The sequence below is a fragment of the Martelella lutilitoris genome (assembly GCF_016598595.1).
GTDB classification, from domain to species: domain Bacteria; phylum Pseudomonadota; class Alphaproteobacteria; order Rhizobiales; family Rhizobiaceae; genus Martelella; species Martelella lutilitoris_A.
The window spans coordinates 2,726,410-3,170,180 of record NZ_CP066786.1 but is presented as its reverse complement, the minus strand read 5'-3'; the positions used below and the strand labels follow the sequence as shown (position 1 = coordinate 3,170,180).

At 62.5% G+C, this 443,771-nt stretch carries 450 protein-coding genes, 7 tRNA genes, 3 pseudogenes and 1 riboswitch (2 of these 461 only partly in view); of the genes and pseudogenes, 259 read left to right on the top strand and 201 right to left on the bottom strand.

What is annotated here, in order from left to right:
- Window positions 1-251: the final stretch of a hypothetical protein gene (locus JET14_RS15190; RefSeq protein WP_246750334.1), read on the top strand. It extends 583 nt beyond the left edge of the window; the window shows 251 of its 834 coding nt (coding positions 584-834); its start codon lies off the left edge, out of view; its stop codon occupies window positions 249-251.
- Between the two features lie 7 nt (window positions 252-258).
- Here the strand turns inward: JET14_RS15190 and JET14_RS15185 are convergent, their stop codons facing one another.
- The 7 genes from JET14_RS15185 to JET14_RS15155 form a co-directional block, all read right to left on the bottom strand.
- Entirely contained in the window at window positions 259-1,182 is a 924-nt protein-coding gene (locus JET14_RS15185; RefSeq protein ID WP_200334597.1) for a DUF2493 domain-containing protein, read from the bottom strand.
- Window positions 1,183-1,532: 350 nt separating this feature from the next.
- A complete protein-coding gene (locus JET14_RS15180; RefSeq protein ID WP_200334596.1) occupies window positions 1,533-2,573 on the bottom strand; it encodes a DUF7146 domain-containing protein in 1,041 nt (346 codons plus the stop codon).
- Complete coding sequence (locus JET14_RS15175) at window positions 2,573-6,892, bottom strand: strawberry notch-like NTP hydrolase domain-containing protein (RefSeq protein ID WP_200334595.1); 4,320 nt, start codon at window positions 6,890-6,892, stop codon at window positions 2,573-2,575. The genes JET14_RS15180 and JET14_RS15175 overlap by 1 nt, the downstream gene beginning before the upstream one ends.
- Window positions 6,893-7,066: 174 nt before the next feature.
- Entirely contained in the window at window positions 7,067-7,324 is a 258-nt protein-coding gene (locus tag JET14_RS15170; RefSeq protein ID WP_200334594.1) for a DUF6117 family protein, read from the bottom strand.
- Window positions 7,321-7,737 carry a hypothetical protein gene (locus JET14_RS15165; protein WP_200334593.1) on the bottom strand — a complete coding sequence of 139 codons (417 nt, stop codon included), beginning with the start codon at window positions 7,735-7,737 and terminating at the stop codon, window positions 7,321-7,323. The genes JET14_RS15170 and JET14_RS15165 overlap by 4 nt, the downstream gene beginning before the upstream one ends.
- Before the next feature lie 95 nt (window positions 7,738-7,832).
- Complete coding sequence (locus tag JET14_RS15160) at window positions 7,833-9,974, bottom strand: ParB/RepB/Spo0J family partition protein (RefSeq protein WP_200334592.1); 2,142 nt, start codon at window positions 9,972-9,974, stop codon at window positions 7,833-7,835.
- 174 nt (window positions 9,975-10,148) lie between these two features.
- Window positions 10,149-11,342 carry a DUF932 domain-containing protein gene (locus tag JET14_RS15155; protein WP_200334591.1) on the bottom strand — a complete coding sequence of 398 codons (1,194 nt, stop codon included), beginning with the start codon at window positions 11,340-11,342 and terminating at the stop codon, window positions 10,149-10,151.
- Between the two features lie 288 nt (window positions 11,343-11,630).
- Here JET14_RS15155 and JET14_RS15150 point away from each other — a divergent pair, with 288 nt between their 5' ends.
- Together JET14_RS15150 and JET14_RS15145 are read left to right on the top strand one after the other, a co-directional pair.
- Window positions 11,631-12,008: a helix-turn-helix domain-containing protein gene (locus JET14_RS15150; protein WP_060719466.1), complete on the top strand. Its 378-nt coding sequence runs from the start codon at window positions 11,631-11,633 to the stop codon at window positions 12,006-12,008.
- Entirely contained in the window at window positions 12,008-13,240 is a 1,233-nt protein-coding gene (locus tag JET14_RS15145; RefSeq protein ID WP_200334590.1) for a type II toxin-antitoxin system HipA family toxin, read from the top strand. Before JET14_RS15150 ends, JET14_RS15145 begins: the two co-directional genes overlap by 1 nt.
- A 113-nt stretch (window positions 13,241-13,353) precedes the next feature.
- Here JET14_RS15145 and JET14_RS15140 read toward each other — a convergent pair whose 3' ends face one another.
- A complete protein-coding gene (locus JET14_RS15140) occupies window positions 13,354-14,358 on the bottom strand; it encodes a tetratricopeptide repeat protein (RefSeq protein WP_200334589.1) in 1,005 nt (334 codons plus the stop codon).
- 120 nt (window positions 14,359-14,478) lie between these two features.
- On the opposite strand from JET14_RS15140, the gene JET14_RS15135 reads away from it, so the two are divergent.
- Entirely contained in the window at window positions 14,479-14,856 is a 378-nt protein-coding gene (locus JET14_RS15135) for a hypothetical protein (protein WP_200334588.1), read from the top strand.
- A gap of 85 nt (window positions 14,857-14,941) precedes the next feature.
- On the opposite strand, the gene JET14_RS15130 is transcribed toward JET14_RS15135, so the two are convergent.
- The 13 genes from JET14_RS15130 to JET14_RS15070 form a co-directional block, all read right to left on the bottom strand.
- Window positions 14,942-15,775, bottom strand: a complete 834-nt coding sequence (locus tag JET14_RS15130) for a DUF3883 domain-containing protein (RefSeq protein ID WP_200334587.1) — start codon at window positions 15,773-15,775, stop codon at window positions 14,942-14,944.
- Window positions 15,776-15,902: 127 nt separating this feature from the next.
- Window positions 15,903-16,742, bottom strand: a complete 840-nt coding sequence (locus JET14_RS15125; protein WP_200334586.1) for a hypothetical protein — start codon at window positions 16,740-16,742, stop codon at window positions 15,903-15,905.
- 25 nt (window positions 16,743-16,767) lie between these two features.
- Complete coding sequence (gene drmC, locus JET14_RS15120) at window positions 16,768-17,529, bottom strand: DISARM system phospholipase D-like protein DrmC (protein ID WP_210342046.1); 762 nt, start codon at window positions 17,527-17,529, stop codon at window positions 16,768-16,770.
- The gene (gene drmB / locus JET14_RS15115) at window positions 17,529-19,370 is read right to left on the bottom strand and encodes a DUF1998 domain-containing protein (RefSeq protein WP_200334583.1); all 1,842 of its coding nucleotides are present in this window, start codon (window positions 19,368-19,370) and stop codon (window positions 17,529-17,531) included. The genes drmC and drmB overlap by 1 nt, the downstream gene beginning before the upstream one ends.
- Window positions 19,367-23,347, bottom strand: coding sequence for a DISARM system helicase DrmA (gene drmA, locus JET14_RS15110; RefSeq protein WP_200334581.1), 3,981 nt, complete (start codon window positions 23,345-23,347; stop codon window positions 19,367-19,369). The genes drmB and drmA overlap by 4 nt, the downstream gene beginning before the upstream one ends.
- Window positions 23,348-23,368: 21 nt before the next feature.
- Window positions 23,369-24,364, bottom strand: a complete 996-nt coding sequence (locus JET14_RS15105) for an O-methyltransferase (RefSeq protein WP_200334579.1) — start codon at window positions 24,362-24,364, stop codon at window positions 23,369-23,371.
- A 3-nt stretch (window positions 24,365-24,367) separates the two neighbouring features.
- Complete coding sequence (locus JET14_RS15100; protein ID WP_200334577.1) at window positions 24,368-25,783, bottom strand: ATP-binding protein; 1,416 nt, start codon at window positions 25,781-25,783, stop codon at window positions 24,368-24,370.
- 60 nt (window positions 25,784-25,843) lie between these two features.
- Window positions 25,844-29,956 (bottom strand): Eco57I restriction-modification methylase domain-containing protein, encoded by a 4,113-nt coding sequence (locus JET14_RS15095; protein ID WP_200334575.1) that lies wholly within the window; start codon window positions 29,954-29,956, stop codon window positions 25,844-25,846.
- A complete protein-coding gene (drmD, locus tag JET14_RS15090; RefSeq protein ID WP_200334573.1) occupies window positions 29,953-33,075 on the bottom strand; it encodes a DISARM system SNF2-like helicase DrmD in 3,123 nt (1,040 codons plus the stop codon). The genes JET14_RS15095 and drmD overlap by 4 nt, the downstream gene beginning before the upstream one ends.
- The gene (locus tag JET14_RS15085) at window positions 33,072-33,497 is read right to left on the bottom strand and encodes a very short patch repair endonuclease (RefSeq protein WP_200334571.1); all 426 of its coding nucleotides are present in this window, start codon (window positions 33,495-33,497) and stop codon (window positions 33,072-33,074) included. The genes drmD and JET14_RS15085 overlap by 4 nt, the downstream gene beginning before the upstream one ends.
- A complete protein-coding gene (locus JET14_RS15080; RefSeq protein WP_200334569.1) occupies window positions 33,469-34,563 on the bottom strand; it encodes a DNA cytosine methyltransferase in 1,095 nt (364 codons plus the stop codon). Before JET14_RS15080 ends, JET14_RS15085 begins: the two co-directional genes overlap by 29 nt.
- Complete coding sequence (gene mads1, locus JET14_RS15075) at window positions 34,560-34,802, bottom strand: methylation-associated defense system helix-turn-helix domain-containing protein MAD1 (protein ID WP_200334568.1); 243 nt, start codon at window positions 34,800-34,802, stop codon at window positions 34,560-34,562. The genes JET14_RS15080 and mads1 overlap by 4 nt, the downstream gene beginning before the upstream one ends.
- A gap of 266 nt (window positions 34,803-35,068) precedes the next feature.
- The gene (locus tag JET14_RS15070) at window positions 35,069-35,641 is read right to left on the bottom strand and encodes a DUF6088 family protein (RefSeq protein WP_246750332.1); all 573 of its coding nucleotides are present in this window, start codon (window positions 35,639-35,641) and stop codon (window positions 35,069-35,071) included.
- Window positions 35,642-36,280: 639 nt separating this feature from the next.
- On the opposite strand from JET14_RS15070, the pseudogene JET14_RS22780 reads away from it, so the two are divergent.
- Together JET14_RS22780 and JET14_RS22775 are read left to right on the top strand one after the other, a co-directional pair.
- Window positions 36,281-36,502, top strand: a pseudogene (locus tag JET14_RS22780) (Arm DNA-binding domain-containing protein); the annotation flags it as partial.
- On the top strand, window positions 36,450-36,695 hold the full coding sequence (locus JET14_RS22775; RefSeq protein ID WP_246750654.1) for a hypothetical protein: 246 nt from the start codon (window positions 36,450-36,452) through the stop codon (window positions 36,693-36,695). The pseudogene JET14_RS22780 and the gene JET14_RS22775, both read left to right, overlap by 53 nt.
- On the opposite strand, the gene JET14_RS15060 is transcribed toward JET14_RS22775, so the two are convergent.
- On the bottom strand, window positions 36,661-36,885 hold the full coding sequence (locus tag JET14_RS15060; protein WP_246750331.1) for a helix-turn-helix transcriptional regulator: 225 nt from the start codon (window positions 36,883-36,885) through the stop codon (window positions 36,661-36,663). The genes JET14_RS22775 and JET14_RS15060 overlap by 35 nt on opposite strands.
- Window positions 36,886-37,219: 334 nt before the next feature.
- Between JET14_RS15060 and JET14_RS15055 the strand changes: the two genes are divergently transcribed.
- Window positions 37,220-37,756, top strand: a complete 537-nt coding sequence (locus tag JET14_RS15055) for a dihydrofolate reductase family protein (protein WP_200334567.1) — start codon at window positions 37,220-37,222, stop codon at window positions 37,754-37,756.
- A gap of 59 nt (window positions 37,757-37,815) precedes the next feature.
- Complete coding sequence (locus JET14_RS15050; protein ID WP_246750330.1) at window positions 37,816-38,316, top strand: TetR/AcrR family transcriptional regulator; 501 nt, start codon at window positions 37,816-37,818, stop codon at window positions 38,314-38,316.
- 130 nt (window positions 38,317-38,446) lie between these two features.
- Here JET14_RS15050 and JET14_RS15045 read toward each other — a convergent pair whose 3' ends face one another.
- A complete protein-coding gene (locus JET14_RS15045) occupies window positions 38,447-39,190 on the bottom strand; it encodes an SDR family NAD(P)-dependent oxidoreductase (RefSeq protein ID WP_200334565.1) in 744 nt (247 codons plus the stop codon).
- An 83-nt stretch (window positions 39,191-39,273) separates the two neighbouring features.
- Here JET14_RS15045 and JET14_RS15040 point away from each other — a divergent pair, with 83 nt between their 5' ends.
- Both JET14_RS15040 and JET14_RS22770 read left to right on the top strand, forming a co-directional pair.
- Window positions 39,274-39,825 carry a TetR/AcrR family transcriptional regulator gene (locus JET14_RS15040; protein WP_200334564.1) on the top strand — a complete coding sequence of 184 codons (552 nt, stop codon included), beginning with the start codon at window positions 39,274-39,276 and terminating at the stop codon, window positions 39,823-39,825.
- A 40-nt stretch (window positions 39,826-39,865) separates the two neighbouring features.
- Window positions 39,866-40,209, top strand: a pseudogene (locus JET14_RS22770) (IS6 family transposase); the annotation flags it as partial.
- A gap of 38 nt (window positions 40,210-40,247) precedes the next feature.
- Here JET14_RS22770 and JET14_RS15035 read toward each other — a convergent pair.
- Complete coding sequence (locus tag JET14_RS15035) at window positions 40,248-40,859, bottom strand: TetR/AcrR family transcriptional regulator (protein WP_200334563.1); 612 nt, start codon at window positions 40,857-40,859, stop codon at window positions 40,248-40,250.
- Between the two features lie 58 nt (window positions 40,860-40,917).
- Here JET14_RS15035 and JET14_RS15030 point away from each other — a divergent pair, with 58 nt between their 5' ends.
- Complete coding sequence (locus JET14_RS15030; RefSeq protein ID WP_200334562.1) at window positions 40,918-41,358, top strand: nuclear transport factor 2 family protein; 441 nt, start codon at window positions 40,918-40,920, stop codon at window positions 41,356-41,358.
- A 12-nt stretch (window positions 41,359-41,370) separates the two neighbouring features.
- Window positions 41,371-42,216, top strand: coding sequence for an NmrA family NAD(P)-binding protein (locus tag JET14_RS15025; protein WP_200334561.1), 846 nt, complete (start codon window positions 41,371-41,373; stop codon window positions 42,214-42,216).
- A 79-nt stretch (window positions 42,217-42,295) separates the two neighbouring features.
- Here the strand turns inward: JET14_RS15025 and JET14_RS22765 are convergent.
- Window positions 42,296-42,457, bottom strand: a pseudogene (locus tag JET14_RS22765) (integrase); the annotation flags it as partial.
- Between the two features lie 120 nt (window positions 42,458-42,577).
- On the bottom strand, window positions 42,578-43,636 hold the full coding sequence (locus JET14_RS15020) for an NAD-dependent epimerase/dehydratase family protein (protein ID WP_200334559.1): 1,059 nt from the start codon (window positions 43,634-43,636) through the stop codon (window positions 42,578-42,580).
- A 117-nt stretch (window positions 43,637-43,753) separates the two neighbouring features.
- On the opposite strand from JET14_RS15020, the gene JET14_RS15015 reads away from it, so the two are divergent.
- The 4 genes from JET14_RS15015 (at window position 43,754) to bioB (ending at window position 47,455) form a co-directional block, all read left to right on the top strand.
- The gene (locus JET14_RS15015; protein WP_200334558.1) at window positions 43,754-44,356 is read left to right on the top strand and encodes a TetR family transcriptional regulator; all 603 of its coding nucleotides are present in this window, start codon (window positions 43,754-43,756) and stop codon (window positions 44,354-44,356) included.
- A gap of 804 nt (window positions 44,357-45,160) precedes the next feature.
- The gene (locus tag JET14_RS15010) at window positions 45,161-45,829 is read left to right on the top strand and encodes a GntR family transcriptional regulator (protein ID WP_200334557.1); all 669 of its coding nucleotides are present in this window, start codon (window positions 45,161-45,163) and stop codon (window positions 45,827-45,829) included.
- An 82-nt stretch (window positions 45,830-45,911) separates the two neighbouring features.
- Window positions 45,912-46,469, top strand: a complete 558-nt coding sequence (locus JET14_RS15005) for a biotin transporter BioY (protein WP_200334556.1) — start codon at window positions 45,912-45,914, stop codon at window positions 46,467-46,469.
- The gene (gene bioB / locus JET14_RS15000; RefSeq protein WP_200334555.1) at window positions 46,466-47,455 is read left to right on the top strand and encodes a biotin synthase BioB; all 990 of its coding nucleotides are present in this window, start codon (window positions 46,466-46,468) and stop codon (window positions 47,453-47,455) included. Before JET14_RS15005 ends, bioB begins: the two co-directional genes overlap by 4 nt.
- Before the next feature lies 1 nt (window position 47,456).
- On the opposite strand, the gene JET14_RS14995 is transcribed toward bioB, so the two are convergent.
- Window positions 47,457-48,872 carry a PLP-dependent aminotransferase family protein gene (locus tag JET14_RS14995; protein ID WP_200334554.1) on the bottom strand — a complete coding sequence of 472 codons (1,416 nt, stop codon included), beginning with the start codon at window positions 48,870-48,872 and terminating at the stop codon, window positions 47,457-47,459.
- 88 nt (window positions 48,873-48,960) lie between these two features.
- Between JET14_RS14995 and JET14_RS14990 the strand changes: the two genes are divergently transcribed.
- The 3 genes from JET14_RS14990 to pdxY are packed head-to-tail and all read left to right on the top strand — an operon-like array spanning window position 48,961 to window position 51,181.
- Window positions 48,961-49,659 (top strand): glutamine amidotransferase, encoded by a 699-nt coding sequence (locus JET14_RS14990; RefSeq protein ID WP_200334553.1) that lies wholly within the window; start codon window positions 48,961-48,963, stop codon window positions 49,657-49,659.
- The gene (locus tag JET14_RS14985; protein ID WP_246750329.1) at window positions 49,656-50,336 is read left to right on the top strand and encodes an MOSC domain-containing protein; all 681 of its coding nucleotides are present in this window, start codon (window positions 49,656-49,658) and stop codon (window positions 50,334-50,336) included. The genes JET14_RS14990 and JET14_RS14985 overlap by 4 nt, the downstream gene beginning before the upstream one ends.
- The gene (gene pdxY / locus JET14_RS14980) at window positions 50,333-51,181 is read left to right on the top strand and encodes a pyridoxal kinase (protein ID WP_200334550.1); all 849 of its coding nucleotides are present in this window, start codon (window positions 50,333-50,335) and stop codon (window positions 51,179-51,181) included. The genes JET14_RS14985 and pdxY overlap by 4 nt, the downstream gene beginning before the upstream one ends.
- Window positions 51,182-51,616: 435 nt before the next feature.
- Here pdxY and JET14_RS14975 read toward each other — a convergent pair whose 3' ends face one another.
- The 3 genes from JET14_RS14975 to topA all read right to left on the bottom strand — a co-directional run bounded on the left by JET14_RS14975 (window position 51,617) and on the right by topA (window position 57,395).
- The gene (locus JET14_RS14975) at window positions 51,617-52,063 is read right to left on the bottom strand and encodes a DUF983 domain-containing protein (protein ID WP_200334548.1); all 447 of its coding nucleotides are present in this window, start codon (window positions 52,061-52,063) and stop codon (window positions 51,617-51,619) included.
- Between the two features lie 347 nt (window positions 52,064-52,410).
- Window positions 52,411-54,726, bottom strand: coding sequence for a ribonuclease R (gene rnr, locus JET14_RS14970; RefSeq protein WP_200334546.1), 2,316 nt, complete (start codon window positions 54,724-54,726; stop codon window positions 52,411-52,413).
- On the bottom strand, window positions 54,723-57,395 hold the full coding sequence (gene topA / locus JET14_RS14965) for a type I DNA topoisomerase (protein ID WP_200334545.1): 2,673 nt from the start codon (window positions 57,393-57,395) through the stop codon (window positions 54,723-54,725). The genes rnr and topA overlap by 4 nt, the downstream gene beginning before the upstream one ends.
- 346 nt (window positions 57,396-57,741) lie before the next feature.
- On the opposite strand from topA, the gene JET14_RS22760 reads away from it, so the two are divergent.
- Window positions 57,742-58,083, top strand: coding sequence for a hypothetical protein (locus tag JET14_RS22760; protein ID WP_246750328.1), 342 nt, complete (start codon window positions 57,742-57,744; stop codon window positions 58,081-58,083).
- Window positions 58,084-58,151: 68 nt separating this feature from the next.
- Here JET14_RS22760 and dprA read toward each other — a convergent pair whose 3' ends face one another.
- From dprA to JET14_RS14940, 4 genes are all read right to left on the bottom strand, one after another.
- A complete protein-coding gene (gene dprA, locus JET14_RS14955) occupies window positions 58,152-59,276 on the bottom strand; it encodes a DNA-processing protein DprA (RefSeq protein WP_200334543.1) in 1,125 nt (374 codons plus the stop codon).
- A gap of 61 nt (window positions 59,277-59,337) precedes the next feature.
- Window positions 59,338-59,964, bottom strand: a complete 627-nt coding sequence (plsY, locus tag JET14_RS14950; RefSeq protein WP_200334540.1) for a glycerol-3-phosphate 1-O-acyltransferase PlsY — start codon at window positions 59,962-59,964, stop codon at window positions 59,338-59,340.
- Between the two features lie 6 nt (window positions 59,965-59,970).
- The gene (locus JET14_RS14945) at window positions 59,971-61,260 is read right to left on the bottom strand and encodes a dihydroorotase (RefSeq protein WP_200334538.1); all 1,290 of its coding nucleotides are present in this window, start codon (window positions 61,258-61,260) and stop codon (window positions 59,971-59,973) included.
- Window positions 61,257-62,198 carry an aspartate carbamoyltransferase catalytic subunit gene (locus JET14_RS14940; protein ID WP_200334536.1) on the bottom strand — a complete coding sequence of 314 codons (942 nt, stop codon included), beginning with the start codon at window positions 62,196-62,198 and terminating at the stop codon, window positions 61,257-61,259. Before JET14_RS14940 ends, JET14_RS14945 begins: the two co-directional genes overlap by 4 nt.
- Before the next feature lie 149 nt (window positions 62,199-62,347).
- Between JET14_RS14940 and JET14_RS14935 the strand changes: the two genes are divergently transcribed.
- Window positions 62,348-63,994, top strand: coding sequence for an acyl-CoA dehydrogenase family protein (locus JET14_RS14935; protein ID WP_200334535.1), 1,647 nt, complete (start codon window positions 62,348-62,350; stop codon window positions 63,992-63,994).
- 140 nt (window positions 63,995-64,134) lie between these two features.
- On the opposite strand, the gene JET14_RS14930 is transcribed toward JET14_RS14935, so the two are convergent.
- Together JET14_RS14930 and JET14_RS22920 are read right to left on the bottom strand one after the other, a co-directional pair.
- Window positions 64,135-64,302, bottom strand: a complete 168-nt coding sequence (locus JET14_RS14930) for a hypothetical protein (protein ID WP_024708374.1) — start codon at window positions 64,300-64,302, stop codon at window positions 64,135-64,137.
- Between the two features lie 241 nt (window positions 64,303-64,543).
- Window positions 64,544-64,672 (bottom strand): hypothetical protein, encoded by a 129-nt coding sequence (locus JET14_RS22920; RefSeq protein ID WP_281435273.1) that lies wholly within the window; start codon window positions 64,670-64,672, stop codon window positions 64,544-64,546.
- Here JET14_RS22920 and JET14_RS14925 point away from each other — a divergent pair.
- Entirely contained in the window at window positions 64,671-66,533 is a 1,863-nt protein-coding gene (locus JET14_RS14925) for an aminopeptidase P family protein (protein WP_200334534.1), read from the top strand. The genes JET14_RS22920 and JET14_RS14925 overlap by 2 nt on opposite strands.
- A gap of 55 nt (window positions 66,534-66,588) precedes the next feature.
- Here JET14_RS14925 and JET14_RS14920 read toward each other — a convergent pair whose 3' ends face one another.
- Both JET14_RS14920 and JET14_RS14915 read right to left on the bottom strand, forming a co-directional pair.
- A complete protein-coding gene (locus tag JET14_RS14920; protein WP_200334533.1) occupies window positions 66,589-66,906 on the bottom strand; it encodes an AzlD family protein in 318 nt (105 codons plus the stop codon).
- The gene (locus tag JET14_RS14915) at window positions 66,903-67,604 is read right to left on the bottom strand and encodes an AzlC family ABC transporter permease (RefSeq protein ID WP_200334532.1); all 702 of its coding nucleotides are present in this window, start codon (window positions 67,602-67,604) and stop codon (window positions 66,903-66,905) included. Before JET14_RS14915 ends, JET14_RS14920 begins: the two co-directional genes overlap by 4 nt.
- Window positions 67,605-67,761: 157 nt before the next feature.
- On the opposite strand from JET14_RS14915, the gene JET14_RS14910 reads away from it, so the two are divergent.
- Complete coding sequence (locus tag JET14_RS14910) at window positions 67,762-67,998, top strand: DUF2164 domain-containing protein (protein WP_036237216.1); 237 nt, start codon at window positions 67,762-67,764, stop codon at window positions 67,996-67,998.
- A gap of 23 nt (window positions 67,999-68,021) precedes the next feature.
- On the opposite strand, the gene JET14_RS14905 is transcribed toward JET14_RS14910, so the two are convergent.
- Window positions 68,022-68,648, bottom strand: coding sequence for a TetR/AcrR family transcriptional regulator (locus tag JET14_RS14905; RefSeq protein WP_200334531.1), 627 nt, complete (start codon window positions 68,646-68,648; stop codon window positions 68,022-68,024).
- Window positions 68,649-68,735: 87 nt separating this feature from the next.
- On the opposite strand from JET14_RS14905, the gene JET14_RS14900 reads away from it, so the two are divergent.
- Together JET14_RS14900 and JET14_RS14895 are read left to right on the top strand one after the other, a co-directional pair.
- Window positions 68,736-69,365 carry an NAD(P)-dependent oxidoreductase gene (locus JET14_RS14900; RefSeq protein ID WP_200334530.1) on the top strand — a complete coding sequence of 210 codons (630 nt, stop codon included), beginning with the start codon at window positions 68,736-68,738 and terminating at the stop codon, window positions 69,363-69,365.
- A 14-nt stretch (window positions 69,366-69,379) separates the two neighbouring features.
- Complete coding sequence (locus JET14_RS14895) at window positions 69,380-69,850, top strand: DUF1772 domain-containing protein (protein WP_200334529.1); 471 nt, start codon at window positions 69,380-69,382, stop codon at window positions 69,848-69,850.
- A 149-nt stretch (window positions 69,851-69,999) separates the two neighbouring features.
- Here the strand turns inward: JET14_RS14895 and pncA are convergent, their stop codons facing one another.
- The 3 genes from pncA to JET14_RS14880 all read right to left on the bottom strand — a co-directional run bounded on the left by pncA (window position 70,000) and on the right by JET14_RS14880 (window position 75,645).
- A complete protein-coding gene (gene pncA / locus JET14_RS14890) occupies window positions 70,000-70,635 on the bottom strand; it encodes a bifunctional nicotinamidase/pyrazinamidase (protein WP_200334528.1) in 636 nt (211 codons plus the stop codon).
- Window positions 70,636-70,688: 53 nt separating this feature from the next.
- Window positions 70,689-72,980, bottom strand: a complete 2,292-nt coding sequence (locus JET14_RS14885; RefSeq protein ID WP_200334527.1) for a sensor domain-containing protein — start codon at window positions 72,978-72,980, stop codon at window positions 70,689-70,691.
- Window positions 72,981-73,191: 211 nt separating this feature from the next.
- Window positions 73,192-75,645: an ATP-dependent helicase gene (locus JET14_RS14880; protein ID WP_200334526.1), complete on the bottom strand. Its 2,454-nt coding sequence runs from the start codon at window positions 75,643-75,645 to the stop codon at window positions 73,192-73,194.
- 255 nt (window positions 75,646-75,900) lie between these two features.
- Between JET14_RS14880 and JET14_RS14875 the strand changes: the two genes are divergently transcribed.
- From JET14_RS14875 to JET14_RS14860, 4 genes are all read left to right on the top strand, one after another.
- Complete coding sequence (locus tag JET14_RS14875; protein WP_200334525.1) at window positions 75,901-77,037, top strand: efflux RND transporter periplasmic adaptor subunit; 1,137 nt, start codon at window positions 75,901-75,903, stop codon at window positions 77,035-77,037.
- Entirely contained in the window at window positions 77,034-80,225 is a 3,192-nt protein-coding gene (locus tag JET14_RS14870) for an efflux RND transporter permease subunit (RefSeq protein WP_200334524.1), read from the top strand. Before JET14_RS14875 ends, JET14_RS14870 begins: the two co-directional genes overlap by 4 nt.
- 122 nt (window positions 80,226-80,347) lie before the next feature.
- The gene (locus JET14_RS14865) at window positions 80,348-80,938 is read left to right on the top strand and encodes an OmpA family protein (protein ID WP_200334522.1); all 591 of its coding nucleotides are present in this window, start codon (window positions 80,348-80,350) and stop codon (window positions 80,936-80,938) included.
- A gap of 142 nt (window positions 80,939-81,080) precedes the next feature.
- Window positions 81,081-81,731 (top strand): OmpA family protein, encoded by a 651-nt coding sequence (locus tag JET14_RS14860; protein WP_024709247.1) that lies wholly within the window; start codon window positions 81,081-81,083, stop codon window positions 81,729-81,731.
- 71 nt (window positions 81,732-81,802) lie between these two features.
- Here the strand turns inward: JET14_RS14860 and JET14_RS14855 are convergent, their stop codons facing one another.
- Entirely contained in the window at window positions 81,803-82,072 is a 270-nt protein-coding gene (locus JET14_RS14855; protein WP_244435593.1) for a hypothetical protein, read from the bottom strand.
- A gap of 210 nt (window positions 82,073-82,282) precedes the next feature.
- Window positions 82,283-83,734, bottom strand: a complete 1,452-nt coding sequence (locus tag JET14_RS14850) for a D-alanyl-D-alanine carboxypeptidase (RefSeq protein WP_200334520.1) — start codon at window positions 83,732-83,734, stop codon at window positions 82,283-82,285.
- Between the two features lie 269 nt (window positions 83,735-84,003).
- Between JET14_RS14850 and JET14_RS14845 the strand changes: the two genes are divergently transcribed.
- Window positions 84,004-84,732 carry a rhomboid family intramembrane serine protease gene (locus tag JET14_RS14845; RefSeq protein WP_200334519.1) on the top strand — a complete coding sequence of 243 codons (729 nt, stop codon included), beginning with the start codon at window positions 84,004-84,006 and terminating at the stop codon, window positions 84,730-84,732.
- A gap of 125 nt (window positions 84,733-84,857) precedes the next feature.
- Entirely contained in the window at window positions 84,858-85,292 is a 435-nt protein-coding gene (locus tag JET14_RS14840) for a CBS domain-containing protein (protein WP_024709251.1), read from the top strand.
- A 3-nt stretch (window positions 85,293-85,295) separates the two neighbouring features.
- Here JET14_RS14840 and hisI read toward each other — a convergent pair whose 3' ends face one another.
- Window positions 85,296-85,742: a phosphoribosyl-AMP cyclohydrolase gene (gene hisI, locus JET14_RS14835; protein ID WP_200338115.1), complete on the bottom strand. Its 447-nt coding sequence runs from the start codon at window positions 85,740-85,742 to the stop codon at window positions 85,296-85,298.
- A 165-nt stretch (window positions 85,743-85,907) separates the two neighbouring features.
- On the opposite strand from hisI, the gene JET14_RS14830 reads away from it, so the two are divergent.
- Together JET14_RS14830 and yidD are read left to right on the top strand one after the other, a co-directional pair.
- Complete coding sequence (locus JET14_RS14830) at window positions 85,908-86,369, top strand: iron-sulfur cluster assembly scaffold protein (protein WP_200334518.1); 462 nt, start codon at window positions 85,908-85,910, stop codon at window positions 86,367-86,369.
- Window positions 86,362-86,718, top strand: coding sequence for a membrane protein insertion efficiency factor YidD (yidD, locus tag JET14_RS14825; protein WP_200334517.1), 357 nt, complete (start codon window positions 86,362-86,364; stop codon window positions 86,716-86,718). The genes JET14_RS14830 and yidD overlap by 8 nt, the downstream gene beginning before the upstream one ends.
- Here yidD and JET14_RS14820 read toward each other — a convergent pair.
- From JET14_RS14820 to moaA, 4 genes are all read right to left on the bottom strand, one after another.
- On the bottom strand, window positions 86,703-87,524 hold the full coding sequence (locus JET14_RS14820; RefSeq protein WP_200334516.1) for a methyltransferase domain-containing protein: 822 nt from the start codon (window positions 87,522-87,524) through the stop codon (window positions 86,703-86,705). The genes yidD and JET14_RS14820 overlap by 16 nt on opposite strands.
- A 63-nt stretch (window positions 87,525-87,587) precedes the next feature.
- On the bottom strand, window positions 87,588-88,214 hold the full coding sequence (mobA, locus tag JET14_RS14815; RefSeq protein ID WP_200334515.1) for a molybdenum cofactor guanylyltransferase MobA: 627 nt from the start codon (window positions 88,212-88,214) through the stop codon (window positions 87,588-87,590).
- Window positions 88,211-89,170: a DMT family transporter gene (locus tag JET14_RS14810; protein WP_246750326.1), complete on the bottom strand. Its 960-nt coding sequence runs from the start codon at window positions 89,168-89,170 to the stop codon at window positions 88,211-88,213. The genes mobA and JET14_RS14810 overlap by 4 nt, the downstream gene beginning before the upstream one ends.
- Before the next feature lie 83 nt (window positions 89,171-89,253).
- On the bottom strand, window positions 89,254-90,246 hold the full coding sequence (gene moaA / locus JET14_RS14805) for a GTP 3',8-cyclase MoaA (protein ID WP_200338114.1): 993 nt from the start codon (window positions 90,244-90,246) through the stop codon (window positions 89,254-89,256).
- Between the two features lie 150 nt (window positions 90,247-90,396).
- Here moaA and JET14_RS14800 point away from each other — a divergent pair, with 150 nt between their 5' ends.
- Entirely contained in the window at window positions 90,397-90,768 is a 372-nt protein-coding gene (locus JET14_RS14800; RefSeq protein WP_200334513.1) for a gamma-butyrobetaine hydroxylase-like domain-containing protein, read from the top strand.
- A gap of 58 nt (window positions 90,769-90,826) precedes the next feature.
- Window positions 90,827-91,438, top strand: a complete 612-nt coding sequence (locus JET14_RS14795) for a pyridoxamine 5'-phosphate oxidase family protein (protein ID WP_200334512.1) — start codon at window positions 90,827-90,829, stop codon at window positions 91,436-91,438.
- Here the strand turns inward: JET14_RS14795 and JET14_RS14790 are convergent, their stop codons facing one another.
- Complete coding sequence (locus tag JET14_RS14790) at window positions 91,439-92,506, bottom strand: AI-2E family transporter (protein ID WP_024707351.1); 1,068 nt, start codon at window positions 92,504-92,506, stop codon at window positions 91,439-91,441.
- Window positions 92,507-92,624: 118 nt separating this feature from the next.
- Between JET14_RS14790 and JET14_RS14785 the strand changes: the two genes are divergently transcribed.
- The 13 genes from JET14_RS14785 to JET14_RS14725 all read left to right on the top strand — a co-directional run bounded on the left by JET14_RS14785 (window position 92,625) and on the right by JET14_RS14725 (window position 113,142).
- Window positions 92,625-93,206: a DUF924 family protein gene (locus tag JET14_RS14785; protein WP_024707352.1), complete on the top strand. Its 582-nt coding sequence runs from the start codon at window positions 92,625-92,627 to the stop codon at window positions 93,204-93,206.
- Window positions 93,207-93,284: 78 nt separating this feature from the next.
- On the top strand, window positions 93,285-95,864 hold the full coding sequence (locus tag JET14_RS14780; protein ID WP_200334510.1) for a mechanosensitive ion channel domain-containing protein: 2,580 nt from the start codon (window positions 93,285-93,287) through the stop codon (window positions 95,862-95,864).
- Between the two features lie 233 nt (window positions 95,865-96,097).
- Entirely contained in the window at window positions 96,098-98,611 is a 2,514-nt protein-coding gene (locus JET14_RS14775; protein WP_200334508.1) for a GcvT family protein, read from the top strand.
- A gap of 326 nt (window positions 98,612-98,937) precedes the next feature.
- A tRNA-Trp gene (locus JET14_RS14770) sits at window positions 98,938-99,013 on the top strand.
- A gap of 170 nt (window positions 99,014-99,183) precedes the next feature.
- Entirely contained in the window at window positions 99,184-99,384 is a 201-nt protein-coding gene (gene secE / locus JET14_RS14765; RefSeq protein ID WP_183488605.1) for a preprotein translocase subunit SecE, read from the top strand.
- Window positions 99,385-99,406: 22 nt separating this feature from the next.
- Window positions 99,407-99,937, top strand: coding sequence for a transcription termination/antitermination protein NusG (nusG, locus tag JET14_RS14760; RefSeq protein ID WP_024707355.1), 531 nt, complete (start codon window positions 99,407-99,409; stop codon window positions 99,935-99,937).
- 143 nt (window positions 99,938-100,080) lie between these two features.
- A complete protein-coding gene (gene rplK, locus JET14_RS14755) occupies window positions 100,081-100,509 on the top strand; it encodes a 50S ribosomal protein L11 (RefSeq protein ID WP_138748006.1) in 429 nt (142 codons plus the stop codon).
- A 5-nt stretch (window positions 100,510-100,514) separates the two neighbouring features.
- Window positions 100,515-101,210 (top strand): 50S ribosomal protein L1, encoded by a 696-nt coding sequence (gene rplA / locus JET14_RS14750; RefSeq protein WP_200334506.1) that lies wholly within the window; start codon window positions 100,515-100,517, stop codon window positions 101,208-101,210.
- Between the two features lie 342 nt (window positions 101,211-101,552).
- Entirely contained in the window at window positions 101,553-102,071 is a 519-nt protein-coding gene (rplJ, locus tag JET14_RS14745; RefSeq protein WP_200334505.1) for a 50S ribosomal protein L10, read from the top strand.
- A gap of 66 nt (window positions 102,072-102,137) precedes the next feature.
- The gene (gene rplL / locus JET14_RS14740) at window positions 102,138-102,515 is read left to right on the top strand and encodes a 50S ribosomal protein L7/L12 (RefSeq protein ID WP_200334504.1); all 378 of its coding nucleotides are present in this window, start codon (window positions 102,138-102,140) and stop codon (window positions 102,513-102,515) included.
- A gap of 287 nt (window positions 102,516-102,802) precedes the next feature.
- Entirely contained in the window at window positions 102,803-106,945 is a 4,143-nt protein-coding gene (gene rpoB, locus JET14_RS14735) for a DNA-directed RNA polymerase subunit beta (protein ID WP_200334503.1), read from the top strand.
- Between the two features lie 190 nt (window positions 106,946-107,135).
- The gene (rpoC, locus tag JET14_RS14730) at window positions 107,136-111,344 is read left to right on the top strand and encodes a DNA-directed RNA polymerase subunit beta' (RefSeq protein WP_200334502.1); all 4,209 of its coding nucleotides are present in this window, start codon (window positions 107,136-107,138) and stop codon (window positions 111,342-111,344) included.
- A gap of 226 nt (window positions 111,345-111,570) precedes the next feature.
- Complete coding sequence (locus JET14_RS14725; protein ID WP_200334501.1) at window positions 111,571-113,142, top strand: EAL domain-containing protein; 1,572 nt, start codon at window positions 111,571-111,573, stop codon at window positions 113,140-113,142.
- Between the two features lie 8 nt (window positions 113,143-113,150).
- On the opposite strand, the gene JET14_RS14720 is transcribed toward JET14_RS14725, so the two are convergent.
- From JET14_RS14720 to JET14_RS14705, 4 genes are read right to left on the bottom strand one after another with little or no spacing between them, the layout of a single operon-like run.
- A complete protein-coding gene (locus JET14_RS14720) occupies window positions 113,151-114,296 on the bottom strand; it encodes an ABC transporter permease (RefSeq protein ID WP_200334500.1) in 1,146 nt (381 codons plus the stop codon).
- On the bottom strand, window positions 114,286-115,221 hold the full coding sequence (locus JET14_RS14715) for an ABC transporter ATP-binding protein (protein WP_200334499.1): 936 nt from the start codon (window positions 115,219-115,221) through the stop codon (window positions 114,286-114,288). Before JET14_RS14715 ends, JET14_RS14720 begins: the two co-directional genes overlap by 11 nt.
- On the bottom strand, window positions 115,221-116,183 hold the full coding sequence (locus tag JET14_RS14710) for an HlyD family secretion protein (protein ID WP_200334497.1): 963 nt from the start codon (window positions 116,181-116,183) through the stop codon (window positions 115,221-115,223). The genes JET14_RS14715 and JET14_RS14710 overlap by 1 nt, the downstream gene beginning before the upstream one ends.
- Window positions 116,180-116,806 carry a TetR/AcrR family transcriptional regulator gene (locus JET14_RS14705; RefSeq protein ID WP_200334495.1) on the bottom strand — a complete coding sequence of 209 codons (627 nt, stop codon included), beginning with the start codon at window positions 116,804-116,806 and terminating at the stop codon, window positions 116,180-116,182. The genes JET14_RS14710 and JET14_RS14705 overlap by 4 nt, the downstream gene beginning before the upstream one ends.
- Window positions 116,807-117,152: 346 nt before the next feature.
- Here JET14_RS14705 and JET14_RS14700 point away from each other — a divergent pair, with 346 nt between their 5' ends.
- The 3 genes from JET14_RS14700 to JET14_RS14690 all read left to right on the top strand — a co-directional run bounded on the left by JET14_RS14700 (window position 117,153) and on the right by JET14_RS14690 (window position 120,820).
- Window positions 117,153-118,259: a TRAP transporter substrate-binding protein gene (locus JET14_RS14700; RefSeq protein WP_200334494.1), complete on the top strand. Its 1,107-nt coding sequence runs from the start codon at window positions 117,153-117,155 to the stop codon at window positions 118,257-118,259.
- 178 nt (window positions 118,260-118,437) lie between these two features.
- Complete coding sequence (locus JET14_RS14695) at window positions 118,438-119,658, top strand: NAD(P)/FAD-dependent oxidoreductase (protein WP_200334493.1); 1,221 nt, start codon at window positions 118,438-118,440, stop codon at window positions 119,656-119,658.
- Window positions 119,659-119,842: 184 nt separating this feature from the next.
- The gene (locus JET14_RS14690; protein WP_246750637.1) at window positions 119,843-120,820 is read left to right on the top strand and encodes a LacI family DNA-binding transcriptional regulator; all 978 of its coding nucleotides are present in this window, start codon (window positions 119,843-119,845) and stop codon (window positions 120,818-120,820) included.
- Between the two features lie 12 nt (window positions 120,821-120,832).
- Here the strand turns inward: JET14_RS14690 and JET14_RS14685 are convergent, their stop codons facing one another.
- From JET14_RS14685 to JET14_RS14675, 3 genes are all read right to left on the bottom strand, one after another.
- Entirely contained in the window at window positions 120,833-121,546 is a 714-nt protein-coding gene (locus JET14_RS14685) for a phosphoadenylyl-sulfate reductase (RefSeq protein ID WP_200338113.1), read from the bottom strand.
- Between the two features lie 145 nt (window positions 121,547-121,691).
- Entirely contained in the window at window positions 121,692-123,104 is a 1,413-nt protein-coding gene (locus JET14_RS14680; RefSeq protein WP_200334491.1) for a chloride channel protein, read from the bottom strand.
- A gap of 179 nt (window positions 123,105-123,283) precedes the next feature.
- Window positions 123,284-123,925: a glutathione S-transferase family protein gene (locus tag JET14_RS14675; RefSeq protein WP_200334490.1), complete on the bottom strand. Its 642-nt coding sequence runs from the start codon at window positions 123,923-123,925 to the stop codon at window positions 123,284-123,286.
- A 175-nt stretch (window positions 123,926-124,100) separates the two neighbouring features.
- On the opposite strand from JET14_RS14675, the gene focA reads away from it, so the two are divergent.
- From focA to JET14_RS14655, 4 genes are all read left to right on the top strand, one after another.
- Window positions 124,101-124,964, top strand: a complete 864-nt coding sequence (gene focA, locus JET14_RS14670; RefSeq protein ID WP_200334489.1) for a formate transporter FocA — start codon at window positions 124,101-124,103, stop codon at window positions 124,962-124,964.
- Between the two features lie 106 nt (window positions 124,965-125,070).
- On the top strand, window positions 125,071-125,634 hold the full coding sequence (locus tag JET14_RS14665; RefSeq protein ID WP_024707374.1) for an HdeD family acid-resistance protein: 564 nt from the start codon (window positions 125,071-125,073) through the stop codon (window positions 125,632-125,634).
- An 87-nt stretch (window positions 125,635-125,721) separates the two neighbouring features.
- Window positions 125,722-126,723, top strand: a complete 1,002-nt coding sequence (locus JET14_RS14660; protein WP_200334488.1) for an NAD(P)H-quinone oxidoreductase — start codon at window positions 125,722-125,724, stop codon at window positions 126,721-126,723.
- A 30-nt stretch (window positions 126,724-126,753) separates the two neighbouring features.
- Window positions 126,754-127,752, top strand: coding sequence for an asparaginase (locus tag JET14_RS14655; protein ID WP_200334486.1), 999 nt, complete (start codon window positions 126,754-126,756; stop codon window positions 127,750-127,752).
- A 77-nt stretch (window positions 127,753-127,829) separates the two neighbouring features.
- Here JET14_RS14655 and JET14_RS14650 read toward each other — a convergent pair whose 3' ends face one another.
- Window positions 127,830-128,279, bottom strand: coding sequence for a MarR family winged helix-turn-helix transcriptional regulator (locus tag JET14_RS14650; RefSeq protein ID WP_200334484.1), 450 nt, complete (start codon window positions 128,277-128,279; stop codon window positions 127,830-127,832).
- Between the two features lie 178 nt (window positions 128,280-128,457).
- On the opposite strand from JET14_RS14650, the gene JET14_RS14645 reads away from it, so the two are divergent.
- Window positions 128,458-128,883 carry an organic hydroperoxide resistance protein gene (locus tag JET14_RS14645; protein WP_024707378.1) on the top strand — a complete coding sequence of 142 codons (426 nt, stop codon included), beginning with the start codon at window positions 128,458-128,460 and terminating at the stop codon, window positions 128,881-128,883.
- Between the two features lie 285 nt (window positions 128,884-129,168).
- Window positions 129,169-130,044, top strand: a complete 876-nt coding sequence (locus tag JET14_RS14640) for a branched-chain amino acid aminotransferase (protein WP_200334482.1) — start codon at window positions 129,169-129,171, stop codon at window positions 130,042-130,044.
- Between the two features lie 56 nt (window positions 130,045-130,100).
- Here JET14_RS14640 and JET14_RS14635 read toward each other — a convergent pair whose 3' ends face one another.
- Window positions 130,101-130,835: a cation transporter gene (locus JET14_RS14635; protein ID WP_432443039.1), complete on the bottom strand. Its 735-nt coding sequence runs from the start codon at window positions 130,833-130,835 to the stop codon at window positions 130,101-130,103.
- A gap of 41 nt (window positions 130,836-130,876) precedes the next feature.
- Here JET14_RS14635 and JET14_RS14630 point away from each other — a divergent pair, with 41 nt between their 5' ends.
- Together JET14_RS14630 and JET14_RS14625 are read left to right on the top strand one after the other, a co-directional pair.
- Window positions 130,877-131,293, top strand: a complete 417-nt coding sequence (locus JET14_RS14630; RefSeq protein WP_200334479.1) for a MerR family transcriptional regulator — start codon at window positions 130,877-130,879, stop codon at window positions 131,291-131,293.
- 197 nt (window positions 131,294-131,490) lie between these two features.
- Window positions 131,491-131,982, top strand: coding sequence for a GNAT family N-acetyltransferase (locus JET14_RS14625; RefSeq protein ID WP_246750325.1), 492 nt, complete (start codon window positions 131,491-131,493; stop codon window positions 131,980-131,982).
- A 12-nt stretch (window positions 131,983-131,994) separates the two neighbouring features.
- Here the strand turns inward: JET14_RS14625 and JET14_RS14620 are convergent, their stop codons facing one another.
- From JET14_RS14620 to JET14_RS14600, 5 genes are all read right to left on the bottom strand, one after another.
- Window positions 131,995-132,855, bottom strand: a complete 861-nt coding sequence (locus JET14_RS14620) for a c-type cytochrome (protein ID WP_200338110.1) — start codon at window positions 132,853-132,855, stop codon at window positions 131,995-131,997.
- A gap of 98 nt (window positions 132,856-132,953) precedes the next feature.
- Window positions 132,954-133,397 carry a c-type cytochrome gene (locus tag JET14_RS14615; protein WP_200334477.1) on the bottom strand — a complete coding sequence of 148 codons (444 nt, stop codon included), beginning with the start codon at window positions 133,395-133,397 and terminating at the stop codon, window positions 132,954-132,956.
- 123 nt (window positions 133,398-133,520) lie between these two features.
- Window positions 133,521-134,321, bottom strand: coding sequence for a bifunctional hydroxymethylpyrimidine kinase/phosphomethylpyrimidine kinase (gene thiD / locus JET14_RS14610; RefSeq protein ID WP_200334476.1), 801 nt, complete (start codon window positions 134,319-134,321; stop codon window positions 133,521-133,523).
- 151 nt (window positions 134,322-134,472) lie between these two features.
- On the bottom strand, window positions 134,473-135,267 hold the full coding sequence (thiM, locus tag JET14_RS14605; protein WP_200334475.1) for a hydroxyethylthiazole kinase: 795 nt from the start codon (window positions 135,265-135,267) through the stop codon (window positions 134,473-134,475).
- A 51-nt stretch (window positions 135,268-135,318) separates the two neighbouring features.
- A riboswitch (TPP riboswitch) is annotated at window positions 135,319-135,413 on the bottom strand.
- 74 nt (window positions 135,414-135,487) lie between these two features.
- Window positions 135,488-136,984, bottom strand: a complete 1,497-nt coding sequence (locus JET14_RS14600) for a CoA-acylating methylmalonate-semialdehyde dehydrogenase (protein ID WP_200334474.1) — start codon at window positions 136,982-136,984, stop codon at window positions 135,488-135,490.
- Window positions 136,985-137,232: 248 nt separating this feature from the next.
- Between JET14_RS14600 and JET14_RS14595 the strand changes: the two genes are divergently transcribed.
- Window positions 137,233-138,126 (top strand): LysR family transcriptional regulator, encoded by an 894-nt coding sequence (locus JET14_RS14595; RefSeq protein WP_200334473.1) that lies wholly within the window; start codon window positions 137,233-137,235, stop codon window positions 138,124-138,126.
- A 6-nt stretch (window positions 138,127-138,132) separates the two neighbouring features.
- On the opposite strand, the gene JET14_RS14590 is transcribed toward JET14_RS14595, so the two are convergent.
- The gene (locus tag JET14_RS14590) at window positions 138,133-138,699 is read right to left on the bottom strand and encodes a dual specificity protein phosphatase family protein (RefSeq protein ID WP_200334472.1); all 567 of its coding nucleotides are present in this window, start codon (window positions 138,697-138,699) and stop codon (window positions 138,133-138,135) included.
- Window positions 138,700-138,972: 273 nt separating this feature from the next.
- Between JET14_RS14590 and JET14_RS14585 the strand changes: the two genes are divergently transcribed.
- The gene (locus tag JET14_RS14585) at window positions 138,973-141,204 is read left to right on the top strand and encodes a TonB-dependent hemoglobin/transferrin/lactoferrin family receptor (RefSeq protein ID WP_246750324.1); all 2,232 of its coding nucleotides are present in this window, start codon (window positions 138,973-138,975) and stop codon (window positions 141,202-141,204) included.
- A 273-nt stretch (window positions 141,205-141,477) separates the two neighbouring features.
- Here the strand turns inward: JET14_RS14585 and JET14_RS14580 are convergent, their stop codons facing one another.
- The 3 genes from JET14_RS14580 to JET14_RS14570 form a co-directional block, all read right to left on the bottom strand.
- Complete coding sequence (locus tag JET14_RS14580; RefSeq protein ID WP_200334471.1) at window positions 141,478-141,987, bottom strand: DUF1465 family protein; 510 nt, start codon at window positions 141,985-141,987, stop codon at window positions 141,478-141,480.
- Between the two features lie 285 nt (window positions 141,988-142,272).
- Window positions 142,273-142,473, bottom strand: a complete 201-nt coding sequence (locus JET14_RS14575) for a DUF1192 domain-containing protein (protein WP_200334470.1) — start codon at window positions 142,471-142,473, stop codon at window positions 142,273-142,275.
- Entirely contained in the window at window positions 142,463-143,740 is a 1,278-nt protein-coding gene (locus JET14_RS14570; RefSeq protein WP_200334469.1) for an MFS transporter, read from the bottom strand. Before JET14_RS14570 ends, JET14_RS14575 begins: the two co-directional genes overlap by 11 nt.
- Before the next feature lie 202 nt (window positions 143,741-143,942).
- Here JET14_RS14570 and JET14_RS14565 point away from each other — a divergent pair, with 202 nt between their 5' ends.
- Entirely contained in the window at window positions 143,943-144,101 is a 159-nt protein-coding gene (locus tag JET14_RS14565; protein WP_200334468.1) for a hypothetical protein, read from the top strand.
- Between the two features lie 61 nt (window positions 144,102-144,162).
- Here JET14_RS14565 and JET14_RS14560 read toward each other — a convergent pair whose 3' ends face one another.
- Entirely contained in the window at window positions 144,163-145,359 is a 1,197-nt protein-coding gene (locus tag JET14_RS14560; RefSeq protein WP_200334467.1) for a phosphoglycerate kinase, read from the bottom strand.
- Between the two features lie 239 nt (window positions 145,360-145,598).
- On the bottom strand, window positions 145,599-147,389 hold the full coding sequence (locus tag JET14_RS14555; RefSeq protein ID WP_200334466.1) for a potassium/proton antiporter: 1,791 nt from the start codon (window positions 147,387-147,389) through the stop codon (window positions 145,599-145,601).
- Between the two features lie 173 nt (window positions 147,390-147,562).
- Between JET14_RS14555 and ruvC the strand changes: the two genes are divergently transcribed.
- The 3 genes from ruvC to ruvB are packed head-to-tail and all read left to right on the top strand — an operon-like array spanning window position 147,563 to window position 149,802.
- The gene (ruvC, locus tag JET14_RS14550) at window positions 147,563-148,075 is read left to right on the top strand and encodes a crossover junction endodeoxyribonuclease RuvC (protein WP_200334465.1); all 513 of its coding nucleotides are present in this window, start codon (window positions 147,563-147,565) and stop codon (window positions 148,073-148,075) included.
- 12 nt (window positions 148,076-148,087) lie between these two features.
- The gene (gene ruvA, locus JET14_RS14545) at window positions 148,088-148,708 is read left to right on the top strand and encodes a Holliday junction branch migration protein RuvA (protein ID WP_138747967.1); all 621 of its coding nucleotides are present in this window, start codon (window positions 148,088-148,090) and stop codon (window positions 148,706-148,708) included.
- A gap of 59 nt (window positions 148,709-148,767) precedes the next feature.
- On the top strand, window positions 148,768-149,802 hold the full coding sequence (gene ruvB / locus JET14_RS14540) for a Holliday junction branch migration DNA helicase RuvB (protein WP_200334464.1): 1,035 nt from the start codon (window positions 148,768-148,770) through the stop codon (window positions 149,800-149,802).
- Between the two features lie 23 nt (window positions 149,803-149,825).
- On the opposite strand, the gene rnd is transcribed toward ruvB, so the two are convergent.
- Window positions 149,826-150,971, bottom strand: coding sequence for a ribonuclease D (gene rnd, locus JET14_RS14535; RefSeq protein ID WP_200338108.1), 1,146 nt, complete (start codon window positions 150,969-150,971; stop codon window positions 149,826-149,828).
- A 276-nt stretch (window positions 150,972-151,247) separates the two neighbouring features.
- Between rnd and aspS the strand changes: the two genes are divergently transcribed.
- The gene (aspS, locus tag JET14_RS14530) at window positions 151,248-153,047 is read left to right on the top strand and encodes an aspartate--tRNA ligase (protein ID WP_200334463.1); all 1,800 of its coding nucleotides are present in this window, start codon (window positions 151,248-151,250) and stop codon (window positions 153,045-153,047) included.
- 45 nt (window positions 153,048-153,092) lie between these two features.
- Here aspS and JET14_RS14525 read toward each other — a convergent pair whose 3' ends face one another.
- The gene (locus JET14_RS14525) at window positions 153,093-153,983 is read right to left on the bottom strand and encodes an AraC family transcriptional regulator (protein WP_200334462.1); all 891 of its coding nucleotides are present in this window, start codon (window positions 153,981-153,983) and stop codon (window positions 153,093-153,095) included.
- 129 nt (window positions 153,984-154,112) lie between these two features.
- Here JET14_RS14525 and JET14_RS14520 point away from each other — a divergent pair, with 129 nt between their 5' ends.
- Window positions 154,113-154,892 carry an SDR family NAD(P)-dependent oxidoreductase gene (locus JET14_RS14520; RefSeq protein ID WP_200334461.1) on the top strand — a complete coding sequence of 260 codons (780 nt, stop codon included), beginning with the start codon at window positions 154,113-154,115 and terminating at the stop codon, window positions 154,890-154,892.
- A gap of 46 nt (window positions 154,893-154,938) precedes the next feature.
- Here the strand turns inward: JET14_RS14520 and JET14_RS14515 are convergent, their stop codons facing one another.
- On the bottom strand, window positions 154,939-156,180 hold the full coding sequence (locus tag JET14_RS14515) for a hypothetical protein (RefSeq protein WP_200334460.1): 1,242 nt from the start codon (window positions 156,178-156,180) through the stop codon (window positions 154,939-154,941).
- Between the two features lie 205 nt (window positions 156,181-156,385).
- Between JET14_RS14515 and parC the strand changes: the two genes are divergently transcribed.
- From parC to JET14_RS14500, 3 genes are all read left to right on the top strand, one after another.
- Window positions 156,386-158,665: a DNA topoisomerase IV subunit A gene (gene parC / locus JET14_RS14510; RefSeq protein ID WP_200334459.1), complete on the top strand. Its 2,280-nt coding sequence runs from the start codon at window positions 156,386-156,388 to the stop codon at window positions 158,663-158,665.
- A 582-nt stretch (window positions 158,666-159,247) separates the two neighbouring features.
- Entirely contained in the window at window positions 159,248-159,595 is a 348-nt protein-coding gene (locus JET14_RS14505) for a helix-turn-helix domain-containing protein (protein WP_200334458.1), read from the top strand.
- A complete protein-coding gene (locus JET14_RS14500; protein ID WP_200334457.1) occupies window positions 159,567-160,346 on the top strand; it encodes an ImmA/IrrE family metallo-endopeptidase in 780 nt (259 codons plus the stop codon). Before JET14_RS14505 ends, JET14_RS14500 begins: the two co-directional genes overlap by 29 nt.
- Window positions 160,347-160,422: 76 nt before the next feature.
- Here the strand turns inward: JET14_RS14500 and JET14_RS14495 are convergent, their stop codons facing one another.
- Window positions 160,423-160,824, bottom strand: a complete 402-nt coding sequence (locus JET14_RS14495) for a group III truncated hemoglobin (RefSeq protein WP_200334456.1) — start codon at window positions 160,822-160,824, stop codon at window positions 160,423-160,425.
- Window positions 160,825-161,195: 371 nt separating this feature from the next.
- On the opposite strand from JET14_RS14495, the gene JET14_RS14490 reads away from it, so the two are divergent.
- Entirely contained in the window at window positions 161,196-161,798 is a 603-nt protein-coding gene (locus JET14_RS14490) for a superoxide dismutase (protein ID WP_200334455.1), read from the top strand.
- A 115-nt stretch (window positions 161,799-161,913) separates the two neighbouring features.
- Window positions 161,914-162,456: a flavin reductase family protein gene (locus JET14_RS14485; RefSeq protein WP_200334454.1), complete on the top strand. Its 543-nt coding sequence runs from the start codon at window positions 161,914-161,916 to the stop codon at window positions 162,454-162,456.
- Between the two features lie 3 nt (window positions 162,457-162,459).
- On the opposite strand, the gene JET14_RS14480 is transcribed toward JET14_RS14485, so the two are convergent.
- The 13 genes from JET14_RS14480 to JET14_RS14420 form a co-directional block, all read right to left on the bottom strand.
- Entirely contained in the window at window positions 162,460-162,780 is a 321-nt protein-coding gene (locus tag JET14_RS14480) for a tetratricopeptide repeat protein (protein WP_200334453.1), read from the bottom strand.
- Between the two features lie 20 nt (window positions 162,781-162,800).
- Window positions 162,801-163,478, bottom strand: coding sequence for a helix-turn-helix transcriptional regulator (locus JET14_RS14475; RefSeq protein ID WP_246750323.1), 678 nt, complete (start codon window positions 163,476-163,478; stop codon window positions 162,801-162,803).
- 80 nt (window positions 163,479-163,558) lie between these two features.
- Window positions 163,559-164,959, bottom strand: a complete 1,401-nt coding sequence (locus JET14_RS14470) for a sulfatase family protein (RefSeq protein WP_200334451.1) — start codon at window positions 164,957-164,959, stop codon at window positions 163,559-163,561.
- Complete coding sequence (locus JET14_RS14465; RefSeq protein WP_200334449.1) at window positions 164,938-165,900, bottom strand: carbohydrate kinase family protein; 963 nt, start codon at window positions 165,898-165,900, stop codon at window positions 164,938-164,940. The genes JET14_RS14470 and JET14_RS14465 overlap by 22 nt, the downstream gene beginning before the upstream one ends.
- 9 nt (window positions 165,901-165,909) lie before the next feature.
- Complete coding sequence (locus tag JET14_RS14460; RefSeq protein WP_200334448.1) at window positions 165,910-166,911, bottom strand: ABC transporter ATP-binding protein; 1,002 nt, start codon at window positions 166,909-166,911, stop codon at window positions 165,910-165,912.
- A gap of 4 nt (window positions 166,912-166,915) precedes the next feature.
- Window positions 166,916-167,749, bottom strand: a complete 834-nt coding sequence (locus tag JET14_RS14455) for a carbohydrate ABC transporter permease (protein WP_200334447.1) — start codon at window positions 167,747-167,749, stop codon at window positions 166,916-166,918.
- Window positions 167,746-168,690 (bottom strand): carbohydrate ABC transporter permease, encoded by a 945-nt coding sequence (locus tag JET14_RS14450; protein WP_200334446.1) that lies wholly within the window; start codon window positions 168,688-168,690, stop codon window positions 167,746-167,748. Before JET14_RS14450 ends, JET14_RS14455 begins: the two co-directional genes overlap by 4 nt.
- Before the next feature lie 70 nt (window positions 168,691-168,760).
- On the bottom strand, window positions 168,761-170,029 hold the full coding sequence (locus JET14_RS14445; RefSeq protein ID WP_200334445.1) for an ABC transporter substrate-binding protein: 1,269 nt from the start codon (window positions 170,027-170,029) through the stop codon (window positions 168,761-168,763).
- A 169-nt stretch (window positions 170,030-170,198) separates the two neighbouring features.
- Complete coding sequence (locus tag JET14_RS14440) at window positions 170,199-171,758, bottom strand: hypothetical protein (RefSeq protein ID WP_200334444.1); 1,560 nt, start codon at window positions 171,756-171,758, stop codon at window positions 170,199-170,201.
- Window positions 171,755-173,020, bottom strand: coding sequence for a Gfo/Idh/MocA family protein (locus tag JET14_RS14435; RefSeq protein ID WP_200334442.1), 1,266 nt, complete (start codon window positions 173,018-173,020; stop codon window positions 171,755-171,757). Before JET14_RS14435 ends, JET14_RS14440 begins: the two co-directional genes overlap by 4 nt.
- Window positions 173,021-173,099: 79 nt before the next feature.
- A complete protein-coding gene (locus JET14_RS14430; RefSeq protein ID WP_200334440.1) occupies window positions 173,100-174,191 on the bottom strand; it encodes a GntR family transcriptional regulator in 1,092 nt (363 codons plus the stop codon).
- A gap of 671 nt (window positions 174,192-174,862) precedes the next feature.
- Window positions 174,863-176,275: a sensor histidine kinase gene (locus JET14_RS14425; protein WP_200334438.1), complete on the bottom strand. Its 1,413-nt coding sequence runs from the start codon at window positions 176,273-176,275 to the stop codon at window positions 174,863-174,865.
- Window positions 176,272-176,994, bottom strand: a complete 723-nt coding sequence (locus JET14_RS14420) for a response regulator (protein WP_200334436.1) — start codon at window positions 176,992-176,994, stop codon at window positions 176,272-176,274. Before JET14_RS14420 ends, JET14_RS14425 begins: the two co-directional genes overlap by 4 nt.
- A 168-nt stretch (window positions 176,995-177,162) precedes the next feature.
- Here JET14_RS14420 and JET14_RS14415 point away from each other — a divergent pair, with 168 nt between their 5' ends.
- Window positions 177,163-177,828: an EF-hand domain-containing protein gene (locus JET14_RS14415; protein WP_200334434.1), complete on the top strand. Its 666-nt coding sequence runs from the start codon at window positions 177,163-177,165 to the stop codon at window positions 177,826-177,828.
- Between the two features lie 105 nt (window positions 177,829-177,933).
- Here JET14_RS14415 and JET14_RS14410 read toward each other — a convergent pair whose 3' ends face one another.
- The 4 genes from JET14_RS14410 to JET14_RS14395 all read right to left on the bottom strand — a co-directional run bounded on the left by JET14_RS14410 (window position 177,934) and on the right by JET14_RS14395 (window position 182,156).
- The gene (locus JET14_RS14410) at window positions 177,934-178,713 is read right to left on the bottom strand and encodes an IclR family transcriptional regulator (RefSeq protein WP_200334432.1); all 780 of its coding nucleotides are present in this window, start codon (window positions 178,711-178,713) and stop codon (window positions 177,934-177,936) included.
- A 45-nt stretch (window positions 178,714-178,758) separates the two neighbouring features.
- Window positions 178,759-180,120 (bottom strand): TRAP transporter large permease, encoded by a 1,362-nt coding sequence (locus tag JET14_RS14405; RefSeq protein WP_200334430.1) that lies wholly within the window; start codon window positions 180,118-180,120, stop codon window positions 178,759-178,761.
- Window positions 180,121-180,129: 9 nt separating this feature from the next.
- Complete coding sequence (locus JET14_RS14400) at window positions 180,130-180,804, bottom strand: TRAP transporter small permease (RefSeq protein WP_200334428.1); 675 nt, start codon at window positions 180,802-180,804, stop codon at window positions 180,130-180,132.
- A 116-nt stretch (window positions 180,805-180,920) separates the two neighbouring features.
- Entirely contained in the window at window positions 180,921-182,156 is a 1,236-nt protein-coding gene (locus tag JET14_RS14395; protein ID WP_200334426.1) for a TRAP transporter substrate-binding protein, read from the bottom strand.
- A 114-nt stretch (window positions 182,157-182,270) separates the two neighbouring features.
- On the opposite strand from JET14_RS14395, the gene JET14_RS14390 reads away from it, so the two are divergent.
- The 5 genes from JET14_RS14390 to JET14_RS14370 all read left to right on the top strand — a co-directional run bounded on the left by JET14_RS14390 (window position 182,271) and on the right by JET14_RS14370 (window position 188,617).
- The gene (locus JET14_RS14390) at window positions 182,271-183,887 is read left to right on the top strand and encodes a GMC family oxidoreductase (protein ID WP_200334424.1); all 1,617 of its coding nucleotides are present in this window, start codon (window positions 182,271-182,273) and stop codon (window positions 183,885-183,887) included.
- A 45-nt stretch (window positions 183,888-183,932) separates the two neighbouring features.
- Window positions 183,933-185,705: a sulfoacetaldehyde acetyltransferase gene (gene xsc, locus JET14_RS14385; RefSeq protein WP_200334422.1), complete on the top strand. Its 1,773-nt coding sequence runs from the start codon at window positions 183,933-183,935 to the stop codon at window positions 185,703-185,705.
- A gap of 61 nt (window positions 185,706-185,766) precedes the next feature.
- Complete coding sequence (locus tag JET14_RS14380; protein WP_200334420.1) at window positions 185,767-186,801, top strand: YeiH family protein; 1,035 nt, start codon at window positions 185,767-185,769, stop codon at window positions 186,799-186,801.
- 4 nt (window positions 186,802-186,805) lie between these two features.
- Complete coding sequence (pta, locus tag JET14_RS14375) at window positions 186,806-187,810, top strand: phosphate acetyltransferase (protein WP_200334418.1); 1,005 nt, start codon at window positions 186,806-186,808, stop codon at window positions 187,808-187,810.
- A gap of 45 nt (window positions 187,811-187,855) precedes the next feature.
- Window positions 187,856-188,617: a sulfite exporter TauE/SafE family protein gene (locus JET14_RS14370; RefSeq protein ID WP_200334416.1), complete on the top strand. Its 762-nt coding sequence runs from the start codon at window positions 187,856-187,858 to the stop codon at window positions 188,615-188,617.
- Between the two features lie 7 nt (window positions 188,618-188,624).
- Here JET14_RS14370 and JET14_RS14365 read toward each other — a convergent pair whose 3' ends face one another.
- The 9 genes from JET14_RS14365 to JET14_RS14325 form a co-directional block, all read right to left on the bottom strand.
- The gene (locus JET14_RS14365; RefSeq protein WP_200334414.1) at window positions 188,625-189,464 is read right to left on the bottom strand and encodes a hypothetical protein; all 840 of its coding nucleotides are present in this window, start codon (window positions 189,462-189,464) and stop codon (window positions 188,625-188,627) included.
- Between the two features lie 84 nt (window positions 189,465-189,548).
- Window positions 189,549-190,025 carry a transcription elongation factor GreA gene (gene greA, locus JET14_RS14360; protein WP_024708186.1) on the bottom strand — a complete coding sequence of 159 codons (477 nt, stop codon included), beginning with the start codon at window positions 190,023-190,025 and terminating at the stop codon, window positions 189,549-189,551.
- Window positions 190,026-190,318: 293 nt separating this feature from the next.
- The gene (locus JET14_RS14355; protein WP_200334412.1) at window positions 190,319-191,851 is read right to left on the bottom strand and encodes an MFS transporter; all 1,533 of its coding nucleotides are present in this window, start codon (window positions 191,849-191,851) and stop codon (window positions 190,319-190,321) included.
- A 108-nt stretch (window positions 191,852-191,959) separates the two neighbouring features.
- The gene (locus tag JET14_RS14350; protein WP_200334410.1) at window positions 191,960-192,736 is read right to left on the bottom strand and encodes a VOC family protein; all 777 of its coding nucleotides are present in this window, start codon (window positions 192,734-192,736) and stop codon (window positions 191,960-191,962) included.
- A gap of 157 nt (window positions 192,737-192,893) precedes the next feature.
- On the bottom strand, window positions 192,894-193,358 hold the full coding sequence (locus JET14_RS14345) for an SRPBCC family protein (protein ID WP_200334408.1): 465 nt from the start codon (window positions 193,356-193,358) through the stop codon (window positions 192,894-192,896).
- Entirely contained in the window at window positions 193,348-193,809 is a 462-nt protein-coding gene (locus JET14_RS14340; RefSeq protein WP_200334407.1) for an SRPBCC domain-containing protein, read from the bottom strand. The genes JET14_RS14345 and JET14_RS14340 overlap by 11 nt, the downstream gene beginning before the upstream one ends.
- Entirely contained in the window at window positions 193,806-194,138 is a 333-nt protein-coding gene (locus JET14_RS14335; protein ID WP_200334406.1) for an ArsR/SmtB family transcription factor, read from the bottom strand. Before JET14_RS14335 ends, JET14_RS14340 begins: the two co-directional genes overlap by 4 nt.
- A gap of 127 nt (window positions 194,139-194,265) precedes the next feature.
- Window positions 194,266-197,748, bottom strand: coding sequence for a carbamoyl-phosphate synthase large subunit (carB, locus tag JET14_RS14330; RefSeq protein WP_200334405.1), 3,483 nt, complete (start codon window positions 197,746-197,748; stop codon window positions 194,266-194,268).
- Between the two features lie 567 nt (window positions 197,749-198,315).
- Complete coding sequence (locus JET14_RS14325) at window positions 198,316-199,143, bottom strand: isocitrate lyase/PEP mutase family protein (RefSeq protein WP_200334401.1); 828 nt, start codon at window positions 199,141-199,143, stop codon at window positions 198,316-198,318.
- 135 nt (window positions 199,144-199,278) lie between these two features.
- On the opposite strand from JET14_RS14325, the gene JET14_RS14320 reads away from it, so the two are divergent.
- The 4 genes from JET14_RS14320 (at window position 199,279) to JET14_RS14305 (ending at window position 203,432) form a co-directional block, all read left to right on the top strand.
- Window positions 199,279-200,307 carry a sodium:calcium antiporter gene (locus tag JET14_RS14320; RefSeq protein WP_200334400.1) on the top strand — a complete coding sequence of 343 codons (1,029 nt, stop codon included), beginning with the start codon at window positions 199,279-199,281 and terminating at the stop codon, window positions 200,305-200,307.
- 120 nt (window positions 200,308-200,427) lie between these two features.
- Window positions 200,428-201,108, top strand: coding sequence for a glutathione S-transferase (locus JET14_RS14315; protein WP_200334399.1), 681 nt, complete (start codon window positions 200,428-200,430; stop codon window positions 201,106-201,108).
- Window positions 201,109-201,288: 180 nt separating this feature from the next.
- A complete protein-coding gene (locus JET14_RS14310) occupies window positions 201,289-202,671 on the top strand; it encodes an MATE family efflux transporter (RefSeq protein ID WP_200334398.1) in 1,383 nt (460 codons plus the stop codon).
- 98 nt (window positions 202,672-202,769) lie between these two features.
- Window positions 202,770-203,432 carry a VC0807 family protein gene (locus tag JET14_RS14305; protein ID WP_200334396.1) on the top strand — a complete coding sequence of 221 codons (663 nt, stop codon included), beginning with the start codon at window positions 202,770-202,772 and terminating at the stop codon, window positions 203,430-203,432.
- Between the two features lie 24 nt (window positions 203,433-203,456).
- On the opposite strand, the gene carA is transcribed toward JET14_RS14305, so the two are convergent.
- Window positions 203,457-204,665, bottom strand: coding sequence for a glutamine-hydrolyzing carbamoyl-phosphate synthase small subunit (carA, locus tag JET14_RS14300; protein ID WP_200334394.1), 1,209 nt, complete (start codon window positions 204,663-204,665; stop codon window positions 203,457-203,459).
- A 339-nt stretch (window positions 204,666-205,004) separates the two neighbouring features.
- On the opposite strand from carA, the gene JET14_RS14295 reads away from it, so the two are divergent.
- From JET14_RS14295 to rpoD, 3 genes are all read left to right on the top strand, one after another.
- Window positions 205,005-205,457: a GatB/YqeY domain-containing protein gene (locus JET14_RS14295; protein WP_036237095.1), complete on the top strand. Its 453-nt coding sequence runs from the start codon at window positions 205,005-205,007 to the stop codon at window positions 205,455-205,457.
- 136 nt (window positions 205,458-205,593) lie between these two features.
- Entirely contained in the window at window positions 205,594-207,552 is a 1,959-nt protein-coding gene (gene dnaG, locus JET14_RS14290; RefSeq protein ID WP_200334387.1) for a DNA primase, read from the top strand.
- Between the two features lie 421 nt (window positions 207,553-207,973).
- Window positions 207,974-210,031: an RNA polymerase sigma factor RpoD gene (rpoD, locus tag JET14_RS14285; RefSeq protein WP_200334386.1), complete on the top strand. Its 2,058-nt coding sequence runs from the start codon at window positions 207,974-207,976 to the stop codon at window positions 210,029-210,031.
- Between the two features lie 661 nt (window positions 210,032-210,692).
- Here the strand turns inward: rpoD and JET14_RS14280 are convergent.
- Window positions 210,693-210,908 carry a cold-shock protein gene (locus JET14_RS14280; protein WP_024708202.1) on the bottom strand — a complete coding sequence of 72 codons (216 nt, stop codon included), beginning with the start codon at window positions 210,906-210,908 and terminating at the stop codon, window positions 210,693-210,695.
- Between the two features lie 556 nt (window positions 210,909-211,464).
- On the opposite strand from JET14_RS14280, the gene JET14_RS14275 reads away from it, so the two are divergent.
- Complete coding sequence (locus tag JET14_RS14275; RefSeq protein ID WP_200334385.1) at window positions 211,465-212,598, top strand: DUF1176 domain-containing protein; 1,134 nt, start codon at window positions 211,465-211,467, stop codon at window positions 212,596-212,598.
- Window positions 212,599-212,712: 114 nt separating this feature from the next.
- On the opposite strand, the gene JET14_RS14270 is transcribed toward JET14_RS14275, so the two are convergent.
- Window positions 212,713-213,831 (bottom strand): PQQ-dependent sugar dehydrogenase, encoded by a 1,119-nt coding sequence (locus tag JET14_RS14270; RefSeq protein ID WP_246750321.1) that lies wholly within the window; start codon window positions 213,829-213,831, stop codon window positions 212,713-212,715.
- Window positions 213,832-213,999: 168 nt separating this feature from the next.
- Window positions 214,000-214,076 (bottom strand) — tRNA-Arg (locus JET14_RS14265).
- Window positions 214,077-214,499: 423 nt separating this feature from the next.
- Here JET14_RS14265 and chvE (JET14_RS14260) point away from each other — a divergent pair.
- The 4 genes from chvE (JET14_RS14260) (at window position 214,500) to mmsB (ending at window position 219,859) form a co-directional block, all read left to right on the top strand.
- Window positions 214,500-215,573: a multiple monosaccharide ABC transporter substrate-binding protein gene (chvE, locus tag JET14_RS14260; protein WP_200334384.1), complete on the top strand. Its 1,074-nt coding sequence runs from the start codon at window positions 214,500-214,502 to the stop codon at window positions 215,571-215,573.
- Window positions 215,574-215,979: 406 nt separating this feature from the next.
- Window positions 215,980-217,053, top strand: a complete 1,074-nt coding sequence (gene chvE / locus JET14_RS14255) for a multiple monosaccharide ABC transporter substrate-binding protein (protein ID WP_200334383.1) — start codon at window positions 215,980-215,982, stop codon at window positions 217,051-217,053.
- Between the two features lie 79 nt (window positions 217,054-217,132).
- Window positions 217,133-218,653, top strand: coding sequence for a multiple monosaccharide ABC transporter ATP-binding protein (gene mmsA, locus JET14_RS14250; protein WP_200334381.1), 1,521 nt, complete (start codon window positions 217,133-217,135; stop codon window positions 218,651-218,653).
- A 12-nt stretch (window positions 218,654-218,665) separates the two neighbouring features.
- The gene (mmsB, locus tag JET14_RS14245) at window positions 218,666-219,859 is read left to right on the top strand and encodes a multiple monosaccharide ABC transporter permease (RefSeq protein ID WP_200334378.1); all 1,194 of its coding nucleotides are present in this window, start codon (window positions 218,666-218,668) and stop codon (window positions 219,857-219,859) included.
- 88 nt (window positions 219,860-219,947) lie between these two features.
- Here mmsB and JET14_RS14240 read toward each other — a convergent pair whose 3' ends face one another.
- Window positions 219,948-220,967, bottom strand: coding sequence for a LacI family DNA-binding transcriptional regulator (locus JET14_RS14240; protein ID WP_024708209.1), 1,020 nt, complete (start codon window positions 220,965-220,967; stop codon window positions 219,948-219,950).
- Window positions 220,968-221,162: 195 nt separating this feature from the next.
- On the opposite strand from JET14_RS14240, the gene JET14_RS14235 reads away from it, so the two are divergent.
- The 8 genes from JET14_RS14235 (at window position 221,163) to JET14_RS14200 (ending at window position 229,154) form a co-directional block, all read left to right on the top strand.
- Window positions 221,163-222,737, top strand: coding sequence for an ABC transporter substrate-binding protein (locus JET14_RS14235; RefSeq protein WP_200334376.1), 1,575 nt, complete (start codon window positions 221,163-221,165; stop codon window positions 222,735-222,737).
- Window positions 222,738-222,802: 65 nt separating this feature from the next.
- Complete coding sequence (locus JET14_RS14230) at window positions 222,803-223,744, top strand: ABC transporter permease (RefSeq protein WP_200334375.1); 942 nt, start codon at window positions 222,803-222,805, stop codon at window positions 223,742-223,744.
- 8 nt (window positions 223,745-223,752) lie between these two features.
- Window positions 223,753-224,637 (top strand): ABC transporter permease, encoded by an 885-nt coding sequence (locus JET14_RS14225; RefSeq protein ID WP_200334374.1) that lies wholly within the window; start codon window positions 223,753-223,755, stop codon window positions 224,635-224,637.
- Window positions 224,637-225,659, top strand: a complete 1,023-nt coding sequence (locus JET14_RS14220) for an ABC transporter ATP-binding protein (protein ID WP_200334373.1) — start codon at window positions 224,637-224,639, stop codon at window positions 225,657-225,659. Before JET14_RS14225 ends, JET14_RS14220 begins: the two co-directional genes overlap by 1 nt.
- Complete coding sequence (locus tag JET14_RS14215; RefSeq protein WP_200334372.1) at window positions 225,656-226,633, top strand: ABC transporter ATP-binding protein; 978 nt, start codon at window positions 225,656-225,658, stop codon at window positions 226,631-226,633. Before JET14_RS14220 ends, JET14_RS14215 begins: the two co-directional genes overlap by 4 nt.
- Window positions 226,630-227,385, top strand: coding sequence for an alpha/beta fold hydrolase (locus JET14_RS14210; RefSeq protein WP_200334371.1), 756 nt, complete (start codon window positions 226,630-226,632; stop codon window positions 227,383-227,385). The genes JET14_RS14215 and JET14_RS14210 overlap by 4 nt, the downstream gene beginning before the upstream one ends.
- Window positions 227,386-227,712: 327 nt before the next feature.
- The gene (locus JET14_RS14205; RefSeq protein ID WP_200334370.1) at window positions 227,713-228,780 is read left to right on the top strand and encodes an ABC transporter ATP-binding protein; all 1,068 of its coding nucleotides are present in this window, start codon (window positions 227,713-227,715) and stop codon (window positions 228,778-228,780) included.
- 8 nt (window positions 228,781-228,788) lie between these two features.
- On the top strand, window positions 228,789-229,154 hold the full coding sequence (locus JET14_RS14200; protein WP_200334369.1) for a DUF4186 domain-containing protein: 366 nt from the start codon (window positions 228,789-228,791) through the stop codon (window positions 229,152-229,154).
- A 9-nt stretch (window positions 229,155-229,163) separates the two neighbouring features.
- Here JET14_RS14200 and glcF read toward each other — a convergent pair whose 3' ends face one another.
- The 4 genes from glcF to JET14_RS14180 are packed head-to-tail and all read right to left on the bottom strand — an operon-like array spanning window position 229,164 to window position 233,516.
- Window positions 229,164-230,480, bottom strand: a complete 1,317-nt coding sequence (gene glcF / locus JET14_RS14195) for a glycolate oxidase subunit GlcF (protein ID WP_200334367.1) — start codon at window positions 230,478-230,480, stop codon at window positions 229,164-229,166.
- A gap of 9 nt (window positions 230,481-230,489) precedes the next feature.
- Window positions 230,490-230,867: a DUF4870 family protein gene (locus JET14_RS14190; RefSeq protein ID WP_024708219.1), complete on the bottom strand. Its 378-nt coding sequence runs from the start codon at window positions 230,865-230,867 to the stop codon at window positions 230,490-230,492.
- A complete protein-coding gene (glcE, locus tag JET14_RS14185) occupies window positions 230,864-232,078 on the bottom strand; it encodes a glycolate oxidase subunit GlcE (protein ID WP_432443087.1) in 1,215 nt (404 codons plus the stop codon). The genes JET14_RS14190 and glcE overlap by 4 nt, the downstream gene beginning before the upstream one ends.
- A 1-nt stretch (window position 232,079) precedes the next feature.
- Window positions 232,080-233,516 carry an FAD-binding oxidoreductase gene (locus JET14_RS14180; RefSeq protein ID WP_200334363.1) on the bottom strand — a complete coding sequence of 479 codons (1,437 nt, stop codon included), beginning with the start codon at window positions 233,514-233,516 and terminating at the stop codon, window positions 232,080-232,082.
- Between the two features lie 126 nt (window positions 233,517-233,642).
- Between JET14_RS14180 and JET14_RS14175 the strand changes: the two genes are divergently transcribed.
- Entirely contained in the window at window positions 233,643-234,536 is an 894-nt protein-coding gene (locus JET14_RS14175; protein WP_200334361.1) for a LysR family transcriptional regulator, read from the top strand.
- 8 nt (window positions 234,537-234,544) lie between these two features.
- On the opposite strand, the gene JET14_RS14170 is transcribed toward JET14_RS14175, so the two are convergent.
- A complete protein-coding gene (locus JET14_RS14170; RefSeq protein WP_024708223.1) occupies window positions 234,545-234,709 on the bottom strand; it encodes a DUF1328 family protein in 165 nt (54 codons plus the stop codon).
- 261 nt (window positions 234,710-234,970) lie between these two features.
- Between JET14_RS14170 and JET14_RS14165 the strand changes: the two genes are divergently transcribed.
- From JET14_RS14165 to JET14_RS14150, 4 genes are all read left to right on the top strand, one after another.
- Window positions 234,971-235,441 carry an NUDIX hydrolase gene (locus JET14_RS14165; protein ID WP_200334359.1) on the top strand — a complete coding sequence of 157 codons (471 nt, stop codon included), beginning with the start codon at window positions 234,971-234,973 and terminating at the stop codon, window positions 235,439-235,441.
- A 181-nt stretch (window positions 235,442-235,622) separates the two neighbouring features.
- Entirely contained in the window at window positions 235,623-236,360 is a 738-nt protein-coding gene (locus tag JET14_RS14160) for a 16S rRNA (uracil(1498)-N(3))-methyltransferase (protein ID WP_200334357.1), read from the top strand.
- Window positions 236,361-236,499: 139 nt separating this feature from the next.
- Window positions 236,500-237,873: a glutamate--cysteine ligase gene (locus JET14_RS14155; RefSeq protein WP_200334355.1), complete on the top strand. Its 1,374-nt coding sequence runs from the start codon at window positions 236,500-236,502 to the stop codon at window positions 237,871-237,873.
- Between the two features lie 79 nt (window positions 237,874-237,952).
- A complete protein-coding gene (locus tag JET14_RS14150) occupies window positions 237,953-238,312 on the top strand; it encodes a VOC family protein (protein ID WP_432443038.1) in 360 nt (119 codons plus the stop codon).
- A gap of 229 nt (window positions 238,313-238,541) precedes the next feature.
- Here JET14_RS14150 and JET14_RS14145 read toward each other — a convergent pair whose 3' ends face one another.
- Complete coding sequence (locus tag JET14_RS14145; protein ID WP_200334352.1) at window positions 238,542-238,817, bottom strand: DUF1127 domain-containing protein; 276 nt, start codon at window positions 238,815-238,817, stop codon at window positions 238,542-238,544.
- On the bottom strand, window positions 238,804-239,010 hold the full coding sequence (locus JET14_RS14140; RefSeq protein ID WP_200334351.1) for a hypothetical protein: 207 nt from the start codon (window positions 239,008-239,010) through the stop codon (window positions 238,804-238,806). Before JET14_RS14140 ends, JET14_RS14145 begins: the two co-directional genes overlap by 14 nt.
- A gap of 74 nt (window positions 239,011-239,084) precedes the next feature.
- Here JET14_RS14140 and JET14_RS14135 point away from each other — a divergent pair, with 74 nt between their 5' ends.
- Window positions 239,085-240,035, top strand: a complete 951-nt coding sequence (locus JET14_RS14135) for a LysR substrate-binding domain-containing protein (protein ID WP_200334350.1) — start codon at window positions 239,085-239,087, stop codon at window positions 240,033-240,035.
- 75 nt (window positions 240,036-240,110) lie between these two features.
- Here the strand turns inward: JET14_RS14135 and JET14_RS14130 are convergent, their stop codons facing one another.
- Window positions 240,111-241,607, bottom strand: a complete 1,497-nt coding sequence (locus tag JET14_RS14130) for a catalase (RefSeq protein WP_200334349.1) — start codon at window positions 241,605-241,607, stop codon at window positions 240,111-240,113.
- 93 nt (window positions 241,608-241,700) lie between these two features.
- Between JET14_RS14130 and JET14_RS14125 the strand changes: the two genes are divergently transcribed.
- On the top strand, window positions 241,701-242,591 hold the full coding sequence (locus tag JET14_RS14125; RefSeq protein WP_200334348.1) for a hydrogen peroxide-inducible genes activator: 891 nt from the start codon (window positions 241,701-241,703) through the stop codon (window positions 242,589-242,591).
- 95 nt (window positions 242,592-242,686) lie between these two features.
- Window positions 242,687-243,919 carry a bactofilin family protein gene (locus JET14_RS14120; RefSeq protein ID WP_200334347.1) on the top strand — a complete coding sequence of 411 codons (1,233 nt, stop codon included), beginning with the start codon at window positions 242,687-242,689 and terminating at the stop codon, window positions 243,917-243,919.
- A gap of 12 nt (window positions 243,920-243,931) precedes the next feature.
- Here the strand turns inward: JET14_RS14120 and JET14_RS14115 are convergent, their stop codons facing one another.
- On the bottom strand, window positions 243,932-244,597 hold the full coding sequence (locus JET14_RS14115; protein ID WP_200334346.1) for an outer membrane protein: 666 nt from the start codon (window positions 244,595-244,597) through the stop codon (window positions 243,932-243,934).
- 172 nt (window positions 244,598-244,769) lie between these two features.
- On the opposite strand from JET14_RS14115, the gene JET14_RS14110 reads away from it, so the two are divergent.
- A complete protein-coding gene (locus JET14_RS14110) occupies window positions 244,770-245,411 on the top strand; it encodes a DNA-3-methyladenine glycosylase I (RefSeq protein ID WP_200334344.1) in 642 nt (213 codons plus the stop codon).
- Here JET14_RS14110 and JET14_RS14105 read toward each other — a convergent pair whose 3' ends face one another.
- A complete protein-coding gene (locus JET14_RS14105) occupies window positions 245,412-246,461 on the bottom strand; it encodes a YeiH family protein (RefSeq protein ID WP_200334342.1) in 1,050 nt (349 codons plus the stop codon).
- Window positions 246,462-246,563: 102 nt separating this feature from the next.
- Between JET14_RS14105 and JET14_RS14100 the strand changes: the two genes are divergently transcribed.
- On the top strand, window positions 246,564-247,508 hold the full coding sequence (locus JET14_RS14100; RefSeq protein ID WP_200338105.1) for a LysR substrate-binding domain-containing protein: 945 nt from the start codon (window positions 246,564-246,566) through the stop codon (window positions 247,506-247,508).
- Here the strand turns inward: JET14_RS14100 and JET14_RS14095 are convergent.
- Window positions 247,445-247,915: a GyrI-like domain-containing protein gene (locus JET14_RS14095; protein ID WP_200334340.1), complete on the bottom strand. Its 471-nt coding sequence runs from the start codon at window positions 247,913-247,915 to the stop codon at window positions 247,445-247,447. The genes JET14_RS14100 and JET14_RS14095 overlap by 64 nt on opposite strands.
- A gap of 125 nt (window positions 247,916-248,040) precedes the next feature.
- Here JET14_RS14095 and hisS point away from each other — a divergent pair, with 125 nt between their 5' ends.
- The 6 genes from hisS (at window position 248,041) to JET14_RS14065 (ending at window position 253,981) form a co-directional block, all read left to right on the top strand.
- Complete coding sequence (gene hisS / locus JET14_RS14090; protein ID WP_200334338.1) at window positions 248,041-249,651, top strand: histidine--tRNA ligase; 1,611 nt, start codon at window positions 248,041-248,043, stop codon at window positions 249,649-249,651.
- 521 nt (window positions 249,652-250,172) lie between these two features.
- On the top strand, window positions 250,173-250,538 hold the full coding sequence (locus tag JET14_RS14085) for a VOC family protein (protein WP_200334335.1): 366 nt from the start codon (window positions 250,173-250,175) through the stop codon (window positions 250,536-250,538).
- A 70-nt stretch (window positions 250,539-250,608) separates the two neighbouring features.
- Complete coding sequence (locus JET14_RS14080; protein ID WP_200334333.1) at window positions 250,609-251,748, top strand: ATP phosphoribosyltransferase regulatory subunit; 1,140 nt, start codon at window positions 250,609-250,611, stop codon at window positions 251,746-251,748.
- Window positions 251,745-252,434 (top strand): ATP phosphoribosyltransferase, encoded by a 690-nt coding sequence (gene hisG, locus JET14_RS14075; RefSeq protein WP_200334331.1) that lies wholly within the window; start codon window positions 251,745-251,747, stop codon window positions 252,432-252,434. Before JET14_RS14080 ends, hisG begins: the two co-directional genes overlap by 4 nt.
- Before the next feature lie 187 nt (window positions 252,435-252,621).
- On the top strand, window positions 252,622-253,338 hold the full coding sequence (locus tag JET14_RS14070; protein ID WP_200334329.1) for a glutathione S-transferase N-terminal domain-containing protein: 717 nt from the start codon (window positions 252,622-252,624) through the stop codon (window positions 253,336-253,338).
- 145 nt (window positions 253,339-253,483) lie between these two features.
- Window positions 253,484-253,981, top strand: a complete 498-nt coding sequence (locus JET14_RS14065) for a ferritin-like domain-containing protein (protein WP_200338104.1) — start codon at window positions 253,484-253,486, stop codon at window positions 253,979-253,981.
- 82 nt (window positions 253,982-254,063) lie between these two features.
- Here JET14_RS14065 and JET14_RS14060 read toward each other — a convergent pair whose 3' ends face one another.
- The 3 genes from JET14_RS14060 to groES all read right to left on the bottom strand — a co-directional run bounded on the left by JET14_RS14060 (window position 254,064) and on the right by groES (window position 257,321).
- Window positions 254,064-254,747 carry an outer membrane protein gene (locus JET14_RS14060; RefSeq protein ID WP_200334327.1) on the bottom strand — a complete coding sequence of 228 codons (684 nt, stop codon included), beginning with the start codon at window positions 254,745-254,747 and terminating at the stop codon, window positions 254,064-254,066.
- Between the two features lie 545 nt (window positions 254,748-255,292).
- On the bottom strand, window positions 255,293-256,942 hold the full coding sequence (gene groL / locus JET14_RS14055; protein WP_200334325.1) for a chaperonin GroEL: 1,650 nt from the start codon (window positions 256,940-256,942) through the stop codon (window positions 255,293-255,295).
- A gap of 82 nt (window positions 256,943-257,024) precedes the next feature.
- Window positions 257,025-257,321: a co-chaperone GroES gene (gene groES / locus JET14_RS14050; protein WP_200334323.1), complete on the bottom strand. Its 297-nt coding sequence runs from the start codon at window positions 257,319-257,321 to the stop codon at window positions 257,025-257,027.
- A 251-nt stretch (window positions 257,322-257,572) separates the two neighbouring features.
- On the opposite strand from groES, the gene chrA reads away from it, so the two are divergent.
- From chrA to JET14_RS14035, 3 genes are read left to right on the top strand one after another with little or no spacing between them, the layout of a single operon-like run.
- A complete protein-coding gene (gene chrA, locus JET14_RS14045) occupies window positions 257,573-258,904 on the top strand; it encodes a chromate efflux transporter (RefSeq protein WP_246750320.1) in 1,332 nt (443 codons plus the stop codon).
- A 56-nt stretch (window positions 258,905-258,960) separates the two neighbouring features.
- On the top strand, window positions 258,961-259,809 hold the full coding sequence (locus tag JET14_RS14040) for a TIGR01459 family HAD-type hydrolase (RefSeq protein ID WP_200334320.1): 849 nt from the start codon (window positions 258,961-258,963) through the stop codon (window positions 259,807-259,809).
- Between the two features lie 29 nt (window positions 259,810-259,838).
- Window positions 259,839-260,819 carry a bifunctional riboflavin kinase/FAD synthetase gene (locus JET14_RS14035; RefSeq protein WP_200334319.1) on the top strand — a complete coding sequence of 327 codons (981 nt, stop codon included), beginning with the start codon at window positions 259,839-259,841 and terminating at the stop codon, window positions 260,817-260,819.
- A gap of 28 nt (window positions 260,820-260,847) precedes the next feature.
- Here the strand turns inward: JET14_RS14035 and JET14_RS14030 are convergent, their stop codons facing one another.
- From JET14_RS14030 to JET14_RS14005, 6 genes are all read right to left on the bottom strand, one after another.
- The gene (locus JET14_RS14030; RefSeq protein WP_432443037.1) at window positions 260,848-261,711 is read right to left on the bottom strand and encodes a DUF817 domain-containing protein; all 864 of its coding nucleotides are present in this window, start codon (window positions 261,709-261,711) and stop codon (window positions 260,848-260,850) included.
- A gap of 114 nt (window positions 261,712-261,825) precedes the next feature.
- Entirely contained in the window at window positions 261,826-262,389 is a 564-nt protein-coding gene (locus JET14_RS14025; protein WP_200334318.1) for a hypothetical protein, read from the bottom strand.
- A 6-nt stretch (window positions 262,390-262,395) separates the two neighbouring features.
- Window positions 262,396-263,064: a protein-methionine-sulfoxide reductase heme-binding subunit MsrQ gene (gene msrQ, locus JET14_RS14020; protein WP_200334317.1), complete on the bottom strand. Its 669-nt coding sequence runs from the start codon at window positions 263,062-263,064 to the stop codon at window positions 262,396-262,398.
- A 16-nt stretch (window positions 263,065-263,080) separates the two neighbouring features.
- A complete protein-coding gene (msrP, locus tag JET14_RS14015; protein ID WP_200334316.1) occupies window positions 263,081-264,061 on the bottom strand; it encodes a protein-methionine-sulfoxide reductase catalytic subunit MsrP in 981 nt (326 codons plus the stop codon).
- 131 nt (window positions 264,062-264,192) lie between these two features.
- Entirely contained in the window at window positions 264,193-264,387 is a 195-nt protein-coding gene (locus tag JET14_RS14010) for a type II toxin-antitoxin system HicA family toxin (RefSeq protein WP_200334315.1), read from the bottom strand.
- Between the two features lie 6 nt (window positions 264,388-264,393).
- Window positions 264,394-264,636, bottom strand: coding sequence for a DUF1902 domain-containing protein (locus tag JET14_RS14005; protein ID WP_200334314.1), 243 nt, complete (start codon window positions 264,634-264,636; stop codon window positions 264,394-264,396).
- A gap of 250 nt (window positions 264,637-264,886) precedes the next feature.
- Between JET14_RS14005 and ilvD the strand changes: the two genes are divergently transcribed.
- Window positions 264,887-266,722 carry a dihydroxy-acid dehydratase gene (gene ilvD / locus JET14_RS14000; RefSeq protein WP_200334313.1) on the top strand — a complete coding sequence of 612 codons (1,836 nt, stop codon included), beginning with the start codon at window positions 264,887-264,889 and terminating at the stop codon, window positions 266,720-266,722.
- 154 nt (window positions 266,723-266,876) lie between these two features.
- Here the strand turns inward: ilvD and JET14_RS13995 are convergent, their stop codons facing one another.
- Complete coding sequence (locus tag JET14_RS13995; protein WP_200334312.1) at window positions 266,877-267,233, bottom strand: MerR family transcriptional regulator; 357 nt, start codon at window positions 267,231-267,233, stop codon at window positions 266,877-266,879.
- A gap of 83 nt (window positions 267,234-267,316) precedes the next feature.
- Between JET14_RS13995 and JET14_RS13990 the strand changes: the two genes are divergently transcribed.
- On the top strand, window positions 267,317-268,105 hold the full coding sequence (locus tag JET14_RS13990) for an alpha/beta fold hydrolase (protein ID WP_200334310.1): 789 nt from the start codon (window positions 267,317-267,319) through the stop codon (window positions 268,103-268,105).
- 127 nt (window positions 268,106-268,232) lie between these two features.
- Here JET14_RS13990 and JET14_RS13985 read toward each other — a convergent pair whose 3' ends face one another.
- Window positions 268,233-268,616, bottom strand: coding sequence for a lysozyme inhibitor LprI family protein (locus tag JET14_RS13985; RefSeq protein WP_024708256.1), 384 nt, complete (start codon window positions 268,614-268,616; stop codon window positions 268,233-268,235).
- A gap of 163 nt (window positions 268,617-268,779) precedes the next feature.
- Between JET14_RS13985 and JET14_RS13980 the strand changes: the two genes are divergently transcribed.
- From JET14_RS13980 to JET14_RS13970, 3 genes are all read left to right on the top strand, one after another.
- Window positions 268,780-270,255 (top strand): Do family serine endopeptidase, encoded by a 1,476-nt coding sequence (locus tag JET14_RS13980; protein WP_246750319.1) that lies wholly within the window; start codon window positions 268,780-268,782, stop codon window positions 270,253-270,255.
- Window positions 270,252-271,565, top strand: coding sequence for a replication-associated recombination protein A (locus JET14_RS13975; RefSeq protein ID WP_138750145.1), 1,314 nt, complete (start codon window positions 270,252-270,254; stop codon window positions 271,563-271,565). The genes JET14_RS13980 and JET14_RS13975 overlap by 4 nt, the downstream gene beginning before the upstream one ends.
- Window positions 271,566-271,640: 75 nt before the next feature.
- Window positions 271,641-271,847 carry a hypothetical protein gene (locus JET14_RS13970; protein ID WP_200334308.1) on the top strand — a complete coding sequence of 69 codons (207 nt, stop codon included), beginning with the start codon at window positions 271,641-271,643 and terminating at the stop codon, window positions 271,845-271,847.
- 136 nt (window positions 271,848-271,983) lie between these two features.
- Here the strand turns inward: JET14_RS13970 and gpt are convergent, their stop codons facing one another.
- The 3 genes from gpt to JET14_RS13955 form a co-directional block, all read right to left on the bottom strand.
- Window positions 271,984-272,481 carry a xanthine phosphoribosyltransferase gene (gene gpt, locus JET14_RS13965; protein WP_200334306.1) on the bottom strand — a complete coding sequence of 166 codons (498 nt, stop codon included), beginning with the start codon at window positions 272,479-272,481 and terminating at the stop codon, window positions 271,984-271,986.
- Window positions 272,482-272,695: 214 nt separating this feature from the next.
- Window positions 272,696-273,538, bottom strand: coding sequence for a universal stress protein (locus JET14_RS13960; RefSeq protein WP_200334304.1), 843 nt, complete (start codon window positions 273,536-273,538; stop codon window positions 272,696-272,698).
- 142 nt (window positions 273,539-273,680) lie between these two features.
- Window positions 273,681-274,424 (bottom strand): competence/damage-inducible protein A, encoded by a 744-nt coding sequence (locus JET14_RS13955; RefSeq protein WP_200334302.1) that lies wholly within the window; start codon window positions 274,422-274,424, stop codon window positions 273,681-273,683.
- Between the two features lie 205 nt (window positions 274,425-274,629).
- Between JET14_RS13955 and wrbA the strand changes: the two genes are divergently transcribed.
- From wrbA to mnmA, 3 genes are all read left to right on the top strand, one after another.
- Window positions 274,630-275,229: an NAD(P)H:quinone oxidoreductase gene (gene wrbA, locus JET14_RS13950; RefSeq protein WP_200334300.1), complete on the top strand. Its 600-nt coding sequence runs from the start codon at window positions 274,630-274,632 to the stop codon at window positions 275,227-275,229.
- A gap of 141 nt (window positions 275,230-275,370) precedes the next feature.
- Window positions 275,371-276,237: an N-acetylmuramoyl-L-alanine amidase gene (locus tag JET14_RS13945; protein ID WP_200334298.1), complete on the top strand. Its 867-nt coding sequence runs from the start codon at window positions 275,371-275,373 to the stop codon at window positions 276,235-276,237.
- A 95-nt stretch (window positions 276,238-276,332) separates the two neighbouring features.
- Complete coding sequence (mnmA, locus tag JET14_RS13940) at window positions 276,333-277,526, top strand: tRNA 2-thiouridine(34) synthase MnmA (RefSeq protein WP_200334297.1); 1,194 nt, start codon at window positions 276,333-276,335, stop codon at window positions 277,524-277,526.
- A gap of 9 nt (window positions 277,527-277,535) precedes the next feature.
- On the opposite strand, the gene JET14_RS13935 is transcribed toward mnmA, so the two are convergent.
- The 5 genes from JET14_RS13935 to rph form a co-directional block, all read right to left on the bottom strand.
- Entirely contained in the window at window positions 277,536-277,883 is a 348-nt protein-coding gene (locus tag JET14_RS13935) for a hypothetical protein (protein ID WP_200334296.1), read from the bottom strand.
- A 104-nt stretch (window positions 277,884-277,987) separates the two neighbouring features.
- On the bottom strand, window positions 277,988-279,154 hold the full coding sequence (hemW, locus tag JET14_RS13930) for a radical SAM family heme chaperone HemW (protein ID WP_200334295.1): 1,167 nt from the start codon (window positions 279,152-279,154) through the stop codon (window positions 277,988-277,990).
- Between the two features lie 17 nt (window positions 279,155-279,171).
- On the bottom strand, window positions 279,172-279,816 hold the full coding sequence (gene rdgB / locus JET14_RS13925) for an RdgB/HAM1 family non-canonical purine NTP pyrophosphatase (RefSeq protein ID WP_200334294.1): 645 nt from the start codon (window positions 279,814-279,816) through the stop codon (window positions 279,172-279,174).
- Between the two features lie 100 nt (window positions 279,817-279,916).
- Window positions 279,917-280,324, bottom strand: coding sequence for a VOC family protein (locus tag JET14_RS13920; protein ID WP_200334293.1), 408 nt, complete (start codon window positions 280,322-280,324; stop codon window positions 279,917-279,919).
- Window positions 280,325-280,333: 9 nt separating this feature from the next.
- The gene (gene rph / locus JET14_RS13915; RefSeq protein WP_200334291.1) at window positions 280,334-281,056 is read right to left on the bottom strand and encodes a ribonuclease PH; all 723 of its coding nucleotides are present in this window, start codon (window positions 281,054-281,056) and stop codon (window positions 280,334-280,336) included.
- Between the two features lie 160 nt (window positions 281,057-281,216).
- Between rph and hrcA the strand changes: the two genes are divergently transcribed.
- Both hrcA and grpE read left to right on the top strand, forming a co-directional pair.
- Window positions 281,217-282,299 (top strand): heat-inducible transcriptional repressor HrcA, encoded by a 1,083-nt coding sequence (hrcA, locus tag JET14_RS13910; protein WP_200334289.1) that lies wholly within the window; start codon window positions 281,217-281,219, stop codon window positions 282,297-282,299.
- A gap of 103 nt (window positions 282,300-282,402) precedes the next feature.
- Window positions 282,403-283,026, top strand: coding sequence for a nucleotide exchange factor GrpE (gene grpE / locus JET14_RS13905; protein WP_200334287.1), 624 nt, complete (start codon window positions 282,403-282,405; stop codon window positions 283,024-283,026).
- 83 nt (window positions 283,027-283,109) lie between these two features.
- Here the strand turns inward: grpE and ptsN are convergent, their stop codons facing one another.
- From ptsN to JET14_RS13875, 6 genes are all read right to left on the bottom strand, one after another.
- Window positions 283,110-283,574 (bottom strand): PTS IIA-like nitrogen regulatory protein PtsN, encoded by a 465-nt coding sequence (gene ptsN, locus JET14_RS13900; RefSeq protein ID WP_024708273.1) that lies wholly within the window; start codon window positions 283,572-283,574, stop codon window positions 283,110-283,112.
- 62 nt (window positions 283,575-283,636) lie between these two features.
- Window positions 283,637-284,212: a ribosome hibernation-promoting factor, HPF/YfiA family gene (gene hpf / locus JET14_RS13895; protein WP_200334285.1), complete on the bottom strand. Its 576-nt coding sequence runs from the start codon at window positions 284,210-284,212 to the stop codon at window positions 283,637-283,639.
- Between the two features lie 350 nt (window positions 284,213-284,562).
- The gene (rpoN, locus tag JET14_RS13890) at window positions 284,563-286,098 is read right to left on the bottom strand and encodes an RNA polymerase factor sigma-54 (RefSeq protein ID WP_200334283.1); all 1,536 of its coding nucleotides are present in this window, start codon (window positions 286,096-286,098) and stop codon (window positions 284,563-284,565) included.
- A gap of 144 nt (window positions 286,099-286,242) precedes the next feature.
- Window positions 286,243-287,037 carry an LPS export ABC transporter ATP-binding protein gene (gene lptB / locus JET14_RS13885; protein WP_432443086.1) on the bottom strand — a complete coding sequence of 265 codons (795 nt, stop codon included), beginning with the start codon at window positions 287,035-287,037 and terminating at the stop codon, window positions 286,243-286,245.
- Between the two features lie 39 nt (window positions 287,038-287,076).
- Window positions 287,077-287,640, bottom strand: a complete 564-nt coding sequence (locus tag JET14_RS13880; RefSeq protein ID WP_200334281.1) for an LptA/OstA family protein — start codon at window positions 287,638-287,640, stop codon at window positions 287,077-287,079.
- 8 nt (window positions 287,641-287,648) lie between these two features.
- The gene (locus JET14_RS13875) at window positions 287,649-288,314 is read right to left on the bottom strand and encodes a hypothetical protein (protein ID WP_024708278.1); all 666 of its coding nucleotides are present in this window, start codon (window positions 288,312-288,314) and stop codon (window positions 287,649-287,651) included.
- 228 nt (window positions 288,315-288,542) lie between these two features.
- Here JET14_RS13875 and sppA point away from each other — a divergent pair, with 228 nt between their 5' ends.
- The 24 genes from sppA (at window position 288,543) to trmB (ending at window position 315,104) form a co-directional block, all read left to right on the top strand.
- Window positions 288,543-289,496 (top strand): signal peptide peptidase SppA, encoded by a 954-nt coding sequence (gene sppA, locus JET14_RS13870; RefSeq protein WP_200334278.1) that lies wholly within the window; start codon window positions 288,543-288,545, stop codon window positions 289,494-289,496.
- A gap of 25 nt (window positions 289,497-289,521) precedes the next feature.
- Window positions 289,522-289,818, top strand: a complete 297-nt coding sequence (locus JET14_RS13865; RefSeq protein ID WP_024708280.1) for an integration host factor subunit beta — start codon at window positions 289,522-289,524, stop codon at window positions 289,816-289,818.
- Window positions 289,819-289,862: 44 nt separating this feature from the next.
- Window positions 289,863-290,210 (top strand): LapA family protein, encoded by a 348-nt coding sequence (locus tag JET14_RS13860; RefSeq protein WP_200334276.1) that lies wholly within the window; start codon window positions 289,863-289,865, stop codon window positions 290,208-290,210.
- Window positions 290,211-290,290: 80 nt separating this feature from the next.
- Entirely contained in the window at window positions 290,291-291,400 is a 1,110-nt protein-coding gene (locus JET14_RS13855; protein WP_200334274.1) for a class I SAM-dependent methyltransferase, read from the top strand.
- Window positions 291,397-292,266, top strand: a complete 870-nt coding sequence (locus JET14_RS13850) for a TrmH family RNA methyltransferase (RefSeq protein WP_200334272.1) — start codon at window positions 291,397-291,399, stop codon at window positions 292,264-292,266. The genes JET14_RS13855 and JET14_RS13850 overlap by 4 nt, the downstream gene beginning before the upstream one ends.
- Entirely contained in the window at window positions 292,263-292,751 is a 489-nt protein-coding gene (gene lspA / locus JET14_RS13845; RefSeq protein WP_200334271.1) for a signal peptidase II, read from the top strand. Before JET14_RS13850 ends, lspA begins: the two co-directional genes overlap by 4 nt.
- Before the next feature lie 313 nt (window positions 292,752-293,064).
- Entirely contained in the window at window positions 293,065-293,940 is an 876-nt protein-coding gene (locus tag JET14_RS13840; RefSeq protein ID WP_200338099.1) for a GNAT family N-acetyltransferase, read from the top strand.
- 454 nt (window positions 293,941-294,394) lie between these two features.
- Window positions 294,395-297,124: a DNA mismatch repair protein MutS gene (gene mutS / locus JET14_RS13835; RefSeq protein WP_246750317.1), complete on the top strand. Its 2,730-nt coding sequence runs from the start codon at window positions 294,395-294,397 to the stop codon at window positions 297,122-297,124.
- Window positions 297,125-297,178: 54 nt separating this feature from the next.
- Complete coding sequence (locus tag JET14_RS13830; RefSeq protein ID WP_200334270.1) at window positions 297,179-300,088, top strand: [protein-PII] uridylyltransferase; 2,910 nt, start codon at window positions 297,179-297,181, stop codon at window positions 300,086-300,088.
- Window positions 300,085-301,653, top strand: coding sequence for a murein biosynthesis integral membrane protein MurJ (murJ, locus tag JET14_RS13825; RefSeq protein WP_200334269.1), 1,569 nt, complete (start codon window positions 300,085-300,087; stop codon window positions 301,651-301,653). Before JET14_RS13830 ends, murJ begins: the two co-directional genes overlap by 4 nt.
- Before the next feature lie 96 nt (window positions 301,654-301,749).
- Window positions 301,750-302,811: a tryptophan--tRNA ligase gene (gene trpS / locus JET14_RS13820; RefSeq protein WP_200334268.1), complete on the top strand. Its 1,062-nt coding sequence runs from the start codon at window positions 301,750-301,752 to the stop codon at window positions 302,809-302,811.
- Window positions 302,812-302,957: 146 nt separating this feature from the next.
- Complete coding sequence (locus JET14_RS13815) at window positions 302,958-303,449, top strand: universal stress protein (RefSeq protein ID WP_183489772.1); 492 nt, start codon at window positions 302,958-302,960, stop codon at window positions 303,447-303,449.
- A gap of 74 nt (window positions 303,450-303,523) precedes the next feature.
- A complete protein-coding gene (locus tag JET14_RS13810; RefSeq protein ID WP_200334267.1) occupies window positions 303,524-304,087 on the top strand; it encodes a NifU family protein in 564 nt (187 codons plus the stop codon).
- A gap of 33 nt (window positions 304,088-304,120) precedes the next feature.
- Window positions 304,121-304,774 (top strand): tRNA (adenosine(37)-N6)-threonylcarbamoyltransferase complex dimerization subunit type 1 TsaB, encoded by a 654-nt coding sequence (gene tsaB / locus JET14_RS13805; RefSeq protein WP_200334266.1) that lies wholly within the window; start codon window positions 304,121-304,123, stop codon window positions 304,772-304,774.
- A 16-nt stretch (window positions 304,775-304,790) separates the two neighbouring features.
- A complete protein-coding gene (locus JET14_RS13800) occupies window positions 304,791-305,282 on the top strand; it encodes a GNAT family N-acetyltransferase (protein ID WP_200334265.1) in 492 nt (163 codons plus the stop codon).
- Window positions 305,283-305,320: 38 nt separating this feature from the next.
- Window positions 305,321-306,106, top strand: coding sequence for a lysophospholipid acyltransferase family protein (locus JET14_RS13795; RefSeq protein WP_200334264.1), 786 nt, complete (start codon window positions 305,321-305,323; stop codon window positions 306,104-306,106).
- 77 nt (window positions 306,107-306,183) lie between these two features.
- Entirely contained in the window at window positions 306,184-307,566 is a 1,383-nt protein-coding gene (gene miaB, locus JET14_RS13790) for a tRNA (N6-isopentenyl adenosine(37)-C2)-methylthiotransferase MiaB (protein ID WP_200334262.1), read from the top strand.
- A 263-nt stretch (window positions 307,567-307,829) separates the two neighbouring features.
- The gene (locus JET14_RS13785) at window positions 307,830-308,867 is read left to right on the top strand and encodes a PhoH family protein (RefSeq protein WP_200338097.1); all 1,038 of its coding nucleotides are present in this window, start codon (window positions 307,830-307,832) and stop codon (window positions 308,865-308,867) included.
- Between the two features lie 2 nt (window positions 308,868-308,869).
- On the top strand, window positions 308,870-309,376 hold the full coding sequence (gene ybeY, locus JET14_RS13780; protein ID WP_200334261.1) for an rRNA maturation RNase YbeY: 507 nt from the start codon (window positions 308,870-308,872) through the stop codon (window positions 309,374-309,376).
- Between the two features lie 13 nt (window positions 309,377-309,389).
- On the top strand, window positions 309,390-310,610 hold the full coding sequence (locus tag JET14_RS13775; RefSeq protein ID WP_200334258.1) for a hemolysin family protein: 1,221 nt from the start codon (window positions 309,390-309,392) through the stop codon (window positions 310,608-310,610).
- Between the two features lie 238 nt (window positions 310,611-310,848).
- Window positions 310,849-312,318 carry an apolipoprotein N-acyltransferase gene (lnt, locus tag JET14_RS13770; protein ID WP_200334257.1) on the top strand — a complete coding sequence of 490 codons (1,470 nt, stop codon included), beginning with the start codon at window positions 310,849-310,851 and terminating at the stop codon, window positions 312,316-312,318.
- A gap of 249 nt (window positions 312,319-312,567) precedes the next feature.
- Window positions 312,568-312,981, top strand: a complete 414-nt coding sequence (locus JET14_RS13765; RefSeq protein WP_200334256.1) for a helix-turn-helix domain-containing protein — start codon at window positions 312,568-312,570, stop codon at window positions 312,979-312,981.
- 177 nt (window positions 312,982-313,158) lie between these two features.
- Window positions 313,159-314,397: a methionine adenosyltransferase gene (gene metK, locus JET14_RS13760; protein WP_024708301.1), complete on the top strand. Its 1,239-nt coding sequence runs from the start codon at window positions 313,159-313,161 to the stop codon at window positions 314,395-314,397.
- Window positions 314,398-314,405: 8 nt separating this feature from the next.
- The gene (trmB, locus tag JET14_RS13755; RefSeq protein ID WP_200334255.1) at window positions 314,406-315,104 is read left to right on the top strand and encodes a tRNA (guanine(46)-N(7))-methyltransferase TrmB; all 699 of its coding nucleotides are present in this window, start codon (window positions 314,406-314,408) and stop codon (window positions 315,102-315,104) included.
- 121 nt (window positions 315,105-315,225) lie between these two features.
- Here the strand turns inward: trmB and JET14_RS13750 are convergent, their stop codons facing one another.
- Both JET14_RS13750 and JET14_RS13745 read right to left on the bottom strand, forming a co-directional pair.
- Window positions 315,226-315,483 carry a DUF1150 family protein gene (locus tag JET14_RS13750; RefSeq protein ID WP_200334254.1) on the bottom strand — a complete coding sequence of 86 codons (258 nt, stop codon included), beginning with the start codon at window positions 315,481-315,483 and terminating at the stop codon, window positions 315,226-315,228.
- An 88-nt stretch (window positions 315,484-315,571) separates the two neighbouring features.
- Window positions 315,572-315,976, bottom strand: coding sequence for an Hsp20 family protein (locus tag JET14_RS13745; RefSeq protein WP_024708304.1), 405 nt, complete (start codon window positions 315,974-315,976; stop codon window positions 315,572-315,574).
- A gap of 133 nt (window positions 315,977-316,109) precedes the next feature.
- On the opposite strand from JET14_RS13745, the gene JET14_RS13740 reads away from it, so the two are divergent.
- On the top strand, window positions 316,110-317,051 hold the full coding sequence (locus tag JET14_RS13740; protein WP_200334252.1) for a nucleoside hydrolase: 942 nt from the start codon (window positions 316,110-316,112) through the stop codon (window positions 317,049-317,051).
- Window positions 317,052-317,105: 54 nt separating this feature from the next.
- Here JET14_RS13740 and JET14_RS13735 read toward each other — a convergent pair whose 3' ends face one another.
- Window positions 317,106-318,005, bottom strand: coding sequence for a ribokinase (locus JET14_RS13735; RefSeq protein ID WP_200334250.1), 900 nt, complete (start codon window positions 318,003-318,005; stop codon window positions 317,106-317,108).
- Between the two features lie 96 nt (window positions 318,006-318,101).
- Window positions 318,102-319,298 (bottom strand): DNA recombination protein RmuC, encoded by a 1,197-nt coding sequence (locus JET14_RS13730; protein WP_200334247.1) that lies wholly within the window; start codon window positions 319,296-319,298, stop codon window positions 318,102-318,104.
- A 156-nt stretch (window positions 319,299-319,454) separates the two neighbouring features.
- Here JET14_RS13730 and def point away from each other — a divergent pair, with 156 nt between their 5' ends.
- From def to arsH, 5 genes are all read left to right on the top strand, one after another.
- On the top strand, window positions 319,455-319,997 hold the full coding sequence (gene def / locus JET14_RS13725; protein WP_210342045.1) for a peptide deformylase: 543 nt from the start codon (window positions 319,455-319,457) through the stop codon (window positions 319,995-319,997).
- A 35-nt stretch (window positions 319,998-320,032) separates the two neighbouring features.
- Window positions 320,033-320,971 (top strand): methionyl-tRNA formyltransferase, encoded by a 939-nt coding sequence (gene fmt / locus JET14_RS13720; RefSeq protein WP_200334245.1) that lies wholly within the window; start codon window positions 320,033-320,035, stop codon window positions 320,969-320,971.
- Window positions 320,971-321,717, top strand: a complete 747-nt coding sequence (gene truA / locus JET14_RS13715; protein ID WP_200334244.1) for a tRNA pseudouridine(38-40) synthase TruA — start codon at window positions 320,971-320,973, stop codon at window positions 321,715-321,717. Before fmt ends, truA begins: the two co-directional genes overlap by 1 nt.
- Window positions 321,718-321,792: 75 nt before the next feature.
- Window positions 321,793-322,212, top strand: a complete 420-nt coding sequence (gene arsC, locus JET14_RS13710) for an arsenate reductase (glutaredoxin) (protein ID WP_200334243.1) — start codon at window positions 321,793-321,795, stop codon at window positions 322,210-322,212.
- The gene (gene arsH, locus JET14_RS13705) at window positions 322,209-322,934 is read left to right on the top strand and encodes an arsenical resistance protein ArsH (RefSeq protein ID WP_246750316.1); all 726 of its coding nucleotides are present in this window, start codon (window positions 322,209-322,211) and stop codon (window positions 322,932-322,934) included. The genes arsC and arsH overlap by 4 nt, the downstream gene beginning before the upstream one ends.
- Window positions 322,935-323,295: 361 nt before the next feature.
- Here the strand turns inward: arsH and JET14_RS13700 are convergent, their stop codons facing one another.
- The 6 genes from JET14_RS13700 to JET14_RS13675 form a co-directional block, all read right to left on the bottom strand.
- Entirely contained in the window at window positions 323,296-323,763 is a 468-nt protein-coding gene (locus tag JET14_RS13700; protein WP_200334241.1) for a hypothetical protein, read from the bottom strand.
- Between the two features lie 71 nt (window positions 323,764-323,834).
- On the bottom strand, window positions 323,835-324,419 hold the full coding sequence (locus JET14_RS13695; protein WP_200334239.1) for a hypothetical protein: 585 nt from the start codon (window positions 324,417-324,419) through the stop codon (window positions 323,835-323,837).
- Window positions 324,403-325,599 carry a succinyl-diaminopimelate desuccinylase gene (gene dapE / locus JET14_RS13690; protein ID WP_200334237.1) on the bottom strand — a complete coding sequence of 399 codons (1,197 nt, stop codon included), beginning with the start codon at window positions 325,597-325,599 and terminating at the stop codon, window positions 324,403-324,405. Before dapE ends, JET14_RS13695 begins: the two co-directional genes overlap by 17 nt.
- Before the next feature lie 93 nt (window positions 325,600-325,692).
- Window positions 325,693-326,544 carry a 2,3,4,5-tetrahydropyridine-2,6-dicarboxylate N-succinyltransferase gene (gene dapD / locus JET14_RS13685; RefSeq protein ID WP_200334235.1) on the bottom strand — a complete coding sequence of 284 codons (852 nt, stop codon included), beginning with the start codon at window positions 326,542-326,544 and terminating at the stop codon, window positions 325,693-325,695.
- 225 nt (window positions 326,545-326,769) lie between these two features.
- The gene (locus JET14_RS13680) at window positions 326,770-327,396 is read right to left on the bottom strand and encodes a hypothetical protein (RefSeq protein ID WP_200334233.1); all 627 of its coding nucleotides are present in this window, start codon (window positions 327,394-327,396) and stop codon (window positions 326,770-326,772) included.
- An 89-nt stretch (window positions 327,397-327,485) separates the two neighbouring features.
- Window positions 327,486-328,217 (bottom strand): pyrimidine 5'-nucleotidase, encoded by a 732-nt coding sequence (locus tag JET14_RS13675; protein ID WP_200334231.1) that lies wholly within the window; start codon window positions 328,215-328,217, stop codon window positions 327,486-327,488.
- Window positions 328,218-328,490: 273 nt separating this feature from the next.
- Here JET14_RS13675 and JET14_RS13670 point away from each other — a divergent pair, with 273 nt between their 5' ends.
- From JET14_RS13670 to JET14_RS13660, 3 genes are all read left to right on the top strand, one after another.
- Window positions 328,491-329,405: an EamA family transporter gene (locus JET14_RS13670; protein WP_200334229.1), complete on the top strand. Its 915-nt coding sequence runs from the start codon at window positions 328,491-328,493 to the stop codon at window positions 329,403-329,405.
- Window positions 329,406-329,476: 71 nt separating this feature from the next.
- Window positions 329,477-330,955, top strand: a complete 1,479-nt coding sequence (locus tag JET14_RS13665) for an MFS transporter (protein WP_200334227.1) — start codon at window positions 329,477-329,479, stop codon at window positions 330,953-330,955.
- An 82-nt stretch (window positions 330,956-331,037) separates the two neighbouring features.
- A complete protein-coding gene (locus JET14_RS13660) occupies window positions 331,038-332,543 on the top strand; it encodes an MFS transporter (RefSeq protein ID WP_246750315.1) in 1,506 nt (501 codons plus the stop codon).
- Between the two features lie 45 nt (window positions 332,544-332,588).
- On the opposite strand, the gene argB is transcribed toward JET14_RS13660, so the two are convergent.
- The 5 genes from argB to rpmH all read right to left on the bottom strand — a co-directional run bounded on the left by argB (window position 332,589) and on the right by rpmH (window position 336,693).
- Window positions 332,589-333,476, bottom strand: a complete 888-nt coding sequence (gene argB / locus JET14_RS13655; protein WP_024708322.1) for an acetylglutamate kinase — start codon at window positions 333,474-333,476, stop codon at window positions 332,589-332,591.
- A gap of 89 nt (window positions 333,477-333,565) precedes the next feature.
- Complete coding sequence (yihA, locus tag JET14_RS13650; protein ID WP_200334225.1) at window positions 333,566-334,216, bottom strand: ribosome biogenesis GTP-binding protein YihA/YsxC; 651 nt, start codon at window positions 334,214-334,216, stop codon at window positions 333,566-333,568.
- A gap of 118 nt (window positions 334,217-334,334) precedes the next feature.
- Window positions 334,335-336,140 (bottom strand): membrane protein insertase YidC, encoded by a 1,806-nt coding sequence (gene yidC, locus JET14_RS13645; protein WP_200334223.1) that lies wholly within the window; start codon window positions 336,138-336,140, stop codon window positions 334,335-334,337.
- A 1-nt stretch (window position 336,141) separates the two neighbouring features.
- Window positions 336,142-336,537 carry a ribonuclease P protein component gene (gene rnpA, locus JET14_RS13640; RefSeq protein WP_024708325.1) on the bottom strand — a complete coding sequence of 132 codons (396 nt, stop codon included), beginning with the start codon at window positions 336,535-336,537 and terminating at the stop codon, window positions 336,142-336,144.
- A 15-nt stretch (window positions 336,538-336,552) separates the two neighbouring features.
- Complete coding sequence (rpmH, locus tag JET14_RS13635) at window positions 336,553-336,693, bottom strand: 50S ribosomal protein L34 (protein WP_024708326.1); 141 nt, start codon at window positions 336,691-336,693, stop codon at window positions 336,553-336,555.
- Between the two features lie 256 nt (window positions 336,694-336,949).
- Between rpmH and JET14_RS13630 the strand changes: the two genes are divergently transcribed.
- From JET14_RS13630 to JET14_RS13620, 3 genes are all read left to right on the top strand, one after another.
- Window positions 336,950-338,440 (top strand): sensor histidine kinase, encoded by a 1,491-nt coding sequence (locus JET14_RS13630; protein ID WP_200334221.1) that lies wholly within the window; start codon window positions 336,950-336,952, stop codon window positions 338,438-338,440.
- Between the two features lie 257 nt (window positions 338,441-338,697).
- A tRNA-Arg gene (locus JET14_RS13625) sits at window positions 338,698-338,774 on the top strand.
- 386 nt (window positions 338,775-339,160) lie between these two features.
- Complete coding sequence (locus JET14_RS13620; protein WP_200338196.1) at window positions 339,161-339,427, top strand: hypothetical protein; 267 nt, start codon at window positions 339,161-339,163, stop codon at window positions 339,425-339,427.
- 154 nt (window positions 339,428-339,581) lie between these two features.
- On the opposite strand, the gene JET14_RS13615 is transcribed toward JET14_RS13620, so the two are convergent.
- Window positions 339,582-340,274, bottom strand: a complete 693-nt coding sequence (locus JET14_RS13615; RefSeq protein WP_200334219.1) for a GntR family transcriptional regulator — start codon at window positions 340,272-340,274, stop codon at window positions 339,582-339,584.
- Window positions 340,275-340,411: 137 nt separating this feature from the next.
- Between JET14_RS13615 and JET14_RS13610 the strand changes: the two genes are divergently transcribed.
- From JET14_RS13610 to JET14_RS13580, 7 genes are all read left to right on the top strand, one after another.
- Window positions 340,412-341,524, top strand: coding sequence for a sugar ABC transporter substrate-binding protein (locus JET14_RS13610; RefSeq protein ID WP_200334217.1), 1,113 nt, complete (start codon window positions 340,412-340,414; stop codon window positions 341,522-341,524).
- A gap of 63 nt (window positions 341,525-341,587) precedes the next feature.
- On the top strand, window positions 341,588-343,147 hold the full coding sequence (locus JET14_RS13605) for a sugar ABC transporter ATP-binding protein (protein ID WP_200334215.1): 1,560 nt from the start codon (window positions 341,588-341,590) through the stop codon (window positions 343,145-343,147).
- A complete protein-coding gene (locus JET14_RS13600; protein WP_200334213.1) occupies window positions 343,144-345,201 on the top strand; it encodes an ABC transporter permease in 2,058 nt (685 codons plus the stop codon). Before JET14_RS13605 ends, JET14_RS13600 begins: the two co-directional genes overlap by 4 nt.
- Before the next feature lie 11 nt (window positions 345,202-345,212).
- Complete coding sequence (locus JET14_RS13595; RefSeq protein WP_246750314.1) at window positions 345,213-346,007, top strand: SDR family oxidoreductase; 795 nt, start codon at window positions 345,213-345,215, stop codon at window positions 346,005-346,007.
- The gene (locus JET14_RS13590) at window positions 346,007-346,948 is read left to right on the top strand and encodes a 3-hydroxyacyl-CoA dehydrogenase (RefSeq protein ID WP_200334208.1); all 942 of its coding nucleotides are present in this window, start codon (window positions 346,007-346,009) and stop codon (window positions 346,946-346,948) included. Before JET14_RS13595 ends, JET14_RS13590 begins: the two co-directional genes overlap by 1 nt.
- Before the next feature lie 4 nt (window positions 346,949-346,952).
- On the top strand, window positions 346,953-347,879 hold the full coding sequence (locus JET14_RS13585) for a 3-keto-5-aminohexanoate cleavage protein (RefSeq protein ID WP_200334207.1): 927 nt from the start codon (window positions 346,953-346,955) through the stop codon (window positions 347,877-347,879).
- A gap of 20 nt (window positions 347,880-347,899) precedes the next feature.
- Window positions 347,900-348,778: an SMP-30/gluconolactonase/LRE family protein gene (locus tag JET14_RS13580; RefSeq protein WP_200334205.1), complete on the top strand. Its 879-nt coding sequence runs from the start codon at window positions 347,900-347,902 to the stop codon at window positions 348,776-348,778.
- A 227-nt stretch (window positions 348,779-349,005) separates the two neighbouring features.
- On the opposite strand, the gene JET14_RS13575 is transcribed toward JET14_RS13580, so the two are convergent.
- The 3 genes from JET14_RS13575 to JET14_RS13565 form a co-directional block, all read right to left on the bottom strand.
- Complete coding sequence (locus JET14_RS13575) at window positions 349,006-350,226, bottom strand: glycosyl transferase (protein WP_024709131.1); 1,221 nt, start codon at window positions 350,224-350,226, stop codon at window positions 349,006-349,008.
- Between the two features lie 69 nt (window positions 350,227-350,295).
- Window positions 350,296-351,075 (bottom strand): HAD-IIB family hydrolase, encoded by a 780-nt coding sequence (locus tag JET14_RS13570; protein WP_200334204.1) that lies wholly within the window; start codon window positions 351,073-351,075, stop codon window positions 350,296-350,298.
- 111 nt (window positions 351,076-351,186) lie between these two features.
- Complete coding sequence (locus JET14_RS13565; RefSeq protein WP_200334203.1) at window positions 351,187-352,068, bottom strand: TrmH family RNA methyltransferase; 882 nt, start codon at window positions 352,066-352,068, stop codon at window positions 351,187-351,189.
- Between the two features lie 227 nt (window positions 352,069-352,295).
- Between JET14_RS13565 and JET14_RS13560 the strand changes: the two genes are divergently transcribed.
- Window positions 352,296-352,380: transfer RNA gene (locus JET14_RS13560), tRNA-Tyr, on the top strand.
- Window positions 352,381-352,398: 18 nt separating this feature from the next.
- A tRNA-Gly gene (locus JET14_RS13555) sits at window positions 352,399-352,472 on the top strand.
- A 37-nt stretch (window positions 352,473-352,509) separates the two neighbouring features.
- On the opposite strand, the gene JET14_RS13550 is transcribed toward JET14_RS13555, so the two are convergent.
- From JET14_RS13550 to JET14_RS13440, 23 genes are all read right to left on the bottom strand, one after another.
- Window positions 352,510-353,664 carry a hypothetical protein gene (locus JET14_RS13550; RefSeq protein WP_200334202.1) on the bottom strand — a complete coding sequence of 385 codons (1,155 nt, stop codon included), beginning with the start codon at window positions 353,662-353,664 and terminating at the stop codon, window positions 352,510-352,512.
- The gene (locus JET14_RS13545; protein WP_200334201.1) at window positions 353,654-353,872 is read right to left on the bottom strand and encodes a hypothetical protein; all 219 of its coding nucleotides are present in this window, start codon (window positions 353,870-353,872) and stop codon (window positions 353,654-353,656) included. The genes JET14_RS13550 and JET14_RS13545 overlap by 11 nt, the downstream gene beginning before the upstream one ends.
- Window positions 353,873-353,875: 3 nt before the next feature.
- Window positions 353,876-354,214, bottom strand: coding sequence for a hypothetical protein (locus JET14_RS13540; protein WP_200334200.1), 339 nt, complete (start codon window positions 354,212-354,214; stop codon window positions 353,876-353,878).
- Window positions 354,211-354,441 carry a hypothetical protein gene (locus JET14_RS13535; RefSeq protein ID WP_200334199.1) on the bottom strand — a complete coding sequence of 77 codons (231 nt, stop codon included), beginning with the start codon at window positions 354,439-354,441 and terminating at the stop codon, window positions 354,211-354,213. Before JET14_RS13535 ends, JET14_RS13540 begins: the two co-directional genes overlap by 4 nt.
- A complete protein-coding gene (locus JET14_RS13530) occupies window positions 354,434-354,724 on the bottom strand; it encodes a hypothetical protein (RefSeq protein WP_200334197.1) in 291 nt (96 codons plus the stop codon). Before JET14_RS13530 ends, JET14_RS13535 begins: the two co-directional genes overlap by 8 nt.
- The gene (locus tag JET14_RS13525) at window positions 354,708-354,908 is read right to left on the bottom strand and encodes a hypothetical protein (protein WP_200334195.1); all 201 of its coding nucleotides are present in this window, start codon (window positions 354,906-354,908) and stop codon (window positions 354,708-354,710) included. The genes JET14_RS13530 and JET14_RS13525 overlap by 17 nt, the downstream gene beginning before the upstream one ends.
- Window positions 354,909-355,416: 508 nt before the next feature.
- Window positions 355,417-355,659, bottom strand: coding sequence for a hypothetical protein (locus JET14_RS13520; RefSeq protein WP_200334193.1), 243 nt, complete (start codon window positions 355,657-355,659; stop codon window positions 355,417-355,419).
- Window positions 355,656-356,192 carry a hypothetical protein gene (locus JET14_RS13515; RefSeq protein ID WP_200334191.1) on the bottom strand — a complete coding sequence of 179 codons (537 nt, stop codon included), beginning with the start codon at window positions 356,190-356,192 and terminating at the stop codon, window positions 355,656-355,658. Before JET14_RS13515 ends, JET14_RS13520 begins: the two co-directional genes overlap by 4 nt.
- A 162-nt stretch (window positions 356,193-356,354) precedes the next feature.
- The gene (locus JET14_RS13510; protein ID WP_200334189.1) at window positions 356,355-356,783 is read right to left on the bottom strand and encodes a DUF968 domain-containing protein; all 429 of its coding nucleotides are present in this window, start codon (window positions 356,781-356,783) and stop codon (window positions 356,355-356,357) included.
- Window positions 356,783-357,049, bottom strand: coding sequence for a hypothetical protein (locus JET14_RS13505; protein ID WP_200334187.1), 267 nt, complete (start codon window positions 357,047-357,049; stop codon window positions 356,783-356,785). The genes JET14_RS13510 and JET14_RS13505 overlap by 1 nt, the downstream gene beginning before the upstream one ends.
- Window positions 357,046-357,264: a hypothetical protein gene (locus JET14_RS13500; protein ID WP_200334185.1), complete on the bottom strand. Its 219-nt coding sequence runs from the start codon at window positions 357,262-357,264 to the stop codon at window positions 357,046-357,048. Before JET14_RS13500 ends, JET14_RS13505 begins: the two co-directional genes overlap by 4 nt.
- Window positions 357,249-357,977 (bottom strand): recombination protein NinB, encoded by a 729-nt coding sequence (locus JET14_RS13495; protein WP_200334183.1) that lies wholly within the window; start codon window positions 357,975-357,977, stop codon window positions 357,249-357,251. The genes JET14_RS13500 and JET14_RS13495 overlap by 16 nt, the downstream gene beginning before the upstream one ends.
- A gap of 1 nt (window position 357,978) precedes the next feature.
- Window positions 357,979-359,040 carry a recombinase RecT gene (locus JET14_RS13490; protein WP_200334181.1) on the bottom strand — a complete coding sequence of 354 codons (1,062 nt, stop codon included), beginning with the start codon at window positions 359,038-359,040 and terminating at the stop codon, window positions 357,979-357,981.
- Complete coding sequence (locus JET14_RS13485) at window positions 359,037-360,032, bottom strand: hypothetical protein (RefSeq protein WP_200334179.1); 996 nt, start codon at window positions 360,030-360,032, stop codon at window positions 359,037-359,039. Before JET14_RS13485 ends, JET14_RS13490 begins: the two co-directional genes overlap by 4 nt.
- A complete protein-coding gene (locus JET14_RS13480) occupies window positions 360,032-360,235 on the bottom strand; it encodes a hypothetical protein (protein ID WP_200334178.1) in 204 nt (67 codons plus the stop codon). The genes JET14_RS13485 and JET14_RS13480 overlap by 1 nt, the downstream gene beginning before the upstream one ends.
- Entirely contained in the window at window positions 360,232-360,807 is a 576-nt protein-coding gene (locus tag JET14_RS13475; protein ID WP_200334177.1) for a Lar family restriction alleviation protein, read from the bottom strand. The genes JET14_RS13480 and JET14_RS13475 overlap by 4 nt, the downstream gene beginning before the upstream one ends.
- Window positions 360,804-361,304 carry a hypothetical protein gene (locus JET14_RS13470; protein WP_200334176.1) on the bottom strand — a complete coding sequence of 167 codons (501 nt, stop codon included), beginning with the start codon at window positions 361,302-361,304 and terminating at the stop codon, window positions 360,804-360,806. Before JET14_RS13470 ends, JET14_RS13475 begins: the two co-directional genes overlap by 4 nt.
- Complete coding sequence (locus JET14_RS22755; RefSeq protein ID WP_246750313.1) at window positions 361,301-362,263, bottom strand: DUF7666 domain-containing protein; 963 nt, start codon at window positions 362,261-362,263, stop codon at window positions 361,301-361,303. Before JET14_RS22755 ends, JET14_RS13470 begins: the two co-directional genes overlap by 4 nt.
- 43 nt (window positions 362,264-362,306) lie before the next feature.
- Window positions 362,307-362,696 carry a hypothetical protein gene (locus tag JET14_RS13460; RefSeq protein ID WP_200334174.1) on the bottom strand — a complete coding sequence of 130 codons (390 nt, stop codon included), beginning with the start codon at window positions 362,694-362,696 and terminating at the stop codon, window positions 362,307-362,309.
- Between the two features lie 3 nt (window positions 362,697-362,699).
- On the bottom strand, window positions 362,700-362,945 hold the full coding sequence (locus JET14_RS13455; RefSeq protein WP_200334173.1) for a hypothetical protein: 246 nt from the start codon (window positions 362,943-362,945) through the stop codon (window positions 362,700-362,702).
- A 76-nt stretch (window positions 362,946-363,021) separates the two neighbouring features.
- Window positions 363,022-363,159 carry a helix-turn-helix transcriptional regulator gene (locus tag JET14_RS23065; RefSeq protein WP_432443085.1) on the bottom strand — a complete coding sequence of 46 codons (138 nt, stop codon included), beginning with the start codon at window positions 363,157-363,159 and terminating at the stop codon, window positions 363,022-363,024.
- Window positions 363,160-363,864: 705 nt separating this feature from the next.
- Entirely contained in the window at window positions 363,865-364,170 is a 306-nt protein-coding gene (locus JET14_RS13445; protein ID WP_200334169.1) for a hypothetical protein, read from the bottom strand.
- Entirely contained in the window at window positions 364,171-364,809 is a 639-nt protein-coding gene (locus tag JET14_RS13440) for a LexA family transcriptional regulator (RefSeq protein WP_200334167.1), read from the bottom strand.
- 44 nt (window positions 364,810-364,853) lie between these two features.
- Between JET14_RS13440 and JET14_RS13435 the strand changes: the two genes are divergently transcribed.
- The 20 genes from JET14_RS13435 (at window position 364,854) to JET14_RS13340 (ending at window position 375,997) form a co-directional block, all read left to right on the top strand.
- Window positions 364,854-365,066 (top strand): helix-turn-helix domain-containing protein, encoded by a 213-nt coding sequence (locus tag JET14_RS13435; protein WP_200334165.1) that lies wholly within the window; start codon window positions 364,854-364,856, stop codon window positions 365,064-365,066.
- Window positions 365,063-365,527, top strand: a complete 465-nt coding sequence (locus JET14_RS13430; protein WP_200334164.1) for a ribonuclease H family protein — start codon at window positions 365,063-365,065, stop codon at window positions 365,525-365,527. Before JET14_RS13435 ends, JET14_RS13430 begins: the two co-directional genes overlap by 4 nt.
- On the top strand, window positions 365,524-365,790 hold the full coding sequence (locus JET14_RS13425) for a hypothetical protein (protein WP_200334163.1): 267 nt from the start codon (window positions 365,524-365,526) through the stop codon (window positions 365,788-365,790). The genes JET14_RS13430 and JET14_RS13425 overlap by 4 nt, the downstream gene beginning before the upstream one ends.
- On the top strand, window positions 365,787-365,978 hold the full coding sequence (locus JET14_RS13420; protein ID WP_200334162.1) for a helix-turn-helix domain-containing protein: 192 nt from the start codon (window positions 365,787-365,789) through the stop codon (window positions 365,976-365,978). Before JET14_RS13425 ends, JET14_RS13420 begins: the two co-directional genes overlap by 4 nt.
- Window positions 365,975-366,145, top strand: a complete 171-nt coding sequence (locus tag JET14_RS13415; RefSeq protein ID WP_200334161.1) for a hypothetical protein — start codon at window positions 365,975-365,977, stop codon at window positions 366,143-366,145. The genes JET14_RS13420 and JET14_RS13415 overlap by 4 nt, the downstream gene beginning before the upstream one ends.
- 290 nt (window positions 366,146-366,435) lie before the next feature.
- Complete coding sequence (locus tag JET14_RS13410) at window positions 366,436-366,831, top strand: hypothetical protein (RefSeq protein WP_246750312.1); 396 nt, start codon at window positions 366,436-366,438, stop codon at window positions 366,829-366,831.
- Between the two features lie 82 nt (window positions 366,832-366,913).
- Window positions 366,914-367,264 carry a hypothetical protein gene (locus tag JET14_RS13405; RefSeq protein ID WP_200334160.1) on the top strand — a complete coding sequence of 117 codons (351 nt, stop codon included), beginning with the start codon at window positions 366,914-366,916 and terminating at the stop codon, window positions 367,262-367,264.
- Window positions 367,261-367,809, top strand: coding sequence for a hypothetical protein (locus JET14_RS13400; protein WP_200334159.1), 549 nt, complete (start codon window positions 367,261-367,263; stop codon window positions 367,807-367,809). Before JET14_RS13405 ends, JET14_RS13400 begins: the two co-directional genes overlap by 4 nt.
- A gap of 102 nt (window positions 367,810-367,911) precedes the next feature.
- Window positions 367,912-368,370 carry a hypothetical protein gene (locus JET14_RS13395; RefSeq protein WP_200334157.1) on the top strand — a complete coding sequence of 153 codons (459 nt, stop codon included), beginning with the start codon at window positions 367,912-367,914 and terminating at the stop codon, window positions 368,368-368,370.
- A 3-nt stretch (window positions 368,371-368,373) separates the two neighbouring features.
- A complete protein-coding gene (locus JET14_RS13390) occupies window positions 368,374-368,982 on the top strand; it encodes a hypothetical protein (RefSeq protein WP_200334155.1) in 609 nt (202 codons plus the stop codon).
- Window positions 368,982-370,199 carry a DNA-methyltransferase gene (locus JET14_RS13385; RefSeq protein WP_200334153.1) on the top strand — a complete coding sequence of 406 codons (1,218 nt, stop codon included), beginning with the start codon at window positions 368,982-368,984 and terminating at the stop codon, window positions 370,197-370,199. Before JET14_RS13390 ends, JET14_RS13385 begins: the two co-directional genes overlap by 1 nt.
- A complete protein-coding gene (locus tag JET14_RS13380) occupies window positions 370,196-371,632 on the top strand; it encodes a DnaB-like helicase C-terminal domain-containing protein (RefSeq protein WP_200334151.1) in 1,437 nt (478 codons plus the stop codon). Before JET14_RS13385 ends, JET14_RS13380 begins: the two co-directional genes overlap by 4 nt.
- Entirely contained in the window at window positions 371,629-371,877 is a 249-nt protein-coding gene (locus tag JET14_RS13375) for a hypothetical protein (RefSeq protein WP_200334149.1), read from the top strand. Before JET14_RS13380 ends, JET14_RS13375 begins: the two co-directional genes overlap by 4 nt.
- Window positions 371,874-372,452, top strand: a complete 579-nt coding sequence (locus tag JET14_RS13370) for a GcrA family cell cycle regulator (protein ID WP_200334147.1) — start codon at window positions 371,874-371,876, stop codon at window positions 372,450-372,452. The genes JET14_RS13375 and JET14_RS13370 overlap by 4 nt, the downstream gene beginning before the upstream one ends.
- Complete coding sequence (locus tag JET14_RS13365) at window positions 372,449-373,900, top strand: DNA cytosine methyltransferase (RefSeq protein WP_200334145.1); 1,452 nt, start codon at window positions 372,449-372,451, stop codon at window positions 373,898-373,900. Before JET14_RS13370 ends, JET14_RS13365 begins: the two co-directional genes overlap by 4 nt.
- Window positions 373,897-374,340, top strand: coding sequence for a hypothetical protein (locus tag JET14_RS13360; RefSeq protein WP_200334143.1), 444 nt, complete (start codon window positions 373,897-373,899; stop codon window positions 374,338-374,340). Before JET14_RS13365 ends, JET14_RS13360 begins: the two co-directional genes overlap by 4 nt.
- A gap of 118 nt (window positions 374,341-374,458) precedes the next feature.
- Entirely contained in the window at window positions 374,459-375,106 is a 648-nt protein-coding gene (locus tag JET14_RS13355; protein WP_200334141.1) for a hypothetical protein, read from the top strand.
- 437 nt (window positions 375,107-375,543) lie between these two features.
- Window positions 375,544-375,619 (top strand) — tRNA-Thr (locus JET14_RS13350).
- A gap of 4 nt (window positions 375,620-375,623) precedes the next feature.
- A tRNA-OTHER gene (locus tag JET14_RS13345) sits at window positions 375,624-375,695 on the top strand.
- A 50-nt stretch (window positions 375,696-375,745) separates the two neighbouring features.
- Window positions 375,746-375,997: a hypothetical protein gene (locus JET14_RS13340; RefSeq protein ID WP_200334140.1), complete on the top strand. Its 252-nt coding sequence runs from the start codon at window positions 375,746-375,748 to the stop codon at window positions 375,995-375,997.
- Between the two features lie 40 nt (window positions 375,998-376,037).
- Here JET14_RS13340 and JET14_RS13335 read toward each other — a convergent pair whose 3' ends face one another.
- Window positions 376,038-376,304 carry a BrnA antitoxin family protein gene (locus JET14_RS13335; protein WP_200334139.1) on the bottom strand — a complete coding sequence of 89 codons (267 nt, stop codon included), beginning with the start codon at window positions 376,302-376,304 and terminating at the stop codon, window positions 376,038-376,040.
- Between the two features lie 89 nt (window positions 376,305-376,393).
- Between JET14_RS13335 and JET14_RS13330 the strand changes: the two genes are divergently transcribed.
- The 5 genes from JET14_RS13330 to JET14_RS13310 all read left to right on the top strand — a co-directional run bounded on the left by JET14_RS13330 (window position 376,394) and on the right by JET14_RS13310 (window position 381,041).
- Window positions 376,394-376,924 carry a terminase small subunit gene (locus JET14_RS13330; RefSeq protein WP_200334138.1) on the top strand — a complete coding sequence of 177 codons (531 nt, stop codon included), beginning with the start codon at window positions 376,394-376,396 and terminating at the stop codon, window positions 376,922-376,924.
- 65 nt (window positions 376,925-376,989) lie between these two features.
- On the top strand, window positions 376,990-378,249 hold the full coding sequence (locus tag JET14_RS13325) for a phage terminase large subunit (RefSeq protein WP_246750635.1): 1,260 nt from the start codon (window positions 376,990-376,992) through the stop codon (window positions 378,247-378,249).
- On the top strand, window positions 378,249-378,398 hold the full coding sequence (locus JET14_RS13320; protein WP_200334136.1) for a hypothetical protein: 150 nt from the start codon (window positions 378,249-378,251) through the stop codon (window positions 378,396-378,398). The genes JET14_RS13325 and JET14_RS13320 overlap by 1 nt, the downstream gene beginning before the upstream one ends.
- Window positions 378,388-380,217, top strand: coding sequence for an anti-CBASS protein Acb1 family protein (locus tag JET14_RS13315; RefSeq protein WP_200334134.1), 1,830 nt, complete (start codon window positions 378,388-378,390; stop codon window positions 380,215-380,217). The genes JET14_RS13320 and JET14_RS13315 overlap by 11 nt, the downstream gene beginning before the upstream one ends.
- Window positions 380,217-381,041 (top strand): phage head morphogenesis protein, encoded by an 825-nt coding sequence (locus tag JET14_RS13310; protein WP_200334131.1) that lies wholly within the window; start codon window positions 380,217-380,219, stop codon window positions 381,039-381,041. The genes JET14_RS13315 and JET14_RS13310 overlap by 1 nt, the downstream gene beginning before the upstream one ends.
- Here JET14_RS13310 and JET14_RS13305 read toward each other — a convergent pair.
- A complete protein-coding gene (locus JET14_RS13305; protein ID WP_200334129.1) occupies window positions 380,998-381,207 on the bottom strand; it encodes a hypothetical protein in 210 nt (69 codons plus the stop codon). The two genes, JET14_RS13310 and JET14_RS13305, sit on opposite strands and share 44 nt — an antisense overlap.
- 37 nt (window positions 381,208-381,244) lie before the next feature.
- Here JET14_RS13305 and JET14_RS13300 point away from each other — a divergent pair, with 37 nt between their 5' ends.
- The 12 genes from JET14_RS13300 to JET14_RS13245 are packed head-to-tail and all read left to right on the top strand — an operon-like array spanning window position 381,245 to window position 388,155.
- Window positions 381,245-382,369: a DUF2213 domain-containing protein gene (locus JET14_RS13300; RefSeq protein WP_200338092.1), complete on the top strand. Its 1,125-nt coding sequence runs from the start codon at window positions 381,245-381,247 to the stop codon at window positions 382,367-382,369.
- A gap of 3 nt (window positions 382,370-382,372) precedes the next feature.
- On the top strand, window positions 382,373-382,864 hold the full coding sequence (locus JET14_RS13295) for a structural cement protein Gp24 (RefSeq protein ID WP_200334127.1): 492 nt from the start codon (window positions 382,373-382,375) through the stop codon (window positions 382,862-382,864).
- An 11-nt stretch (window positions 382,865-382,875) separates the two neighbouring features.
- A complete protein-coding gene (locus tag JET14_RS13290) occupies window positions 382,876-383,799 on the top strand; it encodes a DUF2184 domain-containing protein (protein ID WP_200334125.1) in 924 nt (307 codons plus the stop codon).
- Between the two features lie 2 nt (window positions 383,800-383,801).
- Window positions 383,802-384,167: a hypothetical protein gene (locus JET14_RS13285; RefSeq protein WP_200334124.1), complete on the top strand. Its 366-nt coding sequence runs from the start codon at window positions 383,802-383,804 to the stop codon at window positions 384,165-384,167.
- 50 nt (window positions 384,168-384,217) lie between these two features.
- Window positions 384,218-384,607, top strand: a complete 390-nt coding sequence (locus JET14_RS13280) for a DUF4054 domain-containing protein (RefSeq protein ID WP_200334123.1) — start codon at window positions 384,218-384,220, stop codon at window positions 384,605-384,607.
- Window positions 384,607-385,038 carry a hypothetical protein gene (locus JET14_RS13275; protein WP_200334122.1) on the top strand — a complete coding sequence of 144 codons (432 nt, stop codon included), beginning with the start codon at window positions 384,607-384,609 and terminating at the stop codon, window positions 385,036-385,038. Before JET14_RS13280 ends, JET14_RS13275 begins: the two co-directional genes overlap by 1 nt.
- A complete protein-coding gene (locus JET14_RS13270; RefSeq protein WP_200334121.1) occupies window positions 385,035-385,370 on the top strand; it encodes a hypothetical protein in 336 nt (111 codons plus the stop codon). The genes JET14_RS13275 and JET14_RS13270 overlap by 4 nt, the downstream gene beginning before the upstream one ends.
- The gene (locus tag JET14_RS13265; protein ID WP_200334120.1) at window positions 385,367-385,879 is read left to right on the top strand and encodes a phage neck terminator protein; all 513 of its coding nucleotides are present in this window, start codon (window positions 385,367-385,369) and stop codon (window positions 385,877-385,879) included. The genes JET14_RS13270 and JET14_RS13265 overlap by 4 nt, the downstream gene beginning before the upstream one ends.
- 46 nt (window positions 385,880-385,925) lie before the next feature.
- Entirely contained in the window at window positions 385,926-387,068 is a 1,143-nt protein-coding gene (locus JET14_RS13260; protein WP_200334119.1) for a DUF3383 family protein, read from the top strand.
- Window positions 387,069-387,081: 13 nt separating this feature from the next.
- A complete protein-coding gene (locus tag JET14_RS13255) occupies window positions 387,082-387,516 on the top strand; it encodes a phage structural protein (RefSeq protein WP_200334118.1) in 435 nt (144 codons plus the stop codon).
- A gap of 13 nt (window positions 387,517-387,529) precedes the next feature.
- Window positions 387,530-387,961, top strand: coding sequence for a phage tail assembly chaperone (locus JET14_RS13250; RefSeq protein WP_200334116.1), 432 nt, complete (start codon window positions 387,530-387,532; stop codon window positions 387,959-387,961).
- A gap of 56 nt (window positions 387,962-388,017) precedes the next feature.
- Window positions 388,018-388,155, top strand: a complete 138-nt coding sequence (locus tag JET14_RS13245) for a hypothetical protein (protein ID WP_200334115.1) — start codon at window positions 388,018-388,020, stop codon at window positions 388,153-388,155.
- Here JET14_RS13245 and JET14_RS13240 read toward each other — a convergent pair.
- Window positions 388,145-388,465 (bottom strand): hypothetical protein, encoded by a 321-nt coding sequence (locus tag JET14_RS13240; RefSeq protein ID WP_200334114.1) that lies wholly within the window; start codon window positions 388,463-388,465, stop codon window positions 388,145-388,147. The genes JET14_RS13245 and JET14_RS13240 overlap by 11 nt on opposite strands.
- A gap of 57 nt (window positions 388,466-388,522) precedes the next feature.
- On the opposite strand from JET14_RS13240, the gene JET14_RS13235 reads away from it, so the two are divergent.
- The 26 genes from JET14_RS13235 to tuf all read left to right on the top strand — a co-directional run bounded on the left by JET14_RS13235 (window position 388,523) and on the right by tuf (window position 412,840).
- On the top strand, window positions 388,523-390,340 hold the full coding sequence (locus JET14_RS13235) for a tape measure protein (RefSeq protein ID WP_200334113.1): 1,818 nt from the start codon (window positions 388,523-388,525) through the stop codon (window positions 390,338-390,340).
- A complete protein-coding gene (locus tag JET14_RS13230) occupies window positions 390,340-390,918 on the top strand; it encodes a phage baseplate protein (RefSeq protein WP_200334112.1) in 579 nt (192 codons plus the stop codon). The genes JET14_RS13235 and JET14_RS13230 overlap by 1 nt, the downstream gene beginning before the upstream one ends.
- Window positions 390,915-391,235, top strand: a complete 321-nt coding sequence (locus JET14_RS13225; protein ID WP_200334110.1) for a phage baseplate plug family protein — start codon at window positions 390,915-390,917, stop codon at window positions 391,233-391,235. The genes JET14_RS13230 and JET14_RS13225 overlap by 4 nt, the downstream gene beginning before the upstream one ends.
- 66 nt (window positions 391,236-391,301) lie before the next feature.
- Window positions 391,302-392,135, top strand: a complete 834-nt coding sequence (locus JET14_RS13220) for a phage protein (RefSeq protein WP_432443036.1) — start codon at window positions 391,302-391,304, stop codon at window positions 392,133-392,135.
- Window positions 392,135-392,797, top strand: a complete 663-nt coding sequence (locus JET14_RS13215; protein ID WP_200334109.1) for a Gp138 family membrane-puncturing spike protein — start codon at window positions 392,135-392,137, stop codon at window positions 392,795-392,797. The genes JET14_RS13220 and JET14_RS13215 overlap by 1 nt, the downstream gene beginning before the upstream one ends.
- On the top strand, window positions 392,797-393,156 hold the full coding sequence (locus tag JET14_RS13210) for a DUF2634 domain-containing protein (protein WP_200334108.1): 360 nt from the start codon (window positions 392,797-392,799) through the stop codon (window positions 393,154-393,156). Before JET14_RS13215 ends, JET14_RS13210 begins: the two co-directional genes overlap by 1 nt.
- Window positions 393,153-394,052: a hypothetical protein gene (locus tag JET14_RS13205; RefSeq protein ID WP_200334107.1), complete on the top strand. Its 900-nt coding sequence runs from the start codon at window positions 393,153-393,155 to the stop codon at window positions 394,050-394,052. Before JET14_RS13210 ends, JET14_RS13205 begins: the two co-directional genes overlap by 4 nt.
- A 2-nt stretch (window positions 394,053-394,054) precedes the next feature.
- The gene (locus tag JET14_RS13200; protein ID WP_200334106.1) at window positions 394,055-394,843 is read left to right on the top strand and encodes a DUF2612 domain-containing protein; all 789 of its coding nucleotides are present in this window, start codon (window positions 394,055-394,057) and stop codon (window positions 394,841-394,843) included.
- Between the two features lie 10 nt (window positions 394,844-394,853).
- A complete protein-coding gene (locus JET14_RS13195) occupies window positions 394,854-395,372 on the top strand; it encodes a gp53-like domain-containing protein (protein WP_200334105.1) in 519 nt (172 codons plus the stop codon).
- 10 nt (window positions 395,373-395,382) lie between these two features.
- Complete coding sequence (locus JET14_RS13190; RefSeq protein WP_200334104.1) at window positions 395,383-395,943, top strand: hypothetical protein; 561 nt, start codon at window positions 395,383-395,385, stop codon at window positions 395,941-395,943.
- A complete protein-coding gene (locus JET14_RS13185; RefSeq protein ID WP_200334102.1) occupies window positions 395,943-398,051 on the top strand; it encodes a hypothetical protein in 2,109 nt (702 codons plus the stop codon). The genes JET14_RS13190 and JET14_RS13185 overlap by 1 nt, the downstream gene beginning before the upstream one ends.
- Before the next feature lie 11 nt (window positions 398,052-398,062).
- On the top strand, window positions 398,063-398,815 hold the full coding sequence (locus tag JET14_RS13180) for a LamG-like jellyroll fold domain-containing protein (protein ID WP_200334100.1): 753 nt from the start codon (window positions 398,063-398,065) through the stop codon (window positions 398,813-398,815).
- A gap of 219 nt (window positions 398,816-399,034) precedes the next feature.
- On the top strand, window positions 399,035-399,778 hold the full coding sequence (locus JET14_RS13175) for a glycoside hydrolase family 19 protein (protein ID WP_200334098.1): 744 nt from the start codon (window positions 399,035-399,037) through the stop codon (window positions 399,776-399,778).
- Complete coding sequence (locus JET14_RS13170) at window positions 399,775-399,975, top strand: hypothetical protein (RefSeq protein WP_200334096.1); 201 nt, start codon at window positions 399,775-399,777, stop codon at window positions 399,973-399,975. The genes JET14_RS13175 and JET14_RS13170 overlap by 4 nt, the downstream gene beginning before the upstream one ends.
- Window positions 399,975-400,358 (top strand): hypothetical protein, encoded by a 384-nt coding sequence (locus JET14_RS13165; protein WP_200334094.1) that lies wholly within the window; start codon window positions 399,975-399,977, stop codon window positions 400,356-400,358. Before JET14_RS13170 ends, JET14_RS13165 begins: the two co-directional genes overlap by 1 nt.
- 40 nt (window positions 400,359-400,398) lie before the next feature.
- On the top strand, window positions 400,399-400,761 hold the full coding sequence (locus tag JET14_RS13160; protein WP_200334092.1) for a hypothetical protein: 363 nt from the start codon (window positions 400,399-400,401) through the stop codon (window positions 400,759-400,761).
- Between the two features lie 53 nt (window positions 400,762-400,814).
- Window positions 400,815-401,129: a hypothetical protein gene (locus JET14_RS13155; RefSeq protein ID WP_200334090.1), complete on the top strand. Its 315-nt coding sequence runs from the start codon at window positions 400,815-400,817 to the stop codon at window positions 401,127-401,129.
- A gap of 287 nt (window positions 401,130-401,416) precedes the next feature.
- Window positions 401,417-402,322 carry a LysR family transcriptional regulator gene (locus JET14_RS13150; RefSeq protein WP_200334088.1) on the top strand — a complete coding sequence of 302 codons (906 nt, stop codon included), beginning with the start codon at window positions 401,417-401,419 and terminating at the stop codon, window positions 402,320-402,322.
- A 165-nt stretch (window positions 402,323-402,487) separates the two neighbouring features.
- Window positions 402,488-403,432 (top strand): ABC transporter permease, encoded by a 945-nt coding sequence (locus JET14_RS13145; protein WP_200334086.1) that lies wholly within the window; start codon window positions 402,488-402,490, stop codon window positions 403,430-403,432.
- Window positions 403,429-404,247, top strand: a complete 819-nt coding sequence (locus JET14_RS13140; RefSeq protein ID WP_200334084.1) for an ABC transporter permease — start codon at window positions 403,429-403,431, stop codon at window positions 404,245-404,247. Before JET14_RS13145 ends, JET14_RS13140 begins: the two co-directional genes overlap by 4 nt.
- Window positions 404,244-405,878 carry an ABC transporter ATP-binding protein gene (locus JET14_RS13135; protein ID WP_200334082.1) on the top strand — a complete coding sequence of 545 codons (1,635 nt, stop codon included), beginning with the start codon at window positions 404,244-404,246 and terminating at the stop codon, window positions 405,876-405,878. The genes JET14_RS13140 and JET14_RS13135 overlap by 4 nt, the downstream gene beginning before the upstream one ends.
- Window positions 405,871-406,731, top strand: coding sequence for a serine hydrolase (locus JET14_RS13130; protein WP_200334080.1), 861 nt, complete (start codon window positions 405,871-405,873; stop codon window positions 406,729-406,731). The genes JET14_RS13135 and JET14_RS13130 overlap by 8 nt, the downstream gene beginning before the upstream one ends.
- Window positions 406,732-406,769: 38 nt before the next feature.
- Window positions 406,770-408,311: an ABC transporter substrate-binding protein gene (locus JET14_RS13125; protein ID WP_200334078.1), complete on the top strand. Its 1,542-nt coding sequence runs from the start codon at window positions 406,770-406,772 to the stop codon at window positions 408,309-408,311.
- Between the two features lie 134 nt (window positions 408,312-408,445).
- On the top strand, window positions 408,446-409,840 hold the full coding sequence (locus tag JET14_RS13120) for a M20 family metallopeptidase (protein WP_200334076.1): 1,395 nt from the start codon (window positions 408,446-408,448) through the stop codon (window positions 409,838-409,840).
- Between the two features lie 395 nt (window positions 409,841-410,235).
- Window positions 410,236-411,402, top strand: a complete 1,167-nt coding sequence (locus JET14_RS13115; RefSeq protein WP_200334075.1) for a GGDEF domain-containing protein — start codon at window positions 410,236-410,238, stop codon at window positions 411,400-411,402.
- Between the two features lie 262 nt (window positions 411,403-411,664).
- Window positions 411,665-412,840 carry an elongation factor Tu gene (tuf, locus tag JET14_RS13110; RefSeq protein WP_200334074.1) on the top strand — a complete coding sequence of 392 codons (1,176 nt, stop codon included), beginning with the start codon at window positions 411,665-411,667 and terminating at the stop codon, window positions 412,838-412,840.
- A gap of 327 nt (window positions 412,841-413,167) precedes the next feature.
- On the opposite strand, the gene JET14_RS13105 is transcribed toward tuf, so the two are convergent.
- Both JET14_RS13105 and JET14_RS13100 read right to left on the bottom strand, forming a co-directional pair.
- The gene (locus tag JET14_RS13105) at window positions 413,168-413,545 is read right to left on the bottom strand and encodes a VOC family protein (RefSeq protein WP_200334072.1); all 378 of its coding nucleotides are present in this window, start codon (window positions 413,543-413,545) and stop codon (window positions 413,168-413,170) included.
- Window positions 413,546-413,549: 4 nt separating this feature from the next.
- Window positions 413,550-414,476 carry an AEC family transporter gene (locus tag JET14_RS13100; protein WP_200334070.1) on the bottom strand — a complete coding sequence of 309 codons (927 nt, stop codon included), beginning with the start codon at window positions 414,474-414,476 and terminating at the stop codon, window positions 413,550-413,552.
- A gap of 109 nt (window positions 414,477-414,585) precedes the next feature.
- Between JET14_RS13100 and JET14_RS13095 the strand changes: the two genes are divergently transcribed.
- Window positions 414,586-414,771 carry a hypothetical protein gene (locus tag JET14_RS13095; RefSeq protein ID WP_200334068.1) on the top strand — a complete coding sequence of 62 codons (186 nt, stop codon included), beginning with the start codon at window positions 414,586-414,588 and terminating at the stop codon, window positions 414,769-414,771.
- A 2-nt stretch (window positions 414,772-414,773) separates the two neighbouring features.
- On the opposite strand, the gene ruvX is transcribed toward JET14_RS13095, so the two are convergent.
- A complete protein-coding gene (ruvX, locus tag JET14_RS13090; RefSeq protein ID WP_200334067.1) occupies window positions 414,774-415,247 on the bottom strand; it encodes a Holliday junction resolvase RuvX in 474 nt (157 codons plus the stop codon).
- A 106-nt stretch (window positions 415,248-415,353) separates the two neighbouring features.
- On the opposite strand from ruvX, the gene JET14_RS13085 reads away from it, so the two are divergent.
- The 5 genes from JET14_RS13085 (at window position 415,354) to JET14_RS13065 (ending at window position 419,339) form a co-directional block, all read left to right on the top strand.
- Entirely contained in the window at window positions 415,354-416,058 is a 705-nt protein-coding gene (locus tag JET14_RS13085) for a metal-dependent hydrolase (protein WP_200334066.1), read from the top strand.
- Window positions 416,059-416,132: 74 nt separating this feature from the next.
- Window positions 416,133-416,420, top strand: coding sequence for an Asp-tRNA(Asn)/Glu-tRNA(Gln) amidotransferase subunit GatC (gene gatC / locus JET14_RS13080; protein ID WP_200334065.1), 288 nt, complete (start codon window positions 416,133-416,135; stop codon window positions 416,418-416,420).
- A gap of 3 nt (window positions 416,421-416,423) precedes the next feature.
- Complete coding sequence (locus tag JET14_RS13075; protein WP_200334064.1) at window positions 416,424-416,882, top strand: GNAT family N-acetyltransferase; 459 nt, start codon at window positions 416,424-416,426, stop codon at window positions 416,880-416,882.
- A gap of 21 nt (window positions 416,883-416,903) precedes the next feature.
- Window positions 416,904-418,385, top strand: a complete 1,482-nt coding sequence (gatA, locus tag JET14_RS13070; RefSeq protein ID WP_200334063.1) for an Asp-tRNA(Asn)/Glu-tRNA(Gln) amidotransferase subunit GatA — start codon at window positions 416,904-416,906, stop codon at window positions 418,383-418,385.
- A gap of 216 nt (window positions 418,386-418,601) precedes the next feature.
- Window positions 418,602-419,339: a M23 family metallopeptidase gene (locus JET14_RS13065; protein WP_200334062.1), complete on the top strand. Its 738-nt coding sequence runs from the start codon at window positions 418,602-418,604 to the stop codon at window positions 419,337-419,339.
- Window positions 419,340-419,547: 208 nt separating this feature from the next.
- Here the strand turns inward: JET14_RS13065 and JET14_RS13060 are convergent, their stop codons facing one another.
- The 3 genes from JET14_RS13060 to JET14_RS13050 all read right to left on the bottom strand — a co-directional run bounded on the left by JET14_RS13060 (window position 419,548) and on the right by JET14_RS13050 (window position 421,876).
- Entirely contained in the window at window positions 419,548-420,849 is a 1,302-nt protein-coding gene (locus JET14_RS13060; RefSeq protein WP_200334061.1) for a DNA polymerase IV, read from the bottom strand.
- A gap of 77 nt (window positions 420,850-420,926) precedes the next feature.
- Window positions 420,927-421,580: a hypothetical protein gene (locus JET14_RS13055; protein WP_200334059.1), complete on the bottom strand. Its 654-nt coding sequence runs from the start codon at window positions 421,578-421,580 to the stop codon at window positions 420,927-420,929.
- Window positions 421,577-421,876 (bottom strand): DUF3572 domain-containing protein, encoded by a 300-nt coding sequence (locus JET14_RS13050; RefSeq protein ID WP_200334057.1) that lies wholly within the window; start codon window positions 421,874-421,876, stop codon window positions 421,577-421,579. Before JET14_RS13050 ends, JET14_RS13055 begins: the two co-directional genes overlap by 4 nt.
- 133 nt (window positions 421,877-422,009) lie before the next feature.
- Between JET14_RS13050 and JET14_RS13045 the strand changes: the two genes are divergently transcribed.
- Together JET14_RS13045 and JET14_RS13040 are read left to right on the top strand one after the other, a co-directional pair.
- Window positions 422,010-422,381, top strand: coding sequence for a response regulator (locus JET14_RS13045; protein ID WP_024707337.1), 372 nt, complete (start codon window positions 422,010-422,012; stop codon window positions 422,379-422,381).
- 10 nt (window positions 422,382-422,391) lie between these two features.
- Window positions 422,392-423,663: a hypothetical protein gene (locus JET14_RS13040; protein WP_200334055.1), complete on the top strand. Its 1,272-nt coding sequence runs from the start codon at window positions 422,392-422,394 to the stop codon at window positions 423,661-423,663.
- A 452-nt stretch (window positions 423,664-424,115) separates the two neighbouring features.
- Here JET14_RS13040 and msrB read toward each other — a convergent pair whose 3' ends face one another.
- Complete coding sequence (gene msrB, locus JET14_RS13035) at window positions 424,116-424,529, bottom strand: peptide-methionine (R)-S-oxide reductase MsrB (protein WP_246750633.1); 414 nt, start codon at window positions 424,527-424,529, stop codon at window positions 424,116-424,118.
- 249 nt (window positions 424,530-424,778) lie between these two features.
- Between msrB and JET14_RS13030 the strand changes: the two genes are divergently transcribed.
- The 10 genes from JET14_RS13030 (at window position 424,779) to JET14_RS12985 (ending at window position 432,783) form a co-directional block, all read left to right on the top strand.
- Window positions 424,779-427,139 carry a putative monovalent cation/H+ antiporter subunit A gene (locus JET14_RS13030; RefSeq protein ID WP_200334053.1) on the top strand — a complete coding sequence of 787 codons (2,361 nt, stop codon included), beginning with the start codon at window positions 424,779-424,781 and terminating at the stop codon, window positions 427,137-427,139.
- Window positions 427,136-427,555 (top strand): Na(+)/H(+) antiporter subunit B, encoded by a 420-nt coding sequence (locus JET14_RS13025; RefSeq protein ID WP_024707332.1) that lies wholly within the window; start codon window positions 427,136-427,138, stop codon window positions 427,553-427,555. Before JET14_RS13030 ends, JET14_RS13025 begins: the two co-directional genes overlap by 4 nt.
- Window positions 427,555-427,932 carry a Na+/H+ antiporter subunit C gene (locus JET14_RS13020; protein ID WP_200334052.1) on the top strand — a complete coding sequence of 126 codons (378 nt, stop codon included), beginning with the start codon at window positions 427,555-427,557 and terminating at the stop codon, window positions 427,930-427,932. Before JET14_RS13025 ends, JET14_RS13020 begins: the two co-directional genes overlap by 1 nt.
- 22 nt (window positions 427,933-427,954) lie before the next feature.
- Window positions 427,955-429,511, top strand: a complete 1,557-nt coding sequence (locus JET14_RS13015) for a Na+/H+ antiporter subunit D (protein ID WP_200334051.1) — start codon at window positions 427,955-427,957, stop codon at window positions 429,509-429,511.
- Window positions 429,512-429,988, top strand: coding sequence for a Na+/H+ antiporter subunit E (locus JET14_RS13010; protein ID WP_246750310.1), 477 nt, complete (start codon window positions 429,512-429,514; stop codon window positions 429,986-429,988).
- Window positions 429,988-430,377, top strand: coding sequence for a cation:proton antiporter (locus tag JET14_RS13005; protein WP_081725725.1), 390 nt, complete (start codon window positions 429,988-429,990; stop codon window positions 430,375-430,377). The genes JET14_RS13010 and JET14_RS13005 overlap by 1 nt, the downstream gene beginning before the upstream one ends.
- A 5-nt stretch (window positions 430,378-430,382) precedes the next feature.
- Window positions 430,383-430,721 carry a monovalent cation/H(+) antiporter subunit G gene (mnhG, locus tag JET14_RS13000; protein ID WP_200334050.1) on the top strand — a complete coding sequence of 113 codons (339 nt, stop codon included), beginning with the start codon at window positions 430,383-430,385 and terminating at the stop codon, window positions 430,719-430,721.
- A 376-nt stretch (window positions 430,722-431,097) separates the two neighbouring features.
- The gene (locus tag JET14_RS12995) at window positions 431,098-431,520 is read left to right on the top strand and encodes a MucR family transcriptional regulator (protein WP_200334049.1); all 423 of its coding nucleotides are present in this window, start codon (window positions 431,098-431,100) and stop codon (window positions 431,518-431,520) included.
- 323 nt (window positions 431,521-431,843) lie between these two features.
- Entirely contained in the window at window positions 431,844-432,266 is a 423-nt protein-coding gene (locus JET14_RS12990; protein WP_246750309.1) for a helix-turn-helix domain-containing protein, read from the top strand.
- Complete coding sequence (locus JET14_RS12985) at window positions 432,259-432,783, top strand: DUF6456 domain-containing protein (RefSeq protein ID WP_200334047.1); 525 nt, start codon at window positions 432,259-432,261, stop codon at window positions 432,781-432,783. Before JET14_RS12990 ends, JET14_RS12985 begins: the two co-directional genes overlap by 8 nt.
- 32 nt (window positions 432,784-432,815) lie before the next feature.
- Here the strand turns inward: JET14_RS12985 and JET14_RS12980 are convergent, their stop codons facing one another.
- Together JET14_RS12980 and JET14_RS12975 are read right to left on the bottom strand one after the other, a co-directional pair.
- Window positions 432,816-433,238, bottom strand: coding sequence for a SufE family protein (locus tag JET14_RS12980; protein ID WP_200334045.1), 423 nt, complete (start codon window positions 433,236-433,238; stop codon window positions 432,816-432,818).
- 75 nt (window positions 433,239-433,313) lie between these two features.
- Complete coding sequence (locus JET14_RS12975; protein WP_200334044.1) at window positions 433,314-433,859, bottom strand: DUF5330 domain-containing protein; 546 nt, start codon at window positions 433,857-433,859, stop codon at window positions 433,314-433,316.
- 369 nt (window positions 433,860-434,228) lie between these two features.
- Here JET14_RS12975 and JET14_RS12970 point away from each other — a divergent pair, with 369 nt between their 5' ends.
- Entirely contained in the window at window positions 434,229-435,152 is a 924-nt protein-coding gene (locus JET14_RS12970) for a peptidoglycan-binding domain-containing protein (RefSeq protein WP_200334043.1), read from the top strand.
- Between the two features lie 23 nt (window positions 435,153-435,175).
- Complete coding sequence (locus JET14_RS12965; RefSeq protein WP_200334042.1) at window positions 435,176-435,520, top strand: DUF1491 family protein; 345 nt, start codon at window positions 435,176-435,178, stop codon at window positions 435,518-435,520.
- A gap of 4 nt (window positions 435,521-435,524) precedes the next feature.
- Here JET14_RS12965 and JET14_RS12960 read toward each other — a convergent pair whose 3' ends face one another.
- The 6 genes from JET14_RS12960 to JET14_RS12935 form a co-directional block, all read right to left on the bottom strand.
- Complete coding sequence (locus JET14_RS12960; RefSeq protein ID WP_200334041.1) at window positions 435,525-436,520, bottom strand: hypothetical protein; 996 nt, start codon at window positions 436,518-436,520, stop codon at window positions 435,525-435,527.
- 162 nt (window positions 436,521-436,682) lie between these two features.
- Window positions 436,683-437,441, bottom strand: a complete 759-nt coding sequence (locus JET14_RS12955; RefSeq protein ID WP_051423975.1) for an ABC transporter ATP-binding protein — start codon at window positions 437,439-437,441, stop codon at window positions 436,683-436,685.
- Window positions 437,442-437,449: 8 nt separating this feature from the next.
- Entirely contained in the window at window positions 437,450-438,217 is a 768-nt protein-coding gene (locus JET14_RS12950; RefSeq protein WP_024706510.1) for an ABC transporter ATP-binding protein, read from the bottom strand.
- Between the two features lie 4 nt (window positions 438,218-438,221).
- A complete protein-coding gene (locus JET14_RS12945; RefSeq protein ID WP_200334040.1) occupies window positions 438,222-439,367 on the bottom strand; it encodes a branched-chain amino acid ABC transporter permease in 1,146 nt (381 codons plus the stop codon).
- Between the two features lie 5 nt (window positions 439,368-439,372).
- The gene (locus JET14_RS12940) at window positions 439,373-440,389 is read right to left on the bottom strand and encodes a branched-chain amino acid ABC transporter permease (RefSeq protein WP_024706508.1); all 1,017 of its coding nucleotides are present in this window, start codon (window positions 440,387-440,389) and stop codon (window positions 439,373-439,375) included.
- Between the two features lie 78 nt (window positions 440,390-440,467).
- Window positions 440,468-441,814, bottom strand: coding sequence for a substrate-binding protein (locus tag JET14_RS12935; RefSeq protein WP_200334038.1), 1,347 nt, complete (start codon window positions 441,812-441,814; stop codon window positions 440,468-440,470).
- Window positions 441,815-442,051: 237 nt separating this feature from the next.
- Here JET14_RS12935 and JET14_RS12930 point away from each other — a divergent pair, with 237 nt between their 5' ends.
- The 4 genes from JET14_RS12930 to JET14_RS12915 form a co-directional block, all read left to right on the top strand.
- Window positions 442,052-442,531 carry a YcgN family cysteine cluster protein gene (locus JET14_RS12930; protein ID WP_200334036.1) on the top strand — a complete coding sequence of 160 codons (480 nt, stop codon included), beginning with the start codon at window positions 442,052-442,054 and terminating at the stop codon, window positions 442,529-442,531.
- A gap of 104 nt (window positions 442,532-442,635) precedes the next feature.
- Window positions 442,636-442,980, top strand: a complete 345-nt coding sequence (locus JET14_RS12925) for a carboxymuconolactone decarboxylase family protein (protein ID WP_200334034.1) — start codon at window positions 442,636-442,638, stop codon at window positions 442,978-442,980.
- Window positions 442,981-443,175: 195 nt separating this feature from the next.
- Window positions 443,176-443,664 carry a hypothetical protein gene (locus JET14_RS12920; RefSeq protein ID WP_200334032.1) on the top strand — a complete coding sequence of 163 codons (489 nt, stop codon included), beginning with the start codon at window positions 443,176-443,178 and terminating at the stop codon, window positions 443,662-443,664.
- Window positions 443,576-443,771 carry the 5' end (the start) of a DNA-packaging protein gene (locus JET14_RS12915; protein ID WP_200334030.1) on the top strand. 1,130 nt of this gene lie beyond the right edge of the window, so 196 of the gene's 1,326 nt are visible here — the first part of the coding sequence; the start codon lies at window positions 443,576-443,578; the stop codon falls past the right edge of the window. Before JET14_RS12920 ends, JET14_RS12915 begins: the two co-directional genes overlap by 89 nt.

Genomic DNA, 443,771 nt, shown 5'->3' with positions numbered 1-443,771 from the left:
AATCTGTGGGGACGCAGGCGGAACAAGTTCGGTCGGGCTGGATACCGTCAGATTATCCGAAGAGTTGGCCCGCACCCGACCGACCGGGCATTCTGCCACCGGGCACTGCTCCCTTCACATCGCGTATCGAACGCGAGATCGCGAAACGAAAATCGAAGGTGCGGTCTGATTTGGCCAATGCCGATTACCTCCACTACCCGAAAGCGGAAGTTGAGGAAGTGCTGAGGTTCTGGAAGATCGACCTGAGATAGGCGGCGCTCACGCGCCGCCGAACTTCCAGACCGGGATGCCGAGTTTCTTCGCTTTGTCGGCGAGGTTGTCGTTGATGCCGGTGCCTGGGAAGTGCATCACGCCCTTCGGCACGATGTCGAGCATCTCGTCGTTGCGCTTGAAGGGGGCGGCGCGACCATGCTTCGTCCAGTCGGGTGCGAAGCCGATCTGCGGTACGTTGCGATTATTCGCCCAGAGCGAGGCGATCTTTTCGGCGCCTTTCGGGGATTTGCCGTGGATCAGTACCATGTCTGGGTGCTTCTCGTGGACCTGATCGAGCTTGGCCCAGATCAGCCGGTGGTCATTGAAGTCGAGGCCACCGGTGACAACGATCTTTGGGCCGGGAGGGAGAAGGACTTCCTGCTCGGCGCGCTTCTTCGCCATGAGGAAGTCGCGGCTGTCGATCATCGCGGAGGTCAGGTTGCGATGGTTGACCTTTGAGCCGGTGCGAGGGAGCCAAGGCTTGCCGACATGGCGCTCGTAGTGTTCGGCGGCCTGATCGCGCATCAGTTCGAAAGCGTTCTGACGTTCGATGAGCGTCTTGCCCTCGGCGATCTGGCGTTCGAGTTCGACCGACTTCACCTCGCTGCCGTCCTGTTGCCGCTGTGAACGCTTCTGCGCCTGCTCGTTGTCGTCGAGTTCGCGGGTGATCCGGTCGGCGGCGCGGTGGAAGACGTTGACGGTTGACCAGAGGAGATCGTCGAGGTCGGGTTCGAGGCGCGTGTCCTCCAGGGTCGAGATCAGGGCGTCGAAGATGTCGGCGACAGCGCCCGCGACCTGGTTGCCGTCTGGCAGGAGGCGCTGGTCCGGCTCGTCGGCGAAGGGGCGGTAGCCGTGGAGCTGGAGTTCGTTGAGGACGTGGTCGGTTGGGGACGATTCGTGGTGGGGTTCGTAGTCGTCGTGCTCGATCATGGGATGCTCCTTTGGCTGGACCGCGACCGTCGCGGCCTTCATGGCGACGGAGCCCACGGGCGGAGCGGACCTGCACCCGGCGCGCGCGCCGGGCCGGAGCGAACGCGGAGGATGCCGGAGGCCGGCTATTTTGTGTCGCGATGGAAAGGCGGTTGATCCGGGGTCCCCACGCGACCTGTCGCGTGGGGTGGACGGCAGCCGCCGGAAAATAGTCGGCCGCAGGCATTGCCTGTCCGAACCGCTTGTGGGCCGATCGCCCTCTCGAAGGCCGAGGCGCGGTCCTCTCCAAGGGATCGTGCATCCATGCGAGCATGATGGCGGCCGCGCGCCGCCGCCGTTCAGCCGCCGATCTATGCCGCCAGCAGCATGAAGCGGGCGACGTCCTGCGGTGCGAGCTGCACCCGGATATGCGCCATCAGCGCGTCACGGCCGTAGGTGCGGAGATCCTCGTTGAAGTCCCCGAGCATGGGCGACAGGGCAATCGCCTCGATCCCGACCGCGTGCGCCCGTTCGATCAGCGTGTTCCTCGCACCGTCCCCGGCGCGATCATTGTCGCGGACGATATAGAGCCGGCGCAGCGCATCGTGGAACTGGATGGCGGCAAGGTGTGCCGCAGAGAGTGCCGCCGCCGTCGGCATGCCGGGCATGACCTCACGAGCCGATAGCACGCTTTCGATCCCTTCGCCGGCCGCCAGCACGTCGCCGGAGAGCCCGAAGCGGACCGCGTGCCCAAGAAGGTCGCCCATCGCCTTGCGCTGGATGTCGATTGGCGCCTTGTCTGAACCGTCGGGCGCGAGCCAGGTCCGATGCGCGCCGGTGATCTTGTCGGTGAAATCGGTGACGGCGGCGACCATGGCCGGCCAGGTCTCGGTCGGGCTGTGCTCGTCGGGCCGATAGTAGCACCGGGAATGGAAGCGCAGGCTTCCGCATCCGTGCAAAGCCGTAATGCCGCGTCCGCGCAAATACGCTTCCACGAGCGTCCCGCCGATCGGCTGGCACATCGCGATGAGCCGGTGTGCGGCTTCGGTCGACCCTGATGGTGCCGGCGTGCGCGCGTGCTGCCTCAGTTGCGGTTCGGGATCGGGCGGCGGCATGCTGAGGAACAGACGGGCCTCTTCGGCAACGTCGGCGAAGTCGATGAGGCCCAGCGAATCACGGATCACGTCGAGCAGGTCGCCATGCTCGCCAGTCGCGGCATCCGTCCATTTGCCAGCGGGGCCTTTGGCGGTGTCCTTGAGGCGCACGAACATGGATCGGCCGGGCGTGTTACGAACATCGCCAACCTGCCAATAGTTGCCCTGTCGGCGACCGGCAGGGAGATAGCGTTTGCATACCGCCTCAGCCTGCCGGCCGAGACGGGATGCGAGATCGGAAGCGTCGCGGCGGGCCATCACGGGGCCTCCCGCTCGCCGATGCGCGCCACCGGATAGGTGTCGAGCAGCTTGCCGAGCACCGCCGGTCCCGTGCTGTCGATCGGCACGAAGAACCGCAGCTTCCACGAGATAATCTCCGTGAAGAGGCCATAGGCGCGAAGGCGCTCGCGCATGGCTTCGGTGAAGCCGGAAAGCTCGATGCGGTTCGCGCCCATGACGCGCACGCGGCGAAGCTGAAGCCCTTCCGCCAGGTCGAGGATCGTCCGCCCGTCGATCAAAGCCGCATAGGCGTCGTTGGCCGATAGATTGGTCGTGCCGGTCGAAGCGGCGTTCGCGGCCCAGACTGGCGAGACGCGGCGGCCGATGATGCGCTCGCCATCGTCGGTCTGAAGCCGGTAAACGTGGGTGGACTCGTTCGGCAGACGTTTCCACACCGGCAGCAACAATCCGGCGACGATGTGAATTGTACTGTCGCTGAACGCGGGCACATCGGCGAGTTCGCGAGACCAAGCCGCGGCGAAGGTGTCGCGGTCGGCCTCCTGCCAATGGCTCTCTGCCATCGACTTCAACGAGGCATGGTGATGCTCCATAGGCCTGATCAGCCGAACACGACGTTCGATCTCGCCATCGTCGAGCATGAGCGACGGTGCGGAAATCTGCACGGCAGCGCGCCCGGATCGTTCGTTCACCAGCAGCTTCGCGCCACCATTATCAAGCCAGCCGAGCGCGTCGTCGAGCGAGAGCGGAAGATTGCGGGTCCGCTGGGCGATGGTCAGTAGCCGGGTCTGCGCACCCGAGGCCGGATGGGTGTAGATCGTCGTGCGATCGGTAACGACGAAGCTTTCCGCCGTCAGGGTTTCGAGGCCGACGTCATAGACGCCGCTCGTGATCGCGCTCGATACCTTTGCATCGAGAAGCTGTTCGAACGCGCTGAATAGAATGCCCTGCAACTCAATGGTGAGCGCCAGCAGCCGATTGAGGAAGGTCGTGATCGGCGGCAGCTCGTCTTTGATGCCGTTGTCGTCCATCAGCTTGAGGCCGGTGGCGGTCTCGAAGCGATGGAGCGAGCAGCCGTCGATCTTGCCGCGCACGATCAGGAGATAGAGCTGGCGCAGCGCATCGCGGGCGTAGCAGGACTCCAGATTGTCCTCGGGCCGGAACAGGCCCTGGCCGCCGGTCTGTCGCTGCCCACGCGTGATTGCGCCCAGCGTATCGAGCCGGCGCGCGATCGTGCTGAGAAAGCGCTTTTCCGCTTTCACGTCGGTCGCGATCGGGCGGAAGAGCGGTGGCTGCGCCTGGTTGGTCCGGTTGGTGCGGCCGAGGCCCTGGATGGCTGCGTCCGCCTTCCAGCCCGGTTCGAGCAGATAGTGGACTCGAAGGCGCTGATTCTTCGCCGACAGCTCCGCATGGTAGCTGCGGCCGGTGCCGCCGGCATCCGAGAACACGAGCACGCGCTTCAGGTCATCCATGAACGCGGCGGTCTCGGCGAGATTCGCGGACGGGGCGCGGTTCTCCACCGCGAGCCGGTCGCCTGCGGTGCCGCCACCCGGCTTGCGGACGATCCGCCGCGAGCGGCCCGTTACCTCGGCCACCATGTCGGTGCCGAACCGCTGAACGATCTGGTCGAGCGCGCCCGGCACGGGCGGGAGCGACGCGAGGCGTTCGATCAGCTCGTCGCGGTGCGCGACGGCTTCGCGGCTCTCGACGGGCTGGCCATCGCGATAGACTGGACGAGACGACAGATTGCCCTCGCCATCGCTGAACGGCTCATAGAGCTGCACCGGAAAGGAATGGGCGAGATAATCGAGAACGTATTCGCGCGGCGTGATGTCGACGCGCACGTCGTTCCATTCGTCGGTCGGGATCTCGGCCAGGCGTCGTTCCATCAGGGCTTCGCCGGTCGACACGATCTGCACGACGGCGGCATGGCCAGCCGCAAGGTCGCGCTCGATGGAACCGATGAGGGTCGGCGTCTTCATAGAAGTCAGCAGATGCCCGAAGAAGCGCTGCTTCGCGGATTCGAAGGCCGAGCGGGCTGCGGATTTCGCCTGCCGGTTCAGCGTCCCGGTCGAGCCGGTGATGTTGGCGGCCTCCATCGCGGCATCGAGGTGATTGTGGATGATGGCGAAGGCGCCGGCATAGGCATCGTAGATGCGGCGCTGTTCGTCGGTGAGCTGGTGTTCGACCAGCTCGTATTCCACGCCGTCGTAGGAGAGCGAGCGGGCGGTGTAGAGTCCAAGCGAACGCAGGTCGCGAGCCAGCACCTCCATCGCTGCAACGCCGCCGCCCTCGATGGCCTCCACGAATTCCGCACGCGTTGCGAAGGGGAAGTCGTCGCCGCCCCAGAGGCCGAGCCGCTGGGCATAGGCGAGATTATGAACGGTGGTCGCGCCGGTGGCGGAGACATAGACGACGCGCGCGTTCGGCAGGGCATGCTGTAGCCTCAAGCCTGCACGTCCCTGCTGCGAGGCGGCGACGTCGCCGCGTTCTCCCTTGCCGCCGCCGGCGTTCTGCATCGCATGGCTCTCGTCAAAGATGATCACTCCGTCGAAATCGGAGCCCAACCATTCAACGATCTGACGGACGCGCGAAACCTTCTCGCCACGGTCATCGGAGCGTAGCGTGGCGTAGGTCGCAAATAGGACGCCTTCCGACACCGTAATGGGCTTGCCCTGCGGGAACCGCGACAGCGGTGTGACCAGCAGGCGCTCCATGCCAAGTGCCGCCCAGTCGCGCTGCGCGTCCTCGATCAGCTTATCGGACTTGCTGATCCAGACAGCCTTGCGCCGGCCCTGGAGCCAGTTGTCGAGGATGACGCCGGCCGCCTGGCGGCCTTTGCCGGCTCCGGTGCCGTCGCCAAGCATGAAGCCGCGACGGAAGCGAACGGTGTCGGCCGCATCGGCGGGCGCGGCTTTCACGACGTCAAAGGTCTTATCGACCGTCCACGATCCGGCGAGATAATCGCTGTGCGCCTCGCCGGCATAGATCACCGTCTCGAGCTGGGCATCGGACAGCATGCTGAGGATGTTCACCGGCAGCGTCGGCCGATAGCTAGGCCTCGGCGGCGCGATGCTCGCCATGGCGGCGGATTGGACGAGCTTCGTTGGGTGGGCCTGAGAGCCGGGAATGCGGATCGATTGCAATCCGTATTCTTCATAGATCGCTTCGGTCAGGTGCGCGCCCTCTGCCGGCGCCCAGTCCACGGTCTCATAGGCGAGCGGAATACCGTCGGGATCGCTGGCCGGCGCTGGGCGTGCGTAAGCGGCACGGGCGAGATAGCTGCGCGCCGTCTTCGGCACCGTGACGACGTGCGGAGCGGAAGCCGCCGGGAGGGTGACAGGCAGCCGAAACGGAACGTCCCGCCCGATCCAGTCGAGCAATATCGCAACATCGGGGGCTGTGCCTGCCGATGCTGGTAGCATGGCCGGATCGGCAGCGGGCACCTTATCGATGACGGTCAGCCTAGTGGGAAACGTGGTGCCGTGCTCGGCATAGACCGAGCCGGCGATTGCCGCGGAGAACACGACAGTGCTCCGTTTCTGCAGGCGCTCGAACGCATCGCGCCAGTCAGGCGTGTCCGGCCCGACATTGGCTCCGGTGATCGCCACGAGCCGACCACCGGGCGCGAGCCGGTTCAGGGCCGAGGTGATGTGGCGAAAGCCGGCGTCGGCAACGCGGCCGGAGACATTGGCCATGGCCGAGAATGGCGGATTCATGATGACGACGGAGGGAGTGGCGGCAGGGGCAAGGTGATCGTCGATCTGCGCGGCGTCGAACCGCGTGACAGTGACGGCCGGAAAGAGCGAAGCGAGGAGATCGGCGCGAAGGTCGGCCAATTCGTTGAGGATCAGCGATCCGCCAACCATTGATGCGAGAATGGCGAGCAGGCCAGTGCCGGCCGAAGGCTCCAGCACGATGTCGTCCGGCGTGATCGCCGCCGCCGTCACCACAGCGAGGCCAAGCGGCACTGGTGTCGAGAATTGCTGGAGCCCCTGAGATTCCTCGGATCGGCGAGTATGGGTGGGCAAAAGCGCCGCGACTTTCGCCAGCGTGGAGAGCCGTGCCGCCGGAGATACGGATTTGCGGAAAAGTGCGCGTCCGTATTTACGCAGAAACAGGACGGCGGCAACCTCGCAGGCTTCGTAGGCGGCCTTCCAATCCCATGCGCCAGCGGAATCGGAAGCGCAGAACGCGGTTTCCATCACCGCACGCAGCAGCGGCGTATCGATGCGCTCACCGCGTTCGAGATGGAGGAGCAGGTTCTGGGCTGCCGACAGGATGGCAGGCCCACGGGCGACGGGCGCGGCCGGAGCGGCCACGGATAAAAAGACAGTCATCGGGAGATCCTCGGGAGAGCGTGAACGGACAAGCCCGGCCGGCGCTCTCTCTCGAACCGCCCGGACTCATTCCGTCCCGGCGGGCCTCTCACTCTCGAAGGCGGGCATGAAAAAAGCGCCCAGCCGCGAGGCGGGGCGCTTTGACGATCGGGTGAAAGGCGCTGGCTCTCTCAACTATGATGGCGCTTCGGGCCGCACGAAACAGCCCGGATCGTCAGGATCGGGCGGCAGATAGGCGTCATAGGGATTGTCGTCGGCGAGATGGCCGAAGGGGGTGAAGACATAATCTCCGCTATCGCGCCCAACGGCGCAGATGACATAGCGATGGGCGCCGGTCTCGGCGTCGAGGCATTCCATGAGCGCGAGATTGCCATCCGCCGCCGCGCGCAGCAACGTCTGGAAATTGCACCTAGCATGGTCGGGGATGCTCATGTCCGTTCTCCATCGCCAGAGAAAAGCTCGGCAAGCCAGCCATCGGTGTAAGTCCAGTCGACGGTCTCGCCCGTGGCGAGATCAAGGACATGCGCGCCGCCGCCGAAACCATTGAGCCGAGGTTTCGAGCAGGTGTTGGCGTATTGGAAGCCCCAGCGGCCGGTGAGACCGAATTCCACAGCGCACCGTTTGACGAACTGGATCAGCCGCTCGGGATCGCCTGTGACGTCATCGCGCATCCAGAGGTTCGTGCCGCCATGTTCGGGCTGGATCGAGAGCAGGAACCCGTCTGAAGGCGGTTCCTCCGAGACGCCTTCCTCCGACAGGCCGGTGTAGATATCGAGCGCACGAGCGGCATTCTGAGGCGTGCCGACATCGAGCAGGCACGAGAAATGAGTGAAGTAGTCGGCCATGTCAGGCTCCTGAAACGAAAGGAGCCCGGCGCGATGGCCGGGCTCGATGAGAGGGGAATGGGGCGGAGCGGCTGGAGCCACCCCGCCTCCTGTGATCATTCGGCCGCGATGGCGTGGACTTCGTCGTCCTCGTCCGCGGTGACGTCTTCATCCTCGTCGCCCTCGGTGAGGAAGGCCGGCAGGTCGGCCCCGTCATCCTCAGCACCCGCGTCGACGTCGGGCGTGGCGGTTTCGGCCTCGGCTGCCAGGCGCAGGGGCTCCGGGAGCCAACTGGTGTCGGCCAGCAGGCGCTCGGCTTCCCGTGCCATGTCACCCTTCTTTAGATGGTCGATGAGCTGCGCGGCCTGCTCGCCCGCACCCTCGCGTACCGCTTCGAGGATGCGCGGCTTGGTGACCCGGCCGAGATAGTTGCCGACCGTGGGCCGCCAGCCGACCTCGACCATGTCGAGACCGGTCGCGCGCGCCAGCCGGTCAGCTTGGGCGAGCCGCATGTCCAGCATGTGCTGCGAGACGCCGTTGCCGCCATAGGGGTTGGGCTTCTCGTAGAGGGCGTTGACGCCATAGCTGACGCAATGGGCGAGTAGCGCCATGCGGCTGGTATCGTCGAGCCCGGCCAGCCAGTCCCACAGTGCCTGGTCTTCGGCGGGGATGTCGCCTGCCCAGGCCTCGGCACGCGCCTGCACCGTGCGGGCCGACGGGCTGTCCTTCAGCCCCTCGTCCTGCACGGGGAAGAAGATGTGATTGACGCTCGCTTCAAGCGCCCCCTTGTACATGCGGTGCTGGAAGGTGTCGGAGACCAGCTTGTGCAGCAACGCCGTCATCGCGATATGCGGATTGTCGGCCAACGCATTGCGTAGCGCCAATGTCCGGTGTGCGGTCAGCTCGGTGACCAGACGGTCGGGCAGCGGCCTGATCGCCTCTTCCTCCTCGTCCTCGCCGTCCGCAGGTTCACCGCCGATGGTGATGACGGCGCGCTGCACGCGCGGATCATCCTGATCATGCGCCTCAAAGCCGGCATCGCCATCCTCGATGTCGTCCGCTGGTTCGGGCGCCTCGTCCTCGGGGCGGACATAGCCGCGTTCGATGTCGAGCCGGCCGTCATTGCCGATGCTGACGAAGACTCCGGCGCGGGCGATGTCGGCGAATTCGAAACGGATGGGACGCTCGTCGAAGGCCGCAAGGGCGGCCTCGATCTCGCCGAGACGCTGATCGACCTCTTCCGGCAGCTCGTCAGCGCCTTCATACTCGGCTTCGAGCTTCTGATATTCAGCGTTCAGGGCTGCGATCGTCGCCTGTTCGTCGGTGGTCAGGTCGAGCGGCTCGCCTTCCAGCGCCCGCAGGCCATGGGTCGCGCCATAGGGGAAGCTGACGGCGACCTCGATCCACTTCCAGCCTTCGGCTACAATCGTGTCGGCTTCGGCCTTCAGCTTCTCGGCGACCAGCCGGTCGAGCAGCGCCACGTCCTGCAGCCAGCCGCCATCGTCGGACTGAAACAGGTCGCGCATGATGATGCCGCCGGCCACCTCATAGGCGTCGAGGCCGACGAAAACGGCGCGCTTGTCGGAGGCCCGGACCGTGGTCTCGGTCAGCATCCGGCGGATCTGATACGGCTCTTTCGACCAGGAATCCTTCACGACATCCCAGACCTGCTGCTGGCGGTCATGGTCGCCGGAAACCGTGAAGGCCATGAGCTGCTCCAGCGTCATGCCGTCCTCGGCATAGATGTCGAGCAGCGCCGGCGAGACAGAGGCAAGCCGGAGCCGCTGCTTCACGACCTGGGCCGACACGAAGAAGGCGGCGGCGATCTCTTCCTCGGTCATGCCTTTGGCGCGCATGTCCTGAAAGGCCCGGAACTGGTCGAGAGGATGCAGCGGGGCGCGTTCGATATTCTCGGCAAGCGAGACTTCCTCGGCGAGGATCGCACCATCACGCTCGCGCACGACACAGGGCACCGGTGTAGTCTTGGCGAGGCGCTTCTGCTTCACCAGCATCTCGAGCGCGCGGAAGCGGCGGCCGCCGGCCGGCACCTCGAACATGCCGGTCTCGTTGCCCTCGGCATCAATGACCGGAAAGACGCTGATGCTCTGGATCAGGCCGCGACGGGCGATCGAGGCCGCCAGGTCCTCGATCGAGATACCGGCCTTGACGCGGCGGACGTTGGACTGGCTGAGCACCAGCTTGTTGAAGGGGATGTCGCGCGAGGACGATAGGGTGATCTTCTGAACGGCAGTAGCCATCGGGATTTACTCCGCGACGGGCGGCCGGGAGCCTCTCTCTCGACCTCCAACCCGTCACGAAGCGAAGCGCCGCCCTCTTCCTCTAAAGGGGGGCAGCGCCACGGTCAGGGAATTGAGATACGGAGAAGCGTAGAGCCGGAGATACGGAAAACCACATCCCCGGCGTTGCGGTTGTCAGGCTGCTCGGTCGAGCAGCTTCTTGGCCTTGCCCTCCATATCGAGGCGGGCATCTTGATGCGGCTTGTCGCGTGCGACGGCGGTAATGCCCTGCACGAAATCGAAGATGCTCTCGGGCGGGCGGCCTTCCTCAGCCAGCACCGTGTCGATGATCTTGCCCGTCTCGGCCTTGGAGAAACCTCGACGACGCAGGAAATCGGTGCGGTCCTCGTCTGTCCTAGCAACGATCCGCTCGCGGGCCGCCTTGATGCCGTTGACGAAAGGCATGGGCGAGGAGTTCGCGAAGTTCAGCAACGCCGGCGCTGCCTCATGCGCAAAGCGGTTGGCGGCATATTTGCTGTGGCGGATGGTGATTTCCTCGAAATCCTCCACGCCCCACAAATTGCGATTCTGGCAGACCGCGCGCAGATAGAAGCTCGCCATGCCGAGGGTCTTGGCGCCGACCTCAGAATTCCAGCAGTAGAAGCCCCGGAAATAAAGGTCGGGCGATCCGTCTGGCAGTCGGCCGGCCTCAATCGGATTCAGGTCGTCGACCAGGAACAGGAAGACGTCGCGATCCGAAGCGTAGAGCGTCGTCGTATCTTTGGTGATATCGACGCGCGGATTGTAGACGCCGGTCGACCAGTCCAGCACGCCCGGCACCTTCCAACGTGTGTCGCCTGTGCCGTTGCCAGCGATGCGCTGTACCGCCTGGACCAGTTCGTGATCGAAGATGCGGCCATAGTCCGGGCCGGTGACGGCGCGCAGCTCGACGCGCCCATCGTCGGTTTCGAACGTTTTGATCTGCTCGGCCCGGTTGGAGCTCAGGCCATATTGCAGATTGATGCCGGCAAGCGCGGCGGGGAGCTGCCGCAGATAGGCGGCGGGCGCGCCGACCAGGCTGGCGAGCTGACCGAAAGACCAGTGCGTCGGCGAGACGGGTGCGTCGGCGGCGGGGAACATGAGCGCCAGCCGCTCCGGATCGTTGCGATTGGCCTCGACATGGATCAGTGCGCTTTCCACCACGCGTGTCCGGCTGCGATCGGCGCGGTCGCGGACCGATCGCGCCAACTCGGACAGCGACAGGTAGCGCTCGTCGGCCGGGCGCGAGAACCATTCGGACGAGACGCGGCCGATCCGCTCGCCACGGCTGACATCCACCTTGTAACCGCCGCTCGTGTCACGGCGCGCATCGAGTACTTGCATGTTCATGGACCAATCTCCACGACGGGCGCGGGAGCCTCTCTCCCAGCTATTCACCCGTCACGGAAACAAGTCCGCTCTCTCACTCTGGGGGCGTTGCGGGGATCTCCCCGCTCGAAGGGGTCGGCCGAGACCCAAGGCTCGGACGCAGGGGAAGACCTTCCCCACCTTCTGGTCACAAATATCGAACCGAAACGCTCGCGCTGCCGGGGCACTGGCTAGAAATCTTGACTAATAGCTTAATTTGTCATATATGACCGTTTGTTTGCGGCATTCCATCAAATATGGACGATTGATATGGGTTCTCCCAAGGCGAAACCAGCACTGGAACGGCTGGGCCAGGATATCCGCCACGCGCGTCTGCGGCGTGGCATCGCCGTGGCGGATCTCGCCGTGCGTGCGGGAACCTCGCCAAGCTCTATCGCCCGCCTTGAACGGGGTGATCCGGGCGTTGCGATCGGAACGCTTGCCGACGTTCTCGTTGTGCTCGGCCTTCTGGAGCGGCTCGCTGACCTGGTCGATATCCGCAAGGACGATCTGGGGCTGGCGCTGGCAGCGGAGCACGGACCGCGCAGGGGCCGCTCCTTCGCGGCAAGGCTGAAAAAGCAGAAGGCTCAGACGGAGGAGACGCAGGATCGACAGGACGTTGTGGACCCTGACGGGGCCTCCTTCTGATGGCCGATTTCGTCGCCCATGTCGCGCTTGGCGAAGGCCGGACATCGGTGGGCCAGTTGCGTTTCACCCATAACGGGCCACGGCAATTCTCGACCTTCACTTATGATGCGGAATGGATCGAAAACCCGCGCGCCTTCGCCATACAGCCCGATTTCCCTCTTGAGGCCGGCCCTTTCCACACTTCGGGACAGCCCGGCAACATGCGCGATGCATTGGCCGGCGTTTTCGCCGATGCGTCTCCGGACAGTTGGGGACGCAGGCTGCTCGAACGCGCCTATGGCAATGGTCTCAACGAATTCGAGTATCTGACGCTTTCCGACGATGCCTGTCGGCAAGGCGCGTTGCGCTTTCTGGATGACAAGGGCGAAGTCATTCGCGGCAAGGCCGCCGACGCCGTTCCCCGTCTGGTCGATCTCGAAACCATCACGGGGATTGCGCGCGCCTATGAGCAAGGCAAGGAAATCTCGCCCGAGGAAATGCAGGCGCTGGCCGGCGCGGGCGGCTCCGGCGGCGCGCGCCCTAAAGCCAATGTCAGGGACGGCGATGTGCTGTGGCTGGCGAAGTTCACCTCGGTCCACGATCAACAGCCAATCGAGCGCGTCGAGGTCGCGACGCTGCGCTTGGCGGCGGCCTGCGGTATCCGCACGCCCGAGACACGGTTGGAACTATCGGACACGCCGTTTCCAGTCGCACTGGTCCAGCGGTTCGACCGACGTGGGGCCGCACGGATTCCGTACATCTCCGCGCGCACCGCGCTCGGCAAGACGGGCGTGGGGCTGGGTTCCTATACGGAGATCGTCGATTTCATGCGGGCTTATTCGTCCGATCCTTCTGACGATTTCCGCGAACTCTATCGGCGTCTGATCTTCACGATCCTCGTGTCCAACAAGGATGATCATCTCAAGAACCATGGCTTCCTCTATGTGGGGGCGGGTCGGTGGCGCTTGTCGCCGGTATTCGACGTGAACCCGGCGCCGGATCGCAACCCGCATCTCGAGACGGCAATCCTCGAGGGCGGGGCCCATGACCGCTCGGTTAACCTCGCTCTAGAGGCCTGCGCGTTTTTCGAGATTGCCGAGGCCGAGGCACGGGAGATCATCCGAACCATGGCGCAGCGGATCTCGGACGGATGGCGGGAAGTCTTCAGACAGGTGGGCGTTTCTGGCGCGCTGGCGCGTGACTATGAGGCTGCTTTCGTCGGTGACGAGATGGAAACGGCGCGCAGTCTTTGAGTCATATTTGACCAATTATTGGCGATTATCGGTCAAATATGTTTTATCCCGATCACCGATCCGCCTCGGGGAGGAACCCGAGAACCATGAAGCGGGACACCGTAATCAAGGCTTCAAAAACGCGTGCGTTGATATCGCCATGGTTCTATCGGCCGCCCATGGCGGTCGGCCTTCTTCCGAACGATCTCCGCCGAAAGCACGTCGTCGATTCGCGCGCGTGCTGCGTCCTCTTTCAAGCCCAACGCTTGCCGTTTTTCAAAGTCGTGCTCCCACAACAGCGCCTCCTGGCATTCGAGGACCGCGGCCCTTTCGGCGAGGACTTTGGGATGCGTGTGCAGCCAACGTACAAAGGCGACCGCACCTGGCGTTCGCTGCCAAAGGTCGCCACACTGATCTAGATAGCTGCGAGCCGTCTCCGGTTCGGCAAGGTTCGAGCCGTGCCAAATCGCAAGCGCCGCCGGCTCTGGGTTCCCTGACAACATCTCTGCGATATAGCCGTTCGCGACAAAACCATGGCGCAGCTTGGTCGCGGCAGAGATGGGGTCACCGGCCTTCAGGTGCAACAGGGCATGCTCATAATGATAAGGCGGATAGTGTGGGGCTTCATCCGTGAAGATGCGCTCGGCCTTTGCCGTTTCACCGACGCGCAGATATTCCGGACCAATCAGGTAGCGGATGCCCTGGTTGTCGTTCGGATTCCAGGCGAGCATCTTCTCCATCAGTCGTAGAGCGTCCTTGCGCTGGCCAAGCCGGAGATGCGTCAGGACGACGCCATGTGCCGCGCGCAGAAAGGGGCGGTTTTCGAGGAAGCCCCATTCGATCGAACCGGCGTAGCTGGGGGGGATCGCGCGCTCACCCACTTCCAGACCCTGAAGGCAGGCTTGCAGTGCAAGCTTGGGCTTGCCTTCTTCCATGAGCGCATAGCCCAGATGGGCATGGCCGTCGATGAAGTGGGGGTGCCGTTCGACCAGCGCCTTCAGCGTCTTGACGTACTTTGCAGGCGCGAGCGACCCGCCATCGCGCTGCTCAAGCGCGTCATCCAGTTCCTCGACGATCCGATCATAGTCATCGCCATGGCGGAAAACACCGCCGTCATCGAAGACTTCGAGTGTCAGCATGCCCTATCTCCTGTCCTGCCCTTTCTGCGGGCATATGCGTTGCGAGCGATTGCCATGCTCTTGGATTGAGCGAATCGACATCCCAGATACTGCAGAAGGATTTCTTGGGAGGACTATATTTTGGCAGACTATCTCGTCACTTATGATTTCAAGGACAGCGCGTCGAAGCAATGGGAAGAGTTCGTCAAATGCGCCGAGCTGGAAGGTTTTATCTATGTATATAACGTTGGCGAAGAACTCGCGCGGCTGACCAACACGACGCTGTGGGGCGAGTTTGAAAACAAAACGGCTGCAAAGGCCGCCTTCGAGAGAGCGCAAGCTGCCGCAGGAAAGAAAATTGGGCGGACCATTACACTCGAAAAGCGGGTCATCACGAAAATGGCGGACGTTTTCGTCAGGTCAGACAAGAAAAAGAAACCAGACTCTCGTTGGACGAAATCAACATCGTTCGAGACGTGCCGCGCCCATCAGAAGAACGATCCATTTTTCGCGTATTGAGATTAAATTAATTGATTTGGTTCGCTAATGAAAGTGGCTCCGATATCGGATTTATTAGATCTTCTTGGCTCATTTTATTCGGCTATCAACGAAAACTCGCTTGAAATGCCGTCGCAGTCAGCGAGACGTGGGCATCCAGTGGCGGGTGTAACTCGAACGCTCTTGGCTCGCGAGAGAAGTTCCACAGGCGGAAAAGGCACCACTCCGAGCGCCTATGGTCGGCAACCGAGAGTTCGTTCCGCGTGATTTCAAAGGGAGTACGTTCCCAGCCATTGGTGGTTTTGACCTCAATGAGGCGCGATCGGCCATCGGGAGTGAAACTCTCGATATCGTATCCGAGGCCATCCCCATCTTCGTTCGCTACCCAGCGTATCTTCCGGGCGAGGTCATTGCGACCTGCGCCGAGCAAAACTGCGCGTTCGTGCTCCAATACGCGTTCTTCACCAGCTCGCCCCAGCGCACGATTGCGTTGGTCTCTTCCCGCAACATCGAATTTTCGGGCGATATGAAGCGTCTGCTCCAATTCTTGCGGGGGCGGCTGATTGGAATGTGTGGGCGGAGGTCCGATCCAAATAGACGAAGGCTCACTCAGTGAAGGCCGGGACGACCTGTCCGGCTTCCGGGCTATCCAGTTTGGGTTGCGGGCAAGCCAGCGCACTACCGCGTCGACTAGAGATGCCTGGAAATGGAAGGCGGGCTTGTAGCCTGGAATCCAATCCTCGCCCAGGCCCTTCAGTACCGCGCTGATGTTTTGGTGCTTGAACTCGATGGACTTTCGAGATCGGCCGATTTTCTCCAACATTCGCCGATTATGCTCAGACTTGCTATAGGGGCATCCTGCGATATCATCGGCCAGCATCGTGAAATAATCCACGACGATCAGATCATTCTCTTCGTCGGTCCAAGGTCCTGTCGACATTCCACAAATACTAAAGGTACGAGAGCTAACCGTCAGGCGCTTTCACGTACATCCACGCCTATCGTGGAGACGCATGACGTGTGTAGGACGGGCGGATGCGGAGGACGCATCAAAAGTGCAAATGGAATTACCGCATCGTTGTCATTTCCCCCTCAACGGCACCGAGTGCGAGGCGAAGGTTTTCATACATCCATCCCGCCTTCTTATCCGAGGTCATCAGGCCCTCGTAATATGTGCCGTACACGGCAAAGCTTAGGTCGATGAGATCATTTCGCGTTCGTTCAAGCCGCTTTTGCGGCTGATTTCCATTCCTGATCCACCAGAGAAGGTAGATGACGAGCGCAAGGGCATAACGGTAGAGATAGGTATGCGTTTTATGTTCATCGAACGCCGACGGAGCGGAACGATGCCGTCCTCCATCCGACAACGTCTCCCATATCTGGTCGGCGGCTCCAAAAATCGAGGAAAACATTTCCGGAGTAAATCGCGAGTTCTGCCTGATGATACGAAGGTGCTGGGCTTTGAACATTTGCTCCGACATCTCTGGCAGAGAGGTCATTATGTCCTGAGCACCTTCGAGCATGCCAGGAAGAGAATTCACAGCGCCGTCCCATAGGCGATCCAATTGATCCCGAATCGCAGGCTCGTTTCGACTGGGGCCATTCAGTATATTGACCATTTCTCGAATGCTATCTGCCGCATCCCCATACTGCATCAAAGGCAGCATCGCTGGCATCCTGGGATCTATTTCTGCGATATCCCGTCCGGACTTTAAAACAACGATCTGTTCGGGAAAATCACCGATCACGGAAAGGGCTGATGCAACTGCTTCGATTGATCTCTGCTTGTAAATTTCAAACCAAGCGAAATCAGGCAGAACCGCGAAATTGGTAGACGAGGTATCGAGAAAGTGCCGGAGATATTCCGACTGCAGCATGTTGCTGTCGATGACCAGGCGCTGAATCACTGCGATGGCTCCGATACCGATTTGGCTAAGTAGATCTGATTACCTTTGTTTCGATCAGTGCAAACATATGATCACGCAAATTGGATGGAGTTGATCCGCCAGTCAGCAGAACACCTGCCTCCATGTTCTTTTCTAGTGCGTGTCCCGTCAAATTGGCACTCGTCAAGAATGCAATGGTGCTGTCCGCGACGGCCACCTTCGCGTGGACACGACCGTTGGTGAATGGATGCGGGCGATCGGTCCAGACATATAGCCGGGCCGAGGGAACAGCATTTCTCATCGTCGCCACCGGATCGACGAGCAAACTGCCCCCTTGGGTCAAAGAAGCCTCGACGAGAATACGGGTATCGACGCCTCGATCGATGGCGTCGTTGAGAGCGGCAACGACGGAAGGAACATCGTAGGCTACGAAGCTCACGATAAAAACCTCTCGCTTCGCCTGTCGAATGAGATCCAAAAGCACCTGGTCGGTACGACGGGTCGCGACGAATGGCGTCGTTGGCCCGGTCCACACGAGTTCAACGTTATGATCTCGCTGTGTCTGTTGCCTGGTATGAGCCGCTCCCAGCAGCATTCCTGCCAGGATGTCGCCGGTCAACGCGGTGTCCCGCCAAGCCATCATTACCGCGCCCAACGCAGATCGGGCGGCGGGCGTGCCAACGACTTCCTGGAGATTTTGCTCGCCATCAGAAGGGTGCGTGCCACGCAGTCGGGACGCAATTGCTTCGATCTTCGATGGCGACACCAAGGCCACGAGTTTCGTGACCGCGTTCAAGAGCGGATCCATCATGAGTTCCGGAAGAATGCTGCGTTGGGATTTTCAAGCGTGGGAACCACCAACGCGCGGTCCAGATGCCGATTGCCCCTTTCGCACGATGTTTCCGAGACAAAGGAGCAGGCATGGCAGGAGGCGCCATGCAGCGACTGGTCTTTGCTCGGATCGTGCTCGGAGCACAGCGGATCGGAAGCGCAGACATGGGCGCGGTCCAAGGCCTGGCGAAGCAACCTCCCTAGGTTTTCTGGTTTGCCCAATTCGACCAAACCGCCGAGCGTTCCGTCGGAATCTGCGGCGGCGGTATAAATCAGAATTCCAGCTTGTTCTTTTTCGCCGTCGACTTCTCCATATATCCGTTCACGGATGCTGGCGGCATTGTATCCGCACTCGAGAGCCAGTTCCCTGATCAGCATGTGGGCCAAAGTGTGTAGAAACACGTATCGCACGCCGGGATAGCCCTCTCTCGGGTCGAGATTCCGTTTTTGGCGCCATCCACGATGCCCCGTTCGCAAACGAGCATCGACATCTTTCACCGCATCTTGCTCAGCCCAAGCGTCCAGGGCGTCGGCGTCGAAGCGCACGAAGATTCCCTCGCCGTGAACTTGCGTCGCCGGCACCCAATCGGGAGCCGCGCGCCCCAGCGGAGCGCGTGGTGCCGCATCGTCACCCGATCCTTCGTCCGGGGATTCGACGCGGGTGAAACCGAGCAAGGCATTGACCTCGCGCAACCGCTCCAACAGCAGGACGCGCGTGATCGCGGTTTCGAAGCCTTTCGGGATGCCCACCTTCTTGCTCATGAAATGCGGATAGTCGGTCGGCGGATCATCCGCCGTCAGAACCTGCCATTCCGGTTCCTTGAGGTCACTTTGATCGATATCCGCGCCACCATTCCGATGGGCTTCTATGGCGGCCCAGATCTGTTCGCTAGTGAACTGTTCGATGCCAGAGAGCTGGGCCGTTTTCTTTAGCGTCTTGACCACGAAACCGACTTCGTCGACCGAGGAAACATCTTCGAAGAAGGTCCAGCCATCGCCGACGAGCTGCGCCAAGGGACTTCCTGTTTGAGGAATGGCGAGAACCGACAACGTGACAGGGAACCAGCCGTTGGTCGCGCCGAGAAGGATCGCCCGAGGATCTTCGGGGCAGTCATCATCGAACCGATCGATATGGGGATGCCTTCCGCGGCAGGCGGGGAGGTTGTCTCTACCTGCCTGGCCGAAGGCCTGTGCCATGTTTTTCGCGGCACCACAGGCATCGCATTTGACCCAGAGATTTTCGGTTTGCAGCGATGCTCCGCTTTCGAAGAAGCGTAATGTTCCACGGCAATCGTCAAGGCCGCCATGAACGAACCAATGCCACGGAAAATCATCCAGATGCCCTGCGCGGCAGGCCATCAGGAAGCGAGCCGGCACCGCATCGGCGTCTTTGGCACGCTGGTCGTTGTTCGAGCCCCGGCATCCTTCATGCACGAAGCGTGTCAGCTCCGGCCGGTATCGGTTTTCTTTCAGCTTGAACAAGCCGGCGTCGAATGGTGACAGCAAACCGCATTTCACGCACCGCAGCCATCGGGGAAACGGTTTCACCGGAACACCGATCAGCGCCGCGGGCGAGAATGGATCGACGACATCGCGATCGCCGAGTGGCGGCATGCGTAGCGATTCCACTTGGGGGCCGAGAACGCTTCGGACGTTCGCCAGCAACCGTGCCTCTTGTATGGGCTGGCATCTGTCTCTTTCCCAACGGTCGATCCCCATGGTGACGACCGATAGATTGGGTAAGTCGATGAGAGCGCCGGGACCGTAAGTCCACAACAGCTGGCTCGGACGGATTTCACCTACGGGCGTCTTGCTCATGCGTCACCCCCATCGGCCGGAGTGACACGGGCTCGCCAGGCGGGATCATTCGTCGAGCGCGCGTCTTCCATCACCAACCTCACGCCGGGTTCGACCTCCCGCATCGACATCGGAACGGTCCAGTCCGTCCAAGGCTTCACGCCGGGATTCTCCAAAAGGGGATAGGCCGTCGGGCCTGCCCCATATTTCTGATAGACGAGCGTGCGACCTCCAACGCCGGCCTCTTTCGCCCAATCGTCGGCGCGGTGCTTCAGCTCTCGTTCGGTCAAGGCCTTCTTCGCCGAGTCTTCCGTGACCTCCCAGGTTCGTTCGGACACGACGCCGATCGTCGTCATCATCTCCGGTCGGCTCGGACTGTTCATCGCGCCCGCACCCGTGTTGGGCGCGAAAGGATCGTAGCTGTTTCGCATGATCGACAGCATCGCGCCCGTGAGACCACGATCCAGCGCACGCGGGGAAAATGGTGTCACGGATTGAGCCTCGACGTGCTGATAGAAGGTCGCGTGGTAGTGTTCGAACGTCTCGTAATGGGAGAGGTCGCGCGGGCGTGCCCAAGTGAGCACGGTGGCGACCAGGCCAGGTGGAGAGCGGCCGACGCGGCTGGTCGCCTGGATATACTCCGCCGTTCCTTTCGGCTGGCCATTGACGACCATCACGCCGAGACGGTTCACGTCCACGCCGACCGACAGCATATTGGTGGCCAGAACGACGTCGATCGGACGCGGATCGCCGAGAGCCCTGTTCTCAGCCCATTCACCCGTCTTGGGATCGAGCGTCCCATTGAACGGTACTTCGAGCTGATCGAGATAGCGCGGGATGTCGTGACTGGAGACGCGGGAGGTGAGTTCCCGAACGTCATCGACGCGACGTTGTGACAGCCCCGGACGGTCGACCAAGCTCATGTTCACACGGAAGGAGCGCGTCTGCACGTCGTCCTCGGCGAGACGCTTCATCCCGCCCAACTCGCGCAGCGAATTGAAATAGCCGACGAGCGTCATGTAGGGATCTGCGACCGGGCCGAAGCGATCGAAGAGAGCCTGTGCGGCGGTGAGGAAGGCCGTATAGGTTCGGATCAGAACGGCTGGCCTCGAACTGCCGGGCGCGCAGATGCCCATGTAGCGGCGACCGGGTTTCTCGCCGATGGGGCGCTGAACCGAAAAGAAATTGTCCTCCACGTCGAGGCCGGTGGGCGGAAAGACCGAGATGCGACGCATGAATACGTTACGCACCTGGTCTTCGGCTCGCCGGACCGTGGCCGTCGATGCCACCACCTTCGGCCGGACCTTCGTATCTCCGAGTACCCAAGAACTCAGCTCGTCGACGGCGCTCTCATAGAGACCGACCATGGTGCCAAGCGGGCCGCTGATGAGGTGAAACTCATCCTGGATGATGAGGTCGGGAGGCCGGACGGCGGCGCGCACCGGCTTCACCCTCGCGGCGGGATAGGCGCCGCGTGCGCGGTGCCCGGTGCCGCAGTCGTGGCCCGGCCAGAGCAAGCCGTGACGTTCACATTCTTCATCGACCCGGCCGAAGAGAGTCCGCACTTCCGGCCGCCAGGCCATCATGGCGAACTTGTCCACGGTGGCGATCATCATCGTCGGAGGACGATGATAAATTTCCTCATCGACCACTTTCACGGGCAAGCCGGGATGCGGAAGGCCGCCGGAGCCGGCCCGTGAAAATTCGCAGGTGCCGAGTTTGTCGCTGCAATGGATGAGCGTTCGGCCGGCTATCCGATCGACCTCAATGTCGCGACCCGGCGAGATTTCGGAACCGCACCACGGGCAGCTCGTCAGTTGCGCGGGCGACGCGATACCGGATTTATTCCGGTCGCCATTCCGCAGCGCCTCGATTGCTTGGTGAGCGTCGGCGGTTCGGCCTGGCGTCACCCGATTGCCGACCCACAACCCCAACGAGAAGGGCTCCTTGCCCCAAAGCTTCTCATCGGCGCGCCGGATCACTTCCATTGCGCACAAGAGAGCCGTGGCGCGTTGGAACTGTTGCAGAGTCAGCAGGCGCAGCGTGTACCGCATGATGACTGCCAAGCCGCGGGAGGCATCGAGGCCGCCGAGATCGTCCTTCAATCGGCGCATCGCCATGGCAAAGGCCGCTACGCCCAGATAGGCTTCGGTCTTGCCACCGCCGGTCGGGAACCAGAGGAGATCGGCGAAGGCTTCCGCCGGTTTCGTCCGATCGGAATGCGCGGGGTCGGCGAGAGATGGCACCGACAATAGGAGGAAAGCCAACTGGAAAGGGCGCCAGGATCGATTCTTTGGGATGTCGAGCTGCGTGACACCGGCCGCCTCGCCGCGCCTGCGTTTGAGTGCATAGAGGCTCCGGACACGCTGGAGCGCCATCGACTTGTTGGCGAAGCGGAACGCCGATAGCGCCGCGGCGTCGGCAAAAAGCGTGTCCATTCCCTCGCGCAGGCGGCGCAAGGTTTCCTCGCAACGGGCGATCACGTCCTTTCCAGGGTCATCGAAGCCCGTGATCTCGGTTTTCAGCCGTGTTCTCTGCTCCCCGATCCAGACGGCATAGTCGTCGACCAGGCACGACAGGGCATTGCGCAATTGCTGCGGTTCCATCTCCGCGAGCCGCCCCATGTCGAGCCACCCCTCATCGACCATACGGCGCATGGCCGGCCGGTCGTCCGGATCAAGGCCCGGTGTTTCAGTGACGGCGACCTCATAGCGCGGGATGATTTCCGTGCGGAGGTGCGAAGCCTTTGCAGAGTCGCCCGACGTCGTGTCGGCATGGACGGAGACGCCGTGGCCGACGGCGAACTCGAGTCGGTTGCGATAGATCAGGGCGAGGCGATCACGTTCCGGGTCATCCACGACGATTTCGTTAGAAGGACGTCGTCTGAAGATCGACGAATCTGCAGCGCCTTCGGGCGCGGCCACCGAGATTTCTGGTTGGAACAGCCAAGCGCGATCCTTGTTGTCGTCAGGCTCCAACTGGCCGTTCACGAGGAATAGAGTGACGAGGTGCTCCCCTTGGGCGTTTGTGCGGATCGTCCCTTGAAGCCTCACTTCAGGCTGGTCACGATCCGGCGTCGCCGGTCGTATCGGCCCATCCCTCAGCGGCAGGGGAACGACGCCACCGCACGGGATTCGCCGCCACACCTTGACCTTGGCTTCTTCTTCCCGGCCGGTCGCCCGGTTCTTGCGGGTCTTGACGACATCGTGCTCATCGCCCGGAACACGCTCATAGCGTCCCCACCGGACATCCGCGGCCAGCGCCTCTACGCCCGGCGCGACGCAGAAGGTGAACCCCATGCTCGACGGGACGAGTGACTGATTGTTCGTGGTGTCGATTTCGTCGAGGGCGTCGTCTTCCGGCTCCACGCGACCGGAGACGCTGGCGAACTCGGCGCCAGGTTCGTGGATTGGCGCGGCCCGCTCATCTTCGATGTCGCGGATTTCGTCTGCACCGGCCGCGGGCTCGACGGTGACGGTATCGGTGTCGCTCGGCCGCCGCGGCGCGAGCTTGCCGACCAGATAGCGGTCCCGGACGCTCATGTCCTTGATGAGTTCGTGCGGTCCGCCGGCGGGACCGAGCAGGTCGTCGCGGACCGCTATTTCGAGCAGGTCGCGCACATAGGCGACGTTTTGGATGACCGGAACATCGCTGATCGAAATGCCGTCGAGAGCGAAAATCACCGCCAAGTCTTCCGGCCGGAGGCGCGCGATCGGGCCGGTCGGCAGCGTCAGCCCGAGGCCGAATACCGTACCCGACGACCGGAACGTATGCACATGGTCGAAATAGATCGTCGTGCTGTCGAGATCGCCGCGAATGCGCAAAATTCGACCGGCTCGTGTCAGTGTGCCATCGGCTTCGGCCGCGATGATCCAATGTCCTTCATCGACCGCCGAATAGTCCGAACGCTCGCCGTTCAATCGAGCTATGCACGGGCCGAGCCAAGTCGGTTCCTTGGCAAGCCAACTCTGCGCGTTTGGATCATCAGTCAAGCTCATGCGTCGCCCCCGAATAAATCTCTACAGCTCGACGCGCGAGAAATGTGGATAGATGCGGTAGAATTTCTTGAAGACAGTTATAGGGTCTTCCCCCATGTCAGATTTGGGGAGGTCGAAGGCCATTTTTTCCCGGACGTCATCGTTCGACTCCATGGTCAACCGCTCAAGCGTGGAGAGAGCAGGCAGATCAAGGCGATGGGGATCGTCCGGCGTCGAAAGAAACTCCCATTCCTTTAGGAGCTTCTCGATGGAGGCGTCGGCGGCTGCGCACACGACAAGTGCTGCCGTCACCATGGCCTGGCCATCCTTGTAGTGGGTCGCCAGTGACCATACGATCTTGCGATCGCGAAAATTGAGCGCTTCCTTTTCGACCGCCAACTTGAGAACGCGCAGCACGCTCGCGCCGTAGGTCTTATGCGTCATGCCTTCGGGAGACAGGCCGCTCGGGAAAAGCTGACCGACCCGCTCCTTGAACCGAGCTAGGCGCCACTCCTGCACCGTTGGTTTTGCCGCACGATCACCGGATGCAGCATCTCCGACCTCCACGGAGATGTCGCTTGGGAGCGGCTTGCCGAGCGATTCGGGATTGGCATTCAATGTTATCCGAAGCACGCTCCCCAAAGGCACAGTGCCGATAGTGCGAGCAAAGCGTTCAATTTGCGCGGTAACACCCTTGGGTTCGGTGTAGTCGAACCAGACAATAGCGGGCACCTCGAAATCGTGTCCGTCGAGATAATCTTCGAGGGTTTTGTGCACACATTCGATCGAGGCGACGGGCCGATTGAACTGCTGCCGCTTATGGACCTCCGCCTCAGTTTCTACGCAGGTCATCCTCCCGACGCCGAGCCTGGCATGAACCAACCGGAAGTCTTCGAGAAAAGGTCCGCCGAGACCGACGTAATGATATTTCTCCAATGAAAGGACAGGAGCCAACCGCATCAACAGCGAGAGAAACAATTCTCGGTCGACTGCCTTGTTCGGCCTCAGCCGGTAGGGAAGCGAAGATCCGGCGCTCATATCTCAAGCACCTTGTTTCTGCGCTTTGGCCAGCGTAAGCTCGAAACATTTCTCGCCAACGATGCCCGGTTTTTCGTCATCGACGTCGAATAGCATTTTCGAAACGAGCCGTATTTCTTCGACGGGCCGCGAAAACACGATGCGCCTAGACGACGGCGTCTTTCCGGGAGGTTCCGGCAAAACCTTCGCCTTCTGCGGGTTGAACTCAATCTGGCTATCGCTCGTTTTCACATCGCTGCGCAAAGCGATGGCCGCGATCGTCTTGCTCAAAGACAATGGCTTTGAGTCCTCCCAGTAATTCGACTGGTCGGCACGGGGATGGTTCTTCCACTGATTGGTATACGAAATCCAGATCCGCATACCTTCTTTCATCTTTACTAAAGACTCGAGCCACACGTTCGACGACGTGTCGAGCGCGCGCTTCGTCGTCGTGACCGGAAGTTTGTCGGCAAGCTTGGATCGGAACTCAATGATACCGGTAATGATCGCGAACTGCGGATGGTACAGCGGAATGCCATCGCCCCAGCCCGTCAGACGGCTCTTATCGCCGACGATCACCGCGCGATCGTTACACAGGACTGTCCAACCGGCGGTCGCCGACGAGCGGTCGCGCTCGAAGCCTGGTTCATCCTCGTCATCATTACCGAGGTTACGCCCCGTGTTGAGGCCAACGGTGATTGAAACGAGCACATCGTCGATGGTCTTCTGGAAAACGAACGGCGCCGGACCATCGGCGCGGTCGGATACCAGCACTTCTACGAAAACGGGCTCCACCGGCTTGCCATTGAGATCGACCTTCAGCCCCCATTGAAGGAACATCGTAAAATGTTCGGAGATGGCCGTGCGGACTTCGTTCTCGAATGCCTCGTTAGCAAAGTGTCTGGCGACGCCCTCGTATAATTCGTCTACCCGGATGACGGTGCCGGGCTCGGCGAGCTTCTCGCTCGCTTCCGTCGGCTCGTTGATCGGTAGCGGATCCCAGCCCTTGGCTTCGAGCCAAGCCGAAGTGATTGGCACTTCGAACGTGTCATCCCCATGGCGGGTTCGCACCAGCGCTTCACGCCCCATCTTGAAGATCGCACGCTTCATGCCGACACCATACATGCCGATGGTCTCAGTTTCGGAGTCACGATCGTCGTCAGGCTCGCGGCCCATCTTGAAGGCATAATTCTTGGCGACCTCGCGCGGGATGCCGCCGCAATTATCTTCGATCGAGAAATGATCGCCAGCGAGCTCGATTTTCACGAAATGCTGCGCATAGTCGACATTGCCGCCATCAGCCATTCGGAGCGCGCCGTCGAGGCAGTTGTCGAGAAGGTCGAGGATCGCATCAGCAAGGTTGATGTCGCGCGTCAGCATCGACACGAAGAACCGCTTGGTCGGGCTGGCCTGCGCTTGATCGGCGGTGGGTTTCGTCATCGGCAGGCCCTTTCTTTGAGGCATACGAGCACGTTGAGGTCGACCGCCATTTGGCTGGTGTCAGTCATCGACGGCCTCCATCTCGGCATTGAAGAGATCGCCAACGTCCGGGCTGGCTCGTTTCTTGCCGGACTTTTGCTTCTTGGCTGCCTTATGAGGTCCCGCTTCGACCTCTTTTTGGTACTGGTTACGGTTCAATTCCGCGAAGCGAAATAGAACTTCAGCGCGGGCTGCGTCGGAGATGGTGAACCTCACGCGGTCATTCTCCGCGAGGTTCGGTTGTTCGTGATAGCCATGCCCGAGGTCGATGTCGTCCCACCCGTAGGCACGCATGACTGCCGCGTCGATTTCGCGGTGCTGCTCGCGAAGTCGCTCTATTGAGCGAACGGTGTCGGCCGCGTCATGGAAGCGGTTATAGAGTTTTGTGAGACCGATGGGATTGGCCGGATCGGTCATCAACTCGTGCCGCGATTGTAGGTATTCCCGGCCAAGCCCGTCGAAGCGAACGATATCGGAGGATTCTAAGAAAGGAAAAGTCTCAACCGCATCGGACGGTGAGAAATTCAGATCAAGCTTCATTCGAGAGGATTGCTTCCAAACCCAAGCGTCGACTGGGGATGAATTGAAAATCGCCGCGTAGGCATAGGCTTCCGCGACGGCGAAAACGACGCATTTCTCGTGGAAGATGACGTCGTTCGACACTACGGATGGATTGAAGTATTTTCCCACGCGCCCCGCCACGAAGATGTGCTGGAGCGGCTCGGCCTGTGCATCCCAATCCTTGGGGTGCTGTTCAAAATGGCGACCGCGACCTACCGCATGATAGAGGCCAGGACGCTTTTCGCCGAATTGCCACCATCGCTCGGGTAGAGGCTTTCGAAGTACGAACTCACCTTGTTCGTTGAGGCGTTGGCGTTCTGGTTTGACCCGATCTTCTATCCGCTGCCACGGCAATTCGTACTCTTGCGCGCGCTCCTCCGACCAGTCCCAGAAACTTATTACCCATCGAGTAGGTCGCTGCTCTGGAATTGATTTGAGATCGTCTCCATCAAGATAAGGTAGGATTACGTCGGCATTTTTAGGGTCGGCATCCAACATCTGCTGTGCTTCGTCCGGCGAAAGCACAAAGCCCTTTCCGAGCACGTAGGAGCCAATGAAGGCAATATTCTCCGCAGCCTTCAGCGCTTTTGGGCTCCACTCTTGCCGATCGGCAAGATAGGCCGACACAAATGCGGTGGGGTGTCCGCGCAATGAACACCTACCGCGCCACTCACCCTTGTGGATATGAACGCGACTGGTGACGACCGCTGCCTTTCCAGGCCAGGGTTCATTCGGATAAGCAGCATGGATTACCGCACCACCGCTGACCATGGCCTCCAACCCAACCTGCCGTGTGTCGCCTTCAGCGATGGTGTTGACGGCGAGCAGCCCAAAGCCGCCTTCGTCTCGCAAGAGCGAGTAGGCGCGCAGGAAAAAGTACGCGACCAGATCGGCCGATCCACGACGCCCCTCGGCGATCTGCTTCACGAGCCAATTCCGATAAACGGTGCCGGCTACGCCAGTGATCCGTTGCCCTCCCAGGAACGGCGGATTGCCGACGAAAGCATCGAACCCACCATTGTTTCGCAGAAAGACCTCTGGGTATTCGAGCGGCCAATGAAGCGGGCGGCGGGGAGCGCCATCGGAAGTATCACCTGCAAAGTCGGCCATTGCCTGCCGCAGCAGGCGAGCCTGTGCATTTGCGTCACCGCCTGCGGCCTCGTCGGCAATGGTCGCCAGCGCCGTAATATTCACTGCGCGTTCTCCAGCGAGGACGATGCCGACGAGAGCGTCGGCGATCAGTTCAGGCAGGGCGAGTTCATTACGCGATTGAGCGTCGAGCGCGGCCATCGCCTCAACATCGCCGATGTCGCGGATGGGGATCGACCGAAGCTGGCTTCGAAGTGCGAGCGCCTTGTCGACTGCAGACCGGATGGTTCGGCCGAAAAGACGGAGCTGCGCATTGCCCTTCGGCTTCATATCCAGCTCAACGAGCTGGCCGAGATCATGAATGCCGAGTAGGCTGTCGCCGCTCCGCAGGTTGTGATCGAGGAAGCCGAAAGGCCGCCCCTTCGCGAGCGTGGTCAGCCAAAGCGACAGCTTAGCGAGCTCGACCGCAAGCGGATTTTTGTCGACGCCGTAGAGGCAGCGCTCGGCGATCAGGCGACGCGCGAGGATGGCGCGCTCTTCGGTATCGCGCGACAGCGGCTCGAACCCGGCCGGGTCATCGGCGGCCCGGATGAGGCCTTCGCTGTCGATCTGGCTGCCCGCCGCTTCCATATGGGACCAGGCTTCGACGAGCCGGTCGGCGAGCCAGCGGCAAGCCTGCACGAGGAACGCACCCGATCCCATCGCGGGATCGCAGATCTTCAGGTCGAGGAGTTCGTCGCCGCTCCTGAGCTTCCAATCCTCGCGCGCCGCGCCTTCGGCCGGGCCGCGATAGACGACCGGGGTCAGTGTCTCCTCGACGATCTTCTCGGTCAGGCTCTTGGGTGTGTAATGCGTTCCGCTCTCGCGCCGATCGGCGCCGAGGACGACGACGAAAGCGTCGGCGTGATGGACCAGAGGGTATCCCCACGGGTCCGTTCGCAAGAGTTCGGCATACGGCAGGATACGGTCACGCAGGGCCACGTCACCGCGGCAAACGGTGAGCAGCCGCGCCGCCACGCGCTCATCCGGTTCCCGGCCGATGGCGTTTCGAATGGCGGGCTCGGAACGCTCGCTCCGCTCCTTCAGGAGATCGACGATCTTGGCGGTGCCGTCTAGGCGCGCGGACTCGATCTCGCCGAGCGCGACGCGAGCATTCTTGGCCTTGGCCGATCCTTCGAGTTCGAGTGTTACGTCATCGACGCGCTGGACCGTGCGTTCGAGGAGACCTTCATAGACGTGACCGATCTGTTCCACGTCGAGCGCACGATAGGACAGCGTGCGGCCTTCGAAGGTCTGAATCGCCTCCAGCAGGAGCAGGACCGTCCGGTCGTCGATCGGCAAAGGCTCGGCGGGATCGCTCCGCCAGTTCGTGCCTTTCTTGCGGCCTTCGAGGAAGGGGTAACGATCCGGGTCGAAGAGCGAGCCGCCCATTGCCGGCAGCCGCAGCAACGGATGGTCGATGCCGCCATAGACGCCACGAAAAAGCGCGAGCAGGCGCGACCATGCCGAGCGGCGCCGTTCGAGTATCTCCTCTGTGTCGGCACGCAACTGCATACGCAGGCTGGAGAGCGCATAGAAGGCATCGTAGCGAGGGTCACCGAGAAGGAGCAGGCCGCGCTCTTCTGCCGCCAGCAGGAAGACGAGTCGCATCATGACCGTGAGGCCGGCCTCGTAGAGTTCCTTCGGATCGACGTCGTGCAACAGGTCCCGATTACGATCCTGGTCGGCACGGTCAAGGGATTGGACCAACACCTCTACCGCGCGGCGGACCTGTTCGCCGAGCGCGTCGGTCACGTCGTCCTGGTGCTTCAGAGACCGCTCGAACAACGCCGGCAGCCTTTCGGCTTCGGGACCGAAGAAGCGACGGACTCCGAGCAAGCTGACGAAGGCCCGCAGCGTCTCGGGCTCCTGGCCCCAGAGGCGAGCATACCAACTGGCGAAACTCGCGACCGCACCGACCGGCGCGTGAACGAGCATCCAGCGTTCGCCATTAGTCACGAGACCGATCAGGCATCCAGCGGCGCGAAGCAGCGACACCATCCTGTCTCCCGGTGTCGTGGCCAGACCGTCGTAATTCCACGTGACGTCGAGATCGGTATCAGGATCGTAGATCTGGACGAGTAGCAGTGGGGCGTCGCCCTGGGTCGGATTTACGATCGCTAGGTCGGGCGCGATCGTGACACCATGTTCGGGCAGCGACACCTTCAGCCGTTCCGGCAAAGTTGCCGTCCGGCGCAAAACCTGATCGTCCACCTCGAGAGCGGTCTGGAGAACCTCGTCGATCCACGCCGAATGGATTGCCGCTAGGTCGGCGTCGTCCGCATCGACGGCATCACGCCATTCGTCATAGGTGGCGCGCAACCGCTGCGGACGGCCGGAGATAAGGGCTTCCAGCCCTTGGGGCAGCACCTCGCGCAGAACCGGCACGGCAAGAAACGGTCCAGATACCTCTATGAGGTTGAGCCAGTCGTGGTTTGTGCTCATCGAGGCTGCCCCTCCGTCAGGGACTCGGGTACGAGCAGGATGACCGCGACGGGAAAGGTGTGATCTCGGACATTAGAATATCTATTCTCGATGGCACGCACCTCTTGCTCCCGTTCCAGCGGAATGCGGGCGAGACGTGCTTCGAGGGCGGCGTGATCGCGCCGGAGCTGGGTGCGCTCGTCCTCGGAAAAGAGTGAGAGTTGCTGCGGCTCATGGTCGACGACGAGTTCGGCCCGCAAGGCCGTGTCGAGATCGTCGAGCACCTGCCGAATGTCGTCGCTCTCTCGTTCCTTACGGGCGTCGATCGAATTGGACAGGAAGCGCAGGCGGTCCTTGGAGCGCGCATCGACCGACCCCAACACGGAGTCACGCTGCTTATCGAAGCGGGTGCGCAGCGCCGCGAAAGTCGTATCGGGCAAGGCGGCAGGGGTGGAATCCTGAAGCCATCGGCGCACCTCCGTCACGCGATCTTCGCGGCGGAAGCCAGCGTCACGCAGATAACCGCCGGCCTCGGTGAGTTCCTCGTGCAGGCGATGATGACTGCCACCCGTGATGACCAATCGAGAAACCACGATGACGGCGGGGCCTTCGAGCTGGCCATCGGGCAAGGAACGGGCCGAGACGCGGTGGATCTTCTTCACGTCGTCCCGCGCCCAGATTTCGGCGCGCAACAGACGCAGGCTCATCTGGACGAGGGGATGATTGAGATGCACCAGAACGACGTCATCGCGCCCCTTTGCCACGTCATGGTCGAACGTGATGGGGCGGACCTTCTTCGTATAGGGATGCTCCAACCCTTCCAGGCATCGCGTCCATGAACCGGACAGCGCCGGCATGGTGAAAACGGTCCCATCTGGAGCGCCGGGCATAGACGTGGCCCCGAGGTCCGGTTTGTCCGAAAGGCGCAGCGCCGCTCTCACCGCCCGTTCGATGTGATCGGGCGTGAGATTTTGCTCGCGCTTGGTCTCGGCGAGGCGCTCGTGCAGCTTTGCGACCCGATCCCGCAGGTCTCGCTCGGCTTTAACGAAGCGCCGCGATTTTTCCATGCGGGCTTCGGCCAGCCGGGTGTCCAAGTCGCGCCGACGCCCCTCGATCAGATCAGGGAGCTGTGGCGCGATGACCGGGTTGACGCTCCCCATGTCGGCCCGCATGGCGTCGAGCTTCCGAAGCGCTCGCAGGATATCCTGCCCGTGATCGCCTTCGTCATCAACCGGATGCCAGATGACCACCTCGCTGGAGCGTTGGCCGTGACGGTCGATGCGCCCGTTCCGCTGCTCCATCACGTTAGGATTGTATGGAATTTCCAAATGGATCATCAGGTGGCAGTGGTTCTGAAGGTCGATGCCTTCGGATGCCGCGTCGGTCGCCAACAGGATTCTGACTGGCGATTCCGAAGGGTTGGCCTGGAACGCCGCCTTTACGGCCTCACGTTCGTCGTGATCCATGCCGCCATAGATCAACGCCAGCCGATCGCCGCCGAAGCCGTGCGACACGAGCGTCTCTTGCATCCACTGCTGCGTCGTCCGGTATTCGGTGAACAGGATGACCCGCTCATTCGTCCATTCGCCGCCCTCCTGGAGATGCTTGGCCAGCCACTCCAATATCGCGCGCGCCTTGGAATCCGCTCTGCGTGATGCTTGCTGCGCCCAGGAGCGCAGGCGTTCCAGCATCCGCCGCTCTTGCTCACTGGGCGGCCGGATGTGTTTGCCGGCTTCGCTGAGCGCGTCGTCTTCCGCCGCCTCGCGCAATGCGTCGTCGGCATAGTCTTCTTCGGCCTTCGAGATGGCGCGGCGAAGGATGCGATCATCCAGCTTGCGCCTGGTCTGGTCGGCCGACGAACGGCCTTCGATCGTCGTAATGTGCTTTTCCAGTGTCGCCGCGAACGCGGCGGGCGACGATGCGAGGCGTTTGCGCAGCAATTGGTGGACGAAGCGATCGACCGCTCGGGCACCGCCCTCGCCATTCTCGCGTGACGATATGTAATCGCTGAGAAGATGCCGGATCTGCCGCTCGTCATCTTCATACTTGATGGGGAGCCCTTCGAGACGCCGTACCGGGTAAAGTCGCTTGCCGTTCGCATCCACCAAGTCGCTTTTCAGCCGCCGCACCATGACCCGAGCGCGCTGGGGCTCGCTCGGCAGGACGTTTCGGGCGAAGCGTTGGTCGTCGAGCAGTTCGAGCAGAGCGGTGAACGACTCGGTGTAGCCGTCATGGGGCGTGGCGGTGAGAAACAGCTTGTGCTGGAAATGCGGCGCGAGCAGTCGCACCAAACGGGTACGGAGGCTCTCGACCGCATAGTGTCCGACCGTGGGCGCGATGTTGTGCGCTTCGTCGATGACCAGCAGATCGAATTTTCGAGGATGGGTGACAGTGGGCGGCAGCGCGTCCCGGAACAGGCGCAGCCCTTCGCCTTGCTTCACCCAATCCATCGACGTGATGAGGAGAGGAAACGACGTCCACGGATTGGCGTGCAGGCCGCGTTCACGGCGCAGGTGCTTGACGAACTCGGAATCGACGATCCGGAAGTCGAGACCGAATTTCTCCTGCATCTCCGTGCGCCACTTCTCCTGAAGGGACGCGGGGCACAACACCAAAACGGTGCGGGCACGATGGCGCAGGAGCATTTCCTGGATCACCAGACCGGCTTCGATCGTCTTTCCGAGGCCAACGTCATCCGCGATGAGCAAGCTGGTACGGGCCATGTCGATGGCTCGCACCAATGGATCGAGCTGGAAGTCCTCAATGCTGACGCCGCTGCGGAAAGGAGCCTGGAGATAGGCCCTGTCGGCGTTGGTGGCGGCGCCCCATCGGACGGCATCAAGGAACGCCTGTAGGGAGGCCGGATCGTCCAAGCCGGTGATGCGAGGCAGGCCGGCTCGCTCAATGACGTGCGCGCCGGGCTCCAACTCCCAGAGGACTTCGATTTCCTCCCCGAGGGCGTCTTCGTCGATCGACGTCAATCGGATGAGGTGGCGTTTGGGAACGCCCGGCGCGGTCGATCCGCCATCGACCTCCGATACGATCCATTGCCGTCGGCGTGCTTCGACCAACTGACCGGGCTCTGGAATCGTGTGATGAGCAATCTGAGCCGCCGAGCTGCTCGCATTCCCGACGATCATTGCAACCGGCCCCCGCCTCGAACGATATTTTCGATGCGTTCGGCTGCTTCGCCGGCGCGCTCATGCGCCCATACGCGAATGACACGCCAACCCGAAGCACTGAGGCGTCGATCGGTGTCCGCATCTCGGGCTCGATTGGCTTCAATTTTGTCACGCCAAAATTGCGCGTTGCTCTTCGGCCAGGAAGCGTGCTCCGGGCACCCATGCCAGAAGCAGCCATCGACGAAGACGGCGATTCTGGCGCGGGGAAACACGATGTCGGCAACGCGCCGTGGCTTGGTCAGCAGCGGGACTTGTAACCGATAGCGCAATCCTCTCGCGTGCAATTCCTTGCGCAAAAAGAGTTCAGCATCGGTGCCCTTCTGTCGCACCCGAGCCATGCGGAGGCTCGCCTCATGCGACGAGGGGCTTACACGCGACATTCGCGGTGTCTCCCTTCTTCGCCTGATCTGTCTGCGCCTCGACGCCGAGATGGGTCACGATGCTTTGGCCGATCGCCTCGCCGAGAGCGACCGGGACCGCATTGCCGATCATCCGGCCCAGCGCTTTGAAATGGGCCGGACCATTTTCCGCTACGAAGGCGTATTTCTTTGGGAAGCCCTGCAGGATCGCACCTTCGCGCAGGGAGATCGCACGGTCCTGCTCGGGATGGCCGAAGCGGCCGTTGCCGAAACCGTAGAATTGCGTGGTTATCGTCGGAGACGGATTTTCCCAAGTCATGCGTCCATAGACGCCGGGATAGGTGCGGCCCGTTTCGCGCCGATGGCATTCGGCAACCAAATGCTCCGGCCAATCACGCCACGTCCCGCCGGGGCGGGAAGCACGAATACGTTCCAGGTTCAAATCCGAAAGCCTGGAGGAGACATGGAAGGCATCGTCGTCGTGGACACTTCCCGCCCCAATGGCGGGCAGCTTTCCGATCGCGTCTTTGACGGTGCGCGGTTTCTTGCGGGTCGGCGAGATCAACTCGATAGGTCCGATCAAGCTCGCCAGGATGACCATACGCCGTCTGGTCTGAGGCAACCCATATTGGGTGCAATCCACGACGCTCCTCCAGACTTTATAGCCCAGTCGCTCAAGCGTGGCGACGAAGTCGTCGAAGACCGCGTGCTTTTCAACCAGAGGCACGTTCTCCATGGTGACGATATCAGGGCGCACGGATTTGACGAGGCGCGCGAACTGATACAGCAGCGGCCAACGTGGGCTGGTGAGGGTGTCGTACCGCTGGGAATAGGTCGAGAACGGTTGGCACGGAGCACAGCCCGCCAGAATCCGTATCCTTGCATCGCCATACAACTTGTTCAGGTCCGATGGCTTGACGCTCTTGATATCTTTAGTGAGGAACCGCGCACCATTATTGGCCTCAAACGGATAGCGGCATGCCGTATCGACATCGATGCCCGCGACGACCGGGACACCCGCTCGGATGAGACCATGCGTCAAGCCGCCGGCACCACAGAACAGATCAATACAGGCGACTTCGCTCATTTCTTCCCTCTCGTGGCAGGCCCTTTGCTTTTCCGCGGATCGCTTGCCGTATTCTCACTACTGTCGTCGCAAGCCTTGCCAGCTCTCACCCACGAATCAACTTCATCCGACTTGAACTTCCAGAGCCTTCCGACCTTATGTGCCGGCAGATCTCTTTTGGTTATCCAACCGTAGACCGTGTCTTTGCTGACACCCAGATAGCCGGCGATCTCCTCGACGGACATCCAGCGATCAGTCATGAGCCACCCCTTCTCCGCATGCTGCGAATAATCGCACTATCACATCAACATATACTGCAGTAAAGCGGATTTGGTCGGATCTACTCGGATTGGCTCTGATTTTCCGGAACTGCGTGGCACGCAAACAAAATTCTCTAATGTAGGCAGTGGCTCTGCTGGCGGTCGCCTCCGCGAGTGCGATGCGAGCGTCGGCGACGAACAGAGCGACCCTACCCACCGATATCGGCCGCAGCCGTGCTGGTGATCAAGATCAGTGTTGGCCGCATTCAAGCAGGACCTAGAACGACGGTTGAGGCCAGTGTCTTTTTGTCGCTGGCCGAAAGCAGCCGCACCGCGACCTGCGCGACATCCGCTGCGCCCGCAGGTCCGACATGACGAAGCGCCTGGACGACCGTACCGGCGGGACTGCCGGGCGCGATCAGATGCTTGGGCGACGCGTGGCGAAGGTTGACCACACGCTTTCCCAGGATGACGCGCCGCGATGGGCCATCGGTCAGATAGGTGCTTTGGGCGGGAACTTGCGTCGAGAGGCCGAGCGCGTTCGCTGCCCGCACACCGGCGATCTGCACCTGCGAGCCTGTCTCCCGGGCGAGTGCCTGGGCGACATCATCGGGATCGGGCGAGAGGGCACCAAGCTTTGGATGCATCTTGGGGAAGTCGTATAGCCCGCGCGCGAGGCGACGAAGCTGGCCGCCCTTCACCAGCCGGGAGAGAGCCTGATCGACGGATGAACGGGCGCCGACAGTAAGGAAATCGCTGGGTGTGAAGACACTGCCTCGTCCTCTCGCGCGGACACGCTTCATAACCTGAGCGGGAACGGAGGAAGCGATCATCTTCATACGTCAGAAAATGACGTATGTTCTTCTGACATACAAGTGGCGAGCCTTGATCGCCGAAGAGCTCGTCCAAGGCCCACTCGATTTTTAGGGGCTGGCATGCTAAAATTTCTCATGGCGGTACTTTTGGGTGGCGCCGATGAGAATTGTGTGGGCTAGGAATTCTGGCTCAAGCGGTCGATTGGTGCAGATAGATGCTGAAGCCGCTAAAAAAAATTTTGAAGTGATTTCCCTTTAAAATCAATACGGTAAGATTTTGACGGCCTGCGCCTCGGTGCCTGGACGCGGAATGGATATTTTCTGCTGCGAAATCAATCGCTTGTGATAAGGAAAATATTCGAGTGGGAATGATTCGGGCCCATCCGAACGTCGCCGAGTTTGCGCTGAAATACGATCTAACCAACTGAAAAAAATAAATTCCTTCTATGCCTATCGACATCTATCGGTGGGCATAGATCGCGTTTGGCAGCCTCGCTGACGGGCCTCGCCCCCATTGATCAAACGGAAAAACGAAAGTACCGTCAGGAGCAATGAGGCTCGTGACGGTACTTTTTTTGATATAAGACGCTGAATTAAAAGCGTTTTCGACGCTGACGGCCTCCAAAAACCGCGTGACGGTACTTTTCCGCAAGGAGGCCCGAAATGTTGACCGATGCAGCACTTAAGTGTTTGAAACCAAAAGCCAAAATGTACAAGGTGTCCGATCGTGACGGCATGTATGTGCGCGTTGCACCGTCGGGCGCCATCTCGTTCAGGCTCGACTATCGGCTGAACGGCAGGCGAGAGACCGTCTATCTCGGTAGGTATGCCCGTGACGGAATATCGCTCGCCAGAGCTCGCGAGCTATGCATCGACGCACGACGCGCAAACCAAAGGAGCGCACGAGGACGGGCGCTCATCGCGCGGCGTCTATAACAAGGCGGAGTATGAAGTGCAGCGCCGGCATATGATGCAGCAGTGGGAGGATACTGTGGATGCCTGGATCGATGGCCGGAAGTATGCTCCCACGCTTTTGCCGCAAGCTATGCCCTTGATGGAGCTTGATCCTGCCCTTTGACGGGGCGGGTTTTACGCTTGGTGACATCGGGGTGTTGGGCGCGCCGGATCGGCGCAGCCCGCCGTGCCATCAGCCAAGCCTCGACCTCGGCCAAGTCCCAAACGATACACCGTGGCGAGAGCGCAAACCGGCGGGGAAACGCGCCACGCTGCTCCATTTCATAAATGGTGCTGTCAGCCAGGGGAACCATTTCACGTAGCTGCTGGCGCCGAATCGTTCGACGAAAATTTGGGGACCGCGCCAGCTGTCTGCAGGCAACAATGATAAGTCATTCATCATCGCCTGTTCCCGGCATTCGTGTTGACAGCTTTCACCGAGTGCGGGCTGCCGCGGCGCGGGCATTCAGGAATGCCTCGCCGACAAGGCCAGGAAGCTCGGCATCCCGGTCTAGCGGTTCGAATGAATCGCCGCATCACGCATAGCCATATTCGCCTCCGCATTCGGCCGTTTCACCTTCGCGGCATGTTGACCTGCAAAGGCCCGAGCGATATGTATTTATACATCGTATAATTCAGGAGATCGAGATGATCACCGGGCACGTTTTCATCGCAACCAGTCTGGACGGTTTCATTGCCCGCAAGGACGGGGACATCGCCTGGTTGCTGGAACGCGACGATCCGGCGGAGGATCATGGATATGACGCTTTCATCGAGAAGATCGACATCATCGTGATGGGTCGCGGCACGTTCAAAAAAATGCGCGATGAACGCCCGTGGTTCTACACACGCCCGGTACTTGTCCTCTCAGCGTCGCTGAAAGACCAGGACCTACCGGCAGACCTTGCCGGCAAGGTGCGGATTTCAGACAAATCGCCTGGACAGGTGATGGAGATGCTCGAAGCTGAGGGGCATCGGCGCGTTTATGTGGACGGCGGAAAGGTTATTCAGTCGTTCCTGCGCGCGGGGCTGATCGACGACATGATCATCACGAGCGTTCCGGTGCTGCTCGGTGAGGGGCGCACTCTGTTCGGAGCGACCGGCTCGGACATACTGCTCACCCATGAGGATACCAAGAGCTTCGCCTCCGGTCTCGTCCAGTCACGCTACCGGATCGCCACATGACCCGTCCGCGAGGACGCCCGCATCGGGACAAGGCGCCCGCCTCACGCGAGCAGATTCTGATGGCCGCGCTTGAACTATTGGATAACGGCGGCGTCGAAGCCTTCACAATGCGCGCGCTTGCCGATCGTCTTCAGGTCAATCCGATGACCATCTACCATCATTTCGGGGATCGCGACGGCTTGATCGACGCCTTGTCCGAACATGTCTATGCAGAGGTTTCCGCGCCAGCCGCTGGCACGTTTCACGACCGGATAAGATCGCTTCTGCTAGCCTATCATGACCGGGTGTTAAGCCACCCGGGCCTCACATTGCTCATCTTCAGGCAACCCGCAGTCTTTCCCCGGCAGGCACAGCGGATAACCGATGACATTGACCAACTCCTGGTCGAAGCCGGATTGCCGTCGGCACGTTCCAGGCTTTGGCTGAACATACTTGTCGATTTCACCCACGGCGCGGCTATCGCAGCTGCGATGGGCGATAGGTCAAACTCCGCCGTCTCGGGCGCAAAGGACGACTACGACAAAACACTCACGGAGTTGCTCAAAGGAGTTGAGACCTGACCGCGACAGAGAGCGCCGGCGGAGCGCCCCATGCCGCTGGATGCTTGGTGTCGTTAGGCTCGTCGACGAGTGAGGTATACTTCTGAATTGCGCCATGGTGGTGGTGGAGGCGCATCCGAACCGAACGTGGTTAGACAGCGACAAAGCCCCCGTCGACCATGAGCTCGGCGCCGCCGACGAAGCTGCTTTCCTTTGATGCCAGGAACATGACTGCCTTCGCTACTTCATCGGCTTCGGCCAGCCTCCCGAACGGAATGGCCTCCTTCATCCAGTCTTCTGCGCCGTCGTTGTCCTGCAGATAGGTCTTCATGGCAGGCGTCAAGACCATGCCCGGCGACACGACATTTACTCGAATGCCCCTGCTTTTCAGGTCGGTTGTCCATGTCCGGGCAAAAGAGCGGATGGCGGCCTTGGTGGCGCTGTAGACGGACAGATTGGCAAAGCCCTTGCATCCCGCGCCCGAGCCCGCCAGCACGATAGAGCCGCCAGCCGACATAAGGGGTAGGGCCTTTTGAACCGTGTAGATGGTGCCCTTGACGTTTATGTCGAACACGCGGTCGAAATGCTCGTCCTGGATCTGGTCAATGGGAGCAGACTCAGACACGCCAGCATTGGCATAGACCACGTCCACGCGGTCGTGATCGCCCGTGATCTTGGCATACAGGCGATCGAGGTCGGCAGCATTGCTGACGTCCCCTTGGACGCCGACCGCGCCATTTCCGATTTCTCCCACTGCAGCGTTGAGGCGCACTTCATTGCGGCCCGTAATGTAGACTAGGGCACCTTCGCCCGCAAAAGCCTTGGCGGTTGCCAAGCCAATCCCGTCTGTCCCGCCCGTAATCACCACGACTTTGCTGTTAAACCGTCTCGCCATCATTCGCATCCTTATAAATGGAGTATTGCTCCACTTTCTATATGGAGTTATCCTCCACTTATCAAGTCGGAAAGGAATAAATTTTGAACGATGACACCTCGTTGAGAGCCGATGCCCAGAGAAACCGGGAGCGCATTGTCATCGCGGCAGAGGAAGTGTTTTTAGAGCGAGGTGCCCACGTCAATCTGGACGAGGTGGCGAAGCGTGCCGGGGTGGGGGTCGCGACGCTTTATCGCCGGTTTCCAACCCGCGAAGAACTTCTCGCGGCGACCTATAGCGCCCGCTTTGTGACGTTTGCGGAGGTCAGCCGGTCCCGTGATGCTGATCTCGATCCCCTGAGTGCGCTGCGGCTATACCTGGAAGAGTTGGTGCAATACAGCAACGTCTATCGCGGCCTGGCGGCGTCGCTCGGCACGGTGTTGCAGGTTGGAACGCCGGGATGTATCGCGACCAGCGAAGAAGGCACCCGTCTTTTGCAGCGCGCGCAAAAGGCGGGTGTCATTCGCTCAGATATCAATTTCAACGATGTCGTTTGCGTGGCGATAGCAGTCTCGCTTGCAACGGAAAAACACGATACCCCAACAGCCCGCATCACCCACCTCGTGGGAGTGTTCATCGATGGGATGGCATTGTAAAGTTAACCCCCACGGCGATTGGCCTGTGCGATTTCGCGACATGCCCCAAACCGTTCGTGATCCCCTTTATCGCCGCCAACCGTTTCCTGCTGGAGTGATTGCTCATGCCGTCTGGCTATGTCTTCGCTTCCCGCTCAGCTTGCGCATGGTCGAAGACTTGCGGGCGGCGCGCGTGTTAACTGTCTCCCACCAGACGGTCCGCCTTGGGCCGAGAAATTCGGGCGGCGCTTCGCCAATGAAATCCGGCGGCGATCAGCCGGGGAGATTGGCGACAAATGGTATTTTGATGAAGTCGTCATCTCCATTGGCGGCAAGAAACTCTGGCTGTGCCGGGCCGTCGATCAGGATAGCTTCGTTCTTGAGGTGCTCCGGCCTTCACGCCGTTGTAGGAATGAAGCGTACGCCCCACGAGGGATGGCGGTCTAAATGGCTTGAAGGCCGGCTACCAGTGCATCGACCTGCCGTCGGATCTGTACCTGTGTAATGCGACGTCGTGTAACGATCATGCCCCAATACAGGGTTGCCGGTATCATATCCATCGCGAGGTCTCGGTCGATGCCGACGGGAAGTTCGCCGCGATCAATGGCCCGCTCGATCAAGCTTACGGCGCTGCGCCGACGCGACGCGGACAGATCTTTCAAGAGGGGTAGCAGCTCCGAGCCACGAGATGCCTCAGCATATAGATCAGGAAGTATCTTGCGCACGAGGCGATGGCGCAGGGCACGTCTCAACATCAGCAGGTATGCTTGCAAGTCGTTCCTGAGCGTCCCGTAGTCGGCGACATCTGTCAGCACCATCCCGAACTTCTGCACCGCTTCGGCCGCAATCGCAACTTTGGAGGGCCATCGGCGATAGATGGCGGCTTTGCCGGCTCCCGCACGTACGGCCACCCGCTCCAAGCTCAGTGCTGCATAACCGTGAACGGCCCATTCCTCGAGAAATGCTCGCAGGAGCGAATCCGTTACTTCGTCACGCAACACGGCCGCGCCGCTTGGACGCCGTTTACTTTTTTCGTCGATACGCTTGCGTTCCATTCATTTCGTCCTATATTCGTCGGAACGGTATCGTTCCATCGAAAAAGAGTAAAGCGAAATGTCCAGTTCTATCGATCAGTTTCCGAGCCTGTCGACGCTGTTGCGGCAAGCTCTGGGAGATGCCCTGGCGCTAGATGCAAGTACGCTTCTTGACATGTGTGCGGAGGATGTCGTGTTCGAATTCCCCTATCACCCGCCAGGTTTCACCGAGCGTCTGGAAGGGCGAGCGGCACTCGAAATCTACCTGCCGATAGTGTCGAAACTCATTTCGATTGAGTCCGTGACGCTCCACGAGGCATTCATTTCGGCAAGGGGCGACATGGCGGCCATCGAGTTCAGCTGCAAGGGTCACTCTCCCAAGACCGGTGCCCGCTATGACCAGGATTACGTGTCAATCATCGGGCTTAGAGACGGTCGAATTACTCGCTATCGAGACTACTGGAACCCTCTGGTTGTTCTCTCTGCAATCGAGATCGCGCCTTCGGTCGACGCGCAGTGAAAGGACTTAATCATGTCAACGCAGATCCTCGTCATTGGCGGCAAGGGAAAAACTGGAAGGCTCGTCTGTCAGGAACTCCTGACCAGAGGAGCCCGAACAAGAATTGGCACTCGTTCACCCTCTGGGGGCGATGAAGTCGCATTCGACTGGCAAGACCCTCGAATAGCGGACGCAGCCTTCGACGGCGTAGCCGCCGTCTATATTGTTGCGCCCACCAACAACAGTGACCACGGCACGATCGTGCCTCCCATTCTTGAGATCGCGCGAAAGCGTGGCGTCCAGCGTTTCGTCCTGCTCAGCGCGTCATCCCTTGAAGCGGGCGGGCCGATGATGGGGCAGATCCACTCCTATTTGCGCGATGAGGTTCCGGAATGGACGGTGTTGCGGCCTACGTGGTTCATGCAGAATTTCTCGGAACAGCAGCATCTAGAGACGATCCTTGACGAGGACGCGATCTACTCCGCAACGGGTGCAGGTCGTGTCGGTTTTATCGATGCGGCTGATATCGCGAAGGCGGCGGTCAGTGCGCTCCTGGCAGACACGTCGTGGAACCGGGACTTTATTCTGACGGGTCCAGAAACCCTTTCGTATGCGGATGTTGCCGACAAGATCAGCGATGCGATCGGCCGGAAAATCAAGCACATCAACCTGACCACATCCGAACTGACTGAACGGTATCTCAGGGGTGGACTAGACGAAGCCTATGCCAGAATACTCGCGGAAATGGATGCACGAATAAGCGAAGGCAGTGAGGACCGGCTCAGCGATGGCGTGTTCGCGCTGACAGGTCAATCTCCTACATCCGCTGCTGCATTCATCCGTGCGCATAAAAGCGCCTGGGCTCGCAAGCCAGAGTAGATCCGACGGAGGTGCGCGATCCTCCCTTCGCCGTCGCGCAGACCTTTGCGTCCTCATGAGCGAACCAGCGCGCCTAGCAGGAAGGATCCGAATCCCCTGACCGGAGAAAAACTCGAATGCGAAGCTTGTCTTCGACATCACCAGGCACACCATGGTCCGGATCCGTCAGACGCTTTTCCGGATCCCAGAGTTGATGCGCGACGAGTTTTAAGAGCAGTGCTTCCGGCGCCGGCCAAGGCAGGGGATCGGGGCGGAGGTTGTTCACCACCCAATCCGGCGCGAAATCGCGTTGTCGATTGGCGCGTGAAATTCAGACCAAAGATATTAACGCGCCTCAAACTCGGTTAAAGCGACGTCACCCTCATGACGCTGCCGCCAAATGGGTCTGATCGACGGTCACGATAGTCGCAGCGGCATCAACCGGCCGCATCCGACGCATACCTTCGGCTGGCGATATCACCGGAACATAACCAAGCTCTTCGCGTGCGCGACTTATATCGATGGTGAAATCCTTGCCGATCAGGCGCAGCATCTGCCGGGTGATCGGAGGCTCGCCCTTGCGGCGGAAGGCTCGCCAGACCGCACCCATAAGGCCGGCCGTGGCCCAGGCAACGCCGAACGGTACGCTGCGCTCCTTGGGGGTGACGTTGCGGCTGCCGAGCAGACGCGTCAGGAACGACTTCAATGTGGTGTCCTCCCCATCACTCACAAAGAAGGCTTCGCCGCCCGATCCGCAGTCGGCGGCGAGGATCAGTGCGTGGCACAGGTTATCGACATGGCAGGTGGAGAGCGCCTGTCCACCACCTGCGACCCATTGGAACTGCCCCTTGCGAACCGTCTCGATCATGTGGTCAAGGGCGGGCATGTCTGGCCCCCAGATGAAGGGAGGACGAATGGCCACCGTTGAAAATCCCGCACGCCGGCCGTTCGCCGCCAGCAGCACTTCCTCTGCTTCGGCCTTGGAGGCTGCATAAGGGGCAAACGCCATCTTCTGCAGGGCCATGGCCTCGGTCGCGCCACGCATCGGTTCAGGCCGGCCCATCACGACAGCAGCGGCGCTGACATAGATGACGCGGCGCACGCCGGCCCGCTCCGCCGCCTCGATGACATTGCCGGTGCCGTCAACGTTGATCCGGCGGAACTCGGACATCGGTCCCCAGAGCTTGAAATGCGCCGCGACATGAAACACCACCTCAACCCCTTCCATGGCCTGTGTCAGCGAGGCGCGGTTTACAAGGTCGCCGGCGACGGGTTCAGCACCCAGCGCCTTAACGCCTGCCAGCGCTTCTGTGCTGCGACCGAGCGCGCGGACGCGCCAGCCGTCCGAGAGCAGGCGGCCGATGAGATGTCTACCGACAAAGCCGGATCCGCCGGTAACGAGGGCGACACGGGATGTAGGCCGCGGTGAAATGCTGCTCATGACGATCTCCTTGGGTTCCGTTTGATCCAAGGTGCCACATCCATGAACGATACACAATACAAAATATGAATTCTGTTACATGTTGCGATTATGCCGTCGCTGCGCTAAGACCCGTGCATGACAAACGACGCGCCCCATCATCGTGACCGCATCCTCGACACGGCTGCCGAGCAGGTTCGCCGCTTTGGCGAGGCAAAAACCAACGTGGTCGATATCGCCAAGGCCATGGGACTGTCCCATTCGGCGATCTACCGGCACTTCCGCTCGAAGGCGGAGATCTTCGATGGCCTTGCTGCACGAACCATGGCCGAGGAAGCCGAACTGGCGAGCCGTTTCGTCAACGCAGATGGTTCTGCGAGCGACAGGCTGCGCGGTCTCGTGCTGGCGCTCCATCGGAGTAAACGCGCCAAGCTGGGGGACGACCCGGAGATCCACGGCCTCTACCGCCGGATCGTGACGGAGCGCCCGGACCTCGTCGCCGACTATGCGCGACGAATGACAGGGCTCGTCCGGCAGGTGCTGGAAGATGGGGTCGCCCGGGGAGAATTCCGCACCCTTGATCTCGACGCTGCTGCCGGTGTGGTGCGAGACGCGGTCACGGTCTTCGTCCATCCCGCTCATGTGGAGCAGGCTGTCGTGGCGGGGCTTGATATGGAACCAAGGCTTCATGCAGTGCTGGATGCCCTGGCCGTCGCTTTCGCGCCAACCAGCCGGTCCTGATAATTGGTCGCCGATATCGGAGTGTTATTCAAGCCGACGCTTGGGGCATAACCGGCATCCTACGAAAACCTTGAAGCTGATGCCGGGTACTTCCAAGATGACCATCTTGGGGTAGAAGAAGCAAAATAGGCCGGACAGGGAGGCATCCAACCCGCTAGGTTCTGTCTGAGGCATTCATTCGTTAACGCATCCTGGCAACCACTGCACCATGCACGAGCTGGTGATGCGTTGCTTGCTTCTGCTCTACTCGACAGCGTCTTGGAACAACGTTTGTGACTCAAATGCTTTGGGGGGCTTGATCGCGAGTATTCTGAGACTCAATCCCGCATCAAGTTTGGTGCTGTGTTTTGGCAATGCGGGGGCAGGTCAGGCGGGATGAATTGACGGGGGAGGGGCCGAGAGAGGGATCTCGCGACAAGGCCAGATGGATCAATATCCTATCTGGATCGGCTCAGAAATGTTTGTGAGTATATCGACGAAAAGCAGCTTAAAATTAGCTGTCCACGCTGGTCCGCGTTCCGATACAAGTCATCGTATAAGTCGACCTTAGTGCTGCTGTCAACGTACTGAGGTCGGAACAGTGATCGGGACCTGGCCTTCTCTTGGGGTTGCTTGCCGCCAGAATGGGCGACTTTAGCCGCTGGTGTTGGGATAGAGCACATAAAGGTGCCCGATAGCGCGGCCGATGATCACGGTCGAATGCTTGCGCCTCAACAAACCGAAGCCAGTTCGTCGCTCGCCGCACCCTAGGTCCAATTCGCCACAAACGTCGACTTCATATGTGACATCGATTATCTATAATCTATGACCAAAGAGACAGACGAGACCATTTCCGACCGGATCGCGCGCATTCTCGCGGATCGGATCATATCGGGCGCGATCCGGCCAGGCGCACGGTTGCGGCAGGATTATGTCGCAGCAGAGTTCGGCGCCAGCCACGTACCGGTGCGCGAGGCCTTTCGCGCGCTGCAGAAACAGGGCCTGGCGGAGAGCGAGCCTTGGCGCGGGTTCCGCGTCACCGAGTTCGATATCGCCGAATTGCGCGAGGTCGCCGAGATGCGGGCGAGCCTCGAATCGCTAGCCCTACGCCATGCTGCGCCAAACCTGACGCGGGCAATTCTCGATGAGGCAGAAGAGGTTACCCGGCACGGCGATCGCGCCGGCAATGTCCGCGACTGGGAGGCCGCGAACCGCAGATTTCATCATCTGATCCTCACACCGTGCCACATGCCGCGCCTGCTGCGCACGATCGACGACCTGCAGGCGGCGAGCGCGCGCTTCCTGTTTGCCGCTTGGCGCAGCGACTGGGAGGCACGCACAGACCACGACCACCGTGCCATCCTTGATGCCCTGCGGAAGGGCCAGACCGAATTTGCCTGTTCGACCCTGGCACGCCACGTAGGCTGGATCGGCAAGCGCAAGCCGACATCAAAAAATGCCGATATCAGAGAGACTTATGAAATTCCCGGCTGATTATCTATAATCTGCATTGATCATATAAAACTGACTCCGGAATTATAGATAGCGTCGAAACCTATCTTCGGAGAACCGCCTCATGGCCTTGCTCACACCTTCTCTGACCCGCCCGGCATCACTCTGGCGCGGTGCAGCCCTCACGCTTTTCGGCGCGGTGCTGATCATGATCGGCGCCAAGGTGCAGATCCCGTTCTGGCCCGTGCCGATGACACTGCACACGCTCGCGGTGTTCTTTCTGGCCGCGGCGCTCGGTCCCCGGCTCGGCTTTGCAGCCATGGCCGCCTATCTCGCCGCCGGGGCGGTGGGCCTTCCGGTATTTTCCGGCTCGCCGGCGCGCGGGATCGGACTTGCCTACATGGCGGGGCCGACCGGCGGCTATCTCATCGGCTACCTGCTCTCGACCCTCGTGATCGGCAGGCTGGCCGAAGGGAATGGCCTGATGCGGCTGGCGCTGGCGATGCTTGCCGGTCTCGCCGTGGTCTATGCCTTCGGCCTGGCATGGCTCGCATTGTTCGTGCCGGCCACCGGCCTGATCGCCGCCGGCCTCGCTCCGTTCATCCTCGGCGATCTGATCAAGATCGCGCTGGCGGTCGCCCTGATCACCGGCCTCGGCCGCCTCAAGGGTCGCGCGGCATGACCGGTGCCAAGATCAGAACCGACTGGACCATGGACGAGGCGCGGGCGATCCACGCCCTTCCATTTCCGGACCTGATCCACCGGGCGCAGACCGTGCATCGGGCCCATTTCGACCCGACCGCGATCGAGACGGCGAGCCTCTTGAGCATCAAGACCGGCGGCTGCCCGGAGGATTGCGGCTATTGCTCGCAATCGGCCCACCACCGGACCGGCGTGAAGGCGACGAAGCTGATGGCGACCGACGATGTTCTGGCAGCCGCACGGCGCGCGAGGGACGCGGGCGCGCAGCGCTTCTGCATGGGGGCTGCCTGGCGCAGCCCTAAGGACCGCGACATGGACAAGCTCTGCGCCATGGTGCAGGGCGTCTCGGAACTCGGGCTCGAAACCTGCATGACGCTCGGCATGCTGAAACCGGATCAGGTGGCGCGGCTGAAGGCGGCCGGGCTCGATTTCTACAACCACAATATCGATACCTCGCCGGACTATTATCGCGAGATCGCCACCACGCGGACGATGGCGGACCGGCTGGAGACGGTCGAGCATGTCCGCAAGGGCGGCATCAGGGTCTGTTGCGGCGGGATCGTCGGCATGGGCGAAACGGAAGAGGATCGCATTGCCATGCTGGTGACGCTCGCGACCCTGCCAGCCCATCCCGACAGCGTGCCGGTCAACCTGTGGAACCCGGTCGAGGGCGTGCCGGTGCAGGAAACCGCAAGCCCGGTCGATCCGTTCTCGCTCGTCCGTCTCGTGGCGCTCGCGCGCATCCTGATGCCGGCCTCGGTGGTGCGGCTCTCCGCTGGACGCACGGGAATGAGCGATGAATTGCAGGCGCTCTGCTTCCTTGCCGGCGCGAATTCCATTTTCGTTGGCGATCAGTTGCTGACGACCGGCAACCCCGCGGCCTGGAGGGACCACGACCTGTTGCAACGGCTCGGGATGCATGTGGCGCCCGCCAGGCCTCAAGACACCACCATGGCGGCCGAGTAGCTCAATCAGGCAAGCTTCGGGCGAGGATATCCACCGCCCGGGCAATCTGCCCCTCGTCCAGCGCCGCGTAGCCGAGACGAAGGGCTTGCGGCGCGGCGCGATCAAGGGCGAAGTGCGTTCCGGGCAGCAGCGCAAGCCCGGCCACGCCGGCCCGCTCCGCCCAGGCGTCGGCGGAGACATTCTCGCAGTGCAGCCACAGCGCCAGCCCGCCCGCAGGCCGATCGAAGAAGATCCGCCCGCCCAGATGCGCCGACAGCGCCGACGCCAGGACGTCGCGCCGGGCCCGGTAAATGCGACGGGCCTTCCGCGCATGGCGGCCGAGATCGCCGTCGCGGATCAGGTCCGCCAGCGCGGCCTCAAGCGGCGCGTCGCCCTGCCGGTCGATGGCCGCACGCGCGGCCGCCATGCGGGTCAGCAACGGCTCCGGGGCCATGGCATATCCGAGACGGATACCGGGCGAGAGCAGTTTGGAGAGCGAGCCCACATAGATCAGCGGCAGGCCTGCCGGGGCCCGGGCCGCAAGCGGCAGGACCGGGCGCCCCTCGAAGCGGTACTCGTGATCGTAGTCATCCTCGATCAGCGTGATGCCGTGACGCTCGACGGTGTCCAGAAGCTTCAGCCGCCGCGCCGCGCCCATGGTGACCGTGGTCGGATACTGGTGATGGGGCGTGACATAGACCGCCGCGATGCGCGGATCGCTTTCAATCGCCGCCTCAAGCGCCGCGACCGACAGCCCGCCCGCATCAACGGGAATGCCACGCACGGAAGCGCCCGCGGCCCGGAAGGCCTCCCAGGCCAGCGGGTAGCCGGGTTCCTCCACGGCAATCGCCTGACCGGGCTTCACCGCCGCCCTGGCCGCCAGGAACAGCGCCATCTGGCTGCCGCGCGTGATCAGCAGCCGCGCCGGATCGGCGACCACGCCCCGGTCCGAGGCGAGGTAGGACGACAGCGCATGACGCAGGACCGGCGTGCCCCGGGCATCGCCATAGTCCGCGCCGCCGCGGAAGGCCGGCGACAGCAATGCCCTGCGGAAGGCGCGCGCCAGCGCCTTGTCCGGCACCAGCCTGGGATCGGGAGCACCATCGCTGAAGGCGAGATGCGGGCGGACGGTAGCGGGCTCTCTGGGCACGGACACCGAAACCGGCTCCGCCATGCTTTCGGGCAGATCCTCGGCGACGAATGTGCCGCGCGCCGGTTCGGCATGGAGCCAGCCCTGCGTCATGAGCTCCTGGTAGGCGGCGTCGACCGTGTTTCGGTGAACGCCGAGCGCGCGCGCCAGCGCCCGCGTCCCCGGCAGACGGGCGCCGGGCTTCAGGCGGCCACGCATGATGTCACGGGTGATCGCGTCGGCAATCGCCAGAAACAGCGGGCCGGAAGGCTCCTTCTCGATATCCAGCGCAAGCGGTTCCGATGCCATGACAACCGGCCTATCCAAAGTTTCAAAACTGGCACTTTTGTTCAGGCCGGATATTCGCGAGACACATGGAAAAACGCAAGAGGCCCAAATGTCGAAATCCGCCCTGATCCTGCGCCATCTCGCTTTCGAGGACCTTGGCAGCTTTGGCCCGGTGCTTGACGAAGAAGGCTACCGTATCAACCATGTCGAAGCTGGCATCGATGCCTTGCCGGATTCGCGCGACCCCGATCTCGTGGTGGTGCTCGGCGGTCCGATCGGGGTGAATGACGCCGATGCTTATCCTTGCATGAAGACAGAGCGCGACTGGCTGGCACCGCGTCTGGTTAGCCGCCGCCCGACGCTCGGCATCTGCCTTGGCGCGCAGCTCATGGCGGCGGCGCTCGGCGCGAAGGTCGCCCCGATGCCCCGCAAGGAAATCGGCTTTTCCGCCCTGGCGCTGACGGAGGCCGGCATCAACAGCCCGCTTCGCCACCTGCGGGATGTGCCGGTTCTCCACTGGCACGGCGAAGCCTTCGATATCCCGGATGGAGCGGACAGTCTCGCCAGCACCGCCGCCTGCGCGGCCCAGGCCTTTGCCATGGGCGCAACTGTTCTGGGGCTGCAATTCCACCCCGAAGCAGGCCAACTGCCCGCCTTCGAGCGCTGGCTCATCGGCCACAGCGTGGAACTGGCTGAGGCCCGCATCGACCCGGCCAGCCTGCGTCGCGAGGCCATCGCGCACGGTCCGGCGCTGAGGCATGCCGGCCAATCCATGCTCCGGGCATGGCTGCAGGACTTGCCGGCATGACCATGATCACCCTTCTGACCGGGCGCGCCAGTCCGCTGGCGGGAAGCGACGTGCAAAGCGGCATCATGAAGGCGCCGGTGACGGGGCCGCTTCGGCTCGGCCCTGAAGGGTTCGAAGGCGACGAGCAGGCCGACCGGCGGGTGCATGGCGGCGTCGAAAAGGCCGTGCACCATTACCCGTTGGATCATTATCCGCTCTGGCGTGAAGAACTCGGCGATCTGCCGGCGCTTGCCGTTCCCGGCGGATTTGGCGAGAACATCTCGGCATCCGGCCCGACCGAAAACACCGTCGCTGTGGGAGATGTTTTCCGGCTGGGCACGGCACTTTTGCAGGTCTCGCAAGGGCGGCAGCCCTGCTGGAAGCTCAACCACCGCTTCAACGTGGCGGACATGGCCCGCCGTGTGCAGCAGAGCGGCCGCACCGGCTGGTATTATCGCGTGCTGGAAGACGGACTCGTTAAGACGGGAGACCGGCTTGAACTGGTGGACCGCGTCGCACCGGACTGGACGCTGCACCGGCTCTGGCATGCGCTTTATGTCGACCGGCTGAACCTGGACGAACTGAAGGGCATAGCAGCCCTCGACGTGCTGGCCGAAGGCTGGCGGAAATATGCGGTTCGGCGGCTCGAGAGCGGTCGGGTGGAGGATTGGCGCAACAGACTGGACGGCACTGCATGACCTCTCCTCCCTTCGTGATATCGATCCAGAGTCAGGTCGTGTTCGGCCATGTCGGCAATTCCGCGGCCGTGTTTCCGATGCTCGCGGCCGGGCTGGAGGTGGCGGCGATCCCGACGGTCATCTTCTCCAACACGCCCGACTATCCGACGTTGCGTGGCCGGGCTCTGCCGCCGGAATTCTTCTCGGACCTGTTGCAGGGCGCACGCGAGCGCGGCCTGCCGGAACGCGCGGATTTCATCCTGACCGGCTATATCGGCTCGCTCGATGTGGCGCTGATGGTCGCAGATTTCGTGGCCGAGGCCAAGGCCGTCAATCCGCGCCTCACGTACGTCTGCGACCCCGTGATGGGCGACACAGGCCCCGGCCTCTATGTACCGGAAGCCATTGCCGACGTCATGCGCGACCGATTGCTGCCGATGGCCGATATCGCGACGCCGAACCCGTTTGAACTGAGCTGGCTGACCGGGCAGCCGATCGCGTCCATGGCGGACCTCAAAGCAGCGCGAGCCTTTCTCCGCATCGCGTCCGAAGCCCATCTGATCGCCACGGGCTGCGCGCTCGACGATACGGCCGCCGGCCACATTGAAAGCGTGATACTCGGAGCCGCCGGCGCAAGCCGTCATCCTGTGGAGCACCTGCCGGTCGCGCTTCCGGGAACGGGCGATCTGTTTGCCGGGCTGATCGTCGCGGGGCTCGCGCGCGGATTGCCCCTGACGCAAAGCGTCGAGGCAGCGCAGCGCCTCACATCGCGCGCACTGGACCACGCCCGTGCCCTCGGCGCCGGCGAAGTGGTTTTGAGCGAACCGGAGTTCCGTCGCGCTCTTCTGACGCTCGCGGTACCGTAAAAGGGGCTTTTCCCCGCGCATCACGGGCATGCCGAAGGTCGGCCGGTGTGCGCAAGAAGCCAGTGCCTGGACAGGTCCAGCCGCCAGCCGGTTTGTCCCCGCTTCTTTCGGACGATCTCCGTCGAAAGCACGTCGTCAATCCGTGCGCGTCCTGCCACCTCTCTCAAGGCCAGAGTTTGCCGCTTCTCAAAGTCGTGCTCCCGCAACAGCGCCTCCCGGCATTCGAGGACGGCAGCCCTTTCGACAAGGAGGTTCGGATGCGCGGCCTTGCGGAAGCTGCTCGGGGCGGGCGGGCCGATCTCGGGAGAAACCAGTCAGCATTGAAATCGATCGCACGCTTGGGATCTGTTCTTTCAGTCTGGTTGCGCAAGGCGCCCTGTATCGAACAACGGAACATGGGCGGAATATCCGTTGATCGAAAGCCCGCACAATGACTCAGCGCTCGGAATAGTCCACCGCCTCTTCCCGTCCCTTGCCGTCAAACCCGTGCATCTTCAGCGCCCATTGCAGGCCGATGACGGCGCCCTTCATGGGCTGGATGAGGGCGAAGGCGGCCAGCGCGGTCAGCGGCACCCAGACGGCGAGATGGAGCCAGTCGGGCGCGTCGAACAGTTCCGCGCCGGTCATATAGCCGCCGACCATGAAATGGCCGAGCACGAGAATGACGAGATAGGCGGGCAGGTCGTCGGCGCGGTGGTGGTGGATTTCCGTGCCGCAGTTCTCGCAATGGTCCACGGTCTTCAGGTATTTGTAGAACAGCTTTCCCTTGCCGCAGGCGGGGCAGCGGCCCTTGAGGCCCGTCAGCATGGCGGGCGCGAGACGGCGCTCGTCGGCGGGCGTTTCGCCAAAGCGGCGGTGATTGTCGTCGGCCTGTTCGGGCATGATGTCCTCCGTGAGGCCCGATTTATCCCGAAAGTCTGACGAAACGCAATGGTGCGGGTTGACTGTGGCGGGTAGCGCGGCATGGGCAATGCCACCCGATCTCCCCCTCAAGGGGGAAGATTGATGGCGGTGGGGCTTTACCCAGGGCTCGCATGGTGCTGTGTCGTTCATCCGGCGAACCGCCGGCAAAGGCCGTAAAGCCGTTCCGGCGCCTTGCCGCGCGGCGCAGACCGTGGCGTTGCCGTTGGTCCAGCCGCCGCCGCCTGTCAGGCGAAAGCCTTCGCCGAGCGGGGCGTGGGTGGCGCCGGGCTCGTCTTATAAAAGTCCGGGAAAGCCCGTCGTCTGCCTCAGCGCCGGCCGCGTCCGCTGCGCCGTCCCGCGCCGCCGCCGCGCATCGGGCGGCCGGTCTTCGACTTGTGGAAGGACCGGGTGGGGGCGGGGAGCTTGCGGCCCGACGACAGCATCTCGAAGCGCAGCGCGCCCGCAAGCGGGATCGCCTCCACAAGCTGAACCTCGACATTGTCGCCCAGCTGATAGCCGAGATTGGATCGCTCGCCGACCAGCGCCTGGCGCACCTCGTCATGCACATAGTAATCGCCGCCAAGGGTGGAGACCGGCACGAAGCCGTCGGCCCCATATTCCGGCAAGGCGATGAACAGGCCGGAGCGGGTGACGCCGGCAACGCGGCCGTCAAAACTCTCGCCGATACGGCTTGCCAGATGATGGGCGATCAGCCGGTCGACGGTCTCGCGTTCGGCGGCCATGGCGCGGCGCTCGAAGGTGGAGATTTCGGCGGCGATATCATCGAGCTGCTCTTCCTCCTCGCGCTCCAGGCCGCCCTCGCCAAGATGGAGGGCGGCGACCAGCGCGCGGTGGACGATCAGGTCGGCATAGCGGCGGATCGGCGAGGTGAAATGCGCGTATTTCATCAGATTGAGGCCGAAATGCCCGCCATTTTCCGGCGAATAGACGGCCTGGCTCTGCGAGCGCAGCACCATTTCGTTGATCAGGTCCTTCTGCGGCGACTGTTCGGCCTTTGCCAGAATGCCGTTGAAGGAATTGGCCCTGAGATTGCCGCCCTTGGCGAGCGGAATAGAAAGCGTCGCCAGGAATTCGCGCAGGCTCTCCTGCTTGGACAGAGACGGCGCGTCATGGGTGCGGTAGATCAGCGCCTGGCGCTTCTTCTCCAGCGTCTCGGCAGCCGCCACATTCGCCTGGATCATCATTTCCTCGATGAGCTTGTGCGCATCGAGACGCGGCGGCACCACCACCTTGTCCACCGTGCCGTCATCCTTCAGCAGGATGCGGCGCTCGGGCATGTCGAGTTCCAGCGGCTGGCGGCGGTCGCGTCCGCGCTTCATCGTCTCGTAGGCGGCCCAGAGCGGCTTCAGCACGGGTTCCAGCAGCGGGCCGGTCTTGTCGTCGGTCCTGCCGTCGATGGCGGCCTGCGCCTGCTGGTAGGAGAGCTTCGCCGCGCTCTTCATCATGATGCGGTGGAAGGTGTGGGAGGCCTTGCGGCCATCCTTCGAGAACACCATGCGCACGGCCATGGCCGGGCGATCCTCGCCCTCGCGCAGCGAGCAGAGGTCGTTGGAGATGCGTTCCGGCAGCATCGGCACGACGCGGTCGGGGAAATAGACAGAGTTGCCGCGCTTCAGCGCCTCGCGGTCAAGCGCGGATTTGTGGCGCACATAGTAGGAAACGTCGGCGATCGCGACGGTGACGATGACGCCGCCCTCGTTTTCAGGCCGCTCGTCAGGCTCGGCAAAGACCGCGTCGTCATGATCCTTGGCGTCCGCCGGGTCGATGGTGACGAGCGGCACGTCGCGCCAGTCCTCGCGGTTCTTCATCGTCGCGGGCTTGGCCGCTTCGGCCTCGTCGATCACCTCTTTCGGGAAGATGTGCGGAATGCCGTGCGCATGGATGGCGATCATCGACACGGCTTTTTCCGATGCCAGCGAGCCGACAATGGTCAGCACCTCGCCGCGCGGCAGGCCGTAGCGACCCGAGCGCTTGACGTCGGCCTCGACAAGGTCTCCGTCCTTCGCGCCATTGAGCGCGGTCTCGTCGATGGCGATCTCGTTGTCGCGGCGGTCGATCGGCATCAGCCGGGCCGAACCGTCGTCGAACATACGGATAACGCCGAGGGCGGCCGCGCGCCGCTTGTCGATCACCTTGATGATGCGGGCGGTATAGGCCGGGCCGGTTTCCGATTTCGACGGAAAGATCTTGGCAACGATCCGGTCGTTGAGGCCTGCGGTCGGCACCTTGCGCTTGCCGTTCTTGCCGCCGCCGGACTGGCGGATGAGGACGGCAGGGGCTGCCCCTTCCTCCTCTGGCCATTCGGCCGGCCGGCCGATCAGTTCGCCATCCTTGTCGCGGGTGGTGATGTCGAGCACGGTAACGGGCGGCAGCGCGCCGGGACGGACGAGGCTCTTGCGCTTCTTCTGCAGCATGCCCTCGTCCTCGAGGTCGCGCAGCAGGTCCTTCAGCGCGACGCGGGCCGCGCCCTTGATGCCGAAGGCCTTGGCGATCTCGCGCTTGGAGGCGCGGTCGGGATTGTCGGCGATGAACTTCAGCACCACGTCGCGCGGCGGCACCTCGCCGTGAATGATCGCGTCGGGCTTGGCGGAGCCCGTGCCGGTCCTGGGTTTTGCGCTCAACTGTCGCTCTTTTCGGCCTCGGCCTCATCGGTCTTCTTCTTTCTCGAAGCCGATGCCTTCTTGGTTGCCGAAGCGGTTTTGGTGGTTGTCTTCTTTTCCGCCGTCTTCTTGGCCGGAGCCTTCTTCTTGGCAGGCTTTTTCGCGCCGGTCTTTTCCACGCGCGCTGTCAGCAGCGGAACGGCCTCTTCCATCGTCACCGATTGCGGGTCCTTGCCCTTAGGAAGCGTGGCGTTGATCTTGCCCCACTTCACATAGGGACCATAGCGGCCGTCATTGACGGTCACCTCGCCGCCGCCATCGGGATGTTCGCCGAGCGACTTCAGCGCGGCCGGCGCGGAGCGGCGGCGTCCGCCATTGGCGCGCTTGTCGGCGATGATCGAGACGGCGCGGTTGACGCCGACGGAGAACACATCCTCGATGCTTTCCACATTGGCATAGGTACCGTCATGCAGCACGAAGGGGCCATAGCGCCCGAGACCGGCGGAAATCATCTTGCCGTCTTCCGGATGCGGACCGACCTCCCTCGGCAGCGACAGAAGCTGCAGCGCCTTTTCCAGGTCGATGTCTTCCGGCTTCCAGCCCTTGGGCAGAGACGTTCGTTTGGCTTCCTTGCCTTCGCCGCGCTGCACATAGGGGCCGAAACGACCGGTCCTCAGCGTCACGGTCTCGCCGGTTTCGGGGTCAACGCCGAGTTCGTTCGGCTCGTTCGGATTGATGCCGTTGGCCTCGGCGTCCGCGTCTGCGCCGAGCTGGCGGGTGAAGTTGCATTCCGGATAGTTGGAGCAGCCGACGAAGGCGCCGTATTTGCCGAGCTTCAGCGAAAGCTTGCCGGTGCCGCAGACCTGGCAGGTGCGCGGATCGGAACCGTCCTCCCGCTTGGGGAAGACGAGCGGCGCCAGCGCCTCGTTGAGCGCATCAAGCACATTGGTGACGCGCAGTTCCTTGGTGTCCTCGATCTGGGCGAAAAAGTCCTTCCAGAAGTCGCGCAGGACCTGCTTCCACTCCAGCGAACCGTCGGAAATCCTGTCGAGCTTTTCCTCAAGGTCGGCGGTGAAATCATATTCCACATAGCGATTGAAGAAGTTTTCGAGGAAGGCCGTTACCAGCCGTCCCTTGGCCTCCGGCGTCAGCTTGCGGTTCTCGATGACGATATATTCGCGGTCGCGCAGCGTCGCCAGCGTCGAGGCATAGGTCGACGGGCGGCCGATGCCGAGCTCTTCCAGCTTCTTGATCAGCGAGGCTTCCGAATAGCGCGGCGGCGGCTCGGTGAAATGCTGGGTGGCACGGATTTTTTCCTTGTCGACCTTCTCCTCGGCATTGATTTCCGGCAGGCGGCCATCATCCTCGTCATCGTCGGACGGCTGCTTCTCCTCGCGATTGTCGGCATAGGCCTTGAGGAAACCGTCGAATTTCACCACCGTGCCGACGGCGCGCAGGCCGGCGGTCTCACCACCCTTGGCCGCGGTGATCTCAGCGGTCGTACGTTCCATCTCGGCGGATGCCATCTGGCTGGCAATGCCGCGCTTCCAGACGAGGTCGTAGAGGCGGAACTGGTCGGCATCGAGATATTTCTTAACCGATTGCGGCGTGCGGGTGAAATCGGTCGGGCGGATGGCTTCATGCGCTTCCTGCGCGTTCTTGGCCTTCACCGAATAGTGGCGCGCCTCGGCCGGCAGGTAGCGCTGGCCGAACTGATCGCCGATCGCGTCGCGCGCGCCGGCGATGGCTTCCGGGGCCATGGAAACGCCGTCGGTACGCATATAGGTGATGAGACCGGCGGTTTCGCCGCCGATATCGACGCCTTCATAGAGCCGCTGGGCGACTTGCATCGTCCGCGACGCCGAGAAACCGAGACGCGACGAGGCGGCCTGCTGCAGCGTCGAGGTGGTGAAGGGAGGGCCGGGGTTGCGGCGCACGGGCTTCGCCTCGACGCTTGCCACCGAATAGGTCGCGCCTTCGAGAAGCGTCTTGATGCGGCCGGCATGCTCGCCGTCCCTGATCGAGTTCTTCTGGACGCGCTTGCCGTCGGCCTGCACAAGGCGGGCTTCGAAGCCATCGCCGCGCACGGTCTTCAGGTCGGCGACGATGTTCCAGTATTCTTCCGGGACAAAGCGCTCGATCTCGCTTTCGCGGTCGCAAACGAGGCGCAGCGCCACGGATTGAACGCGGCCGGCCGAGCGGGCGCCCGGCAGCTTGCGCCAGAGCACCGGCGACAGGTTGAAGCCGACGAGATAGTCGAGCGCGCGGCGGGCGAGATAGGCGTTGACCAGCGCCTCGTCGATGTCGCGCGGATGGGCCATGGCATCGAGCACGGCCTTCTTGGTGATGGCGTTGAAGACGACGCGCTTGACCGGCTTGTCCTTCAGCACCTTCTTCTTCTTCAACAGGTCAAGCACATGCCAGGAGATCGCTTCGCCTTCCCTGTCCGGGTCGGTCGCCAGAATGAGGCCGTCGGCGTCCTTGACCGCGTCGGCGATATCCTTCACCCGCTTGGCAGAGGCGGTGTCGACCTTCCAGGACATGGCGAAGTCCTCGTCCGGCAGAACCGAGCCGTCCTTCGGCGGCAGGTCGCGCACATGGCCGAAAGACGCCAGAACCTTGTAGTCCTTGCCCAGATATTTGTTGATGGTCTTCGCCTTGGCGGGGGACTCTACAACGACTACGTCCATGTCTTCCGTCTCAATTCTGTCTGTGCCTTCTCGCGCGCATCTTCGGCTGCCTCCCCGGCGCGGTCAACAGAGCGGGAGAAGCCTGCCGGGCTCCGCCTGTCTTGCCAGCGCGTTTTGGAAGGCCGTCAGCGGGAGCGCGGTCGGCATTTTCCGTCAGCGTGTGCCGGGATGACGCTGGTGCGAAAAGGCGTGGCAGAAGTCCACGGTCCTGTCGTCGCAAGCGTTCTCTCAAGCTCGATCGGCACTGCCTTTACCGCGAAAACGGGGGGCAGTGCAAACCCGACCTTCGTGCCGGTTCCTTCGAGTGTCGAAATGGACAGGGTTTGACGTCCGGTCAAGGGCCGTTGTGGATTTTCACGCAAATACAACCAGCGACAACCGCAAGACAATACCTTTATCAATTGCAATCCCGCGCTGGAGCGGTATTGTTCAAAACAAGACGAAGTCATGGCGAAACAACGGCCAGGCAAGGCTTATGGGTGAATACATGCCAGCGAACATCTCCGGGAACGATAATGAAAGAAGACTGACGGAAGACGAAATTATATATATAAGGCAGATACTTGGCCAGCTTCGTCGCCTTTCTGACAAGGAAGGGACGGAAATTTTATGCTACCTGATCGACATGGCCTATCTTGAGGCGGGTGAAGTTCAGTCCCAACTGATCACGAAGGTAAGGGGAAAGTAGAAATCTGATATTAGTTTCAATTCAGGGTGGTTGCGTTGATACCTTTTTGATCGGAGATGAACAACCGATCACGCAAGAGATATCCGTCCGCCGGGATGGCGGACCAGCCGGCCGGCGAGATCGAGTTCCAGAAGGATCAATTGAACGGTGGCCGCATTCACCCCCGTAAACCGGATCAGGTCGTCAATCTCGCAGGGGCTCGGGCCGAGCGCCTCGGCAACGCGCTGACGATCGTCCTCGGCCGGTTCGGAGGGAGCCTCGCCCTCCGGCTCGGGCTCCTCTCCGGCGTTGCCGGTAAATGGCAGATCAAGGTTTGACAGCGGCGCGAGCGCCTCCAGAACGTCCTCCGGCGAACAGACGATCATCGCGCCCTGTTTGATCAGGCCATTGCTGCCCTGGGCGCGCGGATCGAGTGGCGAGCCGGGAACGGCAAGCACCAGCCGGCCGGCCTCGTTGGCCAGCCGCGCGGTGATCAGCGAGCCGGAGCGCATGGCGGCCTCGACGACGACGATGGCGAGCGCGGAACCCGCGATCAGCCTGTTGCGCCGGGGAAAGTCCCGCGCGCGCGGCTCCCAGCCATAAGGCATTTCGCTGATGGCAACGCCACCCTCCGTGCAGATCCTGCGGTAGAGCTCTGCGTTTTCCGGCGGATAGATCCGGTCAAGGCCGCCGGCAAGGGCGGCAAGCGTGCCGTGTTTCAGACTTGAATGGTGGGCGGCGGCGTCAATGCCGCGGGCAAGGCCGGAGGCCACCGTGTAGCCCGCGCCCGCCGCCGCGCCGGCAATCATGGCCGCGAATTTGGCGCCGGCGACGGAGGCGTTGCGCGCCCCGACGATGCCAAGCGTCGGCCGCCTCGCGGTCTCGCCGCTGCCGCACATGGCCAGAAGCGGCGGCGCGCCGTCGATCGCCCGCAGGGCCGGCGGATAGTCGGGCTCGCCGATGGCGACGAAGCGGCCGTCATGGCGGGCGGCCATCTCCATCTCGCGTTCGGCATCGGCAATGCTGGCAACGCGGATGCGCTTCATGGCGCCCCCGCGCTTTGCCAATTCGGGCAGCATGTCGAGCGCCTTTTCGGCGCTGCCGCAATGATTTATGAGTTCGCGAAAGGTCGCCGGGCCGACATTGTCGCTTCTGATCAGCCTGAGCCAGGCGATGCGCTGGCTCTCGGAGAGCGAAATGCCGGAGGCGCTCAACGGGCGGCTTCCCTTTTATGGCGCAGCGCCGAAGCGCCGCCTTGAGAAGCCAGACTGTCCGTCACCCCTTGTCTCCGATCCTGCTTTCCTTGCCCGAGATCAGGCGTTCGATATTGGCCTTGTGCCGCCACCAGGAAATGATGGTGAGGACGGCCATGACCAGTGAAGCCTGCGGTTGATCCATTATCCACAAGGCAACCGGAATCACAAGCGTTGCGACAAGCGCCGACAGCGAGGAATAGCGCGAAAGCCGGGCGACCAGCAGCCAGACGAAGGCGAAGATCAGGACGGCGGCGGGCGCGATGCCGAGCAGCACGCCGATATAGGTCGCCACGCCCTTGCCGCCCTTGAAGCCGAGCCAGACCGGGAAGAGGTGGCCGATAAAGGCCGCCGCGCCCGCGATAAGTCCCGCATCCGTTCCGTAAAGCTTGGCGCAGATGATGACGGCGAAGGTTGCCTTCAGCGCGTCGAGCAGCAAGGTGAGGGCGGCGAGATGCCGCTTGCCGGTGCGCAGAACATTGGTCGCGCCGATATTGCCGGAGCCCATCTTGCGGATGTCGCCGAGGCCGGCCATGCGGGTGATGAGATAGCCGAAGGGCAGGGACCCCAGAAAATAGCCGATCGCGATCACGATCAGCGCGTCAACGGGTGTCAGGTCGAAAGCGAACAGTTCCCCCACGATGCTCATCCTCTCCTAGCTGGCCTGGTAGACGCATTTTCCGGCGACATAGGTCCTGACGGCGCGGCCGGAGAAACGGGCATTCTCGAACGTGGTGTTCTTCGAAAGCGAGACCAGCCGGTCCGGCGTGACGATCCACGGCTCTTCCGGATCGATCAGCGTGATATCGGCCCGCGCGCCGGGCCGAAGCGTGCCGGCATCCAGATCGAACACCTTTGCCGGCCGGGTCGACATCGCGTCGATCAGCCGCATCAGCGGCACCTCGCCGGAATGATGCAGGCGGAGCGCGGCGGAGAGCATGGTCTCAAGCCCGATCGCGCCATCCTCGGCATCGGAGAAGGGCAGGCGCTTGGTGTCGACATCCTGCGGATCATGCGAGGAGACGATGATGTCGATCAGGCCGTTCTTCAGCGCCTCGACCATCTGCAGCCGGTCCTCCTCGTGGCGCAGCGGCGGCGTCAGCTTGAAGAAGGTGCGGTATTCGCCGATGTCGTTTTCATTCAGCGTCAGATTGTTGATCGAGATGCCGCTGGAAACAAAGGCCCCGCGCTCGCGCGCTACGCGGATCGCCTCGACTGATTCGGGCACGGAGATCAGGGCTGCGTGATAGCGCGCGCCGGTGAGCGCGGCGAGCCGCAGGTCGCGTTCGAGCGGAATGATCTCGGCCTCGCGCGGAATGCCGGAAAGGCCGAGCCAGCTGGCGAACAACCCCTCGTTCATCACGCCGGTCTCGCTGAGGTAACGGTCGCGCGGCTCCAGCGAGACCACGGCGTCGAAGGCGCGGGCATAGGTCATCGCCCGGCGCAGAACGCGGTTGTCGGAGAGCGAATAGCGGCCATTGGTGAAGGCCACCGCGCCTTCGCCCTTCAGCAGGCCCACTTCCGTCATCTCGAGGCCGGCAAGACCCTTGGTCAGCGCGGCCGCGGGAAAGATGTTGACCACGGCATTGTCGCGCGCGGTCTTCAGCACGAATTCCAGCAGCGCGACATCATCGATCGGCGGGTGGGTGTCGGGCATCATCACGAAGGAGGTGATGCCGCCGGCAGCCGCCGCAAGACTTGCCGAATGGATGGTCTCGGTGTGCTCGGCGCCGGGCTCTCCGACGAAGACATGGGCATCGACGAGGCCGGGGGCGGCGACAAGGCCGCGGCAATCGACGACGTCCGCGCCGTCCGGCGCGCCCTGGTTGGCGGCGTCGCGCCCAGCGGCGGCAATGCGGCCGTCCTCGACGATGATCGTGCCGGCCTCGTCAAGGTCGCGGGATGGGTCGATGATGCGGGCGTTGTTCAGAACCAGCGGTTTCATGCGCGTGCTCCTCCATTGTCCGAGAGCATCAGCGTTTCCATCACGGCCATGCGCACGGCGACGCCCATTTCCACCTGTTTCTCGATCACGCTCTGCGGGCCGTCGGCAACGTCGGTGGCAATTTCCACGCCCCGGTTCATTGGGCCGGGATGCATCACCAGCGCGTCTTCCTTGGCGGCCTTCAGCTTTTCGGCATCGAGCCCCCAGAAGCGGAAATATTCGCGGATCGAGGGCACGAAGGCGCCGGACATGCGCTCGCGCTGCAATCTCAGCATCATCACCACGTCGGCGTCCCTCAGCCCGTCTTCCATATTGTCGAAGACCTCGACGCTCATGTCGCGGATCCCGGCGGGCAGAAGCGTTGCCGGTCCGACGACGCGCACGCGCGCGCCCATCGTGTTGAGCAGGATGATGTTGGAGCGGGCAACGCGCGAATGCAGGATGTCGCCGCAGATGGCGACCACGATATTGTCGAGCCGCCCCTTGGCCTGGCGGATGGTGAGCGCGTCGAGCAGGGCCTGCGTCGGGTGTTCATGCGCGCCGTCGCCGGCATTGATGACCGAGCAGGCGACCTTTTGCGAAAGCAGCGCGGCAGCGCCCGCCGAGGCGTGTCGGATCACCAGCACATCCGGGTGCATGGCATTCAGCGTCATCGCCGTGTCGATCAGCGTTTCGCCTTTTTTCACCGATGAATTGCCGACCGACATGTTCATCACGTCGGCACCAAGGCGTTTGCCGGCAAGCTCGAACGAGGCCTGCGTGCGGGTGGAGGCTTCGAAGAAGAGGTTGATCTGGGTGAGCCCGCGCAGAACGCTGTTCTTCTTTTCGCGGGAACGATTGAATGCTATGGCCTCTTCGGCCTTGTCGAGAAGCGTGCCGATATCAATGGGCGAAAGGCCCTTGATGCCGATCAGGTGGCGGTGGGGAAAGAAGACCATGAAGCTTTCCTCCATATGAGGCCGTGCGGTCTATCGCTTGAAGTCCTGGCGTCTATAATGGCTCGCCGGCTTTGCCGCAAGCTTTGACAGATTATATCGAACCGTGCCAACTCTGCGATCTGTCTTCAAATAGAAGTGCGTGAACGTCGATGAGCGACAATGATGTATTCAGGACGTTGAACCAGCCGAAACCGTGGAGCGGGTACAACGCCTTTCATTCCGATCCGCTTCTCGGCGATCTGACGCGCAATCTGGCGCGTCCGCTGCGTGACGAGTTCGACACGATCGGACGCTACGTGACCTCGCCGGAAGCGCAGGAACTGGCGCAGATGGCCAATACCAGCCTGCCGCAACTGAAGACTCACGGTCCCGCCGGCGAGCGGCTGGACACGGTCGCTTTCCATCCGGCCTGGCACGCGCTTCTGCGCCGCTCCATGTCGTCGGGGCTGCATTCCTCGCTCTGGGAACCGCCGCGCGATGCCGATTCGAAATCGAAGGCGCACAAGCTGAGAGCCGTCCGCCTGTTCCTGACGGCACAGCTCGAATGCGGGCATCTGGAGCCCTTGTCCGCCACTTCCGCCTCGCTTGCGGTTCTGGCGGCGACGCCGCAATTGCGCGCGGAATGGGCGCCGAAAATCCTGTCGCGCAAGTATGATTCGACCAACCGTCCGCAGGCGCAGAAAACGGCGACGACCGTCGGGCTGGCGATCACCGAGAAGCAGGCCGGCAGCGACACGCGCGCGCTGACCACAAAGGCCGCGCGTGTCAGCGAAGGCGTCTATCGCCTCACGGGCCACAAGTGGTTCGTCTCCGCGCCGATGAGCGATGCTTTCATCATGCTTGCCGATGTCGACGGCAAGCCGGGCTGCTTTCTGGTTCCGCGCCTGCTGGACGAGGGGCGCACCAACGCCCTGCGCTATCAGCGGCTGAAGGACAAGCTCGGACTGCGCTCGAACGCCGCAGCCGAGATCGAGTTTTCCGATGCCTTCGGCTTTCTGCTCGGCGCGCCGGATACCGGCTTGAGAACCATTCTCGACATGCTGACCCTGATGCGGCTCGACAGCGCCGTGATGGCCTCGGGTCTGATGCGCGCCGCCCTTGCCGAGGCGACTCATGCCGCGCGCGGTCGCAGCGTTCACGGCAAGGCTCTGGTGAGCCAGCCGCTGATGATGCGGGTGCTTGCCGATCTTGCGCTCGACGTGGCGGCGGCAGGCGCGCTTTCCTTCCGTCTTGCCGAGAGCTTCGATCGTGCCCGCGACAGCGCCGAGGAGGCGGCTTACGCCCGGGTGATGACGCCGGTGACCAAATACTGGACCACAAAGATCGCCCCCGCCGTGGTGGCCGAGGCGATGGAGGTGATGGGCGGCAACGGCTTCATCGAGGACCGGCCGATCACCCGTCATTATCGCGATGCGCCGGGCCTTGCGATGAACGATGGCGCCGGCAACATGATGGCGCTCGATCTGAGGCGCGTTGTCGAGCACGGCAGCGACCTGTTCGAGGCCGTCTTTCAGGTGATCGCGCGCGATCTCGGGGCCTCCGGCGCCAAGATCGTCGAATTGCTGCGCGCCGCCATGGCGCTGTGCAAGAACCATGAAAGCGCGGCCCGTATCTTCATCGAGCAGTTGGCGCTTGCGGCAGCGGCCGCCGAACTCTACCGGCTGGGCGCCGGCCGCATCGCCGACGCCTTTCTTGAAACCCGGCTGGCGGCGGGCTGGCGCTCCACCTACGGCATGCTCGATACGCGGTTTGACGCGAGCTATGTCGTGGAGCTGCTTTTTCCGGAAATGGATTGAGGCTTCGGCCAAAAGAAAAGGGCCATGCCCTGAGGCATGGCCCTTGTTTTGCTGACCTGCGGCGCTCCGCGAGCGGGGAGGACGCTCAAGCGGATTGCGGGGTCTGCACGACGCATCTGCTGCGCCGGAAACTTGCTCGATTAAAACAGCATAGAGCCGTTGGCGTTGCGGCGCAGTTCGTCGCGCGACTTGCCCAGCTTCTTCAGGGATTCGTCGTCAAGCTTCAGCAGTTCGGCATTGACGAAACGGTTGGCCTGGCTCTGACGGGCATTGGCAATGTTCTTGTAAGCGCTACGGAAGAAACCCATTTTCAGTTCTCCTTTTCCTGTAGACCATGCCGGACGGCTTTCCGTCCCTCGGTCCATTCCGCTTCGCGGCTATCAGCGCTGATCCCTTTGATCACCGCCGGCGCGAAGCCTTCATCAATCAACTGTCTGGAATATAGACCCTGGCTTCACCGTCTGGCAGGTGGGAAGCCGAATGGGAGCCATGCAGAAAACGCATGCATATTTCAGGAACTGGCAAAACACCTGTCATGCTGCACGAATATTATGCAGCGATGCCTGTGTACGGGCCTTGAACCCTTCGCGCTCCGGGATGATCGGCCACGGCGGATTGTTGTGATGCCGCTTCAAACGCTCTATCGTCGCGCCGATCGAATTGATTGGTGATTTTCATGTTTCAGTCCTTTGACGTTTCCGCCCGCCCGGAGCAGGCCGCCCCGCGCATCAAGGCCCTGCGCGATCTGTTTCCCTCCCTCGGCATCAACGCCTTTCTCGTGCCGCGCACGGATGAATACCAGGGCGAGTATGTGCCGCCGTCCGCCGAACGGCTCGCCTTCCTCACCAGCTTTACCGGGTCCGCCGGGGTGGCGCTGGTGATGGCGGAGACCGCGATTGTCTTCGTTGATGGCCGCTACACCTCGCAGCTGAAGATTCAGACCGACCCGGCGCTGATTGCCGGCGGCGATCTGGTCGGCTGCCCGCCTGCTGCATGGCTCACCGAAAACAGACCGGAAGGCATACGGCTCGGCATCGACCCGTGGCTGCATACGCCAAGCGAGGTCGAGCGGCTGAAGTCCGCGCTTGCCGAGATCGGCGGGGAGCTTGTCCTGCTTCCCGAAAACCCGATCGACCGGATCTGGCAGGAACGGCCCGCGCCGCCCGCAACGCCGGTGACCGTGCAGCCGCAGAAATTTGCCGGAAAGCCGGCGAAGGAGAAACTGGACGACATCGCGAAAGCTGCGCGCGACAAGCGGGCTGATGCGGTGCTGATCGCTGATTCGACCTCTGTTGCCTGGTTGTTCAACATTCGCGGCAATGATGTCGCCCATACGCCCGCACCGCTCTCGCGCGCGATCGTGAAGGCGGACGGCAGCGCCGTGCTGTTCCTCTCCCCCGAGAAGGTTTCCGGCGAGGCCAGGGCGCATATCGATGACCTTGCTGCGCTCGAAGCGCCCGAAGCCGTTTCTGGCCGTCTCGCGGCGCTTGCGGGCGAGGCGGTCATGCTCGACCGTTCCGCCGTGCCTTATGCCTGCGTCGAACTCATCGAGAAGGCGGGGGGCACGGTGATTGATGCGCCCGATCCGGTTGTCGCCGCCCGTGCGATCAAGAATGAGGGCGAACAGGCCGGCACGCGCACGGCGCATCTGCAGGACGGCGCGGCGATGGTTTCCTTCCTGAGCTGGCTTGACGGAGAGGCCCCCGGAGCCGTCAGCGAAATCGAGGCTGCGACGAAACTTGAGGCCGCGCGCGCTTCGGTGGGCGAGCGCATGCAGAACCCGCTGCGCGACATTTCCTTCGACACGATCTCCGGCGCGGGGCCGAACGCGGCGATCATTCACTACCGGGTGACCACCGAGACCGACCGGGTGCTTCGCGACGGCGAGATTTATCTGGTTGATTCCGGCGCGCAATACCAGAACGGCACGACCGATATCACCCGCACGCTTGCCATCGGGGCGGTGGACGAGGAGAAATGCAGGTTCTTCACGCTGGTGCTGAAGGGCATGATCGCGCTTTCGGCGGCCCGTTTTCCGGCAGGCACGCGCGGCATGGACCTCGATCCGCTGGCCCGCATCGCGCTGTGGAAGGCCGGCGTCGACTATGCCCATGGCACGGGCCACGGCGTTGGTTCCTATCTTTCCGTTCACGAGGGACCGCAGCGGCTTTCGCGGCTTGGAAGCCCGGAACTGAAGCCCGGCATGATCCTGTCGAACGAGCCCGGCTATTATCGTCCCGGCGCATTCGGTATCCGCATCGAAAACCTGCTTCTGGTGAAGGCGGCGGAGCCGGTCGAGGGCGGTGAGATCCCGATGCTCTCCTTCGAGACGCTGACCTGGTGCCCGATCGACCTGCGCCTCGTCATGGCCGGACTTCTGACAGAGGAGGAGCGTGACTGGCTCGACGCCTACCACGCCGAAACGCGCGAGAAGCTGATGCCGCTCGTTGCCGACGACTGGGAGCGGGCCTGGCTGGAAGCGGCGACCCGGCCGCTTGGAGCCCCATGCGTCCATTCGGACGCACAAAGGACGCTCTAACCTATTGAATTTACGCATCGACCCGAAAATCGATTCCGATTTTCGGGTCGACGTGCTAGCCGATGATAAAATAGCGGCAGACCATCACCACCGACCAGCCGACAGCGATCATCGGCAATGGCGACTTGAAACGCAGCCCCGTCAGAAGGGCTGCCGCGATCGCAAGCTTGCCTTCCCAGCCGCCGGCATAAAATGCAGGCGCCACCAGCGTCGTCAGCACCGCTGCCGGTATGGCATTGAGCGCCGCTTCGGCGCGCGGGGGAATGTCCGAGACCACCGAGAGCAGGACATAGCCGGCAATGCGCGTCAGATAGGTGGCGACCGCCGCGCCGAAAATGACGAGAATCATGTGGTCATTGGTGAAATCGCTCATTGCGCCGCCTCCTTGGTCTTGCCGGGCGGCAGGAGGGCGGCCAGCAGGATGCCGGCGAGCGCGCCGATGCTGACATGCCAGGGAGACCCGACCGTGGCATAGGCGAGGATCGATCCGAGCGCGCTTGCGGCGACGATCGGCAGGTAGTTCGGCCGTTTCCTGAAGCCCATGACCAGGCTGAGGAAATAGATCGGCAGCAGGATGTCGAGTCCGAGCGCCTCCGGGTTCTTGATGAAGCCGCCGAGCGTTGCGCCGATCAGCGTCATGATGTTCCAGAGGACATAGAGGACGAGACCCGCGCCGAGATACCAGGAGAAGGTGACGCGCTCCTCCTCTTCGTGGCGCTTGAGGGCTTCGGCGAATTGCGGATCGGTCATCAGGAAGAAGGCGATCAGCTTTTTTGGCAGCGAGAAATGCGCGATGACCGGCGTCAGCGCGGCGGAATAGAGCACATGGCGGAAGTTCACGGCCACGATCGAGGCAATGATCAGCCAGGGCGCGACCCGCTGGCCGAAAAGCTCGACGCCGACGAGCTGGCTGGCGCCGGCAAAGATCGTCAGGCTCATCAACGCCGTTTCGAAGACGCTCTGGCCCTGCGTGACGGACACCGCGCCGAACAGCATGCCGAAGGGGGCGGCCGAAAGCGCCGGCACGATGCCGGAGCGAAGGCCGCTTGAAAATTCTGAACTCTCTCGCAAAGGAAGGCGACTCCTGATTCAATTCGGGCGGGTTCCCCATGGGAAGCGGCGGACAGGCTGCAGGAGGGGATGGGAGGTTGTCCACCCGTTTACCGTCTTTGCATTGCGTGCACAAATGAGAAGAATTGATAATGCGATCAAACCGGAGGACCGCGTCATGATTAAACTCAGCGCCCGCGAAAAGGCCGCTCTTTCGGAGCGGTTGAGGGACTACTGCGCCGAGGAGCTCGATTGCGAGATCGGCACGCTTCAGGCCGAGCTGTTTGCCGAAGTGATCGCGCGCGAATTCGCGCCGGTCTTCTACAACAGCGGCCTGCGCGACGCCGAGGCCCTGCTGATGAAGCGGATGGAAAGTTTCGGCGACGAGATCGCGGCGCTGGAAATGCCGGCCTGAAGCGCTGCGCGCAGCCGCGTTTTCTACCCTCGGCGAACGCCGGCAGGCGGCAGGTGATCGGGTTCGGCCTCAGCCAGCAGCGCCCGCTCTGCCAGCTTCTTCGTCATGTCCGCATAGTGTGATTGCGGCCAGCCGCAGGCGCGCACCAGGCACTCCCAGTTTTCCACCGAAAGCAGCGTCCAGAGCAGGTCTGTCGCGGTCTCTTCCGTCAGCTCCGGCGCGAGGCGGCCGTCTTCGGCGATTGCCCGTATCGCGGCCGCGCAACCATGGCGGACCGCGCGCATCCGCCCGTCCCAGGCTTCCGCCGCCTCCCTGTCACTGTCACGCATGGAGCGCAGCGCGACCGAGATCCCGTGTATCTCGGGGATGTAACCGGTCCAGGCCTCGATGAAGGCGTGCAGACGCTCCACGCCCGAGCGTGCAGACCGGCTGGGCGCCAGGCGCTGGTCGACGTTCTTGACGCTGTCGATGTGCCGTGTCGTGGCCACCAGAAGCTCCGCGCGATTGGGAAAATGCAGGTAGAGAGCCTGGCGGCTGATGCCGACCGCCTTGGCGATATCGGACATGCGCACGGCCGTGTCTCCGGATTCCAGAAGCTTCCAGGTGGTTTCGAGTATGCGCGATCGCGTATCGGTTTGCTGACTTGACATGATGTCAATCTATCGTCTATTGACGTCGTGTCAACTTTACATCGTGTCAAGTAAATCGATTGCATCATTCCTCGAAGGAGAACCGCAATGAAAGTCATCATATTCGGAGCCACCGGCAGCATCGGCCGGCTCGCCGCGGAAGAAATGATCAAGGCCGGCCACACGGTCTCCGCCTTTGCCCGCCACCCGGAGAGATTGAAGCTCGACCACCCGGACCTCAACCGTTTCGCAGGCGATGCGCTGAACGCCGAAGAGGTGCTCAATGCGGTTGCCGGTCATGACGCCGTGGTGATCACCCTGGGCGCCGGAACCGCGCGCAGGAGTGTCATCCGCTCGCAAGGCACGCTGAACGTCATCCAGGCCATGCAGGCGCACGGTGTCCGGCGTCTGATCTGCCAGTCGACCCTTGGCGCACGGGAAAGCTGGCCGAACCTGAATTTCTGGTGGAAGCGGGTGATGTTCGGCGCGCTGCTGGCGCCGGTCTTTCGGGATCACGAGCTGCAAGAGCAAATGGTGGCGGCGAGCGGGCTCGACTGGACCATCGTCCGGCCTTCCGCCTTCACCGACGCGGCCACGCGCCGTCCCGTGATCGAGGATGTGTCGCCGGCAGCGCGCGGGCTGGACCTCAAGATCGCGCGGGCGGACCTTGCGCGTTTCCTTTCCCGTCAGCTGGGCGAAACCACCTATCTGGGCCGCGCCGTCGGTCTTTCGAGCTGAAGGAGCAGGGCTGAATGACAGTATTGCTACTGAGCGCCGGTTTCCTGATGGCGCTGCTGGCCGGCGTCTTCCTCAGCTTCTCCGATTTCGTCATGCGGGGGCTTGCCGAGGCGCCCGACCATGCCGGAGCAGCCGGCATGGTCGGGCTGAACCGGACGGTCTATCGATCGGTCTTCATGGTTCTGTTCACCGGATTTCTGCCGGTCGCCGCGGCGCTGGCGCTGCTGGCCTTCCTGCAGGGCGCGGGGCCGTCGCGGTTTCTGGTCCTCGCCGGAGCGCTTGCCTATTATTCCGGCGTGTTCGCCGTCACCGGATTGGGCAATGTCCCGATGAACAGGCATCTTGCGCGGGTGTCCGCCCGGCCGGACGAGACGGCTGCCTACTGGCCGAACTACGCCCGGCGCTGGACGCGGCTGAACCATATCCGGACCGGAGCTTCGGGCTTCGCCGCGGCATGCTGGCTGGTTGCGGCGAGCATGCACTAGCGCATCGGCCCGAAAAACGGAATCGATTTTCGGGCCGATGGGTAGATTCAACAGGTTAGAGAGCGTCCTTTGTGCGTCCGAATGGGCAACCTCCTGAAAGCTCACATCCAGAGAGGCTTCGCCGACGGCATTTGCCCGCCGGCTTGCGGCTATGGTCTCTTGCCGCCGGTCGCGGTCCCGAGATCGATGATCTCGACGCCGGCCTCGCGCATTTCAGCGAGCGCCTGTTCCACACCGTCCTCGCTGATGCCGCGGCAGCCTTCGAGGATCACGCGGACCGTCACGCCGGGCAGCATCTCGCGGGCGTCGAGCGCGGTGAACTTCACGCAGAAGTCGAGCGCTAGGCCGGCTATGTCGACCACGGTGGCGTTCTTCTGCCGCAGGTAGTCGGCAAGTCCGGTAACGGCATGATGCTCGTTGTCGCGGAACGCCGAATAGGAATCGATCGCGGGGTTCTCGCCCTTGCGCTGGATGTAGTCGACCGCCGCAATGTCGAGGTCGGGATGGAACGCGGCGTCCTCGGTGTTCTGGACGCAGTGATCCGGCCACATCACCTGTGGCTTTCCGCCAAGCTCGCCCATGTCGAATGGCTTCCTGCCGGGATGGACCGAGGCGAAGGAGCCATGGCCTTCCGGGTGCCAGTCCTGCGAGGCGGCAATGACGTCATAACCGCCATCCCGGATCAGGCGGTTGGCGACCGGTACCACGGCATCGCCGTCGGCGACGGCGAGGTTGCCGCCCGGGCAGAAACCGTTCTGGATATCGACAAGCAGAAGGGCTTTCATGTTTTCGCTCCGGTATCTGACGATCTGCGGGGCGGGAGAGGTCCGCGACCGTTTCAGGTTTTGAGATAGTAGGAGGCCGGCTGGGGCGGGCTGAAGAGAAAGCCCTGCAGGCCTTCGCAACCCTGACTGCGCAACCATGCTTCCTGTTCACGCGTCTCCACGCCCTCGGCCACGATCGATATGCCAAGATGGTGGGCCATGGTGATGATCAACTCCACAAGGGACGTGTCGCTGCTGTCATGCGGTACGCCAGCAATGAATGTCTTGTCGATCTTCAGTTCGTTCAGCGGGAACTGCTTGAGATAGACAAGCGCGGAATAGCCGGTGCCGAAATCGTCGATCGACAGCCTGATTCTGAGCGCCCTGATCTTCCTGAGTTGCGCGAGCGCCAGGTCGAAATTGGCAATCATCAGGCTTTCCGTCATCTCCAGCGTCAACCGCTCGGGATCGAACTGGTGATGATCGAGAAGCGATGCAAGGTCGTCGACGAATTTCTCCCGGAGGAACTGGCGGACCGAAACGTTGACGGCGAGGTGCAGGTCGGGGTTTTCCGCGAGCATCCTGCAGGATTCCTCGAGGACCCATGCGCCGATGGGGACGATCAGTCCCGTCGCCTCCGCCACGGCGATGAAGCTGCCGGGGCCGACGATGCCGCGCTCGGGATGGTCGAGCCGCAGCAGAACCTCGAAATGCCGTCCCGGGGCATCGGCGATGATCTTCGGCTGCAGGAACAGCCTGAACCCGTCGCTCTGCAGGGCTTTTTCCAGCGCGGTTTCGACATCGAAGCGGGCGACGAGATCGTCGACCATGCCGCTGTGGAACCAGTTGATGCTGCCGCGCCCGCGCGACTTGGCGTTGTGCATGGCGAGGTCGGCGCGTCGCAATTCTTCCTCCGCCCCTTCCGAGGAAGGGCCGACCAGAACCGCGCCGGCGCTGGCGCTCGGCGTAATCTGGTTGCCATTGATGGTGGCCTGGCGCGAAAGGCAGGCGTGCAGGTCCTCTATCTTCTCATGCGCCGCTTCGCGCGCCCTGGCCTCATCCCCGCCGAGCGCGGTCAGGAACACCACGAATTCGTCGCTGGAAAGGCGCGCCGTGAAGGAGCCGGCGTCGATATTGTTGCTGAGGCGCCTGCCCGTGGTTTTCAGAAGCGCGTCGCCGATATTGTGGCCGAAGATCGAATTCACGGCGGCGAAGCTGTCGAGGTCGAAAATCGCGATCGCCATGAACTGTTGATTGACCTTGTGCGTGGCGAGGAAGCCGAGCAGCACTTCCTGCGCCTTGGCGCGGTTCGCCAGCTTCGTCAGGGGATCATAATAGGCAAGCGCCTCGACCCTGGCTTCCGTGCGCCGTCGCTCGGTGACATCGCGCCAGACGCTGACGGAGCCGAGCCGCTCGCCGCGCGTATCAATGACCGGCGCCTTGATCATCTCGAGCGTATATTTGCGCCCGGCCGGATTGGTGACCTCGCCCTGGTTGATCAGCTTGCCCTGGTTGTTCACATCGGAGAAGACCTGCTGCATCAGGAGCGCGTCGGTGCTGTGCCCGAAAATCTCGCGGTCGGTCTTGCCGACGATCATCTCCGCCGGCATGCCGACAAACTCCGCAGCCGCCTGGTTGCAGGCCTCCAGCGTGCCGTCCGGCCTCTTGAAATAGATCTGGTCGGGGATGGCGTCGATCACGACGCGCAGGAGCAGGTGCTGACGGCCGAGCGCGCGCACCAGCCGCCGCCCGCGGATAAGGACGATGCCGAGAATGATCACGATGCCGGAAAGCACGGCGATCGCGGAAATGAGCGTCAGGTTCAAAAGGCCGTCGGTCGCGCGCAACTCCGCTGATTTCTGGCGCACGGCATCCTCAAGGTTTGACGAATAGGCCGCCAGCGGCTCCCCTCCGGAGCGCACGTCATGGGCTTCCGCGATGACCGAGAAGAGCCGCGTCTTCTGCTCCAGGATGATCGGCCAGGAAAATGTCCGCACCGTATGGATCGTGCCGTCCTTGAAACGGTGCGGAAAGAGGAAATAGTGCTGGTTGCCCGTGCGCGCATTGTCCAGCTGGACCTTGATCTTGTCCTCCGACATCTGGTTGAGATCGGAGACGAACAGCCTCCTGAATTCGTCGGAACTCCAGCCGTACAAGGTTTGAGCGGCATGATTGGCTGCAAGGATCCTGCCGTTCATCGGCTCGATCAGCAGCATCGCCACGGGACTGTCCTCGAAGAAGTCGGGAAGGCGAATGACGGGAACCTGAGCCTTGAGCCCGGTCGCGGCCGCCGCCACAAACATGAAGGCCGCCAGCACAACGCCGGCAATATGCCGTTCGTATCGTCGCGCCTTTCTCGTTGCCAACTGCATGTTATAAGGAGGCCTTGTGCGTCAAGATGAATCGGGAACCCAATAAACCTGAGAACGAATAAACGGAATACGATTAGTGTGTAAGCTTACACTAAATAATGACAGGTTAAATAAGTAAGAATATTTCCCGCGACCTTGCATTGTGCAATGCAAAAGACAAGGGGACGGAATCGCCCGGGGAGCGGCAACGAAACATCGTTCGCGCTCAGGCCGGCTTGACGAAACCGTCGAGAACCCTTTTCTGTCCGGCCTTGTCGAAGTCGATCGTCAGCTTGTTGCCCTCGATTGCGGCGATGTTGCCATTGCCGAATTTGAGGTGGAAAACGCGGTCGCCGACCGCGAATCTGGAGGGCGTCTCTTCGCTGCTGCGAGCAACGAGCTCGCCTTCAATCGTGCGTCCGCGCGGCCCGCTCTCCCCATAGCCGATGCGCTCGACGGCATGGCCGGAGCGCGTGCCCCAGTTGTCGCGGGTTGCATCGTTGCGATTCTCCTGAGCCCGTTTCCAGCCGGGGGTGGCATAGGTGTTTGAAAACGGCGCGGCGCGGTCAAAACGCGACTGGCCGTAGCCGCCATAGGAGACCTCGGTCTCGCCGACCTCGACATGGTCTTCCGGCAGTTCGTCGAGGAAGCGTGACGGCATGGTCGACTGCCACAACCCGTGAATGCGCCGGTTGGAGACGAACCAGATGTGGCAGTTACGCTTGGCGCGGGTCAGGCCGACATAGGCGAGGCGGCGTTCTTCCTCGAGGCCGGCGCGCCCGCTCTCGTCCAGCGCGCGCTGGTGCGGAAACAGGCCCTCTTCCCAGCCGGGCAGGAACACGGTCTTGAATTCCAGACCCTTGGCCGAATGCAGCGTCATGATCGAGACGGCGTCCATCTCCTCGTTCTGGTCGGCGTCCATCACCAGCGACACATGTTCCAGAAAACCGCGCATGCTTTCGAATCCGTCCATGGAGCGGATCAGCTCCTTCAGGTTTTCAAGCCTGCCGGGCGCTTCGGCGGAACGGTCGTTCTGCCACATCTCGGTATAACCGCTTTCCTCCAGAATAATCTCCGCAAGCTCCGTATGCGGCGTGGTCTCCAGAAGCTCCTGCCAACGCGTGAACTGGGTGACGACGTCGAACAGCGCCTTGCGCGGCTTCGGCTTCAGTTCGTCCGTGTCGATCATCTCGCGCGCCGCCGCCAGCATCGGAATGTCGCGGGCGCGGGCATAGTCATGGATCTTGCGCACGCTGGCATCGCCCAGGCCGCGCTTCGGCGTGTTGATGATCCGCTCCAGCGCAAGGTCGTCGGCAGGCTGGCAGGTGAGGCGGAAGAACGCCATCGCGTCTCTGATTTCCAGCCGCTCGTAGAAGCGCGGGCCGCCGATGACGCGGTAGTTGAGCCCGAGCGTGACGAACCGGTCCTCGAACTCGCGCATCTGGAACGACGCGCGCACCAGAATGGCCATGTCGTTCAGAAGCTCGCCGCGGCGCTGCAGCTGTTCGATCTCCTCGCCCACCGCGCGCGCTTCCTCCTCCGAATCCCAGGCGGCATGGACCTGAACCTTGTCGTCATCGGGATCGGAACGCTCGGTAAACAGCGTCTTGCCGAGGCGTCCGTCATTATGCGCGATGAGATTGCCGGCAGCGCCCAGTATATGGGCCGTGGAACGGTAGTTGCGCTCCAGCCGGACGACCTTCGCGCCACGGAAATCCTTCTCGAAGCGCAGGATGTTGTCGACCTCCGCGCCGCGCCAGCCATAGATCGACTGGTCGTCGTCGCCGACGCAGCAGATGTTGACCGGACCGTCATCCCCGCCCGGACGCTGGGCGAGAAGCCTCAGCCACATATACTGGGCGGTATTGGTGTCCTGGTATTCGTCCACCAGAATGTAGCGGAAGCGTCGGTGGTACTCTTTCAATATGTCCGGGTTTTCACGGAAGAGCCGGATCGGATGCAACAGGAGATCGCCGAAATCGCAGGCGTTCAGCGTCTTCAGCCGGTCCTGATAGGCCTTGTAGAGCTCTCGTCCCTTGCCGTTGGCAAAGGCGCGGGCGTCGCCTTCGGGAATGAGCTCGGGCGTCAGCCCCTTGTTCTTCCAGCCGTCGATCATCGAGGAAAACTGGCGCGCCGGCCAGCGCTTGTCATCGAGGCCCTCGGCCTGGATCAACTGCTTGATCAGGCGGATTACGTCATCCGTGTCCAGAATGGTGAAATCGGACCTGAGGCCGACGAGCTCGGCATGGCGCCGCAAAAGCTTGACGCCGATGGAGTGGAACGTGCCGAGCCAGGGCATGCCCTCGACCGCGCCGCCGACGAGAACGCCGATCCGCTCCTTCATCTCGCGGGCGGCCTTGTTGGTGAAGGTGACGGCGAGAATCTGGCTCGGATAGGCGCGGCCGGAAGCCAGGATGTGGGCAATGCGGGTGGTGAGCACCCGCGTCTTGCCGGTGCCCGCGCCGGCGAGCACGAGGAGCGGGCCCTCGATGGTCTCCACGGCATCGCGCTGCTCGGGGTTGAGACCGGTGAGGTAATCGGGCGGATCGGGCGCGCGCCGCGCCGCCATGGCGCGCGCGGCGAGCCCGCCCGCCTGTCCGGGGTTCCCGCCGGGCGCAGCCGGCTTGCGCGGTTCGTCATCGTCGTCGAAGAACGGTATGTCGTCGTGGCCGTGAATCATGGGGCCAATCTAGTGGCTTGAGGGGCAAAGGTGAAGGCATGCATCGAAATGAGAACAAAATATGCACAGAGCGGGGTTTTTCCGTTCGGAAATGCGGCATGAAGAAGGCGACGGATGCGCGCAAAGATTACAAATTGGTGAGGTTTCATTCCGTGGCTTGCAGTGAGCCGGGTGATCTGGATAATTCCACTCATATTCTTATCGCTTTCCACAGGCCGCCACCGTCGGCATCCTCTTTGAAAACCGGAGTCATTGATGCGTTTCTATCAGCAGGTTGCCGTGAGTGTCTGTCTTCTGGCGATCGGATCCGCGGCATGGCTCTTTCTGGCGCCCGGCGGGCGCGATGTGCTGACGTCCTACGGCGTTCTGGAGGCGAAGTCGGGAGACAGCGGCGGCGGTCGTCCCCCCGGCGGTTTTGCGGGAGGCGGCATTCAGGTGGTGAGCGCGCCGGTGACCACGGGCACCGTCAATGACGAACTGACGGCGATCGGCAGCGGCGAGGCGATCCGCTCGGTCACCGTGCTTCCGGAGGAAGCGGGCACGATCACCGAGCTCAACCTTTCCTCGGGCGATACGGTTGAGAAGGGAGAGGTTATCGCCGTGCTCGATGACCGCGAACAGGTGCTCGCCCGCAATCTGGCCGAGGTGGCGCTCGAAAGCGCCGCGCGCCAGGCGGAGGTCAATCGCAGGATCAAGTCGGCGATCTCCGACCTCGAGGTCTATAATGCCGAGATCGCCGAGCGGTCGGCCGCGCTCGACCTCGAGGCCGCCGAACTCGACCTTGCGCGTCGCCGCATCGTTGCGCCGATCGCAGGCGTTGCCGGCATCGTCCCGGTCAATGTCGGCGATTATGTTACGACCTCGTCCGAAATCGTCACCATCGACGATCGTTCCTCGATCCTGGTCGATTTTTCCGTGCCGGAACGTTTCGCCACCGCGATCCGGCCCGGCGCACCGGTCGAGGCGAGCCTCGTTTCCGCGCCACAGCAGGTGTTCGAGGGCGAAGTGCAGGCCGTCGATAACCGGATTGACGCGGCAAGCCGCACCTTCATGGTGCGCGCGCGCCTTGACAATGAGGACGATTCGCTGCGCGCCGGCATGTCCTTCGACGTGTCGATGCGTTTTCCGGGCGATGTCTATCCGGCCGTCGATCCGCTTGCGATCCAGTGGGATTCCGACGGGGCCTATGTCTGGCAACTCGTCGACGGCAAATCGACCAAGACGCGGGTGCGCATCATCCAGCGCGACCCGGACGTGGTCCTCGTCGATGCCGAACTGGGCGAGGGGGACAGTGTCATCATCGAGGGCATACAGCGCCTGCGCGAGGGGGCGTCCGTCAGCGAGATGACCTCCGGCGCGCCGCAGCGCGAAAGCGCGGGGTCCGCATCATGAGCGACCTCGAGAACGACAAGAAGCCCGGCGAAGAGACGGCGGCCGATAACCAGACGAGCGATGCCCGCAGCGAAGCGGAAAAGGCGATCGCCGAGCATGAGAGCGAGCACGGCTTTACCGCGCTCTTCGTGCGCCGACCCATTCTCGCTGCGGTGTTCAACGCCCTGATCGTCGTGGCCGGTCTCGCCGCCTTTTTCGGCGTCGAGGTGCGCGAGCTGCCCGATGTCGACCAGCCGGTCATCACCGTGCGCACCACATTTTCGGGCGCTGCACCCGAAACGGTCGACCGCGAGGTGACAAACGTCATCGAGGGCGCGGTGGCGCGCGTACCGGGCCTGCAGTCGATGTCCTCCCAGTCCTCCACCGGCTCAAGCCGGGTGACGCTGGAATTCAGCAAGGATACGGATATCAACGTCGCCTCCATGGATGTGCGCGACGCCGTCGGCCGGGTCGAAGGACAATTGCCGGACGATGCCGACGAACCGCGCATCGTCAAGGCGGATTCCGATGCCCAGCCGGTCGTCCGACTGGCAATCACGTCCTCCACGCTCGATATCGACGACCTGACGGAGCTTGTCAGCGATGAGATCGAGGATCGGTTCGCCGCCGTGCCGGGCGTGGCCGACGTCGCCGTCTACGGCGAGCGGGAGAAGATCTTTCGTATTGATATCAACCAGGCCGCCCTTGCAAGCCGGGGCCTCTCGGTGGCTGACCTGACATCGGCGCTGTCGGATATTTCCTGGGACGTGCCGGCTGGCTCGCTGACCAGCACCACTCAGGCGCTCGGCGTGCGCGCCACCGCCGACATCACCACGCCGGAAGAGTTTGCCGATATCCGCGTGGCCGAGAATGTCCGTCTCGGCGATGTCGCGACCGTCGTCTTCGGGCCGGACACGGCGGCAACGGCGCTGCGCTATAACGGCCAGCCCGGAATCGGCCTCGGTATCGTCCGCCAGGCGAAGTCGAATACTTTGGAAATTTCCGAGGGCGTCCACCGGGTCGTCAACGAGATTGCGCCGAACCTGCCCGAAGGCACGACGATCCGCGTTTCGAGCGACGACGCCGTGTTCATTTCCGGTTCGATCGAGGAAGTGGTGCGCTCGCTCATCCTCGCGGCGATGATCGTGGTCGCCATTATCTACGTCTTCCTGCGCGACTGGCGCGCCACCATCATTCCGGCGATCACCCTGCCGGTGGCGCTGGTCGGCACGTTGGCCGCGATCTATGTGGCGGGCTTCTCCGTCAATATCCTCACCCTTCTGGCGATCGTGCTGGCGACCGGCATGGTCGTCGATGACGCGATCGTGGTCCTGGAAAACATCGTGCGTCTCAGGGCGAACGGCATGGGTCCGCGCGCGGCCGCGGTTCTCGGCACGCGCCAGGTCTTCTTCGCCGTCATCACCACGACGGCGACGCTTGCCGCGGTATTCGTGCCGCTCTCCTTTCTGCCGGGGCAGGCGGGCGGACTTTTCCGTGAATTCGGCTTCGTTCTGGCCTTCGCCGTGATGCTGTCATCCTTCGTGGCGCTGACGCTTTGCCCGATGCTGGCATCGCGCATTCTTGTGAGCCACAAGGATCAGAAACCCGGGCCGATCGCGCGTTTCGGCACGGCCCTTGCGCGCTTCTATGCCGTGACGCTCGGCTGGGTGCTGGCCGCGCCGCTGGTGCTGTTGTCGCTGGCCGGCCTGCTGGTTTTCGGGGCCTATCTCGCCTATGCCAACCTCACCACCGAGCTTCTGCCGCGCGAGGACCGGTCGATGCTGATGATGCGGGTTTCCGCGCCCCAGGGCGTCAGCCTCGATTATACCCGCGACCGCATCCAGCAGGTGGAGGAAAAGCTCCAGCCGCTGATCGACAGCGGCGAGATCGAGAGCGTCTTCTCGATCTCCGGCTTCGGCAGCAACACGAACAGCGGCTTCGTCGTCATGTCGCTTGCGCCCTGGGCCGATCGCGAGCGCACGCAGGACATGATCGCCCGCGACGTGAACGCCGCCTCCGGCAGCATTCCGGCCGTGCGCGCCTTCGCCTTCCAGCCGAACTCGCTCAATATCCGCGGCGCCGGCAACGGGCTCTCCGTCGCCCTTGTCGGTTCCAGCCATGAACGGCTGACGGAAGCCGCGAGCGCGCTTGTCGAGGCCATGGAAGCCGATCCGATGTTCTCCGCCCCGCGCCTTTCCGAGGAGGCGACGCAGGCACAGCTGGCGCTTGCCCTCGATCGCCGGCGCGCGGCCGATCTCGGCATCGATATCGGCGGGCTCTCCCAGGCGCTGATGGCATTGCTTGACGGCCGGTCGGTGGGCGAGGTGTTCATCGACGGCGAATCCTATGATGTCCAGCTGCGCGCCGACACCCGAAAGGTCGATGATCCGAGCGATCTGAGGAATATTTTCCTGCGCACCGGAGACGGACGCATCGTGCCGCTGTCGACCATCGCCTCGCTTGAGGAGAAATCCATCGCGCCGACGCTCGAACGCGAGCAGCAACAGGCGGCCGTATCGCTGTCGTCGAGTCTCGGCCCCGGCGTGGCGCTGGGCGACGCCTATCAGCGCCTTCTGGAGCTTGCCGAGCCGCTTCTGCCGCCGGGCGCCCATGTCCAGGCCCAGGCCGAGGCGGCCGCCCTTGATGAGAACGCTTCGGGCATGGGCATGGTGTTCGGCTTTGCCATCATCATCGTCTTCCTCGTGCTTGCCGCTCAGTTCGAGAGCGTCTGGAGCGCGCTGATCATCCTGGCGACGGTGCCCTTCGGCATCGGATGCGCCTTCATCGCCATGCTTCTGACCGGGACCAGCCTCAACATCTATTCGCAGATCGGCCTCGTGCTTCTGATCGGCGTGATGGCAAAGAACGGCATCCTGATCGTCGAATTCGCCAACCAGCTCAGGGATCGCGGCGAGAGCGTGCGCGACGCGATCGAGCATGCGACCATGCTCCGGCTCCGTCCGGTGATGATGACGATGATCTCCACCGTGCTCGGCGGCATTCCGCTGGTTGCCGCCTCCGGCGCGGGCGCCGAGGCGCGCATCGCGCTCGGCTGGGTGATCGTCGGCGGGCTCGGCCTTGCCACCATCGTCACGCTCTACGTGACGCCGGTTGCCTATTACCTTCTTGCGCGCTTCTCGAAGCCGAAGGCCGACGAAGAGCGGCGTCTCAACGCGGAGATGCACGAGGCGGCATCGATCGGTCACTGATGACGAGGGTCTCCGCTTTGGATTCCATGGAAAACCTTGCTAAAGCGGGCACTATACTGTTGTTATAGGCCTTCAACACAATGATCGGCATGACCGATTCCGATAGTCCTGAAGGGGGAAACATGAAAGCCAAGTTCATCACGGCCATTTTCGCGTCGGCGCTGCTTGCCGGCTGCGCGGCAAATACCCAGAACAGCGTGAACCAGGCGCCCGAGGAAGTATCGGTCACCAATATCTCCGTCAGCGACCCGGCGGCCTATATGGACCGCCAGGAGGCCGAGATGCGCGAGCAGCTCGCCGGCTCCGGCGTCACCATCGTGCGCACGCCGAAATATATCGCGGTGGTCTTCGATTCGAGCATCACCTTTGCCACCGACAGCGCCGAGATCGTGCCGTCCTTCGGTCCTTCTCTCGCCGTCGTTACCGGTCTCCTGCAGAAGTATAACGCCACCGATATCGACGTGAATGGCTATACCGATTCGACCGGTTCGGACGCCTATAACCTCAAGCTATCGCAGCAGCGCGCCAATGCCGTTGCCGGCGCGCTGATCCAGCGCGGCGTCAGCCCGCAGCGCATCATGCCGGTGGGCTACGGCAAGGCTGATCCGGTTGCCTCCAACGACACGGCCGACGGCCGCGCCCAGAACCGCCGCGTGGAGATCCGCATCGCGCCGCCGCCGGCTGCCGATGCGGTGGCGGCTGCGACCAACTGAGCATTTTTGTTCAAGGGATGAAGGCAATGGCCCTGAGCAATGTCTTCGGGTCATTGCCGTTTCGGCGCGGCGGCTCCGCCATATCAATGCCGCAATGAGGCGGCTTGAGATTGATTAAGGCTTTTCTTATTCGAGGGACATCATGCTGAAGAAAATGACCATTGCTGCGGTAAGCGTTGCGTTTCTTGCCGGCTGCACGACCACGGACCCCTATTCGGGGCAGACCGTCAACAACAATACCGGAACCGGCGCGCTCGCCGGCGGCGCGCTCGGCGCGCTGGCGGGCCTTGCCGTTGGCGGTGACGCCAAGGGCGCCGCGATCGGCGGCGCGATCGGCGCGATCGCCGGCGGCGGCATCGGCGCCTATATGGACAGCCAGGAGCGGGAATTCCGTCAGGCCCTGGCCGGCACCGGCGTTTCCGTCGTCCGCAACGGCGACATGCTGACGCTGATCATGCCGGGCAACGTTACCTTCCCGACGGATGAATACACGATCCTGCCGAACTTCTATTCGACGCTGAATGCCGTTTCGACGGTGCTGCGCAAATATGACCGCACCGCCGTCAATGTGAACGGCTACACGGATTCCACCGGTTCAGTCGAATATAACCAGAGGCTGTCGCAGGAGCGCGCCAACAGCGTCGGCAATTATCTGGTTCAGTCGGGCGTTGGCGCCAACCGCATTTCCGCCGTCGGCTTCGGTCCGTCCAACCCGATCGCCTCCAACGCCACGCCGGAAGGCCGGGCGCAGAACCGGCGCGTCGAAATCCAGATCTCCGCCGTCAGGATGTGAGGCTCGCAAGGCCTGCCGGAAACGACAAAAGGCGCCGCGCGGCGCCTTTTTTCATGCGGGCCCCGCATCCCTCAGCGCAGTCTGAGGTTGACCGGAGCGCGCCCGTCACGATCGGCGCGGATATAGAGATGAATGCGGGCCGCGGGCTGGACGGCGCGCGCGGCGCGCTCGCCCTGGCTGGTCAGAAGCCCGACGAGTTCCCTTGCCTTGTAGCGGCCCTGGAAACGGGCATATTCCGCCAGTTTCTGGGCGGCCTCGTGGAGCGGGTTGAAACCGCTGCGGCGGGCGGTTGCGGGTTCAGTATTGCCTGACATCATGCCGGAACGCTGTTTCCTGTTCACTTCGATCCCCATCGCTACGCAGGACAGATAATGGGCTTTTCCATGGCGCCGAAAGCTTTGCGTTTCTTGCTTTCCGAAACCTTACCGATGAGGCTATCGGAGAAATCTTTCAAAACCCTTTACGAATAAAACGCCGGCCCGCGATGCGGACCGGCGTTTTATTCAGTCATTCTTTTCGCCGCGCCGCGGCGCGCTCTTTCTTCTTGCGCGTTACTGCAGGCTTGCCCAGCAGCTGACGCCGTTGCGCTTCAGCGCGCGGCAGGCCTTGACCGCCTCTTCCTGGTCGGGGAAGCCGCCGAAGCGGGCGCGGTAGATCTCCTGGCCGCCATTGTTGTAGGCAAGGGCAAAGGGCTCCGATTTGTCGAGCGCGCCGCCGGCCTTGCCCTGCGTGCGGGTCAGCAGCGCGCGGGCGCCTTCGGCGGTCGCGGCTGTGCCGACCTGGACGACCCAGCCGCGCGGCTGGCTGATCGAGGCGGTCTTGATCGAGGTGTCCGGGGCGCTTTCCGAGGCCTGGGCCGCGGGAATGATGGCACCGCCGACGGCATCGGCGACATCGTCGGCCGTTTGCAGCACATCCTCGACGCTCAGCCCTTCGTCATTGTCGGCCGGGCGGCGCTCGCTCGGCAGCGGAACGTTGGAGACGAGCTCGGCCTGGACGCCGGTCAGGCCAGCCGAAGCGGTCGGCGCGGCATTGTCGTTTGCCGCATAGGCGAGCGCGACGCCGCCCTCTGCCGCCGGGCGGGGATAGGGGATCGGGCCTTTTTCCGGGAACACCATGGCGTCGGCGCGGGCGATGACGAAATTGCCGCCGCGGCCGTTGGAGGCCTTGGGCAGATAGGTCGTCACCAGACGCGTCGCCCACTGGTTGCGGCTTGCCCCGGTCGCGCCGCCCATGACGATGGCCACGATCGAGCGGTTGCCGGAGACGGCGGAGGTGGCGAGATTGTAGCCCGAGGCGTTGGTGTAGCCGGTCTTGATGCCGTCAACGCCCTTCACCTGGCCGAGAAGGCGGTTGTGATTGCCGATATTGTACTTGCCGTATTTGAAATTGCGCGTGCCGAAATAGTGGTAATATTCCGGAAAATGCTGACGCAGCGCGATGCCAAGACGGGCCTGGTCGCGGGCCGTGGTCTTTTGCGCGCTGTTGGGCAGGCCGTGCGCATTGCGATAGGTCGTGCGCGTCATGCCGAGCGCATGCGCCTTGTTGGTCATCATTGCAGCGAAATTGCTCTCCGAACCGCCGAGATACTCGCCGACGGCGGTGGCGACGTCGTTGGCCGAGCGGGTGATGAGCGCGTAGATCGCGGTTTCGACCGTCACGCTGCCGCCGGCGGGAATGCCGAGCTTGGTCGGCGGTTCCGCTGCCGCGTTCTTTGAAAACGGTATTTTGGTGTTGAGCGTTATCCGGCCGTTGTCGAGCGCTTCGAACACCATGTAAAGCGTCATCATCTTCGTCAGCGAGGCCGGATAGCGCGGCGCATCCGGCGCCTCGCTGTAGAGAACCTTTCCGGTGTTGGCGTCGATCACGATCGCCGCGTCGTTGGAATCGGCGCGGGCCACGTTGACGGGAAGGCCGGTAAGGAGGGTCGCGAGTGCCGCGAGGACCATCACGGCATTGAGGAACCGGCTCAAACGGAAGCGGCGGTTTGCCTGTCTCTGCATTCGAAAAACTCTTGCGAAATCTGGCGGTTGATGTTTCCTGGCGAAGCCGTGCCGGCATGATACCGGTCGCGTTCATCCATTGCTAGGCTGTGGATCGATCTGATCAAATCGCGGTTAATATTCGTTTAAATTGCCGCGGGGGCATCGTTTATTCCTGTTCTTCGTGCCCGGTGCGCCGCCGCTTTTCCGCTTCGCCTTCTGCCATGCCTGGCGACGCTTTTCAAACATGTTCCGATCGGATAATCAGAAGCCGAACAGGAGCAAGATCCATGCGCACACCGAGAACCGGCGGCGACCCCTTCCGGCCCCAGAGGCGCGAGCCGCCGATCAACCTTCCGCCGGTCGTGCTGGCGGCTCTTGGCGTGCTTTTTGCGGTCTTTCTGCTGCAGGAATTCGTTCTCGGCTACGCGACCAACATGATGGTGTGGCAGGAATTCGGCTTCATTCCGGCGCGTTATGTCCACGCGCTCGGATCCCGGGACCTCGCCTGGCTGTGGTCGCCGCTCACCTATTCGCTTCTCCACGGCGGCTGGAGCCATATCATCTTCAACGCGATCTGGCTGGCGATCTTCGGCGCGCCGGTCGCCAAGAGGCTCGGGCCGCTGCGGTTTCTTCTCCTGTGGGTGACAAGCGCCGCCGCCTCGGCCTTCTTCTTCGCGCTCACGGACTGGGGCGCCGTGACGGTGCTGATCGGCGCTTCCGGCGTGGTGTCGGCCTATATGGGCGCGGCCTGCCGCTTCGTCTTTGCCGGCGGACGGTTCCTGCCGCAGGCGCATCTGGGTCCCAGGCTTTCGATCGGCGCGGTCTTCGCCGATCCGACGGCGCGCGCCTTCGTCCTGGTCTGGCTCGTCGGCAATCTGCTGGTCGCCGTCGGCGTCAGCTTCGTCGGCGTCAGCGCGGCTGATATTGCCTGGCAGGCCCATGTCGGCGGTTTCCTGTTCGGCTTCCTCGCCTTTCCCTTGTTTGACGTGAAGACGCCGCGCACGCTGATTTTCTAGCGCATCGGGGAAGGAGCCGCCGGCACGCTTTTCTTGCAATCGCCCAAATCCTCATGCACCATATTTGTCCGCGCAGCGCCCTGGAGGGGGGATGCGCAGAAGGTGCCGAAAACGAGGAGGTTTTGATGGCGATCACTGTCAGAATGATACTGGACGAGAAGGGCAGGGCGGTCGTGACCGCGCCGCCGCCGACGTCGATTTCCGAGGTGGCGGTCATTCTCCACCAGAACCGCATCGGCGCCGTTGTGATCGTTGATGACGAGGGCAGGATCGCCGGCATTTTCACCGAGCGCGATCTTGCGGCCTGCGTCGGCAAGCACGGCGCGCGGGCGCTGTCAGCGCCCGTTTCCCAGGAGATGACGGATAATGTCTACCGTTGCGACGAAGGTACCACGGTCAACGAACTGATGGAGGTGATGACCAAGCGGCATTTCCGCCATGTCCCGGTGGAAGTCGATGGCAAGCTTGCCGGCATCATCTCGATCGGCGACGTGGTCAAGTCGCGCATCCGCGAGGTCGAGCAGGAGGCCGAGCACATCAAGTCCTATATTGCCGGCTGAGATCTACTTGCCGTAGACTTTTGCGGGATCGAAAGCGCGGTCATCGTCGATGCTAGCGAGGGCGGCGGCGCCGTTTTCGATCGTCACGGCGCGATAGAAACAGGATCGCCGGCCGGTGTGGCAGGCGGCGGCATGGCCGGTCATGGAGACCTTCAGCAGGACCGCGTCCTGATCGCAATCGGTCACGACCTGTTCCACCTTCTGCAGGTTGCCGGAGGTTTCCCCCTTCTTCCAGATCGCATTGCGCGACCGGCTGTAATAATGGGCAAAGCCGGTCTCGAGCGTCAGCGACAGCGCCTCGGCGTTCATATGGGCGAGCATCAGCACCGCATTGTCGCGGACGTCGATGACGACCGCCGTGATCAGCCCCTTGTCATCGAAGCGCGGGGTGAAAATGGTCGCCTCGTCGAGCAGGGCCTTGTCCTGCGGCGGTTTTGAGAAGTGCGGCATGGTTTTTCCTGTCATTGCCGGGCCTTTTCCTGCCGGCGTTGATAGACCGTGCGCGACGGCTTTGCAATCCGCCGGCCTTGCCGCGGACTTGCCGAACGCCCATGTTTTCCTGTAGCAAGTCATCGCGGTCCGCCTTCTTCGGGCAGGGCCTTACGGAAAGCGACCATGGACGATATCTACTCCGCGCGCATCCTCGGCCATGCCGGCAATGTCACCCGGCTGGGGGTTCTGGACGCCGCCGATGCCAGCGCCTCGGCCCATTCCAGGCTGTGCGGCTCGCGGCTGACGGTCTATGTGAAGCTCGCGGACGGGGCCGTCAGCGATTTCTCCCATGAGGTGAAGGCCTGCGCGCTCGGCCAGGCGTCCTCGGCGATCATGGCCGCGTCGGTCATCGGCGCGACGCCTGACGAGATCCGCACGGCGCGCGACGCGATGCGCGAAATGCTGAAGCAGGGCGGCGAAGGCCCCGACGGACGGTTTGCCGAAATGCGCTGTCTGCTGCCAGTCAGGGACTATCCGGCCCGCCACGCCTCGGTGATGCTGACCTTCGAGGCCCTGGTGAAGGCGCTTGATGAACTGGATGCCGCCGCGTCGGAGAAGCAGGAGGCCGTCCGAAGCGATGTGTGAGCGCCATGGCGGGAAAAAGTCGTCTTCACGCAACTGGCACGGCCCGTTCCGCAAGACCCCCGGCCGCATGTTCGGCCTGGCCTTCATCCGCTTCTACCAACTGACATTCTCCAGCCTGATCGGCCAGTCCTGCCGGCACCTGCCGACCTGTTCGGAATATGGTTACGAGGCGATCGCCCGCCACGGGCTCTGGGCGGGCGGCTTTCTCACGCTCTTCCGCGTGGGGCGCTGCGGGCCCGGCGGCACCCACGGTTTCGACCCCGTGCCCGAGACGCTGGACCCTGACTGGCGCTGGTATACGCCGTGGCGTTTTTTCTCCGCCGGGCGTCGCTCTCACACGTCGGAATAGCGGGCGATCACCAGGTAACCCGGCGTCGGCTTTCCGTTCTCGAAACGGACGTTGATGTCTGTCACCTCGACCGTCCGGAACCCGGCCTTTGCGAGGCTTGCGGAAAGATAGGCGAGGCTGTGCGCGAAACGGTGATGCGGCGCGACCATGTAGTCGCGCCCGGCGAACACGTCATCCGGCAGGGTTTCAGCGGAAAAGGCGAGGATGCCGCCGCCGGCCGTGCTTTTCGCCGCGCCTGAGAAAAACGCGTCGAGCGTGCCGAGATAGGGCAGCACGTCGGCGGCGATGATCAGGTCGAATCTCTCTTCGCCGTCGTCATGCAGGAACTCCTCGACTTCCGCGACAAACAGGGTGTCGTAGAGCTCCTTCTCGTAGGCGATCTCGACCATTTTCTCCGAAATGTCGAGCCCGGTGATATCTTCCGCCATATCGCCGAGCGCGCTGGCGCCAAGCCCTGTGCCGCAGCCGAGGTCGAGCATGCGCGCGAACGGTCCGAGCGCAAGCGTCTGAAAGCGCTGGCGCATGATCATCGGCACGCAATAGCCGAGCTGGTCGACGAGAATATCCTCGAAATCCTCGGCATGCTGATCGAACAGCGTCTCGACATAGGCGTCCGGCGCCTTTTTCGGCGCTTCGCCGAAGCCCATCGCGGCAAGACGCACGGCAGCGCCGCCATGGTCGTCCGGGTCGATCGCCAGAACCGCGCGGTAGGCGTCCGCCGCTTCGGCGAGCTTGCCCGCCTTTTCAAGCGAGAGCGCCCGGTTATAGGCCTTTGCCAGTTTTTCCTCGTCGATCTTGCGCGCCATTACGGTCATCCCGTTGTCTTTCCGCCATGCTCTATGCCGGGATCGCGCGCGGCGCAACAGCGTTCAGGCGTCGGTGACCCGTTTTGCCATTCGGCGGGCGGCGTCGAGATCACCCGGCGTGTTGATGTTGAAGAACGGATCGACCGCGCCGTCCTCCGTCGAAATCGGCGGGAAGTCGACGGTGCGGCATGGGTGGTCCGAGACGAAATCCATCAGTCTCCGGTTGGAGCCCGAGGCAAGCCAGTTCGAAAGCGCGTCGCGCAGCGCAAGCGGCCAGAGGGCGAAGACCGGATGGATGCGGCCTGCCGAGCGGGCAAGCACGATCGTGTCGGGCGAGGGCCCGGCGGCGGACAGGCGTCCAGCGAGATCGGCCGGGAAGAAGGGCGTGTCGACGGCGATCGAGACCATGTGCGTCGCCCAGGGCGCATGCGCGCGAAGGTGGGCAAGGGCGGCGAGAATACCGGCAAGCGGGCCCTCATGCGCGCTGGCGGCGTCGCGGATAATGGTGGCGTCGGGCAGCGCGGACAGGTCATCGCCGTGACGGCTGACGAGAACCGGCCTGGCCTGGCGTGCGATCCGGCGATGGGCGCGACGCAGCAGCGTCTCGCCCTCAAGCATCAGCATCGCCTTGTCCGCGCCCATGCGTCGCGACGCGCCGCCGGCGAGGATGACGGCGGGAAGCGGCGTCATTTTCTCTCCTCCAGCAGGTCTTCCTCCGCCCTGACGAGCGGGCCGCCGCCTTCGGAGGCGACCGGCTGACCCGTTTCGGCAAGCGGCTCAAGCCCCTTCTTGCGCTCGCGGTAGAAGGAGTAGAGCCCTGCCAACACGACGATCGCGCCGCCGACAAGCACGTTCACGTCCGGATAGGTCCGGAACAGGAGGATACCCAGAAGCGTCGCCCACAGCAGTCCGGCATAGCGGAACGGCGCGATATAGGAAATATCGGCAAGTCGCACGGCAAAGACGACGAACTGGTAGCCGGACAGGAGGAAGAGGGCGGCGAGCACGAGCTTCAGCATGATCGGCCAGCTCATCATGCTCCAGTCCTGCTCGATCGTGCCGAGCACGGCGCCGCCGATCGTCAGCAGCACCGCGGTTGCCAGCGTGATGATGATGGCCGGAACGTCGGAGCGGATCGTCTTGGTCAGAAGGTCCCTGGCTGAGGCCGCGAGCATGGCGACCACGGCATAGCCCGCGCCCTGCTGGAAGCCGTCCGGACCGGGCTGGATGATGATCATTACGCCGACAAAGCCGACGATGATGGCGCTCCAGCGCCGCCAGCCGACCGGCTCCTTCATGAAAAGCGCCGCGCCCAGCGTCACCGCAAGCGGCAGGCACTGTATGATTGAGGCGGCATTGGCGAGCGGCATCTGCTTCAACGCCTGGAGAAAGGCGACGGCGGCAACCAGTTCGCACAGGCTGCGCGCGATCACGCGCCGGTCGGAGACCGCGCCCAGGCGAGAAAGCGCGCGGCTTCGCCAGGCGATCAAAACCGTGAAAGCGGTGAGGATGAGCCCTCTGACGAACATGATCTGGCCGAGACCGATTTCCTCGGTCAGAAGTTTCGCGGTCGCGTCGGTCAGTGAAAAGCCGGCCATCGCCGCGATCATGAAGGCGGCGCCGGTGACATTGGAGGAGGTGCGCATCATTGGTCTCGTTATCGTATCTCTCGTTCATATAGACGATCAACGAGACATGGAAGTGACCTGTGTCACGCCTTGCGAACGGATCAGCCGCCGGTCATGCTCATGTGACGGGCGACGGCGACGCGCGAATGCGTTTCATCGAGTTCGAAATCATGCGCTTCCGGCTTCCTGGCGATGGCGGCGTCGATCGCGCGATGCAGGATGGCGTCATCATCCGGATTGTCGCGCAGCACCTTGCGGAAGTCGGCATTGTCGTCATGGCCGAGACAGAGATAGAGCATGCCGGTGCAGGTCAGCCGCACGCGGTTGCAGGCCGCGCAGAAATTATGCGACAGCGGCGTGATGAAGCCGAGCTTGCCGCCGGTCTCGGCAACCGTGACGAAGCGCGCGGGGCCGCCGGTTGTCAGAGGAATATCGGTGAGGGTGAACCTTTCCTGAAGGTCGCGACGGACCTTGCTCAGAGGCAGATACTGGGCGGAGCGGTCGGTATCGACCTCGCCGAGCGGCATGGCCTCGATCAGCGTCAGATCCATGCCGTTATCGTGGGCAAAGCGAAGGAGTTCCGGAATTTCGTGCTCGTTGAAGCCGGCAAGCGCAACAGCGTTGAGCTTGACCTTGAGGCCTGCCTTGCGAGCGGCTTCCAGCCCGGCCATCACCTTGTGGAAATCGCCCCAGCGGGTGATCTCGCGGAATTTCTGCGGGTCGAGCGTGTCGAGCGAGACATTGATGCGGCGCACGCCGGCGGCATGGAGATCGTCGGCAAAGCGCGCAAGCTGCGAGCCGTTGGTCGTCAGCGTCAGCTCATCAAGCGCGCCTTCATCGATGCGCTGTCCAAGATTGCGGATCAGCTGCATCACATTCTTACGCATCAGCGGCTCGCCGCCGGTCAGCCGCAGTTTGCGCACGCCCTTGTCGATGAAGGCGTTGCAGAGCCGTTCCAACTCCTCCAGCGTCAGAAGGTCGCGCTTGGGCAGAAATGTCATGTTTTCGGCCATGCAATAGGTGCAGCGGAAATCGCAGCGATCCGTCACCGAAACGCGCAAATATGTGATCTGCCGGCCGAAGGGGTCGACCATCGGCCTCGGCCGGTCCGCGACGGGCTGTTTGTGTACGATATGCTGGTTCACCGGAACTTCTCCTTGCCCGGAACATGGAACGGGCCTTGGCAAGCGTCAAGTGAAGTGCGAAACACAGCCGCGTGATTTGTCGAACCGCCGGGATGGACCATGACCGCGACCCCCACCGAAATCCGCGTCTCGCGGGACCGCAAGACGCTGACGGTCTCCTTCGAGGACGGCGCGCGTTTTGCGCTTGCCGCCGAAATGCTGCGCGTGCTCTCGCCCTCGGCCGAGGTCAAGGGGCATGGCCCCGGACAGGCGGTGACGGTGCCCGGCAAGCGCAATGTGGAGATCATGACGGTCGCGCCCGCCGGCAATTACGCCATCCGCATCGGCTTTGACGACATGCATGACAGCGGCATCTATACCTGGACCTATCTGAGGGAACTCGGCGAGGACGGCGCGCGGATGTTTGCCGATTACGAGGCCAAGCTTGCGAAAAAGGGCATGACCCGCGACAGGGCGGAAAGGCCGCGCTAGAGCGCTGTGCGCCCATTCGGACGCACAAGGCACGATGCGCTAGACGAAAGAGGACGACATGAAGACCGTTACGACCGTTGCGGAATTGCGGGCGCTCTACGGAGAACCCGGGCAGGCTGCACGCGCCAAGGTGGCGCCGGCGCTGACGCCGGCCTACAGGCGCTGGATCGAAGCATCGCCCTTCCTGGCGCTGGCGACGGCGGGACCGGAAGGACTCGATTGCTCGCCGCGCGGCGATGATGGCGCGGTGGTCCGCATCGCGGATGAGAAGACGGTGCTTTTGCCTGACTGGCGCGGCAACAACCGGACCGACTCGCTTGCCAATATCGTGCGCGATCCGCGCGTTGCCCTGCTGTTCATGGTGCCCGGCTCAAACAACACGCTGCGGATCAACGGTCGGGCGGTGGTCGCCGTCGAACCGGCGCTTCTCGAAAGCTTTGAAACGGAAGGCAGGCATCCCCGTAGCGTAATCGTGGTGACGATCGCCGAAGTCTATTTCCAGTGCGCCCGCGCGCTGATCCGTTCGGCATTGTGGAGTTCCGAGCGTCTCGTCGATCCCAAGTCCCTGCCGAGCGCCGGCGAGATGACGAAGGATGCAAGCGAGATGGCCTTCGACGCTGAGGCCTATGACCGGGAATGGCCGGAGCGCGCCGCCAAGAGCATGTGGTGATCAGGTCTTCGCGGTGGCCGCGGCACGGCGTCTCGGCCCTCCGCCGAGGATATCGGCCACCCATTTGAGCGAGGGAATGTTCTCGCACACCGTCAGAAGCGCGATCGTGATCGGCACGCCGAGAAATGTGCCGAACAGGCCCCACATGAAGGTCCAGAAGAAGATCGAGAACACCACGACGAAGGGCGAGATCGACAGCGTTGAACCCGACACCATCGGCTCCACGTAATTGCCGATGATGAACTGGATCAGGTTGAGGCAGACGAACAGCGCCAGCGCCGTTTCCCAGTGCTCGAACTGGATGACGCCGTAAAGCGAGGGAAAGACGGTGGCGATCACCGAGCCGATGAAGGGGATGTAGTTGAGCGCGAAGGCGATCACGCCCCACTCGACTGGAAAATCAAGACCCGTCAGCGTAGCCGAACTCCAGAACAGCACGCCGGTCATCGCGCTCATCTGGGTGCGCACCAGCATGTAGCGACCGAATTTCTTGGCCGTCGCATCGGCGATGCGGATCGCGGCGGAGGCGAATTCCGGCTTGTTGAGGTCCGCGATCCTTTGGCGGAGCTTGTCCACCTCCGTCAGGCCGAGAACCACATAGGCAAGCACCACCAGCCAGAAGCTGAGCGTCGTGCTCGCCTGTCCCGTCACCTGCCGCACGGTGCGGGCGATCAGGCCGACATTGAAGATGTCGTTGAGCGAGCTTGCAACGGAGAAGCCCTTCTCCCCGAGCCATGCGACGGCGTCCTGATAGGCGACCTGCAATTGCCAGGCGGCGTCGACGAACGATGTCGCCATGCGGGAAAAGCCCCAGATGACAAGCGTCGCGAAGATGACGAAGACGACAATCGTGCTGACAACGGTGATCGCCAGCGCGAGAAGCGGCGGCATGACCTTCTGCAATGCGTTCTTGATCGGCCAGGTGACGGCGATGATGAACAGCGCAAGCGCCACGGGTTTCAGGAAGCCGCCCGCCCAGCGGATTGCGATCAGGAGCAGGATGACGAATATCAGGGATGTGACGACGGTGACGCCGCGCCGCGAGCCCGTTGGCCCAGTTTCAGACATTCGTGTCTCTTAAAATGACTAGCTTGAGCGGATGTGGCTGAAAATGTATCGTTCCCGCCAGTCATACGCAAGCGCTCCCATGCGCTGCCACACGCGATTGTGCGCGGGAAGGAAAATCATGAGTGAGTTCATCGAAACCGTCGCCAGCCCCGATCAGGTGCTTTCATTCTGGTTTGACGAACTGACGCCGAAAGACTGGTTCCAGCCCGACGATGTGGCGGCTCTCGACAACGCCATCCTCTACCGTTTCTTTGCCACCCACCGGGCGCTGGCGCGCGATGTCGACGGAGCCTGGCGGGCAACGCCCGAGGCCCAGCTTGCGGCCGTGATCGTGCTCGACCAGTTTCCCCGCAACATCTACCGCGCAACGCCCATGGCCTTTGCCACCGACATGCTGGCGCTCCGGGAAGCGAAGCTGGCGATCGCCAGCGGCGCCCACGAAAAGGTCGCCGAAAGCCGTCGGGCGTTTTTCTTCATGCCTTTCGAACATTCCGAAAATCTTGCCGATCAGGACCGTTCGGTAGCGCTCTTTGCCGCGCTCGGCAATGAGGAGTTCTCGTCCTATGCCGAAAGCCACCGGGAGGTGATTGCCCGGTTCGGCCGTTTTCCCCATCGCAATCCGATCCTGAAGCGGCGCTCGACCCGCGCCGAACTGGCCTATCTATCGGGCGGGGAAAGCACCGGCTGGGGGCAGAAATAGACTTCCGCCGTCATCAAAACGACGCGCTTGGGCGGTTCAAGGCGCGTCTGTGAGTTTCTGGAGAAAGAAAGGGATCCGATGCGGCGGAAAAAGGCGAGGGGCGGTTTCCGGCTTGCGGTGTTGGCGGCGGGACTTCTTTGCGCCCTGTCCGGCGCCCCCGTCCATGCCCAGCAGGCAACGCCCGCCCCGCCTTCCGCTTCCGGCACGGGGCAGCAGCCGAACGATGCGGTGGCGACGACACGGGATCCGTTCATTTCCGAGACCGCGACGGCGCTCGATGCCTATGGCGATGCGCTGTCCTCGATTTCCGAGGCGGTCGGCGGCGAGGGCGGCAGCGACGATGCGCTGGCCAGGCTGCAGGTTCAGGTCGACCAGCTTCAAAGCGAGCTTTCAAAGACCGACGGCGCCATTCAGGCCCGGCTTGGCGATGTCCGCGCTCAACTGGCGGAGCTTGGCAGCGCGCCCGGGCCGGGCGAAAGCCCGGAGCCGGACGTGACGACGCAGGAGCGCAACACGCTCCTCGCCGAGCGTTCCGAGCTCAACGCACTCGCCGACAGGCTGAGCAAGCTTGGATCCTCGGCCGAGGAAACCTCCGACAGGGTATCCGAGATCCGGCGCGAGCAATTCGCCCGCGCCTTGTTCAAGCATACCGATCTGCAGGAGCTTTTCTCGACCGATTTCGGGACGCTCTGGCATCAGCAGTTTGACGCTTTCAGGGCGTCTTATGGCGGCTGGCTGAGTTTCATCTGGCAGTCGAAACGCATCCAGTTCATCATCGCCAACCTGCTCTCGATCCTTGCCGCGGCCTTTGCCTACCGGCTCTCCACACGGTTTGTCGAACGCACGAAGCTGGACCTGCAGATGGAGGAGCCGGACTACGTGATCCGGTTGCTGGCCGCCTTCTGGACGACGATGATCCCCTGCCTGGCGCTCTTCGCCTTTCTCACCGTGTCCTATGTCCTGTTTGTCGGCATGGGCATTTTCCTGCCCGATGTCGAGCGCTTCGTCCTGCAGGCCTATATCTCAGGCGCGATCATCTTCTTCGTGTTCCTCCTGTCGCGCAATGTGCTGACGCCGGGCCGGCCGCAATGGCGGCTGATGCCGATCGGCAACGCCGCCTCGCGCAACCTGATGCTTGCCTTCACGGCAATGGCCCTGATCAACTGGGGCGATATCCTGATCGGCGTGCTGAACGAGACGCTGGACGCCGGCGTCCAGATCGATGTGCTGCGCAGCCTGATTTCCTCCGTCCTGATCGGCGCCATTCTCGTGGCCGTATCCTTCATCCGCCCGCGGCCGCCGGTCGAGGCGGAGAAGAAGCGCACGCGCACGATCGCTATCCTGTTCCCCTCTGCCATCGCCTTTTCCGCGCGCATGGTCGGGCTGTTCGTCATGCTCTGCGCGCTGGTCGGCTACGTGGCGCTTGCCCGTTTCGCCGCCAAGCAGGTGGTGCTGACGGGGGCGGTGCTGATCACCATGTATATCGGCATGCTCGTCGGCCAGGCGGTATCGCAGGCCGGCAGCATCGCCCGCACCAGTTTCGGCAAGCGCTTCGTCGAACGGTTCCAGCTGTCGGCCGTGCGCGCCGACCAGTTGTCGCTGCTTGCCGGGCTGTTCATCTACGCGCTGACGCTGTTCATCGGCATTCCGCTGGTGCTGCTGTCCTGGGGCGTGCGCTACGAGCAGATGCGGCTGTGGGCCGCAAACAACCTGACCTCCGTCACCATCGGCTCGATCACCATTTCACTTGGCGGCATTCTGGTCGGGGTCCTGCTGTTCGTCGGCGGCTTTCTCGCGACGCGGTGGTTCCAGGGCTGGTTCGACAACAATGTCCTGTTGCGTTCGCGCGCCGATGCCGGCGTCCGCAATTCCGTCAAGACCGGGATAAGCTATCTCGGCATCGTGTTGGCGAGCCTCCTGGCGATCTCGGCGGCAGGCGTCAATCTCTCCAGCCTGGCGCTGGTCGCCTCCGCCCTGTCCATCGGCATCGGCTTCGGCCTGCAGACGATCGTCTCCAATTTCGTGTCAGGCCTGATCCTACTGGCCGAGCGGCCGTTCAAGGTCGGCGACTGGATCGTGTCCGGGACCACGGAGGGTTTCGTCAAGCGCATTTCCGTGCGCGCGACAGAGATCGAGACCTTCCAGCGCCAGTCGATCATCGTGCCGAATTCCGAACTGATCAACGCCTCCGTCGGCAACTGGATGCACCACAACCAGATGGGCCGCTCCGAGGTCGCCGTCGGCGTCTCCTACGACAGCGATCCGCGAAAGGTGATGGATATCCTGATGGACATCGGCACCTCGCATCCGCTGGTACTCCAGAATCCGGAGCCGATGGTGATCTTCATGGGGTTTGGCGAGTCGACGCTTGATTTCGAGGTTCGCGTCTATCTCGCCGACGTGTTCAACGGCATTTCCGTGCGCAACGACATCCGCGTGGCGATCTTCGAGCGCTTCAAGGAGGAAGGCATTACCATTCCCTATCCGCAGCGCGACCTGCATATCATCCCGCAGAAGGAGCGTCGCGACGAGCTGGCGGATGCAATCCGCAAGCACACGCGGAAGAACGCTCCGGCGGAACCCGTCGCGCCGGCGCACGAGGCCCGGCCGATGTTCGACCATCCCGACGCCGGCAATGATGACGGCGGCGAGCGGTAAGCAAATCGAGCCGCGTCGCGCCCGCAAGACTGCATGTCGCAAACGGGCTGTTGGCGGCGCGGTGCGCGTTGCATAGTCGGCTGAAGAACGGCCCGTCGACAAGCGAGCCAGTTTGCGGACAAACCTCCCCCGTTGGGGTCAAGCCCGAGCATGACGCATCAAGGGGTTGGAACCTTGTCACCAGACTGACACGCCGAAGGCGGGCACTGGCGCTATCCTCAGAGGCGGAACGGATGACAACGAAAACTCGGGCACTGGTGATCGGCGGCGGCGTCGTCGGCGTGTCGACGCTTTACCATCTGGCGAAGAAAGGCTGGGACGATGCGGTCCTGATCGAGCGCAAGGAACTGACCTCCGGCTCGACCTGGCACGCGGCCGGCCTGCTGCCGCTGTTCAACATGAGCTATTCCGTCGGCCAGCTGCACAAATATTCGGTCAATCTCTATTCGGCGCTCGAGGAAGAAACGGGGCTCAACGTCGGCTTCTCGAAGGTCTCCAATATTCGCCTGGCGATGACCAAGGACCGGATGGATGAGTATCTCTATTATTCCGGCATTGCCGAGACTATCGGTGTTGATTTCCGGTTCCTGACACCGGAACAGGTGAAGGAGGTCTGGCCGCTCTGCGAGACCGACGGCATTCTGGGCGCGATCCAGCATCCCGACGACGGCTATATCCAGCCCGCCGACCTGACCCAGGCGCTGGCGAAAGGCGCGCGCGACAACGGCGCACGGATCATGCGCAACACGACGGTGATCGAGATCCGCCAGAACCCTGACGGCACCTGGCAAGTGGAAACCGACAAGGAAAGTTTCACCGCGGACCACGTGATTTCCTGCACCGGCAATTTTGCCCGAAAGACCGGCGAAATGGTCGGCCTCAACGTACCGGTCATCCCGGTCGAGCACCAGTATATCGTCACCGAGCCGCATCCGGCGATCCTGGAGCGGAAGAAACAGGGCTTGCCCGAAATGGGCGTGCTCCGCGAGTCCGACAGCGCCTGGTACATGCGCGAGGAGGCGGGCGGGCTGATCCTGGGACCTTATGAAGTCGGCGCGCCGGTCTGTTATGTCGACGGGCCGTCTGCCGACAGCGAATACGAGCTGTTCCAGGAAGAACTCGATCGGCTGATGCCGCATATCGAGACGGCCTTTACCCGTGTTCCGGCCTTTGCCGAGGTCGGCATCAAGACGGTCTATAACGGCGCGATCGCCTATACGCCCGACGGCAACCCGATCGTCGGTCCCGCGCCGGGTCTGAAGAATTTCTGGCTCAATGAGGGCCATTCCTTTGGCATCACGGCTGCCGGCGGCGCAGGCTGGCAGCTTGCCGAATGGATCGTCAACGGCGAGCCGACCGTGGACCTTGCCGGCGTCGATCCGCGCCGCTTCGGGCCCTACGCGACGGAAGGCTACCTCATCGCCAAGAACGAGGAGGCCTACGCCAATGTCTTCACCATGCATTATCCGGACGAGGAGCGCGGGGCCGCCCGGCCGCTGAAGGTCTCGCCGGTCTATGAACGGTTGAAGGCGCTCGGCGGCGTGTTCGGCTCGGTCTATGGCTGGGAGCGCGCCAACTGGTATGCGCCTGAAGGCTATGCGCTGGATGAGAGCGAACTCGGCGTCGGCGCCGATGTGCTGACCAATCACAATTACGCCCCGGCGCTGGACGATGGCCGGATCGTGGAAAAATGGTCGTTCCGCCGCTCGAATTATTTCGAGCATGTCGGCAACGAGGTGAGGCATGTGCATGAGAAGGTCGGCATTCTCGACATGACGCCCTTTGCCAAGATGGAGGTTTCCGGCCCCGGCGCGCGCGACTTCCTTGACTCGATCTTCGCCAATGCCGTGCCGAAGAAGCAGGGCCGCATCGCGCTTTGCCATCTTCTCGGCAGCCAGGGCGGGGTGAGGGCGGAGTTCACGCTCTATGAATGGGCGCCCGGCCGCTTCTATCTGGTTTCCGGCGCGGGGCTTGAAAGCCACGACCACGATCTTCTGACGAAGCTCGCGCCGACAGACGGTTCCGTGACGCTCCGGCCGCTGACCATGGAAATGGGCGTGCTGGTGATTGCCGGACCGAAATCACGCGACCTGTTGAAGAAGCTGACGCGGACATCGCTGGAAAACGCGGACTTCCCCTGGCTCACCGGTCAGCCGATCTCGATCGGCGCGGCAAGCTGTCATGCGCTGCGCGTCAATTTCGTCGGCGAGCTCGGCTGGGAACTGCACCACCCGATCGCCATGCAGACCTATATCTTTGACAAGCTGATGGAAGCCGGCGCCGAATTCGACATCAAGCCTTTCGGCATCCGCGCAATGGGGTCGATGGCGTTGGAAAAATCCTACCGCGCCATGCAGCGGGAGATGACCATCGAATATACCGCCTACGAATCGGGCCTCGATCGCTTCATCAAGCCGAAGAAGGATTTCATCGGCAAGGAAGCCCTGCTGTCGAAGAAGGAGGAGGGGCTTTCCGCCGTCTTCGCCACGCTGGTCGTCGATGGCGTCACCGATTGCGATGCGCGTGGCTCCGAGGCGATCTACGACCTCGACGGCAATCTGGCCGGCCGCGCCACCCAGGGCGGCTTCGGCTGGCGCATCGGCAGGTCGATCGCGCTCGCCATGCTGAAGCCGGACTATGCCGCGCCGGGCACGAAGCTGAAGATCAGGATTCTCGGCGAACTTTTCGACGCCACGGTAGTGGAGGAAAGTCCGTTCGATCCGGAGAATGAGGCGCTGCGGGCCTGAGTCGGGAGGATGCTCGCACCGCCCCTCCGTCATGCCGGCCTCGAGCCGGCATCCGTGGTGGCTGGAACAGGGTTGGTTTTGTGTGTTTGACCGGTCCAGCGTGCGCGTTTACCGCGGCATATGCCATTCGTTCGACCGTAGATCCCGGCTCAGGGCCGGGATGACGGAGCAGACAGGCCTCATGATTTGAACAGGAGGCGGAGCATTGCCTCTTTCCTTCCCCGGCTTTCTTCAAAAAACACTCTTGCCAAGCGCGCCTCATCCCCGTAAATGGGGCGCCAGATCGGATGGGGCTGCGCGGAAACGCTGGCGGCCCGATTTGATGAAGGGGTATAGCTCAGTTGGTAGAGCGGCGGTCTCCAAAACCGCAGGTCGGGGGTTCGAGCCCCTCTGCCCCTGCCAGTTTGACGGTTCTGCCAGCGCGGTGCGCGGCGGCTCGCGTGGACGTGATACAAGAAAATTTCGTTTTTCTCTTGTCTGAGCGAAAAACGATGATATGTAATGCAAAACAGACTCGCGGTGCGTGGAGCTGGTTACTTCCGCTTTACGTGCCGTAAAGGTGTGGGCAGTTTATGGCATCGAAAACCAATCCATTCACGTTTCTGCAGCAAGTGCGCGCTGAGACGGCCAAAGTCGTTTGGCCTTCCCGGCGCGAAACTGTGATCTCGACTCTCATGGTCATGGTGATGGTTGTCGTGGCAGCGTTCTTCTTCTTCGCGGCTGATCAGCTGATGAGCCTGGCGATGAATTTCATCCTCAATCTCGGCGCCTGATCGGGAAAAGGGGAGAAGCACTATGGCGATGCGCTGGTATATTGTTCATGCCTATTCCAACTTCGAGAAGAAGGTGGCCGAGGCAATCGAGGAGAAGGCCAAGCAGAAGGGCCTCGATCATTTCTTCGATCGTATCCTCGTTCCGACCGAAAAGGTCGTCGAAGTCCGTCGCGGCCGCAAGGTCGATTCGGAACGCAAGTTTTTCCCGGGCTATGTTCTGGTGCGGGCAGACCTCAATGACGAGGTCTTCCATCTGATCAAGAACACGCCGCGGGTAACCGGTTTTCTCGGCAGCGACCAGAAGCCTGTTCCGATCCCGGATTCCGAGGCCGAGCACATTCTCGGCCAGGTGCAGGAGGGCGTCGAGCGGCCGAAGGCGACCGTATCCTTCGAGATCGGCGAGAATGTCCGCGTGTCCGACGGTCCGTTTGCCTCGTTCAACGGCGTCGTTCAGGATGTCGACGAGGAGCGTGCCCGCCTGAAGGTCGAGGTCTCGATCTTCGGCCGCGCAACGCCGGTGGAACTGGAATACGCCCAGGTCGAAAAAGTTTGAGCTTTTGTCCCACGGGGCAATTTCGCGTGGAAGGGCAGGGCGCTTAGCCGGTGTCCATCAATCCCGCACCACGCAACCGCAGCCGCCGGCAGGTGCCGGCATGATGGGCCGGCAAGCCGGTCCGAGATGAGAAAGGCAGAGTAATGGCTAAGAAAGTTGCAGGCCAGCTCAAGTTGCAGGTCCCGGCAGGTTCGGCAAATCCGTCCCCGCCGATCGGTCCCGCTCTTGGTCAGCGCGGCATCAACATCATGGAATTCTGCAAGGCGTTCAATGCCGCCTCGCAGGAAATGGAAAAGGGCATGCCCATCCCGGTAATCATAACCTATTACCAGGACAAGTCCTTTACCTTCGTCATGAAGCAGCCCCCGGTCGCTTACTTCCTGAAGAAGGAAGCGAAGATCAAGTCGGGTTCCAAGACCCCGGGCAAGGCGAGCGCAGGTTCGATCTCCTCCGAGCAGGTCCGCAAGATCGCGGAAGCCAAGATGAGCGACCTGAACGCCGCCGATATCGAAGGCGCAATGCGCATGGTCGAGGGCTCCGCCCGCGCCATGGGCCTGGAAGTGACGGGTTGATTGCCATGACGAAGATTGCAAAGCGTATCCAGAAGACCCGAGAGGGCATCGACGTCAACAAGCTCTATCCGCTTTCCGAGGCCGTTCAGATGGTCAAGGAACGGGCTGTTGCAAAGTTCGACGAATCCATCGAAATCGCGATGAACCTGGGCGTTGACCCGCGTCACGCAGACCAGATGGTTCGCGGCGTCGTCAACCTGCCGAACGGCACGGGCAAGAGCGTTCGCGTTGCCGTGTTCGCCCGCGGCCCGAAGGCTGATGAAGCCAAGGAAGCCGGTGCGGATGTCGTCGGCGCGGAAGACCTCGTCGAGCAGGTTCAGGCCGGCAATATCGACTTCGACCGCTGCATCGCGACCCCGGACATGATGCCGCTCGTCGGCCGTCTCGGTAAGGTTCTCGGCCCCCGCGGCATGATGCCGAACCCGAAGGTTGGCACCGTGACCATGGACGTGAAGGCCGCCATCGAAGCCTCCAAGGGCGGCGCTGTCGAGTTCCGCGTCGAAAAGGCCGGTATCGTGCATGCCGGCGTTGGCAAGGCCTCGTTTGACGCAAGCGCGCTGGAAGAAAACATCCGCGCCTTCGCCGATGCCGTCGTCAAGGCAAAGCCGGCCGGCGCCAAGGGCAACTACGTCAAGCGCGTCGCGCTGTCGTCGACGATGGGCCCGGGCGTCAAGATCGACTTCTCGTCGGTCAACGCTTAAGTTTTGAATTTCCGGAAGCGATTGTCTTCCGGTGAAAAGTTTCCGGGCTCCAGGGCCCGGAAAATGACCGGGACGAAAATCCCGGTTTCCTGTCCGAGATTGCAGGTGGGCAACCTTAATTCAATGCCTGCATGAGACGGGTGAGACCCAATTTTACCGCTGGCGGTCAAGCCTGACGCGGTTTAGTTCGGTTCGAACCTGGTGTGCCTAGGCGCTTGAGAAATCGCGCGCCGAAGGGGGCAGGATCCTCGAGCGTCGCTTGGGATCTTGGGTCAAAGCAAGTCCCTTGCGGCAAAGGCAACCGACAGGTCCGTCAATGGTCCTGTCAACTGGAGATAGGCAGTGGAAAGAGCGGAAAAACGCGAATTCGTCACGGAACTGAACGAAGTCTTTAAGGCTTCCGGCTCGGTTGTCGTTGCCCACTATGCCGGTGTCACCGTTGCGCAGATGAACGATTTCCGTTCGAAGATGCGTGAAGCGGGCGGCACTGTCAAAGTCGCGAAGAACCGCCTGGCCAGGATTGCCCTTCAGGGTACGGAGTCCGAGGGAATGGCTGACCTGTTCACAGGTCAGACGCTCATCGCCTATTGCGATGACCCGGTGACGGCTCCGAAGGTCTGCATGGATTTCGCCAAGACCAACGACAAGCTCGTTGTCATCGGCGGCGCCATGGGGGCAACCGTGCTCGATGCCGAGGGCGTCAAGTCGCTTGCGACGATGCCTTCGCTGGATGAGCTGCGTGCGAAGCTGGTTGGTATGATCCAGACCCCGGCGACCCGCATCGCGACGATTGCTTCGGCACCCGCAAGCCAGCTTGCGCGCGTGCTCAACGCCTACGCCACGAAGGACGAAGCCGCTTGAGGCGGTTTTTCGCTGTTTATGAAATTTCGACCCAGTTCGAACCAAACACACTGAAGGAAGACTAACATGGCTGATCTCGCCAAAATCGTAGACGAACTTTCTGAACTGACGGTTCTCGAAGCCGCTGAACTGTCCAAGATGCTCGAAGAGAAGTGGGGCGTTTCCGCCGCTGCTCCGGTCGCCGTTGCTGCTGCCGGCGGCGCTGGCGAAGCCGCTGCCGCTGTCGAGGAAAAGACCGAATTCGACGTTGTCCTGGCCGATGCCGGCGGCAACAAGATCGGCGTCATCAAGGAAGTTCGCGCCATCACCGGTCTCGGCCTCAAGGAAGCCAAGGAACTCGTCGAGAGCGCTCCGAAGGCCATCAAGGAAGCCGTTTCCAAGGGCGAAGCCGAAGAGCTCAAGGGCAAGCTGGAAGCAGCTGGCGCCAAGGTCGAGCTCAAGTAAGCTTTACTTTACTGTTCCGCGGGCGGGCGCAGGCCTGCCCGTGGGGCGACAATTGAACTGAAACCATTACCCAAAGTCCCATTTCGGGCCTTTGGGTAATGGGTTCTCTTCAGGACCCTTTCGACGGGCAGCGCGACCGGCAACGGCCTGACGCTCGGATAGTCGAGAAATTATGGAGATCGAGCCTTTCCGGCGGAATTGGAAATGGCTCTCAAATAACGACGGAGCCGACTGGCCATCGGTACCCGTCTGTTGCAGGCCCGGATGCAGATTGACAAGGAGCGACGATGGCTCAGACCCTTTCCTATAATGGTCGCAGGCGCGTGCGCAAGTTTTTCGGTAAGATCCCGGAAGTGGCGGAGATGCCGAACCTCATCGAGGTTCAGAAGGCGTCCTACGACCAGTTCCTCATGGTTGACGAGCCCAAGGGCGGTCGTCCCGACGAGGGGCTGCAGGCGGTCTTCAAGTCCGTCTTCCCGATGACCGATTTCTCGGGCGCTTCCATGCTCGAATTCGTTTCCTACGAATTCGAGCAGCCGAAGTTCGACGTCGAGGAATGCCGGCAGCGCGACCTGACCTATGCCGCGCCGCTGAAGGTCAAGCTGCGCCTCATCGTGTTCGACATCGACGAGGATACCGGCGCGAAGTCGATCAAGGACATCAAGGAGCAGTCGGTCTATATGGGCGACATGCCGCTGATGACCAACAACGCGACCTTCATCGTCAACGGTACCGAGCGCGTTATCGTTTCGCAGATGCACCGTTCGCCGGGCGTCTTTTTCGACCACGACAAGGGCAAGAGCCACTCTTCCGGCAAGCTGCTGTTTGCCGCCCGCGTGATCCCCTATCGCGGTTCCTGGCTCGACATCGAGTTCGACGCCAAGGATATCGTCCATGCGCGCATCGACCGCCGCCGCAAGATTCCGGTGACATCGCTTCTGATGGCGCTCGGCATGGACACCGAGGAAATTCTCGAGACCTTCTACGAGAAGGCGGTCTACGAGCGTGAGGGCGACGGCTGGAAAGTGCCGTTCTCGCCGGAACGTCTGCGCGGCCAGAAGGCCGTGACCGATCTCATTGACGCCGATAGCGGCGAGGTGGTGATCGAGGCCGGCAAAAAGCTGACCCCGCGCATGCTCAAGAAGCTCGCCGAAGGCGGCCTGAAGGCGCTCAAGGTTACCGATGACGAACTTTACGGCACGTTCCTGGCCGAGGACATCGTCAACATGGAAACCGGCGAGATCTATCTCGAGGCCGGCGAAGAACTGGACGAGAAGAACCTGGCGGGCGTGATCGAGCAGGGCATCGACGAACTGTCGATCCTCAACATCGACCACGTCAATGTCGGCGCCTATATCCGCAACACGCTGGTCGCCGACAAGAACGAGAACCGTCAGGACGCGCTCTTCGATATCTATCGCGTGATGCGTCCGGGCGAGCCGCCGACCATGGAATCGGCGGAAGCGATGTTCAATTCGCTGTTCTTCGATGCCGAGCGCTATGACCTCTCGGCCGTCGGTCGCGTCAAGATGAACATGCGTCTCGACCTTGATGCGCCGGATACGATGCGCGTGCTGCGCAAGGAAGACATCCTGGCCGTCGTCAAGACGCTGGTGGATCTCCGCGACGGCAAGGGCGAGATCGACGACATCGACAATCTCGGCAACCGCCGCGTCCGTTCGGTCGGCGAACTGATGGAGAACCAGTACCGTCTGGGCCTCCTGCGCATGGAGCGCGCGATCAAGGAGCGCATGTCCTCGATCGAGATCGACACGGTGATGCCGCAGGACCTGATCAACGCCAAGCCGGCGGCTGCCGCCGTGCGCGAATTCTTCGGTTCCTCGCAGCTGTCGCAGTTCATGGACCAGATCAACCCGCTGTCGGAAATCACCCACAAGCGTCGTCTCTCGGCGCTCGGCCCGGGCGGTCTGACGCGCGAACGCGCGGGCTTCGAGGTCCGCGACGTGCATCCGACCCATTACGGCCGCATCTGCCCGATCGAGACTCCGGAAGGCCCGAACATCGGTCTGATCAACTCGCTGGCGACCTTTGCGCGCGTCAACAAGTACGGCTTCATCGAAAGCCCGTACCGCAAGATCTCCGAGGACGGCAAGCTCACCGATGAGGTAATCTATCTGTCGGCTATGGAAGAGGCGAAATATTACATCGCCCAGGCCAATTCGGTGATGAATGAAGACGGCACCTTCGTCGAAGAGTTCGTCGTCTGCCGTCATGCCGGCGAAGTCATGCTGGCCCCGCGCGAAAACATCAACCTGATGGACGTCTCGCCGAAACAGCTCGTTTCGGTGGCGGCAGCCCTCATTCCGTTCCTGGAAAACGACGACGCCAACCGCGCCCTGATGGGCTCGAACATGCAGCGTCAGGCCGTGCCGCTGCTGCGCGCCGAAGCCCCGTTCGTCGGAACCGGCATGGAGCCGATCGTTGCCCGTGACAGTGGCGCTGCCATCGGCGCCAAGCGCGGCGGCGTGGTCGACCAGGTCGACGCGACCCGTATCGTTATCCGCGCGACGGAAGATCTCGATGCCTCCAAGTCGGGCGTTGATATCTACCGGCTGATGAAGTTCCAGCGTTCCAACCAGAACACCTGCGTCAACCAGCGTCCGCTGGTGCGCGTCGGCGACGTGGTCAACCGTGGCGACATCATCGCCGACGGCCCGTCGACGGACCTCGGCGATCTGGCGCTCGGCCGCAACGCGCTGGTCGCGTTCATGCCGTGGAACGGCTACAACTACGAGGACTCGATCCTGCTTTCCGAGCGGATCGTTTCGGATGACGTCTTCACCTCGATCCATCTGGAAGAATTCGAGGTCATGGCCCGTGACACCAAGCTCGGCCCGGAAGAAATCACCCGCGACATTCCGAACGTCTCGGAAGAAGCGCTGAAGAACCTCGATGAAGCCGGTATCGTGTACATCGGCGCCGAAGTGCATCCGGGCGACATTCTCGTCGGCAAGATCACGCCGAAGGGCGAAAGCCCGATGACGCCGGAGGAAAAGCTCCTGCGCGCGATCTTCGGCGAGAAGGCCTCCGACGTTCGCGACACGTCGATGCGCATGCCGCCCGGCACCTTCGGTACCGTGGTTGAAGTCCGCGTGTTCAACCGCCACGGCGTCGAGAAGGACGAGCGCGCCATGGCGATCGAGCGCGAAGAAATCGAGCGTCTCGCCAAGGACCGTGACGACGAACAGGCCATTCTGGACCGCAACGTCTATGCGCGTCTTGCCGACATGCTGCGCGGCCACACGTCGATTGCGGGTCCTAAGGGCTTCAAGAAGGGCGTTCAGCTTTCCGATGAAGTCATCGGCGCCTATCCGCGTTCGCAGTGGTGGATGTTCGCCGTCGAGGACGAGGAAGCGCAGGGCGAACTTGAAGCCCTTCGCGGCCAGTACGACGAATCCAAGGCCCGCCTTGAGCAGCGGTTCATGGACAAGGTCGAAAAGGTCCAGCGCGGCGATGAAATGCCTCCGGGCGTGATGAAGATGGTCAAGGTCTTTGTTGCCGTGAAGCGCAAGATCCAGCCCGGCGACAAGATGGCCGGCCGTCACGGCAACAAGGGTGTGGTTTCCCGCATCCTGCCCGCCGAGGACATGCCGTTCCTGGAAGACGGAACCCATGTCGATGTCGTGCTGAACCCGCTTGGCGTGCCGAGCCGCATGAATGTCGGTCAGATCCTGGAAACGCATCTTGCGTGGGGTTGTGCCGGCATGGGCAAGCGCATTGGCCAGATGCTCGAGGAGTATCAGGAAACCAATGACATCAAGCCGCTGAAGGAAACGCTGACCAAGGTCTATGCCTCGGAAGCCAAGGACGAAGTCTCGAATTTCGACGACGAAAGCCTGGTGCGTCTGGCCGACGAAGCCAAGCGCGGCGTGTCCATCGCCACGCCGGTCTTTGACGGTGCGCATGAGGGCGACGTCTCCGAGATGCTGTCCTGGGCAGGTTACAATCCGTCGGGTCAGTCGACGCTTTACGACGGCCGTACGGGCGAGCCCTTCGACCGCCAGGTCACCGTGGGCTACATGTACATGATCAAGCTCAACCATCTGGTTGACGACAAGATCCACGCCCGTTCGATCGGTCCGTACTCGCTCGTCACCCAGCAGCCGCTCGGTGGCAAGGCGCAGTTCGGTGGCCAGCGCTTCGGCGAAATGGAGGTCTGGGCTCTGGAAGCCTATGGCGCCGCCTATACGCTGCAGGAAATGCTGACCGTGAAATCGGACGACGTTGCCGGCCGTACCAAGGTCTATGAGGCGATTGTCCGCGGCGATGATACGTTCGAGGCCGGTATTCCGGAATCGTTCAACGTTCTCGTCAAGGAAATGCGTTCGCTGGGCCTTTCCGTCGAGCTTGAAAACCGTGCCGACGAGCCCGGTGAGGAAGCCGACGAAATGCCGGACGCTGCGGAATAAGATCAGAACACGGTGCGCCCGCCGCCAAAAGCCGGGCGCACCTTTGACACCGAGCGCATGGTAAGCGCAAAGTGTCATTTTTGCCGCATTTAGCGGCTATCACCGTTTCAAGAGACATGAGTTCCGGCATCGGGGTTTGGCCGGAATGATCTGTCAGCAAGGGCGATGCCGCCCAGTCAAGGAGACAGGCATGAACCAAGAGGTCATGAATCTTTTCAATCCGCAGGCGCCGGCGCAGGTCTTCGATTCGATCCGGATCTCGATCGCCAGCCCGGAAAAGATCCTTTCCTGGTCTTATGGCGAAATCAAGAAGCCGGAAACCATCAACTACCGCACGTTCAAGCCCGAGCGTGACGGCCTGTTCTGCTCGCGCATCTTCGGCCCGATGAAGGACTATGAGTGCCTGTGCGGCAAGTACAAGCGCATGAAGTACAAGGGCATCATCTGCGAAAAGTGCGGCGTCGAAGTCACGCTTTCGCGCGTGCGCCGCGAGCGTATGGGCCATATCGAGCTCGCCGCTCCGGTTGCCCATATCTGGTTCCTGAAATCGCTGCCGAGCCGTATCTCGACCCTTCTCGACATGACGCTGAAGGATGTCGAGCGCGTTCTCTATTTCGAGAACTACATCGTCACCGAACCGGGCCTGACGGATCTGAAGGAAAATCAGCTCCTGTCGGAAGAGGAATACATGCTGGCCGTGGACGAGTTCGGCGAGGACCAGTTCTCGGCCAATATCGGCGCGGAAGCCATCTATGAGATGCTTGCCGGCATGGATCTCGAGAAGATCGCGGGCGACCTGCGCGCCGAACTGGCCGACACCACGTCGGATCTGAAGCAGAAGAAGCTGATGAAGCGTCTCAAGATCGTCGAGAACTTTCTTGAGTCGGGCAACCGTCCCGAATGGATGATCATGAAGGTCGTTCCGGTGATCCCGCCGGACCTGCGCCCGCTCGTGCCGCTCGACGGCGGCCGGTTCGCGACGTCCGACCTCAACGATCTCTATCGTCGCGTGATCAACCGTAACAACCGTCTGAAGCGCCTCATCGAGCTGCGCGCGCCGGGCATCATCATCCGCAACGAGAAGCGCATGCTTCAGGAATCGGTTGACGCCCTGTTCGACAACGGCCGTCGCGGCCGCGTCATCACCGGCGCCAACAAGCGTCCGCTGAAGTCGATCTCCGACATGCTGAAGGGCAAGCAGGGCCGCTTCCGCCAGAACCTGCTCGGCAAGCGCGTCGACTATTCCGGCCGTTCGGTCATCGTGACCGGCCCGGAACTGAAGCTGCACCAGTGCGGCTTGCCGAAGAAGATGGCGCTCGAACTGTTCAAGCCGTTCATCTACGCCCGCCTCGACGCCAAGGGGTATTCCTCGACCGTCAAGCAGGCGAAGAAGCTGGTCGAAAAGGAACGTCCGGAAGTCTGGGATATCCTCGACGAGGTGATCCGCGAGCATCCGGTGCTTCTGAACCGTGCGCCGACGCTGCACCGCCTGGGCATCCAGGCGTTCGAGCCGACGCTGGTCGAAGGCAAGGCCATCCAGCTGCACCCGCTCGTCTGCACGGCCTTCAACGCCGACTTCGACGGCGACCAGATGGCCGTTCACGTGCCGCTGTCGCTCGAAGCCCAGCTTGAAGCCCGCGTGCTGATGATGTCGACCAACAACATCCTGCATCCGGCCAATGGTCAGCCGATCATCGTGCCGTCGCAGGACATGGTTCTCGGCCTCTACTATCTCTCGATCATGAACGAGAACGAGCCCGGCGAAGGCATGGCCTTTGCAGACATGGGCGAGCTCCACCATGCGCTCGAGAACAAGGTCGTCACGCTGCACTCCAAGATCAAGGGCCGTTTCAAGACGGTCGACGAGGACGGCAACGAAGTCTCGAAGATCTACGAGACGACGCCCGGCCGCATGATCATCGGCGAGCTTCTGCCGAAGAACTCGAACGTTCCGTTCGAGACCTGCAACCAGGAAATGACCAAGAAGAACATCTCCAAGATGATCGACACGGTCTATCGCCACTGCGGCCAGAAGGACACGGTGATCTTCTGCGACCGCATCATGTCGCTCGGCTTCGGCCATGCGTGCAAGGCCGGCATTTCCTTCGGCAAGGACGACATGGTCATTCCCGATGCCAAGCACGAAATCGTTGCCGAGACCGAAGCGCTGGTGAAGGAATACGAGCAGCAGTACAATGACGGTCTCATCACCCAGGGCGAGAAGTACAACAAGGTTGTCGACGCCTGGGGCAAGGCGACCGAGAAGGTCACGGAAGAGATGATGGCCCGCATCAAGGCCGTCGAATTCGACCCGGAGACCGGTCGCCAGAAGCAGATGAACTCGATCTACATGATGAGCCATTCCGGCGCGCGTGGTTCGGTGAACCAGATGCGTCAGCTCGGCGGCATGCGCGGCCTGATGGCGAAGCCCTCCGGCGAGATCATCGAGACGCCGATCATCTCGAACTTCAAGGAAGGCCTGACCGTGAACGAGTACTTCAACTCGTCGCACGGCGCCCGTAAGGGTCTGGCCGATACCGCCCTGAAAACCGCGAACTCGGGTTACCTGACCCGTCGTCTGGTCGACGTGGCCCAGGACTGCATCGTCAACACCGCCGATTGTGGCACCGACAAGGGCCTGACCATGACGGCCATCGTCGATGCCGGCCAGGTGGTTGCCTCCATCGGCCAGCGCGTGCTCGGCCGTGCGGCCCTCGTTGACATCGAGGATCCGGTCACCGGTGAACTGATCGTCGAGGCCGGCCGTCAGATCAACGAGGCCGACGTCATCAAGATCGAGGCTTCGGGCATCCAGTCGGTGCAGATCCGTTCGGCGCTGACCTGCGAGGTTCAGACGGGCGTCTGCCAGGTCTGCTACGGTCGCGATCTTGCCCGCGGTACGCCGGTGAATATCGGCGAAGCCGTCGGCGTTATCGCTGCCCAGTCGATCGGCGAGCCCGGCACGCAGCTCACCATGCGTACCTTCCACCTTGGCGGTACGGCGAACGTGGTTGACCAGTCGTTCCTGGAATCCTCCTATGAGGGAACGGTGCGGATCAAGAACCGCAACGTTCTGCGGAACTCCGATGGCGTTCTGGTGGCAATGGGCCGCAACATGGCGATCCAGATCCTCGACCAGCGCGATCAGGAGCGGTCTTCGCAGAAGGTTGCCTATGGTTCGAAGCTCTATGTCGATGACGGCGACACGGTTCGTCGCGGCCAGCGTCTTGCCGAGTGGGACCCCTACACCCGCCCGATGATGACGGAAGTCTCCGGCACGGTTGACTTCGAAGACCTTGTCGAAGGTCTGTCCGTCACCGAAACGACGGATGAGGCGACCGGCTTCACCAAGCGCTCGGTCATCGACTGGCGTTCGACGCCGCGCGGATCCGATCTGAAGCCGTCCATCGTCATCAAGGATGCCAATGGCGAAATCATGAAGTTGCCGCGCGGCGGCGAGGCCCGCCTTCCGCTGTCGGTGGATGCGATCCTCTCGGTCGAGCCCGGGCAGAAGGTCAGCCAGGGCGACGTGCTGGCCCGTTCGCCGCTGGAAAGCGCCAAGACCAAGGACATTACCGGTGGTCTGCCGCGCGTTGCGGAACTGTTCGAAGCTCGCCGTCCGAAGGACCACGCCGTGATCGCCGAGATCGACGGTACGATCCGCTTCGGCCGCGACTACAAGAACAAGCGCCGCATCCAGATCGAGCCTGCGGAAGACGGCGTCGAGCCGGTGGAATACCTCATTCCGAAGTCGAAGCCGTTCCATCTTCAGGATGGCGACTACATCGAGAAGGGCGACTACATCCTCGACGGCAACCCGGCTCCCCATGACATCCTTGCCATCAAGGGCGTCGAGGCGCTGGCCTCCTACCTCGTCAACGAGATCCAGGAAGTCTATCGTCTGCAGGGCGTGGTCATCAACGACAAGCACATCGAGGTGATCGTTCGCCAGATGCTGCAGAAGATTGAGATCACCGCTTCGGGCGACAGTGGCCAGATCACCGGCGACATCATCGAGGCGATCGCCTTTGACAACATGAATGAGGAACTGGTGGCACAGGGCAAGCGCCCCGCCGAAGGCGAGCCGGTGCTGCTCGGTATCACCAAGGCCTCGCTGCAGACGCCGTCCTTCTTCTCGGCCGCATCCTTCCAGGAGACCACCAAGGTGCTCACGGAAGCCGCGATTGCCGGCAAGGTCGACACGCTCCAGGGCCTGAAGGAGAACATCATCGTCGGCCGTCTGATCCCGGCCGGTACGGGACGTGCGATGGGCCAGGTTCGCCGCATCGCGACCCAGCGCGACGATCTCATCATCGACGCCCGCCGCAAGGCTTCCGGCGCCGACGAGGCAACGCCGATGCTCTCCTCCATGAACGAAGAGCCGCAGCCGGGCGAATAAACTCCGGCTTCGGGCTTCCGCCCGACCGCTTTCAAGCTTTCGTGTGAAAGGCCGCCGATTTTCGGCGGCCTTTCACATTTATTGCTAAAATGCTAGCGATAGCATTTGCTGGTTACGCAGTCCTGTCGTCAGCAGTCGATCTGGGAGCGATTGTCGGGACGATCCGCGCTTCAGAAGGGAGGTCCCAAAAGGTTCCTCACGCGCGCGGCTGCGGAAAGGAAGCACAATGGAGGCGGGTCGGCGGAGTATCTGGATCATCTGTCTTGTCTGGATCTGTCTGGGCGGGATATGTGCGCTGGTGATCGCCGAGTTCATTCGCAACCATAACGCGGACGGGTATGTCGACTATTACGGCTCCGATGTCTTTGAAAACGCGGTTTCAGTCGCCGAAACCAGCCTGACCGTATTGCGCGCCCTCGACCGATCTGACGATACGCCCTGTTCCGCAGAAGATCTGGAGGCAATGCGCAGCGTCGTCTTCGCCGCCCCCTATCTTGCCGATGTCGGCCGCATACGGGACGGGAACCTCGTCTGCACCGGAATATGGGGTGAACTGGCTGAACCGGCGAAGATGCCGCCGCCTTCACAGGTGCTGGGCGTCAACGCGGCCCTTCTCTGGAAGGACACCAGGGGCGTTGCTCCGGCCGGCCTTGCAGCCGACATGGCCTCTTTCGGCAACAGCGTCGTGATGACGGAACCGTCCGCCTTCGCGCGCTACGAAGACCCCGCCGAGCGGTTGGCCGCCCTTGTCCTGACCAGCGATGCCGGCTACAGCTACCGGTCTTTCGGGGATGCCGAAGGGCTGGCGAATTTGCTCGGAAGCAACAGCGAATGGTATCGCATCGCGCGCCGAAGGGTCTATTCGCGCTGCAATGAAAAGACCGACGTCTGCGTTGTCGCCACCTATGACGCGCCCGCCCTTCTGAAGACGGCGCCGCTTGATTTTCTGCTTGTCCTGGTCGGCGGAATTTCGGCCGGCGCGTGTCTCGGATTCTGGCATGCAAAGCTCTATCGGGAAAGCCGGTCCTGGCGGCAGAAGCTGGAGCGGGCGCTTGATGACGGTCGGCTCACCGTCCATTATCAGCCGATCGTCAGACCTTCCGGCAACACACTGTGCGGGGCCGAAGCGCTTGCGAGGCTGGTTGATTTCGACGGGACGCTGATGCCGCCCGATCAGTTCATACCTGCCGCGGAGACCTGCGGGTTCATAGGACGGATCACCCGCGGCGTCGTCCGGCGGGCATTTACCGACATGGCGGCGCACCTTGCGGCCGATCCGGATTTCTATGTCAGCATCAATGTCGCCTCCGATGACATACTAAACCCGGCGTTTCTGGATTTTCTCGAGACCGAAACCCGGTCCCATGGGCTTTCCGCCGGCCAGGTCGCCCTGGAACTGACGGAGCGATCGACGGCAAGCCAAGACAGTCTGACACAGGCGATGGCGGCCTTCAGCAGGCGCGGCTACCGAATCCTCATTGACGATTTCGGCACGGGCTATTCGAACCTTGCCTATATCGCCCGCATGCCGATCACGGGCATCAAGATCGACCGTATGTTCACCCAGGCGCTCGGCCAGCAGGCGATCGGCGCCGTGATCGTCAGCAAGGTCTGCGAACTTGCCACCGCGCTCGAGGTGACCCTGATCTGCGAGGGCGTGGAAACCAAAGGTCAGGCTGACCATCTCGTTGCCATCCATCCCGACATCTGCCTCCAGGGCTTCCTGATCGGGCGGCCGGTGCCCGCACGAGAATTCTCGCGCGCCTTTCCCGCTGAAGGCCAACGCAGGGAGACATGATCAGCAGCTCAGTCGAGCGTCTTGTTGAAGCGGCTGACGGCAATGGTGATGGCAACCAGCGCGATTGCCGCCAGCATGGCGCTGTCGAATCCGAGGACGGTGATGTCGGCGCCCTTCAGCATGATGGCGCGCACGATGCGCAGATAGTGCGTCAGCGGCAGGGCCTCGCCGAGATACTGCGCCCAGCGCGGCATACCGTCGAAGGGAAACATGAAGCCCGAAAGCAGGATGCTCGGCAGGAAGAACATCATCGACATCTGCACCGCCTGGAGCTGGTTCCTGGCAACCGTCGAGAATGTGTAGCCGATCGACAGGTTGGTGACGACGAAGAGCAGCGTCAGAAGCGCCAGCGACCACGGATCTCCGAGGATCGGCACATCGAAGATGAAGAGGCCGGAGGAGATGATCAGCGCCGCCTGAAACGCTCCGACGAAGACATAGGGCATGATCTTGCCCATCATGATCTCGATCGGGCGGATGGGCATGGCGAGCAGGTTTTCCATCGTGCCGCGCTCGATCTCGCGGGTGACGGCAAGGGCGGTGAAGATCAGCAGCGTCATCGTCAGGATCGTGCCGAGCAGGCCGGGCACGATGTTGAGCGTCGACTTGCCCGCCGGATTGTAGCGCCGGTGCTGGATGATGTTGAAGGCCGGCTCCCCGGGGGCGGCGATGGTGACGCCGTGCAGGCCGGAAAGCGCGGTGGAAACGACGCCCGAGAGCGCGCCCAGCGCGGAAGACGCGGCGACCGGATCGGTCGCGTCGGCCGCCACCAGAAGGGACGGGGAGAGGCCGCGCCTGAGGTCGCGCTCGAAGTCCGGCGGGATCTCGACCACGAACAGAACCTCGCCCGATTCCAGCCCCCGGTCCATGTCCTCATCACTTGTGACGATGCCGGTGATATCGAAGAAGTCGGTGTTCTCCATCGAAGCCAGAATGGCGCGGGAGGCATCGGTGCTCTCGGACAGCATCACCGCCGTGGGCAGATGATGCGGCGTCGTGTTGATGGCAAAGCCGAACAGCAGCAATTGCATGATCGGCAGCGTGATCATCATGCCCATGGTCAGCCGGTCGCGGGTCATCTGGATGAATTCCTTGACCGTCATCGCCCAGAAGCGGCGGATGGCGGCAAAGCGCTGCTTTCTCTCATCCGTCATCGAAATTGTCCTTAGAGGCATTCATCATGTAGATAAATGCGTCCTCCAGCGTCGCCTCGCTCCGGCGGCATTCGGTATCCGGCCGGTCGCGGTAGGGCTGAACCGCGCGCTCCAGCGCCGCCCTGTCATGGCCGCAGACATGCAGCGACGAGCCGAAGGGGGCGACGAGGTCGACGCCGTCCGCCTGTTCCAGTTCGGCCTGAAGATCATGTACATGGGCGCCGGTAATCAGGTAGCTTTCGAGCTTCGAGGCGGCCACCACCTCCTTCACCGTGCCGGTGACCATCAGCTTGCCATAGGCCATATAGGCGATCTCGTGGCAGCGTTCGGCCTCGTCCATATAATGGGTGGAGACCAGAACCGAGAGACCGTCTGCGGCCAGCGCATGGATTTCGGCCCAGAATTCGCGCCGCGCCTTGGGGTCGACACCGGCCGTCGGTTCGTCGAGCAGCAGCAGGTCCGGATCGGGAAGCGTGCAGGCGCCGAGCGCGAGCCGCTGTTTCCAGCCGCCGGAGAGATTGCCGGCGAGCTGCTTCTCGCGACCGCCAAGGCCGAGCCGCTCGATGGCGTCGGAGACCTTTTTCCGCGGGTCCCTCAGGCCGTGAATCCGGGCGACGAAATCGAGGTTCTCGCGGATCGTCAGGTCCTCGTAGAGCGAGAAACGCTGGGTCATGTAGCCGACGTGACGCCTGAGGCGCTCGCCGTCGCGGGTGATGTCGTAGCCAAGGCAGGTGCCGGAGCCGCTGTCCGGCGTCAGAAGACCGCAGAGCATGCGGATGGTGGTGGTCTTGCCGGAGCCGTTCGGGCCCAGAAAGCCGTGGATCGTGCCCTTGCGGACGTTCATGGTCAGATGGTCGACCACGGTGCGGCCGCCGAAGCTCTTGGTCAGGCCCTCGACCGAAATGACATTGTCCTGGGTGGCCATCAGTCGCGCTCCCTTGTGACATTGACGGGAAGGCCGACGGCAAGCGCCGCGGGGTCTTCAGGCCGCGCCTCCAGCCGGTAGACCATCTTGGCGCGCTCCTCACGCGAGAAAATCTCGGGAGGGGTGTATTCGGCGTCTTTGGCGATGAAGAAGATCGTGGCGTCTTGCGGCCGGCATCCGTCGCAGGAAACGCGCACCCTGTCGCCGACCTTCAGCGCGGCGCGCTCGCGCTCGGGCACGAAGAACTCGATCTTGATGTTTTGCGGCGGCAGAAGCGCGACGACCGGGCGGCCCGCCGGCACCACTTCGCCGGTTCGGTAGTAGACCTCCTCTATGCTGCCCGAGGCCGGGGCCGAAACCGTCTTGAGGGCCAGCGCGGCTTCGGCTGCGGCAAGGTCGGAACCGGCGGCGGAGACGCTCTGCTCGGCCTGTTCGATCTGCTGGTCGCGCTGGGGCAGTTCGCCGAGCGCGATCTGGGCATTGATCTTGTCGAGGGCGGCCTTCGCCTGCGCGTAGGCGCTGACGGCGCTGTCGAGATTGGCCTTGGTGCCGCTTTCCTGCCGGAACAGCGATCTTGCCCGCGTCAGCGACTTTTCCGCGTATTCAAGCGCCGCCTCGGCCTCCTTGCGAGAGGCCTGCAGCGCTTCCAGCTGTTCCGGCCTGTCCTGCGGCGCCCGGGCGAGCGCCAGGGCGGCCCTTGCCTTTTCCAGGTTGGCGCGGGCGGTGTCGACGGCGGCCTGTTCCACGTCGGCTTCAAGGGCAAACAGCCTTTGTCCGGTCTGCGCCTCGTCCCCTTCCTCGACGGTGAGTACGGTGAGCCGCGCGGTGTCGGGGGCGCCGATATAGAGCGCGTCGGCCTCCACCCAGCCGAGAAAGCCGTGGTCCTCTTCGGGGCGGAAGAGGTAGTATCCGGCCGAGGCAGCCACGGCCAGCAGGATGACGGCGATGAGAACGCGTTTCATGGGGTATCCCCTTCGGCTGGCTTGAACAGGGTATCCAGGTAGAATCCGAATGCGGCATCGAGGTCGAGATCGCCGAAGCGGGCGAAGTTCGCATCCCAGATGACCGACAGCAGCGCCGGCGCGAAGATCACCTGCGGCGCCTTCAGCACCTTGGAAGAGCGCAAAGCGCCGCGCCTTTCGGCCCTCTCGAGAACGCCGAGGATAAGGGCGAGGCCGGAGCGAATGATGTTCTCGTGATAGAATTCGGCGATCTCGGGGAAATTGCGCATTTCCATCGCCATCAGGAGAACAAGGTCCCGTTTTTCGGTCCCGAGCACTTCGGTTTTCACCATTTCGAAGAAGATCGCGAGCGTTTCGCGCGGGTCAAGATCCGGTTCGTCGAGCGTCGCGTGTGCGGCGGTAAGAAGCGGACCGAGCGCGTCGCTGATCAGCGACTTGAACAGGCTCTCCTTGTCCGGGAAATAGAGATAGACCGTGCCCTTGCCGATTCCGGCGCGCCGGGCAATGTCCTCGATGCGCGCATTGGCGAAACCCTTTTCGGAAAACACGGCAAGGGCGGCGTCCAGGATGGCTTTGCGACGGGCTTCCGGGGCGAGCGTTCTTCGTTTTGGCGGGGTGTTCATTCCGGACAACTGCTTCCTTGATGCTGACTGACCAGTCAGTCATAACAGTATCGGCCGGTGGACGCAAGATACGTCAGCCGGTCGCCCGGCATTTGGCGTGGGCGCGCGAAGGGCGGCACGGCAATGTCGGGGCGGCGGGGTTCCGCGCCGCGTACGGCAGGTTCATGGCGCGCCGGACGGGTTCGAACAAATCAACAACAGGTAATGACGCAACGTCGCGATGTCGGGCTTGCATGCGGCGGTGAAAAAAGATAGTACCGACCGGTACGGATCGCCCGACGCCGGGGCAGGCATGACGTTCGCCCCGCCGGGAGCCGGTCCTTCGACAATAAAGCAGGAAACACCAATGGATCGCCGCACGTTCTTCAAAAAAGCAGGCGTTGCTTCGGCAGGCGCGCTCGCCCCGGCCGCGCTCGCCGCCCCCGCCATCGCCCAGGAAAATCCCAAGCTCAACTGGCGCCTGTCGTCTGCCTTCCCGCAGTCGCTCGACATTCTCTATTCCGGCGCGACCGGAATTGCGGAGCGCGTGCGCGCGGCGACCGACGGCAATTTCGATATTCAGGTCTTTGCCGGCGGCGAACTGGTTCCGCCGCTGCAGGTGCTCGACGCCGTGCGCGACGGCACGATCGAAATGTGCCACACGCCCTCCTACTACTATATCGGCCAGGACATGACCTACGGCCTCGGCACGGCGGTGCCCTTCGGCATGAATGCGCGCCTGAAGAATGCCTGGCTCTACCAGGGCGGCGGCAACGCGCTGTTTGACGAGTTCTTCGCCGAAAAGGGCGTCTGGGGACATCCGGCCGGCAATACCGGGGCGCAGATGGGCGGCTGGTTCGCCAATGAGATCAATTCGCTCGAGGATCTCAAGGGCCTGAAGATGCGCATCGCCGGCCTTGCGGGCCAGGTCATGGCAAAGCTCGGCGTCACGCCGCAGCAGATTGCCGCCGGCGACGTCTATTCGGCGCTGGAACGCGGCACGATCGATGCCACCGAATTCGTCGGCCCCTATGACGATCTCAGCCTCGGCCTCGTCAAGGTCGCGAAATACTACTACTATCCGGCCTGGTGGGAAGGCGGCCCGGTCATCCATGCCTTCACCAATCTCGACAAGTTCAACGAACTGCCGGCAAGCTATCAGCAGATCCTGACGGATGCCTGCGACGCGGTGAACCTTGACATGCTCGCCCGTTATGATGCCGGCAACCCGCAGGCGCTGCGCCAGCTGGTCGCCGAAGGCGCGGTGCTGAAACCGTTCAGCGAGGAAATTCTCGATGCCTGCTACAAGGTGTCTCAGGAGACCTTCGCCGAGATCTCGGCGGAGAACGCCTGGTTCAAGCGCATCTATGACAGCCAGCAGGAATTCAAGAAGGACGCCTATCTGTGGATGCAGCTCGCGGAGTTCTCCTTCGACAAGTTCATGATGGTCCAGCAGCGCAAGGGCAATCTCTGAAGATTGCTCCGCCATCGGCTGGATAACAGGCCAACAAGCGAAGAGGCCCGGGTGCAATACCGGGCCTTTTTTTGTCGCGCACCTGTGCCTATTCGGCGCTGCTCGGATGATTGACGGGGCCTCGATCACGACGTAAGCCATTGGTCTGCATCGAAAACAAACGAAAAAGGGGCAAATCGTGTCTGATCGGATTGTCATTGTCGGAGCAGGTCAGGGCGGATTTGCCGTCGCGGCTAAGCTGAGGGCGCTGAAGGATGAGCGGCCGATCACGCTGATCGGGGCGGAAGCCGTGCCGCCCTACCAGCGACCGCCGCTTTCGAAGAAATACCTTCTTGGCGAGATGGCGTTCGACCGGTTGCTGTTCCGGCCCGAGGCCTGGTACGGCGAAAACGACATCGACCTCCTTCTGGAGCGTTTCGTCGAACGCATCGACCGGGACGCCAGGCAGGTCGTGATGCAGGATGGCGCGACCCTTTCCTATGGCACGCTGGTGCTGGCCACGGGCGCCGCGCCGCGCCGCCTGCCGGAGGATATCGGCGGCGGCCTTGAGGGCGTGTTCGTCATGCGCGACAAGCATGACGCCGACCGGCTGGCCGAGGCCATGAAGCCGGGCGCCAGGCTCCTCGTCGTCGGCGGCGGCTATGTCGGCCTCGAGGCGGCGGCCGTGGCGCGGAAATTCGAGGTCGACGTCACCGTGATCGAAATGGCCGACCGCATCCTGAAGCGCGTCGCAGCGCCCGAGACGGCCGATATCATGCGCGCCATTCATCGCGCGCACGGCGTCGATATCCGCGAAAATACCGGCCTGATCCATCTCGAGGGCGAGGCGGGCCATGTCCGGCGCGCGGTGCTTTCGCGCGGGGAGACGCTGGAGATCGACATGGCGGTCGTCGGCATCGGCGTGACGCCGAACGACCAGCTCGCCAAGGAAGCAGGCCTTGCCGTCGGAAACGGCATCGTCGTCGATGCTTTCGGGCGCACATCTGATCCCGATATCTTCGCTGTGGGCGATTGCGTTGAACTGCCCTATCGAGGCGAGCGAATTCGCCTCGAATCGGTGCCCAACGCCGTCGATCAGGGCGAGGCAATCGCCGGCGTTATCGCGGGCTCTGACAAGGCCTATGAACCCGAGCCGTGGTTCTGGTCGGATCAATATGATGTGAAACTTCAGATCGCGGGCTATAATGGCGGCTATGATCGCGTCGTGACGCGGGAGGGCGCCCGCGAGGGCAGCCAATCCGTCTGGTATTTCAGGGGCGACACGCTTCTCGCCGTCGACGCGATCAATGATGCACGCGCCTATGTCTGCGCCAAGAAGATGCTTTCGGCCGGGATCAATCCGTCGGTTGACGCGATCGCGGACCCTGCGACCGATCTGAAGGCACTGGCCAATCCTTGAGGCGCAACGGCCCCGAGGCCGACGAAAGTCATTTTGCCGTGGATTTGAAATTCATGATAAAATAACAAAGCGGAATAGCGTCAGACGTGGATGGAACGGTAAGCGCCGATTGGCGGGACAGGGGATGGTTGAATTGTCTTTTCGGCTGAGAGGCGGCTCCAAATCGCGAACGACCTTGAGCGATGTGGCAAGGCTGGCGGGCGTCAGTCCGATCACGGTGTCACGGGCGCTGCGCGAACCGCACAAGGTGAGCGAGAAACTGCGCGAGACCATTCTGGACGTCGTCGAGGAGATTGGCTATGTGCCGAACTTCGCCGCCCGGGCGCTTGCCAGCCGGCACAGCGGCATCGTTGCGGTGCTGGCGCCGATCATGGAGATGAGCGGCTTCTTCCATGCCGCCCGCGGCGTCGAGGACCGGTTCCTCACGAGCGACGTCAGCACGCAATTCGCCAATATCGGCCTCAACGCGGCCGAGGAAGCCAAGCTGCTCCGGCTTTTCGTGGCGCAGAATCCCGCCGGCATCATTCTTGAAAGCGTTGCCGAGTTTCCGGTCAACAAGCCCCTGATCGCCGAGCTCGGCTGTCCGGTTGTGCAGATGATGGATACCAGCATCGAGCCGCTGGACATGGGCGTCGGCATCCGAAACCGGGCGGCGGCAACCGCCGCCGTCGAGCATCTCCTGGCGCAGGGCTATGAGCGGATTGCGCTTTTGGGCGGCGGCAAGGATATCCGCTCCCGCCGCCGTTTCGAGGGCTATCGCGACGCGCTGCTGAAGGCCGGCCGCTATGATCCGGCCTATGTCTTCGAGGCCGAAACCGGCAATCCGATGGAACAGGGCGTCAACCTCGTGCGCAACCTCAGGCGGCGCATGCCGGAGGTGGATGCCGTCTTCTGTCACAATGACAGGCTTGCCATGGGGGTCTATTTCGGCGCCCAGCAGCTTGGCGTTCGCGTGCCGCAGGAACTCGGCATTTGCGGCTATAACGGCGTGGATTTCGCCGAGATGGAGGAATCGCCGCTGACCTCGGTCTATGTGCCGCTCTACGAGATCGGCTTCAAGGCGGCCGATCTGATCATGCGGTACCTGACGGAGGGCGAGCGGCCGGAAGCGGCCGTTGAACTGCCCTTCGAGATCATTGAGGGCAACTCGACCCGGCGGTAAATCGGCAAATCTTCAGCGGGCGGCGCTTCCGACGTGCAGGCCGCATTCGCGCTTTGCGTCATTTTCCCACCACCAGCGACCGGCGCGCTCCGGCTCACCCGGCTTGATCGCGCGGGTGCAGGGCGCGCAGCCGATCGAGGGATAGCCGCGCTCATGCAGCGGGTTGAGGGGAACGTCGTTCCGCTCGGCAAAGGCGCGGATGTCCGCGATGTTCCAGTCGGCCAGCGGATTGATCTTCGTCAGATGGCGGGCCTTGTCTTCCTCGTAAAAAGGGGTCGTCGCGCGGTTGCCGGACTGGCCGCGCCTCAGCCCCGTGATCCAGTAGGCTGCGCCTTCGAGCGCCTGCGCGAGCGGATCGAGCTTGCGGATGTGGCAGCAGGCATGGCGCGCGTCGACGCTCTCGTAAAAGCCGTTGCGGCCATGCTCGGCGACATAGGCATCGACAGCCTCTTGCCGTGGATGAAAACGCTCGATCGCGATGCCGAATCGGGCCTCGGTGTCCTCGATCAACTGCAGCGTCTCGTCGAAAAGGCGACCGGTATCGAGCGTGACGATCCTGATCGGCAGGCCGGCCATGGCGATCGCGCCGGTCAGCACCTGATCCTCGATCCCGAGACTGGTGGTAAAGACTGCGGGCCGGCCGCTTTCGGCGACGAGCCGCAGTCGTCCCTCGAGGTCCAGGGCGGCAAGGGTGTCTTCAAGGTCGATCTTGGAGGAGAGCGTCATCGTCAAACTCGCATCATGTCCGTTTGTGTCAGTATCGCGTTCCAGCCGAAGCCGCGCGAGGAACCGGCTTGTCTATTTTCCGGCAGCGGCGGCAAAAGCTTGGCGTAAAACCTTCGATTGCTAGAACGCGCTGCCCGAACCGGTTCTATACGGCGCCCTTGTCATTATAACGACGGGTCTCTTCACGCATCTCGTCAGCGGTGCTGCGGTCCTCGGCGGTCGTCTCCCTGTTGCGGGCGCGCTGGTACTTGATGCTGTCGGCGATGAAGGCACGCGACAGGCCATGATAGAGCGGCTCCCGTGAGATCATGCGCGATGCGATATAGCCGAGCATGGAGGTGGCCATCAGCGTGATGATGCCGTCGTGATTATCCGTCATCTCCAGAATGATGACAAAGGCCGTCATGGGCGACTGGACGACGCCCGCGAAATACCCCGCCATGCCGAGGATAGCGCCGAGGCCGATACTGATGCCGAGCACATCGGCGACGGTCGAACCGAGCGTGGCGCCCACGGAGAGCGATGGCGCGAAGATGCCGCCAGGAATGCCGGACGCCATGGACAGGAAGGTTGCCGCGAGCTTGCCGAGGAAGAAGAACGGGCTGATCGAGCCGCCTTCGATGACCGTTCGGGCCTGCTCGTAACCCGTGCCGAAGGTCGCGCCGCCGAAGAGAATGCCGATCAGGGCGACAGCAAGTCCGCAGCCGCCGGCCAGAAATGCCATGCGCCTGATCGGCGCCGGCTGTGCCCAGCGCTTGATGCGGCGCGCGGCTTTCAAGGAGTAGAGCGAGAACATGGCCCCGAGCAGCCCGCCGCCAATGCCGCATATGAAAACCGCGATCCATTCCTCCGGCCTGACTGCGATTGCAGAGGCCTGGCCGAAATAGGTATAATTGCCGGCAAGCCCGATTGCGGCAAGACCCGAAAGGATGATCGCCGAAACGACCAGGCCGTTGGCACGCGATTCGTAGGCGCGGCTCATTTCCTCGATGGCGAACACGATGCCGGCAAGCGGCGTGTTGAAGGCGGCCGAGATGCCGGCCGCAGAACCGGCGACGATCAACCCCTTGGTCTGGATCATCTTTCCCCAGCGCGCAGTCTGGATCATGATCGAAGCGCCGACCTGGACAGTCGGCCCCTCGCGCCCGATCGAGGCGCCGCAGAACAGGCCCACAATCGTCATGAGGATCTTGCCGGCGGCGACCTTGAGATTGAGCAGACGGTGCTGGCTCTCGGTGTTGTGCAGGTGCCGGGCGGCAATCGCCTGCGGAATGCCCGAACCTTGGGAATTGGGAAACCAGCGCGTGCTCATATAGGAACAGAGCATGAAGCCGAGCGGCGTCAGGATCAGTGGGAGATAGGGCGAATAGGCGGTCGAATGCCGCATGTGCTCGAACAGTTCATAGGCGAAATCGGCGGCGCGCGCGAAGAACACGCTGATCACCCCGATCATCAGGGCGCCGACCCAGAACACCAGCCTTGGCTGCCATATGCGCCATGATCCCCACATCACCCGTGTACGGCGGACCATTTTGACGTTCTTGTAATAGGGGCGCATGACCTGGCTTTCGCGGCAATCTCTTTGGCGTTCTCGATAAAATTTCCCGGTCCGGGGCCCGGTATCAATGTACAGGAAGCGGGGCGGTTGCCTTCGTTATCCTCTTGCCTCCGGTCGATTTCAAGGCCGGCGCAGGGAATTTCCGTTCACGCGCCGCGATTTGTCGCCAACTGCCCTTTCTACGGACGCAGGCTGTCATAAGAGACCATCACATGGTCGCGATAGGCCGGGCGTTCGGTCATCGCCGCGTAATAGGCCTCGACGGCCGGCCGCGCGGGACGGTCGATCTCCATCGTATGGTAGCGGTAGAGAATGTGGCCGAACATGATGTCGGCCAGCGTGAAGCTGTCGCCGGCAAGGAAGGCGTGCTTCTCGAGTTCGGCCTCGGCGATGCCCAGAAGCCGGTCGAAGGCGGCGAGCGCGCGCGCAATCGCCTCCGGGGCGCGGTCCTTCGCCGGCGTGCGCACCACGGCCCAGAAGATCGGCATGGTGAAGGCGGATGCGACGGTGAGTTTTGCCCACTCGGCCCATTTGTCGACATGGGCGCGCGCCGCGGGGTCCTTCGGCCAGAAGGCGTCGCTGCCATAGCGGGCCGCAAGATAGCGGCAGATGGCGGCCGATTCGAACAGCGCCTCGCCGTCATCGCCGTCCTTCAGGACCGGGATCAGTCCGTTCGGGTTCATCGCGAGGAAGTCCGGGGTATCGTTGCCGCCGAACCTGAAGCCGATGTCATAGCGCTCGAAATCGAGGCCGAGCTCGCCGACGGTCCACATCACCGCCTGGACATTGGATGATGTCGCGCGTCCCCAGATATTCAGCATGTCGCGTCCTTTCGCGGTGATTCGTATCTTTTGCCATTATGCACGCACGGCCGTCCGCTGGTCAGCGTCGAGCCGGGGGCATGCGCCAAAATGATCAAGATCAACGCGCCGGGGGGCGGGACTGCTAGGTATCGGCCACGCGCCTCCCAAGCGTCCACCGATGGAGTTCCTGACCATGCAGCATTTCAATCTCGATGCCTTCCCGCCCCATGTCATGGCCGAAAAGGCCGAAGCGGCGGGGATCGCAAAGGTCAACAAGGATCCGCTCTCGCTTTTCGTCTCCGCGATGATGGCCGGCGCCTTCATCGGCATAGCCTTCATATTCTACACGGTCGTGACAACGGGAAATGGCGATATCGGCTGGGGCGCGAACAAGTTCATCGGCGGCCTCGCCTTCAGTCTCGGGCTGGTCCTCGTCGTGCTGACGGGCGCCGACCTGTTCACAAGCACCGTGATGACGATCATCGGCAAGGCGACCGGGCGGATCACCTGGGCCGCGCTCGCGCGCAATTGGGCGATGGTCTATCTCGGCAACTTCGTCGGCGCGGTCACGCTGGTGATGATCATGCAGGCCGCCCGGCACTATGAGGGCGATGGCGGGCTTCTTGGCCTCAATTACATGCATATCGCCCAGCACAAGCTGCACCACACCTTTCTGCAGGCGGTCGCGCTCGGCGTCATGTGCAACGTGCTTGTCTGTCTCGGCGTGTGGATGACCTATGCCGGCCGGTCGGCGACCGACAAGATCCTGGCCGTCATCCTGCCGGTCGCCATGTTTGTGGCCGCCGGGTTCGAACACGTCGTCGCCAACATGTTCCAGATCCCGATGGCGATCCTGACCAGGACGCTTGCCGGACCGGAGTTCTGGGCAGCCTCGGGCGCCAATCCGGCAGACTTTGCCGATCTGACCTGGAGCAATTTCGTGTTTGCCAATCTGGTCCCGGTCACCATCGGCAATATCATCGGCGGCGCGCTGTTCGTCGGGATCGCCTACTGGGTGATCTATCTGAGGCCGGCGGTGCGCAACCAGGCCCACTGAACCCGCTTCCGGAAAACGCGGCTTCGCGTGAAGAATAGTTGCTAATATTCAGCTTCATCACTATCGTCTGCTCGATTTTACGCGGTGATGAAGGGGGTATTCCACCATGACGACATTTGGAGAGCAGGGGCCGGATCTTGACAAGTTCAGGGGACGCTGGGGCTGGGTCATGGCCTTTGGCCTGCTGCTCGTGCTGCTGAGCCTTATTCTTCTCGGCAATCTTGTGGCGACGACCGTTGCCTCGGTGGTCTTCTTCGGCGCGATGCTGATTGTCGCCGGCGTCGTCCATCTCTTGCAGCTTTTCTACAACCGCTCCAAGGGGCATGTGGCCTTCTGGGTGATCTCGGGCCTGCTGTACGTACTGGCCGGCATCGTGCTGATGCGCAATCCGGTTCTGGCTTCCAGCCTGTTCACCATCATCGTCGGCGTTTCGCTGGCCGTTGCCGGCGGCTTCAGGCTTTACCTCGGCATGACCATGCGCCCGCTCAAGGGCTGGGGCTTCATGATCTTCTCCGGCCTGGTCCTGATCCTGGCCGCGGTCCTGATCGCCTCGAACTTCCCGCAGAACAGCCTGTGGCTGCTCGGCCTGTTCGTCGCGGCCGATTTCCTGGTCTACGGCGTGTCGATGGTGGTCTTCGCGCTTGCACTGCGTCCGCGCAGCAACGGCTGAGATGAAGAAAGGCCCGGCCGGCGTTCCGAAACGGACGCGGCCGGGCCTTTTGGTTTGTTGAGTTCAAGCACCCGAGGGAAGAGAGCAATGTCTTCAGACGGTTCGATGCGCTACATCACGATCAGCGGCTTTGGCGGCCCGGAGGTCATGTCGGTGGCAACGGGACCGCGCCCCAAGCCGGGGCCGAACGATGTTCTCGTCAAGGTGTCGGCCGCCGGCGTCAACCGTCCGGACGTCGCCCAGCGGCAGGGCAGCTATCCGCCGCCGCCCGGCGCAAGTCCCGTCCTGGGGCTGGAAGTGGCCGGCACTGTCGTCGCCATGGGCGAAGAGGTCGAGGGGGTCGAGATCGGCGCGCGCGTTTGCGGGCTCGCCAATGGCGGGGGGTATGCGGAGTATTGCCTGCTTCCGGCCGGCCAGGTCCTGCCGGTTCCCGACGGCATGGATGACGTTTCCGCCGCCGCGATCCCGGAAACCTTCTTCACCGTATGGGCCAATCTCTTCCAGATGGCGGGACTCAAGGCCGGGCAGGATGTTCTCATCCACGGCGGTTCGAGCGGCATCGGAACGACGGCCATCCAGCTTGCGAAAGCGTTTGGCGCGCGCGTGTTCACGACAGCCGGCACGGCGGAGAAATGCGATGCCTGCGTGGCGCTCGGCGCAACGGTCGCGATCAACTATCGCGAACGGGACTTCGTCGAGGCCGTGAAGGCGGCGACGGAGGGACGCGGGGTCGACATCATTCTCGACATGGTCGGCGCCGCCTATTTCCAGCGCAATCTTTCCGCGCTCGCCAGGGATGGCTGCCTGTCGATGATCGCCTTCCTCAGCGGGTCGAAGGCCGAAGACGTCAATCTGGCGCCGATCATGGTCAAGCGGCTGAAGGTCACCGGCTCGACCATGCGTCCGCGCACAGATGCAGAAAAGAAGGCCGTGCGCGACGATCTTGCGGAGAAGGTCTGGCCGCTCGTCGCCGAGGGCCGCGTCAAGCCGCTGATCGACCGCGTCTTCGCCTTCGAGGAAGCGGCAGAAGCGCACCGACGCATGGAGGCGGGCGATCATATCGGCAAGATCGTACTGGCATTCGACTGAGGTCATGGGTAGCGGGAGAGGTTCGGGCTGATGGTCAATCCTGTTCTGGTTGAGGTGACGCGCGGCGCGCTCGTCGAAAGCCGTCATCGCGGCATGATCGCGGTCACCGATGCCGCGGGCGGCGTCGTCTATGCCGCCGGCGATATCGACGCGGCGGTGTTTCCCCGCTCGGCCTGCAAGGCGATCCAGGCGCTGCCGCTTGTCGAGAGCGGGGCGGCGGACGCCTATGGTTTCGGCAATCGCGAGCTCGCGCTTTCGGCCTCATCCCATTCGGGCGAAGATGCCCATGCGGCCCTTGCGGCCGAGATGCTCGCCAAAGCGGGACGCGGCGTCGAGGATCTGGAATGCGGGGCGCACTGGTCGTTCCAGCAGCCGGTCCTCATCCACCAGGCCCGTACGCGGGAGACGCCGGATGCGCTTTGCAACAATTGCTCCGGCAAGCATGCCGGCTTCGTCTGCGCCTGCTGCCACCAGGGTATCGATCCGAAAGGCTATACCGGTTACGACCATCCGCTGCAGGCGCAGATCCGCGCAGCGATGGCGGATGTGACCGGCGCCTTCGTCGGCGCGGATGTGTGCGGCGTCGACGGCTGCAATATCCCCACCTATGCGGTGCCGCTGAAATCGCTTGCGCGGGGCTTTGCCCGCATGGCGACGGGCGAGGGGCTTTCGCCCATCCGCGCCCGCGCCGCGCGGCGCATCATCGATGCGGCGATGGCCGAGCCCTATTATGTCGCCGGCACGGGCCGGGCCTGCACGGCGCTGATGGAAATGGCGCCCGGCCGCATCTTTGCCAAGACCGGCGCGGAAGGCGTTTTCTGCGCGGCGCTGCCGGAAAAGGGGCTCGGCATTGCGCTCAAATGCGAGGACGGGACGACACGCGCCGCCGAGGCCATGGTGGCCGCCGTTCTCGCAAGGCAACTCGCCGATGACGCGGCGCTCTCTGAGCGCCTGCGGCAGATGGCCGATCCCGGGCTGAAGAACTGGAACGGCACGGAAGTTGGCAGGGTGCGCGCCGTTCTGCCCTGAGGCGAAAGGACGCTCTAACCTATTGAATCTACGCATCGTGCTTTCCGAAAATCGAACCCGATTTTCGGGCCGATGCGCTATTCCTCGCTCTCCAGGAGATGCTGCCGCAGCGCGTTCAGCCGGGCGTGCAGCGCGCGGGCCTCTTCCGCCGTGCAGCCCGTTTTCTGAGCGATTGACCGGCCGACGGCCTCGGCATCTTCGCGCATCGCCAGGCCTTTCGGCGTCAGCGTGATTTCGACCCGGCGCTCGTCGTCGGCCGCCCGGCGCCTGGCGATCAGGCCTGCCGTTTCCAGCCGCTTCAGAAGCGGGGACAGCGTGCCGCTGTCGAGCCCCAGCCGCGCGCCGATGGCGTTGACCGACAGCGTGCGGTGTTCCCAAAGGACCATCATCACCAGATATTGCGGATAGGTCAGGCCGAGCTTCGACAGGAGCGGCTTGTAGGCGCGCGCGAAAGCGTGCTCGGTGGCATAGACGGCAAAACAGAGCTGGTCATCAAGCCGGGGCTGGCGGGCGTCATCATGGGTCATGTGCGCAATATAGGAGAGATGATAAAAATCGCAAAATAATATTGTAAACAATTTAATTGTGCGCTATTTAAAATCCATGCGATACGGAACGGAACCGATCTGGCTCCGCCGCGTCGTAGAAGAAATGGAAGTTTTCTCGAGGAAGGCGGTTTCCGCCTCAACAAGGAGCAATGCCATGATCAAGACGCTTTACACCACCAAGGCCATTTCAACCGGCGGCCGCGAAGGCACGGCCCGCACCGAAGACGGCGCATTCGAAGTCAATCTCGCCCTGCCGAAGGAAATGGGCGGACCGGGCGGCGAAGGAGCCAATCCCGAGCAGCTTTTCGCCGCCGGCTATGCCGCCTGCTTCAACTCCGCGCTTCACAATGTCGCCGCCAAGAAGAAGGTCAAGCTTCCCAAGGAAACGACCGTATCGGCGACCGTCGGCGTCGGCCCGCGCGACGATGGCGAAGGTTTCGGCATTACCGCGGAACTCACCATCTCCATTCCGGGCCTCGATCGCGAGACCGCGGAAAACCTCGTCCATCAGGCCCATATCGTTTGCCCCTACAGCCATGCGCTCCGGGTGAACTACGAGGTTCCGGTTTCTCTCGCCGAATAACGGCCGCGACGATCGGGAATTTTCGAGGCCGGCGGTTTGTCCGCCGGCTTTTTTATGCCGCGGTGGCGAAGATCAACAGGCGCGGGAAGCGTAGCGGATTCCGTTTTCCGGGAAAGGGCGGACCCGGGGATTTTCCGCTTGACCTTCTGCCGGGCGAAGTCTTGATTGGCTGCATTGAATTTCCGCCGCCCGCCTTCCGGCGCACGCTGCCGCACCGGCCCCTTTCCCAGCGACCGACCTTGCGAGGCGCATAGCGAAGGCCGGCGGCGTTGCAAGGAGAATGAAATGGCAGTCGATACTTCCCCGTCATCGGAAACCTGGACCCATGTGGATGGCGAATGGCTTCCCGGCAATCCGCCGCTGATCGGCCCGACCTCGCATGCGATGTGGCTTGCCTCGACCGTGTTCGACGGGGCGCGCTTCTTCGAGGGCATGGCGCCCGATCTCGACGAGCACTGCAAGCGCATCAACCGCTCGGCGCGGGCGCTCGGCCTTGAGCCGACCCATACGCCGGAAGAAATCGAGGCGCTGGTGTGGGAGGGCCTGAAGCGCTTCAAGGGGGCGGAGGCCGTCTACATCAAGCCGATGTACTGGGCCGAGCACGGCCTTGCCGGCCTCGTGCCGCCCGATCCGGCCTCCACGCGGTTCGCGCTCTGCCTTTTCGAAACGCCGATGCGCTCCACCGTGCCGGTGCGTCTCACGCTGTCGCCCTTCCGCCGGCCTTCGCCGGAAGTGGCGATGACCCATGCCAAGGCCGGCAGCCTCTACCCGAATTCCGGCCGGATGATGCTGGAAGCGCGGACCCGCGGTTTCGACAATGCGCTTGCCTGCGACATGAACGGCAATGTCGCCGAAACGGCCTCCGCCAACATCTTCCTCGTCAAGGACGGAATCCCGATGACGCCGGCCGACAATGGCTGCTTTCTCGCCGGCATCACCCGCCGCCGTATCCTCAAGCTCTTCCGCGAAAACGGCATCGCCGCCGAGGAGCGTACGCTGACGGTGAAGGACTTCATGGAAGCCGACGAGCTGTTCATGACCGGCAATTACAACAAGGTGGTTCCCGTCACCAGGCTTGACGACCGTGACTATGATCTCGGCCCGATGGCGAAGAAGGCGATGGCGCTTTACATGGACTGGGCCCGGGCCAACTGCAAATAGGCCGCGCCCGGCGGATCGTCAGGAAGCCCGGACGCGCGCTTCCGGGCATTTTTGTTTCAGGCGGGCCGGCTTTCGCTATCGTCTCGACTGTCGCAGCAGGCTTTTTCGCGGCATGCGTTTTCGGCAAGCGCGCCCGCCTCCGCTTCCCCCGAGCGGAACTCCCGCCATGACTGGGCCAGGATCTGGAAAGCCGAGGTGAGGAAAAGGCTTGCCATGACGAGGGCGACGGCAAGGTCCGGCCAGGCCGTGTTCGAGCCCCAGACGCCGAGCGCTGCGATCATAACCGCCACATTGCCGATCGCGTCATTGCGCGAGCACAGCCAGACGGAGCGGACATTGGCGTCGCCATCCTTGTAGCTGACGAGCAGCAGCACCGTGGCGAGGTTGGCGGCAAGCGCCATCAGTCCGATCACGCCCATCACCGGCGCTTCCGGCACGCCGGCGGCGAAAAACCGCCATACGGTCGACCCGAACACAAAGAGACCCATCAGCAACAGGCTCGCGCCCTTGAAGGCGGCGGCCACGGACCGAGTCCTCAAAGAGGCGCCGATCACCGCCATGGAGACGCCGTAAGTCAGCGCGTCGGCGAGAAAATCGAGCGCGTCTGCCTGGAGGGCCTGCGACCGCGCCGCCTGGCCCGCCGCCATTTCCACGATGAACATCGCCGCGTTGAGAAGGATGACGATCTTCAGTCTTTTCTTGTAGGCTTCCGACATGCCGTCGAAAGTGGCTTGTCCGCAGCATGCGCTCATTGTCCGCGACCCGTTGTAATTGTCGATGCCGGTCACCATAATTGCTCCAGCGACTATAGGTTCAAGAGGTTTTCTGAAGCATGTTTTCCATCGGTGAGCTTTCCCGACGCACCGGCGTCAAGGTGCCGACCATCCGCTATTACGAGCAGAGCGGGCTGATTGCGCCGGCGGAACGGTCCGAGGGCAATCAGCGCCGCTACGGACGGGAGGAGGAGGGCCGGCTCGCCTTCATCCGTCATGCCCGCGACCTTGGCATCTCGCTTGATGCGATCCGCGAATTGCTGGAGCTGTCGGCCCATCCCGAAACACCGTGTGATCGTGCCGATGCGATTGCCCGCGACCACCTCGCCCTCGTGCGTGAGAAGATCGCGCGGCTGAAACGGCTGGAGACGGAACTGGCGCGGATCGCCGGTCACTGCGACGCCGACGCTGTCGGCGAATGCTATGTCATCCGTTCGCTCGCCCACCACGGCCTGTGCGCGGAGGAGCATGCGTGATTTTTCAATTGACAAGTCTGCCGTTTCGGCGCATCTGAAATTCCATGATCAAGACCGTGACCCACAACCACACGTATTTTTGGCTGTTCCGATAGGAGCGGCCGCGATTGATCATGTTCATCACCGGCCGCCAGGGGGCGGCTAAGGTGTTGAAGCAAAGTCCCCGGCGGTACTCAAAACGAAGGCCAGGGACGACAATGACCGAAGACCAAGACGAAATCTCGCTGGAACGACCCGCACTGATGACCATCAGGAAAGCGGTCGAGATCGATATTCCCCAATTGCTCGAAATGATCGGGCTTCTCGCCACCTTTCACGGCGACGTCGTGGAGGCGAGCGCCGAAGGGCTGAAGCGCGACCTGTTCGGGCCGGCGCCCTGGGTAACGGCGCTCGTCGCCGACGGCGGTTCCCAGCTTTTGGGTTATGCGCTTCTGACCCCGCTCTACCGCGCCCAGCAGGGCATGCGCGGCATGGACCTGCACCATCTCTTTGTGCGCGACGGTCATCGCAGCCACGGCGTCGGCCAGCATCTGATTGCCCGCGCGCGCGACTTCGCCAGGGCGGCGGGTTGCGCCTATCTCTCCGTCAGCGCCGCCACGGGCAACACCAAGGCGCATCAGTTCTACCAGCAGATGGAGTTTGTCGCCCGGCCGGTGACGGGCATGCGCTATCTGCAGTCGCTCGCCTGAAACCGGCCGGCCTCACTTTGCCGGCACGGCCTTCAGATAGGCGCCGATCGCCTCGAGGTCGGCGCGCGTGAGGTGCGAGACATTCTGCTGCACCTCGACCATGGAGCCGCCGACCGTATCGTAATCGGGCGTGAACCCTGTCTCGAGATAGTCGGCGATCTGACCCGCCGTCCAGTCGCCGATGGCCTTGGAACCCGGCGTGATGTCGGGGATCATGCCTTCGCCGTCCGGATTGGGCCCGCCGGCAAGCCAGTCGCTGTATTTCAGGCCGCCAAGCGCATTGCGCGGCGTGTGGCATTCGCCGCAATGGCCCGGGCCTTCCACCAGATATTGTCCGCGCATGACCTCCGGAGCGGCGTCGGCAAGCGTGACGCGCGGCTGATCTGAGAAATAGAGCCGCTTCCAGAAGGAGAGCGCCAGGCGGATGTTGAACGGGAAGGCAATCTCGTGCGGCTTGCTTGGCTCGCTGCTCTTCGGCAGCGTCATGATGTAGCCGTGCAGGTCGCGCACATCCTGGTTGGTCATGCGCACATAGGATGTGTAGGGCAGGGCGGGGTAAAGGTTCTCGCCATGGCGCCCGATGCCCTTCTTCAGCGCATTGGCGAATTCGTAAAAGGTCCAGTCGCCGATGCCATAGCCTTCGTCCGGCGAGATGTTCGGCGCGTGAAACGTGCCGAAATCGCTCTCGATCGGCAGGCCGCCGGATAGTACCAGCCTCTGGTCGCCTTCGGCGCCGGGGGCAGCATGGCAGCCGGCGCAGCCGCTCGCCCAGAAGATCTTCTCACCGTTTTGCGTATCGGCGACCGCGGCGCTTCTGAGCGCTTCGGGGTCAAGCCTGGGCGGCGTGAGCGCTACGATGAACGCCGCGCCCATGAACAGCGCGGCGATAACCAGCACTCCGATCGTGATGCGTGGATTCACGCTTCGGCTCCTTGAATACCCGTTTTCATCCCCGGCTCAGGGCAGCAGGGTCAGTTCTTGACTCGATAGATCTCGTGACAAGAGCCGCAATTGGCGCCGAGCGTCTGCATTGCCTTGCCGACGGCGGCCTGATCGGCGGGAAGGTCGGCAAGAAGCGCGGTTGCATCGGCGGCGAGCTTGTCGGCGCGGGCGGTGAAGTCGTCCATGTTCTCCCAGATCGCCGGGCTTGCTTCCGTGTCGTTCCCGGTCTTGGAATCGGCCGGGAAATGCGTCGGGAAGTCCTTGGCATGGTCGGCGATCGATGACAGCGCGCCTTCCACGACGACTGGATCGTAATCCTTCTGGCCCTTGGCGATGGCGCCGAGCTGGCCCATGGCCTGGCCGATGGCCTTCATGTCATCCTGGCGGAGCATTTGCGGGGCGTCCTGTGCCATAACCGAACCCGCGCCCAGACAGAGCGCCACGGCGCCGGCGATCAGATAGTTTTTCTTCATCGAGACCTCCTTCTCTTCTCGCCAGCAGTATATCCAGCCGCCGACGGGATGCCAGTGGGGTAAGCGGCCGCGAAAGATCAATTCGCCCTGCGCACGAAGGTTAGGCATCACTATTTGTTGAAATCACGGCCAAAGGGCATGGAAGTGATGGGTGGGGCCGTGGCCGGAGCCGACCGACAACCTATCCGATGCCGCGATCGCGCCGGCGACATAGTCCTTGGCGATGACGACGGCCTCGGCAAGCGCGGTTCCCTTGCCGATTTCGGCGGCAATGGCGCTCGACAGCGTGCAGCCCGTTCCGTGGGTGTTTTCCGTGTCGATCCGTGTGCCTTCCAGCCATCGATGGCCTTCGGCGGTCATCAGCAGGTCGGGGCAATCCTCGCCCTCCAGATGGCCGCCCTTCATCAGAACGGCCTGGGCGCCGAGCCCGCGCAGCGTATTGCCCTGGGCGATCATCGCTTCACGATTGGTCGCGACGTCTTCGTCAAGCAGGGCCGCGGCCTCCGGCAGGTTCGGCGTCAGGACGGCGGCCAGCGGCAGGAGATGCTCCTTCAGCGCCTCCACCGCGTCCTCCGGCAGAAGCCGGTGTCCGCCCTTGGCCACCATCACCGGGTCGAGCACGACCGGCACCTCGACGTGGTGGCGCAGGCTGTCGGCAATGGTGATGGCGATATTGGCGTTGGCGATCATGCCGATCTTGATGGCGCTGACGGAGATGTCGTCAAAGATCGCCGCGATCTGCTCGGCGACGAAGGCGGACGGCACCTCGTGCACGCCGGTCACGCCCTGCGTATTCTGCGCCGTCAGCGCCGTCATCGCCGCCATGCCGTAGGTCCCCCGCGCCGAAAACGTCTTGAGATCGGCCTGGATGCCGGCGCCGCCCGAGGGATCGGAGCCGGCGATCGAAAGAATATTCGCAATCATGTCTTTGCCTTCCCGATGGACGTGCGCCATCGCTGCCTGTTGGTATGTTCGGCGACGGGGCCGCCTGCGGGACATGTGGAAAGGGGCTGCCCGCGTTTCAATCGGCCGATGCCGAGGCGCCTTGCGCCGTCAGAGCCGCGCACGTCCCGCCTCACAGGAGTGTAACCCTGGCCCCGGCCTTCAGTTCCGCCGGGCCCGTTGCGGCGAGGGCGTCGAGAAACTGCACGGCGAAGGTGCCGGGGCCTTGCGCCATTCCGTGGGCCTTGCCGCCGGCGACCGCATAGAGCGCGAAGGCGGCGATCGTTGCGGAAAAGGGATCGGCCGGGCGCGTGCCGACAAAGGCCCCGACAAGGCAGGTGAGCGCGCAGCCGAGCGCGGTGACCTTCGGCATCAGGGGAGAGCCGCCCGCAACCCGCGCGGCGCGGCGGCCGTCGGTGACGAAATCGGTCTCGCCGGTGACGGCAACCACCATATTGCCCTCGGCGGCAAGACGGCGCGCGGTCTCCTCCGCCGCAAGAACGCCGTCGCCGGCATCAACGCCCTTGCCGTGTGCCGCCGCGCCGGAGAAGGCGAGGATTTCCGAGGCATTGCCGCGCAGGACGGCCGGGCCGAGATCGAGGATCGCGCGCGCGGCCTTTCTGCGATAGTCGGTTGCGAAATGGGCGACGGGGTCGAACACCCAGGGCTTTCCGCCGTCTCTTGCGCCGGCAATGGCCGCCTTCATGGAGGCCAGTCGAGCGGAGGTCAGCGTGCCGATATTGATCGTCAGCGCGTCGGCGAGCCCGGCAAATTCGCCCGCCTCTTCCTCTGCCAGAACCATCGCTGGCGATGCGCCGGCCGCAAGCAGGACATTGGCGGCGATGTTCATCGCCACATGATTGGTGATGCAGTGCACCAGCGGCGCTTTCTCGCGCATTTCGCTCAGCAGAATGTCGGCGTCCGTCATGCCGGTTTCCCTTTTGTCGTGTTCAGCGGGAAAGCCGGACGGGCCAGAGAGGAGAAGGCCCGAGTGACTCCCTCCGCCGGTATGATCCGGATCAGGTTCCAAGGGTGCTTCTCAGCCCGCTCTAGCGGGCGCCCCTGTCGCTCTTGTGACCGTTGGTATAGCAGAAAAAATCCGCCCGGTAAGGGGCGGATTGCTATTGTCCCGGGTATGCGGATGCCGCCTATTTCATCGTCGGCATGGAGAATTCTGCGCCCGAGCGGATACCCTTGGGCCAGCGGCTGGTGATTGTCTTCATGCGGGTATAGAAGCGCACGCCTTCCGGGCCGTGCATGTGATGATCGCCGAAGAGCGAGGCCTTCCAGCCGCCGAAGGAATGAAATGCCATCGGAACCGGGATCGGGACATTGATGCCGACCATGCCGACCTTGATCTTGTGGGCGAATTCGCGGGCGGCATCGCCGTCGCGGGTGAAGATCGCCGTGCCGTTGCCGTATTCGTGGTCGTTGATCCACTGGGCCGCCTCGTCATAGCTTGCGGCGCGGGCAACCGAGAGGACCGGTCCGAAGATCTCTTCCTTGTAGATCTTCATGTCGGTCGTGACCTTGTCGAAGAGCGTCGCGCCGACGAAATAACCGTTCTCATAGCCCTGCAGCTTCAGGCCGCGACCGTCGACAACGAGGTCGGCGCCTTCCTCGACGCCCGAATCGATCAGGCCGAGGATCTTGTCGCGCGCGGCCGCCGTCACCACCGGGCCCATATCGGCCTCCGGATCGGTGCCGGGACCGACCTTGAGCGCGGCGATCCGGGGCTTCAGCTTGTCGATCAGCCGGTCGGCCGTCTCGTCACCGACGGGAACAGCAACCGAGATCGCCATGCAGCGCTCGCCGGCCGAGCCATAGGCGGCGCCCATCAGCGCGTCGGCGGCCTGGTCCATGTCGGCGTCGGGCATCACGATCATGTGGTTCTTCGCGCCGCCGAGCGCCTGGCAGCGTTTGCCGCTCGCCGTCGCGGTCGTGTAGATATAGCGCGCGATCGGGGTCGAGCCGACGAAGCTTACGGCCTGGATATCCGGATCGGCGAGGATCGCGTCGACGGCCTCCTTGTCGCCCTGGACGACGTTGAACACGCCGTCGGGAAGGCCCGCCTCCTTCAGCCATTCGGCAATCAGAAGAGAGGCGGAGGGGTCGCGTTCGGACGGCTTCAGGACGAAGCAGTTGCCGCAGGCAAGCGCGACCGGGAACATCCACATCGGCACCATCGCCGGAAAATTGAACGGCGTGATGCCGGCGACGACGCCGAGCGGCTGGCGCATCGACCAGCTGTCGACGGCGGTGCCGACATTTTCGGTGAACTCGCCCTTCAGAAGCTGCGGGGCGGCGGTGGCGAACTCGACCACTTCCATGCCGCGCTGGATCTCGCCCAGCGCATCGGAATGAACCTTCCCGTGCTCGGCGGTGATCACCTTCGCCAGCTCGTCGATCCGGTCTTCCAGAATGCCGAGAAACTTGTTGAGGATGCGGGCGCGGCGCAGCGGCGTCGTTTCCGCCCAGGCCGGGAAGGCAGCCGTTGCCGCTTCGACGGCGGCGCGGACGTCGGCGCCATTGGCAAGCGACAGTTCGCCGCTCTGTTCGCCGGTTGCCGGATTATAGGTCGGGACCGTGCGGCTTCCGGAGCCTGCCACGATCGTGCCGTTGATGAAGTGCTGGATGGATTTCATGGTGGTTCCTCCGGTTTTAAAGTCGACAGGACCCGCCGTCCCCTTCAGCGTCATCCTCGGGCTTGACCCGAGGATCCACTGTTGCGGAGCGATTCCGCCTGGACCCTCGGGTCAAGCCCGAGGGTGACGCAAGCGGGACAGCATCCTGTCGCGTCTCGGTTTGACTGTCATCTGCACTCTTGCCTATTAATTTCTGCAAAGAAACAGGATAGTTTACAAATCCGTTGTGCAAAAATTATAGGACGTCGATGGACTGGGATCATTTGCGCGTTTTTCTGGCGGTCGCCCGCCATGGCCAGTTCCTTGCGGCCGCCCGGGCGCTGGCGCTTAACCATGCCACGGTTTCGCGCCGCATCAATGCGCTGGAGGAGGCGCTCGGCGAGCCGTTGTTCGAGCGCACGCCCGCCGGTTCGGCGCTGACGGAAGCGGGCGAGCGGCTGCTTGTTGTCGCCGAGCGGGTCGAAACGGAAATTCTCGGGATCGCGGAGGATACGCGAGCGCGCGGCGCGAGCCTTGCCGGCACCGTGCGCGTCGGCGCGCCGGACGGCCTCGGCACCTATTTTCTGGCCGGTGAGCTTGGTCGCCTGCAGGAGCAGCATCCAGCCCTTGTCGTCGAACTCGTGCCGCTGCCGCGCACATTCTCGCTGTCGAAGCGCGAGGCGGACCTTGCGATCACGCTCGACCCGCCGGAGGAGGGCAGGCTGGTCGTCTCCAAGCTGACGGACTATACGCTCGGCGTCTATGCCGCGCGGTCCTATCTGGAGCGGTTCGGGGCGCCGGATGACGAGCACGCGCTGTCCGGCCATGTCGCGGTGACGGGCGTGGAGGACTACGCCTATGCCTCCTCGCTGAACTATGCAAACCATCTCGGCCGGTCTGCGGGCCGGCTGTTTCGCTGCGCCGGCGTCGCCGGCCAGATCGAGGCCGTGCGCGCGGGCGTCGGCATCGGCATCCTGCATGATTTCGTCGTGCGCGACAGTCCCGGCCTTGTCAGCATTCTGCCGGATATCCGGTTCCGGCGGTCCTATTACCTGCTGTCACACCCCGATACCGGTAATCTGGCGCGCATCGCGCTGGTGCGGGCCTTTCTCACCCGGCGGTTCCGGGAGGAACGGAGCCGCTTCATCGTCGATGCGGCATAGGCTTCCTCAGCTCGGCAGGTCGAAATCCTTCTCCAGCCTTTCCCAGGTCCGGTCCATGGCCCACGGGCCAGTCATCGGAATATTGAGGTGACCGTAGATCGGGGAGAGCTGCCATTCGGCCGTTTCCTCGTCAATGCCTGCCAGTTGCTGCAGATACATGACCGCGGCCAGCCCCGTGCGGTCGGCGCCGGCCTTGCAGTGAATGAGAAGCGGCTTCTCGGCGTCGCGCATGAGCGCGAGAAGCTCCAGGCTGCGGTCGAGCGGCAATTCCCGGCTGTCGGACATGCCGAAGTCGATATGGGTGATCCCGAGCGCCTCGCTTGCGGCGACCTCCTGGTCGTACCAGTGCCGGCCCGGATGCGCGCCGCGCAGGTTGATCACCGTCTTGATGCCGTGGCGTTTGGCGTAGCCGGCCAGATCATCGGCGCTCGGCTGCGCGGAACGATAGAGCGTGCCTGCATGGACTTCATGGAAGTTGCCGGTTAGCTGCAGTCCGCCGAGATAAAGGCCCCCACAGAGAAGGACTGCTCCGGCCGTCCAGGCACTGCGCTTCAAAACGGCCTTTACGCCCATCCGCCTTCACTCCCGTGTTTCGATCGGACCACTAACGCCCGCATTTCGGCGAAACTTAGCCCGGGTGCGGCTGGATATCCACCGACATGCTGTCGCAGTGCGGAAATTATGACGAAAATCAGGCAATTTTTGTTGACAATAATACTCATGTTTTATAGCTCCTAAGCACGAGAAGCCGGCGCCTGCCGGCACAGAATGCCCAGCCAGCCAGTTCGTTTCGGGGTTTCCCGGCGTCAGCCAGCCAGGTTCTGAAGAGAACAAGAGGATTGGGTGATGCGTATGGGACTTTCCCGCACCTTCTTGCTGGCGTCGTGCACCGCACTGGCGTCGGCTGTTTTGACACATTCCGCGATCGCGCAGGATGCCACAACGGATGCAGAGGCCACGGTTCTGGCGCCGGTCAATGTGACCACGACAGGCGGCAAGGATGGCATTGCGGACACGCCGCTTGCCACGGAAACGACGCGCGACGCGCTCGACGCCAATATCGTCTCCGATTTCGGCGATTTCACCCGCGTGCTTGAGCCGGGCGTCACCTTCGTCGGCGATGATTCGGGCTCGGTCAATATTCGCGGCATGCAGGGGCCGCGCGTTTCGACCGTCATCGACGGCATTCAGCTTCCCTATCTCGATGATGCCGCGCGCGGCGATGCCGTCGGCAATATGGACAGTTTCAGCTTCGATTCGATCGCCACCATCGATATCGTCCGCGGCTCGGACTCCTCGCGCTCCGGCAGCGGTTCGCTCGGCGGCACGGTGGTGCTGCGCACGCTGGAGCCGGAAGACCTGATCGACCCGGAAAAGGGCTGGGGCGGACGCACCGGGCTGATGTATGACAGCACGGACCAGAGCATCAACGCGCAGGGCGCCTTCGCCATTCGCTCCGGCAACACATCTATGCTGTTCCAGGGTGACCTCGGCTCGGGCAGCGAGACGCAGAACCAGGGTACGGTCGGCGGTTATGGCGAAACCCGCAGCGAGCCCAATCCGGCAAGCTTTGACGAGAACAACCTCCTGTTCAAGCTGCGTCAGCAGTTCATGGGCGCCCATACGCTGGGTCTCACGCTGGAGCGCTATGACCGCGACAAGGACGTTGAGCTCCTGACCGAGCAGGGCGACACCTATGCGCAAGACGACTGGAACGGCAGCGAGATCAAGCATCGCGACCGCGTCTCGATCGACTATAATTACGAGGCGATTGCCACCGACGGCCTGTTCGACAGCGCGTTCAGCACCTTCTACTGGCTAAAGAGCGAACGTGAAAGCGGCACCAGCGGCACCCGTCTGCCGGGCGCGCGCCCGACCCCGCCCTATGGCCCCTATTCGCGCACCTCGAAGACCGATGACGAGCGTTACGGCTGGTCGGGCTGGGCTGCCAAGGGCATTGAGACCGGTTCGCTCTACCACAATTTCACCATCGGCGGCGATTTCTACTATTCGCAGACGAGCCAGTATTCGAGCGGCGAGGACAATTGCGGTCCCGGACCCTATTCGCCTTTCAGCTCCTGCAACTTCCTCCACACCAACCAGGCGGATACGCCGGATGTGGACGGCTATGTCCTCGGCCTCTACGCCCATGACGAGATCATCTTCGGCGACAGCGGCTTTGCGCTGACCCCCGGCGTGCGCTTCGACTGGTATCAGTATGACCCGAAGGAAACCGAGGCCTATACCAACAACCCGAACTACAACGGCTTGCCGGACGGGCAGAGCGACTGGCGGATTTCGCCGAAGATCCTCGCCACCTACGACCTGACCGACTTCACCCAGCTTTACGGTCAGTTCTCCACCGCCTTCCGCGCGCCGACGCCGGGCGAGCTCTATGTCGATTACGGCGGTCCGGGCACCTATCTCAGGATCGGCAATCCCGACCTCAAGCCGGAAACGAGCTGGGGCTTCGAGCTTGGCGCCAATTTCGGCGATGACGACAGTGGCGGCCGGATTTCCGCCTTCTACAGCCGCTACAAGGACTTCATCGATACCCAGTCGGTCGAGCCCGGTGATGTCGGCATCGCGCCCGGTCTCTATCCCTTCGGCATCACCCAGACCGTCAACATCGACAATGTCGAGATTGCCGGCGTCGAGGCGAGCGTCCAGCACTCGTTCATCAACAACTGGGACGTCCATGCCTCGCTCGCCTTCGCCCGTGGCTTCAACATGGATACCAACGAAATCCTGGGCTCGGTGGCGCCGCTCAAGGCTGTCATCGGCGGCGGCTACAATGACGAGACCTGGGGCGTGAATTCGAACTGGATCCTCTCCGCCAAGGTGCCGGATGGCTCGACGGCCGACTTCAAGGCGCCGGGCTACGGCATCGTTGACGTCACCGCCTGGTGGGCGCCGGAGCGCTTCGAAGGCATGACGCTGCAGGCCGGCGTCTACAACCTGTTCGACCAGACCTATTACGACGCCCTGGAACTGCAGGACGCGACGATGGACCAGCCGCAGAGCTTCTATTCGGAGCCCGGCCGGACCTTCAAGATCTCGCTGACGCAGACGTTCTGAGGTTGAGCGACGGTACGAGAAAACGAGGCCGGGCGCGAAAGCGCCCGGCCTCAAACTGCTGGCAAAGCCCGTTGAGGGAGCAAAGAGCCTGCTCCCATTCTCCGTCACCCCGACCTTGAGCCATTGGTGTCCGGTTTAGCCATCAGTCGGGTTTTCTTTTTGGTCTCCATCCTTCCACCTGCGTCAAGCCCGAGGATGACCCGGTATGGTTAGGGAGGGGTTTGTTCATCCCCGACGCCTGGGTGAGAAAAGCGTTGCCCTGAAATCCGCTCTCTATCGCCGCGCAAACGCCGTCTGCAGCAGGTCGATCTGGGCGATCACCTGGTTGTTGGCGGGCTCGGGCGTTGCATTCTCGCGCATCAGGCTTTCGTCCAGCTTGCGGATGCGGGTCTCCAGCCGGGTGGCGTGGTCGGCGAGGTCGCGGAAGCCCGGCGGCAGTTCGCTCCAGGCGGAGATCTCGTCCTCATTGCCGCCGCCGCCGAGCCTCAGCTTGCGACGCTCCTGGACCACCTGTTCGCGCGTCATTTCGCCGGAATTGAGCGAGCGCTGCAGCAGAAGCCAGGAGGCAAGCTGCATCAGGCGCGTGGTGAGCCGGATCGATTCAGCGGAATAGAGCGCTGCAGCCTTCGCGTTCAGGTGTTTCGAAGCAGCCCGGCCGGGGCCGTCGAGATAGGCGGCGGTCTCCTCGACCAGCGTCATGCCTTCGGCATAAAGGGCCTCGAACTGGGGTGAGTTGGCGGCCCGTCCCGCGAAATTGATCGGATTTGCCCCGCTACTGCTCATCTGCATACTCTGGCTACGCCGACCGCCGCGATACGCCTGTGCGGCAGGTCTTCAACAACGTCGACAACACTTATACCTGTAGCGCATTTCCGCAACCCGTTTCTTAATGAAGGGTTAATACCCACCGCCGATTGCCCGCAACGCAAAAAAAAGAGCCGCGAGGGGCGGCTCATAAGTCAAAGGGTGATGATCGGAATAAGACAGAAATCCCGACTCCGCATGGCGGATGCCCTATAACACCTTGGAAAGGTTAATATCTGTTTAACGGCCTTCGGCAAGGGCGGGTCATTTCTTCTTGAAGAAGCTTTCGGCGGTCTCGCGGCCGCTGCCCTTCTTCGAAATGGCTGCCTCGATGCGCTCGATCTCTCGGCGCAGATCCGCGACGAAGCCGTTGAGCGCCTCGACGGAGTGCTCTTCGAGGTCGGCGCCGATAACATACTGGCCCTTCGGCGGTTTGCGTTCCTCGTTGTCATCGTCAAGCGGCATGGTCTTCCCTCCTTTCCTGGTCGTCGGGGGCGTCGCGATTGGGGTTTTTCAGAGCGACGCCCTCGGTGGTGGAGACCGGCGTCGCCGCGTCCGGCATCGCCATGAAGGTGTCGCGCTCGTCCACCGGAATGGCGGCACGGATGCGCGAGCGGATGATGGCATAGACGAGGATCAGCAGATGGGCGCTCGCTGTGACGATAAACAGGGAATAGGGGCCGAATACCGTCATCACCGGGCCGCTGACCGTCGGGCCGATGATCGTGCCGATGCCGAACAGGAACAGCAGGCCGCTGGCGATCTTCACATAGTCTTCCGGCCGGGCGAAGTCGTTGGCGTGTGAAGCGGTGATCGGATAGAGCACGTTGGCCGTCGCGCCATAGATGGCGATCAGGACGATCAGCGTCGTGCTGCCGGGCCTGAGGATGAGCGTGGCGATGGCGGCGGCGGCGGCAATGCCGGCAAGTCCCGCGATCACATGGCGCCGGTCCATCCGGTCAGACAGCCGGCCGACCGGCACCTGGGCCAGCGCGCCGGCGAGAATGGCGCCCGTCACCAGAAAGGCGACCTGATTGTCCGGCAGGCCCGCGCGGGCGGCAAACACGGCCACCAGCGTGCCGAAGGCGCCGTTGGCGATGCCGGTGAGCAGGACCCCGAAAAAGGCCACCGGGGAGTTGCGGTAGAGCAGTTTCAGGTCGATCCGCACGGCCTGGAGCGGTCGCGGCGAGGCCGCGTTGGAAACCGTCGTCGGCAGCATGGCGATGCAGTAGACGATGCCGGCGACCATGAACAGGATCGGCGTGTTGGGGTTGCCGAAACCGACGGCGAGCTGGCCGCCGACGACGCCGAACAGCGTGATGCCGGTGTAGAAGGTGAAGACCGTGCCGCGGCTCTTGTTGTCGACCCGCTCGTTGAGCCAGCTCTCGATGATCATCTGCGTGCCGGCCATGGCAAAGCCGGTGGCGGCCCTGAGCGCGATCCAGGCAAACTGGTTGACGAAGACGCCGGTGATCAGCGCCACCATGCAGATCAGCGCGATGAAGCCGGAAAAGGCGCGCACATGGCCGATGCGCATGATTAGCTTCGGCGCGAACAGGCAGCCGAGCACGAAACCGGAGGCCCAGGACGTGCCGATGAAGCCGAGGGCCGTGTCGCTGTAGCCTTCCGCGGTGCCGCGTAGCGGCAGGAGAAGACCATGGAGACCGTTGCCGAAAAACAGGAAGAGCGTGCCGAGGAGCAGCGCGAAAACAGGGAAGAGATTGCGTTTCATCAAGTCGCCTGGGTGAATGAAAGTCATAGAAAGGGTTTAAGCGCAACGCGGCACGGCCCGGCTTGTTCCGGCAATATTACCACCGCGTAGCGGGAATGCACTGAAGAAATCAATCCGTTACGGGTGACGCGCCGTTTCCTGCGCGCTATGACGGGGCAAAGCTCACCACAAACCGCCCGCGACAGGGCGGACAGGGACGTTGATGGCCAAGCTGATATCGCTGCTTCTCATCGCCGCCATGGCGGTTCAGATCATCAGGCCGCTCGGCCTTCCGGGCCTGAGAAAACGCATGGATTTCTGGAAGATCGCGCTCTTTGCCTTCGCGATGACGGCGCTGGTGCTGATGATCCGTCCGTCGTGAGGCAACAAAAAGGCGGCCGCGCGGGCCGCCCCGTTCGTCATGCCATTGTCTGGCGTGACGCTTACTTCTTCAGAATGTCGACGCCCGGCAGGACCTTGCCTTCCATCCATTCCAGGAAGGCGCCGCCGGCGGTCGAGACATAGCTGAATTCATCCTTGACGCCGGCATGGTTCAAGGCGGAAACCGTATCGCCGCCGCCGGCAACCGAGGTGAGCTTGCCAGCCTTGGTCTGTTCGGCGGCAGATTTCGCGGCCGAGACCGTGGCAGCGTCGAAGGGCTCGATCTCGAAGGCGCCGAGCGGGCCGTTCCAGACCAGCGTTTCCGCCTTGCCGATCCACTCATTGACGACCTTGACCGAGCCGGGGCCGACATCGAGCATCATCGCATCGGCCGGAATGGCGTCGATGGCCACAGTCTCGTTTGCCGCATGCGCCTTGAATTCGCGAGCGACAACGCCGTCGACCGGCAGAACGATGGCGCACTCGGTCTTCTCGGCCTTCGCCATGATCGCGCGCGCCGTGTCGGCAAGATCATGCTCGCACAGCGACTTGCCGACATCGATGCCCTTGGCGGCGATGAAGGTGTTGGCCATGCCGCCGCCGATGACGAGCGCGTCGACCTTCTCGATCAGGTTTTCCAAGAGGTCGATCTTGGTGGAAACCTTTGCGCCGCCGACAATGGCGACGACCGGACGCTTGGGGTCGCCGAGACCCTTTTCCAGCGCCTCGAGCTCGGCCTGCATGGTGCGGCCGGCATAGGCGGGCATGTGGTGGCCGAGACCCTCGGTGGAGGCATGGGCGCGATGGGCGGCGGAGAAGGCGTCGTTGACGTAGATATCGCCGTTCTTCGCCAGTTCCGCCACGAAGTCGGGATCGTTCTTCTCCTCGCCCTTGTGGAAGCGGGTGTTTTCGAGAAGCAGGATGTCGCCGTCATGCATGGCCGCGACGGCCTTCTCGGCATCTGGGCCGACGCAGTCATCGGCGAATTTCACATCATGGTCGAGTACTTCCTCGACGGCCGGAACGATCAGCTTCAGCGACATGTCGGCAACGACCTGGCCTTTCGGACGGCCGAAATGGGCCATCAGGATGACCTTGGCGCCCTTGCCGGAGAGTTCGAGGATGGTCGGGGCGACCCGCTCGATGCGCGTGGTGTCGGTGACCCGGCCTTCGCTGACGGGCACGTTCAGGTCGACGCGGACCAGGACGCGCTTGCCGGTCAGGTCCGAAAGGTCATCGAGAGTCTTGAAGGCAGGCATGGATGTCTTCCTCTTTTTGCGGTTGGAAGGGCCGGCAGACCGGCGCTTCGGGATTTTTCGGGCCGGCAGAGGTCTGTCCTCGATCCTCGGCATGCCGGCCTTCGACGTCGGGTGCGAATAGCATCGCCAAAATCAATCTTGGGCGCATCGATTCCTAGTCAAAAACGCTGCTGGCGGCAATGACAGAGGTCAGAAAAGCCAAAAGGCAAAAACCGCTCCCAGGGATGCGCGGCATCGGCTCAAAGACCCTTGCGCAGCAGGCGCCGCATCGCGCGCTGCCAGAAAGGCGGGAAAAACTGCGACGCCTCCTCCTCCAAAGGCTCGCGCCAGACGCCGACGGACACCACATTATGCGCGTCGTCGGTCTCGCGCACGATCAGCGACAGGGGACCGAGATGCAGCCGGTCGGCGACTTCCGGCTTGCCGCCGAGCCTGTCCTTCATGAAGTCGGCAAGCGCCGTTTCTTCCTGGCCCGGCGGAACGACAACCTCGGGGTCGATGGCGGCAAGCTCGCGGAGCGGCCGGTCGGGCATCAGCACTTCCGTGCCGAGCATCGGCTCCTCGCCTTTCTCTCCGATCTTTTTCGGATCGGCGAAAAGCTGGTCCAGCAGATAGGACATGCCGGGCACGACGAACAGGTAGAGATAGTCCCCGGCCCTGAGGTTGCCGGCATAGAAATAGCGCATGGACAACCCGTCGCGCACGACGAGAGAGGGGATCGCCCAGCGCGGAATGAGCGCGCCCTCCAGCACCGGCGCGCCATCGGCGAGGCGATAGACGAGCAGTTCGTGCTTCGCATTGCCGGGCAGATCGATCTCGACGGTCTCCAGCGCGCCGCTCGCCCTGGGCTGAACGAGTTTCAGCAGACGGGCGACGGGGCCGAGCAGCCAGCCCTGCAGGACGAGCGAGACCAGCACCATGATGAAGACGATGTTGAAATAAAGCCCGGCATTTTCCAGCCCGTAGATTGCCGGCAGGATGGCAAGCAGGATCGAGGCCGCTCCGCGCAGGCCGATCCAGGCAATGAAATTCGTCTCGCGCGGGCGGTAGTCGAAGAAGGAGAGACAGAGCCAGACCGCGATCGGACGGGCGATGAAGACGAGGAACAGCGCCAGCCCCAGAGCCGGAACAAGGATCTCCGGAAAATTGCGCGGCGTGGCGAGAAGACCCAGGAGCAGGAACATGATGATCTGGGCAAGCCAGGTCATGCCCTCCTGGAAGCGGCGGATGGAGCCGGAATAGCGCACCCGCTGGTTGCCCGCGATGAGGCCGGCGATATAGACCGCCATGAAGCCGCTGCCGCCGGCCGCCCCCGTTGCCGAGAAGACCAGAAGCGCGACGGTGAGCACCAGGATCGGCGCGAGGCCGCGATTGAGCCCGAAGGAATTGGCGATCAGGATCGTCAGCACGCCGCCGGCAAGACCGAAGATCAGGCCGAAGCCGATCTCGCGGAAGAAATGAAGCGCCATGGTGAGCGTCTCTTCCGCGCCGGAGCCCTGCACCGAAAGCATGGAGACGAGCGTCATGGTGAGGAAGATCGCCATCGGGTCGTTGATGCCGGATTCCACCTCGAGCGTGGAACTGACCTTGTCGACCACGTGAATGCCGCCGATCCGCATCAGGAAGAACACCGCGGCCGCATCCGTGGAGGCGACGATGGCGCCGAGCAGAAATCCCTCGAGCAGGGTGAAACCGAGAATGAAGCTGGCAGCGAGCGCCACCAGGCCAGCGGTCAGAAGCACCCCGAGGGTTGCCAGCAGGATCGCCGGCGCCGCCGTTCTGCGAAAGGTCTTGAACGAGGTGCCGAAGCCCGAGTCGAACAGGATCACGGCAAGGGCGAGCGAGCCGACATAGAAGGTCAGCGCGTCATTGTTGAATTCTATGCCGAAACCGTCGGTGCCGCCGAGCAAGCCGACGCCGAGAAAGAGAAGCAGCAGCGGCGCGCCGAAGCGGTAGGCCAACGCGCTGGATAGCGCGGCGATGAGGACGAGCGCGGAAAAGACCATCACCGCGAGATAGAATGTCGTCAATCGTCTTCCCTTCCGGCCGGCGGCCGGCACGCTTTGCAAATCCCTGATTTGACAGGCCAGATAGTGCGCGGGGCCGGCTTTTAAAGTCCGGGCGGCGTGCGGCAGTCATGGATGTTTTTGTTTTGTTCACTTTTCTCTGGAAGGCTTGGGGCAACATCGATAGGGTGAGACGCATGGAAAAGACGATTCGTATTCTCGGCATCGATCCGGGCCTTCGCCGCACCGGCTGGGGCGTGATAGAGACGCTCGGCAATTCGCTGAAATTCGTCGCCTCCGGCACGGTGACGACGGATGGCCAGATGGACCTTGCCTCGCGTCTCAGGCAGTTGCATGACGGGCTTTCGGAAGTGGTTCATCAGCAGAGGCCGGACGAGGCCGCAGTGGAGCAGACCTTCGTCAACAAGGATGCGGTGGCGACGCTGAAGCTTGGCCAGGCGCGCGGCATCGCGCTTCTGGTGCCCTCGCTTGCCGGCCTGCATGTTTCCGAATATGCGCCGAACGCGGTGAAGAAGGCGGTGATCGGCGTCGGCCATGGCGACAAGGAGCAGATTCACATGATGCTGAAGGTCCTGATGCCGAAGGTTCAGTTCAAGGGCAGCGACGCGGCGGATGCGCTGGCGATCGCCATCTGTCACGCGCATCACCGCGGCGCGAACCGGATGATGAAGGCGGCATTGGCCGGATAGGAATTAGGCAGCATGATCGGCAAGTTGAAGGGCGTGATTGACGAGATCGGCGACGACCATGTGCTCGTCGATGTCCATGGCGTCTGTTACGTCGCCTTCTGTTCGGCGCGCACGCTCTCGCGCATCGGTTCGCCCGGCGAGGCGGTGACGCTGGTGATCGAGACCTTCGTGCGTGAGGACCAGTTGAAGCTTTACGGCTTCATCAGCGCCGAGGAGCGCGGCTGGTTCAACCTGTTGCAAAGCGTGCAGGGGGTCGGCACCCGGGTGGCGCTCGCCATTCTCTCCACCCTGACCGCCGGCGAGATCGCCAATGCCATTGCGCTGGGCGACAAGACGGCCGTTTCGCGTGCGCCCGGCGTCGGGCCAAAGGTCGCCACCCGTATCGTCACAGAACTGAAGAACAAGGTGCCCGCCGGGCTCTCCATGGGTGACAGCGCGGAGATTGCCTTTCGCCAGGAGGTGGGCGAGGGGGCCGCGCCTGCCGCCGTCTCGGATGCGATTTCGGCGCTCTCCAATCTTGGTTACTCGCGCGATCAGGCCGCCGGCGCGGTCTCGGCCGCGCTGAAGAAGGCGGGCGAGGGGGCAGACAGCGCCGTCCTTATCCGTCTGGGTCTGAAGGAATTGGCGAGTTGATGCCCTTTTCTCTATGCTCATGCATGGACAAGCCGGTAAAATTTGCAGTGTGAAGAATTATGAGTGACGACAACCGCCTGATATCGCCCGAGACCCGCGTCGAAGATCTCGATGCCGCCATGCGGCCGCAGACGCTGGATGATTTTACGGGCCAGGCGGAGGCGCGGGCGAACCTGAAGATTTTCATCGAGGCTGCCAAAAGGCGCGGCGAGGCGCTCGACCACGTTCTCTTCGTCGGCCCGCCGGGGCTCGGCAAGACCACGCTGGCGCAGATCATGGCCAAGGAGCTCGGCGTCAATTTCCGCGCCACCTCTGGGCCGGTGATCGCCAAGGCCGGCGATCTGGCCGCGCTCCTGACCAATCTCGAAGAGCGCGACGTCCTGTTCATCGACGAAATCCACCGGTTGAATCCAGCGGTGGAGGAAATTCTCTATCCGGCGATGGAGGACTTTCAGCTCGACCTGATCATCGGCGAGGGGCCGGCGGCGCGTTCGGTCAAGATCGACCTGTCGAAATTCACGCTCGTGGCCGCCACCACCCGGCTTGGGCTTCTGACCACGCCGCTCAGGGATCGGTTCGGCATTCCGGTCAGGCTCAATTTCTACACGGTGGAGGAGCTTGAGAGCATCATCCGCCGCGGCGCGCGGCTGATGGGGCTCGGCATGAGCGATGACGGCGCGCGCGAAATCGCCCGTCGGGCGAGGGGAACGCCGCGCATTGCCGGCCGGCTGTTGCGGCGCGTGCGCGATTTCGCCGAGGTGGCCGATGCGACCGAAGTCTCACGCATGATTGCCGACGAGGCGCTGACGCGGCTCGAGGTCGACCATATGGGTCTCGACCAGCTGGACCGGCGCTATCTCAACATGATCTGCCAGCATTTCGGCGGCGGCCCGGTCGGTATCGAGACGATCGCGGCGGGGCTTTCGGAGCCGCGCGATGCGATCGAGGATATCATCGAGCCCTACATGATCCAGCAGGGCTTTATTCAGCGCACGCCGCGCGGAAGGGTGATGACCGCCACCGCCTGGAAACATCTCGGTCTCAACCCGCCGAAGGAAATCGACCAGTTCCGGCTGTTTGACGAGGGCGAGTAGCGCTCTGGGACCAGAGACCGGCCTCAGACCGCGATCATCTCCACCTTCTTCTCGACGAAACGCAGCGCGACCTCGCCGTTGAGGAGTTGCAGGGCCGGCTCGCCGAAAAGCTTGCGCCGCCAGCCTTTCATCGCTTCGACGTCGGCCTTCTCGCCCTCCGCCGCGATCCTGTCGAGATCGTCGGAGGAGGCGATGACGCGGGCGGCGACCTGGTTCTGCTCGGCAACGATCTTGAGCAGGACCTTCAGGAGTTCGGCGGCAGCGGCGGCGCCTTCGGGCATTTGCGGCTGGCGCGGAATGCGCGGCAGGTCCGCCTTCGGGATCGCAAGCGCCGTCTTGACCGCCTCCATCAGGCCGGAGGCCGGCTGCGAGCGTTCCCAGCCCTTGGGGATCATCCGCAGTTTGGCGAGCGACTGCGGCTCCGTCGGGTGCTGCTGGGCGATCTCGTAGACGGCATCATCCTTCAGCACGCGTCGTCGCGGCACGTTGCGCTCGCGCGCTTCGCGTTCGCGCCAGGCGGCAACTTCCTGCATCACGGCGAAATCGAGCGGCTTCTTGATCCGGAGCTTCAGCCGAGTCCACGCCTGTTCGGGCGGTAGATCGTAGGTCGCCGGCGATTCCAGGATCGCCATTTCCTCGTCCACCCAGTCGGTCCGGCCCTCGCGGGAGAGTTCTTCCTTCAGCTTCAGGTAGACATCGCGCAGATGGGTGACGTCGGCCAGCGCGTAGGACAGCTGCTTGTCGTCGAGCGGACGGGCGCGCCAGTCGGTAAAGCGCGAGGACTTGTCGATATGGGCGCCCGTCAGCCGTGAGACGAGCTGGTCGTAGGAGATCGAATCGCCGAAGCCGCAGACCATGGCCGCCACCTGCGTGTCGAACAGCGGCGCCGGCAGCAACCCGCCCATATGATAGACAATCTCGAGATCCTGGCGGGCGGCGTGGAACACCTTGACCACGGACGGGTCGGCCATCAGTTCGAAGAACGGCTTCAGGTCGATGCCCCTGGCCAGCGGGTCGACGAGCACCTCCATGTCCGGACTTGCCATCTGGATCAGGCAGAGTTCCGGCCAGAACGTGCTTTCGCGGATGAATTCAGTATCGACGGTGACGAATTCGGATCTGGCGAGCTTGGCGCAGGCCTCTTCAAGTGCGGCAGTGGTTTCGATCATCAGGACATATCGGTCGTTGGGTTTCGCCATCTTTCCTTGGCCTTTAGGGCGGTGATGTCAAGGCGCGACGGAAAATGCCGGAGGGAAAACGCCGCTTGCGGGCCTCTTGCCGGCGGTAAAGCTTGCTGTTGCGCCCCCGATGTGGTTTAGCAGCGTCCAAATGGGCTTTGCCTTGACAAAGAGGGCCTGCCATGCGCTTTTCCGCCGGAATTCACCCGCGAAGCCCGGCGCGGAATGCCGCCTGCCTGCCTTCCAGAACCTTTTACGGATAAGACTATGCACCGCTATCGCAGCCATTCCTGTGCCGCCCTCAAGAAGTCCGACGTTGGCCAGACCGCCCGCCTTTCCGGCTGGGTGCACCGCGTGCGCGACCATGGCGGCGTGCTCTTCATCGACCTGCGCGACCATTACGGCATGACCCAGGTGGTCGCCGATCCGGATTCGCCCGCCTTTTCCAATGCGGAGAAAGTGCGCGGCGAGTGGGTGATTCGCGTTGACGGCAAGGTGCGCGCGCGCACCGAAGAGACGGTGAACCCGAACATGGCGACCGGCGAGATCGAACTCTACGCCGAGGAAATCGAGGTCCTGTCGGCCGCCAAGGAATTGCCGCTGCCGGTCTTCGGCGAGCCGGAATATCCGGAAGACCTGCGCCTGAAGTACCGCTTCCTGGATCTCCGCCGCGAAACGCTGCACGCCAATATCGTCAAGCGCACCAAGATCATCGCCGAAATGCGCAGGCTGATGGGCGAGGCCGGCTTTACCGAATATTCGACCCCGATCCTGACGGCCTCCTCGCCGGAAGGCGCGCGCGACTTCCTGGTGCCGAGCCGTATCCACCAGGGCAAGTTCTACGCCCTGCCGCAGGCGCCGCAGCAGTACAAGCAGCTGCTGATGGCTTCCGGCTTCGACCGCTATTTCCAGATCGCGCCCTGCTTCCGCGACGAGGATCCGCGCGCCGACCGCCTGCCGGGCGAGTTCTACCAGCTCGACCTGGAAATGAGTTTCGTTGAACAGAACGACATTCTGGAAACGATGGAGCCGGTGCTGCGCGACGTGTTCAAGGCCTTTGCCAACGGCAAGCCGGTCACGGAAGAATTCCCGCGCATCCCCTATGATGTTGCCATGCGCAAATACGGTTCCGACAAGCCGGACCTTAGAAACCCGATCGAGATGGAAGCCGTGACCGAGCATTTCGACGGTTCGGGCTTCAAGGTCTTCGCCGGCATGATCGCCAAGGATCCGAAGGTCGAGGTCTGGGCCATTCCCGCCAAGACCGGCGGCTCCCGCGCCTTCTGCGACCGGATGAATTCCTGGGCGCAGAGCCAGGGCCAGCCGGGTCTCGGCTACATCTTCTGGCGCAAGGAAGGCGAGGACGTCACCGGCGCCGGTCCGCTCGCCAAGAATATCGGCCCGGAACGCACCGATGCGATCCGCGCGCAGCTTGGCCTGGAAGACGGCGATGCCTGCTTCTTTGTCGCCGGTCGTCCGGACCAGTTTGTCCGCTTTGCCGGCGAAGCCCGCACCCGCGTGGGCGACGAGCTGGGCCTGACCGACAAGGACCGCTACGCGCTGTGCTGGATCGTCGACTTCCCGTTCTACGAATGGAACGAGGATGAAAAGCGCATCGACTTTGCCCACAACCCCTTCTCCATGCCCCAGGGCGGCATGGAAGCGTTGAAGGCTGCGGACGGCGACGAAGGCCTGCTGGCGCTCAAAGCGTTCCAGTACGACATGGTCTGCAACGGCTTCGAGATCGCTTCGGGCGGCATTCGTAACCACTCGCCGGAAACCATGGTGGCCGCTTTCGGCCACGCCGGCCTCGGCGCTGATGTGGTGGAAGAGCGTTTCGGCGGTCTCTATCGCGCCTTCCAGTACGGCGTTCCGCCCCATGGCGGCATGGCTGCCGGCATCGACCGCATCGTGATGCTGCTCGTCGGCGCGAAGAACCTGCGTGAAGTCACGCTGTTCCCGATGAACCAGCAGGCGCAGGATCTTCTGATGTCCGCCCCCGCCGAGGCGAGCCCGGCGCAGCTGCGCGAGCTTGGCCTGCGCATCCTACCGCAGAAGAAGGACTGAGTTCTTCTGATCTCGACTGAGATTATGCGACGGCGGCCCGCGAAATCAGGCCGCCGTCTTTTTTTGTGCCTCGATGTCCCGGCGCGGCGGCGCGCCGAAGGCGCGTGCATATTCGCGGCTGAACTGGGACGCGCTCTCATAGCCGACAGCAAAGGCGGCCGCCTCGGCATTCTCGCCTTCGGAAAGCATCATGCGGCGTGCTTCCACAAGTCGCGTCTGTTTCTGGTATTGCAGCGGCGTCATGCCGGTGATCGCCTTGAACTGACGATGGAAGGCTGACGGGCTGAGCCGGGCAATCGTGGCCAGTTCCTCAACGCGGACCGGTTCCGCATACCGTTTTCTCAACACATGGATGGCCTCGATGACACCGCGCTTGTGGCCGGGGCCGAGCAGAATGCGGGCAATGTCGCCGCCGTTTGGCCCGCGCAGAAGCCGGTAGCAGATCTCCCGCATGATGCCGGGATAGAGGATGGCGGCTTCTTCCGGGTTTTCGGCAAGATCGAGCGCGCGTGAAACGCTTGCGGCCAGCGCCGGAGCGCAATCGATCACATGGGCAGCAACGGCCGAACCGCCGCTGGGCAGCGGTGGATCGTCCATATTCTCCAGAACGGCAAGCATTGCATCGGGATCAAGTTCGACAACGGCGGCGAGATAGGGTGCGTCCAGGCTTGCCGCGACGACCCGGCTGCTGCCGGGCATGGTTACAGAGGCAACCAGCGCCTGTCCCGCTCTGTAGTCATAGCGCCTGTTGCCGAACATCGTCCATTTTTCCCCCTGAAGCACAAAGCACAGCGCGGGTTTATGGATTGTGTGCGAGGCCTTGTTCGCCTCCGTGAACCGGAGCAGGCAGAACCCATCGATCCCGGTTTCGTAGACGCCGTCGCGCGTGTTTTCGCGTGTCAGACGCTCGGCTCGCTCTGCCAGTCGATCGGTCATTGGCGCATCTCCCGTGGTTTCATTCGAGATAGGGATTGTGCAGGAATAGGCAAGAAGCGCTGCCGATCCGACATTCGAATTTGTCCGCTCCGGCCGTACTTTCCGGGCTTCGAAAACAAGGAGCACATCATGACTTTTGAGATGACGGCGGAAGGGCAGCACCCGGTCGCGATTATCACCGGCGGCAGTCGCGGGCTTGGTCGCAGCACTGTATTGAGCCTTGCGGAGCAGGGCGTTTCCACGATCTTCACCTATCACTCGAACCGGGAGGAAGCGGAAAAGGTTGTCGCACTGGCAAACGCTTCGGGAAGCCAGGCCGTCGCGTTGCAGCTCGACACTTCGGCGCCTGCGGGCTTCGTGTCCTTCAAGGCCCAGGTCCAGGAGGCGCTCGCCGGATTGGGCGTCAGCCGCTTTGATTATCTGGTCAACAATGCCGGAACCGGATTGCACAAGACGATCGAGACCACAACGGAAGACGAGCTCGATGCCGTCTACAACATTCACTTCAAGGGCGTTTTCCTGCTGACCCAGGCGCTGTTGCCGTTAATGAATGATGGCGGGCGGATCGTGAACGTCTCTTCGGGCCTGACCCGTTTCTCCTTCGCCGGCAGCGCGGCCTACGCGGCGATGAAGGGTGCGGTGGAAGTGCTGACCCGCTATCTGGCGCGCGAACTCGGCGAACGCGGCATTGCCGCCAATACCGTCGCCCCCGGCGCGATCGCGACGGACTTTTCCGGCGGCATGGTTCGCGACAATCCGGAGGTCAACGCCATGGTCTCTGGCAATACGGCGCTTGGCCGGGCCGGCGAACCGGAGGATATCGGTCCGATGATCGCGGCCCTGCTTCAGCCGGCCAACCGCTGGGTCAACGGCCAGCGCATCGAGGTCTCGGGCGGCATGCTGCTTTGAGTGAAAAAAGCCCCGGCAGGTCTTCTGCCGGGGCTTGCAACAGGGCCTATTCGTTCGCCGTGACCTGAAGGTTCAGGAGCTTCGGGATCGATTGCGGCGCGGCGGCGCCCGCCATGACAACGGCGAGGATCGGCATCTGCATCTGCGGCTTGATGGAGACGGAGAAATTCTGCGGATCGGCGAAATAGGCGCCAACGGCGGTCGTCACCATATCCGCAAGACCCGGAACATTCATCTCCGAAAGGCTCCTGCCGAGATCGACTTCGATCTTGTCGGCCATTTCCTCGGCCGTCAGATCTTCCTTCTCCGCTGCATATTGCAGTGCCCGCGTGGTGATCGAATCATCGACGAAGCTGATGGCGAGTTCCGAAAGACCGATCTTCTGACCGAGCTCGAGGAGGTATTGCTGATAGGGGCTTTCGGCCTCGCCGTCTTCGGTGGCCTGCATGTCCTGCGGGTCGGCGGGCGCTTCCGCCGCGAGCCGTTGGAGGGTCTCGATGGTCTCGAGCGTCAGCCCGGTCATGGCAAATCGGATATTGAGCGCGCCGACATCCTCGACCGCGATCTCATAGGTGGAAAAATCGAGATCGCCGGACATCGTGTCCCAATCGCCGATGATGGTGACGTCGGCGTTCATCGTCATCAGGTCGAGCGCGGTCAGCGTCGCGCGCGCATCCTCATCCATGTCGTCAAGCCCGGCAAGATCGATCGCGATCCCGGACACATTGGCAAGGAAGCTCGCCTTGCTGTCATCCGCGCTGAAGGTCTGGTTGCCGGTGGCGTTTTCGATGGTGACGATCTGATGGCTTTCGCTTGTGAAGGTGATGTCGGATGCTTCCGTGGAGCCCGCATAGCTCCAGCCGGCGAAGGCCTCCAGATCGGGCGTCGCGGGGACCTTGATGTCGCCCTGGATCAGCGAGCCGATGGCGATCTCGAAGTCGTCGCCGGTAAAGGCCATGTCGAAAGCCGAAACCTTGTCGATCGTGTAGCCGCCGCTGCCGTCTTCCCTCACGCCTTCGAAATTCAGCGTCATCGGCGCGACCTGCTCCATCTCGCTGAACTCCTGCGCGCGCTCAGGGTCGGCGCTGTAGACCACGCCGGAGACCGTCAGGCCGCCGTCAGGGCCTTCCTCGACATCGTCATAGGTGAAAGTGACGCCGCCCTGCGCCTTCGAGGCGGCATTGAGCTTGGCGAGCATGTCCTCTCCATCGAGCGCGAAGGCGGGAACCGACATCGCTGCGAGGACGCTGCCGGCGAGAAGAAGGTGGCGGAAAGGCGCTTTGTGCATGGTGTCACTCCCGGGATTGGTTTGATTCTCGTTGACGTTATTCGGCATATAAGACTGAAATGCAATTGTGCCAGAAAAGATGTGGCCGCAGGCCATCGGCTCGCCCGGCGCAGGGGCGGGTTTTGTGGCCGGAGGCCCTTATTTTCAGGGGATTGGCCGCCTTCCCGCCTTGCGGGAGCCGGTTGCATCCTCTAACACAACCCCTATGGGAAACGAAATTCTTCCGCCGGATGACGGCGACAACCACATCGATGCCGTGGACCTGCGCAAGGCGCTGGAAGAACGCTATCTCGCCTATGCGCTGTCGACGATCATGCACCGCGCCCTGCCGGATGTGCGCGACGGGCTGAAGCCCGTGCACCGCCGCATCATCCACGGCATGAGCGAGATCGGGGTGCGCCCGGGGTCGGCTTACAAGAAGTGCGCCCGCATCGTCGGCGATGTCATGGGTAAGTTCCACCCCCATGGCGACGCCTCGATCTATGATGCGCTGGTGCGCCTGTCGCAGAGCTTTGCCCAGCGCTATCCGATGGTCGACGGCCAGGGCAATTTCGGCAATATCGACGGCGACAGTGCGGCGGCCATGCGCTACACCGAGGCGCGCATGACCGATGTGGCGGCGCTGATGCTGGAAGGCATCGGCGAGGATGCCGTCGACTTCCGCCCGACCTATAACGAGGAGGACGAGGAGCCGGTGGTGATGCCCGGCGCCTTCCCCAACCTGCTCGCCAACGGTTCCACCGGCATCGCCGTCGGCATGGCGACCTCCATTCCCCCGCACAACGCGCATGAACTGTGCGAGGCGGCGATCCACCTGATCAAGCATCCGGATGCGACCGTCGAAGACCTGCTGACGCTTCCGAACGCCGACGGGCCGAAGACGAACATGATCCAGGGACCGGATTTTCCGACCGGCGGCATCATCGTCGAGGATTTCGACTCCATGGTCGAAACCTACAGGACGGGGCGCGGCGGCTTCCGGGTGCGGGCGCGCTGGGAGAAGGAAGACCTCGGGCGCGGCAATTACCAGATCGTCGTTACCGAAATACCCTATGGCGTGCAGAAGTCGCGGCTGATCGAGAAGATCGCCGAACTCTTGATCGCCCGCCGCCTGCCGCTTCTGGAAGATATCCAGGATGAATCTGCCGAAGATATCCGCGTCGTGCTGGTGCCAAAATCGCGCGCCGTCGACCCCGCGCTGCTGATGGAATCGCTGTTCAAGCTCACCGATCTGGAGAGTCGCTTTTCCATGAACATGAACGTGCTCTCCCAAGGCAAGGTGCCGAAGGTGATGGGCCTCGTCGATGTTCTCACCGAATGGCTCGGCCACCGCCGCGCGGTGCTGCAGCGCCGCTCGCGCCACCGGCTTGCGGCGATCGACCGTCGGCTGGAAATCCTCGGCGGCCTTCTGGTCGCCTATCTGAACCTCGACGAGGTGATCCGCATCATCCGCGAGGAGGACGAGCCGAAACAGGTGATGATCGAACGTTTCGAGATCACCGACGTGCAGGCGGAAGCCATCCTCAACATGCGGCTGCGCGCGCTCCGCAAGCTCGAGGAAATCGAGATCCGCAAGGAATTCGACGCGCTGACGGCGGAAAAGGCCGATATCGAGGCGCTGCTCGCCTCCGAGGACAAGCAGTGGCAGACGGTCGCCTGGGAGATCGGCGAGGTGAAGAAGACCTTCGCCAAGGCCACCGAGCTCGGCCGCCGCCGCTCCACCTTCGACGATGCGCCGGAGACCGATGTCGAGGCGATCCAGCAGGCGATGATCGAGAAGGAGCCGGTCACCATCGTCATCTCGGAAAAGGGATGGGTCAGGGCGCTGAAGGGCCATGTCGATGCCTCCGGCCTGTCGTTCAAGGATGGCGACAGCCTGAAGCTTGCCTTCCCGGCGCAGACCACCGACAAGCTTTTGATCGTCACCACCGGCGGCAAGGCCTTCACCCTTGGCGCCGACAAGCTGCCGGGCGGGCGCGGCCATGGCGAGCCGCTGCGCATCATGGTCGATATCGATGCCGACCAGGACGTCGTCACCGCCTTCGTGCACGAGCCCGGCCGCAAGATGCTGATCGCGTCGACCGCCGGCAACGGTTTCGTCATCGACGAAGACCAGATGGTTGCCAACACCCGCAAGGGCAAGCAGGTGATGAATGTGACGATGCCCGTGGAGGTGAAGCTGCTGACGCCGGCGACCGGAGACCATGTCGCCGTCATCGGCGAGAACCGCAAGCTCCTCGTCTTCCCGCTGTCGCAGATCGCCGAGATGGCGCGCGGCAAGGGCGTGCGCCTGCAGCGCTACAAGGATGGCGGCCTGTCGGATGCCAAATGTTTCGCGCTCGAAGACGGCCTCACCTGGACCGACAGCGCCGGGCGCACCCACACCCGCAGCGTCGACGAACTGATGGAATGGCGCGGCGACCGCGCCACCGCCGGAAGGATCGCGCCCAAAGGCTTTCCGCGGAACGGGACGTTTCGGGGGTAGAAGCCAGACATAAGCATCGCATGTGACGGCAAGCTCGCTAGTAATATCGAGCTTGCCGTATCACTCTCATTTTTCGCGTCTCACACCCTTAAAGGGCGTCCCGTCCTTTTTCCCGTCCATAAAGCGTCCGGTATCTGAGTTGCGCTTCGTCCAGGTGTCTGTTCGAGGGTTAAACACTTGTGAACGGTCTTTTACAGCGCCATTTCGGTGGCCATCACCCTTGGGAGGATTCGTCGCCATATTCGTGCCCTTTCAGCTGGTATGACATGAGGGCGAGCAGAATGCGCACCCATTCGACTGCGGGTAGTATGTTTTCGCTTCGCGAACGGCAGAGGTACACGAAGCGTGTTCTCCGAGAAATACGCGGTTCTCGGAGTGAGGAAGATAGCTGCAGTCGCTACGGTGAACCTCGTGGTCACCGTTGGACTGGGCGTTTTTGTTAACGTAGTATCGTGACATGGTATTTCCTGTCTTCGGTTCAGTTTGCTATATAGCAGCGGGATGCGTTGGTATCACAACTGCGATACTAGAATTAGTATAGCAGTTGTGATACTGTCAAATGGAAAATTAGGTTTTTCGGACATGTCTGTGGAATTTGGGGAAAAGCTGCGCCGCCGGCGGCAGCAATTAGGCCTTACGCTCGATGAGCTCGCAGAAAAGGTGGGTTCGCGTAAAGCGTATATTTGGCAACTGGAGAACAAAAAACCGGCCAAACCTTCGGGCGAGCTCCTTCTTAAGCTCGCAAATGTTCTTGATATTTCCGCAGAGTACCTAATAGATGACTCTTCACCTGAGCCAAACGACCGTCAGGTACGAATAGCATTGGCAAGAGGAGCAATAAATCGCGGTCTTTCTCAGCGTGATCTAGACAAGCTTTTCGGCATTTCGGACACAGAGAACGATGGTGAAACTCCTAAAGGAAGCCAATAGGATAATAACTTTATGGAGAGAATATGGGCCAGACAGCAAGAGGATTGATTTAAATATTATATTTCGAGAAATCGTCCTACCTTCTTCGGACGGTGACAGATGCGCTGTAAAGTTGGATGAATTTGATTCCTTTGAGGGGATGATGCTGAGGCCAAATGACGAATCCTTTTGGATTATTGCAGTAAATAGTCGAGTTCTATACAGACCGCGAAGGAATTTTACATTTGCGCACGAGATTGGACATTTTATTGGTCATAGGAAGTTAAGAAGGTCATTTAGATGCTCGACAGAAAATATAAATGATTTTCAGTCCGACGACTTAGAGCGGGAAGCTAATGCTTTTGCTGCACATGTTCTTATGCCTCCGGATATCGTGCGTGATTTTGACGAGAGACACCTTTTTTCCTACGAGGCTATCTGTGAATTGTCCGAGTTGCTTTTTGTCTCAAAAGAGGCAGCTGCATATCGGTGGGTCGCGCTAAGCCGAAGACGGATTGGATATGTCGTCAGCCGCGACGGATTTGTTACTAAGGGACGCGCAAGTGATGCTCTCTTCAGAGATGGTTTGTTTTTTCGTTCTGGGGACGAACTGCCCTCTGAAAGTATGGCTTTGAAAGTGAAATCTGGAGGGGAAATACTGTCTTCTGAAGTGAACCCCGGAGTATGGCATAGGACCGAAGGATGCAAAGAAGATAGTTATGCAGCATTTCACGGTGGTTATATTTATACATTTTTAGATTTTGATGAATGATAATTGTTTTTGTACTTTTCTGAACGATTTATTTTTTGATGGATAACTCGTGTTGCCTTCTGTACAGAGCTTGCCGCTATAGTCCCCCCAACCCCACCAAATCCTCGCCCCTTTGCATCGCGATATTGATCCGCATCGCATTGGCAATCTTCGTGGCCCGCTCCTTGAATAGCGCGGCGGTTTCGGGGTGGCATTCCTCCTTCGCCGTCTCGCCGAAAAGGGTCAGCCAGCGCCGGAAATGGTCGTCCGAGATCTCCGGGATGGCGAGGTGTTTGGGCATTGGCCGGCCCTGGTAACGGCCGGTCTTCAGGAAGACCGAGCTCCAAAAATCGGTGATCGTCGCGATATGCGCGGCCCAGTGTTCGTCCGGCACCACGCGTCTGAAGACCGGGCCGAGGAGCGCGTCCTTGCGGGCCTTCGCGTAGAATTCGGTCACGACCATGCGGATCACCGCTTCGGTGATGGGTGTTTGCTGCATTGGTTTTTCTTGCGCGTTTCGTTTTGGCCTTCGGCGGCATCCGGCTGTTCGCTTTCTATGTCCTGACGGCGGCGAGGCGCTGGCGTCGCGGTCATCGATCTCCCCCCTTGAGGGGGAGATGCCCGACAGGGCAGAGGGGGGTGAGACTTTTCCCAAAGCACGGAATTGGCGGCCAATGCCCGATACCCCTCTTTGTCGCGTTCGCGACATCTCCCCCTCAAGGGGGGAGATTGTTTTGTCGCGGGCGTCTTCGGCGCGCCTCCCTTCAATTTTCCAAGTCATCGCTTGACATATTTGCGGCGATGATTTTCAAAGGCATTGCTTGTTAAATAAACCGGCGCGCTTTGGCGCGCAATCACGGGAGAAACAAAATGGCTTTTGAACTGCCCGCTCTGCCTTATGCCCATTCCGCCCTTGCCGACCGCGGCATGGGGCAGGAGACGCTGGAACTGCATCACGGCAAGCACCACCAGACCTATGTGACGACGCTCAACGGCTTCGTCGAGAAGAATGCCGATCTTCAGGGCAAGTCGCTGGAAGAGATCATTGCCTTTTCCAAGGACAAGGCCGATCTCGCCCCGGTCTTCAACAATGCCGGCCAGCACTGGAACCACCTGCATTTCTGGAACGCGCTTTCGCCCAATGGCGGCGGCATCCCCGGTCGTCTGGAAGCCAAGATTATGGAAGATTTCGGCTCCGTCGATGCCTTCAAGGACGCCTTCAAGGCGGCCGCCGTCGGCCAGTTCGGCTCCGGCTGGGCCTGGCTGGTGCTGGGCGAAGACGGCAAGTTGAAGACAGCGAAGACCCCGAACGGCTCCAATCCGCTCGCAACCGGCGAGGGCAAGGTCCTGCTCGGCCTCGATGTGTGGGAGCATTCCTACTATCTCGATTTCCGCAACCGCCGCCCCGACTATGTCGGCAACTTCCTCGATCATCTCGCCAATTACGAATTCGCCGAAGCCAATCTCGGCTGATGAAAGGACGGGTGCCGCGCCTTTGTTGAACAGGCGCGGCGTTCGCTGATCCGATGACCTATGCTTTTACCCAAGACTGCGGCGGCCTCTTCTTCGAAAAAACGGGAGAGGGAGCATGACGGTCGATGCCTTTGCCGCAAATGGCACGCGTCCGATGCCGCTTGGAAAACCGGCCCGCCCGCCGATCGACAAACAGGACTTCCGCGATGCGATGGCCTCGCTTGCCGCAACCGTCTGCATCGTGGGGGCGGCCACTGAGGGGGGGCGCTCCGGCCGCACCGCGACCGCCGTCTTCTCCCTCAGCGGCGCGCCGCCCTCCATTCTCGTGTCGATCGACGCAGGCGCGCATCTGGCGGGGTTGATTGCGGAAAAGGGCGCGTTCTCGCTTGCCATGCTTGCGGCGACGCAATGGACCGTGGCGGACGCCTTTGCCGGTCGCATCGCGCCCGCCCACCGCTTCAAATGCGGGACATGGACGGCGTGGCCCTCCGGCAATCCGAAGCTTGCGGGCGCGATGACGGCGCTCGACTGCGATGTGATCGGCCGGATCGATACCGGCACGCATGTGCTCTTCGCCGGCTCGATCGCCGAAATCGCGCGGGAGGAGGGGGCGTCCCCGCTGATCTGGCACGGTCGCGGCTATCGGGGGCTCGGCTGAACGTCAGCCCTTGTTCAGCTTGCGGTGCAGCACCTGCATCTGCCGGGCGGCCTGCAGGTCGCCCTTGCGGGTGGCGACGTCGGCGCCCTTCCCGAAGGTCTCGATGGCGCGGGCCTTTTCGCCGTTGCGCTGGTAGGCCTTGCCGAGCGCCGAATAGGCGGCGGAATAATCGGGGTCGAGTTCAAGCGCGCGGGTCAGGTGCGCGATCGCCTCGTCAAGCCGGTCTTCGCCGGCCAGAATGCGGCCGAGCGTCAGCCGGCAGAGCGCGTTGTCCTTGCCCTCGGTCACCTGTTTTTCCAGCGCCTCGCGAATTCCGGCAGGCATGCAGCTTTCCTTTCCCATTTCTATCGCGTCTCGCTGACGACATAGGTGCAGCGCCGGCTGCCCTTGACGATGTGTTCGTCGCGGCGAATGTCGACGGAGGGGCCGAGAAGCTGGCGGAAGATCGCGAGTTCCGAGCGGCAGAACCCCTGGCAGGCGGTGGCGGCAGCGCAGATCGGGCAGTGATGCTCGACAAAACGGCGCGTGCCGTCCTCCGCCGCGTACCAGTCCGCCATATAGCCCTCGGCAGAGCGCAGCCGGGTCAGCACGGCGAGCTTTTCATCCAGGCTGTCGCAGCCGTCCATCGCGGTCCTGTAAAGGCCGCCGGTGCGCCGTTCGCGCGCGGCAATCACCGTCTCGAGCGCGGCTTCGCCAAGCTCGGCGCGAATGCTCTCCAGAAGCTCCACCGTCAGCGTCGCATGGGTATCGGGAAAATGCGCCTCGCCGGCTGCCGTCAGGCTCCACACCTGGCGCGGGCGGCCGACGCCGGAACGCTGGCTTTCGGGCTCAACGAGCCCCGTTTCTGCAAGCCGGGCCAGTTGCTGGCGCGCGGCTTCGCCCGTGGTTCCGAGGCGCTTTCCGAGTTCGGCCGCCGTCAGCCCGCCATGCATTTTCAGCTGCATGAGAATGCGGTCGCCGGCGCTGCGGGTCGTATACCCGGCGCTCGGAGTGCTGTTCTGGGGATTGGTGTCGCGTGCCATGCTTCATCGGGTCTTGAGTGTCACCCGACCCGTATAGCGGCCCCACCTTTTCAAAGCAATGGCTTTGTAAATCGGATCGGCTAGCGAGAGCCCGGATTGTCCGGGTCGAAGTCGAACCGGTCGGGCATGGCCATGCCGGCCTCAAGATGTTTCTCGATGGCCCGGAGCGACACGCCGTCGCGGTAGAGCCACGGGTCGCCGGTCTCGCGCTGCCAGGCTTCCGTTGCGGCCCGCATCTCAAGCAGGCGGTCGCGATGAGCCGGGTCGCCGGCCAGATTGTTGACCTCGTGCGGATCTGCCTCCAGGTCGTAGAGCTCCTCCGGCGGACGGCGGACATAGTCTTTCACCGAGCGACCACCGATCATTGCCGGGTCCTGATTGCGGATGCCCTCCCAGGTCAGCGAGCCGTAAAGATCGCCGGAAAAGGGAAAATCGAGCTGCCAGGCGACATTGCGGTGGTATTTGTAGCGGGTGGTGCGCATGAAGCGCGTCGGCCAGTAATTCGTCACCTCGTGGAAGGTATGCGAGCCGAATACGGCTTGCCAGTCGTCCTCAAGCGTCCCGGCCTCCAGGATCGGCAGCAGCGAGCGCCCCTTGCGCTGCCCGGGCGGTGGCGCGTGGCCCGCCCAGTCGAGAAAGGTCGGCAGGATATCGGTGAAGGAGACCAGATTGGGATTGGCGATGCCCGCACGGCCGCCGGGCATCCGCATGATCAGCGGCAGGTGCACGCCGGCATCGTAGAGCGTGGTCTTGGAGTTTAGGAAGGGCGAGCCATTGTCTGAGAGGAAGACGACGAGCGTCTCATCGGCAAGGCCGGAGCGCTCCAGTTCATCCAGCACCATGCCGACCCCCTGGTCGAGGCGGTAGATCGAACGGTAATAGTCGGCAAGCTCCTGGCGCACTTCCGGCAGGTCAGTCAGGAAGGGCGGCACGGTGACGTCTTCCGGTGCGAAGATGCGATCCTCGACGCCCGGATAGGCGCGGTCATTGCCGAAGCCGCCGCGGGTTTCATCCCGGTGCGGATCGATGAAGCCGATGGTGAGGAAGAAGGACTTTTGCTCAGCCTTGGCGCTGTCGAAAAAGGCGGCCGCGCGGTCTGCCGCCCAACGCACGTCGCGTTCCCAGCTCTCCGCGCGCACCTGCCAGGGATAGACCGCATCCGGACCGACATGAACCTTGCCGATGATCCCGGTCTTCATGCCGGCTGCGTTCATAAGCGCCGGCGCGGTGTCCACATGATCGAAGGTCATGAAATGGTGGTGGTCGTGGTTGAGGCCGTATTGCCCGGTCTCATGGGTGTGGAGCCCCGTATAGATCACCGAGCGGCTGGCGGAACACGAGGCGGTCGAGGTGAAGGCCATGTCGAAGCGCGTGCCGGTTTCGGCAAGCCGGTCGATATTGGGCGTCGCGATCGCCGTCTCGCCGTAGCAACCCGTCATCCGGCCGAGGTCGTCGGCGATCAGGAGGAGGATATTGCGCATGAGACATCGCTCCGTTCGATCGCAGAGCTGCTGCGGGGAAATTCGCTGATCACGGCGGAGGCGACATCGATGCCGCGCCTCAGCGCCGCGCGCTCGGAGGCACCTTCCGCGACGGCGCTGAGATACCCCGCGTTGAAGGCGTCGCCCGCGCCGACCGTGTCAATGACATCAAGGGGGCGGGCTTGTTCGATGATATAGTTGCGGCGCCGGTAGCAGACAGCGCCCTCGGGGCCGCGCTTGACCACCAGCGCGGCATCGGGGCGCATATGCGGCGCGAGCGCGCGGCAGGCGGCATGGACGGCGTTTTCGCCGGAAAGGCCGAGCGCTTCCTTGTCGTTCAGCAGGATATGGTCGGCAAGGCCGATCCATGCGCGGGCACTGGCGATGGCGGCATCGGTCCAGCCGTCGCCCGGCCAGCCGGGGTCGATGGCGATCGTTGCGCCGCGTGCCCTCAGCCGCTGCAGGAAGGCCGTGTGCTCCGCCATCAGGCCGGGCAGGGCGAAGCCGCCGGAGACCAGCGCGATCGCGCCTGCAAGCGGCCAGTCTTCCAGGGCGGCGGAGAAGAAGGCGGCATCGAGCCCGTCGAGATGACCGTTGGTGGAAAAGAAACTGCGCTCGCCGCCTTTCTGCAAGATGCCGACGGACATCGATGTCGGGCCGGGCCGGGTCGCGATCCTGTCCAGCGCGCCGGCAAACTGGCGGGTGATCATCGCGCCCGCCGCATCGCTGCCGGTCGCCGAGACGAGGCCGACGGGGTGGCGGAGCCGCTGCAGCACGAGCGCGGTATTGGCCGCCGAGCCGCCGATGCGGAAATCGGACTTGTCCAGAAACACCTCCGTTCCCCATTCCGGCCAATCGGCGACGCTGCCGGTGACGAGGTCGAGATTGGCATTGCCGATGACGCAGATCGGGCGCGGCGGTTCGGATGGTCTGCTGTTCATGCCGGTCTCCTAGATCGCCGCGCCGGCAGCGTCGAAGCGGTGAAGCGCCGTCTCATCCGGCGTCACGAAGACCGTCTCGCCGGCTTCGAAATCCTGCGCGCCCGGCGCGCGGACATTCAGCATGCCGGCATTCTCGGTTTCGACATGGATATAGGTATCGCTTCCAAGTTCCTCTGAAAGCAGCACTTTCCCGGACCAGCGCCCATCTTCTCGCGAAATCGCGAGATGTTCCGGGCGGATGCCGCAGGCCGCCGCGCCGAACCCGTCAGCAATCTCGCCCTCGATCACATTCATGCGCGGCGAGCCGATGAATTCGGCGACGAAGCGGCTGGCGGGTTTCATGTAGAGCTCCATCGGCGTGCCGACCTGCTCAACCCGTCCGGCGTTCAGCACCACGATGCGGTCGGCAAGGGTCATCGCCTCGACCTGGTCATGGGTCACATAGATCATGGTGACGCCCTTCATGCGCTTGTGGAGTGCGGCGATCTCGATCCGGGTATCGACCCGGAGTGCCGCGTCGAGGTTCGACAGCGGCTCGTCGAAGAGGAAGATGCGCGGCTGGCGGGTGATCGCCCGGCCGATGGCGACGCGCTGGCGCTGGCCGCCGGAAAGCTGGCGCGGCTTGCGGTCGAGAAAGGGCGTGATCTGCAGCATCTCGGCCGCCTCGCGGATGCGCTTGTCGGCCTCGGCCTTGTTGAGCCTGGCCTGTTCCAGACCGAAGGCCATGTTCTCGTAGACCGTCATGTGCGGATAAAGCGCGTAGGACTGGAACACCATGGAGATGCCGCGCTTGGCCGGCAGCACGTTGTTCACGCGCTCGCCGTCGATCATCAGATCGCCGCCGGAGATATCCTCAAGCCCGGCGATCAGGCGCAGCAGCGTGGACTTGCCGCAGCCGGACGGGCCGACGAAGACGATGAACTCGCCCTTTTCGAGGGTGAGATCGATATCCTTCAGCACTTCGACATGGCCGAAGGACTTGCAGATCTTGTTAAGTTCGATGGAGGCCATGAGACTATCCTTTCACGGCGCCGGCGGTCAGGCCGGAAACGATTTTGCGCTGGAAGACGAGGACGAGCGCGATCAGCGGCACGGTGACGATCACGGACGCCGCCATGATATTGCCCCACGGCACCTCGAACTCGGAAAGGCCTGAGATCATCGCGATCGCCACCGGCACGGTGCGCTGGCTGTCGGTGGAGAGGAAGGTGAGGGCGAACAGGAACTCGTTCCAGGCATGGATGAAGGCGAGCAACCCGGTCGTCACCATTGCCGGCCACATCAGCGGGAGGAAGATGCGGCGGATGATGGTGAAGGACGATGCCCCGTCCATGATCGCGGCCTCCTCGATCTCGATCGGCATGTCGCGCATGAAGGTGGTCAGCACCCAGACCGTGAAGGGCAGGGTGAAGATCATGTAGGAAAACACCAGCGACCAGAGCGAGTTGAACAGGCCGAAGGCGCGGATCAGCTCGAACAGGCCGGAGAGCACGGCGATCTGCGGAAACATCGACACCGAGAGAATGGTGAAGAGCAGCATGCCGCGTCCCCTGAACCGGATGCGGCTCAAGGCAAAGGCCGCGGTGACGCCGAGGAACAGCGAGAAGATCACGACCACGGTGGCGACGAACACAGAATTGAAGATCTGGTGGCCGAATACGCCGTCGGTCAGCATGTGTTCGTAGTTGGCGAAGGTCAGCGCCTTCGGCAGATAGTTCACCTCAAACAGCGCCTGACCGTTTTCCAGCGACGTCAGGATGGCGTAGTAGAAGGGAAACAGGGCCTGGGCGAGGATAAGCAGAACCAGGGCATAGAAGGCGAGGCGTTTGATCGGTGCGGGGACGGTCATCTGTCGCCTCCAAGGTTCATGCGGGTGGCGCGGATGAAGCCGATCGTCAGAAGCGCGATGATCAGGAACAGCAGCGTGGAGGCCGCCGAGCCATAGGCAAAGCGATCGAAATCGAACAGGTTCTCGCGCGCGAAAACCGACATGGTGGCCGTATTGGCGTTGTTGGGGGTCAGCACATAGACGATGTCAAAGACGCGCAGCGCATCGAGCGCGCGGAACACGATCGCCACCAGCACCGCCGGCATGATCAGCGGCAAGGTGACCTTTCGGAACACGCGGACGGGATGAATGCCGTCGAGCTTTGCCGCCTCATACATGTCCTTCGGCACCATCTGCAGGCCGGCAAGGATCAGGAGCGCCATGAAGGGCGTGGTCTTCCAGATGTCGACGATCAAAACGGCAAGCATCGCGGTATCGGGATCGGCGGTCCAGGCGACGGGCTCCGAGATGATATGCAGCTTCATCAGCATGTCGTTCAGGATCCCGAACTGGTCATGCATCATCCAGGCCCACATCTTGGCCGAGACGATGGTGGGGATCGCCCAGGGGATGAGGACGGCGGCGCGCACCAGCGAGCGGCCAAAGAACTGGGTGTTGAGCACGAGCGCGATGATCATGCCGAAAATGGTTTCGAACAGCACCGAGAAGAAGGTGAAACGCAGCGTGTTCCAGACGGCCCGCCACCAGTCCGGATCGGCCAGAAGTCCGTAATATTCGCCTTCGCCGCCGCCATAATCGAGATATTCGAGATAGTTGCGAAAGCCGACCCATTGCGCCTGGCCGGGAAAATCGATCGATGCGTCGGTGAAGCCGAAATAGATCGTCTTGACCAGCGGATAGACCGCGACCACGGCAAGCACCGCGAGCATCGGCGCCAGGAAGACCCAGGCGGACATCACCCGCTGTTGTGACAGGGTCGATTTTTCGACCGGTTCTGCCATGTTCCGTTCCCTTCTTGTCATTGGTTGAGACGGCGCCGCGCGGTCGTTTGCCGCGCGGCGCCGGCCGATCTTACCAGCCGTTGCCGCGCAGGCGCTTCAGCTTTGCTTCCAGCTTGGCGAGGTTCTGCTCGGCGGTGCCGTCGCCCGAAAGCGTATCATGCACGGCGGTCCAGAATTCCGAGGAGACCTCGTTATATTTGCGTTTGGTGGCGGCGGAAGGACGCGGCAGGGCGTTGAGCACGACCGGCTTCCAGCGCGGGATGAAGGGCTGGGCCTCGGCCACTTCCGGATCGTCGTAGACGGCGGTCACGGTCGGCGGACGCGAGGTTTCGATCGCGCGTTCCTTCTGGTTTTCGAAGTTGTTGAGGAACTTCACCAGTTCGATCGCCTCGTCCGGATTGGGCGAATATTTGGAAACGGCGAGATGCCAGCCGCCCAGCGTCGCGGCCGAGCTGTCGCCCTCGCCGCCGACCGGCAGCGTGGTCACGTCGAACTTGCCCTTGACCGGGGAATCCTCGCCATCGGCCAGCGCATAGGCGTAGTTCCAGTTGCGCATGAAGACGGCGTTGCCCGACTGGAACACACCGCGCGCGTCCTCTTCCATGTAGTTGAGAACGCCTTGCGGCGCGATCGTGCCAACCCAGGACTTCGCCATGTTCAGCGCTTCGGCCGCTTCCGGGTTGTTGATGGCGATCGAGCCGTCAAGCTCGACGATGCGGCCGCCGCCATAGGAATAGATCCACTCCTGGCCGTCGCAGGTCAGCCCCTCATAGGGCGCGCCCTGGAAGACGAAGCCCCACATGTCGTCATTGCCCTCGGCCCGCTCGCCATCCATGATGATCTGCGCGGTCTCGGTCATCTGTTCCCAGGTTTCGGGCACCGGCTGATCGTATTTTTCCAGAAGGTCGCTGCGGTAGTAGAGTGCCGGCGCGCCGAGGAACATCGGCAGCGCGACGAGCTTGCCGTCGACGGTCTGCGATTCGACGGCTGCCGGCACGAACTGGTCGATGATATCGGCGGTCGCTTCCGTCAGGTCGACGAAATGGCTGGCGAGCTGCGGCGCGCCGATGACGTCGATGCGGTAGACGTCGATATCCGGTGACTTGGCCGAAAGCCAGAGCTTGTACTGGCCGAACTGGTCGGTGGTCGATTCCGGCATGGAGACGATGTTGACGGTGTTGCCGGTCATCTCCTCATAGCGGTCGAGCTCCTTGCGCAGGACCTCATTGTCCTTGCCGATTGCGCCGTGGACGATGTTGAGTTCGACGGCGCCGGCCGAAACCGACATCAGCGCGCTTGCGGCGAGCAGAACGCCGGTGAATGTCTTGAAATGCTTCATTGCCAGTTCTCCCTCCGGTCGCTGTGCGGACCGGTTTTGAAAAGTTCCCGCTTGTTGGAATGCCGCCCGTTTCGGTCGGCCTTTCCTTTCTGATGGCAATCCGGCGATATTCCGCCCCGATTGCCTGGTTCACGCCGGTCCGAAGACCCGCGAAGTCTGACTGGTCCGATTACGCCTCCTTTCTGCAGAAAATCGGCGAGGTCCAGGCCATCTGGCCGGTTTTCTCGCGCAGTCGCACATAGATGTTCTCGCCGGCCTCAAACGCGCCGAGGGCCAGGCCACCCTGCCATTGCCATTGATGCGGGCGGGGCAGGGCGTGGAACCGGTAGGCGGGGCTGTCGATCGGGCCGAGATTGCCCGAGACCGCGCCCTCGAAAAGGTCGTCGATCGCGATGTCCAGTGGTTTGCCGGAAAGCGCGGCCTTCAGCCGCGCACCCGGCTTCGTCCTGAGGCGGATGGCAAAGCCTTGCGTTGCCGAGGTGACGTTGTTGGGGTTGGCCGCGGCGGTGACGGAAAAGGTCACCTTGCCGTCGGCGAGGCCAAGCGTCGGCAGCACCGCCGCCTCGTCTTCGCCTTCGAGCGGCGAGACGATCTCCGCGCCGCGGAAGCGCGGATCGACGCTCAGGATCTCGCCGCCTTCGAGGCTGAGCGTTCCCGCCCAGTCGTGGCTCTTGCCGCGCGCGCCCCAGCCGAGTTCGACATGGAGAATGGTCTCCGTCGTGGCGCCGTCGCCGGGGTCTACCGGAGCGGGCTCGAGTTCCGGCGAGATGCGGGCAAAAAGCGCGCCATTGCGGAAGACGTCGATGACGTCGATGAAACCGCCGCCGATGGCCTCGATATCGAGTGTGGCCTTGTCCGAAGGGGCGGTGATGCCGCCCTGAACCGTGTCGCCGATTGCCGTCAGAAGGTGAATATTGTCGCCGGTCAGCGCATTGGTGCGCCGCGCGCGCATGGCCGCGAAGATTGCGTCGCGATCGTCCGCCCCGGCATAGACCGCCATGCGGCCATGGCCGTAGGAACCGGGAAAGGCGGAGTGGTGGTCGGTATTGCCGACAATGCCGAAGACCGCGCCGCGCCTCAGCCCCGCCCGCATGGTCGAGGCGCCGTTCACCGGCCCCATGGAATGCAGATAGGAGCGCTCCGATTCCGATTCCTCGGCGCAGCCATGCATGGAAAACATCTCGACGAAGGGCGAAAGGTCCGGATCGAACGTGTCCCAGTTGATGCCGCGCGCGCCCTGCCGGTAGCCGATGTGATGCGGGAAAGCGACGGCGCGGTCCCCCTTGGCGGCCGTCAGCGCGGACTTCAGGTCTTCCGGCGTGTCGGCCAGTTCCGGCTCCGCCACGTCAAGATCGGCGTAGACGATGGTGTAGTCACCATGTGCGCAGGAATGGATTTCGTAGCCGGGGAAAACGGCGAAATGTCCCGGATTGTCATACGCCGAAAGCGTCTCGAAATGGCCCTTCCAGTTGGCCTTCAGCCTGGCGAAACCCTTGACGTGGAAGTCGACGATATGAGCCACCTCCGGCACGTCGACCGGCATGTCCGGCCAGGCGGCGTGACCGGTGACGGAGACGAAATCGAGCTGCAGTGCGGCCCGCGCCAGCGCGTCCTCCAGCCGACCATGGCCATAGGACAGCGCCGAGTGGTTATGGATGTCGCCATAAAACGGCTGCAGGCCCAACCGGTTGGCGAGCGGGGTCAGGCGTTCGGGAAAGCGTCTGGTCATCGGGCAAATTCCTGTGTTGCCGGATCCACCGGCATGCCGCCGTTCTTCATCGATTTCTGCGCGGCGAGCACGAGGCGCAGCGAGGCCAGCCCGTCTTCGATTCCGACCGGCGGGTTTTCGCCATCCATGAAGCGGCGAAGCGTCCTGACGAGTTCGAGATCGGCGCCGAAATGGGTCGAGGTTCGGTCCGGATTGGTAAAGCCGAGCGTGCCGTGCTTGCGGCCGTAATCCTCGACGATGTCGATTTCGCCGGAATGGCGCTCCATGCGGATGCGGCCGGAGGAGCCGACGATCTCGAGCGTTTCCTGATCCTCCGCCCAGGGGCCGAAGATGGCGAAGAACAGACAGGCCGTGACGCCATTCGCGTAACGGATGGTGACGATGGCGTGGTCGTCGATATCCGCGCCCGGCTGGTAGACACAGGTGTCGTTGCGGTCCTCGATCAACGCCGCCTCGCTCCAGCTTGCATTGGCGACTGCGCCGGCGCCTTCGAAACGGTCGACGAGGGTTTCGTGCCGGCGATAGGGACAGTCGCGGTCGCAGAGCGAACAGCGTTCCGGCGCATTCGGATCGGGCGGAAACACATTGCTTCGGCCGCCGACAGCGGTGACGGAAACCGGCGTGGATGCGGCGACCCAGTTCAGCACGTCGAAATGGTGCGAGCACTTGTCGTTGAGCGCGCCGCCCGAAAGCGCCTGCTTGCGGTGCCAGAGCTGCAGATAGCGGGTATAGGGAATGACCGAGCGCAGAAGGATCATCTGCGGGTCCCCGACGCGGCCTTCATGGGCAAGCTTCACCGTCTCCACCCAGGGCTTTTCATAGCGCCGGGTGAAGGCCATCAGCATCGGCTGGCCGGCCTTCTGCTCAGCCGCCAGAATGGCCTCGGCATCCTCAAGCGTCACCGAGATCGGCTTGTCGAGATAGACGCGCTTGCCGGCGGCGATGGCGGCTTCCACCGGAGCACGGTGGGCATTGGTATGGGTGGTGACCACCACAAGGTCGACGGCGGGATCAGAGACGGCCTCCTCCAGGCTTGCAAAGACACGCACGGCGTGTTGCACGCCGGCCTTGCCGTAAAGCGCGTTCAGGTGGTCGGCGGCATAGCCCGCGCGGTCCTGCAGCCGGTCGAACACGCCAACGACGCGAAAGCCGGTTTCGCCGGCAATCTCGGCCATGCGGGAGCCGACATAATAAATGCCGCGCTCGCCCGCGCCGATAATGGCGACGCCTGTTGTTTTTTGCTGGACCGGCTCGTGGAGCATGCAACGCCTCTGGACTTGATCATTGTCATCGGCATCGGATGCTATTTGAGTATATATATGGCTACAATATCATATGTACTCAATCGGTGGACAGATCGATGACGGAGCCATGGCGCACATGGGAGATCGGAAGGTAATGGGTCTGCGGTTCGTGCGGTCTGTCGGCGATCCGCTCCGCGATGATCCGCTCGAACACGGCGAGCTTTTCCGCGTGGCTGTTGCCGACCACATCGAAGCGACCGAGATGTTCCGACTGGAAGTCCGTACTGCCGAGCATGATGACGCTGAGGTCTCGCCCGGCTTCCAGGCCGAGTTCGGAGAGCGCCCGCTCCAGAATGAAGCCCTCGACCACGCCCCAGACGATGAGCGCTGTAAAGGGGAGCCGGCCCCTGTCGTCTGCATGGCGTCCGATCGCCATGGCGATATCGTCGATCTGGTAGCTGCCGGGAAGGGCGTTGAGTTCGATCAGCCAGCGCTGGGAAGGGTCGGGAAGCGCGCTGCCGAGCAGCTCGAACTCGCGCCGCGCCATGGCGATCTGGCGGGCGTGATGGGCAGACGTCAGGAAGGCGATCTTCTCGTGGCCGTTTTCCCGAACGGCGCGGAAGGCGATTGACAGCGCCTCGCGCCAGTTGGTGCCGATCGCATCGACGTCGATGCCGGTTGCCGATACGCCGTCGATGACGATGTGGTCGGCCTGCCTGTGGAGCGCCGCCAGAAAGGCAACCGTAAGGATCTCGAAGTTGACCTGGATGAGGCAGGTGCGGAACCGCCCGATCCGTTCCAGCACATCGATCGCCTGGGCATCGCCCGAAAAGCCGAGCTGCAGCACCGAGGAGCCGGAGGCCTTCAGCCGTGCCGCGACCTCCTGCAGGGTCACCCGCGCCAGCCGGCTGTCAGAGTTGCGATAGAGAATCAGCAGGTCGGCGGCATAGTCCGCGCGCGCGGCCTCCACCGGATTTTCGGCAACGACGATGCCGGCGCCGGGGCGGGCGACGAGGCGCCCGTCTTCGAGGAACGGTTTCAGCGCGGCCTCGACAGTGCGCTGGGCGGTGCCGAATTCCCGCATCAGATACCGTATGGTCGGAAGGCGTTCGCCCGGTTCGGCGTTCGCGATCTTCCGCTCCGTCCATCGTTCGATCGCGGCGATGACCTGTCTTGTCCTGGTTTGCATCCGGGTATTATGAGTATAAAATAAACCCGAGGCAAGCGGGGCGATCCCCGCCACCCGGCGTCACGGCCGGTCGCTCAAACCTATTGATGCGCTAGACGACCAGCGACAGCGCGAAGGCCGCCGCTGCGGCCAGCACCGCCAGCGCCAGTATGAGCCAAAAGCGAAGACGGTTGTAGTATGGCGTTGGTTGATAGCATTGCGAGCACGCTGTTTGCCTGAAGCGGAGCTTGTGCCCACAATAGGTGCAATGAAAAAGTCTCATGAAACAATCTTTTTATTGATAGTCGATTTTTCTGGTCTGTAAATTTACGAATTATCGAATACGCCGGCACGAAAATCCTGCGGATATTCGGACCGACGACAGAAATACAAATGAGAATCGTCGTAGTCTGCGGCGCGTCCCCGGCGCCGAAATAAAAATAATCTGCGATTGGCCGTTTGTTTACACAGGCTCCTTTTGCGGCGGACAGAAAAACAATTCTTCTTCGGCTGTGCATCTCGGTTGTTTTTGGTAAGATAAGACTTTCATAAGATGGTTGCGGTACCAGATCAAGTTTAATTTGCTGACCATCGGAGATTGACCGGTGCTTTTTTGGGATAATTAAACTATAACGTGTATTTTTGATGACGATCGCGCAAAAGATAAATGCGCGGTCCGCTCGCGCGATGTATCAGGCTGTCTGTTCGCGCGGAAGGGTGACGGTCACCCGCAAGCCGCCTTCCGGATGGTTCTCAAGGGTGATGCCGCCGCCGTGGGCGATGACGGCGGCGCGGGCGATCGAGAGGCCGAGGCCGACCCCGCCCGTTTCGCGAGAGCGCGATGTCTCGAGCCGCACGAAGGGCTCGAACACCCGCTCCAGTTCACGGGCGTCAATGCCGGGACCCTCGTCATCAATCCGGATCACGATCGAACCGTTCTGCTTCTTTGCTGACACCGCGGCGCGACCGCCGTAACGCACGGCGTTCTCGATCAGGTTGCGCAGCGCGCGGCGCATGGAAAGCGGCCGGATCCTGAGTTCGGCATCGTCGATCTCGCCCGTCGTCACGGCCAGTCCCGTTTCGTCGAACTCCCTCGCAAGCCCGCCGATGAAACCCGCAAGGCTGACCGTCTCGACGGGTTCGTTCATCGCCATGCCGCGCGAGAAGGCGAGCGTGGCCTCCACCATCTCCCGCATTTCCTCGATCGTGGCGATCATGCGCTCGCGGGTCTCCTCGTCATCCACCATCTCCGCGCGGACCCTCAGCGCCGTCAGCGGCGAGCGCAGATCATGGCCGAGCGCGCCGAGCAGTTGGGTGCGTTCGCGCACGAAACGGTCGAGCCGGGCCTGCATGTCGTTGAAGGAGAGGGCAAGCCGGCGCATTTCCTCGGGCCCGGTGGGCGCAATCGGCTCCACGTCCTCGCCGCGGCCGAGCCGGTCGGCGGCGCCGGCAAGCGAGCGTAGCGGCCCGGTCAGCCTTGCAAGGGCGAACCACAGGACAATCGCCAGAAGCCCCGCCGTCAGCGCAAAGGGCACCGCCTCCGACCATACCCACTGATAGGGCGGGTCGCGAAAGCGGGAGGTGACATTGAGCCAACTTCCGTCAGCAAGCGCAATCGAAAGATCGAGCGCCGTCGTGCTCACCGGCGGCTGGCCGGGCGGGGCGCGCATCTGGCCCATGCCATGCATCTGGCCCTGTCCTGGAGCAGGCCCGGCGCGCGGCGGCGGGCGCGGCTGCTCGGTGTGCAGATCGACGCGGACGGCGCGCGGATCGTCGGTAGCGAGGACGGCGCGGATCCGCCGCTCGATCCAGTTCGGCGCATTGCCGGTCTCGCCCGTGACGAGCGGCGTCGGGCCGATGGTGAAGCGCACGAGCGAGGAACTTGCCGCCTGCAGGATCTCGGATCGGAGATCCTGCGGCGCATCTTCCAGCAGGCGCGCCGTGCTGCCGGCCCGGTCCGCCGCCTCGATGGCAAGGGCCGAGCGCACGGCGAGCGCGCGCTGGTCGACGAAGAGCCAGAGCGTCAGCGCCTGAGCGATCGCCAGCGCCACGACGATGAGCGCGATGATCTGGCCGCGCAGGGTGCGGGGAAGAAGCGCTCTCACGACACATGCTCCACGTCGCAGGCGAGCGAGTAGCCGCCGCCGCGCACCGTCACGATGATTGCGGGGCTTGCCGGATCCGGCTCGATCTTGCGGCGCAGGCGACTGATCTGGTTGTCGATCGTGCGGTCGAACACATGGGCGCTGCGTCCGGAGGTGGCGTCGAGAAGCTGTTCGCGGCTCAGGACGAAGCGCGGGCGCGCGAGAAGTACGGTCAGAAGCCGGAAATCGGCCGTCGTCAGCACCTCCTCGCGCCCGTCGTCGGCGATCAGGCGGCGCGTGTCCGTGTCGAGCGTCCAGCCTGCAAAGCGCAGTCTTTCGCCGGCGGGCGCGCCGGGGATTTTCGGCTGGCGCTCCGCGCGCCGCAAGATGGCGCGGATGCGGGCCAGAAGCTCGCGCGGGTTGAACGGTTTCGGCAGATAGTCATCCGCCCCGACCTCCAGGCCGATGATCCGGTCGGTCTCCTCGCCGAGCGCGGTCAGCATCAGGATCGGCACGCTGCCCTCCGCGCTGAGACGCCGGCAGACGGAAATGCCGTCCTCGCCCGGCATCATCACGTCCAGCACGATCAGGTCGAAACTGCCGCCGCGCAGCTTCTCGTCCATTTCCTGTGCATCGCGCACGGCGGTCGCCCGGTAGCCGTTCTTCTGCAGGTAGGTCTGCACGGCATCGCGGATGTCCCTGTGATCGTCGACGATCAGGATGTGCGGTTCGTTGTTCATGGTCTCACCATAGCCCAGCCGGGCGACCGGTTGCGCAAAACTGTGTCACGTTTTGTATCAGGCTGAGAGCCCTGCGACCAATGGATACAATAAAGCGCCATCCCGGCATCATGCTGCGACAGAGGAGCGTCAGATTGGCGGCATCGACAGATCGAAAGGAGCGATGTCATGAAACGCAGAACAATCTTCGCAGCAGGACTGGTTGCAGCACTCATCGGCGGCGCTGCCGTTCCCGCCCTCGCGGCCGGTCCCGACGACAGCTGGGGCGGTCGCGGCCAGGGGCCCCGCCAGATGATGACCGATTGCGACGGCCCGCAGGGCGCAGCAAGAGGCCCCGGCGGCCGCCAGGGCATGATGCAGCGCGGCTATGACCAGAATGGCTTCGCCCAGGGCGAAAGGGGCCCCGGCCGAATGGCGATGCGCGGCAATGACGATGGCGCCTATGGCCGCGGCATGATGCAGGGCCAGCGCGGCGGCCCGCAGGCCGATTTCGGGCCCGGCGGCATGCGCGGTCCCGGCACGGGGCCCGGCAATGGCGCGCGCGGCGCAGGCCCGGCGGTCGGCCCGCAGATGATGGGCGACCTTGGCCAGTATGACAAGAACGGCGACGGCTATCTTTCGCTGGACGAGTTCGAGGCCTTCCAGGTCGAGGTCGGACGTCCGATGTTCGAGCGCCACTTTCAGTATCTCGACAGCGACGGCGACGGCAAGGTCGCGGTTTCGCAACTGCCGGTTCCCGGAGCCGGTCCGCAGCAGCCCTTCGCCCAGGGCCCGGCCGGCAACCAGGGCCAGCAGCCGCTGATGCCGCGCGGCATGGGCAACCCGAACAACTGATTGCTGAAATCAAGCGGTGTGCGCCGTGGCTCAGCCGTCGTCCCCGAGGGGCGGCGGCTGTGTCGTTCTGGCTTATGGCGTGCGAACGGGCCGCCGGCCTTCACGTCAGAGATCGGCCTTGCTGATCAGCGCCGAGAGCTTGTCGGCGGCGGCGTTCAGGCGGTCGACATTGTTGATCGCCTCGTCCAGCGAAAGCCGCTGCAACGGCGCGTGAAACGAAAGCGCGGAGACGAGACGGCCGAAACTGTCGCGGATCGGCACGGCGACGGCGATCATGCCGTCCATGAATTCCTCATTGTCCGTCGCATAGCCGCGCGCACGCACCCGGTCGAGTTCGGCGACGAGATCGCCGGGGGCGGTGATGGTGTTGGCCGCGCGCGGCGCAAGTTCGGTCGCGCGCAGGTAGTTTTCCAGATGCTTGCGCTCGAGCGAACTCAGATACATCTTGCCGCTGGCTGTGCAGTAGAACGGCACGCGCGTTCCGACGGGAAGCTGGATCCTGAGCGGCCATTTGGTTTCCACGCGTTCCAGGTAAACCATGGCGTCGAGATCCGGCAACGAGATGTTGCAGGTCTCGTTGATCGCCTCGGCAAGCTCGGTGAGGATCGCCACGCGCGCGGTCCTGATCCTGAGCGAGGAGAGAATGCCCGCCGACATGACGCGCAGCCTGCGGCCGGGGCAATAGCCGCGCCCGTCGATCTCGCGCTGGATGAAGCCTTCGGCCTCAAGCGTGGCGAACAGCCGGTGGATTGTCGGCTTCGGCAGGCCGAGCTTCTGGTTCACCTCGGTCGGCGTGACGGGCGATCCGGCTTCCGCCAGTGCTTCGAGCACCAGCAGAAGGCGGAGGTTTGTCGGTATCTGTCCGTCCCTGGCTTGATCGTCCAATATCGTCTCTCAAACGCTTTTCATCTCATCTGGCGAAACGCCGGCTCATCGCTGCGGGATTAGCATTGTCGAAAGCGACGGGACAAGCGCGACGAGGACCCACACCGCAATCAGCGCGACGATATAGGGGTAGATATAGCGCAGTATGCGGAAATAGGACACGCCGGTAACGCCCGAGGCCACATAAAGATTGAGACCGTAGGGCGGGGTGATGAAGCCGATCGATGCGCCGATCAGGAAGACCACGGCGAACTGGATCGGATCAACGCCGATGGAGGCGGCGATCGGCGCCAGGATCGGCGCCATGATGATCGTCGTCGGCAGGCTTTCCAGCACCATGCCGGTGATGAACACCAGTGCCATGGCCGTGAACAGCACCGGATAATAGCCGCCCATGGACCGGACGAAATCGCCGATCGCCTGTTCGGCGCCCAGAACCGAAAGGATCTGCTGCATCACCACCGAAATCGCGATCAGCGGCGCCAGAATGCCGGTGATCTGGGCCGAGCGCAGGGTGATTGACGGGATGTCGATCGGCGTGAAGCCGCGCACCACCAGCATTTCCGCGTAGCCGCGCTCGTTCGGGGGACGGTCTTCGGAAGGGGAGCCCATCATCCGGTGCAACGGCAGCGACAGGAAGCCGACAAGCACGCAGAAGCCGACGGTAACGGCAGCCGCCTCGGTCGGCGAGAATTTTCCGGTGTAGATGCCCCAGAGCACGATGCCGATGGCGAAGAAGCCGAGCCAGGAGCCGATGCCGGTCTTCAGGATGCGGGACGGCTCCAGCGCGATGATGTGGCCCCAGCCGTTCTTCCGGCAGATCAGCCAGCAGAAGAACATCATCGAAAGCCCCATCAGAAGGCCCGGAATGATGCCGGCGACGAAGAGATCGGAGATCGGCAGGTTCATCAGGAAGCCGTAGACGATGAAGATGATCGATGGCGGGATGATGATGCCGAGCGTGCCGCCGGCAGCCGCCGTCGCCGCCGAAAAGCGCTCGTCATAACCGCCCTTCTTCATCTCCGGGTGCAACATGGCGCCGATTGTTGCCGTCGTCGCCGAATTCGAACCGGAGATTGCGGCAAACAGGCCGCAGGCGCCGATCGCCGCCATGGCGAGACCGCCGCGCAGCCAGCCGAGGCAGGAATAGGCGAAGTCGGACATGCGCCTTGCAATGCCGGACTGGTTGATCAGGTCGCCGGTGAGGATGAAGAGCGGCATGGCCAGAAGCGCGAAACCGTCGGTAAAGACATCCGACAGCGCGGAGCCGAGATTGTCGAGCGGCAGGCCGAGCATCATGCTCATGCCGATCACCCAAAGGCCGATGACGAGGAGCACGGGAACGCCGGTCAGGAAGAAGCCGGTGGCGCCGAGCGAAATCAGGGTAACCAGAAGAGAGTCTGACATGGGGCCTCCTCAATCGCCGAATTGCGTCGACGCGGAAATGAGATCGGCGCCGTTCTTGTATTTGCGATAGTCGATAGCAAGGTTCTCGATGGCCCGTCCGGCAATCAGGATGAAGCTGATGGGCACGGAGATGAGCAGCCACCATTGCATGACATTGTCGGTGCCGAGCAGGATCTGGAAATTGGCCGCGGAGTTGAACACGACCCGCGTCGAGGTGACGACGACGACCCAGGAGAAGGTGAGCCAGAGCACGGCATCGATGACGAGGCAGGCGAACTGGAACGTCCGCGGCATCATCGAGCGGAACTCGGCAAAACTTAAGTGATTGCGGAATTTCAGATTATAGGCGCAGCCCGCCCAGCTCATGATCAGGAACAGGAAGGGCGGCAGCGTCGTCGACCAGGGCGCCTGCACCGAGAAGACGAAACGGCGAACGACCTCGACGCCGATGATCGCGGCGATCAGCAGATAGGACCAGATCATCACCGATTTTTCGAAGTGATTTTCAAGCGCGGGAAAGCGCGCATAGAGAACGGCAACCAGGAGGCCGCCGAGAAGCGTGACGACAAGGCCCACCAGCCAGGCGCCATTCGTGCCCAGGGTCTCGCTTATCGTCCAGGAATCCCAGCTCGGAATTGCCGCGATAATCGACCAGGCTTCGTTCAACAACGTCACCAACGTCATCTCCTCCCAAAGAATGTTCTCGCCGGTTTCCGCCCCAGGGGGCAGGCGGCGGCAGTCGCAAACAGCCGGCATCCCTCCCGAATGCCGGCTGTCTTCATTTCATGGCCGATCAGCGATCAGCTTTTCCACCAGCGACGGGGTTCGACATTCTCCGGCTTCATGTCGGCCGGCACTTCGCGGGCGATGGCGCTGATTTCCGCATAGGTGTCAATGCCGCCGGCCCAGTTGTTGAGCCGCTCGCGCCACTGTGCCCAGGGCTCGGGATTATATTCCGGCGAGCACATTTCTTCCGCCATCTTGATCTGGTCGTCGGGCAGGAATGCCGGACGCACATTGTATTCGTCGAAGATGGTGCCCGGAAGCTGCGGATCGGAGAAGCCGACGGTCTTCACCAGCGCCGCCTCGTTCGCCGCCTGGATCTGCACCTGCGTCAGATAGGACGATTCCATCACCGCGTCCTGCACGTCCGGTTCGAAGCTGTCGAACACCTTGGAGGACATGGAGGTATGCTCCGTGCCGCAGAAGAACTTGAGGTCGACGGACTGCGAGACGACCGGCGACATGTTGGCGTAGGCCACGGCAGACGCCCAGGTTTCCGCGCCGTCGATCAGGCCCTGCTTCAGGCCGTCGAGCGTTTCCTCCCAGGCGATCGGAACCGGATTGAGGTTCAGAAGCTGCATGGCGATGCGGCCGAGCTGCGTGCCGGTCACGCGGTTCTTGGTGCCGAAAAGCTCCTCCAGCTTGGTCACCGTCGGCTTGTCCTGATATTTGAGGCCAAGCTGGATGCCGCGCAGTTCGCAATGCGAGAACAGGAACTTCAGCCCGTGACGCTTTTCCAGCGGATCACGCAGAATGCGCTGGGAGCCGGGGCTGTACAGGAAGTGATACTGCGAAGCCCGACCCGGGAACATGTAGGCATAGTCCAGCACGTTCAGGTAAGGCGCGCCGCCGGCCGAGTTCTGGGTCGAGGCGGCATAGATGTCGATAATGCCGAGCTGGGTCTTCTCGACGCAGTTCAGCTGTCCGCAGATCTGGTTGTCGCCGATGAACTCCACACGGACGAGACCGTCGGTGCGCTCCTCGAGGTCGCGGGCGAATTCCAGGCAGCCGGCGCGCTCGATCAGCAGGTTGCGCTCGTTGAAACCGGATGCACCGTATTTCAGCGTGTATTTCGGCTCCTTGGAAAAACGCTTCTCATAGGTCGATTCGACCGCCTGTACCAGGCGCGGCAGCGTTACCACGCCCGCCATCGAGCTTGCCGCCAGAAGCGTCGAGCTCAATCCGAATTTCCCTGAAAGCTTGAAAAGATCGCGTCGCGAAATGCCACGCAGTTTCTCATTCAGTCCCGTCATTTCTTCCCTCCCTCTGAAAAAATGAGACTTGCAGTATCGATTTCAATCATATATCGACTGTCCTTGCAAGGGAATTTCGTTGCGTTGTGTCAATTCAGGGCTTGAGGGGGGCTCATGGAGCGGCTGGAAGCGGATTATGTGATTGTCGGCGCGGGCTCGGCCGGCTGTGTGATCGCCAACAGGCTGAGCGCGGATCCGAACGTGCGCGTCGTGCTGCTGGAGGCCGGGCCTTCGGACTGGAACCCCTGGATCCACATCCCCGTCGGCTATTTCCGCATGATGCACAATCCATCCGTCGATTGGTGCTACAAGACCGAGCCGGACCCGGGCCTCAACGGCCGTTCGCTCGACTGGCCGCGCGGCAAGGTGCTCGGCGGCTCGTCCTCGCTCAACGGCCTGCTCTATGTGCGCGGCCAGAAGGAGGACTACGATCGCTGGGCGCAGATGGGGAACGCCGGCTGGAGCTGGGAGGACGTGCTGCCGCTGTTCAAGCGCTCGGAGAGCCAGGAGCGCGGCGCGGATGAATATCATGGCACGGATGGCGAGCTTTCCGTCTCCAACATGCGCCTGCAGCGGCCGATCTGCGATGCCTGGGTGGCGGCCGCCACCGCGGAAGGTTACCCCTTCAATCCCGATTACAACGGCGCCACGCAGGAAGGCGTCGGCTATTTCCAGCTGACGGCCCGCAAGGGGCGGCGCTGTTCGTCCGCCGTCGCCTTTCTCAAACCCGCTAAAAAACGGCCGAACCTCACGGTCGTCACCGGCGCGCTGGTCGAGAAGGTGGTGATCGAAAACGGCAGGGCCACGGGCGTGCGCTATCTTTCGGGCGGCACGCGCGAGGCGCTGGTCACGGCGCGGCGCGAGGTAATTCTGTCTTCCGGCGCGATCAATTCGCCGCAGCTTCTGATGCTCTCAGGCATCGGCGATGCCGAGCAACTGAAGAGGAACGGCATCGAGGTCGTCCGCCATTCCCCGGATGTCGGTCGCAATCTGCAGGACCATCTTCAGGCCCGCCTCGTGTTCAAGTGCAACGAGCCGACGCTGAATGACGAGGTGCGGTCGCTGTTCAACCAGGCACGGATCGCGCTCAAATATGCGCTCTTCCGCGCAGGGCCCATGACCATGGCCGCAAGCCTTGCGACCGGCTTCCTGCGCACGGGCGATCATGTGGCAACGCCCGATATCCAGTTTCACGTCCAGCCCTGGTCGGCGGACAGTCCGGGCGAGGGGGTTCATCCCTTTTCCGCCTTCACCATGTCGGTCTGCCAGCTGCGGCCCGAGAGCCGGGGCGAGATCGTGCTGAACGGCCCCGATCCGCGCACCTATCCGAAGATCCATCCCAATTATCTTTCGACCGAGACGGATCGCCGAACTGTGGTTGAAGGCGTGCGCATTGCCCGCCGCATCGCCCGCCAGGCGCCGCTCAACTCGAAGATTTCCGAGGAGTTCCGGCCCTCCAGCGATCTGGCGATGGATGATTATGAGGGGACGCTCGCCTGGGCGCGCGACTATTCGACAACGATCTACCATCCGACCGGCACCTGCCGCATGGGCCAGGACGAACGCGCCGTCGTGGACGAGCGCCTGCGCGTACGCGGCGTTCAGGGCCTGCGCGTCGCCGATTGCTCGATCATGCCGGAGATCGTCTCCGGCAACACCAATGCGCCGGCGATCATGATCGGCGAGAAACTGAGCGATCTCGTGCGCGAGGACGCGCGGCGCTCCGCCTGAGGGCGCAGACTACACGATTTCGAAAATTCGGAGAGGAGAAACCCGATGAAAATGACCACCGAGGAAGCCTTCGTCAAAGTCCTGCAGATGCATGGCATCCAGCATGCTTTCGGCATTATCGGTTCGGCGATGATGCCGATTTCCGACCTGTTTCCGCGCGCCGGCATCACGTTCTGGGACTGCGCCCATGAGTGCAATGCCGGGATGATGGCCGACGGCTATTCACGCGCCACCGGGCGCATGTCGATGGTTGTGGCGCAGAACGGCCCCGGCATTACCTCGCTGGTGACGCCGGTGAAGACGGCCTACTGGAACCATACGCCGCTTCTGGTCGTCACCCCGCAGGCCGCCAACAAGACCATGGGGCAGGGCGGCTTCCAGGAGGTCGAGCAGATGGCGCTGTTCAAGGACATGGTCGCCTATCAGGAAGAGGTGCGCGACCCGACCCGCATCGCCGAAGTCTTGAACCGCGTGATCCTGAAGGCCAAGCGCGCCTGCGGCCCGGCGCAGATCAATGTGCCGCGTGACTTCTGGACCCAGGTCATCGATATCGAACTGCCGGCCATCGTCGAATTCGAGCGTCCCGCCGGCGGCGAGGAAGCGGTTGATCGCGCGGCGGAGCTCTTGAGCAAGGCGAAGTTTCCGGTCATTCTCAACGGCGCGGGCGTTGTCCTCGGCGGCGCGATCGAGGCTTCGAAAGCGCTTGCCGAACGTCTCGACGCGCCGGTCTGCGTTGGCTACCAGCACAATGACGCCTTTCCGGGGTCGCATCCGCTGTTTGCCGGCCCGCTCGGCTATAACGGCTCCAAGGCGGCGATGGAACTGATCGCCAAGGCCGATGTGGTGCTGGCGCTCGGCACCCGCCTCAATCCCTTCTCCACGTTGCCGGGCTACGGCATCGATTACTGGCCGAAGGATGCGGCAATCATCCAGGTCGATATCAATCCCGACCGCATCGGGCTCACCAAGAAGGTGACCGTCGGCATTGTCGGCGACAGCAAGAAGGTTGCGACGGCTATTTTCGACCGTCTCTCGGGCACGGCGGGCGATGTCGATCGTGACGAGCGCAAGGCGCTGATCGCCAATACCAAGTCCGCCTGGGCGCAGGAGCTGACATCGCTCGATCACGAGGAAGATGATGTCGGCACCACCTGGAACGAGCGTGCCCGCAACCGCGAACCGGAACGCATGAGCCCGCGCATGGCCTGGCGCGCCATCCAGAAGGTCATGCCGAAGGACGCGATCATTACCTCCGATATCGGCAACAACTGCGCCATCGGCAATGCCTATCCGACCTTCGAGGCGGGCCGCAAATATCTGGCTCCCGGCCTCTTCGGCCCTTGCGGCTACGGTTTTCCGGCCATCACAGGGGCCAAGATCGGCCAGCCGAATACGCCGGTGATCGGCTTTGCCGGCGACGGCGCCTTCGGCATCTCCATGAACGAGATGGTCTCGCTGAAGCGCGAGGGCTGGCCGGCGATCACCATGGTCATCTTCCGCAACTATCAGTGGGGCGCGGAAAAGCGCAACACGACGCTGTGGTTCGATGACAATTTCGTGGGAACCGAACTCTCGCTCGATGTGCGCTATGCCGACATCGCCAGGGCCTGCGGCGTCGAGGGCGTGCAGGTGAGCACCATGGAGGCGCTTTCGGCCGAACTCGACAAGGCGATCGAGCGGCAGATGAAGGAGAAGAAGACCACCTTTATCGAGGTCGTCCTGAACCAGGAACTGGGCGAGCCCTTCCGTCGCGATGCGATGAAGAAGCCGGTTTCCGTTGCCGGCATCGACCCGGCCGACATGCGCGCCGACGCCTGAGACCACAAGGAGGAAGGGCCGGTCTCCGGCCCTTCCAAGATCTTCCGGGGGAGGGAAGAGCATGGCCGATAATGGCCCGGCTGCCGATACGCTCACGCGTCTCCGCAGGTTTTTCGATATCAACAAATACGGGCTGCTGGTCTGCGCGCTGATCGCGACGGCGGCACAGTTTCTTGCCGAACATTACGGTGCGCCGGCCATGCTGATGGCGCTGCTGATCGGCATCGCCTTTCATTTTCTCACCGAAGATCCGCGCATGGCGTCGGGCATCGACCTGACGGCGAAGAAGGTGCTGCGCTTCGGCGTTGCCATCTTGGGCGCGCGCATCAGCGCCGACATGCTGATCGGGCTTGGCTGGCAGATGGTGCTGCTTCTGGTTCTGGCGGTTGCCGGCACCATTCTCTTCGGCGTCGCGGTGGCCCGGCTGATGGGCAGAAGCTGGCATTTCGGCGCGCTTTCCGGTGGTTCGGTGGCCATTTGCGGCGCGTCCGCCGCCATGGCGATTGCCGCCATCCTGCCGAAAGACAAGGATTCGGAACGCAATCTGATCTTCGTCGTCATGGGCGTGACGATCCTGAGCACGATCGCCATGATCTTCTACCCGATCCTGACCAGCATGCTCGCCTTTACCGATCTGCAGTCGGGCACCTTCCTGGGTGGCACGATCCACGATGTCGCCCAGGTCGTCGGCGCCGGCTTTTCCGTATCGGTTCCCGCCGGCGAGATGGCGACGCTGGTGAAGCTGATCCGGGTGACCATGCTCGCGCCCGTCATTCTCGTGCTCTCGCTCGTCATTCGCAACCAGATGTCGGGAGACGTGTCGGAGGCGGGCCGGCCGCCGCTCTTGCCGCTCTTCGTGATCGCCTTTCTGGTGCTGGCGGCGGCGAACACGTTCGGCCTCGTTCCCGAGGCGCTCGGCCGCCTGCTTGCCGAGATTTCGCGCTGGGCGCTGCTCTTCGCCGTCGCGGCGGTGGGCATGAAGACCTCGCTCAAAAGCATGCTGCAGGTCGGCGGTCAGGCCATCCTGCTCATCGTTCTGGAAACCCTGTTCATCGGCACAATCGTTCTGGTGGGCACTATTGTGATCGTGAGGTGAACGCATGAAACCGCTTGAGAAGATCATGGCCGCGGCAAAGCGGCTCAACAAGAAGATCGCGCTTCCGGAAGTCGATGATCCCCGGATTCTGGAGGCGGCGTGCAAGGCGGTCGAGAGGGGGCTTGCGCGGATTGCTCTTGTCGGCAACGGCGAGACGATTTCCGCGCGCTGCGCACAGCTGGGCCTTACGCTGCCGGCGTCGATCGAGACCGAGGACCCGCAGAACTCGCCGCTTCTGTCCGAACTGGTCGCGCTCTATTTCAAGCTGCGCAAGCACAAGGGCATTACCGAGGAAGACGCGGCGCGGATCGCGCGCGAACCGCATGTCTTCGCCGCGCTGATGGTCAAGGCCGGCCATGCCGATGGCACGGTCGGCGGCGCGCATCATTCCACGGCCGACATGGTGCGCACGGCAATCCAGGTGATCGGACCTGCGCCCGGCACGCGTCTGGTCTCCAGCTTTTTCCTGATGCTTATGGAGGCGGAGCACCACCCGAAGAAGGGCGCCTTCATCTTCTGCGACCCCGCCCTCGTGATCGACCCCAACCCGGGCGAGTTGAGCAAGATCGCGATCGCGGCCGCCCATTCCTTCGATGTGTTGACGGGGGAGACGCCGAAGATCGCGATGCTCTCCTTCGCAACGCGCGGCAGCGCCTCGCACCCCTCGGTCGACAAGGTGGAGGCGGCCGTCAAGCTGGTGAAACTCAACCGTCCCGATCTTCTGGTCGACGGGCCGATGCAGTTCGACGCGGCCTTCGTGCCCGAGATCGCCAGGGCAAAGGGCGCGGGCGAACCGCTTGGCGGCGAAGCCAACATCTTCATCTTCCCCAATCTCGAAGCCGGCAATATCGGCTACAAGATCGCCGAGCGGATCGGCTGCGCCACTGCCGTCGGACCGGTGCTTCAAGGCCTGGCAAAGCCCGCGAACGATCTGTCGCGCGGCTGCTCGGCTGAGGATGTGCTGGACATGATCGCGGTGACGGCCTGCCAGGTGGACGCGCATCTATGAGGCCGGCGGGCAAGGGGAAGCGGCGGTTGCGGCCCGGGCGGGCAGATGCCTGAACTTGCCTTTTCCCTGCCCGTCTATATCGGCTTTGCGCTGGTCCTTTCGGTCGGCGCCTTCTTTCGCGGCTTTGCCGGTTTCGGCATGGCGCTGGTCGCCATGCCGCTGCTCATTCTTCTGGTGCCGCCGCAAAGCGCGATCCTGGCGCTGATGGTGGTCCAGATCGTGCTCAGCAGCTTCGACATGCGGGAGTGCCTGGGCTTTGCCGATCGCAGGGCGGTGTTCCTTCTGGCCGTCGCCGCCTTTCTCGGCACGCCGATCGGGCTCATCGCCATAGGCTTCGTGCCGCTTTACCTGGCGCAGATCATCATCGGCGCGATTGCCGGCGTGGCGGCGCTGGTGCTGTTTTTCGGGCTTTCGCTGAAATCCGACATGGGCGCGGCGTCGACCGGTCTGGTCGGTTTCCTGTCCGGGCTGTTCGGCGGACTGGCGGCCGCGCCGGGGCCGCCCGTGGTCGCCTATTTCCTCGCGCGGGACATCTCGCCGCGCGAAAAACGGGCCTCGATGATCCTGCTGTTTGCGATCATGGCGGCGTTCGCGCTTCTGACTGCGGCGGTTCGCGGAACCCTCGGCTTCGATATCATCCTGCTCGGACTGATTTCCTCGCCCTTCTGCTATGCGGGCTCGGCGCTCGGGGCGGCCTGTTTTCGTCGCGGCTCGGATGACGGCTATCGCGTGCTTGCCCTTGCCGCCATGGAGTTTTCGGCGCTCTTCAGCATCGCGCTCGGGCTCTACGGAGGGTTCGGCGGGTAGGCGCGTTCTACAGTTCCGTCTTCTCGTCGGCGTCGGGCCGCTCGAGCCGACCGTGTTCGAACAGGCCGGGATAGGCAACGCCGATCTTCGCCTGCAGGCCGCGCCACCATTTGCGGTTGGCCGGGCAGTTGATCGGGTGCTCGAGGTCGGCCAAGCCGTTGACCCGCTTCTTGCCGGGGTTCTGGCGGGCGAACGTCATCAGCGGGCCGAGAAAGAACGCGCGGCTCGTCAGGAACGGGCGGTTCGACCAGCTGATGCAGTCGGACCGGGTCAGGTAGAGCTCGTCTTCGAGCCTGGCGATGTATCGGTTTCCGTTTGCGGGGGTCGTCGGCATGGCGAAGGATTCATGCACGCGAAACCGCGCCGCGCCCGGCCGCAGAACGCCGCGCAGCGTTTTCCTCAGCGGTTCATCAGCTTTCCAGTAGCGCAGGAACCGGCTGGAAAGCGTGTGATTGCGCCCCGAGAGCTGGAAGGCGGTCATCTTGTGCGCATCAAAGAGCAGGAATGCACGGATCATCAGGTCGCGTACGCCGTCTTTCCCGACGAGCGTGTTGTCACCCTCGACGATGACGATGCGCTCGGTGGACAAGACCTCCCCGCAACGGGCGAGCCCCTCCTGGATGCCGAGATTATGCTCGGTGGCGACCGGCTCGAACCCGAAGGCCCGGGCGATTTCCATCTCTTCCGGGCTGCCTTCCTGGCAGACGACCTTCCGCTCGGCGAAGAGATCGCTTACCGGGCCGAGAGAACGAAGGGTGCGCTCCAGCGTTTTCGGCGATTTCCAGGTGAGGACGGAAAGGCCGACTTCCGGAAGCCCGTCATCGGGTCTGTTCGAAAGAGAAGACATGGTATCGGCGTCCGATGAGAAGCGTCCGGCGCGGGCAGGGGATGGGCTGTTTGGCGGGCATGGCGCATGGCCTTCCCGCCAGACTCAACGCCACAGGATTTCGAGAACTTCGTAGGCGCGGGAGCCGCCCGGCGCGTTGACCTCGATCGAATCGCCGACTTCCTTGCCGATGAGCGCGCGGGAGATCGGCGAGGAGATCGAAATCCTACCCGACTTCACGTCGGCCTCCTGGTCGCCGACGATCTGGTAGATCTTTTCTTCTTCCGTGTCCTCGTCGACAAGCTTCACCGTCGCGCCGAACCGAACCTTGTCGCCGGTCATCTTGGCCGGATCCACGACTTCGGCGCGGGTGGTCACGTCCTCAAGCTCGCTGATGCGGCCCTCATTGTAGCTCTGGGCCTCCTTGGCGGCATGATATTCGGCGTTTTCGGACAGGTCGCCATGGGCGCGCGCTTCCGAGATCGCCTGAATGATGCGCGGACGTTCCTCCTGCTGGCGCCAGCGAAGCTCTTCCTTCAGCTTCTCCGCGCCGGCCTTGGTCATCGGTACTTTTTCGACCATATTCTTGTCCTTCGGTCATTGGCAAAGCGGCGGGCGGGCCCGATGGGAGGCCGTTTCGCGCCGCCGCCTCTTCAGTTCATGCGTTCTGTCGTGAGACAAACAGCCCTCCACTTAGGAAGTCCCAGGCCGTTTTGCCACAGAAAAAGAAACAGGTTCCGGAGCGTTGACCCCGGAACCAGTTTCAAACCTGATCCGCGTTATAGCAGATGGGCGGTCGCCATTTCCAGATAAATCGAAAGCGCGACAAAACGCGTGCATGCATCCGTGGGTCGCATTTTCGTCCTGCAAGACGGTCAGTGGCCGGTCGCTTCGACCCGGGGCTCGTGCCTGCCGTAGATACGTTGCGCGGCGAGTGCGAGGAGAACGAGGGCGACGGCGGCGACGCCCGAGCAGACCGCGAAACTCAGGCTGAATGCGGAGCGGGCGGTGGCAAGCCAGAGCGGAGCGGACAATCCGAGCTCGCGGGCGCCGTCGACGGCGCCGGCAAGCGTCTGGCCGGCCGCTGTTGCAATTTCGGCGGGAAGGTCCGAAAGATCGGCCCTTGCCATATCGAGCCGGTAGACCATCGTCGCGAGGCTGCCCAGAATGCCGACGCCGAGCGCGCCGCCGAGTTCCGCGCTGGTTTCCGACATGGCCGAGGCCACGCCGCCGCGCTCGGGCGGGGCGGAGCCGACGATGAGGCCCGTCGTCGTCAGCATCACCGGAATGAAGCCCGCGCCGAGAACGGCATTGGCGAAAAGAACGCCCGCAAGGCTTTCCGCATAGGCGGCAAATCCCATCAGCGCGGCGCCGGCCGCAAAGATCACAAGGCCGCCGAGGACCGTTCTCACCGGACCGAAATGATTGGTGACGCGATAGGCCTGAAGCGACATGACCGTGTAGAACAGGCCGGGAATCGCGGCCCAGAGCGCCGCCTCAAGCGGCGTCAGGCCGATCACGAGCTGGAAGAACTGGGTCTGCATCAGGAACAGGGCGAAGATGAAGAACACGCCGCAAAGATTGACGAGCATGGAGACGGTGAAGGCCGGCGCGCGGAACAGCGCCAGGTCCACCAGCGGCTCGGCAAGTCCGCGCTGGCGCCTGACGAAGAACGCTCCGAACATCAGCCCCGCGGCCACCGGCAGAAGGTAGGGCGCGTCGAAGCCGTAGATCGCCATGTGCTTGAAGCCGTAGATCACCGGCAGAACGGTCGCAAGCGAGAGGAGGACGCTGGCAAGGTCCAGCCGCGGGCTCTCGCCGGAGCGGTATTCCGGCAGCAGGAAGGGGGCGCAGGCAATCAGCAGCGCCATGATCGGCACATTGATGAGAAACACCGATCCCCAGTGGAAGAAATGCAGCAGGACGCCGCCGATCAACGGTCCGACAAGGCCGCCGAGCGCGAAGGCGGTGCCCCAGACGCCGATGGCGCGGTTGCGTTCGCCCTCGTCGCGGAACATGTTCATGATCAGGGAAAGCGTCGATGGCGCGATGGTGGCGCCCGCGATCCCCAGAAGCGCGCGGGCGAAGACCAGCATGCCCGCGCTTTGGGCAAAGGCGGCAAAGGCGGAAGCGGCGGCGAAGGCGGCGGCTCCCAGGATCAGCAGCCTGCGTCGGCCGATCCGGTCGCCGAGCCCGCCCATGGTGACGAGAAAGCCCGCGACCATGAAGCCGTAGATGTCATTCATCCAGAGCAGTTCCGTGGCCGACGGCTCGAGTTCGCGCACGATCGAGGGAATGGCGAGGAACAGGACCGACAGATCCATGGAATAGACAAGGCAGGCGACGGACAGGGCCACGAGGCCCGTCCATTCGCGTCGCGTGGCTTTTGCGGGGACCATTTCAGTCATGGGGGATTCTCCGAACCTGGGCCGCGTCAGCGGCAGACGGAATTTGCGCCGGAGATGTCTCCGGCGCAAGCTGTGTTTCTTCAATTTCGGGGAGGAGCAGGCTTTGGTCTATCGGCTGTCGGAGACCAGGCAGAAATAGGCGCCCTGCGGATCGAGGCACTGGGCGATCACGGCGCCGTCCGGCACATCCATCGGTCCGTTGAGAAGCTGTCCGCCGCCGTTCTTCACCCGCTCGATGGCGGCGTCCAGACCATCGACATAGATGTAGTAGGCCCAAGCCGAAACCGGCATGTCGTCCGGTTTCTTCATGATGCCGCCGATCGGTTCCTCGCCCGGGCCGAAGAGGTGGTATTTGCCCATCGGGCCCATGTCCATCGTTGACGTTTCCTTCCAGCCGAACATTTTTTCGTAGAAGGCGACGGCCGCTTCGGCGTCGCTGGTGTAGAGCTCGCACCAGCCGAACGTGCCGGGCGTTCTCGCCGGCGGCGCCTCCGGCATGCCGCCTTCCGGCATAATGGGGTTGAACAGGCAGATCACCGCGCCCTGCGGGTCGGAGACCACGGCGAAGCGTCCGACCGAGGGGATATCCATGGCAGGAACGTTGATGCTCCCGCCCTCGGCGACAAACGCGGCGGCCTTGGCGTCGACATCCTCGACATAGACATAGCCGGACCAGTTCGGCGGGACATTGCGGGCCAGCATCTCCTCGTTGAGGGCCATCATGCCGGCGGCATAGGTCTCGAAGCCGGAAACGGAAAAGAGCGTGTAGCTGACATCGGGCATGCCACCGTCGCGGGCGTCCCAGCCGATAACGTCTTTATAGAAGGCTTCGGCCGCGGCCGTATCGGTCGTCAGAAGTTCGTACCAGACGAATTCGCTGCTCATGTCGCTCTCCTCTTGAAGGTAGTCCGGAAATCGTGGCCTATTTAAGTTGATATCAACCTAATTGATCGTCGTCAATCCCGTTTATCGCACGACCGGGTAGCGTGTTCATGACAGATGGCCGGCGGCGGGATCGGCCTGGCCGCACCGGTTTCGCCTGCTACGCCTCCAGTCCGGCGACGTAGCGCTCGAGCTTTGCAAGCGTCTGCCGCCCGCCATCGACGGCGCCGAAATCTATGGTCGCATCGCGGGCCTCGGCCGTCTCGAAGATCAGGATCAGCGAAACGCGGGTTTTTCCGCCTTCGTCCTCGAGCAGGATCAGGCCGCGGAAATGGGCGGGCTCGCCGCGTTCGCCGCCATGGTCGTAGGCAATGCGGGCCGGAGGAGTGATCTCCGTGTAGCGGATCCAGTTCGGCCAGTCCTTGCCGTCGGGACCGTGCATCGTGTAGTGCCACAGCCCGCCGACCGAAAAGTCCATCGCGTGGGTTTCGTTGACGAAGCCTTCCGGCCCCCACCACTGGTCGAGGTGCTTCTCATCGGAAAGCGCCTTGAACACCAGTTCGCGCGGGGCGTCCATGACGCGCTCCAGACGGATGATTTTTGCGGGATCAAGTTCAGCGGTCATCGTTTTCTCCCTTTAGAAACTGTGCGAGGCGGTCGAGATTCTGATCGTTGGCCGCCTTGAGGAAGTGCGCCATGGCCTGGTTTTCCTCGGTCGGCTCGAATTCCATGACCCAGACAAGGCGGCTTCCCCCGGCGTGATCCTCGAACCGCATTTCCAGGATGAAATCATGCATCGGCAGGTGATGACGGGCGCGGACCATGCGGCCGTCATCGATCGCGAGAAAACTCCAGTGGTTGTCGAATTCATCGCCGTTCGAGGCGGTCATGACGATCCGCCAGCTTCCGCCGGGGCGAAAATCGAACGCCGTGATGCGGTTTTCAAACCCGTGCGGCCCCCACCAGCGTGCGAGTTTTGCCGGATCGGCGACGGCTGAAAACAGCGTATCGCGGTCCTGCGGAAAGCGTCTTTCGTTGTGGATTTCGAGGCTTGCGTTGGGCATTTCCTCACTCATGGCGTTTCCTCCTTCTGAATTTTCGCAAGATGGGCTTCCAGCCGGTCGAGCCGCTGTTCCCACAGCGCCCGGTAGTCCGAAAGCCAGCCATCGACCGCCTTCAGCGTCTCGGGCTCGATCCGGCAGGGACGGGTCTGCGCCTCGCGACCGCGGGAGATCAGCCCGGCGCGCTCCAGCACCTTCAGATGCTTGGATACCGCCGGCAGCGACATGTTGAATGGCTCGGCCAGTTCATTCACCGTCGCTTCGCCCTTGGACAGCCGGGCAAGGATCGCGCGGCGGGTCGGATCGGCGAGCGCGGAAAGCGTCTGGGTCAGCGGATCGGACATCTTGTATTTATCCTATCGGTTAATTAACCTGATGGATAAATAAAGAAGGTAAACCCATACGTCAAGCCCAAAGAAAAGGGCAGGCGCCGGGCCTGCCCTCCATAGGCGTCTGAGACTGATGCGAGGCTCAGGCGTAGCTTTGCAGCGGGCGCACTTCGAGCTGGCCCTGTTTCAGCGCCTTGATCGCCTGGGCGGCGGCCATGGCGCCGGCCATGGTGGTGTAATAGGGCACCTTCTGGGTCAGCGCGGCACGGCGGAGCGACTTCGAATCCGAGATCGTCTTGTCGTTGCTGGTGGTGTTGAACACCAGCTGGACCTGACGGTTGCGGATTGCGTCCTCGATATGAGGCCGGCCTTCGCGAACCTTGTTGATCTTGGTGGCGGAAATGCCGTTTTCCTCCAGGAAGTCGCGGGTGCCGCCGGTCGCCATCACGGTGAAGCCCTGTTCGACCAGAAGCCTGACGGCGGGCAGCACGCGCTCCTTGTCCTCAGACTTGACCGAAACGAAGACGCAGCCATCACGCGGCAGGTCGACGCTGGCGCCGAGCTGGGATTTGGCGAAGGCGATGGCGAAATCCTTGTCGAGGCCGATGACCTCGCCGGTCGAGCGCATTTCCGGGCCGAGCAGGGTGTCGACGCCCGGGAACTTGGCGAAGGGGAAGACGGCTTCCTTGACCGCGATATGGTTCAGCTTGCGCGGATTCGGCCGCTCGCCATAGGAGTCGATCACATCAAAAAGCTTCTCGCCGGCCATGACGCGGGCGGCGATCTTGGCGATCGGCGCGCCGATGGTCTTCGCCACGAAGGGCACGGTGCGCGAGGCGCGCGGGTTCACTTCGAGGATATAGACCGTGCCGTCCTTGATGGCGAACTGTACATTCATCAGGCCCTTGACGTTCAGCGCCAGCGCAAGGGCGCGGGACTGCTCCTCGAGTTCATCCAGCACCTCGGGCGAAAGCGAATGCGGCGGCAGCGAGCAGGCACTGTCGCCCGAGTGGATGCCGGCCTCCTCGATATGCTCCATGATGCCGGCGATGAAGACATCCTGACCGTCGCAGAGGCAATCGACGTCGACCTCGGTGGCGTTCGTCAGATAGCTGTCGAATAGCAGGGGGTTCTTGCCGAGCATGGTGTTGATCTGCCCGGTCTTGTCGTTCGGATAGCGCTGCTTGATGTCTTCGGTGACGAGTTCCGGCACGACTTCCAGGAGGTAATGCGACAGGCCGGCCTCGTTGTGGACGATCTCCATGGCGCGGCCGCCAAGCACATAGGATGGACGCACGACCAGCGGATAGCCGATTTCGGCCGCCACCAGGCGGGCCTGCTCGACCGAATAGGCGATGCCGTTGTTCGGCTGGTTGAGATCCAGCTTGATCAGGAGCTTCTGGAACCGGTCGCGGTCTTCGGCGAGGTCGATCATGTCGGGCGCGGTGCCGAGGATCGGGATGCCGTTCTTTTCCAGCGCTTCGGCGAGCTTGAGCGGTGTCTGGCCGCCGAACTGGACGATGACGCCGGCGAGCGTGCCCTTTTCCTGTTCTGCGCGCATGATCTCGATGACGTCTTCCGCGGTCAGCGGCTCGAAATAAAGGCGGTCGGAGGTGTCGTAGTCGGTCGAAACCGTTTCCGGGTTGCAGTTGACCATGATCGACTCGTAACCGGCATCCTTCAGCGCGAAGGCGGCATGGCAGCAGCAATAGTCGAACTCGATGCCCTGACCGATACGGTTCGGACCGCCGCCGAGGATGACGACCTTCCTGGCATCCGAAATGCCGGCCTCTGAACGCGTGGCCCCATCGAAGGGCGTTTCGTAGGTCGAATACATATAGGCCGTCGGCGAGGCGAATTCGGCGGCGCAGGTGTCGATGCGCTTGTAGACCGGGCGCACGCCGAGCTTGTTGCGAAGCTGGGCGACTTCCTTCGGGCGGCCGTGTGTGAGGCTTGCCAGACGCTGGTCGGAAAAGCCCATGGCCTTCAGCATGCGCAGGTTTTCGGCATCCTGCGGCAGGCCGTGCTCGCGCACCCGCTCTTCCATATCGACGATCGCGCGCAACTGATCGAGGAACCACGGGTCGATCTTCGAATGCTCGTGGATTTCGCTCTGGCTGACGCCAAGACGCATTGCCTGGGCGACCATGCGCAACCGGTCCGGCGTGCCGGTGCCGATGGCGGCGCGGATGGCATTGCTCGGCTCGCCGTTCTCGATGCCCGGAATTTCGATCTCGTCGAGGCCGGTCAGGCCGCGCTCAAGCCCGCGCAGCGCCTTCTGCAGCGATTCCGGGAAGGTGCGGCCGATGGCCATGACTTCGCCGACCGATTTCATCGCCGTGGTCAGCGTGTTTTCGGCGCCCGGGAATTTTTCAAACGCAAAGCGCGGGATTTTGGTGACGACATAGTCGATCGAGGGTTCGAACGAGGCCGGCGTCGCGCCGCCGGTGATGTCGTTTTCGAGCTCGTCCAGCGTGTAGCCGATGGCAAGTTTCGCCGCGACCTTGGCGATCGGGAAGCCGGTGGCCTTCGACGCCAGCGCCGAGGAGCGCGACACGCGCGGGTTCATCTCGATGACGACGAGGCGGCCATCGGCCGGGTTGACGGCGAACTGCACGTTCGAGCCGCCGGTCTCCACGCCGATCTCGCGCAGAACCGCCAGCGAGGCGTTGCGCATGATCTGGTATTCCTTGTCGGTCAGCGTGAGCGCGGGGGCGACGGTGATCGAATCGCCGGTATGCACGCCCATCGGATCGACGTTTTCGATGGAGCAGATGATGATGCAGTTGTCCGCCTTGTCGCGGACCACTTCCATCTCGTATTCCTTCCAGCCGAGCACGGATTCCTCGATCAGCACCTCGGTGGTCGGCGAGGCATCGAGGCCGCGTTCGACGATCTCGAAGAACTCGGAGCGATTGTAGGCAATGCCGCCGCCCGTGCCGCCGAGCGTGAAGGACGGACGGATAATCGCGGGCAGGCCGATCGTGTCGAGCGCCTGCGCGGCGATCGCCATCGCGTGCGACATGTAACGCTGCTTGCGGTCGGTATTGCCAAGGTTCCACTGGTTCTCCAACTCATCGAGAGCGTTGTCCAGCGCGTCGCCCGAAAGCGTCTTCTTCAGTTCGGCGCGCTTGGCCTCGTGCTCCTGGCGGTGCTGGTCCTTGATCTCGGTCGCGTTGGCGAGCATGGACTTCGGCGTCTCGAGCCCGATCTTCGCCATCGCCTCGCGAAACAGCGCCCGGTCCTCGGCCTTGTCGATCGCGTCCGGCTTCGCGCCGATCATCTCGACATTGTAGCGCTCCAGCACGCCCATGCGCCTGAGCGACAACGCGGTGTTGAGCGCAGTCTGGCCGCCCATGGTCGGCAGCAGCGCGTCGGGCCGTTCCTTGGCGATGATCTTGGCGACGACTTCCGGGGTGATCGGCTCGACATAGGTGGCGTCGGCAAGCTCCGGGTCGGTCATGATCGTCGCCGGATTGGAATTCACCAGAATGACCCGGTAGCCCTCCTCCTTTAGCGCCTTGCAGGCCTGAGCGCCGGAATAGTCGAACTCGCATGCCTGGCCGATGACGATCGGCCCCGCGCCGATGATGAGGATGGATTTGAGATCTTGGCGCTTGGGCATGGGCGGTATCCGTCGTTTTATTCTGCATCAAAAACCGACACGGAGAACCGGGCCGGGTGCGGGACGTCAGAAGGTTTAGGCTAGGAGGGCCTTATAGGGAAGTTGCGGGGCGAACGGAACCCCGAAAATGACGCGATCACACAGCCGTCAACGGCAATGTCTTGATGATAATCGTCAGGCCGGATGTGAACCTTTTCCTGACATGTTGCGTTATGCTCTCAAACGGGGAGTTAACAATGTTTGAATATCTGCCGCTTTTCGCTTTTCAGACCGTATTCGCCGCCGCCGGGCTGACGATTCTCTATCGGATGGTGGGCGGTCGGCTTTCCGCCGCGCCGGCCTATTTGCAACGCAAGCCCTCCGCCCATGATCGCCGGGGACCATCCGCCCGGCGATGAGCCACAGCGGGAAACGCCTGCGCTGCTAGAGCATCGGGCGAAAAAGTGGAATCCGGTTTTTCGATAACCCGATGCGTCAAAAAAGAGAAACTAGAGCATCGGGCGATGCCAACTAATCGCCCGATGATCTAATAGAGCGAGGCGCCCGTCCGCCGGCCCCATGGCAGGGTCAGCGTCGATCCGCCGTCAGGCGCGCGGCCTCGGCATCCGGCAACGCCGAACGGCTGTAAGTGAAGGTTCCTTCGTTCAGCACTTCCTCGGCCGCCTGCCTGAGCGCGCCGAGCGCCGCCCGCGCAAAGGAGCCGCCGACGCTGACGCGACGGACGCCGGCCCGCGACAATGCGTCGACCGAAAAGACAGGACCGCTTAGCCCCATGACGACATTCACCGGCTTGCTCACCGCGTCGCAGACTGTCTTGATGGCATTGAGGTCGGGAAGCCCGGGCGCATAGAGTACGTCGGCGCCGGCCCGTTCGAAGGCCTGCAAGCGTTTGATGGTATCGTCGAGGTCAGGCCGTCCCCACAGAAAATTCTCCGCGCGCGCGGTCAGCAGAAAGGGCAGGTCCCTGACGGCCTCGGCGGCTGCGCGCACGCGCTCGACGGCCGGCTCGAAAGCGTAGATCGGGTCGTCTTCCCGGCCTGTCGCGTCCTCGATCGAGCCCCCCGCAAGACCCGTCGCGGCGGCAAGCCTGACGGTTTTCGCGCAATCCTCCGGCAGGTCGCCAAAGCCGTTCTCCAGATCGGCGGATACCGGCAGGTCAGTTGCCTCGACAATGGCGCGTGCGTTTTCGAGAACCTCCGCGCGCGTCAGCGCCGCAGCCGAGTCGCGTTTCCCAAGCGAAAAGGCAAGCCCCGCGCTGGTCGTCGCCAGAGCGCCGAATCCCAGATTGGTAAGCATCTTCGCGCTTCCCGCATCCCACGGGTTCGGCATGACGAATGCGCCTTCCGCTTCATGCAGGGCTTTGAATGCCGCATATTTTTCGGTTTGGGAGACCATGATTTCACACCCTTCTGGAACATAAAGGGAACGATAATCGATGTCGCGCGGCAGGGCAAGCGCGGCCAGCCTGTTCGTTTGCCGGATTGAACAAAGGTCCGGCTGGCGCGTTGCCTGAACAACACGGAGAGCAGAATGAATTTTGAAAACCTGTCGCTCGTCTGGCTGGTGGCGATCTTCGCCGGCGCCGGTCTGATTATCCTCGCATGCGGCGTGCGGATCACCGACGTGGCAGACCGCATCGCCGATCGCACCGGCCTCGGCGAGGCGCTGATCGGGGGCCTGCTCCTGGGGGCGGCCACCTCGCTGTCCGGCACGGTGGTGTCGATCACGACGGCGTTCGAGGGCAGGGCATCGCTCAGCTTTTCCAACGCCGTGGGCGGCATTGCTGCGCAGACGGCCTTTCTGGCGCTGGCCGACATGATCTATCGCCGCATCAATCTGGAACATGCGGCGGCCGATCTTTCCAATCTCTTCCAGGGCGCGCTTCTGGTGCTGCTGCTGTCCATCCCGCTGATCGCCTATGTCTCGCCGGACATCTCGTTTTTCGCCGTCAGCCCGTTCTCGCTCATCCTGTTCGGCATCTATATCGCCGGCGTCATCGCCTCCAAGCGCGTGCGCGACGATCCGATGTGGCGGCCGGTCGGCACGCGCGAGACCCGCACGGACACGCCGGACGAAGAGCAACAGGACGCGCGTGGCAATGTCACGATCTTCGCCGTTTTCGGCGCGCTGATGCTGCTGATGGGCATTGCCGGCTACGCGATCTCTGGCGTTGCCGGCGTGCTGACGGATCGCTACGGCATTTCCGCCTCGGTCGTCGGTGCGCTGATGACGGCGGTGGTCACCTCGTTGCCCGAACTCGTGACGACGCTTGCCGCGGTCCGCCGCGGAGCGCTGCAGCTTGCCGTCGGCGGCATCATCGGCGGCAACACCTTCGATACGCTGTTCCTGACGCTCTCGGATGTCGCCTATCGTGACGGCTCGCTCTACCAGGCGATCGGCAAGGATGACCTGATCTGGCTTGCTGTCGGTCTTTCGGCAACCGCCATCCTGCTCCTGGGGCTGATCGTGCGGCAGAAGGCGGGGCCGGGCCGAATCGGCTTCGAGAGCGCCGGTATCCTCGTCCTTTATGCAGGCGCGGTGGCGTTGACCGTTTCCTGATACCCGAGCGTTTTTTGAATGCGGGGCGATCCGCGGGGTTCGATCCTGCGTAAATACTTGCATCCCGTCTCGGCCAAAGCCATCTAGACCGGGTCGCCCGGCTTCTTTCAGGAGTATCCAATGCTTTTGGTTCATTATCTCGAAGATTCCCGCGCCCACCGTATCCTGTGGCTGCTGGAGGAGCTCGGGGTCGAATACGAGATCAAGACCTACAAGCGCGGCCAGGACATGAGCGCGCCGGAAAGTCTGAAGAAGGTGCACCCGCTCGGCAAATCGCCGGTGATCGAGGATGACGGCACGATCATTGCCGAGAGTGCCGCGATCGTCGAATATCTGATCGACAGATACGGCGGCGACAGCGGGCTGCGTCCGGCGCCCGGAACCGATGCGGCGCTGCGCTATCGTTACTGGCTGCATTATTCGGAAGGTTCGGCCATGCCGATCCTGGTGATGAAGCTCGTGTTTCAGAAGATTCCCGAACAGGGGCCGAAACTCCTTCGCCCGCTGTTGAACGCGATCTCCAACGGCGTAATGAAGAAGCTCACCGATCCGCAGCTCAAAACCCACGGCGCATTCTGGGAAGCCGAGCTTCAGCGCGATGGCTGGTTCGCAGGCAAGGATTTCACCGCCGCTGACATCATGATGAGTTTTCCCGTGGAAGTCGGCATGGAGCGCATCCCTTTCGACCAGCGCCCGCAGGCGCTCCTCGATTATCTCGTCGCCATCCACGCCCGCCCGGCCTACCGCCACGCCTTGCAGCGCGGCGGGGCGTATCGGTATGGGGGCAATCCGATTTCGTGATGGCCCGTCATTACGCTGCGGGTTGCGCGCACTTGTGATCGAACGTGAAGGATTTCGGGGCAGGTTTGTGCCTCTTCGGCCGCCCGTCACACTGGCAATTGCCTAAAAAACAGGCTAGAGAGACGGGCCGCCGGAGCCCCGCTATTGTCTGGCCCCGGCGTGTCAGCCTCTGGTGAAATCATGTCTGTCACAATGCCTCCTGCGTCCGCAGCCGGTCATTCGTGGTTGTCCCATTTCCGGGAAACCTTTGCTCTTGGAATTCCGCTCATCGGCGCACAGCTTGCCCAGCAGGGCATCAATGCCACCGATATCTTCATTCTTGGACAATTAAGCGCGCTGGATCTCGCGGCCGCTGTCCTTGCGACCCAGTATTACTTTACGATCTTCATCTTCGGCATGGGGCTCGCCATTGCGGTAATGCCCATGGTCGCACAGGCCTATGGCCGCGGCGATGAGGTCGCCGTGCGCCGCTCCATGCGCATGGGCATGTGGGCTTCGATCATTTACAGCGTCTTGTCTCTGCCGTTGTTCTTCTGGGCCGAACCGATCCTTCTGGCGTTCGGTCAGGAGCCGGATGTGGCGGCCAAGGCGGCGCAGTATCTTTTTGTCGTCGGCTTCGCGCTGTTCCCGGCGCTGCTGTTCCAGGTCCTGCGCTCGCTGGTGAGCGCGACGGGGCACGCGCGGGTGGTTCTGTGGGTTTCGATGCTGACGCTGGTCGTCAATGCCGTGGTCGCCTACGGGTTGGTGCTCGGCGGCTTCGGGATGCCGCAGATCGGCATTCGCGGCGCGGCGATCGCGACCTTTGTCGGTCAGGCGTTTGGCTTCCTGTATCTGGTCGCCTATATCGGCCGCGACGCGATGCTTGCCCGCTATGCGCTCTTCGTCCGCTTCTGGAAACCGGACTGGCATGCGCTGAGGGAGGTGGTTCTGCTTGGCTTGCCGATCGGGATTTCCGTTCTGGCGGAAGTATCGATGTTTACCGTTTCGTCGGTGCTGATGGGCCAGTTCGGCACTGTGCCGCTGGCCGCCCACGGCATCGCCATTCAGCTGTCCTCGATCACCTTCATGGTGCCGCTGGGCTTGTCCCAGGCGGCCACGGTGCGCGTCGGCGTGTTCCACGGCGCAAACGACCGGGCCAATGTGACGCGTGCCTCCGCCATTGTCATGGTGGTGGCGATCGGTTTTGCCGTTGCAAGCGGACTGGCCTTTGCCTTCGCGCCGCGCGCGCTGTCGTCGCTGTTCATCGATGTCAGCCTGCCGGATGCGGCAGCCGTGATCGCCTATGCCGCGCCCTTGATCGTCATCGCGGCGCTGTTCCAGCTGCTCGACACGGCGCAGGTGATCATGAACGGGTTTCTGCGCGGTCTGAAAGATACCCGTATCCCCATGGTGCTGGTGCTGATTGCCTACTGGATCATCGGGCTGCCGGTCGCCTGGCTGCTCGCCTTTCCCGCCGGCCTCGGCGGGATCGGCATCTGGATCGGCTTCCTCTGCGGCCTCGGGGCTGCGGCGGTGATGCTCAGCATCCGCTACTGGCGGCTGCTGCAGAGGGCGGAAGGTTAGGCAAAACGGGCCTTTTTCCTTTCGTTTTCGCTAAAACAGGCGGATAATGGCGGGGCTGGCGAAAGCCGGGCCTGTCATCGCGGGCGGGAGGAAAAACGATGCGCAACGATATCATTTTCGGGGCTGTCCTGCCCTGGCTGACCTATCTTCTGGCCAAGCATTACGATTTTTCGACGGTTCACGCACTGGCGTTCGGCTCGGTCTTTCCGATCGCGGTGATTGTCGTGGCCTATGTCCGCAGCAACCGGCTGGCGGCGATCGGCGTCATCACGCTTGCCGCAACGCTGGCCTCGCTGATCGGCAGTCTCTATTTCGACAGCCCCTATCTCGCGCTGCTGAAGAATTCGCTGATCACCGGATTTATCGGGCTTGTCTTTGCCGGCTCGCTGCTGATGCCGCGTCCTCTGGTGTTTCATTTTGCCTCGGAAGGCGACCCCGAGGAACGCAAGAGCCTGAACCGGCTTTATGCGGCCTCGCCGGATTATCGCGCGCTGATGCGCTTCATGACGATTGTCTGGGCGGTCGTGCTCATTGCCGAGGCGTGTCTGCGCGCGCTGATCATCCCGCTGATGCCGGTCAGCGTCTTTCTGGTGGTTTCGGAGGCGATGTGGATTACCGTTTTCGCGCTGATGATGGCGTGGAGCTGGCGTTATGGCGGGCGAAAGGGCAAGGCGATCGCCGATGCGGAGGCCGCTCGCGAAAAGCATTCCTATTCACGCCACCCACGCAACAAGAAAGGGCCGCGACACGCGACCCCTTGAAGCGTTCTCAAAAACTGCAGACGCTCAGGCGCGTTCTTCCAGCAGCGTCTCGCCCTTCTTCTCGCGCACCAGATTGATGAAGCGGCGGAAGAGGTAGTGGCTGTCCTGCGGGCCGGGAGAGGCTTCCGGGTGGTGCTGGACGGAAAACACCGGCTTGCCGGCAAGCGCGATGCCGCAATTGGAGCCGTCGAACAGCGAGACATGCGTTTCGGTGACGCCGTCCGGCAGCGACGCCGAATCGACCGCAAAGCCGTGGTTCATCGAGACGATCTCGACCTTGTTCGTGGTGTAGTCCTTCACCGGATGGTTCGCGCCGTGGTGGCCCTGATGCATCTTCACGGTCTTTCCGCCGAGCGCCAGCGCCAGCATCTGGTGACCGAGGCAGATGCCGAACACCGGCAGGCCGCTGTCGATGAGGGCGCGGATCACCGGCACGGCATATTCGCCGGTCGCCGCCGGGTCGCCGGGACCGTTGGAGAGAAACACGCCGTCAGGCGAGAGCGCCAGAATGTCTTCCGCCGAGGTCTTGGCCGGCACGACGGTGACCTTGCAGGAGAGGCCGGCGAAGAGGCGCAGGATGTTGCGCTTCACGCCGTAATCGACGCAGACGATGTGGTATTTCGCATCCGCCTCACCCAGCGTGCCATAACCCTCGTTCCAGACCCAGGGCGTTTCATCCCATCTGGAGGACTGGCCGGAGGTGGCGACCACGGCAAGGTCGAGCCCTTCGAGCCCACCCCAGGCTTTTGCCTCCGCCTTCAGCGCATCGAGATCGAAATTGCCGTCGGGATCATGGGCGATCACCGCGTTCGGCGCGCCGTGCTCGCGGATCCAGGCCGTCAGCGCGCGCGTATCGATGCCGCAAAGGCCGATAATGCCGCGCGCCTTCAGCCAGGCATCGAGATGGCCGGCGGAACGGTAGTTCGAGGGCTGGGTGATGTCGGCCTTGAAGATCGTGCCCACGGCGCCGCGGCGGGCCGCCGGCGTCAGGTCCTCGATATCCTCGCCATTGGCGCCGATATTGCCGATATGGGGGAAGGTGAAGGTCACGATCTGCCCGAGATAGGACGGATCGGTGAGGATTTCCTGATAACCGGTCAGCGCCGTGTTGAAGCAGACTTCCGCCTGCACGCGGCCCGTTGCGCCGATACCCTTGCCGAAAATCGTCGTCCCGTCGGCCAGAACCAGAACGGCCGTCGGCTTTTCAGTCATCCATGCGGAGGAGGTCGTCATCTTAATCCTTGTCGTGTTCCTCGCCGGCCTCACGGCCGATTGAACGAGGCCTGCCCTGCGCTTATATATGACCCGCACGAACGGGTTCACTCATCGCTCCGGCGATAAGCCGGTGGTCAGAGAGATGGGCAGACCTTTTTTTGATGCGGTCGCGGGAAAATAGTCAAACGCTGCTTGCGGGTCAATTGCTCTCGGTGCAGACTTGTGGCATCTGCTCAAATTATATGACGAGCCCGTTTTTTAATTTGATCGCAGTCCTCGTTTTCGGTAAACGCCGCCGCTTGTCGACATGTGTCGGCGAAGGTTCTCAAAAAAACTGGCGTTGCCAGGAGTAGGTTGATGTTGCGCGACAAACTCGCACTTGCACTCAAAGATAGCTCGAAAGCCGACGATCCGGTTCGTTTTTGCACTTTGCGACTGGTTCATGCCGCCATCAAGGACCGTGACCTTGCCCATCGCGCCAGCGGGAAGGACCCCGTCAGCGACGATGATATCGGCCAGATCCTGTTGAAGATGCTGAAGCAGCGCAAGGAATCATCCCGGCTCTACGAAGAGAAGGGGCGTCATGACCTCGCCGCCCAGGAGCGCGAGGAAATGGCCGTGATCCGCGAATTCCTGCCGGCGCAGCTGCCCGAGGAAAAGATCCGCGAGGTCTGCGCCTCCGTCGTCGAAGAGACCGGCGCCCAGGGCCTGCGCGACATGGGCAAGTGCATCGAGACGCTGAAGGACCGCTATTCCGGCCAGATGGATTTTTCCAAGGCCTCCGGCGTCGTCAAGGAAATGCTGAAATAATCACCACGCTCGAGGGCTGTGGAAATCTTCCGTGGATATGTGGGATAACTCCCTTCGGCGACGATAGACGGAAGCGTCGCGCCGTAAGGTGATTGTCCCGCAGGCTGGCGGCATTACCGGCGCAAACGAGGGCCAGATGCGATTTCCGTCATCATTTCTGGATGAAATCCGAGACCGTGTGCCGATTTCGAATGTGATCGGCCAGCGGGTGACGTGGGACCGCAGGAAGACCAATGCGGGGCGCGGCGACTTTTGGGCCTGCTGCCCTTTCCATGGCGAGAAGACCCCGAGCTTTCACTGCGAGGACGGCAAGGGTCGCTATCACTGCTTCGGCTGCGGGGTCTCCGGCGACCATTTCCGCTTTCTGACCGATCTTGACGGCATGAGCTTTCCCGAAGCGGTGCAGCGCATTGCCGACATGGCCGGTCTGCCGATGCCGGAAATCGATCCGCAGGCGCAGAAGCGCGAGGAGAAGCGTCGCACGCTGATCGATGTGATGGAGCTTGCGGCAGGCTTCTTTCAGGACCGGCTGCAATCGGGCGACGGGGCGCGGGCGCGGGCCTATCTGCGCGAGCGCGGATTGTCCGCCCGCACGATCGACACGTTCCGGCTCGGCTATGCGCCGGAAAGCCGCAACGCGCTGAAGGAGTTTCTGGCCGCCAAGGGCGTGGAGAAGCGGGAGATCGAGGCCTGCGGTCTCGTCGTCCACGGACCGGATATCGCCGTTTCCTATGACCGTTTCCGCGACCGGATCATGTTTCCCATCCTTTCTTCGCGCGAGAAGGTGATCGCCTTCGGCGGGCGCGCCATGCGCCCGGATGCGCTGGCGAAATATCTGAATTCCAACGAGACGGAACTGTTCCACAAGGGCAATGTTCTGTTCAACTTCGCCCGCGCGCGGCGTGCGCTGTCAGGCGCGGACGGCGCCGGCACGGTGATCGCGGTTGAAGGCTATATGGACGTGATCGCCCTGCATCAGGCCGGCATCGAGAACGCGGTCGCGCCGCTCGGCACGGCGCTGACGGAAAACCAGCTTCAGCTTCTCTGGCGCATGACCAGCGAACCGGTGCTGTGCTTTGACGGCGACAGTGCCGGCCAGCGCGCCGCCGAAAGGGCGGCAGGCGTCGCGCTGCCATTGCTGAAGCCCGGCCATTCGCTGAAATTCGCCTATCTGCCGGAAGGAAAGGACCCGGATGATCTCGTGCGCGAGGGCGGCAGGCAGGCTTTCGAGCAGATCATGCGTCAGGCGCGTCCGCTTGCCGACACCGTGTTCGAGCGCGAGGCGGGCAGTGATGACAACGCGACGCCCGAACGGCGCGCCGCGATCGAGGCGCGGATCAACCAGCTGGTGCAGACCATCGGCGACGAGAATGTGCGCCGCCATTACCAGCAGGATTTCCGCAACCGGCTGTTCCAGCGATTTCGCGGCGGCAGCCCGCGCGGCGGCAATTTCGTTCCGGGCAAGGGGCGGGGCAGGGGCTTCGAAGCGCCGAAAGGCGGCGGCTTCTCGCCTTCCGAGCGGCTGTCGCGCTCGCCGCTTGCGAGCATTCGCCCGGCCGGTGCAGCGCTCACCTTCCGCGAATGCCAGCTTGTGTTCTGCCTGCTGACCCACCCGGAACTGGCGCGCGAGGATTTTGACAGCATCGCCGCGCTGACCTTCGACGCGGCCGAGATGCGGGCCTTCTGGCCGGTCTTTCTCGCCGAGGCCTCGCGACCGGACGCCGGCCGGGAAAAGCTTCATCAAAGACTGGAGGATCAGGGCTTTGCGCCCTTGATCGGTCAGCTCAAGAGCCATGTCAGCCGCAATGTCGGCTGGATCGCCGGGCCGGATGCCGCCCTTGAGGACGTGCGCGAGGTCTATCGCCAGGCCTTGTCGCTGCACAATCGCGCCCGTTCGCTTGCCCGCCAGAAGGCCGAGCTCGAGCGCGAGCTTGGCGAGGCGACCGAGGAGGGCAATCTGGAGCTTCTCGAGGAATTGATGCCGGCGCTGATCTCGGTACAGAACGAAATCAGCCGGATCGACAACCAGGAGGCGGAGATCGAGGGGTTCGGACTGATGTCTGGCCGCGGCGGGCGCTCCGGCGCGACGGGTTAGCATGGCGCGCCGATGAAGGATTCTCGGGCGCCGGACCTGGCCGCACCTTGTATTTCCTTCACTTCGTTCTAAATGTAGTCTCGCGGGTCGTCAGGAAGGCTGCATCGGTCCGGACATCGCAAGAAGCGTCACGCGGGTGGCTTTTGGAGCGCATTTACGATATGAAATCGCGCGATCCCCGTTTTGACGCTTGACGGATGGCGAAAATCTGGGAATCACCAGTTAGAATGGCACAACGCAGCGCAATTTCATGATCTGGACAGTGTTCACCCGGGGTGACAGGCTCCGCGACGGTGAAGTCTGTCCTGTTCATGGTTGAAGTTTTGAAGCCGACCGGAACGGACCTCTAAAAAGGTCCTTAATCATTTGTCGGTAATGCCGCTCGAGAAACTACGGCATAAGCGTCAGGGAAGCAAAATCTATGGCAACAAAAGTCAAGGAAAACGAAGAAGCCGAAACCGAACGCGAAGGCGGAACCGACGGCCCTCTTCTGGACCTTTCCGATGATGCCGTCAAGAAGATGATCAAGGCCGCCAAGAAGCGCGGCTTCGTAACCATGGACGAGTTGAACTCCGTCCTGCCCTCTTCCGAAGTGACCTCAGAGCAGATCGAGGACACGATGGCGATGCTGTCCGACATGGGCATCAACGTGATCGAGGATGAGGACGAGGTCGACAACGACGGCGACAGCGGCGATAGCGACAATTCTTCCGACGACGACGGCAATTCCGACAGCGACAGCACGGAGGTGGCGACGACGACGGGCACGGCCGTTGCCCAGACGAAGAAGAAGGAACCGACCGACCGGACCGACGATCCGGTGCGCATGTATCTGCGCGAAATGGGCTCGGTCGAGCTTCTGTCGCGTGAGGGCGAGATCGCCATCGCCAAGCGGATCGAGAGCGGCCGCGAGACGATGATCGCCGGCCTCTGTGAAAGCCCGCTGACCTTCCAGGCGCTGATCATCTGGCGCGACGAACTGAACGAAGGCACGACGCTCTTACGCGAGATCATCGATCTGGAAACCACCTATTCCGGTCCCGAGGCCAAGGCTGCGCCGCAGTTCCAGAGCCCGGAAAAGATCGAGGCCGACCGCAAGAAGGCGGAAGAAAAGGAACAGGCCCGCAAGAAGCGTTCCGACGACGTCACCGATGTCGGCGGCGAGGGCGTGCAGCCGGAGGAGGACGACGAGGAAGAGGACGAATCCAACCTGTCGCTGGCCGCCATGGAGGCGGAACTGCGCCCGCAGGTGATGGAAACGCTCGACCTGATCGCCGAGACCTATGTCAAGCTGCGCAAGCTGCAGGACCAGCAGGTGGAAGCGCGTCTGGCCGCCACCGGCACGCTGACGAACGCCCAGGAGCGCCGCTACAAGGAGTTGAAGGAAGGGCTGATCACGGCTGTGAAGTCGCTGTCGCTCAACCAGAACCGCATCGACCTTCTGGTCGAGCAGCTCTACGACATCAACAAGCGCCTCGTCGAAAACGAGGGCAAGCTTCTGCGCAAGGCCACCCAGCGCGGCGTCTCGCGCGACGACTTTCTGCAGCATTACCACGGGGCCGAGCTTGATCCGAACTGGATGAAGTCGATCGGCAATCTTTCCGGCAAGGGCTGGAAGGAATTCGCCAGCCAGGACGGCGCCGATATCAAGGAGCTCAGGAGCGAGATCCAGAGCCTTGCGACCGAAACCGGCATCTCGATCGCCGAGTTCCGCCGCATCGTCCACATGGTCAAGAAGGGCGAGCGCGAGGCGCGCATCGCCAAGAAGGAGATGGTGGAAGCCAATCTTAGACTGGTGATCTCGATCGCGAAGAAATACACCAATCGCGGCCTGCAGTTCCTCGATCTCATCCAGGAGGGCAATATCGGCCTGATGAAGGCGGTGGACAAGTTCGAGTATCGCCGCGGCTACAAGTTCTCGACCTATGCCACATGGTGGATCCGGCAGGCGATCACCCGTTCGATCGCCGACCAGGCCCGCACGATCCGTATTCCGGTGCACATGATCGAGACGATCAACAAGATCGTCCGCACCTCGCGCCAGATGCTGCACGAGATCGGCCGGGAACCGACGCCGGAAGAGCTCTCCGAAAAGCTCTCCATGCCGCTCGAAAAGGTCCGCAAGGTGCTGAAGATCGCCAAGGAGCCGATCTCGCTCGAGACCCCTGTGGGTGACGAGGAGGATTCGCATCTCGGCGATTTCATCGAGGACAAGAACGCGCTTCTGCCGATCGATGCGGCCATTCAGGCGAACCTGCGCGAGACGACGACCCGCGTGCTTGCTTCGCTCACGCCGCGTGAGGAGCGCGTGCTGCGCATGCGCTTCGGCATCGGCATGAACACCGACCACACGCTTGAGGAAGTCGGCCAGCAGTTCTCGGTGACCCGCGAACGTATCCGTCAGATCGAGGCCAAGGCGCTCAGGAAGCTGAAGCACCCGAGCCGCAGCCGCAAGCTCAGGAGCTTCCTCGATAGCTGAGGCGGCGGACGTCTTGCTGAGAATGATGAGAACCCGGTCGAAAGGCCGGGTTTTTTGTCTGCTGACAAAGCAAACCCCGCTCTCCTTCGTCACCCTCGGGCTTGTCCCGAGGGTCCAAGCACGTATCGAAACGACAAACGTATCGGGTGAAATATCATTTTAAACGAACTATTACGGGCCGCCAACGCCGTCCGTGCGAAGCGGTGGATAGATCCTCGGGACAAGCCCGAGGATGACGTCCGTAGGGGGGCGGGTTTGTCGACAGGGTAAACGCGACCGAAAGGCCGGGTTTTTCGCACTTAACCGTTCGGCGTTGGTGCGAAAATGGTCGCTCCACAACAGCGCGGAGCAGATCGATGGATGGACGGCGCCAGAATTCTCGGCCTGATGATTCTGATTGGCAGGCCGGCGCTTGTCTGTCTCGCCTTGGCCGGCGTTCTCCTGAAGGGGGCGAGGAGGACAGGCAAAGACCGGAACGAGCGACATTCGCACGTCCGGCAAGCGCCAAAAGGCATTCCCCGCATGGGGCCATGGCCAGCGGAGAAAACGGCGGCTCCCTCGTGCGTGCGGAGAGCCCAAAAGCCCAGGCGCCGCTCCTCGAAGCGCCTGTGCGTGTCGCGCAGGCCGAAGGCAGGGCCTTCGGCGCAACGGCCGGAGAAACTTACTCCGTGACCTGCAGATTGACCGCCTTGGGGCCCTTGCCGCGACGGTCCGGCTCGGTGTCGTAGCTGACTTTCTGGTTTTCCGTCAGTCCGGTCAGGCCGGAAGACTGCACGGCGGAGATGTGGACAAAGATGTCCGCGCCGCCATTGTCCGGCTTGATGAAGCCGTAGCCCTTATCGGTATTGAAAAATTTCACGGTGCCAGTCTCGGCCATACTTCAAGGTCCTTTTCTCACCGCCCCGCTTGCACGAAAATGGGCGGTATTCCAATGCTCGTTTTGCCCTTCTGGGCAGCGCAGGCGTTTCTCGAATTTTTAAGGAAAGGTACCTTTATTACCGCGGCTCCGGACGACCTGAACACGACTACAGGCCAAATCCTTCAAAGGCCGCCCGGAAAGTTAGCGTTTCCGGCGCGCATGAGATTATATGGTCTTCCCGTGCTCGCAAAATGCCCGAACGCAATCAGAATGCGGTGTTTACACGAATTTGGCAAGCGAAACTTTGACAATCGATGGAGAAGGCGTCCCAATGCGCGCCGGAAGCTGTATTGGTTCGGACAATTCGAAGCGCTGCCAAGAACATCGATCACGGATATACTGAGGCGAACTTCGGGCTCCGCTGTGCAAAGATGACCAGGAATAGGAGCCGCGCCTTACCCGGCTCTAGCTTTTTGGCCTGAAGCTGGTGTAGGGGAGGGGAATGGCGAAGCCCCGATGAGAACGGGCGCGCCGACGGTGCGCGATGCGATATTGAGATTTCCGGGAGATGCCCATGCGTCACAGATTGTCGTTTCGGATTGCCGCCTTCGCCCTTGCTCTCGGCTTCGTTCCCGCCGGCGCATTCGAATATCGCCAGATCGACGACTGGGCCGTGAGCTGCGACAATGCCTATGTCTGCACGATCTCGCTTAATCCGCCGACGCCGCAGGACGGCAATGCCGATCTTGCCGCGATCCAGTGGCACAGAAGCGCCGATCCCGCAGCGCCGCTTTCGCTCAGCCTGCCCTTTCCGCCCGGCTTCTTCCAGAAAGGCGATGCAAAGGGCGCCTTCCGCATCAGCATCGACGGCGTCGAGGCCTATGGCGTCGCCATCGCTGATCTTGCCAAGGACGAAGCCGTCGGCACTTTCGGCGTCAGCGATCCGGCGGCGCTGGCGGCGTTGTTTGCGAAGATGACAGCGGGCAAAAGCGCGACGATCGCCTATAGCGGCGGGCTTGGCGATTTCGCCTCGACCATCGTGCTTGCCGGACTTTCCGACAGCGCCCGTTTCGTTGATGACCTGCAGGGCCGTAAGGGCCGCACGGACGCGCTGGTGGACAAGGGCGACGCAGCGCCGCCAGAGAGCGTCAGCGTCTGGTCTATCGACACTTACAAGCAACTGCCGCCGTCGATCCTCAGAAATCTCAGCGACGAAAACAGCGTTTGCTACACCGATGAGGCCCATCTCGATCAGGCCGATGCCTTCGGGTTCAACGCCGGCGCCAGCACGATCATGCTCCTGCCCTGCGGGCCGTCCGGGGCCTATAACCAGCCCTACCAGCTTTATGTCGGCAAGGACCAGGAATTCCACCGGGCCGAGTTTCCGAATGTCAGCGAGGCAGGCATCACCGTCCTCGACACGGTCTACAATGTCAATTTCGATCTCGATAACCGCAAGCTTTCATCCGTCTATCTCGGACGCGGGCTCGGCGATTGCGGCCTGGCGCATTACTGGAGCCTCGATGAGCAGGCGACGGGCAATCCGCTCGTCCTCACCCATGAGCGCGCCAAGAGCGCCTGCGACGGCAAGGATGTCGGCGCCGCCAACTGGCCGGTGACCTGGCAGACGACGCTCGGGCGGCACGGAAATGCGGCGGACAAGGCCAACAAGGCCGATAACGCCGGCAACGCCTCCGAGGCGAAATAGAGTATCGGGCGAAAGAAAGGTGGTTACCGATTTTTCGATAACCCGATGCGCCTAAACAAAGAGATGGATCATCGGGCGGTTCAGATTAACCGCCCGATGATCTGGCATCGTCGTTCAGGGACGGTAGACCCGGAGCAACTGCCCGTTCGCCTCGTCGGTCGTCAGCAGCACCGCGCCGTCGGGCGCGACCTTCACGTCGCGCAGCCGGCCGAAGCGGTCTTCGAACAGACGGTGTTCCGCCGTCGGCACACCGTTTTCATCCACCGCGACATGGGCGAGCAGCCGGTCCTTCAGGGCGGTGACGAGGAAGTCGCCGTCCCATTCGGGAAACATCTCGCCGCGATAGACGGCGATGGCGCCGGGCGCGATCGACGGATCCCAGTAATAGAGCGGCTGTTCCAGCCCCTCCGCATGGGTGCCCCGGCCAATCTCGGCCCCGGAATAATGCACGCCGTAGGAGATTTCCGGCCAGCCGTAATTGGCGCCGGCCTCGGGGATGTTGATTTCGTCGCCGCCGCGCGCGCCGTGCTCGACCGTATAGAGAATGCCGGTCGCGGGGTCGATGGTGATTCCCTGCGGATTGCGGTGGCCGATGGACCAGATTTCGGCAGATGCGCCGCTTTCTCCGACATAGGGGTTATCGTCCGGTACGCTACCATCGGGGCGGATGCGCAGGATCGAGCCCGCATGATCGCCGGCGTTCTGGGCGCGGTCGCGCTCGCCGCGGTCACCGATCCCGAAGAACAGGTTGCCGTCTTCGTCAATGGCAATGCGCGAGCCGAAATGGCGGTTGGTGCCGGTAAACCGGTTCATGGCGAAAATCCGCTCGACCGTACCGAGTTGCGCTGCCGCGCGATCAAGGGTCGCGCGGAACACCGCAGTGCCCTGACCGCCATCGCCGGAGATCGAAGCGGTGAAGTAGATCACGCGATTGTCGGCAAAATCCGGATCGAGCGCCACGTCGAGCAATCCGCCCTGGCCTGCCGCGTAGACCTCCGGCAGGCCCGAGACTTCGCGTACGCCGCCCTCGGCATCGATGAGGCTCAGCCGGCCGGGCCGTTCGCTCACCACGAAGCTGCCGTCGTCAAGGGGTTCGACGGACCAGGGATGGGCAAGGCCCGAGGCGATCTCCTCAACGGCAAGCGGCGGCGTTTGGGCGCGTGCGGGCTGGGCCTGCGCCAGAACTGCGGCTACGGCAACGAGCGCGACGGTCTTCGGAAAGGCAAAGGTCACGGGCGGCCTCCTCTGGCATGAGATGCGAACATCGTCCTCGCCATTGAGCTAGGCGCGATCCGGTGCCCGGCAAGGGGCTGGCATCACACAAGATTGTGAGTCGAAGAAGACCGAACGACGCCGGCTCCTGTTGGAACCGAACTGCCGCGGCAGGATCAGGAGGGGAAATGGCGCGCCCGACAGGATTCGAACCTGTGACCTTTGGAATCGGAATCCAACACTCTATCCAGCTGAGCTACGGGCGCCCTTGCGTTCCCGCCTGGCGGGATCGCATTGCCGCGTTGTTTAGCGCAGCTTTGGGCGCGCATCAATCGCAAAAAAGACAAAAGGCTCGGAAAGGCCGCAGGCCCGTGCATCCGTCGGTGCGCAGGCGGCCGGGGAGCTATAGACCAAAGTATAAGTAAGTGTCTACTAACATTGAGTGTCTGCCGTGAAAAAGTCATTTACGCCAGAATGTTAATGTCCATCCCGGTCGACATATAGCAGAATTGGTATATCTGCTTCGGCGTTCTCAATTTGACACCCCACGCCCCTTGAACGAGGTTCGAGACGCGATCTGCGACCCGCTCACGGCTTCGTTTCAGCCCGCCGGGAGGGCGGAAGACGCCGGGTGGTGCGCCCGGTGCGGGGGCAGACGAAACGCACGTTTCGTGAATTGGGAGAGAGAGATGAAACTCGTAGTATCTGCATTCGCCATTGCGGCAATGGCGGTGACATCCTTTGCGGTGCCGGCCTTTGCGCAGGACAAGGGCACGATCGGCATCGCCATGCCGACGAAATCGTCCGCCCGCTGGATTTCCGACGGCGAATCCATGGTCCGGCAGTTCAACGAAGCCGGTTACGCCACCGACCTTCAATATGCCGAGGACAATATTCCCAACCAGCTGTCGCAGATCGAGAACATGATCACCAAGGGCGTCGATGCCCTGGTCATCGCCTCGATCGACGGCACGACGCTGTCCAACGCGCTCGCCAATGCGGCCGCCGCCGGCATTCCCGTCGTCGCCTATGACCGCCTGATCCGGGAGAGCGGCGACGTCGACTATTACGCCACCTTCGACAACTTCCAGGTCGGCGTCCAGCAAGGCTCCAGCCTCGTCAAGGGCCTTGAGGAGCGTTTCCCGGACGAAGAGGTCTGGAATGTCGAACTGTTCGGCGGCTCGCCGGACGACAACAACGCCTATTACTTCTATGACGGCGCCATGTCGGTGCTGCAGCCGCTGATCGATGACGGCAAGATCGACATCGTTTCCGGCCAGATGGGCATGAACCAGGTCGGCACGCTGCGCTGGGACGGCGCCGTCGCCCAGGCGCGCATGGATAACCTTCTGTCGGCAAACTATACCGACGAGACCATCCACGGCGTCCTGTCTCCCTATGACGGGCTTTCCATCGGCATCCTGTCTTCGCTCAAGGGCGTCGGCTACGGCTCCGGCGACCAGAAGATGCCGATCGTGACCGGCCAGGACGCCGAACTGCCCTCGATCAAGTCGATCAATATGGGCGAGCAGTACTCCACCGTTTTCAAGGACACCCGCGAACTTGCCCGCGTCACCGTCGGCATGGTCGAGGCGCTGCTTGAAGGCGGCGAGCCGGAGATCAACGACACCACGACCTATGACAACGGCGTGAAGGTCGTGCCCTCCTATCTGCTCGCGCCGGTTGCCGTCGACGGGTCGAACTGGGAGGAAATCCTGGTCGACCAGAGCGGCTACTACACGCTCGAGCAGATCAAGGAATAAATCCGGACATGAAAGAAAAGGCGGGGCGCGGGCTCCGCCTTTTTCTGGTTTCCGCGGCCGTTTGCTGCTAGTTTCCGGTCGAAGCGCAATTGTGCAGGCGCAGCATGCCGGAGATTGCTGATTTAAGTACGGTCTAAAGAGAAAAATAACGACAAATGACAGTATATGACGTTTGTCAAAAAGTACATGTTTTGCAGCGCACAAAGTGTTTTCAATCGAATAAATTGATTTGACTAACGTGCCTCAAGATGTATCGTCACCCCCGTCCGCGATGGCCAGAACCGGCAAGTGCCGGGTGCCTCGCGGAAGGAGCCGGAAGGACGCTGAAAAGCGTTTCGACCGATGGCATTACGTTTCAAGTCGAGGTCGTGGCCGGAAGCCTTCGACCTCCAAATGGGAGAGAGACATGAAAAGCGTTATCTCGATGCTTGCTGCCGCAAGCGTGGCCGTGGCGGCGCTTGCGGCGCCGGCGATCGCAGCCGACAAGGGCTATGTCGGCATCGCCATGCCGACCAAGGGTCTGGACCGCTGGAACAAGGACGGCGCGTCCATGGTGCAGCAGTTCCAGGAAGCCGGCTACAAGACCGACCTGCAATACGCCGAAAACGAAATTCCCGCGCAGCTCTCGCAAGTCGAGAACATGATCACCAAGGGCGTCGACGTCCTCGTGATCGCCGCGATCGACGGCGGCTCGCTGACGGCGCCGCTGGCCAATGCCGCAGCAGCGGGCATTCCGGTCATTGCCTATGACCGCCTCATCCTCAACACGCCGAATGTCGATTATTACGCCACCTTCGACAACTTCAAGGTCGGTGTCATTCAGGGCAACAGCCTGGTCGAAGGCCTGAAGTCCCGCTTCCCCGACGTTCACCCCTGGAATGTCGAGCTCTTCGGTGGGTCGCCCGACGACAACAACGCCTATTTCTTCTACAACGGCGCCATGTCGGTGATCCAGCCGCTGATCGATTCCGGCGACATCGTCATCCCGTCGGGCCAGATGGGCATGGACAAGATCGGCACGCTGAACTGGTCGAATGCTGCCGCCCAGGCGCGCATGGACAACCTGCTTTCGGCCTATTACACGCAGCAGCCGCTGCACGGCGTCTATGCCTCCAACGATGACCTCGCCATGGGCGCGATCTCCTCGCTGAAGAGCCTCGGCTACGGCTCCGGCGACATGAAGATGCCGATCATCACCGGCCAGGATTCGAACCTGCCGAACGTGAAGGCGATCATCGAAGGCCTGCAGTATTCCTCGATCTTCAAGGATACCCGCAAGCTTGCCGAAGTCACCGTCGGCATGGTCGAGGCGATTTCCGAGGGCAAGCAGCCGGAAATCAACGACACCTCGACCTACAACAATGGCGACAAGGTCGTGCCGTCCTATCTGCTGGAGCCGGTCGCCGTGACCAAGGACAACTGGAAGCAGATCCTGGTCGACGACAGCGGCTACTACACGATGAAGCAGATCGAAGAGTAACCCCGAGAGCTTCGCGTGGGGCCTGCCGCCGGCCGCTCCGGTCGGCGGCGGTGCCGGGCGCCAGCCGGGTGAGGGTGTCATGACAACATTGCTCGAAATGAAAAAAATCACAAAGACCTTTCCGGGCGTGAAAGCGTTGAGTGATGTCGATCTCGCTGTCGAAGAAGGCGAAATCCACGCGCTTGTGGGCGAAAACGGCGCCGGCAAGTCGACGCTGATGAAGGTTCTTTCAGGCGTCTATCCGCATGGCAGCTATGAGGGCGAGATTTATTATGCCGGCGAACTGGCGACGTTCGGCGGTATCTCGGACAGCGAAAAGAAGGGCATTATCATTATCCATCAGGAACTTGCCCTGGTTCCGCAACTGTCGATCGCCGAGAATATCTTTCTCGGCAACGAGGTCGCCAGGTCCGGCGTGATCAGCTGGCCGGATACCTATCAGAAGACTGAAAAACTGTTGCGCAAGGTGGGGCTGAAGGATCCGCCCGCAACCCTCGTCGAAAAGATCGGCGTCGGCAAGCAGCAGCTTGTCGAGATCGCCAAGGCGCTGTCGAAGGACGTGCGTCTGCTGATCCTCGACGAGCCGACCGCGGCCCTTTCGGAAAGCGACAGCGCGAAGCTCCTGAGCCTGCTTCTGGAACTGAAGCAGCAGGGCATCACCTCGATCCTGATTTCCCACAAGCTGAACGAGGTCGAACAGGTCGCCGACAGCATCACCGTCATTCGCGACGGCGCTTCGGTCGCCGATATCGACTGCCACAAGGAAGAGGTCAGCGAGGCGAAGATCATCCAGGCCATGGTCGGCCGGGCGATGGAAAACCGCTACCCCGACCGCGAGCGCAACATCGGCGAGGAGCTGATGTCGGTGAAGGACTGGACCGTCTGGCATCCCGAGCAGACCGACCGCAAGGTGATCAAGAACGTCAAGTTCAATGTGCGCGCCGGCGAAATCGTCGGCATTGCGGGGCTGATGGGCTCCGGACGCACCGAACTTGCCATGAGCATTTTCGGCCACAGCTACGGCCGCAACATTTCCGGCGAGGTCTGGCTCGGCGGGCAGCAGGTCGATGTCTCGACCGTGCCGAAGGCGATCTTCGCCGGCCTTGCCTATGTGACCGAGGACCGCAAGGCGCTCGGGCTCGTGCTTGACGAGCCGATCACCAAGAACGTCACGCTCGCAAACCTTCCGGGCGTTTCGAAATACGGCGTGCTGAACACGGCGGAAGAGACCAAGACGTCGGAATACTATCGCAAGGCGATGAATATCCGCACGCCGACGGTGGCCCAGCGCGTGGTCAATCTTTCGGGCGGCAACCAGCAGAAGGTCGTTCTGTCCAAATGGCTGTTCACCCAGCCGGACGTGCTCATCCTCGATGAGCCGACCCGCGGCATCGATGTCGGCGCGAAATTCGAGATCTACAGCCTGATGAACCAGCTTGCGGCCGAAGGCCGCGGCGTGGTGATGATCTCGTCGGAAATGCCGGAACTGCTCGGCATGTGCGACCGCATCTACGTTATGAACGAGGGGGCATTGGTGGGAGAACTGAACGCCGAAGAGGCGAGCCAGGAACGCATCATGTCCTTCATTGTCAGAAAATAGAAAGAGATGACGATGAATACTCCTGAGGAAAATGCAGGCCAGAGCAAACCCTCGATTCGCTCCTACCTGACGCTGAGAATGCGCGACTACGGCATCTTGCTTGCGCTGATAGTCATTATCGCCTTCTTCCAGATCGTGACCGACGGCGTTCTGATGCGCCCGGTCAACATCACCAACCTGTTCCTGCAGAACTCCTATGTCATCATCATGGCGCTTGGCATGCTGATGATCATCGTGGCGGGGCATATCGACCTGTCCGTCGGCTCCATCGTCGGTTTCATCGGCGCGCTTGCCGCCGTGCTGATCGTGCAATGGAACGTGCCGGTCATCGTCACGATCTTCGCCTGCATCTTCGCCGGCATGCTGATCGGCGCGTGGCAGGGTTACTGGGTCGCCTACTGGAAGATCCCGTCCTTCATCGTCACGCTGGCGGGCATGCTGATCTTCCGCGGCCTGTCGCTGTGGCTCCTGAACGGCCAGTCCGTCGGTCCCTTCCCAAGCTCGTTCCAGCTCTTGTCCACGGGCTTCGTGCCGGACATTTTCGGGGTTGGAAAGCCGAACATGACGGCGCTTGCCGCCGGCATCATCGCCGCCGCCGCGATCGTCTATCTCGCCTGGCGGGCCCGTTCGCGCAATGTTGCCTACGGCATCGAGGATGAACCCTATTCCTTCTTCCTCGGCCGCAACATCATCGTCGCGGCGGTCCTGGTCTTCGTCTCGTGGAAGCTCGCTTCCTTCCGCGGCCTGCCGAACGTTCTGGTCTCCATGGCGATCCTGACGGTGATCTACACCTTCATCACCGAAAGCACGACCTTCGGCCGCCGCGTTTATGCGATCGGCGGCAATGAGAAGGCGGCAGCCCTTTCCGGCATCAACACGAGACGGCTGAATTTCATCGTCTTCGTCAACATGGGCATGCTCGCAGCCCTGGCCGGTCTCGTTTTTGCAGCCCGCCTCAACATCGCAACTCCGAAGGCCGGCAACGGCTTCGAGCTCGATGTCATCGCGGCCGTCTTCATCGGCGGCGCCTCGATGTCCGGCGGCGTCGGCAAGATCGTCGGCGCGGTTGTCGGCGCCTTCATCATGGGCATCATGAACAACGGCATGTCGATCATGGGCATCGGCATCGACTACCAGCAGGTGATCAAGGGCCTCGTCCTGCTCGCGGCCGTCGTCTTCGACGTCTACAACAAGAACAAGGCCTGACGGCGAAAGCCACGGGTCGAGAATCAAAGGGGGCAGGGCGGTTTCCGCTCTGCCCCCCCCCCCCTTTTTTTGCGTTCTGCGCGGCCTGTCAGCCGCGCCTGCGGCAGGACGAGCGCACGATCAGCCGCGACGGCAGGCGCAGGAGCCGCGGAGGCGTGGCCCGGGCGGTCGTGTCCTCGGCCTCCAGCCGCTCGATCAACATTCCGGCGGCGGCTTCGGCGATCGCCGGAATGTCCTGATCGAGCGAGGTGATCTCGGGATCGAATCCGGCTGAAAAATGCAGCCCGTCGAAGGAAATCAGCGAGACGTCATCCGGCGCCTTCAGCCCCATCGACTTCAGGCCCTGCAGCACGCCGCGGGTCTGCATCGTGTTGATCGTCACGATCGCCGTCGGCCGGTTCTGCCGCGACATCAGATCCTGCGCGGCCCGGAAGGCCTGATCCTCGCGTTGATGATGGGTGTAGACGAAGTTGTCCGGAACCGGGTGTCCGGCCTCGCTGAGCGCCGCACGGGTGCCTTCCAGCCTGTCGTCGGACACCGAAATGCCGGTGCGGCCCGCGATCACGGCAATGTCGCGGTGGCCGAGCTGCAGAAGGTGGTGAACGATCAGGCGGGCGCCAAGCGCATTGTCGTCAACGACGCAATCAAACGGCGCGCCTTCTATGATGCGGTCGATGATCACGGTCGGGCGCCTGAGCGCGGGGATGATGTTTTCCGCGTAGCGCTCGCCGAGGCATGTGGGAAAGAGCACCAGCCCCGCCACCTGATGGTCGCTCATGCGCGCAATATCGGCCAGTTCGCGTGCGGGATCGTCGCCGTTGGAGGCGAAGAACATCGAATAGCCCTTGTCGGAGAGCGCCGCCTGCATGCTGCGGGCAATGCTGGCCGCATAGGGCGCGGCAATGTCGGGCACGAGCAGGCCGATCTGGCGCGAGCGGCCGAGGCGCAGGTTCCGTGCCACCGGATTGGGCACGTAGCCAACGGCCGCGATCGCGGCATTGACCCGGGCGCGTAACGTTGCGCTGACCGGCGCGCTGTCATTGATCGTGGCGGAAACGGTGGTTACGGAGACGCCGGCGGCCTTCGCTACATCCTTGATTGTGGCCATTTTTCCCCCTGATTCAATACCCTCTGTTTACACGGTTTTTTTCAAATCGCCAGCGTGTTCAGCGGAATCGGCTTGATCATTGTTTGATTCCACGTTAAATACGTAACGTTTCGTGTGTTTAGTATACGAAAAATAGGGGATAAAGGCGACCTTATCGTGGAGGATGCGAAAGGTTGCGTGTTTCGGGAGGGAAAATTGAAGACATCCGCCTTGTTTCTGGCCGCCGCCCTGGCGTCCGCCGCCGCGCCGGCCTTTGCCGATGACAGCGTGCTTCGTCTGCGCATGAACGGCGATATCAATTCCGTCGATCCGATCTCGACGACCAACTACACCATCCGCAACGCCAGCTATCTGATCTATGACGTGCTGTTCGCGCTGGACGAGAATTTCGAAGTCCGCCCGCAGATGGCCGAGAGCGTCGATATTTCCGATGACGATCTCGTCTATACGATCACGCTGCGCGAGGGTCTGACCTTCCATGACGGCAGTCCGGTGACGGCGGATGATGCCGTGGCCTCGCTTCAGAGATGGGGCAAGGTCGACGGGCTCGGCAAGATCATGTTTTCGAAGATGGACAGCATCGAAGCCGCCGATGACAAAACGCTTGTGATCACCATGGCCGAGCCCTGGGCCCAGGTCTTGCCGGCGATCGGCAAGATTTCCTCCAATATCCCGGTGATCATGCCCAAACGGCTGGCCGAACAGGATCCGGGCAACCCGGTGACCGAACCGGTCGGCTCCGGCCCCTACCGTCTGCTGGTCGATGAATGGGTGCCGGGCTCGATCGCCCCCTACGAAAAATTCGAGGGATATGTGCCGCGAGACGAGCCGGCCTCCATGGCCGCAGGCGGAAAGGTCGCGGGCTTCGACCGTATCGAGATCGTCAACATTCCCGACACGGCGACCGCGATCGATGCGCTGCTCGCCGGCGAGATCGACTGGATGGAAGAGGTGCCGGCCGACATGCTGCCGCTGTTCGAAGGCCAGAACGAGGCGGTGGCCGAACCGGCGCTTCAGTCCGGCAATTCGCTGCAGCTGGTCGTCAACCATCTGAACCCGCCCTTCGACAACCCGAAAATCCGCCATGCGCTGCAGCTCGCGCTCGAGCAGGAGCCCTTCATGCAGGCGATGAACGGCGACAATACCGACCTCTACGAGATCTGCGCGGCCGTCTTCTTCTGCAACACGCCGTTCGAAAGCGACGTCAACACCGACCGGGTGCTGACCCGCGATGTGGAGGCGGCCAAGGCTCTGCTTGAAGAGGCCGGTTATGACGGCACGCCGGTCCACATCATGCATGTGACCGATATCGCCGGGCAGGACGCAGCCTATTCCGTGTTGAAGCCGATGCTGGAGGAAGCGGGCTTCGTCGTCGACGAGCAGATTGCCGACTGGGCGACGGTTTCCACCCGGCGCGCGTCGAAGGAGCCGGTCGCGGACGGCGGCTGGAACCTGTTCTTCACCGGCTGGGGCTATGTCGACCAGATCAACCCGATGACGAATGTCTATGTCGCCGGCGCCTGTGAGGATGGCTGGTTCGGCTGGGCCTGCTCGGAAGAACTGCAGGCGCTGCGCGAGCAGTTCGCGGCAACGAGCGATCCGGAAGAGCAGAAGCTGCTGGCCACGCGCATGCAGGAGGTCACGCATGATCTCGTGCCCTACGTTCCGCTTGGCCAGGTTTATCCGAGCCAGGGCCTTTCGACCGATCTCGAAGGCTATATCGAAAGCCCCGTTCCGTTCTTCTGGAATGTGTCGCGCGCTGAAAACTGATTATCATGACGGGCCGAGGCGAGTGACCCCGGCCCGTCTTGCACCACACTTTCCGGGAGGAACGCGTGCCGGCTTATATTCTTGGCCGACTGGCTGCGGCCATACCGACCCTGCTTCTGGTCTCGGTCTTCATCTTTCTTCTAGTGCATCTGGCGCCGGGCGACCCGGCGCTGCTGATCGCCGGCGACAATGCGAGCCCCGCCCAGGTGGAGCAGATTCGCCAGCGGCTGCATCTCGATCAGTCCCTGCCGGCGCAGTTCGTCATCTGGTTTTCCGATGCCGTCCGTCTTGATCTCGGCGCAAGCGTCTATTCGGGCAAGCCGGTGACGGAACTGATCGCCCAGCGCATCGAGCCGACCTTCATGCTTGCCGCCTATACGATGACGCTGACCGTGCTGGTCGCCATCCCGCTCGGCACGATTGCCGCGTGGAGGGCCAACGGTCTCGTTGACCGCATCATCATGGCCTTTTCGGTTGCCGGCTTCTCCGTGCCGGTCTTCGCGACGTCCTATCTGCTGGTCTATCTCTTCGCCGTGAAGGCGCGCTGGTTTCCCGTCCAGGGCTACAAGCCGCTGTCGGATGGCATATGGGCAACGCTTGTCTCGCTGACGCTGCCCTCCATTGCGCTGATGCTCGTGTTCGCCGCCCTCATCGCCCGCGTCACGCGGGCCGCCGTTCTGGAAGTGCTGCAGGAGAATTTCGTGCGCACGCTCAAGGCCAAGGGCATGGGCACCGGCCGCATTCTCGCGGTGCATGTGCTGAAGACGGCGGGCGTGCCGATCGTCACCGTCATCGGCATCGGCTTTGCCGCGCTCATCGGCGGCGTGGTGGTAACCGAAAGCGTCTTCAATATTCCGGGGATCGGCCGGCTCACCGTCGATGCGATTGTGCGCCGGGACTATCCCGTGGTGCAGGGCATCATCCTGTTCTTTTCCGTAACGCTGATCCTCATCAACCTGATCGTTGATCTGAGCTACGCATTGTTCGACCCGAGGGTGAGGGGATGACGGCGATCATGGAAGAAACTGCCAGGAGCGCCCGCGCCTCCGAAACCCGGCTTCTCGTCAGCGAGGGTTTCCGTTTTCTCAAGGTCCACCGCGAAGTCACGATCGTGCTCGCGATGCTGGTTGCTATGGCCCTGGTCGGCATGTTTGCGCCGCTTCTGGCGGGCGACCCGATGGCGATCAATCCGGCCATGCGCTACCGCCCGCCGTCCGCAGAACACTGGCTCGGGACCGACAATCTCGGCCGCGACGTCTACGCGCGGCTGATCTACGGCACCCGCAATTCCATGGCCGTCGGCTTTGCCGTTGCCGGAATCACCACCCTCATCGGCGTTGCCATCGGGGTCTATGCGGGCTTTTCAAATCTCGGCGGCGCCATCGTCATGCGTCTCAACGACGCGATGATGTCGATCCCGGCCGTGCTGCTCGCCATCGCGCTCGCCTCGCTTATGGAACAGGGGCTTGCCGCCGTCATCGTCGCCATCACTGTGCCGGAGATACCGCGCATGGTGCGTGTCGTGCGCGCGCTGGTGCTCGGCATCCGCCGCCAGCCCTATCTGGCCGCCGCCGTTTCGATCGGCACGCGCGGCCTGCCGCTGGTGTTTCGCCATGTGCTGCCCAACATGTTCGGCCCGGTCCTGGTGCAGGCGACCTATGCCTGCGCCTCAGCCGTCATCACTTCTGCCGTGCTCGCCTTTCTCGGCGTCGGCGTCTCGCCGGATATTCCGAGCTGGGGCGGGATGATGGCGGCGGCAAAGTCCATGTTCCGGCTGCATCCCGAACTGATGCTCTATCCGGGGCTTGCGCTCTCGCTGCTGGTGCTGCTCGTCAACATTCTGGGCGACCGGCTTTCCGATGCGGTCGACCCGCGCAAGGCCAAAAGGGGGATATTGTGATGGGCGAGACCTTTCTTTCCGTCGACAATCTGTCGCTGACCTTTTCCGGCAAGGCGGGCATTCACCACGCGCTCACCGACGTCTCCTTTCATGTGGACCGCGGCGAAATCCTCTCCTTTGTCGGCGAATCGGGTTGCGGCAAGTCGGTGACGGCGATGTCGGTGATGCGGCTTCTGCCGCGCCACGGCGTGCATTATCCCTCCGGCAGCATCGTGCTCGACGGAGAAGACCTGCTGCAAAAGAGCGAGCGGGAGATGCGCGCGATCCGCGGCGGCAGGATCGGGATGATCTTTCAGGATCCGATGACATCCTTCACGCCGGTCCACACGATCGGCATGCAGATCGCCGAGACCGTCGCGCGTCACCGGGGCGTTTCGAAAAAGGCGGCGATGGTCCGGGCGCTGGAAATGCTCGATCTGGTGCGCATTCCCGATGCGAAAAACCGGATCAACGCCTATCCGCACGAGCTTTCGGGCGGCATGCGGCAAAGGGTGATGATCGCGATGGCGCTTGCCTGCGATCCGGAACTGCTGATTGCCGATGAACCGACCACCGCGCTCGACGTGACGGTGCAGGCGGAAATCCTGGAACTGATCACGGATCTGAGGCGCGATCTCTCCATGTCGGTGATCCTCATCACCCATGATCTGGGTGTCGTTGCCGAGACCGCCGACCGGGTGATGGTGATGTATGCCGGGCGCGTGGTCGAGGAGGGGCCGGTGCCGTCGATCCTCGGCGGGCCGGCCCATGGCTATACGGCCGGGCTGATCGAGGCCCTGCCGCTGTCGGGGGCTCTTCACCATCGCAGGCCGCTGAAGGAAATTCCGGGCGCCGTGCCGCGTCTCGATCATCGGGTGGAGCACTGCATCTATGCCGATCGCTGCGCCTTCGCGACGCCCGCCTGCAAAACCGTGCTGCCCGAGCATCGGGCGGTCGGGAAAGGTCACCGCGCCGCCTGCCTCAATGCCGGCGATGTCGCCGCGGCGCTTGAGGCCAATGAAATCGTGAGGGCTTGGCAATGAATGTGCAGGTGAAGCTTGAAGGCGTGAGCAAGGCCTATGATATCGGCAAGGCCGGGTTCTTCGGCAAACCCCGGCTTTTGCATGCGATCAACGGCGTCGACCTGGAGATCCGAAAAGGCGAGACGCTCGGCCTGGTTGGCGAGTCGGGCTGCGGAAAATCGACGCTTGCCCGGCTGATCATGCACCTGGAAAAGCCGACGGAGGGCGCAATCGCCTTTGACGGCGAAGACCTGAACGCCGTTTCGTCATCACGCCTGCATGCCGCGCGGCGGCGGTTCCAGATGGTGTTCCAGGATCCCTATGCCTCGCTCAATGCCCGGATGACGGCGCGGGTGATCCTTGCCGAGGCGCTGAAGAACTACCGCTACGGCAGTCCTGCGGAAATCGGCGCCCGCGTCGAGGCCGTGGCGTCGGCCTGCGGCTTGTCCTCCTACCACCTCGACAAATACCCGCATGAGCTTTCCGGCGGCCAGTGCCAGCGCATCGGTATCGCCCGCGCCATCGCGCTCGACCCGGAGATGATCGTGGCCGATGAGCCGGTCTCCGCGCTCGACGTCTCCATCCAGGCGCAGATCATCAACCTGATCCTCAGGCTGCAGCAGGAGATGGGCCTGACGCTGATCTTCGTCTCGCACGATCTTTCGGTGGTCGCCCACATCGCCGACCGGGTCGCCGTGATGTATCTGGGGCGGATTGTCGAACTGGCGCCGGTCCACGACCTTTTTGCCGGAAGCGCGCATCCCTATACCCGGCTGCTGTTGTCGGCCGTGCCGCGACCGGCCCCCCAGGGGCAGCGCGAGCGGCTGCTGAAGGGCGAGCTTCCAAGCCCGCTGAACCCGCCGGAGGGCTGTCATTTCCGGCCGCGCTGTCCCCATGCGACGGAGCGATGCCTTTCGAAGCCGCCGCTGAGACCGATCGGCCCGGGGCGTCTGGTTGCCTGTCACCATGCCGAAGACCTGGCGGACACGCCATGAGCGCGGGAGGAAAACAGCCGGTGATGCTGATCCCCGGCCTCCAGTGCGATCGCAGGGTCTGGCAGTTGCAGATTCCGTTTCTGGAGGCGCTCGGTCATGAGGTGATCGTGCCGGAAGAGCATTTTGCGGCGCAAAGCATCGCCGAAATGGCGGAGATCATTGCCTGCCGGCTTCCGGAGAAGGTGCATGTGGCGGGCTGGTCGATGGGCGGTTATATCCTTTGCCGTCTGCTGGAGACACATGCGGAACGGATTACAAGCGTTGCGATGATCGCGACCTCGGCCCAGCCCGAGAATGCGCGCCGCACGGTGGAACGTCGCGCCGCGATGATCGCGGCTCGTCAGGTCGGCATGGCGCGAGCCTATCGAGCGAGCCTCGAAGCGTGCTGCTTCCGTCCGGACAATGTGCCGCCCGCATTGATGGACGATCTCGTGGCCATGGGCGTCGATATGGGGATGGACACATTCTTCTCCCAGCAGGCGGCCATTATCGCCCGAAAGGACGGGCGTTCCGCGCTTGCCGCCTATCAGGGCCCGGTCACCATCATCTGCGGCGAACGGGATACGGTGACGCCGCCGGAATTGTCGCGGGAAATGCATGCGATTTCGGCCCGATCGCGCCTGACCATGATCCCCGAGGCCGGCCACAACGCGCCGATCGAGCAGGCCGACGCGGTCAATGCGGCGCTTGGCGCGTGGCTCGCCGAAGGGACGGCGGAACGCGACGGGGTGCGCGTCGCAACCGCGCCATAGCGTATTTCGCAGTCAGCTGAAAACACCTCACCTCCGCGACAATGCCGCATGACTGGAACGGATGCGCCGCGCGGCATCGTTAACGGGGCATCCCCGGCACAGTTTGCCTGTGCCGGGGCGGGTCGCACCCTGTCCCAGACTGCCGCATTTATCGGGACGCGGCTTATCTGGAGAACTTTCAAACGTTCTAATGCGCCGATTGGTTCCTGATCATGCGAAAAAAAACGTCTCGGTTTCGGCCTGCCGCGTGCGCCAGGCAATTTCATCCCCGGCGGAAATACGGTAAGGCGGATCGCAAACGCGTCCGCCCCGGAGGTTTGAAGAACAATGGCCAGTCTCACGCTGCGCAACATCGTCAAGAAATATGGTCAGCGCCAGGTCATCCACGGTCTTGACCTCGACATCGCAGATGGCGAATTCGTCGTTCTCGTCGGCCCGTCCGGTTGCGGCAAGTCGACGCTGTTGCGGATGATTTCGGGGCTTGAGGAGATCACCGGGGGCGAGGTGATGGTCAACGGCCAGGTTGCCAACAAGATGCAGCCGCGACAGCGCAACATCGCCATGGTGTTTCAGGATTTCGCGCTCTATCCGCATATGAGCGTGCGCAAGAATATGGCGTTCGCCCTGCGCATGGCCGGCATCTCCCGCGCCGAGCGCGATGCGGCGGTCGAACGAGCGGCCGAGATGCTGGGGCTGACCGATGAGCTGGAGCGCTATCCGAGCGAGCTTTCCGGCGGGCAGAAGCAGCGCGTCGCCATGGGCCGGGCGTTGGTGCGCAATCCGGAGGCCTTCCTCTTCGACGAGCCGCTGTCGAACCTCGACGCCAAGCTGCGCGCCCAGATGCGCGCCGAGATCAAGGCGCTGCACCGCCGGCTCGAGACGACGATGATCTATGTCACCCATGATCAGATGGAAGCGATGACCATGGGCGAGCGCATCGTTCTGATGCGCACCGGCGTGATCGAGCAGGTCGGAACGCCGCTCGAGCTTTACGACCGGCCGCAGAATGTCTTCGTCGCCGGCTTCATCGGCGCGCCGGGCATGAACCTCATTGAAGGCGTGGCCGAGGCTCGGGATGGCGCATTGGGTCTGCGCAGCAAGGGCGGGGCTCTCTGGCCGCTGCCGGCGGTTGACGGGCTTCAGGCCGGTGCGGCGATCACCATCGGCATACGTCCGGAAAATGTCGCCTTTGACGATGCGGGAACCGAGGCGGTGATCGAATTCACCGAGACCACGGGCTCCGAGACCCATGCCACGATGACGGCCGGCGGCGACCAGGTTCTGCTGCTGACGCCGGAACGCGTCCCCTATGAGCGCCATCAGCAGGTAAAGATCGTCTTCGATGCCGCGCGCATGCATGTCTTCGATACCGAAAGCGGCGACCGGTTGAACTGAGAGGCGGAATGGCTGACCTCGATCCGCTTTTCGACCGGCTGTCGCGGTCGAAATTCCGAAGCCGCTTTTCATTGTCCGAGAAGGACCGGGCCTATGCCGCGTCAAAGGGCAGGGCAGAGGTCAACGCCCATGCCGAGGATTTCATCCGCACGCGCCTTGCGCCGGCCGAACCCGCCAATGACGGGAAGCAGACGCCGATGCGCGGCCACCCGGCCTTCCTCGCCCAGCATGCAACGGCCACCTGCTGCCGGGGTTGCCTGATGAAATGGCACGGCATCGAAAAGGGCCGGCCGCTCGACGAGGGCGAGATCGCCTATGTGGTGTCGGTGCTCGACCGCTGGATCGTCGGGCAGATGTCGTCCGGGCAGCGGTGATCTGCCGGTTCAGGCGGAGCGCTTCATGCCCTTCAGCTTGTCCGGCTTCTCGCCGCCATAGGCCCAGTCGATGAGTTCCACCGTGTGCAGGATCGGAACGGCGGTGCCCGACGCGATCTGGGTGATGCAGCCGATATTGCCGGTGGCGATGATGTCGGGCTTGGTCGCCTCGATATTCTTCACCTTGCGGGCCTTCAGCTTCGCCGAGATCTCCGGCTGCATGATGTTGTAGGTCCCGGCTGATCCGCAGCACAGATGCCCTTCGCCCGGTTCCTTCACGGCAAAGCCGGCCGCCTCCAGGAGCAGTTTCGGTCCGGCCTTGATCTGCTGGCCGTGCTGCATGGAGCAGGCGGAGTGATAGGCGACGGTGATGCCCTGGCGCTTCTGCTCGGGAAGGGCGAGCGTCGTCAGATATTCGGTGATGTCCTTCGCAAGCGCTGAAACCCTGGCGGCCTTTTCCGCATAGGCCGGATCATGCCGCAGCATGTGGCCGTAATCCTTGATCGTCGTGCCGCAGCCGGAGGCGGTGATGATGACGGCGTCGAGCCCGCCGTTCTCGATCTCCCGCGTCCAGACGTCGACATTCCTGCGCGCCTCGGCAAGCGCCTGTTCCTCGCGGCCCATATGGTGGACCAGTGAGCCGCAACAGCCTTCGCCCTCCGGCACCACCACCTCGATGCCGAGCCGCGTCAGGAGGCGGACGGTCGCCTCGTTGATCGCGGGGTCGAGCACCGATTGGGCGCAGCCGGTCAGCAGCGCCACGCGGCCGCGTTTCTCGGCAGTGGGCGTATGGGTCGCGGGTTTCGAGACGGGGGAGGCCGCGGGCAAGCGCGAAGGCGCCAGTTTCAGCATCGCCTCGAAGGGTTTGAGCGCGGTCACCGAGCCGAAGAGCCCGGCAAAGGGCCGCCCGAGCCGCGCCAGTGAAAGGGCCGCGCGAAAACGGGCCGGATAGGGCAGCACCGCCGCCAGCACAGCGCGGGTGAAGCGGTTCATGAAGGGGCGTTTGTAGGTCTTTTCGATATGGACGCGGGCATGGTCGACGAGATGCATGTAGTCGACGCCCGACGGACAGGTGGTCACGCAGGACAGGCAGGAGAGACAGCGGTCGATATGGGTGACCACTTCCTCATCCGCCGGCCGCCCGTTTTCCAGCATGTCCTTGATCAGGTAGATGCGCCCGCGCGGACTGTCGAGTTCGTTGCCGAGCGTTACATAGGTCGGGCAGGTCGCCGTGCAGAAACCGCAATGGACGCATTTGCGCAGGATGGATTCGGCTTCGGCGACCTTGGGATCGGCAAGCTGCTCGGGGGAGAAGCGGGTCTGCATGGGATGCGCCTAAACCAGCCAGCTTTGCGGGCGCTCGATCGGCTCCGAACGGTTGACCTTCTGCAGGCCGATGATCACGCGGACGATGACCCAGACGGCGGTGGCCAGGAAGCCGAACACGCCGATGATCACGAAGGTCAGCACGAAGGAAATGGCCGAGAAGAGCAGCGCGATCCAGAAAGTGCGGATCGCCCAGGTGTAATGCGTCTTCAGCCAGTCCTCGGCCTTGTCGCGGTTCATATAGGCCGAGATCAGGCCGATGACGCCGGCAATGAAGATCACGCAACTGACGAGATAAAGGATATAGATGAGGATGACGTTGTTCCTGGTCGGATCCATCCAGCCATCGCCAAACCGTTTGGGCGGTGTCGTCTGCGGGTCACTCATGCTGCCATCTCCTCTTTCGCCATCTTTCCGGGGCTGAATATCCCCTTGGGGTCGAGTTTCTGCTTGATCCGCGCCGAAAGGGCGGCAATGGCCGGCGGCTGCGGCTCGAAGGCGGGGATCAGCGCCCGTGCTGTCGGGTCCGCGCGCATCAGCGTGGCGTGGCCGCCGCCATGGGCCTTGATCAGGGACCTCAGCCGGCCCGGTTCCGGCGCGCCGTCCATGCGCATCCAGATCAGTCCGCCCTGCCAGTCGTAAAGCGCATCGACGGCCGCCTCAAGGCGGATGTCGGCAACAAGCTTCGCGGCTTCCGAGGGCGCTATGCTGACGCGCCAGAGCGGGCGCAGCGATTTTTCCGCATAGGGCGCGGCGTCGCGAATCTCGCGCCAGAGCGTGGCGGTTTTCGTCGCCTCCAGTTCGGCGACGGGACCGATCGCGCCGGCATAGTCCTTCAGCTTTTCGGCGCGGACGGCGACCGATTCCGGCAGGCCTTCCAGCCGGAGGCAGGTGACACTGTCGCCTTCGAGCGCGCCGGACAGGAAGGCGGGGCGGACGCTGTAGGGCAGGTGGGCGGCGCCCGAAACCTCGAGCGGCAGCGCCATGGCGGCTGCCATCAGCGCGATGGCGTCGTCATCGGTCAGGTCGGAGACGACGATGGTGGTCGCCGCCTTCGGCGCCGGCAGCACCTTGAAGGTCACTTCCGTCAGGAAGCCGAGCGTGCCGTGCGAGCCCGCCATCAGCCGGGCGAGGTCAAGCCCGGTCACATTCTTCATCACCCGGCCGCCGGCCTTGATCGCCTCGCCCTTGCCATTGATGAAACGCGCGCCCAGCAGATGGTCGCGGGCAGCACCCGCCAGCGCGAAGCGGCGGGGACCGGAGACATTGGCGGCGAACACGCCGCCGATCGTCGGCGTGCCCTCGGTATTCATGATGCCGCGATGGTCCATCGGCTCGAAGGCGAGGAACTGGCCGTTTGTCCTGAGCGCCGCCTCGATTTCGGCAAGCGGGGTGCCGGCCCGCGCCGTCATCACCATTTCCGACGGCTCGTAGGAGACGATGCCGGAAAGCGCGGAAGACGAAAGCGTGGTTTCGGCCCTCTGCGGATTGCCGAAGCCGGACCGGGTATTGCCGCCGCAAAGGGCAAGCGGCACGCCCGTCTCGAAATGGCGGGCGATGATGCCGGCGGCTTCCGTCTCGGTTTCAGGCGTCAGCATCTCAGTCATCCCGTCCCTCCAGAGGAAAAACCTTGGAGGGGTTCAGCACCCAGTCCGGATCGAAGGCGGCGCGCACCGCCATCTGCTGGCGAAGGTCGACGTCGGAATACTGATGGCGCATCAGGTCGCGTTTCTCGATGCCGACGCCGTGTTCGCCGGTCAGGCAGCCGCCGGCATCGACGCAGAGTTTCAGGATTTCCGCGCCCGCTTCCTCGGCGCGCGCGGCGTCTTCCGGGTCGTTGATATTGTAGAGGATCAGCGGATGCATGTTGCCGTCGCCGGCATGGAACACATTGGCGACGCGCAGGCCGTAGCGGTCGGTGATCTCGCTCGTTTTCTGCAGCACGTAGGAAAGCTGGCTGAGCGGCACGGTGCCGTCCATGCAGATATAGTCGGCAATGCGGCCGGTGGCGCCGAAGGCGGACTTTCGGCCCTTCCAGATCAGCGCGGCTTCCGTCGCCGACTGGCTGCGGCGGATCGCCATCACGCCGTGGCGCTCGGCGATCGCGACGATTTCGGCAAGCATCGCCTCCATCTCGTCTTCCGAGCCCTCGACCTCGATGATCAGGAGCGCGCCGGCGTCGAGCGGATAGCCGGCCTTGGCGAAGGCCTCGCAGATTTCAATCGCCGGCTTGTCCATGAATTCTATGGCGACGGGAATGATGCCGGAGGCGATGATATCGGTGACGCAGGCGCCGGCCTGTTCCGAGGTCGGGAAGCCGAAGAGAACGGGCCGCGCCCCTTCCGGACTTGCCAGTAGCCGGACGGTCGCCTCGGTGATGATGCCGAGCTGGCCTTCCGAGCCGCAGACGAGCGCCATCAGGTCGTAGCCCGCCGAATCAAGCGCCTTGCCGCCGAGGTCGATCACGGTGCCGTCGACCAGCACCATCTTCACGCCGAGCAGGTTGTTCGTCGTCACGCCGTATTTCAGGCAGTGCGCGCCGCCGGAATTCATGCCGATATTGCCGCCGATGGTGCAGGCGAGCTGCGAGCTCGGATCCGGCGCGTAGAAGAAGCCTTCGGGCCTCACCGCTTCGGAGATGGCGATGTTGGTGACGCCCGCCTGGACGGTCGCGGCGCGGTTCGGCAGGTCGATGTCGAGAATGCGGTTCATGCGCGAAAGCCCGAGGATGATCGCATCCTCCTGGCCGATGGCGCCGCCGGACAGCGAGGTGCCGGCGCCGCGCGGGACAACGGGAATGCCGTTCTCGTGGCAATAGGCGAGCACCTTTGCCACCTGCTCAGTCGTTTCCGGCAGGCAGACGGCGAGCGGCAGGCGGGTATAGGCAATGAAGCCGTCGGTCTCGAAGGGCACCAGTTCGCGCCCTTCGTGAATCAGCGCGTCCTTCGGCAGCATGGCCTGAAGATCGGAAATAATCGCGCCGCGCCGGGCCAGGATATCGGCCTTCGGCGTGCTGAACGCTATTGCGCCGGACAAGGGTTCACCTCCGCATCTTCGCGAAACGCAACCAGGGCGTCTCTGTCTCCTCCCGCGTTCTATCATTGGCCTTCTGGCAAGACAAATGCTAACACTTGTTCCGAAATGGCAAAAATGGCGGGCACTATGAACCTGACCGATATCGAGATCTTTGCCCGCGTGGCGACGACCGGCAGCATGACGGAGGCGGCGCATGAGCTGAGGCTTTCGCCGGCCGTCGTCTCAAAAAGCATAAAGCGGCTGGAGGAGGCGCTCGGCGCGCGGCTTCTGCAGCGAACCACGCGGCGGGTGATGCTGACGGAAACCGGGCGGGGTTATTATGAACGCATCCTGCCGGTTCTGGCGGGAGCGGAGGAAGCGCAGGCCTTTGTCGAGGGGCGCACGGCCGCCGTCAGGGGGCGGCTTAGGGTCTCCGCGCCCACATCCTTCGGGCGCATGCATATCGCTCCGCATCTTGCCACCTTCATGAACGCCCATGAGTCGCTTGAGATCGAACTGCTTCTGAACGACGCCTTTGTCGATATCGTCGCCGAAGGCTTTGATGTCGCCATCCGTATCGGCGAACTGAGCGACAGCTCGCTCGTGGCGCGCAAGCTTGCGCCGGTGAGGCGCATCCTGTGCGCCGCGCCGTCCTATATCGAGAAAATGGGGATGCCGGAAAACCTCGCCGACCTCGACCGCCACATCTGCCTGCCGGCCCATAATGGCGAGCACTGGAGGCTGTCAGGGCCTGATGGCCCGGTCGCGCTTCGTCCGGAAGGCCGGCTCGTCACCAATTCCAGCGAAGTGGTGCGCGAGGCGGTTCTGGCCGGCATGGGGGTCGCGCTGCGCTCGACCTGGGATATCGGGCCGGAGCTTGCGAGCGGCAGGCTGGTGCAGGTGCTGCGGCAATACGAGAGCCCGGGCGATGTCGGGCTGTTCGCGGTCTATCCGAGCCGCAATTTCCTGCCGGAGAAAGTGCGGCTGTTTATCGATTTCCTGGCCAGGCTCTACGCCCCCGCGAGCTATTGGGGGGCGTAGGCGCGCGCTTACGCGACGATCAGTATGCCGGTGATCAGGGAAATCAGGATCACCACGAGGACGATGAAGATCAGCACGCGGGCAATGCCGGCCGAAAGACCCGCCACGCCGCGAAAGCCGAGAAGGCTGGCGACCGCCGCGATGATCAGCAATATCAGGATCCACTCAAGCATTGTATGTCCTTTCGGCGCTTTTCTCGTCTTGGGTTGAAACAAAAACGGCGATGTAAGCCGAAAGTTCCCGCGATGCCGGTCGCGGCCTGTTCTTCCGCGCATGGATCGGCCAAAAAGCGCCGGTAATTTCACAAAAGCTTCACGGGAGTGCCCTTTCCATGGTGACAAGCCATGATAGAAACGGGTTTTATCAATTTCGCGGGGACTGTGCTTGAGTCTGCATCTTTTGCCGACGCCCTGCCGGAAGGAAACACGCGGGACATGCCATCAGAAAAGACGCTGGCCGAAAGAGCGGACGCGATCGAAACCCGCCAGCAATATGCCGCGCTTTGCTACCGGCTGACGCGACGCAAGAAAAAGACCGCGATCGAGGTGCTGTTGATCACCAGTCGCGACACGGGCCGCTGGGTCACGCCCAAGGGCTGGCCGATGGCCAACAAGGCCCCGCACGAGGTCGCCGCCCAGGAGGCCTTCGAGGAGGCCGGCATCAAGGGCAAGGTCGGCGAAAAGCCGCTTGGAAATTATTCCTATCTGAAACGGCTCGACAACGGCACGTCCGTGCCCTGCGTCGTCGATCTCTACCCCTTGCGCGTGCGCAAGACCAAGTCGAAATATCCCGAGGCCGACGAGCGCACGCGCAAGTGGACGTCGCCGGAGGAAGCGGCCGAACTCGTGCATGAAAGCGAGCTGAAGACGCTGCTGATCGAGCTCATCAACCTGATCGAGAGCTGAGGCGGCGGCCTGCCATTCTGATTGGCGCTGAAATCCGATAGATCATCGAGCGCTTGGTAAGCAGCGCCCGATGATCTCGTTTGTTTCCTTTGCCGCGTCGGGTTATCGAAAAACCGGATTCCACTTTTTCGCCCGACGCTCTAGGCTTCGCAGCGAGAGCATTCGAATCGCGGGAGCCATCATGCGCGCCAATTATCGCCTGCAGCGCCTCTATGTCGACGCCGGCCTTGCCGCCGGAGAGGCCTTCGAGGCCGACAGGAACCAGTTCCATTACCTGGCCCATGTGATCCGCGCCGAAGAGGGCGCCGAGCTTCTGCTGTTCAACGGGCGCGATGGCGAATGGCTGGCGCGGATATCCTATCCGACCCGCAAGAAGATCATGCTTCAGCCCGTGGAACAGACCCGGCCGCAGCCGCCCCTGCCGGACCTGACCTATCTGTTCGCGCCGCTGAAGGTCGGGCGGATGGACTATATGGTGCAAAAGGCCGTCGAGATGGGCGCGGGCCGCATCCAGCCGGTGATGACCCAGCACGTTCAGGGCAAGCCCGGCAAGAGCGACCGGCTCGCGGCCAACATCATCGAGGCCGCCGAACAATGCGGCGTTCTCGCCGTTCCCGAACTTCTGGAACCGGTGAAGCTCGCCGACCTTCTGGAGGGCTTCGAGCCCGACCGGCGGCTGATTTTCTGCGACGAGGCGGACGCGCATCAAAATCCCTTGAGCGCGCTTCGCCGGATCGAGGAGAAAAAGCTTGCGCTGCTGATCGGGCCCGAGGGCGGGTTTTCGGACGAGGAGCGGGCAATGTTGCGGGCCAGCCCGTTCGTCACGCCGATCCCGCTTGGCCCGCGCATCCTCAGGGCCGATACGGCCGCCGTCGCCGCTCTCGCGATCATCCAGGCGACGATCGGCGACTGGAAATAAAGCCAAGCGCGCGCGGAGCCTGTCACGTCCCCGTGCATTTATCCCTTATTCAAGGAAATTGACTTGATCGCCCGGACAAACCGGGCCAATAGCGATGGAAAACCCGGCCCTGGCCGGCAGACGATATCGAGGAACTTCCATGGCCCGTGACATTTCCGACGCCACGCCGATCACCGACACGGCGGAACTTGCCGCCTATCTGGAGGCCGGCTGCAAACCCGAGGCGGATTTCCGCATCGGCACAGAGCATGAGAAGTTTCCTTTCTTCAAGGCGGACAATGCCCCCGTGCCCTACGAGGGGGAGCGTTCGATCGCCGCCGTTCTTCACGGCATGAAGGACAAGCTTGGCTGGGACGCGATCATGGACGGCGAGAATATCATTGGCCTTGCCGACCCGTCCGGCATGGGCGCGATCTCGCTGGAGCCGGGCGGCCAGTTCGAGCTCTCCGGCGCGCCGCTTCGGACGCTGCACGAGACCTGCCGGGAATCGAACCGTCACCTTGCGGTGCTGCGCTCGGTGGCCGAGCCGATGGGCATCGGCTTCCTCGGCGTCGGCGGCAGCCCGAAATGGACGCTCGCGGAAACGCCGCGCATGCCGAAATCGCGCTACGGCATCATGAGCAACTACATGCCGAAGGTCGGCACGCAGGGCCTCGACATGATGTACAGGACCTGCACCATCCAGGTGAATATCGACTTCTCCTCCGAGGCCGACATGCGCCGGAAAATGGCGCTGTCGCAGAAGCTGCAGCCGCTCGCGACCGCGCTTTTCGCCTCTTCGCCCTTCACCGAGGGCAGACCGAACGGGCTTCTGTCCTGGCGCGGCGATATCTGGCGCGATACCGACAACAACCGCGCCGGCCTGCTCGACTGCGCCTTCGAACCCGGCTTCGGTTTCGAGCGCTATGTCGAATGGGCGCTCGACGTGCCGATGTATTTCATCATTCGCGACGGGCGGTATCGCGACTGCACCGACATCACCTTCCGCCAGTTCATGGCCGGCGCGCTCAAGGGCGAGGTCGAGGAATGGCAGCCGACCATGGGCGACTGGACCAATCACCTGTCGACGCTGTTTCCCGATGTGCGGCTGAAGCGTTTCCTGGAAATGCGCGGCGCCGATGGCGGCACCTGGCGGCGCATCTGCGCGCTGCCCTCGTTCTGGGTCGGCCTGCTTTACGACGCCGGCGCGATGGATGCCGCCGAACAGCTGACCGCCGACTGGTCGATCGCCGACATTCACCGCCTGCGAGACGAAGTTCCGCGTCTTGCGCTGAAGGCCGAGATCGGGGGGCGTTCGCTGCTTGACGTCGGCCGCGAGGTGATCGAGATCGCCCGCGCGGGTCTCAAGGCGCGCAACAATCTGAATGCCAGCGGCCAGAGCGAAGCGGTCTTCCTGATGACGCTCGACGAGATCATCGCCAAGAAGGCGACCTTTGCCGAGGACCTTCTGGCGCTTTATCACGGCCGCTGGAACGGATCGGTCGACCCGCTGTTCGCCGAGTTCCAGTATTGAGGCCGGAAACCCGAAAAATTGCCGGAAGATTTTTCGACGTTCCGGGTCTATAGTCTTCGCTTCACGCGGAGGCTTGGTGATGGCTGTCACAGGTATTGGCGGTTTCTTCTTTCGTGCGCGCGAGCCGGAGGCGCTTCGCGCCTGGTATGTGAAACATCTCGGCGTCGGGTCGGCGCCCTACGGGATCTGGGAGACGATGGCCGGTCCTTCGGTGTTCGCGCCCTTTCCGGCTGATACCAACTATTTTCCTGAAGACCGCGGCTTTATGCTCAACCTGCGGGTGGATGACCTCGAGGGCCTCTGCGCCAGCCTGCGGGCGGCCGGCATCGCGGTGATCACCAATCCGGAGTGGGACATGCCGGGCGTCGGCCGCTTTGCCCGCATCCACGATCCCGAAGGCAATCCGCTCGAGCTCTGGCAGCCGGACGAGGGCGGATGAGGCCGGCACAAAAAAGCCCGGAAACCAAAGTTTCCGGGCAAAATGCAGAGTGAAGGCTGAACCACCCTGCGGGGAAAATGACGCTTTTCTTCGGGCCGCGGTTGGGACAACGGCCGTCAAACCAACGCCAAAACTTGAGGAAAGCCAGGATTTCGGAACCCCGGTGCACAAATCCCGCCGCCGGCGCCAAACAAGGCGTCATGCCCTTTCAGCCCGGCGACAGGGTTCGTCAGATCACCATGCGCTGCGAACGGTTGCAGGCGGCCCGCTTCAGGTCCACCATCGGGTCTTCCCGGATCGAGCTTATATAGGCCTGTTCGACATCGGTGCGGGTGAGACCGATGTCTTTCAACAGCGCATCGTCCATGTCAGCCATATAGCGGATGGCCGAACGGTTCTTCGTGAAACGCGCCAGCGCGGCGCGAAGCGCGGCAAGGCCTGCAAACAGGGAGTGGGGCCGGTGCGCCAGTGCCCGGCTGTCAGACGCTCTTTCAATCAACGACATCGTCGCCTCCTTCGGTCGGGCCGCCCGGACGCGGCCCTTTGAACAGATCCTGCAGCCACCCTCTCAGCGCGCCCTTGCGCGCGGTCGCTGCCGGCCTTTGACGAACAAACCGAAAATTTTGCCCTGCCGCCACCCGAAACATGCGCGTGGCGTTTTTGCCGGCAAACGGAATGTCCGTTTCGTTGCTTGACAAGATGGCGATTTCTTATTGATCAGTCCAACGAATGTTTTTAATATCAAACATCAATAGACTTGATGGGTGATTTCATGGTTGCGCCTCTGGATATCGATCAGCTTCAGACCTTCGTCGCCATTGTCGACAACGGCTCGTTTACGCGCGCTGCCGAGCAGGTCTTCAAGACCCAGTCTGCTGTCTCCATGCAGATGCGTCGTCTTGAAGACAGGATCGGCAAGCAGCTTTTCACCAAGGACGGTCGCGGGGTGCGGCTGACGGATGAGGGCGACAAGCTTCTGAATTATGCCCGGCGGATCATCCGCCTCAACAATGAGGCGATCGCCGCCTTCGATGATAATCGCCTCGAAGGCTCGATCCGGATCGGCACGCCCGACGACTATGCCGACCGCTACATGCCGGACATCATCAACCGGTTTGCCAAGTCCCATCCCAATGTCGAGCTCTATATCGTCTGCGAGGATTCCAACGATCTCGTGGAGCGGCTGAAGCAGGGAGAGCTCGACATGGCGCTGGTTACCCACAACCCGCGCACGCGCGATTCCGAAGTGGTGCGCACCGAGCCCCTGTGCTGGGTCGCGTCCGCCAATCACGCCTTGCCGGTCGACCGGCCCGTTCCGCTTGCCGTCGGGCGGCGTGACTGCCGCTGGCGGCAACTCGCCATCGCCGCGCTCGAGGGCGTGGACCGGGACTATCGCGTGCTGTTCACCAGCTGGTCGGCAACCGTCGTGGCCTCTGCCGTGCTCGCCGGCATGGCGATCTCTATCCTGCCGGAATCGGCGCTGCGCAACGGCATGCGGGTGCTTTCCCAGGCCGACGGCTTTCCGCCGCTGCCGCCGGTGCAGATCGGCCTGATGAAGCGTCCGGGCGCTTCCGCTTCGCTGACGACCGCGCTTTCCAACCATATCATCGCCTCGCTCGACAATATCAGCGCTGTCGAGGTCGCGTCGGGCTTCGAGATGGACGGCAAGGTGCTGTCGCGTTCACCGCGGATGAAGCCCGCCCATGTCGCGGCAAGCTGGTAGGGCGCGGTCTGAACGCGGAAAATAAGGCCGGCACGTTTCGCGCCGGCCTGCTGATCATTCCCTCCGGGGATGCGGCTACTCCGCGGCGTTCGGCGTTCCCGGCGTCGAGATCGCGTTGGCCTCGTAGCCGTGGGCTTCCTTCAGCGCGGCGCGCACGCCGGCCTCGTAATCCGGGTGGACCTGCTTGAAGAGCGCCAGCTGCCGCTCGATGATCTCGCCCGGCACCCCGCCCATGGCGGCGGCGATATTGTCGAAGAGCCGCGCCTTCTGGCCATCATCGAAGAGTTCGAACAGCGCCCGGGGCTGGGAAAAGTCGTCATTGCCCTCGCGATGGTTGAAGCGGCCCATGTCGCCTTCTATGGCAAGCGGCGGCTCCATCGCCGACCTGTCCTCGACCGCGCCGCCCATGCTGTTCGGCTCGTAATAGGCATCCGTCGCCCCGGTCTTCTGGCCGAAGAAGTTCATCTGGCCATCCTTGTGGTAGTGATGGACCGGACATTTCGGCGCGTTGACCGGCAGCGCCTCGTAGTGGGTGCCGAGGCGATAGCGGTGGGCATCGGCATAGGAGAAGATGCGCGCCTGCAGCATCTTGTCCGGCGAATGCGAGATGCCGGGCACGATATTGGAGGGCGAGAACGCCGCCTGCTCGATTTCGGCGAAGTAATTGTCGGCGTTGCGGTTCAGCTCCATCACGCCGATGTCGATCGGCGGATAGTCGCCGTGCGGCCAGACCTTGGTGAGGTCGAACGGATTATATGAGGTCTTGTCGGCGTCTGCCTCCGGCATGATCTGCACCTGCACTTTCCAGCGCGGATAATTGCCGGTCTCGACCTTGTCGAAGAGGGCTTCCTGGTAGGTCTCGCGGCTCTTGCCGATCAGTGTTTCGGCCTCATCATTGGTGTAGTGCCTGTGGCCCTGCTCGGTCTTGAAGTGGAACTTGACCCAGAAGCGCTCGCCGGCATCGTTCCACAGCGAATAGGTGTGCGAGCCGTAGCCGTTCATGAAGGTCGGGTCGACCGGAATGCCGCGATCGGACATCAGGATCGTGACCTGGTGCAGGCTTTCCGGCGACAGCGACCAGAAATCCCACATCGCCTTGGGCGATCTGAGATTGGTGCGCGGATGGCGCTTCTGCGTGTGGATGAAGTCCGGGAACTTGTAGGGGTCGCGCACGAAGAACACCGGCGTGTTGTTGCCGACAAGATCCCAGTTGCCGTCCTCGGTGTAGAATTTCAGCGCGAAGCCGCGCACGTCGCGCTCGGCGTCCGCCGCCCCCAGTTCGCCGGCAACGGTGGAGAAGCGGGCGAGCATCGGCGTTTCCGCGCCCGGCTGCAGACACTTCGCCTTGGTGTATTTCGAGATATCGCCGGTGATCTTCAGCGTGCCGAACGCGCCCCAGCCCTTGGCGTGGACCACGCGCTCGGGAATGCGCTCGCGGTTCTGGTGGGCGAGCTTTTCGATCAGCTGGTAATCCTGGATCATCACCCCGCCGCGCGGTCCGGCGGTGATGGAATTCTGGTTGTCGGGCACGGCGGCGCCAGCGGTTGTCGTGAGGGTCGGTTTATCTGCCATGGTTTCCTCCATTATTCGTGATGGCGATGGTCTCACGAAGTTTCTATAATTTCCAATTGTGATTTCCGGAGTTTACGATAGGATTTTCCTATCATGATTACATTCAAGCAATTGCGCTATTTCGAGGCACTGGCGCGCGAGCGCCATTTCGGCCGGGCGGCGGAGGCGGTGCATATCAGCCAGCCGGCGCTTTCCGCCCAGATTATGGAGATGGAGGCAGAGCTTGGCGTCGCCTTGTTCGAGCGCGCGCGCCGGCAGGTCTTGTTGACCCGCGAGGGCGAGCGGGTTCTGGCCCATGCGGGGACCGTGCTTGCCGCCATGGCCGCGCTGGAACACGCCGCCCGGCCGGCCGCGGGGCCGCTGGCGGGGCCGGTGGCGATCGGCCTCATTCCCACCGTCGCTCCGTACCTGATCCCGAAACTCGTGCCCTATCTGAAGCGTCATTACCCCGAGGCGGAGGTCGCCCTGAAGGAGGCCGTCACCGACCAGCTTCTCGATTATCTGGAGGAGGGGACGCTGGATGCCGTGGTGGCGGCGCTGCCGATCGAGCGCGACGGCATTGAGACGATGGACCTTTTCGCCGACCGGTTCTTCATGGCGGTCGCCCGCAATCACCAAACGGTGCTCGCCTCGCCCCTGACCCAGGCCGATCTCGAGGCGGATCGCCTGCTGCTTCTGGAGGAAGGCCATTGCCTGCGCGACCAGGCCTTGGCACTTTGCGAACACAAGCCGAAGCGCAATGTCGTCAATGTCGGCGCGACGTCGATGACCACGCTGTTGCAGATGGTCGCGAACGACATGGGCATGACGCTGATACCCGAAATGGCCGTGGCGGCGGAGACCGCGCGAACGTCGCTGACCATCCTGCCCTTTGCGGAACCTCAGCCGGCGCGGCGGATCGGGCTTTGCTGGCGCCGATCTGACAGACGGCGCGAGACCATGGAAGCGCTGGCGGCGGCGGTGCTGAAATGCCGGGCGGTTTGAGCCGCATTGGTCCTTTACGAAAGCCCTCACACGCGGGATAGTACCGGTAGCGACGCATTCGATGAACCGACTGACGGGCAAGAGGGGCTTTGGTCATGAGCGGAATAGCACGCATACTGGCGACGGCATTGACGGTTCTGACGCTTGGCAGCGCAGCGGCCATGGCGGATGATGACAAGATCATGGTCTTCGGCGGCGATACCTATGCCAGCGGCACGACGACCGTGCTCAACCAGGACAGCCCGCGCAATGCCTTTGTGGCCGGCGCGACGGCGCGGCTTGACGGTTCCGTCGGGCGTGATGCGCTTCTGGCGGGCGCCAGGGTTCGTTCCAACGCGAGTGTGAACGGCGACCTTTATGCAGCGGGCTTTTCCGTCAAGATCGACGGCACGGTCGCCGGCGATCTTTCGGCCGCCGGCGCGGATATCGAGATCGGACCCCGCGCGGCCGTCAGCGGCAATGCCCGGTTGGCGGCCGGCTCGGTCGAAATCAACGCGCCGATCGCTGGCAGTCTGCTCGTCGGCAGCGGCGACCTGACGCTGAACGCGGCGGTTTCCGGCGATGTCAGGATCATGGGCGACGAGATCGCCTTCGGCCCGGACGCCGCGATCGGCGGCGCGCTGACCTATTACGCGCCCGACGAAGTGGCCATTCCTGATACGGTGATTGCCGCCGACAAGGTGACCTTCCGCAAGCTGACGCCCAAACCGGCCTCGGAAGAAGCGCCCGAGCCGGAGGTCGTCTCCGACACGACCGTGGTCGCAAGCTTCATATCCATGCTTGTCTTCATGCTGGCGCTGGCGACTGTGTTCCTGCTGCTGGCCCCGCAGCGCACGGAAGCGGCGCGGGCGCGGCTGATCACCCGGCCCTTCGCCTCGCTCGGCTATGGTTTCGTTGCGCTGTCGACGCTCTTCGGAGCGGTGCCGCTGGCGCTGATGACGCTCATTGCCATTCCGCTGATCCCGTTCGTGATTCTGGCGACGGCGGCCCTCTGGACGCTCGCCTATCTGCTCGCGGTCTACGCTCTGTCCTGGTGGCTGGTTACCAGCATCAGGCCGCTCAAGACCAGCCTCGTCAACCGCCTGCTGGCGATCGCCGGCGGGCTGGTGCTGATGTCGCTGCTGCACTACCTGCCGTTCTTCGGCTGGATTGCGAACATCATCGTCGTGCTGCTCGGCTTCGGCGCGATGGCGGCGCTTTGCGGCCACGGCATGATGGCGCGGCGCGCGCGCCGGAAGGCCGATGTGGTCGAAACCCCGCCGCCGCACCCGCCCGCAGCCGCGACAGCAGATCCGACCGATCCGCCGGACGAGCCGCCGCGGGCATAAGGAAAGTTGGTTTCAGAACCGGAAGCTGACGCCGAGATTGACCGCATTGGTGAGGATACCGGTCTTCATCCGGTCGCCGCTGTCGATCTCGACGTCGACCCAGGAATAGTTGGCCTTGTATTCGACGAAGGCGTCCCAGTTTTTTGCGAAACTGTAGGATACGCCCGCCTGGGCCTGCACGGTCGGGCCGCCGAACTGGTAGCCATAGGTGCGGCCGGATGGCCGGGTGACCTCGACATGGGGCACGTTGATGCCGGCCCCGAGGCCGACATAGGGCGTCCACTTGCTGTCCTTTGTCGGAAAGCGGTAGAGCGCATTCAGCGTCAGCAGGTTGAGCCCGTCGGTAAATTCGAAATGGCTCCAGCCCGATTTGGCAAACGTGGCGTCATCGGCATAGACCTTGGCATGGCTGAAATCGAGCGCAATGCCGAGGTTCGGTTGCTTGTAACGGTCGAGCCAGTAGGTTGCGCGCGCGCCCCAATAGGCCGGCCAGTTGAACGAACGGCCCTCCCAGCCTGCGGTGAAAGCATCAGCGCCATTGATCTCGATCGGTGAATGCGGCGCGGTCTGATAGCCGCCATAGACGGAGAACGCTGTTTCGGCAGACGCGCGATCGGCGGAAGCGGCAAATGACGCGGCAAGCAGGAGCATTCCCGCTGGGGCGGTGAGGCGAAGCATGGAGGGTCCCAGAAGCGACGTGTTGTTAACCATAACAAAATATAAATTGGTTAAGGCTTCGTGAACGGTCACGCCCGCGACGGCTGCGTTTCATGTTGGGCCGAGGGCGCGGCCCTTGCCGTCCCGCCGAAATCATGTTTCCTTTTTGTTCCACAAGAATCAGGAGGCACATGTGAGCGAAACGGCGGGGTTGATAACGGGTGACGACGGCAGGGACCGCTGTTTCTGGCATGGCAACCTGCCGGACTATCTCAGATATCATGATGAGGAATGGGGCCGACCGGTCACCGATGATGTCCGGCTGTTCGAGAAGATCTGCCTGGAGGGCTTCCAGTCGGGGCTGTCCTGGCTCACTATCCTGAGGAAGCGCGAGAATTTCCGCGCCGGTTTCGACGGCTTCGATTTTCACAAGGTTGCGCGGTACGGCGAGAAGGACGTCCAACGTCTGCTTGCCGATGCAGGCATCATCCGCCATCGCGGCAAGATCGAGGCGACGATCAACAACGCCGCCCGCGCCATCGATATGGAGGCCGAGTTCGGTTCGCTGGCCGCGTATTTCTGGGCGCATGAACCGGGACCGGAGGACCGGCCGAGGGTGGTCGATCTCGAAACGCTCAGGGCGAATCCGACCACCCCCGTCTCCGTGAAGATTTCGAAGGATCTGAGAAAGCGCGGCTGGAAATTCGTTGGCCCGACAACGGTCTATGCCTTCATGCAGGCCATGGGGCTCGTCAACGACCATATCGAAGGCTGCTGCTGCCGCGATGAGGTGGAACGGCTGAGGGCCGCGCTGAAGCGGCCCGTGGCGTCCTGATCAGCCGATCTGCAGCACGAAGATCAGGCCGAGCGCGATTGCCGTCAGTACGCCTATCGAAAGCACGGCGGTTGCGATCACCCGTCCGCCGGCGCGGCCGAGCGCGCGGATGTCGACGGAGAGGCCCAACGCCGCCATGGCCAGCACGGTGAGTGCGTTGGAGGCGTGGGCAAGCGGCGGAACGACCCCTTCCGGAATGGCGCCGGCAGACCGCAGCGCCATCATCAGCGCGAAGCCGATGATGAACCACGGGGCGATATGCTTCAGCTTGACCTTCGCGCCCGCGCCTGAGGCGGCGGCGCGCGCGGTCATGCCGAGCGCGAGGAGCACGGGGCCGAGCATCATCACCCGGATGAGCTTGACCAGCGTGCCGGTCTGCACCGCGATCACCCCGCCCGGCTGGGCGGCGGCGAGCACCTGCGGCACGGCATAGACGGTGAGGCCGGAGAGCACGCCATATTGCGGCGCGGTCAAGCCCAGGCCGACCAGCGCAAGCGGCAGCGCCAGCACCATGATGACGCCGAGCACGGCGGTAAACGCGATGGCCGAGGCGATATCCTCCGGCTCCGCGTCGATGACCGGGGCGGCCGCCGCGATCGCCGAATTGCCGCAGATGGAATTGCCGCAGGCAACCAGCGTCGCAAGCTTGTGCTTCAGCCCGAGACCGCGGCCGATGCCATAGGAAATGGCGATCGCGGCGATCACGGTGAAGACAATGCCGAGCACCAGAGCCGGGCCCGCCGCCTTCAGCGCCTGAACGCTGATCGAGGCGCCGAGCAGCACGATCGCCACTTCCAGCACGAATTTCTCGCAGAACCGGATCCCGGGGTTGAACGCCGCCGGCAGGTGGACGAGCGAACGGATGGCCGTGCCGATGAGGATGGCGAGCACAAGGTTTTCGACGAAACGATGCTCGGTTATGTGAACTTCGACGGCTTCCAGCCCGAAGGCCGCCAGGGCGACGAGGCAGGAGAGCAGAATGCCGGGCGCGAGCGAGATGAAGCGTCCGGTCCAGGGGTGGATATTTTCGGTTTCGACGGCAATGCGCATGGGGGGAATCCTGTGATGCGCAAAGCATGTCATGCTCAAATATAGGCTTCCATCGAATAATAATTGACGTTTTGTTCGGCAAAAGAGAATGTTCATCCCATGATGACCCTTGAGCAACTGGTTGTGTTCGTGGCGGTGGCCGAGCGCGAGCACCTGACGCGGGCGGCCGAAGCGCTGCATCTGACGCCGTCTGCCGTTTCCAGCGCCATCCGCAAGCTGGAAGACTTCTATTCCGTCACCCTCTTCGACCGGGTCGGGCGCGGCATCGTGCTGACGGCGGAGGGGAGGGTATTTCTGGATGAGGCGCGGGCGACCCTTGCGCGGGTGCGCTCGGCCGAACGCGTGCTGGGCGAGCTTGGCGGGCTGGAGCGCGGGGCGCTGTCGGTCTTCGCCAGCCAGACGATTGCCAGCTACTGGCTGCCGCAGGTGCTGATGCGCTTTCACGCGCGTTATCCGGGCATCGAACTCAGGCTGTCGATCGGCAACACCATGGCGGTGGCCGAGGCCGTTGCCGGCGGCGAGGCGGAGCTTGGCTATATCGAGGGCACGCTCGACAATCCGCTGCTGGCCAAGCGCCACCTGACCGACGACGCGCTGATGGTGGTGGTCGCGCCCGGCCATCCGCTGGCCGATGGCCGGCCGGTGACGCCGGGCGAACTCGCCCGGCAGGCGGCCTTCGTGCTGCGCGAGGAGGGCTCCGGAACGCGCTTTGAGTTCGAGCACGCCATGGCCGGTTTCGGCATTGCGCCCGCAGACCTCAACGTGGTGATGGTGCTGCCCTCAAACGAGGCCGTGCTGTCCGCCGTGCGCTCCGGCCATGCGGCGACGGCGATCTCCGGCGCGGTCGCGGCGCCCTGGCTGGCCTCGGGCGAACTGAAGCGCGTGAATTTCGACCTGCCGTCGCGCGCCTTCCAGCTTTTGAGCCACAGGGAGCGGCATCTGAGCAAGGCGGCGAGCGAACTGGTGGCCTTCAGCCTCGCATCTCAGCCGGCCGAACCGGGCGCGGGTCCGCTCAGAGCCGGCGGCGCCTGCTCGACGGCCACATAGAGCTCATGCGGCGTGTCGGGCAGGCCGCGCCGGTAGCCGAAATCGAGCTTGAGGTCGCCGAGCCTTACCCCGGTCGCCGCGGCATGGGCGTGCAGACGGGCAAAGCCATCGGCGATTTCCGCAAGCGGCCCCGCATGAAGGAGGCGGAGATAGCGCCCGGCGGCAACCACATGGCGTTCGAGACCGGGCGGTATCTCCGTCTTGCGCGATGCCAGGAAGCCGAGAAACTCGATATAGGCGCTGTCCGGCTGCTTGCGCGAGACTTCGAGAAAGTGCTCGGCATCCCCTGTTGCGGCGAACAGCCGCTGCCAGGCTGCGGGAACCTTTTGCGGCAATTCATGCCACGCGCCGCGCACGCTGAGGCCGATGCAGACGAGCTCGGGCATCGATACGGTTTCAATCTCCATCGGTCCTCCGTTTGGCCACCGCCGGTCCGTGGCGCGTGTCGTGCATGGCCTTGGCGCTTGCCGGACCCACGGCGATCCGTTAATCAGGGCCCGGAAAATGAAGCTGTGTTCCGGATAGGTCAACCATGAGCGACAAGAAGAAGAAACCGCAGAAGCTGAAAGCCCGCCTGCCGCGCGGCTTTGTCGACCGTTCGGCCGCCGATATCCGCGCGACCGAGGAAATGACGGCGAAGATCAAGGCGGTCTACGAGAATTACGGCTTTGATCCGGTGGAAACGCCGCTGTTCGAATATACCGATGCGCTGGGCAAGTTCCTGCCCGATCAGGACCGCCCGAACGAGGGTGTGTTCTCGCTGACCGACGATGACGACCAGTGGATGTCGCTCCGCTACGACCTGACGGCCCCGCTCGCCCGCCATGTCGCGGAAAATTTCAACGACATCCAGCTTCCCTACCGCACCTATCGCGCCGGCTATGTGTTCCGCAACGAAAAGCCGGGCCCGGGCCGCTTCCGCCAGTTCATGCAGTTCGACGCCGACGTCGTCGGCGCGCCCGGCGTCCAGACGGACGCCGAAATGTGCATGATGATGGCCGACACCATGGAAGCCCTCGGCATTCCGCGCGGGGATTATGTGATCCGCTTCAGCGATCGCCGAATTTGGGATGGCTTGCTGGATACTATCGGCTTGGCTTCTGAAAAAAATGCTGCGCGGAGGTTGGTTGTTTTGCGAGCTATCGACAAGCTCGATCGATTGGGGCTGGAGGGTGTTGAGGAACTTCTGGGAGCGGGAAGAAAAGATGATAGCGGCGACTTCACCCAAGGTGCGGGTCTCAAAGATGAGCAATTGACAGCTATCATGAGCCTGCTTCATGGCAGTGAAATGGATAGGATGGCCTACGTTCAGAAAGTCCAGTTCTATGGCGAAGGGGGGGAGCCTCCGTTCAACTTCAAGCTTAAGAATAAAGCCGACTCCGCATTTATGAACAATCTGCTTGCGATCAAGACAAAATTTGAGATCAACGAGACGTTCGCTGAAGGTCTTAAGAGCATTGAAACGGTAGAGGCGTTAGTTCGTGCAGCTGGCTATGGTGCCGAAAGAATAAGGATCGATGGGACCGTCGTCCGTGGCCTCGAATACTACACAGGCCCCGTCTACGAAGCCGAGCTCCTCTTCGACGTCACCAATGAAAAGGGCGAAAAGGTCGTGTTCGGTTCGGTCGGCGGCGGCGGGCGGTATGATGGGCTGGTGTCGCGCTTCATGGGCCAGCCGGTGCCGGCAACGGGCTTTTCCATCGGCGTGTCGCGGCTGATGACCGCACTCAAAAACCTCGGCAAGCTCGGCGCGTCCGAGGTGATCGAGCCGGTTCTCGTCACCGTTATGGATGGCGATGCCGAGGCCATGGGCCGCTACCAGAAGATGACGCAGGAACTGCGCCGCGAAGGCATCCGCGCCGAAATGTATCAGGGCAACTGGAAGAAATTCGGCAACCAGCTCAAATATGCCGACCGCCGCGGCTGCCCGATCGCCATCATCCAGGGCGGCGACGAGCGCGCCGAGGGCACCGTCCAGATCAAGGACCTGATCGAGGGCAAGCGCTTGTCCGGCGAGATCGAGGACAATGCCGAATGGCGAGAGGCGCGCGTGGCGCAGGAGACCGTGCCGGAGGGTGATCTGGTGGCAAGGGTGCGTCAGATGCTGGACGCACAGGCGGAGGATCGCAAGCGGGCGGGATGATCGCTGTGGGGGAGGCGTTGGCTCTCACAACCTCCCCTCGTGAGGGCGGGGCTATTGCAGATGGCCTTGGATCTTGCTCCATATACTCTCTCCCGCTTGCGGGAGAGATGCCCCGACAGGGGCAGTGAGGGTGAAGCAGCATTTCCGTTCGTGAGGGTGTCCGCGTGGATAGGTTCCCCCCTCACTGTCGCTGTCGCGACATCTCTCCCCTCCGGGGCGAGAAGACTTGGGGGCTGTGCGGAAAAGCCTTCTGCGACAAGCCGTCCCTTCAAGGGGGATCGGTGGCCTCGACGTCCGTCGCTATTTTCTGGCAATCGTGCTACATATAGCTGCGAGGATGACAATCCTTTCGATGAGGTGAGCCATGAGCTTTGAACAGGTCTACATAACAATCCCGCTGATCCCGCTGATCCTGCTGGTTCCGGCATTGGCTGTTCTTGGCGTCCAGCTATGGCGCGCCCGGCACGATCACTGAAGACTGCTTAACCTGTGATCCTTCCCGGTTTTGGTCGATCTTCCTCATGCACCTCAAATCCATCCACCACATCCAACTCGCCATGCCCGAGGGCCGGGAAGACGAGGCGCGGGCGTTCTATGCCGGCGTCCTTGGCGTCCCGGAGGTTGAAAAGCCCGACAATCTGAGAGCGCGCGGCGGGTGCTGGTTCGAGCGCGGAGAATTGCGCATTCACCTCGGCGTCGAGCAGGATTTCCGGCCCGCGAAAAAGGCGCATCCGGCGTTTCTGGTCGATGATGTCGCGGCGGTTGCGGCGGCGGTGGAAAAGGCCGGTCATGTGGTGACGCCGGACGCGCCGCTTGAGGGTTTCCTTCGGACCTATGTTTACGATCCCTTCGGCAACCGGATCGAACTGATGCAGGTTTTGGACTGATCCCGGCCGCAATCGTTGACTTTTGCCGCAAAGGATGGTCATCGGATGCGGCAAACAGTAGAGACGACCCATGCCCTCCACCAGCCTGCCGGATTGCGCCGGCGCCATTCTTGCCGCCTTTGCCGCGCGCGAAACGGATCTGACCGACACGCCGGTGATCCAGCCCGCCGCGCCGTTTCTGGACATGACCGGCGAGGCGCTGCGCCGCCGCATCTTCATGACCGAGAGCGAGACCGGCGAGAGCCTCTGCCTGCGCCCGGAATTCACCATTCCCGTCTGCCGCCGTCACATCGCCGAAAATGCGGGTACGCCGATGCGCTATGCCTATTGCGGCATGGTGTTCCGCCAGGCGCGCGAGGACGGGGCGGACGAGTTCTTCCAGGCCGGCATCGAGGATCTGGGCACGGCCGATGTCGCCGCCGCCGATGCGCGGGCCATTGCCGATGCCTGGGGCGCGCTCGGCGCCTGCCTGCCGGGCCAGCGCCTTGCCGTCACGCTCGGCGACCAGGCGATCTTCGAGGCGGTGGTTCGGGCGCTCGGTCTTCCCGTCGGCTGGCAGAAGCGGCTGATCCAGGCCTTCGGCAACCATGCCCGGCTCGAGGCCCTTCTGGAAACGCTGGCACGCCCGCAGCCGGTCTCCGGCCTCGACCGCCGCGTTGCCGCCTACCTGGCCGATGGCGACGAGGCGGGGCTGGTGGCCCATATCGACGAAACCATGCAGGTTACCGGCTATTCCACCAATGCCAGCCGCAGCCCCGAGGAGATCGCGCGACGACTGAAGGAGAAGCTCGCGCTTTCCGTCACCAGTCTCGATGCCGATGCGCTGGAGGCGCTGACGAGTTTTCTCTCGCTCGAAATCGGCCTTGACGCCGCATCGTCGGCGCTTGCGGCCTTTTCGAAGAAATTCGATCTCGACATCGGCGCGGCGATCGGCGCGTTCGAGGCGCGCATCGCGGCGCTTGAGGCGGCCGGCGTCGATGTGGCCGCGATCACCTATCGCGCCGCCTTCGGCCGTCCGCTGGACTACTATACCGGGCTTGTTTTCGAGATCGCCGAGGCCGGCGCGCGCGGCGCGCTTCTGGCGGGCGGCGGACGTTATGACCGTCTGCTGACGCTGCTCGGCGCCAGCGACCATATTCCCGCCGTCGGCTTTTCGCTGTGGCTCGACCGGATCGAACGCGCCCGAGAAAAAGCCGGAGGAAAACGATGACCGTCACCATTGCGCTGCCCTCCAAGGGCCGGATCAAGGAAGGCGCGGAACAGGCGCTCGAAAGAGCGGGCTTTCCGGTCGAGACAAACGGCAATGACCGCTCCTATCGCGGCCAGGTGCGCGGCCGCCCGGATATCGAGATCGCCTTTCTCTCGGCTTCCGAGATTTCGCGCGAGGTCGGCAATGGCGCGGTGGATTTCGGGGTTACCGGTGAGGATGTGGTGCGCGAGAACGTGGCGGACGCCGATGCCCGGGTCGAGTTCGTCTCCCGCCTCGGCTTCGGGCAGGCCGATGTGGTCGTCGCCGTGCCGGAGATCTGGCTCGATGTCGACACGATGGCGGACCTGAACGATGTCGCCTCGGAATTCCGCAGCCGGCACGGCCGCCGCCTGGCGATCGCGACAAAATTCTGGCGGCTGACGCAGCAGTTCTTCACCGCCAAGCACGGCATCCAGCTCTATCGGATCGTCGAAAGCCTCGGGGCGACGGAAGGCGCGCCCATGGCCGGCCAGGCCGATATCATCGTCGATATCACCTCCACCGGCTCGACGCTCAGAGCCAACCACCTGAAAATTCTGACCGACGGCGTGATCCTCAAATCGGAGGCCTGTTTCGTGCGCGCGAAGAAGCCATCACATGAGGGCGATCCGGTGATCGGCGAAATTCTCGCGACGATGCGCCGATAAGAGGCGATGCAACTCCTTGCTGCAAGGGGTGCGACTGAACCATCGATATATGGTGACGATTCAGTGGAATCGTCATTTTTTGGTCTGGACGACACTTTTTTGCCATTTTAATGACAAGCATGGGCTTGCGAATTTCTGCCGCACTTCACATCTGCCATCTATCCGCAAAACATTTTCAGGAGCGTCCATGTCGCGCTTGTCCGATTTCCCGATTACCCAGAAATGGCCGCCGAAAGACCCGGACGTCATTCAACTCTATTCGCTTCCGACCCCCAATGGCGTGAAGGTTTCGATCGCGCTTGAGGAGCTTGAACTGCCCTATGAGGCGCATCGCGTGTCCTTCGGCACGGACGACCAGATGTCGCCGGAGTTTCTGTCGCTGAACCCCAACAACAAGATCCCCGCAATCATCGACCCGCATGGTCCCGACGATACGCCGGTCGGCCTGTTCGAATCCGGCGCGATCCTGCTTTACCTTGCCGAGAAGACCGGCAGGCTGATCCCAAACGACCCGATCGGCCGCTATGAGACGATCCAGTGGGTGATGTTCCAGATGGGCGGCGTCGGGCCGATGTTCGGCCAGTTCGGCCACTTCTACAAATATGCCGCCGACAAGGTCGCCAACAACCCCTATCCGGTCGAGCGCTACAAGAAGGAAGTCCGCCGGTTGCTCGGCGTTCTGGAAGGGCGGCTGCGTGACCGCAAGTTCATCATGGGCGAGGATTATTCGGCCTATTCGATCGCCGATATCGCGATCTTTCCCTGGGTGCGCGGCCTGTCGGTCGGCTACGATGCGGCGGATGTACTGGGCCTTGCCGATTTCCCCTCGGTCCAGGCCTGGGTCGAGCGCTGCTCGGATCGTCCCGCCAGCGTCAAGGGCTTCACGGTTCCGCCCGAGGCGTGAGGAAGGCGAGGAAGACGTCAACAGGCAAGAGCGCGGTCAATCGGCCGCGCTTTTTCATTGGCTGCCCATTCTTTGTGAGGAACCGTTTAGCGCGGCACCGCGTTTCTTCGTCACAAGAGCAAACACGCTTTCAACACGAGGAGATCTGAACATGACCAAGACACTGGACGACCTGTTTCTCGACACGCTGAAAGACATCTATTTCGCCGAGCGCCAGATCGTGAAGGCGCTGCCGAAAATGGCGCGCGCCGCGCAGTCCGACGATCTCAAGGAAGCCTTCAAAAATCACCGGGAAGAGACCGAAGGCCAGATCGAGCGCCTGCAGCAGGTTTTCGAACTGCTCGGCAAACCGGCCCGCGGCAAGACCTGCGAGGCGATCCAGGGCATTATCGAGGAGGGTGAGGAGATCATCGAGGACTTCAAGGATACGCCCGCTCTCGATGCCGGTCTCATTTCCGCCGCCCAGGCCGTGGAACATTACGAGATGGCCCGCTACGGCACGCTGATCGCCTGGGCGAAGCAGCTCGACAAGAAGGAGGTTGTCAAGCTTCTGGAAGAAACGTTCGAGCAGGAATCGACCGCCGATCTCGAGCTCTCCAAGCTTGCGGAGAAATCGCTGAACGCGCACGCGAAAGCGGCGTGATCGCGTATCGGTGAACCATGACTCCGGAGAGGGCGGCCCGGCCGCCCTTTTTCGTGTCCGTGGGGCTGGAGGCGCCGCGCGGTCAGAACCTGAAGCCGATGCCGGCCACGAGGCTTGCCTGGCTGAGCTTGCTGTCGGGCAGGCCCTGAAGGCCGGTGGCCCGTGAGATGATATCGGTGGAGCCATAGTCGCTGTAGCTCGCCTTCAGCCGGGCGAACACGTTTTCGCTGATCGCGTAGTCGAGGCCGGCGCCCAGCGTCCAGCCGTTCATGACCTCGTCATAGCTCCTGCCGGTCAGCGAGAAGGAGCCCTGAAGTCGCGTTGCCGTCCAGCCGCCGGAGGCGAAGACCAGAAGGCGGTCGAAGGCATAGCCGACGCTGCCTTCTACGCTCGCCCGCCACTCGGTACCGAAAGTGACGCTCTGGCCGTTGAGAAACGGGTAGGGCGAAACGACGGTGTAGGAATTGTCATTCCAGTTGTAGCCGAATTCGCCATTGATGCCGACGACGACGTTGTTATTGAGCTGATGGCTGTAGCCGGCGAAGACTGCGGCCGCGCCGCCATCGGCGCTTTCGGTCCTGGTGCCGGTGAAGAGGTCGTTCGGCACTTCGCCGGCAAGCCATCCATAACCGCCCTCCGCCCCGAAATAGGCGCCCGACCAGTCGTAGGCGGCCGGTGCCTGCGGAACCGGGACCGCCATGGTGTCGGCGGCTTGAGCAGACGTCGCGGCCGCAGCGGCGACAAGCGCCAGAAGATATGCTTTCATCTTGAGAGTTCACCCTGCATGTTTTGTGTCGCGGCGGCGGGCACGCGCGGTCTGTTCCCGAAACGCGGAATGAAACGCCATGCCTGTTCGCAGCTTGCCTTGAAGATCATCAGTTTCAGCAGGTGTCCGGTCCTTCCGCAACCGAATATTAAAGTTTGCTCATGTTTTTTGGCGGATGTCGTCTTTCCGTTTGAAAGCGCAAAGAAAAAGGCGCCCCGAAAGGCGCCTTTTCCGAAATTTGAATAGTCGAGCTGGGCGCTCGGCAACCAGGCTGTCGCCTGATTTGATCATGCCGCCAGTTTGGCGCGCTTGCCGCGCCAAACCTCTTGGGATCATGGGCGTGCTATTCCGTAATCAGGCTGTCGCCTGATTTGATCATGCCGCCAGTTGGCGCGCTTGCCGCGCCAAACCCCTTGGGATCATGGGCGTGCTATTCCGTAATCAGGCTGTCGCCTGATTACATCATGCCGCCAGTTTGGCGCGCTTGCCGCGCCAAACCCCTTGGGATCATGGGCGTGCTATTCCGTAATCAGGCTGTCGCCTGATTACATCATGCCGCCCATGCCGCCCATTCCGCCCATGCCGCCCATGTCGGGCATGCCGCCGGCCGATTCCTTCTTCGGCGCTTCGGCGATCATGGCCTCCGTGGTGATCAGCAGCGAGGCAACCGAGGCTGCGTCCTGCAGGGCCGTGCGGACAACCTTGACCGGGTCGACGATACCCATGGCGATCATGTCGCCATATTCGCCGGTCTGGGCGTTCCAGCCGTAGTTGAAGTCGTTGTTCTCAAGGATCTTGCCGACGACGATCGAGGCTTCGTCACCGGTGTTGGTGACGATCTGGCGGGCCGGAGCCTGCAGAGCGCGACGAACGATGGCGATGCCGGCGTCCTGATCGGCGTTCTCGCCCTTGGACTTGACCGCAGCGGAAGCGCGCAGCAGGGCTACGCCGCCGCCGGGAACGATGCCTTCCTGAACGGCCGCGCGGGTTGCGTTCAGGGCGTCATCGACGCGGTCCTTCTTTTCCTTGACTTCGACTTCCGTGGCGCCGCCAACGCGGATCACGGCAACGCCGCCGGCGAGCTTGGCAAGACGTTCCTGCAGCTTCTCGCGGTCATAGTCGGAGGTGGTTTCCTCGATCTGGGCCTTGATCTGGGCAACGCGTGCCTCGATGTCGGCCTTCTGGCCGGCGCCGTCGACGATCGTGGTGTTTTCCTTGGTGATCGAGACCTTCTTGGCCGTGCCGAGCATGTCGAGGGTAACATTCTCGAGCTTGATGCCGAGGTCTTCGGAGATCACCGTGCCGCCCGTCAGGATGGCGATGTCTTCGAGCATGGCCTTGCGGCGATCGCCGAAGCCAGGCGCCTTGACGGCAGCGATCTTCAGGCCGCCGCGCAGCTTGTTGACGACGAGGGTCGCAAGGGCTTCGCCTTCGACGTCTTCAGCAATGATGAGGAGCGGCTTGTTGGACTGTACGACCGATTCCAGAACCGGCAGCATGGCCTGCAGGTTGGAGAGCTTCTTTTCGTGCAGCAGGATGTAGCAGTCTTCCAGCTCGGCAACCATCTTCTCGGAGTTGGTCACGAAGTAGGGCGACAGGTAGCCGCGGTCGAACTGCATGCCTTCGACGACCTCCAGCTCGGTTTCGGCGGTCTTGGCTTCTTCAACCGTGATCACGCCTTCATTGCCGACCTTCTGCATGGCGGCGGCGATGTCTTCGCCGATCTGCTTTTCGCCATTGGCGGAGATCGTGCCGACCTGGGCGACTTCGGCCGAGGTGTTGATCTTCTTGGCCTTGGCGACGAGTTCCTTGGCGACTTCGGCGACGGCGAGGTCGATGCCGCGCTTCACGTCCATCGGGTTCATGCCGGCAGCAACAGCCTTCGAACCTTCCTTGACGATGGCCTGGGCCAGAACGGTCGCCGTGGTGGTGCCGTCGCCGGCATTGTCGTTGGTCTTCGAAGCAACTTCGCGGACCATCTGGGCGCCCATGTTTTCGAACTTGTCCTCAAGTTCGATTTCCTTGGCGACCGAAACGCCGTCCTTGGTGATGCGCGGAGCGCCGAAGGACTTTTCGATAACGACGTTGCGGCCCTTGGGACCGAGCGTGACCTTTACAGCGTTTGCGAGAATGTCGACGCCGTCGAGCATCTTTTCGCGGGCCGTGCGGCCGAATTTGACTTCTTTGGCAGCCATTTGAAAACTCCTGGTTTATCAAACCTTTATGGGCTCAAAAGCCCGGCTGAATGGAATGGTAAGCGTCAGGGATGACCGCCGATCAGGCGATGACACCCATGATGTCGGCTTCCTTCATGATCAGAAGGTCTTCGCCGTCGAGCTTGACCTCCGTGCCCGACCACTTGCCGAACAGGACGCGGTCGCCGACCTTGACGTCGAGCGCGACAACCTTGCCGCTCTCGTCGCGCGCGCCGGAACCGACGGCGACGATTTCGCCTTCCTGCGGCTTTTCCTTTGCGGTGTCGGGGATGATGATGCCACCCTTGGTCTTTTCCTCGGACTCAACGCGACGAACGACGACGCGGTCGTGCAGGGGGCGGAAAGAAATGCTTGCCATTGTCTGTACCCTCGATCAAATGACATTCGCAGCCGCTTGAGGCAGCCGCCTGGATAAGTGTTAGCACTCTCGTTGGGTGAGTGCTAATGCAGGAGATTTAGGAGGTGGGGTACGGCGTGTCAAGAAATCGGCAAAAGATTTTTTTCATCTGCCCGGAGCCCGTTGCGCGGCCCGAATTGGGCCTTCATACAGGTTTTACCTCCGGTCGATAACCCTTGGCCGATGATTTCCGCCCGGAATGCGAGGAGATTGTGACGGACAACGCCGTTCAGGATAAAAAACCGAGCTTTTCCGAACTGGTCGCGGTGTTTGCCCGCATCGGCTGCCTGTCCTTCGGCGGTCCCGCCGGCCAGATCGCGCTGATGCACCGGATCGTGGTCGAGGAAAAGCGCTGGCTGAAGGAAGACCGTTATCTCCACGCGCTGAACTATTGCATGCTGCTGCCTGGGCCCGAGGCGCAGCAGCTCGCCACCTATATCGGCTGGCTGCTCTACGGCGCGCGCGGCGGCGTGGCGGCGGGCCTGCTGTTCGTGGTGCCGGGCCTCGTCGTCATCATCGGGCTTGCCGGTCTTTATGCGGCCCTTGCCGACACATCCTGGCTCGAGGCGGTATTCACCGGGCTGAAGGCAGCAGTTCTCGCCATCGTCATCCAGGCGCTCTGGCGCATGGGGCGGAAGTCGCTGAAGGGGCCGGTCTCGGTGGCTTTCGCCGTCATTGCCTTCGTGGCGTTGTTCGTTTTCGGCGTCGCCTTTCCGCTCGTCGTGCTTGCCGCCGGCATTGGCGGCTATTTCCTCATGCGCGGCAGTGCAGATCCGGGCGCGGAAGACGAAGTGCCTGCACCGGCGCGGCAGAAGAAGGGCCTGCGCGCGATCGCCACGATCGCCGTCTGGACAATCGTCTGGCTTCTGCCTCTCGGCGTTCTGGCGGCTGTCGGCGGAGCCGGGACGCTGGCCGATATCTTCGGCTTCTTCGTCAGGGTGGCGCTGTTTTCCTTCGGCGGGGCCTATGCCGTGCTCTCCTATGTGGCGCAGGAGGCGGTGACGACCTATCACTGGCTGACGCCCGCCGAAATGCTCGACGGGCTGGCGCTGGCGGAGACCACGCCGGGGCCGCTGGTTCTCGTGCTCTGTTTCGTCGGCTTTCTCGGCGCCTATGCCGCGCCGGTCTTTGCCGCACCCCTCATCTCGGGCACGATCGGCGCTTTCCTCACGGCATGGGCGATCTTCGTGCCGAGCTTCGTCTTTATCTTCGCCGGCGCGCCGTTCATCGAGGATCTGAGAAAGAACCCGGCGCTTTCGGGCGCGATGGCCGGCATCGGCGCGGCGATCGTCGGGGTCATCGCCAACCTGTCGCTCTGGTTTGCGCTGCATGTCATGTTCGACCATGTCGGACGCGTCGAACTCTTTGCCCTGCCGCCCCTGATCGACGCCGGGCCGGTCTGGCCGGTCTGGTCGAGCCTTCATGTCTGGTCGCTGTTGTTGAGCCTTGTTGCCGCCATTGCCCTTTTCGCGTTCCGCATCGGCGTTGTGCCGCTTCTGCTGGGCGCCGGGCTTGCGGGGCTTGCCATTGGCAGCTGGTTATGACCATTAGGGCTTCAAAACCCGCCCGCAGCACCCTCCCGAAGCCAGAAGGACACGCCATGCCCCGTTCGATCCCCGCCCTCAGCACGCTCTATGCCGATTACGACATCGTGCTCTGCGACGTCTGGGGCGTGCTCCACAACGGGGTTGCGGCCTTTCCGGCGGCCCGGCAGGCGCTGAAGGATGCGCGCGCCGCCGGCAAGACGGTGATCCTGCTCACCAATTCGCCCCGCCTGTCCCCCGCCGTCGTCAAGCAACTGGCGGTCCTTGAAGTCTATGATGAAAGCTATGACGCGATCGTCACCTCCGGCGACGTGACGAAGACGCTTGTCGCTAAGGGACCGCGCAAGCTCTTCCATCTCGGCCCGAAGCGCGACACCGGCCTGATCGACGGAACAGGCGCGGAACTGGTTGGCGAGGCTGAGGCCGAGGGCATTCTCTGCACCGGCTTCTTCGACGACGAAACGGAGACCCCCGAAGACTACCGCGACATGCTTGTCGGCTTCCAAAAGCGCGGCGCGCCGCTGATCTGCGCCAACCCGGACCTCGTCGTCACCCGCGGCGACCGGCTGATCCCCTGCGCCGGCGCGCTTGCCGCCCTTTATGAAGAGCTCGGCGGCGAGACCCGCATTGCTGGCAAGCCGCACACGCCGATCTACGCGGCGGCGATGGCGACGGCCCGTACGCTTGTCGGCGACGTAGACAAGGCCCGCGTCCTCGCCATCGGCGACGGTATGCCGACCGACGTCAAGGGCGCGCTCGACTATCGCCTCGACCTGCTGTTCATTGCCGAGGGCATCCATGCCGGCGACTACACGGTTGACGGAAAGGTTGACGAAACGTCGCTCGATCGGTTCTTGACGGAGCGGAACGCAGAGCCGAAATACTGGATGCCCGACCTCGCCTGAGGTCGGCCGCATTCACCTGGAAGCTGAACATGACCGTATTTCACCGCAACGAATTTCGTGAACCCCTGCCGTCCGAACTGAAGGGCGGGGTGGTGGCCATCGGCAATTTCGACGGCGTGCATCGCGGTCATCAAAGCGTGCTGGGGCGCGCGCTCTCGCTTGCCGAAGAGCGCGGCGTGCCGGCGCTGGTGCTGACCTTCGAGCCGCATCCGCGCACGGTGTTCAACCCCAAGGCGCCGGTCTTCAGGCTGACGCCGGCGCCGATGAAGGCGCGCCTGCTGGAGGCGATGGGCTATCACGCCGTCATCGAATATCCCTTCGACCGGACCTTCTCGCAGCGCTCGCCGGAAGAATTCGTCACCACGGTGCTGCTCGACTGGCTGGCGGCGAGCGAGGTCGTCACCGGCTTCGACTTCCATTTCGGCCGCAACCGCGAGGGCGGGCCGGCCTATCTGATGCAGGCCGGCAAGCGCCACGGCTTCGGCGTGACGCTGATGGATGCCTTCCGCGACGAGAATGCCGAGGTCGTTTCCTCCAGCCGCGTCCGAGATCTTCTGACCCGCGGCGAGGTGGTGGAGGCGTCCGGCCTGCTCGGCTATCGCTACACGGTGTCCGGCGACGTGATCCACGGCGAAAAACTCGGCCGCACGCTTGGCTTTCCGACGGCCAACATGGCGTTCGATCCCGACGCCAAGCTTCGCCCCGGCATTTATGCCGTGCGTTACCGCCGTCCGGACGGCACGCTGCATGACGGGGTGGCGAGCTTTGGCCGCCGCCCGACCGTGGTGGAAGACGGACGGCCGCTGCTCGAGACCTATATTTTCGATTTCAAGGGCGATCTCTACGGCGAGACCGGTTCCGTCTCGCTCTTCGGGCGCTTGCGCGACGAACTGAAGTTCAACGGGCTGGAGGCCCTCGTCGCACAGATGCACCACGACGCCGACCAGGCGCGGGCGCTGCTGTCGGCCGTTCAACCCTTCTCGCCGCTCGACGCGAAGATCGCCTTCTGAATTTGACGCCCGGACCGCCCCTCAGGCGTCAGCGCGGAATGTGGATGCTCTCCCGGATATGTTTCAGCGAGACGACGATGGTGAAGGTCATGATCACCAGCAGCGTCCAGGAGCTCCATTTGCCGAGATGTACGGTCGACCACGCGCCGATCTGGTCCGGATATTGCCAGATGGCGAAGAAGGTCGAGATGTTTTCGGCGAACCAGATGAAGAAGCCGATCAGGATGAAGGCGAGCAGCATCGGCATTTTCCGGTCGCGGTCATAGGGGCGGAAGACGACCGTTGACCGCGCGTAAAGCCCGATCGCAAGCGCCGCGATATACCAGCGATAATCGCCGATGAAATGATGGGTGAAGAAATTGGCGTAGATGAGCAGCGCCACGAGAGCGGCCATCCAGTAGGGCGGGTGGTGCAGGATGCGCACCTGAAGGATGCGCCAGGCCTGGATGATATAGCTGCCGACGGCGGCGTACATGAAGCCGGAAAACATCGGCACGCCGAAAAGCTTGGTATAGGCGAAGTCCGGATAGGACCAGGACTGGATCGCGCCGGACGTCTTGAACACTTCGAGCGCGAAGCCGACGATGTGAAACAGGCAGATCGCCCGGAATTCGTCCCAGGTCTCCAGCCCGAGCCGGATCATGGAAAACTGGATCGAAAGCGCGATGACCAGCAGCACGTCATAGCGCGGAAGTCCCAGGACGCCCTCGCGCGGCACGATGAAGATCGAAACGAAGAACAGGCCGGCAAACAGGCAGGCCCGCGCCTCCTTGAGGCCGAAGAACAGGAACTCGACGGCAAAGCGGCGGATGCCCGTAAGTCCTGGCGCGGGACGGATGTCCATGAGCCAGGTATCGAGTGAACCGATGAATGGCGGCGAGGCTGTGTTCACGTAAGGCCTTTGTTGCGGTTTGCGGGAACGCTCCGCAAAATAGCGGTCTCTATACGGCAAAAGCATGACGCGGACTGTCTGGCCCCGATGGGGTGGTTCTCCTTCCGAACGGTTTCAGGGGGCGAGGCCTGCCAGAAGTTCGGTTGCTGCCACGTCTGTCGTGACTGAAACGACTCTGATGCCGTGCTTGCGGGCGCTTTCGAGCCCGGCATTGTTGTCGATCAGCGAGCGGGTGATGAAGGCGTCGATCAGGGCACGCTGGCTCCCGGCTTGTTCGTGGTAGCGACTGTTCGCATAAATCCGTTCGGCTATGTGGTCGGGTTCTGCATGCAGGAACAGACAATGCACAGTCTCAGTCGCCCAGTCGGCCATATATTCCGGCCTCAATGCCGAGCCTTCGAGCACGAGGTTCCGCCCTCGCGAGCGTGCATCGCCAATGACCCGCCCGATCATCGGTCGCATGTTCTCGTGGTGTGCGAGCAGCAGCCAATGCGCTGTATCCGGCGAGAGCTGGCTGTAGAACTCGGCAATCTCGGGGCGGGGTTCGGGCCACGGCCGCCCCGGATGGCGGGCAAGCATATCGGTCGATTGCTGCGTCCAGCCTCTCTTGCCGGCTATGCGCGCTGCAAGGCTCGATTTTCCGGCATGGGATGTGCCGCCGATCAGAATGACGGTCATTGGAAATCACTTCGCATGATTGAGGCCCGCCTGCATCCGCGCCGCCTTCTTTCGCGCGCGTTTGCGCTCCATCAGCTTCGGGCGGATGAGGCGATAGCCGAGGAGGAGCACGCAGACGGCGATGTAGAACATGATCTCCGGGCCGATCACCTTGCGGCCCATGGCAAAGTGCAGCGTGCCGAGCGCGGCGATGGCATAGACCAGCTTGTGAAGGCGGATCCAGTTCTGCTTCAGGGTCCGGATCGCCCAGTTGCTGGAGGTCAGCGCCAGCGGGATCAGCAGCACGAGCGCGATCATGCCGAAGGTGATGAACGGCCGTTTTATGACGTCTTCCACCACGACGGAAAGGTTCATCTGCTGGTCGAGTACCATATAGACCAGGAAGTGAAAGCTCACATAATAGAAGCCGAGCAGGCCGAGCGCGCGCCGGTAGCGCAGGAGGTTGATGCCCGCGAGATCGCGCAGCGGCGTGACGCACAGCGTCAGCAGGATGAAGCGCAGCGCCCAGATGCCGAGCAGGTGCTCGAAGGTCTTGACCGGATCGACGCCGAGATTGTTGGTCGCCCCAAGGTAAAAATACCAGAGCGCCGGGAGAAGCCCGACGACATAGAGCGCCCAGACGGAGGCGGGGCGCCACCAGGCGACGCCGGATTTCCTGGCAGGTTTCTGAGCCATGTTCTGCGCCGCCGGATCAGTAATATTTCGCAAGGTCCATGCCGGCGTAAAGGCTCGCCACCTCGTCGCCGTAACCGTTGAACATCAGTGTATCGATGCGCTTGCCGCCGAAGAGGCCGCCATCCTCGCCGATGACGCGCTCGGTCGCCTGGCTCCAGCGGGGATGCGGCACGTTCGGGTTCACATTGGCATAGAAGCCGTATTCGCTCGGCTGCAGCAGGTTCCAGCTGTTGGGCGGCTGGGTATCCGTGAGTGTGATCTTGGTGATCGACTTGATGCCCTTGAAGCCGTATTTCCACGGCACCACAAGGCGCATCGGCGCGCCGTTCTGGTTCAAAAGCGTCTTGCCGTAGAGCCCGACGGCGATGATGGTGAGCGGGTGGTTGGCCTCGTCGAGCCTCAGACCCTCCACATAGGGCCAGGGCATGGGCTGGCCGAAGCCGCTCTGGCCGGGCATTTCCTTCGGCCGCACGACGCCCTCGAAGGCGACGTATTTTGCCGAGCCGGTGGGTTCCGCCATGTCGAGGATCGATTTCAGCGGAATGCCGACCCAGGGAATGACCATCGACCAGGCTTCGACGCAGCGCATGCGGTAGACGCGGTCTTCCAGCGGAAACTGGGTCATCAGCGTTTCGATATCGACGGTCTGCGGCTTCTGCACCATGCCGCCGATCTCGAAGGTCCAGGGATAGGGCTGGAACCTGCCGGAATTCCTGGACGGATCGGCCTTGCCCGTGCCGAACTCGTAGAAATTATTGTAGTTGGTCACGTCCTCGAAGCTCGTTTCCGCGCGCTTCGGCTTTGGGAAGGGGCCGGGCACCGTCTTCAGCGCCTCTCCCTGCGAAAGCGTCGCCGCGTTCGCCTCGCCGCTGCCCGCGCCCGTGACGAAGGTTGCGCCGGCGGCAAGGCCCGCGGCCAGAAGCGTGCGGCGCTTCAGGTATACGTGCTCCGGCGTGATCTCAGAGGCCGGAATGTGCGGCGGTTTGTATGCTGGCATGATCTCAGCCTCCCGAATTGGCATTCATGACGCTATACGTCGGAAGATCGCCTATAGTTTCACCCTTCACAACAAACATCTGAACCACATTTTTGTGTACGGGGCGTGAGAGGCGTGCGGTGCATGGGAGGTCAGAAGGCCTTTGGAAGGCCTGCCTGCTTCAGCGTCTCGTTTGCCGTATGGCGGGACTTCGTGCCGCTGTCGACGGTGAAGTGCCGGTTGGTGATCGGGCTGCGCCAGATTTCGTGATCGCCTTTGCCGGGCCGGATATATTCGCATCCGGCCTCGGTCAGAAGCCTTTTGAGTTCGCGCAGATAGCCCGCCACAACGCGCTAGAAGCTTGGGTTGGGCACTTTTGCCATGTGATCAGCCAGGATGTGGACGGAAATTTCTCTCGCGTCAAAAGCCATTCCGTTCAATTCGATAAGATCGGAGATGGCATCGACCACCTTGATGCGAAGCTGTTCCACCGTTTCCGCTTCAACGGCAAGCCCGTCAATATCCGTGCTGCTTGCGACCCAAACATGTGCCTCGTCATCCCACATGGCCTGCACAGTGATCGAATCTCGCTTCATCGCCCGCTCCCAAGCTTCTCAAGATAGGCATCTCAACCGGAACTTTCGCACGAAATATGGGCCGTTGAAAGCAGATTGTCAGGTCGCACACAACCGTACCGGAGAGTACCATTTTCGCCCCAAGCGATAGTGACAGGCCTCGTGAATTGCGTTACGACACACTCAACACGGCGGATTTTCGCCCGAAAAGGGCTGTACGGAGAAGAGGAGCTCCCGTACCGACGCCCGAAATTTTTGGAAAGGAAGACCCATGCCAGCCTATCGTTCCAGAACGACGACCCATGGACGCAACATGGCCGGCGCGCGCGGTCTCTGGCGCGCGACCGGCATGAAGGAAGGCGATTTCGGCAAGCCGATCATCGCCGTCGTCAACTCGTTCACGCAGTTCGTGCCGGGCCATGTGCACCTGAAGGACCTCGGCCAGCTTGTCGCCCGCGAGATCGAGGCGGCCGGCGGCGTTGCCAAGGAATTCAACACCATCGCCGTCGATGACGGCATCGCCATGGGCCATGACGGCATGCTCTATTCGCTGCCGTCGCGCGAGATCATCGCCGACAGCGTCGAATACATGGTCAACGCGCATTGCGCCGATGCCATGGTCTGCATCTCCAATTGCGACAAGATCACCCCCGGCATGCTGATGGCCTCTCTGCGCCTCAACATCCCGACGATCTTCGTCTCCGGCGGCCCGATGGAGGCCGGCAAGGTGGTGCTGAACGGCAAGGAGAAGGCGCTCGATCTGATCGATGCCATGGTCGCCGCCGCCGATGACCGGATTTCCGATGACGACGTTCAGACGATCGAGCGCTCGGCCTGCCCGACCTGCGGTTCCTGCTCCGGCATGTTCACCGCCAATTCGATGAACTGTCTGACGGAAGCGCTTGGCCTGTCGCTGCCGGGCAATGGCTCGACGCTCGCAACCCATGCCGATCGCCGCCGTCTCTTCGTCGAGGCCGGCCACCAGATCGTCGATATCACGCGCCGTTACTATGAGCAGGAGGATGAGAATGTCCTGCCGCGCAATGTCGCCGGCAAGGCCGCGTTTGAGAACGCCATGGCGCTCGACATCGCCATGGGCGGCTCGACCAATACGGTGCTGCACATTCTGGCGGCTGCCCACGAGGCGGAACTCGACTTCACCATGGACGATATCGACCGGCTGTCGCGCTATGTGCCGTGCCTGTGCAAGGTCGCGCCGGCGAAGAACGACGTCCACATGGAAGACGTTCACCGCGCCGGCGGCATCATGGCGATCCTCGGCGAACTTGATCGGGCGGGTCTGATCAAGCGCGAAAGCCCGACCGTTCATTCCGCCACCATCGGCGATGCGATCGACCAGTGGGATATCGTCCGCACCAATTCGGAGAGCGTGCGCAATTTCTACATGGCGGCCCCCGGCGGCGTGCCGTCGCAGGAAGCGTTCTCGCAGAACCGCCGCTGGGCCGAGCTCGATCTCGACCGCGTGTCGGGCGCGATCCGCAATGCCGAGCATCCCTTCTCCAAGGATGGCGGGCTGGCCGTCCTGAAGGGCAATATCGCGCTCAATGGCTGCATCGTGAAGACGGCCGGCGTTGACGAGAGCATCCTGAAGTTCTCCGGTCCCGCCGTCGTTTTCGAAAGCCAGGACGCGGCGGTGAAGGGCATCCTCTCCAACGAGGTGAAGGCCGGCGATGTCGTCGTCATCCGTTATGAGGGCCCGAAGGGCGGGCCGGGCATGCAGGAAATGCTCTACCCGACCAGCTATCTGAAGTCGAAGGGCCTCGGCAAGGATTGCGCGCTGATCACCGATGGCCGCTTTTCCGGCGGCACGTCCGGCCTGTCCATCGGCCACGCCTCGCCGGAAGCGGCCAATGGCGGCGCCATCGGCCTCGTGCGCGACGGCGACATGATCGACATCGACATTCCCGGCCGCACCATCAACCTGCGCATCTCGCCGTCGGAGCTCGAAGCCCGCCGCAGCGCGCAGGATGAAAAGGGCTGGAAGCCGGAACAACCGCGCCGCCGCAAGGTGACGACAGCGCTCAAGGCCTACGCCGCCTTCGCCGCCAGCGCCGACAAGGGCGCAGTGCGGATCCTGCCGGAATAGCTGCGGGATTGGTTTTAAGAATGCAGAAGGCGCGGTCCCTGAGGGCCGCGCCTTTTTCTTCGCCGATACATGTGGGGCCGCGCGTTGGGTTTTGTATTCGTATAATTGGATGCGCCTGCATTGGAAGGAAAGTGGATATGCCCTGCACGGGCAATCAGGCGTGTGTGCGCATCTCTTCATAGTAGCCGCCAAGCATGTCGCGGCTTTTGCGGTATCTGGCAATCTGATCCTCAAGCGCCTTCATCTCCTGTTCCATTGCTGCCATAAGGTCCGGGCAGGGATGCAGGAGTGGGCCTTTGCTTCTCAGACATGGCAGGAAGCGACGGATGAATTCCAGTTTCAACCCCGCTTCACTCAGGGTGCGGACGGCTTTGACGATGCGCTCATCTTCGGCACTGTAGTCGCGATAGCCCGATGCTCGACGGGCAGGAGAGAGCAGATCTTGCTGCTCATAGTAGCGCAACATTCGAACGGAAACGCCGGTCCGTGTGGATAGCTCGCCAATTTGCATTGCTTCCTCCTAAGGGATTGACCCTGACAATGCTGTCAGGGTTTATCCCGATATGCAACTCAGCTAAACAAAGGAGTTGCATGATGCATTTTACAACCTTTAGAGGCGGCCGCGTTGCGTACCGTCTGGACGGAGTGGGCAGGACCGTGGTGCTGGTCCATGGCACCGGCGGCGACAGCGAAGGCAACTGGGGCGAAATCGCCCCAGCGCTTTCAAAGAACTATCAGGTTTTGCGTCCTGATTATTCAGGCTCAGGACAAACCAAAGACGACGGGCGCGCCTTGACCGTGGAATTTCTTTCCGACCAGGTTCTGGCTGCTGTCGATGATGCGGGTATCGCAAGCTTTGCTGTGGTAGGGTTCTCGCTTGGTGCGGCGATAGCAGCCCGTATAGCCGCCGATCATCCAGATCGCGTGAGTGATCTGGTGCTGATTGCTGGCTTCCTTCAAACGGATTCGCGTTTGAAACTACAGTTCGAACTCTGGCGTGACCTTATTGAGACGGATCGTAAAGCGATGGCGCGACTGATCTTGCTGACGGGCTTCAGCCCTGACGCATTGTCTTCATGGGGCATCGATGGGGTCTCTCAGGCCGCAGGGGATATTGTCGACACACAGGACTGGCAGGGCATGGCGCGGCAAGTTGCGCTCGACCTATCACTTGATGTCAGCGACACCATCGAGAAAATCGAAGCGCGAACCCTGGTGATCGGCAACACCTATGATCACATGGTCGCGCCTTCCCATTCTCGTAAGCTTGCGGCCGCGCTCCAGGACTCAGCCTACGCGGAGCTCCCTTCCGGTCATCTCGTGCCAATGGAAAGGCCGGATCTGGTATCGGACTTGATTTCGCGTTTTCTGGCCGGGCCGTGATCGGCTGTGATATGAGGTGTATCCACAGCGCCATTTATAACAATTCACCGTTCTCGAAGGCGCTCGGTGGGGCGCAATATCTATTTAACGTGCCCCACCTTTTGGAGTGCAAACGCAATGTCCGCCGTCAAAGCGGCTTGTCGATCCCGTCATAGAGCTTCTGCAACTGGCCGATGCGCACCTCATAGGCCTTTTCGATGCAGGAGACGTCGGTTCCGCAGGCTTCGCGGGTTTTCAGCCAGGCCTTCTGGTCGTCGGCCATGTTGCCGGAGACGCCCATGGCGAAGAGGCCCTTCAGCATGGTGTACATGGTCGCCATCTTCACGTCGTCATCATTGAGCTGACGGTTGTCGCAGATGGTTTTCTCGTTGGCGTTGAGGCCGGAGGCCGAGCAATCGAAGCTGGCGGCCCGTGCCTCGTTGCCGCCGAAGGGGGCGGAAAGCGAAAGCGTCAGGGCAAGAGCCATGGCGGCGGGCAGGCCGCCGAAAGCGAGATAGGACTTACGGTTCATTCTGATCTCCTCATCACTGGTTTCCTGCCGGTTTGAAAATGCGGCAGCAATTACGGCGAAATCATGCTTTGGCCAAAGAGGCTTTCTAGCCTTGATTCTCCGCCCGGCGTAACATCTCTATAGCGCCGGGAAGGCTATGTCGTGACACATGAAGGAATTCTGAATGCCAATGGATGTGATGAACGAGCCGCTGATTTCAGATACCGGCGTTCGCGCCGCGCCGCAGCGGGCGCGGGTCAGGTCAAGGCGTTTCGCCGTGGCCGGCGCGCTTTCGATTGCGCTGGCATTGTCCGGCAATCAGGTGTTCGCACAGGAGCGGCAGGTGCCCGCGGCACAGGCTGACGTGATGCTCTCCTACGCGCCGCTGGTGAAGGAAACCGCGCCCGCCGTCGTCAACGTCTATGCCGAGCGCATGGTCCAGCGCCGCATGTCGCCGCTCTTCTCTGACCCGTTCTTCGGCCGCTTCTTCGGCGAACAGATGCCGGGCCGCTCCGAGCGGCAGACCTCGCTCGGCTCCGGCGTGATCGTCACCGGCGACGGCATGGTGATCACCAACAATCATGTGATCGCAGGGGCCGATGACGTGCGCGTCGCCCTTGCCGATGGTCGAGAATTTCCCTGTACGGTGCTGCTGAAGGACGACCGCTACGATCTTGCGGTGCTGAAGATCGAGGCGGACGAGGATTTTCCCACCGTGCCGATCGGCAATTCGGACAATGTCGAGGTCGGTGATATCTCGCTTGCCATCGGCAACCCCTTCGCCGTCGGCCAGACGGTGACCAGCGGCATCATCTCCGGCCGCGCGCGCAATGCCGTCAATGACGGCGAATTCGGCTTCTTCCTGCAGACGGACGCGGCGATCAATCCCGGCAATTCCGGCGGCGCGCTCTTGAACATGAACGGCGAGCTGATCGGCATCAACACGGCGATCTTCTCCTCCGGCGGCGGTTCCAACGGCGTCGGCTTCGCCATTCCCGCCAACATGGTGAAGGTGTTCCTGAAGGCGGCCGAAGACGGCGAGACGCGCTTCCAGCGGCCCTATGTCGGCGCGACCTTCGGTCCGGTCACCTCCGATATCGCCGAGGCGCTGGGGCTGAAGGCGGCGCGCGGCGCGATCATTTCCGCCACCCGTCCGGGCAGTCCGGCGGAGAAGGCCGGCCTTGAAACCGGCTCCGTCATCATCGCCGTCAACGACATTCCGGTCGAACATCCCGATGCGCTGCTCTACCGGCTGACCGTTGCCGGCATCGGCAACACCGCGGACCTGACGGTCGAACGGGACGGGCAGGTGACCCACGTCGCCCTGCCGCTTGATCTGGCCCCGGAAGACCCGCCGCGCGATACCCGCGTGATCGATGGTTCATCGCCCTTTTCAGGGCTTACGGTGGAAAACGTCTCGCCGCGCGTGGCCGAGGAGTTGCGCCTTTCGGGGATCGATGATGGAGTGGTGGTGAGCGATATCGAACAGGGCTCCACGGCCCAGCGGATCGGCTTTGCCAGGGGCGACGTGATCGTTGCCGTCAATGACGCGCAGATCGACAACACCGAGACGCTTGAGAATATGGCGGACGAGAAGCCCGGTTACTGGCGTCTTTCCATCAATCGCGGCGGCAGGATGATAAACCAGATATTCAGATGAACGATCTTTTTGCCCCGCACGTCCCCGAGGACATCGAAAACAAGCGCCCGCTCGCCGACCGGCTGAGGCCGAAGACGCTTGGCGAGGTGACCGGCCAGCCGCATCTGACCGGGCCGGACGGCGCGCTGACGCGCATGATCGCTTCAGGCTCGCTCGGCTCGATGATCTTCTGGGGGCCGCCGGGCACGGGCAAGACCACGGTTGCGCGGCTCCTGTCCGGCGAGGCCGATCTCGCCTTCGAGCAGATCTCGGCGATCTTTTCCGGCGTGGCGGACCTGAAGAAGGTCTTCGAATCAGCCCGCGCTCGGCGCATGAACGGGCGGCAAACGCTGCTCTTCGTCGACGAGATCCATCGCTTCAACCGCGCCCAGCAGGACAGTTTCCTGCCGGTTATGGAAGATGGCACCATCATCCTCGTCGGTGCGACCACGGAGAACCCGTCCTTCGAGCTCAATGCGGCTCTTTTGTCGCGCGCCCGCGTCTTGACCTTCCGTTCCCATGATGCCGAAAGCCTCGCTGAGCTGATGCGTCGCGCCGAAGAGGCCGAGGGCAGGGCGCTGCCGCTCGATGATGCCGCGCGCGAGACGCTGGTGATGATGGCCGATGGCGATGGCCGCGCGATCCTGACGCTCGCCGAGGAAGTCTGGCGTTCCGCCCGCGCCGACGAGCGGCTCGACCCGCAAAGCCTGATGAACATCGTCCAGCGCCGCGCGCCGATCTATGACAAGGGCCAGGACGGGCATTACAACCTGATCTCCGCCCTGCACAAATCCGTGCGCGGATCGGATCCGGATGCGGCTCTTTATTATCTCGCCCGCATGTTCGATGCGGGCGAGGATCCGCTGTTTCTCGGCCGGAGGCTGGTGCGCATGGCGTCCGAAGATATCGGCCTTGCCGATCCGCAGGCGCTTGTCATCGCCAACGCCGCCAAGGATGCTTATGATTATCTCGGCTCCCCGGAAGGCGAACTGGCGCTGGCGGAGGCGTGCGTCTATCTCGCCACCGCGCCGAAATCGAACGGCGTCTATACCGCCTTCAAGGCGGCGATGCGCGCGGCCAAGGAACACGGCTCGCTGCTGCCGCCGAAGCACATCCTCAACGCGCCGACCAAGCTGATGAAATCCGAAGGCTACGGCGACGGCTATCGCTACGACCACGACGAGCCGGATGCCTTTTCCGGCCAGGACTATTTTCCCACCGAAATGGGCCGGCAGAAATTCTACCAGCCGCCCGAACGCGGTTTTGAGCGCGAGATCAACAAGCGCCTTCAATGGTGGGAGAAGCTCAGGCGCGAGCGGAACGGCGGCTGAACACTTTTCGGCGGCTCCCGCGGGAACTCTTCTCTTCATGCGGCGTTTATTCAGCAACACGAAGGGAGAACTGCAATGGATAACCTGCCTGCCCGCGTTCTTGCTTACATTGTTATCGCCATCGGCTGCGCTGCGGTTGTTGCGGTGATCCTCGCCGTGCCGCCGCTCTATGACGCACGCATCTTCCTGCTGCCCGCGATGCTGCTGATCGCCTGGGTCGCGGGACCCGTGCTGACCCACTATCTCGCGCCAGCAGCCCGCGCCCGTCTCCGCAAGCGGTAACCCCCCTGCCGCGCGACGCAAACGCCCGACCAGAAGGGAAGCTGGTCGGGCGTTTGTTGTTTCTTTAGAGCGTCGTGCATCCATTCAGACGCACAAAGGACGCTCTAGCCGATGCGCTAAACTGAAACGGCTCGGCTTACTGCGCCGGGCCCTTCTTGATCGGCTCCTGATAGGTGAAGCCCATGTCCCAGGGGAAGTAGATCCAGGTGTCCTGGCTGACCTCGGTGACGAAGGTGTCGACGGTCGGCACGCCCTGGGGCTTGGCATAGACGCAGGCGAAATGCGCCTTCGGCAGCATGTCGCGCACTTCCCGCGCCGTGTTGCCGGTATCCGTCAGGTCGTCGACGATCAGCACGCCTTCGCCGCCGGTCTTCGTCAGTTCCTCGGAAATGCCCTTCAGAAGCTTCGTCTCGCCCTGGCTCGTATAGTCGTGATAGCTGGCGATGCAGACCGTCTCGATCAGCCGGATTTCCAGCTCGCGCGAAATCACCGCCGCCGGCACGAGGCCGCCGCGCGTGACGCAGACGATCGCGTGAAAGGTCTGGTCGAGGCCGGACAGGCGCCAGGCTAGCGCGCGGGCATCGCGGTGGAACTGATCCCAGGAAACGGGAAATGCTTTTTCGGGAAGGGACATGAAAGGCTCCGGGACAGGGGTGACGCAAAGGGTTTGACGGCCGACAACTCCGTCCGGCCCAGTGGCATCCGGCCGGCCCCGGGAACATGAAAACGCTTGTGCGATGCCCGGGGCAGGCGACGGCCTGCCGTTGGGCATCGCTATTAGCCGCATTCATCGCCAAAAGGCAAGACATGCGGTCTTTCTGCCGCCGGAAAGATCGATGATCCTGGGATCAGCGGGACATCAGCGTCGCCGCCGTCATCGATTCCAGCAGCGTGCGGGTGACGCCGCCGAACAGCAGTTCCCAAAGCCTGGAATGCGTATAGGCGCCCATCACCAGCAGATCGACGGAATTGTCGGACAGGCGGTTCTCGATGATGGTTGCCGCTTTCGCCTTGTCGGCATGGGCGCTGGTGGCCGTCACATTGACGCCGTGGCGGGCGAGCGTCGCGGCGATTTCCGCGCCGGTGAGACCGCTTTCCTGATCCTTGCTGTCATGCGGGTTGACCGAGAAGATCTCGACCTCGCCGGCCTTTTTCAGGAAGGGCAGGGCATCGAATGTGGCGCGCGCGGCCTCGCGCGAACCGTTCCAGGCGACCATCACGCGGTTGAAGGGTTTTGCCACCTTGTCGACATGCGGCACGAGCAGCACGGGCCGGCCGCTTTCGAACAGGAAGCTCTCGAAATCAGCGCGGGCGTCTCCGGGCGCGTCGGGGCTGACCTGCGGGGCGATGATCAGATCGCAGGAGCGGGCGCTGTCGATGACCGAGGATCCGGCAAAGCCGGAGGCGGAGACGATCTTGCGCCACTCGTGGGAGAGGCCCTCGCGTTCCGCGCGCTTGCGGAAAATCTCGCCCAGCTCGGCGCTGCGCTTTTCGGCCATGTCCTGCAGCGACTGGATCGAGATCGGGTCGGGGATTTCCATTGGCGCGATGATCGGCGTCGGGTTCACGGTCTCGGCATGGAGGCCGATCACGTGCGCGTCGAAGGAGCGAACGATTTCAACGGCGTAATCGAGGAAGCCGCCGGCTTGCGTCGGTGATTCCATGACGGCGAGTATGGTCTTGTAGGTCATCTGAAACACTCCTCTCGGGCTTGGCTCCCACCCGTATGACATGCCGGCTCACGCGCCGGCCGTTGCTGCTTCGACAGTCTATGCCTAATGCCAGAAAATGCGAAGGCCGGAAACGCGCCTTTCGGGTAAGGCGATACGGGAATCAACCGGCTTCCATCGCCTCGAGCATGGCGCGGATATCCGCGGCCGCCGCCTCCGCATCGGCCTCCGCCCTTGCCCGGACGACGAGCTGGGTGCGAAACCCTTCCGACGAAAAGCGGGGATAGGAGCCGATCGAGGTTTTCGGATGCGCTTTCTGGATTTCCCCGAGCCGCGCCGCGATGTCGCCCTCGCCGAAAGGGCATTCCACGGTCTTGGTGACGAGCGGCGCGCCGCCCTTGAGCGTCGGCATGACATTGTCGAGCATCGCCTCGAAGATGCTGGGCACGCCGGCCATCACATGGACATTGCCGACGACGAAACCGGGCGCGGTGGAGACCGGATTGTCGATCAGCGTTGCCCCTTCCGGCATGCGCGCCATGCGCTGGCGCGATGCGTTGAAGTCTATGCCGCGCCGCTCGTAATGGGCGGCAAGCCGGCTCATCGCCTCGTCATTGTGGATGCAGGGCAGGCCGAAGGCGGCGGAAACCGAATCGGCGGTGATGTCGTCATGCGTGCCGCCGATGCCGCCGGAGGTGAAGACATAGGTGTAGCGCTCCCTCAGCGCATTGACCGCCTCGACGATCGCGGCCTCGTCGTCGGCGACGATCCGCACTTCCTTCAGGCCGATGCCGATGAGCGTCATCGCCTCGGCCAGATGGCCGATATTCCTGTCCTTGGTGCGGCCGGACAGGAGTTCGTCGCCGATGGCGAGCATCGCCGCGGTCGGATTGTCGTCTTCGCTCATTGTGGTTGGTCCGTGTTCGGTTGAAGCAGGCTTGTCGTCACGTTTTGGACCTTCGGTTGCGTTTCTTCAAGCCCGCCGCGGCAGCAAAGCGCCTCTGCCGCTATTGGGTGAACACTGCGTCTATGCCGCGACCTCTGGACTTCGCTGCGCCCGAAGGCCTATCTGCGGGGTACAGATTTCAAATCCGTCCAACTGGAGTTTTCAAATGGCTAAAGTTCTCGTTCTCTATTACTCGGCCTACGGCCATATCGAAGCCATGGCCAAGGCCGTTGCCGAAGGCGCCGCCGCCGAAGGCGCCGAGGTAACCATCAAGCGCGTTCCCGAACTGGTGCCGGAAGACGTGGCCAAGGCGTCGCATTTCAAGCTCGACCAGGACGCGCCGATCGCCGATCCGAACGAGCTCGACCAGTATGACGCCATCATCTTCGGCGCCGGCACCCGCTTCGGCACCATGGCCTCGCAGATGCGCAACTTCGTCGACCAGACCGGCGCGCTCTGGGCAACCGGCAAGCTCGTCGGCAAGGTCGGATCGGTCTTCACCTCCTCGGCGACCCAGCACGGCGGCCAGGAATCGACCATTCTCGGCTTCATCCCGACCCTGCTTCACCAGGGCATGGTCGTTGTCGGCCTGCCCTACGCCTTTGCCGGCCAGATGGGCGTTGACGAGATCAAGGGCGGTTCGCCCTACGGCGCTTCGACGATCACTGATGGCGACGGCTCGCGCATGCCGTCGGCCGTCGAGCTCGAGGCTGCCCGCTTCCAGGGCGGTCACGTCGCCAAGGTCGCCGCCAAGCTCGCGGCCTGAGCCGTTTTTCGCTGAAATTTTGAAAGCGCGCGGGTCTTTGGACCCGCGCGTTTTTTGTCCCCTGTTTTCCCCGCCGCCTCCCGGATCGGCCGCGACGCTTAGGATTCCTGCAGTTTCAAAAAAGCAGGAAGGAGCCGCGCGATGCGGATCGAAAATCACAGAATTCCGGGCATCTGGTACGGTCAATCTTCCAATCTCGGCGCTCGGCGGACGACCCCGCCGGTCATCATCGTGCTGCACTACACCACCGGCTGGAACGGGGCGGCGAGCCGCGACTGGTTGATGGGGGCGGCGGCAGGCGCCTCCAATCGCGGCTCGAGCGCCCATGTGGTGATCGACCGTGACGGCACGGCCTGGCAGATCGCGCCCTTCAACCGCACCGCTTGGCATGCCGGGCCCTCGCGCTACGGCACGCTTGAAGGGCTGAACGCCCATTCCGTCGGCATCGAATTCGTCAATCCCGGCTGGCTGAAGCCGAACGGGCTTGGCGATTTCACCGATGCCTATGGCAAGCGCTTTTCCGAGCGAGCGCTGAAAAAGGCGGGCGGCTATCACCTAGCGCCGCATGCCCGCGTCGGGTCCGGCGCCTTTGCCTGGCCGCTCTACCCGGAGGCGCAGATTGCGACCGGGATCGACGTCGTTCAGGCGCTTGTCTGTCAGTATCCGATCCGGGCAATCGTCAGCCATGAGGAAATCGATACGCGCGGCTGGAAGACCGATCCCGGCCCCGCCTTTCCGATGGAGCGTTTTCGGACTCTTCTCGGCGAGGCGGACGACCGCGAGCCCGCGGTCGTGGTGACGGCGGGGCGGCTCAACCTGCGCGGCGGCCCGGGCGCGTCGTTCGAGCGGGTCTCGCCGCCCGGAACGCTGCTGAAAGGCACGCGGGTGAAGGTCATGCAGCGGCAGGGCGACTGGGCCTTTGTCGCGCCGGAAAATCCCGATGGCCGGGAGGGCGTCGTCACCGGCTGGGTGCATGCGGCCTATATCGCGCCGGAGTTTGCCGCCTGAGCATCAAGGCTCTGCTTGCGTCCAGCCGGCAGGGCCTCTATATCACCGCCAACATAAACGGTTTGACATCCAACCTTGAACTGGACTGGCGGATCATGAATTCACTTGGTTTTGACAAGAAGCCGGAGGAGACGCGCGTTGTTGTCGCCATGTCCGGCGGCGTCGACAGCTCGGTCGTGGCCGGGCTCTTGAAGCGCGAGGGCTACGATGTCCTCGGCATCACCCTTCAGCTCTACGATCACGGCGCGGCCGTGCACCGCGCCGGTTCCTGCTGCGCCGGGCAGGACATCGACGATGCCCGCCGCGTCTGCGAACGGCTGGGCATTCCCCATTATGTGCTCGACTACGAGGCGCGGTTCCGCGAGACGGTGATCAACCCCTTCGCCGAAAGCTACATCGCCGGCGAGACGCCGATCCCCTGCGTTGCCTGCAACCAGACGGTCAAGTTCGCCGATCTCCTGTCGACGGCCAGGGAACTCGGCGCCGATGCGCTGGCGACCGGCCATTACATCCGCTCCAAACCGAACCCGACGCCGGAAAACCCGATGCGCCGCGCGCTCTACCGTCCGGTGGATGCCGAGCGCGACCAGAGCTATTTCCTGTTTGCGACCACGCAGGAGCAGATCGATTTCCTGCGGTTTCCGCTGGGCGGCCTGCCGAAGGCGGATACGCGGCGGCTGGCCGAGGAAATGGGCCTGATCGTCGCCGACAAGCCGGACAGCCAGGACATCTGTTTCGTGCCCCAGGGCAAATATTCCGACGTGATCGCCAAGCTGAAACCCAATGCCGAGCTATCCGGCGAGATCGTCCATCTCGACGGCCGCGTGCTCGGCCGTCATGAAGGGATCGTGCGCTACACGATCGGCCAGCGCAAGGGGCTGGGCGTTGCCACCGGCGAGCCGCTCTACGTGGTCTATCTCGATGCCCGCTCGCGCCGCGTCATCGTCGGCCCGCGCGAGGCGCTGGAAACGCGTCGCATCTATCTGCGTGATGTCAACTGGCTGGGCGACGGGCCGCTTGAAGAGGCGGCGGCGGACGGGTTTTCCTGTTTCGCCAAGGTGCGCTCCACGCGTCCGCCGCTCCCCGTCAGGCTGCATGCCGACGAGAACGGCGTCTATGTCGATCTTCTGGAAGGCGAGGCGGGGATCGCCAGCGGCCAGGCCTGCGTGCTTTACGACGCGCCGGGCAATGACGCCCGCGTCTTCGGCGGCGGCTTCATCGACCGTTCGGAGCGTTCGGCGGAGGCCGAGGCAGCGCTGAAGAGCCTGATGGACGGGCTTGCGGCCTGACGCTGCCCGTCACGTGGCGATCGGCGCCTCGGCGGACATGAACAGTTTCAGCGATTCCTGGTAGCCGAGCCGCAACAGTTGTTCGATATAGGCGATCAACTGGTCGGCCCAGCCGAAGCCGAGATAGGCCGCGAGCCAGACGATCAGTCCGGCGATGATCAGGGCATAGATGAAGTTTCTGAGGATCATCAGTAACATGGCGAGCAGCACGAAGGCGACCAGCCCGTAAAACAGCGACGGCGTCAGCGCGACGCCGTCGGAATGGGCGAGATAGCCCATATAGATGCCGAAAATGATGCAGATGGCCGCGCTCAGCCGGTCGCGAATCATGCGGTGGGTGTAGCCTGAACTTGCCATTTGACGGTCTTTCTTCGCTGCGATGCTCTTGCGGTTCGTGATGATGAACGCGCGGCCGGGCCGGCCGGTTCCGGGTGTGGTTATAGCAGCTTGCAACCCCGGCGTCAGGACAGTTCCGCGACGACGCGGTTCAAAAGCAGCATGCCTTCCGGCGTCGCGCGCAGGCGGGCATTGCCGACGCGCTCGATCAGGCCGAGTTTCAGAAGAAAATCCTCGCGCTCGGCATCCATCGGCTTGCCGGAAAGCGAGGACCACCGCGCGAGGTCGACGCCCTCCTTCACCCGAAGCCCCATCAGCAGAAGCTCGTCGGCCTGTTCTTCCCGAGAGAGCACTGTCTGCTCGATCATGCCATGGCCATTGGTCTCGGCCGCCTGCAGCCAGGTTTCGGGGTGCTTTTCCGTTGCCGTCGCGATCTTGCCCGAAGCGGACCCCAAACGCCCGTGCGCGCCGGGGCCGATCCCGGCATAATCGCCATAGCGCCAATAGGTGAGATTGTGGCGGCTTTCGGCGCCGGGGCGGGCATGGTTGGAAACCTCATAGGCCGGAAGCCCGCGGGCCGCCGTCACGGCCTGCGTCACCTCGTAGAGATGGGCGGCCTGGTCCTCGTCGGGCACGATGAGCTTGCCCCGGTTATGGAGGTCGAAAAAGCGCGTGCCTTCCTCGATGGTCAGCTGGTAGAGCGACAGGTGGTCGGCGGCAAGATCGATCGCCTGGTTGAGTTCACGCTCCCAGTCTTCCGCCGTCTGCCCCGGACGGGCATAGATCAGGTCGAAGGACATGCGCGGAAAGATTTCGCGCGCCAGCCGGATCGCGCCAAGCGCCTGCTCGACATTGTGCAGGCGTCCGAGAAAGCGCAGTTCGCGGTCGTTCAATGCCTGCACGCCCATGGAGACGCGGTTGACGCCGGCGGCGCGGTATCCGCGAAAGCGTTCGGCCTCGACGCTCGAGGGGTTGGCCTCCAGCGTCACCTCGATCCCGTCCGGCGCATGCCAGGCCGCGGCGACGCCCTCAAGGATCGCGCCCAGCGTTTGCGGTTCCATCAGCGAGGGCGTGCCGCCGCCGATGAAGATGCTGGAGACGGCGCGCGGGCCCGAGAGCGCCCGCATATGGGCGATTTCTCTTAGGAAGCCGGCGACGAAACGTTGTTGGTCTACCGGCTGATGGCGGACATGGCTGTTGAAGTCGCAATAGGGGCATTTGGCCGCGCAGAACGGCCAGTGCAGGTAGACGCCGAAACCCGGTTCGCCGTCATCGCCGTTTATGCCTGCCATCGCCGCCGGATCGTTTGTCAGGGCGCAAGTCCCGTTTCGGTGAAGAGCTTGAAGGCGCGGGCGCGGTGGGAGAGCGCGCCGCCATCGGCCGGGCCGCCTTCGGCTTTTTCAGAAGGCTCCATCTCGCCGAACGTCCTGTCGTGGCCCTTGGGCTGGAACACCGGATCATAGCCATGGCCCTTGTCGCCGCGCGGCGGCCAGACGAGATTGCCTTCCACTTCGCCGCGGAAGGTCTCGGTGTGGCCGTCGGGCCAGGCGAGGCAAAGCACGCAGACGAAGCGGGCGGTGCGGGCCTCCGGCGTCGTAGCGCCTTTTTCGGCAAGCGCCTTTTCCACCTTTTCCATCGCCATCATGAAATCGCGGCTGCCATCCTCGGTCTCTGCCCAGTCGGCGGTGTAGACGCCGGGCGCGCCGTCAAGCGCGTCGACGGCGATGCCGCTGTCGTCTGCGAGCGCCGGCAGGCCGGACTTTTGCGCAGAGGCCAACGCCTTGATCGCGGCGTTCTCCTCGAAGGTCGTGCCGGTTTCGTCCGGCACATCGAAGGAGAGTTCGGCCGCCGACTTGGCCGAAAAGCCGAGCGGGCCGATCAGTTCGGCGATCTCGGCGATCTTTCCGGCATTGTGGCTGGCAACGACGATGGTCTTGGTTTCGAGTTTGCGCATGTCAGTTCCTGGTGAACGAAATAATGTTCGGGTGTGTCGCATTGCCGCCAAACAATCTCCCTCAAGGGGGAGCTTTTTTGGAGCGAAGCGGCGATTGCCATCACAACCCCCAGAGCTTTGCCTCGGCGCATTCCAAGCTGTTGCCGGCGGGGTCGCGGAAATAGATCGAGCGGGCGCCGTTCGGCCAGAGGAAATCGCTTTCGATGTCCACGCCCTTCGCCGCGAGCCGGGCAAGCATTGCGTCGAAATCGTCCTCTTCAAGCCGGAAGCAGACGTGGCCGGGGCCGCGCGCGCCATGGGTCGGCACGGGCAGCGCACCCGGACTTGCCGGTTTTTCCGTCTCGTCCGGGTTGAAAACCAGCAGCACGCCCTGTCCGCAGCGGAAGAAGATATGGCGATTGTCGACGCGGGCGATCTTCTCAAGCCCGAGAACGCCTCCGTAAAAGGCTTCGGCGGCGTCGAGGTCCGCGGCATAGAGCGCTGTCTCAAGAACGGCGGCGATCGGCATGGCTGCTCCTCAAGCGCTGGCGATGGTCTTCTTCTGAAGGTCCACCAGTTCGGTGATGCCGTTGCGGGCAAGGTCCATCAGCGTCAGGAACTCGTCCTGCGAGAAGGGCTTGCCCTCGGCGGTGCCCTGGATCTCGACGATGCCGCCGGCGCCGGTCATGACGAAATTGGCGTCGGTTTCGGCGGAGGAATCCTCCAGATAGTCGAGGTCGATGACGGGCTGATCGGCAAAGATGCCGCAGGAAATCGCCGCGACATGGTCCTTCAGCACCTTGTCGGTCTTGACCATGCTGCGGGCCTCCATCCATTTCAGGCAGTCATGGAGGGCGATCCAGGCGCCGGTGATCGAGGCGGTGCGGGTGCCGCCGTCTGCCTGAATGACGTCGCAGTCGACGCTGATCTGGCGTTCGCCGAGGGCTTCGAGATCGACGACGGCGCGCAGAGAGCGGCCGATCAGGCGCTGGATTTCCAGCGTGCGGCCGCCCTGCTTGCCGGCGGAGGCCTCGCGGCGCATGCGATCGCCGGTCGCGCGCGGCAGCATGCCGTATTCGGCGGTCACCCAGCCCTTGCCGGCATTGCGCAGCCACGGCGGCACGCGCTCTTCGAGGGAGGCGGTGCACAGCACATGCGTATCCCCGAACTTGACGAAGCAGGAGCCTTCCGCGTGCTTGGAAAAGCCACGCTCGAAGGAAACATTGCGCATCTGGTTGAGTTGTCTGCCTGATGGCCGCATGGTGTGGTCCTTCCGGTTTTCGTTGCGGCGGTTCTAGAAGGAAGAGGCGGCTTTTGCAAAGAAAAACGGCGGGCCGCGCCGCTGCAAAGACGAATTGCGAAGCGCGGCGCCGACACTATATTAATGGGCGAAGCAGACGAACCATCCGGCCACTGGAAGCATGACAGCAGATCGACGCGCAGACAATTCGGCAATGACACTGGACGATCGCTCGCGCGAGGTGTTCCGCGCGATCGTCGAGAGCTATCTGGAAAGCGGCGAACCGCTCGGCTCGCGCAACCTGTCGCGGCTTCTGCCCATGTCGCTTTCGCCGGCTTCGGTGCGCAATGTGATGAGCGATCTGGAAGAGCTTGGCCTGATCTACGCGCCGCATGTGTCCGCCGGCCGCCTGCCGACGGAGAGCGGACTGCGATTCTTCGTCGATGCCTATATGCAGGTCGGCGACCTTGCTGAAAGCGAGCGTTCCGAGATCGAGCGTCATATGCAGGGCGTCGATCGCGGCCAGCCGGTCGACGGGCTTCTGAACGAGGCAAGCCAGATGCTTTCCGGCATGTCGCGCGGGGCGGGGCTGGTGATGACGTCCAAGAGCAACGCCGTGCTCAAGCATGTCGAATTCATCCGGCTGGAACCGACAAAGGCGCTTGCGGTGCTCGTCGGCGAGCATAACGAGGTGGAGAACCGGATCATCGACCTGCCGGCCGGCACGACCTCCTCGCAACTGACGGCGGCGGCCAATTTCCTCAACGCGCATCTCAACGGCCAGACCCTGCCGGAACTGAGGGCGGTTCTCGCGCGGCTGAAGGACGAGGTTCGCCACGAGCTTGACCAGCTCTCGCAGGATCTCGTCGGGCGCGGGCTCGCCGTCTGGTCGGGCAGCACGGAAGACGGCAGGCCCGGGCAGCTGATCGTGCGCGGCCGGGCCAATCTGCTCGAAGGCGTCGCCGATGCCGCCGATATCGATCGCCTGAGGATGCTGTTCGACGACCTTGAGAAGAAGGAAAGCCTGATCGAGCTGATCAGCCTGGCCGAAAGCGGTTCGGGCGTGCGCATCTTCATAGGCTCGGAAAACAAGCTGTTTTCGCTGTCGGGCTCCTCGCTCGTCGTCGCGCCCTATCGCGACAGCGACAACCAGGTCGTCGGCGCGGTCGGCGTTATCGGGCCGACGCGGCTCAACTATGCCCGGGTCGTGCCGATGGTCGACTATACGGCCCATCTGTTGTCGCGCATGTCGCGCTCTCGCTGAAGGCTGCGCGCGAATACCGGGGGAGGGCCTTGATTTTTCGGGAGTGAAGCTCGATATCGTGGCCCGAGAGATTCAAGAACAAACTGCAACGTGCGGAGACGTCATGACCGACGAGACCAAGAAGAACGGCACTGACGAGGAAATCAACGAGACGGTGGTCGACCTTGAGGCGGATGCGCCTGCCGGGGAGCCCGCGGATGGCGAAGTTGCCGAACCCGATCCGATCGATCTCCTGCGTGAGGAAAACGAGAAGCAGCGCGACCAGTTGCTGCGGCTTGCAGCCGAAATGGAAAACCTGCGCCGGCGCACGGCGCGCGACGTGAAGGACGCCAAGGCCTATTCGGTCACGGCGTTTGCGCGCGACATGCTCGGCGTGTCCGACAATCTGCGCCGGGCGCTCGATTCCATTCCCGAGGACAAGCGGACCGAGGAGATCAAGGGCTTCATCGAGGGCGTGGAGATGACCGAACGCTCCATGCTGTCGGCGCTGGAGCGCCATGGCGTGAAGACGATCGAGGCGGAAGGGCAGAGATTCGATCCGCATTTCCACCAGGCGATGTTCGAGGTGCCGAACCCGGAAATTCCCGCCAACACGGTGGTTCAGGTGGTCCAGACCGGCTACATGATCGGCGACCGGGTTCTCCGTCCGGCCATGGTCGGCGTTTCCAAGGGCGGGCCGAAGGCGGAAGCCGCGCAGCAGCAGCCGGCAGAAGACAAGCCGGAATAGGCGCGGTTTGGCGGATAAACGCAAAGAGAGGCGTTTCGCTTGTGCGGGACGCCTTTTTTACTGGGAAAATGCTTGCCGCAGGTTCAGGCCGCCGACGAATCCGGATCGGTGTTCAGGAAGGCGTAGATCGCGCTTTCCGAATCGGAGGCCCGGAGCTTCTTGACCAGGTCCTGGTCGCGCAGGAGCCGCGCCACGCGCGACAGGGCCTTCAGATGATCGGCGCCGGCGCCTTCGGGAGCCAGCAGCAGGAAGGCGAGATCGACCGGCTGGTCGTCAAGCGCCTCGAAATTGACGGGATGCTGCAGGCGGGCGAACACGCCGCAGATATGGTCAAGCTTCGGCAGCTTGCCGTGGGGTATGGCGATGCCGTTGCCGACACCGGTAGAGCCGAGGCGCTCGCGCTGGAGCACCACTTCGAAGATCTCGCGCTCGGGAATTCCCGTCACGGCCTCCGCTCTGGCGGCCAACTCCTGCAGCAATTGCTTCTTGGAGTTCGCCTTGAGGGCGGGGATGATCGCCTCCTGTTTCAGCAGGTCGTCAAGGGCCATATCCTGGTATCCTGGGTTGCGGCTTGGGGGCGGGCGCCTGAACGGCACCCGCCGAAGTGGGTTCAGCCCTTGATGCCGGCTGTGTCGATCCAGCCGATATTGCCATCCGGGCGGCGATAGACGATGTTGAGCGTCTTGTTGTCCGGGTTGCGGAACAGCATCAGCGGCTTGTCGGTCATGTCGAGCGCCATGACGGCCGTGGCCACGGCCATGGTGCGGACCTCGGTTTTGGCTTCCGCGACGATGGCCGGCGCGTAGTCTTCCGGAATCTCGGTCTCGTCCTCCTGCGGCAGGTCCATCACCGAATAGGCGACCTCGGCAAAATCGGCGTGTCCGTTGCCCTGGTGATGGTCCTTCAGCTTGCGCTTGTAGCGGCGCAGGCGCTTGGCGATGCGTTCGAATGCTGCCTCGAAGGCGGCCTGGGGGTCGTGCGCCTTGCCGGCTGCATGCAGCACGGCGCCGCTGTCGAGATGGACCTTGCAGTCCGCCTCGAAACCGCCCGCGGACTTCTCGACCGTTACCTGGCCGGAATAGCCGCCGTCGAAATATTTGGTGACCGCTTCCTCGATCTGGTCTTCGATTTTTTCACGGAAAGCCTCTCCGACTTCCATTTGTTTTCCCGAGACGCGAACACTCATGGATCTTCCCTTCTTCTATCGTTTGCGGGCACCAGTTTAAGCCAAGCCCTGTTCTCCTCCAAGAACTTCCAGGCATGGCCCTCCGGTGACCGGGACGGCACTCAGATGACACCCTGTCATCATAACTTATTTGGGCATTTTTCAGCCGTTTGCCAGCGGGATTTCCGCAATATTCTTCGTGCGATTTTTTACCGCCGGGTGCGGTCGGTTTGCCGCTTTTCCCGGTCCCGGAGCATCTGCGTCCCGTCTCCCTTGCTGAGGCGGCGCCCCTCTTGCGGCGGATGCTCTACCGTTCATGTTCCCGGAAGTCAATCACGCCGGCGCTTTTGCCGGGCCGCCCCGGTCGCGCCTCAGACGCCGACGACCCTGGCATAGGCGCGTTTTTCGCGGCGACGCTGGACGGAGGAGGGGATCGACATCGCCTCGCGGTATTTTGCCACGGTCCGGCGGGCGAGCGTGATGCCTTCGTCCTTCAGCGCGGAAACGATGTCGTCATCGGAAAGGACCGCTTCCGGCGTTTCCGCTGCGATCATGCGGCGGATCTTGTGGCGGATCGATTCCGCCGAAAGCGCGCTGCCGTCCGCCTGGTCGGAGGCGATCGAGACGGAGAAGAAATAGCGCAGCTCGAACAGGCCGCGCGGGGTCAGGATGAACTTGTTGGAGGTGACGCGGCTGACGGTCGACTCGTGCATCTTGATTGCGTCGGCGACGGTCTTCAGGTTGAGCGGGCGCAGATGGTCGACGCCGTGCTTGAGAAAGGCGTCCTGCTGGCGCACGATCTCGCTTGCGACCTTCAGGATTGTGCGGGCGCGCTGGTCGAGGCTGCGCGTCAGCCAGTTCGCCGTCTGCAGGCAGGTGTTGAGAAAGGCATCATCGGCCGCCGACATGCCGTGCGAGGCCTTGATCTCGGTGAGGTAGGAGCGGTTGACGAGAACCCGCGGCAGCGTGTCCGGATTGAGCTCCACCTGCCATTCGCCCTCCTTGCGTGCGGAGACGATGACGTCGGGCAGGACCGATTCGGGCGGCTGGCTGGAAAAGGCGCCGGCCGGCTTCGGGTTCAGCCGGCGAAGCCTCTGCGTCATCGCCAGAAGATCCTGTTCTTCCACGCCGCAAAGTTTCTTCAGCCTGGTGAAATCGCGGCGCGCCACCAGTTCGAGATTGTCGACCAGAACCGCCATGGCCGGGGTGAGACTGTCGGTCTGCAGCAATTGCTGGCGCATGCAGTCGGAAAGGGACTGCGCGAAGATGCCGGGCGGATCAAGCGTTTTCAGCCGTTCCAGCACCGTGTCCAGCCTGACGACGGCCAGCCCGGCCCGTTCGGCGATCTCCTTCGTGTCCCCCCGGAAGTAGCCGGCCTCGTCGAGATAGTCGACGAGGTGGCGGGCGATCGCCTGTTCGTCGGAGCGCTTGAAGGTGAGCGCGATCTGGTCGGCCAGATGCTCGCGCAGGCACGGCCTGCCGGCGACGAACTCGTCGAGGTCGACATGGTCGTCGCCGCCGAGCGTGCCCGGCATCGATTTCCACTGGCTCATCAACTCCGGAGCATCCGGCCGGATGGGCGGGCTGTCTTCGCCGTAAGTGCTGTCAAAATTGCTGTCGAGGCTGTCGCCGAGCCGCGCCGTGCCATTGGCCTGCCGGTCGTCGGAATACCAGTCGCTGGAAAGGTCGGCGCCGTCGCTCTCCTGCGGTTCGGCCGTTTCCGGCCGTTCCTCCGGTCCGCCCTCTTCGCCGGCGACCTCCAGAAGCGGGTTCTTCTCAACTTCCTGCGCGATGAACTGGCAGAGCTCCGCATGCGGCATCTGGAGCAGCTGGATGGACTGCATCAGTTGCGGCGTCATCACGAGCGACTGGTTCTGTCGGAGAAGAAGATTGGCGCTTAGTGCCATGACGCGAGCATAATCCTCCGATCGCAACGGCCTGCCGACAGCGGCGTGCGGATGCGTGCTGAACAAATCAAAGTGTACGGAGGGGAGACTGGCACAAAAATTGCTTTGCAATCAAGCCGGAATCCGCATGGCGGCCAGGCCTGTCTACAGGCTGAAATTGTCGCCAAGGTAGAAGCGGCGCACATCGGTATTGGCGACGATCTCGTCCGCCTTGCCGTGCGTCAGCACCTCGCCGGCGTGGATGATGTAGGCGCGGTCGATCATGCCGAGCGTCTCGCGAACATTGTGGTCGGTGATCAGGACGCCGATGCCGCGCCGGGTCAGGTGGCGGATCAGGTTCTGGATATCGGCGACCGAAATGGGATCGACGCCGGCAAAGGGCTCGTCGAGCAGCATGAAGGCGGGATCGGTCGCAAGCGCGCGCGCGATCTCGAGGCGCCTGCGCTCGCCGCCGGAAAGCGCGACGGCCGACGTCTTGCGCAGCTTGGCGATGCCGAATTCCTCCATCAGCTGCTCGAGCTTTTCTTCCCGCTCCTTCTTCTTCAGGGGCGTCAGTTCGAGCACGGCGCGGATGTTGTTTTCGACCGAGAGGCCGCGAAAGATCGAGGCTTCCTGTGGCAGATAGCCGACGCCGAGGCGGGCGCGGCGATACATCGGCAGTCCGGTAACGTCGCGGCCATGCAGCGCGATGGAGCCTTCGTCGACGGGCACCAGGCCGGTGATCATGTAGAAACAGGTGGTCTTGCCCGCGCCGTTGGGGCCGAGCAGGCCCACGGCCTCGCCTCGACGCACAACAAGCGACACGCCGTTGACGACGCGCCGGCTGCGATAGGTCTTGGTCAGCCCCTGCGCGATCAGCGTTCCGTCGTAGCGGCCGTTCTCCCGGTCAGGATCGCCGTTGCGGGGCGCTGTTGCGGTTACGGACGGGCGCTCTGCCATGGAGAGCGTTTTTCTGGTCGTTGTCTTCGGCATGCGGGATCAGTTGCCTGGCCGCGATTGCGGGTTGAGCCTGATCTGCACTCGCTTGCCGCAGGCATCCAGCTTGGCCTGGCTCGTATTCATGTCGACGGTGAGCTTGCAGCCGACGAAGACATTGCCGCTTTCCTTCAGCACCACCTCTTTGCCCTCGAGGACGAAGTGCTGGGTGACCATGTCGAAATAGCCGGTGTCGCCGGTGGCCGTCTGCGTGTCGGTGAGAAGCTGCACCGACTGGCTGAGGTCGATCCGCTCGATATCGCCCTGGCCGGAGGCGATCCCGGTCGAGCCGCCGGCATAGCGGACCGTCATCTTGCCGGCCTTGACCTGGTTGTCGCCCTGGACGGCGACGACATTGCCGGAAAAGGTGATCAGCTTGGTGGCGTCATCCACTTCGAAGGCATCCGCATCGATGTCGATCGGCTCGTCGCCCGAAAGCTGGAAGCCGCTTGTCTGGGTCGACTGGGCAAGGCTCTCACCCGCCGGCAGCGCCAGCGCGCATAAAAGCGCCAGCGTTGCCGCAGTCGAGCGGCGCGGCGCGCAGATTTTCAAATTGCTCAGATCCATCCGAAACCTCATTGTCCGGTGCGGGCCAGTGCCGAGGGCGAAAGCGTGACATGAACGCCGCCGCCAAAGCGGATTTTCTGACCGTTATCGATGATATTCACGTTTTCGGCAACCACCGATGCCTGTGGCGCCCTCACGGAGACCGGCGTGTCGCTGGAGAGCGTTCCGGCCTTGATGTCGATTTCGGCCGATGTGAAATCCGCATGCATGCCGTTCGAAAGCTCGATGGTGAAGGGTTCGTTGATCGTCAGTTTCTCCGTGGCGCGGTCGTAGAGCGTGCGCGTCGCGTCGACCACGGCCGTCACGCTGTCTTCGACCGGAACGGTGGCGATGACGTTTTCGAGCAGCACGGTGCTGTCGTCGGGATTGGCGGCGGGCAGCAGCGCGCGCTCGGCCTTCAGCGAGTAGCGGATGCCGTCGGAATTGCGGCCCGACATGCCGGGATTGGTCATGACGATCATGCCGTTTTCGATCGAGGCGGCGTCGAGCGTGATATTGTCGGGCACGATCGAACGCAGGAAGGTCGCGGCAATCAGTCCGATCGTGATCAGCACGGCGGCAAGCGGCAGCAGGACCTTGAGACGGCGCACATGGCCGGAATGCCGCCGCGCCTTGCGGAAGCTTTCCTCGATCGACGGTCGGTTGCCGCCGTGTGCAGTGGTCGCAATGCTCATCTCGTGTCGTCTCGTCGCCCGCGGGCCTCTGTCGTCCCCCGGCCGTTTCGGGGGTCGCCTCGGCCAAAGCCGTTGCCTCTCAAGGGCCATGGGTATTATGTTTTGCCGGCCATAACAAGTTGGCGGCCGAAAAACGGTCCATGCGCGATTGACATCAGATGAGTGTCGCACGCACATTCGCCAAGCGCGGCGGACCTGCGCGCCGTTCAAATCACTGTGAGGGCGTTGATGAATCTATCGGAAATCCTGGAGCGCAGGCGGTTGAGGCGGCGCGTCGGCTGGTGGCGCGCGGCCGCTCTCGTGGTCGCCGTCCTTTTGGTGGTTGCCCTCTACAAGGCCTATGGCGGCGCGGAGCCGGGAACCATGCTGGCGCGCCCGCATGTCGCGCAACTGTCGGTATCGGGCGTGGTCGCCGACGATCCGGTGATGCTCGAGACGATCCGAGAGATCGGCGAGGATCCGGCGGCAAAGGCGCTGGTCGTGTCGCTGTCGACCGGCGGCGGCACGACATTCGGCGGCGAGGCGCTCTACAAGGCCCTGCGCCAGGTGGCCGAGAGGAAGCCAGTCGTCAGCGAAATCCGCACCCAGGCCGCCTCGGCGGGCTACATGATCGCGCTTGCCGGCGACCGCATCTTTGCCGGCGACACCTCGATCACCGGCTCGATCGGCGTCATCTTTCTTTATCCGCAGGCGAAGGAACTGCTCGACAAGATCGGCGTCTCCGTGGATGCGATCAAGTCGGCGCCGATGAAGGCGGAACCATCGCCCTTCAACGATGCGAGCCAGGAGGCCCAGGCCATGGTCCGGGCCCTGGTGATGGACAGCTATGACTGGTTCGTCGATCTTGTCGCCGCGCGCCGCGACATGCCGCGGGAACGGGCGCTGGAGCTTGCCGACGGAAGGATTCTCACCGGACGGCAGGCGGTCGAGGCCGGACTGGTCGACGAAATTGGCGGTCGGGACGAAATAATGGCCTATCTCGCCGCAAACGGCGTTTCGGACTCCCTTGAAATCAGGTCTTGGGATAACGTAAACAGAGACGGCTTCGGGGTCGGCCTGGCGAAAATGGGGGCAAGGCTGCTCGAATCGCTCGGACTTGGCTGGTTTGTCAGCGAGGATATCCTTCGCCAGACCGGTCTTGTTGACGGGCTTGTGTCTGTCGGGCAGACTGATTGGCAATGAAAATCAGAGAGTTGAGGGGCTGGGTGTGATCAAGTCGGAATTGGTACAGATTGTTGCGGCGCGTAACCCGCATCTCTATCACCGCGATGTCGAAAATATCGTGAACGCTATTCTGGACGAGATCGCGGATGCGCTGGCGGCGGGCAACCGGGTGGAGTTGCGCGGCTTCGGCGCGTTTTCGGTCAAGAACCGCCCTTCGCGTTCGGGACGGAACCCGCGCACCGGCGACACCGTTTTCGTCGAAGAAAAATGGGTTCCTTTCTTCAAGACCGGCAAGGAGTTGCGCGAACGCCTCAACCCCGACCAGAAAGACGACAAATAAGGGGCAGGCCGGATCGCCGGGAAAATGAAACGCGTTCGAGGCGCATGATGTCAAAGCTTGTCAATCTCATCATTCTGCTGCCCATCGGGGTGGTGCTTGTCCTGTTGTCGGTTGCCAACCGGCAGTCCGTCACCATGGCGCTCAACCCTTTCAATGCCAGCGACAGCGTGCTCGCCGTCTCCGCTCCCTTCTTCGTCTACATCTTCATTGCCTTCATTCTCGGCATTCTGCTTGGCGCGCTGTTTACCTGGATTTCCCAGCGCAAGCACCGCAAGACCGCAAAATCCAGCAAGCGCGAGGCCGCACTCTGGCGCGCGGAGGCCGACAAGCAGAAGGCGCGGAGCACCGAAGTTTCGGCTACCCGCCCGCTCGATCAGCTTCCGTCTTCCTGAGACGGCGCGAGAAGACTTGCCATTTTTACGACGGGGCTGATAAACCGCAGCTTTCGACCATTGCGGGATGATCGCCTTTCATGACGCCTTCCAGACCGGACAAGACGCGCCGCACCAAAGCCGGCGGCAAGCCGCAGGCCAAGCCTGACCGGCCGCGCAAGGATGTGCGCCGGGCCGACAAGCGACAAGGCAGCGCCCCGGCGGAAAAGCAGAACGAGCGCCGCAGCCGTCAGCCGGAGCCGCAATGGATCGCTCTGCGGGACGGCGAACGGCCGGCCGAGCGCGTGCCGCGCATTCTCCAGTCCGTCTCCGCCGACGGTTTTCATCTGATCGATAGCGGCCACGGGCTGAAGCTCGAGCAATATGGCGACTACCGCATCGTCCGCCCCGAGGCGCAGGCGCTCTGGCCCCCGCTTCTCGATGAAAAGATCTGGGCCAATGCCGATGCGATTTTCACCGGCGATACGGACGAGGACGGCATGGGGCGCTGGCGCTTTCCAAAGGCCGCCCTTGGCGAAACATGGCCGCTGCGGATCATGGACATCGATTTTCTCGGCCGCTTCACCGCCTTTCGCCATGTCGGCGTGTTTCCCGAACAGGTCGCCCACTGGCAATGGATGCGTGATGTGCTGCAGCAGGCCGCAGGCGGCAAGACCCCGCCGAAAGTGCTCAATCTCTTTGGCTATACCGGCGTTGCCTCGCTGGTCGCCGCTGCCGCCGGCGCGGAAGTGACCCATGTGGATGCGTCGAAGAAGGCGATCGGCTGGGCGCGCGAGAACCAGGCGCTCTCTGGCCTCAACGATCGTCCGATCCGCTGGATCTGCGACGATGCGATGAAGTTCATCGAGCGCGAGGAGCGACGCGGCAACCACTACGACATCATCCTCACCGATCCGCCGAAATTCGGACGCGGGCCGAATGGCGAGGTCTGGCAGTTGTTCGAGCATCTGCCTAGAATGCTGGACCTCTGCCGCGCGATCCTGAAGCCGGATGCGCTCGGCTTCGTGCTGACGGCCTATTCGATCCGCGCCAGCTTCTATTCGGTTCACGAACTGATGATGGAGACGATGCGCGGTTTCGGCGGCGTCGTCGAATCGGGCGAGCTTGTCATTCGCGAGGCGGGGCTGTCCGGAGATCAGCCCGGCCGCGCCCTATCAACATCCCTTTATGCGCGGTGGTTGCCCCAATGAGCTTCGAGCGAGACGACAGGCGCGCGCCGCGCGTCGGCACGGTGAAGGAAGTCACCTCCCTTTCCAATCCGATCATCAAGGATATCCGCGCGCTGTCGCAGAAGAAGCACCGCGAGGAGACCGGAACCTTCATGGCCGAGGGGCTGAAGCTGGTCATCGACGCGCTGGAGCTCAACTGGTCGATCCGCACGCTGATCTATGCCAAGGCGGCCAAGGGCAAGGCGCAGGTGGAGAAGGTCGCTGCCAAGACGATCGCCTCCGGCGGACTTGTGCTTGAGGTCTCCGAAAAGGTGCTTTCGGCGATCACCCGGCGCGACAATCCGCAAATGGTCGTCGGCATTTTCGAAAGCCATTACCGGCCGCTCGCCGAGATCCGCCCGGCCAGGAACGAGACCTATGTGGCGCTCGACCGGGTGCGCGATCCCGGCAATCTCGGCACCATCATCCGCACAGCCGATGCGGCGGGCGCGGCCGGCGTCATCCTCGTCGGCGAGACCACCGATCCGTTTTCGCTGGAGACCGTGCGCGCCACCATGGGCTCGGTCTTCGCCCTTCCGGTCTCGCGCGCCGAGCCGCGCGCGTTCCTGGATTGGGCCGGAAAGAGCGGCGCCGAGATCGTCGCCACGCATCTCGCGGGCTCGGTTGACTACCGAACCATCGACTACACGAAGAAGCCGGTCGTGCTTTTGATGGGCAACGAGCAGCAGGGGCTTCCTCCGGAACTCGCCGAGGGCGCGGGGCGGCTTGCCCGCATTCCGCAGCAGGGCAGGGCTGATTCGCTCAACCTCGCGGTTGCCACCGGCGTCATGCTCTATGAGGCGCGCCGCCACCTGCTTTCACTCGACGCTCCGGAGGCAGGCCGATGAGATCGCCGCTTTCGCGCCCCGGCCCGGCCATTGCCTTCGTCGCCATCGCGCTGCTCATCGATGCCGTGGTCAAATATGCGGTCGAGCTCTATCTGCCGTTTCACCGGACCATCGACGTCCTGCCGTTTCTGGGCCTGTTCAAGACCTACAATCCCGGCATCGCCTTTTCGCTTCTGTCGGATACCAACGGCTGGGCGCTGGTCGGCATGCGGCTCGTCATTGTCGCGGTCGTCATCTATCTCTGGCGCAAGACCGCGCCGGGGCAGAGCTGGGCGCTGCTGGGCTTTGCGCTCGTCGTCGCCGGCGCGCTCGGCAATATTCTCGATCATTTCCTCTATGGCCACGTCGTCGACTATATCCGCTTCCATGTCGGCGGCTGGACCTTCCCGATCTTCAACCTCGCCGACAGCTACATCACGGTCGGCGCGGTGATGATCTTCGTCCAGGAGTTCCTGTTCAAAAGCCCCGGACGTGACGATGGCTGACCCGGGCATGCCCGCAGTCACATTAGAAAGCGCTTGAACATCAAGGCATTGCCGTGAGGCCGTTTCAGCCCCGGATGGCCCCCGGTTGTTGACGGCGCGTCAAAACCTTCTGGACCTCGCCTGCTCCATGTACTAGTCTTTTCATGGTTGGGACCGTGCCTCGAAGGCACATGAGAGGCAGCGGAAAATTGACGCGAGAGGACCTCTTTTTAACAAAGTGACCTCCAGAATGGCGGGATGCGACTGTCACGAACGTGTCGCAGTGAGATGGTTTATGACATCCAAGATGAACGATCCGGAACACGCGATGACCATGGAAGCGCTCGATCTTCTTCAGGCTGCCGAACGCGCCGGCGCGGCCCCGGCCGTGAGCACGGCACTTCTGCAGGAAGGCATTCTGGGCCGTATAGGCTCCCTTGAAACCCGCATTGCCCGCACGCCCGGCGAGATCGAGGCCGCGCAGGCGGTGCGCTATCGCGTCTTCGTCGATGAGATGCAGGCCCGCCTGCCGGCAGAGGCCATGCGCGCCAAGCGCGATTTCGACCGGTGGGACGAGATCTGCGACCATCTTCTCGTGCTCGACACAAAGCTCGACGGCGATGTCGAGGACCAGATCGTGGCAACCTACCGGCTTCTGCGCCACGAGGTGGCGATGGAGCATGGCGGGTTCTATTCCGATGCGGAATACCAGACCGACAAGCTCGTCGCCCGCCATCCCGATGTCCGCTTCATGGAGCTCGGCCGCTCCTGCGTGCTGCCGGACTACCGCAGCAAGCGCACCGTCGAACTGCTCTGGCAGGGCAACTGGGCCTATGCGCTGAAGCACAATATCGGCGTCATGTTCGGTTGCGCCTCCTTCCACGGCACCAACCCGCAAGACCATGCCATGGCGCTCTCCTTTCTCCACCACAATGCTCGCGCCACCGGCGAATGGGCGGTCAACGCGCGGCCAGAACTTGCCGTCGACATGAACCTGATGAGCGCGGAGGAAGCGTCCGGACGCCGGGCGCTCACCGGCCTGCCGCCCCTGATCAAGGGCTATCTGCGCCTTGGCGCGATGGTTGGCGAGGGCGCGGTGATCGACCACGCCTTCAACACGACCGACGTGCTCGTGGTTCTGCCGATCGCCTCGATCTCCGACCGCTATCTCAACTATTACGGCGCCGACGCCGGCCGATTCGCGAGTTGAATTTTCGGTCCGTCGTCCGCCTTGAGGTGGCTTGGTTTGTTGTTAAAGCTCACTTCGCCCTCATTCGTCATGCTCGGGCTTGACCCGAGCATCTAAGCACTCATCCCCGTAACAAGCGTCTCGGACGAAAAATTTATTTAAATTCAATATTTTACGAAACGCGAACACCGTTCGTGTGGAACGGTGGTTAGATCCTCGGGTCAAGCCCGAGGATGACGTCCGTAAAAAGGATGGCTTTGTCGGCAGCCTGGGCCGCCTTGGAGGCGGCTCTCCGGTGACTGCGGTTCCGCGTTGAACCTCAGGCGACCGCTCGTCGTCGTGCTGAAGGTTTTGCCCAGCTTTCTCTTTTCGTGCTCTTCCGACGCTTCCGATTTCATGACACATGAAAGGGAGGTGAGGATGCGGTCGTTTGGACCCGTCCGGCGCAATCATCAATCCATGCAAGCAAGTGACCGTGGCAGACGATAATCGTATTCCGACCGAAGAACTGATTTCCGAGGAAAGCCGGGCATCGGCGACGCCGATGATGGAGCAGTATATCGAGATCAAGGCGGCCAATCCCGATCTCCTGCTGTTCTATCGCATGGGCGATTTCTACGAGCTGTTCTTCGATGACGCCGTTGAAGCGGCGCGGGCGCTGTCGATCACGCTGACAAAGCGCGGCCAGCATCTGGGCCGCGATATCCCGATGTGCGGGGTGCCGGTCCATGCGGCCGATGACTACCTCCAGAAGCTGATCGCCCTCGGCTTTCGCGTCGCCGTCTGCGAGCAGACGGAAGACCCCGCCGAGGCGAAGAAGCGCGGCGCGAAATCCGTCGTCCGGCGCGATGTAACCCGGCTCGTCACAGCCGGCACGCTGACGGAGGAAAAACTGCTGGCGCCGGGCGAGAGCAATTTTCTCATGGCCCTGTCGCGGGTGAAGGGCGAGGGCGAGGCTGCCTACGGTCTCGCCTGGATCGATATTTCCACCGGCGTCTTCCGTCTGTGCGCCACCTCCGAGAGCCGGCTTGCCGCCGACATCATGCGGGTGGAACCGCGCGAATTGATCGTCTCCGACACGCTTTTCGCCGAGGAGAGGCTGCGCCCCGTCTTCGATCTTCTCGGCCGCGCCGTCGCGCCGCAGCCGACCGTGCTTTTCGACAGCGCCACGGCGAAGGACCGGCTGTCGCGCTTCTTCGGCGTGGCGACGCTCGACGGCTTCGGCCGGTTTTCGCGGCCTGAGCTTTCGGCCGCCGCCGCTGCCGTCGCCTATGTCGAGAAAACCCAGATCAACGAGCGTCCGGCGCTCGGCATTCCCGAGCAGGACGGCGGGTCGGGATCGATGTTCATCGACCCGGCCACCCGCACCAATCTGGAACTGGTGCGCACCATTAATGGCGGGCGCGACGGCTCGCTTCTCAAGGCCATCGACCGGACGGTCACCAGCGGCGGCGCCCGATTGTTGTGCGAGCGGCTGATGTCGCCGCTGACGGATCCGGAAGACGTGCACCGGCGTCTCGATTCGGTCGGCTTCTTTCTCGACGAGGTCAGCCTGACGTCCACGCTGCGCGACCACCTGAAACAATTGCCCGACATGCCGCGCGCGCTGTCGCGGCTGGCGCTCGATCGCGGCGGGCCGCGCGACCTCGGTGCGATTCTGAGGGGACTGGAGGTCGCGCGCGCGATCGCGGAACTCCTGAAGCCGGCCGCGCTGCCGGAAGAGCTTTCCGGCGCGCTTGACGCGCTTGCCGCCATGCCCGGCGATCTGGAGGCAGCGCTTGCGGCAACGCTTGCCGACGAACTGCCGCTGTTGAAGCGCGACGGCGGTTTCGTGCGCGAGGGCGCCCATGAGCGACTCGACGAGGCGCGCGGCCTGCGCGACACGTCGCGGCGGGTGATCGCGGGTCTTCAGGCGCAATATGCCGAGGAGACCGGCGTCAAGGCGCTGAAGATCAAGCACAACAATATGCTGGGCTACTTTATCGAGGTGACCAGCGGCAATTCGAAGGCGCTGACGGAGGGCGACGCTGCAAAGGCCAAATTCATCCACCGTCAGACCATGGCGAATGCGATGCGGTTCACCACCGCCGAGCTTGCCGATCTGGAAAGCCGGATCGCCAATGCTGCAGGCGAGGCGCTGGCGATCGAGCTCGAGACTTTCGAGGGGTTGCGACAGTCGGTCGTCGACAATGCCGAGCGGCTGAAGCAGGGGGCCCATGCGCTTTCCGTGCTCGATGTCTCCGCCGGTTTCGCTCTTCTGGCCGAGGCGGAGGCCTATTGCCGGCCGATGGTTGACGACACAACGGCCTTCGAGATCAGGGGCGGACGCCACCCCGTGGTCGAGCAGGCGCTCGCGCGCCAGTCGGCGGGGCCCTTCGTTGCCAATGACTGCACGCTCTCGCCCGAAAGCGGCGACAGGGGCCGGCTCTGGCTTCTGACCGGGCCTAATATGGGCGGCAAGTCGACCTTCCTGCGGCAGAACGCGCTGATCGCGATCCTTGCCCAGACCGGCGCCTATGTGCCGGCGGCAAGCGCTCATATCGGCATTGTCGACCGGCTGTTTTCCCGCGTCGGCGCCTCCGATGACCTGGCGCGCGGGCGCTCGACCTTCATGGTCGAGATGGTGGAGACGGCGGCGATCCTCAATCAGGCGGGACCGCGCTCGCTCGTTATCCTTGACGAAATCGGCCGAGGCACCGCGACCTTCGACGGGCTGTCGATCGCCTGGGCGACGGTGGAGCACCTGCATGACGTGAATGGCTGCCGCGGCCTGTTCGCCACCCATTTTCACGAGCTGACCGCGCTTTCGGAAAAGCTGCCGCGCCTTGTCAACGCCACGATGCGGGTGAAGGAGTGGAAGGGCGAGGTCGTGTTCCTGCACGAGGTCGGACCGGGGGCGGCGGACCGCTCCTACGGCATTCAGGTTGCCCGTCTTGCCGGTCTTCCCTCAGCCGTCGTCAAGCGGGCGAAGAACGTGCTTGCCCGGCTTGAGGATGCCGACCGCAAGAACCCGGCTGCAAGCCTGATCGATGACCTGCCGCTCTTCCAGGCGGCAATCCGCGCACCCGAACCCGAGGCGAGGCCATCCGGAGTCGAGGCGATGCTGAATGGGCTGAAACCCGACGACATGACCCCGCGCGAGGCGCTGGACGCGCTCTATGCGCTGAAGCGGAAAATCGAGGATGACGTTTCCCTTGAGGGGTGATTTGCTTTAAGACGACACCGGCGGCAGAAAGGCCGCAGGCACAAAGGCAAGTTCATGCAGAAATCCGCGAGTGAACAGCGCGAAAGCGCTCCAGAGCAGGCCGTCAAAAGTAGCGCGCGCAAGGCGCAGCCCGATATCCATGCGATGACGGAGGTTCTCGACCCGGCGAAACTGAATGCGGAACTGCGATCCCTTGCCAGGAAGAACAGTCGAAGCCCGGACAAGCTGCGCCAGGCGGTGCTTGCGCGACTGAAAGAGGTCAACGCCGCGGGGCGCGCGCGCGCCTATGCGATCCTGAAGGAAAACGGCGGCGGCCTGGAATGCGCCCGCCGGATCTCGTGGCTGCAGGACCAGATCCTGATCGCGCTGCATACGCTTGTGGTCCAGTCGATCTACCCGGAGACGAGCAACGAGTTCACGATCACGGCTGTCGGCGGCTACGGGCGCGGCACGCTCGCGCCTGGCTCCGATATCGACCTTTTGTTCCTGATCAACGGTGCGGACCGCGCCGAGACGCTGAAATCGATCGAATATGTGCTCTACATGCTGTGGGACATGGGGTTGAAGGTCGGCCACGCGACCCGCAGCGTCGCCGAATGCATCAAGCTCTCCAAATCCGACATGACGATCCGCACCTCGATCCTGGAGATGCGCTATATCGTCGGCCGCAAATCGCTTTCCGATACGCTGGAGCGGCGGTTCGACGAGGAAATCGTCGCCAACACCGCGCCGGAATTCATCGCCGCCAAGCTCGCCGAGCGCGACCAGCGTCACCAGAAATCCTTCGACACGCGCTATCTCGTGGTCCCCAATGTCAAGGAGGGCAAGGGCGGGCTTCGCGATCTCAACACGCTGTTCTGGATCGCGAAATATTTCTACCGGGTGCCCGAACCGACCGAGCTTGTCGACCTCGGCGTGTTGTCGCGCCAGGAGATGAAGCTCTTTCTGCGCGCCGAGGACTTTCTCTGGGCCGTGCGCTGCCACATGCACTTCCTCACCGGAAAGGCCGAGGAGCGGCTCTCCTTCGATATCCAGCGCGAGATCGCCGAGGCGCTCGACTATCAGGACCGGCCCGGACTTTCCGCCGTCGAGCGGTTCATGAAGCATTATTTTCTCGTCGCCAAGGATGTCGGCGATCTCACCCGCATCTTCTGTTCTGACCTAGAGGAACAGCAGGCCAAGGCCGCGCCCACGCTTCCCCGGGCCGTCTGGTCGAAATTCGCGAGGCGCCAGCGCAAGATTCCGGGCTCGATCGAATTCGTCTCCGACAGCGGCCGCATCGCGCTGGCCGAGCCGGACGTGTTCAGGAAGGACCCGGTGGCCATCATCCGCTTCTTCTACGTTGCCGTTATCAACGATCTCGAGTTCCACCCCGACGCGCTGAAGGTCGTCACCCGCTCGCTGTCGCTGATCAATGCGGAGCTTCGGGAGAACGAGGAGGCGAACCGGCTGTTTCTGTCGATCCTGACCTCGCGCAACAATCCGGCGCTTTATCTGCGCCGCATGAACGAGGCGGGCGTGCTCGGACGCTTCCTGCCGGAGTTCGGCCGCATCGTTTCGATGATGCAGTTCAACATGTATCACCACTTCACCGTGGACGAGCACCTGATCCGCGCCGTCGATGTGCTTTCCGAGCTCGACAATGCCGGCGGCGAGAGCGAGATGCATCCGCTGGCTGCCCGGCTGATCACCTCGGTTGAGGACCGGACGGCGCTCTACGTGGCGGTGCTGCTGCATGACGTCGCCAAGGGCCGCAAGGAGGATCACTCGATTGCCGGCGCCCGGCTGGCGCGCAAGATCTGTCCGCGCCTCGGCCTCACCGTCAAACAGACGGAGCTTGTCGCCTGGCTGATCGAGTTCCACCTTCTGATGTCGATGACTTCGCAGACCCGCGACCTCAACGACCGCAAGACGGTGGTCGATTTCGCCGACAAGGTCCAGTCGCTCGACCGGCTCAACATGCTGTTGATCCTGACGGTCTGCGATATCCGCGCCGTCGGGCCGGATGTGTGGAACGGCTGGAAGGGCCAGCTTCTGCGCACGCTCTACTACGAGACCGAAATCCTGCTTTCCGGCGGTTTCTCCGCCGTTTCCCGCAAGGCCCGCACGGAGCACGCGATCGACGAGCTCGACAATGCGCTCGAGGGCTGGGGCGACAATGAGCGGCACAAATACGCCAATCTGCACTACCAGAACTACATGCTCTCCGTGCCCTTGGAAGACCAGGTGCGCCACGCCCGCTTCATCCGCGATGCCGACAAGGAGCGCCGGCTTTTTGCCACCATGGTGCGGACCAATGCCTTCCACGACATCACTGAGATCACCCTTCTTGCGCCCGACCATCCGCGCCTTCTGTCGATCATTGCCGGCGCGTGCGCGGCGACCGGCGCCAATATCGCCGACGCCCAGATCTTCACCACGGCGGACGGGCGCGCGCTCGACACGATCCTGCTCAACCGCGCCTTTGACGACGATGCGGATGAACTCCGCCGCGCCAAAACGATCGGCAAGCTGATCGAGGATGTGCTGACCGGGCGCAAGCACCTGAACGACCTGATAGCCGCCCGCACGCGCGAGCGCCGCACGGTGCGCGCCTTCTCTGTGCCGACGCATGTCTCGGTCACCAACAAGCTTTCCAATATCTTCACCGTGATCGAGATCGAGTGTCTGGACCGCACCGGGCTGCTTGCCGACGTCACCCAGACGCTTTCCGAGCTCTCGCTCGACATCCAGACGGCCCGCATCACGACCTTCGGCGAAAAGGTGATCGACAGCTTCTATGTGACCGATCTCGTCGGCGCCAAGATCACCAACGAGAACCGTCAGGCGGCGATCGTGGAACGGATGAAGGCGGTGCTGGAAGACAAGGGCGATGCCTATCGCAAGGGCATGCCGCAGGGCATGCTGCTGCCGGCGGAAAACGGCCAGGACACGCCGCGAAAAGAGGACGGAACCGAAGCATGAGCCTCGTCGGCAAGTTCGCCACGGTCGGCGGCGCCACGTTCGCAAGCCGGCTGCTCGGCTTTGCCCGCGAGACGATGATGGCGGCCGCCCTTGGCAACGGCGCCATGGCCGACGTGTTCTACGCCGCCTTCCGCTTCCCCAACCTGTTCCGCCGGCTTTTCGCCGAAGGCGCCTTCAATGCCGCCTTCGTGCCGCTGTTTTCCAAGGAGATCGAGGAAAACGGCCCTGACGGCGCCAAGCGTTTTGCCGAACAGGTCTTCGGCGTCCTGTTTTCCTTTCTCTTCGTCATCACCGTGGCGATGGAACTGGCGATGCCGCTTCTGGTGCGTTTCATCATCGCGCCGGGCTTTGCCGATGACGCGGAAAAGTTCGAGATGACCGTGCGGCTCGCCTCGGTCATGTTTCCCTATCTCATCTGCATGTCGCTGATGGCGATGATGAGCGGCATGCTGAACTCGCTGCATCGCTATTTCGCCGCAGCGATCGCGCCGGTCTTCCTCAATGTGGTGCTGATCGGGGTCCTGGCCTATGGCGTCTATGCGGGCGCCGATCCGGAACACATGGCGCGCAATCTCTCCTGGGGCGTGCTCGGCGCGGGCATCATCCAGCTTGGCGTCGTCTATATCGACGTTCGCCGCGCCGGCATGCGGCTCACCTTCCGCCTGCCGAAGATCACGCCGAAAATCCGCCGTCTTGTCGCGCTCGCCGTGCCGGCGGCGGTGACCGGCGGCGTCATCCAGATCAACCAGATCATCGGCCAGGCGGTCGCCTCCGGCAAGGACGGGGCGATCTCGGCGCTGCAATATGCCGACCGGCTCTACCAGTTGCCGCTCGGCGTCGTCGGCGTTGCCGGCGGCGTCGTGCTGCTGCCGGAGCTTTCGCGCGCGCTGAAGGCCGGCAACACTTCCGAAGCCTCGCATATCCAGAACCGGACCATCGAATTCGTGCTGTTTCTCACCGTCCCGGCCGCCTTCGGGCTGATGGTGATCTCCCCGGAGATCACCCGCGTGCTTTACGAGCGCGGCGCCTTCGGGCCAGAGACGACGGCGCTGGTGGCGGCGATCATGACGGTCTACGCCTTCGGGCTTCCGGCCTTTGCGCTGACCAAGGCGCTGCAGCCGGCCTTCTACGCGCGCGAGAACACCAAACTGCCGATGCGCTTCACGCTGGTGGCCGTGGTCATCAACTCGATCCTGGCGATCTCTCTGTTTCCGATTCTCGCCGAACGCGGCATCGCGCTCGCCGAAGTGGTCTCGGGCTGGACCAATGTTCTGCTTCTGGCGGTGACCCTGATCATCACCGGTCATCTGCGCTTCGACAAGCTGCTGATGAAGCGCGGGCCGCTGATCATTGCAAGCGCCATCGCCATGGCGGTGTCCGTGCGGCTGGCGGCGGGGCGCATGTCCCACTGGTTCGCGCCGGAGGCGGCGTTCCTGCAGCAGCTCGGGGGGCTTTTGATCCTGCTGGGCCTGGCCGCGATCGTCTATTTCGGCCTGGTTCTGGCGACCGGCGGCGTCAATCGCGCGCTGCTCGGGCGTCTGGTCAGGCGCGGCCGCAAAGGATAGGGCGCTTGCCCGTTTGACCTGTCGCCGCCTGCGGTGCATAAGCGCACTCGACATTCAACCGACCGGGCCTTCCACCCGTCCGAAAGAGACCAAGACATGAGCGAATTCAAGCCGCAAATCTTCTCCGGCGTGCAGCCGACCGGCAATCTTCATCTCGGCAATTATCTCGGCGCATTGCGCAAATTCGTCGCCCTGCAGGACCAGATGGATTGCATCTACTGCGTCGTCGACCTGCATTCGATCACCGCGCAACTCGTCCATGACGATCTCAAGAGCCAGACGCGCTCGATCACGGCGGCCTATCTCGCTTCCGGCATCGATCCGGTGAAGCATATCGTCTTCAACCAGTCCGCCGTGCCGCAGCACGCGGAACTGGCCTGGATCTTCAACTGTGTCGCCCGCATCGGCTGGATGAACCGGATGACCCAGTTCAAGGACAAGGCCGGCAAGGACCGCGAGAACGCCTCGCTCGGCCTGCTCGCCTATCCGAGCCTGATGGCGGCCGACATTCTCGTCTACCGCGCCACCCATGTGCCGGTCGGCGACGACCAGAAGCAGCATCTTGAGCTGACCCGCGATATCGCCATGAAGTTCAACCTTGATTTTGCCAAGAAGATCAAAGAGATCGGCAGCGGAGTTGACATCACCGTCGGCGACCAGCCGGTTCATGCCTTCTTCCCGATGGTCGAGCCGCTGATCGAGGGGCCGGCGCCGCGCGTGATGAGCCTCAAGGACGGTTCCAAGAAGATGTCGAAGTCGGATCCCTCCGACCTTTCGCGCATCAACCTCACCGATGACGCCGACACCGTCGCCCGCAAGATCCGCAAGGCCAAGACCGACCCGGATGCCCTGCCGAGCGAGGTCGACGGGCTGAAGGGCCGCCCCGAGGCGGACAACCTCGTCGGCATCTTCGCCGCCCTTTCCGATCGCACCAAGGCCGATGTGCTGACCGAGTATGGCGGCCAGCAATTCTCGCAGTTCAAGCCGGCGCTGGCCGAACTTGCGGTCAATGTCCTGTCTCCGGTCAATGCCGAGATGCGTCGCCTGATCGACGATCCGGCCCATATCGACGCCGTCCTGAAGGACGGTTCGGAGCGGGCAGGCGCGATTGCCGAGAAGACGATGAAGGACGTCCACGAGATCGTCGGCCTCCTCTGACGCTTGCTTTTGCGTCATCTATGCTATGATGCGGCGTTCGGATCGTCGGCAGGACGTTGCCGGAAAAGGCATGCTTCCTGCCGGCTCGGCCTTCTGTGCCGGGCCTTGCAGCGGTTCGTTGCCGGAAAACACGGAGTTTCGCAAACATGGTTTCCAAACGACTTTCCGGCGAGGCCGGACATCGCCGTAAATTCATGGCCATTGTCGACGATACGCCGGAATGCAGCCGGGCCGTGCGTTATGCCGGACGGCGTGCCAAGAACTCCAATGGCGGGCTGGTGCTCTGCTATGTGATCCCTGAACACGACGTGCAGCAGTGGATCGGCGTGCAGGAGTTCATGCGCGCCGAAGCCCGTGAAGAGGCTGAGGCGATCGTCAACAAGGTGGCGGAGGCCGCGCGCGAAGGCATCGGTATCGAGCCCGAGATCGTCATCCGCGAGGGCGACAGGTCCGAGCAGATCAACGCCGTGGTCGAGGAAGACCGCGACATTGCCATCCTCGTGCTGGCCGCAGGTTCGGCCAAGGACGGGCCGGGCCCGCTGGTCTCGCTGCTCGCCGGCCGCGGCAAGGCCTTTACCATTCCCGTCACCGTTCTGCCCGACGGGCTGGAGGACGCCGATATCGACGCGCTCTGCTGATGCCCTTGCGGTTGAGGGCCAAAGCGCCGATATAGGGGCAAAGCCTTGCCCGACGACAAGATTTGGAGATGAAGATGTTCATCCAGACCGAAACCACGCCGAACCCGGCGACCCTGAAATTCCTGCCCGGCAAGATCGTGATGGAAAGCGGCAATGCGGATTTCCGTTCCGCCGATGACGCGATCGTCTCGCCGCTGGCGACCCGGCTCTTTGCCGTGCCCGGCGTTGAGGGCGTGATGTTCGGCTATGATTTCGTGGCCGTGACCAAGGGCGAGCCGGAATGGCAGCACCTGAAGCCGGCAATCCTCGGCGCGATCATGGAGCATTTCATGTCCGGCGCTCCGGTCATGGCCGGTGAGGCTCCGCAGGCGGAAGACGACAGCGGCGAGGAGTTCTTCGACGCCGGCGACGAGACCATCGTCGCCACGATCAAGGAACTGCTCGACACCCGCGTCCGCCCGGCCGTTGCCCAGGATGGCGGCGACATCACCTTCCGCGGCTATCGCGAGGGTACGGTCTTCCTCAACATGCGCGGCGCCTGCTCGGGCTGCCCCTCCTCGACGGCGACGCTGAAACACGGCGTCCAGAACCTCCTGCATCACTTCGTTCCCGAAGTGGAGCATGTCGAGGCCGTCTGACAACCGTGGCCATACGGTTCTGAAAGGTCCGCAATGCTGATACTGGCGCTCGATACGGCGCAGGCCGATTGCGCGGCCTGCCTTTTCGATACGACAAGCGATGACGTGCTTGCCCGCACGGTCGAGACGATCGGAAAGGGGCACGCCGAACGGCTGATGGCCGTGATCGACGAGACGCTGCGGCAGGCGGGAAGGGCGCCTTCGGGCTTTGACAGGATAGCTGTGAATATCGGGCCCGGTTCGTTCACGGGCGTGAGGGTCGGCGTTTCGACCGCCCGCGCGCTGGCGCTGGCGACAAGGACGGAATGCGTCGGCGTTTCATCGCTCTCCGCACTCGGCTTTCAGGCGCGGAAACGGGCCGAGGGCCGCGCCGTCATGGCGACCATCGATGCCCGGCGCGGCGAGGCCTATGCCCAGGTCTTCGGCGCTGACGGGCAAGCGCTCACCGAGCCGTCAGCTTATGCCTATGATGCGCTGGACGGCCTTATGCGTCGCCACGACGCCCTTGCCTTTGGAACGGGAGCAGACGTTGCCGGGCTTGAGATCGCTGGCGACGTGACCCGTGTCGAGATCGAGACCGTTGCACGGCTTGGCGCCGTTGCCCGTCCGCAAGGGCCGGTGAGCCCGCTTTATCTGCGCGCGCCCGACGCCAGGCCGCAGGCGGGATACGCCGTCGCCCGCCGCTGACTGTTCCGGATCTGCCATGCTTCCCTTTTTCAGACGATCGCCGGACATAGAGCTGTTTCCCCTTGGCGACGAACACCTGGGGCTTGCCGCCGATCTTCACCGCAAGCGTTTCTCCCATGCCTGGAGCGCCGGCGAATTGCGCAAGCTCTTGGCCCAGGCGCCGGTCTTCGGTCATATCGCGCGGCATGTGAACCGCGTCGTCAGCCCGCCTGCCGCCGGTTTCGTGCTGGCGCGCAGCGTTGAGGAGGAATCGGAGATCCTGACGATTTGCGTCGGTCCCGATTATGCCCGCAACGGGGTCGGCTGGCGGCTGATGGTGGCGGCCATGCAGGAAGCGCGCATGCGCGGCGCGGCCTATATGCTGCTCGAGGTGGATGCCCAGAACCAGGCTGCCATCGGGCTTTATCGCAAGCTCGGCTTCTTCGAGGTCGGTCGTCGCAAGGCCTATTACGCGCATGACGACGGAAGCCGCTCGACCGCGCTTGTCATGCGTCGCGATCTCGGCTAACCCCGAACGTCACGACGTTAATCGGGGAGGTAAGGGCGATGATCTGGCTGCGCTATGCCTATGTGGCGCTCGCCCTTTTTCTTACGACCGTCATCCTCTCGCCGTTGCAGATCATCGCGCTCTGGCGCGGCTGGAAACTAGCGCGGAAAATGCCGCGCTACTGGCACATGGTCGCCTGTTTCGTGCTCGGCATCCGCATTCATGTCCATGGCGAAATCGAGGCGCGGCGGCCGCTGATGCTCTCGGCAAACCATACGAGCTGGCTCGACATCATCGTCCTCGGCCGCGTTGCCGATGTCGCCTTCATCGCCAAATCGGAAGTGCGGTCCTGGCCGATTTTCGGCCTGTTCGCCCGGCTGCAGAACTCCGTCTTCATCGAGCGCGCTGACAGGCGCGGGACCGGCCGACAGGTCAATTCGATTGCCGAGCGCATGGCCGCCGGCGAGATCATCATCCTGTTTCCGGAAGGCACGACCTCTGACGGCAACCGGCTGCTGCCGCTCAAATACTCGCTCTTCGGCGCGGCCTCGAGCGCGGTGCCCTATTCGCCGGACGGCACGGTTCACGTCCAGCCGGTGGCTGTTGCCTATACCGGCATCCAGGGCATGCCGATGGGCCGGTTCATGCGGCCCGTCGTCGCCTGGCCGGGCGATGTCGCCATGCTGCCCTCGCTTGCCGGCGTCATCAGGGCCCGGGCGCTCGACGTCGACGTCTGTTTCGGCGAAAGCGTGACCTTTACGGCGGACACGAAGCGCAAGGACGCGGCGGCGGAGGTGGAGCGCCGCATGCGCACGCTTCTCGCCGATCGCCTGAGCGGACGGTGAAGCCCGCCGGCAAAAGCCTTTCCGGGTCACGTATTTTTTCATTTTCTCAAAGGCCAAACCGCGTTAAAAGGCCCGCCATGACACAGGAAACGACGACAGCGACCCGGCAGGACGCCACCAACCAGCGCAAGGTTTTCATCAAGACCTATGGCTGTCAGATGAATGTCTATGACAGCGAGCGCATGGGAGAGGCGCTGGCCGCCGATGGCTACCAGCCGACCGAGGTTATCGAGGACGCCGATCTGATCCTGCTCAACACGTGCCATATCCGCGAAAAGGCGGCGGAAAAGGTCTATTCCGCGCTCGGCCGCTACCGCGACCTGAAGACCGCCCGCGCCCGCGAGGGCCGCGAGACGCTCATCGGCGTCGCCGGTTGCGTTGCCCAGGCCGAAGGCGAGGAAATCCTGCGCCGCGCGCCCGACGTCAGCGTCGTCATCGGCCCGCAGACCTATCACCGTCTGCCGGAAGCGCTGCGCCGCGCCAAGACCGGCGAGCGCGTGGTCGATACCGAATATGCGGTCGAGGACAAGTTCGACTATCTGCCGAAGAAGGAACGCGGCGTTCGCCCTAAGAACGTCTCGGCGTTTCTGACGGTGCAGGAAGGCTGCGACAAGTTCTGCACCTTCTGCGTGGTGCCCTATACGCGCGGCGCTGAGATTTCCCGCTCGCGCAAGCAGATCGTGGACGAGGCGAAGCGCCTTGCCGAAAACGGCGTGCGCGAGATCACGCTTCTCGGCCAGAACGTCAACGCCTGGCATGGCGAGGGGCCGGACGGCGCCGAATGGGGGCTCGGCGAACTGCTGTTCGACCTCGCGAGCGTCGACGGCATCGACCGGTTGCGCTACACCACCAGCCATCCGCGCGACATGGACGAGAGGCTGATGGCCGCGCACCGGGAACTGCCGGAGCTGATGCCCTATCTGCATCTTCCGGTTCAGGCCGGATCCGACCGTATCCTGAAGGCGATGAACCGCCGTCACACGGCCGCCGAATACCTGGCGCTGATCGAGCGCATCCGTGCCGCACGCCCTGACATCGCCATGTCCGGCGATTTCATCGTCGGCTTTCCCGGCGAGACGGAAGAGGATTTCCAGGCGACGCTCGATCTCGTCGAACAGGTGCGTTACGCGCAGGCCTTCTCGTTCAAATACTCGCCGCGTCCGGGCACGCCCGGCGCCGAGCTTGGCGATCAGGTTCCGGAAGCCGAAAAGGCAGACCGGCTGCAGCGCCTGCAGGCGCTGCTTTCGCGCCACCAGCTCGAATTCGCGCAGTCGCGGATCGGCATGGAGATGGACATCCTTCTGGAAAAACCCGGCCGCAATCCCGGTCAGCTCGTCGGTCGTTCGCCCTGGCTGCAATCGGTCGTGATCGATGCCGGCGACACCGTGGTCGGCGACATGGTGCGGGTCCGGATAACGGATGCTTCCGCCAACAGTCTGGCGGCGGTTCGCCTCGATTGAGGCGCGGCCCGCCATCTGTGACGTGTCCGTGAAATCTTGGGGCGTGCCTGAAATTTGCTTCACAAACAGCAAAATCGCGTTTAGCCTTTCTTCATGAAGAGAGATTGGCGAACAAAGACTCACATTTCTGCCGCTTTGCCTCTGTCGTTGACTGAACGATTTCCTATGTATCGCACCAGGGACGCTGCGCATGCCGGGTCTGACGCCGGCAGGCGATGTCATTTTCTTTTTCCAGGGAGCCGGACCGCTTGAACGCTACTGAAATGGTTGCAAAGCATGAAATCCAGGCGGGGCCGTCTGCGGACGCCAGCCATTTTGTCCTGACCTTCGAGAATAACCGTCACGCCAGCGAATTGTTCGGCCAGTTCGACGAGCACCTGAAATTGCTGGAGAAGCAGCTTTCCGTCACGGCTGTCGCGCGCGGCAATTCGGTTGCGCTTTCCGGCTCGACGCTGGCCACGCACCAGGCGCGTCGGGCGCTCGACTATCTCTACGACCAGCTTCAGAAAGGGTCATCCTTGGAAAAGTCCGATGTCGAGGGGGCGATCCGCATGGCGCAGGCCGCCGACGACCAGCTCACCCTGCCGACGCTGGAGAGGAAGGCCCGGCTTTCCATGTCGCAGATTTCGACGCGCAAGAAGTCGATCGCCGCCCGCACGCCGGCGCAGGATGCCTATATCCGGGCCATGGAGCGCAGTGAGCTGGTGTTCGGCGTCGGCCCGGCGGGCACCGGCAAGACCTATCTGGCCGTCGCCCATGCCGCGCAGCTTCTGGAACGCGGCGCGATCGAGAAGATCATCCTGTCGCGCCCGGCCGTGGAAGCAGGCGAGCGGCTCGGCTTTCTGCCGGGCGACATGAAGGAAAAGGTCGATCCCTATCTGAGGCCGCTCTATGACGCGCTATACGACATGATCCCCGGTGAGCGGGTGGAACGGGCGATGACGGCGGGCGTGATCGAGATCGCGCCGCTCGCCTTCATGCGCGGGCGCACGCTCACCAATGCCGCGGTCATTCTCGACGAGGCGCAGAACACGACATCGATGCAGATGAAGATGTTCCTGACGCGGCTCGGCGAGAATTCGCGCATGGTGGTGACCGGCGACCCGAGCCAGGTCGACCTGCCGCGCGGCGTCAAGTCCGGCCTCGTCGAGGCGCTTTCGGTGCTTGAGGGGGTGGAAGGCGTGTCGACCAACAGGTTTACCGACAAGGATGTCGTCCGCCATCCGCTCGTCGCCCGCATCGTTGCGGCCTATGAGGGGCGGCTCGTGCCGTCTTCGGGCGGCGCCAAAGACGACGACTGACCATGCCGGACTTCGACTATCAGGTCAGCCGCGAAGCCGACGGCTGGCCCGAGGAGGGAGCGCTTGCGGCGATCGTCGCCCGCGTGATCGGTGCGGCCTCCGCCTATCTGGCGGAGGCGGAAGGCCAGCCGTTTCCCGAAGATCCGCCGGAATTGTCGCTGGTCTTTGCCGATGACGCGATGATCCGGGGGATCAACGCGGAGTGGCGGAACAAGGACAGCGCAACGAATGTTCTCTCCTTTCCGGCCTTTCCGGTGACCCCCGGCGCGATGCCGGGACCGATGCTCGGCGATATCGTGATTGCCTATGAGACGGTCGCGCGCGAGGCCGAGACGCTCGAAAAGAGCTTCGACGATCATCTCACCCATCTTCTGGTGCATGGATTTCTGCATCTTTTGGGGTATGATCATATCGAAAACGAAGAGGCGGAGGTCATGGAGGGGCTGGAGACTCGCATTCTTGCCACACTTGACCTATCTGATCCCTATCAGGGCAGCGACCCTCTCTAACGCCCAAGGAACGATGAACCAGCAACAGATCGCGCCGCTTTCAGAAAGCGGTCAGGATACCGAAGACGGATCCTCGCAAGACGAGCCTAACAGTCCGGTTTCGGACAAGAGCACTCACAAACACACAGGCTCGCCGCTCAGAGGCCTTCTGCTGCGCTTCCGGCGCAACGGAAATGCAGTTTCGCGCCTGCGCGAGGACCTTGAGGATGCGCTTTCGACGGAAAGCGCCGGCGACAGCGACTTCTCGCCCGAAGAACGGGCCATGCTCAACAACATTCTCAGCTTCCGCGAAGTCCGGGTCGAGGACGTGATGGTGCCGCGCGCCGATATCGACGCGGTGGAGCAGAGCACGACGATCGGCGACCTTCTGCTGATCTTCGAGAATTGCGGCCATTCGCGCATGCCGGTGTTCTGCGAAACGCTGGATGACCCGCGCGGCATGGTGCATATCCGCGATCTTCTCGCCTATCTTTCCAAGCAGGCGCGGGGGCGTCGTCGCGCGCGCGCGGCCAATGCGCGCGACGCTTCGAAAACGGGCGCTGCCAAGGGCGGCGAGGTCAAGCCCGCCGAACGCCAGCCGCGCTCGGCGCAAAGCCCGCTCGATCTCGGCAAGGTCAATCTCGACAAGACGGTGGCCGAGGCCGGCATCATCCGCCCCGTTCTGTTCGTGCCGCCCTCCATGCTCGCCTCCGACCTTTTGCAACGCATGCAGGCGGGGCGCACGCAGATGGCGCTCGTTATCGACGAGTATGGCGGGACCGACGGACTCGTCTCCCATGAGGACATCGTGGAGATGGTGATCGGCGAGATTGACGACGAGCACGACAGCGAGGAGGCGATGTTCACGCGCGTCTCCGAGGATGTGTTCCTGGCGGATGCCCGCGTCGAGCTCGAGGACATCGCCGAGGCCATCGGTCCGGATTTCGAGATCGGCGAGCATGCCGAGGACGTCGACACGCTCGGCGGCCTGATCTTTTCCGCCATCGGCCGGATCCCGGCGCGCGGCGAGGTGATCCAGGCGCTCCCCGGTTTCGAGGTGCATATTCTCGATGCCGATCCGCGCCGCATCCGCCGCGTCCGGATCCTGCGCAAGCGCGGCCCCGCCCGCCGCCGCTCGGCGGCTCAGGCCCGCACCGGCTTTCCCGCGCAGGACGAACCGCGCGGAACGGAACAGGGCGAGCAGGCGGCCTCCCACCTTGCGGAAGAGCATACCGAGACCGCAGACCGGGATTAAGCAATTCCAGGTGACGTGGACACTGGTTCACCGTCCGGAAATGCGCAAAAAACAAAGAGATTGAGCGGTTCGGCGTTACCGTGAAAAGCTGAGCCGCTCTAGCGCATCGGCCCGAAAATCGGGATCGGTTTTCGGAAGGCACGATGCGTCGAACCAATTGCCCGGAGCGTCCTTTTTGCGTCCAAATGGACGCATGGCGTTCTGGCGCTGCCATGCGCAAACAGGGTGGAAGCGTATCTTGAAGCCGGCGTGTTTTTTACGGGAACTCGGTCCCTGGCGCCGGCGACTGGCGCTCTTTGCCTGCGGCGCTGTTTCGACCTTCGCGCTGGCGCCCTTCGGTGTGGTGCCCGTTATGTTCATCGCCATGCCCGCTCTGGTGTGGCTGATGGACGGGGCGCTGTCGGAAAAACGCGGCCGTGCGCGCATGCTTTCCGGCTTTGCCACGCTCTGGTGGTTCGGCTTCGGCTATTTCGTTTTCGGCCTCTGGTGGCTCGGCGTCGCCCTTTTGAAGGACGCCGGGCTCTATGCCTGGGCGCTTCCCCTGGCCGTTCTCGGCTTTCCGGCCATGCTTGCGCTGTTTTACGGGCTCGCCGGCGCCCTTGCGGCGCTCGTCTGGCGGCCGGGTCCCTTGCGCCTTGTGGCTCTCGCGGTCGCCATGATTGTGGCCGAATGGCTGCGCGGCCACGTGGCGACCGGCTTCCCCTGGAACGCGATCGCCTATACCGCCATGCCGACGCCGCTCTTCATGCAGTCGATCCGGCTGACAGGGCTTTACGTCATGGGCGGTCTTGCCGTCTTCGTCTTCGCAAGTCCGGCGCTCCTTTCCGATCGACGGGGGCGGCGCGCCGGGCTTGTCGCGGCGGTCCTTCTGGTTGCAGCCGATCTCGGTTATGGCTATCACCGGCTCAATGCCGCCGGTCCGAGCGCCGAGCGGGTGGTCAATTTCCGCCTCGTCCAGCCGGCGATCGGCGATGCAGCGTGGCGTTCGCCGGAAGGCCGGGCGGAGATCTTTGCCCGACTGATTGCGCTTTCTGGCACGCCGGGCGAGCCGGGAGCGGCAGAGCCGGACGTGATCGTCTGGCCGGAAAGCACGCTGCCCTTCCTGCTTGAGGAGCGGCCCGATGCGCGCACGGCTATCGGCGAAATGCTGAAGCCCGGACAGGTCTTGATCCTCGGCGCGGCCCGCTTTGCCGGCCGCAAGCCCGATGGCTGGCCGGAATTCTACAATGCAATCTATGTTCTCGACGATACCGGCCGGACGGTATCGGTCGCCGGAAAGACGCATCTGGTACCCTTTGGCGAGTATCTGCCCTTTGAGGATTTCTTTCGCGCGATCGGTCTGCAGGCGCTGACCACGCTGCCCGGCAGCTATGTGCCGGCGGAAAACCGGCAGATGCTGCTTTTGCCGGACGGCCTGACGCTTTTTCCGCTGGTCTGCTACGAAGCGATTTTTCCGCGCCTGGTCGACGGCGAGACCGGCGAGGCGGCGGCCCTCTTGAACCTCACCTACGACGCCTGGTTCGGACGCACGCCGGGACCATACCAGCATTTCGCACAGGCCCGTCTTCGTGCGGTGGAAACCGGAAAAACACTGATTCGGACAGGGGAAAACGGTGTTACCGCTGTCATTGATTCGCGCGGAAACGTCGTGCGACGGTTGCCTTTTGACGAACCCGGAATTTTGGACGTGCCGGTTTTGCTTCCTTAGGTTGCGATGGGTGTGCTAAGGTGGAAAACTAAATCCTAGCGTGTGACAACAATCGCTTCATTAGGAGCCATTTATTCATCCCATGGTTTTATATTTGGCGCAGAATTGACCGCAATACCCCAAAATTGCATAGTGAAACCGCTTGGTTTTCAACTAGGGCTTTTTGTTGCCCCACTCTGATGGTTGTGTTGATGCCATCAGGCTTTGGCATCGGGGTCAGTTGTCAAGCTGGTTAAAGTAGGATGGAAAATGACAGAAAACAAAAAAAAGCCGAACCCCATCGACGTTCACGTCGGGAGTCGGATCAGGTTGCGCCGTACCATGTTGGGCATGAGCCAGGAAAAGCTTGGCGAGAGCCTTGGAATCACATTCCAGCAGATCCAGAAGTACGAAAAGGGCACCAATCGCGTCGGTGCCAGCCGTCTCCAGAACATTTCGACGATCCTGAACGTCCCGGTTTCCTTCTTCTTCGAGGATGCGCCCGGCGATCAGGGGCCGAATGCTTCGGGGATGGCCGAAGCGTCGAGCTCCAGCTACGTGGTCGACTTTCTGTCGTCCTCGGAAGGGCTCCAGCTCAACCGCGCTTTTGTCAAGATCGGAGACGCGAAAGTACGCCGCAAACTGGTCGACCTCGTCAAGTCGCTGGCAGAGGAAGCCGAATAGGGCTTTCCGCGCGCAGGAATATCGCCCGGAAGGCGCTCCGGCTGCCTTCCGGGCCGTTTTCGCGCGTTTTTTCCGCGTTTTTGCGGGACATAAAGATATAGTTATATTGTTGTGCGCTTGTCATTTCGCGGCGAAGCGTCTAACAAAATCGGGCCAATTTCTATGTGGGGAATCCCGATGCGCACCAACTACTTCTTCACCAGCGAATCCGTCTCCGAAGGACATCCCGACAAGGTCTGTGACCGGATTTCCGATGAGATCGTCGACCTGATCTACCGGGAGGCGGTCAAGACCGGGGTTGATCCGTGGTCGGTCCGGGTCGCCTGCGAGACGCTGGCGACGACCAACCGGGTGGTCATCGCGGGCGAGGTGCGCTTGCCGCCGAGCCTGATGAAGAAGGACAAGAACGGCAACGAGATCGTCAACCCCTCGCGCTTCAAGTCCGCCGCGCGCCGGGCGATCCGCAATATCGGCTACGAGCAGGACGGTTTTCACTGGAAGACGGTGCGTATCGACGTGCTGCTGCATGCGCAGTCCGCGCATATCGCGCAAGGGGTCGACAATGCCTCCGACAGGCAGGGCGACGAAGGCGCGGGCGACCAGGGCATCATGTTCGGCTTTGCCTGCCGGGAAACGCCGGAACTGATGCCGGCGCCGATCTACTATGCCCACCGTATCCTCCAGACGCTTTCCGAGGCCCGCAAGGCCGGCGAGGGCGAGGTCGCGCTTCTGGGACCCGATGCCAAGAGCCAGGTGACCGTGCGCTACCATAACGGCAAGGCCGCCGAGGTGACCTCGATCGTGCTGTCGACGCAGCATCTGGACGAAAGCTGGGATTCGGCGAAGGTGCGGGACGTCGTCGAGCCCTATATCCGCGAGGCGCTGGGCGAGTTGCCGATCTCCGATGACTGCGTCTGGTATATCAACCCGACCGGCAAGTTCGTCATCGGCGGACCGGACGGCGATGCGGGGCTGACCGGACGCAAGATCATCGTCGACACCTATGGCGGGGCCGCGCCCCATGGCGGCGGCGCGTTTTCCGGCAAGGACACGACCAAGGTCGACCGTTCGGCCGCCTATGCCGCGCGTTATCTCGCCAAGAACGTGGTGGCCGCCAATCTTGCGGAAAAATGCACGATCCAGCTGGCCTACGCCATCGGCGTCTCCCAGCCGCTGTCCATCTATGTCGATCTGCACGGAACCGGCAAGATCAAGGAGGAAGAGGTGGAAAAGGCGATCCGCGCGACCATGGACCTGTCGCCCTCGGGCATTCGTCGCCACCTCAACCTCAACAAGCCGATCTACGCCAAGACCTCGGCCTATGGGCATTTCGGCCGCAAGGCCGGCCGGGACGGGTCGTTCTCCTGGGAGCGGCTCGATCTGGTGCGCCCGCTGAAACAGGCCCTGAAGAACTGATCGCCGCCGTGAGCGAGAATTCCCAACACGAGGCCGGGAAGGCCTTTTTCGGCCGTCGAAAAGGCAAGCCCCTGCGTGACCGGCAGGCGCGCAATCTTGCCGAGGTGTTGCCGGCGCTGGCGATCGACCCTTTTGGTCCGTCGCCCGATGATTTGCGCTCGCTCTTTGCCGCCGAGGTAAACACGCTTCGCCTGGAGATCGGTTTCGGCGGCGGCGAGCATCTGCTGCACCGCGTGCGCGAGGAGCCGGCGACCGGCTTCATCGGCATCGAGCCCTTCGTCAATTCCATGGCGAAGCTCTTAGGCCAGGTCGAAGGGGCCGAACCGGACAATCTGCGGCTTTATGATGATGATGCCGTTTCCGTGCTCGACTGGCTGCCGGCGGCATCGCTGGACCAGATCGACCTGCTCTATCCCGATCCCTGGCCGAAGCGCCGGCACTGGAAGCGCCGTTTCGTCTCGCAGGTCAATCTCGACCGGTTTCATCGCGTGCTGAAGCCGGGCGGCCGCTTTTGCTTTGCCTCGGACATCGATTCCTACATCAACTGGACATTGCTGCACTGCCGCCGGCACGGCGGGTTTTCATGGCAGGCGAAGACGGCCGACGACTGGCTGACGCCCTATGACAACTGGCCGGGAACGCGCTATGAGGCAAAGGCGCGCCGCGAGGGACGCTCGAGCGCCTATCTGACGTTTCTGAAGATCTGAGAGGACAGGACGGCCTCAGCCCAGAGCATTTCGCAGTCAGATGGAAACATCTGACGTCCGCGAAAATGCCTCAAAACAAATAGACAGAGCGGTTGCGCCTTTCCAAGAAAGGCGGAACAGCTCAGTGGAGCGTGACGGTCTTGATCTCTTCTTCCATGGCCTTGAAGAAGATGCTGGTGCGGTTTTCCGTCAGAAGCAGCAGCGTGCCGTCGGCGCCGAACAGGGCCCACAGCTTCTCAGCGGTCTTGACCCCTTGCGCATCGGGAAAATGCTTGAGCGCCTCTTCCCGTTCGAAGGCGCGGTAATAGCCGAGGCGGCCGGCGCCGAAGGCGGCGAGCTGGTCGGAATTGTGGAAGGTTGCCGCGGACGGGAATTTCATGGGGTCAGGCTGCCTTGTCTTGAGCGAAGGGGAACGCGAGCTTCGGCCTTTTCCTGCGCCAAGGTTCCGAAGCTTGTGTTTTCAAAGGCTATTCTGAAACCGAAATCTTAATTTTTCGTACCTCCTGGGGACGCCGCGCGATGTCGATGGCAAGAAGACCGCGGTCGAGCGTCGCGCCGACGACTTCCATCCCGTCAGCAAGGGCGAACTGGCGGCGGAACTGCCGCCCGGCGATGCCGCGAAACAGGTATTCCCCGCTTTCGCGCTCCTCCCTGTTGCCGCTGACGATCAGGACATTGTCCTCGGCCACGGCATCGAGCTCGCTTTCATCGAAACCGGCGACGGCCAGCGTGATCCGCAAGAACACGCCCGAAGGCTCCTCGGGAAACCACTCGACGTCGAAGGGCGGGTAGCCGGACGCGCCCTTGAACGCGGCGTCCTCGGCGCGATTGTGCAGCATCCTCGGATTGATGCGCAGATCGATTCTCGGCATATGGCGGCTCCGGTCTTGTCACGAGCGATATGGGGTATGGCCGGAAGCCTCGCAAGCCCGTGCGTGCTTGACAAGCGCCGGGCCAGTCTCCATTCCATCTCGTTGGATGACATGAAGGCAGAGACTGAAAAACATGTGCGCACGAAAAATCATCATCGACACCGACCCCGGGCAGGATGACGCCGCCGCGATCATGCTGGCGCTGGCGAGCCCCGAAGAGATTGATGTCCTCGGAATCACCGCCGTTGCCGGCAATGTGCCGCTGCCGCTGACGGAGCGCAATGCGCGCATCATCTGCGAGCTTTCGGGCCGGCCGGACATGAAGGTCTTCGCTGGCTGCGACCGGCCGATGCACCGCCCACTGGTGACCGCCGAGCATGTCCACGGAAAGACCGGTCTCGATGGCCCTGACCTCGCCGAGCCGAAGATGGCGCTGCAGGCGATGCACGCGGTCGACTTCATTATCGAGACGCTGCGCAACGAGCCGGAAAAGACCGTGACGCTCTGCACCCTCGGCCCGCTCACCAATATCGCGACGGCCTTTGAAAAGGCGCCCGATATCGTCGGCCGCGTCCAGGAAATCGTGATGATGGGCGGCGGTTATTTCGAGGGCGGCAACATCACGCCTTCGGCCGAGTTCAACATCTATGTCGATCCGGAGGCGGCGAAGGCCGTGTTCGCGGCCGGCATTCCGATCGTGATGATGCCGCTCGACGTCACCCACCAGCTGCTCTGCCTGAAGGAACGCGTCGACCGGATCGATGCGATCGGTCGTCCGGCCGCCCAGGCGATGGCGGCGATGCTGCGGTTCTACGAGCGTTTCGACGTCGAGAAGTACGGCTCGGACGGCGGCCCGCTGCATGATCCGTCGGTGACCGCCTATCTCCTGAAGCCCGAGCTCTTCTCCGGCCGGCATTGCAATGTCGAAATCGAGACCGGGTCGGAGCTGACGCTCGGCGAGACGGTGATCGACTGGTGGCATGTGACCGACCGCAAGAAGAATGCGCTGGTGATCGGCAAGGCCGATGCGGCGGGCTTCTTCGCCCTGCTGACGGAGCGCCTGGCGCGGCTTTGATGGCCAAGGTGCCGCCCTTCGGGGCGGCATGCCCGTTTGACCGGTTTGCGGCGGCTACAGCCGCGCCTTCACCTCATCCTCTGTCGGGATCGAAGGCTGTGCGCCGGGCTTGAGGCAGGCAAGCGCGCCTGCGACCGAGGCGCGGTGCGCCGCGGCCTCGAAGGAAAGGCCCTGTTCCAGCGCGCTCGCCAGATAGCCGCAAAAGGTGTCGCCCGCGCCGACCGTGTCGACCGGATCGATCTTCAGCGCGTCGATCCTGAAGAACGCGTCGTCATGCATCGCGATCACGCCGTCGCCGCCAAGGGTGATCACCATGGTCTGGCCGGTCTTGTCGTGGTGGGTCTTCAGCATCGCGATCCGGCCCTCGCTGCCGAGTTCCTCGGCGCCGACGAGGCGTTCGAACTCGGTTTCGTTGGCAATGACGATGTCGGCGAGCGCGCCGAGTTCGGCGGCTTCCGGCGTCAGCGGCGCGGTATTCAGGACCGAGGTCACGCCCTTTCTGCGTGCCGCCTCAAGCGCCGCGCGGATGGCGGGGGCGGGGACCTCGAGCTGCAGCATCAGCAGATCGCCGGGCGACATCCGCTCGACGGCCGCCAGCGCGTCCTTTTCCGTCAGCGTGCCATTGGCGGCGGCGTTGATGACGATCACGTTCTCGCCGTCGCCGCCGACGAGGATCATCGCCGTGCCGGTCGGCCCATCCGTGGTCTTGAGAAAGGACAGGTCGACGCCGGCCGCCGCCAGAAGCGCCGTTGCCGGCGCGGCGAATTCATCGCTGCCGACCGCGCCGGCCATGGCGACGGCCGAACCCGCGCGCCGCGCGGCGAGCGCCTGGTTTGCGCCCTTGCCGCCCGGCGCGGTGGAAAAGGAGGTGCCGGTCACGGTTTCGCCCGGTTCCGGCAGGCGTTCGGTGGTGCTGATAAGGTCCATGTTGATGGAACCGAAAACCGTGATCATCGCAGTCTCTCCTCTTTCCCGGGCCTTTGCCGGCAATGATGGCCCTCGGGCCGCGCATCCATCGAGGGTTTTAATGACAAGATCAGGCCGTGACAATCAGTCCTCGTCAACGACCCGCAGTTTCATGCGACCGACGCCGGAAACGGCCGGGTCGTCCTCACCGCGCGGGGCAAGCGGGCGCTCGCCGCCTCCGGCCTGCCTTTCGCCGCGCGTCTCGAATTCCAGCGCGCCGATCCGCTCTCCGCGCCGGGCGATCTTGCCGGTGGAGACCCTGATCTGCTCGACATCCTGGCGGGCCTGCGAGAAATGGCTGTTGAGCTTCTCTACACGCTCGTTCAGCCGGCCGAGATCGCCGATCAGATGGGCGACCTCGCCCTGGATCAGATGCGCCTGCTCGCGCATGCGCTGGTCCTTCATGACGGCCTGCACCACCTGGATGGAGAGCAGCAGAAGCGTCGGCGAGACGATGACCACGCGGGCGGCATGGGCGCGCTGGACGCTGGCCTCGAAATGTTCGTGGATATCGGCGAAGATCGATTCGGACGGCACGAACAGGAAGGCCGTGTCCTGGGTTTCGCCCGGCAGAAGATACTTGCCGGCAATGTCGCGGATATGGGTTTCCAGATCGCGGCGGAAGCGCTGTCCGGCGGCGCGTCGTGCCTCGTCCTCTTGCGCGTCGCGCATCGTGTTCCACGATTCCAGCGGAAATTTCGCATCGATGATCAGCGGCGGCGCGCCGTTCGGCATGTCGATCACGCAGTCCGGCCGCGTGCCGTTGGAAAGCGTTGCCTGAAACCGGAAGGTGCCGGAGGGCAGGGCGTCGGCGATGATCGCCTCCATCCGCCCCTGACCGAAAGCGCCGCGCGTCTGCTTGTTGGAGAGGATCGCCTGCAGGCCGACCACGTCCTTGGCGAGCGACTGGATATTGTTCTGCGCGGCGTCGATGACGGCGAGCCGCTCCTGCAGCCGCCGCAGGTTCTCATGCGTCGTCTGGTGCTGCTGGTGGAGCGTGGAGCCGATGCGCTGCGACAACCCGTCGAGGCGTGAGCCGAGCGCGGCGTTGAGTTCCGACTGGCGGCTGCCGAAAAGCTCCGCCATCGTCGCCATCCGTCCCTGCATTTCCGTCTGGGCGCGGACCAGATTGTGCAGTTCCCGTTCGAGCGCGGCCGAGCGGCGTCCGGAGGCGGTCCTGATTGCCAGCGCGAGGATCGTCGCGGCAAGCAGCAGGGCCACCGACCCGGCCAGAACAATGACCGGGTCGGCCATCGCGATCGCATTCGTCAGTCTGTCCATCAGGCGGCCCTCTCTTGAAACGAGGCTAGCATAGAACCATCTCAAGAAAAGATCAAAACAGGAACATTGTTAATTTGACCGTCGATGAACGACGCGAAGGGGCGCAGGCAAAACGAAACCGTTTCCTCTTTCGCCAACATGCGCTATCAGAGCCCCATGACAACGATGCCTTTGATAATTCTGCCGGACCCTCTGCTGCGCAAGGTCTCCGAACCGGTCGAGCGGATTGACGACGACCTGAAGAAACTCGCCGGCGACATGCTGGAAACCATGTATGAGGCGCCCGGCATCGGGCTTGCCGCGATACAGGTCGGCGTACCGCGGCGCATGCTGGTGGTCGATGTCGCCAGCAGGGATGAGGAAGAGGGTGAGGAGGAAGGCGAGCGGAAGAAGAACCCGCTCGTGGTCATCAACCCGACCATCCTGACATCCTCCGACGAACGTTCCGTCTATGAGGAAGGCTGCCTGTCGATCCCGGAATTCTTTGCCGAGGTTGAGCGTCCGGCGCGCGTGAAGGTGCGCTATACCGATCTTAACGGCAAGGAGCAGGAGATCGACGCCGACGGCCTGCTTTCCACCTGCCTGCAGCACGAGATCGACCATCTCGACGGTGCGCTGTTCATCGACTATCTCTCGCGGCTGAAGCGCGACCGCGTGATCAAGCGCTTCACCAAGGCATCGCGCCAGCAGAAGATGTAATTCTCTGCCGGCGCATGAATGCGAAAGGACGGATCATGGCGCTCAAGATCATCTTCATGGGAACGCCCGACTTCTCCGTGCCGACCCTGCGGGCGCTCGTCGAGGCCGGGCATGAGATCGTCTCCGTCTATACCCAGCCGCCGCGCGCGGCCGGGCGCCGCGGGCTGTCGGAGGTCAAGTCGCCGGTGCATCAGGCGGCGGAGCTGCTGGGCCTTGCGGTGCGAACGCCCGTCAATTTCAGAGCGGAAGAGGACCGGGCGGCGTTTCGCGTGCTCGATGCCGATGTCGCCGTGGTGGTCGCCTACGGGCTTCTCCTGCCGGAGGCCATTTTGAGCGGAACCCGGCTCGGCGCCTATAACGGCCATGCCTCGCTTCTGCCGCGCTGGCGCGGGGCCGCGCCCATCCAACGCGCCATCATGGCCGGCGATGCCGAGACCGGCATGATGATCATGAAGATGGACAAGGGGCTTGATACCGGGCCGGTGGCGCTCACCGACAAGGTTTCGATCGACGAGAACATGACAGCCGGCGAACTGCATGATGCCTTGATGCTGAAGGGCGCGAAGCTGATGGCGCAGGCCATGGCGAAGCTGGAAGGCGGCGATTTGCCGCTTGTCCAACAGGCCGAGGACGGCGTGACCTACGCGAGGAAGATCGAGAAGACAGAGACCCGGATCGATTTCTCCCGGCCGGCGACCGAGGTTCACAACCACATTCGCGGGCTTGCGCCCTTTCCCGGCGCCTGGACGGAGATCCCGACGGGGAAGCGCGCGGAGCGGGTGAAGGTGCATGAAAGCCGGATCGGCGCGGGCGAGGGGCCGGCCGGAACCGTGCTCGACGGCGATCCGCTGACCATTGCCTGCGGCGAGGGCGCGGTGCGTCTCACAAGGCTGCAGAAGGCCGGCGGCAAGGTGCTGGACGCGGCGGATTTTCTGCGCGGCAATGCACTGCCGGCCGGCACGGTTCTTTCCTGATGCCGCGCTATCGCTGCACGGTCGAATATGACGGCACGGCCTATGTCGGCTGGCAGCGCCAGGCGACCGGCCGCTCCGTTCAGGGCGCGCTCGAAGAGGCCGTCAAGGGCTTTTCCGGCGAGGATGTCTCGATCCGCGGCGCGGGGCGGACGGATTCCGGCGTGCACGCGCTTGGCCAGGTCACCCATTTCGACCTTGAGCGGACATGGAGCGAATTCACCCTGCTCAATGCGGTGAACGCCCATCTCCGCCTGGCGCGTGACGGTATTGCCGTGACCGAGGTGAGCGAGGTTGGCGATGATTTCGACGCGCGCTTTTCCGCTGTCAAAAGACATTATCTTTATCGCATCATCAATCGCCGCGCCCATCTGGCGGTCGAATTCAAACGGGCCTGGTGGGTGCCGCGCCCGCTCGATCACGCTCTGATGCATGAGGCCGCGCAGCGCCTCGTCGGCCGGCATGATTTCACCACCTTCCGCTCGGTCCAGTGCCAGGCGAAGTCCCCGGTGCGCACGCTGGATCGGCTCGATGTCACCCGCGATGGTGATGTCATCGAGATCCGCGCATCGGCGCAGAGCTTCCTGCACAACCAGATCCGCTCCTTCGCCGGCACGCTGAAACTCGTCGGCGAGGGCAAGATGAGCGTCGAGGACGTTCAGGCGGCGCTGGAAGCGCGAGACCGGCGGGCCTGCGGAACCGTCGCGCCGCCCGAAGGGCTTTTTTTCATGCAGGTCGACTATCCATAGAGCGCAGGATGGTTGCTTTCGCCGGCGGTCACATGTATCAATATTTCCAGATTTATGGATATATTGGAGGCCATGATGCCGGTGACCATCTATCACAACCCCAATTGCGGCACCTCGCGCAACGTCCTGGCGATGATTCGCCAGTCGGGCGAGGAGCCGGAGATCATCGAATATCTGAAGACGCCGCCGACGCGCGCGCGTCTTGTCGCGCTGATCGGCGAGATGGGTATTCCGGTGCGTGATCTCCTGCGCCGCAAGGGAACGCCCTATGATGACCTCGGCCTCGATGATCCGGCGCTTTCCGATGAGGCGCTGATCGACGCGATGATGGCGCATCCGATCCTGATCAACCGGCCGATCGTGGTGACGGCGAAGGGGACGAAGCTTTGCCGCCCGTCGGAGGCCGTGCTGAAGATTCTGGATAACCCGGATATTGGCGGGTTTTCGAAGGAGGATGGCGAGGTCGTCGTCCCGGCGAGGGACAAGTCCGCATGAACCTGCCGGAAGATAACGACATGCCGGTGCTGGATCGGGAAGCATTCCGGCCGATCGACCGCGCGCGCCTCTTTGTCGAGGACGATTTTTTGCATGCGCCGCGCATCCTGATGCTTTACGGCTCGCTGCGCGAGCGCTCCTATTCGCGGCTTCTGACGGAAGAGGCGGCACGGCTTCTGAAAGCCTATGGCGCCGATGTCCGCATTTTCGATCCGCACGGCCTGCCCCTGGTCGGCAGCGCGCCGGATGATCACCCGAAGGTGCAGGAACTCAGGAACCTGTCGATCTGGTCCGAGGCGCAGGTCTGGTGCTCGCCGGAACGTCACGGCGCGATGAGTTCGGTGATGAAGACGCAGATCGACTGGCTGCCGTTGTCATCCGGCGCGGTCCGGCCGACTCAGGGCAGGGTGCTGGCGCTGATGCAGGTCTGCGGCGGCTCGCAGAGCTTCAACACGGTCAACCAGCTGCGCATTCTCGGCCGCTGGATGCGGATGGTCACCATTCCCAACCAGTCCTCGGTGCCGAAGGCCTTCACTGAATTCGACGAGGCCGGCCGGATGAAGCCGTCCGCCTATTATCGCCGCGTGGTCGATGTGATGGAAGAACTGATGAAGTTCACGCTGCTTCTGCGCGGACGCAGCGATTACCTGACCGAACGCTATTCCGAACGGGTGGAGAGCGCGGCGGAACTGTCAAAGCGGGTCAATCAGCGGGCTCTATAACATGTCATTGAACACCAAAAGGGGTCATTGTCCGAATGTATCGCAGATGGCTCTGGATCTCGCTCCATATACTCTCTCCGGCGTGCGGGAGAGATGCCCCGAAAGGGGCAGTGAGGGTGAAGCAGCATTTCCGTTCATGAGGGCGTCCGCTTGGAAAAGTTCCCCCCTCACTGTCGCTTTCGCGACATCTCTCCCCTCCGGGGCGAGAAGACTTGGGGGCTATACAGCAAGCCATATGCGATAGCTCCGCCCTTAAAGGGGGAAGTCGAACTTTAAGGCTGGACCGTTCATCCTTGGACGCTGAGCCTTTCGGGGTGGGCAAGCTCGAAGGGACCCGGAGCGCCGATTGCGGCCCTCAGGTTCAGTTCGGATCGAAACTCTGGCCGGAAACACAGGCGATTTCGGCGGCATTCGGCTGGGTCGGGAGGAGCGAATAGGCGGTTCGCTGGTCGCGGCTTTCGCAGATCGAACGTTCGATGGTGGAGAAGCCCTTGTCTGCGAGGCAGCGGTTGATGACGCGGTTTCGAAGCTTCTCATTGGTATCGTAGCTGTAGCTGGAGACGGGCGTGGTGTAGCCGCCGACTTCGCCGCAGACGGTTGTGTTGCCATCGGTGTTGCAGTCGATGACGCCGGGCACGCTGTAGCCGCCGGAAACCTCGGTCACCATGTTCTGCGGCACTTCCCTGAGCGCCTGGATGAAGCACTGGTCATAGGCCTGCTGGCGCTCGGCGCGGGTGCTGCCTTCCTTGTAGAGCACGTCGATCGGTCCGGACTGGCAGCCGGCAAGCGCTGCAAGCATGGCGAAAGTTAACATCGTCTTTGATTTCATGTCCTTGCCCCTCAGGGATGCTTCGCGGCTACGATTGCGGCAGGCGGACATCCTGTCAAGCCGGAACAATCTCAGCCGCCCATGATATAGCGCGTGCCGATATCGGTGATGAGAAGCGCGGTGATTGCCGAGGCGATAATGGCCGCAGCCGTGGGCAGCGCCTTCTCGTTCATCAGCAGGTAGACGATGCGGATCTCGATGAGAAAGGCGGCGAGCACGACGGCCTGGAACACGAGCAGCAGTATGCTGCCAAGCGGCTGCAGGCCGGTCGCGATCAGCAGGATCGCGAGCGCGGCGAAGATATTGATCGGCAGGCTCATCCAGTTGGTGGCGACCACGATCTTCAGGAAGGAGCGGGGCATGCCGGAGACCATGCAGACGAGCCCCAGCACCACCAGCGGCCCCATCCATCCGAGCCCCTGGACAAGCGCGCTCCTGAAGATCTCGCGGGCGCCGACGGAAATGGTCCGGGGAACGAGCACGGAGAGGCTGACGAGTTCGCTCGCGACCATGAAGGGGAAGGAAAATGCAAGCGCCCAGAACGAACGCGCAAGTCCGCGCTCGGTGAAATCCAGATAGCGCGTATGGGCGGGGTTGCCCTTGATCAGCAGCCACAGGCCGCGCATGTAGAAGAGGATTTCACCGGGCGTCGGCAAGGGCGAACCACCTTTCGATGAAATGGCTGTAGATCTCGGTCAGCATTTCCAGGTCGGCGACCGGCACATGCTCGTCCACCTTGTGCATGGTCTGGCCGACAAGGCCGAACTCGACCACCGGGCAGTAATTCTTGATGAAGCGCGCATCCGATGTGCCGCCGGTGGTCGAAAGTTTCGGCCGCCTGCCGGTCACCGCCTCGACGGCGGCGGCAAGGCTGCCGGAAAGACGCTCGTTACGGGTGAGAAACACAGGGCTGACGCGGCCCAGCCATTCGAGCGAAAACCGGGCGGGATCGCGTCCGGGCCTCAGCCTCTCGTCGGTGGCCGCGCGGTTTAGCCGGGTTGCAAGCTCGTCCTTCAGCGTCTCCTCGCTCCACAGGTCGTTGAAGCGGATGTTGAAGGTTGCCGAAACGCTTTCGGGAATGACGTTGGTGGCTGCATTGCCGGTGTCGACCGAGGTTACTTCCAGGTTGGACGGCGGGAAGAGGTCTGTGCCGTGGTCGAGCGGCTCGCCCATCAGGGCGTCCAGCATCGCCGTCATGGCGCGAAGCGGATTGTCGGCAAGATGCGGATAGGCGACATGGCCCTGCGTTCCGGTCACCGTCAGCCTGCCGGTCAGCGATCCCCGGCGACCGACCTTGATCATGTCGCCGAGCGCATCGGGATTGGTCGGCTCGCCGACGAGGGCGGCATCCCATTGCTCGCCGCGCGCCTTCGCCCATTGCAGCAGCTTGTCCGTGCCATTGACGCCGGGGCCTTCCTCGTCACCGGTAATCAGCAGCGAGACGGAGCCGGGCAGCGTAAAACCTTTATCCAGGAGCCGGGCAAGCGCCGCAATGAAGCAGGCGATCCCGCCCTTCATGTCCACCGCGCCGCGCCCGAACAGAAGCCCGTCGGCGATCTCGCCGGAAAAGGGCGGATGACGCCAGGAGGCCGCGTTTCCGGGCGGCACCACATCCGTATGGCCGGCAAACATCAGGTGCGGGCCGGAGGTCCCGAGCCGCGCATAGAGGTTTTCCACGTCGGGCGTTCCGTCCGTGTGACCGGTCATCCGCTCGACCGCAAAACCGAGCGGCGTCAGCATCGCCTCCAGGGCCGACAATGCCCCGCCTTCCTCCGGCGTAACCGAAGGGCAGCGGACAAGCGTTTGCAGGACGGAGACGGGATCGGAGAGCTTCATAGGGAAATATCTAGATGTTTTTTCGGCCGTTGCGAGAGCTTGGGAAGCGCCGCCGGGCGTTTTCCGGCAGCGCTTCGTCCTTTTCTGCCGATATCAGTCGCGCAGAAGCTCGTTGATGCCGGTCTTGGAACGGGTGCGCTCGTCGACGCGCTTGACGATGACGGCGCAATAGAGGCCCGGTCCCGGCGCACCGTTGCCCATGGGCTTGGCAGCGGGCAGCGTGCCGGCGACGACGACCGAATAGGGCGGGATTTCGCCATAGGTGATCTCGCCGGTGGCGCGGTCGACGATCTTGGTCGACTTGCCGATATAGACGCCCATGCCGAGAACCGAACCCTCGCGCACGATGCAGCCCTCGACGACTTCCGAGCGCGCGCCGATGAAGCAATTGTCCTCGATGATGGTCGGGCCGGCCTGCATCGGCTCCAGCACGCCGCCAATGCCGACGCCGCCGGAAAGGTGAACATTCTTGCCGATCTGGGCGCAGGAGCCGACGGTGGCCCAGGTGTCGACCATCGCGCCTTCATCGACATAGGCGCCGAGATTGACGAAGGAGGGCATCAGCACCACGCCGGGCGCGATATAGGCCGAGCGGCGCACCACGGCGTTGGGCACGGCGCGGAAGCCGGCGGCGCGGAACTGGTTGTCGCCCCAGCCCGCAAACTTGGAGGGCACCTTGTCCCACCAGGTGGCATCGCCCGGACCGCCCTTGACCACTTCCATATCGTTCAGGCGGAAGGAGAGCAGAACCGCCTTCTTCAGCCATTGGTTGACCTTCCAGGCGCCGTGTTCCTGCCGCTCGGCAACGCGTGCCTCGCCGCTGTCCAGCAGGTTGAGCGCATCCTCGACCGCCTCGCGCACTTCGCCCCTGGTCGAAACGGAGATTTCGGCGCGATTTTCAAATGCGGTCTCGATGGTTTTTTCAAGCGATGCGTGGTCGGTCATGTGGTCGTCCTTGTCAATGTCGCGTCTGATCGGCGCGGAAGAATCCGTCAAGCTCCAAGCTGTCCCACTGCTCTAGGCGAGGCGCGCCAGTGCGTCAATCTTTGCCGACGGCTTTGAGGTTCATCGGCGGAAAACGCAAATGCCCCCGCCGGGAGGCGAGGGCATGCCGATGAAGCGCATCGGGCGCGACCGATGGAGACGGTCTAAAGAGCGTGTGCGGAATGTCTACCAGCGCATCGGGCGATCCGGCAGGTCGTCGACGGTGATCACCATGTCGCCATTGCGGTCCATGCGGGCAAACATCTTCGCGGACAAGGCGGCGAATTCCTGCTGCGAGATCTGGCCGCTGCGGTCGCTGTCGGCGCGGACGAAGAAGACGCGCCGCATGTCGCCGCGATGATGGCCGTTCCATTCGCCCCGGCGGCGCTCGCCATCGGGGCCCATCCGGTGGTAGCCGCCGTCGCGCATCGCCATGTGCGGCTTGAAGCCCTGCCGGTTGTCGTCATCCTGATCCTTGGCCATGGCCGCGCGCTCTTCGCCGCGCGCCTCGGGCCGGGGATTGTTCTTGCGGAATTCGGCGATCTTCGCCTTGCGGTAGTCGGCAAATTCGCCGGGCGTGATCACGCCGTCGCCATTGACGTCGATCGCCGTGAAGCGACCGTCCTGGAAGGCCGCCACCTCTTCCTCGGTGATCTTTCCGTTCTTGTCGGCGTCGGCAGTCTTCAAGAGAAAGATATAGCCGCGTTCGACGGGGGCGGGGCCGCGCATGTCGCGCGCCGCGCCCGGCATGGCGGTCGCGCCGAAGGCCAGTGACGTTGCGAGTGCGGTCAGGGTCAGATGCTTCACGGTCATGGCTCAAATCCTCGTTTTGCCTTGATGACAAAATGAAGGTAGGCGAGCGCCGCCGCCGGGACGACTTAATTATTCGCAAGGTAGCTGAATTATCTGTAATTCATATTCCGTTCACCATGGAAGGCCAGCACGGCGCCGACAAAGCCCGTCAGATCCTCGGTGACATAGTCGATATGGGCCGTTTCGTCGTCCAGTCGTTCGAAGGCCTCGGCGAAGCCGTATTCCAGATTGGGCGGAACGATCAGCACGGTCTTCATGCCGAGCGCCTTCGGCTCCCGCAGATTGCGCGGCAGGTCCTCGAACATGGCGGCATGGTCCGTATCCACGCCGGAGCGACGGAGGAATTTCGCATAGGCATCGGCCTCGGGCTTCGGGGTGAAGCCGGCCGCCACGATGTCGAAGATGTCATCGAAGTGGTCGAGTATGCCAAGCGCCTCGGCGGTCTTTTCCGCATGCGGCACGGAGCCGTTGGTGAAGATGAACTTGCGTCCCGGCAGCGCCTTGATCGCCGCGCCCAGGACCGGGTTCGGCTCGAGCACGGAATAGTCGATCTCGTGCGCCTTTTTAAGAAAGTCGTTGGGGTCGATGTCGTGATTGATCATCAGCCCCTGCAGCGTCGTGCCGTGGTCGCGGTAATAGCTCTTCTGCAGCACGCGCGCTTCGTCTTCCGGCAGCGAAAGAAGCTCCGAAACATAGGCGGTCATGTTGCGATCGACCTGGGCGAAGAGGTCGACATGATGCGGGTAGAGCGTGTTGTCGAGATCGAAGACCCAGTCACGGATCGTCATGAAATCGGCGGCGTCGGGATGTGTTTTCGTCATGGCTCGCTTATGGCAGAGCCGGCGCGGGAAGGAAACTGATTTCCGTCAAGGACGGGCGGCCTGCTTCCGGGTCGGACGAGACTGTGCTAAGCCGAAGCCATGAAAACCGGATCGATCAGCTTTTCGCCTTGCGGCGCGATCATCCTGCAGGACAGAAAGCGCCTGCCGGCCCGGTTTTTCGCGAATTTCTGCAAGACCGCCTGCGGCAGGCTTTAAGCGAGCGTGAACTGAACTCCACCCCTTCGGTTTCCCGCCTCGCAAGGTCTTCATCCCATGGAACTCTGGATCGGCATAACCTTCGCCGCCGCCTTTCTGCAGAACATGCGCTCCACGCTTCAGAAATATCTGAAGGGACGCATGGCGACGCTCGGCTCCACCTTCACCCGTTTCGGCTTCGGCCTGCCCTTTGCCGCGCTCTATTTCGCCTTCCTGGCTTTCGGTCTCGACCGTCCTGTGCCGGCGGCGAACGGCGACTTCGCCTTCTGGGCGCTGATCGGCGCCGTCGGCCAGATCGGCGCCACCTTCCTGCTGGTCTATCTGTTTTCCTTCCGCAATTTCGTGGTCGGAACCGCCTATTCGCGCACCGAGCCGGCGCAGGCGGCCATCCTCGCCTTCATCTTCTTCGGCGCGACCATATCCTTCGCCGCGATTGCCGCCATTCTCATCTCGATTGCCGGCGTCATGCTGATCTCGCTGTCGCGCAACGACATGGGCTTTGGCGGGCTTATTCGCGGGCTTTTGACCCGCACGGCGCTGGTCGGCATCGCATCTGGCACGCTGTTCGGGCTTTCGGCTGTCTCCTATCGCGCGGCCTCTCTGGCGCTCGCGCCAAGCCTGCCGCAGCCCGACGCGATCATGCAGGCCGCCTTCACGCTGGTTATCGTCATCGCCGTGCAGACGGTTGCCATGCTTGTCTACATGCTGGCCTTCGATCGCGCCGAACTGGTAAAGGTCGCAAGGGCCTGGCGACCGGCGCTCGCCGTCGGCTTCGTCGGCGCGACGGCCTCCTTCGGCTGGTTCATCGCCATGACCCTGCAGCAGGCGGCGATCGTCAAGGCGGTGGCGCAGGTGGAGATGCTGTTCTCCTTCGCCACCTCGGTCATCGTCTTCAAGGAGAAGATGACCGGGGCCGAAGCGATTGGTTGCGCGCTCGTCGTCCTCGGCGTGCTGACGCTGCTTCTGGCATAGGTCTGATTGACTCGTCCGCCGCGAGCGGCAAAGGATGGGAGAGGGGACAACCAATCCGAACGGGGACATGAATGACGCAAGCGCCTGAGACGGAAGCGCCGGCCTATCCGGGGCGATGGCTGGCGATGTCTGTGCTGATCGCGGCCGCCTTCATGAACCTCCTCGATGCCACCATCGTCAATGTGGCGCTGCCGGTCATCGGCAAGGATCTCGATGCCCACAGCTCGTCGCTGGAATGGGTCATCGCCGGCTATGTGATGGTCTTCGCGCTGGCGCTGATGCCTTGCGGACGGCTTGGCGACATCATCGGCAAGAAGCGGATGTTCCTGTTCGGCGTGGGGTTCTTCACCCTGGCCTCGGCCTGTTCCGGCGCCGCGCCCAATATCACGGCGCTGGTGGTTGCCCGCCTTTGCCAGGGGCTGGGGGCGGCAATCATGGCGCCGCAGGTCCTGGCGCTGGCGCAGGACATGTTTGCCTCCAGGGAGCGCTCCAGCGCTTTCTCGCTGTTCGGGACAGCAAGCGGCATCGCCATCGTCTCCGGTCCGCTGATCGGCGGCTGGCTGATCGCGATCGACCTTTTCGGGCTTGAATGGCGCTCGATCTTCTACATCAACGTGCCCGTCGGCATTGCCGCCGTCATTGCCGGACGCATTCTCATTCCCGACATTGTATCAAGCGAACGGTCTTCGCTCGATGTCACCGGCGTGCTGATCGTCGCGACCGCCTTCGTGCTGCTGATTTTCCCGCTGGTCGAGGCGCGCCGCTTCGGCTGGCCGCTCTGGTGCTTCGCGATGATCATTGCCGCCTTTCCGACCTTTGCCGCCTTCTATGTCTTCGAGCGGCGACGCGAACGGAGGGGCCTGTCGCAGCTTCTGCCGGTCTCGCTGATGCGCAATCACGGCTATCGCCTCGGCGGCTTCGTCGCGCTGGTGTTCTACTCGACGCCGGCGGGCCTGTTCATGACCTTCGCGCTCTTCCTGCAGCAGGGTTTTGGCTTCACCCCGCTCGAGGCGGGTCTCTCCACCGTCCCCTTTCCGCTCGGCGCCTTCCTCTCCGCCTTCACCAACAGCCGCCTTTCCGACCGTTTCCTCAAGGGGCGTATCCTTGCGGCATCGGCGACGATGGCGGCCGGCTATGTCATGCTGTTCTTCGTCGTCCTCGGGGCGGACCAGCACCTCGCCATCCTCGATTTTGCCCCGCCGCTCTTCATCTGCGGCTTTTCGCTCGGCATGACGGCCTCGCCGCTGTTCCAGACGATCCTTGCTGATGTGCCGGGCCGCGATGCGGGCTCTGCCTCCGGCGCGCTGCAGGCCATCCAGCAGGCGGGCAGCGCGCTCGGCATCGCCATTGCCAGCGCCCTGTTCTTCTCCGTCATCGCGGCACGCCAGCAGGCGGGCGCGGCAACGCCGGATGCCTATGTCGCCGGCTTTTCCGCCGGCATCGGCTACATGATCTTCGCCATGGCGACGGTGTTTGCCGCCGCGCTGTTCATGCCGTCCGTCAAGCCGTCCGGCGAAAAGCCGGCGGCCGAGGGCATGATGCTCGGCTGACGGGCGGGCCCGCCGACAATTGACTTTTCCGCCGTCCTCGCCCAATTGGTGACGGCCCTTCAACCAAGATGCGGAGATCCCATTGGCTTCCAGTCAGACGGAGACCGCGCCGAGCGGCGCGACGACCGAGCAGAACCCGGGCCGCTGGACGGCGCTCGCCGTGCTGCTGTCGGCGGTGTTCATGAACATGCTCGACGTCACCATCGTCAATGTGGCGCTGCCGTCGATCCAGGAGGGGCTGAACGCCTCCAACTCCGCGATTGAATGGATCGTCGCCGGTTATGTGCTGATGTTCGCGCTGGCGCTTCTGCCCTTCGGGCGGCTCGGCGATATTGTCGGCAAGAAGTCCATGTTCATCGCCGGCGTGGCCTGTTTCACGCTCGGCTCCGCCCTTTGCGGGCTTTCGCACACCACGCTGATGCTGGTGCTCGCCCGCCTGTTCCAGGGGTTTTCGGCGGCGATGATGACGCCGCAGGTCCTGGCGCTGACGACGGTGATGTTCGCGCCGCACGAGCGCGCCCGCGCCTTCAGCTTCTTCGGCATGATGGCGGGGATCGCGACCGTCAGCGGGCCGATCATTGGTGGATTTCTCGTCGAGCACAGCCTGTTCGGCCTCGGCTGGCGCGCGATCTTCCTGATCAACCTGCCCATCGGCCTGTTCGCCATCGTCGCCGGCGCGAAGCTCGTGCCGTCAACGCCGCGCCGTGCCGATACCCGCAATGACTATCTCGGCATTCTGCTGATCGCGGTCGCCATGTTCATGCTGATCTTTCCGCTGGTGGAAGGCCGCACCTTCGGCTGGCCGCTCTGGTGCTTTGCCATGATGGCCGCGGCCTTTCCCGTGCTCCTCGCCTTTGTGCTCTGGGAGCGACGGCAGAACGCCCGCAAGAAGCCGCAGCTTCTCTCGTTCCAGCTGATGAAGAACCGCAACTTCATGGTCGGCGGCTCGATGGCGCTGTTCTTCTTCTCCACGCTTCCGGGCTTCTTCCTTTGCCTCGCGATCTTCCTGCAGGTGGGGTTCGGCTTTTCGGCCCTGAAATCGGGCATGACCACGGTGCCTTTTTCGCTCGGCGTGTTCACCGCGTCGCTGATCAGCGGCCGGATCGGCCACACCTACCTGAAGCCGCGGGTGATCTTCGGCATCGCGCTGCTCGGCGTCGGCATGTTCTGGCTCAGGCTCTATGTGCTCGGCGTCGGCGACGAGGTGTCGCGCTGGGCGCTGTTCGCGCCGCTGATCGTCTCCGGTCTCGGCCTCGGCATCGCCATCGCCTCGATCTTCCAGCTTGTCCTGTCGGGCGTGCCGCATGAGGAGGCGGGGTCGGCCTCCGGCGCGCTCCAGGCCGTGCAGCAGCTCGGCGGTGCCTTCGGCATCGCCATCGTCAGCGGCATCTTCTTCGCCCGTCTCGGCATGGCGCTGCAGGCCGGCGCCGACAACCACCCGGCCTATGTCAGCGCCTTCGCCATGGCGCTGATCTATAATCTCGCTGCCTATGTAGGGGTTATAGCGCTCGCGCTTCTGCTGCCTGCCGACCGCAAGCCGGGCGCAGCGGCGCCCGCCGCAGAGGAAAACGCTCCGCACATTGCTTGAGGCAACCTGTGCAGGGCGTCGAAAAGACAAGCGGGAGCGCGCGCCTTACGGCACGATCAGCGTGCCCGCGCCGCCCTTGGTGAGGATTTCGAGCAGGACCGAGTGCTTGACCTTGCCGTTGAGGATGACGACGCCCTCGACGCCGGCCTCGATCGCCTCGATGCAGGTTTCGACCTTGGGGATCATGCCGCCGGAAATCGTGCCGTCGAGGATCAGCTTGCGCGCCTCGGCCACCGACAGTTCCTTGATCAACTCGCCTTGTTTGTCGAGCACGCCGGGGACGTCCGTCAGGAACAGAAGGCGGGTTGCGCGCAGCGCGCCCGCGATCGCGCCGGCAAAGGTATCGGCGTTGATGTTGTAGGTATGGCCGTCATTGCCGGGAGCGACGGGGGCAATCACCGGGATCATCTCGGACTTGGCGAGAAGATCGAGCAGCGTGGTGTCGACCGTGTCGACCTCGCCGACGAAACCGAGATCGAGAATGCGCTCGATGTTGGAATCGGGGTCGATGACGGTCTTCTTCGCCTTCTTCGCGAAGACCATGTTTCCGTCCTTGCCGCAAAGACCGATCGCCCATTCGCCGGTCTGGTTGATCAGCGCCACGATTTCCTTGTTGATCGAACCGGCCAGCACCATCTCGACGATCTCGACTGTGGCCTCATCGGTGACCCTCAGCCCGCCCTCGAACTTCGACTCGATCCCCATGCGCTTCAGCATGTTGCCGATCTGCGGGCCGCCGCCATGGACCACGATCGGGTTGACGCCCGACTGTTTGAGAAGCGCGACGTCGCTGGCGAAGGCCTGGCCGAGTTCCGCATCGCCCATGGCGTGGCCGCCATATTTCACGACGATGGTCTTGTTCTCGTATTTCTGCATATAGGGCAGCGCCTGCACCAGCAGACGTGCCTGAACTTCGCTTTCCGACAATGACATGGAATACCCCGGGGTGCTTTGGTCCTCGCGGCCTTTTAGCGCATCCGCGGGCCATAGTGAATATTGCGGCGGGAAGTAAAACGCAGGTCTCAGCCGGCCACGGTCTGCTGGATCGCCAGCCGGAGATCGTCGAGACCTGCATTTTTCTCCGAGGAGGTCGCGACGATGCCGGGGAAGGCGGCGGGACGCTTGCGGATCTTCTCGGCTGTGGCGGCAAGGAGCTTCTCGACCGCCGGCGGCTTGATCTTGTCGGATTTGGTCAGCACGATCTGGTAGGAAACGGCGGCCTTGTCGAGAAGGTTGAGCACTTCCTCGTCATTCTTCTTGATGCCGTGGCGGGCGTCGATCAGCACATAGACGCGCTTCAGCGTGGCGCGACCGCGCAGATAGTCGAAGACGAGCTTGGTCCACTGGTCGACCTGTTGCTTCGGCGCCTGGGCATAGCCATAGCCGGGCATGTCGACGAGCGCCATCGGCGGCAGGTCCTCGCCTTCGCCGGAATAGCCGTCGGGCACGAAATAGTTGAGCTCCTGGGTGCGGCCCGGCGTATTGGAGGTCCGCGCCAGCCCCTTCTGGGCAAGCAGTGCGTTGATCAGCGACGACTTGCCGACATTGGAGCGCCCGGCGAAGGCGACCTCGGGCGGGCCTTCCGGCGGCAGGAACTTCATCGACGGCACGCCGCGGATGAAGATCCACGGGCGGGCGAACAGGGCGGCGTCTTTGTCGATCGGCTGGGTCATAGCGTTTGTCTACCACGAAAGAAAAAGCCCGGCCAAGCGCCGGGCAGGAGCGTTGCCGGGGCTTTCCGGCAACGCGTTGTCTTGATCGTCATCCCCTTATGCGGGAACGGGCAGGCGACTATTCCGACGGGGCCGGCTTCTTGCGGCGGAACAGGCCCTTCAGATTGTCGAACAGCTCGATCTTGACTCCGTGGCGCTTCATGATGATCGACTGCTGCAGGATCGAGAGCGAGTTGTTCCAGGCATAGTAGATCACCAGGCCGGCCGGGAACTGCGCCAGCATGTAGGTGAAGACCACCGGCATCCAGTTGAAGATCATCGCCTGCGTCTTGTCCGGCGGCGTCGGGTTCATGCGCATCTGCAGCCACATGGTGAAGCCCATGATCAGCGGCCAGGCGCCGATCGCCAGGAAGGCCGGAACGCCCCAGGGCAGCAGGCCGAACAGGTTGAAGACGCTGGTCGGATCGGGCGCGGAAAGGTCCTGGATCCAGCCGAAGAACGGCGCATGGCGCATTTCGATGGTGACGTAGAGCACCTTGTAGAGGGCGAAGAAGATCGGGATCTGCAACAGCACCGGCCAGCAGCCGGCCACGGGATTGATCTTTTCCTTCTTGTACAGCTCCATCATGGCCTTCTGCAGGCCCATGCGGTCGTCGCCATACTGTTCCTTCAGCTCGGTCATCTTCGGCTGCATGCGCTTCATGTTGGCCATGGAGGCATACTGCTTGGAGGCGAGCGGGAAGAACAGAAGCTTGATGATGACGGTCGTGATCAGGATCGCGACGCCGAAATTGCCGACCTGGTGGTAGATGAAATCCATCAGCTGGAACAGCGGCTTGGTGATGAACCACAGCCAGCCCCAGTCGATCATGCGGTCGAACAGGGGAATGTTGTACTGCTTCTGGTACTGGGTCAGGATGTTGGTGACCTTGGCCCCGGCGAAAACCTTGGTCTGCAGCTCGGCCGACTGTCCGGCGGCGATGGTCAGCGGCTGATTGTCGGAATAGTCCGCCTGATAGCGCGCCCGGCCGTCGGTGAAATGCGAGAAACGGACGTCGTAGTTCATGTCGGACTGGGGAATGATCGCCGTGCCCCAGTATTTGTCGGTGACGCCGAACCAGCCGCCGTTCGACCCGGTATAGGTCTCGTTCTCATCGGCCACGTTCTTGTAGGTGTCCTCGGTAATGCCGCCGTCGGGCGTCATCACGCCGAGAAAGCCTTCGTGCAGCACCCAGGCCGACGGTTCGTCGGGCAGGTTGAAGCGGGTGATGCGGCCATAGGGATTGACCGTCACCTGCTTGTCCGAACTGTTGGTCACCGTGTCGTCCATCGTGATCATGTAATCGTCATCGATGGAGATCGTGCGGTTGAAGGTCAGGCCGGACTCATTGGTATAGGACAGCTCGACGGGCGTTGACGGCGTCAGCGTATCGCCCTTTTCAAGCGTCCAGACGGTCTGGGGACCGGGAACCGAACCGGAATTCTCGCCCTGGACAAAGCCAAGCTCGGCGAAATAGCCGTTCTCCGTGTCGGCCGGCGAGAACAGCGTGACAATCGGGCTCGTCGGGTTCACGGTGACGTGGTAGTCCTTGAGCTTGATGTCGTCGATGCGCGCGCCGGCAAGGTTGATGGAGCCGGAAAGCGCCGGCGTGTCGATCTTGACGCGCGGCGCCGTTTCCTGCTGGGCGCCGGCCTGGGAGAACACGGCATCGCCGCTGGCGCCGGTCGCGGAAGAACCGGCAGTGCCGGAGCCGGCGCCATTGTTCGTTGAAACGGTCTGTTCCTGGGCCGCCTGCTGCTGGGCTGCCTGTTCCTGCGCGGCGCGCTGCTCTTCCAGGCGCGGACCCATATACAGGAACTGCCAGGCCAGAACGACCAGGACCGTGAGCGCGATCGCAATGACAGAATTGCGGTTGTTTTCCATCTTATCTTCCTGGTGCGGACGCCTTGCGGCTCCGTCCGGTTCGGGGCGATTTCGAAATCCGTGATTCCAGCTCATCTGCGAGCATCGCGAAAGAGACGTCGAGCACCTCCCGACGGCCCACAACGACATAATCGCAACCGGGTTGCATTGCAAATGCGCCTTTGAGGCGCACAGCCTCTTTCAGCCGGCGGCGCATCCTGTTGCGCTCGACGGCGTTTCCCTGCCGCTTGGTCACAGTAAAACCGACGCGGGGCCCTTCCAGGGGCTCGCGCCGGTCAAGTACTTCCAGCAGAAACAGCGGGCCTTTCCGCCGTTCGCCTTTCTGGACGGCCAGAAATTGCGGGCGGGTCTTGAGCCGCCCGACAACCATCTCGGCATTGTCGTCCGGTCCGGCCATCGGGGCTTTCAGCCCTTAAGCCGAAAGACGCTTGCGACCGCGCGCGCGGCGGGCCTGGAGGACCTTGCGGCCGCCCTTGGTGGCCATGCGGGCACGGAAGCCGTGACGGCGTTTGCGAACAAGCTTGGAAGGCTGATAGGTACGCTTGGTAGACATTTGTTTAAATACCGCGGTGTGCGGCCCTTCTTGGTGAACTGCCGGAGCAGTTGAAGCGTGTGGATGATGTTGCCGGCATGAACGCCGCCTGGTGAGGCGGGCCAAGGCTTCCGGAAACTGCGCGGCTTATAAGGGAAAGGGTCGCAAATTGTCAATCATGCCGGGCGGGAGACTTTGCAAGTGCCTCAAATATGGCGGTTTTGTCCTGTCGGGGATTGGTCTATGATCTCTCAACCTATCCAACCGGAGACATGCGATGCTGAGGGCGAGTTCCCGGAAGACGCAGGACGCGCCTGACGACGCGGTCGCCGTTCCCGGTTTTCTGTCGGGCCTGTCGGGCCGCATTCTGGCGCTGACGGTCGTGATCATCATGTCCGCCGAAGTCGTCTTTTTCGTGCCCTCGCTGGCCAGCATGCGGCTGAGATGGCTGGACGACCGGCTGAGCACCGCCGCCGCCGCCGCGACCGTGATCGACGGGTTGCAGCCGCAGGTCCTGCCGCGCGCGCTGCAGGACGAGACGCTGATGGCGACCGGCACCAAGGCGATCGTGCTCAGGAAAGACGGCGCCTCGCAGCTTCTTGCCATCACCGACATGCCGCCGGAAATCGCCAAGACCTACGACCTGACCGATGTCGGCCCGGTCGATGCCGTGGTCGATGCCTTCGACGAACTGCTGTTCGGCGGCGACCGCGCCATTCGCGTCTTCGGCCATATCGGCGAAAGCGACGCGATCATCGAACTGGTGATCTCGGATGACGAGCTTCGCCATGCGCTTCTCGTCTATGCCCGCAACATCTTCCTCCTGAGCATTCTCCTGTCGACCTTCACGGCGATGCTGATCTTCTTCCGGCTGAACGCCATCCTGGTGCGGCCGCTCCGGCGCCAGATCGCCAACATGCAGGCCTTTTCCGATCATCCGGATCTGCCGGAAAGCGTCTATCGCCCGGAAGAGACCACGGATGAACTGGGCATCGCCGGCCGCCATCTCGCGTCTATGCAGAGCGAGCTGCAGAAGACGCTGCGCCAGCAGAAGCGCCTGGCCGAACTCGGTCTGGCCGTGTCCAAGATCAACCACGACATGCGCAACATCCTGGCCTCTGCCCAGCTGATGTCGGACCGGATCGCGGGGACCGATGATCCGGTGGTCCGCCGCGTCGCGCCGAAGCTGCTGCGCGCCATCGACCGGGCGGCGGCCTATTCCCGCTCGGTGCTGAGCTATGGCCAGGTCTCCGAAGCCGAGCCAAAACGGCAGATGGTGGGGCTGTTCGAGCTGATCAACGACGTGCACGACTATCTGGAGCTTTCCGCTGAGCAGCCGATCGACTGGATCAACCGCGTGCCGGAGGATCTGAAGGTCGATGCCGATCCCGAGCAGCTGTTCCGGGTGGTCTTCAACCTCTGCCGCAACAGCGTCCAGGCGCTGACGCAGCAGGCCGAGGAGAAGCGCGACACGCTCAATTGCCTGATCGTCTCCGCCCAGCGCCACGGCAGCGTCGTCTCTCTGTCCGTCGATGATACCGGCCCCGGCATGCCGCGAAAGGCGCGCGAAAACCTGTTCGCCGCCTTCAGGGGCGGCGTGCGCAGCGGCGGCACGGGGCTCGGCCTCGCGATCGCCCGCGAACTGGTGCTCGCCCATGGCGGCACGATCGCGCTGGTGGAAAAGGCGGGGCAGGGCACCCTGTTCCGCATCGAGATTCCCGACCGCCCGGTGGCGCTTGAAAACTGGCGCAGCGAGACCGGCGCCTGAGCCGCCCGGCGTCTCTCCGGGGCGCTTTGCCTCTCTCGTTCCGGGTGTCGAGATGTGCATTATGCAGTTGATTTTATAAGAGAATTAATGCGTCAGACCTTGACGTCCGGACATCGCCGCAGGACCGCAACCGGTCGGCCCCGCGCGTGTTTCAGAAAAATGACAGGTTTTTTCCGGAAACCGCTTGCATTCCAAATCCGAAGGCTCTAGAAGCCCTCTCGCACGCCGCAGACAAGACGCGGCGCATCGCAAGGCAAGCGCTCGTAGCTCAGCTGGATAGAGCACCAGACTACGAATCTGGGGGTCGGGAGTTCGAATCTTCCCGAGCGCGCCATTTTTACCGACATGACTTTCCCTTGATCTGCGTGATCTGTTTCATGGCTCGCACGGATTCGGCGATCGTGCCGCTTGCCTCTGCCCGTGCAGTATCGGCGAGGGACGTTGCGCGCGCCCATTGTTTCCAGGCCCTGCTGTCTGCGGGGCGGGGCAGACTGCGTTGCTTCCGGCTTCTTGATATGCGTCAACTTGTAGCGGGGCGTCGGCTTGATTGAGCCGGGCTGACGGCATAGTCGGGGCGGGCGATGGCGTGTCCCGGGAAAAGCCCGTTTCACGCCGTCGCCAGACGAGAGCGCTTGCAGAAAAAGTGGAGACCGGATTTCCCACCGGAGGCGCGGAAAAACAAAAGGTCAGAGCGTATTCGCGATTCGGGGAAACGCGGACATGCTCCGGGAGACAATCCGTCACCGCCGCGCCGAGGCTGCCCATCGTCTCGAGGCGACGCCGCGAAAACAGCAGCAATGGAGAGTGGAAACGATGAACTGGGTTCCCGTGGTCCTCGGTCTTTTCAAGCTTGGCGTGCTGGGCACGGCCATGTTCTTCGCCATCAAGTCGCATTACGACGGCGAAAAGGAGCAGAAGAGAGCGCGCGAGGCCGACGAACAGCAAACGCTCGCCGAGCGTGCTGCCGGTGCCCCGAAGCCGGAATGACAGCTTTTTGGTGGAAACAGAGCGATCCTGACTGTTCACGCTTCGCCGAGAACGCAGCCGGTTCGATCCGGGCGGCGTCGTTTCCCGGAAAGCACGATGGGTCGATTCAATAAGCCAGAGCGTTCTTTGTGCATCCGAATGGACGCACGGCGCTCTATCGCGCCAGCGTCTGGCCGGCGCGCGACCCGCGTTCTTCCAGCGTCTTGACGAGAACGGCATAGGCGCTGTCTATGTCCTCCCGAAGGGCCGACACCGCGCCCTCTGCATCGCCCGCGCAGATCCGTTCGTAAAGCGCGCGGTGCTGCCGGTTTGACGCCTTGTAGTGGCCGTGCCGCTGCAACAGGTGGAATTGCGGGTTGATCCTCAGCCAGAGCGTGCCGATGATCTCGAGCATGAGAGCAGAACCCGCCTGCGCGTAGATGGCGAAGTGGAATTCGTAATTGCGGTGGATGAAGTCCCGCACCTGCCCCCTGGCTTCCGCGTCTTCCATCCGTTCCAGCAGCTCCTCGAGCCGCTTCTCGAACGCCGCAGACCGGTTCGCGACCGCCCAGGTGACGGCCGAGGCCTCGATCTCGGAGCGGACCCTGCGCAGGTCCTCCAGCTGCGCCGCTCCGAGCACGGGCACGCCGATGGAACGGCCGGAAACCACCGTCAGCGCGCCGAGCGCCATCAGCCGTGAAATCGCCTCGCGCACGGGCATCGGGCTGACGTTCAGGGCCTTGGCGATGCTCGCCACGGTGACCGATTCCCCAGGCGCGATCTCTCCCTGGAGAATGAGGTCGCACAGGCGCTGGTGCACCAGGGCCTGAAGCGTCTCCTTTTTCAACGGCGTCACGTTCTCGAGCATGGCGAAATCCTCTTGTTCCGCTGACAAAGCTACGAAATTTCACGTCAAAGAGAAAGATGTTTTGACTTTTGATCAAAGATATTTAATCTTGAGTCCTGTCGGGCGATCGGGAGAGTCGCCCACCAAGGGAGGAAGCTATGATTGGACGTATACTTGCGGGCGCAGCCTGCGCCGTCGGCCTTGCGGGAACCGTGCAGGCGCAGGGTTCGGAGCCCTACGACATCTACCTGTCGATGAGCTATATCGGCAATGACTGGCAGGCCGAAGCCTCGAACATGATCAAGGCGCTGGCCGCCTCGGAAGACTACAGGGACCGCGTGAACCTCGAGGTGCAGGTGGCGGGCCCCAATGCCCAGCGTCAGATCCAGCAGATCAATGCCATGGTGCAGGCCGGCGCCGATGCGATCGTTGTCTACCCGATCTCGCCCACGGCGCTGAACAGCGTGGTGCGCAGCGCCTGCTCGCGCGGCGTGACGATCATCGCCTATGACGCCGAGATCACCGAGCCCTGCGCCTATAACGTCACCATCGACCAGGCGGAAGCCGGTCGCAAGACGGCCGAATGGCTTGTCGAGGCGATGGGCGGCGAGGGCGATGTGGTGATGGTCACGGGGGTTCCCGGAACCTCGGTCGACACGGCCAGGACCGCGGCGGCCAAGGCCGTCTTTGCCGAACACGCGGGCATCAATATCGTCGGCGAGGCGGTCGGCATGTGGAGCCAGGCGGTGGCGCGGACCGAGCTCAACAAGCTGATGGCGACCCGCGACTGGTCGGAGATCGACGGCCTGTGGATGCAGGTCGGCTGCTACACCGCCAACGCCATGCAGCTCGAGGCGGGCCAGGCGCCCGAAGACCTGCTGCCCTGCGCCGGCGAAGGCTCGAACGGCGGGCGCATCCAGATGCTGCCGGCCGACAGCGCGGTCGAAGGCGCCGCGGCCCCCTATGCGCCCATGGGCGCGGCGCGGATTTCCTACGCCTCTCCGCCCTATTCCGGCGCGCTGGCACTGAAGCTCGCGGTCGACAAGCTCGATGGGGCCGAAATCCCGCAGCACACCACCCTGCCGCTGCCGCTGGTCACCAACGAGACGGTTGAGCTGTGTGAAACCGGGAGCTGGGATGAACAGAAGGCCGGCTGCAACGTCTTCCAGCCGGGGCTCGTCTCAAACCCGGGCTGGTTCGCGTCGATCTTCTCGGAAGAACTGCCGCAACTCGGGCTGAACGCGGCCCTTGTCGGTCAGCCCGAGCGCTGATCCAGCGTTCCGATCCGGCGGCCGGGCGTCGCCGGACCCTTCCACGGAATTTTCGAGGACGCCATGTCATCCGCACCCGCCGTCGCGGTCTCGGGCCTGACCAAGGCCTACGGACCAACTGTGGCCAATGACCAGGTCGCGTTTTCCGTCGCTCCCGGACGCGTCCACGCGCTTTTGGGAGAGAACGGCGCGGGCAAATCGACCACGATGAAGCTGCTGTCGGGCCTTGTGCGGCCCGATGCCGGCGACATTCGCATCGACGGGCGGCAGGTCGCGTTGCGCTCGCCGCGCGACGCCCATGCGGCGGGCGTGCAGACCGCCTTCCAGGAACTGACCCTCGTGCCAGACCTGACGGTGCTCGACAACATGCTGCTGCCGCGCGCGCCATGGACGCCGCTCGCAACGCTGAACCGCGGGCGCACCCGTCGCGCCGTAACCGCCCATTTCGACGCGCTCGACCTTCCCGTCGACCTTGATGCTCTGGCCGGCGAACTGACGCTCGCATCGCGCCAGAAGATCGAGATTGCCCGCGCGCTCTATCGCAAGCCGCGCATCCTGTTGCTGGACGAGCCGACCTCGGCCCTTTCCGGCGGCGACGTGGACTGGCTCGGACGGATCATCGCCGATGCGGCGGCGCGGGGGATCACCGTCCTGTTCATCTCGCACCGCATGCCCGAGGTGCGCGCCTTCTGCGACACGCTGACCATCCTGCGCAACGGGCGCTCGGTGCATTCGGCGAAAGTAGCCGACGTCACCGATGCCGAAGTGGTGGAGATGATCATCGGACGCTCGGTGGAGAACGCCTTCCCGCCGCCGCGCGCCCCGCGCGACAGGCATGGTGAAACACCGGTGCTGGCGACGCGCGCCCTGTCGGCCGGGCCAAAGCTGAAGGAGGCCGACATCGCGCTGCACCGGGGTGAGATCCTCGGCATTGCCGGGCTGCAGGGCATGGGCCAGGAGGCGCTGTTTTCGGCGCTGTTCGGCCAGGAACACCTGCATGCGGGCCATATCGAACTGGATGGCGCGCCGCTGCACCTGCGCTCGCCCGCCGACGCGCTGCAGTCTTCCGTCGCCATCGGTCTGGTGCCCGAGGAACGCAAGACGCAGGGCCTGTTCCTCAAGCTGCCGGGGCGGCAGAATGTCAGCCTGCCGGTGCTGTCGCGGTTTTGCCGCGGTCCGTTGCTGGATGACGCCGCAGAGGCGCGCGCCGCTGCCGGCGCCTTCGCCGCCGTCGAGGTCGATGAACGCGCGCATTACCTGCCCGCCGGCGCGTTTTCGGGCGGCAACCAGCAGAAGATCGTGCTGGCGAAGTGGCTGGTGGCGCAAAGCCGCATCCTGCTGCTCTTCGACCCCACGCGCGGCATCGATGTCGGCACCAAGGAACAGCTCTACGCGCTTCTGCGCGCCTATTCGGATGCGGGCGGTTCGGTGCTGCTGCATTCGACCGAAATTCCCGAACTGGTGCATCTGTGCGACCGCGTCGGGGTGCTTTACGAGGGCCGCGTGAGCCGCTGGCTCGAAGGCGGCGCCCTGACCGAGAACGCCATCATGGAAGCGACGCTCGGGGGCAGCGATCCGCTTCACGGTTCGAAGCCCTCCGACCGGCGGGAGAACCCGGCATGACCGATCAGCCCATTTCCTTTGCCCCGCGCGCCGCCCGGCTGCCGGGCCTGCGCAGCCTCAAACGGGCCCAGGCGGTGATTGTCGCCGCCCTGGTGTTTGCCGGGCTGATGCTGCTCAACAGCTTTCTCAGCCCGTACCCGCTGAGCTATTTCGACATTTCCTTTCTGGCAAGCGGCGGAGCCACCACGGCCATTGCTGCCGCCGGGCAGACGCTGGTGATCCTTTCCGGTGGCTTCGACCTTTCGGCAGGCGCCGTGGTGTCGCTGGTCAACGCGGTGCTCGCGACGTCGATGGATCCGGCGAACATGGAGGCCTCCGTGCCGCTCTGGACGGCCATCGGCATCGCGATCGGCATGGGCGTCGGCGCGGTGAACGGGTTTTTCGTCGCGGTGATGCGGCTCCAGCCGATCGTGGTGACGCTGGCGGTCATGTTCATCGTCCAGGGACTGACCCTTCTGGTGATGGCGACACCCGGCGGCTTCGTTGCGCCGTCGCTCGCTTCGGTCTATCTCGGCGACACCCTGCCGGGCCTGCTGCCCGCGCCGCTGACCCTGCTCGGCGTTCTGGTTCTGGCTTGGCTCTGGCTCAAGCGCACCGCCTTCGGCGTGACGCTTTATGCGGTGGGAAGCGATCCCGAGGCCGCCCGTGCGACGGGGCTTCACACCCGCGCCGTCACCTTCTTCACCTACATGCTCGCAGGCGGGCTCTACGGTCTGGCCGGCGTGTTCGTCAGCGCCCAGACCGGCAGCGGCGATCCGCTGGCGGGCAACGCACTGCTGCTGCCGACCTTTGCCGCCGTCGTCATCGGCGGCACCCGGCTCGGCGGCGGCAAGGGCGGCATACCCGGCACGATTTTCGGGGCCTATATCCTGATGATCGTGGTGAACCTTCTGCTGTCACTCAATGTCTCGGCCTATTACGCCACGATTGCGGAAAGCGCCGTGCTGTTGATCGCGGTTCTGGCCGGTTCAATGAGCAAGGACAGCCCGCTGTCGCAGCGCTTGCGCGAGCTGAAGGACGCGCTCGCCGCCCGCCGCAAGGGCTGGCTGGTGTCGCAACGGCCGAAGGCGGATCGCAGGCTCGCCTTCACTGAGCCTGCAGACGCCGCGCTCAAGCTGAGCTTCATGCAACGCCACGGCGCGACGCTGCGGCATGCGCTCCCCGCCTGGCTCTGCCTCGTCCTGGTGCTGGTCGCGACGCATCTGGTTCTCGGAGGCGTGTTCACCGGATGGCGCTACTGGGACTCGCTGCTGGTGCTTTCAAGCTTCCTCGCCATCCTGGCGCTGGGCCAGGGCGCGGTGATCCTGACCGGCGGGCTCGACCTGTCGCTGCCATGGTGCATCGCGCTGTCGGGCGTGCTGATGACGGGTCTGGTCGGCGGTCAGGACGCTGGCCTTCTGGTCGCACTGCCGGTGGTGTTCGCGGTGGCGGCGCTGATCGGGCTGGCGAACGGGCTTGGCGTGGTGGCGCTCGGGTTGTCCCCGATCGTGGTGACGCTGGCGATGAACGGCATTCTGCAGGGCGCGGCGCTGATCTGGTCCGGCGGCACGCCGGCGGGTTTTGCCCCGCCTGCGCTGCGCTGGCTGATGACCGGCAAGGTGCTCGGCGTGACCCCGGTCATCCTGTTCATGATCGCCTTTGCCGCCGCGGCGATCCTGCTTCTCGGGCGCACGGTATTCGGCCGGCGCGTCTACGCCGTCGGCAACAGCGCGCTCGCCGCGCGTCTCTCGGGCGTCAGCACCGGGCGGGTGATCGTCTCGGTCTATATCCTCTCGGCGCTCTGCGCCGCGCTGGTGGGCGTCCTGCTCGCCGGGTTCTCCGGACAGGCGAGCCTCGGCATGGGCGACGACTACCTGCTGCCCTCGATCGCCGTGGTGGTGGTCGGCGGCGCGCTGATCACCGGCGGGCGCGGGCACTATGCCGGCATGCTGGGCGGCGCGCTGCTGCTCACCGCGATGCAGACACTGCTTGCGGGCACTTCGCTGCCCTTTGCCTTCCGATCCGTGTTCTTCGGCCTCGTCATCCTGATGGCCGTTATCGCCCTGCGCGAATGAAGGAGATTGCCATGAACGACACCCCCCGCATGATTTTGCCCGGCCTTTCCGGAAAACGCATCGCGATCAGCGCAGGCGCAGGCGGCATCGGCCTCTGCATCGCCCGCGAACTCGCCCGCCAGGGCGCCCGGCTGGCGATCTGCGACGTGGATCCGGCGGCGCTTAAGGCTTCGTCCGCCGCGCTTGGCGCCGAGGTCGCGATGCTGGCCGACGTCTCGGACGAGGCCCAGGTCGCGGCATTCTTCAAGGCCATCGAGACCGGCATGGGCGGGCTCGATGCGCTGGTCAACAATGCCGGGATTGCCGGCCCGACCGGCGGCGTCGACGCGATATCGACCGCCGACTGGCGACGCTGCATCGACATCTGCCTCACCGGACAGTTCCTCTGCACCCATTATGCCGTGCCGATGCTGCGCGCGGCCGGCGGTGGGGCCATCGTCAATATCTCGTCTTCTGCGGGCAAGTTCGGCTATGCCTTCCGCACGCCCTACGCCTCTGCCAAGTGGGGCGTCGTCGGCTTTACCCAGAGCCTTGCCAAGGAACTGGGGCCGGACAATATCCGCGCCAATGCCATCCTGCCCGGCATCATCGCCGGACCGCGCATCGAAAAGGTGATCGCCGCCCGCGCCGAGCAGACCGGCGTCAGCCACGAGGCGATGACCGAGCGCTACCTGTCCAACGTCTCGCTGCGGCGCATGACCCCGCCGGAGGATGTCGCCGATATGGCCGCCTTCCTGATCGCCGATACCGGACGCAACCTGTCGGGGCAGAGCTTCCCTGTCGACGGCAATGTGGAGACGCTGTGATGCCCGCCCCCGTCGCCTGCATCGGCGCTGGCCTGATCGGCCGCGCCTGGTCCATCGTCTTCGCCCGCGCCGGCCACGAAGTGCGGCTCTGGGACGAGAACGCCGAAGCGCCGCACGCCGCGCGCGCTTTTGCTGCGGCGATGCTGCCCGAGCTGGAACGGCTCGGCCTCATCGATTGCGCCGCCGAGGAGGCACTTGCCCGCATCCGCCCCGTCGCCACGCTCGAAGAGGCGCTGGAGGGGGCGGAACACGTGCAGGAAAGCACGTTCGAGGAAATTGGCGTGAAGCGCGCCATCTTCGCGCGGCTCGACGCGATCGCCGGGCCGGAAACCGTGCTCGCCTCGTCGTCTTCCGCGCTGCTGCCCTCGGCGATCTCCGAGGGGCTTGCGGGGCGTCACCGGGTCATGGTCAACCATCCGATCAATCCCGCCTATCTGGTGCCGGCGGCGGAGCTGGTGCCCGCGCCATGGACCGATCCGGCGCTGGTCGAACGCACGGCGACCATGCTGCGCGCGGCGGGGATGCGCCCCATCGTCATGCAAAAGGAGATCGATGGCTTCGTCATGAACCGGATGCAGGGTGCGCTGTTGCATGAGGCCTTCCGGCTGGTTGCCGACGGCTATGCCAGCGCGGAGGACATCGACATTGGCCTCAGCGAGGGCCTTGCGCTGCGCTGGTCGTTCATCGGCCCGTTCGAGACGATCGACCTCAACGCCCCTGAGGGCGTGCGGCAATATGTCGAACGCTATGCCGGCATTTATGACGGCCTCTCCGGACAGCCCCCCGCCGACTGGCGCGGCGTCGTGCTGGACCGCATCGAGGCAGAGCGCCGCGCCGCGCTTCCCGCAGAAAACATCGCCGACCGGCAAGCCTGGCGTGACCGGCGGCTTATGGCCCTTGCCGCCCACAAACGGCGCGCCGCAGAGGAAATCGGAGACTGAGACCATGCCCGACAAAGTGATCATCACCTGCGCCGTGACCGGCGCCATCCACACCCCGACCATGTCGCAATACCTGCCGATCACCCCCGACGAGATCGCCGAGGCCGCCATCGGCGCCGCCGAGGCCGGGGCCGCGATCCTGCACCTGCATGCGCGCGATCCGAAGACCGGCAAGCCCGATCAGTCGCCGGAAGCCTTCGCGCCCTTTCTCGGCCGCATCAAGCAGTCGACCAACGCGGTCGTGAACATCACCACCGGCGGTTCGCCCTACATGACCGTGGACGAGCGCACCAGACCGGCGGCCAAGTGGTCACCCGAGGTCGCCTCGCTCAACATGGGCTCGATGAATTTCGGCTTTTTCCCGCTGTTGGCGAAATACAAGGAGTTCAAGCATGAATGGGAGCGCGAGCACCTGGAAGGCTCGCGCGATCTTGTGTTCCGCAATTCGTTCAAGGATATCGAATATGTGCTGGAGACCTGCTACGGCAACGACACCCGTTTCGAGTTCGAATGCTACGACATCTCGCATCTCTACAACCTCGCCCATTTCGCCGATCGCGGGCTGGTGAAGCCGCCATTCTTCGTGCAGTCGGTCTTCGGGCTTCTGGGCGGCATCGGCACCCACCCGGAGGACGTGATGCACATGAAACGGACCGCCGACCGGCTGTTCGGCAGCGACTTCCGCTGGTCGGTTCTGGGCGCCGGCAAGGACCAGTTCCGCATCGCCGCCCAGGCGGTGAGCATGGGCGGGAATATCCGCGTGGGGCTTGAGGACAGCATCTGGATTGCCCGCGGCAAGCTCGCGGAGAGCAATGCCCAGCAGGTCGCCAAGGCGCGCGCCCTCGTCGAGGGATTGGGGCTCGCGATCGCCACGCCCGACGAGGCCCGGGCGATGCTCGCGCTCAAGGGCGGCCACGCGGTGAATTTCTGACAGGGAGGGAGAGAACGGACATGAAGATCGACATTTTGCTGGATGTGAAGACCACGCTGGGCGAAGGTCCGGTCTGGGACGTGAAGAGCCAGCGGCTCTATTTCATCGATTCGATGGACGGACGGGTGTTCCGTTGCACCGCCGAAGGCACCGAGTTGCGCGCGTGGGACGTGCCGGGCAAGATCGGATCCATGGCGTTGCGCAAGGATGGTTCCGGCGCCATCGTGTCGCTGGACAAGGGCTTCCATCTGCTGGATTTCGAAAGCGGCGACTGCCAGTTGCTGCACGACCCCGAACCGGGAATGGATACCACCCGCCTCAATGACGGCAAATGCGACCGCAGGGGGCGGTTCTTCGCCGGCTCCATGGACATGATGGAAGAGGGGCCGAAAGGCGCGCTCTACCGGGTCGATCCGGACTTCAGCGTCACCAAGGTCGACGACGGCATCATCTGCTCGAACGGCCCCTGTTTCGCGCCGGACGACAGGACCTTCTATTTCACCGACACCTGGACCGGCGAGGTCTGGGCCTATGACTACGATATCGGGACGGGCGCGGTTTCGAACCGCCGGACCTTCACGAAGGTTGATACCTCGAATGGCGGCGCTGCGGACGGGGCGACGGTGGATGCCGAAGGCTATTACTGGCTGGCGCTCGTCTATGACGGCCGGATCTGCCGTTATGCGCCCGACGGCACGCTCGACCGCGAGATCGAGATGCCGGTGAAGAAGGTGACCAGCGTGCAGTTCGGCGGGCCGAACCTTGATGTGCTCTATGTCACCTCGATGGCCAAGCCGCCGCTGCCGCGCTTTCCCGGTGACGGCGTTCTGCGCGGGAGCCTGTTCGCGATCACGGGGCTCGGGATCAGGGGCCTGCCCGAACCGCGCTTCGGCGGCTGAACGCGGCGGGCCGAAGGGCGCCCGACCGGCGCATGCGCCGGCGGCCTTCCGGGAAGCTGAAGGAATGTGCGGGCCAGCCGATGCGCCTGCCGGCCGGTTCATCATCCGGCGGCGTTTCGGCTGCTTACAGCATCGGCCCGAAAATCGGAATCGATTTTCGGAAAGCACGATGCGTAGATTCAATAGGTTAGAGCGTCCTTTGTGCATCCGAATGGATGCACGGCGCTCTAGCCGTATTCCGCCATATCGGCGGCGACGGCGGCCTGCATCTCGTCGAGAATGTCGGGCAGGGCGCTCAGGACGCGGTTCCAGCGCGGCATCAGCGGCGTGGCGTCGGGTTCCTCAAGGAAGGAATTGCCGGCCTCGATCAGGTTGGTGGCGAAGAGTTCGACGGCCTGCTCCTCCTTATGGCGATCCGTCGAAAGCCCGTTCATGCGGGCGTCATTGTGATAGATCTCGACCAGATCGAGCGCGGTGCGGAAATAGGAGGCCTTCACGGTCCTGAGCGTTTCCTGCGAGAAGGTTACGCCGTCGGTCGCCAGCTTGCGGAAAACCGCCTTGCAGATATCCGTGGACATGCGCGACAGCCCCTTCCTGGCATCTTCCGGCGACAGCGGCTGATGCTTGTGGTCGTAGGCGTCGGCAATATCGACCTGGCAGATCGCGGCGTTGGAATAGTTGCGCCACAGTTCCGAGAGAACGCCGATTTCCAGCCCCCAGTCCCAGGGAATGCGGATATCGGGCAGGATATGGGTGCGCATGGCGAATTCGCCGGCGAGCGGATAGCGGAAGGCCTTCAGATAATCGAGATAGGGCTGGTGACCGATGGTCTTCTCGAGGCTCAGGAGAAGCGGCGTGACGAGAAGCCGGGTGACGCGGCCGTTGAGCGAGCCGTCGGCGATGCGCGGGTAGTAGCCCTTGGAGAAGACGTAGGGAAAGGCGGGATTCGTGACCGGGTAGACAAGCCGCGCCAGCATCTCGCGCGAATAGGTGACGATGTCGCAGTCATGCAGCGCCACCACGGAGGAATTGCGCGCGCCGAGCACATAGCCGATGCAGTACCAGACGTTACGGCCCTTGCCGGGCTCCTGCGGCGCGAGCGCCGCATCGCCGAGACGGTTGTGGACGGCCTGCATCCGCGGTCCGTCATTCCAGAGCACGGCGTGGTTCTGCGGCAGGCGGCTGAAATATTTCAGCGCGTAGCGGTACTGCTCTTCATCGGCCTGATCGAGGCCGATGACGATGTTGGAAATATAGGGCACTTCCGTCAGGTGGTTGACGATATTGTCGAGCGCCTCGGCCTCGAGCTCGGAGAAGAGCGAGGGCAGGATCAGGGTGATCGGCCGGGTTGCCGAGAAGCTGGTCAGTTCGCGCTCGACCCGGTGCAGCGAACGCTCGCGCAGATTGTGAAGCGTTGCGACAACGCCATTTTGATGAAAATCAGCCATTGCGGGCGCTCCTGATGTTTTTGTTGCGGCAGGTTCCGGAAGCGGACGGCCGAAGGGGAGGGGCCTTACCTACCAACTATATTGTGCCAATAATTGCAATATCATGTCATTCCAGCCGGATGGCCCGGCCTTGTCCGAGCGGAGGATGTGGCCCTCGCGTTCGCGCGGCGTTTCGGCAAGCGGCGCATGGGCGGGGTTGGCGATGATGAAGCCCCTGTCGGCGGCTTCGAGCATGGCGGCATCATTGGGCGCATCGCCAAGCGCGATGGTAAAGACGTCTTCGCCCATTGTCTTCCGGTAGGCCTCTGCGACCCGATGCATCGCATCGGCCTTGGAGGTTTCCGGTATCAGCGTGAAGAACCGGCCGCCCTGAACGGCCTGAAATCCGCTCTTTGCCAGAAGCGCACGGAACTCCTCCCGTTCATCCTCGCTGCCGCACCAGAGCCCCGGCTCTGAGAATTGCCGCTGGCGTGCCAGCCGTGCTGCCTCAAGCCGCATGCCGGTCTTCTCGGCCACCTCTTCATCGCTCCAGTCGCCAAAACCCCGGAATTTCTGCCGGAGCGCGGGCGGCATCGCTTCAAGCGCAGCGCGCAGCCGCTGATAGGTATCCGTCTCGCCGCCATCCGCGCCCGGCAGCCCGACGATCCCGGCGCCGTTTTCCACAATCATCGGATCTTCGATGCCGATATCCGCGGCGATGGGCCGCATCTCCGCCTCCGTCTTGCTGCTGGCGAGGATGATCGGGATGCCGCGGCCCTTCAGCGCGTCGAGCGCGGGCCGCGCCGGCTCCAGCGAATAGGTTTCGTGGTCGAGAAGCGTGCCGTCGAGATCGGTAAAGACGATTTTCATGGTCGGACCTTTCAAGCCATCATGCTTCCGGATTGCCGGCCGGCGCGCATGCGCCGCCCGACGCTCTTAACGCTTGCTGCGGCCGGTTTGTTGCCGCTCGGGCCGTATTTTTCAGCCTTTGGACGTCTTTCCCAGATGCTGGCGGGCGGCATAGAGCGCGATCGCCGAGGCGTTGGAGACGTTGAGCGACTTGATGACGCCCGGCATGTCGAGGCGGGCGAGCGCCGTCACCGTTTCCCGGGTCTTCTGGCGAAGCCCCTTGCCTTCCGCGCCGAGGACCAACGCGACCTTGCCGCCGGCAAACGTTTCCTCAAGCGGGGCGGGGCCTTCCGAATCAAGCCCGATCGAGGCAAAGCCCATGGCGTGCAGTTCATCGAGCGCCTTGGCGAGATTGGTGATCTGGATATAGGGGATATGCTCCAGCGCGCCGGAGGCCGATTTGGCGAGCACGCCCGATTCGGCCGGGCTGTGGCGCATGGTGGTGATCACCGCGCCGGCGGAAAAGGCAACCGCCGAACGCAGGATCGCGCCGACATTGTGCGGATCGGTCACCTGATCGAGCACGAGCAGCAGCGGGCTGTCATTCAGCGCATCGAGACGGCGCACGGGAAGCGCCAGCGTCTTCAGCATCACCCCCTGATGGATGGCGTCCTCGCCGAGAATGTCGTCGATCTCGCGCGGGCGCACGATGTCGACGGGGAGGCTCTCCGGCAGCGCCAGCCCGTCGGTCAGCCGGGCAAGGGCGTTCTGCGTCACCTTCAGCGAGATCAGCCTGCGCTCGGGGTTCTCGATAGCCGCGCGGACGGTGTGCAGGCCGTAAAGCAGCACCTCGTCGCCGCTGACGGGCAGCGGTCCGGCCGGTCCGCGCTTGCCCTGTCGGGCCGGGGCAGGGGGCAGATCGCCGCGCGCACGCTTGTTGTCGCGGTGGGCGCGTCGAAGCTTGGCGTAATGGGCGTCCCTGGGGGAGCCGTTCTGGTCATCTTTTTTGCTCATGCGCCCGTTATAAGGCCCGGCGCGGCGGGAGGCTAGGCCATTCCGGCGCAAGAACGGGGAAAGCGCGCGGTCCTGCATGCGGCTGTGATTTTTCTGTCATTTTTTTCTGCCGCGCCGTGTTGACAGAGCGGGGCGAGCCGGTCATATACGCGGCGCAGATCGACATCGCCAAGGCCGACGGGCAGCGGCGAACGATCCAAGGCATGACTGCCGTCCAGGCTGGTACTGGAGGAGTGCGTGAGTGGTTAAAACGGACGGACTGTAAATCCGTTGACTTAGTCTACGTTGGTTCGAATCCAACCTCCTCCACCACCGGCGCCTGACGTTTGCGCGGGTATAGCTCAATGGTAGAGCAGCAGCCTTCCAAGCTGAATATGCGGGTTCGATTCCCGCTACCCGCTCCAACGATTTCAATAAGTTATACGAGCGGCGTTACACTCGTTACACTGCGTTTCCCTTGCGCAGTTTTGCCCGCGCTTCCGCGATCTGACGGGCTTCTTCCAAACCATTCCCCCTTGAATACCTTTCGGTCATCTTGGCCGTGGTGTGTGTAGCAAGATCACGCGCCCGCTCGATTGATCCAGTTGCGGCAACCGTTTCCGTGACGGCTCCGGCGCGCGAATCCATCGACCAGACGTTTTCCGGCACTCCGGCTTTCTCACGAACCTTGGCGAATCGCTTGGTGTATCGGTTGTCGTAATACGGCTTTCCAGTTTCCTCGTTGATCACGACCGGGCCGATTTTTGGAAGCTCGTAAGCTTTAAGCGCCTCGACAACGAGCGGCAGGACGGTCAAGTCCCGGACAACGCCGACATGCGTCTTACTGGTTTCCACGGTCAAGATCAGGTCTTTCGAGATATCGCCAGCGGTCAATCCGCGCCAGCGGAAAGGCTGACCATCGTCTCCCGGTATCCATTCGCCAATCACATCGATGCGGCGCAATCCCGTTTCGAATTTCAGCGCCTCGACAAAGCCGATTGATGACGCACCCACCTCGGCGCTTGCCCGGATGATCGCAAGGCACTGGTCATAGGTCATGGCCACGTTGCGGGCCTTGGGTTGCTCGAAACGCATCACCGACAGGATTTCTCGGGCCTGAGCGCATCCAGCAAGCCTTTCTCCGGCTCCATAGGATAGAATGACCCGCAAGAGCTTCACTGCGCCAGACGCGCGTCTGTGGCCTTTTGAGCGCCATTTCTCGAACCATCGGCGGAAGTCGGATGCGCGGAGCGACGAAATAGACCGGTCGCCAATGTTCTTTTCCAGAACGCGGAGGCTGGGCTCGTAATCGCGCTTGCGGGTCGAGTATTTGACGCTGTGGATCGAGCTTGTCGGATCCGCGAGATAGCAGGCGATCAGGGACTTGATTGTCCCGTCATATCGGGGCGGTCTGCCTGCGTCCTGCATTTCGTTGCGAAGCTCGGCAGTGCGCTTTTGGCACTCTGTCGATATCTCTTCATCTGACAGCCCGTCATCGAGACGGACAATCGAAAGCGCCTTGGGAGCGCCCTTTACCGCGCGTTGCGGGTTCCAGTAGTGGACAACAGAGCCATCTTTTCTCTTTCGGCCCTGGTATCCGGGACGGTCAGTCCTCATCCCAATTTTCCTTTCCATCGGGGGCGAGATTGCCCAACAATGGATTGCCGGTAGAAATCGTGTCCGGGTCAACCCCTCCGGCCCGGTGGATATCGGGGATAATCGTTGCCTCGAATGTGCGCACGTCGAACTTGATCACCGCGCCGGCCCTTTTGGCCGCACGGATCAAGCGCTCAATATCTGCTTGGACAAACGAGACGTTCGGCATGGTTTATGCAACCTCCCCAAACTCTGAAACATATTCACGCGCCAGATCGCGAGCCGCGCTGAAGGTCCATTCGTGGCCTTCATCGCCATACTCCGCGCCAACATAGTCCTGCAGCATAGCTATAGCATCAGACTTAGGCGTATCAGGCCAAAGCTCTTGCATGGCGACAATGAGGGCGAGATTCCATCCGCCTTCGGTAAGGTGGTCATTCGGGCGCTTGGAAAGAACGCTGGGGGCGAGTTCGTGAATCTTATTCTCAAGAGCCTCATTTATTGCCCCGTCTAGACCGGAAGCAAGCGAGCGCTCTATTCTGTTCCAAATCATCATCTCAAAGATGCTCATTCCCCTTCCTCCTTGCCTTCCTGAATCTCACGTTCCAGACGATCAAGATCATCGGGTCCTTGCTCGTCCCCATATACGGCATTGATCAGCGCGCCATTGTGTTCGAGAACGATGTCGAGAAACTTTCTGTACTTCTCCAAAAAAAAGGAGTTGACCACGGAAAGCGTGAAGCTCATTGCTGCAATGAAGATGAGCAATATCTCTCTGTCTGTGAGTGGGTCAAACATCATCCTTGCCTTCCTGTAGGGCTGCGGTGATCATGGCAGGCCAGCACACTTCTGCATTGACGTTTCCAACGAACGCATATTGATCATCACAAGCGCCCGAGTGTTTGGCGAGTGATCCAGCGACAATCATGGCCGGAGTCGGTTCCCGCATTGCCTCAATGGCAATCCTCGCGAGATAGCGATACCTGTCGTTCTTTTTGTCGGTATGCAGTCTGTTGTATGGAGGATCGGCCCAATATCCGCCAGCTATCGCACGCGCCACGCGCTCAATCATTCCGCTCATTTCTGCTTTCCTCTTTGTGCGTCGGCGTCAGCTTCTGGACTGCGTATCCGCTCATGTCGAAGCCAGCTCGCTTTCCCAGCTTGTAAAGGTTTTTCGGAATGTAGGTCTTATCGTTTATGGGTATCCCGTGGTCGTTCCGTGCTTTGTCTATCGCGCGTGCGACAAAATCAATGATGCTGATCATTTCGCCTTTCCTCGAAGAACTTCGCAACCTGCGTCGGCGTCTTGAATTTCGGTATCGCAAGCCGCCTATCGTCAGCGTCATGCGGTGCCCATGCCCTGTCCCCGTACTGGATGGCAAGACCGATGACATTTCCTTCGTCATCAACAACACGCTTGCATTCTCTGAATCCTGTGCTCTCAATCTTCATCGCATCCCTCGGCTTCATCCTTGAACATGCCCGCACCTCATCGGCTATCTGTGATTTCCATGACCTCGGCATCGGCTTTCCTCTCTGCGCTCATTGGCGCGGTAGGGTTTCATTTCCTCTCCAGATCAGCAACCCGTTTCTCAAGCTTATTGATATGCTCCTTCTGCGCATTTCGGGTCACGCATGACGGACACCGATATGCTGGGTATGGTGCGCTGTAGCCAGTCGATTGAAGTTTACCGCCGCAATGCGGGCATTTTCTTCCAAAGATCATCCGTTCATTCCTCCAGGTCGTTTCCGCTCCGCTCTCGCGGGTGTTGGTCATGTGGTCCGTTGGCGATCTGACCGCGCTTCATGGATATGTGCCTTTGTGATCCCGCCATTGACGGTGAACCAATCCCACGACCCCTCTTTGATTATCCAGAGGCTTTCGAGACGCTGAACAATGAAACGAGGCGACGTATCGAAGAAATCCGCCATGTCGATTGCCATTCGCCGCGTGAAGCAAGACGCGCCTTTTGTGTGCTCTAGGAACGCAGCGTAGAGGTCGGCGGTAGCGATCATGGCGCACCTTCCCCCGTTTCCTGTTCCACAGGGTTGCTGGCGTGAGAGGCGAGGGCGGCGCGGGCAATCTGCTTGTACTCGTGCGCCTGAGCGCCGTAGACGCCATCACCATTTGCGATCTGCTTCAGGGCCTCGATCAGCGCTGACGCATCCACGGCAGGGACAGGGGCGGCGTAGAGGGGGACTGGATACTTCTCGTCTTGGTAATGGCAGAAGTCGGTGAGGTAAGCATCGACCCTGTCCTTCCTCATTGCTTGGACGCCATTCCGTGTGACGTAGGCCACCGGCTCCTGCTGCTTCAATGCGGCAAGCTCGGCGCGCAGGCGTTCGAGTTCTGCCCGTTGCGCCTGAATAACGCATTCGTGGCATTCAGTGGCGCGCTTGTCTGCCGTCTGTGCCGCTTCCTCCAGCGCCTGATTGCGGGCCTGCTTCTCCCGCTCCATCGCATCGGCTCCGGCCCGTAGCATGGCGGAAAGGTCGCATTCATCGAATGCCGTTGCTGCTTTGCGCATGTCTTCAGGTGTGTAGGTCATTGATCAATATCCTCTATCAACGACGTAAAGAAATTGAACTGGACCGACGCAGAAGCAGTATTCGAACCCCTTCCCAGCGCCATACCATCCCCAACCCCAGTGCCAGCTAAGCCCAACTCCAACGAATTTGAGGTCGTCTTCGATCATCTCAATCCCTTTCCATCACATACCGGCCCTTTGACCAGTCGAATTTTGCGCCCTTGCAACAACACAATGCCTCGTGGCAAACTCAATCGCTTCTTCAGGGTCGTCTTTCCATTGGCTCCATTCTGCCCATATCTTGAGCGCCAAAAGGTGGGGATTAATGCCGACTTCTCGCCAATACCCTTGCTCGCCTTCCGGGTGTCGGTGCTGCCTGTCATGCTCTTCAGGGCAAAGGGGCAGGGCGAATATATCGCTTGCCTTTCTCGTCTTCGCCCTGCCATGGTGTGCGAAATCATGGTTGATGAAGCTGACATGCGCCGCTTGAACGCCGTACTTCCCAGTCACAACACATGGCAGGTCATGCAGGAAAGCCAGGTATCCCTTTGACTTCATCGGCTTTGCCTTCGGGAAATATGAAGGCGATGCCTTTGCAATCTTGAATGCCATCACTCACCCTTTCCGAATATCTTTCTGATCAGGCTGAACCGTCTCGCGACCTCTGCCTCTCTGTCCCGCCGTTCCTTCTCTGCCGCGATTTCCCGGCGCAGCTGTTCCAGCATAGCGGCGCGCTTCTCTTGCTCTGCCTGTCTCCGCATGTGTGTTCCAAGCCTTGCATGAGGGTGCTTGGCGGCGGTGTGGAAGTCGGTCACTTGTCGGATATCTTGACCGCTTTCGATCATACGGTAGGCACGCAGCGCCTCTTTCCTGCTCATGCGACCCTCCCTTTCAGCCACCGCTTTTCCTTCGCGGCATATGCCTCTGCCCTGTCTGTAAGCTCGATCATGCCTTGAGCTTTGCGAGACCATCGCGCCCATCCGCCGGCGACCATCGCATTCATGATCTGACGGTCTGTTCCGCCGAACGGATTGCCCTTGCCGGCCTGCTGCATGATGCGTGCGTGTATGTCGGCTCTCATCCCAATATCCAATCCTTGCTCTTGCCGATCTTCGCCGCGTATTTCTCCGCATACTGATCGGCGGTTCTGTCTCCATCGACAACAGCAATGGCGAACTCTGCCATTTGGCTGATCAACTTCGCTGCGTTCGGCCCGATGTTCTCGATAGCCGCGTCACGGATCATTCCGATTTCCTTGCCCCTGTCCTCGGCAGGACGGTTCACGCGCGCCTCAGAGATCGCCAGACGGGCAAACTGCACCACCTGTTCACGGTCTCTCTCGGCTTGTGTCTGTGTGGCCGGTGGCGTGGGGTCGGGTTCGCCACCGGCCTTTTCCGGCGAGGGAGAGGTTGGGGGAGCCTCGCCGGGTTCCTTGAATTTCACGCCATTCTCGGCGCCGAACGCATGCATGAGCTCGATGAGGTTGCTCATCTCTTCGATCGTCATTTGCGAAGTGCGCATTCCGAGCGGAACAAACGTTCCCTTGTCGATACCTGGAACAACGCGGGCATGTCTGAGAGACGCGGTGAAGATGTCCTTCCAGTCCTCTGGCGGAAGCTTCTCGCCGTACCAGACGACTTGATCCGACACCTCAGACAGCATGGCCCACATCTTCTCATTCTGCTCGTTCGAGCGCGTGGCCTTGCGGAATTGCACAATCGTCCCATCGGCCGTTTGCCGCGCGAAGCGAATTACCCATTCCCGGTCTTCTGGCGTCTTGATGATCTTGGAGGCGCGCGTGGTCATGTCAGGCTCCGATAGCCTTGAGACGGGCTGTTTTCATAGCGATTGCCTTACCTTGGTTGCTGTCGTCTCCATCGAATACGGCAAGCGCATCGCGGGCATTCCACACGTCTTCGACATCTTCTTCAGACATCGCTGTGGCAAGCTCAGCCTCCAGAGCGTCAAGAAATGCCTGCGCATCGAAATCGTCGGATCCGTCTTCCGGCTGATCCGCGTCGATACCGTCGGCGACGTGATCGATCGTCTCGCCTTCATGCTCGGGCTCGGTGTTCTCGACCGGAGCGCTTTCCTTCGGCGGCGCGGGCGGGGCTGGTGGCTTCGGCGGGGTTATGTCGCGCATTTCGCTGTGTTCCGCATCATCTTCGATCCGGAGGGCGTCCGCCAATTCCGGGGACTGAGGAATGCGCTTTGCAAGCCGCCGAATGGCCGTCTTCTTCGACATCTCGTCTTCGTCCGTTGCCCATGGCGTGGACTTGATCTTGCCGTCCTGGAACGCCTTCCATCCATCCGATCGATCGCGGATTTTGTGAGCCTGCGGAATGCTCAATGGCTCAAAGTCGAAATCGCCGTCCTTGTATTTGACAACGGCGTAATAGCCGATGACCGCGCCGCGATCCGTGAACAGCTTCGGCTTGTGAACCAGCTTCTTGTCCGCGCCCTGATCGACATCAAGGAAGTCCTGTTCACAGACTTCATGAGCATAGATCATGCTGATTTCGCCGGACTGTCGGCCAAGCTTGATCAGCCCCCTATAGCCGATGCGAAGTTGCGGCTCCTTCCTTCTCGCCTTACCGTTCCAGCTCGTGATCAGGTATGCTTCACCCAACTGTGGATCGAGATACAGGCCAAGCGCTGCAGCCTTCGAAACTTCCCGGAAGACAAGACGCGGGTCAAGGTCCATGATCTCCGGCGTCTGCATGATGGCGTTGACCAGATTTCGCTCGAAACGTTCGGGGCGAACATGCGGAGGCATCCCGGAGACAAGCTCGGTTCTCTTTTCCGGCGGAAGAACTTCCATCCGGAATGCGTCCAGCCTTGTGGTCTTTGTTGGAGCCTGGGCGTTCATCGGATATCGGCCTTCTGTTCGGTGGTGATGCCGGGGATATCGTCGCGTCCCGCGTCAACGGCGCGCTGCGCCAGCTTGCGGAGCACGTCCTGTGCCTCGGCGTGATTGCTCATGTAGACGGACAGCGCCGGCCAGTCGGTCACTTCCTTGACGACGGTGCGCATCTTGACGCTTGCCGCCTTGCCATAGGTGGGCCTGATCGACACAGGATCGGCCACAGGCGCGGGCGCGGGTTCCGGGGCATCCAGTACCTCGGTCTCGCCTTCACGCTCTCGTGCGGCTTCCTCGGCGGCGCGGCGGGCTTCTTCGGCCTTGCGCTGCTCTTCCTGCTGACGGCGATACTTCTCGGTTTCCCAAGCGCCGATCTTGGCGCGAACATCATCAGCGCCGGTCTTGGCCTTCTTGACCAGTGGTTGCCATTTCGCATCCACGGCCTTGCCAGCCTCAAGGTGCGGTTTCTTCTCTTCGGTGCGAGCCTTATCCGCCTCACGGGAAAGTTCATTCAAGCGGTTGCGGAGCGATAGAGCCTTTGCCGCCGTCTCGTCGTCGCTGATCTTCGCGTATTTCGAAAGGCCGGCCAGAGCCGCCTCGATTTGATCGGCAAGAGATGCCGTCTCGTCAACGTCTCCGGAATTGTCGCCGATCGTGGCTGCGACGGCCTCGTCATCATCCGGCCACTTCCCGGTTTCGAGCGCCTGGATATAGGCAGCGTATTCGACCGGATATCGGCAGCACCACGTAAACAGGTTCTCGATATCATCGACCGGTTTGTTGCCACGGAACGCGACGACGCGACCGTCTTCGTCGGGATAGATACCCACCGGCTCCCACGTCCCGCCCTTCCGCCGCGTGCGGTAATAGCCGAGCTGGTATTCGCCGGGGTGAACCGGAAGTTCTTTGCCGATCTGCGCTGGGTCTTTCAGCGCCGCGCGCCACCATGCCCAGCGCTCGATGACGGCTGTCTGAGCGATTGTTCCGATCTGCTGTTCCATTACTCGGTCTCCACGATTGCGATCTTGCGAACGATCACGTCCGCTTTTGGCTTGAGTTTCGGTCTGAAAACGAGGTTCACGGCTTCTTGCAGCGCTTCAGCGGCTTCGTATCCATAGACCTCGGCTATAGCGTTGCCGTCCGCGTCCATGAGCGCCCATATCGGGCCACATCCGGCAATGGTGATGGGCGTCTTGATGGTCATTGGCCGGGCTCGGAAGGCACGGGAGGATGCGGGGTGAAATGCGTATGGTATCCAGGCCAATCGCTGCAATTCGGCGTGCCGATCCATGCCGGCTCATTGACCGGGAATTTCCACCACGTCACGAAGCCAAGGTCTTCGTGCCATTCGTCAAGATGCCGGGCAGTCTCCCGTGTCGTCCCGGTGTCTGCCGGTTCGATGGCGGAAAGGATGCTTTTCTCGTAATCAGCTTGGGCGGCGATCATAGCGCCACTGACCATTTTGAAAAACTCGCCATTGTACGACCACCCAAGGCGTCCGCGACATTGGACTGTTGCGTGATAACCAAGAGGGTGATCATTGGACGTTTCATAAATGGAGCCGTCCCCGTGAAGGTCTACCCAAACAAGCGGCTTCACCTTCACCTGTCTCTCTATGGTCTGAGGTGCGCGGGTGTTCCATGCTTCGACGCAATTGCTGTCATCAGACGATGCCTTGCATTTCGTGCATTGAACGAAACTGCAGCCGGGGGCGCACCGAAGTACCCTTGCATAGCCTCCGCAAAAAGGGCACGGTCTCAATTCAATAGTGCTCATGATGCATCTCCTGTTCCTTCGATCTTGGCGAGGATGGCGCGTCGGGCTGCTGTCACCTTGTCGATGAACCCTACAGGCGCTTGAAGTAGACCGATCTGCGAAAGCTCTTCCTGAAGCTTCAGCGCCTCATGCATCTCAAGGATGGCGGCTTCCATCTCTGGAACGCGGGCCAGCCTGCGGGCGTCTGGATGGTCCACGCCCTTGATATCCATGCGATATACCGACGCGTCATCGTCAGCGGATTTTTGGCCGCGCGCTATACCATCGCCGACTTCGTATTGAGTGAGATGGTCGATTGCGCCATACATGATGCCAGCAATCTGGAAGCGGGGTTGCGCTGACTTCATCCCCTTCCGTACGAAGTCCATCACATAGCGACGACCTGCCGATTTGGTCACGAGAGCAAGCATGTCTCGACCGCCATCCCAGAACCAATTGCCGGCGGATGGAGGCGTCCCGTTCTCACGATCCTGCTTGATATCTTGTATGAGGCTCATGACTGGACCTCCACAGGCTTACCGTCTTTGAGGCGATACCAAGTGTCAGCCTTCAGACCGTCTCGCCCTGCGATGCCGGCGAAGACGTTGAGTATTTCGTAATCGTCGTTGCGCTCTACCAGGAAGATTGCGGAGCCTTCTTTCGCTCGTGCTTTACCCTGATCGCCCGATGCGGTTGCCGCGCCCCAACGGCCCGATGCGGTTGCCGCGCCCCAACGGCCCGATGCGGTTGCCGCGCCCCAACGGCCCGATGCGGTTGCCGCGCCCTGATCGCCCGATGCGGTTGCCGCGCCCCAACGGCCCGATGCGGTTGCCGCGCCCTGATCGCCCGATGCGGTTGCCGCGCCCCAACGGCCCGATGCGGTTGCCGCGCCCCAACGGCCCGATGCGGTTGCCGCGCCCTGATCGCCCGATGCGGTTGCCGCGCCCCAACGGCCCGATGCGGTTGCCGCGCCCTGATCGCCCGATGCGGTTGCCGCGCCCCAACGGCCCGATGCGGTTGCCGCGCCCTGATCGCCCGATGCGGTTGCCGCGCCCCAACGGCCCGATGCGGTTGCCGCGCCCTGATCGCCCCATGCGATTGCGCCTTCATTGTCGCCAGTCGCAACCGTACCTTCAGACCACTTGGCGCGATCAAACACCCATTTTACTGCGCGCTCGACAAGAACAGGCAGGCCGATTTCGGCTTCAATCGTGATCTTGGCCGATGCGATCTTGCTGTCATCAGAGTGACGGGCAATCTCGCCTTCCGCGATCACGTCACAGAATTTGCTTGTCGCTGGGGCGTAGTAACAGAACACCTCAAGCGGGTGCCCTTCGATTGAATGAAACCCACTTTCACATGCGACAACAGGGCCGTCATGCTCGTAGGTATTGCCAACCTCATACTGGTATCCACGGCACTTCATATCACTGTCGAAACCCTTGATCGCGTGAACGACCTCTTTCTTGTCTGCCATTGCCGTATCCTCTCTCAAGCCGCTCTGTCTGCGGTGGTCTGGCTCAAAGAGCCGTTGCGTTGTAGGTTCCGTATTCCCTGATGGGATTGAAGCCGCTTTCGATGTGCCATTCCTCGGCGTATGCTTCGAGCGCTTCCGTGTCTTCGACATAGGCAGGAACGTCATCGTTCTCCGGGTCCGGCTCGTGCTTATTCAGCCATGCAGCGGCCATGTCTTCGGAAACGTCATCGCCTTCCGTGACCTGGCTCGTGGAAATGTCGGTGAAGCTGATGCGGGCGAATGAGACTTCCTTGTCTTCGCCAGTCAAAGCCTCAAGCGCATCCATTGCCGTCTTGAACGGGCCACGCATGACAGTGGGGTAAACCGTGACGCCGATCTTTTCCGCCAGCATCAGGATTTCATGCGCTTCGATGAAGTTGGTACGGTCTGCCATTGGTCATTCCTCCGCAGCGGTTTGTTTCATCCAAAAGTCGTCAATGTATCTCTTGGCGCCGTTGATGCCGGCCATTTGCATCTGGCAGACGAGGCCGTCTAAACCGTCAATGACGCAATCAAATCGCTTGTCATTGACGCGGTAAATTCTGAAGCCTTTGTATTCGGTGGGCTTCACGTCCGTCTCGTAGAACTCAGGCCCATATGAGCTATCGTGCGGCTTGTGTACGCGGTTGCGATAAGTTGCCATTGCCTCGCCCTCTCTCGTTATCCGCTCCGTTTCGCGTCTTCGCCTTGGCGGGCTCATTCGGTGCGGGGGTGTGTGATCAAGAGCCGGTAGGCTTACGGGCTGATAGCCATTTAGAGATGGCGCTTTCAGGCCACGCCACGCACCTCTCAGACATTCGAACGGGGCGCGGGAACTCTCCCTTTTTCATGTAATCGTAAATTGTGCTTCGGCTCATTCCCGTCACATCGATGACGGCCTTCAATCTCAAGTGCTTTTCCGGCTTATCCATTTTTTTTCATCCTCTCCTCTTGTCCGCATTCGGTGCGGGGTTGATGAGAGGTATATTACCCAATATGGGGCAGATGACAACCCCATTTTGTATAATTTTTTATTGACGGCAGCGCGGCGGCGGGATTATGCATGTCGTTGCGGTCGCGATTTGCGATCCGCCGCCAGACGTTTTGGGGACACCTGAGAGCCGACTATCTGGTGAGTTTGTGCAAGGCTGGGGGTGTGAGCGGTTCGCCGGCAATCAGGCGAAAGGGACTGGCAAGCACAAGGGTATCTGGAACCCCGCCAGTGATCAGCCTTCCTGAGGCTATAGAAACCAGACATGAACCGGGCAGGCTATGCGCCGTCATATGGCGTACCGGGGATGCATGCGGAAACCTCGGAACTCGTCCGATTTGCGCTCGCAGTGGCCCCTAGGCTCGGTGTTCCGGGCCCTAGGGATTACTGCGTCGTTTCCTGAAGCCTGAACCGTTTGCAAACAGGGTTTGAGGATAGGAATAAGAGAATAATAACAGTCAGTTACTCAGAGGTATAGATGATATACAAGCTCATGATGTTCGTTTGGCACGTCACGTCGCAAATTGCGTATCGGCTCGATATCAGTGAATTTGATCAGCGGTTTGGTCCGACGCGGTTTTTCTGGGCCATATCACGATGGGCGCGGCTGATCGCCGACCGGCGGCCCGAGGCGTCCATAGAGCGCGACGCGGAGTAGCTTTTCAGCTTCCTTTTTCGCCTCGCGCTCTACTTCGTTGTGGTTCTTTCCTCTAAGCCTGCTGCCGACGATATGAAAACTCAGAGTGATTTTCGTCGGCAAGTCAACGTGATCCATCAGGCCACGGATTTTTGCTTCGGCTATGGTGTCCATGCGCAGATCGATGGTCACCGAGAACCTGTAAACTTCGGTCGGCGAGCCGGTGACCTGCCCAAGATTTTTAATCTCCGTGACGATCATTCATCCACCATTTCCCAGGCTTTCACGCGGCAGGATCGCGAAAATCTCGCCAAGCCATACGGGAACCGCGTTCTCGATCGGCGGCGCGTTGGTCGAATAGAGCGTTGCGGGGTTTCCGCGCATGATGGTCTTGACGAAGCGCCGGCCATCTTCGGTGCGCACCACCGCCTCCCGGCCAAAGAACCATTCCGCAGGCCGCTTCTGTTCCCGGTAGACGATCAGCACCATGCCATCGCGATAGACCGGCAGCATCGAGTCTCCCCGGATCTGGAAGGCTATCATTTCGCCCGGCAGTGGAAACGGTATGTGGATCTGGTCCAGTCCCTCCGGTGGTACCTGCTCGAACTCCGGCTGAACCTCCGCGCCCGCGCCGACGTAGCCGACCAAAGGAACATCGCTTGGTGCCGGGTCATCCGAGATTATATCGGCTGGAGAAACGCCAAACGCGGCAGCGGCCCGCTCGATATAGTCGAGGTTCAATCGTCTCTCGCTGCGCTCAAGCTTGATGAATTGGCTTCGAGAAACGCCCATGGCTTCCCCCGCCTGCTCATGTGTCATGCGCGCTTTTTCACGGAAAAATTTCAGCCTGTTACCCATGACAGGGAAGATACGCGACAAAAAAAATCTGTCGCGCCCCATTATGGGGTTGCCAATATTCCCCACATTGTGTAACTTCGGCAATTATGAAGCTGAAACAGTACCTCACAGAGAAGAACATCACTCCGGAAGCCTTTGCGGCTCTCATCGGCGGAGTTTCTGAAAGCGGTGTCCGCAAGTGGATGTATGGCGAGCGGGTGCCAAGGCAGGAGCAAATGATTGCGATTGCCGACAAGACGGATGGTCTGGTCATGCCGAACGATTTCTTCCTGCCTGAGAGGGAAGGGGACGCGGCATGATCCACATCTACACAGATGGAGCATGTGAGCCGAACCCAGGCGCTGGCGGATGGTCCTTTGTGGTCTACGAGGATGGCCTTGAGGTTACGAACCGCAACGGCGGCGATGTGCAGTCCACGAACAACATCATGGAGATGACCGGGCTTCTGGCGGCGCTGGAATACTGCGTGCGCGCCGGGTTCGAGCCGGGCAGCGTCATCATCCATTGCGACAGCCAATATTGCGTCAAGGGCGTGAATGTCTGGCGGCATGGATGGGCCAAGAAGGACTGGCGGCGCGGCGAGACGAAAGAGCTGGCGAACGCGGGCCTGTGGAAGGCGATCGCCGCCGCGCACGATGCTTTCCCGTGCCGTGTCGAATGGGTGCGCGGTCATAGCGGCGTACCGGGCAATGAGCGGGCAGACCGGCTCGCGGCGAAGGGCCTGGCATATGTGCTCGGATGCGTGGAGGACGCGGCATGAACGGCTGGAACTTTGACATATCGGCAGCGCCTCAAGGCCGTCATTCCATCTCCACCTACAAGACGAACGCCGGAGAGACGCGAGAGCGCCGAGACTTCGTGCCGGAAAAGGTCTGGATCGCGACGAAATGCGAAAAGGTCTTCCCGAGCTACCGGCTTGAAAATGGCCGATGGGGAGGGCTTGCGACCGGCGAGGAGCCGATTGCCTGGATGCCCTACGAGGTTCCGGTTCATCCGAACAGCCTGCAGGAGGATGCGGCATGAAGCTGATCCCGTTCGCAGGAAAGGAATACCGCGCCCCGGCCCGCATCTGGACCGATGACCGGCTTCGGCTTGAGGCTTTGTTTCGGTGGCGCGAGGGCTGGAACACCTTCGAGATCGCAACCTTTCTCGGGGTTCCCGAGGCGACAATTTACAACCTGAACCTGTCGAAAAAGGAGAAGGTGGCATGACTGAGAAATCAGAATTCGGGACAACCGATTGGGATCGGTACGGCGAGGATGACGACTGGATTTACGATCCGGCAGATGAAGCGCCTTCATTCTGGTTTCCGTTCATCGGCCTCGCCCTGTTCGTGGCGGCAGCAACTTCGCTGATCATCATGGTCAAGGGTGTTTGAGATGATGACGACAATCATCCTTATGCTTCTCCTTTGCGCAGCTGTCGGCGTTCTCTTTTGCCGCATGGCGGGGAGAGGATAGCCATGAACGACAAGGAATACGAGGAAATGGTCGAGCGCCGCAATCTGGCAGCTCTCATTCAGGCATTGGCCCGCTAATCGCTTCTCTCCTCCCAAGCGGCGGACCAATGGCGTCCCGGCTTCCATCGGGCCGGGGCGCCACGATCAACACAGATCATGATTCTGATCTCCTTCTGACAAAGAGATTTGAACCATGAAAGGCTTCGGAAATGTCCGAATTCTCGTCGGAGAAATCCGATTTTTTGACGGAGAAATCAGAAATGTCATGCGTAGATTTCGCCTCTACCACTTTGCAAAAACACATCGCGCCGCCCCATGCGGCGCGGAACGTGAAGGACCGCATCAGGATAGCATCACGTAAGCTTGGTTGGTCGTTCTCACGCACGAAAGACGTTTGGTACGCAGACCCGCGCGTATCGATCGACGCTGAAGAAATGCGGGTCATCGAGGAAGCAGCGGGGCTGAAGAATGCTCGAAAAGAATTGCATGAACTCGAAATGCTCATCGAAAGGGCGGGTGCGCTTCTGGATGATGAAGAAAAGGATCGGTCTCGCCCGTTTGTTGATGCGCTTCGCGCGCTGGTTGGCACTTCGGATCGCTCCTGAAATGTGATTGCCGGCGCGCTTCGGCGCACCGGTTTTTCTTTGACAAAAACCTTCGGATTTTTCCGACGACTGGACCAAAGACATGACCGAAATTTCCGCTGATGGCCTTCGCTTCATGGCCAGAAGAATAATCGAGATCAAGGCATCGGGCATCGGTCGTGCAGAGGCAACAAAGTGGTGCGCCCGCCGCGCCGGGATGAACGTCCGCAGTCTTCAACGGCTGATCAATGGCGAGATGAAAGATCCCGGAATTCGTCTGTTTGAGCCGCTTCGGCTGGCCTACGTCGAGACGCTGTCGCGGCGAATAGCAGAACTTCAAATGGAGGCATCGATCGCGAGCGCGGTCAGTGATCATGCTCCGATTTCAGAACTGGACCGCGAGATATCGGCTATTTGCCGAAAATTCGAAGACATCAAAGGATCCAAAGCATGACAAACGGAAAGGGGCATAACAGCATGGGCATGAGTGAAACGGACTTCAGCGTCCTGAAGGCGCACCACTTCCGGCTTCGGCTGACGCAGGAATTCAAGAAGCGCGAGGCCGCCGACGCCATCAAGTCGATCAACCAGAAGGCCAAGGCCGAAGGCATTACGGCCAAGGAATTGAACCATCTGATCGAGACGCACTTCGCCGAAGACAAACAGACGATGGTCGACAAGAACGAGCGGGAACGGAAGAACCTCGTTTTCATGGGCATCATTCCCGACCAGTTTCAGGGCGATCTTTTGTCCGATCGCGTCACCGGCGAGCAACTGATCGATGCCAAGGGCTTCAGCGCCGGCCTTCGCAACCTCGACCGGGTTTCCGGGTATGACGCCGGAAGCGCCGACGACAAGACCTGGCTTGCTGCTTTCGATCGTGGGCAGAAGACATTTCTCGAACGCATCGCGGACGTTCTCAAGCAGTCTGAGGCGGCGCGCACCAACGAGGAGCCCGAGGCCGACGGCGAAGACCCGTTTGCGGACGCTGCGGAGTGATCGGTCATGGGATTTTCACGCGCAAAAATCGAGATCAAGCCCGCCTCTGTCGGAACCGGCCTCAAGGTTTCGCTGTCGAAGCGAAAGAGCGGCGCGGCCCGGATGAACTTCTCGTTCAACATGACGGTTGCGAAGGAGCTCGGATGGAGCTCCGGAGACAAGATTGAGGTTCTGATCGGCGATGGCGAGCATCACGGTATCATTCGCATGCGGAAGAACAACAGCGTCGGCGATGCCGAATTTGTCCGGCGCGATGCAGCCAAGGGCGCATATTTCAAGATCGCCCTTGGGCCTCAGTCGGCTTTTGTCGATCGCAGCGAAACGGCCCGGTGGTGCGCGTTCGAAATTCTTGATGGTGATGACGCCGGATGGCTGGAAATCATCCTTCCGCGCTGGGCCGATGAAACCGGGCCGAAGATGCGCGACAAGACGAGCGCACCGGCAATGCCGGCACGACCAGTCGCGCAAACACCGGCGAGGAACGTCACCGCCGCCGTTATGGGCGATCCTCCCCCAGGACGCCGCCAGATGCTCGACAAGCTCTCAGACATCAAAGGGTAGCTCATGCCGCTGATCGTCGCCTTTGACCCCTCAAAAGCCACTGGCTGGGCGCTTTGGGATACCTCGCGCCACCATTCCTCCATGCGCTGCGGCGTGTTCGAAATGCCGGCCAAGGCAGACCCGTATTACACCGGCGACCAGATCGGACTGAAGGTCACGGGGCTTTTGCGGGACGCCAAGAAGGAATTCGGCCGCATGCCGGATTGGGCAGTGCTTGAGGAACAGTCCCTTGCGCAGATCGGGCGGACCAGCGCGCTTGCGCAGATCTACCCTTGGGGCTGTTCATTGGCGATCGTCGCGACCCTTTCGAACTTCGGCATTCCATACGGGACGCTGCCGCCTGGAACGTGGCGAAAAGCATTCTTCGGCTCAAGGTTCAAGCCTGCAGTCGACAAGAATGGCAAGAAGGACTGGAAGGCGGCGGCGGTGGAGCAATGCGAGCGGCTCGGGATCGAACTGCCGCCGAAGAAGACGATCGCGCACAACGCGGCGGAAAGTTGCGCCTTGGCGATTTGCTGGGGCGTCAAGGACATGAACCTGCATGCCGGGCGATATCACGCTCCGCGCATTGAATTGCTGATGAAGCGCCACGAGCGCGCGGAGGTGGCTTGATGGAAAACCCAACGGAAATCCTTGATGGCCGAGTGCGTTTTTGGTCCGGCGATTGCATCGACCAGTTGAACCGGATGGAGCCGGACAGCGTCGACTGCGTTGTGACCTCGCCGCCCTATTGGGGCCTGCGCGATTATGGCGTGGAAGGGCAGATCGGGCTGGAACCGACGCTTGGCGAGCATCTAGAGGTGATGGTTGCCGTGTTCGAAGCGGTGCGCCGGGTGCTGAAGCCCACCGGCACGCTGTGGCTGAACTATGGCGATTGCTACGCGACAGCGCCGAACGGCCGCAGCGCTGCCGATACGAAGGCGGCGGGCACGGACGACCGGACGTTTCGCGACAAACCGTTTTCGACAGTCGGGCCGATCTATCAGCCAATCAGCAACCCACGCGGCGAGTTTTCGACCGGTGACCGTCAATCGAGACGAGAAAGTGCGGGTCGGATTGGGGCTGGTGGCTATCTGAAGCCGAAAGACCTGTGCATGGTGCCGAACCGCCTCGCCATCGCCTTGCAGGAGGCAGGCTGGTGGGTGCGCTCTGAAATCATTTGGGCCAAGCCGAACCCGATGCCGGAAAGCATCAGCGATAGGCCGGCCACAAGCCACGAAAAGGTTTTTCTGCTCTCGAAGTCAGCCCGGTACTGGTACGACCGGGAGGCTGTTCGGCAAAACGCTGCGTCGTCATCGCTAGCCAGGTGGTCGCAGGACATTGACAATCAGGAAGGCTCGGGCCGGGCCAATGGCGGAACCAGGACCAACGGCACGATGAAAGCAGTCGGTGGTCCGCGCGGAAAGGTACGCGCCAGCGCCGTAGCTTCGCCGCGTCATGCCGGCCAGGTAAACCACACCAAGCTGGATGACACTCCGCGCGGGGAAGGGCGGAACCTTCGCAATTACGAGCCTGCGCCTGTGCAGGTCTGGCCGATTGCGACGAAGCCGTTTTCGGAAGCGCATTTTGCCACTTTCCCGCCGGAGCTTGCAGAGCGCTGCATTCTGGCCGGCTGCCCAAAGGGCGGGCTGGTGCTGGATCCGTTCGGAGGCGCGGGCACCACGGCGCTCGTAGCGCTGCGCCACGGCCGCAGGGCCGATCTCATCGAACTCAACCCGGAATACGTCGAGATAGCAAAGCGCCGGATAAACAACGATTGGAAGGTCGTAGAGAAGCTTGACGATAGCGGGCTTGAGCCTTTGCCTATGTTTGCGGGGATAGGCGGATGAACATCGAACTCCCGGCCAACATCGAAGTCGAGCAAGCTCTTCTCGGCGCATGTCTGGTGAACAACAAGGCGCTGGATGCCGATGCCGTCTCTCGTCTTGGCGAGGATCATTTCTCGGAAGGGGTTCACGCCCGCATATGGGAGGCGATGCGAGCAATCAAGAAAGATGGACGCGTTGCTAACCCGATCACGGTGAAGTCGTCACTTCCGTCCGATGTCAAGATCGGTGAATTGACGATCGCGCAATATCTCGCGCGGCTCGCCGCCGACGCGGTGACGATCATCAACGCGCCGGACTACGCGATCACGCTGATGGGCCTTGCCGATCGCCGCCGGACAATTCTTGCAGCGGAAGAGCTGACCTATGCAGCGGCGAATGCCGAATGTCAGATATCCGACGGCATCCGCGCGGCGCGGGAAGAACTGACCCGCATCGTTTCTGAGATCGAAGACCGCAATCATAAGGCCGTTTCCTTCGCCGACATGATCGACGGCACGCTTGACCGGACGGAATACGCCGCGACGGGCGGAGCGCGCCTCGGGCTCGATCCTGGCTTGAATGAGATCATGGCGCTGACCGGCCCGTGGGAGAACGGCCAATTGATCATCATCGGCGCGGGGGTGAAGCAAGGCAAGTCGGCCCTGACATGGCAAACGCTGTTCACCATGGCGGAAAACCATGTCGTGGCGGGCAACAGCGGGGAGATGCCGCGCGACCAGCTTATCCGCCGCGAGATCGCCCGGCGCACCGGGATATCCGCCACACGCCAGAAGCGCGGGAGCCTGAGCCCGATCGAGATGGACGAAGTTGTCCGTGCCTCTGCCGAGATGAAGCGGCTGAAGGTGGCCGAGATCAATTGCCAGCGCCTCACGCTCGACAGGCTAGACGAGCGGATCACGCGCCTCAAGGGTGAGTACGGGCTGGAGGCCTATTTCCTGGACCATATCGGCAAGCTGGAATGGAGCGGAAAGCTCGATCTTGACGAGGACTGGAAGAAGGGGCAGCGCGCTACGTCACGTCTCAAAGACATGGCGATGAAGCACGAAATCCCGATCATCGCCGTGACGCATCTGAAAAAGGCGACCTTCGGCGACTATCCGGGCCGCTCGTTTCGCGATCGCATCTACACCGCCATGAACCGCAGGCCGAACTATCAGGATCTGGTCGGCAACATGGACAAGGACGCGGACCAGGTTCTTATCCCGTTCAATGTGCGGCCGATCCTCGCCGGCATGGAGCCGGAAGAAGGCACGGCGGATCACGACATATGGGACGAGGCCATGCGCAAGACTGAGGGCCGGGCCGAACTGATCCTGTCCCTGTCCCGGGAGAGCGAGTTTCCGCGCCGCAAGGACATCGAATGGCACGGCGCGACAACCAGCTTCGGCCCGACATTCAAGCAGAAGAAGAACAGCGAGGAGCTTTTCGCATGAACGAGGTTGCCATTGGCACGCGGCCTGCTGTGGGAGGCTTTCATGGCCTTATTCGCAAGGTCCACAAGGCGGATTTCGAGACGGTCAACCGGTGCGGAGAGCCGCTTGTCTTCGAGACCAGAGAGGCGGCGCGGGCCGCTGCTGGAGATGCGCTGTGCGCCTACATTAACGGCAATCTCATGCGGCGAGACGGCGCGATCATCGGAAAGGCAAAGCGGGAAGCGGAAAGGGTGTTTGCAAAATGAACCAGAACGCAATCCAACAAGCATCGAAGCTTTGGGCCAATGGCTTGAGTGTGTCGCAGATCGCACAGGAACTCGGAACGACAAACGGGACGATCGCGGGTATGTCGAAGCGCAACCGCGATCTGTTTCCGCAGCGCCGACAGGGCCCGACGCCGGCTGACACTGCGGAGCGGGACGAAAGAATATTCGCTCTGTGGGCCGAAGGGCACGGGCAATGCAAGATCGCCGAGATCGTCGGTTGCCATCCAACAACGGTGAAGAGGCTGAAGACATTGCGGCCCGAGATGTTCCCGGCGCGAAAGAAAGAGGCTCCGGTTTCGAAAAAGCCGACCGCTGAAAGGCCGGATGATGGGCGCCGCTATGGCGACGCTCGAAAGCTGCAGGTTCCAGGCACTGAGCCGATCCCGCTCACGCAATGCGGCCCGTTCCGCTGCAAGCTGCCTCTGACAGATCGGGACGAACCCGCCGTCGCCGATGTGCTTTGCTGCGGTCAGCCGGTCTTGGCGGGGACATCGGCATGTTCTGCGCACTATCGCATCCTGTACCGTCCCAAGCGTGAACTGGAGGAGGTATGAGGTATCTGTCCGTTTGTTCCGGCATAGAAGCGGCAACGCAGGCTTGGCATCCGCTCGGGTGGTCGCCGGTCGCATTCTCCGAAATCGAGAAATTCCCGTCTGCCGTTTTGGCGCATCACTACGGCTCGAATATGCCGGGTGAGCCGCTGGCAACAAACGGCGTCCCGAACCTCGGCGACATGACCAAATTTAAGGATTGGCCCGATTATGCAATTGACCTTCTTGTCGGCGGAACACCCTGCCAAAGCTTCTCAATCGCCGGACTTCGCAAGGGACTTGCTGACCCTCGCGGAAACCTCATGCTCACCTATCTTTCCATTGCTCAACGATATCGGCCCCGATGGGTGGTATGGGAAAACGTACCCGGTGTCTTGTCATCGAACGGGGGAAGGGACTTTGGCACCTTCATCCGGGGGCTGGAAGAATGCGGGTATCATGCGGCCTGGCGAGTGCTTGACGCTCAGTTTATCCGAACACAACGCTTTTCAGGCGCAGTCCCCCAGCGCAGACGCCGTGTGTTCGTTGTCGGATATCTTGGAGACTGGCGACCTGCCGCAGCGGTATTACTTGACCCCGAAAGCATGCGCGGGAATCCTGCGCCGCGCCGAAAAACGCGGGAAAGAGTTGCACCAACAATTAGCGCACGCACTAAAGGCGGTGGCGGACTTGGAACAGACTTCGATCTAGACGGTGGGCTTGTCACCAATTGCGGTGCAACATCATATTGCGTCAGCGTCAGCGTCAACGGCCAACGGTCAAATGATGCCGAAACGGAAACCCTTATTGCCCATGCAATTCAAGCCGGCGCATTGCGAGAAAACCCGAATAGCGGGCCGGATGGCGCAGGCGTGCAAGAGGGCGTTGCTTATACGATAGAAGCGCGTGCGGAAGTGCAGGCGGTTGCCTTCGCCGAGAATAGCCGTTCGGAGGTTCGTTTATGCGGCGGTGATGGCACCGTTTCGTCACAACTGACGACCGGCGGCGGCAAGCCAGGGCAAGGGCAGGCTTGCGTTGCCCTTGCCCTGGCTTTTGACTGCAAGGCGGCAGGTGATACAGGATTTTCCATCGATGAAGTCCCAGGCTCGCTCAGGGCCGCTCACGGTGGTGGACACTCTGCCGTTGCCTATGACATGCGCGGTCGCGAGGGCGGCGCGCAATTCGAAGGACCGCACGAAACCGCCAATATCCGTGCCGGGTCCGGTGGTTCGTCGCGGTCATATGTCGCCGCGCCATGGGCCGTGCGCCGACTGACACCGCGCGAGTGCGAGCGGCTGCAGGCGTTCCCCGACGATTTCACGCTCATTCCGTGGCGCGGTAAAGCCGCCGAGAATTGCCCCGACGGGCCGCGCTATAAGGCACTCGGGAACTCAATGGCCGTCAACGTCATGGAGTACATCGGAGAGCGCATCCAGTATGTGGAAGATTTGCAGAAGGAACTTTGCGCATGACAGACGCCCATATCGCCGCAATATGCGCCGAGTACGGCATCCGCATCGTCGGCAAGAGCGATCGACTGTCGGTGAAGGAAACGCGCGCCACGGCCTGCCTGAGGCGGATATACGAGATGCACGGCGAGGGGCATTTCCGGCTGGTGCTGTCCACCGTGGCGGAGACAGAGAACAACGCCGGGCGGCTGCATGACAGCCTGCTGTATGCCGTGTCGGATCTGGTGCTTGCCAATCGAGAACTGATCGAGGACGACGCGAGCCGCTGGCTTGCCGTGTTCGACCGGTGCGAGGTGGGTCAAATACAGTGGGAGGCGCGCGGCGCGGATGCGATCATGTCGCGCCGGCACTACATCGCCGCCGGGATATTCCGGCATGTCTATCGGGAGTTTGGCGACCGGGCGATCGAGCCAGATCTGTTCGATGATGAGAGGGTGGCATGAACCTCTGGCCAAAAGACACGATAAAGCCTGTCGAGTGCGCGGCCTGCGGCTGGCGCGGTCGGCGCAAGACGGGTAATATCGTGACGTGCCCGAAATGCGGAGAGTGGGCGGCATTCCAATGCGAGGCGACATGACCAGAGACGACATCCATGCACTGTTCATCACCGCCGCCGAGGTGGACCGGCGCTTGCCCGACACGGCGCGGCCGGCACGGCTGAAGGCGCAATCGCTTGAGACGGTCCACACCCGCGAGGACATGAACGGCTGGGGCACGGAACGTCTGTCCGAGGAGCGCAAGGCGTTTTGGGAAGGATTGCGCGACCGGATCGGCGCGGAGCAGATGACGGCATACGAGAAGGCGCTTGAAATGATCGCCATTTGCCCTGAGGAAAGCCACAGGCGCGCTTTGTGGGCATGGGCGCGAGCCAAGGCCGGAGGAAAGCCGTTCGCGCGCTGGTGTCGTTCTGAGGGGATTTCCCGAACGGCGGGGTGCAACCGCAAAGACCGCGCCGTTGCCTTTTTGGCAGCGCAGGTAGGTGGCAGTGCTGCCTACCCGACACAGGTTGACGGTTTCGACGGGTTTACAGATGCCCCGGAAATCAACGATATTGAGCCTACAATCGCGACAGGCATGCGGGCTTGGAATGACGGCGATCTGCCGAGAGAACCGCAGCCCGAAGCCAGATCGTTTTCATGGGCCGAGAAGCAGAACAAAATGCGCCGGGCGCGGGCCGAGAAACGCGCAAGAGAGCAGGCGACGGCTTAGAGGTCGCAGAGTTTCGATATCGGATAACCGATATCGTTCAGTTTGGCGACACCGCACGGGTTATATGTTGGGCAGTCGAACACCCTTTTAACCAGTCGCCAATTCAATTGCCTGCAAGGGCATACCTGCATTTGAGTTCTTTGCGATGGAAAGCAGCCCGCGAAGAAAACCCCATGCAGGTGTTGACTGGCTTGTGCCAGAGGCCGGTCAACGTCATTCCTCTGGCGCTGTATAGCGACGGAAAACAGATCCCGAGCGCCGGTACGCTCCCCGGCTCACCTCCGCACCGTCTCCGGCAAATCGGACGCGAGGGACATTGATAGCCGGCAGGCAACGACGCCTCAACAGAGGGTCACAAGCCTGATAGCAGGGCGCGGAACGGGTTATCATACCGGTCTACGGCGGAAGTGGGGAAGCCCCAGCCCTGAAGTTTCAATGCCGTCATAGCTCAGTAGGTAGAGCGGTGTCTTTGTAATTCACATGTCCGGGGTTCGAATCCTCGTGGCGGCTCCAATTCGCGGGTGTGTCCAAGGTGGACAATGAGTGCTCCACACTCACAGGCCGAGTTCGATTCTCGGTATCCGCTCCAAGCGACAGTTTATAACAAATATCCGTTATAAACGGGTAAGGTTGCATTTCATGAGCCTGTGGGTCGTCATCTATTCCGCATCTGTCGTCGGCGGGTCAATTGGCCCTCTGCCTTATGGCATGGAGGAATGCATAGCGAAGAACGCCCCGATGGAGGCGGCTCGCATGCAGGCGATAGAAACAGGCTATTCCGAAGCCGAAGATCGTTGGCTTGATGCTGGCGAGATCAAGAAGCTCGAAGCTCTGTCGTCGCGGTGCGAATACCACGAGACACGACCGGTTATCGGATCTGCCGCAGAGTGATCGGCTGAAACCTTGGTTCGAGCCCAAGAGCGCGAGCCAGTCACAAGCCGAGAGACTTTCGCAGATCATCGTTGATCCTCGATCGCCATCCTTTGCCAGTTGCCTTGTAGGCTTCGACAACATCCGCATCCAGGCGGAGAGAGACGAGAGCCTTGGCGTTGCCGGTCGGAGGTCTTCCGAGTTTCGTTGCAGGTTTTTCGGTATCGGCCTTTTTCGATGGGATCGGCTTCACCGGCTTCTGTCGTGCCGGTTTGGGTTTCTTCGCCAGTTTCTTCGGCTCGCTGCCGAGGTTGAATATGATGGCCATGGCTGTCTCCTTTGAATGCCGAATTAGTGTAGCACGAAAAGTCGAACAGCAGTCCGATTTATCGTAGTACGGAAAATCATGAGGCCTCTATGCCGGTTTTGAAGAACGCGAAATGGGAATCCTTCGCGCAGGGGCTAGCAGAAGGGCTTGCTGTTGGTGACGCCTATGTCAACGCGGGGTACAAAGACAGCCCGGCGTCGGCTACTCGACTGTCAAAAAATGTCAAAATCCAGGCGCGTGTAGATGAGCTTGTCGCCAAGGGCGCAGATCGAGCAGAGGCGACGGTCGAACGCGTCCTGAAGGAAATGGCGCGGCTTGGCTTCGGTGACATCCGGAAGGCGTTCACTGCGGGCGATGCGATCCTGCCGCCATCACAATGGGATGATGATTTCGCCGCGTCTGTTGCGGCAATCGAGGTGGTTTCAAAGCCGACGGGCGAGAAGGACGAGGAAGGCCGGCCCGTTGTCGAGCACGTCCACAAGATCAAGCTTTGGGACAAGAACAGCGCGCTTGAGAAGCTGGCCAAGCATCTCGGCATGTTCATCGAGCGCCATGAGCACACGGGTAAGGACGGCGGTCCATTGGCATTGATCGTCAGCAAGGAAGACGCGGAACTGTGACAGCAACGCTGACGGAAAAGCAGAGAGAGGCAAATCGTCTCCTCGCTGGACCGGCGCGCAATGTGATGCTTCGCGGAGGCTCGCGATCGGGAAAGACGTTCCTGCTTGTGCGGGCGATAATCCAGCGGGCGATCAACGCGCCGGGTTCTCGGCATGCGATATTCCGGTTTCGCTTCAATCACGCCAAGACTTCGATTTGGTCCGATACGCTGCCGAAGGTGTTGAAGTTGTGCTTTCCGGGCCTGACAGTCCGGTTCGATAAGACAGATTTCTATGTCGAACTTCCTAACGGATCGCAGGTCTGGATTGGCGGGCTGGACGATAAGGAGCGGGTCGAGAAGATCCTTGGCCAGGAATATGTGACGCTCTATTTCAACGAGAGTTCACAAATCCCATGGGCTTCGGTTGAAATGGCAATGTCTCGCTTGGCGCAGAAATGCGAACTAGCGCCCGAGATAGCGGCTGCGACGGGGCGGATGTTTCTCCGGCTCAAGGCGTTCTTTGACTGCAATCCGCCTTCAAAGCTGCATTGGAGCTTTCAGCTTTTCCGCTCGAAGATAAAACCAGGGACGAAAGAAGCGCTGGCGAACCCGGACGATTATGTAGAGATGCGGATCAATCCGGTGGACAACGCCGACAATCTGCCGGGGGAATATTTCGACGTTCTGGCGTCCATGTCTGCGGCAAAGCGGCTTCGGTTTGAGGCAGGAGAATGGGCAAGCGAGGTCAGCGGGGCGCTTTGGTCTCTTGAGGATCGGAAAGCGCCTGATGGCCGGGTTATGCCGGGGATCGACAGTCTTCGCGTCAAGGAAGCGCCGCGCATGCAGCGCATTGTCGTCGCTGTAGACCCATCCGGGACGCGCGGCGACGGGCAGGGCGATGACATTGGCATCATTGTCGCGGGCAAGGGTGTTGACGGTCACGGATATATTTTGGCCGACGAGACCGTGAACATGTCCCCTGAAGGATGGGGGCGTAGGGCGGTTGATCTCTATCACCGTTGGGGCGCTGACCGGATTGTCGGAGAGCGAAATTTCGGTGGCGATATGGTTCGCTTCACCGTCGCAACGGCTGATCGAAACGCATCGTTCAAAGAGGTTGTCGCGAGTCGGGGCAAGGTGGTTCGTGCCGAGCCGATCAGTGCACTCTACGAGCAGGGCAAGGTTCATCATGTCGGTGTGTTCGCTGACCTTGAAGACCAGCAGTGCAATTTCACGACATCGGGCTATATCGGTGAGGGATCGCCTGACCGGGCCGACGCCGGGGTATGGGCGCTCACTGAACTGATGCTGACCGGTTCGACCTACACATTGGAAAGCCTCTGATGGTTTGTGCAGCCTGCCTCAAACGGCGGAAGATGATCGAGGAAGCCAGGAAGCGCGAGGGCGTGAAAGGCGTTCTCAAGATCGCGCCGGCCGTCATCAAAGACACGATCAAGAACCCGCCGAACATAAGGGGCAAATATGGCCGCTAAGATGATGAGCTTCGACGGGCTCGAAAGCATGATTGCCGGGCTCGGCGATCCGCTTCGCGACAAGATGGCGACGGCGAGCTATTCCATGAACTATCTGGACGATCTCCAGATCATGGCGCTGTACCGGTCGAACGCGCTGGCGCGCAAGATCATCGACATTCCGGCGCTGGATAGCGTTCGCGAGGGCCGTGATTGGCAGGCCAAGCAAGAGCAGATCACGCTTATCGAGGACGAAGAAAAGCGGCTCGGCTACTGGCAAAAGCTCTATGAAGCGCGCTGCAAAGCTCGTCTGTGGGGCGGTGCTGCGATCTTCGCCGGCACGGGCGATCAGAACCTTGAGGAGCCGCTTGAAGTCGATCGCGTCAAGAAGGGCGGGCTCAAGTATCTGACGGTGCTGTCGTGCCGCGACATGGTTGCGGGCGACATCGACACAGACCCCATGTCGGAGAACTACGGCAAGCCGGAATACTATCAGGTGAGCAGCACAACGAGCCTTGTGCGCATTCACCCGTCCAGGCTCTCGCGGTTCATCGGCAACGAACGGCCGGAGCCGGGTTTCACGATCGGCGCGAACTCGGGATGGGGCGATAGCACGTTCGAGGCGATATACACCAGCCTGAAGAACAAGGACGCGACGAGCGCGAACATCGCCTCTCTGGTGTTCGAGGCCAACATCGACGTGATCCGTCACCCGGATCTGATGGGCAACCTTCTTGATCCGGCTTATGAGGATCGTCTGAAGAAGCGTTTCGGCCTTGCCGCCCTCCTGAAGGGCATCAATCGCATGCTCCTCCTCGACAAGGACGAGGAATACGATCGCAAACAGATCACGTTTGCCACGCTGCCGGACGTGCTCGACAGGTTCATGACCTTGCTTGCGGCGGATGCGGACATCCCGGCAACGCGCCTCTATGGCAAGAGCCCGGACGGCATGAACGCCACGGGCGACGGTGATCTGCGGAACTATTACGACCGGCTGGCGAGCGAGCAAAAGCTGATCATTGGGCCGGCGCTGTATCGGCTGGACGAATGCTTGATCCGATCCGCGCTCGGTTCGCGCCCGCCGGAGGTCTGGTACACGTGGTCTCCGCTCTGGCAGTTGTCGGACAAGGAAAAGGCAGAGATCGCGAAGGCCAAGGCAGAGACGGCGGAAATCATCGGTCGCACGGGCTGGCTGACAAGCACAGAGCTGCGCAAGGTCGCGTCGAACCAGATGATCGAAGACGGCTTCTATCCCGGCCTTGAGAAGGCCATGGAAGAGAACAAGACGGATTGGGAAAAGACGCTTGGTGGGCAGTCCGATCCATCGGCGGATGATCCCAACGCGGACCCGAGCGACGATCCGAACCAGAATATGGCCGACGCCGCGCCGCGAACGCTCTATGTCCGCCGCGACGTGCTGAACGCCGACGAAATTATAGCGTGGGCCAAGTCGCAGGGCTTCAAGACCACGCTGCCGGCCAATGATCTGCATGTCACCGTCACCTTCAGCCGCACGCCGGTTGACTGGATGAAGATGGGGCAGGCATGGGAAAGCGAGATCAAGATCGGTCGCGGCGGCGCGCGCCTGATGGAGCGCTTCGGCGAGGCCCGCGTTCTGCTGTTCGCAGCCAATGAACTGAAATGGCGTCACGAGTGGATGAAGGAAGAGGGCGCGTCATGGGATCATCCCGAGTACCAGCCTCATATCACGATCAGCTATGACCCCGATGCGCCGGACCTTGCCGATGTCGAGCCGTACACCGGCGAAATCATTCTCGGCCCGGAAATCTTCGAGGAGGTCAAGGAAGATTGGCATGAGGGAATTGAGGAGGCCTGATGCTCCGCTATTCACTCGCCAAGCAGGGGCGGCGGGCCGGGCGTAAGTCTGGCACTGTCGCCTATCTGCCGGAAATCCCGGTTCGTCTCTCTGCCGAGCGGGACTATGAAAAGGCGCTGCGGTCCATGCTTCGGCAAATGGCTGCAGAGGTACGGGAAAGCATCATCCCGGCCTATGAGGCTGATTTGGCGCAGAGAAAGGCGCAGGAAGCCATCACGGTCGACGCTGCTGATCGGTCATGGTTCGTTCGTCTCGACGCTCTCAAGGCTTCTCTGGTCCGTGTGGCGCAAAGCACCGTGGACCGGATTTTGAACCTTGAGGCGGAGCGGCATACCGAGAATTTTGCCGCGGCGGTCAAGCGGGCGATCGGGATCGATATCCGCGCCGTGATCGCACAGGAAGACCTTGGCGACTATCTGACCACGGCGTCGGCCCGCAATGCTTCGCTCATCCAGAGCTTGGCAGACGATACGGTCAAGAAAGTCGAACAGGCGGTTTATCAGAACAGTGTGGCGGGCAATTCGGTGACCACGCTGCGCAAGCAATTGGTGCAAGAGTTCGGCGTTTCGGAGAGCCGGGCCAAGCTTATCGCGTCGGACCAGATGGGGAAGGCCAATGCTGACCTCACAGAGATACGCCAGCGGCAAGCAGGGGTGACGGAGTACGTCTGGAGCACCAGCCACGACGAACGCGTCAGATCGCGTCACAGGGCGCTTGACGGCAAACGGTACAAATGGGGCGAGGCAACGGGAGCGGAACAGGGATTGCCGCCAGGAAAGCCTATTCGGTGTCGTTGCTGGGCGCGGGGCGTGATCGAGTTCTAAGCAGGGCTTCGAGTTCGGTCGTGCTGACCTTCTTGTCTTCGAGATAGACGACTTCGGTGGTTTCGACCGCCTTGCGCAAGGCTCTGTTTTCCAGGGCCAGCGCTTCAACCTTGACGCCAAGGTCGAGGATCATGGTTTTCAGTTGGCGGAATTGTTCGTCTGTCATGGACGGATAGAACCACACATTCAGGAAAAACGCTATGATGCAGTTCATCGACGCGGCCCCAATTGCGGGCACGCGGCGCACCGCTGACGGCTATCTCGTGGCAGAGGTCCGCACCGCCCGCACCGGCATTCAGGACTATGCCGGGTATGAAGTGGGCAAGCCTGCCATGGACCGGGTTCGTGTCTACCGGCCCGATGATCAGGTATTCGCACAGGACAGCATGGGCTCATACGCTCACAAGCCGGTGACGAATGACCATCCCGCCGAAATGGTGACGGCCGACAATTGGAAGAAGCTCGCGGTCGGCGCGATAGGTGACGAGGTGGCGCGCGACGGAGATTATGTCCGTGTGCCCATGATCGTCATGGACAAGGCAGTCATCGACCAGATCGAAGGCGGCAAGCGGGAACTCTCCGCCGGCTATGTCTGCGATCTCAAATGGGAGAGCGGCACCACGCCCCAGGGCGAGGCCTACGACGCCATTCAGCAGAATATCAGGATCAACCATGTCGCCGTCGTGGATCGCGGCCGCGCTGGTTCTCAAGCTCGCATCGGTGACGGTGCGTTTTCGTGGGGCATGCGCCCCGGTCACGTAGCAGACGAAAAGGAGGGCCAAATGGCCGACAATCTGCGCAAAGTGATGGTTGACGGGCTGCAGGTCGAGACGACCGACGCGGGCGCAGCGGCCATTGAAAAGCTCACCAACGACAAGGCTGTCGCCGTAAAGGCGCTGGCTGATGCTGAAGCGAAGCATGCTTCCGCCATCGCAGCCAAGGACGCCGAACTGGCACAGAAGGATGCCACGATCGACGATCTCAAGGGCAAGGTTCTGGACGAGAAGGCGCTCGACGCCAAGGTCCAGGCCCGCGCCGATCTGATTGCCACGGCCAAGACCATCGCCAAGGACATCAAGACCGACGGTCTGTCCGACGCCGATATCCGCAAGGCGGCTGTGGTCGCCAAGCTCGGCGATGAAGCGGTCAAGGATAAGGGCGAGGCCTATATCGACGCCCGCTTCGACATCCTGGCCGAAGACGCGGCCAAGGCCGATCCGTTCCGCGATGCCATGAAGGGTCGCGACACCACCAAGCAGATCAACGACAACGGTCAGTCCGCCTATGAGGCGCGCGTGGCCGGTGCATGGAAGTCGAAGGAGGCCTAATCGATGGCTATTCAGACCAACTATGCCGATAACATCGATGCGGGCCGCGTCGGTGCAATCGTCAATACCGAACCCTCGACGCTGATCTCCCGAACCGTTGAAGATGCCGCCGGCATCGCTTTCGGCCTTCCGGTCGCCCAGGGGTCGGAAGACAATGGCATCACCGCCACGCTGACCGGCGTGACCGAGCTCGTCGGCATCACCGTTCGCGAGCGTTCCGTCAACCCTGCCACGCCCGACAAGTTCGCTCAGTACGAAAGCGCTCGTCTGATGCGCAAGGGCGTCATCTGGGTGACCGTGACCGATGCGGGCGGCGTTGCTGCCGGTGATGCGGTTTGGCTCAATCTCGCCAACGGCACCTATTCCAACGCCGATGTCGGCTCGGGCGGCGGTCTCCGCCTTGCCGGTTCCCGTTGGGAAACCTCCGCTGCGAACGGCGCTCTTGCGCAGCTTCGCGTTGACCTCGACGTCCCGGCCGTCGCCGGCGCTGCCTAAGGAGCAACACAATGAACTTTCAGATGCTTGACGCACAGGCCGCGCTCGGTTTCGTCCTGTCGCAGACCACGCATATCGAGAGCGCCGTCAATGAGACGGTCTATCCCGATATCCAGTATCCCGAGCTGATCCCGGTCGACACCTCGGCCAATCCGTGGGCTCAGACCGTCACCTACTACAGCTCCGACAAGTACGGCGCTGCGGACTGGATCAACGGCAATGCCGGCGACATCCCGCTTGCCGGGACCGAGCGGGCCAAGTTCCAGACCAATGTCTACACGGCCGGCATCGGCTACGGCTATGGTCTGGAGGAAATCAGCCAGGCCGCAATGCTCGGCATCAACCTCGCCAATGACGATGCGATGGCCGCACGCCGCGCATACGAGGAGATGGTTGACCGCGTTGCACTGCAGGGCGATGCGACCAAGAATTTCGAAGGTCTCATTGCCAACAGCGCTGTGACTGCCGTTTCGGCCACGACCGGTGCATGGGCAACCGCCACGCCGGATGAAATCGTCGGCGACTTCAACCAGGGCATTACCGGTGTCCAGACCGCGACCAACTATACGTCGATGTCTGACACTGTCCTTCTGCCGAATGAAAAACTCAACTACATCGCCTCGACTCGTCTCACCGACACGTCGATGACTGTCCTCGAGTTCATCCGCCGGAACAATGTCTACACCGCCACGACCGGCCAGCCCCTCACGATCCGCGCGGTTCGCGGTCTCACGACGGCTGGCGCCGGTTCGACGGCTCGCATGATCACCTACCGGCGCGATCCGCAGGTCCTCAAGATGCACATCCCGATGCCGCATCGGTTCCTGCCGGCGTTCCAGAAGACGCCGCTCTATGTCGAGGTCCCCGGCATCTTCCGCCTGGGCGGTCTCGACATCCGCCGCCCCGCCGAAGTTCGCTATGTGGATGGCATCTGATCATGGCCAACATCGTTTCGAACTATCACGGCCCGCTCGGTCTTCCGGGCGGCGTCGTTCTTCGCCCCGGTGTCGCGGCCAATGTCGAGAACTGGAGCAAGATCAAGAACCACAACGTCGTGAAGCAGTGGCTTGACGCCAAGGTGATCGAGGTTCAGGGCGAGGAAGAAGAGGCCGACGATGGGGCCAAGGTCGAAATCCCGACCGAAGGTTATGCCGTCGTCTCTCCGTCTTCCGGCTGGTACGCGATCGCCCATAACGGCGAGATCGTCACCAAGAGCCTGCGCAAGGCCGATGTCGAAGGCTTCGACGACATGTCGGACGAAGACAAGGCAGCGTTTGTCGATCTTCACAAGCCGACGGAATGATCAATGGCCCGGCCGGGTGACTGGCCGGGCTTCACCTATGGAGCGCGCCTATGGCCTATGTCGAACCGACCGCAGCGGACATCAAGGCGCGGTATCCCGAATTTGCCGATGTGTCGGACACGCTGATCAATCTGATCATCGCGGATGCGGTGGTAGAAGTCGGTGAAAGCTGGTTGGAGCGCGATCGGCGCCGGGCGCAAATGCTTCGGGTGGCGCATACCCTGACCATGGAAGGCGAGCCGGGCCGCACGGCAAGCGGTGTTGGTGCGGCTGGCACGGGTCAGATCAAGCGCGACAAGGTCGGGGACGCGGAGACGGAATTCAATGTCGCCACCGCATCGGCCTCGGGCGATCTGAACAGCATCTATGGCAGCACGGCTTACGGGCGCGAGTTCTTGAGCCTGATGCGCCGGAACTTCCCCGCGATCCTGGCCGTGTAATGGCGCTCAGGGCTCGCGTGAGGCGCAAGACGCACCGCAAGCTGCATCCGATCCTTGGCGACACGAAAGTCAAGGTCGGGCTTGTCGCGGGCGAGGCGGACAGCGACAACATCGACAAGGCCCTGTGGAACCATTTCGGGACCGAGACGATACCGGAAAGACCGTTCCTCACGAACGCGATGCGGAACAACACAGCGGCCTATCGAAACGCAATGCGCATGGTCGCGGAGAAAATCCTTCGCGGAGAAACGACGCTGGCGATTGTTCTGGCAAAACTTGGTCTGAAAGCCGCCGATGATGTGAAGGCGGAGATCACCGCTTTGAGTGATCCGCCGAATGCAGCGTCAACGGTTACTCAGAAGGGATCGAGCAATCCGCTTATCGACACGGGCGAGATGCGCAACTCTGTGACATGGAAGATTGATGAATGACCCGTCTCGCAGGACTTGGCATTGACCGCCGTGCATGGATCGTGACGCGCGTTCGTGTCGCTGCGGGTGGATATAACGCAGATGGCGATTATGTGCCTGGAGCGACATCCTCGGACGAAATACGGGCTGTTGTGCAGCCGATCAGCGGAAACGAACTGAAGGACATGCCCGAGGGCATCCGAACCGAGGCGCGTAACGTGGCTTGGAGCCGCTCAGATATCCAGGTTGATGACGAAATCACGGATGCGGGCGTGACATATCGCGTGCTGTTCGTGTGGCCCCGTGACAGGGATGGCGAGTTCTACCGCGCGGCGATGGGGAAGACGACATGACCGATGAGGAAGTCTTTTCCGCCGCCGTCCGGTTCGTGAACTCGATCACGGGCCTAACCACGATCAAGGCCTATCAGGCAGGCCCGCGCCCGACGCCACCCTACTGCATGGTCAACTTGACTGGCACGGCAGAGGTTCGTGAGAACCCGGCAGACACGGAATACACCGATACCGGCGTCCCGAACCCTGAAGGGGAAAATGAAATCAGTGCCGCGCCAGTAATCGAAACGGAATGGCGCTTCTCGGTGCATGCCTATGGAGACTATCCGACAGGCATCTTGCGCCCGGTTCGCGCCGCGCTGCAACTGTCGCAGACATGGGAGCCGCACTTTCCGGCCCTGACCATGTTCGACGTGTCTCAGATCCGGCACTTGCCCGAGGTGGTCGAAAGCAAGTGGGAGCCGCGCGCTCAGATGGACCTTTTCATTCGCGGCTATGTCCGTGACGGCTTCGTGATCGATACTATCGACCAATACAGTGCAGAATTCCCCGAAAATCACGGGGTTTAACCGGGCCTGACGGGTCCATTTCCTTAAAATGACAGGAGCAAAGAATATGGCGAAACTGCCCTATTCAATGGTTGTGAACGTGAGTGTAGACCGCGTGAACAACTTCCCGACCCGTCGTGGCTTCGGGACCATTCTTTTCCTCTCGACCGTGGCGAAGGCTGGCATTGTCGACGCCACGACGCGGACGAAGCTTTACGCCTCGATCGAGGAAGTCGCCGTCGATTGGGCCGCGACCGATGATTTCTACAAGGCTGCGCTTGCAGCGTTCTCGCAGAACCCGCGCCCGACCTCAATCAAGGCGGGCTATATCAGCTACACCAGCGGCACATCGACGGAAAGCGACGTTCAGGACGAGCTCGACGCGATCGAAGCGTTCGATGGCGACTGGTATTTCCTGACCATCGACAGCGTGTTGCGCGACGAGGCTCCGCTTGACGGCCTGATTTCGTGGAACGAAGCCAAGATGAAGCAGGCCTTCATCGACAGCAACGATGACAACATGGAAAGCGCCGCCGATACGACCAACGTCGCGGCTCGGAACAAGGGCACCGTGATCCGGACCTCGGTCTTCTATCACACCGATGCGGCCGAGTGGCTCGCTATCTGCGCCGCTGCCTATTGCTCGACCCGCGTTTTCGATGATGCCAACTCGGCCTATACCCTCAAGTTCAAGGGCATGGCCGGCGTCCAGAACGTCAACCTTGGCAGCGCCGCGATCACGGCAATCACCGGCTTTGTGCCTGGCACGGGTCAGAGCGAGACGGCGGGCCATTGCGCGAACACCTACATCGATATCGGCGACCAGAATTTCCTCGTTGAAGGTTCGACGCTGACGCAGAACACGTTCATCGACGAAATCCACGCCTCCGACTGGATCGTGGCGCGCACGGAAGAGAAGATGCTTTCGATCTTCCTCAATAACGCCCGCGTCCCATTCTCCGATGTCGGCATGCAGATCCTTGCCAGCGGCCCGCGTGAGATCATGCAGGCGGCAGTGCGCGCCGGGATCGTCCCGCTCGATATCAACACGACAGGCGACTATGAGGCGGCTTACACGATCACCGTTCCCTCGGTCTTCGATGTGCCGGCCAGCCAGCGCAACGCGCGCATCGCCCCGGCGATCACCGTTGTTTTCCGATATGCCGGCGCGGTCCATTACGCGACCGTCACCTACGAGCTCAATTACTAAGGAGGCCTGACAGATGGCACTTTCATCCGCATATGGCATGGTCAACGTCTCCAGCACGATCGATGGCCAGCAGGTCACCGGTCTGTGGGATGGCGACGATGCAATCTCGATCGCTCCGATGACCGACAAGGGCACGATGCTTGTCGGGGCCGACGGTTCTTCGATCTTTTCCGTGTCGGCCAACGGCGGCGCGACGATCACGATCCGGCTGCAGCACAAGAGCCCCACGCATCGGCTGTTGACGCAAAAGCTTGCGCGACAGAAGGCGCTCGGCGGCGCGTTCTCCGGCTTCCCGGCGACCGTGTTCGATACCTCGTCGGGCGAAGGCGGATCGGCCGACCGGTGCTTCATCCAGTCCGCGCCGACCAAGAACAACGGGACCAACGCCACGGTTCGCGAATGGGTGCTTGTCACCGGCGAAATCGTTGATGCCGTCCCGAACGCATAAGGAGCGCTGACACATGGCGGAAAAAAAAATAGGCGGTCGCACGTTCAAGTGTGAGCCGCTTCTGGCAACCAAGGCTCTCGTGCTTCAGGGGCGTCTTGCCCGCGCTCTCGGGCCGGTCGCCGGTAAATTGCCGGCCATCCTCGCGGCGCGCAATGGAAACGACACACAGAAGGCAGCGGCGGACACGGAAACCATCGCCGCGCTTGTCGGCATCTTCGAAGCCCTGACGCCGGAGGAATATGCCGATCTGGTGAAAGACATCGTGGAGATCGCCAAGCTTCAGCGCCCGTCCGGCGATTATGAGCCGGTAGACCTCGACGGCGACTTCCATGGCGACATGAAGTCCGTCTTCCCGGTCATGTTCTTCGTGCTTCAGACGCAGTTTCAGGATTTTTTCGGCGACGCCCTGGCGAATGGTCTCCGAAAGACGACGGGCAAGGGCTGACACAAAAGCAGATCGAGCGGATCGCCCCGAACCTGAACCTATGGCTTGTGCGGCCAATGCTCGCCGAACCGCCGATCTACACAATGAAAGACCTTCGCGAGTGGGTGACCCTCGCGGATGTCATGGACGCGCATGAAATGCTGGATCTGAAAGGTGCGATGCAGGAGAAGGCGGAACAGAACGCTAAGGCGTGAGGCCGTACTTCTCTGCCATAGCTTTCTGCGATGCGCATGTCACGGATCGCTCCGTTTCGCTCATCGCTTGGAGCCTTATTTTATGGGCTCCGCTTCCGTTCTGGAAAAATGTTCGCGTCGTCTCATCCGAACCGGAAAGAAATCCGGCGACATATTCGCCGACCTTGGCGCTGTCGATGTCATAGCCGCAAATTTCAGCCGTTCCGATGATCTGGCCGAGCTCTCTGGCCTTCATTGCATCTTGCGGGCTTCCGGCGAGCGCCGAACCGCCGATCAGTACAAAATAAATCGCCGCAATCGTTCGTTTCATGTGGTGCCTCCGCATCTATGACGAAAATGTGGCCCGCCCGAGAGGAATTTTCAACCCATGGTCATTGACGAGCTTATCGCAATCCTCGGCTATGACATCGAGGGCGAGGAAAACCTGAAGCGGTTCAACCAAGGTCTAGAGACTAGCTTGAGGCGTGTCACGGCTCTTGCCGCTGCCATTGCGGCCGCTGCAGCCGGCGCGTTCGCCATGTTCGGCAAGTCGGTCATCACGACCAATGCGTCATTCGAGCAGATGACGGCGACACTTGAGACCATCGAAGGCTCTACGGAAAAAGCGCGGGCCGCGATGGATTGGGTGACGCAGTTCGCCGCGACCACGCCTTATGAGCTTGATCAGGTTTCCATGTCGTTCGTCCGGCTCCGGGCCTATGGCCTCGATCCGATGGACGGCACGTTGCGCAGCATTGGTGATGCCGCCGCCGCCATGGGCAAGGACATCATGCAGGGTGTTGAAGCCATTGCAGATGCGGCCCAAGGTGAGAATGAGCGCTTGAAGGAATTCGGCATTCGCGCCAGTGTCGCCGGGGACCAGATCACCTATTCCTGGCAGCAGAACGGCGAGACGCTGACCCGCACCGTCAAGAAGAACGGGACCGAAATCACCAAGGCGCTGACCGAGATCATGGACCAGCGCTTTGCCGGCGCGATGGAGCGACAGTCCAAGACCTGGAATGGCATGTGGTCGAACATGCTCGATCAGTGGACCATCTTCCAGAAGCGCGTCGGTGAAAGTGGCTTTTTCGACAGCATGAAGGAACGTCTCGGCGGGTTGCTTGACTATATCGGGCAGCTTGATCGTGAAGGGAAGCTTGACCAGTGGGCGCAAAGCATTTCGGATGCGCTCGTCACCGGCGTCGATGCCGTGACCGAAATCGTCAATCGCATTCGGCTGAACTTCAACACGATCCGCGAACTGATCGATGAGAACCGCGCGGCGTGGAATGTGTTCAAGGCGGCGCTTGCCGGGCTTGCGATTTTCCTTTTCCCGGTTTGGTCGGCGATCGCACTTGCCGCCGCTGCAGTCGATGACTTTCTGACATACATGCGCGACGGCGAGAGCGTTATCGGGACGTTCATCGATAAGATCCAGGAGTTGACCGGCGTCTCGGATGATGTTGCTGAGGCTCTTGGCGGGCTTGGCGCGGCTGTAGCTACGGCTCTGACCGCGGCTTTCATCTTGCGGCCCGGAACATTCATCAAGGCTTTTGGCCGCATCATCGTTGCCGGTATTGTCGCGCTTGCGCCTGCGATCGGAACTGCGCTTGCTACCGCCTTTGGCCTTCTGTCAAACCCTGTCGGATGGGCAATCCTGATCGGCGGTGCGGCGGCTGGTATCGTCTATCTCTTCTGGGATGAGTTCAAGGAGGCGTGGACCAACATCAATTGGGGCGAGTTCATCACGAATGCGTCATTCCCGTTGGCAAGCATGCTCTGGAACCTGTTCGCCGAAGAATGGGCTGGAATGAGCTTCTATGAGGCCGGAGCGGACGCGATGACCCGTATATGGAACGGCCTGAAGTCGATTGCCGGTTCGATCAAGGACTGGTTTGCCGGTCTCATCCCTGGATGGCTTGCGGAAATCGCTCCTGGCTTTGGTGCGGGAATGCCGACATCCGGAAATGACAATGGTCTGAACAATGCCGCTGGCAACATCGGCGCAATGATGGGCGGCATGCCAGGAAAGCTCGGCAGCACGGTTAACGACAACCGAACCTCGAACCAGACCAACAATGTCACGATCAACCAGAACGTGACGCAACCGACACAGGCGCCGGCGGCGGCAGCCACGGCCACGGGCAACGCGGTGACGCGAAGCCTTGACCCGGCCAGGATGAACGGAGGAGGCGGTTTCTGATGACGGTCATCGCCTTTTCCAATCTCATCGGCCCGGTTCCGATCAGCGTTTTTGTCAGCGAGAAGCACAACACGCGGCTCGGGATCACGGAAATCCCTGTCGAGACCGGGGCGAAGATCACGGATCATGCGGCGGTGTTGCCAAAAGTCGTGACGCTGGACATCGCCGGGGCAGCGGCGACCGCAACCTACAACGCCCTTGTAGAGTTTCAGGAGCGACGCGAGCCTTTCACGCTGGTGACCGGGCTCCGGGTCTACAACGACATGCTGATCAGCGACATCATGGTCGATCGCGATGCGACGTTCGGGTTTGTGCTTCGCGGGCGCGTCGAACTGAAAGAGATCATCATCGTGGATACGGCCTATGCCGCCGATCCGACCGGGGAGAACAGCAAGGCCGGCGCGGCGGGCGGCAAGAAAAGCACGAACGCGGCGCGGCCCACGGCGAATAACAGCGCATCTTCGACCACGCCGGCAATCACCGATCGCGCTGCCGGAACGGTTCAATCCGGTGATGGCACCGCATCTGCTGTCGATCAGAGCCTTGCATCGCGTCTTCTCGGGGGGCTGGCACGATGAACGTGTTCGAAATCCGCGATCATGCCGATCAGCAATTCGGCACGATCATCAACAGTCGTCGGGTCACGATCCGGTTGCGATACAACACCACGATTGACCGGTGGTCGTTCGATCTGTCTGTCGATGATGAGCCGGTTCTCTATGGTCGGCGCGTCGTGACCGGCATTGACCTTATCGCGGCGTTCGACTTCGGCGTCGGGATCATCTTTGCGTCGGTCATGCGGGACGGTGGAGAGCCTTCGCGCACTGGACTGGTTGACGGTTCGGTTCGGCTGTTCTCCGCGTCTGTGGCCGAATATGAGGCGGCAAACACATAGCCGCCGGAGGGTATCACAATTCGCCAATATCTCAGGAAGGTCCGCGCGAAGTTTTCGGGCGGACTGGTGATCAATCCGGGTAACGAGACCGGTCACCAGATCAGGATTGAATTCTCGATCAACAAGGGGATTTCGAGCAAGCAGAACTCGGCCGATATCAGGTTGTATAACCTGACCGAGAGCCATCGCAACGCCATGGGCAAGGAGTTCGACAGCATCACGCTCGAGGCCGGGTATATCCCCCCCGGAGACGACGGCAATGTCGGCGTGATCTTCAAAGGCGCGGTGCGCGATGTCGAGCACGAGAAAACCCAAGACGGCAACATCATCACGACGATCTCTTGCGGTGATGGCGACAAGGCTATCCGGAAAGCGACGATCTCGAAAAGCTACCCGAAAGGAACGCCGGTCAAGACCGTTGTCAAAGACATTTATGCCGAGATGGAAAAGAAGGGCATGGCGCGGGGAGAGTGGAAATTCCCCGACAACATGAAAGAGACCTTCGATCGACCCTATGCCATGTGCGGCATGTGCTCCCGCGAGCTCGATGTGATCGGCAAAGGGCACAAGTTCTATTGGAGCTCGCAGAATGAGACGCTTGAGATCATCCCCGGTGACGGGACGGTCGGCGGCATCGTGCTTCTGACGCCAGATACGGGCATGATCGGAACGCCGAGCATAACGGATAATGGCGTCCGGGTCTCATGCCTGCTCAATCCTGAAATCCGGCCCAATCGCCGGGTGCAGATCAAGAGCGACACGCTCGAAATGAACGCGTCGAACGGCATCTATCGCGTTTCCGAGGTCAGCTTTACTGGCAACAACCAGGACGGCGAGTTTCGCTGTGATCTGACCTGTGAGGCGATCAAGGGCGGAAAAGTTGACGAAGGGGTAAAATGATGCCCGGCTACATCGGAAAGGCTACGAACCGCCCCGAGGACACGATCGGACAGATCGCCGAAGGCGAGCGCAATGCAATGTGGGGCCCGATCCCCGGCGAGGTCCTCGACTATGACGCTGCGAGCGGCACGGCGACGGTGCGCCCGCTGTACAAATGGACCGGACCGGATGGGCAAGCGATAGACCTTCCGGACCTGTTCGAGGTTCCGGTTGATCAGCCCCGAACCGGCAATGCCGGGCTGACTTTCCCGGTCCCGGCCGGAACGCGAGTTATGCTTACCCCTCAGATGCGCGCCACAGAGGCGTATGAGGGCGGAAGCGATGCAACGGCCACAGATGCCCGCGCGTTCCACCTTTCGACTATGCGCGCTTCTCTGGCCGGAGGAGACAGCCTTTCGTCGGCATTGCCCGGCGCTGATGGCGACAACACGCATCTTCGGTTCTCGACGAGCGGCGAATTCGGGATCAAGGGAAGCCCGGATGGTAAGATACAGATGACCGGCGCCGAGGGCGACATCATCGATCTGCTTGCAGAGGTTTGCGAGACGCTTGGCGTTCTCACGACAACGGTAAGCAGCGGGTCTTCTGCCGGAACATGGCCAATCACGCAACAGGCAGCGCTTGCGGCTCTTGCGGCAAGGCTTAGAGCAATGGTGCTTTGATGAGCAGAACAGCAATCGCGATCGATCCGATGACGAACGATATCTATCTGGACGACGCCGGCAACCTTGCCATGGTCAATGACGCGGAAGCGATCGGCCAGCATGGTCGGCAGCGGCTCCAGACCTATTCCGGCGAATGGTACCTCGATACGGCCTGCGGCGTCCCGTGGCTCTCGGATATCCTGGGGCAGAACTATGACCCGGCGCTTGCCGAAAGCGTCGTCAAGGCAGAGCTTTTGAGCACGGATGGCGTGACCGGGATCGATGGCTTTTCTGTCTCGTTCGATCGTGCATCGCGCGGCGTCTCGATCCGCTCGATCACGGTCAACACGATTTATGACGAGGTGGCAACGGTATGACGGATTATGGTGTTCTCTCTTCCGGCTTCAACCGTAAGCCGCTTGCGGTCATCCTGGCGGAGATTGAGGCTGCGAATATCGAGGTTTTCGGGCCCGGATTGATCCAGACAGCACAAACGCCGATGGGGCAGTTGAATGGGCTTCGCGCCGATCTTCTCTCGCAGGTATGGGAGAGTTTCGAAGACGTTTATCAGTCCTACGACCCGGATCAAGCAGAAGATACGCGGCTGGATACTCTTGCTCGTCTGCGGCTTATTTCGCGCACTGCTGGAGAGCTTGATGAAAGCCTCAGGCAGGCAATCACCAATGCCGGCGCGGCAAACACGCGCGATGCAGATTTCTATCGCGCGATCCTGAATGTATCCGGCGTGACATGGGCGAAAATCCATGTCAACGACGACGATGCGACCGATGCAAACGGTCAAGATGCGCACAGCGTTTGCGTGGCGGTTATTGGAGGTGACGACGAAGCAGTCGCGACCACAGCCCGGCAATTCATCGTTCCCGGCATCGGTAGTTATGGGAACACGCCGGTTCCGACCGAGATCGATGGCGTTTGCCGAAACATCTTCATCATGCGGCCGACTGATATTCCGATTTTTCTTGAACTCGACATCACCAAAACGAACGGTGATGATGGATGCCCGCCGCCATCGAACAACGCCATTGCCGCCGCGCTTCAGGATGGTTTGAGCGGATCCAATCGCCCCGCGAACGGGCGCGACATCACGGAACACATGATCAGGACCGTCATCGCGCAGTCATGGCGGAATGTCGAGGTCACGGCAATCCAAGGCGCCCGCGTGGGTGACACGGCCACTGACCTTCCGATCAGCATCGACTTTGACGAAATCGCATCGATCGATCTGGATAACATTACGATCACGGCGGCTTGAGTATGACCATAGTCGACGATGCAATGGGAGAGGTGCTGACGCAGTACCGAGAGAGCCCAAAACTGCTTGCGCTGATCCGACATGATCTGGATGCGATGTACGACGTGTTTCAGCGGGCGCAGGCTCTTCCGAGAAAGTTCGATATCCTCGACGCTGAAGGCGAACAACTGACATTGATCGGCAAGCGGGTCGGTTTTCCGCGAGAGCATTGCATCTGCGTTCCTGTTCCTGTTTTGGGATTCGATTGCGCGCCGGGGAGCCAGAACGTCAATATCGTAGGATTTTGCGCCGGCGGCAGTTGGTATGCCTGCAATGATGCAGGTGAAGGAACCATATCGATTGAGGACGATGATCTATATCGTCGCCACATCATCGCGCGCCTCTATCAGATGCGACAGCTATGGGGCATCGACAGCCTGTCGGCTGCCGTGAAAGCCATTTGGGGCGAAACTGCCACCGTAACGAACATGGGCGGCGCGCGGGTCTGTGTTTCTCCTGGCCGGCTCCTGACAGAGATGGAGGGCCTTTTGATACAGGTGTCGTTCCGCGCGCTGCCGATCCCTCCGGGCATCAAAACCTATATCTCGCAAGCCACCGGTCAAGTTATCGGTTTTGGCGGTGGTTGGGGTGGGCTTTGTGATGGCGCGGAATGGCTGTGCCCGATCGAGTTCGATCCATTCGGGTGCGATTTCACATGGCAAAACCCTGAAACAACGCTACCGGAATTGTTCATCACGTCCGATGGCCTGATCTTCAACGCGGCAGATGGGCCGTTCTATCTCGACAGCTAAGGAGGCCTGAATGGCTGATCCCGTTTTTACAGATGGCGTTGTTCCGTGGAACTCGCTTGATGACACTATGCGTTTGCCGACCGCATCTGAGCTTCAGAATGGCTATCTGTGCGGGCCGCTTGATCTTAAACTCTTCAACTTCACGACGGCCTATGCATGGGGCCAGGTAGAGAATGCGATCATCGATGCTGGTCTTACCGTTGACCGCACTGATCTGACGCAGTTGCGTCAGGCGATCAGCGCACTGGTCGTTTCTGCCTTCACCGCCAGTCGATCGTTCACGGTTGCCGGTTGGCAGGTTTTTCCCGGCGGACTGATCATCCAGTGGCTTCAGGGCGCGGTCAGCGCGAACCCGACGGATTTCACGCTGCCGATCGCTTTTCCGAACGCGCATTTGCATGCCTTTGTCACGGAGACCGGCGCCGGTCTCATCCGCTTCGGCGCAGATCCCGTCAGTCTGACGCAAGTGAGGGCCTGGACCTCCGACAACGCCTTCGGCAACGGCCGCTTCCTGTGCCTTGGATATTGAGGAGCCTACCATGATTTACTGGTCCAACGCCGCCGGCGGCTTTCTTGATGATCGTCTCATCGTCGGAAATTTGCCCGAAGACGCAGTTGCGATCACGACGGAGCGGCACGCTGAACTACTGGCCGGACAGGCCGAGGGGAAGCGGATTGTCGCCGACGGGACCGGAACGCCGAACCTTGCCGATCAGCCGGCGGCGGATCGTGCCGCCACCTGCGCGTATCTTTCCGCCAGCGTTGACGCAGCGGCGGAGCTCGAGCGGTCTAAATACATCACCGCCGGCAGCGGCCAGGCTATGGCCTATATCGAAAAGGCCCGCCAGGCGGCGGCTTATCTTGCGGCGGAAGCGCCGGACGAGGCCGATTATCCGCTGCTTGTAGCCGAGGTCGGCATTACCGGCAAGACGGTGGCGAATGTCGCGACGGTGGTCGATACGGCCTATCGCGACTGGATCGTGATCGGCGGCGCCATCGAGGCCGCGCGGCTTGCCGGCAAGAAGGCGATTGCTGAGGCAGAAGACGCCGAGGCTGCACAAGCAGCGTATGACGCAATCGAATGGCCGGAGGCTGAATAATGGCTTGGACATCCGACAGAACCGGCGCGAGTATTGATGCGCAGCTTGATAAGGTCGATCAGAAGGCAGACCAAGCGGCCCTCGACGCGGGCCTTGCCGAAAAGGCGAACGTTACAGCGCTGACAGCGCATACTGGCGCCACGGACAATCCGCACGGAACAACAAAAGCCCAGATTGGTCTCGGCGATGTCGCAAACCTGGCTCCGTCTGCCATGCCCATATCATCGGCCCAGCAAAAGGCGCTGGACGATAATGCACGGGAAACGGAAACGGCGACAATCCGTTTTCTGCTCAATGACGGGGTTCCGGGGTGGGTCGCGGCCTTTGTCTCCAAGGCAGGCGTCATCGGCGGATGGAAGGATCGTGCCGGAACGTTCATGATGCGAACGTTTCGCACGCCGATGAACGAAACGTCCGATCTTCCCGATTCCAGTGCGATGACGCCGCTCGCCAAGGATATGGCCGGGAAAACGGCGATCGGCGTGCTCGGATCGGGCCAGACCTTTATCCATGATATCCTCGCCAAAATGCGCCGTTCGCCGCCGAGCGACCTGCCGGACAACAATCGCGGGACCGCTATTCTCCGCGATAAAAGCGGAAAGGTATCGCTGTCGCAAAAGTCTGACGGATCGCTTTTTGTCTGGCGCTTTACCGACGAGACGATCAAATACCTCGCGAAAGTTCTGGCGGACAAGCTCAACGTCAACGGCCAGCTTTTCTCGGGCGTGCCCGGCTACAACCACCGAAGCTTTGATGCCGATCATTACCTGATCACTATGCCGACCATGTTCGGCCCCGTGGATGTCGTCTACCCTAAATCCGGAACGGGCCTCGCCTTTGCGGCAACCAATGACTACTTCATCATTCTGTCATGCTCGGGCCAGTCCAACACGTTGGACGGCGGCGGATTTCCAGACCTTTACGGCTACGCGACCAAAGGTATCTACGATCGTCACCGCGCTTTTGAGCCTGACGGCCATCGTCATTTCGGAGACGGCAGCGGCTCGCCCGCGCCATGGCAGTCCGGGGACATTACCGCACTTGCGCCTGCGGGCCGGGACTTCGAGCAGGGCGGCATCAACCAGTGGACCCCGGACGTCATCCAGTTTTCTGCGATCGCAAACGACCAGTACGCCCAGCGCGCGCAACAGATTTACGTGCAGGTAACGACGGCTGAGGGCGGCACGCCGCTGATTGAATACCTGCCGGGCACGACCAAGGGCGACAGCATTCAAGGAAGCGTCGAGGAAACCGCGACCATGATCCAGTCGGTCTACGGCCGCAAATCGATCATGTATTCGCATTTTCTGATCGGCCATGAGAACGAAACCCACACCGGCTATGACAGCTATTCGGACGTTCTGACCGCGTTCGTCAATTATGTCTGCGGTTTTGGCGAGGATCTACCGGGCAACGTCGAAGCCGGTGTGCGACCGAAGGTGCTTGCCTATCAGCCCAACGACGCGACCACGGAAGCGCTCGGTGATATCAAGGCCTCCGCGCTCGAAACTCTGTCGCTGTCCTTCACGAACCCCGATCTTGTTTGCATCGGGCCGGTCTATCACGAGCGGACGACCGACGACGGCATTCACATGGTCGGCAAGTTTATGACGGCCGAATTGTTCGCGCATGTCCACGACATCATCCGCGACGGCGGCGACTACAAGCCGTTGCATGCCAAACGCGACGGTAGCGGCAACATCGTTTCGGCAATTCGAACCGGCACAACGATCGAAATCATCATCGAGGGGCCGAATGGCATCCTCGAGTTCGATCAGGATTGGCTCAATTTCGCGCTCGAAAGCCACGGGCTGAAATACGTCGATGACACGTCGTCGGCATCGATCGCGGCGGTGGAGCTTTACAGCTACCGCTCTTACCAGGACCGAAAGATCATCATCACGCTTGATCAGGAGCCGACCGGTACAAACCCAAAAATCGTCATTTCCGGGGTCGAAAACACAACGGACGAAGGCCATCCAGGCGGTATGACAGACATCTATGTCACCGGCCGGCCGAGCTTCTGGCACCCCTATTTCCCACAGTACACCACCTCGCACATTCGGCACTATCTGTGCCGCGACATCGTGCCTGTAACGACAGCCTAAAGGAGCATCAAATGGCAGGTTTTCAGCTTGACGGTTATTTTACCGACCCCCTCGTCCCCTACGAACTGGCTTCAACGCCTGTGATGGCGATCCCCGGCCTTTCGTGGTTCCAGCCCGCGCCATCGCTGATTGCGGTCTCGGGCAGCGACGTCACGCAGCTTAACGACCGTGCAGGCGGCGCGGCAACGCTCACACCGTCGAACACAGATCGCGAGGCGCTTTATGCCGCGGACGCGCCGGACATTGGCGGCAGCGCGCTCCACTTCGACGGCGTCGGTGCAAAGCAGTATCTGATCAACGGCAGTGGCCTCGATACCACTGGCCCCTATACGGTTTCGCTCGTCGCGAAATATGTCGAGGTCACAACGGCGTCGCCGAACAAGATGTTGCTCGGTTCGGCAGGCAACAACTGGTTTCTCGGGCGCACGGCGGCGGGCAATATGCGGCTCAATAGCGGGACCGGACAGGTCAACGTAGCGTATGACGAAAGCAAATGGTTCTCGGTCGTCGCGTCGTTCGATGGCACGACCACCGCATCCGTCTCGATCAGCGGCGGCGCGCCTGTGACAGGCACTGTGCAGAACCTTGCCTCTTCCGGTTTCGTGCTTTCCGGAATCTCGTCTGGCGGCGGCGCTTACTGGGAAGGCTACATCAACAACGTGCAGATCATTGACGGCCTCGACCTGCACGCCGAGGCCAATGCGGCGCGGCTTGCCGCGCTCCATGCGTTCAATGAGGCGGTCTACGGCGTTCCGGCCGGCTGATCTTCGCCTAGCCACTTCACCTCAAGAATCACACTGACCGCACCGCCTCCGCATGAGGCGGGCGGCGGAGCTTTATCCATGACCGACGAACAGAAATTCATTCTCTGGCTTGAGGGCCGGTTGACGGCGCATGGCTATACGCCCTGCGCAAAGGAGAAATGACAATGAAAACCAGCACACAAGGCCTGATCGCTCTCGCCGGTCGGGAAAGGGAGTACGATGACAGAGTTTGATCGCAGCGCTTTTTACGCATCCCTGCGCAAGCGTGACAGCGGGGTGTTCGGAACGAGCCTCTCGCAGGGGCAGGTCGATGGTATCGAGGCCATCCTTGATGAGGCCGAAAAGCGCGGAACGCAGCTTGACTATCTCGCCTACATGCTCGCGACCGTTTACCACGAGACTGCACACACGATGCAGCCAATCGAGGAATACGGAAAGGGCAAGGGGCGCGAATACGGACAGCCTGACGGCCCCTATGGCAAGGTCTACTACGGGCGCGGCTTCGTTCAACTAACGTGGCTTTTCAATTACGAGAAGGCGTCGAAAAAGCTCGGCGTTGATTTCGTCCGCTATCCCGAACTCGTTATGGATCTGAAGAACGCTACCGCGATCCTGTTCGACGGCATGGCCGAGGGCTGGTTTACCGGCAAGAGCCTGTCAGACTATCTGGACGGGGTTGACGAGCCGGACGCCGAAGACCTTCGGGAGTTCTCGAACGCTCGCCGCATCATCAACGGCACTGACAAGCAAGTGATGATCGGCAAGTATGCGCTGGCATTCGAGACCGCGCTCAAGGCAGGCGGATACACCGCCAAGGCGGTCGAGAAATCGCCACAGAAGCCCGCACAGAGCGATCCGCCACCTGACGCACCGACACAGCCCGAAACCCCGCCGTCCGCATGGGCGGCTTTTTTTATGGCCGCAATCAAGGCAATCGCCAAAGCCCTAGGAGGCAAGAAATGATGAACGCACTCATGGGGCCAACGGCCCGCATCGCTCTGCGCTATGGTGCCGGCGCGCTGTTCGGTCTTGCCGTTGGCAAAGAGCTTGCGTCTGACCCCGATGTTGTCGCGGTCGTGTCCGCTGTCCTGTCGGTGGTCATCGGCGTGGCAACGGAGCGGGTTTACAAGCTCGCCAAGCGCAACGGATGGAAGCTCTGATGCAATGGCTTCTCAAATGGCTAACCGGCGATGTCGCCGGAGCCCTACAGCGCGCCTATGAGGCGAAGCTGAACGCTCAGAACGACAAGGACCGCATTCAGGCTGAAGTGACGATTGACGCCCTCAACCAGCAAGCCTCGGTGATCAAAGAGGGCATGGCGCACCGCATGTTTTGGGTCGCGTGGTCGATTGCGGCGATCCCGACAGCGGCATGGTTCGGCTGGGGCGTGCTTGACACCCTCTTGAACGGTGCTCTTCCAGATGTCGCAGAGCTTCCTCCGCAGTTGAAGGAATACGCCGACACGGTTTGGCAGAACATCTTTTTCACAGGCGCGGGTGTCGCGGCGGCGGAAAAGATCGCATCGAGAATGGGGCGGCGCTGACCGGCCTTGGGATTGAATAAGCGCGCGGGGACGGCAGCACATGGAAACTGACACATTGATAGCGATTGCATCACTTGCCGTGGTTGTGGTCGGAATGGGAATTACGGGCGTTGTTTTCATCGTCAGGGCAGCGGACAAGTCGGCAGAGAACCGGGCCGATATCGAGGATATCCGGATCAAGAAGGCGGAAATCAGAGCGACCATTAAGGAATTAGCCGCGAAGGACGAAACGGAGAGGGCCAAAATCAGAGAAGAAATGTCTGACTTCCGTGAGCACGTCGCCAGGAACTACGCCTCGACTGAGGTTATGAACCGAATGGAAAGCCGCATCGTGGATGCCTTAAATCGCCTAGGGGATCGTCTCGACACGTTCGCTCATCGCGGTGAAGACAAGAGGCCTTGACCGCATAGACAGGCCGTGCAATCTCATCTCCGGGACCATATAGGAGATGAGCAATGGCAGATATCCAGACGCCGAATAGGCATCGGCCGGAACTGAAAGAGATGTCGGCGGCAGAATTGAGACGCCGAATGACAGAGATCGAACACGAGCTACACGAACGCGAGAAAGAGGAAAAGGAAAAGGCCCGTGCCAAGGTCATCGAGCGGGCCGGGGAGTTGCGCGATATGTTCGTCAACGCTCTTGATGAAGCCGCCGCGCTTGAAGAAGAGCACGAGCTTTCCATTATCCCGGTCAACCTCCGCGAATTCTGCACCGACAGCAAGGGCGCTTTTGCCCCGTCGAAAAAGTGGCGCAAGCCGCGACCGTGAACACCAGTGAAACATTCTGGTGGCCTAAGTGGAGCGGGTCATTGCAACATTGAAACGTCGCATTGATTCCATTGGCAGAATTAATAGCCTTCCAAGCTGAATATGCGGGTTCGATTCCCGCTACCCGCTCCAGGTTCCCACCTTCATTTTTTGTTTCGGCGCGCGGCCGCTGGCTTCAAGGGACCGCGATTTCGGCCTCGGGTCGTCATCCCGCCTGCCGCATGACAGCGCGGCGCGGATGGCTTAATCTTCCGACGGCAGATTAACGCGCCGAGAGACGACATCGCATGAACATCAAGCAGCTCGAAGTCTTCCGTGCGGTGCTCTCGACCGGTTCGACGATGAGCGCGGCCAGGAGCACCGGTCTCAGCCAGTCGGGCGTCAGCCGTCTCATCCAGCAGCTCGAATCCGATCTCGACCTGACGCTGTTTCAGCGCGTCAAGGGGCGGCTGGTGCCGACGCCCGAGGCGCGGACGCTGGAAGAGGAGGCGAAGACCGTGCTTCTCAACCTGGCCCGTTTCAGCCAGCTCGCCGACGAAATCCGCACCGGCGCGTCGGAGACGGAGGTCGTCCGCATCGGCCTTCCCAGCAGCATGTGGGAGAACTTCGCCCCTGCCATGCTGAAGGACTACCGGGACGGCTTTCCCGGCGTCAGGGTCGAGACCTTCTTTGAAACGACCATGACCATCCAGCGGATGATTGATCAGCGGGTGATCGATTTCGGCTTCTTGCGCCACGAAGGCGAAATCGGACCGGGCATTCGTCTCGAGATCGTCGCCGAAGGCCGCAGCGTTGCCGTCATGCACCGTGATCACCGGCTGGCCGCGCGTGACGTCATCCGGCCCGAGGACCTGCGCGGCGAACCGCTGATCATGCTCGGCCGGCTGCGCGCCCATCGGGTGATGCTCGACCGGCTGTTGCAGAACGAGGCCGTCCGCCCAGACGTGCGCATCGAAACCCATTCCAACTCCTCCGCCTGCGCCTATGCCGCCGAGGGGCTGGGGATCGCGCTTGCCAGCAGTTTCTACGCCAATCTCTACAAGCACTTGCCCGTGGTGCAGCGGGTCTTCGAGCCGAAGTTGACGCAGCGCTTCGGGATCGCGTCGGCCGAGGGCGTGCCGATGTCGCTTGCCGCCAAAGGGCTGATGGCGGCGCTGAAGCGCCAGATCGAGCGCTCGCAGGTGGACGACTAGACATTCCGCGCTGCCGGTTCTCTCGCCGGAACGCCCATGAACGGTGCGCGCGGCTGCATATGACTATGAAAATATTCATAGTATTGCGGCAAGTTTTTGGCTTTGTCATACTTTTGTCAATAAGCAAGCCTGCCGCCGTAAAAGGCAGGTCTCAGAGGGGTTCCGATGCTGAGATTTTTCCTCCATCGCGTCGCGATGGCGATACCGACGGTGATCATCGTATCGATCACGGTGTTCGGCCTGATCCGTCTCATTCCCGGCAATCCGGCGGAACTGTTGCTCGGCGACATGGCCGATGACCGGCAGATCGCCGCGCTCGAGACCGAGCTCGGGCTCGACAAACCGCTGCCGCAGCAATTCCTGATCTGGAGCGAGAACGCGCTCTCCGGCGACCTTGGCCGCTCGATCATCAATGACGAGCCGGTGCTGCCGCTGGTCGCCTCGCGCTTCGTCATCAGCGGCGAGATCGTGCTGATCGCGGTGGTGCTCGCCGCCATTCTGGCCGTGCCCGCGGGCATTATCGCGGCGTGGCGGCAGAATTCGGTGACGGACCTCGCGCTTGTCGGCAGCGCGACGCTGCTTCTTTCGATCCCCACCTTCTGGCTCGGCTTGCTGCTGCTTCTGCTGTTCGGACTGAAGCTCGGCTGGCTGCCGGTGCTGGGCTATGTCTCGCTGCGCGACAATTTCACCGAGGGCCTGATCTATATCATCCTGCCGGTCGCCACCCTCGTCATGCATGAGATGGGCGTGCTGCTGCGCATGTCCCGCGCCTCGACGCTCGAAGTCCTGCGGCTGGATTACATCACCCATGCCCGCGCCAAGGGGCTTTCCGAAATGGCCGTTCTGTGGCGTCACGCCTTCAAGAACGCCTTCGGCCCGACCTGGACGATGATCGGCCTGATCCTCGGCAATCTGCTCGGCGGCATCGCCGTGATCGAGACCGTGTTCTCGATCCCCGGCCTCGGCCGGCTGATGGTCGACAGCATTTTCCAGCGGGATTACCCGGTCATCCAGGGCTGCCTGCTGTTCGTGGCGCTCTCCTATGTCGTCGTCAACCTGATCATCGATCTGTTCTATCCGCTGTTCGATCCCCGGGTGACGGCACAATGAGAAAACTGTCCTATAATGCCGCAATCGGCGGTTTCCTGATCGGCCTTCTGCTCGTTGTTGCTCTGCTCGGCGCGTTCTGGACGCCCTACGATCCGCTCAAACTCGATTTCGTCGCCCGGCTGAAACCGCCGAGCCTTGCCCACTGGATGGGCACGGACGAATTCGGCCGCGACGTGCTGAGCCGGATCATGGTCGGCGCCGGCGCCAGCGTGTGGATCGGCACACTGACCGTCACCTTCACTGTTTTCATGGGCACGCTGATCGGCCTCGTCAGCGGCTATACGCGCGGGCTGACGGACGGGCTGATCATGGCCGTCAACAATGCGCTGCTCGCCTTTCCGGGCATTCTTCTCGCACTCGGCCTGCTCGCCGTCTTCGGGGCCAACCAGTACGGCATCATTTTTGCACTCGGCATCGCCTACACGCCGTCGATGGCGCGACTGGTGCGCGGCGTGGTGCTGACGCTGCGGGAATCGGAATTCATCGAGGCCTCGAAGCTGATGGGCAACAGCGAGTTCTACACGGTGTTCCGCCATATCCTGCCCAATTGCCTGGCGCCGATGTCGGTGCTGGCGACCACCATGTTCGGCTGGGCGATCCTGTCTGAAAGCGCTCTCTCCTTCCTCGGCCTCGGCGTGCCGCCGCCCGCGCCCACCTGGGGCAACATGCTGGCCGCCGGCCGGCCGTTCATCGAGCAGGCCGTCTGGCTCGGCGTGTTCCCCGGCCTCTGCATCGCGCTCACGCTGCTCGGCATCAATCTTCTGGGAGACGCGCTGCGCGACCGGCTCGACCCGCGCATGAGGGGGCTTAAATGATGAGGGATATTCTCCTTTCCGTCCGCGACCTGACGCTCGCACTCGGCAATGGCGTGAAGCTCGTCGACAATGTCTCCTTCGATGTGCGGCCCGGCGAGATCTTCGGCATTGTCGGCGAATCGGGTTCCGGCAAGACGCTGGCGACCCGCGCGCTGATGTCGCTTCTGCCCGCCGGCATCACGCCGGTGAGCGGCGAGACCGTGTTCGAGGGCCGCGACACGCTGACCATGAGCCCGCCTGATCTGAGATCGCTGCGCGGCGCGCGGATCGGCATGGTGTTCCAGGAGCCGATGACCTCGCTGAACCCGTCGATGACTATCGGCCGGCAGCTTGAGGAAGGGTTGAAGCTTCACACTGGGCTTTCCCGCGAGAAGCGCCGGGACGCGATCCTCGCCATGCTGGAGAGGGTCGGCATCGTCGATCCGAAGGGCGCGCTGTCAGCCTATCCGCATGAGTTTTCCGGCGGCATGCGCCAGCGCATCATGCTTGCCTCGGTCATGCTGCTGAAACCGGCGCTGCTCATCGCCGACGAGCCGACGACGGCGCTCGACGCGGTGATCCAGCGCGATGTGATGGAGTTGATGGTGGAGTTGACCCGCGCTGAAGGCACGGCGGTGCTTCTGATCAGCCACGACCTGCCGATGGTCGCGCGCTATACCAGCCGCATCGCGGTGATGGAAAAGGGCGTCGTGGTCGAAAGCGGCACCACCGACGACATTCTGACAAACCCGCAGCATGCCTATACCCGCAAGCTGCTGTCATCGCTGCCGGGGCGCGGCGAAACCCGTGTGTTCCGGCCGGACGATACGCCGGTGCTGTCCGTCAAGAACGTGATCGTCGACTACCACAAGGCCGGCGCGCTGTTTCGCAAGGGCCAGGCCAAGCGCGCCCTGCACGGCGTCTCGGTCGATATCCGCCAGGCCGAGGTGGTGGCGCTGGTCGGCGGCTCGGGCTCCGGCAAGACCACGCTCGGGCGCACCATCGCCGGCCTCATTCACCAGACCGAGGGCGATATCCTGTTCAACGGCAAGCCGCGCGAACGGGACTGGGCGGACTATCGGCAGAATTGCCAGATGGTGTTTCAGGACCCGTACTCCTCCCTCGACCCGCGCATGTCGATCGTCAAGCTTGTCGAAGAGGCGCTGCGCACCATGCCCGGGGTCAACGCCGCCGAACGGCGCCGACGGGCGCTTGCGACCCTTGCCGAAGTAGGCCTGCCCGGCGAATTCGCCGAGCGGCTGCCGCACGAGCTTTCCGGCGGCCAGCGCCAGCGCGTGGCAATCGCCCGCGCCGTGGTGCGCGAGCCGAAACTGCTGATCGCCGACGAACCGGTGTCCGCGCTCGACGTGACGGTGAGGGCGCAGGTGCTGGCGCTGTTCGCCGACCTGCAGAAGAAGCACGGCTTCTCCTGCCTGTTCATCAGCCACGACCTTTCCGTGGTCGAGCAGATCGCCGACCGGGTGATCGTGATGCAGCACGGCAAGATCGTCGAGGAAGGCCCGCGCGACGAGATCTTCGACCGTCCGCAGCACGCCTATACGCAACGGCTGCTTTCGGCCATTCCCGCGCTCGATTTCAACGAGACCGGCGGCGTCAAGCTCAAATGGCGTCTGGAGGAACAAGATGACTGAGACAACCGAAAAGACCGAAGCGACGGCCGCCGAACTCGCAAAAATCTGCGATGCCCAGGATTTCACCGTCCGCTTCAAGGTCAAGAACCTGCTGACGGGCGAAACCATCCAGCGCGGTGCCACCGAGGAAACACCGTCTGCCTCCACCCGCAAGATTTCGATCATGATGGCGGCGCTGAAGGCGATCGGGGAGGGGCGGCTCAGCTTTGACGAGAAGATCGTCTATGAACCACGCCACGCCGAGCAGGTGGCCAGCGGCGTGCTGCGCCACATGACGCCCGGCATGGTGCTGTCGCTGCGCGATGCGATCGCCGGCATGATCACGCTTTCCGACAATGTCTGCACCCACATGGTGTTCGAGCGGCTGACGCTGGACGAGGTTCAGGCCTATTGCGCGGAGATCGGCATGACCGGCACCCGTCACCGCTTCCTGATCCCGCCGATCGCTCTGCCCCATGACCATCCGCTCGACGCGGTGACGGTGACGACGGCGGCCGACCAGGTGATGCTGCTCGACACGATCCTCGCCGCCCAGACCGATGCCGAGGCCTCGGCGCGGCTCGGCATCTCGCAGGAACTGTCGGCCTTCGCGCTGAAAATGCTGAAATCACAGGTCCTGCGCTACGGCATCCATTCGCGCCTTCCCTTCGATACCGTGATCGCCAGCAAGGGCGGAAGGGGCAAGCGCGGCCGCATGGATGCGGGCATCGTCTATCGCGACGGCGCGCCGCTCTTCATCCTCGCCGCCTACACGGACGGGGTACCGCTCACCATGCCGGACGGGCTTCCCGGCTATACGGTGGCACTCGAGACGATCGGCCGGCTCGCCCGCGCCTGTTTCACCGGACTTTGAAGACCTGAAAACAGAACCAACAGCAAAGAGGGATAAACATGAAGAAACTGCTCCTGGCCGGCGTGATGCTGGCAGCGCTCACCCAGACGGCGGCCGCGCGCGATATCGTCGTCGCGCTCTCCTCCGACCTGCGCTCCAACGATCCGGGCGTCAACCGCGACGGCAATACCGACGCGATCATGATGCACATTCTCGAAGGTCTGGTCGGCTATACCGAGGATGGCGCGGTTAAGCCGCTTCTCGCCAAATCCGTTGCCATGTCCGATGACGGGCTGACCTATACCTTCACGCTGCGCGATGACGTCACCTTCCACAATGGCGACAAGATGACCGCCGACGACGTGGTCTGGTCCATGAACCGCTACATGGACGCCGACAGCAAGTGGCGCTGCCTGCCGGATTTCGACGGCAGCCGCGTGGTCAAGCTGACCGGCGTCGAGAAGGTCGATGATGCCACCGTGACGATGACGATTGCCGAGCCCTCGGCGGTCTTTCTCGGCCTGATGGCCCGCCCGGAATGCGGCTTCACCGGCATCATCTCGCCGAAATCCGTGGGCGAGGACGGCAGCTTCGCAGCGCCGATCGGCACGGGCCCGTTCAAGTGGGACGCGTGGAAGAAGGGCGAATATGTCCATCTCGCCAAGAATGACGCCTATGTCTCGCCGCCAAACGACGGTGAACCGGACGGCACGGTCGGGGCCAAGGACCCGCTCGCCGACGGCGTCAAATTCATGGTTGTTCCGGATGCCTCGACGGTGAAGGCCGGCATCCAGTCGGGCGCGCTCGATCTCGCCGAAGTCTCGCCGGACCTGATGCCGGAATTCGAGGATCGCGATGACAGCAAGCTGATCGTCGCCGTCAACAACGGCAAGAACCTGTTCTACATGCAGACCCGCGATCCGGTTCTTTCGAACCCCGGCGTTCGCCGCGCCATGGCCATGGCGCTCGATCTGCCGCAGCTTGTCGCCGCCGCCTCCAACGGAACCGGCACGCCCAACTGCTCGATGATCGCGACCAACTCGATCTATTACAGCGAGACCCAGCAAGAGTGCCTGCCCTACGATATCGAGGCGGCGAAGAAGGAATTGAAGGACGCCGGCTACAACGGCGAACCGATCTCGATCATCGCCAACCGTCGCGGCAATGTGCCGAGCTACCCGGCGGCGATCATCGCCCAGGCGATGATGCAGCAGGCGGGCCTCAACATTCAGATCGAGGTGCTCGACTACGCCACCCAGGTGGAACGCCGCCGTTCGGGCAATTACCAAGTGATCTCGCAGTCGGTTTCGCCGCGTCTCGATCCGGCGCTGATGATGAGCTTCTATGTCGGCGACAAGGACGAGAACACATCGCTGATGTGGGAAAATCCAAAGGCCGTCGAACTGCTCGACGCCGCCTACCGCGAGACCGATCAGGAAAAGCGCCAGCAGATCTTCGACGATTTCCACACGCTGATGCTCGAGGATATGCCGGGCCTGTTCATGTACGACATGGTCGACATCTGGGCGGCAACCGCGAACCTCGAAGGCGCCCCCGTATGGCAGGGCAATCCCCGCGTATGGGAAGTCTCGGTCGACTGACCGGCTTGTCGCCGCGCTGCTCCCGCGGCGCGGCGTTTCTCCTCAACAATCCTGATCCCGCGGCCCGTCGAGATGGGCCGCGCGACCTTTCATGACCCCAGACCCGCTGCCCCGGCAGCATACAGGACCTTCCCATGACGCAGCAGGCGATCGAACAACTCGCAAGTGAAATCGAGGCATTGAAGCCGGAATTCATCGAACTCTCCGACCGGATCTGGGACCTGGCCGAACTGAAATTCGAGGAATTCGAATCGGCGAAGCTCCAGACGGCGCTTCTGGAGAAATACGGGTTTTCCGTCACGCGCGGCGTTGCCGGCATGGAGACGGCGTTCTGCGGAGAATATGGCGACAGCCAGCCGGTGATCGCGATCCTCGGCGAATTCGATGCGCTTGCCGGCATGAACCAGGTCGCCGGCATTGCCGAGGAAAAGTCCGACAAACCGGGCGCAAGCGGCCATGGCTGCGGCCATAACCTGCTTGGCGCGGGCTCTCTTCTGGCGGCCGTCGGCCTTGCCCGTCATCTGGAAAAGAACGGCATTGCCGCGACCGTGCGCTATTATGGCTGCCCGGCGGAGGAGGGCGGCGGCGCCAAGACGATTATGGCCGAGGCCGGCGTGTTCGACGATGTCGACCTCGCGCTCACCTGGCATCCGGCCCCCTTCAACGGCGTGCGCTCCACCAATAATCTCGCCGTGATCGAGTACGATATCCGCTTCAAGGGCACGGCCGCGCACGCCTCCAACGCCGCCCATCTCGGGCGTTCCGCGCTCGATGCGCTGGAGCTGACCAATATCGGCATCAATTTCCTGCGCGAGCACATGCCGTCCGATTGCCGGATTCATTACGCGATTACCGAGACCGGCGGCGTCGCGGCCAATGTCGTGCAGGCGCGCGCGGCCGGTCGCTACATGATCCGGGCTCCGGAAATCGTCGGCGCTCGGGCGCTTGCCGAACGGGTGAAGAAGATAGCGGAAGGCGCGGCTATGATGACGGAGACCGGCGTCGAGCTGGAACTCGGCAAGGCGACCAACAGCCTGCTGCCAAACATCACGCTCGAAACGGCGATGCACGAGCAGATGACGGCGCTTGGCCCCGTGCCCTTCGACGAGGCCGACGAGGCTTTCGCAAGGGATGTTCAGGCGACCTTCTCACAGGAGGCGATCGACAGCAGTATCAGGCTCTATCAGATCAAGGGCGATGCGCTTTCCAATACGCCGGTCGATGGTTCGCAACCGCTGCACCGCGGATTGAGGGCATTCGAAGGCAGGTCGCATTTCCGCGCCGGCTCGACCGATGTCGGCGATGTCAGCTGGGTCGTGCCGACGGCGCAGTGCTGGGCGCCGGCCTGGGCGATCGGCACCAACCCCCACACCTGGCAGGTGGTCGCCCAGGGCAAGAGCCAGGCCGCCCACAAGGCCTTTGTCCACGCCGCCAAGGCGATTGCCGCCACCGGCCTGGCCGCCGTCCGCGACCCCGGCCTGATCGAGCGGGCGAGGACCGAATGGCGCGAAAAGACAAAAGCCCTGTAACGCCCGTCGGCAAGGCCCAGGGCCTGCAAGACGGCGTGTCTTCCGGCCGGCAACCCGGAGGGCCATGGTCCTCGCAGCGACGAGACGCTCGGTCGGTTGGCGCAGCGGGCGAAAAAGGGGTTGCCGGTTTCTCGATAACCCGATGCGCCTGAACAAGGAGATGGATCATCGGTCAGTTCAGATTAACTGCCCGATGAACTAAGTCGAACGCACCCGTGCCTTTCGGGCCATCCCCCTGTATATCATCAGAAAGGTGATTCCAACGCCCGGATGCTTTTGCTACCATGCTGAGGGATCTGGACGTAAACTGTCGCCCGTTCTCCGGGCTTTGTGATGGCCTCGGCAACGGTGGGTTGGCAGGCGGGAGGGGCGCCCGTGGCGTCGAGGGGCACCAAATGACAATCATGCAGCTGTTGATGCTGCTCGGCGGGCTGCTGATCCTGGCGGGCAGCTTCATCGTGGCCTGGCTCACCGGTGTCAGACGCTCCTATTTGCTGCTGCTTTCGGCGTCCTTCCTCGTTCTCGCTCTCGCGTTCCTGGTGACCTTTCTCTTCGGCCTCTACCGCCTCACGCCCCTGCTTTCCGTGGCGAACGGTCTGTTCATCGTCGCCCAGGTCCTGTTTGCGGAGGGCCTGCTTCAGCGGCGCGGCAAGACCTTCGGCGTCGCCTTCAACGTCACGGCCTTTCTGGTTCTGTTCGGCCTCTACAGCTTTTTCCAGATTTACGGCACGGCCTTTCAGCGCACGATCGTCATCAATGTCGGCCTTGCCGTGGTGATGGGGCTTGCGATGCTCAGGTTCTGGATCCGCCGCGACGACACCCTGCACGACAAGCTGATCTTCTGGACGATCATCGCGCTTGGCGTCATGCACTGCCTGCGCACCGCCGTGATGCTGTTCACCGGGATCATCGCGGATCCCAGCTCGATCCTCTGGCAGGCGACGCAGATCTATATCCTGATGATCGCGATGATCCTCACGATCGAAATCCTGGCGTCGCATTTCGTCGAGTCGCTCGACCGGCTCAACACGCTGCGCGACCGCGACCGCCTGACCGGAGTGCTGAACCGCGAGGGCTTCGAACGGGCGGTCAGCGGCCTTTGCGGCGAGGGCTCTTCCACGCCGGTGGCGCTGACCCTGCTCGACCTCGACAATTTCAAGCTGACCAACGATACGCTGGGCCATCCCGTCGGCGACGCCGTGTTGATGGCCTTTGGCCAGATCCTGCTCAGCGAGACGCGGGCGACGGACGTCGTCGGCCGGATCGGCGGCGACGAGTTCGCCATCCTCTCCCTCGGGCTCGATCGGCAGGGAGCCTGCGCCATGGCGGAGCGTATCCGCATCCATCTGGCTCACCGGCGCTTCCCGGAGGTCTCCGACGGGCTGGAGGCAACCTGCAGCATCGGCGTCGCCATCGCGCGCTCGGAGCGCGGCTACGAGACGCTCTACCGGATGAGCGACAACGCGCTTTACGGGGCAAAGCGGCTGGGGCGCAACCGCGTGGTTGCCGACGGCGCTCCCTCCGCCGCGGCGCCGGGCGAAGTCTCGCGGGCCGGCGCCTGAAGCGGCGGGGACGGGGTGGACGGCGGCGCCAGCCGCGCGCAGGCATGCGCTCCCAAGCTCTTGGCCATGCGTCGCTTTTTCGGGGAAGGCCGGTTTCCGCGTGTCCGATGGCGGGCAAAAGGGACCGGGTTTTCGGCCCCGGTGGGGCCGGGGGCATCAAACTGGCGAATTTGGTCTTGCTTATTGCTGTCGAAAGCCTTAAACGGCGGCACTAAACCGGTTCGCCGGGTCATCCGTGTTACCAGTTACAGGAAGCATTTTCATGGCAAAGGCAAAGTTTGAGCGGAGCAAACCGCACGTCAACATCGGCACGATCGGTCACGTTGACCACGGCAAGACGACACTGACGGCTGCGATCACGAAGTTCTTCGGTGACTTCCGTGCGTATGACCAGATCGACGCGGCGCCGGAAGAAAAGGCGCGCGGCATCACCATTTCGACGGCGCATGTCGAATATGAGACCGACAAGCGTCACTACGCCCATGTCGACTGCCCCGGCCACGCCGACTATGTGAAGAACATGATCACCGGCGCTGCGCAGATGGACGGCGCGATCCTGGTATGCTCGGCCGCCGACGGCCCGATGCCGCAGACCCGCGAGCACATCCTGCTTGCCCGTCAGGTCGGCGTTCCGGCGATCGTCGTCTTCCTCAACAAGGTCGACCAGGTCGACGACGAGGAGCTGCTCGAGCTCGTCGAGATGGAAGTGCGCGAGCTGCTGGACTCTTACGAGTTCCCCGGCGACGAAATCCCGATCATCAAGGGTTCGGCTCTTGCCGCTCTGGAAGACAGCAACAAGGAAATCGGCGAAGACGCGATCCGCGCGCTGATGGCGGCCGTGGACGACTATGTCCCGACGCCCGAGCGTCCGGTTGACCAGCCCTTCCTGATGCCGATCGAGGACGTGTTCTCGATCTCCGGCCGCGGCACGGTCGTGACCGGCCGCGTCGAGCGCGGCATCGTCAAGGTTGGCGAGGAAGTCGAGATCGTCGGCATCAAGGCGACGCAGAAGACGACGGTGACCGGCGTTGAAATGTTCCGCAAGCTGCTCGACCAGGGCCAGGCCGGCGACAACATCGGCGCGCTGATCCGCGGCATCAACCGCGACCAGGTCGAGCGTGGCCAGATCCTGTGCAAGCCCGGTTCGGTGACGCCGCACACGAAGTTCAAGGCAGAAGCCTACATCCTGACGAAGGATGAGGGCGGCCGCCACACGCCGTTCTTCACCAACTACCGTCCGCAGTTCTACTTCCGCACGACGGACGTGACGGGCGTCGTCACGCTTCCGGAAGGCACGGAAATGGTTATGCCGGGCGACAACGTCACGGTTGACGTCGAGCTGATCGTTCCGATCGCGATGGAAGAAAAGCTGCGCTTCGCCATCCGCGAAGGCGGCCGCACCGTCGGCGCCGGCATCGTGGCATCGATCGTCGAGTAATCGACGGACGATACAGACATTCAAAAGCCCCGCCGGAGCGATCCGGCGGGGCTTTTCAGTTTGTTGACCAACCTCGCCACCCATACGGGCGTCATCCTCGGGCTTGTCCCGAGGATCTAACCACCTCTCCCTGCGAACGGAGCGGTTGGTTGATAATGTTCTGTTTTAAAATGGATTTTTGTCCGATGCGCCTGTCATGCGGAAACGCGCTTGGACGCTCGGGACAAGCCCGAGCATGACGGGGACAAGAGAGGGCGCTTTCCTGGCAAGCTGAGCTCCGTCGGGGCGGTTCGGCGGTTTTTCGGCGTATTTGAGCCAACACGAATATCACATCGGCTCCCCCACCTCGACGATATGTCCGTCGGGATCATAGCAGCGAAACACCTTCTGACCCCAGGCCTGGGTTTCGATCGGGTGGATCAGGTCCGTCTTCAGCGGCATCCGCGCAAACACTGCCTCGAGTTCGTCGGTTTCGAAATAGAGCACCAGATTGCCGCGGCCGTAGGGGCTGCGTTCGCCGGAGGGCGCGCCGAACATGGTCGCCTCCAGGGCGGGGCCCCTATGGAGAGCGAGCCCGTTTTCCAGCTGGACGAAATCGCCGTGATCCTGCGCGACGGTCTGGCCGAGGCGATGGCAGTAAAAGTCGACCGAGCGTTTCATGTCGGAGACGAAGACGAGCGTATTGATGAAAACCGGCTTGGCCATGGTCTCAGCCGCCCCCCACAAGCATGAGCGCCAGCGGCAGGGTGAAGAAGGACAGCATCGTCTGCACCGTCACCACCGCAGAATAGAGCCGGGCGTCGCCGCCGAGCTGGCGGGCGAGGACATAGCCGTTCATGGCGGTCGGCACGCTGGCGCCGAGGACCATGATGGCAAGCGGCGTGCCGGAAATGCCGAAGAGGGTGGCGAAGGCGTAGGTGATCAGCGGGAAGAGGGCGAGTTTCAGGAAGGACGGCAGCAGAACCATCGGCTTCGGCTTAAGCGCGTCGGAAATCACCAGCCCGGCGCCGACGAGGACCAGGCCCATCCCCAAGGCGGCGCGCGCCATCAGGTTCATCGCGTCATAGACCGGCTGATAGACCGGGATGGCAACGAGATTGAAGGCGATGCCGACAAAGGCAGAGATGATCAGCGGGTTGGTGGCGATCTTGCGGGTCATCATGGCGACATTGCGGTTCTCGCCGGAAAACCACACCAGAACCAGCACGTTGATGAGATTGAGGGGAATGATCGTCACCGTCATCATCAGCGAGATGACGGCCATGCCCTCAAGCCCGGCGAGCTTGTCGGCGATGGCGAGCGCCACGAAGCCGTTCCAGCGCGTCGTCGTCTGGAACACCGAGGTGAAGGCCGGACTGCCCAGCCCGAAGGCCCTGAGGAGCGGCCACAGCGCCATCGTCAGGGCGGAGATGGCGGCGACGCCGAGAAGGGTCACCCAAGTTATGTCTCCCGCCGCAATCGTCGAAAAATCGGCGCGCGCCAGGGTGGTGAACAGAAGCGCCGGAAAGAGCACGTAATAGCCGAGCTGGTTGAGGCCGTCCCAGAAATCGGCGCTGAAGAGCGGCAGGCGCTTCAGGCCGACGCCGAGCGCCACGGTCAGAAAGATCGGCAGAACACTTTCGAAGATGATCAGCATGCACGCATTCCATGATTTCCTTACCGCCCGGTTAACTTTGCGAACCGAAGGCGCTTGCCAGAGAGAAAGAATTGCTGTCAGACAAGACAGGAGGAAAGGCGGAAAGGCAATGCAGGAACGGATGACGCAGCGGTTTCAGATCGGGTTGATGGGTGCTGCGCTTGCCGCCCTTCCGGTCGAGCTCGCCGTCAGCGGCGCCATCCTGCTCGCCTTCGTGTTCGTCGATTTTCTTTTCGACCCGAAGCGCATGCTGCGTGATCCGGCTGTGGATTGCGGTCCGGCGGGCGAGCAATAATCCTATCCGCGCGCAAGCGCCGCAAGCCTGTCGAGCGCGCCCTGCAGGATGAATGAGGCGGCAGCCGAATCGATCCGCCCGGCGCGCTTTTGCCGCGACACATCCATTTCCAGAAGCGCCCGTTCCGCGGCAACCGTCGAAAGCCGCTCGTCCCAGAAGGTGAAGGTGAGAGGGCTCAGCGCCTCCATGTTGCGCACAAAGGCGCGGGTTGCCTGCACGCGCGGGCCGGAGGAGCCGTCCATGTTCACCGGCAGGCCGATGACGAAGCCTGCGATCTTCTCCTTCTCTGCAAAGGCGATCAGGGTTTCCGCGTCGTGCGTGAACTTGACGCGCCTGATCACCGGGCGCGGCGTCGCAAAGCGGCGCGAGAGATCGGAGACCGCAAGGCCGATGGTCTTGGTGCCGAGATCAAGTCCCGCGATTGCTGCGTTGGGCGGCAGGGTTTCGGCCAGTTCCTCGATTGAAAGCACTGTCATCGGTCTTTTCCCATGGTTTTGCCGCTTCCCGATGGAAAATGGCGCGTGTTCGCATTACGTTTTAGGCAATCGCGTTCAACTACCGCCTCGAAGGGAGAAATGCAAAATGAAGATCACCTGGCTCGGACATTCCGCCTTCCGCATCGAGATTGCCGATGCGACGATCCTGATCGACCCCTTCCTGTCCGGCAATCCGTCCTTCGAGGGGCTCGACCAGGCGGCGGTGACCAAGGGCGTCACCCATATCCTGCTCACCCACGGCCACGGCGACCATCTGGGCGACACGATCCCGATCGCAAAGGAAACCGGCGCGACCGTGCTTGCCAATGCCGATCTCGCCGCCTGGCTCGGGTCGAAGGGGCTTGAGAACCTGCAGCCGGGCAATACCGGAGGCACGGTCGATTTCGGCTCCTTTACCGTCACCTTCACCAATGCGCTGCACTCCTCCGCCTTCATCACCGAGGATGGCGTTTCTCACGCGCTCGGCAATCCCAACGGGCTGATGCTGCATATCGACGACGAGCCGACGCTTTATCACATGGGCGACACGGATATCTTTGCCGACATGGCGCTGATCAACGAGCTGCATGCGCCGGCGATCGGCCTCGTGCCCGTCGGCGACCGCTTTACCATGGGCGGCGCGGTCGCGGCCCTTGCCTGCAAGCGCTATTTCAGCTTCGATACGGTGATACCGATCCACTACGGCACGTTCCCGATCATCGACCAGACGCCGGAGGCTTTCGTCAGCGGCATGGCCGGCGGGCCGACCGAAGTGCTGACGCCCAAACCCGGCGAAACGGTCGCCTTCTGATGAAATGCCCCGTTGCGAAGGGCGGCGACGCCCTTTATAGCGTGTGGTGAAATCGTGAAACCCGGAGAGCATTCATGTCCGTAGACACCGCGACCGTCAAACGCGTTGCCAGTCTGGCCCGCATCGCCGTCGATGAGGAATCGGCGGAGCGGATGACCGGCGAACTCAACGCCATTCTCGGCTTCGTCGAGCAACTTGGCGAAGTTGACGTTACCGATGTCGAGCCCATGACCTCGGTCATGCCGATGGAGATGAAGAAGCGTCATGATGTTGTGACGGACGGCGACAAGGCCGACGACATCGTTGCCAACGCGCCGGAATCCGAACGGAATTTCTTTCTGGTGCCAAAAGTTGTGGAGTGAGGGATGGTACAGCCGAAAATCGATATCGAGAGCCCCCAGCAGGATGACCTGAAGGCGCTCTTCACCGAACTGAAGACATCGCTGTCGCGCATGTCGTCTTCCGATGTGATCGACTACCAGCTGACCGTTGATGTCAGCACGCCGGGCGCCACGAGCTTCGTTGCCCGCGTCGACGGCAAGCCGGTTGGCACGGGCGCGCTGGTGCGCCACGGCAACGGCGTGGCGGAAGCCAAGCGCCTGTTCACGGAGCCCGCCTACCGCAAGCACGGGATCGGCCGCGCCATCCTGCGCCACATCGCCTCCCTGGCGAAGAGCGAGGGACTGCGCGAACTGGTCATCGTCACCGATGCCAATCTCAAAGAGTCCATCGCCTTTTGCGAACAGAACGGTTTCGAACGCACGGAGAAGGTGCTGAACCACGCGCCGACCAAGCAGTCCGTCTTCTTTCGCAAGGCGCTATAACAACACGACAAAGTGAAGCAGATGACCGAACTGACCGCCCTGACCATCGCCGAGGCCCGTGACAAGCTTCAGGCGAAGGAAATCACCGCGACCGAACTGACGGCGTCCTATCTGAAGGCGATCGACGACTTCAACGGCACCTTCAATGCCTATGTCGCCGTCACGCCGGAAAAGGCGCTGGCGATGGCCAAGGCCTCCGACCTGAAGCTGTCGCAGGGCACCGGCGGCGCGCTGGAGGGCATTCCGCTCGGCATCAAGGACCTGTTCGGCACGCGCGACGTCCACACCCAGGCGGCCTCGCATATCCTCGACGGGTTCAAGCCGAAATACGAATCGACCGTCACCCGGAACCTCTGGGATGACGGCGCGGTGATGCTCGGCAAGCTCAACATGGACGAGTTCGCCATGGGCTCGTCCAACGAGACCTCCTATTACGGTCCGGTGATCAACCCATGGCGGGCCGAGGGTTCGAACCAGAACCTCGTTCCGGGCGGCTCGTCCGGCGGCTCGGCCGCGGCCGTTGCCGCGCATCTGTGCGCCGGCGCCACGGCGACCGATACCGGCGGCTCGATCCGCCAGCCGGCGGCGTTTACCGGCACGGTCGGCATCAAGCCCACCTATGGCCGCTGCTCGCGCTGGGGCGTCGTCGCCTTCGCCTCCTCGCTCGACCAGGCGGGCCCGATCGCGCGCGACGTGCGCGATGCCGCGATCCTCCTGAAATCCATGGCGAGCGTCGACGACAAGGACACGACCTCCGTCGATCTGCCCGTGCCGGACTACGAGGCCGCCATCGGCCAGTCGGTCAAGGGCATGAAGATCGGCATTCCGAAGGAATACCGCGTCGAGGGCATGCCGGAGGATATCGAGAAGCTCTGGCAACAGGGCATCGCCTGGCTGAAGGACGCCGGCGCGGAAATCGTGGACATCTCGCTGCCGCATACGAAATACGCGCTGCCGGCCTATTACATCGTCGCGCCGGCGGAAGCCTCCTCCAACCTTGCCCGCTATGACGGCGTCAAATACGGGTTGCGCGTGCCCGGCAAGGACATTGCCGACATGTACGAAAAGACCCGTGCGGCAGGCTTCGGCAAGGAAGTCCAGCGCCGCATCATGATCGGCACCTATGTGCTCTCGGCCGGCTATTACGATGCCTATTACCTGAAGGCCCAGAAGGTGCGCACGCTGATCAAGCGCGACTTCGAGAATGTCTTTGCGCAAGGGGTCGACACCATCCTGACGCCGGCAACGCCGTCGGCGGCTTTCGGCATCGCCGACCAGGACCTCGCCAATGATCCGGTGAAGATGTATCTGAACGACATCTTCACGGTGACGGTGAACATGGCCGGCCTTCCGGGCCTTTCCGTGCCCGCGGGCCTTGACGCCAACGGCCTGCCGCTCGGCCTGCAGCTCATCGGCAAGCCGTTCGACGAGGAAACCCTGTTCCGCACCGCCGCCGTCATGGAAAAGGCCGCCGGACGGTTCACCCCGAAAAAGTGGTGGTGAGCGGGCGGCTTTCGCCCTGAAACGCGACTCCGTCAGTCCAGGTTTACGCCGCCGGCCGGAATAAGGCCCGCGCTGCCAAAACGCCTCCTTCCGGTGTCAATTCGGTCACACTCTCCGCGTTCAAGCGCGCCGTTCAATTGATTTGAAAGGCTGAACGTGAAGACGCTTATCGTAATTTGCCTGGCGGCCAGTGTCGCTCTTACGGGCTGCACTTCCATGCTTGCGGCAAACAGCGAAGATGCCGCTATCGACCATTTCGTCAGCCCGCCTGAAGGCGAGACCGTGGCATCCTCCGGGCCGGACGACAGGATGAAGCTTTCCTATGCGGCGGAAGAGACGCCGAGCCTTGCCGCGGGCGCCTTCGACATGGTGGTGAAGCTCGGCAACAGCAAGGTCGATGTCTATCGCTACCGCGATCCCGACACGGGGAAGACCGGCTATTTCGACGCCGAAGGCTATCGCCTCGGGCAGTATCTGCTGCGCAATCCTGTGCCTGACGGGCGGCGCACGTCCGGGTTCGGCAACCGGCAGCATCCGGTGCTTGGCTATTCGCGCATGCATGCCGCCGTCGACTGGGCCGCGCCCGTCGGCACGCCGATCTACGCGGCGGCGGACGGCGTGGTGAGTTTTTCCGGCAAGCGCGGCGGCGAGGGGCGGATGACGGTGATCGACCACGGCCATGGCTACGAGACCGCCTACAGCCACCAGAGCCGTTTCGCCGACGGCATCAAGGCGGGCGCAAAAGTCCGGCAGGGCGAGGTGATCGGCTATGTCGGCCAGAGCGGCCTTGCGACCGGACCGCACCTGCATTACGCGGTCTCCGTCAACGGCCGCAAGGTTGACCCGATGAAGGTGCATTTCGTCCGTGAGGGCAGGCTTTCCGGCACGGCACTGGCGAAGTTCGAGAAAGCCGTGGCAGCTGACGGCGGGAAGCGTGCGGCCGCCGGCGTCTGAGCGGAACTAGAGCGTGCGTCCATTCGGACGCACAAAGGACGCTCTAACCTATTGAATCTACGCATCGTGCTTTCCGAAAATCGATTCCGATTTTCGGGCCGATGCGCTAGAGCGGTTCCGCCTTTCATTGAAACGCGCAACCGCTCTATCTATTTGTTTTGACGCATTTTCGCGGGCGTCAGATGTTTACATCTGACTGCGAAATGCTCTAGCGCCCGTCCTCGTCCTTTTTCTTCTTCCCGTCCGGGCGGAAGGTGTAGCCGGTCTCCACGGCCGAGAGGCCGTATTTGTCCCGCAGCGCATCCATTGCGCTTTCCGCCGCCTTGCGGCGGGCGGCCTTCGGATCGACGAGGTCGGGCGGGTCGGCGATCGCGGGGTCGCAGAGTTCGCTGATGCCGATGCCGATCAGGCGGAATTTCGTGCCGTCGGCCTCGTTCTTCATCAGTGACAGACCGGTGGCGAATATCCGGTCTGCAAGCTGCGTCGGCGCTTCCAGATGTCGGCTGCGGGTGCGGCTCTTGAAGTCGGCGGTCTTCAGCTTCAGCGTCACGGCGTGTCCGGCAAAGCCCGCAGCCTTGGCCCGACGCGCGGTCTTTTCGCTCAACCGGCGCAGATGTCCCGCCAGCGTCTCGAAATCGCTGATATCGGTGAAGAAGGTGGTCTCGTTGGAAATGCTCTTGGTGGCGCGCTCGGGCTTGACGCTGCGCGTATCCTCGCCGCGCGCCAGATGATAGAGCCGCTGGCCGATCGTGCCGTAGCGGCGCAGAAGCTCGTTCTTCTCCATCTGCTGGAACTGGCCGATCGTCGTCAGCCCGTCGCGCTTCAGCGTTTCCGTGAAGGCCTTGCCCACGCCCCAGATCATGCCCACGGGCTTGTCGGCGAGGAAGGTCATGGCCTCCTTCTCGCCGATCACGGAAAAGCCGCGCGGCTTCTGGAAGTCCGAGGCGATCTTGGCGAGGAACTTGCAGTAGGACAGGCCGATGGATATGGTGATGCCGAGCTCCTTTTCCACGCGGATGGCGAAGCGGGCGAGCGTTTCGGCGGGCGGTGCCTTGTGCAGGCGCTCGGTTCCGGACAGATCGAGGAAGGCCTCGTCGATCGACAACGGCTCGACCAGCGGCGTCAGGTCGAACATCATCTTCCGCAATTGCCGGCCGACGGCGGAATATTTCTCCATGTTCGGCGCAATGACGATCGCCTCCGGGCAGGCCTCCAGCGCCTTGAACATCGGCATCGCCGATTTCACGCCGCGAATACGGGCGATATAGCAGGCGGTGGAAACGACGCCGCGCTTGCCGCCGCCGATGATCACCGGCTTGTCGGCCAGCGACGGGTCGTCGCGCTTTTCGATGGCGGCATAGAAGGCGTCGCAATCGATATGGGCAATCGAGAGCGTGAACAATTCCTCATGGCACAGAAGGCGCGGGCTGCCGCATGTCGCGCAGCGGCGCACACCGGACGCCGCCGGGGCGAGACAGTCTCGGCAAAAGCCGTTTGCCTTGGAAGTCATCTCAGCCATCGGAACAAAGGTTGAACATGGCGAAAATAGTGCCGGCGTCCGGTCAAGGCAAGCGCGGATTGCCGGGTTCAACTATTCTCCGCGATATGCCGGCGGATGATGGCCTCGGCGTGGTCCCAGCCCGTGGCGACGACGGATGGCGGCGTGGTCTGAGGCGCCAGCGCCCGGTAATCGTCATCGATCAGGAGGTTGATCGTCAGCGCCTCCGGCAGGCATGACGAAACCGAACGGCAATTGTAGAGCATGTCGTCGACGAAGATCAGCAGCGGCGGCCTGGTCTCGCAAAGGTCTCTCAGTACCTCGCCCTTTGGCTCTTCCGAGGCGATCAGCGGGAAATCGAAGCCGTGGCGGGCAAGCAGCCGCCGTCTTTTTTCGCGATGGCGCGGCGGCATGGCCGTCAGAAGCAGAACATCGGCGACATCCGTCAGGCCTTCAAGGGTCTGGCGGGCGGCGGCGAAGGGTTCCTGCCAGTCTTCCTGGCTGTCGTAGAAGGACGAGATCAGCGCCTTGACCTCGGCGTTTTCCACGCGCCGGCCGTCCTTCAGCGAAATGACATTGCCGTTCAAGGCAAAGGTCTCCAGCCTCAGTTCGTGATCATGCGCGCGCAGGAAGGCCTTGAAGGGCGCGACGAACTGCAGCACCACCTCGTCGACATCGACGACCAGAAGCGGCCGGTGGCCGATCCGAAGGTCGTCCGCCGATGCTTCCGCAAGCCGGGTCATTCGTCTCCACCGTGGCCGTATTCGAGCCGCTGCCAGGCGCGCGAGACGGTCTCCGGGGCAATGCCGTTGTCGCTGCAGAACGCCATCAGCGTCGGCTCATGGCCGGCGATGAAGCCGATCATGGCGCGCGCAAAGCCCGGATCGCCCGCGAGCGCGCGCAACTGGCCGGCTTCCACGCCTGAAAGCGCGCAGAATCGGCTCAGCATCTCGGGTTCGCGGGAGAGCCAGACCAGAATGGCAATGGCGAGGTCTTGTTCCGACGCCGAATTTTCCGGCTCTTCTTGAAAATGTTGCAAGCGGATTTCCGTTTCTTAACCAAATCGCCCTAAACTCGGCATCTGATGCGCTGATACGGGCACGGACGTGATTCTAGCTTCTTGCCGGCGCGTTGCAAGCCGGTACAGGGGCCGGTGCAAGGGGATAGCGCGAATGGCAAAACAGGTTCTGATCGTCGAAGACAATGATTTGAATATGAAGCTGTTTCGTGATCTCGTCGAGGCGCAGGGCTATGAAGTGGTGGAAAGCCGGACAGGGACGGACGCGGTGGCGCTCGCCCGCCTGTTCAGGCCCGGACTGATACTGATGGATATTCAATTGCCGGAACAATCGGGTCTCGACATTGCCCGGGAGATGAAAGCCGATCGCGAACTCGCGAAGATCCCGATCGTCGCCGTCACGGCCTTCGCCATGCGCGGCGACGAGGAGCGCATTCGCGGCGCGGGTTTCGATGCCTATCTGTCGAAGCCGGTCTCCGTGCCGAACTTCATCAAGACCGTGAAGACCTATCTGGGTGATGCCTGAGGGGACGACGTTGAGACGCGCGACGCATGAAAGCATTGTCCTGATCGGCGGCGAGGGCGCCGTGGCCCAGACGCTCACGGCGATGTTGAGCGGCTGGTCGGTCGGGTTCTTCCAGGCCGACTTCTCCGACAGCGAGACCACCATGGCGGCGGTCAACGCCGCAAGCCTCATCCTGGTGGCCGTCGATGACGACGCGCCGGGGCCGGCGCTGGCCTGCTGCGGCATCCTCAAGGAACATGATTCGGGCGTCAGCGCGCCCGTCGCCCTCGTGACGCCGGAGCGGGCGGACGCCACGCTCAGGCTCGCCGCGCTGCGCGCCGGCGCCGATGACGTGATCGGGCTTGAACACAATCTGGCAACGGCGGCCGCGCGAATTTCCGCTCTCCTGCGGTTCCGGACGTTGCAGAGCGAGGCGGGCGCATTTGCCGAGGCCTGGCCCTCTGCCCCGCGCGCCGCCGCCGTGCCGGACGAGACGGTGCGGGTGCTGATCGTTGCCGAGGATCCGGCGATGCGCCGGGACCTTCTGAAGAGCATGCTTTCGCTGACGACCACGGTTGCCACCGGCAATCTGCGGGAGGCGCTCTACCTGGCTTCCAGCCAGAGCTTCGACCTCGTGCTTGTCCATGGCGGGCCTGTGCTCGCCGACGGCCTCAGGATCTGCGGCCAGCTCCGCTGTGTGCCGGGCATGCGTTTCGTGCCGCTGTTCGCGCTCAGCGAACCGGGCGGGCTCGCCGATATTTCCGGCGACGCCGCGCGCAGCGCCGATGACTGCATGGCATGGCCGGGCGAGACCGGCGAGCTGATCCTGCGGGCGCTTCTGCATCTGCGCCGCAAGCGCTTTGTCGAGGCGCTCGGCACGGCGATCGATGATCTTGCCGAGGCGCCGGAAACGGTCGAGAGCGATACCGGGCTCTTGGCGCCGGAGCGTTTCGCAACGACGCTCAACGCGCTGAAGCGCGAGGCCTCGACCGCCGGCGCGCCGCTCTATATGGGCGTTGTCCGCGTGCCGGAGGATGAAAGCGGCGCACGGGCGGAAGCCGTCGCGGCGCTGATCCGCTATCACCTGAGCGGGCGGGATGCGGCAAGCCGCGTGGAAGATGGGCTCTTCGCCATTCTCTACCCCGACCGTCGCCGCGACGACGCCGAACAGGCGATTGCGGCGCTGCGCCAGCGTCTCGATGCCAATCTCGCCAGGCTTCTGGGGGAGGGGGTGCAGGACGCCTATCAGCCGGCCGTTGATCCTGCCCTTGCCATCCGCACCGCGCTGACGGAAGTAAACTGAAGCAGCGCAAAGCCGTTGCGAAGAAATCCGCCGTCTGATCTTCCTGGCGTTTCGCGCCCGCCGGCGCTGCGGCGCAGCGCGTTTCGGCTGCGGCAAGCAGTCGCCCGGTTTTCGGCCGTCCGGTAAATCCTGTATAAATGCTTGGCCGTTAACCATGAAAGCGCCGGTTTCGGGCGAAAACATCGAAAATCGGTTGATTATTATTTCAGAGCGTACAAAATTGATGAAACTGCCTTTGGCAGTTGCCCCATGATGCTCAGGTCCGCCGCATCTCCTGGTCTCGTGGGGTCGGTCGGCTGATTGGCGACGGGATTCCTCGTGCCCGCGGCAATCAGCCGGCCGCTCTTCATGTTAGCGCTTTCTTTTTCTCTTTCGCGGGAACGCGCGCTCCTGACGCGCCGCGCGCCGGGCCACATGCGCCGGCCCCGAAAGGCCGACGGCACCTGCGGCCCTCAGCCTTCGTCCGGGACGAAATGCATGGCATGGCCGTTCATGCAGTAGCGCAGGCCGGTCGGGGGAGGGCCGTCGGGAAAGACATGACCGAGATGACCGCCGCAACTGGCGCAGCGGATTTCCGTGCGGATCATGCCGTGGGAAACATCGCGCAATTCGGTGACGACGCCGGGCGCGACCGGCTCGAAAAAGCTCGGCCAGCCGCAGCCGGCGTCAAACTTGGTGTCCGAGCGGAACAGCGCGGTCTCACAGCCGGCGCAATAGTAGGTACCTGATTCGAAACTGTTCCAGTACGGGCCGGTGAAGGGCCGCTCGGTGCCTTGCTCGCGCAGGATATGGTACTGTTCCGGGGTCAGTTCTTCACGCCATTGTGAATCGGACAGCGTTTTTTTCTGTTTATTGCTCTGGGTCAATGTCGCGCTCCGGATTGTTTTACCGTTTAATGGGATCGCCCGCCGTCTTACTTGGGTTTCCGGGCGAGAAAAAGCAATGGCTTGCGTCCGCTCGATGTCACGCAAGTGATGAAACCTGTGGTGCGTCATTTCGCGGATGCGAAAAGGCGCCGATCGCTCTTGAGCCGGTGCTTTTCTTGTCGTAACACGTCTGTTGTCTGTACTATTTACCCGTCCGGCTTGTATATTGTCAGTTTTTTTGGAGACGCCATGACCGCCAGTGAAACGGCTCTTGTTCTTTTGGCCTTGTGCTTGCCTTTTCTGGGCGCGGTTCTTTCTCCGATACTCTACCGTATCTTCAAGTCGAGTGCGCCGTGGCTTCTTGCCCTTGTCCCGCTGTTCTCGCTCATCCAGTTCATCCGCCTCGTGCCGAGGATCGGCGAAGGCGCGGTGCTGACCGGCGGCTATGACTGGGTGCCGAGCCTCGGGCTTCGCTTTTCCTTCCTGCTGGACGGCCTGTCGCTGACCTTCGCGATCCTGATCACCGGCATCGGCACGATGATCATTCTCTACGCCGGCGGTTACATGAAGGGCCATGCCCAGCAGGCGCGGTTCGTGTCCTTCATGTTCCTGTTCATGGGGTCGATGCTGGGCGTGGTGATTTCCGACGGCCTCTTGATGCTGTTCGTCTTCTGGGAGCTGACCTCGATCACCTCCTTCCTGCTGATCGGCTTCGACAATGAGAAGGAAGCCTCGCGCCGCGCCGCGATCCAGGCGCTGGTGGTGACCGGCGGCGGCGGTCTCCTGCTGCTGGCCGGCGTGCTGCTGATCCAGCACATCACCGGCGCTTCCTCGCTTTCGGCGCTGTTTGCGACCGGCAATGTGCTGCGTGACAGCCCGCTCTATCTCGCAGCCTTCATTCTCGTGCTCGGCGGGGCGTTCACGAAGTCGGCGCAATTTCCGTTCCATTTCTGGCTGCCGAACGCGATGGAGGCGCCGACGCCGGTTTCCGCCTATCTGCATTCGGCCACCATGGTGAAGGCCGGCGTCTATCTTCTGATGCGGCTGAACCCGGTGATGGGCGATACCGCGCTCTGGACCATCGTTCTGCCGGTCTTCGGCGCGGCGACGCTGATCGTCGGCACGCTGCTCGCCATCCGCCAGACCGACCTGAAGCTGATGCTGGCCTATACGACGGTCTCCTCGCTCGGCCTGATGGTGATGATGACGGGCATGGACATTCCGCACGCCGCGGAAGGCGCGGTGCTCTATCTGATCGCCCATTCGCTGTTCAAGGGCGGGTTGTTCATGGTCGCGGGCCTGATCGACCACGAGACCGGAACCCGCGACCTGACGAAACTCGGCGGTCTGGCGAAGGCGATGCCGATCACCTTTGCCGCCGGTCTTGCCGGCGCGATCTCCATGGGCGGCCTGCCGCCCTTCGTCGGCTTTCTGGCCAAGGAGGGGATCTACGAGGCGCTGGCCGCCGGCAGCCTTTATGCGACGGTCTTCCTGTTGATCGCGATCCTCGGCAATGCGCTGATGTTCGCCGTCGGCTTCGGCGTCGGGCTGAAGCCCTTTATCGGCGAAAAGACCGAGACGCCAAAACATGCGCATGAAGGGCCGATGCTGATGTGGCTCGGGCCGATCGTTCTTGGCGCCACGGCTTTTCTCGCGGCCGTCTTCGCCCATTTCTTCAACAGCCATTTCTCCGGCCCGATGGCCTCGGCCGTTGCCGGCGAAGAGGTCGAGATTCACCTTTCGCTGATCCCGCATATCGGCGTTCCGCTTGCGCTTTCTGTTCTGACGGTGATCATCGCGCTTGTCGTCTACTGGCGTCTTTCCGAAGCGCGGGCGGCGATGGCCGGCATGTTTGCCCGGCTCGGTCCCGGGCCGGATGCCTGGTTCGACAGTTTTATGCGCGGTATTGTGCGTCTGTCCTTCAAGGTCACGCAGACGGTGCAGCCCGGGCGGCTTGAATTCTATATCACCGCGACCTTCTGCATCATCGCGGCGGTGCTGCTGGTGTCGCTGGTTTCCTTCGGCGAACTGCCGCAATGGCCCGGCCTGCCGGAGGGTTTCCTGCTCGGCCACTGGGTCATCATCGCCCTTGCCGTCGTCGGCCTGCTCGCGGTGATCAATGCCCACAACAGGCTGACGGCGATCGTCACGCTCGGCATACAGGGCTTTTCCGTCGCGGTGCTGTTCCTGCTGCTCGGCGCGCCGGACCTCTCCTTCACCCAGTTCATGGTCGAAACGCTATCGGTCGTGATCCTGACCCTGGTGATGACGCGGCTCAACCTTGCGCCCTCGGATCATCGCGCGCTCGGACAGAAGGTCTTTGACGGCGCGGTGGCATGCCTTTGCGGGCTCGGTTTCGCCCTGCTTTTGATGCGCGTCACCCAGGTGCCGTTCAACGACAGCCTGACGGCATTCTTCAATGCCTATTCGAAGGTGATCGCCCACGGCCAGAACGTCGTCAACGTCATCATCGTCGACTTCCGCGGAACGGATACGCTGGGCGAGATCGCCGTGGTGATGATCACCGGTCTTGCCATTCTGGCGCTGATCCGCGTGCGGTCCGACCGGGCAAAGGCCACCCCCGTCGCCAAACAGGAGAAGGCACAATGAACACGCTGATCTTTCGCACCGCCGCGCCGTTCCTCTCGGCGCTGATGATGCTGTTTTCGATCTTCGTTCTTCTGCGCGGCCACAACGCGCCAGGCGGCGGCTTCATCGGCGGGCTGATCGCTGCCTCCGCGATCGCGATCTTCGGCATCGCCTCGGGGGTCTCGGCGGTGCGCCGGGCGATCCATTTCCATCCGATGTCGATTGCCGGCGCGGGATTGCTGCTCTCGACGCTGTCGGGCTTCATCTCGATCTTCGCCCAGGTGCCGTTCATGACGGCGCACTGGATCTATCCGGTGATCTTCGGCGTCGAGGTGCCGATCTCCACGGTCACGACTTTCGATATCGGCGTCTATCTGGTGGTTTTCGGATCGATTTCCTCGATCTTCCTGGCGCTTGAAGAAAAGGACCACGCCTGATGGAATTCGTGCTTTCCTGTCTTGTCGGACTGTTCTTCGCCGCCGCGATCTATCTGATGCTGTCGCGCCACAGCGTCCGGATCATGCTCGGCATCGCCATTCTCGGCAATGCGGTCAACCTTCTGATCTTCACCGCCGGACGGATCTCCGGCCTGGTGCCGCCGATCATTCCGAAGACCATGGAGACGCTGCCTGCCGGCACGGCCAATCCGCTTCCCCAGGCGCTGATCCTGACGGCGATCGTGATCTCCTTTTCGTTCTTCGCCTTCCTGCTGGTCCTCACCTACCGCGCGTATCAGGACCTCAACACCGATGACACCGACGACATGCGGGCCGCCGAACCCAAGGACCAGCCCATGCCGCCGCTCGGCTACTGAACAAGGACCAGAAAACACCCTCATGGCCGCTTCGTCCTCCGCCCATTCCGTCGACCTGTCGCTGGCGCTGACCATGGAACCGTCAACGCTGACGGACTGGCTCGTCATTCTGCCGGTCGCCATCTGCATTACGGTCGGCGCCTTGCTGATGCTGATCCGCAAGCACACCGTCTGGCATCCGATCATCGCCATTCCCGCCCTTGTCCTTCTGGTGGTCGTGGACTGCCTTCTGGTCTACGCCGTCTCGACCCAGGGACCGATCACCATGGTCGCCGGCCGCTGGCTGCCGCCGTTCGGCATTGCCTTTTCCGCCGACCTTCTGGGCGCCCTTTTTGCCCTTGCCGCAGGCATTGCCGGGCTTGCCGGCGCGATCTTCGCGCTCGGCGATATTCGCGCGAGCGGCAGGCGCTACGGCTTTTATCCCTTTCTTCTGCTGCTGATGGCCGGCGTCTCCGGCGCGTTCCTGACCGGGGACATCTTCAACCTCTATGTCTGGTTCGAGGTCCTGCTGATCTCCTCCTTCGGCCTGCTGATTCTGGGGTCGTCCCACGAACAGCTTGACGGGGCGATGAAATATGCGGTTCTGAACCTGATCGGCACGACGCTGTTCCTGATCGCGGTCGCCTATACCTACGCCGTGTTCGGCACGCTCAATATGGCCGATATCGCCATGCGGGCGCGGGCTGCGCCGATGCTGCCGACGGCGACGATCGGCGCGCTTTTCGTTGTGGCCTTCGGCATGAAGGCGGCGGCGTTCCCGGTCAATTTCTGGCTGCCCGCTTCCTATCACACGCCGCGCACGGTGGTCTCCGGCCTTTTCGGCGGGCTTTTGACCAAGGTCGGCGTCTATGCCCTCCTGCGAGTGATGGTGATGATCCTGCCGGCCGACCTTGAAAGCCTTGGCGCGCTCGTCTCGATCAGCGCCTTTCTCACCATGGTGCTTGCCGGTCTCGGCGCGATCGCCCAGCATGATATCCGCCGCACGGTCGGCTATGTGGTGATCGTCGGCATCGGCAATATCTTTGCCGGCGTGGCCGTCGGCGGGATTTCGGGCCTGGAGGGCGCGCTTGTCTATGCGCTTCACTCGATGATCCTGATGACGGCGCTCTATTTCATCGTCGGTCTTGCCGGAAAGCTTGCGGGCGGATTTTCGCTGAACGCGATCGGCGGGCTTTACCGCAGCAATCCGGCCTTTGCGGGCTTAAGCCTTGCCGCCTTTTTCGCCGCCGCGGGCCTGCCGCCGTTCTCCGGCTTCTGGCCGAAGGCGCTGCTGGTCCGGGCGACGCTCGGTGACGGACAGTGGTGGCTGGCCTTCGCCATTCTTTTCGCCGGCTTCTGCACCACGATCGCGCTGGGGCGTGTCTTTCTTCTGGCCTATTGGCGGCCCGCCGCCGCGGCGCCCGCAGCCAGGGTCCGCTTGACGCTGTCGGAAAGCCTGCCGGTGGTGGGGCTGATGGCCCTCGTCGTGGCCTTCGGCGTCTATCCCGAGCCGCTGCTTGCGATCGCCACGCGCGCCATCGAGGGGCTTCTTGCGCCCGAGGCCTATTTCATGTCGGTCTTTCCCGGGGGAGCGTCCTAGATGTCATCCATGCTGCTCTTGAACCTTGTTCTGGCCATTGTCTGGGTTGCCGTCACCGGCAGCGCCTCGCTGCACAACCTCGTCTTCGGTTTTGTCATCGGCGCCATCTCCGTCGGCCTCGTGCGCCACCAACTCGGCGGAACGGGCTATTTCTCGCGGGCAAGGCGCGTCACCGCGCTGTTCCTGGTGTTCCTATATGACCTGATGAAGTCGGCCTGGTCGGTCGCAAGACTCGTCTGCTCGCCGCGCATGGAGGTGAAGCCGGGCATCCTGCGCTTCGAACTCTCGCTCGAGAAGGATTTCGAGATCGTGCTTCTCGCCAACATGATCACGCTGACGCCCGGCACGCTGACCGTCGATGTTTCCGACGACAAAAAATATCTCTTCATCCATGCCATCGACTGTTCCGATCCGGACGGCATTCGCCGCGACATCGCCAACGGTTTCGAGAAGAAGATCAGGGAGGCCTTCGCCTGATGACGCCTGATATGATCGTTTCAGCCGCCGCCGACATCTCGATCGGCATCCTCTCGCTGGCGCTTATCCTGACCGCCGTGAGGGTGGTGAGGGGGCCGACCCTGCCGGACCGCGTTCTGTCGCTCGACATGCTGGTGGCGGTCGCCATTGGCTTTATCGTCGTCATAGCCATTCGTTCCGGTTTCACGCTCTACATCGATATCGCCATTGCCCTCGGCCTCGTGGGTTTCCTGGCAACCGTGGCCTTTGCCCGCTTCATCCGCTCGAGCGCCATGCGCGACGAGACCGAAACCGGGTTTCAGGTCAAGCCGCACCCGATGGCCTATGATTCGGGAAGCAGCGGGGAGGACGTTCCGGTTGTCTCCGCCGACGAAACGAAGAAGGAATAAGCCGTATGGACTATGTTGTCGCCCTGTTCGTCTCGTTCCTGATGCTGGCCGGCGCGCTGTTCACGCTGACGGCGGCCATCGGCGTTCTGCGTCTACCCGACCTCTACACGCGCATGCATGCGGCCTCGAAGGCGGGCACGGTCGGCTCGGGACTGATCTTTCTGGCCATCGGTTTTCATTCCGCCGAGATCGCGACTTTCGTGCGGGCCTTCGCCGGCATCGCCTTTTTCGTGCTGACGGCGCCGATTTCCGCGCATCTCCTCGCCCGCGCCGCGCATGAGGTGGGCTATCCGCTGCATGAAAAAACCGTGCAGGATGAGCTCCAGAGTAGTGAAGAGGTTTAGTTGCGCGGTAATCTTGCCTGGCTGCTCGCCAAGTATAAGAAAAAGTGCGCGGGACTCAATCAAAGTTCCTATAACTTTTCATAATCGGCATTATTTTTTAAACAATGTAACTTTACTTTTCTGTGTAGAGTGGTATTTGCTGCCGTGAGCATGAACAGAAAGCTCTTGCTGGAATAGAAAACAAAACTGTCTCTACGTCGATGCGGGCGCGGCCTTGTTCGGTAGACGGCCGTTCTCCCGAAGCTAAACGTACCCCACGCTTCGAAGCAATCGCCGACGGTTCGGAATGTCTGTCCGGACATTGTCGTCGTTTCGGCTCCTGGCGGGAACGTTGGCGGTGGGGTCGAAGACGAACAGAAAAGAATAGGAGTGAAGAATGACGGAAGCTGCGGTCGAACAGGATACCCAGAACCTCGTTGAACTGACGGCCGATATTGTCGCGGCCTATGTCAGCAATCATGTGGTCCAGACCACGGATCTGCCGGGTCTGATCCGCGAAGTGCACGCCGCGCTGAGCAATACGGCCCGTCCGCAGGAAAGCGTCCCGGCTGCCGAAAAGCAGAAGCCGGCGGTTTCCGTGCGCAAGTCGATCAGCGGCGATCATCTTGTCTGCCTCGAATGCGGCGGAACCTTCAAATCGCTGAAGCGCCACCTGATGACCCATCACGACCTGACGCCCGACGCCTATCGCGAGAAATGGGACCTGCCGGTCGACTATCCGATGGTCGCGCCCTCCTATGCCGAGGCTCGCTCGCGGCTTGCAAAGGAGATGGGGCTCGGCCAGCGCCGCAAGCGCTGAGCCGCCGCTCCGGGTCGGAGTCCCGCAAGCGCTCCGGGTCCCGCAGGAGATTTATATCTTGATGCCAGCCGCGAATGCGCGCTGGCATTTTTTTATGCAAGCGCTGTCAGCTTCCTGCGCCGGGATATCCGACATACACGCATTAAGGGTATATTCATATTCGCTCCCGTAAAAGGACCCGGTTGATCAAAGTAGGAAAAAAGTCCTAAGATTGACCAAAATTCAGCAATAAAAACAGATGGGCGACTGCACAGAAACCCGCCTTCCGTCCCCGTCGTGCCGACAGGTGCAAGAATATAATCCTATTTTAGCCGGGAGATGACATGAACGAGTACAAAGCAGAATCCACAGCGCCCTTCCAGCAGGCCTTTGTCCACCAGGTCGCCGGGGCGTGGTCATTCGAACGCGCCGGCCAGATGGCGGATATTCGCACCGCGTGCCGCATTGTTCTCCTGATCACCAGGGAGATGGCGCAGGTCGCCGGCGATCGCGTCTCGCTCAAGGCTGACCGTCGCCGGTCGGTCTCCCATTTCCGGCAGATCGCCATGTATGTCTGCCACGTCACGCTGCAATTGTCGCTGAGCGAGATCGGGGCGGCTTTCGGCCGGGACCGGACGACGGTTGCCTATTCCTGTCGGGTGATCGAGGACCGCCGGGACGACCGCGCCTTCGACGAGTTCATCGCCTCGGTGGAACGGCTTGCCTATTCCGTCGTCGTTGCGGCGGGAGTGCGGGAAAATGCATGAGCGGAGGGCGGCGGCGATGACGGACGCGCGGACGGGCGAGAAGACGCCTCTTGAGATGCTGGCCCGCCTGAAGGGGCGCGATGGCGGCCGGTTTCTCCCGCAGGTCGCCCATGACGCGGGCGAGCGGTTGTTTTCGGATTTCAACCGGGCGCAGATGCAGCCCAGGATCACGGCCTCGCTTCAGCCGCGGCTGGAAAGCCGCGCGCGCGCGATGCGGGCTGACGCCGCCGGACTGTCCGACAGCGCGCTTGACGCGCGCCGGCGCGTCGGCCGCGCGCTCCTCTCCGTCGGTCCGGAGCTGGCCGACGTTCTGCTCGATTTCGTCTGTTTCGAAAAAGGCCTGGAACAGATGGAGCGGGAACGGCAATGGCCCGTGCGCTCGGCGAAGCTGATGGTCCGCACCGCGCTTCTGGCGCTTGCCCGCCACTACGCCCCGCCTCCGCCGCGGCGGGCCATCCGCCACTGGGGCGGCGAGGGCTACCGGCCCGAAATCGCGGCGATGTTTGCCGAGGAGTGAGGCGCCGCAGAAGGCGGCCGCCGGAAGCGGCGTCAGGCGGGAAGCGCCGCGGCTGCCGTTTCCCGGATCTTCGCCACCATGGCATTGAGGCCGTTGGCGCGCTGGGCGGAGAGGTTTTCAACGAGCCCGATCCGCCGGAAGATGTTGATCGCATCCGTTCCCGCGATCACCGAGGCCTTCTCGCCGGAATAGACGGTCAGCACGATCGACACCAGGCCGCGCACGATGAAGGCGTCCGAATCGCCGCGAAACCGGATCACCGGATCCGCGCCTTCGTCTTCTTCGCTGACAAGCCAGACCTGGCTGGCGCAGCCATGGACGCGGTTCTCCTCGGTTTTTTCCTCCTCCGCCATGTCGGGGAGTTCCTTGCCGAGTTCGATCACATAGCGGTAGCGGTCTTCCCAGTCGTCCAGGAATGAAAAATCGTCGATGATCTGCTCGAGTTTCTCGTTCATGAGGCGCCTCTTGTCTTCTGTTGCGCTCCATATAGGCCGATCGGCCTGCGAATGAAACGGGGGCGGGGCCGATTGTCAGCGCGGGCGGCGCGTTGGCAGCGGCACGTTCTCCGGCAGGCCCGATATGCGCTCCGGTTGAACGGCGGGGGCCGGGGTCGGTGGCGCGGGCGCGATTTCGGGTTCCGGCGTGATGGCGCCGGTGCGGATGAGGTCGGTCGGCGTTTCGGCGGGCTCGGCCATGCGTTCGACGACCGTCACCTCGGCTGCGGGCTGTTCCGGACGCGTGGTTTTCCGCGCCTGCTGCGGCGCGGGGGCCGTTTCATCCTCGGCGAAATGCGCGCCGAGATAGAGGTAGACGATTTCCGCCCCCTGCCGCGCCCGCCGGCCGAGAAAACCCAGCAGGCCTGCGCCGTCATCACAAACCTCCGGCCGCTCCTCGCACATGCCGCTCATATAGTCGATCGTGCCGCGGGCTGCGGAAACGGCGCTGCCGATGTCACGGCCGCTCGGCAGCACGGCCTCGTTGCGCGTGACCTTGTCGCCCAGCAGCAGGGGCGCGAAGAACGGCACGATCAGCAGCAGCACGAAGATCATGAATGCCGATTTCAGCAGAAATCTCATCGATGTCCTTGCCCGTTTCAGGGTTTCGCCTCGCGTGTCCGGGCGGCCACGCGCTTGATTGCTATCATAGGACGGTAAATGAGCCGCTAAAAGGGCCGGCGGCTGTTGACGCCCGCCGCGCCGGCCGGGGCGGTTTTTTTGGGGAGCGTCCTGATTTATGACGCAAAAACAGGTGTATGGCGCAAGACCGGAGCAAGGCTCGTTCTCGTTCCTGTTACAGGGCATTAACCATGTTGGCCGTTTTTGCCGCTTTTGCGCCGATTTGTCGTCTGGCCGCGGGCCTTTCGTTCCATTACCCTTCATTAAGCCGTGCGGCGTAATTTGGCGCCGACGACCCGAGGTTGCAAACGACTGACAGAGTGATGATGAATGGCGAAGGCTAGGAAGACCAGACGCAGCAAGAAGAAGACGCCCTCGCTCATCGGGCGCGGCGCCTCGGCCGTCGGGGCCTTTGTCGCGCGCCACCCGTCATGGGTCGGCGGGCCGCTGGTCTTCGGCATCGTCCTCAGCTTCGTTTCCGCCAATGCGCTCTGGTACCAGCCGGGCCCGCATCCCGAACCGCTGATGAAGACGCGCCAGCCCGCAGACCCCTATGCGGTTCCCGGACGCCGGATGGCGAGCGAGGAGGATTTCGAGACCTTCAGGATCGAACTCGAAGGCGAGGGGAATAGCGGACCGGTCGAGGTCGCTTCGCTTGAGCGCGATGACGGCGGCGACGATCTGATGGCGATCCTGCAGGCGGTCGAGAAAGAGCCACCGGCGACAGCCGCCCGGTCGCAGGCCGAGCCGCAGGCTCAGCCGGCGGTTGTCGATGACCGCGAGATCATCCGTCAGGTTCAGGAACAGCTTGCCGCCGCCGGCTATTACAAGGGCAAGCCCGACGGCGTGACCGGGCCGCTGACAGAGGCCGCGGTGAAAGCCTTTCAGGCTGATCAGGGGCTGGCGGAGACCGGCATTGCCGATGCGGGTCTTCTCGCTATCCTCAAGGGCGATGACGGCGGACTGCCGCCAGTGCCGACGCCGCGCGCGGCAACGAAGGCGGGCGCGGGCTCTGTCGATCCGGTGGCCGCGCTTCTGGCGTCAGACGAACCCGCTCCGGCCGCCGATGCCCTGGTCGTCGAGATCCAGCGCGGCCTCGTCAACATCGCCTATGACGACGTGACGGTCGACGGCGTGGCCGGCGCCAATACCCGCGCGGCGATCCTGGAGTTCCAGAAGCATTATCGCCTGCCGGAAACCGGCGAGCCGAGCCCGGCCGTACGCGACAAGCTTGCGGAAATCGGCGCGCTCTGACCGCCTGAGAAGAGAGCCTGGCCATGCGCCTCAAATCGGAAATCTTTGTTTCGGCCCTGGTGCGCCGGGTTTTCGCCAATGGCGATTTTGCCGTTGTGGAGCGCAAGGGCGCGGCCGATGCCGGCGCGATCGCGATCCGTCAGGTGCTTCGGGACGGACAGGAATGCCTGTTCATGCCGGCGCCGCAGTTTTTTTCCGCCGAGAGCGGTGAAGACCGGCTGTTCGAGCAGCGTCTGGACAGGGTCCCGGCCGCCGATGTTGCGGCGCGGCTTGAGAAGGAAATCCGTTTCGACGGCGATCTGTGGGTCGTGGTTCTGGAGACGGAGAGCGTCGAGGGGCTTTTTGCCGTGGCCAGCGACGGCGTGTGAGAGATCAGGCCGAGCGGCGGTTCTGCCTGCGCGGGGCATCCTTGGCGGCAGCCGCCTCTTCCTCGGCGCGCCGGTTCTGCCATGCCAGCAGTTCCTCGATGCAGGCCGCCGGCTTCAGCGCGTCGACCAGACGTTCCGCCGCTTCATCGGCGGGCATCTGCGCCGTCGAAAGTCCCGGCGCGACGCGCGGCAGGACATAGAGCGTATCATCCCTGTTCATGCCGAGCGCGACCAGTCCGACGGCGAGACGTCGTCCGCTTTCTTCCGACAGGATGTCTGCGGCCAGCACCCGGTCGCCGCCGAGTGCGCGGGCGAAGGTCTCGAGAAACAGCGTGCCTTCGCCGCGGCGGGCAAAGCGCACCAGAAGGGCGGTCTGCAGTTCGGAGAGCGTCGACAGGCCCAGGCGGTCCTCGACTTCGCTGCCGGCCTTCGCCGCCATGGCCTTCAGCGTCTGGCGCAGCGCTTCGCTCTCGTCGCGATAGCCTGAGCGCACGTCGAAATTGCCGTCCGGCGTCTCGTCTTCCTCGGGGCGGTGGCAGCCGATCAGCGCCTGGATGACCTTCTGCGACAGGTCGGCGCGATGAATGATCGCGCGAATATGCTCCTCGCCCATGGTCTCGATCAGCCGCGTCAGGGTCTCGTCGCAGAGCGCCGGCGAGCGGGCGAGGAAGGGAGCGGAGATGGCGATTTCCTGCGTGCCGATATAATGGCAGATCTCCTGCGGGACATGGGGATTGCCGGAAAGGGCGGCGACGGCCTGTCGACGGGCCTCCGGCGTGGACGCTTCATAGACCGGCGGAAACAGCTCGATAAAACGGCGACGCTCGGCGGCACTCGGTTTTTCCAGAGCGCCGAAGCTCGAGACCGTTGCCATCAGCACGACGTCGAGCTTGCGTGTATTTTTCAGCCCTTCAAGTTCCCGGTAACGATCGACCAAGGCCGTACTCCCCGACGAGATCTCCGGCAGCTTGTGCCGGGCGATGCCGTTCTTCTTTGTCACGCCGGGATGTCGAAAAAGCGGCAGTCGCTCTCTCGCCCGACGCATGGATGTCTTCAATCTGACAAGAAGTTAGGGGGAAATCGTTAGAAAGATGTTAACCATAGAAGAAAGCGGGAATTGACCGGCGGAAGAAGCGATTCCCGCCGCCGGTCCGATAGACGATCAGATCGCCAGATATTCCTCGCGCAGTTCCGCATTGTCGAGCACGTCCTGGGCGCTGCCGGAAAAGACCACCTGTCCGGTATCCATAATGACGGCGCGGTCGGAGAGCCTCAAGGCGGCAACGGCGTTCTGCTCGACGATGATGGTGGTGATGCCGAGATCGCGGATCTGGCGGACGATTTTTTCGATCTCCTGCACGATGACGGGCGCGAGGCCTTCATAAGGCTCGTCGAGGAAGAGGATCTTGATCTTGCGGGCAAGAGCGCGGGCGACGGCCAGCATCTGCTGTTCGCCGCCCGACAGCGTCACCGCTTCCTGGTTGCGGCGTTCGGCCAGGCGGGGAAAGCGATCGTAGATCTCTTCGATGGACCAGCCCTTTTCGCCGGCGACCTGTGCCAGAACAAGGTTTTCCTCCACGGAGAGACCGCCGATGATCCGCCGGTCTTCCGGCACAAGTTGGACGCCGGAAAGCGCTGCCTGGAAGGCTTTCTTCTTGTGAAGCGGTTCGCCGTCGAGCCAGATCTCTCCCTGGCTGAGCGCCGGATTGTCGAGGCGGGCGAGCGTTCTGAGCGTTGTCGTCTTGCCGGCGCCGTTGCGGCCGAGGAGGGACAGGACCTCGCCTTTCCTGATATCGAAGGACACGCCCTGCACGATATAGCTTTCGCCGTACCAGGCATGAATGTCGCGAACCGACAGGAATGCATCATTGACTGTTTCCGACACTGCGATCTGCTCCCCGGCGAGATTGCCTTTCTCCATGACCATGTTCATTCGTGGGCCTCCCCGAGATAGGCTTCCCTGACCTTCGGATTGCCGCGCACCTGATCGGGTGAACCTTCGGCGATGATGCGCCCCTGGGCAAGCACGGAGATCTTGTCGGCGAGCGAAAAGACGACATGCATGTCATGTTCGATGATGACCTTGGTCATTCCGCGGGCCTTGATCCGCTGCAGGAGTTCGATGGTCATGTTCGTGTCGTGGCGAGCCATGCCGGCCGTCGGTTCGTCGAGCAGCAGAAGCTTCGGCTTCTGGATCAGGCACATGGCGAGTTCCAGCCGGCGCTTGTCGCCGCGCGACAGCGAGCCCGCCTCATGATGGCGGCGGGCGGAAAGCCCGATATCCTCCAGCATGAATTCGGCTTCCTCGCGGATTTCCTTTTCCCCGGAAAGCGCCTTGACCGCGTTCAGCCTGAAGGCGCCGTCGCGGCGGGCAAAGGCCGGGATCATGACGTTTTCGATCAGGCTCAGGTCCGGGAAGATTTCCGGGGTCTGGAACACGCGCGAGACGCCCATCTGGTTGATCTCGTGCGGTTCGTGCTCGTTGAGCGTCTGCCCGGCGAAGACGACCCTGCCGTGGCTTGGTTTGATCCGACCGATACAGACGTTGAGCAGGGTCGATTTGCCGGCGCCGTTCGGACCGATAATGGCGTGGACCTTGCCGCTTTCGACCTCGAGATTGACATCTGAGAGGGCGCGCAGGCCGCCGAAGCTCTTGTGGACGTCGTCAACGTGCAGGACGATGTTGTTGTCTGCCATGGGTTTACTCCGCTGGCTGGATTTTGGCGGCGGATTGCGCCTTGCGGCCGCCGCCGCCGCCCGAGAAGCGGGCGCGAAGGCGTTTGACGCCCTCCATGATGCCGCCGGGCAGGAAAATGACGATCGCCATGAAGATGAGGCCGAGCGTCAGGTGCCAGCCGTCGCCGACGAAGAGCGACAGGAGCCCGACGAGCGGGGTCTCGATCGCGTCCGGCAGGGCCGACAGCGCGCTGTGGAGCGCTGCGTCGTTGAACGAGGAGAAGATGTTTTCGAAATACTTGATCACCACCGCGCCGATGACCGGGCCGAGCAGGGTGCCGACGCCGCCGAGAATGGTCATCAGCACGACTTCGCCGGACGCCGTCCACTGCATGCGCTCAGCGCCCGCCAGCGGGTCGGTGACGGCCATCAGCGCGCCGGCGAGGCCGGCGAACATGCCGGAGATGATGAAGGCGGAGCGCAGGTAGGGGCGCGTGTTGAAGCCGGTATACATCATCCGGTTCTGGTTGGATTTGACCGCCTTCAGCATCATGCCGAAGGGCGAGCGGAAGATCCTCAGCGTGATGAAGAAGCAGACCAGAAGGGCGATGGCGCAGAAATAGAACCCGGCATAGCCCTGGAGCTGGATGCCGAAGAAATCCGGCGATGGCAGGCCCTCGGTCGGGGCGAGGAACATGCGGTCGATGATGCGCGGATCGCTCTGCGAAAGCTGCAGGCCGGTCTCGCCGTTGGTGATCGGGGTCAGCACCGAATAGGCGAGATTGTAGCTCATCTGCGCGAAGGCGAGCGTCAGGATCGAGAAATAGATGCCCGAGCGGCGCAGGCTGACATAGCCGATGAGGGCCGCGAACAGGCCCGAGCAGATGACGGCGAAGAGGATGGCCGGAATGGCGTTCATGGTGAAAAGCTTGAACGACCAGACGGCGGCATAAGAGCCGACGCCGAGGAAGGCCGCGTGGCCGAAGGAGAGATAGCCGGTCAGCCCGAACAGGATGTTGAAGCCGATGGCGAAGATCCCGAAGATCGCGAATTTCTGCAAGAGCGCCGGGTAGGCGGCGCCGAGCGGCAGGAACAGGATGGGCGCCAGGAGCACGATCGCCGAGAAGACGATGTAGAGCAGCCAGTCGTTGCGCGAGAGATTGGCAAACATGCGGATTAGTCCTCCATCACGCCGCGGCGGCCCATCAGCCCGCGCGGCATGGTCAAGAGAATGATGACGGCAACGAGGTAGATGATCACCTGGTCGATACCGGGAATGATGGATTTCACCTCGTTCATCGAGGCGAAGGATTGCAGGATGCCCAGCGTGAAACCGGCAACGATGGCGCCCGGCAGCGAGCCCATGCCGCCGACGACGACCACGACGAAGCTCAGCACCAGGAAATCCATGCCGAGGTGATAGTTCGGCGGCAGGATCGGCGTGTACATGACGCCGGCGAGGCCCGCCACGACGGCGGCGATGCCGAAGACCACGGTGAAGCGTTTCTCGATGTCGATGCCGAGCAGGCCGACGGTCTCCCGGTCACGCATGCCGGCGCGCACCACCATGCCGTAGGTGGTGAATTGCAGGAAGGCGAAGACGGCGCCGATGACGAGGGCTGCAAACAGGAAGTAGATCAGCCGCCACCAGGGATAGACGATGAAGGCGTCGGCCATGCCGAACCACGCGGCGATATTTGCCGTTCCGGCGAAGACGTCTGGCGCGGACTGGGGCACGGGATTGGCGCCGTAGATCTTCTTGATGATCTCCTGCAGCACGATGGCCAGCCCGAAGGTCACCAGGATCTGGTCGGCATGGGGGCGCTTGTAGAAGAAGCGGATCAATCCGCGTTCCATGACGAGCCCGATCAGGAGCATGACGGGAATGGCGAGCAGGATGGAGAGCGGCACGGACCAGTTGATCATCGCCGCGCCGAAATCGCCGAAGGCGTATTCCATGTAGGGCACCGGGCGCGGCGCGAACAGCGCGCCCTCGGCCTTGGGCGGCTGGACCGGCCAGGTCAGAAGCGCGTTGAAGGTGACGGCGCAGAAGGCACCGAGCATGAAGAGGGCGCCATGGGCGAAGTTGACGACGCCGAGCGTGCCGAAAACCAGAGTGAGGCCAAGGGCGATCAGCGAATAGGCTGCGCCCTTGTCGAGGCCGTTCAGAAACTGAATGATGATGGCGTCCATTGACCGCGTTTCCACTGTTGCCGGAAAGGGCCGGGCGTTTCGAAAACGCCCGGCCTGAATTTCAGCGATTGTTCGTTCTCAGCAGGTCTTGGCCGTGTCCGGGCCGAGTTCGCCGCCGAAGATCGCCGGGTCGTATTCGACATCGGCACGGGGAACGACCTTGACGACCTTCAGCAGGTCGAACTCGCTCTGCGGATCGGGATTGCCGCGCACGACGAGCACATCCTTCATGCACTGGTGGTCCGCGGCGCGGTAAAGCGTCGGGCCGTTGCCCATGCCGTCGAACTCGAACCCTTCCAGCGCCTTGATGACTTCCGGCGCGAAGAAGGTGCCGGCGCGCTCCACGGCGTCGCCATAGAGCAGGGCCTGGACGTAGCAGGTGTGGGCTGCCTGGGACGGCGGGAAGCCGTATTCCGCGCCGAAGGACTTGACGAAGGCCTGGCTGGCATCATCGCTGAGCGACCAGTTCCAGTTGGCCGAACCGAGAATGTTCTTGGCCGCATCGCCTGCGCCGCGGGCCATCAGGCGGGAGAACAGCGGAACGACGATCTCGAAATTCTTGCCGTTGACCTGCTTGTCCTTGAGGCCGAACTGGACGGCCTGGGTCAGCGAATTGACCATGTCGCCGCCATAGTGGTTGAGGATCAGCACATCGGCGCCGGAATTGAGGACCGGGGTGATGTACTGCGAGAAGTCGCCGGCGCCGACCGGCGTCTTGACGGTCTGGACCGTTTCCCAGCCAAGGCCCTCGGTCGCGTTCTTGATCGATTCTTCCTGCGTCCAGCCCCAGGTATAGTCAGCCGTCAGGTGGTAGGCGCGGCGATCGGAGCCATATTCCTGCTGGAGCACGGGGGCGAGCGCCTCGCCCGACTGGTAGGCGTTGAAGAAGTGGCGGAAGCCGTAGCGGCGCTTGTCCTTGCCGGTCGTGTCGTTGGAGTGGGTGAGGCCGGCCATGAAGATGACGCCCATGTCCTGGCAGAGGCTCTGCACGGCAACGGCAACGCCCGAGGACGAGCCGCCGGTAATCATCACCGCGCCTTCCTTCTCGATCATGCGCTTGGCGCTGTCGCGGGCGGCATCGGACTTGGTCTGGGTGTCGCCCGTGACATAGTTGACCTTCTTGCCGAGAATGCCGTTGCCCTTCAGAGCCTTGGACGAGAAGGTGGCGAGCATGCCGCCGTCGCCCTCGCCGTTCAGGTGTTTGGCGGCGAGCATCAGCGCCTTCATCTCGTCGGCGCCCTCATCGGCGTAGGGGCCGGTCTGCGGCACGTTGAAGCCGAGCGTGACGGTGCTGCCGGTCGGCATGTTGCAGGACATGTCCTGCGCATAGGCCCCGCGCACGAAATGCATGGGGGCGGCCAGCGTGACGCCGGCGGCCGCACCCGCCCTGAGCAGGCTGCGGCGGTTCATGATAAACTTTGACATCGGACTCCTCCCAAGTCGTCTGAATTGGCTGCGCGCTCCTCAGGGCGCAGAGGCGCTTTCCTCCAAAGCGCATGGGAGACAGTAACAAGCAGCCAAATTGTCGCAATTGAGCGAAAGTGATAAGACCTTGGTTGAAGGCAGCGAAGGCTTACCTTTGGCAGATGTGCTCCGTTCGCGGGTTGAACACCGGCAGCCGCTGACGCATATAGCCACCTTCAAGACGAAGGTGATCCGGACATGGCCGACAGGGCAGAAGAACAGCAACCGTTCTGGAAGACGAAACGGCTCGAGGAGATGGACGCCCGCGAATGGGAAAGCCTCTGCGACGGCTGCGGACTTTGCTGTCTCAACAAGCTGGAGGACTGGGAAACGGGCGAGGTGGCCTTCACTTCGGTCGCCTGTCGCCTGCTGGACGGGCACTCCTGCCAGTGTTCCGACTACGAGGACCGGTGGAAGACGGTGCCGGAATGCATTCAGCTCGACGTTCAGGGCGTCAGGGATATTCCCTGGCTGCCGCCGACCTGCGCCTACAGGCTGGTGCATGAGGGACATGATCTCTACTGGTGGCACTACCTCGTTTCCGGCGACCGCGAGACCGTGCACCAGGCCGGCATTTCCGCGCGCGACCGGACCGTGAGCGAGATGGAGGTGCCGGTGGAGGACTACGAGGACTATATCATCGAATGGCCGGTGCTGACGGGGGAGAAGACGGGCTGATTCGGTTTCTGTTGGTGCGGGCGCCGCTTGACCCAGCGCAATGCGGGAGCGGCGAGAGACCTTATGTATTCATCCTCGTAAGTATGAATATAAGGATCCTCCCAATGGCCACCGATTATCTTCAGATGACTGCCGATGTTTCGAAGCAGACCGCCGTGCTTCGCAAGGACATTCCCGACACCATGAGCGGTTTTTCGGCAATGGCGGGGGCCGCCTGCAAGGCGGGCGCGCTGGATGCCAAGACCAAGGAATATATCGCGCTCGGCATTGCCGTGGCGCTGCGCTGCGAGCCCTGCATCGCCTTTCACGCCAAGGCCCTTGTCAAGCTTGGCGTGACCAAGGCGGAATATGAGGAAGTGCTGGGCGTCGCCGTCTACATGGATGGCGGGCCGGGGCTGATGTATGCGGCCCATGCGCTGGAGGCGTTCGACCAGTTCTCGGCGAAATAAGAAAAAGATCACAAAATAGGAAAATAATCCTTGACGGCGTTACGGTCGTCTGCTAGGTTTTATCTACAGTCGGAAATTTGCGGCGATCGGGGATCGCAGCGGTTTCAAGGCTTCCGTCAGATTTTTCAAAGCCCGGTTCTCGCCGGGCTTTTTTGTTGCCGGACGGCTGCCGCGAATGGGCAAGAGGAGAATTTCGTGGTCGACCATGAAACATTCGATATTTCGCTGTTCGGGCTCTGGCCGCGCACGCCGCGCTATGAGGGTGATCCCGCGACGCACCGCGCCCATGCGGGCTATCACGCGATCGAACCGAAGGCGCGGCGGGCGACTGGCGATGACGATCTCAGGCTGCTGCTGAACGATCTGACCGTCGAGATGCGGGCGCAGTTCGCCTTTTTCCGCAAGCTCAGGATGGCGGCGGTCAAAAAGGGCCGGGAGGGAGACGATGCGGATGTGCGCGGCGAGGTGAAGGCCGCGGCCGATGCGGTGGCGCTGATCATCCGCACGCTGGAAAAGGCCGACGAATTGCAGCGCCGGCTCGCCGAGAGCCGCCGCGACGCCGAGGAACGCGCACTCGATCTGAGGACATATGAAGATGCCAAAGCCCATTTCCTCGACCTCATCGAAAAGCGGGCCGAAGAACTGGCAGAAAGGCGCATCGCCGAGCGCGCCGGCGACCGATGATCGCTATGCCCTTGTCAGCGCGCTTTCCCGCGACTGGGCCTTTCTGGGGCGGCCCGAACAAATGCCGCCCGCGTGCGACTGGCGCACATGGCTCCTGATGGGCGGGC

What these genes read in the sequence shown, in the direction of transcription:
- rplA (WP_200334506.1), top strand. Translation starts at nt 100,515, where the DNA reads ATGACGAAGATTGCAAAGCGTATCCAGAAGACCCGAGAGGGCATCGAC.
- JET14_RS12935 (WP_200334038.1), bottom strand. Translation starts at nt 441,814, where the DNA reads ATGTCAAAGTTTATCATGAACCGCCGCAGCCTGCTCAGGGCGGGTGCG.
- JET14_RS15050 (WP_246750330.1), top strand. Translation starts at nt 37,816, where the DNA reads ATGGCCGCGCTTGAACTATTGGATAACGGCGGCGTCGAAGCCTTCACA.
- JET14_RS15045 (WP_200334565.1), bottom strand. Translation starts at nt 39,190, where the DNA reads ATGGCGAGACGGTTTAACAGCAAAGTCGTGGTGATTACGGGCGGGACA.
- hemW (WP_200334295.1), bottom strand. Translation starts at nt 279,154, where the DNA reads ATGGCAGGCATAAACGGCGATGACGGCGAACCGGGTTTCGGCGTCTAC.
- JET14_RS15005 (WP_200334556.1), top strand. Translation starts at nt 45,912, where the DNA reads ATGGCCTTGCTCACACCTTCTCTGACCCGCCCGGCATCACTCTGGCGC.
- JET14_RS15180 (WP_200334596.1), bottom strand. Translation starts at nt 2,573, where the DNA reads ATGGCCCGCCGCGACGCTTCCGATCTCGCATCCCGTCTCGGCCGGCAG.
- JET14_RS14155 (WP_200334355.1), top strand. Translation starts at nt 236,500, where the DNA reads ATGGCCCGTGACATTTCCGACGCCACGCCGATCACCGACACGGCGGAA.
- JET14_RS14315 (WP_200334399.1), top strand. Translation starts at nt 200,428, where the DNA reads ATGCTTTTGGTTCATTATCTCGAAGATTCCCGCGCCCACCGTATCCTG.
- JET14_RS13390 (WP_200334155.1), top strand. Translation starts at nt 368,374, where the DNA reads ATGCCGCTGATCGTCGCCTTTGACCCCTCAAAAGCCACTGGCTGGGCG.
- JET14_RS13305 (WP_200334129.1), bottom strand. Translation starts at nt 381,207, where the DNA reads ATGACAGACGAACAATTCCGCCAACTGAAAACCATGATCCTCGACCTT.
- JET14_RS15175 (WP_200334595.1), bottom strand. Translation starts at nt 6,892, where the DNA reads ATGACTGTCTTTTTATCCGTGGCCGCTCCGGCCGCGCCCGTCGCCCGT.
- chvE (WP_200334383.1), top strand. Translation starts at nt 215,980, where the DNA reads ATGAAAAGCGTTATCTCGATGCTTGCTGCCGCAAGCGTGGCCGTGGCG.
- JET14_RS13030 (WP_200334053.1), top strand. Translation starts at nt 424,779, where the DNA reads ATGACCGCCAGTGAAACGGCTCTTGTTCTTTTGGCCTTGTGCTTGCCT.
- JET14_RS14395 (WP_200334426.1), bottom strand. Translation starts at nt 182,156, where the DNA reads ATGACGGGACTGAATGAGAAACTGCGTGGCATTTCGCGACGCGATCTT.
- JET14_RS14200 (WP_200334369.1), top strand. Translation starts at nt 228,789, where the DNA reads ATGGCTGACCTCGATCCGCTTTTCGACCGGCTGTCGCGGTCGAAATTC.
- JET14_RS13410 (WP_246750312.1), top strand. Translation starts at nt 366,436, where the DNA reads ATGTCCGAATTCTCGTCGGAGAAATCCGATTTTTTGACGGAGAAATCA.
- JET14_RS15105 (WP_200334579.1), bottom strand. Translation starts at nt 24,364, where the DNA reads ATGAGCGCCGGATCTTCGCTTCCCTACCGGCTGAGGCCGAACAAGGCA.
- JET14_RS15070 (WP_246750332.1), bottom strand. Translation starts at nt 35,641, where the DNA reads ATGAAGATGATCGCTTCCTCCGTTCCCGCTCAGGTTATGAAGCGTGTC.
- rpmH (WP_024708326.1), bottom strand. Translation starts at nt 336,693, where the DNA reads ATGTCTACCAAGCGTACCTATCAGCCTTCCAAGCTTGTTCGCAAACGC.
- rplK (WP_138748006.1), top strand. Translation starts at nt 100,081, where the DNA reads ATGGCTAAGAAAGTTGCAGGCCAGCTCAAGTTGCAGGTCCCGGCAGGT.
- JET14_RS13245 (WP_200334115.1), top strand. Translation starts at nt 388,018, where the DNA reads ATGCTCGCCGAACCGCCGATCTACACAATGAAAGACCTTCGCGAGTGG.
- JET14_RS12930 (WP_200334036.1), top strand. Translation starts at nt 442,052, where the DNA reads ATGGCCGACAGGGCAGAAGAACAGCAACCGTTCTGGAAGACGAAACGG.
- JET14_RS13990 (WP_200334310.1), top strand. Translation starts at nt 267,317, where the DNA reads ATGCATTTTACAACCTTTAGAGGCGGCCGCGTTGCGTACCGTCTGGAC.
- JET14_RS14810 (WP_246750326.1), bottom strand. Translation starts at nt 89,170, where the DNA reads ATGCGCACCTCCTCCAATGTCACCGGCGCCGCCTTCATGATCGCGGCG.
- JET14_RS14215 (WP_200334372.1), top strand. Translation starts at nt 225,656, where the DNA reads ATGAATGTGCAGGTGAAGCTTGAAGGCGTGAGCAAGGCCTATGATATC.
- JET14_RS15130 (WP_200334587.1), bottom strand. Translation starts at nt 15,775, where the DNA reads ATGTCGACAGGACCTTGGACCGACGAAGAGAATGATCTGATCGTCGTG.
- JET14_RS13515 (WP_200334191.1), bottom strand. Translation starts at nt 356,192, where the DNA reads ATGACCTACACACCTGAAGACATGCGCAAAGCAGCAACGGCATTCGAT.
- murJ (WP_200334269.1), top strand. Translation starts at nt 300,085, where the DNA reads ATGAGCCTCGTCGGCAAGTTCGCCACGGTCGGCGGCGCCACGTTCGCA.
- arsC (WP_200334243.1), top strand. Translation starts at nt 321,793, where the DNA reads ATGCCGGTGACCATCTATCACAACCCCAATTGCGGCACCTCGCGCAAC.
- JET14_RS13310 (WP_200334131.1), top strand. Translation starts at nt 380,217, where the DNA reads ATGCTCCGCTATTCACTCGCCAAGCAGGGGCGGCGGGCCGGGCGTAAG.
- JET14_RS13630 (WP_200334221.1), top strand. Translation starts at nt 336,950, where the DNA reads ATGCTGAGGGCGAGTTCCCGGAAGACGCAGGACGCGCCTGACGACGCG.
- JET14_RS14130 (WP_200334349.1), bottom strand. Translation starts at nt 241,607, where the DNA reads ATGGCAGATAAACCGACCCTCACGACAACCGCTGGCGCCGCCGTGCCC.
- gatC (WP_200334065.1), top strand. Translation starts at nt 416,133, where the DNA reads ATGTCCGTAGACACCGCGACCGTCAAACGCGTTGCCAGTCTGGCCCGC.
- JET14_RS13265 (WP_200334120.1), top strand. Translation starts at nt 385,367, where the DNA reads ATGACCGATGAGGAAGTCTTTTCCGCCGCCGTCCGGTTCGTGAACTCG.
- JET14_RS13340 (WP_200334140.1), top strand. Translation starts at nt 375,746, where the DNA reads ATGAGCCTGTGGGTCGTCATCTATTCCGCATCTGTCGTCGGCGGGTCA.
- carA (WP_200334394.1), bottom strand. Translation starts at nt 204,665, where the DNA reads ATGACGACCTCCTCCGCATGGATGACTGAAAAGCCGACGGCCGTTCTG.
- carB (WP_200334405.1), bottom strand. Translation starts at nt 197,748, where the DNA reads ATGCCCAAGCGCCAAGATCTCAAATCCATCCTCATCATCGGCGCGGGG.
- JET14_RS13395 (WP_200334157.1), top strand. Translation starts at nt 367,912, where the DNA reads ATGAACTTCTCGTTCAACATGACGGTTGCGAAGGAGCTCGGATGGAGC.
- JET14_RS13735 (WP_200334250.1), bottom strand. Translation starts at nt 318,005, where the DNA reads ATGATCACGGTTTTCGGTTCCATCAACATGGACCTTATCAGCACCACC.
- JET14_RS13605 (WP_200334215.1), top strand. Translation starts at nt 341,588, where the DNA reads ATGTCATCCGCACCCGCCGTCGCGGTCTCGGGCCTGACCAAGGCCTAC.
- JET14_RS15055 (WP_200334567.1), top strand. Translation starts at nt 37,220, where the DNA reads ATGATCACCGGGCACGTTTTCATCGCAACCAGTCTGGACGGTTTCATT.
- dnaG (WP_200334387.1), top strand. Translation starts at nt 205,594, where the DNA reads ATGCGATTTCCGTCATCATTTCTGGATGAAATCCGAGACCGTGTGCCG.
- JET14_RS13430 (WP_200334164.1), top strand. Translation starts at nt 365,063, where the DNA reads ATGATCCACATCTACACAGATGGAGCATGTGAGCCGAACCCAGGCGCT.
- JET14_RS13600 (WP_200334213.1), top strand. Translation starts at nt 343,144, where the DNA reads ATGACCGATCAGCCCATTTCCTTTGCCCCGCGCGCCGCCCGGCTGCCG.
- JET14_RS13185 (WP_200334102.1), top strand. Translation starts at nt 395,943, where the DNA reads ATGGCTTGGACATCCGACAGAACCGGCGCGAGTATTGATGCGCAGCTT.
- JET14_RS14625 (WP_246750325.1), top strand. Translation starts at nt 131,491, where the DNA reads ATGACCGAAGACCAAGACGAAATCTCGCTGGAACGACCCGCACTGATG.
- JET14_RS12990 (WP_246750309.1), top strand. Translation starts at nt 431,844, where the DNA reads ATGAACGAGTACAAAGCAGAATCCACAGCGCCCTTCCAGCAGGCCTTT.
- JET14_RS14780 (WP_200334510.1), top strand. Translation starts at nt 93,285, where the DNA reads ATGCGGCGGAAAAAGGCGAGGGGCGGTTTCCGGCTTGCGGTGTTGGCG.
- parC (WP_200334459.1), top strand. Translation starts at nt 156,386, where the DNA reads ATGGGAAACGAAATTCTTCCGCCGGATGACGGCGACAACCACATCGAT.
- JET14_RS13235 (WP_200334113.1), top strand. Translation starts at nt 388,523, where the DNA reads ATGGTCATTGACGAGCTTATCGCAATCCTCGGCTATGACATCGAGGGC.
- yihA (WP_200334225.1), bottom strand. Translation starts at nt 334,216, where the DNA reads ATGACCCAGCCGATCGACAAAGACGCCGCCCTGTTCGCCCGCCCGTGG.
- JET14_RS13475 (WP_200334177.1), bottom strand. Translation starts at nt 360,807, where the DNA reads ATGAGCACTATTGAATTGAGACCGTGCCCTTTTTGCGGAGGCTATGCA.
- JET14_RS23065 (WP_432443085.1), bottom strand. Translation starts at nt 363,159, where the DNA reads ATGAGCCGAAGCACAATTTACGATTACATGAAAAAGGGAGAGTTCCCG.
- JET14_RS14680 (WP_200334491.1), bottom strand. Translation starts at nt 123,104, where the DNA reads ATGCGCCCCTATTACAAGAACGTCAAAATGGTCCGCCGTACACGGGTG.
- JET14_RS14435 (WP_200334442.1), bottom strand. Translation starts at nt 173,020, where the DNA reads ATGCTCCACGAGCCGGTCCAGCAAAAAACAACAGGCGTCGCCATTATC.
- JET14_RS13330 (WP_200334138.1), top strand. Translation starts at nt 376,394, where the DNA reads ATGCCGGTTTTGAAGAACGCGAAATGGGAATCCTTCGCGCAGGGGCTA.
- JET14_RS14455 (WP_200334447.1), bottom strand. Translation starts at nt 167,749, where the DNA reads ATGACCGTCCCCGCACCGATCAAACGCCTCGCCTTCTATGCCCTGGTT.
- lspA (WP_200334271.1), top strand. Translation starts at nt 292,263, where the DNA reads ATGAGATCGCCGCTTTCGCGCCCCGGCCCGGCCATTGCCTTCGTCGCC.
- drmD (WP_200334573.1), bottom strand. Translation starts at nt 33,075, where the DNA reads ATGATCGTCGGGAATGCGAGCAGCTCGGCGGCTCAGATTGCTCATCAC.
- msrP (WP_200334316.1), bottom strand. Translation starts at nt 264,061, where the DNA reads ATGCCAGCATACAAACCGCCGCACATTCCGGCCTCTGAGATCACGCCG.
- JET14_RS13065 (WP_200334062.1), top strand. Translation starts at nt 418,602, where the DNA reads ATGCTTGCGGCAAACAGCGAAGATGCCGCTATCGACCATTTCGTCAGC.
- dapD (WP_200334235.1), bottom strand. Translation starts at nt 326,544, where the DNA reads ATGACCGACCACGCATCGCTTGAAAAAACCATCGAGACCGCATTTGAA.
- JET14_RS14190 (WP_024708219.1), bottom strand. Translation starts at nt 230,867, where the DNA reads ATGAGTGACCCGCAGACGACACCGCCCAAACGGTTTGGCGATGGCTGG.
- JET14_RS13200 (WP_200334106.1), top strand. Translation starts at nt 394,055, where the DNA reads ATGACCATAGTCGACGATGCAATGGGAGAGGTGCTGACGCAGTACCGA.
- JET14_RS14480 (WP_200334453.1), bottom strand. Translation starts at nt 162,780, where the DNA reads ATGCCTGCCGGAATTCGCGAGGCGCTGGAAAAACAGGTGACCGAGGGC.
- JET14_RS15185 (WP_200334597.1), bottom strand. Translation starts at nt 1,182, where the DNA reads ATGATCGAGCACGACGACTACGAACCCCACCACGAATCGTCCCCAACC.
- JET14_RS15155 (WP_200334591.1), bottom strand. Translation starts at nt 11,342, where the DNA reads ATGAACATGCAAGTACTCGATGCGCGCCGTGACACGAGCGGCGGTTAC.
- metK (WP_024708301.1), top strand. Translation starts at nt 313,159, where the DNA reads ATGCGCACCAACTACTTCTTCACCAGCGAATCCGTCTCCGAAGGACAT.
- JET14_RS13095 (WP_200334068.1), top strand. Translation starts at nt 414,586, where the DNA reads ATGCAGGAACGGATGACGCAGCGGTTTCAGATCGGGTTGATGGGTGCT.
- JET14_RS15025 (WP_200334561.1), top strand. Translation starts at nt 41,371, where the DNA reads ATGTCAACGCAGATCCTCGTCATTGGCGGCAAGGGAAAAACTGGAAGG.
- JET14_RS13490 (WP_200334181.1), bottom strand. Translation starts at nt 359,040, where the DNA reads ATGAACGCCCAGGCTCCAACAAAGACCACAAGGCTGGACGCATTCCGG.
- JET14_RS13270 (WP_200334121.1), top strand. Translation starts at nt 385,035, where the DNA reads ATGACCCGTCTCGCAGGACTTGGCATTGACCGCCGTGCATGGATCGTG.
- JET14_RS14905 (WP_200334531.1), bottom strand. Translation starts at nt 68,648, where the DNA reads ATGTCAAGTCAGCAAACCGATACGCGATCGCGCATACTCGAAACCACC.
- JET14_RS14820 (WP_200334516.1), bottom strand. Translation starts at nt 87,524, where the DNA reads ATGGCGCGCAAGATCGACGAGGAAAAACTGGCAAAGGCCTATAACCGG.
- JET14_RS14930 (WP_024708374.1), bottom strand. Translation starts at nt 64,302, where the DNA reads ATGGGTTTCTTCCGTAGCGCTTACAAGAACATTGCCAATGCCCGTCAG.
- drmA (WP_200334581.1), bottom strand. Translation starts at nt 23,347, where the DNA reads ATGAGCTTGACTGATGATCCAAACGCGCAGAGTTGGCTTGCCAAGGAA.
- JET14_RS13850 (WP_200334272.1), top strand. Translation starts at nt 291,397, where the DNA reads ATGAGCTTCGAGCGAGACGACAGGCGCGCGCCGCGCGTCGGCACGGTG.
- JET14_RS13975 (WP_138750145.1), top strand. Translation starts at nt 270,252, where the DNA reads ATGAACGATCTTTTTGCCCCGCACGTCCCCGAGGACATCGAAAACAAG.
- JET14_RS14120 (WP_200334347.1), top strand. Translation starts at nt 242,687, where the DNA reads ATGAGCGGAATAGCACGCATACTGGCGACGGCATTGACGGTTCTGACG.
- JET14_RS13285 (WP_200334124.1), top strand. Translation starts at nt 383,802, where the DNA reads ATGGCCAACATCGTTTCGAACTATCACGGCCCGCTCGGTCTTCCGGGC.
- JET14_RS14490 (WP_200334455.1), top strand. Translation starts at nt 161,196, where the DNA reads ATGGCTTTTGAACTGCCCGCTCTGCCTTATGCCCATTCCGCCCTTGCC.
- JET14_RS14445 (WP_200334445.1), bottom strand. Translation starts at nt 170,029, where the DNA reads ATGAAGCATTTCAAGACATTCACCGGCGTTCTGCTCGCCGCAAGCGCG.
- JET14_RS13830 (WP_200334270.1), top strand. Translation starts at nt 297,179, where the DNA reads ATGCAGAAATCCGCGAGTGAACAGCGCGAAAGCGCTCCAGAGCAGGCC.
- msrQ (WP_200334317.1), bottom strand. Translation starts at nt 263,064, where the DNA reads ATGGCTCAGAAACCTGCCAGGAAATCCGGCGTCGCCTGGTGGCGCCCC.
- JET14_RS14365 (WP_200334414.1), bottom strand. Translation starts at nt 189,464, where the DNA reads ATGTCTTCTCTTTCGAACAGACCCGATGACGGGCTTCCGGAAGTCGGC.
- JET14_RS14720 (WP_200334500.1), bottom strand. Translation starts at nt 114,296, where the DNA reads ATGACGGATGAGAGAAAGCAGCGCTTTGCCGCCATCCGCCGCTTCTGG.
- JET14_RS14220 (WP_200334373.1), top strand. Translation starts at nt 224,637, where the DNA reads ATGGGCGAGACCTTTCTTTCCGTCGACAATCTGTCGCTGACCTTTTCC.
- JET14_RS14525 (WP_200334462.1), bottom strand. Translation starts at nt 153,983, where the DNA reads ATGACCGATCGACTGGCAGAGCGAGCCGAGCGTCTGACACGCGAAAAC.
- JET14_RS14175 (WP_200334361.1), top strand. Translation starts at nt 233,643, where the DNA reads ATGAACCTGACCGATATCGAGATCTTTGCCCGCGTGGCGACGACCGGC.
- JET14_RS14705 (WP_200334495.1), bottom strand. Translation starts at nt 116,806, where the DNA reads ATGAACACCCCGCCAAAACGAAGAACGCTCGCCCCGGAAGCCCGTCGC.
- JET14_RS13610 (WP_200334217.1), top strand. Translation starts at nt 340,412, where the DNA reads ATGATTGGACGTATACTTGCGGGCGCAGCCTGCGCCGTCGGCCTTGCG.
- JET14_RS14165 (WP_200334359.1), top strand. Translation starts at nt 234,971, where the DNA reads ATGCCATCAGAAAAGACGCTGGCCGAAAGAGCGGACGCGATCGAAACC.
- JET14_RS13935 (WP_200334296.1), bottom strand. Translation starts at nt 277,883, where the DNA reads ATGGCAAGTTCAGGCTACACCCACCGCATGATTCGCGACCGGCTGAGC.
- JET14_RS13195 (WP_200334105.1), top strand. Translation starts at nt 394,854, where the DNA reads ATGGCTGATCCCGTTTTTACAGATGGCGTTGTTCCGTGGAACTCGCTT.
- greA (WP_024708186.1), bottom strand. Translation starts at nt 190,025, where the DNA reads ATGGTCGAAAAAGTACCGATGACCAAGGCCGGCGCGGAGAAGCTGAAG.
- JET14_RS13480 (WP_200334178.1), bottom strand. Translation starts at nt 360,235, where the DNA reads ATGACCATCAAGACGCCCATCACCATTGCCGGATGTGGCCCGATATGG.
- JET14_RS13595 (WP_246750314.1), top strand. Translation starts at nt 345,213, where the DNA reads ATGAACGACACCCCCCGCATGATTTTGCCCGGCCTTTCCGGAAAACGC.
- JET14_RS14870 (WP_200334524.1), top strand. Translation starts at nt 77,034, where the DNA reads ATGAGCGACCTCGAGAACGACAAGAAGCCCGGCGAAGAGACGGCGGCC.
- JET14_RS14370 (WP_200334416.1), top strand. Translation starts at nt 187,856, where the DNA reads ATGCCTGAACTTGCCTTTTCCCTGCCCGTCTATATCGGCTTTGCGCTG.
- JET14_RS13775 (WP_200334258.1), top strand. Translation starts at nt 309,390, where the DNA reads ATGAACCAGCAACAGATCGCGCCGCTTTCAGAAAGCGGTCAGGATACC.
- lptB (WP_432443086.1), bottom strand. Translation starts at nt 287,037, where the DNA reads ATGGCAGAGCGCCCGTCCGTAACCGCAACAGCGCCCCGCAACGGCGAT.
- JET14_RS13575 (WP_024709131.1), bottom strand. Translation starts at nt 350,226, where the DNA reads ATGGCTGATTTTCATCAAAATGGCGTTGTCGCAACGCTTCACAATCTG.
- JET14_RS14925 (WP_200334534.1), top strand. Translation starts at nt 64,671, where the DNA reads ATGTTTCAGTCCTTTGACGTTTCCGCCCGCCCGGAGCAGGCCGCCCCG.
- JET14_RS13415 (WP_200334161.1), top strand. Translation starts at nt 365,975, where the DNA reads ATGACTGAGAAATCAGAATTCGGGACAACCGATTGGGATCGGTACGGC.
- JET14_RS15150 (WP_060719466.1), top strand. Translation starts at nt 11,631, where the DNA reads ATGGGTTCTCCCAAGGCGAAACCAGCACTGGAACGGCTGGGCCAGGAT.
- rpoB (WP_200334503.1), top strand. Translation starts at nt 102,803, where the DNA reads ATGGCTCAGACCCTTTCCTATAATGGTCGCAGGCGCGTGCGCAAGTTT.
- tsaB (WP_200334266.1), top strand. Translation starts at nt 304,121, where the DNA reads ATGCTGATACTGGCGCTCGATACGGCGCAGGCCGATTGCGCGGCCTGC.
- JET14_RS13435 (WP_200334165.1), top strand. Translation starts at nt 364,854, where the DNA reads ATGAAGCTGAAACAGTACCTCACAGAGAAGAACATCACTCCGGAAGCC.
- JET14_RS15015 (WP_200334558.1), top strand. Translation starts at nt 43,754, where the DNA reads ATGACAAACGACGCGCCCCATCATCGTGACCGCATCCTCGACACGGCT.
- yidC (WP_200334223.1), bottom strand. Translation starts at nt 336,140, where the DNA reads ATGGAAAACAACCGCAATTCTGTCATTGCGATCGCGCTCACGGTCCTG.
- JET14_RS14800 (WP_200334513.1), top strand. Translation starts at nt 90,397, where the DNA reads ATGACCGCGACCCCCACCGAAATCCGCGTCTCGCGGGACCGCAAGACG.
- JET14_RS13485 (WP_200334179.1), bottom strand. Translation starts at nt 360,032, where the DNA reads ATGGAACAGCAGATCGGAACAATCGCTCAGACAGCCGTCATCGAGCGC.
- JET14_RS13225 (WP_200334110.1), top strand. Translation starts at nt 390,915, where the DNA reads ATGAACGTGTTCGAAATCCGCGATCATGCCGATCAGCAATTCGGCACG.
- ruvB (WP_200334464.1), top strand. Translation starts at nt 148,768, where the DNA reads ATGAGTGACGACAACCGCCTGATATCGCCCGAGACCCGCGTCGAAGAT.
- JET14_RS13335 (WP_200334139.1), bottom strand. Translation starts at nt 376,304, where the DNA reads ATGGCCATCATATTCAACCTCGGCAGCGAGCCGAAGAAACTGGCGAAG.
- JET14_RS13740 (WP_200334252.1), top strand. Translation starts at nt 316,110, where the DNA reads ATGTGCGCACGAAAAATCATCATCGACACCGACCCCGGGCAGGATGAC.
- JET14_RS13400 (WP_200334159.1), top strand. Translation starts at nt 367,261, where the DNA reads ATGACAAACGGAAAGGGGCATAACAGCATGGGCATGAGTGAAACGGAC.
- JET14_RS15080 (WP_200334569.1), bottom strand. Translation starts at nt 34,563, where the DNA reads ATGAGCGAAGTCGCCTGTATTGATCTGTTCTGTGGTGCCGGCGGCTTG.
- JET14_RS13140 (WP_200334084.1), top strand. Translation starts at nt 403,429, where the DNA reads ATGAGAAAACTGTCCTATAATGCCGCAATCGGCGGTTTCCTGATCGGC.
- mads1 (WP_200334568.1), bottom strand. Translation starts at nt 34,802, where the DNA reads ATGACTGATCGCTGGATGTCCGTCGAGGAGATCGCCGGCTATCTGGGT.
- JET14_RS13085 (WP_200334066.1), top strand. Translation starts at nt 415,354, where the DNA reads ATGAAGATCACCTGGCTCGGACATTCCGCCTTCCGCATCGAGATTGCC.
- JET14_RS13170 (WP_200334096.1), top strand. Translation starts at nt 399,775, where the DNA reads ATGATGAACGCACTCATGGGGCCAACGGCCCGCATCGCTCTGCGCTAT.
- groL (WP_200334325.1), bottom strand. Translation starts at nt 256,942, where the DNA reads ATGGCTGCCAAAGAAGTCAAATTCGGCCGCACGGCCCGCGAAAAGATG.
- JET14_RS13180 (WP_200334100.1), top strand. Translation starts at nt 398,063, where the DNA reads ATGGCAGGTTTTCAGCTTGACGGTTATTTTACCGACCCCCTCGTCCCC.
- JET14_RS14665 (WP_024707374.1), top strand. Translation starts at nt 125,071, where the DNA reads ATGACGACATTTGGAGAGCAGGGGCCGGATCTTGACAAGTTCAGGGGA.
- JET14_RS14355 (WP_200334412.1), bottom strand. Translation starts at nt 191,851, where the DNA reads ATGACTGAAATGGTCCCCGCAAAAGCCACGCGACGCGAATGGACGGGC.
- glcE (WP_432443087.1), bottom strand. Translation starts at nt 232,078, where the DNA reads ATGCTGACGCCTGAAACCGAGACGGAAGCCGCCGGCATCATCGCCCGC.
- JET14_RS12995 (WP_200334049.1), top strand. Translation starts at nt 431,098, where the DNA reads ATGACGGAAGCTGCGGTCGAACAGGATACCCAGAACCTCGTTGAACTG.
- JET14_RS14150 (WP_432443038.1), top strand. Translation starts at nt 237,953, where the DNA reads ATGGCTGTCACAGGTATTGGCGGTTTCTTCTTTCGTGCGCGCGAGCCG.
- miaB (WP_200334262.1), top strand. Translation starts at nt 306,184, where the DNA reads ATGACACAGGAAACGACGACAGCGACCCGGCAGGACGCCACCAACCAG.
- JET14_RS14025 (WP_200334318.1), bottom strand. Translation starts at nt 262,389, where the DNA reads ATGACCGTCATTCTGATCGGCGGCACATCCCATGCCGGAAAATCGAGC.
- JET14_RS14035 (WP_200334319.1), top strand. Translation starts at nt 259,839, where the DNA reads ATGACCGTATTTCACCGCAACGAATTTCGTGAACCCCTGCCGTCCGAA.
- trpS (WP_200334268.1), top strand. Translation starts at nt 301,750, where the DNA reads ATGAGCGAATTCAAGCCGCAAATCTTCTCCGGCGTGCAGCCGACCGGC.
- ptsN (WP_024708273.1), bottom strand. Translation starts at nt 283,574, where the DNA reads ATGGCCCTTGACGACCTGCTGAAACAGGAGGCGATCATCCCCGCCCTC.
- JET14_RS14275 (WP_200334385.1), top strand. Translation starts at nt 211,465, where the DNA reads ATGCGTCACAGATTGTCGTTTCGGATTGCCGCCTTCGCCCTTGCTCTC.
- JET14_RS13135 (WP_200334082.1), top strand. Translation starts at nt 404,244, where the DNA reads ATGATGAGGGATATTCTCCTTTCCGTCCGCGACCTGACGCTCGCACTC.
- JET14_RS14320 (WP_200334400.1), top strand. Translation starts at nt 199,279, where the DNA reads ATGAATTTTGAAAACCTGTCGCTCGTCTGGCTGGTGGCGATCTTCGCC.
- JET14_RS13585 (WP_200334207.1), top strand. Translation starts at nt 346,953, where the DNA reads ATGCCCGACAAAGTGATCATCACCTGCGCCGTGACCGGCGCCATCCAC.
- hpf (WP_200334285.1), bottom strand. Translation starts at nt 284,212, where the DNA reads ATGAGTGTTCGCGTCTCGGGAAAACAAATGGAAGTCGGAGAGGCTTTC.
- yidD (WP_200334517.1), top strand. Translation starts at nt 86,362, where the DNA reads ATGTGTGAGCGCCATGGCGGGAAAAAGTCGTCTTCACGCAACTGGCAC.
- JET14_RS14630 (WP_200334479.1), top strand. Translation starts at nt 130,877, where the DNA reads ATGTTTTCCATCGGTGAGCTTTCCCGACGCACCGGCGTCAAGGTGCCG.
- JET14_RS14340 (WP_200334407.1), bottom strand. Translation starts at nt 193,809, where the DNA reads ATGAGTGAGGAAATGCCCAACGCAAGCCTCGAAATCCACAACGAAAGA.
- gatA (WP_200334063.1), top strand. Translation starts at nt 416,904, where the DNA reads ATGACCGAACTGACCGCCCTGACCATCGCCGAGGCCCGTGACAAGCTT.
- thiD (WP_200334476.1), bottom strand. Translation starts at nt 134,321, where the DNA reads ATGATTGCGAATATTCTTTCGATCGCCGGCTCCGATCCCTCGGGCGGC.
- JET14_RS13190 (WP_200334104.1), top strand. Translation starts at nt 395,383, where the DNA reads ATGATTTACTGGTCCAACGCCGCCGGCGGCTTTCTTGATGATCGTCTC.
- JET14_RS14470 (WP_200334451.1), bottom strand. Translation starts at nt 164,959, where the DNA reads ATGCGCAATATCCTCCTCCTGATCGCCGACGACCTCGGCCGGATGACG.
- plsY (WP_200334540.1), bottom strand. Translation starts at nt 59,964, where the DNA reads ATGAGCATCGTGGGGGAACTGTTCGCTTTCGACCTGACACCCGTTGAC.
- JET14_RS13120 (WP_200334076.1), top strand. Translation starts at nt 408,446, where the DNA reads ATGACGCAGCAGGCGATCGAACAACTCGCAAGTGAAATCGAGGCATTG.
- JET14_RS13055 (WP_200334059.1), bottom strand. Translation starts at nt 421,580, where the DNA reads ATGACCCGGCTTGCGGAAGCATCGGCGGACGACCTTCGGATCGGCCAC.
- JET14_RS14920 (WP_200334533.1), bottom strand. Translation starts at nt 66,906, where the DNA reads ATGAGCGATTTCACCAATGACCACATGATTCTCGTCATTTTCGGCGCG.
- pta (WP_200334418.1), top strand. Translation starts at nt 186,806, where the DNA reads ATGAAACCGCTTGAGAAGATCATGGCCGCGGCAAAGCGGCTCAACAAG.
- JET14_RS13795 (WP_200334264.1), top strand. Translation starts at nt 305,321, where the DNA reads ATGATCTGGCTGCGCTATGCCTATGTGGCGCTCGCCCTTTTTCTTACG.
- JET14_RS13060 (WP_200334061.1), bottom strand. Translation starts at nt 420,849, where the DNA reads ATGACTTCCAAGGCAAACGGCTTTTGCCGAGACTGTCTCGCCCCGGCG.
- JET14_RS14515 (WP_200334460.1), bottom strand. Translation starts at nt 156,180, where the DNA reads ATGCACAAAGCGCCTTTCCGCCACCTTCTTCTCGCCGGCAGCGTCCTC.
- JET14_RS13025 (WP_024707332.1), top strand. Translation starts at nt 427,136, where the DNA reads ATGAACACGCTGATCTTTCGCACCGCCGCGCCGTTCCTCTCGGCGCTG.
- JET14_RS13300 (WP_200338092.1), top strand. Translation starts at nt 381,245, where the DNA reads ATGCAGTTCATCGACGCGGCCCCAATTGCGGGCACGCGGCGCACCGCT.
- JET14_RS12955 (WP_051423975.1), bottom strand. Translation starts at nt 437,441, where the DNA reads ATGGAGAAAGGCAATCTCGCCGGGGAGCAGATCGCAGTGTCGGAAACA.
- JET14_RS13445 (WP_200334169.1), bottom strand. Translation starts at nt 364,170, where the DNA reads ATGATCGTCACGGAGATTAAAAATCTTGGGCAGGTCACCGGCTCGCCG.
- JET14_RS14790 (WP_024707351.1), bottom strand. Translation starts at nt 92,506, where the DNA reads ATGTCTGAAACTGGGCCAACGGGCTCGCGGCGCGGCGTCACCGTCGTC.
- JET14_RS14830 (WP_200334518.1), top strand. Translation starts at nt 85,908, where the DNA reads ATGGACGATATCTACTCCGCGCGCATCCTCGGCCATGCCGGCAATGTC.
- JET14_RS13045 (WP_024707337.1), top strand. Translation starts at nt 422,010, where the DNA reads ATGGCAAAACAGGTTCTGATCGTCGAAGACAATGATTTGAATATGAAG.
- JET14_RS13130 (WP_200334080.1), top strand. Translation starts at nt 405,871, where the DNA reads ATGACTGAGACAACCGAAAAGACCGAAGCGACGGCCGCCGAACTCGCA.
- JET14_RS14400 (WP_200334428.1), bottom strand. Translation starts at nt 180,804, where the DNA reads ATGACGTTGGTGACGTTGTTGAACGAAGCCTGGTCGATTATCGCGGCA.
- JET14_RS14675 (WP_200334490.1), bottom strand. Translation starts at nt 123,925, where the DNA reads ATGCTGAATATCTGGGGACGCGCGACATCATCCAATGTCCAGGCGGTG.
- tuf (WP_200334074.1), top strand. Translation starts at nt 411,665, where the DNA reads ATGGCAAAGGCAAAGTTTGAGCGGAGCAAACCGCACGTCAACATCGGC.
- JET14_RS13075 (WP_200334064.1), top strand. Translation starts at nt 416,424, where the DNA reads ATGGTACAGCCGAAAATCGATATCGAGAGCCCCCAGCAGGATGACCTG.
- JET14_RS14125 (WP_200334348.1), top strand. Translation starts at nt 241,701, where the DNA reads ATGATTACATTCAAGCAATTGCGCTATTTCGAGGCACTGGCGCGCGAG.
- rpoD (WP_200334386.1), top strand. Translation starts at nt 207,974, where the DNA reads ATGGCAACAAAAGTCAAGGAAAACGAAGAAGCCGAAACCGAACGCGAA.
- JET14_RS14940 (WP_200334536.1), bottom strand. Translation starts at nt 62,198, where the DNA reads ATGGTCTTCTTTCCCCACCGCCACCTGATCGGCATCAAGGGCCTTTCG.
- JET14_RS13005 (WP_081725725.1), top strand. Translation starts at nt 429,988, where the DNA reads ATGACGCCTGATATGATCGTTTCAGCCGCCGCCGACATCTCGATCGGC.
- hisI (WP_200338115.1), bottom strand. Translation starts at nt 85,742, where the DNA reads ATGCCGCACTTCTCAAAACCGCCGCAGGACAAGGCCCTGCTCGACGAG.
- JET14_RS12985 (WP_200334047.1), top strand. Translation starts at nt 432,259, where the DNA reads ATGCATGAGCGGAGGGCGGCGGCGATGACGGACGCGCGGACGGGCGAG.
- hisG (WP_200334331.1), top strand. Translation starts at nt 251,745, where the DNA reads ATGACCGTCACCATTGCGCTGCCCTCCAAGGGCCGGATCAAGGAAGGC.
- JET14_RS13160 (WP_200334092.1), top strand. Translation starts at nt 400,399, where the DNA reads ATGGAAACTGACACATTGATAGCGATTGCATCACTTGCCGTGGTTGTG.
- JET14_RS12940 (WP_024706508.1), bottom strand. Translation starts at nt 440,389, where the DNA reads ATGGACGCCATCATCATTCAGTTTCTGAACGGCCTCGACAAGGGCGCA.
- drmB (WP_200334583.1), bottom strand. Translation starts at nt 19,370, where the DNA reads ATGAGCAAGACGCCCGTAGGTGAAATCCGTCCGAGCCAGCTGTTGTGG.
- hisS (WP_200334338.1), top strand. Translation starts at nt 248,041, where the DNA reads ATGAGCGACAAGAAGAAGAAACCGCAGAAGCTGAAAGCCCGCCTGCCG.
- JET14_RS14145 (WP_200334352.1), bottom strand. Translation starts at nt 238,817, where the DNA reads ATGTCGTTGATTGAAAGAGCGTCTGACAGCCGGGCACTGGCGCACCGG.
- JET14_RS13535 (WP_200334199.1), bottom strand. Translation starts at nt 354,441, where the DNA reads ATGTTTGACCCACTCACAGACAGAGAGATATTGCTCATCTTCATTGCA.
- JET14_RS14210 (WP_200334371.1), top strand. Translation starts at nt 226,630, where the DNA reads ATGAGCGCGGGAGGAAAACAGCCGGTGATGCTGATCCCCGGCCTCCAG.
- JET14_RS15170 (WP_200334594.1), bottom strand. Translation starts at nt 7,324, where the DNA reads ATGAGCATCCCCGACCATGCTAGGTGCAATTTCCAGACGTTGCTGCGC.
- JET14_RS14430 (WP_200334440.1), bottom strand. Translation starts at nt 174,191, where the DNA reads ATGCAAACCAGGACAAGACAGGTCATCGCCGCGATCGAACGATGGACG.
- ruvC (WP_200334465.1), top strand. Translation starts at nt 147,563, where the DNA reads ATGGAAAAGACGATTCGTATTCTCGGCATCGATCCGGGCCTTCGCCGC.
- JET14_RS13745 (WP_024708304.1), bottom strand. Translation starts at nt 315,976, where the DNA reads ATGCCGAGAATCGATCTGCGCATCAATCCGAGGATGCTGCACAATCGC.
- JET14_RS14500 (WP_200334457.1), top strand. Translation starts at nt 159,567, where the DNA reads ATGGTGAAACTCCTAAAGGAAGCCAATAGGATAATAACTTTATGGAGA.
- JET14_RS14990 (WP_200334553.1), top strand. Translation starts at nt 48,961, where the DNA reads ATGTCGAAATCCGCCCTGATCCTGCGCCATCTCGCTTTCGAGGACCTT.
- JET14_RS13750 (WP_200334254.1), bottom strand. Translation starts at nt 315,483, where the DNA reads ATGAAATTCCCGTCCGCGGCAACCTTCCACAATTCCGACCAGCTCGCC.
- JET14_RS14900 (WP_200334530.1), top strand. Translation starts at nt 68,736, where the DNA reads ATGAAAGTCATCATATTCGGAGCCACCGGCAGCATCGGCCGGCTCGCC.
- JET14_RS13295 (WP_200334127.1), top strand. Translation starts at nt 382,373, where the DNA reads ATGGCTATTCAGACCAACTATGCCGATAACATCGATGCGGGCCGCGTC.
- JET14_RS14495 (WP_200334456.1), bottom strand. Translation starts at nt 160,824, where the DNA reads ATGCAGCAAACACCCATCACCGAAGCGGTGATCCGCATGGTCGTGACC.
- rnd (WP_200338108.1), bottom strand. Translation starts at nt 150,971, where the DNA reads ATGATCGAAACCACTGCCGCACTTGAAGAGGCCTGCGCCAAGCTCGCC.
- JET14_RS12945 (WP_200334040.1), bottom strand. Translation starts at nt 439,367, where the DNA reads ATGTTTGCCAATCTCTCGCGCAACGACTGGCTGCTCTACATCGTCTTC.
- JET14_RS13540 (WP_200334200.1), bottom strand. Translation starts at nt 354,214, where the DNA reads ATGAGCATCTTTGAGATGATGATTTGGAACAGAATAGAGCGCTCGCTT.
- ybeY (WP_200334261.1), top strand. Translation starts at nt 308,870, where the DNA reads ATGCCGGACTTCGACTATCAGGTCAGCCGCGAAGCCGACGGCTGGCCC.
- JET14_RS13255 (WP_200334118.1), top strand. Translation starts at nt 387,082, where the DNA reads ATGGCACTTTCATCCGCATATGGCATGGTCAACGTCTCCAGCACGATC.
- groES (WP_200334323.1), bottom strand. Translation starts at nt 257,321, where the DNA reads ATGGCAAGCATTTCTTTCCGCCCCCTGCACGACCGCGTCGTCGTTCGT.
- JET14_RS14875 (WP_200334525.1), top strand. Translation starts at nt 75,901, where the DNA reads ATGCGTTTCTATCAGCAGGTTGCCGTGAGTGTCTGTCTTCTGGCGATC.
- thiM (WP_200334475.1), bottom strand. Translation starts at nt 135,267, where the DNA reads ATGACGGACGCCGACATTCTGCTGAGCGAAATGCGCGAGAAAGCGCCG.
- JET14_RS15095 (WP_200334575.1), bottom strand. Translation starts at nt 29,956, where the DNA reads ATGAGCACAAACCACGACTGGCTCAACCTCATAGAGGTATCTGGACCG.
- JET14_RS14415 (WP_200334434.1), top strand. Translation starts at nt 177,163, where the DNA reads ATGAAACGCAGAACAATCTTCGCAGCAGGACTGGTTGCAGCACTCATC.
- chvE (WP_200334384.1), top strand. Translation starts at nt 214,500, where the DNA reads ATGAAACTCGTAGTATCTGCATTCGCCATTGCGGCAATGGCGGTGACA.
- JET14_RS14600 (WP_200334474.1), bottom strand. Translation starts at nt 136,984, where the DNA reads ATGAAATCCATCCAGCACTTCATCAACGGCACGATCGTGGCAGGCTCC.
- JET14_RS13320 (WP_200334136.1), top strand. Translation starts at nt 378,249, where the DNA reads ATGGTTTGTGCAGCCTGCCTCAAACGGCGGAAGATGATCGAGGAAGCC.
- dapE (WP_200334237.1), bottom strand. Translation starts at nt 325,599, where the DNA reads ATGAAGCTCTCCGATCCCGTCTCCGTCCTGCAAACGCTTGTCCGCTGC.
- JET14_RS13100 (WP_200334070.1), bottom strand. Translation starts at nt 414,476, where the DNA reads ATGCTGATCATCTTCGAAAGTGTTCTGCCGATCTTTCTGACCGTGGCG.
- JET14_RS14225 (WP_200334374.1), top strand. Translation starts at nt 223,753, where the DNA reads ATGGAAGAAACTGCCAGGAGCGCCCGCGCCTCCGAAACCCGGCTTCTC.
- JET14_RS13375 (WP_200334149.1), top strand. Translation starts at nt 371,629, where the DNA reads ATGAACGAGGTTGCCATTGGCACGCGGCCTGCTGTGGGAGGCTTTCAT.
- bioB (WP_200334555.1), top strand. Translation starts at nt 46,466, where the DNA reads ATGACCGGTGCCAAGATCAGAACCGACTGGACCATGGACGAGGCGCGG.
- moaA (WP_200338114.1), bottom strand. Translation starts at nt 90,246, where the DNA reads ATGGTCGACCCCTTCGGCCGGCAGATCACATATTTGCGCGTTTCGGTG.
- JET14_RS14460 (WP_200334448.1), bottom strand. Translation starts at nt 166,911, where the DNA reads ATGGCCTCCATCGAACTTAACAAGATCTGCAAGTCCTTCGGCCATGTC.
- JET14_RS13875 (WP_024708278.1), bottom strand. Translation starts at nt 288,314, where the DNA reads ATGAGCATTGCGACCACTGCACACGGCGGCAACCGACCGTCGATCGAG.
- JET14_RS14845 (WP_200334519.1), top strand. Translation starts at nt 84,004, where the DNA reads ATGCGCACACCGAGAACCGGCGGCGACCCCTTCCGGCCCCAGAGGCGC.
- JET14_RS13280 (WP_200334123.1), top strand. Translation starts at nt 384,218, where the DNA reads ATGGCCTATGTCGAACCGACCGCAGCGGACATCAAGGCGCGGTATCCC.
- JET14_RS13175 (WP_200334098.1), top strand. Translation starts at nt 399,035, where the DNA reads ATGACAGAGTTTGATCGCAGCGCTTTTTACGCATCCCTGCGCAAGCGT.
- JET14_RS15100 (WP_200334577.1), bottom strand. Translation starts at nt 25,783, where the DNA reads ATGACGAAACCCACCGCCGATCAAGCGCAGGCCAGCCCGACCAAGCGG.
- JET14_RS14880 (WP_200334526.1), bottom strand. Translation starts at nt 75,645, where the DNA reads ATGATTCACGGCCACGACGACATACCGTTCTTCGACGACGATGACGAA.
- JET14_RS13670 (WP_200334229.1), top strand. Translation starts at nt 328,491, where the DNA reads ATGGAACTCTGGATCGGCATAACCTTCGCCGCCGCCTTTCTGCAGAAC.
- JET14_RS13565 (WP_200334203.1), bottom strand. Translation starts at nt 352,068, where the DNA reads ATGAGCAAAAAAGATGACCAGAACGGCTCCCCCAGGGACGCCCATTAC.
- JET14_RS22755 (WP_246750313.1), bottom strand. Translation starts at nt 362,263, where the DNA reads ATGGCAGACAAGAAAGAGGTCGTTCACGCGATCAAGGGTTTCGACAGT.
- pdxY (WP_200334550.1), top strand. Translation starts at nt 50,333, where the DNA reads ATGACCTCTCCTCCCTTCGTGATATCGATCCAGAGTCAGGTCGTGTTC.
- pncA (WP_200334528.1), bottom strand. Translation starts at nt 70,635, where the DNA reads ATGAAAGCCCTTCTGCTTGTCGATATCCAGAACGGTTTCTGCCCGGGC.
- JET14_RS14635 (WP_432443039.1), bottom strand. Translation starts at nt 130,835, where the DNA reads ATGGTGACCGGCATCGACAATTACAACGGGTCGCGGACAATGAGCGCA.
- JET14_RS14170 (WP_024708223.1), bottom strand. Translation starts at nt 234,709, where the DNA reads ATGCTTGAGTGGATCCTGATATTGCTGATCATCGCGGCGGTCGCCAGC.
- JET14_RS12965 (WP_200334042.1), top strand. Translation starts at nt 435,176, where the DNA reads ATGCGCCTCAAATCGGAAATCTTTGTTTCGGCCCTGGTGCGCCGGGTT.
- JET14_RS14650 (WP_200334484.1), bottom strand. Translation starts at nt 128,279, where the DNA reads ATGACCCATGATGACGCCCGCCAGCCCCGGCTTGATGACCAGCTCTGT.
- hrcA (WP_200334289.1), top strand. Translation starts at nt 281,217, where the DNA reads ATGACAGCAGATCGACGCGCAGACAATTCGGCAATGACACTGGACGAT.
- JET14_RS14505 (WP_200334458.1), top strand. Translation starts at nt 159,248, where the DNA reads ATGTCTGTGGAATTTGGGGAAAAGCTGCGCCGCCGGCGGCAGCAATTA.
- JET14_RS14060 (WP_200334327.1), bottom strand. Translation starts at nt 254,747, where the DNA reads ATGAAAGCATATCTTCTGGCGCTTGTCGCCGCTGCGGCCGCGACGTCT.
- nusG (WP_024707355.1), top strand. Translation starts at nt 99,407, where the DNA reads ATGGCGATGCGCTGGTATATTGTTCATGCCTATTCCAACTTCGAGAAG.
- JET14_RS14575 (WP_200334470.1), bottom strand. Translation starts at nt 142,473, where the DNA reads ATGCCGCTTGACGATGACAACGAGGAACGCAAACCGCCGAAGGGCCAG.
- JET14_RS13365 (WP_200334145.1), top strand. Translation starts at nt 372,449, where the DNA reads ATGAGGTATCTGTCCGTTTGTTCCGGCATAGAAGCGGCAACGCAGGCT.
- JET14_RS14895 (WP_200334529.1), top strand. Translation starts at nt 69,380, where the DNA reads ATGACAGTATTGCTACTGAGCGCCGGTTTCCTGATGGCGCTGCTGGCC.
- JET14_RS22920 (WP_281435273.1), bottom strand. Translation starts at nt 64,672, where the DNA reads ATGAAAATCACCAATCAATTCGATCGGCGCGACGATAGAGCGTTTGAA.
- JET14_RS14785 (WP_024707352.1), top strand. Translation starts at nt 92,625, where the DNA reads ATGAGTGAGTTCATCGAAACCGTCGCCAGCCCCGATCAGGTGCTTTCA.
- JET14_RS14440 (WP_200334444.1), bottom strand. Translation starts at nt 171,758, where the DNA reads ATGACCAGACGCTTTCCCGAACGCCTGACCCCGCTCGCCAACCGGTTG.
- mmsA (WP_200334381.1), top strand. Translation starts at nt 217,133, where the DNA reads ATGACAACATTGCTCGAAATGAAAAAAATCACAAAGACCTTTCCGGGC.
- drmC (WP_210342046.1), bottom strand. Translation starts at nt 17,529, where the DNA reads ATGGATCCGCTCTTGAACGCGGTCACGAAACTCGTGGCCTTGGTGTCG.
- JET14_RS13505 (WP_200334187.1), bottom strand. Translation starts at nt 357,049, where the DNA reads ATGAGCAGGAAAGAGGCGCTGCGTGCCTACCGTATGATCGAAAGCGGT.
- JET14_RS13920 (WP_200334293.1), bottom strand. Translation starts at nt 280,324, where the DNA reads ATGCCGATCGCCGCCGTTCTTGAGACAGCGCTCTATGCCGCGGACCTC.
- JET14_RS14995 (WP_200334554.1), bottom strand. Translation starts at nt 48,872, where the DNA reads ATGGCATCGGAACCGCTTGCGCTGGATATCGAGAAGGAGCCTTCCGGC.
- JET14_RS14350 (WP_200334410.1), bottom strand. Translation starts at nt 192,736, where the DNA reads ATGAGCAGCGAATTCGTCTGGTACGAACTTCTGACGACCGATACGGCC.
- JET14_RS13525 (WP_200334195.1), bottom strand. Translation starts at nt 354,908, where the DNA reads ATGATCAGCATCATTGATTTTGTCGCACGCGCGATAGACAAAGCACGG.
- JET14_RS14585 (WP_246750324.1), top strand. Translation starts at nt 138,973, where the DNA reads ATGCGTATGGGACTTTCCCGCACCTTCTTGCTGGCGTCGTGCACCGCA.
- JET14_RS14590 (WP_200334472.1), bottom strand. Translation starts at nt 138,699, where the DNA reads ATGGGCGTAAAGGCCGTTTTGAAGCGCAGTGCCTGGACGGCCGGAGCA.
- topA (WP_200334545.1), bottom strand. Translation starts at nt 57,395, where the DNA reads ATGGACGTAGTCGTTGTAGAGTCCCCCGCCAAGGCGAAGACCATCAAC.
- JET14_RS14325 (WP_200334401.1), bottom strand. Translation starts at nt 199,143, where the DNA reads ATGGTCTCCCAAACCGAAAAATATGCGGCATTCAAAGCCCTGCATGAA.
- JET14_RS13205 (WP_200334107.1), top strand. Translation starts at nt 393,153, where the DNA reads ATGACGGATTATGGTGTTCTCTCTTCCGGCTTCAACCGTAAGCCGCTT.
- JET14_RS14840 (WP_024709251.1), top strand. Translation starts at nt 84,858, where the DNA reads ATGGCGATCACTGTCAGAATGATACTGGACGAGAAGGGCAGGGCGGTC.
- JET14_RS13980 (WP_246750319.1), top strand. Translation starts at nt 268,780, where the DNA reads ATGCCAATGGATGTGATGAACGAGCCGCTGATTTCAGATACCGGCGTT.
- ruvA (WP_138747967.1), top strand. Translation starts at nt 148,088, where the DNA reads ATGATCGGCAAGTTGAAGGGCGTGATTGACGAGATCGGCGACGACCAT.
- rpoC (WP_200334502.1), top strand. Translation starts at nt 107,136, where the DNA reads ATGAACCAAGAGGTCATGAATCTTTTCAATCCGCAGGCGCCGGCGCAG.
- JET14_RS13240 (WP_200334114.1), bottom strand. Translation starts at nt 388,465, where the DNA reads ATGAAACGAACGATTGCGGCGATTTATTTTGTACTGATCGGCGGTTCG.
- secE (WP_183488605.1), top strand. Translation starts at nt 99,184, where the DNA reads ATGGCATCGAAAACCAATCCATTCACGTTTCTGCAGCAAGTGCGCGCT.
- JET14_RS13440 (WP_200334167.1), bottom strand. Translation starts at nt 364,809, where the DNA reads ATGGGGCGCGACAGATTTTTTTTGTCGCGTATCTTCCCTGTCATGGGT.
- truA (WP_200334244.1), top strand. Translation starts at nt 320,971, where the DNA reads ATGCCGCGCTATCGCTGCACGGTCGAATATGACGGCACGGCCTATGTC.
- JET14_RS13155 (WP_200334090.1), top strand. Translation starts at nt 400,815, where the DNA reads ATGGCAGATATCCAGACGCCGAATAGGCATCGGCCGGAACTGAAAGAG.
- glcF (WP_200334367.1), bottom strand. Translation starts at nt 230,480, where the DNA reads ATGCAGACCCGCTTCTCCCCCGAGCAGCTTGCCGATCCCAAGGTCGCC.
- JET14_RS14935 (WP_200334535.1), top strand. Translation starts at nt 62,348, where the DNA reads ATGAGCGACAATGATGTATTCAGGACGTTGAACCAGCCGAAACCGTGG.
- mobA (WP_200334515.1), bottom strand. Translation starts at nt 88,214, where the DNA reads ATGACGCCGCTTCCCGCCGTCATCCTCGCCGGCGGCGCGTCGCGACGC.
- JET14_RS13665 (WP_200334227.1), top strand. Translation starts at nt 329,477, where the DNA reads ATGACGCAAGCGCCTGAGACGGAAGCGCCGGCCTATCCGGGGCGATGG.
- JET14_RS14295 (WP_036237095.1), top strand. Translation starts at nt 205,005, where the DNA reads ATGTTGCGCGACAAACTCGCACTTGCACTCAAAGATAGCTCGAAAGCC.
- JET14_RS14910 (WP_036237216.1), top strand. Translation starts at nt 67,762, where the DNA reads ATGATTAAACTCAGCGCCCGCGAAAAGGCCGCTCTTTCGGAGCGGTTG.
- sppA (WP_200334278.1), top strand. Translation starts at nt 288,543, where the DNA reads ATGAATCTATCGGAAATCCTGGAGCGCAGGCGGTTGAGGCGGCGCGTC.
- JET14_RS13570 (WP_200334204.1), bottom strand. Translation starts at nt 351,075, where the DNA reads ATGAAAATCGTCTTTACCGATCTCGACGGCACGCTTCTCGACCACGAA.
- JET14_RS15060 (WP_246750331.1), bottom strand. Translation starts at nt 36,885, where the DNA reads ATGGTTCCCCTGGCTGACAGCACCATTTATGAAATGGAGCAGCGTGGC.
- JET14_RS14420 (WP_200334436.1), bottom strand. Translation starts at nt 176,994, where the DNA reads ATGAACAACGAACCGCACATCCTGATCGTCGACGATCACAGGGACATC.
- JET14_RS13215 (WP_200334109.1), top strand. Translation starts at nt 392,135, where the DNA reads ATGCCCGGCTACATCGGAAAGGCTACGAACCGCCCCGAGGACACGATC.
- JET14_RS14465 (WP_200334449.1), bottom strand. Translation starts at nt 165,900, where the DNA reads ATGAACAGCAGACCATCCGAACCGCCGCGCCCGATCTGCGTCATCGGC.
- JET14_RS14240 (WP_024708209.1), bottom strand. Translation starts at nt 220,967, where the DNA reads ATGGCCACAATCAAGGATGTAGCGAAGGCCGCCGGCGTCTCCGTAACC.
- JET14_RS15140 (WP_200334589.1), bottom strand. Translation starts at nt 14,358, where the DNA reads ATGCTGACACTCGAAGTCTTCGATGACGGCGGTGTTTTCCGCCATGGC.
- JET14_RS13150 (WP_200334088.1), top strand. Translation starts at nt 401,417, where the DNA reads ATGAACATCAAGCAGCTCGAAGTCTTCCGTGCGGTGCTCTCGACCGGT.
- JET14_RS13010 (WP_246750310.1), top strand. Translation starts at nt 429,512, where the DNA reads ATGTCATCCATGCTGCTCTTGAACCTTGTTCTGGCCATTGTCTGGGTT.
- rpoN (WP_200334283.1), bottom strand. Translation starts at nt 286,098, where the DNA reads ATGGCACTAAGCGCCAATCTTCTTCTCCGACAGAACCAGTCGCTCGTG.
- JET14_RS14975 (WP_200334548.1), bottom strand. Translation starts at nt 52,063, where the DNA reads ATGCCCGAACAGGCCGACGACAATCACCGCCGCTTTGGCGAAACGCCC.
- JET14_RS13675 (WP_200334231.1), bottom strand. Translation starts at nt 328,217, where the DNA reads ATGACGAAAACACATCCCGACGCCGCCGATTTCATGACGATCCGTGAC.
- JET14_RS13145 (WP_200334086.1), top strand. Translation starts at nt 402,488, where the DNA reads ATGCTGAGATTTTTCCTCCATCGCGTCGCGATGGCGATACCGACGGTG.
- JET14_RS13680 (WP_200334233.1), bottom strand. Translation starts at nt 327,396, where the DNA reads ATGACCGTGAAGCATCTGACCCTGACCGCACTCGCAACGTCACTGGCC.
- JET14_RS13165 (WP_200334094.1), top strand. Translation starts at nt 399,975, where the DNA reads ATGCAATGGCTTCTCAAATGGCTAACCGGCGATGTCGCCGGAGCCCTA.
- JET14_RS12970 (WP_200334043.1), top strand. Translation starts at nt 434,229, where the DNA reads ATGGCGAAGGCTAGGAAGACCAGACGCAGCAAGAAGAAGACGCCCTCG.
- mnhG (WP_200334050.1), top strand. Translation starts at nt 430,383, where the DNA reads ATGGACTATGTTGTCGCCCTGTTCGTCTCGTTCCTGATGCTGGCCGGC.
- JET14_RS12950 (WP_024706510.1), bottom strand. Translation starts at nt 438,217, where the DNA reads ATGGCAGACAACAACATCGTCCTGCACGTTGACGACGTCCACAAGAGC.
- fmt (WP_200334245.1), top strand. Translation starts at nt 320,033, where the DNA reads ATGGCGCTCAAGATCATCTTCATGGGAACGCCCGACTTCTCCGTGCCG.
- JET14_RS13020 (WP_200334052.1), top strand. Translation starts at nt 427,555, where the DNA reads ATGGAATTCGTGCTTTCCTGTCTTGTCGGACTGTTCTTCGCCGCCGCG.
- JET14_RS13810 (WP_200334267.1), top strand. Translation starts at nt 303,524, where the DNA reads ATGTTCATCCAGACCGAAACCACGCCGAACCCGGCGACCCTGAAATTC.
- mmsB (WP_200334378.1), top strand. Translation starts at nt 218,666, where the DNA reads ATGAATACTCCTGAGGAAAATGCAGGCCAGAGCAAACCCTCGATTCGC.
- JET14_RS13370 (WP_200334147.1), top strand. Translation starts at nt 371,874, where the DNA reads ATGAACCAGAACGCAATCCAACAAGCATCGAAGCTTTGGGCCAATGGC.
- JET14_RS13230 (WP_200334112.1), top strand. Translation starts at nt 390,340, where the DNA reads ATGACGGTCATCGCCTTTTCCAATCTCATCGGCCCGGTTCCGATCAGC.
- JET14_RS13355 (WP_200334141.1), top strand. Translation starts at nt 374,459, where the DNA reads ATGCGAGGCGACATGACCAGAGACGACATCCATGCACTGTTCATCACC.
- JET14_RS14070 (WP_200334329.1), top strand. Translation starts at nt 252,622, where the DNA reads ATGTCGCGCTTGTCCGATTTCCCGATTACCCAGAAATGGCCGCCGAAA.
- wrbA (WP_200334300.1), top strand. Translation starts at nt 274,630, where the DNA reads ATGGCTAAAGTTCTCGTTCTCTATTACTCGGCCTACGGCCATATCGAA.
- JET14_RS14080 (WP_200334333.1), top strand. Translation starts at nt 250,609, where the DNA reads ATGCCCTCCACCAGCCTGCCGGATTGCGCCGGCGCCATTCTTGCCGCC.
- JET14_RS13955 (WP_200334302.1), bottom strand. Translation starts at nt 274,424, where the DNA reads ATGAGCGAAGACGACAATCCGACCGCGGCGATGCTCGCCATCGGCGAC.
- gpt (WP_200334306.1), bottom strand. Translation starts at nt 272,481, where the DNA reads ATGTCCCTTCCCGAAAAAGCATTTCCCGTTTCCTGGGATCAGTTCCAC.
- JET14_RS14095 (WP_200334340.1), bottom strand. Translation starts at nt 247,915, where the DNA reads ATGGAGATTGAAACCGTATCGATGCCCGAGCTCGTCTGCATCGGCCTC.
- aspS (WP_200334463.1), top strand. Translation starts at nt 151,248, where the DNA reads ATGCACCGCTATCGCAGCCATTCCTGTGCCGCCCTCAAGAAGTCCGAC.
- JET14_RS14485 (WP_200334454.1), top strand. Translation starts at nt 161,914, where the DNA reads ATGACGGTCGATGCCTTTGCCGCAAATGGCACGCGTCCGATGCCGCTT.
- JET14_RS13470 (WP_200334176.1), bottom strand. Translation starts at nt 361,304, where the DNA reads ATGAGCCTCATACAAGATATCAAGCAGGATCGTGAGAACGGGACGCCT.
- JET14_RS14640 (WP_200334482.1), top strand. Translation starts at nt 129,169, where the DNA reads ATGGCAGTCGATACTTCCCCGTCATCGGAAACCTGGACCCATGTGGAT.
- JET14_RS13880 (WP_200334281.1), bottom strand. Translation starts at nt 287,640, where the DNA reads ATGGATCTGAGCAATTTGAAAATCTGCGCGCCGCGCCGCTCGACTGCG.
- JET14_RS13405 (WP_200334160.1), top strand. Translation starts at nt 366,914, where the DNA reads ATGACCGAAATTTCCGCTGATGGCCTTCGCTTCATGGCCAGAAGAATA.
- JET14_RS14305 (WP_200334396.1), top strand. Translation starts at nt 202,770, where the DNA reads ATGCGCAACGATATCATTTTCGGGGCTGTCCTGCCCTGGCTGACCTAT.
- JET14_RS14565 (WP_200334468.1), top strand. Translation starts at nt 143,943, where the DNA reads ATGGCCAAGCTGATATCGCTGCTTCTCATCGCCGCCATGGCGGTTCAG.
- JET14_RS14135 (WP_200334350.1), top strand. Translation starts at nt 239,085, where the DNA reads ATGGTTGCGCCTCTGGATATCGATCAGCTTCAGACCTTCGTCGCCATT.
- JET14_RS14685 (WP_200338113.1), bottom strand. Translation starts at nt 121,546, where the DNA reads ATGACGCTCTCCTCCAAGATCGACCTTGAAGACACCCTTGCCGCCCTG.
- rph (WP_200334291.1), bottom strand. Translation starts at nt 281,056, where the DNA reads ATGCGGCCATCAGGCAGACAACTCAACCAGATGCGCAATGTTTCCTTC.
- JET14_RS14715 (WP_200334499.1), bottom strand. Translation starts at nt 115,221, where the DNA reads ATGGCCACCCAGGACAATGTCATTTCGGTCGAGGGCCTGACCAAGAGC.
- JET14_RS13785 (WP_200338097.1), top strand. Translation starts at nt 307,830, where the DNA reads ATGGTTGCAAAGCATGAAATCCAGGCGGGGCCGTCTGCGGACGCCAGC.
- JET14_RS14775 (WP_200334508.1), top strand. Translation starts at nt 96,098, where the DNA reads ATGACAACGAAAACTCGGGCACTGGTGATCGGCGGCGGCGTCGTCGGC.
- JET14_RS13260 (WP_200334119.1), top strand. Translation starts at nt 385,926, where the DNA reads ATGGCGAAACTGCCCTATTCAATGGTTGTGAACGTGAGTGTAGACCGC.
- JET14_RS14595 (WP_200334473.1), top strand. Translation starts at nt 137,233, where the DNA reads ATGGACTGGGATCATTTGCGCGTTTTTCTGGCGGTCGCCCGCCATGGC.
- JET14_RS13425 (WP_200334163.1), top strand. Translation starts at nt 365,524, where the DNA reads ATGAACGGCTGGAACTTTGACATATCGGCAGCGCCTCAAGGCCGTCAT.
- JET14_RS13550 (WP_200334202.1), bottom strand. Translation starts at nt 353,664, where the DNA reads ATGAGGACTGACCGTCCCGGATACCAGGGCCGAAAGAGAAAAGATGGC.
- JET14_RS13315 (WP_200334134.1), top strand. Translation starts at nt 378,388, where the DNA reads ATGGCCGCTAAGATGATGAGCTTCGACGGGCTCGAAAGCATGATTGCC.
- JET14_RS13960 (WP_200334304.1), bottom strand. Translation starts at nt 273,538, where the DNA reads ATGACCTACAAGACCATACTCGCCGTCATGGAATCACCGACGCAAGCC.
- JET14_RS14985 (WP_246750329.1), top strand. Translation starts at nt 49,656, where the DNA reads ATGACCATGATCACCCTTCTGACCGGGCGCGCCAGTCCGCTGGCGGGA.
- JET14_RS14700 (WP_200334494.1), top strand. Translation starts at nt 117,153, where the DNA reads ATGGATCGCCGCACGTTCTTCAAAAAAGCAGGCGTTGCTTCGGCAGGC.
- JET14_RS13700 (WP_200334241.1), bottom strand. Translation starts at nt 323,763, where the DNA reads ATGAAATCAAAGACGATGTTAACTTTCGCCATGCTTGCAGCGCTTGCC.
- JET14_RS13455 (WP_200334173.1), bottom strand. Translation starts at nt 362,945, where the DNA reads ATGGCAACTTATCGCAACCGCGTACACAAGCCGCACGATAGCTCATAT.
- JET14_RS12975 (WP_200334044.1), bottom strand. Translation starts at nt 433,859, where the DNA reads ATGAGATTTCTGCTGAAATCGGCATTCATGATCTTCGTGCTGCTGCTG.
- JET14_RS14005 (WP_200334314.1), bottom strand. Translation starts at nt 264,636, where the DNA reads ATGAAGCGAGATTCGATCACTGTGCAGGCCATGTGGGATGACGAGGCA.
- JET14_RS14580 (WP_200334471.1), bottom strand. Translation starts at nt 141,987, where the DNA reads ATGAGCAGTAGCGGGGCAAATCCGATCAATTTCGCGGGACGGGCCGCC.
- JET14_RS14710 (WP_200334497.1), bottom strand. Translation starts at nt 116,183, where the DNA reads ATGAAACGCGTTCTCATCGCCGTCATCCTGCTGGCCGTGGCTGCCTCG.
- JET14_RS14620 (WP_200338110.1), bottom strand. Translation starts at nt 132,855, where the DNA reads ATGGGCGCGGCGTTCATCGTAGCGCTCACGCCGCCCAGGCTTGACCCC.
- JET14_RS15020 (WP_200334559.1), bottom strand. Translation starts at nt 43,636, where the DNA reads ATGAGCAGCATTTCACCGCGGCCTACATCCCGTGTCGCCCTCGTTACC.
- JET14_RS14795 (WP_200334512.1), top strand. Translation starts at nt 90,827, where the DNA reads ATGAAGACCGTTACGACCGTTGCGGAATTGCGGGCGCTCTACGGAGAA.
- JET14_RS14390 (WP_200334424.1), top strand. Translation starts at nt 182,271, where the DNA reads ATGGAGCGGCTGGAAGCGGATTATGTGATTGTCGGCGCGGGCTCGGCC.
- JET14_RS15145 (WP_200334590.1), top strand. Translation starts at nt 12,008, where the DNA reads ATGGCCGATTTCGTCGCCCATGTCGCGCTTGGCGAAGGCCGGACATCG.
- JET14_RS13860 (WP_200334276.1), top strand. Translation starts at nt 289,863, where the DNA reads ATGATGTCAAAGCTTGTCAATCTCATCATTCTGCTGCCCATCGGGGTG.
- JET14_RS15030 (WP_200334562.1), top strand. Translation starts at nt 40,918, where the DNA reads ATGTCCAGTTCTATCGATCAGTTTCCGAGCCTGTCGACGCTGTTGCGG.
- JET14_RS15085 (WP_200334571.1), bottom strand. Translation starts at nt 33,497, where the DNA reads ATGTCGCGTGTAAGCCCCTCGTCGCATGAGGCGAGCCTCCGCATGGCT.
- rnpA (WP_024708325.1), bottom strand. Translation starts at nt 336,537, where the DNA reads ATGGCCGGACCGGACGACAATGCCGAGATGGTTGTCGGGCGGCTCAAG.
- JET14_RS13855 (WP_200334274.1), top strand. Translation starts at nt 290,291, where the DNA reads ATGACGCCTTCCAGACCGGACAAGACGCGCCGCACCAAAGCCGGCGGC.
- JET14_RS12925 (WP_200334034.1), top strand. Translation starts at nt 442,636, where the DNA reads ATGGCCACCGATTATCTTCAGATGACTGCCGATGTTTCGAAGCAGACC.
- JET14_RS14085 (WP_200334335.1), top strand. Translation starts at nt 250,173, where the DNA reads ATGCACCTCAAATCCATCCACCACATCCAACTCGCCATGCCCGAGGGC.
- JET14_RS14335 (WP_200334406.1), bottom strand. Translation starts at nt 194,138, where the DNA reads ATGTCCGATCCGCTGACCCAGACGCTTTCCGCGCTCGCCGATCCGACC.
- JET14_RS14100 (WP_200338105.1), top strand. Translation starts at nt 246,564, where the DNA reads ATGACCCTTGAGCAACTGGTTGTGTTCGTGGCGGTGGCCGAGCGCGAG.
- arsH (WP_246750316.1), top strand. Translation starts at nt 322,209, where the DNA reads ATGAACCTGCCGGAAGATAACGACATGCCGGTGCTGGATCGGGAAGCA.
- JET14_RS13015 (WP_200334051.1), top strand. Translation starts at nt 427,955, where the DNA reads ATGGCCGCTTCGTCCTCCGCCCATTCCGTCGACCTGTCGCTGGCGCTG.
- JET14_RS13360 (WP_200334143.1), top strand. Translation starts at nt 373,897, where the DNA reads ATGACAGACGCCCATATCGCCGCAATATGCGCCGAGTACGGCATCCGC.
- JET14_RS15160 (WP_200334592.1), bottom strand. Translation starts at nt 9,974, where the DNA reads ATGGCTACTGCCGTTCAGAAGATCACCCTATCGTCCTCGCGCGACATC.
- JET14_RS14475 (WP_246750323.1), bottom strand. Translation starts at nt 163,478, where the DNA reads ATGGCACGCGACACCAATCCCCAGAACAGCACTCCGAGCGCCGGGTAT.
- JET14_RS12980 (WP_200334045.1), bottom strand. Translation starts at nt 433,238, where the DNA reads ATGAACGAGAAACTCGAGCAGATCATCGACGATTTTTCATTCCTGGAC.
- JET14_RS13765 (WP_200334256.1), top strand. Translation starts at nt 312,568, where the DNA reads ATGACAGAAAACAAAAAAAAGCCGAACCCCATCGACGTTCACGTCGGG.
- JET14_RS14570 (WP_200334469.1), bottom strand. Translation starts at nt 143,740, where the DNA reads ATGAAACGCAATCTCTTCCCTGTTTTCGCGCTGCTCCTCGGCACGCTC.
- JET14_RS13985 (WP_024708256.1), bottom strand. Translation starts at nt 268,616, where the DNA reads ATGAACCGTAAGTCCTATCTCGCTTTCGGCGGCCTGCCCGCCGCCATG.
- JET14_RS13520 (WP_200334193.1), bottom strand. Translation starts at nt 355,659, where the DNA reads ATGATCGCTACCGCCGACCTCTACGCTGCGTTCCTAGAGCACACAAAA.
- JET14_RS14850 (WP_200334520.1), bottom strand. Translation starts at nt 83,734, where the DNA reads ATGCAGAGACAGGCAAACCGCCGCTTCCGTTTGAGCCGGTTCCTCAAT.
- JET14_RS14945 (WP_200334538.1), bottom strand. Translation starts at nt 61,260, where the DNA reads ATGAAACCGCTGGTTCTGAACAACGCCCGCATCATCGACCCATCCCGC.
- JET14_RS13530 (WP_200334197.1), bottom strand. Translation starts at nt 354,724, where the DNA reads ATGAGCGGAATGATTGAGCGCGTGGCGCGTGCGATAGCTGGCGGATAT.
- JET14_RS13420 (WP_200334162.1), top strand. Translation starts at nt 365,787, where the DNA reads ATGAAGCTGATCCCGTTCGCAGGAAAGGAATACCGCGCCCCGGCCCGC.
- JET14_RS13995 (WP_200334312.1), bottom strand. Translation starts at nt 267,233, where the DNA reads ATGCAAATTGGCGAGCTATCCACACGGACCGGCGTTTCCGTTCGAATG.
- JET14_RS13590 (WP_200334208.1), top strand. Translation starts at nt 346,007, where the DNA reads ATGCCCGCCCCCGTCGCCTGCATCGGCGCTGGCCTGATCGGCCGCGCC.
- JET14_RS13105 (WP_200334072.1), bottom strand. Translation starts at nt 413,545, where the DNA reads ATGGCCAAGCCGGTTTTCATCAATACGCTCGTCTTCGTCTCCGACATG.
- JET14_RS13815 (WP_183489772.1), top strand. Translation starts at nt 302,958, where the DNA reads ATGGTTTCCAAACGACTTTCCGGCGAGGCCGGACATCGCCGTAAATTC.
- JET14_RS13275 (WP_200334122.1), top strand. Translation starts at nt 384,607, where the DNA reads ATGGCGCTCAGGGCTCGCGTGAGGCGCAAGACGCACCGCAAGCTGCAT.
- JET14_RS13800 (WP_200334265.1), top strand. Translation starts at nt 304,791, where the DNA reads ATGCTTCCCTTTTTCAGACGATCGCCGGACATAGAGCTGTTTCCCCTT.
- grpE (WP_200334287.1), top strand. Translation starts at nt 282,403, where the DNA reads ATGACCGACGAGACCAAGAAGAACGGCACTGACGAGGAAATCAACGAG.
- JET14_RS14405 (WP_200334430.1), bottom strand. Translation starts at nt 180,120, where the DNA reads ATGTCAGACTCTCTTCTGGTTACCCTGATTTCGCTCGGCGCCACCGGC.
- rplL (WP_200334504.1), top strand. Translation starts at nt 102,138, where the DNA reads ATGGCTGATCTCGCCAAAATCGTAGACGAACTTTCTGAACTGACGGTT.
- rdgB (WP_200334294.1), bottom strand. Translation starts at nt 279,816, where the DNA reads ATGCGCAAACTCGAAACCAAGACCATCGTCGTTGCCAGCCACAATGCC.
- JET14_RS15010 (WP_200334557.1), top strand. Translation starts at nt 45,161, where the DNA reads ATGACCAAAGAGACAGACGAGACCATTTCCGACCGGATCGCGCGCATT.
- JET14_RS14560 (WP_200334467.1), bottom strand. Translation starts at nt 145,359, where the DNA reads ATGCCTGCCTTCAAGACTCTCGATGACCTTTCGGACCTGACCGGCAAG.
- JET14_RS14615 (WP_200334477.1), bottom strand. Translation starts at nt 133,397, where the DNA reads ATGAAGAAAAACTATCTGATCGCCGGCGCCGTGGCGCTCTGTCTGGGC.
- JET14_RS13115 (WP_200334075.1), top strand. Translation starts at nt 410,236, where the DNA reads ATGACAATCATGCAGCTGTTGATGCTGCTCGGCGGGCTGCTGATCCTG.
- def (WP_210342045.1), top strand. Translation starts at nt 319,455, where the DNA reads ATGACAACGATGCCTTTGATAATTCTGCCGGACCCTCTGCTGCGCAAG.
- mnmA (WP_200334297.1), top strand. Translation starts at nt 276,333, where the DNA reads ATGAATTCACTTGGTTTTGACAAGAAGCCGGAGGAGACGCGCGTTGTT.
- JET14_RS13380 (WP_200334151.1), top strand. Translation starts at nt 370,196, where the DNA reads ATGAACATCGAACTCCCGGCCAACATCGAAGTCGAGCAAGCTCTTCTC.
- ruvX (WP_200334067.1), bottom strand. Translation starts at nt 415,247, where the DNA reads ATGACAGTGCTTTCAATCGAGGAACTGGCCGAAACCCTGCCGCCCAAC.
- ilvD (WP_200334313.1), top strand. Translation starts at nt 264,887, where the DNA reads ATGCCAGCCTATCGTTCCAGAACGACGACCCATGGACGCAACATGGCC.
- JET14_RS13730 (WP_200334247.1), bottom strand. Translation starts at nt 319,298, where the DNA reads ATGGACAGACTGACGAATGCGATCGCGATGGCCGACCCGGTCATTGTT.
- JET14_RS13250 (WP_200334116.1), top strand. Translation starts at nt 387,530, where the DNA reads ATGGCGGAAAAAAAAATAGGCGGTCGCACGTTCAAGTGTGAGCCGCTT.
- JET14_RS14105 (WP_200334342.1), bottom strand. Translation starts at nt 246,461, where the DNA reads ATGCGCATTGCCGTCGAAACCGAAAATATCCACCCCTGGACCGGACGC.
- JET14_RS14115 (WP_200334346.1), bottom strand. Translation starts at nt 244,597, where the DNA reads ATGCTTCGCCTCACCGCCCCAGCGGGAATGCTCCTGCTTGCCGCGTCA.
- JET14_RS14310 (WP_200334398.1), top strand. Translation starts at nt 201,289, where the DNA reads ATGTCTGTCACAATGCCTCCTGCGTCCGCAGCCGGTCATTCGTGGTTG.
- JET14_RS14040 (WP_200334320.1), top strand. Translation starts at nt 258,961, where the DNA reads ATGCCCCGTTCGATCCCCGCCCTCAGCACGCTCTATGCCGATTACGAC.
- JET14_RS14520 (WP_200334461.1), top strand. Translation starts at nt 154,113, where the DNA reads ATGACTTTTGAGATGACGGCGGAAGGGCAGCACCCGGTCGCGATTATC.
- JET14_RS13125 (WP_200334078.1), top strand. Translation starts at nt 406,770, where the DNA reads ATGAAGAAACTGCTCCTGGCCGGCGTGATGCTGGCAGCGCTCACCCAG.
- JET14_RS14345 (WP_200334408.1), bottom strand. Translation starts at nt 193,358, where the DNA reads ATGACCGCTGAACTTGATCCCGCAAAAATCATCCGTCTGGAGCGCGTC.
- JET14_RS14655 (WP_200334486.1), top strand. Translation starts at nt 126,754, where the DNA reads ATGGTCAATCCTGTTCTGGTTGAGGTGACGCGCGGCGCGCTCGTCGAA.
- JET14_RS14160 (WP_200334357.1), top strand. Translation starts at nt 235,623, where the DNA reads ATGCGCGCCAATTATCGCCTGCAGCGCCTCTATGTCGACGCCGGCCTT.
- JET14_RS13460 (WP_200334174.1), bottom strand. Translation starts at nt 362,696, where the DNA reads ATGGCAGACCGTACCAACTTCATCGAAGCGCATGAAATCCTGATGCTG.
- JET14_RS14380 (WP_200334420.1), top strand. Translation starts at nt 185,767, where the DNA reads ATGGCCGATAATGGCCCGGCTGCCGATACGCTCACGCGTCTCCGCAGG.
- JET14_RS14725 (WP_200334501.1), top strand. Translation starts at nt 111,571, where the DNA reads ATGGAGGCGGGTCGGCGGAGTATCTGGATCATCTGTCTTGTCTGGATC.
- JET14_RS13840 (WP_200338099.1), top strand. Translation starts at nt 293,065, where the DNA reads ATGGAAGCGCTCGATCTTCTTCAGGCTGCCGAACGCGCCGGCGCGGCC.
- focA (WP_200334489.1), top strand. Translation starts at nt 124,101, where the DNA reads ATGCAGCATTTCAATCTCGATGCCTTCCCGCCCCATGTCATGGCCGAA.
- JET14_RS14205 (WP_200334370.1), top strand. Translation starts at nt 227,713, where the DNA reads ATGGCCAGTCTCACGCTGCGCAACATCGTCAAGAAATATGGTCAGCGC.
- argB (WP_024708322.1), bottom strand. Translation starts at nt 333,476, where the DNA reads ATGTCATTGTCGGAAAGCGAAGTTCAGGCACGTCTGCTGGTGCAGGCG.
- JET14_RS13510 (WP_200334189.1), bottom strand. Translation starts at nt 356,783, where the DNA reads ATGGCATTCAAGATTGCAAAGGCATCGCCTTCATATTTCCCGAAGGCA.
- JET14_RS13290 (WP_200334125.1), top strand. Translation starts at nt 382,876, where the DNA reads ATGAACTTTCAGATGCTTGACGCACAGGCCGCGCTCGGTTTCGTCCTG.
- JET14_RS13945 (WP_200334298.1), top strand. Translation starts at nt 275,371, where the DNA reads ATGCGGATCGAAAATCACAGAATTCCGGGCATCTGGTACGGTCAATCT.
- JET14_RS14660 (WP_200334488.1), top strand. Translation starts at nt 125,722, where the DNA reads ATGTCTTCAGACGGTTCGATGCGCTACATCACGATCAGCGGCTTTGGC.
- JET14_RS15035 (WP_200334563.1), bottom strand. Translation starts at nt 40,859, where the DNA reads ATGGAACGCAAGCGTATCGACGAAAAAAGTAAACGGCGTCCAAGCGGC.
- JET14_RS13615 (WP_200334219.1), bottom strand. Translation starts at nt 340,274, where the DNA reads ATGCTCGAGAACGTGACGCCGTTGAAAAAGGAGACGCTTCAGGCCCTG.
- JET14_RS14450 (WP_200334446.1), bottom strand. Translation starts at nt 168,690, where the DNA reads ATGGCAGAACCGGTCGAAAAATCGACCCTGTCACAACAGCGGGTGATG.
- JET14_RS13545 (WP_200334201.1), bottom strand. Translation starts at nt 353,872, where the DNA reads ATGCCGAACGTCTCGTTTGTCCAAGCAGATATTGAGCGCTTGATCCGT.
- JET14_RS13970 (WP_200334308.1), top strand. Translation starts at nt 271,641, where the DNA reads ATGGATAACCTGCCTGCCCGCGTTCTTGCTTACATTGTTATCGCCATC.
- JET14_RS14280 (WP_024708202.1), bottom strand. Translation starts at nt 210,908, where the DNA reads ATGGCCGAGACTGGCACCGTGAAATTTTTCAATACCGATAAGGGCTAC.
- JET14_RS13325 (WP_246750635.1), top strand. Translation starts at nt 376,990, where the DNA reads ATGCTTCGCGGAGGCTCGCGATCGGGAAAGACGTTCCTGCTTGTGCGG.
- JET14_RS14865 (WP_200334522.1), top strand. Translation starts at nt 80,348, where the DNA reads ATGAAAGCCAAGTTCATCACGGCCATTTTCGCGTCGGCGCTGCTTGCC.
- JET14_RS13620 (WP_200338196.1), top strand. Translation starts at nt 339,161, where the DNA reads ATGCTCCGGGAGACAATCCGTCACCGCCGCGCCGAGGCTGCCCATCGT.
- JET14_RS15165 (WP_200334593.1), bottom strand. Translation starts at nt 7,737, where the DNA reads ATGGCCGACTACTTCACTCATTTCTCGTGCCTGCTCGATGTCGGCACG.
- JET14_RS13385 (WP_200334153.1), top strand. Translation starts at nt 368,982, where the DNA reads ATGGAAAACCCAACGGAAATCCTTGATGGCCGAGTGCGTTTTTGGTCC.
- JET14_RS14860 (WP_024709247.1), top strand. Translation starts at nt 81,081, where the DNA reads ATGCTGAAGAAAATGACCATTGCTGCGGTAAGCGTTGCGTTTCTTGCC.
- JET14_RS13495 (WP_200334183.1), bottom strand. Translation starts at nt 357,977, where the DNA reads ATGACCACGCGCGCCTCCAAGATCATCAAGACGCCAGAAGACCGGGAA.
- xsc (WP_200334422.1), top strand. Translation starts at nt 183,933, where the DNA reads ATGAAAATGACCACCGAGGAAGCCTTCGTCAAAGTCCTGCAGATGCAT.
- JET14_RS13580 (WP_200334205.1), top strand. Translation starts at nt 347,900, where the DNA reads ATGAAGATCGACATTTTGCTGGATGTGAAGACCACGCTGGGCGAAGGT.
- JET14_RS13210 (WP_200334108.1), top strand. Translation starts at nt 392,797, where the DNA reads ATGAGCAGAACAGCAATCGCGATCGATCCGATGACGAACGATATCTAT.